The organism is Lysobacter sp. P5_B9, from assembly GCF_054049835.1.
Genome location: NZ_JBFULP010000001.1, coordinates 736,929 through 1,064,361, shown reverse-complemented (window position 1 = coordinate 1,064,361; position 327,433 = coordinate 736,929). Strand labels below are relative to the sequence as shown.

Genomic DNA, 327,433 nt, shown 5'->3' with positions numbered 1-327,433 from the left:
CACCCATGGACATGAACGGGCCGCTTCCCCTGGACCGCCAGCTTTGCTTCTCCCTGTACGGCACCAGCATGGCCATCACTCGGGCCTACAAGCCGCTCTTGGACACCCTTGGCCTGACCTACCCGCAGTACCTCGTCCTCAGCGTGCTCTGGGAAGAGGACGGCCAGACGGTCAGCGCCATCGCGTCGCGGCTGGCATTGGAGTCGAGCACCATCACCCCGCTGGTGAAGCGGCTGGAACACGCCGGATTCGTCCAACGGCAACGCAGCGCGACGGACGAGCGCCAGGTGCATGTGCGATTGACGAAGTCCGGCCGGGACGTGCGCACGAAGACGGGCTGCCTGGTCGAGAGGCTGTTGCAGCGATCGGGGATGACGCGCGAGGAACTCGCCGCCCTCAATCAGCAGGTGCAAAGGCTGCGCAATGCACTTGCGACGTCGTCGTGTGCGAGTCAGACCAACTTTGCTGGAGATTGCGAGGAGCCTGGTTCGAACTCATAACGTTCGACGAGATCTTCTCGAAGAATTCGCAGCACTTCCGCCACCGCTTCGTCGTGGTCGTAAAGGTTGTGCCCCGATTCCACTACCAAGGTCGATGCCGCGCCTGGAAGGATGGCGCTACTGAGCGGCACCGCACCATCGCCTTCCGGCTCACTCCCTGGTAGAACGCCGGCAATGGTGTGATAGGGAATGCCTGCAGGCATTAGCGACTGTCCAGCGCGACGAACCGGTTGCGATGTCTGCAGGCTGGTAATGCTGTTGAACCTGGCCTTTTGATAGTTCACGCGCAACTCCTCCCGCACCATGTCAGGGTGGTCACGTGCAAAACGGCTAAGCGACTGTATTTCCGGCGCCTTTCCACCAATCAAGGCGCGGAACAGCCGCCCGAGCCATCGGTCGGCGCTGGGACTGCCCTGGTGCGGTGTCGCCATGAAAATGGCCCGGGAAACACCTGGATAGGGCTGGAATCGGAAGACGCTTTCAATATCGGCCCCATTCGCCGCGTTCATCTGCACAGTTTGGGGCGGCACGGTGAACGCGGCGGACCATAGCGCATCGCCACTTTCCACACACAGCATTCGCGCGACCACGCCGCCAAGGCTGTGTCCGATCAAAACCAGACCCGATCGCGCAGGAGCATTGCCTTGGGGGTCGAGCACATTCCACGCATCGTCGAGATAGCGCTGCACGCGGCGTCGTATCACCAGCATCGGCGCATCGGCGCGATAGAGCACATGCCACACTTGGAAACGAGCTCGGAGTTGGGGACTGTCGAGTAGTTCATTCGACAGTCGCGCCCACGTGAGTGGGCTGCCTCCCAATCCATGAATCATCACGATCGGTCGCTTGTCCGGATCGTAGTCCTCCGGCAGGTACAAGCCTGCGTGACGGCCAATCTCGCTGCCAAGCAGGCGCCAGGCGGCGCGCAGCCCGATGATGCTAAGCGAATGCCTCGCACCGACAGTTCCGCTGGCGAGATGGGTGCGCATCGGACCATCCGAACTCCACAACGGAGATACCCGCTCCCGGTGTACGGGCCGTGAAGCGAGCGGCTTTATTGCTCGATTGAATTATATGACCTCCAGTCACCCTAGCCTGCCGCCAGGCGGGCGTTGCGTCGCATGACTTGCGGCGGCTGACCAAAAGTCCGCAGGAACGCACGGCGCATCCTTTCCGGATCGGCGAAGCCAGTCTCGTTCGCCACTTCTTCCAGCGTGTGGCGGCTCTGTTCGATCATCACCCGCGCCGCTTCCACACGCAGGTGCTCGACCGCCTTCGCCGGCGATTGCCCGGTTTCGGCACGGAATGCGCGACTGAACTGGCGCGGGCTCAGGTGCGCGGCTTCGGCCAGCTCTTCCACGGACAGTGGCGCGCGTAGATTGCGACGCGCGTACGCCAGTGCGCCCTGGATGCGGTCGGACGTGGCATCCATCTCCAGCAGCGCCGAATGCTGCGACTGGCCACCTGCGCGGCGGTGATAGACGACCATCTTCTGCGCCACGACGCGGGCGAGCTCGATGCCGAAATCCTTCTCGATCATGCCCAGCGCCAGGTCGATACCGGCACTCATGCCAGCCGACGTCCAGACATTGCCGTCAATGATGAAGATGCGGTCGTCTTCGACGTGCGCATTCGGGAACTGCTTCTGCAGGTTGCGCGCATGAATCCAATGGGTGGTGACGCGCCGGCCGTCCAGTAGCCCAGCTTCGCCCAGGATGAAGGCGCCGGTGCAGACCGATGCGATACGGCGCGTGGATTCGGAGGCCTTTTGCACTTGCTTGATCAGCCCAGGGCTCGACGGTTCCGGACGCAGCAGGCCACTGACGATCAGTGTGTCGAGCTTCTGCCGCGCCAGCCGGCGTGTCTCGATCGACATCCCGAACGAATTGGGCACTGGGCCACCCTGCTCCGACAACAGTCGGATGCCGTAGAGCGAGTCTTTCGCGCTGGCGTTGGCGAGCTCGAAGGCCGACGCGGCCGCCAGCCCCATGATCTGGAATCCCGGTGGAAGCGCGAAGCCGACGGTGAGCATGGCTGAAAAATACCGTATGACCTAAAACGAGGTATATACGACATATACGCCACGGTCAAGCGGGCCTACATTCCTGCCCGAACCCGGCGACCGCCGGCAATGTGAACCGCCATGAACACCATCACCACCCATAAAGGCACTGCGCTGATCACGGGCGCCTCCTCGGGCATCGGCGCCCTGTACGCGGAGCGCCTCGCCCGCGCCGGCCATGACCTGATCCTGGTCGCCCGACGCGCCGACAAGCTGCGCGAACTGGCCGAAGAGCTCACCAACCGCACCGGCCGTTCGGTCGAAACCGTCGCCGCCGACCTCACAAACCCGGCCGATCTGTCCAGGATCGAAGGCCTGTTGAGGCGCGACGCAAGCATCACCGTGCTGGTCAACAATGCCGGCGTCGGTGCGACGACACCCTTGCTGCTATCCGACGTTGCCGACATGGAGCGGATGATTACGCTCAACGTCAACGTGCTGATGCGCCTGGCATATGCCGCTGCCCCGGGCTTCGTCGCCCGCGGCGCCGGCACGATCATCAACATCGCCTCGGTCGTTGCGTTGGCGCCCGAGCTTCTCAACGGCGTATACGGCGGCACCAAGGCGTTCGTCCTCGCGTTCTCGCAGTCGCTCCAGCATGAGCTGGCCGACAAGGGCGTGCGCGTGCAGGCAGTCCTGCCCGGCGCCACCGCGACCGAGTTCTGGGACGTCGCCGGCACGCCGGTCGAACATCTCCCCACCGAGATCGTCATGTCCGCACAAGACATGGTCGATGCCGCGCTGTCGGGCCTGGCCCTGGGCGAAGTAGTCACCATCCCGTCCCTGCCCGATGTCGCGGACTGGCATGCATTCGAACAGGCGCGCAAGGCGCTGGGCCCAAGCCTGTCTCGCGCCGTGCCGGCGCTGCGCTACGCCGCCAACGACCAGTGACCGAAAACGGCGGCCTGAGCACCGATCCGCACAGGCCGCCGCGGACAACGAATCCAGGTATCGCCATGACCAACCTATCCGCCGTCGGAACTCTCCCGGAGAACACGGAGGTTCCGAATGTCCCCAAGTCCCGCAAGGGCATGCTCCTCAAGGCACTTTCTGCCATCGCGGCGATCGCCGTCGGCCTCTACGGGGTGCACTGGTGGAACGTGGGCCGTTTCATCGAAGACACCGATGACGCCTACGTCGGTGGCGACGTCACCGTAATCGCACCGCGAGTCTCGGGTTACATCGCCCAGGTGGCGGTGCACGACAACCAGCGTGTCCGCGCCGGCGACCTGCTGTTCCGCATCGATGACCGCGAGTTGCGAGCCGCGCTGGCCAAGGCGGAAGGCGCCGTGGCCGCACAGGAAGCATTGCTGGCGAACCTCGATGCCACGACGCACCTGCAGGACGCGGTCATTCGACAGGCACGCGCCAGTATCGGCGTGGCCGCTGCCGAGGGCGTGCGATCCAGGGACGACCAGGCCCGTTACGCCGTGCTGTCAGGGCAGCAACTCGTGTCCCTGGAGAGCGCACAGCGCGCCGACGCCACCTATCGCACCGCATTGGCCAACACCGAGCACGCGCAGGCGGGCCTGAGCGCGGCGGAAAGACAGATCGAAGTGATCGCCTCGCAGAAGCGCCAGGCCGAAGCCGCCCTCGTGCAGGCGAAGGCCGAACGCGATGCGGCACGGCTACTGGTGGGCTACACAGAAGTACGTGCGCCGGTGAATGGCGTGGTCGGCAATCGCCGCGCCCGCCTCGGCGCTTATGCGGCGGCGGGCGGACAACAACTCGTCATCGTCCCCGCGAGCGGCCTGTGGGTCGATGCCAACTTCAAGGAAGGCCAGCTCGCACGCATGCGAGAAGGCACGCCGGTCGAGATCCGCGCCGACATCCTGCCGGACAAGGTCTTCCACGGCCATGTTTCGAGCCTGGCGCCGGCGACGGGCGCACAGTTCAGCGTGCTGCCGCCGGAGAACGCGACGGGCAACTTCACCAAGATCGTGCAGCGCGTACCCGTGCGCATCGTCCTGGACCCGAAGGACGGGACGCTCGGCCTGCTGCGTCCGGGACTTTCCGTCGCCGTCGAGATCGACACCCGCGGCGGCCAGGGCAAGGGTGCGCTGTGAACGCGGACGCATTGCCGCTTGCCCCACCGGCCATTCCGGCCGTGCCGAGCGTTGCGCAGAAGGTATTGGCCTTCGCAAGCATGTCCCTGGGCATGTTCATCGCACTGCTCGACATCCAGATCGTGTCGGCTTCGCTGCGCGACATCGGCGGCGCTCTTTCGGCCGGTGCGGACGAAACGGTGTGGGTGCAGACCAGCTATCTGATCGCCGAGATAGTCGTGATTCCGCTATCGGGCTGGCTGTCGCGCGTGTTTTCCACGCGCTGGCTGTTTGCGGGCTCGGCGATTGGCTTCACGGCCACCAGCCTGCTGTGCGGCTTCGCCTGGAATATCCAGAGCATGATCGCGTTCCGCGCACTGCAGGGATTCCTCGGCGGCTCGATGATCCCGATGGTATTCACCTCCGCTTTCATCTTCTTCGATGGCAAGCAGCGAGTACTCGCCGCTGCAACCGTCGGCGGCCTGGCTTCGCTTGCGCCAACGCTGGGGCCAACGCTGGGCGGGTGGATCACCGAGCATGCGTCGTGGCATTGGCTGTTCTTCATCAACCTCGTGCCGGGCCTGTTCGTCGCCATCGTGGTCCCGATCCTCGTCAACATCGACAAGGCGGATCTGTCCCTGCTGCGCGGCGCGGACTACCTCGGCATGATCCTGCTGGCGCTGTTCCTGGGCTGCCTGGAATACACGCTGGAAGAAGGCCCTCGCTGGGACTGGTTCGGCGACGGCACGATCCAGGCCACGGCGTGGATCGCCGCGATCGGCGGCGTTGGCTTCATCGCCCGCACGCTGACGTACGCCAATCCGCTGGTCGATCTGCGCGCGCTGCGGGATCGCAACTTCGCACTCGGGAGCTTCTTCTCCTTCGTCACGGGCATCGGCCTGTTCGCCACGATCTATCTGACGCCGCTGTTCCTGGGACGTGTGCGCGGCTACAGCGCGCTGCAGATCGGCGAGGCGGTGTTCTCGACGGGCGTGTTCCAGATCATCACCGTCCCGTTGTATTCGTGGCTGGCGCCGCGCGTCGACCTGCGCTGGATCATGATGACCGGGTTGGCGCTGTTCGCCATCTCAATGTGGGAATTCTCGCCCATCACACACGACTGGGGCGCGCAACAACTGCTGTTCCCGCAGGCACTGCGCGGCATGGCTCAACAACTCACGGTCGCGCCGATCGTGACGCTCACGCTGGGCGGCCTGGCGCCGGCGCGCCTCAAGGCCGCCTCGGGTCTGTTCAACCTGATGCGCAACCTCGGCGGTGCCATCGGCATCGCGGCATGCGCAACGCTGCTCAATGACCGCACGAACCTGCACTTCTTCCGCCTGGCCGAACACCTGAACAGCACCAACGAAGCGATGAACCTCTGGATCGCAGGCGCGACCGAACGCCTGGGTGCCGTAGCCCCCGATGCTGTGCTTCGCCCACTCTGGCAGACCACCTATCGCGAGGCGCAGACGCTCGCGTACTCGGATACGTTCCTGGTAGTGATGGTGTGCTTCGTGTTGACCACCGCCATGGTGCCGTTGATGCGGAAAGTAGCGCCACCGAGCACGCCGTCTGCAGATTCGCATTAAAGCCATCAAGGCGCGGTGCGGGCGACAAGAGTGCGGCCACGCCGTCCAGTGATCGCACATGGCGAGTTGCGAATCCGCCTGCCTCGGCAGTGCCGACTCGTCGAAGAGTCCAGCCGCTGCACCAGCCCGTCACGAAAGCGTCCAACAGCGCATCCGCGGGGTGCGTCGTTCAGCCGTGGCGCTCCGGCAATCAGCGCGTGATCAGCGCTCGCCGCGACAACGAGCGATGCGGGGGTTTTGTACCGGCATGTATCAGCGGCTGCTCCGCATACACAAGCTTGCACAAGCGCCGGTTTTCGAACACATCCGCGGCAAACGGCCTTGAAAGACTTCCCACATCGGCCGGCCCACCCCCAATGCCGATTAGCTCCAAGCCCTAGCGGGGGTGGATACCAAACCACATCACACAGGAACCATCGCCATGATCAACCAGATCGACAAAGTGCTCTACACGGGCAAGACCCACACCACCGGCGGCCGCGAGGGCAAGTCGCGCAGCTCCGACGACCGGCTGGACATCAAGCTTTCTTCGCCCGGTACCGGTACCGGCACCAACCCGGAGCAGCTGTTTGGCGCGGGCTGGTCTGCCTGCTTCCTCAGCGCGATCGGGCTGGCGGCTGCCAAGCTGAAGGTCACTCTCCCCGCCGATAGCGCCGTCGACGCCGAGGTGGACCTCGGCAACACCGGAGATGCCTACTTCCTCGGCGCGCGCCTCAACGTCAGCCTGCCGGGCTTGCCGCGCGATGTCGCCCGGCAGCTTGTGGACGCCGCCCACCAGACCTGCCCGTACTCCAAGGCCACCCGCGGCAACGTCGACGTCGAGATCAACCTGGTCTAGTTCCGGCGTCTCCGGCACTGGCCTGCCCCCGGCAGGCCAGTTCCCGGCCTACGAACTCCAGCAAGAGGACACACCAAGTGATCGAGTACGCACTGGCCGGCGCGGCCGGCATGGCCACCATCGCGTCGCCCTGCATCCTGCCCATGTTGCCGATCGTGCTGGCTACTACCGCCGGACGCAGCAAGGTGGAACCCCTGCTGACCATCGCCGGTTTCGTTGCCACGTTCGCCGCGGGTGGAATCCTGATCGGCGCATTGGCGGCTTCGTCGGGCCAACTGCAGCAGGCCATCCGTACCGGCTCGATCCTGCTCCTGCTCGTCGCCGGCCTGGCCTGCGTCTGGACGGCGCCGTTCGATTGGCTGGTGATGCGCGTGCGTGAGTGGCGCGCCCGCCGTGGAAGCTTTACGTCGCGACCGACGGAGGGCAGAACCGGCGCCTTGCTGGTGGGCGCTTCCCTGGGCCTGGCATGGACGCCCTGTGCGGGCCCGGTATTGGCTTCGGTACTGGCGCTCGCGGCCAGCTCCCACGCCCCTGGCAAGGCCACCGCCCTGCTTGGCATCTACGCCGTCGGCGCCGGTCTGCCCATGCTGGCGATTGCCTATGGCGGCAATTGGGTGTCGGCACGCCTCTCGTTCTTCAATCGCCGGGCCAACCTTTTCCGCACGACTTTTGGTGCCATCGCCATCGCGGTTGCCCTGCTCCAGCTTTTCCACTACGACATAGCCTTCACGGCTTGGGCAACGCAGTGGCTCCCCTCCTTTTCGACAGGACTTTGAACGTGCTCAAGCTCATCATCACCCTCCTCGCCGCCTGCCTGTGTGCCGCCTCGTGCACGGCGGGCGCCTTCGACGATCCCGTCCAGCCGACCAGCAGCGCTCCCGCGCCCATGGCTCCGGAATTCACGGGAATCAACCACTGGATCAACAGCGCCCCGCTCACGCTGCAGCAGCTGCGCGGAAAAGTCGTGCTGGTCGAGTTCTGGACCTACGACTGCATCAACTGCATCCATGTACTGCCCCACATGAAGCAGCTCCATGAGCGCTACGCGGCACAAGGCCTGGTAGTAGTCGGCGTGCACACGCCCGAGTACGGCCATGAGAGGATCCTTGGCAACCTCGAGAGCGCAGTGAAGCGATTCGGCATCCGCTATCCTGTCGCGCAGGACAACGACTACAAGACCTGGGACGCTTTCGGCAACCAGTACTGGCCGGCGCAGTATCTGATCAACCAGGACGGTCGCATCGTTTACCGGCACTTCGGCGAGGGCGGCTATGCCGACACGGAGGCCAGGATCCAGCAGCTGTTGGGCAAGCGCTAGGCACGTGGACAGGACGCATCGGCGGCGACTCGCCGATGCGTCAAGCAGCCAGGACCTCATCCTATGGAAAACGTTGATCACATCCTGGTCGTCGACGACGATCGCGAGATCCGGCAGATGGTGGCCGACTACCTCAAGAAGAACGGCCTGCGCGTATCGATGGCGGGCGACGGACGCGAGATGCATGCCGTTCTCGAGACCACCGCGATCGACCTGATCGTGCTCGACGTGATGATGCCTGGCGAAGACGGGCTGGTGCTCTCCCGCAACCTGCGCGCCAGCAAGCACCGGTCGATTCCGATCCTGATGCTGACGGCCCGCGACGACGAGACCGACCGCATCATCGGGCTGGAAATGGGAGCCGACGATTACGTGGTCAAGCCGTTCTCCTCGCGCGAGCTGCTCGCGCGGATCAAAGCAGTGATTCGGCGTACGCGGATGCTGCCGCCCAACCTGCAGGTTACCGAGATGAGCCGGGTGCTCGCCTTCGGCAAGTGGCGCCTGGACACGACTGCGCGCCATCTGGTCGATGAGCAGGACGTGGTGGTCGCGCTCAGTGGCGCGGAATACCGGCTACTACGGGTATTCCTCGATCACCCGCAACGCGTGCTGAGCCGCGACCAGCTGATGAGCCTCACCCAGGGGCGCGATGCGGAGCATTTCGACAGATCGATCGACCTGCTGGTGAGCCGCCTGCGCCAGCGCCTCCTGGATGACGCGCGCGAACCGGCCTACATCAAGACGGTACGGAGCGAGGGCTATGTGTTCAGCTTGCCGGTCACCCTCGTGGGCGACGACGCATGAGCACGCAATCGGGCTCTTCGCTGTCGCGCTGGCTGCCCAGAACGATGACGTCGCGCCTGTACCTGATCCTGTTTGCAGGGTTGCTCATCGCCCATGCGCTGTCCTTCGGCCTGCTCTTCTACGAGCGCTACGTCTCCGCTACGTCGATGATGCTCAGCAACTACGAGCGCGATATCGCGACATCGGTGGCGGTGCTCGACCACATTCCCGCATCCGAGCGCGAACACTGGCTGCCCATCCTCGAACGCCGCACCTATCACTACATCCTCGGGCCGGGCGAAGCCGGAGGAGCGTTGGCCAGCGACCGGTCCAAGCGGATCGCCAACCTCACTTCGCGCGTGCTGGGCAGCAAGTATCCGATCCGGGCGGGCGCCATTTCGGCCACGCCGGAACGCTTCCAACTCCATCTGAGGTTGAGCGACCGTAGTCCGCTGACCATTGAAGTGGTTCCTTCCGCCCTTCCGGTCGCCCAATGGCTGCCGTACGTGCTCGCGGCCCAGTTGCTGCTCCTGCTTTTCTGCGCCTGGATGGCGGTCCGGCTGGCGACTCGGCCGCTCGCGCGCCTGGCCAGCGCCGCCGAGTCGCTCAGCCCCAGCGGCGACGGACCACGCCTGCAGGCAGACGGCCCGGTGGAAGTCGCCAAGGCGATGGTCGCCTTCAACGCAATGCAGGACCGCATCGCCCGCCACCTGCAGGAGCGCCTGCAGATACTGGCCGCGATCTCGCACGATCTGCAGACACCGATTACGCGGATGAAGTTGCGGACTGAAGCGATGGACGATTCACCGGAGCGTGGAAAATTGATCGACGATCTCGCGCAGATGGAACATCTGGTTCGCGACGGCGTTACCTACGCGCGCAGCGTTCATGGCGCCTCCGAGCCGCCCCAGCGAGTGGACCTGGATGCATTCCTGGACAGCCTGGTCTTCGATTACCAGGACACCGGAAAGGCGGTCACCCTGTCGGGCCACGTCGGACGGCCGGTAACCACGCGTCCGCAGGCCTTGCGTCGGATAGTGGGCAACCTTGTCGACAATGCGATCAAGTATGCCGGCGCCGCTGAAGTGAACACACAAGCCGGCGATGGATCGGTTTCGATCGCGATCCTCGATCGCGGCCCCGGGATTCCGGAAGATCAGTTGGAGTCGGCCATGCAGCCCTTCTATCGCCTGGAGGCTTCGCGCAACCGCGACACCGGTGGAACCGGCCTGGGCCTGGCCATTGCCCAGCAACTCACGACGTCGATCGGCGGATCGTTGACGTTACGTAATCGTACGGGCGGCGGCCTCGCGGCCACCATAACGATCAAGGATGATCCGGGTCGGGCCTCGATCGCGTAGCGCGCGGCGCCCGCGACAAATTCGGTGAACGCCCGCGCCCTGCTCAAGTCCGATCGGACGTCTTCATAACGCAGTAGTTGAGCTTCCCGCTGCACGACGGATTTTGGAGCGACAGATGCTGGTTCGTTCGGGCAAGAATCCAAACGAACCAGCATCCAGTTGTCCTACCGGGCTCCGGCCTGCCGCTGTCGTCGAAATTCGAGAGCGGGCAGTCCACCCCAACCCCAGTTTTCCAAGGGGACTTCATCAATAGCCACGAAGGTCGAGTCGAGCGGCTTGTTGAGGACGTTCAGCAGTACTTCGCTGATGCCCTTGATGAGCAATGCCTTCTCTTCCGGCGTGGCTGCGTCGCGATCGGGACTGGTTCCTTCACGCGTAATTTGTACATTGACCATAGGCATGATCGTTCTCCTGGTTGGCCCGGGGCGAGGAATGCCCCGCCCCGGGGTTGCTTTAGTGGCCGGCGCTCTGCCCGCCGTCGACGTGCAGGATCTCGCCCGTCACGAACCCCGCCGACTCGAGATAGATAACGGCCTGCGTGATGTCGCTGATTTCACCCATTCGGGCTACCGGATGCAGCGCAGCCAGCCACTCGTGCGTCTCAGGCGGATGCAAAGGCGTCTTGATGATGCCAGGCGACACCGCATTCACGCGGATGCCGCGCTTTGCATACTCGATGGCCAACGACTTGGTTGCGGCATTGAGTCCGCCCTTCGTGAGCGACGCCAGCACGGACGGAACGCCATCGATCGCATGGTCGACGAGGCTCGTCGTGATGCTGACGACATGGCCGCTGCCCTGCTTTTCCATCTCCGCCAGGGCAGCCTGGGTGATATGGAAGAAACCAGCCACATTGACCGAGAGCGCCTTTGCGTAATCTTCGTTCGTGTACTGCGTGAACGGCTTGGCGATGAAGACGCCCGCGTTGTTGACGAGGGTATCGATGCGCCCGAACTTTGCCAGGCCTTCACGGACGATGCGCTCGGCAACGGCGCGGTCGGCAATATCGCCAGGAATGGCGAGGACATCGGGATCGCTCGACGGCTTGATCGAGCGGGAGTTGGCGATGACGCGGTAATCGCGGTCACGGAATGCCTGGACCAGGCCTGCGCCAATGCCCTGCGATGCGCCGGTAACTATGGCGACTTTACGTTGATTGTTCATGGTGATTCGACTCCTGGATTGTGGGGTGGCGGAAGTCGAACTGATCGACGAATCCGACACGCGTAATCTAGGAGCGCACCGCGGTTTAGCGAATCCCCGCTATCCGGCAGACATTCTTCCGCTCCGCGACGGAATCGCAGGCTTGGCCGCGTCGACGCTACGACGAGGCGATAGTCGAACAGCCTGGCCGCATCACCGGGGGCTAACCCAATCGGCGATAGAAGTAGCGGGCGTCGGCCCACGCCAATGGATGTGGTGAATGGACCACTCCGCACGCAAGACGGACGCCAAAGCCGCGCGTCCACTGGTTTCTGGGCTCGCCCGCGCAGCGCCGTTTCGCGAGCTATTGCCTGGACGACGACGAACCAGCGGGAATGCGGGTGGCACGCGGAAATCGGCGCCGAATTCAGCTGACTGCCCTTGGATGTTCCGGTGACTCTTCGAAATCGATCTCAGGAGAAACTCAAGTGAAGATTCTCATGGTTCTAACTTCCCACGACACGCTCGGCAACACCGGCGAAAAAACCGGATTCTGGCTGGAGGAGTTCGCATCCCCCTACTATGTCTTTACCGATGCGGGCGCCGAGGTCACGGTGGCCTCGCCCAAGGGTGGACAGCCCCCGATAGATCCCAAGAGCGACGACCCGACCAACCAGACACCGGCCCAGAATCGCTTCAAGGCCGATGCAAAGGCGCACGCAGTTCTAGCCAGCACCCATCGGCTGGACACGATCTCGGCGGAAGATTACGACACCGTCTTCTACCCTGGCGGCCACGGCCCCATGTGGGACCTCGCGGAAGACCCGGTCTCGATCAAATTGATCGAGAGCTTCTACAACAACGGCAAGCCCGTTGCCGCGGTTTGCCACGCCCCCGCCGTGCTTCGCCACGTCGAGTACAAGGGCGAGCCCATCGTCAAGGGAAAGCGGGTTGCGGGATTCACCAATTCGGAAGAAGAGGCGGTGCAGCTGACGAAGGTCGTGCCGTTCCTTCTCGAGGATGAGCTCAAGCGCCTCGGTGGTCGATTCGAGAAAGTCGACGACTGGCAGAGCCTGGCGATTGTCGACGGCCATCTGATCACCGGGCAGAACCCCGCATCATCCGAAGCCACGGCCAAGGCATTGCTGGGCGTCCTTTCCGGCCCGGCGTCGGCGAAGGCGTAATTCCGCCGAGGTTACGCGGCGTCAAATGCCGGATGGGATCGACGAGACTTTGTCCAAAGGCCAGGTCTCGTGGTGTGCGTTCGTGCTGGCGTTACAACGGGTGATTCGTGCATTACTGCACCGCCGCCGTGCGAGTTCCCAGGACCACGCCCTGCGCGCGCAGCTGCTGCAGCAACAGCAGACCGTTCGCCTGCACTTCGGCTGGATCGGCGCCAGTTTCCGCCGCCAGTGCGGCCAGGTGCTCGCGGCCGGTCGCCGGGCTCGCCTGAAGCGAAGCCAGCAGCCAATACGCCAGCGGCGCGATGCGGGCGAAGTGCACCTGGTGGGCGGCGTCGCGATGCACAAGCAGCGTGGTCGGTTCGGCGGGCGGCGCGTCCGGCACATGGCTCCGACCGATTTCCGCGACCGGCCAGCGGTACGCCAGCGGAAGCGCAAGCGGCGACAGCAGCGGCACGCCGTCGAGCAGGTCGCCTTCCGGATCGTGCTGCGGCGGCTGTGCGTTGCTGACGAACAACGCCTGCTCGACCCACTCGTAATGCGCCAACTCAGGCAGCCACAAAAACGGCATCCCGGGCTCATCGGCGCGTTCCTGGACGAAGTCGACGAACTCAGCGGCGATCTGCGGGAACAACGGCGTGCGGCTGCGGTGGTTGGCATAGAAGGCGCGCACCAGCGTCTTCCATTGGGCATCGCCCAGGGTTTCGCGGATTACCGGAAAAGCACCTGCCAGCAAGCTTTCGATATTGTTGAAGAACAGCTCCCGGTACACGCGGACCCGGCGCTCCTCGAGGCCCGGCGGCGGCGGATGTGCGCCCGGATCGCGCAGGTGGCGCGCCAGGGTGAACTGCTGTTCGCGCAAGCTGTCACGCGACATGGGACTGCTCCAGCAGGCGCTGCCGGTCGGCGTAGGCCAGCTGCATCATGCGGATGCGCCCGGTCTCGTCCAGCAGTTCCTTCAGCGGCGGGAAGTTGAAGTCGCGCTCCAGCAGCGTCGGGCGCACGCCAAAGCGGCGGTAGGCGCTGGCCAGCAGCGCCCACACGTCCGGCTTCACTGGCGCGCCGTGCGTGTCGACCTTCAGGTCGATGGCCTCGTCGTAGTGGCCGGCTATGTGGTACTGGGCGATGCGCTCGCGCGGCAAGCGCGCCAGGAATGCTTCGGCGTCGTAGCCGTGGTTGATGGAATTTACGTACAGGTTGTTGACGTCCAGCAGCAGGTCGGTGTCGGCCTCGACCAGGACGGCGTTGATGAAGTCGATCTCGGCCAGCGCCTGGTAGGGCGCGGCGTAGTAGGAGACGTTCTCCACCGCGATGCGCCGGCCGAGCACGTCCTGCACTTGGCGGATGCGCGCGGCGACGTGGCGGATCGCCTCGTCGGTGAAGGGAATGGGCATGAGGTCGTAGAGCTGCCCGTCGTCCGACGTGTAGCTCAGGTGTTCGCTGTAGAGCGCCACGTCGAAGCGGTCGTTGAACTCGCGGGTTCGCTGGAGCAGGTCCATGTCCAACGGCTCGGTGCCGCCCAGCGACAACGAGAGGCCGTGCGCGCTGATCGGGAAGCGCGCCGCAAGCTGCGCCAACTGCTCGCCGAACTGCCCGCCCACGCCGATCCAGTTATCCGGCGCAACTTCGAGAAAATCCACCGCGCCGTCCTTCATGGCCAGCAGTTGCGGCAGCAGACCGCGGCGCAAGCCCAGGCCGGCGGAAGTGGAAGAATTGATGGTGCGCATAGCGATGTCCTGGGGAAAAAAAGCGCCCCCTCGTGGGGGAGAGAGAATCGAGGGGGCGCAAGGGGGACTACAAAGCGGCAATGCCTCGCTCGCCTTACCTGGCGTAGCTGGCGAACAGGCCGACCGGGACCTTCTTGCCATTGGATTCGAAGGCGCGCTTGACGTTTTCGTAAGCTTCCTTCTCGCTGATGTAGCCGTCGCTGCTCTTGTCGATCTGGGCGAAGTAGGTGTCGCCGTTCGGCACGACGGCCAGGAACTCGGCCTTCGAGACGCGACCGTCATCGTCGGTGTCGGTCTGGGCGAAGCGGGCATCGCCGCACTTGCCTTCGCCGCACTTGCCTTCGGCGGCCTTCGTAGCAGCGGCCTTCTGCACCGGCTTGGCTTCATCGGCGCCACACTTGCCTTCACCGCACTTGCCTTCGGCGGCGGCGTGGCTCGCGGTCACCATGTAGCCCTGCGCGAGCGGCTGCACTGCGAACGCGGAATTGCTGAGGACCAGGCCGGCAAGAGCGACGCCGAGCATGCCGATGGTGTTACGGGTGTTGTTACGTGACATTGCATTTCTCCAGGGGGATGCGGCGTGGCCGCGTGGGGTGCGCCGGAATGGCGCGATTTGAAATCTAGGTTTGGGGGAACGATTCTTGGTGGTGACATTTCAGGGCTCGGAGGTATCGCGGGGATGTCGCGTAGCCCATGGATTTGTCTGGAAAGTTCTCTGCCCGGGCGGCCGATACATTCGGATACAAATCGGGGCCCGACGCCGGAACCACCTACCAGCGGTGCTGGATTACTTGCCTTGGAACTCCTTGAAGCGACCGGCGGGCAACGACTTGCCATTGGCCTCGTAGATGGCCTTGATCGACTCGTAGGACTCGTTCTTGGCGATGAAGCCATCGCCGTTTACGTCTTTCTTCGGAAATTCGGCGATACGTTCCGGCGAAGCCGCCAGGAACTCGGCACGCGACACGCGACCGTCGTCGTCGGTATCGACCTTGGCGAAATGGTCATCGCCGCACTTGCCTTCACCGCACTTGCCTTCAGCGGTCTTCTTCACGGCAGTGGTCTTGGTCGGCTGGGCTTCATTGGCGCCGCACTTGCCTTCGCCGGCGGCGTGACTGGCGGCCTCCATGTAGCCCTGCGCGAGCGGCTGCATGGCGAACGCGGAACTGCTGAGGACCAGGCCGGCCAGGGCGACGCCGAGGGCGCCGACGGTGGTGTTACGCGTGTTGATACGGGACATGTGCATTACTCCGGGTGGGGTGCACCCGCGGCTGCGGTGCGAATGGAACGGAAGAGTTCCAGTGGCGCCATTTCGAACCCCCGAGGTATCGCGTGGTTGTCGTCCACCCCATGGATTTGTCTGGAAAGTTGGCTGCCGGCGCGGCAGATACATCCAGATACAAACCCGGGGTCAGACGTATGGAGCAACCAATGCGGTGCCTCGGTGAATCGAAACGGAGAGTCGAAAAGAACGGGAAGGTCAGGCCGTGACCAGTCGGCCGGCCGAACTCGTGCGGCGCCGCGACCAGGTCATCAGGGCGATGCCGGCGATGGCCAGCACCCCACCCGCCCACGGCAACAGCAGCGACAAGGTCACGCCGATGCCGAACAGCACCAGGCCCCAGGCGGTGGTGTTGGCGGTGGCGACGGTCAACGAGCGACGCGCCTGGATCAGCTGGTCGACGCTGAAGCGGCCGCCGCCGTTGAGCATCAGCGGCAGCAGCATCACCAGGTAGATCAACGGCAGCTTGTAGTTGCCGAAGCCTTCGTTGGTGATGGCATAGCCCTGCCACAGCTCGGCCAGGCTCGACCAGTCGGAAGGCCAATGCACCGCGTAGATCGCCACGATGGTCACCACCCACAGGGTGGCCGCGGCGTAGCGCGTGCCCAGACCCACCAGCAGCGCCACGCTGCCGATCAGTTCCATCCAGGTGGCCAGCGTCCAGTTGACGTTGGGGCCAAGCAGCGAGAACGGCAGCGGGAACTTGTCGCCGAGGTCGGCGAACCAGTTCTGTCCCTGCAGCTTCTCGCGGCCGGCTTCGAAGAATTCCCAGGCCAGCAGGGCGCGCAGGCCGAGCGGGGCCAGCCACTGGCCCACGCCATCGACGCGGGACATCAGGGGGAGCTGGCTGTGGTTGTCATGGTTGGACATCGCGGTTTCCTCGGGCTGCTGGGCCCTGCATTTCAGGTGCCGCCATTTCGAGGTCGCGAGGTATCGCGCAGATGTCGCACAACCCATGGATTTGTCTTGAAAGTTAGCCGACGCTGGCGCGGATACATCCAGATACAACGGATGGGCTTATGTCTCGAAGCCGAGACTGGTCATGGCCGACCGATACACTTGGACAGTGCGTGTCGCGAGGCGACGTAGTTGAGCTGGTCGCGCGGCGTCGACGACGAAGCCATCAGGGTTCGGGCAGTTTTCGACCAGCACGGCGACGCCGCCGCCGTCGGGCAGTTGTGTCGTCACCACCCCGCGATGAGCTCAGTCCCGGGTCAGGTTCGCGACGAGTTCGTCAGTGGTCGTGATGACGTGAGCGAACGTGGGGCCGTTCAGTTCGTGGGCGGCATGCATCATGTCGTGCCGGAAGGCGGCGGTCGCATCGCGCACCAGCGTGACGTGATAGCCGAGCTCCGACGCGTAGCGGGCGGTGCATTCGATGCAGGTGTTGGCCAGCAGCCCGACGACAATCACGTGGGTGATGCCTTTCTGCTTGAGGCGAAAGTCGAGATCGGTGTTGGCGAATCCGCTCGAGCTCCAATGCTCGGAAACGATGGTGTCGCCGGCCTTGGGCGCGAAGTCCGGATGCCATTCGCCGCCCCATTCACCGCGGGCGAAGTGATGGCCTTTCATGATCTTGAGCTGGTTTGGATTCGGATGGTCCCAGCCTTCGTAGTCACCCGGCTCCCAGCGGCGGTGCGGCACGATGAAGACGGGAATGTTGCGCGCGCGGACGGTGCGGTCGAGGGTGCGCAGGTTGTCGAGCAGGCGAACCTCGTTGGCGATCGGCGCGATGAACGGGTATACCTTTCCGCCTTCCGACAGGAAGTCGTTGTAGGGATCCACCAGCAGGTAGCCGGTTCGGTCTTGCGGGTAGTCGACGTGGGACATGGGGGGCTCCGGGGGATGGAATGTCGTGGATCAGACGGCGGCCGAGCGGCTACTTGGCCGAAGCTAATTGCTGGCCAAATCCTCTTCGAGGATTCTGACGACCTCCGCAACGGCGCGTGGGTCCTTGTAGATCTCGTGGTCGGAATCGAGGATCAAGGTCGAACTCGCGCCCTCGAGCTTTGCGCTTTCCAGCGGCACCACTCCATCGCCAGATGAGCGGCGGCGCCCGCGCAGCGAGCCGGCAATGGTGTGGTAGTGGATTCCCGCGACAGGCATAAGCGACTCTCCGGCGCGACGCACGGGCTGCGAGACCTGCAACGTCGAGATGCTGTTGATGGCGGATCGGCTGTAGGCGCGGCGAAGTTCTGGTCGGACCGCCGGGGGGTCCGCACGAGCCAGGCGGCGCAGCGATTGTAGTTCCGGCGTTCTGCGTCCGACCAGAAGCCGCGCCAAGCGGCCAAACCATCGTTTCGCACTCGGACTGCCGCGATGCGGCGTGGCGAGGAAGATGGCCTTGCGTACACCGGGATAGGGCCGAAAAACGAAGACCTGTTGCACCGCTGTGATGTCCGCGGGCTCGGCCTCCACCGCCGACGGTGTCTTGAGGAAGGCGGCATTCCACAGCACGTCGCTACTGTCCACGCAAAGCATCCGCGCGAGGACGCCTCCCATACTGTGGCCGACCAGTACGATGCCCTGTCGTGCGGGGTCGTCGTTTTCGGGGTCGAGCACCTTCCATGCCTCGTCCAGGTAGCCCTGAATCCGATACCGGCTGACCAGCGTGGGCGCGTTGGTCTGGTAGACGACGTGCCAGACCTGATAGCGGGAGCTCAGTTCATCCGACGCCCACACCGCATTGGACAGTCGTGCCCAGACCAGGGGGCTGCTTCCTAAGCCATGGATCATCACCAGGGGGCGCTTGTTCGGATCGTAGTCGTCGAGCAGGTAGACGCCGGCGCGGCGTCCGACTTCGTGGCCGCCCAGCAAGCCCCAGATGGCCAGTCGAGGCAACTTCGATGTGTGCGCGCCGAAGGCATAGGCGGCCGCCACGTTCCTCGCCACCGGCAAGGTGTAATCACCCACGCGGATGCTGTGCATTGCGAAGGGGTTGGCGATCACCAGGCGAGGTGCGCTGTCGTTCGCGACATCAACCTCTATCCAGGCGGTGGCGGCGCGGAAGACGCCTTCGGGCGGCAACAGCTCGCACAGCGGCTGATCGGTACAACGCGGCGCAAGCAACACAACTGGCACGCCGAAGCCTGCTTTCTGCTGCTCGCCTCCGTAGGCAGCGGGAATCCGGACCGTCCGCGCCAAGGCAATCCGCATGGGCGGATGCAGATAATCGGACAGACCACGAAACTCGACATCGATGGGGATGCCCCCCATGAGTCGTCGCCCGGGCGACCAGTCATCGGGCTGCGCAGCCAGCACGGAAAACAGCAACTGATCGGTGCATCGCACGGCCAACGATGAAGCGTCCCGCGCGCCCGCGGCGTCGGCCGCCCGGATCGCAGCGAGATGGGCATTGCCGGCGCACGCCAGCCACGCGCGTTGGGTCTGTTCGCGTCCTTGCGCGCGCCCCGCGCTCTCCGCCGACGCAGTCGCCCGCGCCTGGCACGCTGCCCAGTCGGAACAGCTCGATAATTTACGTTCACCGGTTGGAATCGATCGGCAAGACGCGAGCGTCAACAACGCCATCGCCAGCGTCGTCAATACGTATACGCGGATCATGCAAACCGCCGCATCCTGCATGTTCACCTCGGCGCCGCTGCGCTGGGAGAGCGCTAATGCTTCACATCAACGTTGAACGGAGGGGTTACGCGGCAGCTATTTCAATGCCTTTAAGCAGACGCGATGCCAATCGCTTGTTTTGAAGTTGCGCCAACCACCATTCCAGAGCGCGTCCCTGGTGGTCGCCACGCCAGGCTACGTAGAGCTGGTTCGGTTCGCGTGGGTCGGCCATCCTTTTTTCGATCAACTCACCCCGCTTGATCAAACCGGAAACGCGTTCCCGAGGCAGCCAGCCCACGCCCAGGCCTTCGCGTTGTGCCTGTATCTTGGCGTTCATGCTGGGCACTGCCAATGAGGATTGTCCGCCCTGCACGCCATAGCCACGTACCTCGATTCTCCGGGAAGTGTCGGCCACCACGACCGCGCGGTGCTGGATGACGGTCGACCCGTCCAGCGGCTCTTTTGCCTTGGCCAAAGGATGGCGCGGAGACACGGCGAAGACCCAATCCATCACGCCCAACTCGAACCAGCGCAGCCCGGGAATCACCGGAGGTTCGTTGGTAGCGCCGACCACCAGATCCGCCCGGCCGTCACGCAGCGCATCCCATGTGCCGCTGAGCACTTCATGGGTGATGCGCAAGGTGACACCGGACTGCAGAGCATCAAATGCCCGGATGATCGGGACCAGCGTTTCGAATTCCAGGATCTCGTCGGTGACGATCCAGAGGCGATCTTCCCAACCTCCCGCCACCTGCTTGACTCGCTGCGTCAGCCGCGACACGTCCTGCAGAAGTCGTGCCGCCTCTTGTGCCAGCAGTTGCCCAGCCGGCGTGAGTTGCAACCGATAGCGACGGCGATCAAAGAGCAAGGCATCGAAGCGGGCTTCGAGCTGCCGCGCCGAATGCGACACCGTGGATGGCGCCTTGCCCAACCGGGCGGCGGCACGGGACAGGCTGCCGCTATCGCGGATGGCTTCAAGGAGGGCCAATTCTTCGGTTGACAACATGTTCGATACCTTCGAACGAGTTCATCACGATTGTGGCACGGCAAACAGGAAAGGCCGCGCCAGTATGCGCTCACAGCAAGTCGCTGGCATCGAAGGAAATCGCCATGAACCGCTTCACCAACAAGACCATCCTCGTCACCGGAGGAAGTAGCGGCATCGGACTGGCCACCGCCAGGGCGTTTGCCGCAGAAGGTGCCCGCGTGGTCATCACCGGCCGCGACACCGCGGCGCTGGAACAGGCAAAGACCGGCTTGGGCAGCGACGCGGTCGCATTGCGCAACGACGCCGGCAACATCGCCGACGCCAAGTCGCTCGCCGCTGCCCTCGGTGCGGACGGCGTGCGCCTGGACGCCATCTTCGTAAACGCCGGCGCTGCGAAATTCGCCGCCTTTCCGGACGTGGACCAGGCGCTTTGGGATCAGATCTTCGACACCAACATCAAGGGCCCCTACTTCCAGATCCAGGCGCTGCTGCCGTTGCTCAACCCAGGAGCGTCGATCGTGATCAACGGTTCCATCAATGCACGCATCGGCATGCCCAACACGTCGGTCTATGCCGCCAGCAAGGCTGCCATCATCTCGCTGGCGAAGACGCTGTCGGCGGAGCTGCTGCCGCGTGGCGTACGCGTCAATGTGCTCAGCCCGGGACCGGTTTCGACTCCGATCTACGGAAAGCTGGGCCTGGATGCCGCCGCGCTCGAAGCCACGGCCACGCAGATCCAGAATCAGATTCCGCTGGGCCGCTTCGGCACGTCGGAAGAGATCGCCGCCACGGTGCTGCATCTGTCCGCGCCCGAGTCCGCCTACATCGTAGGCACCGAGATCATCGCCGACGGCGGCATGAGCCAGCTCTGATCGTCAACTCGCCCGGCCGATGGCCCTCCCTGAGCACGTACTCACTTCAGTGAGGACCATCGGTTCTGCGGCAACTTCCCCCAAGGAGCACGTCATGAACAGTTTGCTGCGCCCCCTCCAACTCGCCGCGACCGCCCTGCTGATGGCGCTGGCGATGCAGTCTCCCGCCCGTGCGGCGAACAACGATTCCATCCAGAGCCATACCGCGAACGTCAACGGCATCACCCTGCACTACCTGCAGGCGGGAAAGGGCAAGGAAACGCCAATCGTGCTGTTGCATGGCTATGCCGAAACCAGCCACATGTGGCTCCCGTTGATCCCCCGGTTGAGTGATCGACGCACGGTGATCGCCCCGGATCTTCGCGGCGCAGGTTCGTCGTCCAAGCCGGATAGTGGCTACGACAAGAAGACCCTAGCCCAGGACATCCATGCGCTGGTCAAGTCCCTCGGGTATCGCAAGATCAAGATCGTTGGCCACGACATAGGTCTGATGGTGGCCTACGCGTACGCCGCGCAGTACCCGGACGAAGTGGAAAGCATCGTATTGATGGATGCGTTCCTGCCTGGCGTCGGCGACTGGACCAAGGTGTGGCTGCTGCGCGACCTGTGGCATTTCCACTTCTACGGGGAAGTGCCGCTGAAACTGGTCGATGGCCGCGAGCGCATCTACTTCGAACACTTCTGGAACGACTTCGCGGCCGACCGCAACCATTCCATTCCCGAAGCGGATCGTCAGTTCTACGCCGCCGAATATGCAAAGCCAGGCGGCATGCGGGCCGGCTTCGAGTATTTCAAGAGTTTCGAGCAGGATGCCAAGGACTTTGCGGGCTTCGCACAGACCAAGCTGCAGATGCCGATGCTGGTGCTGTCAGGCGAAAAGGCCGGCGGGCAGTTCCTGATTGACCAGGGCCGGCTCGTGGATACGAACGTCGAAGGCGTAATCGTCAAAGGTTCCGGACATTGGCTGATGGAAGAAGCACCGGAGCAGACGATTCCCGCACTGGTTGCGTTCCTCGACAAGTAATTCTTAAACCGGCTACGCGACTGTCCGCTGCTGATGGGCGGACGTCGCGAAAGGCGCGCAGCCCTCAAGGAGACAAAGCGATGTCCGTCAAAATAAAAATACTGGTGACAGGGATGTTGGTCGCAGCGGCTCTTGCTGCAAACGGCCAGCAACTGTCCGCGCAGCAACGGCTCACCCCTCAGGAATACGCCCACCTGGCTCCCGCCAACGCCACCGCCGGCACGTCCGGCGTCGCGGGAATCGAAACCCGGGTGCTGAAGGGGAAGCCTTCGAGCAAGGGTCTCTACACGATCCTGCTTACGGTCCCGGCACACACAAGCATCGCCGCGCATGACCATCCAGACGATCGCGTGGCGACGGTCATTTCCGGAACGTGGTACTTCGGCTACGGCAAGAAATTCGACGAGCGCGCGCTAAAGGCGCTGCCACCCGGAAGTTTCTACACCGAGCCACCGGGGGAGACTCATTTCGCCCGCACCGGTGATACGGCCGTGGTGCTGCAAATCACCGGCGTCGGCCCGACGGGCACGACTTACGTGAAAGCACCATAGAAGCTTCCCGGAATCAGGCGAGCTGCTTGGTCTCCGCTTGCCATCTCAATCCGCTGTCGACGTCGCAAGCGCATTGCGCAGCCTTTGCACCTGCTGATTGAGGGCGGCGAGTTCCTCGCGTGTCATTCCCGATCGTTGCAACAGCCTCTCGACCAGGCAGCCCGTCTTCGTGCGCACGTCCCGGCCGGACTTCGTCAATCGCACATGCACCTGGCGCTCGTCCGTCGCGCTGCGTTGCCGTTGGACGAATCCGGCGTGTTCCAGCCGCTTCACTAGCGGGGTGATGGTGCTCGACTCCAATGCCAGCCGCGACGCGATGGCGCTGACCGTCTGGCCGTCCTCTTCCCAGAGCACGCTGAGGACGAGGTACTGCGGGTAGGTCAGGCCAAGGGTGTCCAAGAGCGGCTTGTAGGCCCGAGTGATGGCCATGCTGGTGCCGTACAGGGAGAAGCAAAGCTGGCGGTCCAGGGGAAGCGGCCCGTTCATGTCCATGGGTGGCTCCTGAAAATCCATGCGGATCAGCAATTTGGTCATGAATAGCTTATCACGATAAAAAATATCTTGACAAGCGATATCGGGGGCGTAATCTACTGATTATCGCGATAACGATCATCGCGAGATCTAAGCAGAACCGCCCGTCACCGCTGCACCCCTGTTTCTATTCGAGAACGACCATGAACACGCTGCGCAACCTTGCCGCCCTCGCACTTCTCGCTTTCGCGGCCATTTCCCCCGCCCATGCAGAGCAGGCCGCCGAAGGCACGAAGACGCCCGTGGTCGCCGATGGCGGTTCCATGGACTCCAACTTGAAGGACGTCCAAAAGCTCCTGGAAAACCGGCTCGAGATCGCCGCCCTCACGCACGGCGGCAACGAGAAGGCCATCGCCGATGCGTTGAAGGAGCAGCTCAACAATGCCGGCGGCGAAAAGGCCGTTGCCGACGCCTTGAAGGATCAGCTGAAGAGTGCCGGCGGCGAGCAGGCCGCTGCCGACGCCTTGAACCAATACCTCAGCAAGCACCCGTTGAAGGACGGACAAGACATCACGGACCTTGCCCGCAATGGCAAGGAGAAAGCCATCGCCGCAGCCTTGAAAGCACGCTTCGGCAAGCGTCCGTGATCACGGGGTACTCAACCCCGTAGCAGTCGTCCACCCGATCCCTGCCACTTCGACTAGTGCCACCCTATGAACACACGTCGTCCCATAGCCATCCTCGGTAGCCAGCGCATTCCTTTCGCCCGCCAGAACACGGCATATACGCGTGCGTCCAATCTGGAGATGCTGACGGCCACCATCGACGCCGTCGTGAAGCGCTTCAACCTGCAGGACCAACGGCTTGGCGAAGTCGCAGCCGGCGCCGTCCTCAAGCACACGCGCGATTTCAATCTGACGCGTGAAGCCGTCCTGGCAAGCCAACTGGCACCCCAGACCCCTGCCTATGACGTGCAGCAAGCCTGCGCGACGTCGATCGAGACGGCGATCCTGGTCGGCAACAAGATCGGCATGGGACAGATCGAAGTCGGTATCGCAGGTGGCGTCGACTCGTCCTCCGATGCGCCTGTGGCACTCAGCGAAAGCTATCGCCAACTGGTCCTTGCCCTTAATCGCGCCAAGACAGGTAGCGAGCGCCTGCGCATTCTCACTGGCTTTCGGCCTTCGATGTTTCGTCCGTCCGTGCCCAACGTGAATGAGCGCCGCACTGGCCTGTCAATGGGCGAGCACTGCGAGTTGATGGTCAAGCAGTGGGGCATCACCCGGGAAGACCAGGACGAACTGGCGCTGGCCAGCCACCGCAACGGCATCGCCGCGTATGAAGAAGGCTTCTACGACGACCTGGTGGTTCCGTTTCAGGGCCTGCAGCGCGATAACAACCTGCGTAACGACACTTCGATGGAAAAGCTCGCCAAGCTCAAGCCGGCCTACGACAAGACCAGCGGCCATGGCAGCCTCACAGCGGGCAATTCCACACCGCTTACCGATGGCGCCGCCGCAATCCTGCTGGCCTCGGCTGAATGGGCCGATCTGCATGGCATTCGGCCGCAGGCATGGCTGGTCGACGCGGAAACCGCTGCCGTTGACTACGCCGGTCCACATGCGGAAGGACTTCTGATGGCACCAGCATATGCCGTTCCACGCTTGCTCAAGCGCAATGGACTGAGCCTGCAGGACTTCGACTATTACGAAATCCATGAAGCCTTCGCAGGCCAGGTACTGTGCACGATGAAGGCATGGGAAGACCCGGACTACTGCCGCGAAAGACTCGGACTGCCGCACGCGCTTGGCAGCATCGATCGGAGCAAGCTCAACGTGCGGGGAGGCTCGGTAGGGCTTGGACACCCCTTTGCGGCGACCGGTGCCCGAATCCTGGGTAGCGTGGCCAAACAGCTGATGCTGCATCGCATCCAGACCGGAAGGCCGGCGCGGGCGCTGGTCTCTGTTTGTGCCGCTGGCGGCCTTGGTGCCACCGCCATCGTGGAGGCATGAGTGCTTGCCAGAGCATTAACGGAGCGCACAGAACTGTTGTTGCAAACCGGAGGTCAGGCCGCGCGTCTCGAACGATCAGCGCTGAACCAAAGCAGTGCCGAAGCCTGCGAGCGAAATCGCCGATAGAAGTAGCCTCGAGTAGCCGCCACGCATTCCACGCTCGTTCCGAGCGCGGGGTCGCCGACATAGGCGATATGCACGTGCCGCACGACAGGTTCGCGGGCCAGGCGCACGGCGTACTCGAGCGTCTCCGAATTCGAGGCATCGATCAAGGAAGCCTTCGTCAGATCCACGAGCACGTTCCGGAACGATGATTCAGCCTGGAGCTCGATCAAGTTCGCAAGAGCACCGCTCCTGTCCTGAAGCGAAACCTCCCCGTCAAAGACCACGCGAATGACACGTGGGCCGGGCAACAGATCAACCACGTACGGCATCGAAACGACTCGATAGACGACTTGCAGGAGCATGCCGTCCAATTACGACAGACGTCTTTCAACAGACGTCTTTCAAATGACTCTGCGCAATCAGGAACTTCGATCCTGGCTCGCCATGCTGCCGTAACTGCAGCACTGCCAGCCTGGCAAATCCTGTCATTACAGCGACGCAATCAGTCGACCAAGCGTGCCCTGCCCGCTCATGCGATCTATCCACCACGCAAGAGCCGCGCCTTCTTCACCACTGCGCCAAGCCAGACGGACCGTCTCGGCGGCGCGCGGTTCTTCAACCTGCTTCTCGACCAGCAATCCGGCACGGATGGCGCCGCGCGCCACTGGTTCGGGCAAGAATCCGAAACCCAATCCCGATATCTGCAAGGCGAGCTTGGTGCGCATGTCGGGCACGGTCAGCGTGTCCTGTCCAAACAGCAGGCCGACGGTTCGCGGCAACAGCTTGCGTGCGGAATCGGCCACGGCGATTGCCCGATGCCCATGCAGGTCCGCCTTGCCCAAGGGTCTGTCGTGACCTGCCAGCGGATGGGTCGGCGCGACGGCAAACACGAATTCGATCGTTCCCATCACCTCCGAAACATAGCCACCACCGGACGGGCCATCGCCCGTGGCGCCGATCAGCAGGTCGACGCGACGCTCCATGAGTGCTTCCCATGTTCCCGTTAGTTGGTCGAGCGCTATGCGCAGGCGCGTGCTGTCGGCGACGGCATAGAAATCCCGGATGTCCGCCTCCAGTGCCAGAGGCGAGAACACCGAGTCCATGCCGATCGAGAACTCGGTTTCCCAGCCCGAAGCCACGCGGCGCACGCGCAGCTCCAGGTCCTGCGCGGCCTTGAGGAGATAGCGCCCTTCCTTGAGGAGTTCCTGCCCTGCTGCCGTCAGCGCGACACGCGGGCCCAGCCGCTCGAAAACCTGGACGCCCAGGTCGTCTTCCAGCTTGGCAACCGTGTAGGAGATCGTCGAGGGGACCTTGTGAAGCTCCTTGCCCGCCGCGGCAAAAGAACCGCGCCGGTCGATGGCATCGAGGATCTCCAGGGCGTCCAGGCTCAATCTAAGCATTCGATTTTCTCGATTATAGGACGGCAATCTACTCGCTTTTCATTCAAAAAGTCCGTCCACATACTGTGCACCAAGCCGATATCAAGCCATTCGGCGAACTTCGAATTATTCGCACATAGCGATTGGAGCACAACATGATGCAGGTCCGTAAGAGCGAAGAGCGCGGCCGCGCCGAGCACGGCTGGCTGAGCTCCAGGCACACCTTCTCGTTCGCCGAGTATCGCGATCCCCGCCACATGGGCTTTGGGCCCCTGCGTGTGATCAACGAGGACAAGGTCCAGGGCGGGCAAGGCTTCGGCACCCACGGCCACCAAGACATGGAGATCATTTCCTACGTGCTGGACGGGGCCCTGGAACACCGCGACAGCATGGGAAACGGTTCGGTACTGCGTTACGGCGATGTCCAGCGGATGAGCGCCGGTACCGGCGTGCGCCACAGCGAGTTCAACCACTCGCCGACCGAGCGCGTGCATTTCCTGCAGATCTGGGTGATGCCGGAAAAGGGCGGCCTCCAACCGGGGTACGAAGAAAAGCATTTCGACCCGTCTTCCAAGCGCGGGCAACTGCGGCTGGTCGTTTCCCCGGATGGTCGCGACGGGTCGTTGCGTATGAACCAGGACGCGTTCCTGTTCGCGACGCTGCTCGATGGCGATGAGCACGTCGAGCACACGCTCGCACCGAACCGCCGAGGCTATGTCCACGTGGCCCGCGGCACCCTCAAGGTCAACGGCGTGGAACTGCGTGCCGGTGACGCCCTGAAGATCGAGCAGGAACAACGCATCACCCTCGATCAGGGCTCTGGCGCCGAAGTCCTCCTTTTCGATCTTCACTGACCCATTCCGGAGACACCAATGAACATCCTCAACAAGATCCGTTACCCGGTGGCGCGCGTCTCGCTTGGCGCCATCTTCTTCATCCTGGGCCTGAGCAAGATCTTCAGTTTCGCCGGCGTGGCCGGCTGGATGGCCAGTTCTGGCCTGCCCTTCGCAAAGCCGCTGCTCGTGCTGACCATCGCCATCGAAGTCGGCGCCGGCCTGCTGCTGATCATCGGCCGCCAGACTCGCCTTGCCGCCCTGGTCCTCGCCCTGTTCCTGATTCCCGTCACGCTGGTGTTCCATGCGTTCTGGGGCGCGGATGCCGCCAGCTTCCAGGACCAGCTCACCCAATTCCTGAAGAACCTCGCGATCTTCGGCGGCATGCTCCTGCTGGTCGACCGCACGCGCGACACAGCGAAGGCCTGAGTTCGCCTGCCCGGCCCGGCGGCGCATCACGCGCTCGCCGGGCCAGGTCAATGCCTTGGCCGAAGGATCTTGTCGTCAACTGAATCAAGCCCGGTAAACGTTGCAATGTATTGGGCTGCAGCGACGGGGTGTTGGTGATGCGGTGCGTGCCCGGCTTGCGGGAACGTCAGAAGCTGCAGCGTCGGTAGCTGCTGGTTGAGCGCGTACCAGTTCTCAACGGGGAAAGAGATGTCGTGATCTCCCCCGACATGCATGATCGGAATGGTTGTCTTCTTCATCGCCGCGAGGACCGCATCCGCCGGGAAGATCGGATTTTTTGGTCTGTCGCCCAAAAAGGCGACGGCGAAGTCGATAGGGATTGGCGCGCTCAGATCCTTTGTGCGCTCCGCGATGCGATCGACGGAGCGCTTTGCCGCTTCGCGGCTGGCGCTTGAACGCGGTTCGAAGAAAAGAATCACCTGGTCTTCGAAGCTGTTCTCGGGAATTCGCGCCGTGTCGTAGAACAGTTGCTCCGCCGGCTTGACCAGCGGTCCCGCCGGGCCCGTGCCGATCAGGACCGCATGACTCAGGGCCTGCGGGTACATTGTCAGGACCAGCTGCGCCGCCAAGCCGCCGAGCGACCAGCCGGCAATGACGACATCCTTCAACGCGAGCCCTTCGATCAGATCATGGGCGTCCTGCGTGAGAGCTTGCGGATTGTAGTTCCGCTCACCTGTCGACAATCCAAGGCCGCTGTAATCGAATGTGATGACGCGAAAGCCGCGCGCCGCGAGGCTGTCGAGGAACAAGGGATCCCACAAATCCATGTTTCCACGAAAGCGCGTGCACAGGACGATCGGCTTGCCGGTACCGATCGAGCGATAAGCAAGTCGCCGTCCTCGTGATTCGAGAAACTGATTCGGAGCGGTGATGGCACTCATGGCCTCTTCCTCGCTGGCAGGGCGTGCCCGATTGAATCCGGACGGAAAGTGAGCACTCTGTGAGCCAGAGAGACGGCCAAGGGTGGCTGCCGCGCTTCAGCGCATCTGATAGGGATGGAAGATGTGGTCCTTCTTCTCCACCTTCACATGGCAGGCGTGTCCGCAATCGGACTTGCTGGCGGCATCCGCCGTCCACTTATCGGTCGCCGCATCGTAGTTGAATAGCGCGTAACCCCAACCGCCGCTCTTCGGGAATCGCTTGCTGTCCTTCTCGATGACGAAGGCCTGCGTGAACTTGTCCGGCACGTCGACGACAAACGGGGCTTCCGTGCTCTTCTTCGGCTTCCATTGCAATTTCGCGATCCTGGACCCTTCCGGGAACGGTTTGCCGTTGGTCGGGATTCCGGATTTGTACGCCTTGATCATCGTCGGATTGGCGACGATCACCTTGAGCACTTCGTCGGTGCGTGCAGACGAAACGACCGCCCAATCCTCGTATCCCCGGAAGTCCGAGAAGGCGATCCCGCTCGGCGACTTCAGCGCGTACTTGTCCTGTTTTGCCTGGGCGTAAAGGTCCACCCCTACAACAGCGGCAAGCACCGCCGTGACGACCGCGAACATGTGCATGGTTTTCATGGCATCCTCACTTCGATGGTTGCGCCTGTCACCGAATCGCCTGGGCTGCGGAAACGATCACCTTCGCCACGGCATCCGGCTGCGACAACATTGGCACGTGGCTCGCTTTCAGTTCGGTGGTCGTCGCCTTGATCTTGCGGGCGACGGCCCGCTCCGCGTCGGGCTGGATCATGCGGTCCTGCGTGGCCACGATGTACCAGCTCGGGCGGCCATCCCACGCGGGCGTGCTGACCTTCGAATCGAACGCCTTCGAATTGATCGGCCCCTGCGTGACGGCGATGAGATTGGCTTCCTTCGCGTCGAGATCCTGCGCGAAGTCGCTTGCCACGGTTTCCGGTGACAGCGTCAGGAAGCCGTCTGCGCTCGCGATCGGGTGCGCCAGGCCCGGCGGCGGCGGGAAGCCCTTGCCGCCATCGGCCGTCGCCTCGCCAGCGGATGGGGCGAACGCGGCCACGTACACCAGCGCTTTCACCTTGTCGTCAGTGCCCGCTTCGGTAATGACGGTTCCGCCCCACGAATGGCCGACGAGCACGACGGGCCCTGGCTGCGCATCGATCACACGACGCGTCGCCGTCACGTCGTCGGCCAGCGACGTCAGAGGGTTCTGCACGGCGACCACTTTCAATCCCTGAGCCTGTAGAAGCGGAATGATCTTGTTCCAGGACGAGCCGTCAGCAAACGCACCATGCACGAGAACGACAGTGGCTTTTGGCTTCGCTTCATCACCCGCCGCACGCGCGTTCATTGCGGCGACGCAGGATAGTGCGAAGAAAGCGGAAATCAGCATGCGGTTCATGTCGAAACCTCGTTCATGTTCGTTCACATTTTTTGTTTGGGTGAGTCTACGCCGGCGGATTGCCGCTCCACTCACCCGTTTGGGCGATAGTCGTCAGGTGAAAAGCACCAGGCGACTGACGCGCGGATCTACCATGTCACGACAGCCTCGATCGATGCATAGCGACTGTTCGATCCGCCAGCGGTGCGAATCGCATCATCGATGCGGAAGTCCACGAGCTCCGCAGCGAACGCGATGCGATCGCTGACCCGCCAATCCGCGCGCAACTGCAAATACGTTCCCGTTCGATGGCCCGCGACGCCGGCTGTTCCGTCGAGCGCGACATCGGGTTGCAAGTAGACCGCATCAGCCGTCGTTTCGCGCCACACGGTGGCGTGGGCGAGCCCCACGACGAGCGCGTCCGTCGGCGCGATCTGCAGCGACGGCTTGAGCTGAAGCAGATTGACGTAACCCGTCAGCCCCGCCCGAGAGAAGGAGTACGAGCCGTTTGGGAACAGTGGATTGAAGGTCTCCACGCGCGCATCGCCGGCACGGCGATCGCCCGACGCGCCATCAACCTGCACACCGATGCGCGGCCGCCAACGCTGCGCGAAGGTGTATCCACCACGCGCGCCCGCCGCCCACGCGTGCACGTCGGCGGGACCGACGCGCCCCCACTGCACCATGCCTTCGACATCCCAATCGAGCCCTGGGCCTTCGGACTCCCGTGCCCAGCGCAGGTCGATGGCGTGCCGGCGCTCGCGCCCTTCGATGTCGGCGATCTGCGTGTCCTCGTTGCGTACCCCTGCGTAATAGGCCGTCACCGCCCCGACGCCGCGCGTCTTCCGTTCCACGCGCACCAGATTCAAGCGCGCGTCGGGGCCGCTGTCGTCATCGAAGGGTTCATCGGCGGAGTACTGCACCGGCCGGCCGACGAATGCGTCGACGGTCCAGGCGCCGCGGGCCACGCGCAGCCACGCCGCATCGAAGGCCTGCCGCACGTTCGGTGCATCGCGAACGGACAAAAAGCGCTGTTGTCCGAAGGGCAGCTCCTGCCGCCCCGCCTGCAGCTTGACCGTCCCGTCGTGCCACGGCCGTTCGTATGCGATCCACGCGGTGCGCAGGTCGGTAGGATTGCGATCAGTCGGTGTCGGGTGTTGCTTGCCGAAGGTACGCACGTCTTCGAGCGCGCCGTGTACGGTCCATCGCTCCGTCAGCGCAAAGTCGGCGTGCACCTGCAGGCGCTGCAGGAACGCGCTGTCGGTGCCCGTCTGCCCGCGCGTGCCGAAAGCCGGCGCATCGATGGCTTCCAGGCGCCCGCGCCAATCGATGCCCGCGTCGACCGAGGCCTGCGCGTGCACGAGCGGCGCTGCGCCCGTGCACGCGGCGAACGACAGGAGGCGGCCGAGGACCATGCGCGCCATGGTCGTCCGTACCGGCCCGCTCAAGCGGGCCGGTCGCGCTCCGATCTTTCGTGCTCCTTGCACTTCGGAAGCTCACCGAACATGTGCGGCTTGACCTGCTCCTCAACCCACGCCACCGGCTTCGCCTCGCGATGGAACACGGTGCGCACCAGCGGCGGGATCTGTTCGCCGAGGAGGATGCCGAGCAGCCCGAGTAGCGCGATCACCGGCGGCGCCGGCGATCGCACCTGGAGCAGCGCGTACACGATCCCGACCAGCAGTCCGGCGCCGAGCGACATCAGGTAAGGCTTCATGGTCGCCTCCGTCTATGCGTTTTTCTTCGCCACTTCCTGCGCGCGGTTGTAACTCTCTGCGACCGCGGCGTAATTCGGTGCGACGATGCCGTAGAGCTTGGCGAGATCGGCCGCTTCGGGACGCGCCCAGGTCCGGTGCGATTCGCACAGTACCGCGTTCGCGCTGGTGGGGACGACGCCGGCCTGCGTGAACCGCGCGAGTGTCGTCCTCGACACCAGTTCGCTCGGATCGCCGGATGCATCGATCACCGCGTACACGTCAAATCCCGCGGCCTTGGCATCGAGCGCAGGGAACATCACGCACACGCTCGTCCACACGCCCGCCATGATCAGCGTCTTGCGTCCGGTGGCACGTACGGCGGCAACGAAGTCCTCGTTGTCCCACGCGTTCACTTCGCCCTTGCGCGGAACGAAGACGGCATGCGGTGCGTTTTCGTGAATCTCCGGCATCAGCGGGCCGTTGGGTCCGTTGGGTTCCGACGCGGTCGTGATCACGGGAATCTTCAGCAGCGTGGCGAGCTTGGCGAGCATCGTCGTGTTAGCGCGCAACTCGGCGATGCCGATGTCCTTCACAGTCTGGAACAACCCGGTTTGATGATCGAGCAGCAAGAGCAACGCGTCGTTCACATCAAACAGCGCTTGTCCGCCTCCGGACGCAACTACATTGTGCTTCATGGCCATTTCCTAGCTCCTCCGCATCTGCGGAACATTGGGGAGGAGAAAGCATGCTACAGCAGCAGGCGACTCGAACATCACTCATCGGGTGGAGACGACTCATACCAACGTGTCAACGAAACAAACGTGCAGTCGATTGGAGCGGCTCGGCAAGCCGACTAGATTCTCCGAACCGACCCGTCTTCTTCCCGGAATCCCAAGATGCAAACCAGCAACGTGATCTACACGGCAAAAGTCCACACCACCGGCGGCCGCGATGGCGGCGTTTCGCTGAGCGACGACGGACGCCTTAACATCAGGCATAACCTCCCCGGCGCGACGGGTGCCGGTACGAATCCAGAACAACTGTTCGCCGCAGGCTGGTCCGCCTGTTTCGAAGGCGCCATGGGCCTCGTGGCGCACCGGATGAAGGTCGCGCTCCCGGTCGACATGGCCATCGATGCGGAAGTCGACCTCTGCCTGGCGGATGAGTCATATTTTCTGCGAGCCCGCCTCAACGTCAGCCTGCCGGGCGTTGATCGCGGTGTCGCCAAAGCACTCACCAACGGAGCACACCACGCCTGTCCGTATTCGAAGGCGATTCGCGGCAATATCAACGTCGAGATCCACCTCGTCGACTGACGACACCGAGCCACGCTTCAGCGGAGCCACCATGTCCAAATCCACTTCCCGCCTGAATCCACCCAGCGCCGACGTCGGACTGTTGCTGTTGCGCCTGGCCGCCGGGGGCTTCCTGTTGCCGCATGGACTCGGCAAGTTGTTCGGCTGGTTTGGCGGCCCCGGCCTTCCGGGGTTCGCCAACGAACTGCATTCCTTCGGCCTGCCTTCGCTTGCGCCGATTCCGTTCGTGCTGGCGGCCACGCAGACCCTCGCGGGTCTGATGGTCACCGTTGGCCTGTTCACGCGCACCTCCGCCGTTGTTGCCAGTGGGTTCCTGGCGACCACCGTTGCGCTCAACGTTTCCCACGGCTGGTTCTGGATGCACGGCGGCATCGAATATCCACTGCTGTGGACCCTGTCGATGGCCGCCATCGCCCTGCTTGGCGCCGGCCGCCATTCGCTGGACGCACTCGTACGGAGAGACCGATGACCGATCTGATCATTCGCAACGCCAGGATCACCACGCTGGATCCGGCGCAGCCCGGCGCCACCGCGCTAGCGGTTGCGAACGGGGTCATTGTCGCCATCGGCGACGAGGCGAAGGTGATGGAAAAAGCGGACGCCGCAACGCGTGTGATCGATGCGGGTGGTCGCCGGCTGATCCCGGGCCTCAACGACAGTCATACGCATCTGATTCGCGGCGGCCTGAATTACAACCTCGAACTCCGCTGGGATGGTGTGCGCAGCCTCGCCGACGCGATGGCGATGCTCCGGGCGCAGGTCGCACGGACACCCGCACCGCAGTGGGTCCGCGTGGTAGGCGGGTTCACCGAACACCAATTCATCGAGAAGCGCCTGCCCACGCTGGCGGAGATCAACGCCATCGCGCCCGACACGCCCGTGTTCCTGCTCCACCTCTACGATCGCGCACTCCTCAATGGCGCGGCCTTGCGCGCCGTGGGATACGACAGGAACACGCCGAACCCGCCGGGCGGCGAAATCCAGCGCGACGCCGATGGCAATCCGACCGGCCTTCTACTCGCCAAGCCAAATGCGCTGATCCTGTACGCCACGCTCGGCGCCGGGCCGAAGCTGCCGCTCGACTACCAGGTCAATTCATCCAGGCATTTCATGCGCGAATTGAACCGCCTTGGCATCACCTCGGTGATCGACGCCGGCGGCGGATTCCAGAATTTTCCCGATGACTACGAAGTCATCCAGCAGCTGCACGCGCGCAACGAATTGACCGTCCGCATCGCCTACAATCTTTTCACGCAGAAAAAGGGCGGCGAGCTTGCCGACTTCGACCGTTGGACCAGGATGCTGAAGCCGCGCGAAGGCGACGACATGCTGCGGCACAACGGCGCCGGCGAAATGCTCGTATTCTCCGCAGCCGACTACGAAGACTTCCGCGAGGCGCGTCCTGAATTGCCTTCGGGCCTGGAAGGCGAACTGGAAGACGTCGTCCGCCTGCTTGCGCAGAATCGCTGGCCGTTCCGCATCCACGCGACCTACGACGAAAGCATCACCCGCATCCTCGATGTCTACGAGAAAGTCGATCGCGAGGTGCCGTTCGACGGCCTGCACTGGATCGTCGACCACGCCGAGACGATCTCCGATCGCAACATCGACCGCATTGGCGCACTCGGTGGCGGCATCGCCGTGCAGCACCGCATGGCCTACCAGGGCGAATACTTCGTCGAACGCTACGGCGCACGAGCCGCCGAACGCACGCCTCCAGTACGGCGCATGCTGGATGCCGGGGTCCCGCTCGGGATGGGCACCGACGCCACGCGCGTGGCCAGCTACAACCCATGGATCGCCCTGTACTGGCTGACGACCGGGCGTACGCTTGGCGGGCTCCAGATCTATGGCGAGAGCAACCAGCTCGAGCGGGAAGAAGCGCTGCGGTTGTGGACGCATGGCAGCGCATGGTTCTCGAACGAGCAAGACGACAAGGGTCAATTGAAAACCGGTCGGTTCGCCGACTTCGCCGTGCTGTCGGCCGACTACTTCAGCGTGCCCGACGACGACATCAAGGACATTACCAGCGTGCTGACCGTGGTCGGAGGCAAGGTGGTCCACGGCGGTAGTGAATTCGAGTCGCTCTCGACGAAGTTGCCGCCGCCGATGCCCGACTGGTCCCCGGTGCGCCATTTCGGTGGCTACCAGGGCGCGACCCTGGCGCAGGCCGCGGCCGCATTTGCCAACGCGCACGGCCACACGCATGGCGAGCCATGCCATGTGCATGGACACGGCCACGCCGCGCACCATGACGCGCCCGTCGGCGACTACGCGGGGTTCTGGGGCGCACTGGGCTGTTCGTGCTTCGCGTTCTGACGAGGGCGCCGGATGAAGATCACGATCCCCGACCTCCTCACCTTCAACGGCGGCTACGTCGATGCAGCCGGCTTTGTCGCCCTGCAGGGCTTGTTCACCGCACATGTCACCGGCAACTTCGTGACCATCGGCGCGAGCCTGGTCCAGGGAACCTCCGGCATCGTCGCCAAGCTGCTCGCGCTGCCGGTGTTCTGCCTGATCGTGCTGCTCACGCGCTATGCGAGCCAGAGGTATGTGCGATCGGGCGGCAACGTGACGCGCACGCTGTTGGCGATCAAGTTGCTGTTGCTCGTCGTCGCAGCCGCGCTGGCATGCTGGTGGGGGCCCTTTCCACTCGGCGACCACCTGCCCGCGATCGTCACCGGAATGGTCCTGGTCGCGGCGATGGCGATCCAGAACGTGATCCATCGGGTGTATTTCCCGAAGGCACCGCCGACCACCCTGATGACCGGCAGCACGACACAGGTCATGATCGATCTCGCCGACCTGTGGCGCGGCGGCCTGGCGCCCGACGCGCGTGAGGCGATCAAGGCACGCAGCGCCGCCATGGCGAGGAGCGTGGGCATTTTCGCCGTCGGCTGCGCGCTCGCGGCGCTGGCTTACGCGGGATTCGGAGAGCGTGCCTTCGTGGTGCCGCCCATGATCGCGGCGCTTACTTTGCTGCCGCGTTTCCAGCGATCGGCAGCGTGAACGAAAAACACGCACTGCCACTGGCGTTGTTCGCGCCCTCGATGTGCCCGCCGTGCGCCTCCACGATGGATTGGCAGATCCGCAGCCCCAGGCCCATTCCGCCTTCCCTGGTCGAATAGAAACTCTCGAACAGGTGCGGGATCCTGTCCGCAGGAATCCCGGGGCCGGAATCCTCCACGCGAACGAGCACGCTGTCGTGATCCCCATGCCCGGTGGCGATGCGCAGGCGACGCTGGTCGGCGGGCACGCTCGCCATGGCCTGCATGGCGTTCACGCACAGGTTCAGGATCACCTGTTGTATCTGGATGCGCTCGGCGTTGATGTCATCCAGGTGCCTGGCGAGGTCGAGCGATAGTGCCACTTCGCGCGCACCCAGTTCGTGCCGCAGGAACGTTGCGACCTCCTCGACCACGCTGTTGATCGCGATCGATGTCACGTTCGTGCTCTGGCGCACTGCCATGCACCGCACCCGCTCCACGACGTCGGTCGCCCGGCGCGCGTCGGCAACCACCCGCGTCAACAATGTCCGCAGCTCATCGACGTTGAAATCGGCACGTCCCAACCAGCGCAGACCGGCTTCGGTGCTGGTGGTAATGGCGGTGAGCGGCTGGTTGATCTCATGGGCGATGGAGGCCGTGAGTTCGCCCAGCACGGAAACTCGCGTCGAGTGCGCGAGATCGATGCGCATGCACTCTATCGCAGCGCGTGCCGTCACTTGTTCGGTGATGTCGATCAACCCGACGAGGACAATGCCTTTCGCGCGCATCTCCGGCGTGGCAATGATGAACAGCAGCACGTCGACCTCACTTCCATCCATGGCCAGCAACCGCGTTTCGCCCTGGAAGCTGGGGGCGCCCCTGTAACCCGCGGCGAGGCAGTCCCGGATCAACTGCTCTTTCCCGGGACTCCAGAACCGGGAGATGGGACCCAGCAGCGCCGCCGCATCTTTTGCCCGATGCAACTGCACCGCGGCCTCATTCGCTTCCACCACCATCAACGTGTCCATCGCCGCGCGGACGAACCCGGGGTGCGCGGCAATATGGTCATCGAGGGAGACGACGCCGGCATGTCGCAACAGCGCGAACTCGTCCCGGAGCTCCGTCGAGTCAATCCTGAGAAAAGGCACCGCCATCCCATGAAACATGTTCCGATACATGAACTCGGCGTGCTCGAATGCCGCACGCACACGATTTCGCTCCGTGATGTCAACGATGGCAACCGTGACGAATCCGCTGCGCGTGTTCTCGGGGTCGAAATGCACCGCGAATTCCGCATCGAATTCGACACCATTCGCGGTACGCAGCACAGTCTCGCGCACGAAGTTCGGCTCCCCGGTGACGGCAGCCACGACGCTTTCGGCGAAGACCAGGGTCGACGCATCCGGCCAGAACTTCTCAGGGGACCCGAGCAGATCCTCCTTTCGCTCGACACTGAACAGCTCGACTGCGTGCTCGTTGACGGCGACGGCACGCGCAACGCGCATCATCTGCCGGACCACTTCGGGATGCTCCAGGAGATGGCGCCGAAGATCGGTGACGCCGGATTCGCGCAGTGCACGCACCATGGCGCCGACATCGGAGAAGTCGATCTCCAGGAAGGCGGCGGCGTGACTCTCGAAGAGATTGGAGTAACGGCGTTCCGGATCGGCTCGCCATCGAGTCACTCCGCTTTTCGAACCCATCGACATGGCCTGGAATCCACGGGTAGCGATCGGATGAGTCGATCATACAAAAGCATGAGCGGCGCGTCCGCTCGTCTGATAGCGCCGGAGGAGTTGTGCGGATCACGCTGTGCACGTCGATCGCAACTCCGGAGGAGCGGCCCCCATGAACGTCCACACGATGTCGATCGTTGTCGATCTCCGCGAGCTGGAAGCGCTGCGGCGCAGCCGCGTCCCGGCTGCCGGCCTTGCCGATGAGTATCTGAGAGAACTGGTTCCAGCCGGTGCGAACGCCGGGCCAGCATTGGATTTCTGGGCTGGCACCCCATTGGTGTCGGGCCAGAAAGCCCGCCTTCATTGACGGGGGGGCCATGCGGCAACCACTGCATCACGGCGCCTACTCCACGCTCCGCCAGGTTGCCAACGATTCCAGCTCGGCGGAAGATGCGGACTACCGACATCGCGCAGCGCGGGATGGGCACGGGATGGACGCGGTGGTCCACATCATCGACGACGATGAATCGATCAGGCACGCGCTCGATAGCTTGTTCCGGTCGGTCGAGCTGGAGACGCGCCTGTATCGATCGCCGCAGGAGTTCCTCGCAGCGTCACGGCCGGATTGTCCGTCGTGCCTCGTGCTCGACATCCGATTGCAGGGCATCTCCGGCCTCGACTTCCAGGAGCGCCTGGCGCAACAGAACATCCGCGTGCCGGTGGTGCTCATCACCGGGCACGGCGACATTCCCATGACCGTACGCGGGATGAAGGCCGGCGCGGTCGACTTCCTGACCAAGCCCTTTCGCGACCAGGACATGCTGGACGCGGTCGGCATCGCGATCGAGAGGGATCGCGCGCGCCGGAACGAAGACCGGGAAGCGGACGAGATCCGCAAACGCTTTTCGACGCTGAGTCCGCGTGAGCGCCAGGTCATGGCCCTCGTCACTGCGGGCAAGATGAACAAGCAGGTCGCCGGTCTGCTCAACCTGAGCGAAATCACCGTAAAGATCCATCGCGGACAGGCCATGCGCAAGATGGGCGCACGCACGCTCGCGGACCTGGTTCGCATGTCGAGCGATCTGCAACTCACGCCGGCATCCGTACTGCCCGATAACCCGTTCGTATAATTTCTTTTGGCAGTGTGTCGCGTCACTCTTCGCACCATGGGCAGAGTGCAGAAAGAGACACGGATCTGTGTCGTCGACGATGATGAATCCGTTCGATCAGCGACGGCGAGTCTCCTACGCGCGGCGGGATACGCCACCGCCTCGTTCGACTCGGCTGAAGCCTTCCTGGCCGCTGGCGACCTGCATCGTTTCGCATGCCTTGTCGTGGATATCCAGATGCCAGGCATGGACGGTATCGCGCTTGTGGACCGACTCGGACGAGACGCGCCGCACGTACCGATCATCCTGGTGACGGCGAGGACAGAGCACGACCTGCTCGAACGCGCTGCCGCAAGTCGTGCGGCATTCGTGCTGCGCAAACCCTTCCCGGCGCAGCGCTTGCTCGAATGCCTGCAGATCGTGCTGGGCTGACCGTCCGACCAACAGCGAGGACCTGATGAACGCCATCTTCCAACGTAACGAAACACGCCGTTTCTCGCGTGTCGGCGCAGTAGCCCTGCTCCTCCTGGCTGCCGGCGCCACGCACGCGAGCGAATTGGCCGATCTCATCATCTACAACGCCAAGGTCACGACCCAGGCGGCCGGCCGCCAGGACGCCTCGGCCGTTGCCGTCAAGGGAGAGAAGATCGTCGACGTGGGCGCCGACAAGAAGATCCTCGCGTTGCGTGGGCCGCATACAAAAGTCGTCGACGCCAAGGGGCGCCGGTTGATCCCGGGACTCAACGACTCGCATCTGCACCCCACGCGCGAGGCGCGCTACTACGCCGCGGAGCTGCGTTGGGACGGCGTGCCCACGCTCAAGCAGGCGCTGGAGATGGTGCGCAAGGCCGCGGCAACGACGCCCGAAGGCAAGTGGGTGCGCGTGGTCGGCGGCTGGTCTCCGTACCAGTTCGTCGAGAAGCGCATGCCGACTCCGGAGGAGTTGACCGAAGCGGCGCCGAACACGCCCGTCTTCGTGCTGCACCTGTACAGCTCGGGCATGTACAACAAGAAGGGCCTGGAGGCCGCCGGCATCACGGCGCAGACCCAGGCACCCGAAGGCGGCACGATCGAGAAGGACGCCAACGGCCAGCCGACCGGACGCATCCTCGCCACCCCGCGGCCGACGATCCTCTACCAGGCGGTGGGTCGCCTCGGCGAACTCTCGCCAGAAGAGCAGGCCTCGTCCGCTCGCCATTTCTATCGCGAACTCAACCGCTTCGGCCTGACCTCCGCGATCGATGCCGGCGGTGGCGGCCACCAATATCCGGCGAACTATTCCGCGACCTTCGAGATGGCGCGCAAGGAAGGACTGCCCCTGCACATCTCGTTCTATCTGTTCGCGCAGAAGCCGGGGCAGGAACTCAAGGACTACGAGAGCTGGATCGGGAGCGAACACCCCAACACGAATTTCGATGGCCACCACGAAGATGGCTTCGTATTGGAAGGCGCCGGCGAGAACCTGGTCTGGTCGGCAGGCGATTTCGAGAACTTCCGCGCGGACCGGCCCGACCTCGATGCCAATCCGAAGTGGCGCGGGGAACTTACGGCCGTGGTGCGCACGCTCGTGCAGAAGCGCTGGCCGATCCGCATTCACGCCACCTACGACGAAACCATCGATCGCATCCTCTCGGTATTCGAAGCGGTCGACCACGAGGAGAAGGCGGCCGGCCGCCCCGGATTCACCGATCTGCGCTGGGCGATCGACCACGTCGAAACGATCAAGCCCGCGCAGATCGCGCGCATCAAGGCACTGGGCGGCGGCGTGATGATCCAGGACCGCATGGCATTCGCCGGCGAGGATTTCATCGCGCGCTACGGTGCGGAAGCCGCCTCCCATGCGCCGCCGATCCCCTCACTGCTGGCCGCGGGCATTCCGGTCGGCGCGGGTACCGACGGCACGCGTGTATCGAGTTACAACCCCTGGCCTTCGCTGTACTGGATGGTGTCGGGCAAGAGCGTCGGCGGCACGCCGCTGCTGGCGAAGGAGAACCGCCTTGATCGCGGGAAGGCGCTGGAGTTGTACACCGTCGGCAGCGCCTGGTTCAGCGGCGAGGAAAACGTGAAGGGTCGCCTCGCACCCGGCCAGTATGCGGACATGGCGCTGCTGAGCGACGACTACTTCACCGTCCCGGAAGATCGCATCCCCCGCATCGAATCGGTGCTCACGGTCACCGCAGGAAATCTCGTCTATGCCGCGGGGCCCTACCGCACTCTCGTACCCCAGCTGGATCCGATCCTGCCGGCGTGGTCGCCGGTGCGGACGTTCGGGGGCTACTACAACCCGGGGATGAAGTGATGGCGACCAGGAACGGCATCGATTCCTTCCGCCGTCGACTGCTGATCGGAGCCGCCTCGGCAGTCCCCGCCCTCGCGCTGGGTTCGCTGGCGGGCGCACGTTGGGCCTCGGCGACAGCGCGCCCCGCGGGCATTCCCGTGCGCCGCGATATCGGCGCCCTGGCGCCCGACGATCCCTACGTGACGCTGTTCAGGGACGCAGTCGGCATTCTGCGCAAGCGCAGCGAACGCGACCCGCTCGATCCAACCGGATGGGATGCGCTGGCCGTCCAGCACGCCCTGTACTGCTCCTCGGTGACGCCGGCGCTGCAGGTCCATTGGGGCTGGGACTTCCTGACCTGGCACCGTGCCTTCAGTTGGTCGCTCGAGCGCGTCCTGCGCGATGCCATCAAGGAGCCGCAGTTCGCCCTGCCTTACTGGGACTCGACGCGGCATCGCAGGATTCCCGCCGCCTATTGGGGCAAGGGCAACGCGCTCCACGATGCGACCCGGGAGATGGGACCGGACGATGTCATTCCGGACGACTTCCTCGACGTGTCCGGCGCGTTGTCGCTGGAATCGTTCTTCGCGTTCGGCGGATATCCGTATGACAACGCGAGTGGGGACATGATCGAGGGCAACCTCGAGCAAAGCTTCCACAACAACATCCACAACTGGATCGGCGGCAACATGGGCATGTTCGCCACCGCCGGTTTCGACACGTTGTTCACCGCGCACCACAACAACGTGGACCGCATCTGGGAAATGTGGCGCAAGGCCCATGGCGCCGCCGCCGAACCCCAGCACGACGCCTGGCGTGGGCGCAGGTACAGCATCGTCGACGAAAAAGGCCGGCGCGAGACGGTCGCGGTCAAGGATCTGCTCGACACGCAGAAGCTGGGTTATGTCTACGAGGACATGACGGTGCAATCGCGCCAGCTTCCCGACCCCGTGCTCGCCGAAGGTGCGGGCGTGACCCTCGCGGTTTCCGGCTCCTTCGGCGACTCCGGACGCGAGTCGCGCATCCTGCGGTTCGAGCGCTCGAACGTCCCGATCCATCCGCTGTGCTGCCGCGTCTTCCTGCGTGATCGCGGTCATCCGCAGGATGCCTCCTACGTCGGCACTTTCACGATCCTGCCGGTGCAGCGCGGCGGCGCCCACGGACTGGATCGCAATGTGGTGATGCAACTTGCGCTACCCGAACCCCTCCGCAGGAAGTTCAGCCGCGCGGCGAATGTGGAAGCCGTGCTGGTGGGCGTGCCGCTCAAGGGACGTGTCGTTCCGGATGCGCCGATCCCGCTGCGCAACGCTGCCTTAACCGGCGATGTGGTCTAGGAGCGCCGATTGGATAGCTCTCGCGAGCAGCGCCTGTTCAGTCACTGCCCTGTAGTACCCATGGGGCACTTTCGTTACTCCATGCCCCAGCGAGGCCAGCGATGCACCAACACCAATACTCCGGCGAGGAATTTGCAGAGCGTTTCGGTCGGGTCTGCCTCGAAGCATTCCGAGGCGAAACCTGGGAAGAATGCAGGTCCAGCGTCAAGAAGAGCTGGGATGCCCTCGCCGGCATCCACAAGAGTTGGAAGGCCGAGGTAATGACATGGGAGGAAGCGCTGCCCCTCATTCACAAGGCCTGGAGTCCGGGGAAGCCATTCGGCCACAATTGAAGCAGCAATTTGGCGGAGTGGTGGGATTAAGCGCTGCCCGGCCGCAGCGATCGAGGCCCGTTGCGGCTGAGCGACATATCTTCGTACTAGACGTTGCACCCGTTTGTAGGATTCCAGGTCGTCCTCGGAAGTCCTAGCCTTTCTCCTGCCGCTAATGCCAGGAGATCCAGGATATGAGCACGATCACTACCGAAGACGGCGTCGAGATCTTCTATAAGGACTGGGGCCGTAAGACGGACCGGCCCATCGTTTTCCATCACGGCTGGCCTCTCTCCAGCGATGACTGGGATGCCCAGATGCTCTACTTCCTGGGCAAGGGCTACCGCGTCATTGCGCATGATCGGCGCGGCCACGGCCGCTCCAGTCAGGTAAGCGACGGCCACGACATGGACCACTACGCCGCCGACGCCGCGGCCGTCGCGAAGCACCTCGATCTGCGTGACGCAGTCCACATCGGGCACTCGACGGGCGGTGGCGAAGTCGCACGATACGTCGCTCGCCATGGCAAGGGACGCGTCAGCAAGGCCGTTCTCATCGGCGCCGTCCCTCCGCTCATGGTGAAGACCGATGCGAATCCCGGCGGCCTTCCGATCGAAGTCTTCGATGGCTTTCGGTCCGCGCTCGCCGCAAATCGCTCGCAGTTCTTCCGTGATGTTCCGAGCGGGCCGTTCTATGGTTTCAATCGCCCTGGCGCGACGCTGCTGCAAAGCACTGTCGACAACTGGTGGCGACAAGGCATGATGGGCGGTGCCAATGCTCACTACGATGGCATCAAGGCGTTCTCCGAAACCGACTTCACGGAAGACCTGAAGGCGATCGATGTTCCGACGCTGGTGATGCATGGCGACGACGACCAGATCGTTCCGATTGGAGACTCTGCCATGCTGTCGGTCAAGCTGCTGAAGAACGGCACACTGAAGGTCTACAAGGGCCTTCCCCACGGTATGTGCACGACGAATGCCGATCTGATCAACGCAGATCTTCTTGCGTTCATCGAGAGCTGAGCGTCGCCCTGTTTCCCGTCCAGGAGTTCAGATCATGGATCCTGCGGTCATGTCAGCAATCGCGGCGCTCGCCGGGTCGACGATCGGCGGCGTGACCATGATGGCGTCGTCGTGGCTCGGCCAACGCGTGCAGTTCACCGCGCAGCAGCGGGTGCTCCACCAGAACAGGCAGGAAGAGCTCTACCGCATGTTCATCGAGGAGGCATCGCGCTGGTATGCCGACGCGTACGAGCACGATACGCCGCAGATCTCCAACCTGGTCAATCTGTATGCGCTGGTCAGTCGCATGCGCGTCTTCTCATCGGCGCGGGTCGTCGAACAGGCCGACAACGTCGTTCGCGTGATCCTCGAAGCCTACCTCGCGCCCAACAAGACGTTCGTCGACGTCCACGAGATCATCGACAACGCAGCGATGAACCCACTGCGCGAGTTCAGCGCGGCGTGCCGCGAAGAACTGGCGGCGCGGGAGCACCTGCACTAGGAGGATCTTCCGATGGTCGATCGAATCCAGGACCCGCGACTGCGCGCAAAGCGCATGGATGCGGACGCGGCGGCAGCGCTGATCGGCCATGGCATGAACGTGGCGATGAGCGGATTCACCGGGGCGGGCTATCCGAAGGCGGTGCCGGTCGCACTGGCCTCGCGTGTGCACGCGGCCCACGATCGCGGCGAGGAATTCCGCATCAAGGTGCTGACCGGCGCGTCGACCGCACCGGAACTCGACGGCGCGCTCGCGCGCGCGGAAGGCATCGAGCTCCGCCTGCCGTACCAGTCGGACCCCGTGTTGCGCGAGCGCATCAACGCGGGCGAAGTGGATTACATCGACCTCCACCTGAGCCATGTCGCCCAATACACGTGGTTCGGCTACTTTGGCCCGATCGACGTGGCCATCGTAGAAGTCACCTCGATCGACGAAGACGGCCATCTCGTTCCCTCGTCCTCGGTCGGCAACAACAAGACCTGGCTCGAACAGGCCGAGCGCGTGATCCTGGAAGTCAATCATTGGCAGCCCGCTGCGTTGCGCGGGATGCACGACATCTACTACGGCACGGCATTGCCGCCGAACCGCAAGCCGATCCCCCTTCTGCGTGCAGACAGCCGCATCGGCGAGCCGTGGCTTCAGTGCGATCCCGACAAGATCGTTGCCGTCGTCGAGACCGAGGCGCCGGACCGCAACACGCCCTTCGATCCCCCTGATGCTGCATCGAGGCGGATCGCGGAGAACCTGCTGGAGTTCTACCGTCATGAGATCCGACGTGGCCGACTGACGCCGTCGTTGCTTCCGCTGCAGTCGGGCGTCGGCAACATCGCGAATGCGGTACTAGCCGGACTGGCCGAATCGGGCTTCCACGATCTCAGCGCATACACGGAGGTCATCCAGGACGCGATGCTCGACCTGATCGATCGCGACGTGCTGCGCGTGGCATCGGCGACTGCGTTCTCCCTCAGCCCTGCGGCCATCGAAACCTTCGTCTCCAACGTCGACCGTTACCGTGAGCGCATCGTGCTCAGGCCGCAGGAAATCTCCAACCATCCGGAACTGATCCGGCGCCTCGGGTGCATCGCGATGAATGGCATGATCGAGGCCGACCTGTACGGCAACGTCAATTCGACGCACGTGTGCGGCAGCCGCGTCATGAATGGCATCGGTGGCAGTGGCGATTTCGCGCGGAATGCGTATCTGTCGGTGTTCATGGCGCCGAGCACCGCGAAACGCGGTGCAATCTCCACCATCGTGCCGATGGTCAGCCACGTCGACCACACCGAGCACGACGTCATGGTCGTGGTGACGGACCAGGGGCTGGCGGACTTGCGGGGGTTGTCGCCCAAACAACGCGCGCGGGCCGTCATCGACCATTGCGCGCATCCGGATTACCGGGACGCGCTGCAGGATTACTTCGATCGTGCGTCGCGAGACAGTTTCGGCAAGCACACGCCGCACCTGCTCGGAGAAGCGCTGTCCTGGCACCAGCGTTTCATCGAAACCGGCACGATGCGCGCGTGAGCGTCCCTCACGACGCATCTGTCGGCGTTACTGGCTGAGAGGATGCGCGGCCTTGTCCATGTCCGGGGTATAGAAGCGATAGGCCGAACGGCCATCGGCCTTGGCCTGGTAGAGCGCCAGGTCGGCCTGATCGAACAACTCTTCCAATTCGCGTGCATTCTGGGGAAAGATTCTTATCCCTATGCTTGCGCCGATCTGGACGGGCCCTTGGTTGACCAGTTCCTCCATCAGGTGCTCGGCCACGGAGCCGCCTTGCTCGGGCGTCTCCAAGTCGGGGAGCAGGACCACGAACTCGTCGCCCCCGAGCCGCCCCACGAAGTCCGTATCGCGCAACACCGAACGCATCCGATGCGCGGCCTGCTGCAACAGCGCATCGCCTGCCGCATGGCCGCGACTGTCGTTCACTTCCTTGAAGTGATCCAGATCCAGAAGGAGCAGGGCAAGGAGTCGGCCATGTCGCTCTGCCGATGCTCGCATATCGACGAAGCGATGCTGGAACTCCGTGCGGTTCGGCAAGCCGGTGAGGCTGTCCTCAAGCGCCTGCCGGGACGTTTCATCGCCGGTTGCCTTCTCTGCAGTGGCGTCGCGAAGGATCTTGACGAAGCCCAGCAGTTCATCGGCACGGCTGCGGACCGGGTAAAGCATGCCATCGGCCCAGAACAGTGAGCCATCCTTGCGCATGTGCCATCGAAAGTCGCCGGTGAATCCTTGTCTCAACGCCTTCTTTATTTCCTTTTCCGGCACCTTATGAGCCCGGTCGTAAGGCGTGAATAGGACACGAATATCGCTGCCGACGATCTCTTCGTCCTCGTACTGGAAGATGTGCCTGGCGCCTCGATTCCACAGCCAGACCATGCCGTTGATCTCAGTGACGATGATCCCGTGCTGGCTCGGGCTATCGAAGATGGTTCGCAGGGAAGCATCCATTAAAAAAGCCGCATACAACATCAGCCGACAGTGTCACGTGAAATCACTTCATGGCGTCAATCCAATAGCGTCGTTTTGGGCGACTTAGCGTGGCATCCTGATAAGTATCCGCAAAGACGCCGCCGTTCTTCTCAATCACCCGAATGGAAGCGGCGTTGTCGTCGTCGCACGTGACCAAGACGCGATCAAGGCCAAGCTCATCGTGTGCGAAGCGGACCGACGCTCGAAGGATCTGCGTCGCGTAGCTGCGGTTCCGAAACTCCGGAAGAACTGCGTAGCCAATGTGTCCCGCCACCATCCCGAGTGGTGGAGAGAGTGTATGGCGAATCGAAGCGCGTCCAACGATGTGCCCGTGGTCAAAGGCGAACAGAAATGAAGAAGGTGCCACATCAGGCGGCAGTCCACGCCCGGCGCGGTGATCTTCCAGGACCCGAAGAAATTCAATGTATGTCATGTCCTGGCGGTAGTCCCGCAGGAATGTTGGATTGTCGGAAGGAACTGCGGAACGCGCCTTAAGGAAGGCGCACTCGTCTTCTGGCCGAGGCTTTCTCAATTCAATCATGAGCTGCGAGAAGTCCTCATTAGCACCTAACGCCTACCTACCGATAGACGGACCGCGAGGTCCGGCAATGCATCTGTGGTTGCGCAATGACCGACCCCACGCGCCCCATTGATCAGGCGGCAGATTAGCGACGCGACATGCGGCTAACAAGTTGGCGCATGCCGGATCAAGCGTGCCAAGCGTCCGCTTTGGGTCGGACGCCACCCCAAGATCGCAGCATCCAGGCAGTCTTCATGCCGGGCTAACGCCGTATGCCACAGGGTGGTTTTGTTGCAATGCAGCAACAGCAAATTAGGAAAGTCGCTTGTCCCTATTGACCAAGCTTGTGGCGCGCGCGCGTGTTGCCCTCACTCCGCCCAAGGCCCCCGCCGCAGCCGGGGATCTGCAGGCCCAGATCACCCGGGTTATCAATGATGCATTGGTTGCCGCTGGCCTTTCGTCAGAGTCACCTTTGTCGCCACCTGAAGCAGATGGGTTACCTGCGCAGGAGCCATGGTGGAGCCAGCCCGCCCCTCGATCCGACCGCACGACCAGGTCGTATCCACTGCCAGGTACATTCGTGGAGCTTTCATTTGCCCATGCTGCCGGCAAGTGTCGCTACAAACTGTACGTACCTGTGCAATACACAGCGCCCCCTCCAACTGCTTACCCGTTGCTATTGATGCTTCATGGCTGCACGCAGTCGCCTGATGATTTTGCAGATGGCACGCGCATGAACGAGCTCGCCGAGCAACATGGATTCCTGGTGGCCTACCCTGCGCAATCCGCGAAAGCAAATGGTTCCAAATGTTGGAATTGGTTCCGGCCGAGTCATCAAATGCGTGCGAGTGGCGAGCCGGCTCTGCTCGCTGCCCTTACCCAAGATATCGTCCTCAAGTACGCCGTCGATCCGAAGCGCGTCTACGTGGCAGGACTCTCCGCAGGAGGTGCCATGGCGGTAATCTTGGGCGCCACATATCCCGATGTATTTGCGGCTGTTGGCTCCCACTCCGGGCTTCCGTATCGCGCCGCCCACGACGTACCTTCGGCCTTTGCAGCAATGAGTGGAAGCCATATCGCCCTTGACCCCATCGATGACATTTCGACGGGAGTATTGGCTTCGGTCACCCCACTGATAGCGTTTCAAGGCGATTGCGATAGGACGGTCGCTGCGAGTAATGCCGAGACGCTTGTAAAGCATGCAATCCGGGCCGCAGCGGCGCTCTCGCCAGAGAGCCATGTGAGCAAGGGTGAAGGAACCGGGCGGGCTTATACACGGACTACCTACACGACATCGCTCGGTGAGCCCATAGTCGAGTTGTGGCAGATACATGGTGCTGGCCATGCCTGGTCGGGAGGAAGCCCCCTCGGTAGTTACACCGACACGCAAGGACCTGATGCTTCCGCTGAGATGGTGCGGTTCTTTCTACAGACAAGCCGCGAGGCCTGAAAGGCGGAGCAGTGTGCGAAAGGACACTGCACTCACGTCGTTGCCGTAAGCGTGTAACGCCGGCGTCCGCGAGTGCCTACCTGCGGCGGACACGGCGCACCCCTTATTGGACCAAGGACTGCCTAAGCCCGGCCCTGGCCTTCTCCGCGACGACGCGAGTTGCTGCGGTGCCCGTCTGTTTCCAGGCTTCGTATTGCTCATCCAGCTGCGCCCGTTCCTCGGCCGAGAAGAGCTCACGCGCCATTTTGAACATCGTCTTCTCTTCTTCCTTCGCGTGATGGTCGATGAACTCGCCAAACACCTTGGTACGCCCAGCAAATTCTGGTGTTCCGAGGTCGGCGGCATGTACCTCTGGAATTACCGAAGTCTCGACGGCGTGGTGCTCCGCCAACGCCTCTGCATGAGTCTGCAGCCCGTCGCGATCGGCCCGTTTCTTGAATGCGGGATAGAACACCTTCTCCTCCCACTTTGCGTGCGGGATCAGATTCGCTTCGATCTCTTCAAGCAACCCGGCGCGCTTCTTCACCCCGCGATCGGTGGTGTCTTTCATTTCCACAAACAGCGCGCGCAGCGCGTCATGTTCGGCCTTGAGTGTTTGCAGGATGTCGCGTGCCATGTGATGAACCTCGATTCGCAAATGAGCACATACGGTCGCACGCGAGCGGTGCACGTAACGTGACCCGCCCCGTGCAAGTACGGGCAGACTGAACCATTTAGCTGGCCATCCAAAGTGAACGGCGATGCATCACAGTCTGTTACAGGGTGCGCGGCATCTTTTGTGCACCGACACTCGTCAGGCACACAGGAATAGATCTAATGGCTAGCAACAACACTGGTAACAATCAGAGTCGGCAAACTGGCAGCAACGACAATCGACAGCAGGGATTGGGCCGCGAGCAGGACAAGAGGCAAGTCGGCCGCAAGGACGATGATCAATCGAGCCCCCAGGACCAAGGCAGACAAGGCAATCCACAGAATCTAGGCAATTTAGGCCGCCAAAGTGATCCCTACCAAAGCGACCGTGACAACATCTAGCGCTCAACCGCCAGTACATCAGAGCCCCGCAGAAGCGGGGCTTTTTCCTAGCCGTGAAGATTCGCGGTGTATCCCGTCCGTCATCCATGACTCACCGCCGACCGCGCACTATTACGACGTCCTCAGGAAGTGCGTTTGATGAAGCGTTTTGACCACCACGAAGCAATTCATGCGTTGGAAATGGTGATTATCCAAGTCGCCGATTCTGAGGACCACGGATTAGCGCAACACATATGGAGCGTGCTGGTTCAAATTGAAGAGAATTACCTTTCGACCAGCCTCGCGGGAGCCTCGCTGCGACGAATTCGGGATCATGTCGCTCTGCTGATAGCAGCTCACGAAAAAATGAACCCTTTATCCCCTCCCGCCCCGCCTTGACGGCAAGCGCTCCACCCTGGATGTACCATTCCCCGGGTGTGAGATGCGAGCCATTCAGATGGGTGCGAACGCCTCGGGGTTGGAAGAAGTATTTGAAGCCCTCGCGACCGTGATTTCCCGAATCGCCACGACGGGGGAACGCGAGCTGGCAAACAATATCTGGTGCCTGCTGATTCAAGTCGAGGAGAGCTACTCCGAAGGGAGTGAAGCTCGGCAGGCGCTGCGGCGAGTGAGAGAACGCGTCGCGCTCGCGCTGGGAATGCGCCCGGAAGACAGCCCCACGAGCACGTAAGTTAGTCGGATTGCCCCCCGCGAGAGCGTCCGGGGGACATGCTCACCAACGTCCAACTTGTGATGCTGCGAGCCCATTCCTGGGCCGCGTGCTAGTTGGAAACGATTTCGTGAGCCATGGGCCACTGGCACGGCGGACACGCACGCGCCAAGTCGTCTTGCCGGTATTGCCGACACTCTTCTCGAAGCTCGCCACCGCTGCCCCAAAGTGTCCCCTGAGGGACACCCTGCCACCGCCAAGCGGCCGTTGAAATTGCATGACCATTGATTTGGCGGAAGCGGGTGAGATTCGAACTCACGGATGGGTCTCCCCATCGCCGGTTTTCAAGTGCGAAACACCCTATAAATCAGCAACTTGCGCCAGAAAGTACCAGTAGGGAAATCACTCACTTCCACACCCGCCAACACTCGCCGTCATTGAGAGTCCTGAGCAACGCTGTCCCAAAACGGTCCCAGAGGACGTATTGGAAATTATCCAACTGGCGAGGGAAACAACATGAGCACAGCGCTTCTACAGTGGCATGAGCTTGGGGAAGTCAAGGTCAGATTGAGCCACGTCTCCGCCGTGTCGATAGTTAAGCCAGACGGCACAGAGGGGTTCGGCTACACCGTAAACATGATTGGCGGGCAAAACTTCAATGTCCTCTTTGAAGAGCAGTCGGCCGCTGAGACAAGTAGGGAAAAGCTGATCCAGATCTTGACCGACTCCGTCCCGGACTGAGTCATTTCAGGCGAATAATCACAGCGAACGGTTGCGCCATGCCCCGCCCCCCATCCGGAAACGACCAGACCTACAAGCTGACCGTTCCACTCCCGGCACCGGCGAAGCTTTTCTGGTCCGTCACCGTCTAAGACAACATGACGCGTAGCGAGATCGTCAACGACCAGGGCAAGGCAGCGCTGCGTTCGCTGTTCGAGGTCTAGGATGCCACCGGGGCATCGGTGGAGCTCTTCGTCGAACCGAAGGCGCCCAAGGGACAGGAGGCGCACTGGATTCAAACGAATCTGGGGAAAGGCTGGTTCGCCTCCGGCATTCGATGGCAGTTGGAAGCCCGGTAACTTCACCGAAGTGAAGTAGCGCATGAGCAATGTCCGCTTTGGGTCGAAAGCGGACGCGGACTCCACGCCACAGCCGACACTCGCGGATGCCCGCTGAAGCGGCCGGACTGTCGACACCTACATGGGGGGTGTTCCGACCGAGATCCCCATGCGCAATCTACTCCTGACCACGGCGGAACCCTGTGCCGCCCACCAATTGAATCAACGGATTGGGCCGGTTTTCTAATTGTGGCATTCCGAAAACACACAAAAAATATACGAATCGTCCTGTCAAAGAGGCGGTTTTTGTCTCCGGGACCGTCTCCGCGTGGTTCGCCCATTCACTCATTTATACGGACCGTGGGACCACTCTCTGTCCTCTTGCGGACGTGGGCCCGCGCTTTGGACAGGAAGGAGAGGAAATGACGCACAAGTCGAAAATCTGGAAGGGGGTTGTCGTGGGAATTCTCGGCGGCCTTGTCGCGTCGCCATTGTTTGCCGTCGAGATCATCACGCGGGACGATATCGTCAACAACGTCGTCAAGAAGGATCAGCTGGTCAAGGTTGCGGACAACGCAATCCTGTTCCTCGACACCTCGTCGTCGACGAACGACAAATTCATGGACACGGACAAGCCCGCGGTCCAGGTGGTGAAAAACGAGCTCAAGAACAGAAATGAGTACTTCCCGGATATCGGGCACAACATCGGCATCTATACCTATACGGATTGGCAGGAAAACCTTCCGGTGCAGCCCTACAACCGCGATAGCGTCGCCGCGGCGCTGGATACCATGCGCGACCGGGGCAGCGGACCGACGCCCCTCAAGATCGGGCTGCAGAAGCTCGATGGCATCCTCAAGCCACTGTCGGGCAGGACGGCCGTCTTCGTGTTCTGGGACGGTGAATACACCGGGCAAAACCCCGCCGAGGTCGCCAAGCAGCTGGCCCAGAAATACGACGTCTGCTTTTACGTGATCAGCAGCGCAAAGCCGAAAAGGGAAGCCGCTCTCACGCAGGACGTCGCGACCCTCAATTCGTGCTCGCGGGTGATTCCGCTTGCCGATTTCGTCAACCGGCCCGAATACACGAGCGGGGCGCTGTACGACGTGAAGGTGACGGACCAGGTCGTCACGAGCACCGACACCAAGATCGTCGGGCTCAAGGTGGACGACATCAACTTCGCCACCAATAAGACCGCGCTCGCCGCCGAGGACAAGGCCGACCTGGACAAGGTGGCCGAGTTCATGAAGGACAAGCCGAAGTCCTATGCCAAGATCGCCGGGTATACCGACAACGTCGGAAGCCGGGATCACAACGAAGGCCTCTCCCGCGATCGCGCCAAAATGGTTGCAAGCTACCTGAAGTCCCGTGGCGTCGATGACTCCCGGATGATGCTTTTCTGGTACGGCCCCACCAACCCGAAGGTGGCCAATGACAGCCCCGCAAACCAGGCGATGAATCGACGCGTCGAGCTCGCCGTGGGTCTTGGAGAATAGCCCGGGCTAGTAGGGGCTCGCCGATTTGAACAGCAGCCCGATCGATGCAACAGCTGTTGAGTAACCCCGCACCGAGTGCGGGGTTTCTTTTTGGTCAGTGGCGGTCACCAAGCCTTGGAGGGTGACCATTTGCCCCCCAATGTCCGCTCTCGGCCAGAAGCGGACACCTGTCAGCGCCTGCACTCACTAGAGCTTGTTCGCCCACCATCAATCGCGAAGGCATCGACCTCTAGCCAGCGATCCCGCCCGTCGGATGTTTGCCGATACGTACCGCAAAGGGTCGCGGCGAGCGGTCGATGGTGCTGAATCTTCGACTTGAGCGCCTCGGAGTAAAGCAAGGATTGCTGGCTTGCCTTGAGCGCATCCGTGAACACCACCAACTTCTGACTTCCGGACGGGCAGGACACCAGGATCAGCCCGTGGTGGTGTGCATCAAGGCAGCCCCGAAGGACGACTTGTCGCCCATTGAACGATCGGCCGTCGGCAATGACCGCCCCCACGTCGGCACGCTGCGGCTCCGCCGATAATTGCAAGCCGCGATGCTCGCGATAAGCGCTGCCATCGCAGAAGCCCTCAGTACGTGCATTGCCCCCCCCAAACAGCCGACCCGTTGCACGCGAAGATAAATGATTGTCGGACCAGCACGGGCGAATGTCCGCTATGGGTCGTTAGCGGCCATGGCTGATGCAAAAAAACGCCTGAGCCGTTCGCCATTGGCGTGTTCTGCTCTCCTCGCCCGTCATAGTGGCGCCGACACCATGACGGGTAAGGGGCAGACGCCGTGACTCCCGCTACTCGGACGATTGCGCGGCTCTCTCAATCAACGCCGCAACTTCCCGCGCGTGCGAGATATACACTGCATGGCTCGCCTTGAGCTCGATGGTTTCAGACCTTGCCCGACGGCTCATGAATCGCTCCAGTTCCGGATTGATCTCGCGATCCTCTGTGGCTACGACGGCATAGCTCGGCTTCGTCAGCCATGCGGGCGACTCGGCGGTAGCACCGAATGAAGCCTCGGCAATCGGCACCTGTGAAATCGCCGAGAAGTGCACAGCGCGTTCCGGGAGGTCCCCGGCAACGTCCTGATGGAACAATTCGGGCTTCACTTGCAAGAAGCCGCCACCAACGGGAACTACGCTCTGCGCTGCAGGCGGTGCCATGGTCTGCAACGCCCCCGCGCTTTCACCAGCCGTCGGTTCGAACGCCGCAACGTACACCAAGCCGCGGACAGAGGGATGATTGCCCGCCTCGGAGATGACCATGCCACCCCAGCTGTGGCCGACGAGCACCGACGGCCCCGCGCGGTCCAGCACCAACCGTGTTGCCGCGACATCGGCATCGAGCGAAGTCAATGGCTCCTGCACGACATGCACGGAATAGCCGTCGCGTTCCAGAATGTCCGCAACGGGCTTCCAGCCCGAGCCGTCGACGAACGCACCGTGGACAAGAACAACGCTTTTTACGGCGGCGAATGCCGATGTCGTCGTCAGCATGCCCGCCGCGGCAAGTACAAGAAGAATCTTTTTCATTAGAGCGCCTCAGGTAGTGGAAATCGAACGGGAGACGGCACCAGTCGGCGCGATCCAACGCACTCCGCATGGTGGCCATCGCCACGACATACGGTGGATCCAAGTCGCTGGGCATTCCATTGAACAAAGGTATGGTTCGCTTATCCATTGTCAGACACCTCAACCGCAGCAACGACAATTTGCGACTAGCCTCCAGGCATGGGGGAGTCATGTTCTGAAATGATGGCCATTGCCTCTCCTTCGGAATCGGCGCTGCAGATTGCACATGCAACAGCGCTCGAAAAATCTCATTCCTCGGTACTTCAACCGACAAATGCTTCCTTCTCTGCCCGAGCAAAAGCCTCAAAACAGGTTGGCTTTTGTCCGGTGATTTCCTCCACCGCAGTGGAAACCCGTGCGGTGTATCCCAACTTGATTGCGTGATGATGCTCCAACAAGCTTTCGATGATTTCAGGAGGCATTCCTGCTTTTTGCATGGATACGCGGGCAGCTTCAACCGGCACATCGACGTACTTGATGACCTTGTCGGTCACTGACGAAAGAATGCTCGCGATTTCGGCGCCCGAGAGTGCTTCCGGCCCGGACAGGTAATACGCCTTGTTCCCGTGACCTTCCTCCGTCAAGGCCCGATGGGCAACCTGGGCGATATCGCGGGCATCGATGTAGGCCGATCTTCCGTCGCCTTGCGGCGCATAGAAGGCGCCATGATCACGAATGGTCTGCGAGTAGAAATTGCTCACGTTTTGCATGAAAGCATTTGCCCGCAAGAACGTATAAGCAGCTACGCCGGACTGCTCGATTTCTTTTTCGACTGTCCTGTGCCACTTGGCCAGTGTATCCAGCTCGGTTTCAGCCCCTCCGCCGGATAGCTTGACCAGGTGGGCCACACCGGCTCTCCTGGCTGCACCGACAATCGAAGAGGAAAGGTCCACCATGCCCGGAACGAGAGGCGTTGCAAAATAGACTTTCTCGATGCCGTTCATGGCTTTTACAAGAGAGTCGACATCGTTCAGATCGGCGTTCGCCAATTCGACTCCCAATGTCTGCAGTTCGCTTCTATTGCTCGTCGGGCGAACGGTAGCGCGTGTTTCATGTCCGCTCTTCGCCAGAAGTCTTACCAATTCTTTTCCTGTCGTTCCCGTAGCCCCAACCACCAGGATGTTTGCGCTCATACCGATTTACTCCTATCTTTTGGTGTCTACCGATCCCAGCGAGTCCGCAGGAATCCAAACAGGCTGGTGGACGCCGCCGCGATGAGACTGGCGGACACCAGTACGAAAGCAGTGTGCAGACTCGCGCGGCCCTGCATGACCAGCACCATCGCAGTCAGCGAGAATGTGCAGCGCACCAAGCTCCCGGCCATCGGCCAGAGGATGCGTTTCGCCCCCTGCCCTGCAAAGTAGAGTTCGAGGATCACGCCTATCACTGCATAGAAAGGTGCGACTACATGCAGGTATTGGGTGCCGACCGCCATGACGGCGCTGTCGCTAGTAAAAAGGCCCAGCCAGAGTTGCGGGAAGAGCGAAGCGAAAAGTCCGACCAGGCCAACCAGGCCGGCAACGAATAGTGCGTTCACGATCGCCACTCGCCGGGCACGCAGCACGTTACCTGCACCGAGGTTCGTGGCCACCAGCGTGATCGCGGCGGTTCCGCAGCCGAACATCACCGGCGATAGCAGCATCTCGAGGCGCGAGGCAATGCCGTAGCCGGCGATGGCGGCGACGCTCACCGCACCAGCCGCTGCGGTCAGGGCGGCGGCCGAGATCGCCAACATGACAACGTTGATCGACGACAGCAAGCCGACGCCCAGGATCGCGCTGAAGTGCTTTCGCTGCAGCGGGTAGCGTCGCAGGCGCAGCGTCGAGGAGCGCGAACGCATGTAAACGACCACGACGGCCAGCGTAGCGATATTGCACAGCACCTGGGCAACGCCGGCGCCCGCCACACCCATGCGCGGCGCGCCCAGCCAGCCGTTGATCAACACCGGTGACAAGATCAAGCCGGCGACCGCGCCGCCCAGTATGGTCATCGCCGGCACCTTGACGTTTCCGGTTCCGCGCAGCGCCGCCTGCAGCAGCAGCAGGATCCAAAACGAGATGGCGCCACCGAACAGGATGTCGGAGTAGACAATCGCCTGATGCAGGGACGCTCCGCTGCCGCCAAGACTGCGGTACAGCGCAGGGCCGGACATCAGCACCACCAAGGAGAACAGTCCGCCTCCTACCGCGCCGATTATCAGCGCATGCCAGGTCAGGCTTTCGGCCTCGTCATGGCGGCCCGCACCGTTGGCGCGGGCGATGGCGGAGGAGACGCCGCCACCGATGCCGGCACTCGCGACCGTGGTCATCAGCACCATGACGGGAACCACCAGCGATGCTGCGGCGATCGCTTTCAGGCCTAGTGCGCTGACGAAATAGGTCTCGGCGACACTGAGCAAGGTCGACATGAACAGCACTGCGGCCGTCGGCAACGCAAGGCGGATCAATTGCCACAACAGCGGACCGTGGAGCAGTTTGTTGGCCGGCAAGTTGTCAGGACGCGGAGCAATCTGATTGACCTGACTGGCAAGAGCAGCGGACATGGCTTTCTCTGATCACGGCGGGCGCGAGGTTCGCGATGGAGCTAGCCTGGGCGCGCCGGACCCACTTGACCAGTGCAATGTTTGGAAGCAAATATTGCATGAGATGAAAACATATGATCTGAACCTGCTGCGCACGCTGGACGCGCTGCTGACCGCCGGCAGCGTTACCGGCGCTGCCGAACGCCTTCACCTCAGCGTGCCGGCGACCAGCCATGCGCTGGCGCGCCTGCGGGAGCTGACCGGCGATCCGCTTCTGGTGCGCGCTGGCCGCCGCCTGGTGCCGACGCCGCGCGCCGTGGCACTGCGCGAGCCGGTGGCGCAGTGGATTGCGAAGGCCGCGACGCTGGTGGAAGTGCCGCGTGGGGACGACTTGGCGGCCACGGAGCGCACCTTTGTCGTTCGCGCGCCGGACGGTTTTGCCATCGCCTTCGGGGCGGCTCTCGGCGCCGCGCTGGCGGCGGACATGCCGCGCGCTCAGTTGCGCTTCGTGACCGAGACACAAGACGACCCCGGCGCCCTGCGCGACGGTCGCGTCGACCTCGACATTGGTACGTTCAGACCACGCGACCCGGAGATCGAGGTCGTCGATCTGTTCCCCCAGGCGCTGATTGCGATCGTGCGCGCCGGTCATCCGTTCGCCGCCCGCCCCGCGACCGCACGCCGCTACGCTGCACAGTTGCACGTTGATGTGCAGCGGCGCCCCGGGGCACCCTCGTTAGTCGACGATGCATTGGCTGCGCTCGGCCTGGCGCGGCGCGTCGTGGTGACCGTGGCGAACGCCAGTGCGGCTCCCGTCATTGCAGCGCGTGGCAACTTTGTCGCCACCCTCAGCGAGCGGCTGGCACGAGCGATGGCGCCGGGCCTCGGTCTTGTGGTGGTGCCGCTGCCGTTTCTGCCACGCGGCGAGACGATGGTCATGGCATGGCATCCGCGCCACGCAGCCGATCCGGCGCATGCCTGGCTGCGGCGGCAAGTGCCGGCAGCGGTCGCCGCCACCGGTGCACCACCAGGACATCTGGTGTTCTCGGCCCCTTCGACCTGAGCTCAGCGCGCCAGCGGTACAAAGCGACTCGCGGAGAGCGTTCGCTTGCGGGCTCGCAACACGGCTCTTAGCTTGAACGGAGTCTGCCCCATCCACTTCGGATCGAAAGCGCCCGTTCGTCGACAGTCATGCGTGTGCGCATTCGGATCGGTGCCTCGTCATGTGCGGGCAACCCGCATGATGACTCGACCATACGGACGATCCTCAATCAGATGCCGAATGGCCTCGGCGGCCTCGACCAGCGGAAAGACCTTGGCAATCGTCGGCTTCAGGGCACCCTCTTTCAGATATCCGAGGATCGTCTCATTTGCCGCCGCGATCTTTTCCGGCGCAAACAGCCTGAAAGTGAAGCCGCTGATCGTCGCACCCTTCCAGATGATGTCGGTCACGTTCAATTCCGCCTCCCGCCCTCCGGCGTAACCGGCCACAACGATCGCGCCGCCGAATGCAAGCGAGGCGAGCACCTGACCTGTCAGCTTTCCGCTCACCCCATCGACCGCCACATCGACGCCTTTCCCACCGGTAATACGCAGCACACCGTCTCTCAGGCTCTCCTTGGACAGGTCGACGACATGCTCATAGCCGTCAGCGCGCGCCCGCTCGGCCTTCTCTGTTGTGCTGGCGGTGGAGATCGTCGATGACGCCCCGAGGCGTCGCGCAATCTGCACGGTTTCCATCCCGACAGCGCTACCGATGGCCGGCGCCAGCACCGTTTGTCCTGGCTTGAACTTCGCGATTTCCGTCAATGCCAAGTAGCCTGTCAGATATCCCGCGCCCGCGATGAATGCCGCAGCAGTATCGTCGTCCAGCTCATCCGGTACGCGGACAACTCCGGCGGCGGGTATCGCGACGTACTCGCACCAGGTGCCATCGACGATCAGACCCAAACCCGGCGCCCTGACGAACACTCGATCACCAATTTTGAAATCGGAATTGCGCGCTTCGACCACGATGCCCGCCCCCGTTTGTCCACCGATTCTGGGCAAGTTTTCGGGCGTGGATAAATAGATGTGCCCCGAACGAAACGTGTTGTCGAGCGGGTTGATTCCGACAGTGCGCATTTCCACGAGGAGCTCGCCGTCCTTCGGCTGGGGACGGCCGACTTCAACCAGGCGGTTTTCTTGATAACCGCCATAGGCTCGATATTGGATGGCTTTCATGACGTTCTCCGTCATTGATGTGGCTATTGATGCCACGAATGCTCAATCGCCTGGGGTCCACGCCGCCAATTTCGACCGCATCATGCACAACGAAGCGTCGGATTCCGAGGCTCGATAGACGTCCGAAAGATACGGTGATAGCCAGTAGCAGCGCAATCTCGCCAGTCTTCTGCGCGGTCGCGGAGCGCGCGCACCGTCACCCGCCTCAACTGCCAGGAACGCGCGATGTCCGCTTCGGGTCGGCGGCGGACATTGGCGGTTCGAGGACGAATGTGCTGGATCGTATCAATGGCCGCTATCGGCCAAAAGCTGACGGTTTCCCGCTCAGAGCTGAAGCTTTACGTCGAATTGACGCGGCCCGCCGGTGAGCGAATAGAGGTTTTACGCCTCATCTGCCGAAAATTTCAGCGTGGCCAAGAGGGCCTCGTCGAAAAGTCCGAGCAGTTGATGAAACAGATTCTTCGTGCGCGCGCAGCGCGCCTGCCCCTGGCCACAGCCATCTGCGCCGTCGCCGGGCTGATGGCGCTGGCTTCCCAAGCCAAGGCGGTCGAAGTGAGCGGCAATGCTGCGCTGACCACCGACTATGTCTGGCGCGGCAGCACGCAGACTCAGGGTGATCCGGCGGTCCAGGCCGGCTTCAAGGTGGCCGGCAATACCGGCCTGTATATGTCGATCTGGGGTTCGAACGTCGAGTTCGCACCCCAAACCCACGCAAGCAGTGAGTTCGACTTCACCGTCGGCTGGGGCAGAAAGTTGTCCAACGACTGGGCTGTCGACGTCAACATCCTGTACTACCGCTATCCGTCGACCACGGTCGATCTCAACTGGACCGAGTTGAACGGAACAGTCACCTACGCCGACAACTACTGGCTGTCGGTGGGCTACTCGCCGGAAGCACTCGGCAGCAGCGACACCGGCGTGTACACGCAGCTCGGGGCGCGCTTCCCGGTCACCGGCACGCTGCGGGTTGAGGGCGCGATCGCGCATTACTTCTTGGACTACGTGAACGACCGTAGCTACTCGCACGCGCAACTGAGTGCGATATGGGCGCTCAGGGCACCGTTCGAGCTGCGCTTGACAGCACATGGCACGGATTCGAACGCAAAGCAGATTTTTGGCGAGGACTTTGCGGGCTCGCGCGTGGAAGCGGCATTGCAGGCCAACTTCTGACGTCCCGCAACCAAGCCCGAGCGACAGCTCGGATCAATGCGGGGCGATGTCACGGAGCACATCTCGCTCGAGCGCGAGCCAATCAAGCTGTTGGGATCTGCGTAGGGAACCCGACAGAAGTGAAAGCATAATAGCTTTCATATCAAATAGTTAGAATTAGACGTGGCGGAAGCGGTGAGATTCGAACTCACGGATGGGTCTCCCCATCGCCGGTTTTCAAGACCGGTGCCTTAAACCGCTCGGCCACGCTTCCGTAGTGCTGCTGCCCCGGGACGAGCCGCGGGGGGCGCATTCTCTCACGCCGGCTCGACAGTGGGCTCGCGCGATTTGCCTGCTGCCTTTTCCTTGGCAGCGTGCGCACCCTTCTTCACCCCTTCCGGGCAAGGACCCGGAATATCGCCGCACTGCAGCCGCGCCGATTCCACCAGGCCCGGGACGCGCTCGGCCAGGAAATCGATGAACACCCGTACCGCCGGCAACAGCCCGCGGCGCGACGCGAACACCGCATGGAAGATGCCCTGCGGCAGGCGCCACTGCGGCAGCACGACTTCCAGCTCGCCATTGCGTACGGCTTCGGCGCATACGGTTTCCGGGAGCATGGTGATGCCCACGCCCTGCGTCGCCAGCGCCATCAGCATCGGGAAGTCGAAGCCGGCCACGCGCGGCTTGAGTTCGACGCGGCGCACTTCGCCGTTGGGACCGTGCAGTTCCCAGCGCTGGTGGGCTTCGTCCTCGTTCATGCTGAGGGTGACGTGCTGGGCGAGATCGTCCGGATTGGCCGGACGCCCCATGCGCTTGAGGTAGCCCGGGCTGGCAACCAGCAACTCCTGGATCTGGCCGAAGTTGCGCATCACCAGGCTGCCGTCGTCGTCGAGGCGATTGCGTACGCGCAGGGCGACATCGACGCCTTCGTTGATGATGTCGACGCGGCGGTTGCTGACGTGCAGCTGCACGCGCACCTGCGGGTACTTGGCCAGGAATTCCGGCAGCAGCTTCGGCATCTGCTGCTGCGCCATTCCCACGGGCACGCTCACGCGGATCACGCCGCGCGGTTCCGCGCTGAGGCGGTCGACGACTTCGCGCGCGGCTTGTGCCTCGGCCAACATCGACTGCGCATGGCGGTAGACGCTGTGCCCGACTTCGGTCACGGCGAAGCGACGCGTGGAGCGTTGCAGCAGGCGCACGCCCAGGTCGGTCTCGAGCTGGCTGATGCGGCGGCTCAGGCGCGACTTGGGGATACCCAGCGCGCGTTCCGCGGCGGCGAAACCCTGGTGGTCGACCACGGCGGCAAAGTAATAGAGGTCGTTGAGGTCCTGCATGGCGATTATCCTGCAATCAGAACAGTCAGTGATATTAAACCAGCTTTATCCTACTCATGCAACAGCGGAAAGTACGCCCCAACGCGGCCCTGGCCGTACCCATCGGGAGATTTCCATGAAACTGCTGCATATCGATTCCGCCGCCACTGGCGCCGGCTCCGTCACCCGCGAGCTTACCGCTACCATCGTCGCACGCTGGCAGGAGGCCGTACCTGGCCTGTCGGTCACCTATCGCGACCTCGACGCCGAGCCGCTGCCCCACCTGACCGGTCCGGTCCTGACCAAGGTCGATCCGGCCATCGCCGAGGCCGGCGAACAGACGCTCCAGCAGTTCCTCGACAGCGATGTCATCGTGCTCGGCGCGCCCATGTACAACTTCAGCGTGCCCTCGACGGTGAAGGCTTGGATCGACCGCATCGCGCTGGCCGGCCGCACGTTCCACTACACCGAGACGGGCCCGGAAGGCCTGGTGCACGGCAAGCGCCTCGTCATCGCCAGCGGTCGTGGCGGCCTGTACGGCGACAGCAGCCCGGCGGACTTCCAGGAAGCCTACCTGCGCCAGGTGTTCAGCTTCCTCGGCGTCACCGACATCGAGTTCGTGCGCGCCGAAGGCGTTGCCTACTCGCCGCAGCACCGCACCGATGCGCTGGAAGGCGCGAAGGCCGCGATCCAGGTGCCGTTGCGCGAAGCTGCGTGATCTGAAGCTGCACGATCTCGTTCCAGTCACGCGTTTCCACGCCCTCCCCTGCGCCGGAAACGCAAACGGGCCCGCATTGCGGGCCCGTTCCTTTTCTATCAGGCAATCGGTCAGGCGATGCGTTCGGCGCCGCCCATGTAGGGGCGCAGCACCTCAGGCACCGTGATCGAACCATCCGCTTGCTGGTAGTTCTCCATCACCGCGATCAGCGCGCGGCCCACGGCGACGCCCGACCCATTGAGCGTATGCGTCAGTTCCGGCTTGCCGGTGGCGGGATTGCGCCAGCGTGCCTGCATGCGGCGGGTCTGGAAGGATTCGCAGTTGGAGCAGGAGGAGATTTCGCGATAAGTGTCCTGCGACGGCAACCAGACTTCCAGGTCGAAGGTCTTGGTCGCAGCGAACCCCATGTCGCCGGTGCACAACAGCACGCGGCGGTACGGCAGGCCCAGCTTTTCCAGCACGACTTCGGCGCAGCGGGTCATGCGCTCGTGCTCTTCGTAGCTCTCTTCCGGCTTCGTGATCGAGACCAGTTCGACCTTCTCGAACTGGTGCTGGCGGATCATGCCGCGGGTATCGCGGCCGTGGCTGCCGGCTTCGGCGCGGAAGCACATCGAATGCGCGGTCATCCGCAGCGGTAGCGCGTCGGCTTCGACGATCTCGTCGCGGACGATGTTGGTAAGGGGCACTTCAGAAGTCGGGATCAAGTAGCGCTTGTGCGCATGCTCGCCCTCACCCACCGTCGTCGCGAACAGGTCGTCCTCGAACTTCGGCAGCTGGCCGGTGCCGCGCATTGAATCGGCATTGACCAGAAGCGGTACGTTGGTTTCCTGGTAACCGTGCTCGCCGGTGTGCAGGTCGAGCATGAACTGTGCGAGCGCGCGGTGCAGTCGCGCCAGTTGCCCGCGCAGCACGGTGAAGCGGGCGCCGCTGAGCTTGGCGGCGGTGTCGCCATCGAGCCAGCCGTTGCGCGCACCGAGTTCGACGTGATCTTTGACCGCGAAGTCGAACGTGCGCGGCGTGCCCCAGCGATGCTGTTCGGCGTTGTGCGCTTCGTCCTGGCCGAGCGGTACCGATTCGTGCGGGATGTTCGGAATGACGAGCGCGATCGCTTCGATCTGGGCGCGGATGTCCTCGAGGCGGTGCTCCGAAGTCTTCAGCTCCTCGCCGAAACCGGCGACCTCGGCCATCAACGCCGACACGTCCTCGCCCTTGGCCTTGGCCTGCCCGATCGCCTTGCTGCGCGTATTGCGCAGGTTCTGCAGCTCCTGGGTGCGGATCTGGATCTGCTTGCGCTCGCTTTCCAGCGCCTCGAGCGCAGCGGCGTCGAATTCGAAGCCGCGGGTCTCGCGCAGGCGCGCGGCGAGTTCGGCGGGGTTCTGGCGCAGCAGGGTCGGGTCGAGCATGGCGGGCGTGGCGGCAAAGGTGACGAAGCTCGCGATTATCGCAGGCTTGTTGCGTCGATTGCCCAATTATTAACAAGCAGCCCGTCACCATCGGACCGTCCCCCTTGTGCGCTGCCCCATGACCCATAGCCCTTCCGCGTCGCAACCGCCTCATCGCTTCGACTTCGCGGCCTGGCGTCCGTCCCGCCGGGCCCTGCTCTGGGTGCTGGGCGCGTTCGTACTCGGGCTATTGCTGTTCCTGCTGGTCTGGCGGAGCAACAGCGACAGCGACTTCTACCGCGCCGGGCCGGCAGCGCCCACGGCGGCCAATCCGCAGTACGCGCCGTTGCCCGCCCCCGTGGCGGCGGGTTCGGATGAGGTCAGCGACGTACCGGCACCCGCCCCGTCGCAACGCGGGGACGAGCAGCAACCCCGTCTGGTGGAGACCGCGCCGCCGCCCCCGCCTGCCGCCCCCGCACCAACGGCGCCCCCTGCCGCAGCGGTGGCCACGGCGCAACCACAGCCAATTTCCACGCCCTCGCCGAAGTATCCGGCGCAGGCCTTGCGCAACGGCGAGCGCGGCACGGTGATGGTCAGCGTGGAAATTGGCGCGGATGGCGTGCCAACGGACGTCGGCGTCGCCAGGAGCAGCGGATCGCGCCAGCTCGACCGTGCTGCCGTGGATGCGGTGCGACGCTGGCGCTTCCGTCCAGCGATGGCCGATGGCCGGCCCACCACGGGCCGGGTGCAGGTGCCGATCAGTTTCGAGAATTGACGGCGGGCGAACCCGTCACTCGCGCAGGTTCATGCCTGCTGTACGCGCGAGGGTGTCGAAGCCGGGGAATGAGGTTGCGACGTTCGCGACATCGTTGATGCGCACCTCGCCGCTGGCCAGCTGGGCGGCGACGGCGAAGCTCATGGCGATGCGGTGGTCGCCGTGGCTTTCGACAACACCGCCGGCCAGGCGTCCGCCTTCGATCACGGCACCGTCGGGCGCTTCCTCGATGGCGATACCGAGCGCACGCAGGCCCGCGGCCATCGTCGCGATCCGATCGGATTCCTTGACCCGCAGTTCGGCGGCGCCCCGCACGACGGTGCGGCCCTGTGCGCACGCGGCGGCGACGAACAGGATCGGGAACTCATCGATCATGTCCGGCACGATCTCCACGGGTACGTCGATGCCGCGCAGCGGCGCATGGCGCACGACCAGGTCCGCCACGGGTTCTCCGCCCTGTTCCTGCCGGTTTTCCTCGCGGATGTCCGCACCCATCGCCCGCAAGGCGGCCAGCAGGCCGATGCGGCGCGGGTTCATGCCCACGGCTTCGAGTCGCACTTCGGATCCGGGAACGAGCGTGGCCGCCACGATGAAGAATGCAGCCGAGGAAAAATCAGCGGGTATGTCAATGTCGATCGCGGAAAGCCGATGTCCCCCAGCCCCAGGCAGGCGCGCGATCCCCGGCGCGAAGTCGACCGGCCAACCGAAGGCAGCCAGCATGCGCTCCGTGTAATCACGCGTCGGGTGCGGCTCGCGCACGACGGTTTCACCGTCGGCGTACAGCCCCGCGAGCAGCAATGCCGACTTCACCTGCGCGCTGGCCACGGGCGTGGCGGTTTCGACGCCGCGCAGGCGAGCGCCGCCATGGATGCGTAGCGGCGGCAGGCCGCCCGGTGCGCTGTCGATCTGCGCGCCCATCGCCGCGAGGGGATGGATGACCCGGCCCATCGGCCGCTTCGACAGTGATTCATCGCCGACCAGCGTGCTGTCGAATGCCTGCGCCGCCAGGAGGCCGGCCAGCAGGCGCATGCCGGTTCCGGCGTTGCCGCAATCCAGCGACTCAGGGGTGCCCCGCAGTCCATGCAGGCCGACGCCATGCACGATCCGCTCACCGTCATTGGGCGCCTCGATGCGCACCCCCAACTGCGCGAATACCCTCGCAGTGGCGCGGGTATCCTCGCCCTCAAGGAAGCCGCGGACATGCGTGGTTCCTTCGGCGATCGCGGCAAGCATGACCGCGCGATGCGAAATCGACTTGTCGCCGGGAGCGCGCACGCTGCCGCGCAGCGCAGCTCCGGGCGATGCGATCCATTGTCCGGCAGGCGCTTCGCGGTTCATCCCAGCACCGTGTCGAGTGCCGCCAGCAGGCGCTGGTTCTCGTCGTGCGTGCCGATGGTGATGCGCAGGCAGTCACCGAGGCCGTAGCCGGCCATCGGACGCAACACGACACCCTGCGCAATCAGGGCCGCTTCAAAGAGCGCCGTATTCGCGCCGAATTCGACCAGGACAAAATTCGTCTGCGACGGAAACACGTGCAGGCCGCGCTGCTGCAATGCCTGGCTGAGCCGGACACGCTCGACCGCGTTGCACTCCAACGACCACTGCAGGTGGGCCGCATCATCCAGCACCGCCTCGCACGCGGCGAGCGCGGGGCCATTGACGTTGAAGCTCTCGCGCACACGTTCCATCACCGCAACCAGGCCGGGGGCAGCGAGCAGGTAGCCGACGCGGAGGCCGGCCAGGCCGTACGCCTTGCTGAAGGTACGGGTCACCACGAGGTTGGAATGCCGCGCCAGCAGAGGCAACGCGCTGGCGTAGTCCGGAGCATCGGCCATCTCCGCATACGCCTCGTCGAGGACCACGATGACGTGGCCCGGAATGCGGGCAACGAAGGCTTCGAGCGCATCGCGCCCGAACCAGGTTCCGGTCGGATTGTTGGGGTTGGCGACATACACCAGCTTGGTGGCCGGCGTGACCGCCGCCGCGATCGCGTCGAGGTCGTGACCGAGCGGCATGGCCGCGTGATCGCGCGGCAGCGCCCCGATCACTCGTGCATTTGCGCCTGCGCACTGCGTCGCCAGTGCGAACACGGCAAAGCCGTAGCGCGAATACACGACATCATCGCCCTCGCCCGCGAAGACCTGCGCCAGTTGCATCAGCAGCTCGTGCGAGCCGTTGCCGAGCAGGATCTGGCCGACGTCGACGCCATGCTTCGCCGCCAGTGCCCGCTTCAGGTCGAGGCCAAGGGGATCCGGATAGCGGTGCAGCGAATGCAACTGGTCGAGGATCGCCACGCGCGCGGCTGGCGATGGACCGTAGGGGTTCTCGTTGGAACCCAGCTCGACCAGGTTGTCCTCGCCGAACTTGCGCCGGAACGCGACCAGGTCGTGGCCCGGATCATAGGCGCGCAGGCCCTGCACGCCGCGCGATGCGCGGGCGGCGAACCAGGCTTCGTCATGCATTGCTTCGCCCATCACGAAATGGCCACCGGATAGGAGCCCAGCACCTTCACCTCCTGTGCGAACGCCTCGACCTCGTCCAGCGCGCGACGCATCGCGTCTTCCTGCGCATGACCGGTGATGTCGATGAAGAAGGCGTACTGCCACAGGCCGGTATGGCCGGGGCGCGACTCGATGCGGTTCATGCTCAGGCCGTGCTTCGCGAAGGGGGCCAGCACGTGGTAGAGCGCGCCTGGCTGGTCCTTGATGAAGACGAGGAGCGAGGTGCGGTCGTTGCCCGACGGCGGGAACAGCTCGCGGCCGAGCACCAGGAAGCGCGTGGTGTTATCGGGCCGGTCCTCGATGGGGCCGGCCAGCGACTTGAGGCCATAGACGGTCGCGGCACTGATGCCGGCGATGGCCGCCGCATCGTCGGCATTGCGCGCCCGCTTGGCGGCATCCGCGTTGCTCGTCACCGCGATCTTCTCGGCCTTCGGCAGGTACTGGCGCAGCCAGGCCTTGCACTGCGCGAACGACTGCGGATGCGAATAGACGCGTTCGATGTCCTCGAGGCGGCCCGCGCGCGAAAGCAGGTGCTGGTGGACGCGCAACTCGACCTCGCCGCAGATCCTCAGGCGCGAGGTGAGGAACATGTCCAGCGTCGACTGGATCGTGCCCTGCGTGGAGTTCTCCACCGGGACCACGCCGAAATCGGCGTGGCCGGCTTCCACTTCCTGGAATACTTCCTCGATGCTGGACAGCGGCAGGCCATGGATCGAATGGCCGAAGTGCTTGTAGACCGCCTGCTGCGAGTGCGTGCCCTCCGGGCCGAGGAAGCCGATCTTCAACGGCTCCTGCTGCGCGAGGCAGGCCGACATGATTTCGCGGAACAGGCGCACCAGCACCTCGTCGTTCAGCGGACCGTCGTTGCGGTCGACGACGCGACGCAGCACCTGTGCCTCGCGCTCGGGGCGGTAGTAGTCCACCGCCGCCGCGAGCTTGCCCTTGGCCTTGCCGACCTGCTGCGCCCAGTTGGCGCGCTCGATGATCAGCGCCTGGATGCGCTGGTCGATACCGTCGATGTGCGCACGGACTTCGGCGAGGTCGGGCTTGGGTTCGTTCTTGCCGGTTTCCGGCTTCGCCGCTTCACGGGTGCGCTTACCGGCTTTGGCCGGACCGCGTTGCGCGTGCTTGGTGTCTTTCTTTGCCATTCCTATACCTCTTTCACTTCCGGGCGCTCACCCATGCCATCCATGGCGATGCACTCCGGGCTCCGGATCGCCCGGCCCGGCCTTGCCGGCCCTGCGCAGCGCGCAGGGCGTTCATTCAAGGCGCGAGGCAATGCCTCGCAAGCGCCTTGCACTCACCCATGGCCGGGCGTTCGCGGCCGCGGCCGATGCCGATAGGGCATCGGCCAAGCGCGGCCGCTCACCCATGCCTTTGCCTGAAGTCGCGCATGAAGTCGGCCAACGCCTGCACGCCGGCCTCCGACATCGCGTTGTAGATCGAAGCGCGCATGCCGCCGAGCGCGCGATGCCCCTTGAGGGAGATCAGGCCGGCACCCTGTGCTTCCGTGAGGAAAGCCTTGTCCAGCGCCTCGTCGTGCAGGAAGAACGGCACGTTCATGCGCGAACGCACGGCCTTGTCGACCTCGTTGCGATAGAAGCCACCGGAGTTGTCGATCACGTCGTAGAGCAGCGCCGACTTGCGCGCGCTGCGGCGGGCGAATTCCTCGACGCCGCCTTCGGCCAGCATCCACTTCACGGTGAGGCCGAGCAGGTACCAGTTCCAGCTTGGCGGCGTGTTGAGCATCGATTCGCCCTTGACGTGCGAGCGGTAATCGAGGATGTCGGCGCGCGGCTGGCCGACGCGTTCGAGCAGGTCGCGGCGGATGATCACGACGGTGATGCCGACCGGCCCGAGGTTCTTCTGGGCGCCGGCGTAGATCACGCCGAACTTCGACACGTCCACCGGCTCGGAGGCGATGCTCGAGCTGAAATCGGCAAATAGGGGAACGTCGCCTACCTCGGGGATGTCGCGGAATTCAACGCCATGAATGGTCTCGTTGGCGGTGACATGTACGTAGGCCGCATTCTTCGAAAGCTGCCAGGTGTCGCGCGCGGGAATGCTGCGGAACCCATCGGCCTCGCTGCTGGCGGCGACATTCGCGGCCACATATGGCTTGACCTGCTTGATCGCGGTCTTGCCCCAATGGCCGGTCAGCACATAGTCAGCCGCCTGGCCCGGCTCGGCGAAGTTGAGCGGCAGCAGCGCCTGCGCGGTCGTCGCGCCGCCGCCCAGGAACAGCACGGCGTAGTCGTCGGGAATCGACATCAACCTGCGCAGGTCGGCTTCGGCCTCGGTGGCGACCTGGATGAACTCGGGGCCGCGATGGCTCAGCTCGACGATGGACGCGCCGACGCCATGCCAGTCGAGCATTTCCTCCTGCGCCTGGCGCAGGACGGACTCAGGAAGGGCGGCGGGACCGGCGCTGAAATTGTGTACGCGTGACATGGATCTCCTCGGCTTGGCGAAAGTTGTCTCTTGCGGCACAGGGATTCGCTCCAGGGTGGGCGAACCAAAGGATTGGCAAGGCGAGGGATGGCAGGCCAGGCGGGGTATGTGCAGCCGTTCTAGTATGCCGCAGCGCAACACGCATGGATCAAGAGTTGCCCGCGCAACTTTTCGCCCACTTATTCCCTCTGGACATATAGTCGAACCACAGTCGCAGGAGCCGGCCATGTCCCTACGCGATGCATTACGCATTCCCTCCTCGGAACTCACGGACGAGGCGGTCTACCGCGACCGTCGCCGCCTGCTGGCCGCGCTGGCGGCGGTGCCGGGACTTGGCCTGGCCGCCTGCAGCGACGCAGCCCCACCGCCACCACCTTCAAAAGTGACCATCACGCCGGAACAGGCGCGCGCCGGATTCCGCACCAGCGAGGAACTCACGCGCTACGAGGACGTCACCACCTACAACAACTTCTACGAATTCGGCACTGGCAAGAGCGACCCGTCGCGCGCCGGCCGCACGCTGCGGCTACAGCCATGGAGCGTGGCGGTAGGCGGCCAGTGCGCGAAGCCGGGCGTCATGTCGCTGGACGACCTGCTCAAGGGCGCCACGCCCGAAGAACGCATCTATCGCCTGCGCTGCGTCGAGGGTTGGTCGATGGTGATTCCATGGCGGGGCGTGCCGCTGGCAAAGGTGCTCAGTCGCTTCGAACCCAACTCCAAGGCGAAGTACGTCGCCTTCACCACGCTCGAGGACCACAAGCAGATGCCCGGCCAGGGATACGGTGCGCTGGACTGGCCCTACCGCGAGGGCCTGCGCATCGACGAGGCCATGCATCCCCTCGCCTTCCTCGTCACCGGCCTGTACGGCAAGCCGCTGCCGCAGCAGAACGGCGCCCCGCTGCGGCTGGTGGTGCCGTGGAAATATGGCTTCAAGGGCATCAAGTCGATTGTCGCCATCACTTTCGTCGAGACCATGCCATTCACCAGCTGGAACGATGCGCAGTCCTCGGAATACGGCTTCTTCAGTAACGTCAATCCGAGCGTGGACCATCCGCGCTGGTCGCAGAAGACCGAACGCCGCATCGCCGGCACGCAGAGCAAGCTGTTCGCCGAACGCATCCCCACGCGCATGTTCAATGGCTATGCGGACCAGGTCGCCGGGCTGTACACGGGCATGAACCTGCGGAAGTGGTTCTGAGATGGCTCCTGCTACGCGCGGCGTCCGCACCTCACGCGGCGTGGTCGCCGCCAAGAGCGTCGTCCACCTGCTCGCATTGGTACCCGCCGCGATACTGGGCTGGCAGATCCGCGCGGAGGCCTTGACCGGCAGCGGCGGGCTGGGCGCGGATCCGGTCGCGGAGATCGAACATCGCCTCGGGCTGTGGGCCCTGCGCTTCCTGATGTTGACCCTGGCGATCGCACCCCTTCGGCAGCTGACGCACCAGCCCGTATTCCTGCGCTTCCGCCGCATGCTCGGGCTGTACGCCTTCTTCTACGCGACGCTGCACCTCACCGCCTATCTCGTGCTCGACCTGCGTGGCTACTGGACGCAGATCTTCGAGGAGATCGCCAAACGCCCATACATCACGGTCGGCTTCACCGCATGGCTGTTGCTGGTCCCGCTGGCGCTCACGTCCACGCAGGCGTCCATTCGCCGGCTCGGCCGCAACTGGGGGCGATTGCACAAGCTCGTGTACGCCGTTGGCGTGCTCGCCGTGCTGCATTTCTGGTGGCTGGTGAAATCCGACGTGCGCGAACCCGCGCTGTACGCGGCGATCCTTGCCACCCTGCTGGGTTGGCGCGTCGCGAAAAGCCTGCGTGACCGGCGCGCTAACGTGCGCCGTACAGCAGCAGCAGGCTGAGCGCGGCGGCGAGGAAGAGCGCCGCCAGCAACAACCAGGGCACGCGTCGGATCGAGGAAGGACCCTTCGATTCGCCTGCCGGCGCGGCGGGCGCTTCGACCGGCGCCGGCTGGGCCGGTTTGCGGGGTTCGCCGGCCGTGCCACGGCTGGGTGCTTCGACCAGGAATCGCTGCGTGTCGAACACCACCTGGTCTCCCGCCCGCAACAAGGCGCTGCGTACGGGCCAGCCGTTGACGAGGCTGCCTTCGTGCGAACCCAGGTCGCGCAGCACCAGCCCTTCGGCGTGCGGCTCGAGGCGCGCATGGCTATCCGCGAACGCGGGATCATCGATGCGGATGTCGCATTCGGGCAGGCGTCCGACCAGGCGCGGCTGGTCCAGGGTGATGCTGCGGCCGTGATGCGGGCCGCCGATGCCGCGCAACACCATCCGCGGGTCGGCACCGGGATCGCTCGAAGCCGGTCTCGCCTCGGCCGGCGCCGAAGGCGGCGTATCGCCGAGCAGCAGCCATTCGTTGCCGTCGACGAACACGGCATCGCCCGCACGCAACATCGCCATGCGACGCACCGGCCGGCCGTTGACGTGGAGACCACGCGCGCCCTCGCGCAACTGCAGCCAGACGCCCCGGCGATCCACGCAGAACTGCGCGATCGCCTGCGCGGGATCGTCAACCATGACCGGGCGGTCGGCGGGATCACGACCAATGGAATGCACGCCCGGTCCGAGGACCAGGTCCGGCTGCTGGCGATTGGGAAACCGCAGTCTCAGGTGGGTCATGTGGCAGGAGATAGGGCGCGGCCGCAATCTAGCACGCCGCACCGTGTTTGCAGCCGCGCGAATGCGCGGTGGCGCTTGGATGCACGTGGCTCTGCCCGCACAATGCGCCGCACAGGAGGAACCACCATGTCCAGCATCGATATCCGGCACGCCCATTCCCTGCCGCATGCGCAAGCGCGCAAGGCGGTACAGGAAGTCGCGGACAAACTCGCCGAACGCTTCGGAATCGGCTACGACTGGGAGGGCGATACCCTCAAGTTCGCCCGCAGCGGCGTCGACGGCAAGATCGACCTGGCCCCCAAGAGCCTGCGCGTGACTGCCAACCTCGGCTTCCTGATGTCCGCCTTCAAGGGAACGATCGAGAGCGAGATCAAGCGCGTGCTGGACGAACGCTTCGGCTGAGTTGCTCGGCGTCTCAGCAGTTCTCGTATTTCCAGTTGCGGCGCTTGCCTTCGGCCATCCATTCGACGGCCTGCTCCAGGCGCCTGGCCCGGGTTTCCTCACGCTTGGCTTCGGTGATCCATTCGACATACTCCCGCCGGCAACTGGGCGGGAACGCATCGAACGTGGCGCGCGCCCTTGCATTTTTCTTCAGCGCGGCCGCCAGGTCGTCCGGCACCTCGACCGGCGCCTTGGGCCTGGCGTCCCTGTTCGCCGGACGCTTCACGCCGTCCTCGATCCATCGCCTGCCTGAGGTAACCGGTCAGCTCGCGCTTGCCCGGCAAGTCGGCGACTGCGGTCAGCCGGCCGAACTGGCCCATGGCGTCCTCCCTGCCATCGCTACCGACGACCATCGCGCCCTGCCACAGGCGGAACGTCGCGTGCTGCTTGAAGGCCGCCATGCCGCACAGGATGCTGCCCCGGTAGGTGAAGCTGGGTGCGCTCCACTTCATCGTCTCCTCGCAATCCGGGCAGGCGGCGTGGACGACCTCACGCAGGTGCAGCAGGATGGGTCGCGCGAACTCCGCCGAACTGGCGATGTAGGCATCGATGCGGGGGTCGCGTTGGCCCATAGTTGGTGTCCGGGATGCAGGCGACTATTCTGCATGGCTTCTGCGTTGGGATGAGAAATAGGGGGAAATCATCATGGTCGACCGGGAACGCCGGCAGCACAAAGTCGTTTCAGGCGCGGTCCTGCGCGCGCAGTTGACCGAAGAGCAGCTCCTCACGTTGCAGGAACTCGAGCGCTTCGGCTGCGAGCTCAGGTTCGTCCGCCGCGCGCCGTTCCAGGACCCGGTCGCGGTGGTGGTCGATGGCGACCGCAAGTCGTTCTCCCTGCTGAAGCCGGATGGCACGCTGGAGGACAATCCCCAAGGCCTCAAGCTGCGCGACACTCTGGTTCCAGCCTGACAGGCGCCATCAACCTTGCTGCTGCAGGGCCCAGCGTCCCAGCGTCCGGTACTCGTTGCGCCCACCCAGCAGGCTGTCGATCAACACGAATTCGCGTGTGGGCCACGTCACCGCGTCGATGGCCTCAATCGGCAAGGGCGTGCTTGCACCGCGCAACACGGTGACATGCGGCTTGAACGTGGGGTGCCCCTGCACTGCTACATGCTGCCTGGACAGGGCCTTGCGCAATTCCTCCCACAGGCCCTGCAACGACGCGCTGGCCTCGGCACAGCCGAGCCAGCCTATCCCCCTGGGAAAATGGCCCGCCCGGTCCAGGACCAGGTCGAAGGCCGGCAGTTCCAGGGCCTGCGCGGCGCGGCATGCCGCGTCGATGCGCTCCATCGGCAACTCCGAAAACATGCCGAGGAAGTGCAGGGTCATGTGGTAACGCGACGGCGACACCCAGCGGCCTTGCACCGCATGCCTCGCGCGCAAGGCTTCGACGGTGCGCGCGGTGCGATCGCGTGCGCTGGCGTCGGGCACGAGGGCGAAGAAGACATTGTGGCTGGCGGTTTCGCCCGCGGTCGTGGACGCGGACCCGAACAGATCATCGTGCATCCGCCCAGTGTAGTGCTTCATGCGCTGGCGACACGCTTCGCGCAAGCATTGCCGAAACGGAATGCATGGGAAAACGAACATGTCCGCGCAGGAAATCAATAGGCCGGGGCAGCAGCGACCGATGCAGCGGCAACCGGAAACAATTCGTGAAAACTACCGCGGCAGCGGCAAGCTTGAAGGCAAGATCGCCCTGATCACCGGGGGCGACAGCGGCATCGGCCGTGCCGTGGCGGTGCATTTCGCGCGTGAAGGCGCCGATGTCGCGATCGTCTACCTGAGCGAGGACAAGGATGCCCAGGACACGCGGGCAATGATCGACCGGGAAGGACGCCGGTGCCTGCTGATCCGCGGCGACCTCCGCTCCGACGATTTCTGCAAGTCGGCGATGGAGGAAACGGTAAGCAAGCTGGGGCGCCTGGACGTGCTGGTCAACAATGCGGCAGACCAGGTACCGCAGGACAGGCCCGAGGACATCAGCAGCGAGCAGCTTCGGCTCACCTTCGAAAACAACTTCTATCCGTATTTCTACCTGATCCGCCATGCCCTGAAGCATCTCGGTGACGGCGGGATCATCATCAACACCGGCTCGGTGACTTCGTTCCGCGGCAGCAAGCACCTGATCGACTACGCCTCCACCAAAGGCGCGATCGAGACCCTTACCTACTCGTTGGCGCAGAACCTGATCGAACGCGGAATACGTGTGAATGGCGTGGCACCCGGTCCAATCTGGACACCCTTGATCACGTCCAGCATGGACAAGGAAGAACAGCGGAAATTCGGCACCAACACCCCGATAAAACGGCCCGGGCAGCCGAGTGAGGTCGCCCCCGCCTACGTCTACCTGGCCTGCGACGACAGCAGTTACGTCACCGGGCAGTTCATCCACGTCAACGGCGGCGGCTTCATCGGCTGAAGCCGCCAGGGCGCGTCATTTTTTCGCCTGCGCGCGCAGGTAGTCGGCGAGGCCGTCCAGCTGCAGCCCCTGCACCTGGTCCACCACCGGCACGAACTTGCGCAGGTCGTCCGGCGTGTAGCCGCCGGCGCGGTACCACAGCGTGATCTTCGTGCCACCCTCGACCTTGGCCAGGCGCCACTCCAGCGCACCGTCGAGGCCCATGCCCTGCAGCGGGCCCAGACCGCCGGTCATGCGCAATGTGTGTTCCGGATCGACGAAGGTGACGGTCATGTGCCATGCCTGCCGCGCGCCGTTGATCTCGCAGAAACAGCCACCGGCACGCGGCTGGATCGAGAGCTTGCCGGCATCGCCCCACCAGGTGTGGTCCTTGGGCCACCAGCGGCCGACGTCGTTGACCAGCGCCCTCCACGCGGTCCTGGTATCGACCGGAACGACCTGCGAGTTCTCGATGGTGAATCCGTTGGCCGTCGAATCCTTGACCTCCGCCCGCACCGCGCCGCACGCCAATGCGGCAATGGCCGCAGTCAACACGATGCTGGTTCGCATGGCCGATCCCCGGAGGCAGAGCGCCGATTAACGCGCGGCGTCCGGCGGCGTGCAAGTGGACTCAGGACAGCCGATCGACACCCGGCCGCACGTGGAACGGGCTGATGCGCGGCCTGAAGTTGGGGCCGACGCGTCCCGTCTCCTGCGCCGCGATGTCTGCCCGGCTGGACGATCAGCCGTCGAGTTCGGCCCAGCGCGCGTAGGCCGCATCCAGTTCCGCCTGCGTGGCGGCCAGCGCCGCGTTGTGGGTCGCGATGCCCTCGCTGCCGCGCTGGTAGAAAGCCGGGGCATTCATCGCCTCGGTCAGCTCCGAAAGCCGGGTCTCCAGGGCCTCGATGCGGACCGGCAGCTGCTCGAGTTCGCGTGCGTCCTTGTAGCTGAGCTTGCGCTTCGTCGCTGCGGGGGCGGGCGTTGCCGACGCCACCGGTTGTGCTGCCGGCCTCGCGGCCGCTTGCAGGGAGGCCGCGCTTTCCGGCCGCTGGCGCAGCCAGTCGGTGTAACCGCCGACGTAATCGCCGACGTGGCCCGCGCCTTCCATCACCAGCGTCGAAGTCACGACGTTGTCGAGGAAATCACGGTCATGGCTGACCAGCAGCAGCGTGCCCTGGTAGTCGGACAACAGGTCTTCCAGCAGCTCCAGCGTTTCCACGTCGAGGTCGTTGGTCGGCTCGTCCATCACCAGCAGGTTGGACGGCTGCGCGAACAGCTTCGCCAGCAGCAGGCGGTTGCGCTCGCCGCCCGAAAGGCGCGTGATCGGCGCGCGCGCGCGCTCCGGCGTGAACAGGAAGTCCTGCAGGTAGCCGATGATGTGCTTCGGGCGACCGTTGATCTCGACGCTCTCGCGGCCCTCGGCGACGTTCTCGATCGCATTCCAGTCCTCGCGCAGCGTGGCGCGGTACTGGTCGAAGTAGGCGACCTGGATATTGCTGCCCAGCTTCACTGCGCCCGAGGTCGGCGCCAGCTCGCCCAGCAGCAGCTTCAGCAACGTGGTCTTGCCGCTGCCGTTGGGCCCGATCAGGCCGATGCGGTCGCCGCGCATGACCGCAGTGGACAGCTCGCTCACGATGGCCTGTGCGCCGTAGCCGAAGGACACATCCTTCAACTCGATGACCTTGCGTCCCGAGGCGTCGCCCTGCGCCACTTCCATGCGCACGTTGCCGGTGAGGTCGCGGCGTTGCGAACGCTCCGAGCGCATCGCCTTGAGCCGGCGCACGCGGCCCTCGTCGCGCGTGCGGCGGGCCTTGATGCCCTGCCGGATCCACACTTCCTCCTGCGCCAGCAGCTTGTCGAAGCGGGCATTCTCCTGCGCTTCGGCGTTCAGGCGCTCCTCGCGGCGGCGCTCGTAATTGGCCCAATCGCCCGGCCAGCTGGTGACTTGGCCGCGGTCGATCTCGACGATGCGCGTGGCCAGCGCCCGCAGGAAACGACGGTCGTGGGTGACGAAGACCAGTGCACCCGGCCAGGCCTTGAGGAAGCCTTCGAGCCAGTCGATCGCGGCGATGTCGAGGTGGTTGGTCGGTTCGTCCAGCAACAGTACGTCGGGCGACGACACCAGGGCACGCGCCAGCAACACGCGCCGCTTCATGCCGCCGGAGAGGCCGGAGAACAGCGCATCGCCGTCGAGGTCGAGGCGGGTCAGCGTCTCCGTGACGCGCTGGTCGAGCGACCAGCCTTCCGCGTCCTCGATCTTCGACTGGACCCGGGCGAGCGCATCGGTATCGACGTGGTCGGCATGGCTGAGGTGGTGGTATTCGGCCAGCCAGGCGCCGAGCTGGCCCAGGCCCGCGGCGACGACGTCCCACACGTCCCCCTCCGCACCGGCCGGCACTTCCTGCTCCAGGCGCGCGATACGCACCCCGCCCTCGACGCGGACTTCGCCATCATCGGGCTTGATGTCGCCGGCCAGCAGTTTGAGCAGCGTGGACTTGCCGGCGCCGTTGCGGCCAATCAGGGCGATGCGTTCGCCGGCATCGATGGACAGGCCGACATTTGCCAGCAGCAGCGGGCCGCCGACACCGTAGTCGACGTTTTGCAGAGTGATCAGGGACATATGCCCCATTCTACCGGTCCCGCATGCCCCGCTCCCGGCGCATACTGATCCCGACGCGCGGCACATCGCCGCGACATCCAACGTCCAGCGGAGGACACCATGTCAAAAGGGCTCGACAAGAAGAAGGAACAGAAGAAGAAGCCGGCGAAGACGCTGAAGGAAAAGCGCGCCGAAAAGCAGGACAAGAAGTCCAACAAGGGCTGAGCCCCATCGGCTGAGCCGCGCCGGCCCGCGAGGGCTCCACGGCTCAGCAAATTCTCCGGAGTGCGTCCCACACACCCGGCGCAGCGTCAACGCGTCGCGGCCGGACCCAGCACCACGATCCTGGACGCCATGGGGATGCGTTCGTTGCGCCGCAGGGCAATGTCGACTTCCTGGCCATCAAGGCCAAGGACGTCGAGCGGCTTTCCGTCCAGAGCTTCGACTTTCGTCGCGGCGTCGTAACCGATGCGATTGAAGATATGGGAGTCCGCCTCGTCGACGTGGAGCGTGCGCGTGCCCGTGCGGATCTCGTGGACGGTGCCGTGCAGGTAACTCCCCCATACGTGATCCGCCGTGGTCGTGGCCAGCACGCGTATCTCACCGGCCTGCAGCCGTGCCCCGACCTTCCGGACTTCCACCAGCAGGCGGTCGCCGTGCGCGAGTTCGGCGATCGACGCCGTGCCGCCAGCCGGGCTGGCCGCAAGCGGGGTGTCGTAATAGACATTCACGGGGCCGCGCTCCCCCACCCGGCTGCCGATCTGCGTGTCGCGGCTCAGGATCAGGCGATGGCTGTTCGCGTCAACACGCGTCAGGGTGCCCACCACGTGGCCCCGATCGGTGGGACCACCCGCGCTCGCCACCCCGCCGCCACCTGCCATCGCGACAAGACAGACCGCCAGCCAGCACGCCATGCGCCGTGCGACCGGCCGATATCGAGTTGGCGTGCCAGCCATGAAGCCCCCGCCGAAACCGGGACGCCACGATGATGCGCCCAAAAAATCCGGCTTCGCGGACCCGCCGTGCTCCCCCGATCGGGGGATGCGTCAGGAACTGCAGGAAAGCATCGAACAGCCCGCGCGCTGGCGCGCCCAATCCGGTCGCCTGGCGGCGAATGCCTCGCGACCGGGCTGCTCTTCATAAGGCCTCCGCATCACATCCAGCAGTTCGTGGATGCCCGTGACGTCGCCCTGCTCGGCCCGGTCGATGGCCTGCTGGGCCAGGTAGTTGCGCAGCACATACCTGGGATTGGCCGCATTCATGCGGGCCGCCCGCACGGACGCGTCCGCGGCGTCCACTTGCACGCGGGTTGCGTAGCGCGCCAGCCAGGCATCGAAGGACGGGCCTGCCGCGTCGCGCTTGGCTTCGTCGTAGAAGGCGTGCGCCAGCGGTTCCGGGGAGGGAGCGGCAATATCGACCTGCGCCAGCGCGCGGAAGAACAACGTCATGTCGACTTCGGCATCCGCCAGCAGGGTGTGCAATTCCTGCACCAGTTCCACGTCCGCATCGCGGCACTCCGCCAGTCCCAGCTTGCGCGCGGTGTTGTCGCGATCCTCGCGCGTGTAGACATCGGCATAGCGCTGCAAGCCGTCGTTGAGGCGCTGCGCATCCTCGAACAGCGGCGAAATCGCCTGCGCCAGCCGGATCAGGTTCCAGTACGCGATCTTCGGCTGCCAGCCGAAGCGGTAACGGCGGCCGTTCGCATCGGTCGTATTCGGCGTCCAGTCCGGGTCGTAGTTGTCGATCCAGCCGTAGGGACCGTAGTCGATGGTCAGGCCGAGGATCGACATGTTGTCCGTGTTCATCACGCCGTGCACGAAGCCCACGCGCATCCAGTGCGCGATCATCACCGCCGTGCGCACGCACACCTCGCCAAACCACGTGGCGTACAGCTGCTCGCCCTCGCCTTCCAGCTCCGGGAAATCACGGCGGATGCAGAATTCCAGCAGCTGCCGCAACAGCAGCAGGTCGCCGCGCGAATACGGCAGTTCGAAGTTGCCGAAGCGCAGGAACGAAGGCGCCACGCGGCAGACGATCGCGCCGGGCTCCGGCTTCGGATGCCCGTCGTAGAACATGTCGCGCACCACCATCTCGCCGGTACCGACCAGGCTGAGCGCGCGCGTGGTCGGCACACCGAGGTGATGCATCGCTTCGCTGCACAGGAACTCGCGGATCGACGAGCGCAGCACGGCACGGCCGTCGGCGGTGCGCGAATACGGCGTCAGGCCTGCTCCCTTGAGCTGGAGCTCCCACCGCCTGCCGTTCGCGCTGACCGTTTCGCCCAGGGTGATCGCGCGGCCGTCGCCAAGCTGGCCGGCCCAATGACCGAACTGGTGGCCGCCGTAGTTCGCTGCGTACGGCTCCATGCCGGGCAGCAGCGCGTTGCCACCAAAGACGCGCGCGAATTCGGGGGATTGCACGTCTGCCTCGTCCAGCCCCAGTTCCGCGGCCATCTCGCGCGAGTACGCCAGCACCCGCGGTGCCTGCACCGGGGTGGGCGCAACCCGCGACCACAGCGCGCCTTCCACCTGGCGGATGCGCGCGCCGGCTTCCGGATCGCCCGGCAGTTCGCGCACGAAGGCATTGTCGAAACTGACATCCAGCATCTGCCGAGCGCGTCCTCCTGATCGAGTGACTATCGTAGCGGGCACGAATCTCGCTCGACGTGATCCGCTCCCGCTCGACCGCCGGCGATGCGCTTCACCAGAGATCGAAGCGCACGCCTTCCCGTTCGTTGTCCCAGATCGTGCTGACCACCCACCAGCGGTCGTGGTCGAAGCACAGCTGGATGCTGTTGGCGCCACGCTTGAGCACCACCGGCGAATCAGGCGATGTGCGCGCTTCGTACAGGCTCCAGGCGTGGGCGACCTGGCCGAAACGCTGGATGCGGTGGGCGATGTCGATCTCGTAGAAGTCGTTGACGGCGAAGAACGGCTCGACGTCGCGGATGTAGCTGTCCTGGTCGAACACATGCGCACGAGTCGAGCCGTCAGGCTGCACCACCGTGCGCAGGCTCAGGGCTTCCGGCCGATGCAGGAAGCGGAAGCGCTCCCAGTCGCGCGGTGCGCCGGCCGGGCCGGAGATGCATTCGTAGATCGCGCGGATCACGCTCGGAATCTCGCGGACATCGTCGTTCCATTGCGGATTCATGGGCTACTCCTGTGGGGGTGCCGAGGTTGTGGAGCCGGAGCTCATACGCCAACCGCTACAATAGCCACCCAGACCGGCCCATGCGCCGGCGCCATCGAGGCCGCCATGAGCGCCCCAGATTCCCCCTCGGACGCAACGTCCATCAAGTTCACCGACCTCGGCCTGCCCGAGCCGCTGCTCAAGGCCCTGGCCGATGTCGGCTACGAAAGCCCCTCGCCCATCCAGGCCGCCACGATTCCGCCGTTGCTGGCCGGACAGGACGTGCTGGGCACGGCCCAGACCGGCACGGGCAAGACGGCGGCCTTCGCCCTGCCGATCCTGGCCCGCATCGATCCCGCCCAGCAGAAGCCGCAGGCGCTGGTGCTGGCGCCGACGCGCGAGCTGGCGATCCAGGTCGCCGAAGCCTTCCAGAAGTACGCCAACCACCTGCCCGGCTTCCATGTGCTGCCGATCTACGGCGGCCAGAGCTACACCCCGCAGCTGGCGGCGCTCAAGCGCGGCGTGCAGGTCGTGGTCGGCACACCCGGGCGTGTGATCGACCACCTCAATCGCGGCTCGCTCGACCTCTCGCAGCTGCGCTGCCTGGTGCTCGACGAAGCCGACGAGATGCTGCGCATGGGCTTCATCGACGACGTCGAGGCCGTGCTGAAGAAGGTTCCCGAGACGCGCCAGGTCGCCCTGTTCTCGGCGACCATGCCGTCGCAGATCAAGCGCATCGCGCAGACCTACCTGCGCCAGCCGGTCGAGGTCGCGATCAAGACCACGACCACCACCGCCGCCAACATCCGCCAGCGCTACTGGGCAGTGAGCGGCGTGCACAAGCTCGATGCGATGACCCGCATCCTCGAAGCCGAACCCTACGACGCGATGATCGTGTTCGCGCGTACCAAGCTCGGCACCCAGGAACTGGCCGACAAGTTGTCCGCGCGTGGCATTTCCGCCGCCGCCATCAACGGCGACATGGACCAGAAGGCGCGCGAGCGCACCATCGCCCAGCTCAAGGACGGCCGCATCGACGTGCTGGTCGCCACCGACGTGGCCGCGCGCGGCCTCGATGTGGAGCGCATCAGCCATGTGCTGAACTTCGACATCCCCTACGACACCGAGAGCTACGTCCACCGCATCGGCCGCACCGGCCGTGCGGGCCGCAAGGGCGAGGCGATCCTGTTCGTCGCCCCGCGCGAACGCGGCATGCTGCGCGCGATCGAGCGCGCCACCCGCCAGCCGATCGAGCAGATGGAGCTGCCCAGCATCGAGACGGTGAACGAGCAGCGCGTGTCGAAGTTCCTCGGCCGCATCACCACCGCCCTGGAAAGCACGGAACTGGCGATGTTCCGCGACCTGGTCGAGCGCTACGAGCGCGAGCAGAACGTCCCGGCGGTGGAGATCGCCGCCGCCCTGGCCAAGCTGGTGCAGGGCGACATGCCGCTGCTGCTGCAGGTCACGGCGCAGCAGCTGCGTCCGCATCGCGAAGGTGGCGGCTTCGAGAAGTCCGGCTTCGACAGGGCCCCGTTCGGCGACTCGCGTGGCGGTCAGGATCGCCACGGTGCCGAACGCCGGCCCGGTAGCAAGTTCGACCGCGAACGGCCGCGACCGGAGCGCAGCAGCGACTGGGCCCCGGCCACCTCCGCCCCCGCTTCCGCCGCACCGGCCAGCCGCCACAACGCGGCGGAGTCGTTCTTCAACGATGACGCGCCAAGCGCGCCGCGTCCGCCGCGCGAACATCGCGAGCACGGCGCCCCCGAAGCGGGCATGGAAACCTTCCGTATCGAGGTGGGCCATCGCCATGGCGTGAAGCCCGGCAACATCGTCGGTGCCATCGCCAACGAGGCGGAGCTCGAGAGCCGCTACATCGGCCGCATCGACATCCGCGACGACTTCAGTCTGATCGACCTGCCCGAGGGCATGCCGCGCGAGATCATGGACCACCTCAAGCGCGTGCGCGTCGCGGGCCAGCCGCTGCGCATCAGCCGCGATGGCGAGGCGCATCCGCACGGCCGCGATGACGACGGCGACGCACGACCGCCGCGTCGCTTCGATGGCCCGCGCGGCGGCAAGCCGCATGGCGCCGGACCGCGCAAGCCGCATCGCGGTAATCCGCACCGGTAAAACAAGAACGGCGGAGCCCGGCTCCGCCCCGCGGCATGACCTGATAACCAGCCGGCCGTGCAAGCACGCCCGGCTTGCCGCACCCTATCGGGCATGTCCCGCATCCTCGTCTTCCAGCACGTCGCGGCCGAGCCCTTGGGCACGCTGGATCCCCTGATCCGCGGACGCGGCCACCGCATCCGTTTCGCCAATTTCGAACGGCAGCCCGAAGCGGAACCCAACGTCGACCGCTACCGCGGCCTGGTCGTGCTGGGCGGACCGATGAACGTGGAAGACCGGGCGCACCGCCAGCACCTGCGCACCGAACTGCGTGCGATCGAACGCATGCTGGCGCAGGACAAGCCGGTGCTGGGGATCTGCCTGGGCGCGCAACTGCTGGCACACGTCCTGGGCGCACCGGTGCAACGCAATCCCGAACCGGAGATCGGCTGGTATCGCCTGCGGACCACGGAGGCCGGACGTCGCGACCCGGTGCTCGCGCCGCTGGGCGACGGCATCCAGGTGTTCCAATGGCACAGCTATCGCTTCGAGATCCCGCAGGGCGCTTCACACCTCGCGCGGACCGACGGCTGTGAATCGCAGGCTTTCCGCCATGGCGACAACGCCTACGGCTTCCAGTTCCACCTGGAGATGGACGAACCGCTGATCGAACGTTGGCTGGCCAATCCCGGCTATCGGGCCGAACTGGCGGAGCTCGGCCATACCGATGACGCCGCGATCCGCACGCAGACGCGGGCGCACATCGCGACCATGCAGCGGCACGCCGACGCGGTGTTCAACAACTTCCTCGATCTCGTGGGCCGACCCCAGCGACGCCACACCCTGCCTTCGCGCGAATGGGCCTGATCGGCCCGTGCATCGCCGGGTCGCCTGGTTTCAGCGCAGCTCGAAGCTGTCGCCGTCGAGCATCGCCGGGAAATGCTCCCGGTGCTGGATCAGCGGCGCCGCCTGCAGCAGCATCGTCGACACCACTTCCTCGTCCGCCGCCTCGGTGATCGGGTGGCCCAGGAAGTCGATGATCGCGCTGTCACCGGAATAGGCCAGGCCGTTGCCGTCGGTGCCGACGCGATTGACGCCCGCGACGTAGCACAGGTTCTCGATCGCGCGCGCGCGCAGCAATGTCTTCCACGGGTAGCTGCGCGCAGCGGGCCAGTTGGCGACGTAGATCAGCAGGTCGTAATCGAGCATGTCTTCGCGCTCGACATTGAAGCGATTGCGCGAATACACCGGAAACCGCAGGTCGTAGCAGACCAGCGGGCAGATGCGCCATCCCTTCCACTCCACCGTCAACCGCTCGCGTCCGGCCGCAAAGCGTTCGTGCTCCCTGGCATAGCGGAACAGGTGGCGCTTGTCGTAGCTCTGGACCTCGCCATCCGGCTTCACGAACAGCATGCGATTGAAGACGCCCTGCTCCGCGCGTATCTGCACGCTGCCGCAGATGGCGGCATCGATGCTGTCGGCCTGCCGCCGCAGCCACTCCACCGTCGGCCCATTCATGGTCTCGGCATCGGTGATGGCTTCATTGCTGAACCCGCTGGTGAACGTCTCCGGCAGGATCACCAGGTCGGTGGTGTTGTGCAGGGGTTCGATCAGGCCGGCGTAGTAGTCACGGTTGCCGGCCGGATCATGCCAACGGGTCTCGCCCTGGATCAGGGATACGCGGAGGTTTTTCATGGCTCAACTTTATCGCGCCGCCGTTGGACCGTCACGCCCTCGGAATTCCCGGTCGGTCAGCGCGCAGCAACTTGACCTCGCGTGGCGCGACCAATACCGCCACCAGGACGGACACCAACGAAGCACTGACCCTACTGACGCGCGTGCTCGCCGAGAATCCCTGAGGTGAAGATTCCCTGGCGCGCTCCCAGCGGCGGGGCCCTCCCGCCCGGAGCGGAGACCGGTACCGAGCCCCGCACATGAACGCGAAGGGCCAGCGAAGCTGGCCCTCAACACATGATTGGAGCGCCATGCACCATGGCTAGCCGCCGCTACGGCCGATGGTCCGATTCGTGCTCTTCCGATTCTTCCGATTCATTGGTAACCACCGTGACGGCACCGCTCTTCGCGTCCACATGAAGATGCGCGGGTTTGCCGTCCTTCGATGCGTCGGCATCAAAGTGTGCCCCCTCACGCTCTATACCGTGAACATTGGAATAGCCGGCCGCCTCCAGCTTGGACTTGACCTGTGCGCTGGTCAGCTCACTTCCTTTTTCACTGTATTGCGCAGCTGCCGCACCGACCGAGCCGAACAGGAGCGCGGCGAGCACTACCGCAATTGTCGAAAGTCGCTTTTGCATATGCCTTTCTCCGTACGCCCCCTTGCTACCCGGAAGTGACGCGGTACGGAACGTACTTCTTGGCGTGAGATTACGGTGTGAACCTTGCTAGTAGTTGTGTGGCATTGAAAACCGCGTAAGCGGCAAGAAATCCCAGCTTGTCGTTCGCGACCCGAGCTCAGCGCAACACGCGGAATTCCACGCGTGACCAGGCACCGCTGTCCGCAAGCGCCGTCAGCGCATGCACGCCCGGGTCGCCAAAGTCGTGGAGGAAGGCGCCCGCGCCCTGGGACTCGCCGATGAAACGCCCATCCAGGAGCCAGCGGATGCGCGCCTCGCTGCCGATGGCCCGCACCGACAGGCGCAAGGGATGGGTGCTGTTGGGCGCGCGCGCGAGGGTGGCCTTATCGTTGATGCCTTCGATGCGCAGTTCTTCGCTGGAATCGCGCCCGTCCGGCGCGCAGTCGGCCGAAAGCGCCGGGGGCCGGGCCGCGGTGCGCGCTTCCGCCGACAACCACGGCGAGGCCAATGCCGGCCAACGCGCGATTTCGCCAGCGCGCCGTTGATGCGGTCTGGCACAGTCGGCGGACAGGCGCAGGCCCGAGTGGGCGTCGACATCGAACCGCTCACGACCCGCGTTCCACAGCCGGGCATCGCGTTCGGCGAAGGTCGGCGGGACGACGCCGTCGAGCGTCCACGCTTTCAGCTTCTTGCGGCATAGCTGCGGTGCCTGGGGATCGGGTGGCAGCCCGAGTGGCCAGCAGATGTCGATCTGCACGACGTTGCGCGGCGGCGGCCGCAGCGCGCCATCGCCATGCTGCCCCGGCAGGCTGTCGATGACCTCGAACAGCAGGGGCAGCGACGTCACCACTCCATACTGGCCAGGCAGCGGCGTGCCATCGGGTCGCCCCACCCACACGCCCACCGTGTAGCGCCGCGTGCTGCCCAACGCCCATGCATCGCGGAATCCGTAACTGGTGCCCGTCTTCCACGCTACGCGCGGCCGGCCGTATTGCTCGAAGGTGTCGGCGACGCTGCCGGGACGCGGATTTGCCTCCAGCGTGTCGCGGATGATCCATGCCGCACCGGGCGACAGCAGGCGCCGCTCAACGCGCGGCGCGCCTGGCTGGTAGCGCACGTGTCCCGCGACGCCTTCGCGGTTCAATGCGGCGTATGCGCCGACGAGATCTTCCAGACGCGCACCGGTGCCGCCGAGGATCATGGCGAGATTGGGCTTGCCGCCATCAGGCCATTTCAAGTCGATCCCTGCATTCGCGAGGCGCGCAGCGAAGCGTGAGGGACCGACGCGATCGAGCAGGTCGACAGCCGGCACGTTCAGGGACAGGCGCAATGCTTCGGCCGCGCCGACGGGCCCATTGAAGGCCATGTCGAAATTACCGGGCCGGTAGTCGCCGAACGCCTGCGGCGCATCGACGAGCAGGCTTTCGGAATGGATCAGCCCGTCGTCGAGGGCGAGACCGTAGAGGAATGGCTTCAGCGTTGAACCCGGCGAACGCCACGCCTTGACCATGTCGACATGACCGAGGCGTGCCTTGTCCGCGAACTCGACCGAGCCAACGTAGGCGCGCGCTTCCAGCGTGGCGTTGTCGACCACCAGCAACGCGGCGGACGTCCGCTCGGGAAGATCGGAAAAATAGGCGGACACACGTTCTTCCAGCGTGCGTTGCAGATCGATATCGATGGTGGAGTCGATACGGACTGCCCTGGGATTGGCAACACGCAGCCGTTGCGCCAACAACGAGGCATGATGTGGTGGCTGCAGGGAGCGCGCGACGACGGGCTCCATGCGCGCGTCACGGATGTCCTGTGGCGACCACACACCCAGGCTGGCCATGCGGGCGATGACCTTGTCGCGGGCAAGGCGTGCATGTTCGGGCTCGCGATCGGGTCGCAACCGGCTGGGCGATTGCGGCAGTACCGCAAGCAATGCGGCTTCGGCGTGCGAGAGGCGTGCGGCGGGTTTGCCCAGATAGGCCCAGCTCGCGGCTTCGATGCCTTCAACCGTGCCACCGAAAGGCGCGCGATTGAGGTAGATCGTGAGGATCTCGCGCTTGTCCAGGTGGACCTCGAGCTGGATCGCGCGTCCCAGTTGCTTGAGCTTGCCCCAGGGCGTACGCGCGAACCTGCCATTGGCCGAAGTGTCGAGGATGCGCGCGACCTGCATGGTCAGCGTGGACCCGCCCGAGACGACGCGGCCGTTGCGCAGCCACTGGCCGCCGGCACGCAGCAGCGCGACCGGGTTGATGCCAGCGTGGTGCCAGAACCATCTGTCTTCGTAGTCAAGCAACGCCTGCAGATAAAGCGGCGAGACCTGTGCGGTGGTGACGGGGTAACGCCAGATGCCACCGCGATCGGCGAAGGCCCGCAGCGGTGTGCCTTCGCGCGAGAGCACCACGGCGCCGGCATCGCGTTCGCGTGGCAGCGGCAATGGGAACGCCAGGTCCAGCAGCATGGCTGCGGTGATGAGCAGCAATGCGGCCAGCGCGAATTGGAGCGGGAAGCGGCGGTGGATGCGGAGTCTTCCGAAGGAACGGAAGGCAGTGTCCTCGCCCACCGTGCCTTCGCGATGCCGCTGTTGCCCGTCATCCCGGCGCGAGCCGGGATCCATTTTGACCTTGCTGTTGCCTTTTCTCTTGAACATTGGAAGCAACGACACCAGCAAAATGGATCCCGGCTTTCGCCGGGATGACGATCCCTTTCATTCCGGCCATCCCTCCAACCCACGGCTCGTTTCGTTGGGTTGGAGAGCACGACACAGAATTCGGCTCACCGCCCGGGCTGCTTCACCGTCAGCATCGCCGGACTCGCCTTGCCGACGCCGCGCATGTTGGGACGGTACATGTCCTCGACCAGCGAGGGCGGCACGGTGTATGTACCCGGAGTCACCGCGCGTACCAGGTAGAACAATCGCGCCGTGTCGTAGGTGCTGAGCTTCAACGCAGCGACATAGCGGTCGTCGCGATACTCCTCGTGCCGCACTTCCGCCGCCTCGTCGCGATCGGCAATCTCGATGCCGTCCACGACCACGCCGGCCCACTGCTTGGCATCGCCCAGGTTGAAGTTTTCGATCTCCAGGCCCGCCGGCAACAGGTCCGTCACCAGGGCGTCGGGCATGTTGACGCTGCTCTTGATGGTGAGCTGCACGATCAGACTGTCGCCTTCCTCCAGGGTGCCGCCACTCCATTCGCTGCCGTCGGTGTTGTAGTACTTGCGCGCGACCGACACGACGCTGGCGTCCGGCTCGGGCGCGTTGCGCGGTATGCCGGCAACCTCGAGGCTGGCATACAGCGGCGGCTGGCCCTGCGGCACGAAACTCACGCCCCGCGCCAGGGCGTCATGGTCGAAAACCCGCCCGGTGATGCGCGTCGCCGCGACGTCGGAGGTTTCCGCGCCCACCTTCCACTGGCCCGACACCATCTTCTTCTGGTCGGCCATCAAGGCCTTGCCAAGCCGCGCCAGGGCCACCTGCTCCTGCGTGCTCAGCCAGAACCAACGCTCGCTACGGCGTGCGTCGAGTTCGCGTCCCAGCGAGACCGCGCGGGTGTCGTACTCCGGACTCGCGTAACCGCGCTCGTGCAGCAACGCGATCATCAGGGCGTCATCGCGCAGGCGCGTGCCGTAGTCGGCGAGATACACCGGACGGTTTTTCGGGTCCATGGCAAAGCCCATGGCTATGGCCTTGGCACCACGGGATTTGTCGCCCTGCAGCGACAGGGCCAGTCCCAGGTGCACCAGCGGCAGGCCCGTCAAGCTCTGCTTGCGACTGTTGTCGTACAGCGCCCGCAGCGTGCCGAGCGGCGCGCGGTTGACGCGCGCAAGCACGTAGCCGGCGTGTGCCTGGTAGGCGAACTTGAGATGGTCGCGGTTGTCGTAGCCATAGAACGGTGCACCGCCCGCGAGCAAATCCTCGTTCAGCGCCTTCAGGGTCTTCTGCAGCATTGCCTCGGGCACGGCGAATCCGGCCTCGCGCGCATCCAGCAGGAATTCAGCGATGTACGGCGTCAGTGTCTGGTTGACGTAGTCGCCATCGCCCCACATCGAGAAGTGACCCGAACTGACCTGCATCGAGGCCAGTCGCCCGAAGGCGCCCTCCATGCGCTCACGCCGCTGTTTCGCACCGAGCCCGGTTACGCCGAGCATGTTCGCGGTGGCCTCATCCAGTTCCAGTGCGGCGTAGCCCTTGCTCGTGGTCTGCTCGGCGCAGCCGTAGGGATACTTCAACGCGTCTTCCAGCGCGGCGGCGAACGGAATCGGCGGCAGTGCGCTGACCACCATGCGCGCCTGCACCGAACCGGGCATCAGGCCGTCGGTCAGGTCGGTGCCGAGTTGCACCGCCGCAAGTTCGTTGAGAACGCGCGTCCGCGAGCGCATGACCTGCGACCAGCCCGGACGCACCGGCACGTCGTACTTGCGGTCGACGCTATAGCCGTTGCCATTCACGCGCACGCGTACCTGCGCCGTCGTGTAGCCCTCGCGCGCAGCCAGCGGGAAGGTGTAAGTCGTCTTGCCATCGACGGCGAGCCTGGCTGTGCGCGTCGCGTCACTGAGCGACAACGGGCCGATGCCATCGAGTCGCACTTTGAAGTCGCCACTCTTGCCGGTGAAGTTCTGCAGGTCCAACGTCACGCTGCTGCGGTCGCCGGGCGCCAGCACGCGCGGCAGGCTTGCTTCGGCGAGCACTGGCGCACGCACGACGGTCTCGTTGTCCTTGCTGCCGTATCTGTTGCCCGAGTAGACCACTGCCGAAACGCGCAGCGTGCCGTTGAAGTCCGGAACCGCCAGCTTCACCCGCGCCAGCCCTTTCGCATCGAGCTTCACGGGGCCACTGAACAGATCGACGGTCTGCACATGCGCCGTCGGACGGCGGGCCTGCGGCAACGCCAGCGGCGCCATGTCGCCACCGAAACGGATCTTTGCCGTGCCGCCCTCGAAACTTTCGATCACCCGTCCGTAGACGTCGTATGCATCCACGCCAAGGCGACGCTGGGCGAAGAAGTGCGAGCTGGGATCGGGCACCGGGAAACGCGTGATATTGAGGATGCCGACATCGACCGCGGACACGGTCACGAACGCTTCCTCCCCCGCCAGCTGCGGGACGCTCACCGTCACCGGCAGGTCGCGCTCGGGGCGCATCTGCTTGGGCACGGCAAGGCCCACGGCGACGGTGCGGTCGCGACGATCCATGGGCACGTGCGCGATACCCACCGCGCGTGCGGGCGTGACCTTGTCCGTGGCGCTGCCGCCACGGAACACCAGCGCGGTGACATAAACGTCATGGCGTTCCCAATCCTTCGTAACCGGGATCTCGAACGTGCTGCCCGCTTTCGCTTCGATGTCCTGCACGTAGAGCATATGGTCGCTTTCGATCATCAGCAGGCCCTTGCCTTCATGCGGCGGCGTCAGCGTGACCTTGAGCTGGTCGCCTGCCTTGTAACCGGTCTTGTCCAGGGCGAGCTTGACCTTGTCGGGCCGGGCATCGAGGCCGCGGTTCTCGTCGCTCCAGCTCCAGCCGGCCTTGAACGGGTAGCGCGTGGTGAGCCTGGTCGCGGGATCGTAGACATCGAGGCGGTACTCGCCCCACTCCACCGGAAAATCGATCTTTGCCGGCGATGTCCCCGCATCGACCACGCGTGTCGTGATGTCTTCATAGCGGCGGGTGAAGTCGTAGTCCCAGTTGTCGTCGCTCCAGTTCCAGTGGTAATCGCGATGCTCGCGCACCAGCGTCACCCGCAGCCCCTTGCCGGGCCGGACCTTGCCGTCGCTGCCGAAGCGGCTCAGCTGGAAAACCGCATTTGCATTGGAATCGGCGCCTTCCTTGTCGTCGAACAACGGTCGCACGCCGACCAGCGCATCGGCTGGCCACAGCACGCGCTTCACGCTGCGGTTGACGCTGCGCCCCCCGGTTTCGAACACGCTGCCGGTGAGCATCGCGGCGATGGTGCTGACCGGCCTGGCCTCGGCCGGGAGTGGGATGTCCTGCTGCAACTTGCCTTCGGCATCGAGCTGGGTATCGATGACGTCTTTGGCCTCCTTCGGCAGGGCCAGCGTGGGATCGCCGAAGAACCAGCCGGGCATCTGTTCAAGCGGATGCTGCTCGACGGCGACGGTGAGTTTTGCCGTGAAGCGGTTGGATGCCGCGGGCGCGCCATACAGGTAGGCACCGGTTGCCAGCAGCCGCAACGGTTCGCCGGGCTTGATGATGTCCTGCGCCGCGAGATCCAGCTTCATGCGTTCGGGCAGGAACTCTTCCACGCGCAGGGTCATGCCCTGCACCGCTTCCTTGCTGACGGGATCCGTGCGGAATTCCACCCGCCAGCGGCCCGTGGCCGCATCGACCGGGATCACCTGCGCATGGCAGATGAAGCCCTGCGCGTCGGGCTGCAGCTTCGTTTCCAGGAACGTCTTGCCATCCGGTTGCACGTAGCGCACGAACACGGGTTGCAGTGCCTTGCCCTTGACCGCAACGGGCTGCCCATCCTGGTCGCGGAGCAATGCGGACAGGCGCGCGGTTTCCCCGGGGCGATAGAGGTCACGGCCGGACCAGGCGAAGACGTCGAACCAGGCCTGTTCGCGACCGGCCACGGCGAACTCGGAAAGGTCCAGCGCCGGTTGGTTGAACGGCAGCATCGACACATCGCCGCCGCGCTGGGCGATCAGCACGTGCGCGGCGTCGAGCTTGTAGTCGAGCATGGCGTTGCCGTTGCGGTCGGTCGCCGACTTCATCACCGGCTCGCCCGCGCCGTTGAGGATCTTCAGTTCCACGCCGCTGATGGCGCCGCCGGTTTCGAGTGAGGCGGCGTGTACGAACAATCTGTCCTTGTAGGCGCGCGCATGCAGGCCCAGGTCGCTTACGGTGAAGAAGGCGGTATCGAACTCCTCCTTGAACGTGCCGGTGCGTTTCATCACCGCGAAGTACAGGCCCGGCGCCTGCAGTTCTTCGATGTCCTGCAGCGGCAGGTAGGTCAGCACGCGCTCGTTCTTCTTGCCGCCGAGCACGAAGCGGTTGACGTATACGGGCTCGGCAAGCTCCGACAGCGGCGCGCGGCTGTGCTGGACGCCTGCATCGTCGTCCCAGGAATAGTCGCGCTCGAGGTCCCACGCGCTGCGGCGGCCACCGCGCTGGAATTCGGAGAAGAACCTGGGCAGGTCCTTCTCCCTGATCCGCAGGAATTCGACGTCGACTTCCGGCACGTTCACCGATACCACCGGCAGGCCGCGGCTCTCACGGGCCGGCAACACGCTGCCCTGCGATGCGAAGCCGACGACAGGCTCGAGGGGGCCGGTGTAGACCGTGCGTTTCTCTTCCTTGCCCAGGCGGTTGCCGTCTGCGGCGGTCAACCCTGCCTTGATCGTGACGACGTACTCCTTGCTGGCTTCCACGTGCGGGAAGCGCAGGACCCTGGCCTCGTCATCGCCCTCGTCATCGAGCACCCAGCTGCCCTTGACCGGCGCACCTTCCTTGTCGGTGACGGCGATCAGTGAGTCGAATTCCTGCGAACCCACCAGCGGCCGGCTGAACTCCAGCGCGAGGGCAAGTTCATCGTCGTCCTTCTGGTCGGGGTAGGCAGCGAGCAGGCCGAAGCCCTTCACGGCTTCCCGCTTGCCCGCGATCTTCTCGCCGGTAACTTCGGGGAGCTGGCCAGTGGCCTCGCGCTTGCACCCGCCAACGACAGACAGGGCAAGCAGCGCCAGCACGAACATGCCATGCCACTGCAGGCGAACGGAAGACAAACGGGACCGCAAGGATCCATCCCGACACCGAACGCGCTTCATGCGACTCTCCCCAGGTTTGCGCACAAGCGTATAGAACCGGAGCCACGTCACACAATGGCGTCGAGCGGTAGCAGGAAGCACGCCAGTGAACTGACGTTTAGCATTGCCACGTCGCGCCTGCAGTAACCCAAAGAAGAGCAGTTACGCGGTTTACCGGTCGCGACGGCCAAGGGCTTCCGGGCCTGGTCCGGAAAAGAAAACGCCGCCCGAAGGCGGCGTTTCCAGGGCCCGGAACCGACCCGGATCAGTCGACCGGATCCATCGTCGCTTCGGAGCCGTGCGCGGCGATTTCCACCCCGTGCGTGGCAACGGATTCGCCATCGCCCTCGTCGTCCAGCGACGCGTCCAGCCGTTCGATCGCCTGCAGGGTTTCGTCCGCCGCCATCCGCATCAGGGTGACGCCCTGGGTGTTGCGGCTGACCTGCGAGATCTCCGCCGCGCGCGTGCGCACCAGGGTGCCGCCATCGGAAATCAGCAGAACCTCGTGGTGGTCGGACAGCTGCACCGCGCCGACCAGCAGGCCGTTGCGCTCGGTGGTCTTGAGCGCGATCACGCCCTGGGTGCCGCGTCCCCTGCGCGGGTATTCCTCGGCCGGGGTGCGCTTGCCGTAGCCGCGTTCGCTGGCGGTGAGGATGTCGCCGTCGCCGTCGACCACGATCAGGCTGACGACCTTGGCGCCGGTCGGAGCCTCGTCGCCCTCGCCCTCGCCTTCGCCTTCGGCCAGGCGGATGCCGCGCACGCCGGTGGCGGTGCGGCCCATCGAGCGCACTTCGCTCTCGGCGAAACGCACGGCCTTGCCGTTGCTTGCGAACAGCATGATGTCGCGGGTGCCATCGGTCAGCTCCGCGTTGACCAGCGCGTCACCCTCGTCGAGGTTGATCGCGATCTTGCCCTTCTGCAGGCGGAAGGCGAACTCGGTGAGCGGGGTCTTTTTGACCGTGCCATTGCGGGTGGCGAAGAAGACGTACTTGCCTTCCGCGTACTCGCGCACCGGCACCACCGCCTGGACCTGCTCGCCGGCTTCCAGCGGGATCCAGTTGATGATCGGGCGGCCGCGCGCGTTCGGACCGGCATCCGGCAGCTGGTGCACGGACAGCCAGAACACGCGACCGGCGCTGGTGAAGGTCAGCAAGGTGTCATGGGTGTTGACCAGCCAGAGCTTGTCGATGAAGTCCTCGTCCTTGGTCGACGCCGCACTGCGGCCCCTGCCGCCGCGCTTCTGCGCGCGGTAGGCGCTGACCGGCTGGCGCTTGGCGTAACCGGAGTGCGACAGCGTCACGACCACGTCTTCCGGCGCGATCAGGTCGAGGATGTCGAGGTCTTCTTCCGACGCGCGGATCTCGCTGCGGCGCGGGTCGTTGAATTCTTCCTTGAGGTTGCGCAGCTCCGTGCGGATCACGTCGAGCAGCACGGCCGGGTTCTCGAGGATCTCGATCAGGCCGCGGATGGTGTCGAGCAGCTGCTTGTATTCCTCTGTCAGCTTGTCCTGCTCCAGCCCGGTGAGGCGGTGCAGGCGCATCTCGAGGATCTGCTGGGCCTGGGCCTCGGTCAGCTGGTAGCGACTATCGATCAGGCCGACGCCGTTCGGCAGATCTTCCGGACGCGAAGCTTCGGCGCCGGCGGCGGCCAGCAACGCACCGACCAGGCCCGGCTCCCACGTGCGCGCCAGCATGCGGTCGCGCGCCTCGTTCGGGTTCGCCGACGTCTTGATCAGCTCGATCATCTCGTCGATGTTGGCCAGCGCGACGGTGAGGCCTTCGAGGATATGCGCGCGGGCGCGGGCCTTGCGCAGTTCGAAGATCGTCCGGCGCGTCACCACTTCGCGGCGGTGGCGCACGAAGGCTTCGAGGATCTGCTTGAGGTTCAGCAGCTGCGGGCGGCCGTCGACCAGCGCCACCATGTTGATGCCAAACACCGACTCCATCTGCGTCTGCTGATAGAGGTTGTTGAGCACCACTTCAGCGGACTCGCCGCGCTTGACCTCGATGAAGATGCGCATGCCGTCCTTGTCGGACTCGTCGCGCAGCTCGCTGATGCCCTCGAGCTTCTTTTCCTTCACCAGCTCGGCGATCTTCTCGATCAGCCGCGCCTTGTTGACCATGTACGGGATCTCGGTCACCGCGATGGCTTCGCGGCCGGTGTCCTCGTTGACCTCGATGTCGGCCTTGGCGCGCATGCGCACGCGGCCGCGACCGGTACGGTAGGCGAGCTGGATGCCGCCGACGCCGTTGATGATGCCCGCGGTCGGGAAGTCCGGGCCGGGGATGTAGTGCATCAGCCCGTCGATGTCGATCGCGGGATCGTCGATCAGCGCGATCGTCGCATCGACCACTTCGCCGAGGTTGTGCGGCGGGATGTTGGTCGCCATGCCGACCGCGATGCCGGCGGAACCGTTGACGAGCAGGTTCGGCACCCGGGTCGGCATGACCGTGGGCTCGAGTTCCTTTTCGTCGTAGTTGGGCTGGAAGTCGACGGTTTCCTTGTCGATGTCCGCCATCAGCTCGTGCGAGAGGCGCGACATGCGCGCCTCGGTGTAACGCATCGCCGCGGCGGAGTCACCATCGATCGAACCGAAGTTGCCCTGCCCGTCGACCAGCATGTAGCGCAGCGAGAACGGCTGCGCCATGCGCACCAGCGTGTCGTACACCGCGGTGTCGCCGTGCGGGTGGTACTTACCGATGACGTCACCGACGATACGCGCCGACTTGTAGTACGGCTTGTTGCTGTGCGCACCGAGCTCGGTCATCGCGAACAGCACGCGGCGATGCACGGGCTTGAGACCATCGCGGACATCGGGAAGCGCGCGGCCGACGATCACGCTCATCGCGTAATCGAGGTAGCTGCGGCGCATCTCGTCTTCGAGGTTGACCGGGATGATTTCCTTGGCGAGTTCTGCCATTCGGGTTCCGTATGGGTGCGTTTGCATCGGGCCAGGAGGCGAGGCAAAACCATGCCCGAGCGGGCGGGTTTTGCGGCTCGCTCAGGGCGGCTTCAAAAGACGTGAAATCTTAGCACGGATCGGCCTTTCAAGGGCCCCTGATTCCCACGCAGAAACAGGCACTTACGCGCATTTTCGGAAGCCGTTTTGAACCCGCCCCGCCGGCCAGTCGCAGGACCGGCGGGACGGCGCCGGGTCAGGCGCCGAACGCGGCCTTCATGGCGGCTTCGTCCGGACGCTCGACAACCCCCTTTTCGGTCACAATCGCATCGATCAGCTCGTGCGGGGTGACGTCGAAAACAGGGTTCCAGGCGCCGATGTCGTGTGCCGCCGTGCGCACGCCGCCGATGGCGAACATCTCGCCCGGGTCGCGCTCCTCGATGTGGATGGCGTCGCCGGACGGCGTGGCCATGTCGACCGTGGAGGACGGCGCGGCGACCATGAACTTCACCCCATGGTGGCGGGCGGCAATGGCCAGCTGGTAGGTCCCGATCTTGTTGGCGGTGTCGCCATTGGCGCAGATACGGTCGGCGCCGACGACCACCCATTGCACGGCGCCCGTCTTCATCAGGTGCGACGCCGCGGCATCGGCGATCAGGGTCGGCTGGATGCCGTCCTGCTGCAGTTCCCACACCGTCAGGCGGGCCCCCTGCAGCCATGGGCGGGTCTCGCCGGCGTATACCCGGCCGATCCGGCCCTGGGCGACGCCTGCGCGGATGACGCCCAGCGCGGTACCGAAACCGGCGGTGGCGAGCGAGCCGGTATTGCAGTGGGTGAGCACGCCGCTTTCGGGCGCGATCAGGGCCGCGCCGAGCGCACCCATGCGGCGGTTGGCGGCCAGGTCCTCATCGTTGATCGCCTGCGCTTCACGCACGCTCACATCGCGCCAGTCCGGACCCGCCGCGCCCAATGCCCGACCCATGCGTGCCAGCGCCCAGGCGAGGTTCACGGCGGTTGGACGTGCGTCGTTGAGACGCTGCATCGGCGCCTCGAGCTTGCGCGCGGCTTCCGCACCGTCGGCGGCTTCGATCTTCATGCCCGCGAGCACCACGCCCCACGCAGCCGCGATGCCGATCGCCGGCGCACCGCGCACGGTCAGCGAATGGATGGCGGCGGCGACGTCGTCGCTGGTTTCGCAGCGCACGTATTCCGTGTGGAACGGCAGCTTGCGCTGGTCGAGCAGCTCCAGGGCGTCGCCGGTCCAGCGGATGGGACGGATGCGGTCGTAGCGGTCGAAGTCGATGGTGTTGTCCATGGGGCAATTGTATGCCCTGCGGATGCAACAGCCGCCGGGCGACTACGCGCGGCCGAAGTCGAACGCCAGGACATCGGCAATGCGCGTCGTACCGAGCATGGCCATCATCAGGCGATCGACTCCGAGTGCAACGCCGGCACAAGCGGGGAAACCGGAATCCAGCGCCGCCAGCAAGCGCTCATCGCGCGGTGGCTGCGCATCGCCGCGTTGCACGCGCCGCCGCAGGTCATGGTCGAAGCGCGTCCCCTGCTCCGCGGCATCGGCGAGCTCGTGGTAGCCGTTCGCGATCTCCAGCGGACCGAGGTACAGCTCGAAGCGCTCGGCTACGGGCGGATCACCAGCGCGGATGCGGGCAAGTGCGCATTGCGAGGCCGGATAGTCGTACAGCGCCAGCAGCTGGTCGGCGGGAAACGCAGGTTGCAGGCGGTGCGTCATGAGCAGGTCGAGCCAGTCGTCGCGGGTCAGGCCCTGCGGGTCGATCACGACATCACCCAATGCCTCGCGCAGTTCGGCTTCGCTCGCCGTTGCGGGGTCCACGCGCAGCTGCTGTCGATACAGATCGTGGTAGCTCACCTGCGTCAACTCCGCGTTGCGTCCCACCAGCGCCAGCGCGGTGTTGACCACCGCCGCCGCTTCCTCGATCAGCCGGCGATGGTCCCAGCCGACCCGATACCACTCGAGCATGGTGAACTCGGGGTTGTGGCGGCCACCGGCTTCGCCATCGCGGAAGACGCGGCCGAGTTCGTAACAGTCGCCCAGGCCCGCAGCCAGCAGCCGCTTGAGCGGGTATTCCGGCGACGTGCGCAGCCAGCGCCCGCGCGGCGCTCCATCGGTGCGGCCACTGAATTCGAGCGAGAACGAGGCGATGTTCGGATCGGTATTGCCGGCGCGCGACAACACCGGCGTCTCGACTTCGAGCACCTCGCGTTCGGCAAAAAATCCGCGGATGGCGGCGTTCAGGCGCGCACGCAGGCGCAGGGCCGCAAACGAAGCCGATGGCTCCCAGTCGCGGGTCACTGTCCGTTCCCGGCGAGAAAGGCGAGCAATTTCGCTTCGTCCCAGATCTCGATGCCGAGTTCCTGCGCTTTGGCGAGCTTGGAACCCGCCGCTTCACCGGCGACGACGAACGAGGTCTTCTTCGACACGCTGCCTGACACCTTCGCCCCGAGGGCTTCCAGCCTGGCTCCGGCTTCATCACGCGACATCGCCTCCAAGCCGCCGGTCAGCACGACGGTCTGGCCGGACAAGGGCCCTTCGGAGGCGCGTTGCGGTGCGCCTTCCTTCCAGTGCACGCCATTGGCGCCGAGTGCGGCGATGACTTCGCGGTTGTGCGACTCGGCGAAGAAATGGGCGATGCGCGCCGCGACGACGGGACCGACGTCCGGCACGTGCCTCAGCGTTTCCACATCGGCCTCCATGATCGGAGCGAGCGCGCCGAAGTGTTTGGCCAAAGTCTTGGCGGTGGACTCGCCCACATCGCGGATGCCCAGTGCATACAGCAGGCGTTCCAGCGTGGTGTTGCGGCTCGCATCGATGGCGGCAATCAGGTTTTCCGCCCAGCGCGTTGCCACCTTGCCGGCCTTCACGGTCTCCGGGGTGATGCCATCGCGCTCGTCGGCGCGGCGCTTCATCTCGAGGAAATCATCGAGCGTCAGCTTGTAGAGGTCGGCAACGGTGTGCACATGATCTAACTCGACCAGCGCCGTGATGAAGCGCTCGCCGAGGCCCTCGATGTCCATGGCGCGGCGCGATGCGAAGTGGAACAGCGCCTGGATGCGTTGCGCCGGGCAGAACAGCCCACCGGTGCAACGTGCGACCACTTCGCCTTCCTCCCGCTCGACCGCCGACCCGCAAGCGGGGCATTGCGACGGCATCACGAACGGCGGATGCAGCGGATTGCCCTGCTTGTCGCGCGGGCGCCGTTCCTCGATCACGCGCACGACTTCGGGAATCACGTCGCCGGCCCGGCGGATGATCACCACGTCGCCCTTGCGCACGTCCAGGCGCGCAACCTGGTCGGCGTTGTGCAGCGTGGCGCGCGTTACCGTGACGCCGCCGACGTGCACCGGATTCATCAGCACCCACGGCGTCACCGCGCCGGTGCGGCCCACGTTGACCTCGATCGATTCGACGGTGGTGGCTTCTTCCTGCGCCGGATACTTGTGCGCGATCGCCCAGCGCGGCGCGCGCGAGACGAACCCCATGGCGCGTTGCTGGTCGTAGCGATCCAGCTTGTAGACCACGCCGTCGATGTCGTAGGGCAAATCGTCGCGCTGCTGGCCGATGTGCTCGAAGTATTCGAGCAGGCCTCCGGCGCCACGCGCCGTGGTGACCTGCGGACTCACCGGCAGCCCGAACTCGCGCAACAGGGCGAGCGTCTGCGAATGCGTGGGCGGTAGCTTCAGGCCTTCCACTTCGCCCAGCGAATAGGCGAAGAACGCGAGCGGCCGCTGCGCAGTCACGCGCGGGTCGAGCTGGCGCAGCGAACCGGCGGCGCCGTTGCGGGGATTGGCCAGTGTTTTTTCGCCGTTCGCCCGCGCCCACTCGTTGTAGCGCTCGAAGGCGGCCTTGGGCATGTAGACCTCGCCGCGCACTTCGAGCACGGCGGGCGCCTTGCCGCGCAGCTTCAGCGGAATCGCACGCACCGTGCGCAGGTTGGCGGTGACGTCCTCGCCGGTGGCACCGTCGCCGCGCGTGGCACCGCGCACGAACTGCCCATGCTCGTAACGCAGGCTGATGGCCAGGCCGTCGAGCTTGGGCTCGGCGGAAAACATCGGCTCGAAATCGCCGGTTTCCTTGCCGATTCGGGCGACGAACTCGTGGATTTCCTCGGGACTGAAGGCATTGGCCAGCGACAGCATCGGCACCGCGTGGCGGACTTCGGCGAACTTCGCCGACGGGGCGTTGCCTACGCGCTGCGTCGGCGAGTCGGTCGAGGCCAGCTCGGGATGCTCGACTTCCAGCGCCTGCAACTCGCGCAGCAGGCGGTCGTACTCGCTGTCCGGAATGCTCGGATCGTCAAGGACGTAATAGCGGTAGTTGGCGTCTTCGATCTGCTGGCGCAGTTCGGCAATGCGGCGGGCGGGGCCTTGGCTCACGTGGATCCTGCGCTCGATGGTGCGGCGATCCCCCGATTGTAGTGCGCAGTAGTGCGCAGCCTTGTGGACCCGCTGTTTGCGGACAGCAAAAAATCTCAGGGACGGACGTCCTACGGCGGGGAAATCGACCGCCCAGACCGGCTGCCGCGATGCCTGGTTCGAAGTATTACCAGCGCCCGGGCCTGGTCAGCGGCGGCACTTCGCGCTGGCGGTCCCAGGCCCGCAACTCGTCGCGGATATGGGCGATGCGTTGGCGGCCGAGCGCATTGCGCGACTCGTCGAGCACTACGCCGTCGAGCAGTTCGGCCATGCGCTGTGCCGTCGGCAACATGGTCTCCCATGCGTCCAGCGCGGCCGTGGGTGCCGGCAGGGTGAGGAAGAACGCGATGGCCGGGGTTTCCATGGCCTGGATGTTGGTCATGTCGAAGCTGCCCGGCTTCATGATGTTGGCGACGCTGAAGACCGGTCCACGCTCGGGATGGTTGTCGATGAGGCGGTGGAACACGCCCATGTGTCCATAGGACAGCCCCGCTTTTTCCGCGGCAACCACGATGTCCGGGCCATGCAGCTTCGCGCCGGCGCGTGCCGCGAGATACAGCGTCACGATCTTTTCGAAACTCTCGTCCGAGCGCTTGCCGAGGTCGCTGCTCGCCTGGACTTGGCCGCTGCCCGCGGCGTCGGCGGCCAGCTCCAGCTCAGCCTGCGTGGCGCGTTCGTCGTAGTTGTCCACGACCTCGCCGTTGCCGCTGGCACTGTTGAGCGTCGGTTCCGGGCGCGGCGCGAACGCATCGGCGATGCTGGGGCGCGGGACCCGCTTGCCCTGTTCCTGCTTGCGCGGCCTGCCGAAGAATACGATGGCGCCGATCAGGATCAGTCCGGCGATGGCGATCGCGATGCGCAGCAGGGTCGTGTCGGACATCGTGCGTTGTCTCCGTTCTTTGTCGCGATTTACGCGGCGCCGGCCAGGCGGGTGGCTTCGGCCAGGTCCACGGACACCAGGCGGCTGACACCGGGCTCGCGCATGGTCACGCCCGAGAGCTGCTGCGCGGCTTCCATCGTCGCCTTGTTGTGCGTGACGAACAGGAACTGTACCGCTTCGCTCATCTCGCTGACCATGGCGGTGAAGCGGCCGACATTGGCTTCGTCGAGCGGCGCGTCCACTTCGTCCAGCAGGCAGAACGGCGCCGGATTGAGGCGGAAGATCGCGAACACCAGCGCGACTGCGGTCATCGCCTTCTCGCCGCCGGACAGCAGCGAGATGTTCGACACGCGCTTGCCCGGCGGGCGCGCCATGATCGCGACGCCGGTGTCGAGCAGGTCCTCGCCGGTGAGTTCCAGATAGGCATGGCCGCCGCCGAACAGGCGGGGATACAACTCCTGCACGCCGGAATTGACGCGGTCGAAGGTGTCCTTGAAGCGGCCACGGGTCTCGCGGTCGATCTTGCGGATGGCCTCTTCCAGCGTTTCCAGTGCCATGGTGAGGTCCGCGTCCTGCGCGTCGAGGTATTCCTTGCGCTGGGCCTGCTCCGCGTGTTCCGCGATCGCGGCCAGGTTGACCGGTTCGAGGCGGCGCAGCTTGCCGTCGAGGTCGGTGACGACCTTCTCCCACGCCGACGGATCGGCATTGTCGGGCAGCGTGTTGACCACGTCCTCGATCACGAAGCCGGCCTCGACGATCGCCGCGCTCAGCGTTTCGGCCTTCAATACCAGCGCCTGCTGTTCGAGGCGGCGCTGGCCGATGGCTTCGCGTTGCGAGATCGCCTGCTCGTCGCGGGCGTGGCGGGTCTGCTCGAACTGGCGCAGTTCGTTGTCGATGCCGTCGAGCGTGGTGCGCGCGGCGGCGAGGTTCTGTTCGACGATGACGCGCTGTTCCAGCGCGACCTGGCGCTGCTGGTCGAGCTGGTGCACGGGCTCGTCGCCCTCGGCGAGCTGCTCCGCGAGTTCGCCCAGGCGTGAATCAAGCTGGCCGCGCTGGCCGCCCATGCGGTCGAGGCCCTGCATCAGGCCGGCGATCTGGGCGCGCTGGGTTTCCACCGACAGCAGCAGCGCCTGCGCGGCATCGCGCGACTCGCGCGCCATGTTGCGGGCCTGTTCGCGCGCATCGGACAGCGCACGGCGTTCGGCGTCGAGCGCAATGCGCACGTCTTCCAGTTCGGCCATGCGCATGACCGCCTCTTCCTGGCGCGCACGGGCCTCACTGGCTTGTTCGCGCGAACCGCTCAGGGAGCTGGCGAGCTGGGCGAGTTCGGCATCGATCTTTTCGATGCGGCCGCGGGCGTTGTCGAGGCGGCCCTGCTGGCTCTGCAGCTGGCCGGCCAGTTCGGACACGCTGCGGTGGGCCATGTACAGCGCGCGCTGGGCGTCTTCGCGATGCTGTTCGGCGGCAAGCAGGCGATCGCGCCAGGCGGTGATGCCACGCTCGAGCTCGTGCTCGCGGTGCTGCAGTTCTTCGATCTGCGCGCGCAGCGTCTGGATCTCGCGCTCGCGCAGCAGCGCGCCCTGCTTGGCGGCACCGGAGCGCAACACGCGCACCCAGCCGGCGCCGAGGCGCTCGCCATTGCGGGTGATGACGGACTCGCCGTCGCCGAGCTGCGGCAGCAGCGCGCGCGCCTCGCCCAGGGTTTCGGCGGTGTGCAGCTTGGCGAGGATGCGGCGGATCGCGATCGGGCCCTGCACCTTCGACGCCAGCGAGGTCGGGGCGAACGTGACGGCCTCGTTGTGCGGATCGACCAGCGAGAGGCGGCCTTCGCCGAGATCGCCGATCGCATCGACCAGCGCCTCGGGGGCTTCGACCAGTACGCCTTCGATCAGCTGGCCGAGCGCGCCTTCGACGGCGTTTTCCCAACCCGGCTCGACGACCAGCTTCTCGCCGACGCGAGCCGCGTTGTCGAGGCCACGCTGGCGCAGCCATTCGGTCGCGGCGCCCTGCTCCTGGCCCAGCGCGGCGTGCTGCAGCGTTTCCAGCGAGGACAGGCGTCCACGCGAGGTCTGCGCCTGCTTGCGGACCTCGGCGAGCTCGGTCTGCGCGGCGCGCTGCTGGTCCTGCAGTTCCGTCAGGCTGTGTTTGCGGGTCTCCAGCTCGGTGGTGAGGCTGTCGAGCGATTCCTTCTGGGTGTCGTGCTGCTCCTGGATACCGGCGAAGGCTTCCGCCAGCGCGGTCAGGTCGAGGCCGGCACGCTCGGTCGTCAGCGATTCGCGACGGCGATCGGCATCGAGCGACTGGCGGTCGAGGTGTTCGATGCGGGTGCGTTCGACGTCGGCGGCGCGGGCGGCTTCGGACTGCGCACGGGTATGCGTATCCCAGCGCTGCTGCCACTCATTGAGCCTGGTTTCGGCGTCGCGCAGCGCGTCCTGGCGGGCGATGTCTTCCTCGCGTAGGTGTTCCAGGCGCGGCTCGGCTGCCTCGATGGCGTTGCTCAGCACGTCGAGCTTCGACTGGTCGTTGCCGATGTGCGAAGCGATCTCGGCCAGCTGCGTCATCGCCTCGTCGCGGGCGCGCTGCAGGCGCGTGGACATCTCGCGCTGGTGCTGGATCTGCTGTTCGATGCGCGCCAGTGCCCCGCCGACTTCGTAGCTGGCGCCCTGGGCCTTGTTGAGGTTCTCCGCGGCTTCCTCGCGGCGCACGCGGCCGGTTTCGATCTCGCGCTCGGCTTCGCGTTGCTCGGCGATCAACTGCTGCAGGCGGGTTTCCTGCTGGCCCAGCTTCTCGCGCTGGGTCTGCAGTTTCTGGTCGAGGACGCGGTGCTCCAGCGCCTTCCACTCGGCGTCCTTCACCTTGCGCTCGGCCTGGATCGCCTGGTACTGCTCGGCCTGGCGCGCCTGGCGCTTGAGGTGTTCGAGCTGTTTGCCGACCTCTTCGCGCAGGTCGTTGAGGCGGTCGAGGTTCTCGCGGGTGTGGCGGATGCGGGTCTCGGTTTCCTTGCGGCGCTCCTTGTACTTGGAGATGCCGGCGGCTTCCTCGAGATAGACGCGCAACTCTTCAGGCTTGGCCTCGATGACCTGGCTGATCATGCCCTGCTCGATGATCGAGTAGCTGCGCGGGCCCAGGCCGGTGCCGAGGAACAGGTCGGTGATGTCGCGGCGGCGGCACTTGGCGCCGTTGAGGTAGTACTGGCTCTGGCCGTCGCGGCTGACCACGCGCTTGACCGAGATTTCGTTGAACGCGGCGAACTCACCGGTGATCGTGTGATCGGAGTTGTCGAAGATCAGCTCGACCTGCGCCTGCGATACCGGCTTGCGCGCCGAGGAACCGGCGAAGATCACGTCGGTCAGCGAGTCGCCGCGCAGTCGGCTGGCCGAGCTCTCGCCCATCACCCAGCGCACGGCATCGATGATGTTGGACTTGCCGCAACCGTTCGGACCAACGACGCCGGTCATGTTGGTCGGCAGGTGCAGAGTGGTCGGATCGACGAACGACTTGAAGCCGGAGAGCTTGATGGTGGAAAGACGCATGTGGCGCGGGTGCCCCGGGCGAGGCCATTGCCGGCTTCGCCACTTGATTCTGAAACAGGTTTAAATAGTTTGCCTAAGTGACTGATTCACATAGACGGCGCCCGACTTACAAGCCGGAGTTGTGGGCGAGTATAGCGGGCCGGTTTGCGTGTGACAGGGGCCTGCGCACGGAACCGCGGAAGTCGTTCCGCATATCTAAGGTGTGTCCGCTTCCTGCGGCGTACGCGCCCGGATGGCGAGGGCATGGATGTCGGTCGCCATCAACTCCCCCACGGCGGCATAAACGGCACGGTGGCGGGCAATGGGGGACATGCCGACGAAGGCGCTGCTGACCACGTCGACGCGGAAGTGGCCGCGGCCGTCGCGCGCGCCGGCATGGCCGGCATGCTTGTGGCTCTCGTCCTCGATCTCGAGCAGCGCCGGGGCCAGGGCGGATGCGATGGCGGCGCGGATCGCATCGACCCGCTGTTCGCGTGCAAGCATCAGGGGAGGACCCGCTTGAACGGGCGCACGTCGACGCGCGTGTAAACGCCGGCTTCGATGTAAGGGTCGGCGTCGGCCCAGGCGCGGGCGTCTTCCAGGGAGCCGAATTCGGCCACGACCAGACTGCCGCTGAAGCCGGCCGGGCCCGGGTCTTCGGCATCGATGGCGGGACAGGGACCGGCCAGCATCAGGCGACCCTGGTCGCGAAGCGCAGTCAGCCGGGCGAGGTGCGCCGGACGCGCCGCGACACGCCTGGACAGGACATCCGGGCCATCGTGGCCTTCGATCACGTACCACATGTATTCATTCTTCCTGTGCGCGGGGTCGAGGAATTGTAGCCGCGCATGAAATCGCAGCCCACGCGGAGGCGGAAGTCGCTGGACACGCCCTGCCCGGCCCCGTACCCTTGACGGCAACTACCTGAGGCCGGAAGCAGCGGCCGTCGCGACTGGGGCCCCACGCCGTCGCCACACGCACATCGACGTGCATCGCTGCGCCTTCCCGCCCCACGCCCGCAATCCACTTCACCTCCATCGCCCCGCCATGCGGGTGCGCAGGCTGAAGTCCATTCGGGCAACTTGGGACCAGCTTTCGACTTTTGCAGTCCGTAGCACCTTGCGGTCGTGCCGTGCAGACCGGGCCTTGCCCCCTGCCAGCACCGCCGATGCCAGCCAATGCCAGGGCCCGGAGGGGCCGGCTTCGAATGACCGATGACGTAAACAGCGGCGATGTAACCGGCGATGGCAGCGTGCCTGCCGCGCCGGAAAACAGCCACAACGGCAACAACCGGCCGCAGCAGCAGGAAATGCCGCTGGCGATGGTGCTTGGCCAGCCGGTGCTGCAGATCCCACAGGACCTCTACATCCCGCCGGATGCGCTCGAGGTCATCCTCGAAGCCTTCGAGGGCCCGCTGGACCTGCTGCTGTACCTGATCCGCCGGCAGAACCTGGACATCCTCGACATTCCGGTGGCGGAGATCACCCGCCAGTACGTCGAGTACATCCAGTCGATGCACGAGATGCGCTTCGAGCTGGCGGCCGAATACCTGGTCATGGCCGCGATGCTGGCCGAGATCAAGTCGCGCATGCTGCTGCCGCGCGCGCCGACCGAGGAAGGCCTGGAGGACGACCCGCGCGCCGAACTGGTGCGTCGCCTGCAGGAGTACGAACGCTTCAAGAAGGCCGCCGAAGACATCGATGCCCTGCCCCGCCAGGACCGCGATACCACCCCGGCTACCGCCTTCGTCCCGGATCGCGCCTCGGTGAAGCTGCCGCCGCCGGTCGAGATGAAGGAAATGCTGCTGGCCCTGCACGACGTGCTCAAGCGTGCCGAGCTGTTCACCCAGCACGCGATCAAGCGCGATGCGCTGAGCGTCCGCCAGCGCATGGCGGACCTGCTGGAGGCGCTGAAGGACGGCGCCTTCCATCGCTTCGAATCGCTGTTCACCGCCGAGGAAGGCAAGCTCGGCGTGGTGGTGACCTTCCTCGGCCTGCTCACGCTGGCCAAGGAGCAATTGCTGGAAATCGTGCAGGAAGGCCCGTTGCAGCCGATCTACGTCAAGTCGCTGGCCCTGATGAAGGAAGGCGAGGAGATCGAGTTGAGCAGCGAATTCGACACACCGGCCGCGAACGACGATTCGCGCTGACGCCACGAACCGACAACCCATCCCAACCGCCCGCACCCGCGGGACGCTGCTTAAGGCCAGAGCCCCCGAGCATCCATGGATCAGAATTTCATCACCCGCATAGTCGAAGCCGCCCTCCTCGCGGCCAACCAGCCGCTGACGCTGGCACAGCTGCATTCGCTGTTTCCCGAGGAGCAGCCCGCGCCCAACGACAGCGTCGAAACCGCGCTGGAAACCCTGCGCGATGCCTGCGAAGAACGCGGCGTGGAACTGGTCGAACTCGCTTCCGGTTTCCGTTACCAGGTCAAGGCCGACGTGCACGCCTGGGTCTCGCGCCTGTGGACCGACCGCAAGACCAAGTACACCCGCGCCACGCTCGAGACCCTCGCCCTGATCGCCTACCGCCAGCCGATTACCCGCGGCGAGATCGAACAGGTCCGCGGCGTGGCCGTCAGCAGCAACATCATCCAGGCGCTGGAAGAGCGCGAGTGGATCCGCGTCGTCGGCCACCGCGACGTGCCGGGCAAGCCGGCGCTGTTCGGCACCACCAGGGCCTTCCTCGATTACTTCGGCCTCAAGCGCCTGGACGAACTGCCGCCGCTGTCGGAACTCAAGGACATCGGCGAACTGGAACCGCAACTGCAGTTCGACAACGTGATGAGCGACCCGACGCCGATCGAAGCCGGCGGCATCGGGCACGAACCCGGCGTTGAAGCCGACGCTGCCAACGCCGACGACCTCGGCGTCGACGACCTCGATGCCGACGAGCACGAAGACGACGACATCGAAGGCCTCGGCGAGGCCGGCGACCACAACGAACACGCCAGCGATGGCGATCCCGAAGCCGCGCCGGGAATGCGCGCGGCGGACGAGAACGAATTCCTGGACGAAGAAACCTTCCAGGACAACGCCGTCGAGACGACGACCGTTCCAATGACCGATGACGACGCTGAAACCTCCCTCGCGGAGCAGGCATCGTCGGAGCAAGAGAAAAATGACTGAAGAAAAGAGCCGCAAGCTCACCCTCAAGCGCCCCGGCGCCGAAAACGCCGACGCCCCCAAGCTCGAAGAGCGCCTGCACAAGGTCCTCGCGCAGGCCGGCCTCGGCTCGCGCCGCGCGCTGGAACAGCGCATCGCCGACGGACTGGTGAAGATCAATGGCGAAACCGCCACGGTCGGCCAGAGCGTCACCGGCGGCGACAAGATCGAAATCGACGGCAAGGTCTTTGTCGCGACCGCGCTGACCGAACCCGCCCGCGTGCTGATGTACAACAAGCCCGAAGGCGAAGTGACCACGCGCGAAGACCCCGAAGGGCGTCCGACCGTGTTCGAGTCGCTGCCGATGCTCAAGGGCGCGCGCTGGATCGCGATCGGCCGCCTCGACATCAACACCACCGGCCTGCTGCTGCTCACCACCGACGGTGAACTCGCCAATGCGCTGATGCATCCCTCGTTCGAAGTCGACCGCGAATATGTCTGCCGCGTGCGCGCACCGGAAGGCCAGGACGTGGTGCCGGACAACCTCGTCGACCGCCTCGCCCGTGGCGTCGCGCTGGAAGACGGCCCGGCCAAGTTCGACGAGATCGAACGCGTCGGCGGTAGCAACATGCCTCAGGAGAGCCGGCACGACTGGTTCCGCGTCGTGGTGAAGGAAGGCCGCAACCGCGAAGTGCGCCGCCTGTGGGAATCGCAGGGCTGCCAGGTCAGCCGCCTCAAGCGCGTGCGCTACGGCAAGGTCGCGCTGCCGCGCGAACTGCTGCGCGGCCAGTCGCAGGAACTCGCCTCCGAGAAGGTCGAAGCGCTGCGCAGTGAACTCGGCCTCGAGAGCGATACGCCTTCGGCCCTGACGCTGCAGCCGGTGATCGGCCAGCGCAAGGCGACCAAGTCGACCATCGACCTCACCGGCCGCGCCCGCTCGCAGGGTTACGTCAGCGGCCACAACACCGCCGACGAAGGCCGCGAACTGCGCCGCTTCGACCATGTGCGCGAAGACCGCCGCGGTGGCCGCGGCGGCAAGAAGCCGCACGGCGGCCTGACCGTCAGCGGCGAAATGGCGGCGAAGCAATCGCAGAAGCCGTTCAAGCAGCGCAAGGAAAAGGGTCCGCGTCCGTTGCCGGAAGGCAATCCCGCCGCGTTCCGTACCTGGTACGTGCCCGAAGGCGTCGAGACCGGCCCGACCGGGCATCGCAATCCGGAAAACCGTGGCCCCCAGAAGCCTTACGGCAACAAGCGTCCTGGCGGTGGCGGTGGCGGTGGCGGCGGTGGTGGTTACGGCGATCGCGCACCGCGTCGCGAAGGTGGCTTTGGCGGCGGTCAGGGTGAAGGCCGCGGCCCGCGTCGCGAAGGCGGCTTCGGCGGCCAGGGCCAAGGCTACGGCGGCGAACGCGGTCCGCGTGGCCCCGGTGGCGAGCGTGGTCCGCGTGGCCCCGGTGGCGGTGGTGGCCAGGGACCGGGCCGCGCGCCCAAGCCCTACGGCCATCCCGGCAATGCACCGCACTTCCCGTCCGACCATGCAGGCACGGGCGGCTTCAATCCGTACGGCGACAAGCCGCGCGGCCCGCGTCCGGGCGGACGCCCGGGTGGTCCGCGTCCTGCGGGAGGCGGTCCGCGTCCTGCAGGCGGTCGCCCTGCCGGTCCCGGCGGAAATCGCCCGGGTGGCAATCGTGGCCCCGGTGGCCCGCGTCCGGCTGGCCCCCGTCCTGGTGGTCCGCGCGGTGGCGGGCGTCCCGGCGGCGGTCGCCATTCTGGCGGTTGATCGAGCCATTCGCGACAGGAACAAAAGGCGCTTCGGCGCCTTTTGTTTTTGTGGTTCCCCGCAGGCGATTCATTAAGCCCCGCTCACAGCCGCTTCGCGCGACATTCCCTTGCCGTGTGCTATGCGCAACCCGGCACAACGCGGAGAACCGGCATGCGCACTCCAGCGAAATTCGCGGCCCTCATTACGGGCGTACTCATCGTGTTGTATGCGTCGAGCGTGCGAAGCGGTGGGCTGGTCGAGATCCCGTTCGGGCTCGGCAACTTCCAGATGCCCTGCTGATCGACTCAGCGGCTGCCTGATCACCAGGGAATGTTTGCCGCGATCACGGCGCGATCGGGACTGGTGCTGGTGTCCGAATTCAAGGGCAAGACCACTGCGGAATCGCGTTGAAACCGACCTGCTCTGACTATTCAGGCTGGTAACCGGGTCAACCCACTTCACATGGAGCCATGACATAGGGCGGTCTGTCCTGCACAGCCGCCTTCCCTCCGTCGTGCATGCAATGGGTGTACACGACAGGTACGGTTTTCGCACTGACAGCCCAGCGCTCCATGGCCCTCTCGAATGCAGACCTCCTCGTCATGACCTTCCTCGACTCCATCGAGCAAGGACAGGGGATACCCGACGGCTGTGATTCCGCATCGCTGCTCGAACAGGAACTCATCCGGGCAGAGGCCGCCGGTTGGTCACTGACCTTGAAAGGGGCCGTGCGCCTCAGGAATCTGAAGTCAGTGGTTTACCTTCCCGTCGGGAATCGTTAGACGCTGTATTCGGCGATTGCAGCTGGCGCTTCGCCCTCGCTTCACACACCACCCGTATCCGCCTCACCTGCATCGATGATCCTGCCCCCGGCTCAGGCATGGGACGACAGGATGGCAGCGGGCACCGATACGTACGACTTCGACGTGACCGTCGTGGGCGCCAGCTTCGCCGGTTCGGCATGCGCGCTGGCAGCCGCGCAACGCGGATTGCGCGTGTGCGTGCTGGAACGCAAGCGCGACCCCGGCGACAAACTGCGCACTACCGGCATCATCGTGAAGGAAGCCGCCGAGCAGACCCTTCTCAACCAGGTGCCCGCGCACCTCACGCGCCGTGTCGAACAGGTTCGCCTGTATGCACCCAGCCTCAGGCAGGTCGCCCTGGCGGCACCGGGCTACTACTTCCTCACGACCGATACGCCAGGCGTGATGCGCTGGCTGGCAGAGCAACTGCGCGCGAACGGCGTCGACCTGCGGCTGGGCACGTCGTTCACCGAGTGCACCCGCGCCAATGACGGTTGGCAGGTCGAAGGCCTGGGGCGCACACGCTACCTGGTGGGTGCCGACGGCGCCCGTTCGCGCGTTGCCGAACGCTGCGGGCTCGGCGAAGTACGGCAGTTCCTCTACGGTATCGAATACGAATTTCCCGGCGCGCGGCTGGCCAACGCCGATGCCCTGCATTGTTTCATCAGCAAGCGCTACGCACCGGGCTACATCGGCTGGATCGCGCAGAACCCCACCGGTGTGCAGGCAGGATTGGCGCTTCGCCACGACCCCGGCCACGCGCGCATTCCCGACATCGACGGTTTCCTGCTGCGGGTCGGAGCCGCCGGCGGACTTCCGCGCCATCTCAAGCCCGGCCACACGCGCGCCGGGCTGGTTCCGTGCAGTGGCCCTGTCGCTTCGATGACGGGCGATGGCGTGATCCTGACCGGCGATGCCGCCGGCATCGTGTCGCCGGTCACGGCGGGCGGGATTCATTCGGCCTGGGAACATGGCTGGGCCGTGGGTCGCGCGATTGCCGCGCGCCTGCGCGATGACGGCCCGCCACCCGAATGCGTCGCCGTCGAATCCGCCCCCCGCTTCCGCGCCAAGCGTGCCCTGCGTTGGGCCTACGATCGCCTGCAGTTCGACTGGCCCTTCGATCTGCTGCTCCATTCCCCGCCCCTGCGCTGGGCCGCAGAACAGGTGTATTTCCACAAACGCCGCTGTTAGCCGATTGCATCGGCGTCGAGCGCCGGAAGCGCCTGCAAACCGGCTACGGATCGCCACGCCCCGGCAACAGCTTGTCGATCACGTCGATCGGCAGCGGGAAGACGATGGTGGAACTCTTCTCCCCGGCGATTTCCGTGAGCGTCTGCAGGTAGCGCAACTGGATCGCGCGCGGGTCGCCCCCGAGCAGGCGGGCGGCCTCGACCAGCGCTGCCGCGGCCTGCTTCTCGCCTTCGGCGTGGATGACCTTGGCGCGACGCAGGCGCTCGGCCTCGGCCTGGCGCGCGATCGCGCGGACCATGATCTCGTTGAGGTCGACGCGCTTGATCTCGACGTTGGCGACCTTGATGCCCCAGGCATCGGTCTGCGAATCGAGGATGGTGCGGATGTCGTCGTTGAGCTTTTCGCGCTCGGCCAGCATCTCGTCCAGGTCGTGCTGCCCCAGCACCGAGCGCAGCGTGGTCTGCGCGAGCTGGCTGGTGGCTTCGTAGAAGTGTTCGACGTTGATGATCGCCTTCTGCGGATCGATCACGCGGAAGTACACCACGGCATTGACCTGCACCGAGACGTTGTCGCGCGAGATCACATCCTGGGGCGGCACATCCATGACGATGGTGCGCAGGTCGACACGCACCATCTGCTGCACGATGGGAACCAGCAGGATCAGGCCGGGTCCCTTCACCTTCCAGAATCGCCCCAACTGGAACACCACGCCGCGTTCGTACTCGCGCAGGATCTTGACCGCACTGAAGAGGATGGCGGCGAGCAATACGATCGCGGGCAGGTAGAGGATGATGTTCATGGCGCGCTCCGTCAGGGTCATGGGTCGAGTGGGACGACTTCAAGCACCAGGCCATCCATCGCCTGGACGCGCACGGATTGCCCGCGCCGAACCGGCGACAGCGACACGGCCTGCCAGACTTCACCCCGTATCCGTACCTGGCCGCGTCCCTGGAAATCACCGGTGGCGATGGCCAGATGCCCCACCAGTTCCTGCATGCCCGTAACCACGGGCAGCCTGCGCGCCCGGGCCGCCAGCCAGATCAGGGCCATGAATCCGAGCGCGCTGGCCACGGCGATGCCGAGGATCAATTGCCCCGGCACTCCGAATCCCGGCACGTCGGTGTCGAACAGGATCAGCGATCCGGCGACCAGCGCCACCAGGCCGCCTATGCCAAGCGAACCGAAGCTGGGCATGGCGAATTCCGCCGCCATCAGGCCCACGCCCAATACGATCAGCGCCACGCCCGCGTAGTTCACCGGCAAGACCTGCAGTGCGTACAACGCCAGCAACAAACAGATCGCACCGGTCACGCCCGGAAACAGGGCTCCCGGCGTGTAGGCCTCGATCACCAGCGCATACAGTCCCACCAGCAACAACAGGTATGCGACGGTGGGCTCGGTCAATACACCCAGCAGCCGGGCACGCCAGTCGGGGCGCAACGCCGTGACGGCAACGCCTTCCCGTTTCAGCACAACCCGACGCTGCCCCAGCCTCACCTCGCGGCCATTGGCCTGGCGCAACAGCGATGGCAGGTCGGGCGCGATCAGCTCGATGACATGTTGCGACAGCGCCTGGCTCGCGGTGAGCGTGGCGGCATCGCGTACCGCGGCCTCGGCAAACTCGAGATTGCGGCCGCGCAGTTCGGCCAGGGCGCGGAGATAGGCGACGGAATCGTTGACGACCTTGCGCTCCATGGCGGTTTCGCCATTCCTCTGCGGTTTGCGCGGTCCTTCGTGTTCCGGCCCTTCATTTTTCGGAGCCGCCGTGTCCGGCGCTTCGTCGGCGTCCCGAGTCTTTCCTCCATCGGATTCACCATCCCCGGGAGCAGTGGCCGGTGTCGATGGCGCGCCCGGACCGCCGATCGACACCGGAGTCGCCGCCCCCACCGACGTGGCGGGCGCCATGGCGGCCAGGTGGCAGGCATAGAGGATGTAAGTGCCGGCGCTGGCGGCCCGCGAACCCTCCGGCGCCACCCAGCCGATCACCGGCACATCCGAGGCCAGGATGGCCTGGTTGATATCGCGGGTGGCCGCGTCGAGACCGCCAGGCGTGTCGATCCGCAATACCACCGCGCGTGCCTGGGTGTCGGCAGCCCGCCTGAGACCGCGCTGCACGTAGTCGCTGGTGGCCGGACCGATCCCGCCCTTGATGTCGAGCAGGTACACCGCACCCGCCGCGGGGTGCTCTGCGAAGAGCGGCGCCCCCCACAACCCGAAAACCAACAGCAGTGCGTAGCCAAGCGATCTCATGGCAAGCCTGCAGGCCGCCTCGATGCCTTATCTGATACTGGTCTCTGTTAAGGACGCGCACAAGCGCGCAGCCGCCTGGCTGCGCGCTGCCACATCGCACCGTGCCCCACGTGCGTCCGGCCACGCCGGCGCACGCGAGAGTTCAATCAGGTCCCGGAGTCGGTTTGCGGCTGCTCGGGTTGCGGCGTCTGCTCCGGCATCGGCTGCTGCATCGGCTGCTGCATCCCTCCCATGCCCGCGTAGTCGACCACCAGGGACACCCGGCGGTTGTCGCGTCCCGCGTCGCCGGTGGCGCCCGGCCGCACCAGGCGGTTCGTGGCCTCGCCATAGCTGACCGCTCGCACCTGGCCATCAGCCAGTCCGCCGGTGCCCACCAGATAGTCGCGCACGGTTTCGGCACGACGCTTGCCCAGGCGCTGGTTGAAGGCGGTCGAGCCTGCCGGGTCCGCGAACCCCTCCACCGTCACCACGGCATCGCTGTGGTTGTCCTTGATCGCACGGGCGAAATCGTCAAGCAGGGGCTTGTCTTCTTCGCTCAGGGTCGCGTCATTCGTGGCGAAATGCGCGCCGGTCTCCACGCGGATCCGGCCCTGCATCTCGGTCACGAGCGCATCGTGCTTGCGCGACAGCTCCTCGATCTGCGACTGCAGGCGCTGGTCGGTGGCGCGCAGGTCGGCAATGGTGCTGTCGAACTCGTCTCGCTTGATGTAGCTGGCGCAACCGGAGAGCGCGATCGTCGCGACGGCGATGGCGAGTGCGGTTGTACGAAGGGATTTACGGGGCATGGTCGTTCTCCTTTCCGGGGGGCCGCGTCCGCTTCCAGCGGGCCGAATGCAGGGCGACCAGTCGGGGAGCAAGCGCTAGTGCGATTCAGGATGGCGAGGCGTATCAATCGCACAGCACTTGTGAATGAACTGTCCCGGACTTGCTATTGAGCCCTAACAAATACGGGCCTGCGCGGGACGCCGCACAGGGCTTCCGCACAGCTTCGCGCCGACTCAGCTGTTGGGTTTCGGCGGGGGCCCATGCTGCATGGCGGCAACAGGATCGCGCCGAACGAACGACAGTCGGTACGGCCCCTCTCCGTGAATGGATCCCAACCGGATCGCTTCATCAGGTGCTAGAGGTACGGAGAGGCGAGCCAGTAGATCCCGAGGATGACCACCACCCACATCAGCAGCTTCAGGAAAAACCCGGCGACCTTGAACGCGAGATAGAGGCCGATCACCACGAGTGCGATGCCCAACCAGCTCATGCCATGCCTCCCGTGCAGATGGATGGTTCCAAGCTATCGCCCCTGTCGTCGCGCCGGCATCAAGATGCGGCCGCGTCCTCGAATACGAGGCTGCAGCAGGTCGTTGCACCTTCCGCCTTCTGCAGCTCGGTCACGTCCACCGCCACCACCTCGAAACCCGCATCACGGATCCGCTGCGCCGTGCGTGGGAAACAGGCTGGCATCACCGCGACGTCGCCGATGCGCAGGATATTGGCCGCGTGCTCCTCGCCCGGGTCGACTTCGATGATGCCGTAGCCCGGAAACGACGCGGCATCGATCCAGGCCGGCTGCAGCAGCAGGGTGTCATCGCGAAGCGCGGTCACCGCGGATTTCAGGTGCAGGCAACCGTGGATGGGCACGGACTGGACGCGGTAGCCGAATTCCTCGATGGCGGCCTGCAGCTGCGCGCTGCCTTCCGCATTGCTGCGCCCGGACTGGCCGACGTAGAGGGTGCGGCCGACGCGCAGCACGTCGCCACCGTCGAGCGTGCCCGGCGCCTCGATGGCGCGCAGCGGGCGATAGCGACGCAGCAATTCCGCCACGCCCGCGCCTTCGCCGCGCCGCGACTCGGCGCCGGGACGCGTCATCACCGCGACTTCGTCGAGGACGATCGCCACGTCCTCCACGAACACCGCGTCGGGCATCGACGGCTCGGCTTCCAGCACCAGCACGCGGCACCCCAGGGCGGACAACGCCCGCTGGTAGGCGCGGTGCTGCGCATCGGCACGGGCGACATCGATCGGCGTGCGTGCGACGTGGGTGAGCTGGCAATCGCCGAGGCTGGGACTGACTTCACGGGTGATGGCAATGCGCATGGTTGTCCTGATGCCCGGGCGGCCCTTGTTTTAGCACTTCAAGTGCACTCGCGCCCGATGCGACCTGGACGAGGCGTCGGGCGCTGTCCACGAGGGGCACGCCCACTCCTCCCGCGCGCGGCGGCGCGTTTGCATCGCCCCGCAGGCGAAGGTCTTCCGCGGCGCCGCATAATGTGCGGCCTTTCCGAGCACGCCTGCCATGTCACGCGCACCGTTCACCACTTCCGGCCTGGCCATCATCGGCGGCGGACCCGCTGGCTTGATGGCCGCCGAGGTCGCGCGCGCCGCGGGCGTGGAAGTCGATGTCTTTGAAGGCAAGGGCTCGGTCGGCCGCAAGTTCCTCATCGCCGGCAAGGGCGGCTTGAACCTGACGCATGGGGAAGCGCGGCCTGGTTTCGATGCGCGTTATGGCGAACGGCAAAGCGACGTCGCGCACTGGCTCGACGATTTCGATGCCGACGCATTGCGCGAATGGGCGCGCGGGTTCGGCATCGACTCGTACATCGGCACGTCCGGCCGGGTGTTCCCGATGGATCGCAAGGCCGCACCGCTGCTGCGCGGCTGGGTGAAACGCCTGCGCGACCAGGGCGTGCGCTTCCACGTACAGCATCGCTGGCTGGGCTGGGGCGAAACCGGAGCGCTGCGGTTCGCCACGCCCGAAAGCGAACTCGAGGTCGTCGCGCCCGCGACCGTGCTGGCCCTGGGCGGCGGCAGCTGGCCCGAACTCGGCTCGGATGGCGCGTGGGCGCCATGGCTGCAACAACGCGGCGTCGACATCGCCCCACTGCAGCCGTCCAACTGCGGCTTCGACATCGGCTGGAGCGAGCACATCGCGCAACGTCATGCCGGTGCGCCGCTCAAACCGGTGATCGCGCACTGGCGCGGCCTCGACGGCCACGAGCACAGCCTGCAGGGCGAATGCGTCGTCACGACGACCGGCATCGAAGGCAGCCTGGTCTATGCCCTGTCGGCCACGTTGCGCGACACCATCGCGCGCGACGGAACAGCGACGCTCCATCTCGACCTGGCTCCCGGCCGCGACCTGGAGCGCCTGCGGCGCGACCTGGCGAAACCACGTTCCGGGCGCAGCTTCAGCGAACACCTGCGCCGCCAGGCCGGCATGACCGGGGTGAAGGCCGCGCTGGTGCGCGAGGTCCTGTCGAAGCCGCAGCTCGAAGACGCCGACGCCATTGCCACTGCCATCAAGCGACTCCCGTTGACGCTGCGGCAGCCGCGACCGATTGCGGAAGCGATCAGCAGCGCCGGTGGCGTGCGGCTGGAAGCGCTTGATAAGACGCTGATGGTGAAAGGCATCCCGGGACTGTTCTGCGCCGGCGAGATGCTCGACTGGGAGGCGCCGACTGGCGGTTACCTGCTCACGGCCTGCTTCGCCAGCGGCCTGCGCGCGGGTCGCGGCGCGGTGGCATGGCTGCAACGCTGACTACGGCTTGCGCCCGGACACGACCGGCACATGCCAGACCGCGTAGTGCGGCGGCGTTTCAATCGAGGTAATGATCGTGTCGAAGTCGGCGGCGACGTCAGCCGTGCTGCGCCCTGATGCACCCGCCAGCGCCTGTGTGTAACCGTCGCGCCAGGCGCGCATGATCCCGGCGAAGGTTTCGCGATCCACCCGCAGCGTATCGACGGTGACGAAATCCAGCGCGATGTCCCTGTAACCGGCCTGCGCGAGCAGCGCTGGCGAATGCCGGCCGATGTGTCCATCGCAGCCGATGCTCCTGAGGTAGGCGATCGCGTTCTGGTTCCAGAACAGGTCGGGATCGAACTGCACGCCGTCGCGCTCGACCACGGGCATGTGCAGCATCCCGTAATCCTCCGACAGCAGGTGCAGCCAGCCACCCGGCTTGAGCACGCGGGTGATCTCGGCCAGCACCAGGGGGAAATCCGGCACCGCCTGCGACATGTGCCGGCACACGACGAGGTCAAAGCTGGCGTCGTCATGGTGCAGGGCGAATGCGTCGCCCTGCTCGTAGCGGATGCGGCCGGCGAAGGTCGCGCTGTCGCGCCGCGCCAGCAGGAGATTGCTCTCCAGGATATCGATGCCGACCAGGGTCGCCTGCGGATAGCGGTCGGCCAGTCGCCGTGTGATCTCGCCGGTGCCGCATCCCAGGTCCAGCACCTGGATCGGACCAGCCAGGGCATAGCGATCGAACAGCGCGTGTTCTTGCGGCCAGATGGCCTCGGCCTGGTGCGCAAGGTTGCGCGCCATCGACTCGTCGCCCATCTGTTCGGCCTGGGGATTGCGGTCGTGGCTCATGGCGGGGCTTCGTCCATGCCCTGCTCGCGCGACAGGGCCGGCATCGGTGCCCGCAACCAGCTCGACGCCAGTGCCAGCCAGGACACGATCATCGCGATCACCGCCTTCTGCACGAACCCACGGAGGTGGTCTACCAGGAACGCATACCACAGCAACGCAATGAAGCACACGACGGCAAGCGTGAATGCGAGGGCAAAGCGCTGTCGCCAGGCTTCGTCGACGCGGAACCACCAGGCCTGCAGCAGCATGGCCGTGGTGACACAGAGGAATGCGATCGCCGCGGAAAGATTGTGGACGAACGACTCCAGCGCATGGGGGCCAAAGCGCGAGCCGGATTCGGCCAGCGCCGTGACGATCAGCGCGATACCACCGACCACGAACAGGAGCAAGGGAATCGAACTGCGCGCCGCCGCAGCGAGCGTGCGCTGGTAGCCCAGTCCCAACAGCCCCAGCGCGGCGCTAAGTGCGAAGTACGCCGTCTTGACGACCCAGCCGTATTCGCCGCGCAGATACGAGCTGAGTGGCGCACGCATCCAGTCGAGGTCATCGCGCACGAACTGGGCGAGGATGCAGACGGTGGCGAATACCACCACGCCGGACAGCGCCAGAGTGCCCAGGCGGGAACCGTGAAGATCCGATGGAGAAGATTTCATGACCAGTTCCCGACGCCGGAAACTGCGCCCATGCTATCGCGGCACGACGGCGGTTGGAACGCGTCCGCAGGAACACGATTTTTCGCAACGTGATTATGCATTTGAATCGGCCAGCGGCTTCAGCTCCGCATCCAGTGCCACGCGATCATCGAAGACGAAGCAGCGGCCGTCGTAGCCGAAGCCGCCGACACGTTCGAAATACCCGAGGATCCCGCCCTCCAGCTGCAGCACGTTCGCCATTCCCTCCGCGTGCATCCACAGGGCGGCCTTCTCGCAGCGGATGCCGCCCGTGCAGAAACTGACCACGACGGCGTCGGCCAGCGCGCTGCGATGCGGGGTCAGCGCCTCCGGCAGGTCGGTGAAGTTGTCGATGGGCAGGGTCAGCGCGCCGCTGAACGTGCCGTAGCCGATTTCCTCGCGGTTGCGCGTGTCGAGCAGGACGAGGCGGCGACCGCTGTCGTCCTCGCCCTTTTCGATCCATCGCGCCAGGTCTTCCGGCGCCACTGCCGGGGCGCGGCCTTCGAGCGGCGAGGCATTGTCCCGACGGAACGCGATGATTTCCTGCTTCAGCTTCACCTTCAGCCGTGCGAATGGCTGGGTGCGGCTGCGGCTCTCCTTGACGACGATGCCGGTGAAACGCGGATCGCTGCGCAGCGTGTCCAGGAAGACATGGATGGCCGATTCCGCGCCGGCGAGGAAGATGTTGATGCCCTCCTCCGCCACCAGCACGGTCCCGCGCAGGTCGCCGGATTCGGCGAGCCCACGCACCTGCGCGGCGACGGCCGCGGGATCGTCGATGTGGACGAAATGGTAGGCGGCGATATTCAGGATCACCGGCGCATTTTACCGCGCCCCCAAGAAAAGCAGCTGCGACTACCTCGAACGCGCCGCAGCGCGTGTCTGCGGTGAACGATGTGACAGATTCACGGCGTGTCGCGACTGCCCCGGTGCCGACTGCCTGCTCGGGATCGCGCCGCCACCCCTCACCCTGCTTCGCTGCGCGATGCTGTCCCTCGCTCTGCCCCCGGCCCCCGCGCGTTGCGCGAGGGCGTTCAGGCGTGCGCGCGCCAGTGGCGCGCAAGCAGCACACCTTCACCCCGCAAGCGGGGCGGGGGAGTTACCGCGAGTCCACTCGGCAACCAGCCGCACGCTCCAACAACAACGCCCTTTCCCGTTCGTTACGGGTCAACGCCGCGGCCCGCTCGAATTCGCTGCGCGCTTCCTCCATGCGCCCGAGCTTGAACAACAGGTCGCCCCGCACGCTCGGCAGCAGGTGGTAACGCGCCAGCCTCGGCTCGTCGGCGAGGGCATCGACCAACTCCAGCCCCGCGGCCGGGCCGAACAGCATGCCCAATGCGACCGCCCGGTTGAGTTCCACGATCGGCGACCCGGTCAGGCGCGCCAGCTCGCCGTAAAGGCCTGCGATGCGCGCCCAGTCCGTGTCTTCGGGCCGCAGCGCCCGCGCGTGGCAGGCGGCGATGGCGGCCTGCAGCGTGTACAGGCCGCGCGCGCCAAGTCTCTCCGCCCGTTCCAGTGCGGCGAGCCCGCGGCCGATCAGCAGCCGGTCCCAGCGCGCGCGGTCCTGCTCCAGAAGGAGGATCGGTTCGCCCGCCGGCCCGATCCGCGCCCGGGTGCGCGAGGCCTGGATTTCCATCAATGCGACCAGCCCGTGCACTTCCGCCTGCTGCGGGAGCAGCTCCGCAAGCACGCGACCGAGCCGCAATGCGTCCTCGCACAGCGAAGGGCGCAGCCAGTGTTCGCCCGCGGTCGCCGAATAGCCTTCGTTGAAGATGAGATAGACGACCGCCAGGACGGCCGACAGGCGCTCGACCAATTCCTCGCCGCGCGGCACTTCATAGGGCACGTCCGCTTCGGCCAGCGTCCGCTTGGCGCGAACGATGCGCTGGGCGATGGTCGGTTCAGGCACGAGGAAGGCCCGCGCGATCTCGTCCGTGGCAAGGCCGCCGAGCAGGCGCAGGGTCAGCGCGACGCGTGCTTCCTGCGAGAGCACCGGATGGCAGGCCGTGAACACCAGCCGCAGCATGTCGTCGCCGATCGGGTCATCGAGTGCGTCGAGGATGTCCTCCTCGTGCAGCTGCTGGTGCAGTTCGATCTCATGGCCTAGCTCTTGGTGCTTGCGCCGCTGCAGCTGGTGGCGGCGCAGGCGGTCGATGGCGCGGTGCTTCGCCGTCGTCATCAGCCACGCGCCGGGATTGTCCGGCACGCCGCTCCGCGGCCACTGTTCCAGCGCCGTCACCAGCGCATCCTGGGCCAGTTCCTCGGCGAGGCCGACGTCATGCAGCATGCGCGCGAGCGTGGCGATGAGCTTCGCCGATTCCATGCGCCAGACGGCGTCGATGGTCCGGCGAACCTGCTGTCGCGTGTTGTCGGGAGTGTCTGCCATGGGCCGCGATCACATCATCGCGGCGATGGCGACGCAAGCGACCGGGTGTGCATTTGTTGTCGCCAAGGCGATGGCCGGCATGCGGATGCGCGGCGCCTTCGCGGGCGCCGCAACACGGTTGCGCACACGCCCTACGACTGCAATGCGCCATTGATCATCCACGGCACCCCGAAGCGGTCCGTGAGCATGCCGAAGCGCTTGGCCCAGAAGGTTTCCTGCATCGGCATCACCACGATTCCACCCTGCGACAGCTCGTCGAAAATGCGGTCCGCTTCGTTCGCCGTGTCCACGCTCAGCGCGATCGAACAGCCCTTCACGCCATCGTAGGGATGGTCCGGATGGTTGTCCGACGCCATCAGCACCTGGTCTCCGGCCTGGAGGCGCACGTGCATGATCTTGTCGCGCTGCGAGGCGGGCATGCCCTCGCAGCCGGGCGTGTCGCCGAACCGCTGCAGCAACGCCAACTCGCCACGCAGGCAACGCGCATAGAAGGTGAACGCCTCTTCGCAGTTGCCGTTGAAGATCAGGTAGGCATTGATCTGCATGGCCGCCCCCCTCACTGCCTCGCCAGCTGTTCGCGCAGGCGGGTTTCCTGCGCGACCAGTTCCGGCGTCAGCGCGTCACCGAAATCCTCGGCTTCGAACAAGGGGCGGATCTCGATGGTGGATTCGCCTTCATGGGGATTCGGACAACGCTTGACCCACTCGATCGCCTCTTCCATCGAACTCACCTGCCAGATCCAGAAGCCGGCCACCAGTTCCTTGGCTTCGCTGAACGGGCCGTCGACCACGGTGCGACGGGCGCCGGAAAAATCGACCCGCTTGCCGCGCGACGATGGGTGCAGGCCTTCACCGGCCAGCATCACGCCGGCCTTGACCAGCTCCTCGTTGAACCTGCCCATGTCGGACAGCAGCTTTTCGCTTGGCATGACGCCGGCTTCTGATTCCTTGGTGGCTTTGACGATGACCAGGACTCGCATGTTCTTCTCCTCATTCAGGGGGTGGAGAGCGCCGGACCATTGGGCCGCGCTGCCTGCGCTCTTGCAAGGTAGACGAGCGGAACCGCCGGGATTCGACATGCTGGGGAAAAAATTCCTAGGGGAAGGGTTGCGCGGCATGACGCGCGGGCCATGCCACACGGCTCGCACCGCTCGCATCGACCTGATTACTCCGGCCTTAACCCCCAATGGCCGTTCGACTAACGCGCGGGCCGCTAGTCTCCGGCATGTCCGTGATCATCCTGCTGACGCGGATCGAAGCGGGGCAACTCGCCATCGCAATCCAACAGGAGCAGCCGATGCCCACCCAATCGAACCAGACCCGCAACCACAGCGGAGGCCGCGGCTTCGCCGGCATGGATCAGGAACAGCAACGCAGGATCGCGCAGAAGGGAGGAGAAGCCGTAAGTCGCGACCGCCAGCACATGTCCGAAATCGGACGCAAGGGCGGCGAAGCCTCGGGCAATCGCCACGGAGGTACGCGCGAACGCCGGGGCGAAACCTGATCGCCGTCGGCTGAACAGCCGGTCACAACAAAGGCGCCTACGGGCGCCTTTGGACTACCTGGGATCCGGCAGCGTGCACACCGCGCCGGCCTGGTTCATGAGGGCTCTCATGCGTCCCAGGCGCGCCCCGCAGGGAGCACGCCTGGGCGCTGCCGGGCTTAGACGCGGCTGTCGCGACGCGGCGCGTTGCCGCGGCCGGTGCCGCGGGACTGCTTCGGTCCGGCATGGGCATGGCGCTGTGCCGGCTTGCCGTGCGGGCGATGGCCGCGCTGCGGACGCTGGCTGCCACTGCCGTGCTTGGGCAGCGGCGCGTTCATCTGGATCGGGCGGCTCGGAGCGAAGCCGTCCACCGTGACCAGTTCGATCGAGGCCTTGAGCATGTTCTGGACCTGGCGCAGCAGGCCGCCTTCTTCGGGCGCGACCAGCGACAGCGCTTCACCGCTGGCGCCGTTGCGACCGGTACGACCGATGCGGTGCACATAGTCCTCGGCCACCATCGGCAGGTCGTAGTTGATGACCAGCGGCAGGTTGGGGATGTCGAGGCCGCGCGCGGCGACATCGGTCGCCACCAGCACGCGGGCCTTGCCGGTCTTGAACTGGATCAGCGCCTTGGTGCGCTGCGCCTGGCTCTTGTTGCCGTGGATCGCGACGGTCTTCAGGCCGGCGGTTTCGAGCTGTTCGGCCAGGCGGTTGCAGCCATGTTTGGTCTTGCCGAAAACCAGCACCTGTTCGGTGTGGCGCGTAGCCAGGATCTGGGTCAGCAGGTCGCGCTTGCGCGAGGCATCGACCGGATGCGCACGATGGGTGATGGTTTCGGCGATGGTGTTCTGTGCCGCGATCTGGACCTGGCGCGGGTCGCGCATGAATTCCAGGGCCAGTGCCTTGATCTGCGCCTCGAACGTCGCCGAGAACAGCAGCGTCTGCCGATGCGGCGGCACCTTGCCCAGCACACGCTTGATCGCCGGCAGGAAGCCCATGTCGAGCATGCGGTCGGCTTCGTCCAGGACCAGCACTTCGACGTTGTCCAGGCGCGCGGTGCCGCGATCCAGGTGGTCGATCAGGCGGCCCGGGCAGGCCACGAGCACGTCGACGCCGCGGCGCAGGTTGTCGACCTGCGGCTGCATGCCGGCACCGCCGTAGATCGCGGTGATGTTCAGGCGCAGGTGCTTGGCGTAGCCGCGCAGGCTGTCGGTCACCTGCATCGCCAGCTCGCGGGTGGGCGTGAGGATCAGCGCGCGCGGCTTGCGCGGGCCGTTCGGCGGCGTGGTCTTGGACAGGCGGTTCAGCAGCGGCAGGCCGAACGCTGCGGTCTTGCCGGTACCGGTCTGGGCGCCGCCGAGCACGTCGTGGCCGGCGAGCGCGAGCGGAATGGCTTCGTACTGGATCGGGGTCGGCGTGGTGTAGTTGTTTTCCGACAGCGCGCGCAACAACGCGGGCGCAAGCCCGAGCGATTCAAAGGACATGTTTTAGCTCCGTAAGGAACGCAACCGGCTGGGCCGGTGGCGTACTCGAAGCTTTCCTTGAAACCGCGCTGCGAGTGTTCTGATTGAACGGCTCCGGAAGCTCCGGGCCGTGTCTGCGCGACGAAAGGCGTACGGGAATATGCCGCAATGGACCGGCGGAGCCGGAAGCGGCGGGCTTACCTAGGAAAACGGATCAGCCGTGCGCGAAACGGGGCGAACTCTACGCGAATACGGTTGTACAAGCCACCGCCCTGTTCGCTCAGGTTCAGGAAACGCGCGCTGTTCCGCACGCCACCTATTTCAGGGCCAGTTCCAGTCTTACGACCTCGTCTTTGGCCACCGGCGACAGATTGCCCGCGAGGAAGACCCGCGACGGATCGATCGCTCCGCCCGCCAGCAGCGCGTCCTGAACGGCGGTGGCGCGCGCCTGCGACAGCACTTTGCCAGCGGATGGGTCGGCCTTGAAGCGCGGGCGCAGTTGCCCTTCCAGCCATGCGACCTGGGCCTGTCGGCGCGAGGCCTTGCGCTCACGTCGGGTCATCTCCTTCGCGGGTGCGACGGTAGAAGCCGCGGGTTTTGCGGTCTCGTCGGCTTCGGCAAGCAGGGCCGGAGCGGCGACGTCCTCTGGAGCCGGCACTTCAGCAGGCGACCCGGGAGCCTCCGCCGCCAACGGTTCATCGGCGGCGGCGATGTCACTGCCCGCCGGCTTCTCCGCGGCCAAGGGTTCGTTGGAAGCAGGCGCATCGGCGGCCGCATTCGCGGTAGCCGTCGTGGGCTCAGCCACTGACGCTGTCGCATCATCGACTGTCGCATCGTCAACAGCCGCGGCAACCGGCCCGGCCGCTTCGGGTACCGCATCCGCCACCCCTTCCGTGGCATCGGGCAATTCGGGGCGATGCCCGAATTCCTGCCGGTACAGGTCCTTCAGCACATCGATCTTGTTCTCGTCGTCGAGGTCGGCGTAGGAGCCGCGTTTGCCCTCGCGCATCCGTGCGATCGCGGCCTGGAAGCGCTGGTCGTCCAGCGCAGCCACGTCGGCCTCCGGTACTTGACCGGCGGGAATGTCGATATTGAGGTCGGGCCGGTCCGACAGGCTCCTGGCGAGTTCCGGCAATGCGGAGCGGGCCTTGTCGGACAACTCCGCCGAGCCCGGCGGGAAGTCCACGTACTGTGCGTCTTCCGCCCCCTTGAACAGGGAACCGAGGAACTTGAAGGGCGCCGTGGCGACCTTGACGATGATGTTCTTGATGATCTGCCAGATGATCGGCCCGATCCGGAACTTCGGATCATCGAGACTTCCGGTCACCGGAAGCTTCAGGTCGATCACGCCGTTGCTGTCCTTGAGCAGCGACGTCGCCAGCCGGATCGGGAGGCTGACCTTGTGCTCGCTGTCGGTGCCCTGGCCCCACACGAGCTGGTCGATCACGACATGGTGGTCGGCGACCAGGCGGCGATGGTCGATCTTGTATTCGAGTTCGGTGGTCAGCTTGCCCCTGGCGATCGCGTAGCCCGCGTACTTGCCCGAGTACGGATTGAAGACCGGCAGCTCGATGTTGCGGAACGCCATGGCGACGTCGGTGCGCTCGTCATAAGCCAGCAGCACCGCGCGTCCCTTGATCGTGACCGGCGAATACCTGTTGATCACGTGACCGGAGAGATCAATGTCGCTGACCGTGTGCGGCTGCGTTGAAATCCTGCGGATGCTGCCGCGCAGCGCGTCGATGCGCGCATGGAAGTTGGGCAGGATCGAGTAGTCGGCGAAGCCCAGGACGCCCGCGTCGAATACCACCTCGCCGACCTTGAGCGGCGGCAGCTTCGACGCCGAGGCTGAGCTGGTGGCGGCGGGTTGGGTCACCGGCTCCGGCGTCGGCGCGGCGAGGGTCGAGGTGAGGTTGAGCTTGCCGTTGGGCGTGATCACCACCCGCGCGACCGGCTTCCGCAGCAGGATCCGCCGGACCTCGATCTTGTCGGGCGCGGCGGCGTAGGCGATCTCGTTGAGTTCGACGCGGTCCCACGACAGGAACTCGCGTCCGCTCGGCACCTCGACGAGGTCGAACCGATCGATGCTGGCATCGCCGTCGTAGCTGAGTTCCGGGCCCGGCGCCGGGCGCAGGCCCACCCTTCCCTTGGCGCTGACTTCGCCCGAGCGCAGCTTCAGGGTCGGGTATTTCGGCAGGTACGCGAATACGTCCTGCACTGGCAGCTTGGATATCTCCAGTTGCACGTCCGCCACGCGTGGATCCAGCGCGACGGTGCCGCTCAGCCGCAACGGCGCGCGGCCATTGACCGTTGCGGTCAGCGTGATCGGCACCGGCTTGGCGAAGTCGAGGCTGAAGTCGTCGACGGTCGCGGCCACCGGCTCCAGCGCGAACTGCGCGGCCGGCTGCACCGTGCGGTCTTCGAGCGCGACCTTGCCCCGTTCCAGCCCGATGCGGGCCACGCGCAGGGTCCATTCCGGCCCCGCGGCCGCCGGCTCCGCCTGCTGCGGCATGAACAGGCTGCGGATGTTGAGGTAGCCGTCAGGCTGCAGCCAGACCTGTGCCTGCAGGCCCTGCACGCGCAGCGCGCCGACCGTGATCTCGTGCCGTTGCAGGGACATGCGGGTGGCCTCGAGCGTCGCCTCCGGCACTTGGACCCAGTCCTCGCCGACACCGCGGGCGCGCAGGCGCAGCCCCTTCGAGGTGATCGTCGGTAATACGGCCTCGAGCTGCATGCCCCCCTTGCCCTTGACTGCAAAGGTGTAAGTGCCGGCCAGGTCGAAGCTGCCGCCGGTCAGGACCATCGGCAGCTCTTCGCTGAGGAATTCATGGACGGTGCCGGCCTTCAGGCCCTTGACCGCGAAACGCCCCTTCGACGCGAGCGGCGTCAGCCCCAGGTCGCCCTGCCAGGCCAGGCCCTCGCCGTCCTCGGTGCGCGTGTCGAGGTGTAGGTCGCCTCCTTCCTCGGTGGTCTGGAAATCGCGCAGGTGGAACGTGATCGGCGCCAGCGTCTTGGTCGGCTCCAGCTTCCGGCTGCGGTCGGCGAAGTCGACCTTGCCATTGCGTATGGAGAGGTCCTCGATCAGCACACTCGGGATCGGCTCGTTGGGATCGGATTCCGGCAGCAGGTCGGCCAGGTTCAACGAACCATCGGGGCGGATGATCGCGCGCGCATAGGGTTGGTCGAATGCAACCTCGCGCAGCTTGTGCATGCTGCTGAAGAACGACGACGCCTGGTAGTTGGCAAAGAGCCGCTTGAAACCGACCAGCGGGCGCCCTTTCTCCAGGATCGCGGCATCGCGAAGTTCGAGTTCGAATGTGAAGGGATTGAACCTGACTTCGCCGAGGCGCAGCTCCTGGTGCAGTTCCTCGCGCACGTACTTGTCGGCCTGCGAACGGATCAAGCGCGGCACGCCCCAGAACCCGAACGCGGCATACAGGCCGACCAGCAGCACCGCCAGCAGCGGCACGAGGATCACAGGCGCCAACAACGCCTTGCGCGCTGATGCCCAAGCGGACATGGGTCCTCCTGACGCCAGTTCCACGCAGCTTATCGCGGGAGGGCAGCGCTACCGTAACGCCCGCGTTAAGCGGAGCGCCGATCGATCGAGTGCGAGCGTGCTGGTGTGGCGTGGTTCGTGCAGGGAATCGAGTGCCACGCCGCACGGTCGATGGCCGGTTCCGCCACAACGGGCGCGATCACGCCTTGCGCAGGAAGCAGGTCTTCAGCACCAGGCCCTTGATCTTGTCCGAGTTGCCTTCGATGTGCTCGGCGTCGTCCTCGACCAGGCGGATGTTCTTGATCACTGTTCCCTGCTTCAGCGGAATGGACGAGCCTTTCACCTTCAGGTCCTTGATCACGACCACGGTGTCGCCATTGGCGAGCGGGTTGCCATTGCTGTCGCGCACTGCCACCCCGCCCTCCCCGGCGGCATCGGTCGCCATCGGCCACTCGAAGCCGCAGTCGGCGCAGACGAAGTTGCCGCCATCGACGTAGGTGTTTCCGAGGGTGCATTGCGGGCAGGCGGGAGAAGCGGGCATGGAATCTCGATCCGGACGTGCTGGTATGGCAAGCGGCTATTTTACGGCGCCGCGCCGCCGGACCGCTCAATCGTCCGGCGAGCCATACCGCAGCCAGCGCTCGGCTTCGCGGTGGTCGCTGAAGATGCGCACATTGATGCCCATGCCCTGCCCGAAGATTTCGGCGTATTCGATGGCAGGCAGGAACTCCGGCGTCGGCTCGATCACGGCGACGCGATCGAAGTTCCGAGCTTCCTCGTGGAACACCAGGGCCAGGTCCGCAAGCTCGGCCTGGCTCGCGGGGTGGCCCTTCTTGCGGTCGGTCACCAGCATTTTGCGCAGGCCCCGCGCCTTGGCTTCCGCGACGATTTCCCGCCAGTAGGCGATGCGAACCGCCTGGGCGTCGACATCACCGCTGACCTGGACCTGCAGGTGGTCACCGTGCTCGACGAGGTGCAGGGCATAGTGACGGCGTTCTTCAAGCATGGCGGCATGCTCCCGCTTCGCGGCATGCCCCGCCAGTGCCGGCGCATGACCGCAGCCTGTCCACGAAGCCGCGGTCGATCATCTCTCCAGCGCCCGTCGAATCCACGCAACATTGTTCGTCTACACAGTGAGCACCCGGTCTTGACCCGCGCCTGACCCCGGGCGTGCTACTGCATCCATCGCCACCCCAAGGAGGACCGATCATGGCCAGACCACGACGCATCACCCCGTTCCTATGGTTCGACACCCGCGCCGAGGAAGCGGCGAACTACTACGCCTCGATCTTCGACGGCTCCAGCGTCGGCACGATTGCCCGCTACGACAAGGCCGCCGCGCAGGCATCGGGAATGCCGGAAGGCACGGCGATGACCGTGGCATTCGAACTGGACGGCAGCCCGTTCGTCGCGTTGAACGGGGGCCCGCATTTCAAGTTCACCGAAGCGGTGTCATTCGTCGTCAACTGCGAATCGCAGGCCGAGGTCGACCACTACTGGAACCACCTCACGGCCGGCGGCGATCCCGCGGCGCAGCAGTGCGGCTGGCTGAAGGACAAGTTCGGGCTGTCGTGGCAGGTTGTTCCCACCGAGCTGCCGCAGCTGATCCAGCATCCCCGGGCCATGCAGGCCATGTTGCAGATGAAGAAGATCGACGTGGACGCCCTGCGCAGGGCGGCGGCGGCCTAGGCGCGAGCGCGCCGTAGAATGGAGGTCGCTTCCACCCGGGACCTCCATGTCCGCAGCAGGCACGTCCATAGAAGGCACCACCGTCGATGTCCTCATCATCGGTGGCGGTGCCGCCGGCCTGATGTGCGCCATCAGCGCGGGGCAGCTCGGCAAGCGGGTACTCGTGATCGAGCACGCGAACCGCGTCGGCAAGAAGATCCTCATGTCGGGTGGCGGGCGCTGCAACTTCACCAACACCGGTGCTTCCCCCGCGAATTACCTGTCCGCGAACCCGCACTTCTGCAAATCCGCCCTCGCCCGCTACACGCCGGCGCACTTCATCGAACTGGTGGAGCGCCATCGCATCGCCTACCACGAGAAGGAGCTGGGCCAGCTCTTCTGCGACGAGTCGTCCAAGCTGATCGTGAAGATGCTGCTGGACGAATGCGCGGCCGTGGGCGCGCGCGTCGAGACTTCGTGCAGCATCGAACGCGTGGTGCATGGCGACAGCGGGCACTTCCATCTGTACACCTCGCGCGGCGTATTCACCGCCCCCGCCCTGGTGGTCGCCAGCGGCGGCCTGTCCATCCCGAGCATGGGCGCCAGCGGATTCGGCTATGACCTGGCGCGCCAGTTCGGCCACCACGTGTTGCCCATGCGCGCGGGCCTGGTGCCGCTGACGCTGAGCGGCAAGCACCAGGAACGCCTGCAGGACCTCAGCGGCGTCGCTTTCCCGGTGGAAGCGCACTGCAACCGCAAGGCCTTCCACAACTACCTGCTCATCACCCACCGCGGCATCAGTGGTCCGGCAATCCTGCAGATTTCATCGTTCTGGCAACCCGGCGACGACCTGCGCCTGGACCTCCTGCCGGGCCTGGACGCGCTGGAGACGCTGCAACGCCTGCGCCATGAGCGCCCCGCTGCCGAACTCAAGACTGTCCTCGGCGACCTGCTGCCCAAGCGTTTCGCGCAGCGGTTGTGCGAGCACTGGCTGCCCAACCGGCCAATGAAACAATTCAACGAGCCGCAACTGCGCGAAGCCGCCGCGTTGCTCGCATCCTTCCCGCTGGTCGCCAGCGGCACCGAAGGCTATCGCACGGCGGAAGTGACCCTCGGCGGCGTCGACACCGACGGCGTGTCCTCGTCCACGATGATGTCGAAGCAGGTGCCTGGCCTGTATTTCATCGGTGAGGTGGTCGACGTGACCGGCTGGCTGGGTGGCTACAACTTCCAGTGGGCATGGGCGTCCGGGCACGCGGCGGGAGTGGCGGCCTGAGCCCTTGGGCTGGCCGAAGATTCGACTGGCCTCGGCTTCACCGACCGCTGGCCGTCGCCTTCTGGAATTTCAACGTTTCAGTAAGCCGGTCACCACAACAGCCAACACGATGGCTCCTGCGTATATCAAATAACTGACGCGGCCTTGGATAATTCCCAACGCAAGCGAAGCAACGAATGCGAGCGCAGCGACAACTAAGAAGAATTTGGCCATCTCTTTCAACTTCCTGGTGCCGACTGATCGTTTCAGCCGGGCTCAGCAAGCCACATCGGATCATGGCTCGTCCATAGGAAAAGTCTGAAAATTCGGCGCAACTTAAGTTGCGCCATCACGAACACGACATCGTGATGTCGACAAGAAGATTGCCGAGCGCCTGGAGTGAACAGCTGGAGCAGGCGGAGAGCAGCCCGCAGCCTCAGCGCTTTTCCGCCACCGCGCGACGCAGGTTGGTGCGTGCCTGCGCATCGAGGCGCTCGTGGAACCAGTCGCTGAGGAAGATGCGCGGTTTCGCCAGCAGCGCCTTGAGGAAGCGGCGCCGGTTGAGCTTGAACAGCCATGCCGGCACCTGGCCGCGATATTCCGTGGCGATGCTGCGGTCGTAGGCGGCGAACGCGGCCTCGTCGGCCGCGAGGATGGCCATGTCGCAATCGAGGAACAGCGCCGCGTCGCGATCGACATCCTCCGGAGCGAGGGCTCCATGGCGCGCGGTGAGATTGATCAACTCGGCCACGCGTGCGGCATCGATGCCTTGACCGGGCAGCCAGCGCGCGATGTGTTCGCTGGCCAGAACGGCCGAACGTGCCTCGTTGTCCTTGCGTCCGGCTTCGTAGATGGCGTCGTGATACAGCACCGCCAGGCGGACTTCCGCGGGCTGGTTCCAGCCGGGTCCGTTGGCGACGTCGTCGTAATGGCGCAGCACGTGCTCGACATGCGTGAAGTTGTGGTACGCACGCGGCGGCGTGGCATAGGCGGCCTGCAACGCCGCCAGTTGTTCGTCGGGAATCAGTATGTCCTGCATTACGTCCTGCATTACGTCCTGCATTGCCACGGCTTCGTCGGGTCGATGCCGTCAGGATAGTGGAGGTCAGTGGCCGGGGCGCTGGTAGGTGCCGATCAGTTCGGCCTGCCCCACCACATGGCCTTCCATCGCCTTGAGCAGTTGCGCCTTGTCCGGCTGGTGCAGGTCGGGCAGCTCGACGTCGAGGGCATACAGCTTGTGGAAGTAGCGATGCCGGCCCTTGGGCGGGCAAGGCCCGCCATAGCCGGTGCGATCCCAGTCGTTGCGGCCTTCGCGTGTTCCCGCCGGCAGTTGTCCGGATTTCAGGCCTTCCGGCAGTCCCTGCGATGCGAACGGCAGGTTGTAGAGCACCCAATGCACCCAGGTGCGTTGCGGTGCAGCCGGATCGGGTGCGTCGGGGTCATCCACGATCAACGCGAGGCTGCGGGTACCCACGGGCACGTCCGCCCACTGCAGCGCCGGCGAGATGTCCCCGCCGTCGCAGGTATGGCGCGTGGGCATGGCGGCATTGTCGGCAAAGCCGGGTGAGGCCAGTTTCATCGACATGGCGGTCGTCCTCGTTTCGCTGCAGGCCGAAGTCGCGGCGACCAGGGCCAGGGCTATGCCGAGCAAACAGCGGGAGGTTCTGGCTGCAAAGGCGCTTGTTGCGGGCCGGGATCGCATACCGGCGGATTCTAGGCCGGCCGGTCGAAAGGGCGCGCGAAGCCGGGAATTCGTGAAAAATCCGCCCAGCGCGGTTCCTCCGTATCATGGCGCATGACCGAATTCACCGATTTGCCGCTCAATCCCGCCCTGTTCCAGGGCCTGGACGCCCTCGGCCACGTGCAGATGACCCCGATCCAGGCGCAGAGCCTGCCGGCCCTGATCGAGGGCCGCGACCTGATCGCACAGGCTCCGACGGGCAGCGGCAAGACCGCCGCCTTCGGGCTGGCGTTGCTGCATCACCTCGAACCAGCCCAGATCCGTGTGCAGGCGCTGGTGCTGTGCCCCACGCGCGAACTCGCCGACCAGGTCAGCAAGCACATCCGCAAGCTGGCCACGGGCATCCCCAACGTCAAGCTGTCCACGCTGACCGGCGGCCTCGCACTGGCGCCGCAGCTGGCGTCACTCGCCCAGCACGAACCGCACATCGTCGTCGGCACGCCCGGCCGCGTGCAGGAACTGCTGCGCAAGCGCGCGCTCGACCTGCGCGGCGTACGCATGCTGGTACTGGATGAAGCCGACCGCATGCTCGACATGGGCTTCGAGGAGCCCATCCGCGAGATCGTCGGCAAGACGCCGGGCAACCGGCAGACGTTGCTGTTCTCGGCGACGTATCCGGAATCGATCCGCGCCATCGCCGGCAACGTCATGCGCGATCCGCTGGAAGTCACGGTCGAAGGCGCGCAGCAGCAGGCGACGATCGACCAGCGCTTCTTCGATGTCGACCCGGCGCAGAAGCCCGCGGCGCTCGCCGGCCTGCTGATGGAATACAACCCGGAATCGACCGTGGTGTTCTGCAACATGCGCAAGGACACGGAGGAAGTCGTTTCATCCCTCGCCCACCTGGGCTACACCGCGCTGGCGTTGCACGGCGACATGGAACAGCGCGACCGCGACGAAGTGCTGGTCCGCTTCGCCAACCGCAGCTGCAACGTGCTGGTGGCGAGCGACGTCGCCGCGCGCGGGCTCGACATCCACGATCTCGGCGCGGTCATCAACTACGACGTACCCAACGATGCCGACACCTATGTCCACCGCATCGGCCGCACCGGCCGCGCGGGACGCAGCGGTGTCGCGCTGACCCTGTGCACGCCACGCGAACTGCCGCGCTCCACGGCGCTGGCGCAGCAGCTGGGCGTGACGATCCGCTGGGAGCGCCCCACGCTCGCCGCACTGCGTCCCCGTTCCGCGCCCCCCGCCGCGACCGTCACTTTGTGCATCGACGCGGGCCGCACCGACAAGCTGCGACCGGGCGACATCGTCGGCGCCATCACCGGTGACGCTGGCCTGCCGGTCGAGGCCATCGGCAAGATCGACGTCTTCGCCACGCGCAGCTATGTCGCGATCCAGCGCAACCAGGCCGACAAAGCGCTGACGCGGCTGCAGGCCGGCAAGATCAAGGGCCGCAAGTTCCGCGTGCGCAGGATCTAGTTCGCAGCAAGAGCCTCGCGCACGTTCGCGAATACGCGGGCGAGGTCGCGACGCGCCGTTGGCGACAGCGCCATCGCGTCATCCGCGGCAGCTGGCGGCGCAGTGCCGGCAGTCCACGCAAGCGCGACGCGGTTGCTCTGCCGCGGCTCCTCGATCACCAGCACGTTCCCGGGACCGAAGGCGCGTTGTAGCCTGTCGACGTGCATCGCCGGATCCTCGCAGTAGAGATTGATGGCCATGGCGCCACCCTCGACGAGTGACGCGCGGCAGTGGTCGTAGAACGCCTGCGTGGAAAGCGCGCCGGGGATACCGGTTTCGTCGTAGCCATCCACCAGCAGCAGGTCATAGCCGGCTTGGCGTCCGGCCAGGAAATGCGCACCGTCGTCGAGCACCACGCGAAAGCGCGCATCGTCGTCTGGCACATGGAAGCGCCGGCGCAGCGCCAGCACATGCGGATTGTTCTCGACGACTTCGATGCGGGCGTCGTGCAGGTGCCGGTAACAGTACTTGGCCTGCGATCCGCCCCCCAGCCCCACCATGCCGATGCTGCGCGGCCTGGGCACCAGGACGAGGGCGCCGAGCATGGTGCGGGTGTAGTCGATCATCAGGCGGTCGGGGTCACGCGTGACCATCTGGCTTTGCGACACCCCCTGCGCGAACTGCAACTCGATGGTGTCGCCGCGACGACGGATGGACGGCTTGCGCAGATGCGGAGGCACGTCCACGCGCGACGCGCCGAACAATGCCGCCAACCACGCGCGCCAGCCTGTCTGCGTCGATGCCATCGGTGGAGGTCAGCGGATCAGATCAGCGGAGCTGGCTGTCCTTGCTGCCACGACGGTTGTAGCCGCTGAAACCGGCCTGTTCCTGGTCGTGCGCTTCCTGGCAGTCCACGCACAGGCGCACGCCGGGAACAGCCTTGCGGCGTGCTTCGGGAATCTCCACGTCGCACTCCTCGCAGCGCATCAGCCCGGGGCCTTGCGGCAGCTGGCTGCGGACACGTTGGATCGCGTCCTTGATGGTGGCATCGATCTGGTCCTGCACCGCGCCATCGCCTGCCCAGCCAGTCGCCATGGAAGTTCTCCCGAAATCACCGGATTCGTGGCAAGGATAGCGGGTCGGGCTGAATCGTCGCGAACATCGCGTCCTAGTGGCCGCCTGCACCGTACCAGCGCAGCACGTTGGCGGGCAGCCACGGCTCCAGCGCGATATCGAATGCGGTGTAGGCATCCAATACGTCCCGTGCGACCTGTTGTGCCAGGGCAGGGCCCGCGCGAAGGTCCAGTTCATCCACGCCCAGCAGCGCCTCGGACCACGAGTACAGCAGCTCGCAGCGCCTCTCCAACTCGCGCCGCAGCCAGCCACGCGCCGGCGCATGCACGCCGTAACCCTGCGCTGCGATGCGCTGCACTGCCGTCCCGAGATGGGCGCCCGCTCCCCGATACCACTCGCCGTGGCCACCTGCGTCGCGCGTGACCGTCAAAGGAACCGGCGCATTGAACTCCGCCAGCTCGTGCTTCAACGCCAGTTCGAGCGCACGTGCATCGCGCACCCTGTCGGTTTCGACCAGCGCCATGCGGTCAGGGTCGAAGAACTCGAACCAGCGCCGGTGCAGCGATTGCAGGCGTTGCAATGGATCGCGCGAAAAGCCGAGCTTCAGCAGGTCCTCGTACGCACAGGGGAACACGTACAGGAAGCAGCGGCCCCGGCTGAGGGTGCCCAGGGAAGCGGGATCACGAGGGTCTATGGGCATCGCCGGAGCCTAATCGAGGCGCCAGCGGCTGGTTGACCCGGTCATAACATCCGCGGCGATACCTTCCCCCCGCCGGAGAAAACGCGACGGACCGAGGACCGAAGCAGTGGTTTCCGGCACGGAAGGCCCAGCCAGCGAGACCAAACCTCTCGTTCGCCGCTGGGCCTTCTTGTTTCCGACGATCCCACCATGCGCCGTTACACTGGCGCCATCCAGCCACGTGGAGTCCAGAATGCCGGCCGCCCTGCACGTCCAATCCGGCGCGCTGGTCGTCCATCGCCTGCTGGATGTCGCCAACGAAATCGACCTGGCGCGCGCCGAGGCGTTGTGGCTGTCGCATGAAGGGCGCGAAAGCCGACGCACGCGCCTGGCCACCGCCGAGCCGGATGAGCTCACCTTCGGCGTTCCGCCGGCACTGCTGGCAATGCCGCCCGTGGATATCGAGCTGGCGGGCGTACCCACGCGGGCGGAGGTAACGGCGCGGGTCTATGACTTCGGCGCGATCGTCATCGCCCTGCGGATACCGGTGGAGGGACTCGCCTGGGAAGCGTTCAGCCACCAGCTCAACGCGCTCGATCGCACCGCCGCCGCCGACACATCGATCTGGCGCGACGCACTGCGCAGCGTGTTGGATGTCATCGGCCCGGCGCTGCATCGCCCGGCAACGCAGCACCTGGAAGAGGACTACCTGTTCGCCATCGTCCATGCCTTCGCGCAGCCGATGACCGGAACGCAGGTCCGCGAACAGGCGAACCTCGCCACCCTGTTGTCGGGTGAAACACGGCCACTGTCCGCACAGGAAGCCGCGGCAATCAACGAGCAGGCGTATTCCTACTTCGAGGATGACCTGGTCGTCCTCACCTGGGACCGCGCCTTCCTCTACGAACCCAGCCGGGGCTCGGATGTCGTCGACATCATCGAGGTGGCCAATGCCCAGCTGCTGGAGATGCGCTACTACGACGAACTGCTCGATGACGAGCTGGCCACCATGTACGGACTGGTCGGGAGCGCGCGCGGCGGATTGTCGCTGCTCGCCTCGCGCCGTGCCGCCCGGCTGGCCCGGAAGTTGTATGGACTGGTGGCGGAAGTCACCGAGCTCACCGAGCGGGTCGAGAACTCGCTGCAGGTCACCGAGGACGTCTACCTGGCCCGCATCTATGGCGCGGCACTGGAGCTGTTCCGCGTGCCGCGCCTGAGCGCTGCCGTCGATCGCAAGCTGGAGATCATCCGCGGCACCTACACGGCGCTCTACGATGAAGCCTCCAGCCGCCGCGCCGAACTGCTGGAACTGGCCATCGTGCTGCTGATCGTGTTCGAGATCGTGCTTGCCCTCGCCCGCCCCTGAGCGAAAACGACCGCCGGCTGCCGCCAAGAAAGCCCTGCCCGCCGAGCCGCCCGTGAACACTGTTCACGCCGCGCCAGGACTACACTCTCTCCAGGCCATCTTTGCTGCCGACGCGCGCGGAGGGTCGCCATGTACGCCCTGCTCCTTGCGGTTGCGCTGACCCTCCCGGCGCCCGTCGGCGACATGCCCGCCGCGCCCACGACTCCCACGACGGTCCCCGTCCCCGCCGCGCCGGAAGCCGTGATGGCCCTGCCACCGCAGTTGCGCCAGCGCCTGCACGACGAGGTACTGGCCAAGCCCTATGCCCCGCAGGAGCGACTCGATCGCCTGGTGCATTTCATGCTGGACGCGGACGGACTGGGCATCGCCTACCAGGAAGGCGCGACCTATTCGGTCGAGCAGACTTACGCGACACGCGCGGCGAATTGCCTGTCCTTCACCATGCTGTTCGTGGTGCTGGCACGCGAAGCGGGTCTCGACGTGCAACCGCAGGAAATCGCCGAAACGATTTCCTGGCGGCAGGAGGCCGGCATGATCTATCGCAACAACCACGTCAACGCGAGCGTCCGGGCCAATGGACGCAGCTTCACCGTGGATACGGCGGGAGACAAGCTGATCGCGAGGGATCGCCCCGTCCCCATCAACGACCGGCGTCTGCTGGCGCATTACTACAACAACCTGGCAATGCAGCAGCTGGCGCTTGGGACTACGGCCAACGGCCTGGTACTGATGCAGCACGCGCTGGACGCCGATCCTGCCTACGCAGCTTTGTGGAGCAATGCCGGCGTCCTGCGCCTGCATGACGGCGACGTGGCGGGCGCCGAGCGCGCCTACCAGAAAGCGCTGGAACTCAACCCCGAGGAAGACAGTGCGTTGTTCAACATGGTCAGCCTTGCCCATCGCGTTGGCGATGCGCAGCGCGAAGCCGAATTCCGCCGCCGGCTGGCGAAGGTGCAGCAGAAGGACCCGCTGCATCACTTCCTGCAGGCCATGGATTTCGAGCGCAGCGGCGACTATGCGCAGGCGATCGCGCACTACCGGCGCGCGATCCGGCTGCACGCCGGCGAACACCGCTTCTATTCCGCGCTGGCACGGGTCTACCTGAAGGCGGGCAATCCGCGCCGTGCCGGCAAGGCCCTGCTACGGGCGCAGGCACTCAGCGACGGCGCGACGCGCGCCGCTTATCGCGCGCAACTGCAGGAACTGCAAAGGGCGTCGAACTGAATGTGCTCAGCCGCGTTGCCGCGCCATGCGCAGGCTGCGCATCACGCCCGCGATGATCACGCCGGCAAACAGGGGCAGAGGTTCGAAATGGCCTGTCGCGGCGGCGGTAATCGCAGCACACACGGCAGCCAGGACAAGGATGAGGAGGAGATCAAGGCGAGGCACTGGACTTCCGGCTGTTACGGGGGGATGGATCGCAGGAACCGGCCGGCGATCGTTCACCGGCGCAACCCATGTCGGGGGCCCCACTTTCAGCCCAGAGTCTATGTGTGATCGCTATGTGAAGCCTGAATGTCGGCCGCGTTCATCTACATGACGCGGCACGCGATCAACGAATTGTGACCCATTCCCTGTGCTCGCAAACGCGCGCGGAAATATCCGTCCTGTTTTCCGCTTAACCAGGTGGCTTCATGCAGTTGACCATCCAGGCCTTGCCGTAGCGGTCGGTGAGCATGCCGAACCGCTGTGCCCAGAACGTTTCCTGCAGCGGCATCTGTACGCTGCCGCCCTCGACCAGGGCGGCGTAGATGCGTTCCGCCTCGGCCGGCGTATCGACCGCGATGTTGACGCAGCCGCGGTTCGATGCGTGCTGCGGCGGTCCATCGGCGCCCATCAGCACCGCATTGCCGCTCTCGAGTTGCGAGTGCATCACCCGTGCATGGGTGGCCGGCGGCATTTCGTCCGCCATCGGCGACTCGCCGTAAGTCATGCGCATGGTGACCTGGCCATTGAAGACACGGGCATAGAAATCGAATGCCTCGCGGCATTGCCCGTCGAAATCGAGGTAGGGAATGAATTTCATGGCGTCGCTCCCGCGATGATGGATCCGCACATCGTGGATCTGCACATCCTGATCAGGCCGCCCCGAAGTCGGGCTCTTCCAGTTGTCGCACTTCGCAATCCAGCTCCCACTCGTCTCCGTGGATCAGAAGGAAACGCTGCGTCAGCGCGACGGCTTCTGGCATGGACCCGGCATTCAGCAACGCGAACCCACCGACTACCTCCTTGGCTTCCGTGAACGGCCCGTCGACCACGCTAGTCTTGCCGCCCTTGAGCTTCACGATCGCACCCTCGGACGTGGGCCGTAGTCCGGCGGTATCGAGCAGTACGCCCGACCGGGTCATTTCCTCGATCAGGCGCCCCATGTCCGCCATCAGCTGCTCGCTGGGCTGCTGGCCGTTGTTCTCGTTGATCCGGATCATCGAAAGAAAACGCATCGTGGTACTCCTTGCTGTGGTCATTGGCGACGACCGGCCGAAAGCCGGCTCTCGGAAGGACGACGAACGGGGAGCCACCGGATCGACATACCGCCGCGGACTTCCTCAGGACCGGAAGCGGCCGCGCCTATCTCCCGCGCAACGACCGGAACACCCGCAGGATGGCCTCGGCGCTGCGCGCCGCGTCGTCTTCGGTCGTCGCCCAGTTCGACACCGAGATGCGCATGGCCGCCAGGTCGTGCCAGGTCGTGCCGCTGAGCCAGCAGGTGCCTTCGTCCTGCACGCCGGTCACGACGGCGCGGGTCAGGTCATCGTCCTCGCCGAAGCGCACCAGCACCTGGTTCAGCACCACGTCGTTGAGGACGCCCACGCCCTCCTCCGCGGCCAGCAATGCGGCCATCTGCCGCGCCCGCGCGCAGCAGCCCTCGACCAGCGATTCCACCCCGTCGCGGCCGAGCGTGCGCAGGGTCGCGTATACCGGCACCCCGCGCGCCCGGCGCGAGAATTCCGGCACCCAGTCGACGGCATCGCGTTCCAGTCCACCGGTCTGGATCAGGTACGCGGCGACGGAGGTCATCGCGGTGCGATGGTCCTGCGCATTGCGCACGATCGCGACACCGCAGTCGTACGGCACGTTCAACCACTTGTGCGCATCGGTGGCCCAGGAGTCGGCGAGCTCGATGCCATCGGCCAACGCACGCCGCGACTGGCTGGCGCGTGCCCACAGGCCGAACGCGCCGTCGACGTGCAACCAGGCATCGCGAGCCCGGACGATCCCGGCGATCTCGCGCAATGGATCGAAGGCGCCGGTATTCACGTTGCCCGCCTGGGCGCAGACGATCACCGGGCCTTCCAGCGTCGCCAGCTTTTCCCGCAATGCTTCCGGCAACATGCGGCCCTGCGCGTCGGCTTCCACCCGGTGCAGGGCCCGCGTGCCAATGCCGAGATAGCGCAGCGCCACGTCGATGGTGATGTGGGACTCGGCCGACGTCACCACATGGATGCGCGGCGCGCCGTACAACCCGTCGGCTTCCACATCCCAGCCCGCCCTGCGCAGCACGCCGTGGCGCGCGGCCGCAAGGCAGGTGAAGTTCGCCATCTGGCAGCCGGTGACGAAACCGACGCCGGAGTCGCGAGGCAGGTCGAACAGCTCCCGCAGCCACTGCGCGGCAACCTCTTCCGCCGCCGCGGCCAGCGGTGAAATGACATGGATGCCCGCGTTCTGGTCCCAGGTCGACACCAGCCAGTCCGCCGCCAGCGCGACCGGATAGGCGCCACCGATCACGAAGCCGAAGTAACGCGGCGACGCGCACGCGGATGTTCCCTGCGCCGCCTGCGATGCAAGCAGGTCGAGTACCACGCGTCCGTCCTCGCCTTGTCGCGGCAGCGGGGCACGCAAGGCCGCCATCATTTCGTCGCGGCCATGGCGCGCACCGACGTGCCGATGCGGCAGGTCCTGCAGATAGTCGGACGCAAGCGCATGGGCCTTGTCGAGGCACTGCGCGAACTCAGTGGTGTCGAAGCGGGCCATGTCGTGCTCCGTGCAAGCCAAGAAGGATCGCCTGGCGTGCGCGCCGCGGATCGGCACGCCTGGCATTCGGTGCTGCGACGATCATCGAACCAGCGCGGGAAGGCTAGCCGTGCGCGCGGAGCGTGCGGTCGAACAGCGCCATCGTGCGGCGCCACGCCTCTTTGGCCGCAGCCTCGTCGTAACGCGGCGTGGTGTCGTTGTTGAAGCCGTGCTGCGTATCGGCGGGCTGGTACAGCGTGTACTTCACCCCCGCCGCCTTCAGCGCGGCTTCGTACGCCGGCCAGGCCGTGTTGATGCGCTCGTCGTTCGCGGCCAGCACCACCAGCATTTCGGCCTTGATTTTGGGCACATCCTCCAGCGCGGGCGGGCTGCCGTAGAACGGCGCCGCGGCGGCGAGGTGGGGCAGCCGCGTCGCGAGGAAGTTGACCATGCCGCCGCCGTAGCAGAAGCCGACCGCGCCCATGCGTCCGCTGCCGCCTTCCACGTGCGCCAGCAGGTCGGCGGCCGCAAGGAAGTCCTCGCGGGTCTTGGCCTGGTCGAGCTTGGCGAACTCGGCGCGGGCCTTGTCCTCGTCGCCCGGATAGCCGCCCAGCGGAAACAGCGCGTCCGGCGCGAAGGCGATGAAGCCGTCCAGCGCCAGCCGGCGCGCGATGTCCTCAATGTGCGGATTGAGCCCGCGGTTCTCGTGCACCACCAGCACCTGCGGCAGCGGTCCCTTCGCATTCGTCGGCTTCACCAGGTAGCCGCGGGCCTTGCCATAGCCCTTGGGCGAGGGAAACTCGACGAACTTCGCGGACAGCCGCTTGTCATCCGGCTTCACCTGCTGCGCCGACGCGAACTGCGGACTCAAGGCCGCCAGCAGTCCTGCCGCCGTCGTGGCGCCGACGGCAAAGCGCGCCGCACCGGTGAGGAAACCGCGCCGGTCGATGATGCCGTGCACGTACTGGTCGAACAGTTGCAGCACTTCCGGATCGAAGTCGCTGGCCCGCTGGCGTGGAGGTGTCGGCATGAGGTGCTCCGGTGGTAGACGGTGATCCGCGAAAAGCTACCCGGTGGGATGTTAGTGCGATGCGCATTGCCGCTGCGACCAGAGGACGCCATTGATTCGTTGCGGTCGCGCCGGGCCGCATCATGCCGGGAGGATGAAGCGACATCCAATCCGCGGTCCAGCCCTTTCGACCCAGGCCCGTCGACCAGGACCGTTTGACGCAGCGCCAACCCGTGGTCTGTTTTCATCGCGTCCGTGCACCCGCGCACGCCGGCTGGAGTCCCCATGAAAAAGTTCCTTGCCATCTATACCGGCTCGGCCGCGTCCATGGACACATGGAAATCGATGGACGCAGGCCAGCGCGCCGCGAAAGAGCGTGCCGGGATGGAAGCCTGGAAAAAGTGGGCAACCGACAACGGATCGTCCATCGTCGACCCGGGAGCGCCGCTGGGAAAAACCAGGCGGGCAGCGCCCGGCGGCATTTCCGAAACCCGCAACAACATGACGGCCTACACGGTCGTGCAGGCCGAATCGCACGAAGCGGCGGCACGACTGTTCGAGAACCATCCGCACTTCACGATCTTTCCCGGCGACGGCATCGAGATCATGGAATGCCTGCCGTTGCCGGAGATGTGAGGTTCACGACTCGGGAAACCCGGCCCGTCGCAGTGCCCCGGCGAGGTGGTCGATGTCGGACTGGCGCTTGAACGGAAGCTTCGCGAAGTAGCGTTGGATCGAGAAATCGGGTTGCGCGGCCATGCAATCGGCGACATCGCGTCGCGCCGCCTGCATGTCCCCGAGCAGTGCATTGTTCGCGGCCCTCGGGGCCATATGCCGGTAATGGCGGTCGGCCACATGGTTGAACATTTCAGCTGCTTCCCGGTAGCGGTGCGTCAGCAGCAGGGCCATGCCGTATTCGCGCCAGTACCACGGGGGGTCGAAGTACGGATCGATCTGCCGCGCCCGCTCGAACCAGGCGAGCGCCTGTCCTGCCTCGCCGAGGTAGTTGAGCATCATCCCCATGTCGGCGACATTCCACTGGTTGCTCGGATTGAGCTCTACCGCGCGCCGGATGTGCTGCGCGCACAGGTCGAAGTCGCCGCGCAGCTGGCAGACCTGGGCCAGGATCGAATGGCAGGTGCTCTCGTCAGGATCGAGCTCGACTCCGCGCATTGCCAGGGCCAGGGCTTCGTCCAGTGCGGCGTCTTCGCCGACCGGATCGTCGTACCACTGCCCATAGCGCATGGCCGCGAGCAGTGCGTGCGCAAAACCATAGTCCGGATCGAGCGCGATCGCCTGTTCGAACAGCCTGGTCGCGTTCGCGCGTCCCTCCGGCTCGGCCCACGGCAGCGCATTGCCGCGCAGCACGCATTCGTACGCGGCGAGGCTCGAAGGCGGCTTGCGGCGGGCGCGTTCCGCGTCGCGCGCCTGTACGCGCCCCACCAGCGTCGCGACGATGGTGCCGACGACTTCGTCCTGGACGTCGAAGATCTCCGACAGGGTGCGATCGAACTTCTCCGCCCAGATGTGGTTGCCGGACTCGGCATCGATCAGCTGCGCGGTGATGCGCACGCGCTCGCCCATGCGCCGCACGCTGCCTTCGACGATGAAGCGGACATCGAGCTCGCGCGCCACTTGCTGCACGTCGACGGCCACGCCGCGATGGCGGAACGACGCCGCGCGCGAGCGCACCGCCAGCATGTGCCAACGCGACAGCTCGGTGATGATGTCCTCGGCGAGGCCGTCGCTGAGGAACGCCTGCCCGGGATCGTCGCTCAGGTTGGCAAACGGCAGTACCGCGACCGGTACGGCGGCCACGCCCTTGGTCGCGCGCGAGAGGCTCGCGACCGGCGCGACTGCAACGTTGGCAACCGGCCCGGTGCGCCTGGCCGCATCGTCGACACGGGTGACCGGAGCGATGAAGCGATAGCCCAGCGCATGCACGGTCTGCACGTAACGCGGGTGTTCGCTGTCGTCGCCGAGCGCACGCCGCACCAGTGCAATCGAGCGGTTCAGCACGCCGGGCGTGACATGGCGATGGCCCCACACCGCATCGAGCAGGGCGTCGTGACTGAGCAGTTCGCCTCCGTGCTCGAGCAGTTCGGTGAGTACGCAGAAGGCCTTGGGCTCGAGCGCGACCGGTTGCCCGTCGCGGTACAGCTCGTGCCGTACGGTACTCAGGCGGAAGCGGTCGAAGTCATAGCTCTGCGAACCATTCACCGGCGAAGCATCCAGGTTCCGTGTTCAGTATTGCCAGCCAACGCGTCGTGCGCGCGCATGGCCATTGCCAGCGTAGCCAGTGACTTGTAAGGGGATGTCGGTCGCCCCGCTTCCCCCTCTCGGGTGGCCGCCTGCCAAAGCCCTCTGCCGGACAAACAGTTATGCGAGCGTTAACGCCGGTGGCAGTTGCTGCTCCGGCACACCGGCAGGCCGCGCACGCCGTTGCCAGCAGGCCGGATCGGGCGCGTGCTTCGCTAATTGCCTCCGCGTGCCTACACTGGTGCATCGCCCCCAAGGAGCCGCCCCCATGGCCAAGCCCAATTATTCGTTCGAAAAGCGCCAGCGCGAAATCGCCAAGAAGAAGAAGCAGGACGAGAAGCAGGCGAAGAAGCAGGCGGCCAAGGACGCTGCGACTCCTTCCGAGTCCGACGCGCGTCCGGAAACCCCCACTGCCCGCGGGTGACCCAAGCCGCACAAGTCTGGGTGGATGCCGACGCCTGCCCGGGCGTGATCAAGGACATCCTTTTCCGCGCGGCCGAACGCGCCGGGGTACACGTCACCCTCGTCGCCAACCAGTGGTTGCGCACCCCACCCTCGCGCTTCATCCGCGCCCTGCAAGTGCCGGGCGGCCTCGATGTCGCGGACAGCGCCATCGTCGAACGCGTGCGATCCGGGGACCTCGTGGTCACCCAGGACATCCCCCTGGCGGCCCTGGTGGTGGACAAGGGCGCGATCGCCATCAACCCACGGGGCGAGCGCTACACGCCCGACAACATGGCTGAACGCCTCTCGATGCGCAATTTCATGGAAGAACTGCGCGGCAGCGGCGTCCAGACCGGCGGCCCGGCCGCTTTCCACGCCCGCGACCGCCAGGCTTTCGCCAACCAGCTGGATACGTGGCTGGCCCAGCGATCGCGCAGTTAGGTTTCACAAACCCCCGGCTGCAGTCGTGTAGGCTTGGACGGCAAGCCGCTCCATTCGCTGCGTCCCGTCCGACCCAGGTCGACCGCTTCGCTCCCCCCTCACGCGTCATCACCCTCCTGCAGGGTGACGCCCCAATGGGAGCGCCATTGCCAGGTTATTCCACCCGCAAGCTCACACTGACCATAGGCGGCCATGATTGGCGCCTGCGCGTACTCAGCGATCTGCAGCAGTTCGGCGATCCCGACGGACATGGCGAACGAATGGGTATTTCCGGCGCGCAATGGAGCCTGTTCGGGCAGGTATGGCCGGCCGGATTGCTGCTGGCCCAGGCGATGCACCGTTTTGAACTCGATGGCGAACGCATCCTGGAACTGGGGTGCGGCATCGGCCTGGCCAGCCTGGTCCTGCAAAGGCGTGGTGCCGACATCGTCGCCAGCGACATCCATCCGCTGGCCGAGCCCTTTCTCGCCTACAACGCAGCGTTGAACGAGTTGCCGGCGGTGCACTACCGGCAGATGAGCTGGGATACGCCGCTGCCAACGCTCGGTCTGTTCGACGTCATCATCGCCAGCGACGTGCTCTACGAGCAGGGACATGCGGCGCTGATCACGGACGTGATTGCCCGCCATGCGCATCCAGACGCCCAGGTGCTCGTGACCGACCCGGGGCGTGGCAACAGCGCCCGTTTCACCCGGCTGATGCAGGAACAGGCGTATTCGCTGGACGAGTCGCGTTGCCCCATGTCCGACGACGACCCGCCGCCGCATCGTGGTCGCCTGCTGCACTATCGCCGCGGGACCGCACGGGCAGCGCTGGCATGACTGTCGCAGCACTGCTGCCGCAAGCCGCATCGGCCCATGTCGCCAAGGCCGAATGTTCCAGTTGCGATGCCGTCTGTTGTCGCCTGACCGTCGTATTGCAGCCGGAGGACCGGGTGGCCGGACACCTCACCACGCATACCGAGGCCGGCCTGCACGTGATGGCGCGCGATGAGGAGGGCTGGTGCGTCGCCCTCGACAGCAAGCGCATGTGTTGTTCGATCTATGAAAGCCGCCCCGCCATCTGCCGCAGGTTCCGCATGGGCGGCCCCTATTGCCTCGATATCCGCGCCGACTACGCCGATCGGCGCGCGCGCGGCATTCCACTCGTTCTTTACTAACGGAGACTCCGATGGCTCGCACACCCCCCCCTGCTGACAGGACCTTCCGGAAAAAGGAACCGGATTCCAGGATGCTCACCAGCGAGCGCATCGCCGACGACCTCCAGGCGTTCGAGAAATCCGGCGGCGCCATCGAAGTGCTCGGCATCACCCAGGTGCTCAAGAAACTGGGCGGGACCGAAGCCGTTTCCGACGCCCCCACTGCCGCGCCAGTACGCCCCGGCGCCGGCAGTCGCAAGTCGCGATAGCGACCGGCAGCAACCACACGCACCGCCTGCATCAGGAAAAAACCGCCCGCATGAAGCACCAGATCGCGATATTCAGATTCACCCTTGGCCATGGCCAGAGCATCGGCCCTACCCAGCTGCAGGCCCTGTGGGCAAGCGCCTGCCAGACACCCCACGTCAGCGTGGGGCGCACGCACGGCGCGCGGGGAAGCGACAAGCCGACCTATTCCCTGTACGCCTCGCAGCAGCTGGAAGACCTCCCATACGTCGAACAGCGCCTTCGCCAGTTGCTCGACCAGTGCAAGCTGCGCGCATCGTTGATCTCATTGCACACGCGGTGAGCGCAGGCGGCCGCCCCCCCTCCGGGAACCGCGGCCCTGCCCCGTTCACGCCTTCCAGATCGGTGCAATCCGGACGCATGTCCGCCCCTGAACCTGAACCGAGCAGCACGCAACATTTGCTTTATCCCGCTCAGACCACTACCGTGCCCGGGCTGAGTTCGCCAAGGGTCACCCTGAATCGTGGCCCGATGCTGTAGATCCTGGTTCCACTACATCGTTGCACCCCGCTTCTCCTTGCAACCAGCTTTCCGCCGCACCAGCGGCATTCCATCCGTTCCAAGGAGTTACAACGATGTCCAACCGTGAAACCGGTACTGTCAAGTGGTTCAACGATGCCAAGGGCTTTGGCTTCATCAGCCGTGAAAACGGCGAAGATGTGTTCGTGCATTTCCGCGCGATCCAGTCCCAGGGCTTCAAGAGCCTGCAGGAAGGCCAGAAGGTCTCCTTCGTAGTTGCCAAGGGCCAGAAGGGCCTGCAGGCCGACGAAGTCCAGGCACTCTGAGTACCTGCAACGCCTCCGGGCGTTGAATTAAGAATAGAAAGCCCGGCTAACGCCGGGCTTTCTTTTTGCGTGCCGGTTTTGCGCGCGTAGCGGCCGGTCAACTGCCGGTGGGCACGATGCTCGCGGTCTCGACCATCAGCACGACGGTCTTCTCCGGCGCACGCGGGCGATGGCGCAGGCCCTTGGTGACGACGAAACCCTGCCCCGGCCCGAGTTCCACCGTGCGGCCCTCGAGATCGATCAGGAAACGCCCGCTCACCACGAAGAAGAACTCGTCTTCGGTCTCATGGTGGTGCCAGTGGTATTCACCGTGCAGCACGCCCAGCCGCACCACGGACTCGTTCACCGCACATAGCGTCTGGTTGTACCAGGGATGGGTATTGGCCTTTACCAGGGCCGGGACATCAATCACCTCCCCGGCCGGATACAGGATGTTGAGGCGGGTGTCGTAGGGGGATGCGTCGTCAGCGTCGGTCATGACATCACTCGCACGGGAAAATGACGACATTACGCCGGGAAGCCCGTGGCGTTAATTCTTCGCCGCGCCGACTTCCGTTTTTGTCACCGACGCAATGCGATCCCTCTGCCGGGACCAGGCGGTTTTCGCGAATCGCCGCAGTACTTCGCGGTCGGACGGGGCGAATGGCGAGTCGCTGTCGCAATGCTCGAGCAGCAAGCGCAGGTCCTGCATTACCCCCAGTTGCTCGGCGAGGCTCTTGTCGAACAGCGACGCCGGCAACTCCAGTCCCGCCCCGACGCAGGCGCGTTGCTGCTGCGAAAGTCGGCGCATGCGGCGCCGCCAGCGATGCCAGTCCTCCATGCCTCCGTCATCGCGGACCTTTCCACGGGCCGAATCGATGCGCTGCGAGGATCGCGCCAGGGCCTCTGCCAGCTGCGCGGGTGAGATCCCGTCCCAGGGCAACCCTGCCAGCGCCGCACACAGCGTCGCCAGCAACGCACGGGCCCGCGCGAGTTCCTCAGCCAGCTCCGGTCGCCGCGCCATGGCGGCCCGATCGGCCTTGCCCTTGCGAAGCGCGCGCCGCAGCAGACGCAGCGTGGGCTCGTCGCGTGCCTTGCCGGCGAGCCGGCCCAGGACTTCCACCAGGGCCTGCGCATCGCGCAGCTCCGACAGGCCGCGATTGACCCGACGCAATTCGCGTTCAAGCAGGACTGCGCCAGGCCCCAGCACCGGATCGCCCAACGCCAACGCCGCGCGTGCGCGCCGCATGCCCTTGCGCGCGCGATGGACGCCAGCGTGCAAGTGGTGACCTGCACGCGCATCGAGCCCGGCAGCGGCGGCCTCGAGCTCGGCGCTCACGTAACCGCGCAGGGCGCTGCCCAGATCCGCTGCTGGCATGGGGGACGTGGCTTCCGGCCCTCGAGATCGAACATGCATGGCTGGCCCGCCCGGCATCACAGGGTCCGCAGGAAAGCACGCGTGCGCCGCAGGGCCTCGACGGACTCGGGATGCGACAGGTCGAACTGGTATTCGTGCGGCAGCGGCGGCGCCAGGTCGGCCGGGTAGAACAGCGTTTCCGTGCGCACGCCGTTGCGCTCCAGCGCCTCGGCCAGCGCCAGCGATTGCGGTGCCAACGGATCGCCGTTGCCGACGCTCACGAACGTGGGAGGAAACAGGGCGGTGACGTGCGGTACCACGGAGAATTCCTCCATCGTCGCCAGCGGGGGCTTCTGCGCACCGAAGTACGACCACATGACCGTGCGCAGGAACCAGGACGACGATGACTTGCGCGCCATCAGCCGCGCATCGTGCGGGCCACAGAACAATACGGCGCCACGCAACTGCGCGCGCGTGATCGCGGGGGGCACACCCATTGCCTGTGAGTAGTCCGGCGACGACACCAGCGCCGCCAGCTGCCCGGCGAGCTGGGCGCCCGCGGAATCCCCACCCAGCACGAAGTGGTCCGGGTCGAGCCCGAGGCGCCTGGCGTTGGTGACCAGGAACGCCAGCGCGCGGTTGAGCTGAAGCACGGGCGTTGGATAGTGCGCCTCCGGTGCCAACGAATAATCCACGGCGACGACCGCGTAGCCATCGCCGGCGAGGATGCGTGCGTAGTTGGCGACCTCCTCGCGGCTGCCCGCCACGAAGCCCCCGCCATGGATCCAGACGATCACCGGCAACTGCCGGTCTTTGGAGGCGGCCGGACGATGGATGTCGAGGAGCGCGTCGGGGTCGCCCGGGTCGTACTGGAGCGCCGCCTGGGTATGGATTCCCGCCGGCACCGATGACTGCAGCTCCTGGTTGGTGGCGGCACCATCGCGCTCGAATAGCCAGCGGATCGCCAGGGCCGACGGCCACGGACTGACGACGCCCGCGAGCATGAGCGCAAGCACGACGGCCGCGAGCGCGCCGATCGCCGTCGACAGGCCTCGGAGCAGGCGACGCCCAAGCGATTGCGACCCGACCATGATGGCCTCGAGGCGGTTGGAGCAGTGATGCTACGCCGAGGCAAGGGCGCGAGGGAGTAGCCTATCCAGGCAGCGGCACTCGCGCCGGGCAGCACCCGCGAGCCACCTGCCCCGGATTTCAGCACCACAGGGCACCCAGTGATCAACAACGACGTATTGCGCAGCATCCGCTACATGCTCGACCTCAGCGACACCAGGGTCGTGGAGATCATCAAACTGGCGGACGCCGGCTTCCCCATCGCGAAGGAGGACGTGCAGGCCTTCCTGAAGAAGGACGACGACGAGGCCTACGTCGAGTGCAGCGACCGGATCCTTGCCCATTTCCTCGATGGACTGGTCTTCTACTGCCGCGGCAAGGACGAGAGCCTGCCGCCACGACCGGTGGAAAAACGTGTCACCAACAACGTGGTGCTGAAGAAGCTCCGTGTCGCCTTCGAGCTCAAGGACGTCGACATGCACCAGGCTTTCGCGGATGCCGGCTTCCCGGTTTCCAAGCCGGAACTGACTGCCCTCTTCCGCCAACCCGACCACAAGAATTTCCGCCTGTGCGGCGACCAGATGCTGCGCAATTTCCTCAAGGGATTGACGCTGCGCGCGCGGGGTGCGGGTCGCACGTGACGACCCGGGTCGCCCCCGATACCGCACGGGAACTGCGCACGTGGCTGCGCTCGCACCGGTCGGTGTTCGTGCTGACAGGTGCCGGCGTCAGCACCAACTCCGGCATTCCCGACTACCGCGGGGCCGACGGACACTGGAAGCGCAGCGCGCCGATCACCTACCAGGCCTTCGTACAGGATCCGGCGATGCGGGCGCGCTATTGGGCGCGCAGCTTCGTGGGCTGGCCCGTGGTCGCACGGGCCCGGCCCAACCGCGCACATGCCGCGCTGGCCACGCTCGAAGCGCAGGGCAAGATCACCGCGCTGGTCACGCAGAACGTCGACGGCCTGCACGCGCGCGCCGGCCAGCAGGCGGTGATCGACCTGCACGGCCGCATCGACCAGGTCATCTGCCTCGAATGTGCGACGCGCCTGCCGCGGGCCTCGGTGCAGGCATTGCTCGCGGACGCACATCCCGACTGGACCGCGATTACCGCCAGCGCCGCCAGCGCCGCCAGCGCAGCACCCGATGGCGACGCCGACCTGGAACACCTCGATTTCAGCCGATTCCAGCCCCCGCCCTGCCCGAACTGCGGCGGCCTGTTGAAACCGGACGTCGTGTTCTTCGGCGAGAACGTGCCACGTGCCCGCGTGGCGGCCGCCGCCGACGCGTTGCAGCAGGCCGACGCCATGCTGGTCGTCGGCTCATCGCTCATGGTGTATTCGGGCTACCGCTTCGCACGCCTGGCCCATGAAGCCGGCCTGCCACTGGCCATCCTTACCCGCGGCGTCACCCGCGCGGACGACCTGGCCTCGCTCAAGCTCCACGCGGACTGCGAAGCCACGCTTGCAGGCGCGGTCGACGCCTGCATGGCCTAGCCTCCGACGCGACGCACGGCGCATCACCGTTAACCCCGCGTGCCTTATCGTATGTGGCACCTACCAGGAGCGACCAACATGAAACACCTGCTCAAGCTTGCCGCCATCGGCACCATCGCGTTCGCGGCACCGGCGCTGGCCGCATTGAAGCCCGGCACCAAGGCTCCCGATTTCAACGCACCGGCCTACCTGGCCGGCAAGCCGTTCACTTTCAAGCTCGCCGACGCGCTGAAGAAGGGTCCGGTCGTGGTGTATTTCTTCCCCGCCGCGCATACCCCCGGCTGCAACATCGAGGCGCACCTGTTCTCGCAGGCCATCGACCAGTTCAAGGCCGAAGGTGCCACGGTCATCGGCGTCACCGCCGGCAACGTGGACCAGCTCGCCGATTTTTCCAGGGAAACCGAACACTGTGGCGGCAAGTTCCCGGTAGCCGCCGACCCTGAGGCGAAGATCGCCAAGCAGTACGATGCGATCCTTTCGCAGAAACCCGAGTGGTCCAACCGGACCTCGTACGTGATCACGAAGTCGGGATCGATCGCTTCCGCGTATTCGGAGCTCAATCCCAACAAGCACGTGCAGGAAACGCTCGACGCGGTGAAGGCGCTAAAGAAATAAGCGGTCCGCGTCGCGTTACCCGATACGAATGGGCAGGTTCACCACATGAACCTGCCCTGTTTTTTGATCACTTGAACATCAGTTCCCGCACCATCATGTCGCCCATGATGTTGCGCATCACCGTGCGCTTGCCCGAGGCTTCGTCGGCCTGCTTGAAGTTCATCTTCGTGACCTTCTCCGAAATCGGGTCCATCTTCGCGTCGAGGCCATCGAACGTAGCCATGTTCGGATAGGTCACCACCAGATACAGATCGGGCTCGTTCGGGTTGTGCGCTTGCGCGCCATAGACGTGGTACTCGGTCACCAGGCCCGCCTTCTTCGACTCGTCCATCACGCGGCGCCAGTTGTCGTTGAGATACGCCATGTAGTTCTCGAATTGCCCGTCGACGATCTTGACCGAAGTGACGATCGTGACGGGTCCGTCCTTGTATGGCCGCTCCTGTGCCAGTGCCGGCACGGCGAACAGCACCAGCAACATGCACACCATCAACCCATACAGACGCTTCATGACGCAGCTCCTCGGCAGGATTGCCGCGCGGCCATCCGCGCAGCGTGACCGGAGCGGAATTCATCCGATCGCAGCGGGAAGAACGCCGGTGCCCCCGGCGCACGGACACCGATTCAGGCATACCTACCCGTTCAGGGGGCCTCCAAGTCGTCGAAACGATTTCCGCCGGATGCGGACCTGGCCGGCGCCGCCACGGCAACGTGGAATGCCAACCAGAGGAAAGGGACTGATCCACGAAACGCGTTTCTCATCCTGCTCTAACGCCAAGGATTCCATCCTCAAGGGTCAGCCACCAACGGAGCCTTGTCATGGCCGTCAAGCCAATCCCTTCCGGCTACCACAGCATCACGCCATCCGCCGTCGTGGATGATGCGAAGAAAGCGATGGAGTTCTACACAAAGGCATTCGACGCCAAGGAAACCTATCGTCTTCCCATGGGCGACAAGATCGGCCACGCGGAAATGCAGATCGGCGATTCCCGTTTCATGCTCTCGGATGAATTCAAGGAGTGGGATGCCCTCAGCCCGAAGTCGAGGGGCGGCTCCACCGGCGGATTCATGATCTATGTGGCCGACGTGGACGCCGCGATCGACCGGGCCGTAAAGGCAGGGGCCAAGCTTGTACAGCCCGCCGAGGACCAGTTCTGGGGCGACCGCATGGGCACCGTGCTCGATCCGTTTGGCCACAAGTGGATGCTGGGCACCCACAAGGAAGACGTCAGCGCCGAGGAAATGAAGCGTCGCGGCGAGGAATGGGTCAAGAACATGCAGGAAAAGACCAAGCACTGAGTCGTTGACCGGCTGCCAATTGGCCCGGCTGCAGCCCGCCCGGTTGCATCGTGCAGCCGGGCACTTCCTGCAAAAGGATGTATTTCCTCGACGTAGCCGCCGAGCGCGGCATGCAGGAGAACCCGTGCCGTCATCGGACACAGTCCCAGCAGGATTAGCTCCAGCAGGATCCGCCGTGGACGCATCCACCAGCGACGCACGCTTCAGCGGCTCCATCGCCGAGCTCTACGAACGGCTGCTGGTGCCGATGACCTTCCAGCCCTTCGCGGATGACCTGGTTGCCAGAATCGCCGCACTGCCGGGTACACGCGTGCTCGAGCTCGCTGCAGGCACCGGTGTGGTGACACGCGGACTGGCTTCGCATCTGCCGGCGGACGTCTCGATCGTCGCTACCGATCTCAACGCACCCATGCTCGAGCTCGCGGCCCGGATGGGCACCGCGCGCCCCGTGACCTGGCAGCAGGCCGATGCGATGCAACTTCCGTTCGAAGACAGCAGCGTCGATACCGTCGCCTGCCAGTTCGGCGTGATGTTCTTTCCCGACAAGGCCAAAGCCTTCGCCGAAGCGCGCCGGGTCCTGCGTCCGGGTGGCACGCTGATCTTCAACACCTGGGATCGCCTGGAGGCGAACACGTTCCCGGACATCGTGACGCGCACGCTGGCAATGGTGTTCCCCGACGACCCGCCCAGGTTCCTGGCGCGGGTTCCGCACGGATACCCCGACCCGGATGTCATCGCGTGCGACCTGGCGGCCGCGGGTTTCAAGTCGCCGCCGCGCATCGCCACCGTCGCCGCGCGCAGCCGGGCGGACACACCGCGGCTGGCCGCCATCGCGTTTTGCATGGGCACGCCGTTGCGCAACGAGATTGAGATGCGCGGTGACGGACAACTGGAGGCCGCGGTCGACGCGAGCGCGGAGGCACTCGCCATGGACACCAACGAGGGCGCCATCGAGGGCGACCTGCAGGCCCACGTGGTGGCGGTCTCGCGCTGACCCCTACGCGAGCAGGTGCCGGATCGCCGGCAGGTATTTCTCGGCGGAACCGGTGTTCACGACGACCACCCGCTCGTTCCGCCGCAGCAATCCACGATCCAGCAGTTGCGGCAGTGCCGCCAGGCAGGCGGCACCCTCGGGACTGATCCACCAGCGGGTGTGTTGCCATACACGCGACAGCTCCGCCGCGATATCGGCTTCCTCCACCGAAACACAGGCACCACCGCTCGCACGCACGATCTGCAGGACACGGAAATGGCCAACGCCTGCCGGGACGTTGAGTCCGAACGCGATCGTGCCGGGACCGGTCTGCGCACTCGTATCGGCAAGACCCGCATCGAAGGCCCGCACCAGCGGCGCCATCGCGGCGCTCTGCACGCAGAGCATGCGCGGGCGCCGCGAGCCGATCAGGCCGAGCGCCTCCAGCTCGTCCCATGCCTTCCACATGCCCAGCACGCCGGTGCCACCGCCCGTGGGATAGACCACTGCGTCCGGCAGCGACCAGAGCGTGTCGCCGGGCGCGGGCTCGGCCAGCTCCAGGCCCAGCGACTTCTTGCCCTCGATGCGCCAGCCTGGCTCCTGGAACGTGGCAACGGAGAACCAACCCTGCGGCAGGTACTTGTCCTTGATGAGCGCACCCGCTTCACGAATGGTCGGGCCGGCGAGTTCGAGCACGATCCGGCCCGGATGCAGGTGAGCCGCTGCGGCGACATTGCCCAGGATCGGTACGGCTGTGTCCGGCGGCATCGCCACCACGGCGGAAAGACCACCCGCGAGTGCGTAGCGCACCAGCGAATCGCCCGCATTGCCCTGCGTCGGCACGGCCAGCCGCGACAGGCCGAGCCGGCGCGCCTGCGCCACCACCATGGCCATGCCGCGGTCCTTGAAACTCTGGGTCGGATTCGCGCCATGCCCGGGATGCGCCCGCCCCTCCTCTTTCACCTTCAGCGCCAAACCGGCAGCCATCGCGACGGGATGGTCGATGTAGTCGAGGAGCGGCGTGCACCCCTCGCCCAGCGCCACGATGTGCGCGGCATCGACAGGATCCGTGGCGTCGAGGGCCATCAGTGCGCCGAAGCGCCACATGTCACGGCGCGCCGGGTGATACCAGGCGGCATCGGGATGCGCATGGGCGAGCCGCGCAAGGTCGAGCACCATCTCGACCGGGCGGCCATCGACGGGGTCGAGGTTCATGGGCACGTCGGCCGGATACATCTGCCCGGATGACACGCCACGAAGGCCGCAGACAAATCCCATTCTCTTCCCCTCGATCCCGGCCATTCCAGCGGGCGGCTGTCGATCATGGCATGCCCGCGAGGGGCATGACTTTCGACATAGACAAAAAGGTCTAGACAAATAGTTCTACATGTCCCAGGATGGCGCCAGACCTGGAAACGGCAGTGACCCGATGCCCCGCAAGTCCGTCAAGACACCCAAGCCCACCGCCGCCGAACTCGACCTGCTGCGGGTGATCTGGCGCCTGGGTCCTTCCACGGTGAAGGACGCGCATCAGGCGCAACTCAAGGAACGTCCGGACCTGGCCTATGCCAATGTCCTGCGGCTGATGCAGGTGATGCATGCCAAGGGTCTCCTGCTGCGGGACGAAAGCCAGCGCTCGCACGTCTACCGCACGGCGCATGCACAGGACGCCCTGCGCACCAACCTGCTCAAGGATCTGATCCAGAAGGCCTTCGCCGGCTCGGGCAAGGAGCTCGTGCTCGCGGCACTGAGCGATCACGTCACCGCCCGGGAGCGCGAAGAAATCAAGCAGCTCCTGAAGGCGAATGCGGCCGGGGAGAACACCGATGACTGAGTGGCAGACACTGCTGGTACCCGCGCTCGGCCATGCGTTGCTGCACTTCCTGTGGCAAGGCGCGCTGATCGGATTGACCGCCGCGATCGTGTTGCAACTGCTGCGCGATGCTCGCCCGCAGCTGCGCTACGCCGTCGCCTGCCTGGCCCTGCTCGCCTGCGCGCTGGTGCCGATGCTCGGCGTACTGCTCGAACTGCGCGCGGCTTCGCCGATGACAGCCCCTGGCATGGTTGCCATCGCGGCAACGTCCGTGACGATGGCGACGCAACAGGTGTTCACCGCCCACGCCTGGCCCGCGGATTTCGATCTTGCATTGCCATGGATCGTCGCCGCATGGGCAGCGGGGGCCGGCTCGCTGTCGCTGCGCATGACGCTCGGCGTGATCTGGATCCAGCGCCTGCGCAACACACCGCAGGGCGAGATGCATGCCGCATGGCAGGCACGCCTGGACGCCCTCGCCTCGCGCTTCGGTCTCAAGGGCGTCGCCCTGCGCGTGGTCGATGCACTCGACTCGCCGGCTTCCGCGGGCTGGTGGCGGCCGGTGGTCCTCTTGCCTGCCGCCCTGCTCACGCGCATGCCGGTCGACCTGATCGAGGCGCTGCTGGCCCATGAACTCGCCCATATCCGCCGCCACGACTACCTGGTGAACCTGATGCAGGGCGCGGTCGAAGCGCTGCTGTTCTATCACCCCGTCACGTGGTGGCTGTCGCGCCGCATCCGCATCGAGCGCGAACTCATCGCCGACCAGCTGGCGGCGCAGGCGACCGGCGAGCCGCGCCGTCTCGCCTTCGCGCTGTCCGAGCTGTCCGAGCTCCGCCAAACCCGTTGCCCCTCGCTCCATCTCGCGCAAGCCGCCCACGGAGGCCATCTCATGTCGCGCATCGAACACCTCGTCCGTCCCGGCCGCCGCAGCACCGCCGGCAGGCTCGCCTTCCCGGTGCTCGGCGTCGCCGCCGCGTGCATCGCCTTCTATGCCCATGCGCAGATCGGCGATGCCCAACGCGTCGAAGCCGCCAAGGCCGACGTTGTGGCGCCGGTGTCCCAGGCCGCACCCGCGACCCGGGCCATGCCGGTCTCGCAAGCCGCGCCCGTTTCGCAAGCCGCGCCCGCCTCACAACCCGTCGAGGTCACCCAGGTCGCGCAGGCGACGCCTGCCTCCGCACCGACAACGCGCCTCCACGTGGGCAGCAAGCCGCGGGAAGCCTATGCACTGGTACCCAAGGACGGCGATGAAATCACCATGTCCGGTTCCGTAGACGACCTGCCCGCCATCAAGCGCGCTCAACGCAACATCAATGCCGACTTCATCTGGTTCCGCCACGACAAGCAATCGTATGTGGTGTCGGACCCGGGCATCGTCGCGCGCGCCAACGACGCATGGCGCGAGAGCCAAAAGCTGGGCGCGCAGATGGAGGCGCTTGGCAACGAGATGGAAGGACACGGGGCGAAGATGGAGCAGCTCGGTGCCCAGATGGAAAAACTGTCCGAAGGCAGCGGGAAGAACGCCGCGATGGAAGCTGCGGCAAAGCGCATGGAGTTGCTGGCCGCGCAGCAGGAGACGCTGGCGGCAAAGCAATCGCGACTGGCCGCGTCCATGCACGATGGCACCGACGCCCAACGCGAACAGATCGAACGCCAGATGGAGACGCTGTCACAGCAACAGGATGCGCTGTCCCGGCAGATGGACCAGCAATCCGAAGTGATGGATGCCGAATCCGCGCGCATGGAAGCCCGGATGCAGCCGATGGAGGCGCTGGGCCGCAAGATGGAGGAAGCCGGCAAGCCGATGGAAGCGCTCGGCAAGCGGATGGAAGTCCTGGGCAAGCAACAGGAAAAGCTCATCGACCAGGCGGAGCGTGAAATGGACAAGCTGCTGACAGAAGCCATGAACAAAGGGCTGGCCAAACCAGCACCGGCCAGCCAGCAGTGATCGGCCAGCAGTGATCGGCCAGCAGTGATCGGCATGCCCGCCTGCCGCCTACCCATGGGCGGCAGGCCGGCGAGGCGCTGACTCAGCGCAGGCTGAGCAAGTCAGTCCAACTTCGCGCCGTGGGCAGTGGCCCGGCGTGGATCAGAGCTTGAGCAGGCGCTCGATCGCAGCATCCAGCGTCGCTTCATTCTTGGCAAAGCACAGCCGCGCGATGCGCTGCCCCGCCGGCGCGGCTTCGTAAAACGGCGACAACGGAATCGCAGCCACGCCCTTCTCGATGGTGAGCCAGCGGCAGAAGGCCACGTCGTCGAGATCGCTCACGGCCGAGTAGTCGACGAGTTGGAAGTAGCCACCGGGCACGACGAGCGGCTTGAGCTTCGTCGTCAGCAGCTGCTCGCGGAAACGGTCGCGCTTGGCCTGGTAGAACGCGCCGAGCCCTTCGTAGTGCGCCGGTTCGGCTTCGATCATTTCCGCGAACGCCCACTGCGCAGGAGCGAAGGTGCAGAAGGTGTTGTACTGGTGGACCTTGCGGAATTCCGCCGACAGCGCGGGTGGTGCGATGCAGTAGCCGAGCTTCCAGCCGGTGCAGTGGTAGGTCTTGCCGAAGCTGGAAACCACGAAGGCGCGTTCGCGCAGTTCCGGATAGCGCAGCACCGACTGGTGGCGCGCGCCGTCGAAGATGATGTGCTCGTACACCTCGTCGGACAGCAGGTAGATGTGGGTGCCGCTGATCAACGCCGTGAGCTGGGCGATGTCGTCGGCACTGAACATCGCGCCGGACGGGTTGTGCGGGGTGTTGATCATCAGCATGCGCGTCTTCGGGCTGACCGCGGCGCGGATGCGGTCCCAGTCGGGGGCGAAGGTCCGCGGATCCAGGGGGACGTGGATGGCGGTGGCGCCCGCGAGGTCGATGGCCGGTTCGTAGCAGTCGTAGCAGGGGTCGAGGACGATGACCTCATCGCCGGGGCGCACGATGGCGAGGACGGCGTCGAAGATGGCCTCGGATGCACCGGAGGTCACGGTGATCTCGGCGTCGGCATCGGGGCGGTAGCCGTAGCAGCGCTCGGTCTTGGCGGCGATGGCCTGGCGCAGCGCGGGGATGCCGGTCATCGGGGCGTACTGGTTCTTGCCTTCGCGCATCGCACGGTCGAGCGCTTCGATCAGGCGCTCGGGCACGTTGAAGTCCGGGAAGCCCTGGCCGAGGTTGACCGCGCCGTGTTCGACGGCGAGCTGCGACATCACGGTGAAGATGGTGGTGCCTACCTTGGGCAGCTTGGTTTCCGGGGTCATTGCGAAGACGTGCGATCTGGGAAAGTCCGAAGTGTAAGGAATGGCACCGCTGCGGACTAATGACAAACCCGCTAGTGTTGGCGATGGGCCGCTGTCGATGGATACACCTGTCATGAACGATGGGGAGACTGGGGTCATGCGCGAGCTGCAGATCGTCAATGCCGCTGAACTGGCCGCGGCCTACGCCCGGGCCGAGTACGCCGTCGCGCTCGACGGCGATGCCCTGCTCCTGCGCGTGGGCAGACCGGCGCAGGACCTGGAAGCGTATTGGCCGGCACGGCAATACGGCTTCATCACCGCGTGGAATCCGGCGTCGGTGCCGCATTCGGATGCCGCCAACGAAGCGGCCAATGCCGCGCTCGTCGCCCGGCTCGATGCCATCGGCGTACCGCGTCATCCTGCGCATGCCTATGACAAGGACGGCCACTGGGCCGAAGCCGGATGGCTGGTCGGAGACGTCGACGAGGCGCTGCTCGATCGGGTTGGACGCGAATTCGGCCAGGCGGGCGTGCTGGCCTGGGCCTTCGGCGAGCCGGTGCGGCTGCGGATGCTGATGCCCCGGCCTGCCCAGCCTGTGCCGGAAGCCTGCATCGACTGGGCCGGGGCCTGAACCTCCGGGCGACCGGGCGGCGACCCGGGCCGATCGCATAAAATCGCGGCTTCGCGGCCCGCTGCCGCTGCCTGCCCGGTTGCGGCCCTGGACAACGCCCTGGACAACACCCCGCCAAAGACCGCCCCTCCGCTGCTGGAGGCACGCGGCCTGCGCTTTTCGCGCAATGACGAACCGGTGTTCGGGCCGCTGGACCTGGCGGTCGATGCGAACGAGGCTCTGCTCGTACAGGGCGACAACGGCGCGGGCAAGACCACATTGCTGCGGGTGCTGGCCGGATTGCTGCGGCTGGACGAGGGCGAGATCCTGATCGAAGGCCGCAGGGCGGACGCTTACCAGCGTTCGCATGCCATCGCCTACCTCGGTCACCTGCCGGCCCTGAAGGCCGACCTGAGCTCGCTGGAAAACCTCGATTTCCTCTGCGGGCTGCACGGCCGGCGGGCGCAGCTGTTGCCGGAGCAGGCCATGGCGATGGTCGGGCTGGCCGGTTACGAGGATGCGCTCGCGCGGCAGCTGTCGGCGGGGCAGAAGAAGCGGTTGTCGCTGGCGCGGTTGTGGCTGTCGCCGGCGCCGCTGTGGCTGCTGGACGAGCCGTACGCGAACCTCGACCTCGATGGCATCGAGCTGGTCAACCGCATGGTGCAGGCGCACCTGCAGGACGGCGGCGCCACGCTGGTGACGACGCACGGCGCGTATGCCGCGCCGCCGGTACGGACGCGAATGCTGGTGATGAGGAAGCCGGCATGACGCACGCGATCTCCCCCGGCCTGAAAGCCTCGGCGCGCGCGCTGTTCCTGCGCGACCTGCGCCTGCTGTGGCGACGGCGCGGCGATGCGCTGCAGCCGGCGCTGTTCGCCTTGCTCGTGGTGACGCTGTTCGCGCTGGCACTGGGCAACGACCGGGCGACGCTGGCGAAATCGGCCGGTGCGGTGCTGTGGCTGGCCTCGCTGCTGGCCGGCCTGCTGGCGCTGGACACGCTGTTCCGCGGCGATGCCGAGGACGGCTCGCTCGAACAATGGATGCTGGCGCCGGTGCCGCTGGCCTGGCTGGTACTGGTGCGGACGTTCATGCACTGGGCGACGACGGCGCTGCCGCTGCTGGTCGCGGCGCCGCTGCTGGCGGAGCTGCTGCACCTGCCGCACTCGCAGCTGAACGTGCTGCTGGCATCGCTGGCACTGGGCACGCCGCTGCTGAGCCTGCTCGGCGCCGTGGTCGCCGCGCTGACGGTCGGAATGCGGCGCTCCGGTATACTTGTAGCCCTGCTGGCGCTGCCGCTTTATGTGCCGGTGCTGGTGTTCGGAGCGGGCAGCGTCGTCCAGGCGGCGCAGGGACTGGACGTCACCGGAGCGCTGTTGATGCTGGGGGCCGGGCTGGTCCTGGCGCTGGTGTTGGCCCCGCTGACCGCCGCCGCCGCGATCCGGATCGCCTTGAACTGATGTCCTTGACCGCGATCCAACCGACCGCCCAATTCACCTTCCCGGCCCTGTTCGGGAAGGACGTGAACGCATGAATCGGAACGCCAATTTAATCGTCCGCTGGTTCCACCTACTCGGTTCGCCGCCCTACTTCGACCGCTTCGCCGCGCGCTGGGCGCCGTGGGGTTATGGGCTGGGCCTGCTGCTCATGGCAGTCGGCGTGTATTGGGGCCTGTTCCACGTGCCTGCCGATTACCAGCAGGGCGACAGCTTCCGCATCCTCTACATCCACGTGCCGAGCGCGTGGATGAGCATGGCGGTGTACGCGCTGATGGCCGTGTACGCGGTGATCGCCCAGGTGTGGCGGATCAAGCTGTGCGAGATCCTCGCCATGGCATGCGCGCCGATCGGCGCCGCCTTCACCCTCATCACCCTGCTCACCGGTTCGATCTGGGGCAAGCCGATGTGGGGCACGTGGTGGGACTGGGACCCGCGCCTGACCACCGAACTCATCCTGCTCTTCATGTACCTGGGCGTGATCGGTCTCTACAACGCCATCGATGATCGCCGCGCCGCCGCGCGCGCCGCCGGCTTCCTCGCCATCGTTGGCGTGGCGCTGCTGCCGGTGATCCGCTATTCGGTGGTGTGGTGGAACTCGCTGCACCAGGGACAGACCATCAGCCTGCTGGGCAAGTCGACGATGGACGCCAGCATGATTCCGCCGCTGGTCATCATGATCATCGGCACCAAGCTGTGGTTCGTCGGTGCCCTGCTCGCCCGCGCCCGCGCCGACAACCTGCGCCGCGAGTCCGGCAAGGCCTGGGTCGCGCAACTGGCGGAGCCACGCGCATGACTACCGCTGGCATGACCTATGTCAATTACCTGATCGCCGCCTATGCGGTATTCGTGATCGTGCTGGGCTGGGACTACGTTGCCACGCACCTGCAGATCCGCCGCCAGCTTCGCAACGCCCGCCTGCGCGCTTCGCGCGAAGCCGCACGCACTTCACGCAACGAATTGAGCCGATGAACCCGATCCGCCGCAACCGCCTGATCTGGATCGCCGCACTGGTCGCCGCCGCCGGCATCGCCGCGGCGATGATCACCTACGCGATCCAGCGCAATATCACCTATCTCTTCACCCCCAGCGAAGTGCTGCGCGGCGAGACTGGCGCACATGCGCGCTTCCGCCTCGGCGGCATGGTCTCCGCGAATTCGTTCCAGCGCGCGCAAGGCTCGCTCGAGGCGCATTTCCGCGTCACCGACGGCGACGCGGAAATGCCCGTGGTCTATACCGGCATCCTCCCCGACCTGTTCCGCGAGAAGCAGGCGGTGATCGCCACCGGCCGCATGGAAGGCAACCACTTCGTCGCCGAGCAGGTGCTCGCCAAGCACGACGAGACCTACATGCCGAAGGAAGTCGCCGACAAGATGGGCATGGCGCACAAGAAGCACGACGTCGAGATCCAAGCTGCGGCACCCGTGGCGGAGACCAGGTAAGCCGTGCTGCCCGAGCTTGGCCAGATCGCCCTCATCCTCGCGCTGCTGGTCGCAGCGCTGCAGGCCATCCTTCCGCTGATCGGCGCGCAGCGCGGCATTCCCGCGTGGATGGCGATCGCCCGACCGGCCGCATTCGCACAGTTCGCGCTGGTCGCGCTCGCGTTCGGCGCGCTGACGTACGGATTTGTCAGCCAGGACTTCTCGATCAAGTACGTCGCGATCAACAGCAACTCGCTGTTGCCGATGGTCTATCGCTACACCGCGGTGTGGGGCTCGCACGAAGGTTCGCTGCTGCTCTGGGCGCTGATCCTGTCGATCTGGACGGCGGCGGTCGCGCGGTTCTCGCAGCGGTTGCCGGCCGAAGTCATCGCCCGCGTGCTCGGCGTGATGGGCGCGGTGGCGTTCGGCTTCCTCGCCTTCCTGATCTTCACCAGCAACCCGTTCGAGCGCCTGCTGCCGGCAGTCGCCGAAGGCCGCGACCTGAATCCGCTGCTGCAGGATCCGGGGATGATCATCCATCCGCCGATGCTGTACCTGGGTTACGTCGGGTTCTCGGTGCCGTTCGCGTTCGCGATTGCCGCATTGCTCGACGGACGCATCGATGCCCGCTGGCTGCGTTGGACGCGGCCCTGGACCAACGTCGCATGGGCGTTCCTGACCCTCGGCATCGCGCTGGGTTCGTGGTGGGCCTATTACGAGTTGGGCTGGGGCGGCTGGTGGTTCTGGGATCCGGTCGAGAACGCGTCCTTCATGCCCTGGCTCGCGGGCGCGGCCTTGCTGCATTCGCAGGCGGTGACCGAGAAACGCGGGAGCTTCCGCGGCTGGACGCTGCTGCTGGCCATCGCGACGTTCTCGCTGTCGCTGCTGGGCACGTTCCTCGTGCGCTCGGGGGTGCTGACCTCGGTGCATGCATTTGCGTCCGACCCCGCGCGCGGACTGTTCATCCTCGTCTTCCTGGGCATCGTGATCGGCGGATCGCTGGTGCTGTATGCGTTGCGCGCGCCATCGGACGATAGCGGCGCGCCCTTCAACGTGGCTTCGCGCGAAACCCTGCTGCTGGCCAACAACCTGCTGCTGTCGACGGCATGCGCGATGGTGTTGCTGGGCACGCTGTATCCGCTGCTCGCCGATGCCCTGGACCTCGGCAAGATTTCGGTGGGTCCGCCCTACTTCGCGCTGATGTTCATGGTGCTGATGGCGCCACTGATCCTGTTGTTGCCGTTCGGCCCGGTCACGCGCTGGCAGCGCGAGCAGGTATCGAAGCCGCTGGCGATGCTGTTGCCGTGGGGCGTGCTGGCGCTCCTCGTCGGCGTCGCCGCCTACTTCCTGACGCCGCAGTCGTCGTGGAAAGTGCTGGCGGGCGTGCTCGCGGCCGTGTGGATCGTCGTCGGCACCCTGCGCTTCGTGTGGACGCGCTTCGCGCAGGCCGGCAGGCAGTTCACCGCGGAAATGCTCGGCATGACGCTGGCCCACTTCGGCATCGCCATCTTCCTGGTCGGCGCCTTGCTGACCGAAGGCCTGAGCCAGCAGCGCGAAGTCGCCGTGGCCCAGGGCCAGAGCGTCGAACTCGGCCGCTACGCCTTCCGCTTCGACGGCGCGGAGCGCTACCAGGGACCGAACTACATCGGCGATCGCGGCACCGTCACGGTGTTCCATGACGACGCACCCGTGACGGTCCTGCATCCGGAAAAGCGCGCCTACACCAGCGGTGGCCAGGTGATGACCGAAGCCGCGATCGACCCCGGCTTCAGCCGTGACCTGTACGTGGCCATGGGCGAGCCGCTGGGCGGCAATTCATGGGCGCTGCGCGTGCACGTGAAGCCGTTCGTGCGCTGGATCTGGGGCGGTGCGCTGCTGATGATGCTGGGCGGACTGGTGACGGCGACCGATCGCCGCTTCGCGAGGACCGAAACACGCCGGGTGGCAGCCGGTGAGGCCATGGAGACAACCGCGTGAGCGAACCCAAGCCGATCGTGCGCCGGCCTTTGATGCGCTGGGCACCGTTGCTGGTCGTGGGCGTACTTGGCCTGCTGCTTGCCGCTGGCGTGTGGATGAGCCGCAACCCCAACCGCGAGGCGCTGCCCTCGCCGCTGATCGGCAAGACCGCGCCCGCGTTCGAGCTGCCGGTCCTGCACGAAGCCGGTCGTCTCTTCGGCACGCGGGACCTGCAGGGCGCGCCCTATCTCCTCAACGTCTGGGGCAGCTGGTGTCCGGCGTGTCGCGACGAACACCCGGTACTGACGCGTTTCGCTGAAACCAAGCGCGTGCGCGTGGTCGGGTTCAACTGGAACGACGAGCACGCCGACGCGCTGCGCTGGCTGGAAGAGTTCGGCAATCCGTACTGGATCGTCGTCACCGATCGCGACAGCAAGGCCGTGATCGACTGGGGCATCTATGGCGCACCGGAAACCTTCCTCGTCGATGGCAAGGGCGTCGTGCGCTGGAAGTTCGTCGGGCCGCTGACCGACAAGGTCATTGCCGATGAACTGCTGCCCAAGCTCGCCGAGATCGAGCGCGGCCAATGAAATCCTCCGGTTTCCAACGCGTACGACTTGCGCTGCTTGCGGCCGCCTCCGTCCTGATGCTCTGCGCATCGCTGGCCGTTGCCCAGCCGGGAAAACCGGAAGCGCCGCTGGCGTTCACCAGCAGCGCGGAGGAAGCGCGCTTCCATCATCTCGCCACCGAACTGCGCTGCGTGATGTGCCAGAACCAGTCGCTGGCGGACTCCAACGCACAGATCGCCCGCGACCTGCGCCGGGAAGTACTGGACCTGATGCGGCAGGGCAAGTCGGATCGCGAGATCAAGGATTTCCTGGTCGCCCGTTACGGCGAATTCGTGCTGTATCGCCCGCAGGTTGACTCCACGACCTGGCTGCTGTGGTTTGGGCCCGCGCTGGTGCTGCTGGCAGGCGGGTTCATCGTTGCGTCCGTCGTGCGCAGGCGCGCAGGCACGGCGACTACAGTCGCTGACGACGAACAGGAGTGGTGAGGTGACGCTTTTCGTTTTTGCCGCGGCGGTGATCGTCGTGTCCGTGCTTGGCCTGGTCCTGTTCCCGCTGTGGCGCGTCAGCCGCGGTCTTGCGATGGGCATGATCACGTCGATCGGCATGGTCGCCGCCATGCTCTACCTGCTGGTCGGCACGCCACGCGCGCTCGACCCTGCGCAGCGGCACGCACCAGAAACGCTGGCCGATGCGATCGGCCAGCTCGAGACCGAGCTGCAACGCAACCCCAACCAGCCCGAAGGCTGGCGCCTCCTCGCCCGGTCGCAGGCCGCGCAGGGCCGCATGGCACAGGCGCGTGATGCCTATGCGACCGCGGTGAAACTCGCACCCGACGAACCCGACCTGCTCGCCGAAGCAGCCGAAGCGCGTGCCTTGGCCAACGAGGGCCGTCGCTTCGACGCCGACGCCGTCGCCCTGCTCCGCCATGCGCTGGAAATCCAGCCCATGCACCAGCGGGCGCGCTGGTTCCTCGGCATCGCCCAGCGCCAGGCCAAACAACCCGCGGAAGCGGCGAAGACATGGGAGCCGTTGCTCGGCATCGTCGACGCGACCACCGCCGGCAGCCTGCTCGAGCAGATCAACGCGGCCCGCACCGAAGCCGGACTGGCGCCGTTGTCCGCGCCTGCTGTCGAGAAAGCACCCACGTTGTTGCGCGTCACCGTCGAACTGGCCCCCGAGTTGCAGAAGCAGTTGGGCGCGAACGACGCCTTGTTCGTCATCGCCCGCCAGGCCGGCGGCCCGCCGATGCCGGTCGCGGTAAAGCGCGTGCCGGCCAGCGGCTTCCCGCTCACGGTGGAACTCGGCGACGGCGACAGCCCGATGCCGACGATGAAGCTCTCGCAGGCGTCCAAGGTGGAAATCCTCGCCCGCGTATCGCGCCAGGGCACCGCCAATCGCGCGGCTGGCGATCTCGAATCCGCCGCGCAGGCAGCGAAGACCCAGGCTGGCGCGGCCTATACGCTGCGTATCGATCGCGTCGTCCAATAGCCCTGCGGCTTTGCCGCTGCTGTGGGAAGAGCAGCTCGCTGCGCTCTCTCCCCTCACACCCCAAGGGTGCTTCCTTCGGGGCGTCTGCCCTTCGGGCATCTTCTCCCCGCAGGCGGGGAGAAGAAGAATCCCGCTGTTCGATATCCCTCTCCCCTCAACGCAATTCCTCCCCCTCTCCCCGCATCGCGGGGAGAGGGTGCCCGAAGGGCGGGTGAGGGGCGCGAGCGCAGCGAGCTGCTTTTGCGTTTGCCTCTCTCACCGCATCGCCTCACGGCCCGCAGCGTTCCAGCAGCGCCACCATAAGTCGCTTGCAATTACATAGCGCGCTATCTAAATTGCATACCCATGGCCACCCCGTCCTCCCTCGACAGCAAAGCCGCCCGCGCCCTGAAGCTGGACAACCAGCTGTGCTTCGCGCTGTATTCGACCTCGCTGGCGATGACCAAGATCTATCGCAAGCTGCTGGCCAGGCTGGACCTCACCTACCCGCAATACCTGGTCATGCTGGTGCTGTGGGAGAACGACGAGATCACCGTGTCCGCCATCGGCGAGCGCCTGTTCCTGGACTCGGCGACCCTGACGCCCCTGCTCAAGCGCCTGGAAGCCAATGGCTTGTTGACGCGCGAACGTTCCGCGCAGGACGAGCGCCAGGTCGTGATCCGCCTCACCCGCGCCGGCAAGACCCTGCAGGCCAAGGCCGCGCAGGTGCCCGAAGGCATCTACTGCTCCGCCGGGCTCTCGAAGGAGCAACTGGTGACGCTCAAGGCGGAGCTCGAAGGCCTGCGCGCCAACCTCCACACCGACGCAGAGCCGTAGCGGCTGTCCCCTCGGCACGCGCAGAGTTCAACGCACCCCAATCAAGTAGCGCGCTATTTAATAGCAAGAACGTCAAATCCCCCGCCCCGCCCCACCCCACAAGGAACCGCAACCATGGCTCTCGACAAAGTCCTCTACACCGCCACCTCCACCGCCACCGGCGGCCGCGACGGCCGCGCCGTCTCCTCCGACAAGGTGCTGGACATCCAGCTCTCCACCCCGCGCGAACTCGGCGGCGCCGGCGGTCCCGGCACCAATCCCGAACAGCTGTTCGCCGCCGGCTATTCGGCCTGCTTCATCGGCGCGCTGAAGGTCGTCGCCGCGCGCGAAAAGGTCGCCCTCCCGGCCGACACCGCGATCACCGGCCACGTCGGCATCGGTCCGGTCGGCCAGGCCTTCGGCATCCAGGCCGAGCTGCAGATCTCGATCCCGGGCGTGCCGCGCGAAACCGTGGAAGACCTGGTCGCCAAGGCCCATCAGGTCTGCCCGTACTCCAACGCGACCCGCGGCAACATCGACGTCACCCTGACCATCGTGTGATTTCGTCCCGCGCATGGCATGGGACACGCGCTGTGTTCCATGCCACGCGCGCCAGCATTGCGCCTGCCGTGCGGGAATCGTGGCGGCCGTTGTTAAACTTCGGCCCCATGACCGAATTCATTCCCGTAGGCACCCGCTACTTCGACCTGCCCTCGCCCTTCGCAATGAAACGCGGCGGCGAATTGCGCAATGCCCGCGTCGCCTTCGAAACCTGGGGCGAACTCAATGCGGCGCGCGACAACGCGATCCTGATCGTCACCGGCCTTTCGCCCGACGCGCATGCGGCGGCGAACGAAGCGAACCCGGAAGCCGGCTGGTGGGAGCCGATGGTGGGACCGGGCAAACCGATCGACAGCGATCGCTGGTTCGTGATCTGCGTGAATTCACTGGGCAGCTGCAAGGGATCCACCGGCCCGGCGTCGATCGATCCGGCCACTGGCGATATTTACCGCCTCGATTTCCCCGACCTTGCGGTCGAAGACGGCGCCAATGCCGCGGCGCACGTGGTGCGCGCGCTCGGGATCGGGCGCCTGGCCTGCGTCGTCGGCAATTCGATGGGGGGAATGACCGCACTTGCGCTGCTGCTGCTGCACCCGGGTATCGCGCGCACGCACATCAACATCTCCGGTGCGGCGCGCGCACTGCCGTTCTCGATCGCGATCCGCTCGCTCCAGCGCGAGGCCATCCGTCTCGACCCGGAGTGGAATCACGGCAACTACACCGATGCACGTTACCCGGAATCCGGCATGCGCATGGCGCGCAAGCTCGGTGTCATCACCTACCGTTCCGCCCTGGAATGGGACGGCCGCTTCGGCCGCGTGCGCCTGGAATCCGATCGGCCCGACGAAGAGCCGTTCGGCCTCGAGTTCCAGGTGGAGAGCTACCTCGAAGGCCATGCCCGCCGCTTCGTGCGCCGGTACGACCCCAACTGCTACCTCTATCTCAGCCGCTCGATGGACTGGTTCGACCTCGGCGAATACGCCGGCGGCGACGCCATGGCCGGACTGGCGAAGATCCGCGTGGAGAAGGCGCTCGCGATCGGCGTGCACACCGACATCCTGTTTCCGCTGCAGCAGCAGCAGGAAATCGCCGACGGCCTGCGTGCGGGCGGCGCCGACGCGGACTTCCTGCCGCTGGAATCGCCGCAGGGCCATGATGCCTTCCTGGTCGACATCGACCGCTTCGGCCCGGCGGTCGGCGGCTTTCTTGCCGGGCTTTGAACGGTAGGCCGCCAGCCCAGCGGCAGGGCCCTCCAGACGAAACCGCACGGCAGAATCTGGACGTAGGCCCACGCCCGCAAGCGGCTGGACCGCTAGAATGGGTTATATGGACATAACGCAAGCTCATCAGCCCGACCCGCTGCCCGACTTCGACTTCCGGGGCCACGACAAGCTGGTCGCTGCCATCGATGCCGCCGTCACCGCTGGCGACGCGCACGCCGTCACCGCCGCGCTGCGCAACGTGCTGTGCCGCATGATCCGCGACCGTGACGTCGAACTGCCCGCCTGCGTGCACGACCCGATCGAAGACCACTACGCGCGCCGCGAGCTGTATCGCAGCCCGCAACATGGCTACAGCGTCGTCGCCATGACCTGGGGTCCGGGCCAGGGCACGCCGGTCCACGACCATTCCGGACTGTGGTGCGTCGAAGGCGTCTGGGACGGCGAACTGGAGATCGTCCAGTACGAACTGCTCGAGCGCGATGGCGACCGCTTCCATTTCCGCGCCGCCGGCGGCATGCACGCCGGCCCCGGCAGCGCCGGCAGCCTGATCCCGCCGCACGAATACCACACCATCCGCAACGCCAGCGACAGCAACGTCGCCATCTCGCTGCATATCTACAAGGCGCCGATGGAGTGCTGCTCGATGTTCGTGCCGCGCGAGGGCGAGTGGTTCGTCCGGTTCGACAAGACCATGTGCACCGACGCGACCAGCTGATTGTCGTGATGCCGGGCTTGCCCGGCATCGTTTTATCAGCCCGCAACCGATTGCCAACAACTGCGCCGGGTACCCCGGCATACCGGGGACACGGATGCTTACCGACCTGCTGCTCGCCTCGCTGCACCACCTGCTGTTCTTCGCGCTGATCGCCATGCTGGTGAGCGAATCCGCCCTGCTGCGCGGAACCGTCGACGCCCCCGCGCTGCAACGCCTCGCGCGCCTAGACGCCGGCTACGGCATGGTCGCCGGCCTCCTGCTGGCCGTGGGCCTGCTGCGCGTCTTCTATGGCATCAAGGGCGCTGACTTTTATCTGCACAACCCGTGGTTCCACGCCAAGCTGGGTTGCTTCGTGCTGGCGGGCCTGCTTTCGATCCTGCCTACGATCCGCTTCGCCCGCTGGCGCAAGGCCCTGCACGCGAATCCGCAATTCGTGCCGGCGGCCCCTGAAGTCGCCTCGATGGCGCGGATCGTCCGCTTCGAACTGGCCCTGGTCGCCGCGATCCTGGTTTTCGCCGCGATGATGGCGCGCTACGGCGGTTTCTGAATCCGGCCGCCGAGTTCCGGGCCCAGCCGCCCTCGGCTATACTGCGCGACCGCGCCGGAATGGCGGAATCGGTAGACGCAGCGGACTCAAAATCCGCCGCCCTTAAAAGCGTGTGGGTTCGAGTCCCACTTCCGGCACCAACACAGGATTTCAAGAAGTCGCGTGAAATCCGAAGAGTCCACAAAGACCCCGCGAAAGCGGGGTTTTTTGTTGCCGTAGCGTCCAGAACCGTCCGCTAGAATCCAGACCACGGAAGGGGCAATACTGGGGCAAACGGCGTACGCATCGGTCTTGTGCCCGATTTGGGGGCAAGCAACTTGTGCCCCAGCAACAACTTGCCCCCTGGCATTGAGGTAGCTAGGCCTCTATCGGTGCCTTATTTCCAAAATACGCATGCGCCTTTTCATAAATTGGTCGCACAGCCTTGTCCATCGCTTCTGCATCCAATGGCGAGAGAACCATTGCTACGCCTAAGGAAAGCTGTACGAATACCATGATGTTATCCACGTGATGGATCAACTCATCCCACTCGATCGTGATGTCCCCCCACGTGTCGTGCATTGTGTAGATGGCCAGAACCTCCTTTCCGCCATGCACTACGCCAGATAGCTCCCTTTGGTGACTCTTGACCGTCTTGAGCAACTTGTCCTTATCCCAGCCAAGGTGGTGGCTGGCTTCCGCGGCCACTTCTGCAATGTAGATAGGTCGCTTCCCGCGATTGGGCATCCTCCCCCTCTTACGGAAATTCATCAGTTCCTTATGACTAGCAGCTTTGGCGAAGAATGCCGAGCGCAAGACGTACTCCATCTGGGTACGCTGCATGATCAACGCAGCTACCCAGTATTCCTCAGGATGCGTGCTCAACAGTGTATAGATCGCCTCGGCAGCATCCATCGCCGCTATGACAAGCGGGCAAGCCGTAGCTGACCGCTCGTCAATCTTGATCTTCAAATCGCCTAGGACTGGCTTCGTCTCACGGACCAGCTGAAGCGCGGCGCTGGCACGATCTCGCAACTTCTGGGAAGGCAGAGTCACAATCATTTCCCCATTTTGGCTGTATCCGAACCTGCTCATCGAGAGATCACCGAAATCATCGGCGACCCACTAGGCCTAATACGCGCAGTTATGTATTCCTCTCATTCACCAGAATGGCATCCGTAGCAGCCCAGCCAAAACGAGCCACTCCCGAGTGTCTACTTTTAGGCCGGAAGCCGACGCTAGCGTGATGCGCGATGCCATCCTCATCTCTGCGCTCGGTCATTAGAGGACACCACTCATCCGCTTCAGGCATCCTCTCGACTCGCCAACCTCTCGAAGCCTGCGCGCACCTCTCGCGGCAGCGCAACATCAGTAGCATCAGCCGCTGCAAGAATGAGCGCGCAAAGAAAGCTCTCATCGTTCGTAGTTAAGGAGAGTGCATGCTTAATCACTGGAACGGTCCGCTGGGGGCGACTTAACCGGAACGCTTCTGACTCAACGATCCTAGACCATGCGCTTCGCTGCCATGCGGAAATAATTGGTACGAGGCTTGCCCTGAAGCTCGATCTCTGGGCCTGTTGCAGGAAGCGTACGCCCGCCAATAAGTAGTCTCTCGGAGTTGCAGGAACATCGTTCCGAAACGCCATAGCATTATCGATGAGGACATCTTCAAACGATGCCGGAGGCAACCTATCGCTGCCCGATCTTGCACGCGAGAAAATGTCCCCTCCAATAACGCCTGGACCGAAGCACGAATCGAGCGCTGCAAATAGCTCCAATAGAGCGTCCGGCGCCTGCCTGCATGCGCAAGAAATGGCATAGGCGAAGACGGCATCGTTAGCGAGATGGTCATGCTTCGAGGAAACATCGCTCAATGCTATTGCCGGGATAGCTTTTCGTTCCGGATTAAGAACATCGAAATCCCGCCTGAACTCCTCTACATGATCTGAGAGATACGCTATCCCTTCGATATGGCCAAGCAGATGGCGCACGAAGCCGTCCGGGTTCATGTCCTCAATATCAATCTCGAGCCGCTTCGAGCGAAGACTGATCTCCAACATCGGAATTGGTCCATCGCTGAGTCGATCGTAGAGACCGTCCAGAATCCCGACAGCCTTTCGACTCATCAGCTCGGCCTCTGCAAGCATGTACCAAGCGATATCGATCGACCCCAGTGGTCGATCCGCTATCTCCTTTACTGGTTCCGGATTGCTGCAAATACCTGGCCGCATCGAGATTGTCTCGCCGCCAAGCACCACCACCCTGCCTGCCATTGTTGACTGCAGCCAAAGCACCGTATGGCGTAAGAGATGGTGGCAGTGGGCGCATCTGAGCGCGGATTCCGGCCTGATTCGGCCAAGTGCAATCAGCCCTTCGGCCAAGCCCCTCAGACACCGCTCGACCTTTCCAGTCTTGAAAGCTGCTACGGCTGCGTCCGCACCAAGGCCAACGGACATCGCTTTCATGTCTGGCAGCTTTGCCTTTGATGCGGAGATCTTGGCCTCAAGGAACCATTCCTCAGCCTGCCCCCAATCATTGCAGATTGCTGCGCTTATCGCGGCTTCACGCAACGCGAACGCTCGCTCAACATTATTGTTCTTACCTACCTCGTCCGCAATTCCTCGAAGTATGGTGAGCGCGCGCTCATGATTTCCCGCCCTCCAGTAGACCTTCGCGCGCGCCCTGGAGATGAGCACGTCTTCGCCGTTCTCGATCACAGCGTCGTCAAGTACCTTCAATGCCCCCTCGAAGTCACTGGCGTACTCATCCAACATCACGGCACGCGCAATCCAGCACTGGATTGTTAGGGACCGAAATCCCCAACTGGAGGTTTGCGCCGCCATGCGCCGATAGCGCTCGGCGGCATCAAGCGCGTTCAGCCCATTATCCTGCTCGGCCACCCAGGGGCTGTTGATCAGTACGGAAAAGTCGGAAGTGTGCTCTTCGATCGGTCGCAAGAGCATTGCTCGCTGCTCAGGCCCGATTTCATCTAACTGTGCAAACACATGCTCGAGCTTTGCAACGCTAGCCAGATTTGACCCACCGATGGCGAAAAGCACCCCAACAGTGCTGCTACCCATTCCAGGCTTCGCCTCCAAGTTCGCGAGCAACCTCCTCGAGAACTCATTACCGGTCGCAATGGCATGGAACCTCAAAAGGAGCTCGACCCAGTTGTCGAGATAGTTGGCTATCCCCATCGTCCCGAGGATTTTCCCGAGACTCAGCATCTGGAACATATCGCGAGATTCCCCGCGCTTTAGCTGTTCTGATTCTTTCAGAAGGGCGCGAACACATTTTGCAATGCTGCCTTTATCTTGTCCCGCGGCAAGCACCTTGAACTGCACCAAACGCAGCATCGATGATATGTAAACATTGTCCGGGTAGATAAGCTTTTCTGTATCGAACACCCTCAACAGCGCGAGGCTCTCTGCCAGGAAATTGATCACCTTATCGCCCGAGGTCAGGAGCTTCGAGGTAAGCGAAACCAGCACCTCTTCGTTCTTTCCGAGCATTGCGTGCAGGATGATCTTGTCGATATCGCCGGCATCGACTGTCCGCCCAGACATGAGCTGCGATGCGATCTTCCCGTGGATCGCCTGCTGTTCATCTGGGATCAACATCTCCTGTCCAGATTTATCAGCCAATGGCGAGATACGATAGCTGTCACGTCCCATCGTTTCGATCCACGGCCCGATCAAGGAGTCCAAGGCTTCTCCAGCTTGGACAATCGGCGGCGGCGCGGTGGCGATGCTAAGTGCGGCACCGCGATTGAAGGTCCCTATCGTTAAGCTCAGTCGGTAGAGCAAATTCCTGGCGCCCTCTGGGAGCACCGATATGAGTGAGCGGCGCGCGGCCTCCCGCTCGGCCGCTATGTCTCCGGTGGATAGACCAGCACTGACGATGGCTGGAATCTCCGAGCGAGGCCAGCCGCGTGCGGCCATGCCGGCAATGAACGCATGCACCAGTTGCGGATGTCCGAACGCGCCACTCACGTGGGCGAGCTTTCCCCAGAAACTTGCGTCACCGCCATGCAGCTCCACCAATCTCGCCGACTCTTCTTCAGAGAAGTAGGGACAATCAATAGAGCATCCAGGATTCTGACCAACGTTCGAAAGCGCCTTGGGTGTAGGCGCGGCATAGGACGTAACAATCACTGCGATATCGCGCCGGTTCAATGCTTCGAACAGACGCGCCGACAAGGCTGCGAGATTGGGGTCATTGAACTGGTTCAGATCTTCGAGGATGACGACCGGTGCATGTATGCCGCCCAGCCGCGACAGGAACGCATCCAGACGACTACGCGTTTCCTCCGTGCTAGCACCTCGGAAATCGACAACGAAATAGTTCTCGCCAACTCTTTCGGCTACTGCCCGCGATACCGACGATTTCCCAACCCCGCTCGCACCGGCGACGAAACAGGCACCAAAGGTGCGCAATCGATCTTCAATGCCCTTTTCAATCTCCGGCCTCGGCACTGCCCGTTTGCTTGCAGGAAGGTCGGATCCGTCGACAAGCCAAGAGGGGAGACCGAGAGCAACAGGTAGCCCGGCGGCGGAACCGCCAAGCATCTGAGCCAACAGCCCTGACGACGCTTTGGCAAACACGTCCATAACGGCTATCGGGACGGACACTCGAGATGCGCTGTCTATGAAGGCAATAAGGTCCGCGCGGGTGAGAACCCGGTCGGCAGGCGAGTCACCAATGCTCTTTTCTAGGACGTGATGAAGGAGCAGGTTTGAAATCTGCAACGCATCCGGCGCAGGAATCCCAAAGGTATCGCGGCCAACAACGACTAGGCGGTCTCGGAACTCTTTGCGTAGAGAAGCCAGGTCCGGCTTCCCACATTCCCAATGGATCTTGCGAAACAGGTCGCGACGGAGCTCGTCATCGCCTCTGGATCTGACGAATTCACGTACCGCCTTCGCAAACTTGTCGCTATCCAGTATTTCGCGAAGTGGCTTTACGTCCGCCCCTTTCGCTGCGCGTCGCCAGTAGACGAGCCCCGGACTACCCCCGGGACGGTCCTGTAGTGTCTTCTCCGTCCCGATGTCCGAGGTCGTGAAGTACCTTAGGTGCACGTCGACCCCAGCATTCGAGGCCGTCAGCTTGACGAAATTTAGTATCGCTTCGCGTACGCTATCCGTGTTTAGCGTTACTTTTCCCGATGCTTGCGTATCTTTGACCTGGACGGCGCTTATGGCGTCCTTAGCGACGACAGCATAGTCCTCTGCAACTTCAAGGTAGATCTTCGATGTCGCTTCGACATCAAGCCAGGCTAGCGCGGCCGCTGTGACCTGGTATGCGTAGCCTCGAAGGGAGTCTATGGCTTGACGCGCAGCGTCCGCCTGTGGGATCAATCCGTCTGCGCCGGATGTGAGTACGTCCTGGTCTTTCATTTCGCCTAGTGCTAGCTAGCCATTAAGGTCCTAGCCTACCGCACCGCCTTAGACGCAAGAGGCCAGAGGAATACGGACCGGGACTGCCCAGTTGGCCTGCGCCTCCACGAAACTTCCAGCAACTGAGGAGTCTGGTCGCGTACGGACGACCGGCCCAAGCCCGATCCTGGGGCAAATTGGGCGAGGGCAAGGACTTGTTGATGAGTGTCCGCTTCCGGCAAAGCGCTTCTCAGAACCTCACTCACCCGGCCACCAAGCTCCGCGAACAACATCGTCCAGCTCGCCGGCCAATTTCTGAAAGCAATCAGCCAACGCAGGCCGCGACAGCAGCACCTCTTCGCCGCCGGCGGTAGTACACAGCTCAGTAATAGGAAAAGTCTGATTTTTCTGACTTACAGCGCAGCCAGCCCACCCGTTCGAAATCCAACATCGTCAGGTCGACATTCAATGCTCGACATGGCCAGCGTTGTAGCAAGCGCGGCAGGCGCCTAGACGAGCAGCAACTGCCAATACCCCACGTCGATCCAGCGGTCCTGCTTGAAGCCGACCTGCTTGAAATGCGCGACCTTTTCAAACCCCAGTCGTTCATGCAGCGCGATGCTGGCTTCGTTCGGCAGCGCGATGCCGCCGATGACGGCGTGCAATGACTGCGCGCGTAGTGCTTCGATCAACGCGGCATACAACACCTTGCCGATGCCCTGCCCGGCTTTCGATACGTCCAGGTAGACGGTCGACTCGACGGAATAGCGGTACGCGCATCGGCCCTTCCACTTGGAACCGTACGCATACCCCGACACTTCGCCGCCTGCCTCCGCAACAAGCCAGGGGAGGTTCGCCATCAGCGTTTCGGTGATGCGTTCTCTCATGTCGGCAACCGACACTGGATCAGTCTCGAAGGTGATGCAGGTGGTTGCGACGTAATGGTTGTAGATCGCCGCAATCGCGGCGGCGTCGTCGGGTCCGGCAGGTCGGATGTTCATGGGGTGATGTTCCCGGTTCGGCAGGACTGCCGGCAAGCGCGGAGGGTTGACGTCCGATATTATTTCCATAATATTGGAATTATGGAAATGTCATCCTCCCTCGCCTGCCTCGCCGCGCTGGGCCACGAGTCCCGGCTGCGCGCCTTCCGTCACCTTGTCGAGGCCGGTCCCGACGGTTTGCCCGTCGGCGAGCTGCGTGACCACCTGGACCTTCCGCCCGCCACGCTTTCCGCACATCTGAACGTGCTGCGCGCGGCCGACCTGGTACTCGACCAGCGCGAAGGCCGCGTCATTCGCGTCCGCGCGAACTACGAGCGCATGGACTCCCTCATCGCCTACCTCACCGAAAACTGCTGCGCCGGTTCCGGCGCATGCGACCCGACGCCCTCCGCCTGCAAGCCGCGCAAGAAAGGAATGTCAAAGTGAATCGCTTCCACCTCCACCTCAATGTCGCCGACCTCGACGCGAGCGTCCGCTTCTACACCGAGTTGTTCGCTGCGCCGCCGACGGTCCGCAAGGGCGATTACGCGAAATGGATGATCGAAGACCCGCGCATCAATTTCGCCATCTCGAACACCGGCCGCGCACCGGGCATCGATCATCTGGGATTGCAGGTCGACTCCAGCGACGAGCTGGCCGCACTCGGCAAGCGTCTCGACTCCGCCGGCGGCACCGTCGTACCCGAAGACGCGGCGGTGTGCTGCTACGCGCAATCGGACAAGCTGTGGACCGAGGACCCGCAGGGAACCCGCTGGGAGACGTTCCACACCTTCGGCCACGCCACGACCTATTACGCGGCCGAAGCCGCCTGTGCGACCGATGGCGCGGCCTGCACACCCGATGTCGCCGCCATGAAGCCGAAGGCCGCCACCATGGGCACGTCGTGCTGCTCGCCTGAATCCGGGTGCTGCTGATGAAGCGCGTCCTGTTTGTTTGCGTCGAGAACTCGAACCGCAGCCAGATGGCGGAAGCGTTCGCCCGGATGCTGGGCGGCGCCGGCGTGGAAGCCGAAAGCGCCGGCTCGCGGCCGTCGGGTGTGGTGAATCCCAAAGCCGTCCGCTTCATGGCGGAGCTGGGCTACGACCTGACCGCGCATCGTTCGAAATCCCTCGACGAAGTCCAGGGCGATTTCGATGCGGTCGTGACGATGGGCTGCGGCGACGAATGCCCGTGGGTGCCGGCGAAGCGGCGCGAGGATTGGGCGTTGGCCGACCCCAAGCACATGGACGACGACGGGTATCGCGCCGTTCGCGATGACATTGCGGCGCGCGTGCGTGCGCTGCTGGCGGTGCTGTGATGCGGTTGTCGCGTGCACTGCTCGCCGAGGCCCTTGGCACCCTGCTATTGCTCGCAACGGTCGTTGGCTCGGGGATCATGGGGGTTCGCCTGGCGCAGGGAAACGACGGGATTGCCCTGCTCGCGAATGCAGGCGCGACTGCCGCGATCCTTTACGTCCTGATCGTGGTCTTCGGGCCAACGTCTGGCGCGCACTTCAATCCAGCCGTGACGCTGGCCATGCGCATTCGCGGCGCGATCGACACCCGCACTGCGATGGCCTACGTCGTCGTGCAGTTCATCGCGGCCATCATCGGCGTTGCACTGGCGCACGCAATGTTCGACCAGGCGTTGCTGCAACCGGGCACGCACGTACGCGAAGGTGCAGGACAGTGGTTGAGCGAAGGTGTCGCGACCTTCGGGTTGCTGCTGACCATCCTCCTGGGCATCGCCCACCGACCGGCAGCCGTGCCTGCCCTTGTCGGCGCCTATATCTTCGCCGCGTACTGGTTCACGGGGAGCACGTCATTCGCGAACCCGGCAGTTACCCTGGCGCGCTCCCTGACGCAATCCTTTGCGGGCATCCGCCCCACCGACGTGCCCGCCTTCATGGCCTCGCAATTCGCCGGCATGGGATTGGCGCTAGGCATCGCAGCGATTCTTGCCCGCAATGATTCGGGGGTACAGAACCCCGGCGATGCGCCGACCATTCTGGAAAATCAGTAACTAAAGATGAGTGTGCGGTGCCCACTTCCGGCACCGGTAAAAAACGAAGGGTTAGGCTTCGCGGCCTAGCCCTTTGTTTTGCAAACACCGGCTTTGGCGCAGCACCTTGGGGCTCTACATGACTGACACCAGAAAGGCGCTGTGTTCAGCACACAACGGTGTGGATGTACAACTCGGATTGACCAGATTTCCCAAACAGCTGTCCGGCTCGGGCTATCTGGATTGAATTTCCGTGTCGCCTGAAAACAAGCTCCCACCGCCGGGGGAAATCGCATACATACCAATCGCCGGCAAGAGGACGTTCGCTGACGACCTGGGGAAAAACAAGCCCATCAGCCAAGCGGCCAATGACTTCAAGCAACAATTGCAAATCTCCTGGCTCCAGCTTCCTTGTCAAGCCATCCAGATCCCGCACAAATTGCCAGGAGACTTCAACGGCGCCAGCAAGCTGCTCGGTTATTCCTTCTTCGACACGCACAATGGCCTGGCGTGTTACGTCGCTCAGCAAGATGCCATCTGCAGAGGAAGCGATGCTCCACTTTGCGGGCTTCTTGCCAAAACCGAGATGGTTTCGTATGAGGGTGGCCAGTGAAATCATTCGGAGTCCCATCAGTTCGCAAGCTCTTAAGCAATCGCTCCATTGCCGGATCAACGCTAGTTGACGATTGATTTTCTGGGTCGATAAAAATGCGAACAAATCGTTCGTGGTTTGCGAACGACAGGACGTCTGGGTGGCCGCGAGCCGCCCTTCCTGGAACAGCCACTGGACCTACGGCGGGCTGGGCCGACAAAACCCGCCAAAACGCGGGTTTTTGTTGCACGAAGATGTGCTGCTGGCCGAGCCCAGCCCAACTGCACGTTCGCATACAGGTGAAACCCGACACGCACCGCCGGATCATGGCGAGGCAGCGTCTCCGCTTGGTCGGTGCGCTGGCCTTGACCCTGCCGATCGGCGCAGCGTTCGCGCAGGCTGCCTCCCACGATGAACCGGTGACCCTGGGCACCGTCGAGGTGACCGGCAGCCACATCCGCCGGGTCGAGTTCGAAACTTCGCAGCCGCTGCTGGTGCTCGATCGCGCCGACCTGCTACGCACCGGCCTGAGCAATGTCGGCGAGATCCTGCAGCAACTGCCGCAGCACGTGTCCGACTTGAACAGCGACTACAACGCCGACCCGACATCAGCCAACGGCGAAACACGGGTCGACCTGCGCAATCTGGGTGCCAACCGCACGCTGGTGCTGCTCAACGGCCACCGTTATGTCACCTCGCTCGACGGCGCGGTGGACCTGGGCAGCATTCCGTTGCCGATCGTGGACCGGATCGAAGTGTTGACCGATGGCGCGTCAGCGATTTACGGCTCCGATGCCATCGCTGGCGTCGTCAACATCATCACGCGGAACAGCTACGAAGGAATCGAGGCCAGCGCGTATTACGCCAGCAGCGAGCATGGCGACGGCGAGCGCCGCACCGCCGACATCACCTGGGGCCGCGAAGGCGCGCGCGGCGGACTGTCCGTGAACCTGTCCTACGCCGACCAGAAGCCGATCTGGGCCGGCGACCGAGCGATCTCCGCCGTACCGACCTACGGTCTGCCGCCGAACGATGCCTTCTCCGGTGCTTCGATCAATACGCCGGACGGCCGCATCGGTTTCGGTCCGGGTGGCAACCTGCTCCCCGACGGCGAAGAAGGGCAACTGACCTGGGATGCGCAATTGTCCGCCCACCGCCCGTTCGACCTCCACAGCGATGCCTACAACTTCGCGCCCGAGAACTACCTGCGCACTCCCTACGAACGCACGGCGCTGTTCGCGCAGGGGCATTACGATGTTTCCGACAGCGTGGCCTTGCACGGAACCGTGCTGCTGCAGCGGCGGATCTCGCGCCAGCAGCAGGCGCCCACGCCGATCTTCCAGTTCGGTGGCGGCGGCGAAGCGAATCAGTACGACATCTCGCCGGACAATCTCTACAACCCGTTCGGGCAGCCGGTGACCTTCTTCTCCTTCCGGCCGTTGAACCAGCCGCGCCGTTTCAAGGAGGACGTGCAGACACGCTATGTGTCGCTGGACATGGACGGGAGCTTGCGGATCGGATCGCGCGATTTCGCGTGGAATGTGAACTTCATCGACGCGCACACCGACAAGGATTTCTCGATCAGCGGCGGCTACGATCTGAATCGGCTCGGGCTGGGCGTCGGCCCGTCGTTCCTCGACAGCGCAGGCCAGCCCCGCTGCGGCAGCCTGGCCACTCCCATCGCGGACTGCGTGCCGCTGGACTTCCTGCACGGGAGCACCGGTTTCACCGATGCCATGCTCGATTACATCGCCGCAAAGGGGAATGTCGAAGAAGAACGTAGCCTGACCGACCTCAGCCTCAATATCACCGGGAAAGTAACTGACCTTCCTGCCGGCCCACTGGCATTGGCGGTGGGCCTGGAGTCCCGGCGCGAAGGTGGCAGCGTCGAGCCCGATCCATTGCTGAGCAACGATGCCCTCGACTTCGGCGGCAACGTGCCGGAGCCGGTCGACGGCGAGATCCGCGTCAACGAGGCCTACTTCGAACTCGACCTGCCGCTGCTGGCAGGGAAGCCCTGGGCGCGCAGCCTCGACGTCAACCTGTCGGCGCGCCTGTCGGACTATTCCACGTTCGGCAGCACCACCAACTACAAACTGGGCGTGGCCTGGCGACCGCATCCGGACTGGCTGTTGCGCGCGACATGGTCGCAGGGCTACCGGGCACCTTCCACGAGCGAGCTGTTCGCCGTCAGCGGATCGTTCCGGCAGACCGGGTTCGAGGTGCAATTCATCGATCCGTGCTTCGGCGAGATCAGCGGTGAACTCGCGGAACGCTGCCACGCCGCGGGCGTGCCGCTGGAAGGCTTCGATCCGCAGATCGGGCCGCAGACGCGCTTCGGCTCCAATCCGGGCCTGCAGCCGGAACAGGCGCGCAATCGCGGCATCGGCGTGGTGTGGAGTCCCGCCGCGCTGAGCGGTCTGGACCTGACGTTGGACTGGTGGTGGATCGAGCTGAGCAACACTATCGACGACATCCCCTACTTCGATCTGCCCAGGCTGTGCTACGCGCAGGGCATCGAAAGCGCGTGCCTGCAATTGCAGCGCGATCCGGCCACCGGCGTGCTGACCGACATCGATTCGCGCCTGTTCAACTACGGAACCTACTGGATCGAAGGCTACGATTTCTCCGTGGACTATCGCTGGAGCAGCAGCTGGGGCGACTTCCAGCTCGCCTGGAGCAGCGTCTACCTGAGCCGCTACGACAAGGAGATTCCCCGCGGCGCCCCCGCCGTGAGTACGGTGGGCAACTACTTCTTCCAGGATCCGGACTGGCGCCTGCGCTCGGTGCTGTCGCTGGACTGGAACCGGAATTCACTGGGCGCCACGCTGCGATTGCGCTACTACTCGGCCCTCGATGAAAGCTGCGAGCTGCCCGCGGGGGCCGACCGGCTCGACTTGTGCGATCGTCCCGACTTCGCGAGCCCCGTCTTCGGCGGATTCCCCGAGCACATCATCGATCCGCGCACCTACGCCGACCTGCAGTTGCGCTGGCAACCGGTCCACGGCATGGAGTTGAGCCTTGGCGTCAACAACGCCTTCGACCGCGATCCGCCGGTGTCCTACAACGTCTACAACTCCTACGATCCGGCCTACGACATACCGGGGCGATTCTGGTACGCGAACTGGCGGCAGCGTTTCTAACTCCGACGGTGTAATCCTGCGCGCCGTTATCCGTATCCCTGGAACTTCCGTCTTGAGGTCCAGAACGCGGCGATGCTGCACATAGAGAAGGCCCAGTCTTCGAGGATTGAAACCCTCTAGTGGCTGAGCCTTCCGTTGCCGGAGTTGTTGCAGCGAGTTTTCAGGCTCGTTACTTATTCTCCGACGGTGTTAGGGTACTGCAGCGCCTGTTATTGCAGGATCAAGACAAGCTTAGGCAGCACACAAAAAAGCCCCTGCAAGTCGCGCTTTTTCGCACCGCCCCGCATTCAGTCAGCAAAGCCCGAGCCCATGCGCAGGACCGCGAGCAGCAGCAGTACCAGGGCAACCGCGCTGGCCCAGGCGAGCAGTGCGCCGAGCATCCCCATCCATTCCCGGCGGCGCGCGAAGTAGCCCAGCAGCGCCAGCGTTGGCACGATCAGCAATGCCAGGAACATCAGGCCTTCGATGAGACTGTTCCTGCCAGAGGCAAAGCTGGCCATCATCGGAAGGGCGACCGCCACCCACAGGAACGTGAACGCGATCGTCGCCCAGCCCAACCCGAACCCCACGCGCAGCGTGCCCTTCGTTGTACGGGCGATGCCGCCGTCCGCCGGCCGCGATGCCGGCGGCGCATAGGGGGAATTGTCGATCGTCACTGCCACTAACGGCTCCAGGGCCACCAGCCGCGGCCCGTCTGTGCGTAGCGATCCGCCGCGCGCTCGAACGGATTACGCACGCTGATGCCGCCGCACACGAGGTACAGCGGCAGGAACATCAACCCCAGCGCCATGTACTGGTAGACATGGGCACGCTCATGGTCGGCAAGCGCGATCGGTGCCTCGTCGCCATGCCCCGCGCGATGCGCGTACGTCACGCAGGTCGAATCCAGCGTGTCGCCGGTATGGAGGATCACATTGCCCAGCGTCAGGGCCCCGCCCGGCCCCCACGGCCAGCGATGGAACACCAGGGCGAGGTCACGGGGACGCCAGTGCGCGTGTGCGCCAAAAGCCAATCCCACGATCCCCGCGATCAGGCCCAATACGGTGTTGGGCAGGGCCCACACCAGGCCAAGCATGATCGCCAGGCGACGCAGGACTGGATTCAACTGCCCTCTTCCGGAATCAGCAGCCACAGGATCAGGTAGACGAGGATGCCGGGGAATGCCGCGGACGCAATCGACAGGACGACGTAGATGACGCGGACCAGCGTCGAATTCCAACCGAAGCGCTGCGCAATGCCCCCCATCACGCCGGCCAATATGCGGTCGTGGCGGGAGCGGGAAAGCGATCTCGTAACATTCATGGGAGCCGCTCCCAGGAGGTTAAGGCGAGTCTAGCGTGCCGGGCTTGGGTTTGCCTTGCGCATTTCCAGCAGCCGCGCGCGCAGCCAGGCCGCCGAATTCACGACTGGCTTGCCCGGGCAACGCACGCTGTAGGCGCGGCCGCTCATGCTGCTCTGCGTGCCGGCGCGTTCGATGAACTCCTCGGCCGTGGCCACCATGTTCCGCTCTCGCAGCCATTCGTATTTGCGGCGCAGGTGTTCCTCCGCCTTTTTTGGCGGGTACCAGCTTCCGTTGCGCTGGAAGTCGCACCCCGACGCGCCGAGACCGGCGATCAGCTGTTCGATTTCGCGCGCCGCTGGCTGCGGCGGAGCGGCCATCGACGGCAGCGCCCAGAGCAGGCCCAGCAGCAGGAATCGGTTCATGCCCACAACCTGTGCACGCATGGTCGGTCAACCCTGGCGCTGCGCCAGCCAGTCGTGGATGGCCGACGGCACTTCGCGCTGCGCACGGCTCGAGACGTAGATGCCGATGTGCCCACCCTTGAAGGAGAGCTCGCTGTAGTCGTCGCTGCCAACAAGCCCTTTCAACGCCCGGGAGGCACCGGGCGGCACCAGATGGTCCTGCTCGGCAAAGATGTTGAGCACCGGCATGTCGACGTAGCCCAGGTCCACGGCGCGGCCGCCGATCTCGATCCCGCCATTGACGAAACCATTGCGCTGGTAGAACTGGGTGACGAACTGGCGGAACGCCTCGCCCGCCTGATCGGGTGAATCGAAGATCCACTTTTCCATGCGCAGGAAATCTTCCAGCGCCTGCTTGTTGTCGAGGATGTCGACCATGCCGACGTACTTCTGCACGAACAGGCGCCATGGCTTGAGCGTGAGGTAAGTCCAGTTCATCAGGTCGGCCGGGACGTTGCCGAGCGTGTCGACGAAGGCATCGACATCGAGGCAACGCACCCAGTTCGACAGCATGTTGTCGTCGCCGTGGAAGTCCACCGGCGTGACCATGGTGATGAGGTTGCGCACTTTCTTCGGATTCAGCGCGGCGTAGCACAACGAAAACGCGCCGCCCTGGCAGATGCCCAGCAGGTTGATCGAGTCCATGCGGTACTCGCGGCGCAGGTGGTCCACCGCACCGCCGAGGAAGCGCTGGATGTAATCCTCGAGGTCCAGATAGCGGTCCGAACGGTCCGGATAGCCCCAGTCGATCACGTACACATCCTCGCCACGCTCGAGCAGGCCGCGCACGATGGATTTGTCGCTCTGCAGGTCGACCATGTAGGGACGGTTCACCAACGCGTAGCTGATCAGCAGCGGCACACTGGCTGTCGGCGCGCGGTCGCCCTTGAAGCGGTACAGCACGACCTTGCCGTCGCGCCACACTTCCTCGCGCGCAGTGGCGCCGTAATTCACTTCGTCGACGTCATGCAGCGTGTCCAGGCCGGCACGCAGCTTGGCCTGCATCTGCAACGCTTCCTGCGCCAGGGTTTCGGGCGTGAAGCCGAAGGGGCCGTGGAGATCGAAGCCGTTCATGCGCGTGTTCCCTTCGTCTTCGACGGGGTCTTGTTCGATGGGGTTTTGTTCGACGAGCTCTTGTTCGACGAGCTCTGGGCGGGCTTGGCCTTCGTTGCCTTTGCCGCGCCGGCCTTGGCCGTTCCGGGTGCGGCAGCATCCGGGGCGGGAGCATGGTCCTGCATCGCGTCGCGCAGCCGGCGCAGTTCGCGTTCGAGCTGAATGATCTTGCGGTGGGCGGCATCCATCTCGGTGCGGGACGGTATGCCGACCTGGTCGCAGTACTGCTCGACCTCACGCTGCAGGGCGGCCCGGACCTTCATCTGCGAATTGACGTAGTCGCCGTAGGTCTCGCGGAAACGTGGTGACAGCGCGATCTCCGCGTAGGCGTCCTCGGCGGCGTCGATCCACAGGTCGAACAGCGCACGCGCTGAGGCGAGTTGGCGGCCCGGCTCGCTGCGTTCGGCGAGCTTGTCCTCGAAACGGCGGAACGCCAGCTGGGTGGCTTCGGCCATCAGTGCGTTATAGGCGTTGCTCTTTTCCTGGTAGTCGAGCTGGGCCTGCGCCAGCGCCTGCCAGCGTTCCTGGTGTTCGCGGGCGAAGCCGAACGCCGGCATTCCCAGCCAGCTGCGGCCGTCGCGCTGCATCGATTGCAGCATCGGCCCCATCTGCTCCATCCACTGCTCGACGCCATGCTGCCCCGGTCCGGACATGCCCTTGAACATGTCGGCGAAGGCATTGGCGCCGTTCGCGCCGAGCATGCGCTGCCAGGCGGTGGCGATATCCGCCGGCTGCGCATTGCGTCCGGCGAACTGCGCGGCCAGCTGCTGCATCTGGCCCATCCACTGCTGCGCCTGGGAATTGAAACGGTTGATCGCGTCGTCCGCGCCGCTGGCCGGGTTCACCGCGGCGCCCTTCGCCAACTGCGACCACCAGCCCAGGGCGTCATTCCAGTTCGGCATCGTGGGCTGGCTCGGCGCGGCATTCGTCCGCATCGCATCACCCCACGCGCCCCAGTACTGGCGCGCGAGCCGTTCAAACTCATCGAATCCGCTGGCCATCCGCATTCCTCCGTCAAGGCGACGGATGATAACGCCAGGCCTGTTGCAGCTGTGCTGCGGCCGCTTACGGCTTGGGGATGTGCAGGGTCTTGCTGATCATCAGCGAGCCGGACAGCGCGAACATCAGCACCAGCGGATGGAACTGCCACGGGCCCAGCTGCAGCATGCCCAGCCATACGTTCTCGCCGATCGCCCCCTGCCACGCGGCGGCCGCGAGCACGATGACCAGCACCAGGCTGGTCGGAATGGGGGTTCCCTCGAAGTACTTCACCTTGTCGCCGCCGCCCGACAACTGTTCCGCCGTGACGTTGTAGCGCGCCAGGCGGCTCACGCCGCAACCGACGAAATAGCTCAGCACCGCCCAGTCCCAGCCGCCCTGCAGGCCGCAGGCGTAGGCCAGCGCGGCCGGGGCGACGCCGAAGGAGATCACGTCCGCGAGCGAGTCCAGCTCGCGCCCCAGCGTCGAGGAGGACTGCCGCCAGCGCGCCACGCGTCCGTCGAGCGCGTCGAAGATGAAGGCCGCGGGAATCAACGCCATGCCGACCAGCAGGTCGCTCACCACGCCGTCCTGCAGGAACCGCATCGCCGCGAAGATCGCGCCCGTGCCGCAGAAGGCATTGGCCAGCGTGAACCAGTCCGCCAGGTGGAAGCCGCGGATCATGGAGAAGTGGCGCCGGTTCGGGGATGGCTTGTTCATCCCGCGATGCTGCCAAGCGCAGGGGCCCACGGCAAGCTCGGCTGTCGCCCGGCCGGGAAAACCGGGCGAGCCGCTACACTTTCCGAGTGCCTTCCCCGCCTGCCACCACGCCGCCTCCGACCGCCGCTCCGCGGAAAATCGTGCACGTGGACATGGATGCGTTCTATGCCTCCGTCGAGCAGCGCGACGATCCGAGCCTGCGGGGCAAGCCCGTGGTCGTGGCCTGGCGCGGGGCACGCTCGGTGGTGTGTGCGGCCAGCTACGAAGCGCGAAAGTTCGGCGTGCGCTCGGCGATGCCGGCGGTGCGGGCCGAGCGGCTGTGTCCGCAAGCGGTCTTCGTGCCGCCCGATTTCACCCGTTACAAGGCAGTGTCGCGACAGGTGCGCGAGATCTTCGCGCGCCACACCGACCTGATCGAACCGCTGTCGCTGGACGAGGCCTATCTCGACGTCACCGCCACCAAGACCGGCTTGCCGACCGCGACTGAGACGGCCGAAGCGATCCGCGCCGCGATCCGCGAGGAGACGCAACTGACGGCATCCGCCGGCGTGGCCCCGAACAAGTTCCTCGCCAAGATCGCCAGCGATTGGCGCAAGCCCGATGGCCTGTTCGTGGTCCGGCCGCACCAGGTGCTCGCCTTCCTCGAACCCCTGCCGGTCGGCCGCCTGCCCGGGGTGGGCAAGGTGATGGAGGGCAAGCTCGCGCAATTCGGCATCACCACGGTCGGCGACCTGCGGGCGTTGCGCCTGGAGGAACTGGAACAGCGTTTTGGCCGTTGGGGCCAGCGCCTGCACGAGCTCTCGCTGGGCATCGACGACCATCCGGTGCAGAGCGAACGCCCGACGATGCAGATCTCGGCCGAGGACACGTTCGAGACCGATCTGCTGCTGGAAGAGCTGGAGCCGCATATCCGGCGGTTGGCGGAAAAGGCGTGGGCCGGCTATGAACGCGAGCGCGAGTCCGAACATGGGCGCCTGGCGCGCACGGTGGTCTTGAAGTTGAAGACCGCCGACTTCCGCACGCTGACGCGCAGCCTGACGCCGCTGTCGCGTCCCGAGTCGTTGCGGCAGGTCGCCGACATCGCCTGCGAGTTGCGCGCGCGCGTGGAACTGCCGAGCCGCACGCGTTATCGCCTGGTGGGCGTGGGATTGTCCGGGTTCGTCGATCCGGATGTTGCGGCAGCGCAGGACGATCTGTTCGGTTGATATCCCTCGCCGCCTTGTCCCTCGCCCCGCTTGCGGGGAGAGGGACAGCGTTGCGTAGCAACGCAGGGTGAGGGGAAGTAGTTGGGGCGAAAAAGCCGCCCCTCATCCGCCCTTCGGGCACCTTCTCCCCGCGAAGCGGGGAGAAGGAATGCAGGTCACCAGATCACGACCCGCTTGTCGTCGCTGCGCACCATCGGATCGCCCTGCTTGCACTGGAACGCCGCGGCGTACTGCGGCATGTTCGACGGCGGCGCGATGGCACGGAAATTCGCCGGTGCGTGCTCATTGGCGGCCACCAGCACCTTCAGCGACTCGGGCGTCATCGTGCTGCGCCAGCTCAGCGCGTAACTGGCGAAGAAGCGCTGGTCGCGGCTCATGCCCTCGACCATCGGGTCGGGCGTGCTGCCCACCGCCTTCTTCATCGCGTCGTACGCCACCTCGATGCCGCCGAGGTCGGCGATGTTCTCGCCCAGGGTCAGGCGGCCGTTGACCTTCATGCCCGGCAACGCCTCGTAACCGTTGAACTGCTGCACCAGCTTCTCGCTGCGCGCGGCGAAGCCCTTGGCGTCGGCCGGCGTCCACCAGTTCTCGAAGTTGCCGCTCGGCCCAAAGCGGCTGCCCTGGTCGTCGTAACCGTGCATCAGTTCGTGGCCGATGGTCGCGCCGGTGTTGCCGTAATTCAGCGCGTCATCCGATTTCGGATCGAACAGCGGCGGCTGCAGGATCGCTGCCGGGAACACCACTTCGTTGAGCTGCGGGTTGTAGTACGCATTCACCGTCTGCGGACTCATGCCCCACTCGGTGCGGTCGACCGGCTTGCCGATCTTGCCGAGGTTCCATCGGTAGTTGAATTCGTTCGCGGCCAGCACGTTGCCGATGTAGCTGTCGCGGCTGGTCTGCAGGCCGGCCCAGTCGCGCCACTTGTCGGGATAACCGATTTTCGGCGTGAAGGTCTCCCACTTGGCGACCGCCTTCTGCCGCGTCGCGTCGCCCATCCACTCGAGTTTCTCCAGGCGCGTCTTCAGCACCCCGCGCATGTTCTGGACCATCTCCAGCACCTTCGCCTTGGATTCGGCCGGGAATGTCGCCTTGACGTACAGCTGGCCCATCGCCTCGCCGGTCTCGCGGTTGATGGTGCCGAGCACCCGCTTCCAGCGGTCCTTGATCTCCTTCTGGCCGTTGAGCGCCTTGTTGTGGAATTCGAAGTACTGCTGCGCGTAAGCGTCGCTGAGGTACGGCGCGGCGTCGTCGACGGTGTGGAAGCGCAGGTAGCTCTTCCACGTCGCCGCCGGCACGTCGCCGAGCATGCGGGCGAATTCCTGCTGGAACTCGGGCATGGCCAGCGAGAACATCTTCGGCGCTTCCAGTCCCTGCGCGGCAAAGAACTTGCTCCATGGGAAATCCGGAGAGACCTTGTCGGCATCGGCCACCGATACCGGGTGGTAGTAGAGCTCGGTGTCGCGCGAGAGCTGCTCGCTCGACTTCGACACCTTGGCCAGGCGCGTCTCGAACGCCAGCACATCCTTCGCCTGCGCGGCCGCATCGGCGGCCGGGATGCCGGACATTTCCAGCAGCTTGGCGATGTGCGCCTGGTAGGCGTCACGCGCCTCCTTCTTGTCGGCGTCGAAGTAGTAGCCACGGTCCGGCAGGCCGAGGCCATCCTGGGTGACGTAGGCGATGTTGACGTTGGAATCCTTGAAATCGGGGCTGGGCCCGAAATCGAAGACGAACCCCTCCCCCTTGGCAAACGATTGGCGCAGGAACTCGGCAATCGAGGCGCCGTCGCTCAGCGCATTGATCGCTTCCAGGCGCGACTGCAGCGGCTTGATGCCCTGCGCGTTGAGCTTGGCGGTATCCATGCCGGTGGCCCAGATGTCGCCAACGATCTTTTCCACGCCCGTGCCCTTGTCGGACGCTGCATGCTCCGCGAGCTGGTGCTGTACCGCGAGCGAGCGTTCGCTAATCGCTTCGTACAGGCCCCAATCGGTGCGGTCGGCCGGGATGGGATTGGCCGCCTTCCACTTGCCGTTGACGTAGGCGTCGAGGTCGGTGCAGGCACCTTTGCCCGGATCCAGGTCGCTCGCCATGAACCCGGGCACCTGCGGCAGCTTGCTTTCGTCCAGCTTGAATTCGGGTGCGGTCGCGGATGCCTGGGCCTGCGGTGCTGCCTGCTTGTCGGCGTTGCAACCGGCGAGTGCAAGTACGCCGAGGATGCAGCCGGCGGCCAGTGGTTTGATCGAGGGAACGGACATGGAAGTCTCCGTGGAAGGTCTGGTGCCGCCTGGATCTGGAAGGCCCGGTCACAGCCGGCGGTCGGCACCGACCCTAGCAGCAGCGCGACGGCGGGTGCATGTGACGTTCGGACTAGATGCCCGGAGCCGCGGTATCCATGCGGCGCTGCGGCTCAGGGGCGTTTCGTGACGCCGAGGAACAGGTCACGAGCCGCCACGCCGAGATCGGGCTGGTCGATGAAGAAGCCCTGCACGCCCAGGCCAAGCAGGTGCAGGGCCTCGGCGATGACCGGCGGCTCGAGGCCCGGCGGCGTCCGGACCAGGGGATGTTCCTCGGCGCGCAGCGTGTAGGGATGCACGACCAATCCTGCCTTCAGCGCGTGGGCCAGCATCGCGGGTATCGGATCGGAGTCGCGGGCAGCGTGCGACAGCAGGTCCCGTTTCGAAGGCCCGAGGCCACTGGCGTAGTTCGCCTTCAGCCAGTGCAGGGCGGCCTCGGTGGCCAGCGCCTCATATCGCGTCGTGGCGTCGATGCCGCCGACCGCAGCCGACAGTCCGCCATAGATCGCAGCGAGGTCGGCACGTTGCGCGACGTTCCAGCGGAAGTCGTAGGGTGCGCTCGAATGGATGTCGCCGAACAACTGCACCAGCGGAAAATCCACGCTCGCCGCCGGCATGATCGACTGCTTCAACTCGATCAGGTTGGCGACCTCGAAACTCTGGATGTAGACGCGGCGCGGATCCGTGAAACCCTCGGCAACCAGCGTCTCCACCAGTTTGCGCCCCAGCTGGATCCCGATCGGGCTGCCATCGAGATGGCGACCCTCGCTGGCGAAGTAAGTCGGGTGCTTGGTTTCCGGATACACGCCGACCACACGGCCGTCGCGGCTCTCCGACTTCGCCAGGCGGATGACTTCAGCGAAGGTCGGGATCTCGTACATGCCGTCGAAGCGGGCGTTCGCCGGTCGCAGGTCGGGAATGCGTTCCCTCGCACGCAGGATCCTGAGTTCGGCCAGGGTGAAATCTTCCGTGAACCAGCCGGTCTTCGTGGTTCCATCCACGGTCTTGGTGACGCGGCGATCGGCGAACTCGGGGCGGCTCGCGACATCGGTGGTGGCGGAAATATCGTTCTCATGGCGGGCCACCAGCACACCGTCCCGGGTCGCGACGAGATCGGGCTCGATGAAGTCGGCGCCCTGGCGGATCGCGAGCCGGTACGACTCCAGTGTGTGCTCCGGCCTGTAACCGCAGGCGCCGCGGTGGCCGATGACGATCAGGCCCTGGTTGTTCGCGCGCTCGGTCGGGCTCACGGCATTGGGGTCCTTCACGGCTGCCGGCGGAATGAACTGACGTGGGGCCGATGATGAACCAGATTGCTAGCGCGGTGCGTCGTAACCACCGCGCACGCCGTGCGGCGACAACACCAGTTGCCACAACTGGATCCGCCGGGCGCGGAAGCTCGCCATCGAACCGGCAAGGTAGTAACGCCACATCCGGCGGAATCTCTCGTCATACGCCGGAAGGCTTTCCCAGGCGGCTTCGACATTGTCGCGCCAGGCCTGCAGGGTGCGGTCGTAGTCGGGACCGAAGCCGTGCCAGTCCTCGATCACGAACAGGTCCTCGACGGCCTGCGCGATCTGCGCCGCCGAAGGAAGCATGGAGTTCGGGAAGATATAGCGCCCGATCCACGGGTCGGTGCGGTGCTGCGAGACGTTGTTGCCGATGCTGTGCAGCAGGAACAAGCCGTCGTCCGCCAGGCAGGCGCGCGCGACGTCGAAATAGCGGCGGTAGTTCTTCACACCGACATGCTCGAACATGCCGATGGAGAAGATCCGGTCGAATTTATCGCCGAGTTCGCGATAGTCCTGCACGCGGATCTCTATCGGAAGCCCCGCGCACAGCCGGCGTGCGAATTCGGCCTGCTCGCGCGACACCGTGACCCCCACGCCGCTCACGCCGTACCGCTGCGCGGCGAACTTCAATGCCTCTCCCCAACCGCAGCCGATGTCCAGCACATGCATGCCCGGTTGCATGCCCAGCTTGCGGCACACCAGGTCGAGTTTGGCTTCCTGCGCCTCGTCCAGTGATCGCGCCTGTCGCCAGTAGCCGCAGCTGTACACCAGGCGCGCGCCCAGCATCGCCGCGTAGAGGTCGTTGCCCAGGTCGTAGTGGTGCTCGCCGATCAGGAAGCTGCGGCTGCGCGACTGCAGGTTCTGCATCTGCGCGCGGATGGCGTCGAGCACATCGGCTATCCCGCGCACGCGCTCGTCGATGCGCGCATCCAGCAGGTGGTACAGCAGGCCGTCCAGTGAGCGCGCATCCCACCAGCCATCCATGTACGACTCGCCCAGCCCCAGCGACCCCTGCGCCAGCAACCGCGTGGGCAGCCGCGGGTCGTGCATCCGCAGGTCCCAGTCGCGGTCGCCATCGATGCGGACGTCGGCCGGCGCGAGCAGGCGTTCCAGCCGCCGCCGGAAGGGTTGCGGTCGCATCGCCGCGAGATGGGTTGGCTGCGTCGCAGACATGATGGTCAGCTCACAGAGGGGCGCACGGGATCAGCCTCCTTCGAACAGGCTCCTGTACGCGGGCGCGATATGGGGAAGAAGGGATGCCGCCGGCACTTCCACCGTCTGCGTCCCATCGGAATAGGGGCCGACCTGGTAAGGCGCAAAGACGAAGCGCAGCCCACGGATGCGGCCGTCGGCACCTACCAGCGGTTCGAACTGGCTGAAGTGCTCCGGGTCGGGTGACGTGCCGTCGTCGATCATCTTGTTGGCGCCCTTGAGCACTTCCACGCGCTCGGCAGGCGGGAGCTCGTCGGCGTCGACACGTTGCGACAACGCGGTGTGCAGTTGCTCGCGAACGAGACCCGAAATGGCTTCCAGGCCACCGGCATCCGGAACGAGATCGCCGATCCGCAGTTGCTTGCCCTGCTGCGGCAGCCACACCCAGCGTGCGATCAGCGGCGCTCCATGGGCGCCGCCGGTGTAGCTGCTGCCGTCGACGCCCACGGCCACCAGCGTCGGCGAGGCATAGAGTTCGGAGAACGGCAGCACCAGTTCGTACGGTGCCGAGCTCCCGGCTTTTTCGCGCCCTTTCGCCGCTTCCAGCAGCTCCGCACGCGCGGCCTCCGCGTAGCGCTTGAGCTCCGTGGCCAGCTCAGGATACCGGCTCGCCACCGCTGGATAGCTGATGCCGATGACATAGTCGGGGGTGTTCTCGGTGACGTCCCTGAGGTCGGTGGCGGAGGTCGCAACCGCTGTCGCAGGCGCTGTCGTAGCCGCCGGAGCCTTCGCGGGCATGGCCGGCTGTTCCGGGGATTCGCGCTTGCAGCCTGGGACCGACGCTGTCGCAAGCAACGCCAGGAACAACGAAGCGCGCAGTGGGGGTCGGCGCATTGGGCAAGTCCTTGTATTCCCGCGACAGTATCGCGCAGGAACGTGATTTCCGTATTCACATTTGAACGCGAATCGCCGCTTTAACCGGCACTCCGCGGGTCACCAGTCGGTGCGTTGCGGGAGCAGGCCTCGCAGCTCGGCATCGGTGAGATTGCGCCATTGGCCGATCTTGAGGTGGCCCAGCTTGACGTTGCCGATGCGCACCCGCACCAGCTGCTTCACCCGATAGCCGAAATGCGCCGCCATCAGGCGGATTTGCCGGTTGAGCCCCTGCACCAGGGTGATGCGGAACCCCACCTTGCCCAGCCTGCCGGTCCGGCAAGGCAGCGTGGTCTGCCCGTGCAGGGGCACGCCACGGCTCATACCGCGCAGGAATTCGTCGGTGACGCCGTGGTTCACCGCGACCAGGTATTCCTTCTCCAGCTTGTTCTCGGCGCGCAGGATCTCGTTGACGATGTCGCCGTTGCTGGTGAGCAGGATCAGCCCTTCCGAATCCTTGTCGAGGCGGCCGATGGGGAAGATGCGCTTTTCGTGGCCGACGAAGTCGACGATGTTGTCCTTGACCGTCGACTCCGTGGTGCAGGTGATGCCGACCGGCTTGTTCAAGGCGATATAGACGTGCTTGCGCTGGCCCTTGCCCGCGGTGCGGACCTGCAGCTTCTGGCCGTCGACGAGGACGGTATCGCCCTCGCCCACTTCGGCACCCACGCGTGCACGCAGGCCATTGACGGTGACCCGGCCTTCGGCGACGAGGCGGTCGGCCTCGCGGCGCGAGCAGTAGCCGGTGTCGCTGATGTGCTTGTTGAGGCGCATGAAGTGGAGCGGGGTCCTGGAGCGGCCGGGAATGATACGCCCCTTCGCCCTCCGCCTTGCCGCGGGCGATCGTGCGGCTACGCCAGCAGGTCGCCGTACTGCTTGTGTTTCTGCACCCACAACGCAGCGTAGGAACACGCCGGCCGCACCCGGAGGCCGGCACCCCGCGCGAATTCAAAGGCCGCGCGTACCAGCTCGGAGGCGATGCCGCGGCCCTCCACCAGTCGCGGCACGCCGGTGTGGTTGATCACGAGGATGTCGCCGTCGTAGTGGTAGGTCACCTCGGCTTCCAGGCCATCGACGACGGTGGTGAAACGGTGGGCGACCGGGTCGTGGTGGACTTCATAGCGCTGCATGACGTTCAGGCGGGGGCTCCGGGACGGAATAACGAGAGAGCCAGTCTAGTGCTTCGCATCCTGGCGTCCCTGGCGATGGCGATCCCGTTCACTGATGCTGCCCTGGGTGGCGTCCATCCGGCTCTCTGCCCGATGCAGCTCCTCGGCGTGGGCATGGGCCGCGGCCTCCTGTTCCGCATTCCGGGCCGGTGCGGCATGGGGCGCAGGATGGCCATGGTCGGGGTCGAGCTGCCGCCAGGGCGGCGTCTCGCGCTCCCGGGCATGCTTGGCTTCCAGCAACTCACGGGTGTTCGCCAGGGCTTGTTCGGGCGTGATGTGGTGTGGCGGCTTGCGGGCGCGCGAGGTCGCCTTGCGCGGCGGCGCAGCGCGGCCTGCGGTGGCCTGGAGCGGTGGCGCGCCGGTGGCGGCAACCGGGCGAACGGGCATGGAACTGCTTCGTGCCGGCCGCAGCGGCGCCTTTTTCGCGACCTTGCTCGCAGCCTTCTTCACCACTTTCGCTGATTTCGCCGCCTTCGCGGCTGTTGCCACCTTGCGTGCCGGGGCTTTGCCCGCCTTCGCAACGACGGCCTTGCCCGCCGGCTTCGCGGTGGATTTGCGCGCGGCCGCAGTCTTGCGCGCCACTTTCTTGGAAGCCGACCGCTTGGCGACCTTGCGGACGGCCTTCTTTGCGACGGACTTCTTCGCGACGGCCTTCTTCACCGCCTTTTTCGCCGCCTTTTTCGCCACTTTCCTGGCGGGCGCCTTGCGTGCCGCGGCCTTGCGGTGTGCGGCCTTCTTCGCCGCCTTCGTGGCCGCCTTGCGGGTCGTCCCCGTGGTCTTGCGCGTTGCCATGCTGCCTCCGTGGTCAGCGCGAGTGCGCGCCTCTGCGGCTGCGACGGATAGCATGCGCGGCATTCACGCGGGGTGAGCGGAGGTGCTGACCGCCCACGTCACCCGAATACGTTGATGTGCTTGCAGCGGGCGCCGGATGCCCCCAGCCAAGTACCGGCAGCTGTCTTCACTCCGCAACCCGCGAAGAACCAGCCATGGCTAACCCGCACACCCACGAACAGTCCAGCGACGAAGTCCTGATGAGCCGCTATTTCGAGCTGTCCGACCATCCGGAAGAAAACGCGGACGAACTGGCCGCGATCGACGCCGTCATCCAGGCAAGGTTGTTTGCCGCCTACGGCGCATCCGAGCCGGGCTCGTCGCCCAGGGTGCGCTACGCCGCGTGAACTGCGCGGCTCCCATGTGCGGCTCCTAGAGGAAGCGCGGATTCATCATCTGCACCAGGAACGACTGCAGCACGCTCGGCTCCATCAGCAGCATGAACATCACGCCGTACGCCGCGCCCGACAAGTGCGCGCTGTGGTTGACGTTGCCGCCGCCCTGGCGATCCTTCCAGAACGAATAGGCGACATAGCCGATCGCGTACAGGAATCCGGGCACCGGCAACGGCACCATGATCCACATCCACGGATCGAGCAGGATCGAGGCGAACAACACCGCCGACACGCCCCCCGAAGCACCGAGGCTGCTGTAGCGGGGATCGTGCCGGTGCTGCATGTAGGTCGGCAGGATCGCCACGACTATCGCCGACAGGTAGAACAGCACGAAGCCGACGGGGCCGATGAAACGGGTCATCTCGTGTTCGACCACGCGGCCGAAGAAGTACAGCGTGATCATGTTGAACAGCAGGTGCGACCAGTCCGCATGGATGAAGCCATGCGTGAGCAGGCGGTCGAACTGCTTGTTCTTGTCGATCGCCGGCGGCCACAGGATGAGCCGCTGCAGGACGGCGGGCCGTTCGAAGGCCATCCACGACACCGCTGCGGTCACCGCGATCAGGATGATGGTCAGCATTGCTCAGAAGATCCTCGTTCCAGTTTCAGTCCACGCATGAAATCAGCGCACCTCAGGCCCGGTAGTGGTCCTGCATCGGATAACGCCGCGCATACAACGCGAACGCCAGCGCCGCCAGCATCGCGAACCCGGCAAAGAAAAACATCAGGAAAGCGGTTTCGCTCAGGCCGGTCTGCGCGATGTTCGAAGTCACGCCCTCGTTGCGCACCGCTGCGTTGCTCAGCAACACCCACAGGTTGCCGACCGTCACCGAAAGCATCCAGAAGCTCATGATCGTTCCCTTCATCGACGTCGGCGCCTGGCTGTAGGCGAATTCCAGTCCCGTCGCGGATACCAGGACCTCGCCCATCGTCAGCAGCGCGTAGGGCAGCACCTGCCAGACGATCGACACGGGGTCGCCACCGTCGAGGGCCAACTGCAGGCAGCCGGCGACGACCCAGGCGACGGCCGAGAACGCGATGCCCGTGCCCATGCGGCGCAGTGCCGTGGGCTCGATGCCCACTCGGCGCAGCAGCGGATACAGCACGAGGTTGTTGAAGGGAATGATCAGCATCACCAGCGCCGGGTTCAGCGCCTGCATCTGCGCGGCCTGGAACCACTCCGGCTTGGTCATGAGCTCGCCCTGGATCACCCAGGTGGACGCCTTCTGGTCGAACAGCGACCAGAACGGGGTGACCAGTGCGAATACGATCAGGATGCGCAGCACGGCGCGCACGCCGTCGACGGCCCCATCGGGATGCGCGCCGCGTGCGCGCTCGAGCTGCATCGACGCGCCAAAGCCGCCGAAGGCCATCACCAGCACCAGGGCGAGGCAGAACGCCGGTACGAATTCCAGCGAACCGGCCAGCCACATTCCGAACGCGCCCAGCGCGAGCACCACGCCCAGCACCGCCATCGCCAGCCCCATGCGCCCCTGCCCGGCCTGCCGCGCCGTCAGCGCCGTGCGCACGACGTTGAGGAAGGAATGCGGGTTCGGCGGCGAGGCCGGCACGTGGGTGTACTTGTTGCGTCCGGCCCAGAAGATCACCACGGCCAGGAACATCAGCGCGCCGGGAATGCCGAACGCCACCGCCGGACCGAAGCCGCGCAGGAAGATCGGCATCAGCAGGGAGGCGAAGAAGCTGCCGAAATTGATCGTCCAGTAGAACGCGTCGTAGACGACCTTGGCCTTGCTCTTGTTGCTCTGGTCGAACTGGTCGCCGACGAAGGCCGAAACCAGTGGCTTGATGCCACCCGATCCCAGCGCGATCAGCAGCATCCCGGCGTAGAAGCCGGTGGGATTGTCGACGAACAGGGACAGGCAGACGAAGCCCAGCACGTACACCAGCGACAGCCACAGGATGGTGTTGTACTTGCCGAAGAAGCGGTCGGAGATCCAGCCGCCCAGCAGCGGGAAGAAGTACACGCCGATCACGAAGGTGTGGAACACATCCTTCGCCATGTGTTCGCGCTCGCCCTGCGAGGCGATGTACATCAGCAGCGTCGAAACCAGGAACGGGGTGAGGATGTTGCGCATCCCGTAGAAGCCGAAGCGCTCGCAGGCCTCGTTGCCGATGATGTAGGGGATCTGCCGGGGTAGCTTCCCGGCGCTGGCGGTTTCGATGGCTGCTGTCATGGGATCGCGCGGGTCCACGCCGGCCCCGGAGGCCGGCAGTTTCGAGGGTCAGGAAAACGGCGGGGCAAGCCCGCCGGCCCGCGGCAGGTTAACATCGCCGTCGCGGCCGGCATCCGGCAAACGCCACCGTCTGTTTCAGGCGTTCAGGCCCATTCGGTCAGGCCTTCTCGTTCATACAACGTCGCGAACGAGGGCCGCGTCTTCATCCGCTGCGCGAGTGCCGCCAGGTGCGGCCACGTCGTTGCCGGCTGCGGCATGTTGCGCGACCAGCGCATCAGCATCGTGAGATAGAAATCGGCGGGGCTGACCCGGTCGCCGAGCAGGTACGGACCGTGTGCGCCCAGGTGCGCATCGAGCCGGTCCCATGCGGCCTCGATGCGGGGACGGACGCATTCGCGTGCGGCCTCTTCGTTCTCGGCGCCTGCCACCTCATGCGGATACCACCAGATCCGGAACAGCGGTTGCACCGCATTGGCAAGATGGAACATCCATTGCAGGTACTGAGCGCGCAACGGACTGTCCATTTCGGGCGCCAGCCCGGGCTGCCCATGACGCTCGGCGAGCATCATCACCAGCGCGGCGCATTCGAAGCGCGGCACGCCGTTGTCGATCAGCGTCGGGACCACGCCGTTGGGGTTGAGCGCAAGGTACTCGGGCGACTTCTGCTGCCCCGACTTGGTATCGACCAGGCGCAATTCGTGCGGCACGCCAAGTTCGATCAGGAGCCAATGGACCAGCATGCTGGCGGCACCGGGGGCGTAGTAGAGCGAATACATGCGACAACTCCGAAGGACTGTGCGCTGATGATCGCATGCAGTGGCCGTGTCGGCTGCTGACAGCACGCCGGCAACAGCAAACGCCGGGCGCCGCCCTTCCCATGCCGCACCCCGCTAAGATCGCGCCGCTGTCGCCTTCGCCAATCCGCGCACCTCCTCCCAACCTCGACTGCGAACCTGACCATGCTCCGCACCCTCGTGCTCGCCGCCGGCCTCACTGCCGCCATCAACGCCCATGCCCAGGCCGCGTCCGCGTCCCCCGACCTCACCACCACCTCGGAACGCAGCGGCTTCATCAAGACCGGGCGTTATGAAGAAGTGCTCGCACTGTGCGCGGCCTTCCAGCAGCACTATCCCGAAGCGGTGCGCTGCCTTGACTTCGGCACCACACCGGAAGGCCGGCCGATGAAGGCGCTCGCGGTCAGCACCACCGGCAAGCTGGACGCATCGGCGGCGCGCGATGCCGGCCTGCCCGTGCTGCTGGTGCAAGGCGGCATCCACGCCGGCGAGATCGACGGCAAGGACGCGGGTTTCCTGCTGCTGCGCGAGCTGCTGGCCGGCAAGGTCAAGGACAATCCCCTGGACCGGCTCGTGCTGCTGTTCGTGCCCGTGTTCAACGTCGACGGCCACGAACGCTTCGGCGCCTGGAACCGTCCGAACCAGCGCGGCCCCGAGGAAATGGGGTGGCGTACCACGGCGCAGAACTACAACCTCAACCGCGATTACATGAAGGCCGACGCGCCCGAGATGCAGGCGATGCTGCGGCTGGTGAACGAGTGGGATCCGCTGGCGATGATGGACCTGCACGTCACCGATGGCGCGAAGTTCCAGCACGACGTCTCGATCAATGTCGAACCCACCGAAGGCGCCGACGAACCCCTGCGCAAGGTCGGCAAGGCGTGGCGCGACGGTGTGCTCGCGCAACTCAGGAAACAGGGTTCGATGCCCCTGCCGTTCTATCCCTCGTTCGTGGAGAGCGACAACCCCGCTTCGGGCTTCGAGCATGGCGTCGCCCAACCCCGCTTCTCGCAAAGCTACTTCTCCCAGCGCAACCGGCTCGGAATGCTGGTCGAAACGCATTCGTGGAAGGATTACCCGACCCGCGTGCGCATCACCCGCAACACGGTACTTGCCGCCGCCGGGCTGGTCGCGGCGCACGGCAAGGACTGGCTGCAGCAGGAACGCGCGGCGGACGAGCGCGCCGCGAAACTCGGCGGCCAACCGGTCGCACTGGACTACAAGGCCACCGGCAAGGCGCGCACGATCGCCTTCCAGGGGTACGCCTACACGCGCACCCCGTCGGAGGTTTCCGGCGCGCTGATGACGCGCTACGACGAGACCAGGCCACAGGTCTGGAACATTCCGCTGCGCGACGAGATCGTGCCCGACCATGTCGTGGACGCGCCGCGCGCGGGCTATCTCGTGCCGGCCGCGCACGCGGCCTGGGTGGGCGCGAAACTGCAGCAACACGGCATCGAATTCCGCCGCCTCGAGGCGCCGGTGCCCGGTGCGGCCGTCGAAGCCTTCCATGCGGACAAGGCGAAATTCGCCGCGCAATCCTTCGAAGGCCACCAGAGGCTCGATGCAACGGGCGCATGGACTCCGGAACAGCGCGACCTGGCCGCTGGTGCGTTGTTCGTGCCGATCGCGCAAGCCAAGGCGCGCCTGCTGATGGCGCTGCTCGAACCCCAGGCACCGGACGCGCTGTTGGCCTGGGGCGAGTTCAATACCGCCTTCGAGCGCAAGGAATACATGGAGGACTACGTTGCCGAGGAAGTCGCTCGCGTGATGCTGGCGAAGGATCAGGCGCTGAAGGCGCGCTTCGAACAGCGCCTCAGGGACGAGCCCGATTTCGCCAGGGACCCGGCGGCGCGGCTGGAGTTCTTCGCCCGCCTGCATCCGTCCTGGGACCGGTCCTACAACGTCTATCCGGTGCTGCGCCTGAACCGCTCACCATGAACAAACGCGTCATCGCTGCAATGTGACTGCGCTCACGCACCGCGGGCACGATCACTATCGACGTGGGTGTAGCCTGCGCCGGTCGCCTCCTGCGCCTATTCCATTCGAGCTACACCATGGCCGCCTGCTTCCGCCCACGACTGTTGTTCGCCGCTTCCGTGCTCGCCGTTTCGCTGAGTGCATGCAACCCGACGAGCGAAAAAGCCGCGACGCCCGCGGAAGCCGATACGGCCGCGGCCATGCCGGCATCGACACACAAGACGGCATCGGTCGTGACTCGCTGGCATTGCGAAGGCATCAGCGTCGCCACCCACTTCGATGACGACTCGCTGGAATCCATCACGCTCGAAACTCCGGAACGCACCCTGACGCTCAAGTCGATGGCCAACGAGGACGGCGCGCGTTTCGCCGATGCCGCAGGCAACGAATTCTGGAGCCGCCCCGGCAAGGTGAGCCTGGCGCTCGTCGGCCAGTCCCCGCTGGAGTGCCGCAAGGACCGCGGCTAGCCTGCTTACGCCATGCGTCCGCGGAAGGGATCCGGGACGCCAGCGAACAGGCGGCGCGCTACGTCGCGTTCGTCCGCTTCGATCTCGTCGATGAAGCCGCGCGCATCGCCCAACCCTGCGAAAGCCTCGAAACCACGTTCGAGGAAGCCCTGCAATTCCGCCACCCCCGCCGCGCGCGCCGGGCCGCGCGAGAGCCTGAGCAGCATGGCCACCCCGGGCATCCGCAGGGCGCCGGCCAGGCCGGTGCCCACGCGGGAAATCAGATCAATCTGGTGCGTGCGCAGGCGCGGCAGTCCGGCGTCGCGATAGACCTGCGCATACAACGCGGCGTCCAGCGTGCGTCGCTGTCCCCCGGATTCCTCCAGCGCGCGGGCGAGCCGCAGGTCGAAGGCGTGCGTGAGCAGGCCCAGTTCGATCGCGTCGGACAGGGTCCCCAGCAGCGCGCCCGGCAGCAGTCTCTGCATCATCGGCAGGACCCTGGCGATATCGGCGTCGCGCCGGCTGAAGTCGCGGTCGTTGTAGACGTCATTGAGGAAGAACTGCGCCGCGGGACGCCGGCGCGGGTCGCGCAGGAACCGGTCGAAGCTCGCCTCCAGGCGCTCGGCCTGCCAGCGCCGGACTTCCGGCACCCAGCGCAGGCCATTGCGCGGCTCGCGGCGCGGATCGTGCAGGGCCTGGTGGCGGGCCAGCAGGCAGCCCAGGCGCTTGGGGAGATCGTTCGTGCGTGACATCCAGCCGGATGATCCGGGGCGGACGCGCGGGTGGCAACCGCCCGGCGCAAACCCGGCGCCCATCGCGGTTCGGGTCGGGAGGGTCGGCTACACTCGGCCGACCTGGTCCATACCCGCGCGAATGCTGTCCTTCCACACTGCCCGTCAACGGGCGCGCAAGGCTTCCGACAAGACCCCACCCCGCATCGGCCTGGCCGTCGCCGGCGGCGGTCCGATTGGCGGCATGTACGAGCTCGGTGCGTTGCGCGCACTGGACGAAGCCATCGAAGGCCTCGACCTGTCCCGCCTGGATTGCTACGTCGGCGTCAGCAGCGGCGCGTTCCTCGCCGCGGCCCTGGCCAACCGGATCGGCACCGAGGAGATGTGCCGCATCTTCCTCACCGGCGACAGCGACGACGTGGAGTTCCGGTCGGAAGCCTTCATGCGTCCGGCCTTCCTCGAATACATGCGCCGCGCCTCCAGCCTGCCGCGCCTTGCCGCCGACTGGTGGCGCGAGCTGCTCTTCTCGCCCGGTCAACTGCGCTGGCCGGACTTCGTCACCCGCTTCGGCGGACTGGTCCCCACCGGCCTGTTCGACAATGCCGAGGTCGAGCGCTTCCTGCGCGATGTCTTCACCCGCCGCGGCCGCACCAACGACTTCCGCCAGCTCGAGTCGCGCCTGTTCGTCATCGCCGTCGACCTCGACAGCGGCGAGGCCGTGCGTTTCGGCGATGACCAGTGGAACGACGTGCCGATCTCGCAGGCCATCCAGGCCAGTGCCGCGCTGCCAGGCTTGTACCCGCCAGTGGAAGTGCGCGGCCGCCACTTCGTCGATGGCGCCCTGCGCCGCACCATGCATGCCTCGGTAGTGCTGGAACGCGGCATCGACCTGATGCTCGGCGTGAACCCGCTGGTGGCATTCAATTCCGGCGCCGATGCGGGACTGCCGACGGCCCATGCCGGTCGCCTCGCCGCCGGCGGCCTGCCCGCCGTGCTGTCGCAGACGTTCCGTACCCTGCTGCAGTCGCGCATGCAGATCGGCCTGGTCAAGCACCGCCAGCAGTTCCCGGACATCGACCAGCTGATCTTCGAACCCAACGCCCAGGATGGTGAGCTGTTCTTCAGCAACGCCTTCAGCTTCGCCAATCGCCAGCGCATCGCGGAGATCGCCTACCGCAACGTGATGGCCGACCTGCGCAATCGCGCCGAAACGCTGGCGCCGTTGCTCGCCGCCCATGGGCTGAGCGTGCGCGCGGACATCGCCGCCGACACGCAGCGGTCCATCCTCGACGGGCTCGACCGGCGCCCGCGCAAGACCGAAACGACGGCGCGCCTGCACCGCGCGCTGGACGACATCGACGCGATGGTCGCCTCGCGGCGGACGCACTGATCGGCGCCATCACCTGATGGTTGTCCGGGCCGCGCAGGCGATCGCTTTCTTGGTGTGAAAACTCTAGACAACGCCGCGATCTTGGTGCCATCACCCACCCTCAGGGATCGTCATGGCGAAGTTCAAGAAGACCGCAAAGAAGACCGCCCGCGCCACCAAGGCGACCAAGGCGACCAGCAAGCAGGCCGATCAGCTGTCGAAGACCCTGAGCGAATCCGCCCAGCAGGTGTGGCTTGCCGGCGTCGGCGCCTTCAGCCGCGCGCAGACGGAAGGGACCAAGCTGTTCGAGGCCTTGATCAAGGAAGGCCTGAAGCTGGAGAACAACGCGCTCAAGTTCGCCGGCGGCCAGGCCGATGCGGTGCGCGGCGCCGTCGAGAGCAAGGTGGGCCAGGCGCGCGAACGCGCGACCGATACCTGGGACCGCCTCGAAAAGGTCTTCGAAGACCGCGTGCAGCGCGCGCTGACCAAGCTGGGCGTGCCGGGCCGCGATGACCTGGCCGACCTCACCCGCAAGGTCGACACCCTCACCGCCGAGCTGCGCAAGCAGGGCGGCAAGCCGGCCGCGAAGAAGGCGGCCAAGGTCGTGAAAAAGAAGCCGGCCGCCCGCAAGGCCCGCACCACTCCAGCGGCGTAAGCCGCACCGATCCAACCGCACCGATCGGGGACGCCTTCGGGCATCCCGCCGTCCTCCTGCCCGCCAGTCCCGTCACGCAGCTCCCCTCCCCCTGCGATTTGGACTGGCGGGCTTTTTTTGTCGGGTCCGCTGACGCTCTTCACATTCTCGCCCTCGGCACCCTGACGTATAGTTCCGGCCTCGGCTCTACGGAAGGACACCATGGCGGCTTCATCGTTGTTGCTCGCACTCGCCGTGACCGCAGTGATCGGTGGCGTCGCCACCGCCTGGTTGTGGCTGGTGCAGCAGCCCCGCACGGAGCGTGAGGAAGGCCTGAGGCTGCTGTCGGCCATGCGCTGGCGTGAATTTTCCCGCCTGGTTGTCGCGGCCCTGCGCAGTCGCGGTTTCGAGCCGGAGGCCATCGAGGACGCCGCCGAACGTGGCCAGGATTCCGTCATCCACCTCAGGCGCGACGGCGAGGAATGGCTGCTCGCCTGCAAGCAGGGCCTGAACTACCGCATTACCCCGGCCAACGTCAGCGACATGACCGACGCAGTGCGCTTCCATGGCGCTGCCGGTGGCGTGGTGGCCACTCCCGGCGTGACCGAACCGGCTGCGCGCAAGGTTGCGGCCCGCGTCGACCTCATCGATGGCGACACGCTCTGGCCAATGGTGCAGGCGCAGTTGGCACCGGGCGTACGGGACGAACTCGCCGGCAAGGCCCGGCATGCAGCCACGCGCCACATTGCGATCGCCTGGGCAGGCGCCCTGGCTTTGGGACTGGCGGGTGCCGTGGTGATGCCGAAAGGCGAAACCGCAGACGGCGCTCCCGCGGTCGCCGCCACGACCACTACCGCTACCGCTGCCACTACCGCCGCCCCGAGCCCGGCTGCCAACGCAGCGACGACGACGACGGCGACCACTCCCGTCCACGCCGCCGCCCCTATCAGCGAGGGCGAGCAACGCGACGAGGTGATCCGCATGGTCTCTACCCTGCCCGGCGTCGAGCGCGCCATGTGGAGCACGCGTTCGACCCTGCTGGTCTATCTCATCGACGAAAACGCCAATCCGGTCCGTGGCATCTGCGATGTCGTGGAGAAATACGAGTCCCTGCGCACCTCGCGCCTGCATCTCCAGCCGCCAGCGGGTGCCGCGCGGCCGTCGCGGTTCCTGCAGTGCGCGACGTACTAGCGTTGTAGCGACCGACAGCGGCACAGACAAGAACGCGGCGCATGCGCCGCGTTCTTCATTCGTCGCCTTGGGATCGCTGCCCTACGGCATCCATGCCGCGCCGCAAACCCTGCACAAGCCGCCGCCGACAGGGCGGCTCGTGACCGCGGATCTTCACCAGTGCACGCCCCGCATCAGCGCCGCGAAGGCGATCTGTTCGTTGCTCGGCTGCGATTCACGGCGCAGCGCGGCCTTGTCGCCCTTGGCGGCGGCCGAGTCCGGGAACAGCTCGAACGCCGTGCTCATCACCACTTCGTAGGCCTTGGGCGCCACCGCGTTGACCACCGAGGCGAAGATGCCCAGGCGCGTGGCAATCCGGCTGGGGCGTTCAATGATCCCCTTGACCACCAGGTCGGCGGCTTCTTCCGGGGATAACGTCGGCACGCTCTCGTACATCTTGGTCGGCGCGATCATCGGCGTCTTCACCAGCGGCATGTTGATCGTGGTGAAGCTGATGCCCTTGCCCGACAACTCGCCCTGCGCGCAGCGGCTCCACGCATCCAGCGCCGCCTTCGACGCGACATACGCCGAGAAGCGCGGCGAATTCGCCAGCACGCCGATCGAGGAGATGTTGATGATGTGACCGCGACGGCGATGGGTCATGCCGGGCATGAAGCCCATGATCAGGCGCAGGCTGCCGAAATAGTTCAGCTGCATGGTGCGCTCGAAATCGTGGAAGCGGTCGTAGCTGAGCTCGATCGAACGGCGGATCGAACGGCCGGCGTTGTTGATCAGCACGTCGACGTGGCCGTGCGCCTCCAGCACCTGCTTCACCAGCCGGTCGCAATCGGCCATGTCGGACAGGTCGGCGGTGTAGGCGAAGACCTTGCCGCCCGCTTTCTTCATCTCATCGCGCGCCTTGAACAGCTCTGCCTCGCCGCGCGCGATGATCACCGTGATCGCGCCCGCCTCGGCCACGCGCTGCGCCGTGGACAGGCCGATACCGGAGGAGCCACCGGTGATCACCACGACCTTGCCCTTGACCTTGCCCTTCAGCGAACGGTCGACGAACAGGTCCGGATCCAGGTTGCGTTCCCAGTGATCCCACAGGCGCCAGGCGTAGTCGTCCAGCCTCGGCACGGCGATGCCACTGCCGCGCAATGCGCGCTCGGCCTCGCGGTTGTCGAAGCGGGTCGGATAGGTGATGAACTTCAATACCTCCTTCGGGATCTTGAAGTCGCGCAGCAGCATGCCGATGAAGCGTTTCACCGGCGGCAGGTTGCCCACCGCGGATCGGATGCCACTGGGCACGAAGGCGAACATGCGCGCGTCGATGCGCATGGTCATTTCCGGCGCGTGGCCGGCGCGGCAGAAGGTGTTGAGCACCTCGCCGACGCGCATGGGTTCCGGATCGGTCAGGTGGAAGCAGTGGCCGTCCAGCTTGGGCTTGTGCGCGATGTGATCCATCGCATCGACCACGTAGTCGACCGGCACGATATTGATGCGGCCACCCTCGATGCCGAGCGTCGGCATCCACTGCGGCAGCATCTCGCGCAGCTTCTTGATCAGGGGGAAGAAGTAGTACGGGCCGTCGATCTTGTCGATCTGGCCGGTCTGGGAATGGCCGACGACCATGCCCGGGCGGTAGATACGCCACTTGATGCGCTTTTCGTTGCGCACCAGGCCTTCGGATTCGTGCTTGGTGGCCAGGTACGGATCGTCCAGGCCCTCGGCTTCGTCGAACATGTCCTCGCGGAATACGCCCTGGTACAGGCCTGCCGCCGCGATCGAACTGGTGTGGTGGAAGCAGCCCGCGCCGATGGCCGCGGCCAGGTCCAGCGCGTTGCGCGTCCCGTCGATGTTCGCCGTACGCTGGGATGCCGCATCGGCGGTCAGGTCGTAGATCGCCGCCAGGTGGAAGAAGTGCTTGACCTTCCCCGTCAGCGCCCTGGCCTGCGCCGCACTGACCCCGCACTTCGCCGCGGTCATGTCGCCGTTGACGACGACGACGCGTTTCATGTCCCAGCCCGCCTGCTTCGCGATGGCATCGAACTTCTTCTGCGAGTCCTTGCGCACGAGAACGTGCACCGTGCCCTTGCGCTCCAGCAGCTTGCTGACCAGATAGCGACCGATGAAACCGGTGGCACCGGTAACGAAGTAGCTCATGCCTTGCTCTCCCGAGAACGCCGGCACAACGGGGGTTGCCGACCTTGGGCTACGTTGCCAGAGCCTGCGACAGCCGACAATGCCTCCCCGTATTGACCGTGCAATAGGCCCATGCTGTGATGCCGCCTCACCAGCACGGAGCCGCCGCCATGGCCGATCTGAAGTCCCAATTCGAACAGGCCGCGAAGGACGTCCACGCGCTGTCCGAGCGTCCCGACAACGACACGCTGCTGCGCCTGTATGCATTGTTCAAACAGGGCTCCGAGGGCGACGTGTCCGGCGCGAAGCCGGGATTCTTCGATTTCGTCGGCACCGCCAAGTACGAGGCGTGGGCGAAGCTCAAGGGCACCAGCCAGGACGACGCCATGAAGAAGTACGTCGACCTGGTCAAGAAACTGCGCGCCTGAGGCGCTGCGACCGATGGCCCGGCAGACCCGCCAACGCATCCTCGATGCCAGCCTGGCCATGTTCAACGCGCAGGGCGAACCCAACGTCACCACGAACCACATCGCTGATGAGCTGGAGATCAGCCCCGGCAACCTGTACTACCACTTCCGCAACAAGGACGACATCATCGAGCAGCTGTTCGCGCGCTTCGAGGAGCGCATGGACGCCGCGCTGGCCGCCCCCGAGGGCCGCCTGCCCGGGCTCGAGGACATCTGGCTGCAGCTGCACCTGGTGTTCGAGTCGATCTGGGACTACCGCTTCCTCTACCGCGACCTGGTCGAGATCCTCAGCCGCAACCGTCGCCTGCGCCTGCGTTTCGCGCGCATCCTCAGGCGCGCCGACGAACAGGCGCATTCGGTCATGCGCGGGCTTTCGCAGGCCGGCGTGATGCGCGCGTCCGGCGACGAACTGGCCGCGACCGCAACCAACGTGCTGGTGATCGCGACGTTCTGGCTCAACTACGCCTCGGCGCGCGGCGACAAGGACGAACACGAAGCGATCCGCGCCGGCATCGTGCAGGTGATGATGCTGTTGGCGCCGTTCCTGCGCGACGCCGAACGCCTGCACCTCAACCACCTAACCCGCGCCTATATCGATTGATGCAGGAAGGGTCTTGACCATCCGCTGACCACCACTGCGGCGGGTCAAGACACCCGCCCCACAGGCTGAAGGAGTTCGCATGGCCGCCAAATGGACTGCCTTTCCGCATGACGCCAAGGGTTTTGCCTACGCCGGCGACGCATTGAAGAAAGCATGGCCCCAGCTCCATGCCGGTGACTGCGAGCCCTTCCCGGACGCGAAGCACGCCGCCGTCCTGCTCAAGGCGGCCGGAAAGGCCGCGCCCAAGCTCGACGCCGGTGCGTTGGCGGAAGCCTTGCAGGAGGCGTGGCGTGCTTTCCACCACGGCGACTTCAAGGCCGCCTTCGACGCGGGCGAGAAGCTCGGCCCCATCGGCGCCTCGGTCGCGGTGAAGGCGATCGGCATCCACGCCACGTACCTCGTCGGCAGCGATGCCGAAAAACTCAAGCGCTTCGAGCAGGCGGCCCAGCTCGCCGAAGCCGCGGCCAAGGCGCTGCCGGCCGAAGCCAACAGCCATTACCGCCTCGCCTTCGCCCTGGGCCGCTACAGCCAGGGCCTGTCGATCGTGCAGGCGCTCAAGGAAGGCATCGCGACCAAGGTCCGCACCGCGCTGGACACCACCCTGGAACTCGCACCCAAGCATGCCGAAGCGCACACCGCGATGGCGGTGTATCACGCCGAGATCGTCAACAAGATCGGCGCGCTGATCGGCGGCATGACCTATGGCGCCAAGCCCGCCGAGGCCGAGAAGCACATCAAGACCGCGCTGAAGCTGACCCCCAATTCCCCCATCGCCCACATCGAGCACGGCAACGTGCTGATGCTGTTGTACGGCGATAAGAAGGAGGACGACGCAGCCGCGGCCTATGAGAAGGCAGCGAAGGTCAAGCCGGTCGATGCGATGGAAGCACTGGACGCCGCGTACGCGCGGGAGCAGATCGAGTAGGGCGCGCGCCCCCATCCCAACCTTCCCCCGCCAGCGGGGGAAGGAGCAGTCGCGCACTGCTCACTCCTCACTCCTCACCGCTCCCTCCCCCGCATCGCGGGGGAGGGTTGGGGTGGGGGCAGTGGGGCAGCTAGCGCACCGCCACCAGCACGCCACCCTGAAGGCGGAGCACGCGATCAGCCAGCGCCAGGCTGGCCGGGCGGTGCGTGATCAGCATTACCGTGCGCTGCCGCAGCAACTCGTGGCACTCGGCGATGAATTCCTGCTCGCCTTCCGGATCGAACATCGCCGTTGCTTCGTCGAGGATGAGCACGGCCGGGTCCTTGAGCAGCGCGCGCGCCAGCGCGATGCGCTGGCGCTGGCCGCCCGACAGGCGCACGCCCTGATCGCCGACGACGGTGTCGTAGCCCTGCGGCAGGCCCACGATGAAGTCATGCGCGCGCGCGGCCTGCGCGGCGCGCTCGATGTCGGCACGACCGGCGTCGGCATTGCCATAGCCGATGTTGTCGGCCACCGAGGCGTTGAACAGCAGCACGTTCTGCGCGACCAGCCCGACGTGGTCGCGCAGGCTGCGCAGGCTCAGCTCGCGCAGGTCCACGCCATCGAGGGTGATCCGGCCGGACTGCGGATCGGCCAGGCGCAGCAGCAGGTGCGCCAGCGTGGTCTTGCCTGCGCCGTTCGGACCGGTGAGCGCTACCGTTTCGCCCGCGCGCACATGCAGGTCGAGGTCGCGCAGGACCGGTTCGCGTCCGGGGTGCGCGAAGCCAACGCCTTCGAAAACCACCTCACCGCGCACCTGCGCCAGCGACTGGCGGCCGTCATCGGGTTCGCGCGCCTGCGCGAACAGGTCGACCAGGCGTCGCGTGGCACCACGCGCGCTCTGCAGCTGTCCGTACACATTGGCCAACTGGCTCAACGGCTGGGTCAGCAGCAAGCCATACAGCAGCAAGGTGACGAGGTCGGCGGCGTACAGGGCGCCACCGGCCAGGCGACGGCTCGCGAACCACAGCAGCACCAGCACCGCCGCCGCCACGACCACCCGGACCACCGGTGCGATCAGGTTCTCCAGGCGATTCTGGCGCAGTTCCAGCGCATGCAGCCGCTGCGCCTGCTCGGCAAAACGTTGCGACTCGGCGCCCTCCCCGGAGAATGCCTTGACGATCGGCAGCATCACCAGGTTCTGCTCGGCCAGGGCCGAGCGCTGCGCGTAGGCCTCGACCTCCGCCTCAGCCAGCGGCCGCAGGCGCCGGCCTACGAGCTTCAGGCCAATGAACAGCAGGGGTACCAGCAACGCAATCGCGATGCCGATGCCCGGATCGATCCGTACCATCATCACGAACGCACCCGCGCACGTCAGCAGCAAAGGCGCCAGCGAGATCAGCGTGCCAGTCAGGAAGTTCCCAAGCCGTGCGACATCCTGCGTCAGCAGCGCCAGCACTGCGCCACGCTGGCGGCCGGCATGCCAGTGCAGCGGCAGCGACTGCAGATGGTCGAAAACGCGCATCGAAGCGTCGGCGATGAGGTGCGAGGCCACCGCCTGCGAACGTACCGCCACGACGTAGCCCAGCACCGCCTGCGCCACGACCACCACGAACCACCCCGCCAGCAGCATTCCCACCGGCTGCGCCTCCAGCACCGCCGCGGAGAACCGACCCGCCAGCCAGGGCGTCGCGAGCGCCGCGCCGCTTTGCAGGCACATCAGCAGCAGCACGCCCAGCAACGCGCCCGAATACGGTCGCGCCAAACCCAGAAGGAAGGCATAGTCCTCGCGCTGCTTCACTTCATCCCCCTCCCCTGCGGCGCCGGCTTTACTCGCGCGCGCGCGCGGCCGTACGCTGCTCCCGTTGCTTCCGAATCCACGAACCGCCGCCAAGTGCCCAATCCAGTCCCCACGCTAGCATGCCGCGCGCGGCCGTCGCCGCAGATGCGCATGCAACAGACCGGCGACGAAGCCGTGATCCTCGACCTCGCCAGCGAGCAGTACTTCGGCCTGAATGCCGTGGGCACTCGAATGATGCAGTTGCTGCAGCACGACCCCGACGTGCAGGCGGCCTACCGCACGCTGCTGGACGAATACGACGTGGCGCCCGCGCAACTGGAGCACGACCTGCTCGCCCTGCTCACCCAACTTGCCGATGCCGGACTCGTCAGCATCGAATGACGGCCGCTGGCCGCGCTGGTGGCGCCTGTCGTGGACGGATCGCGCGCGGCTGCTCGGGCTGGTGGTGCTGGTGCCGCTCGTCGACATCGCCCTGCGCACGCTGGGCCTGCGCCGCACGCAATCGCTGCTCGGCCTGACCCATGCCCCTGCTGCGCCGGCGCCATGCACGGATGATGTGATGGCGGATGCCCAGCGCATCGCCGAACTCGCCAACATCGCCGGGCGCCATGGCGCCTGGCAGAACACCTGCCTGCGCCAGGCGCTGGCCGTGCAATGGTGGCTGTGCCGGCGCGGCCTGCCCGCGCAACTGCGCATCGGCGCGCGGCGCGCCGGCAACCAGCTGGATGCACACGCGTGGGTGGAACTGGATGGCGTCCCACTCGCACAGTCGCGGGAACTGCCGCCGGTGTTGTACATGCAGGGGAACTGACCCTGCGCGCGTCACCAGCCCAGGCGGCATCACTCCAGCCGCTGTCCCAGGCGCCGCACCCGCTCCAGCAATAGCGCTCCGCGTCCCGCATCGGCTTCGCCGTAGATTTCGCGCAGGTACCCGGTCGGCGGGAACAGCCTCTGCCACACCCAGCGCAGGCGAGCTGCGTGCGTGGGCAGGGCCTTGAAGTTCATCCACTGCATGTAACGCCAGTCGGCCAGCCGGCGCACGTCGATTCGTTCCCCGGTACCTGCCTGCGCAAGCGCGGCGATCACCGCGGCGGGCGCCCCATCGCCAAAGCTGTCCTGCGCCTTCTGCAGGCCTTCCAGGCAGATGCCCCCCACGCCATGCCGACGGCATAGCAGGAGCACCCGCTCCCACTCCGCAGCCGACATGCATCGCGCCATGAGGTGCAGGTCATACAGCCACTTCAGGCGATCGCCGGGGCCGAAATGCAGGTTCTTGGCGCGGTGGATGCAGGCGTGGATGAACGCATGCGGTGGCGACAGTCCACGCGCGGTGGGTGCCAGGCCCGGCAGGGGAATCGAATCCGCAAGCAGTTCTTCGAAGGGAAATACCCCCGCGAAAAGCGGCGCGTTGAACAGGCTCCAATGCAGGTCGAATTCCAGCGGTTGCGATCCCGCCACCCGCGTGCGCATGGTGACCTCGTGCGCAGGCTCGCCGAAGTGGAATCCTCCGCTGAATCCATGCTGGCGCAGCACCCGTGCCGCGCGTTCGGTCTGCGCCGGCGAGGCGAACAGGAAATCCACGTCGGCACGCGTGCGCAGGTAGGGCTCGGCATACAGCCACCACGCCACCGCAGTCCCCTTCAGCAGGAGTACCGGCAGCCCGTCCGCGTCGAGCAACGCCAGTGCCCGCCGGCATTCAGTATCGCGCAGCAGACCCTGTACCGCCGCGGCACGACTGGCCTGCTGGAAGGCATCGCGCACCGGATCTCCCGCGGGCATCCGCCGCAAACGATCGGCCACCAGTGCAACGACGCCTTCGAGCTGCGCCGCGTCCAGCAAGGGCCCTACGTCTCCGTCCCAGGGCGTCGACGCGGCGGCATCGTCGCGCAGCGCGTCGGCCAGCCACTGTCGCGGCGTCATTACGTGGGATCGCAAATCCATCACACTGATGCTACCAGCGACACGGGCACCTCTCTCCATGCAAGGCATCTGTGGCTTCCTCCACCTCGATGGACAACCGGCCGCCGCCGCCCCACTGGCCGCGATGCGGTCGGCGCTGGTGCGCACGGCGTGGTCGGTGCACGAGCAGTGGCAGGACGGTTCGGCGGCATTCGCCGGCGTCCACTGGGCCTCCAGCGAACAGCCGCACGCTCCGGCGCTGCTGCAGCGTGATCCAGGCTCCGGCTGCGTCGTCGTCGCCGACAGCCGCCTGCAGGACACCGCCGCGCTCGCACGCAAGCTCGGCCTGTCCACGCACAGTGGCACTGGCACGGATGCCGGGTTGATCCTGCACGCATGGCTGCGCTGGGGAGACCGCTGCGTCGAACACCTGGAAGGCGATTTCGCCTTTGCCATCCATGACCCGCGCAACGCCGGCCTGTTCTGCGCCCGCGATGCAATGGGCGTTCGCCCGCTTTATCTCCATCACGCGCCGGGTCGATTCGTCGCCTTCGCCAGCAGCGCCGGCGCAATCCTGGCGCACCCGGATGTGCCGAAGACGTTCAACGAAGGCCGCATCGCCGATTTCCTGGTGACGCAACTGGAAGGCATCGACAAGACCTCGACCTTCTACCGCGAGATCGAGCGCCTGCCGCCGGCCCACAGCCTGTGGATCGACGCACAAGGCAGTCGCCGGCAGCGCTACTGGGCATTGCAGCCACTGCGATCTGCGAACCCGCCGAAGACCGATGGCGAATGGGCCGAAGCCTTCACTGCAATCCTGGAGCGCGCGGTTGCGCGCCACCTGGAAGGTCCGGCGCGCATCGGCTGCATGCTCAGTGGGGGACTGGATTCCTCGTCGCTTGCGGTGGTGGCCAGCCAGCAACTGAGTGCCCGCGGCGGCGGCCCGCTGCCCACGTTTTCCGCCATCAACAGCGCCATGCCCGACTGCCCGGAGACCCGGGCGGTCGAGGCGATGCTGGCCCTGCCCGGCTTGCAGCCGTCGATCGTCGATCTCGCTGACATCGCGCCCATCGCGGACACCCTGCGCGACCGCATGCTTGATTCGGAGGAACCGTTCGACGGCACCATGACCCTGATCCATGCGCAGTACCTGCTGGCCGCGCGCACGGGCGTGCAGGCCGTCATGGATGGAGTCGATGGCGACAGCCTGTTCCTGGCCGGCGACAGCCTGGCCCGGCACATGCGCCGCGGCCGATGGCGGCAGGCACTCCGCAACGCACGCGCGGATCGGCGCATGTACCCGGACGGCCCATCGACGCTGCAGCAACTGGGACGGGCGATGGTGCGCGCCCTCGTGCCGCAGCCTGCGCTACAGGCGGTACGCGACCGGCGGAAAGGAGACGAGGTCGGGCGGAACATCGCGACCTCGCTGATCGCCCGCGACTTCGCCGATCGCATCGCCCTGGGCGAACGCCTCGGCACGCTGCGCTCGCAGCGGCCGTCAGTTCCACCCGGGGATGCCGGTGCGGAGTCCGTGGCCGCCCTGCAACATCCCTATGTGACGACCGCCCTGGAGCGTTATCACCGCGTCGCCGCCGTCCACGGAATCCAGCCACGCCATCCCTTCACGGATCGCCAGCTGATCGAATTCGCCGTGACCCTCCCCGACCGCCAACGCCAGTCCGATGGCTGGAGCAAGGCAATCCTGCGCCGGGCAATGCAGGGCCGCCTGCCGGAGGCGGTCCGCATGCGCCGGGACAAAACCAGCCTGGGCTGGCGGTTCAATGACGCCGCCCTGTCCGGGGGCGGCCGGTACCCGCTCCGCGAGCAGCTGCAGGCGCATCGCGGAGTCCTGGCTCCCTACGTCGACCTGGCCAAGCTCGATGCCGCCCTGGCCGCATCCACCCCGGAGGCCTTCGAAGCCGCGGGCGAGGCCCTGACACTGGGGGCCTGGCTGAGGCGTTCAGGGTAAAGACGAGATTTGTCAAATTTATTTGTGTGAACCCCATCACATTCAGCTAGAGTGGGCCGGCCCGCAATTCAGACGCGGGTCACATTTCACTTTGCCGATGTAGGGGGACGTCATGCAGGCCAAGCAGGATTCCGCGTCGAACGACACCAAGCCGCGCCAGCACTACAGCGCGCCGCTATTGACCCAATACGGCCGCGTCCGCGATCTGACGGCGGGTGGCTCCGGCCCCAAGGGCGAAAAGGCCGTGCCCGGCCACCAGTACACTCGCCGCGCGTGATGGGTTTCGGTTGGGCCGGTCCGCGTGCGGGCCGGCCCAACTTTTGTGCTGTATCAAAGCTTCCAAGGCGCTACAGCTACCGCGATCCCGTGTCTTTGCCATTCCCGGCTACTCGCTCCGTAGAGCGAGCCCCCTATTCACGAATGTGATTGCCGTCGTTTACATAGTGTGATTTCCATCGCACTCGGTTACGATCGCGTGACGACCAGCCGCCACAGGCCGGCGCGACGAATTCCAGAAGCCACAGGGGGCTCACATGCAGGACCAGCAGGACCAGAAGAACCACCATCCGGCGCAGCGGGCCTACAGTGCACCGCAGCTGATCGGTTACGGTCGCGTCCGCGATCTCACCGCGGGTGGTTCGGGCACGAAGGGCGAATTCAAGCCGCAACAGCTGACCCGCCATTCTTGATCCCTGGCGCGCGCGGACAGGCCTGCGGCCGATATGCCGACCTTCCACAGTTACGCGTCCCAAGGCATCGCATCCGAGATCCCGCTGCCGGAACTCCCGCCAGCGGATCTCCCCCCAGATTCAAGCCTTCACGTTGCGCTCAGCGACAACGCCATCATCCCGGCGGCGACTGATCCCGACTGGCAACACGATTTCGTAGATCCGCACGGGGACCTGGCGTTCCGGTGCCTTCGCTTCGATCGCGACTTCTACTTCGACTTCCCCGGTATCGGCCAGGCCCGGATCACGCCGGACGACCGCATCCTGATCTGGCAGCACGACGCGGCCAGCATCGAATCCATCCGCCACGTCCTGCTCGACCAGGTGCTGCCGCGCCTGCTCGCGCAACGCGGTCATCTTGTCCTGCACGGCAGCGCCGTGCGCACGCCGGACGATCGCGTGCTGGTCATCCTCGGCGACAGCGGGATGGGCAAGTCCACGTTGGCGTCGGCCTTTGCCTGCAGCGGTGCCGATGTCCTCAGCGACGACGGCGTGCTGCTCGACTTCACTGCGCCACGGATCCGCGCCGTGCCCGGCTATCCGGGCCTGCGCCTGTGGCCCGATTCGCTGGGCGCGCTGTTCGCCGAACGCGCCACCCAATCCACGCCGATGTCGCACTACAACGACAAGCGCCGCCTGGCCCAGCCCGTGCCGGCCGGCAACGGCACGGCGGCCGCAATCGACGCCATCCTGTTGCTGCAGCCGGCACGCGACGATCGCGCCATCGTCATCGAATCGCTCGCGCCGCAGGCGGCCTGCATGGCGCTGACACGAAACAGCTTCCAGCTCGACCTGGGCGATCACGACAACATCGAACGCCTGTTCGCACAGGCGGCGCAGGCCGTTTGCGAGACGCCGATATTGACCCTGAGCTATCCGCGCGACTACGCGCTGCTGCCGGATGTGATCGAGCGGATCACGGCAACGGTCGCGGCCCTGCGCCCGCGTTGATGGTTTCTGCGAGACGTGCGCAGTCGCGAAACGGCTGAGCACGCGGGCCCATCAGCCGCGCCCGTAGACGTCCTCGAAGCGGACGATGTCGTCCTCGCCCAGATAACTGCCCGACTGCACCTCGATCAGTTCCAGCGGCATCACGCCCGGATTCTCGAGGCGGTGCTTCACGCCCAGCGGGATGTAGGTGCTCTGGTTTTCCGAGAGGATGATCGTCTCGTCGCCACGGGTGATGCGGCCGGTGCCGCTGACCACGATCCAGTGCTCGGCGCGGTGGTGGTGCATCTGCAGGCTCAGCGCCGCGCCGGGCTTCACCGTGATGCGCTTGACCTGGAAACGCTCGCCCATGTCGATCGAGTCGTAGCTGCCCCACGGGCGGTAGACCTTGCGGTGCCAGGTCGGCTCGGGGCGCTGGCGCTTCTTCAACTCAGCCACTATCCCCTTGACGTCCTGCACGTGGTCCTTATGCGCGACCAGCACGGCGTCGTCGGTGTCGACCACGACCACGTTCTCCAGCCCCAGCAGTGCGAGCAGGCGACCGTCGCCCCACGCCAGCGTGTTGCGGCAGTTCTGCGCGAGGACATCGCCATGGTGGGCGTTGCCGTTGCCGTCCTGGTCGGCGACTTCCCACAGCGCCGACCAGCTGCCGACGTCGTTCCAGCCGACCGAGATCGGCAGCACCGCCGCATGCGCGGTCTTCTCCATCACCGCGTAGTCGATGGAATCCGACGGGCACTCCGCGAAGGCGGCCTTGTCGAGGCGGATGAAGTCGGCATCGCGCTTCGCCATTGCCAACGCCTGGCGGCACGCAGCGAGCATCTCGGGGCGGTGCTGTTCGAGTTCGGCGAGATACACCGAGGCCTTGAACAGGAACATGCCGCTGTTCCAGAAATAATCGCCGCTGGCCACGTACTGCGCCGCGGTGGCCGCATCGGGTTTCTCGACGAACTGCGCCACGGCGCGCACGCCCGCGCCGGTCGCGGCGTGGCCACCTTCGGCCTGGATGTAGCCGTAGCCGGTTTCCGGCCCCGTCGGCACGATGCCGAAGGTGATCAGCTTGCCGCCCTGCGCCGACGGCATCGCCGCCTGCACCGCGGCGCGGAAGCCGTCGGCATCGACGATCACGTGGTCCGACGGCAGCACCAGCAGCAGCGGATCCTCGCCGCCGGCCATGGCTTCCAGCGCGGCGATCGCGATCGCCGGCGCGGTGTTGCGGCCCACCGGCTCGAGCAGAATTCCCGCCGGCACGCAGTCCGCCTCGCGCAGCTGCTCGGCGACCATGAAGCGGTGTTCCTCGTTGGCCACCACCAGCGGCGCCGACGTCGCCAGCGGCGCGATGCGGTCCCACGTCGACTGCAGCAGCGAGTGCTTGCCCAGCAGGTTGAGGAACTGCTTGGGGAAGGCTTCGCGCGAGAGCGGCCACAAGCGGGTACCGGAACCGCCGGACAGGATTACGGGGATCATGCAAAGGCTCGGAAGTGGCTGGGAGACGCCGACGGCAGGAAACCGTTGGCAGTGCGCGCGCATTTTCGCGGATTGCGGGGGGATTGGCGATGTTGGGCCTGTGTGGGTTCCGGAGCGCCCCCATCCCAACCTTCCCCCGCACGCGGGGGAAGGGGCCAAGCCCGCAAGCATCAGCTCCTCTTCCTCCCGCAAGCATCAGCTCCTCTTCCTCCCGCAAGCTTCAGCTCCGCTCCCTCCCCCGCTTGCGGGGGAGGGTTGGGGTGGGGGCAAGGCCGCAACCGCCAACTCCGCTCCCTCGCGAGGCCTCAGCTCTAGCTCTTGCAAGCTCCGCTCCCTCCCCCGCTTGCGGGGGAGGGTTGGGGTGGGGGCAAGGCCGCCAGCGCCACTTCAATCACCTGGAACACCCCCGCGAGATTCCCCAGCACATCGTGATTCCAGAACCTCAGCACACGAAACCCCTGGCTTCGCAGGTACGCATCGCGCCGAGGATCGGTTCGCGAATCGCAATGCTGGCCGCCATCGACTTCAACAACCAGCCACCTCTCGAGGCAAACAAAGTCGGCCACGTACGGTCCGATCGGGCACTGGCGACGGAATTTGCACCCGGATACCTGGCGCAGACGAATCACGCGCCAAAGCCGATGCTCGGCTTCGGTCATGGCGCGGCGCAGCTTTCGGGCCACGTCCCGTTTTTGTCCCTCTCGCATCCATGCGATCCCCATTGCAGTGCTGTGGCAATCGTCGCTGGCGCGGGCCGGGTGGACGATAGGAAAAAGGCGTGGAGGGTGGTCGGATTCGGTTGCGCCGCTGAACGTCGTGCCCCCATCCCGACCTTCCCCCGCGAGCGGGGGAAGGAGCAAAGCCAAGGCACCCGCTCCTCTCCCTCCCCCGCTTGCGGGGGAGGGCCGGGGTGGGGGAAGGCCGGGGCGGAGTCCCGCTCCGCTAAAATGCCCCGATTCCCCTCGCAGCCTCCCCATGCATCCCGATTCCCGAATTTTCGTCGCCGGCCACCGCGGCCTGGTCGGCGGCGCCATCGTCCGCAACCTGCATGCAAAGGGCTACGACAACCTGCTGCTGGCCGGGCGCGACCAGCTCGACCTGCGCAACCGCGACTCGGTCGAGGCGTTCTTCACTGAACACAAGCCCGACGTCGTGTTCCTCGCCGCGGCCAAGGTCGGCGGCATCCACGCCAACAACACCTACCCGGCGCAGTTCCTGTTCGAGAACCTGCAGATCCAGGACAACGTCATCGACGCCGCCTACCGCCACGGCGCGAAGAAGCTGACCTTCCTCGGCTCCTCCTGCATCTATCCGAAGCTGGCACCGCAGCCGATCAAGGAGGAGTACCTCCTCACCGGCGCGTTGGAACCCACCAACGAGTGGTACGCCATCGCCAAGATCGCCGGCATCAAGCTGTGCCAGGCCTACCGCCGCCAGTACGGCTTCAATGCCATCAGCCTGATGCCAACCAACCTGTACGGCCCCGGCGACAACTTCGACCTCAACAACTCGCACGTGCTGCCCGCGCTGATCCGCAAGTTCCACGAAGCCAAATTGCGCGGCGACAAGGACGTGGTGATGTGGGGGACCGGCACCCCACGCCGCGAATTCCTGCACGTCGATGACCTCGCCGATGCCGTCGTGCATTTGACGAAGACTTATGACGGCGAGGACATCGTCAACATCGGCGTCGGCGACGACATCAGCATCCGCGAACTGGCGGAGATGGTGAAGGAGATCACCGGCTTCGAAGGCACGATCGTCACCGACACCAGCAAGCCCGACGGCACGCCGCGCAAGCTGCTCGATGTCAGCCGCCTGCACGGCCTTGGCTGGCAGGCGCGCATCGGCCTGCGCGAAGGCATCGAGGAAACCTACCGCTGGTTCCTCGCGCACCAGAACGAACTGCGAGCGGCCTGAGCACGCGCGCTTGATCGCGGCCCCCGCACCCGGCTATTGGCACCTGCTGTCCCTGCCCGGAGCATCCGGGCTGGTGCTGCCGTTGCTGGTCTGCGCGGCATGGCGACTCGTGCAGGATTCCGCCGACGGCGCGCACGCGGCGCGGCGTTGGTTGCTGGCCTCGGCTTGCGCGGTGGCAATAGTCATCACCAGCAAGGTCGCCTTCTACGGCTGGGGCACCGGCATTCGTGCCTGGAACCTGACCTGCCCCAGCGGCCACACCGTCCTGGCGCTGCTGCTGTGGCCGGCCCTCCTCGGCCTGCTGGTGCCGCCGCAACGACGCGCGTGGCGCGCGCTCGCGATCACCGCCGGCGTGCTGCTGGGCATGGGCTGTGCCCTGTCGCGGCTGATGATCCACGCGCATCCGCCATCGGAAGTACTGGCCGGCCTCGCCCTGGGCGGCGTCGCCGCCGTGCTCGCCATGCGCGCCGTGCGCGGCCAGCACCTCGCCCTGCGGCGTGCCGCCTTCGCCGCCGTGGCGGTACTCCTGCTTGGCGTGTGCATGGCGGTGCTGCCCATCGGCCAGCCGGCCGAACACTGGTTCGCCGTGCTGGGCGCACGCCTCGCCGGGCGCGAGCAGCCGGTGCAACGCAAGGCGTGGTTGCTGGAAGGCCGCGATACGCTGCCCCCACCCCAACCCTCCCCCGCAAGCGGGAGAGGGAGTTAGAACCACCGCTGGCTTCCTTCCCACTTGTCCTATCCCGCCTCGCAGGGAAAGGTCGAAACGGCCGCCAGGCCGTTGAGGGCGTAGTGCCTCTTCCCCGAACAGCGAGTGAAAGTCGAAACGCCAAGTCGGTGAGGGCGCAGTGTTTCCCCCTTCCCCCGCACAGCGGGGGAAGATGCCCGAAGGACAGATGGGGGCGCTTTTGACGTTGAATGCCATTGAGACGGACCCAGCGCCGGCACCGAGCCCGCGCGCCGCATTGGAGGCACGCATGAAGATCATCGGCCAGAACAACCTGATGCTCCCGCAATTCGACAAGGCCGTGGCCAAGTACCCGGCTGCCAGGCGCGCGCTGTGTTTCGGCGATTCCTGGTTCCAGTACGTCCCCCATCCCACCGACCTCAACAAGCAGATCGCGAAACTGTTCAAGCAGACGCTGTTCCTGCGCGAAGGCGTGGCCGGACGCGACAGCGCCATGTGGAAGGCCGCACTGCCCCGCATCCAGCGCGAGATCGGCACCTACCAGTTCGACGCCATCCTGCTTTCCACCGGCGGCAACGACATCGTCGGCGAGGAACTGAAGGAGTTCGTCAAGGAAGCTTCGTTTCCGCAATCGCCCGGCGATTTTCCCTGGGGCGAGATTCCAGGCCCCGTCTTCGACCACATTCTCCTCGACACCTTCGGGCATGCCCTGCGCTACGCGATCAAGGACATCAAGTCGGTGATCCAGTGCCGCGACCTCTACTCGCGCAACTCCATCATCTACGTCCACACCTACGACTACATCTGGCCCAGCGGCATCGGCTACAAGCTGGGCCCGTTCAAGATGAAGCCCTGGGTCAAGCCGTACCTCGACGGCGTCGGACTGACCAACCCGGGCCAACAACGCATCGTCACGAACTGGCTCGTGGACCAGTTCGCCCGCGAGCTTCGCGCACTCGTCTCCCAGACCGCCAACATGACCCTGATCGACTCGCGCGGCGCGCTGAAGACCAGCCAGCAATGGGAAAACGAGATCCACCCCAAGGCGGCGGGATTCGAATCCATCGCCAGGAAGTACTGGAAGCCGGCGCTGTCGACTGTGCTCAAGTGAGGTAAGGGACAGAGCGCCCCCATCCCAACCTTCCCCCGCGCTGCGGGGGAAGGAGTGAAAGCAAATGCCCCGCTCCGGACTCAGTCAACCTTCCCCGCACAGCGGGGGAAGGTCGAAACGGCCCCAGTCCGTTGAGGGAAGGGCGGATGGGGGCGGTGTGTCGGCCGATCCCTCCCCCTTCCCCCGCAAAGCGGGGGAAGGTCGAAACGGCCGAAAGGCCGTTGAGGGCAGGGCGGATGGGGGCAGCTTTTCCCGCGCACCAGTCGCCCGCACTCGCACGCCAGTCAATTCCACTCGCGCACAAATCGCCCGCACTCGCACGCCAATCAATCCCACTCACGCACCAGTCGCCCGCACCCGCACGCCAGTCAATTCCACTCGCGCACAAATCGCCCGCACTCGCAGGCCAATCAATCCCACTCACGCGCCAGTCGCCCGCACCCGCACGCCAGTCAATTCCGCTCACGCGCCAGTCGCCCGCACTCGTACGCCCGTGAATTCCATTCGCGCACCAGCTGCCAGCACTCGCGCGCCAGTCAATTCCACTCGCCCGCGCCCTCCCGCCACTTCAAACCAGCGCCCACAAAAAAACCCGGCGGGCGGTGCCTGGGCACCCCCCGCCGGGCTCATGCAGTCACGTCCTGCGATCAGGCGCCGGTCATGCCGGCACCGGCTCGGCGGCCTTGCGGGTGCGGCCGAAGCGGGCCGACAGCCCCTTGCGCAGGTCTTCCAGGCCATGGTTCTTGCCGGACACCTTGAGCAACGCATAGCCCTCGAGCGCCGCGCTGAAGATGTCGCTGCCCAGCAGGATCTCGGTGTCCTCGGCCCGCTTGGCCAGCTGCTGCAGCCGGCGCAGGCGCGGCCGCAGCGCATCGAGCGCCGCGAGATCGACCAGCACTTCGTCCAGTTCGAGGCTTTCCGGAACGATCTTCCGGTTCTGCCCCAGCACGCCCAGCGTCTCGCGGCAGAACGCTTCCGACTTGTCGCCCATCTTGAACAGTCCCCGCACCTGGTCCGGTTCCAGCGAAATCAGTCGCGCGCACACGTCTTCGGCCGTGGCCAGTGCCGCATCGAACTGCTGCAACTGCTCCGCCGTCCACGACAGGGAAATAAGGTTTTGCGCCATTGCTTTGCACTCCTGTGTCATTCCATTGGTGGGCCCGGCCGTGCCTTGCTGGCATCCATCGACCGGACATCGAGTGCTCCGCCGCGTCCGTGCGGGGGTTGTGCGATCGCAAGACGGAGGCGACCGGAGCGGGCCGAGTGTGCCAGAACAGCCGAGTCACTTTCCAGAAGCGTGACCGCGATTCACAAATCGACCACGCCACCGCACACAGAATCGGCTACGGCCTGCAGGGAGGCCGACGTAGCACGCCCCATCCACTGGCGACTATCAAACGAGGGATCGACCATGCTGACCTTTATCCTTGGCTTGTCACTGGGCGCCTGCATGGGCGCCGCCGCACTCGGCGTCTGCAGCGCCAGCTACGAACACACAGATTGAGTCCTGGCGGCGCACTTGCGCCGCTGCCTGCTCTCTCCGCGACATTGCGCCGCCTTGGGCGGCGCTTTCTTTTGTGCCGAACTGGGCTTAAGCAATAGCAAGTAGCGTCGGCTCCGGTGCCGCTAATCCGCGGTACCCATGGGGATTGGCTGATTGCCATCGCCACATGTCTTCGCACATCCGATCGAGGTCGTACTTGGCGCTCCAACCCAATACCTCACGCGCTAGCAATGGATTCGCGTAGCACTCGGCCACATCGCCGGGTCGGCGCGCCACGACCTGATAGGGAATAGAACGGCCTGACGCACGCTCGAATGCCTCCACCACTTCCAGCACGCTGTAGCCCTTCCCTGTCCCCACGTTTACGGCGAGGCACCGTCGGGCCGGCGCCAACTCGACCGCTCTCACGTGGGCCTCGGCAAGATCCATCACATGTATGTAGTCGCGCACACCCGTGCCGTCGCGGGTCGGATAGTCATCGCCTAGCACACTCAAGTGACCCCTCAGGCCCACCGCGACCTGGGCCACATACGGCATCAGGTTATTGGGAACGCCTGAAGGGTCTTCGCCGATCCGTCCGCTGGGATGGGCACCGACGGGATTGAAGTACCGCAGCAGCACTGCATTGAACGGCATGGCCGCACACAGATCCCCGATCAACTGTTCTGCCACGAGCTTGGTTCGCCCATACGGATTGGTCGCATGCAGACTCGCTGCTTCCGTAACCGGCATCTCGTTCGGATCACCGTAGACCGTAGCGGACGAGCTAAACACCAGGCGATTTACGGACGTCGCTTCCATCGCCTGCAGCAGGCAGATCGTCCCGGATATGTTGTTGTCGAAGTAGTCCAGCGGCCGCTCGCAGCTTTCACCGACCGCCTTCAGCGCCGCGAAATGGATGACCGCATCGATTCCATCGGCAAGCGCACTTTCCAGCGTGGCTCGATCGCGGATATCGCCTTCGACGACATCAAGCTTCTTACCGGACAACTCCATGACGCGGTCCAAAGCGACCGGCGAACTGTTGGAAAAATTATCGTAGGCCACAACCTCGTGACCGGCCTGAAGCAGCGCCAAGCAAGTGTGGCTACCGATGTAGCCGCTTCCGCCGCAGACGAGAATTTTCATCGGTTCCCTATGCCTCAACGGCCAATCAGCTGATTGGCCGCATGCCAAATGAACAACGAGTTGGTTACCAGGTAGCGACGCCACAGACGACGCGGCTCAGTAACCAGACGATAGAACCATTCCAGCCCGTTGCGCTGCATCCACAGGGGCGCGCGCTTGAGAGTGCCAGCGTGATAGTCGAAAGCAGCCCCAACTCCGATCATCACTGCGTGCACGCGCCCCCGATGCTCAGCCATCCACTTTTCCTGCTTCGGACACCCCAGCCCGACCCAGACAACGCCGGCGCCGGAATCATTGATTGCGCGGACAATCGCTTCGTCCTCTTCGGTGCTCAGGTCACGGAATGGGGGCGACAGCGCCCCTGCGATCCTCAACCCGGGAAAATTCTCCGCCAGGCGCCGCTGCAGTAGGTCAAGCGTGTTCTGGCTGGCGCCATACAGGTAAATGGACTGCCCTGACTCCGCAGCATGTGCGCAGTACTTCCACATCAGGTCGGGGCCGTTGATCCGCTGCTGGCAGGCATGCCCCAGGCGACGGAGCATGAAAGCCACGGGCGCGCCGTCGGGTGTCGCCAGGTCCGCGCCGTTGATCGCGTCCCGCAATTCCTCATCGGTGCGCGCGGTGACGACCGAGTGTGCGTTGCATATACAGACAACACGACTCTCGCGCACCCGCGCCCAATCCCGGATCGCACCAATGGTGGACTGCCAATCGCCCACGTCAATGCGCGAGCCAATCACACCGCACGTGGCTCTTCCCTCAGGTGCCATTGCGGAACCTCGGCTTCCGAGGCGCGGCCAAACAGCGTTGGATACCGTCGGCGAAACGGTCCACCATGTTGTCCAGCGAATACCGATCCGCATCCGATCTGGCCCGCGCACTCATCGCGTCCAATCGATGCCGGTCGCCCAGAAGACCAATGACCGACGACGCATAGTCCGCCGCATTGCCCGGCGTGATGACGCCATTGACGCCATCCTCTAGATACGCGATCTCCGGGCCATGCAGGGCGTCACGGGTAGTGGCCATCGGAACACCCGCACAGAAGGCATCCAGCACATGCAGCCCGACCGCGCCCGGATTGAAGATCACGTCAGCAAGCCTGAAATAGGCGGCCTTCTCCACCCCCCGACGTACTCCCACCGGGCGCAGCCACGGCCGGGTTTTAGCTGCGTCAGCCACCACCTTCTCGCTTGGGCCGCCGCCGACGATCACGAGATGGAACGAGGGCAATGCCTCACGAATGCGATCAGCCGCATCCAGCATCAGATCCAGGCGCTTCTCCGGATAGAGCGAACCGCAGAACAGGCCGACGGGCGCCCCTGCGGCAATACCCAGTTCGTCACGGATCGCCTGCAATTGATCATTTCCGACCGAATTCAAGTCGCGAACGAATGCATCATTGTCGATTGCGTTATCTAAGACAGTGATCCGCTCATCCGGATAACCGTCACCGCGCAGAATACCTCGCGTCAGATCAGTGTAAGCGAACCACCAATCAACGATGCCTATGTGCTTTCGCTTCCACCACTCACGCAATCCACGCGGCGACTTCGATTGCATGTTCCGTCCATGCCCCCAGAAGGCCACGCGCGTACGGCCACGCAAGCGGAACAGCCACGGATAGTTCGAGAGGAGGCGGTTCTCCTGCATGAGCACGACCAAATCGGCATCCCGCAGGCTCTCGGGAAACGGCTGCCAAAGGATGTCGCGTCCACCGACTTCCACAAAGCGGTTCTCCACCGCATCTGCCCACGGCAGAGTTCCTACATCCTTCTTCGTCGCCTCGCGTCGCGTCGGCTGGCCATGGACCAAGCGCAACTCAATGCCGGATGCAGCGCACTTCCTCCGGAGTTCGTCAAACAGAGACTGCCTGTAATGGAGCAGTCGATACTGGACGATTACGACTCTTATCACCTACCCAACTCCCTTGCCGGCGCATATTGGACGCGCGAGGCCGATTCTCCGCGCTGTTTGCATTTGTCCGATCTCCAAAAAACCGCGGAAATGAGCAACGCCCGGCTCACGGCGCGCTCCTCACTGCGCGCCCCGCCGGAAAGCAGCGTTCATCGACCAGTTCAAGCATTTTCGAAACGCGATTTCCCCAGCTCATTCCAGCCGCATGAGAAGCCGCAGCGTGCGACATGCGCTGCCGCCGTGCTTCATCCATCTCGAGCGCACAAAGCGCTTCCGCCAAAGAGGCAACCACATCCTCCTCGGTGCGACTGGACGTCGCCACTACAATCGCCGACTCGGCAACCGTCAGGGTTTTAGGCCCGCCCAGATCAAGGCAAATGATCGGCAAGCCGAAACTTTGGGCTTCCAATACGACATTGCCGCTGGAGTCATGAAGGCTGGGAAACAAGAAGCAATGCGACCGCGAATAGATTTGAAAAAGTTGATCCTGGGGTACATGCGAGACCCATCTGACGCAGGACTCCACTCCCAGCCGCTCAGCCAGACGCCGCAGTTCTGAGCCATAGGGACCACTTCCGACTATCGTTAGAACAACGTTTCGACCCATTTTTCGCGCCTCCGCCACGGCGCGAATGGCCAAGTGCCCGCCCTTCCACCCGAGCAGCCTGCCGGCAAAGAGCACTTGCAGTGGATCCCCCGAACGCCGCTCAGTCACTGCGCACTCACGAGGATCTATTCCGATCTCGGGGAAAACCACCGCGCGCTTCCGAAACGGCCATGGGAGCGCCAAGCGAGTTTCAGCCGTCTTGACCGCAATCAACGCGGCAGACCGATAAGCGACCCACAACATCGGATCCAGGAGTGCCAGCTTGTTGGCGATAGCCCGGGCTACTTCCTTGAACTGATCCTTCGTTGTCAGTGATTGCTTCAGCGCCCAAGGGGCGTCCTCGCCGCCTCCAACTGGGCCAAAAACAAACGGAATCCCCAGAAATCCAAGAAATGATGGATGCCGAAAGACTCCATAGGTCAGATGCAGCGCGAAATCGAAGCCATTCTTGCGATGCAAGCGCAGCGCAAAGGGCAGCAGGGAAATCTGCCAAAGCACATAAAGAATATGCGCTGTCGCTGAGTTGAGCGGGATGCGCGACAGCCATCCAGGCCGAAAATACTCAAACCTAAGGGCCGGCCTTGGAATACTGGCCATTGCCTCTTCAATAGCGCGCCGCCTCGAGGCGTCGGTAACCACCACAACCTCGTGTCGCTTTGAAAGCTCCAGCGCCCAGCGCCAGCCGACGCCCAGCTCACTCCCGGCATTAGGGGCGCAAGAAAAGGCGGAAACGAGAATCTTCATGCTCAACGCACCTAGATCTTGTCGCCGCGAATCAGGTAGCTTCCGTACAACACTAGCGGCGCGCGACTACCCAAGTATCTGGTGACTTTTCCGCTCCCATGAACGCGTACGTTTGAAAATCCAGACATGCGCAACAGGGACTTCAGGCTGTCCGGGTGATGCTGGGAAACATGGGCACCACCCAGAATGCTCCTGCCTCGGAGTCGTCGTTTGATGTCGCCAGGATTCGGCGTAGTGAGCAATAGACGTCCACCGACGCGAAGAACCCGAAACATCTCACCAAGGGTGCTTAGCACGTCTGAAAAATAGAGATGTTCAATAAATTCGCCCGCAAGTACCGCGTCAAAACTGTCGTCGACAGACGGGATCTGCGTTGATAGTCCGTGAAGGCGATCCGAGTAAACCTCGGACGACAGGCTTTGCACACGGGATTGAACCGCGTCCATCCCGGCGATTCTCAGGTGCGGCCGCCGCTCCTTGAGAATGCGCCCTCCCCTCCCCGTATTGCAGCCAACATCAAGGATAGATTTCGCAACCGATGGAATGAACTGCTCAAACTGTCGATACCTGTCCTCGGTGAACGGATCGGTTTCGCTCTCTGGTTGGCCAATGTTTAGTTGTTCGTAGTTCGCTTTCATCACGACGCTCTCAGAATTATTTTTGCGTAGGCCCATATGAAGTGAACTGGCCAAAGCAATCCACCATGTCGCCAGCACATGACCAGCCAGGAACGAACCGGCAATCCCTTACGGGAGAACGCCAGCGAAAATCTTTCCTTCAGCCCCAAGCTGTGATCGCGATATGTCCCCGCGTTTTGGTTTCTCGAACACTCTCCGACATAGGTCGGGGCTAGCACGATCCGAACGCCGCGCTTGCCCGCGCGAAGCGAATAATCGGTATCGCCCATGCCATGCTCAAAGACCCCGTCTATGTTTCCAAGAATTTCAGCAGCGCCACTTGGAATCAGAAGAACGTTGCCGTTTACAACGTCCACATACTGTGGGTGCCCGTTGGGGGGCACAAGCTCACACAAGAATGGACGAAGCCTGCCGCCAATACGACGCGCGCCCCCATAAGTCAGCTCACCACTTTGCGGATCACGCACCGCCCCAACCACAAGCGCACGCCATTGCTGCTCATTGGCCGCACCAATCAGCGTATTGATCGCGTCTGGCTCCAGAATCGTGTCGTCGTTCAGCCACAGATATGCGTCGAACCCGTGATCAATCGCGACCGAGAATGCCAAGGCAGTGGCTCTCGCCCAGAACAAGCTTCCATCGCCGTGAATAATCTCAACTGACGACCACGCAGTACGCACGGCCTCTGCGGTTCCATCTGTCGACCCGTCATCTACGAGAAAGACCTTGAGCGAGACGCCTTCAGGAAGCCGATTTCGGAACAGGGCGTCGAGGCAACCCAGCGTCGTCGCCCGACGATTATGGCAGGCAATAAGCCCTGCAATAGAAGACACCATTAATTACCTTCCGCGCCTCTTGAGTTCGACCCGGTGTGAACAACACGAGATAAAGGAGCTCTAGCCTTGGCCACCTTGCCCGAAAGAAATTCCCGCACCTGCCGATCATCCAGCATCCGGAACTCGCGCGAGAAACAAAGACCGATCATTATCCATGTCATGAAGAAGTTAAGGTCCATCTTTGGAATTTCTTCGACAAAGAAGAGCACCCACTTAAAGACCAGGAACAGCCCGATCATCTTGCACAGGCTGCTGCGTGAGTGATTGAATGCATAAAACGCAGCCACAAAAATCAAGGCTGCATATAGAGATACGCCGACGATCCCGGAATAGAGAAGCGTATTTAAGAATCCCACTTCGGACCCTGACCGCCCACCCGCCGCGACAATGGAAGCACGGAAGAACTTGCTCTCGTATCCGGTACCGGCACCTTGACCAATCAGGAAAGAAGACCCGCGCCTTTCCATCGAGGTCAGCACTTCTCTGTAGAGAAAGGTGCGCGTATCCGCTGACAGTGCGGACTCACGCACCTGCCCACCCTCAACCACAGCAACCTCTCCCCCGACACTGACGCTATCGCTAAAGACGTTGAACTTGCCTGAGAGCCCCAGGAATAGGAAGAACAGAGGCGCAACAAACAGGACAATCGCAGCCCCGTTCACGAGCTTCGTCCTCAATCCGATCCGCGAGACATAGGCAATTACCACAGCAATTGCTAGCGCGATCCTGATCAGATTCACCCGGTAGCTCGGATCCACCATCACGGAAATGCATGCAACCACAGCTATTGCCAACCCGTATCGGCGCCCCACAAACGGCATTAGCAGCAGCATCAGATATGTCGGCATCGCCACGCGCGCGAACAACTCGGTGTCGTATGACAGAGACAAGGGAAGCAGAAGTAGCGCGAGCGGCATTACAAGCCACACGACGGCACGCGGAATTCGCTCGAATAGCTTTATATCCAAGCCGATGAGAAGCGCAAACGGCACCAAGAACATGAACAAATGGGTAGTGACTAGAGATTTCCATGCCCAATAGTCATGGGCTAGATACCCTCCTCGCAGGAACGTAATCACGTTCCATGCGAGCAGCACGAACCATGTTCGCCGTGCAAAAGTGGGGCAGTTGTCACGCCAAGCCCGCCGCAGGAGAAAGGCAACCATCACGCCAGCTGCGAGAATGTTAAGCAGCAATACTGCCAGCGTACTTCCGTTCGAAACACCAACGAACGAATTCAGGCGAAGAATGACGTCAGAAAGCACCACGAAGAGCATCACGACGACCACGACAGTCGAGTACTTCACCTTGGACATACCACGCCCCTGCATGCACTCATGCACCTGCCAAGTTCGACGTCCGGACTGAGCCCCTCATGGTTTGCCGCGAGACAGCAAGCACCGGCCAGGCCTCCCAACCTCATGGAGGAGAGGATCGCTTCCAGCGTCGCGACTGCGGGCATGACTTTCATTGAAACACTGCTCTCAGACCAATCACTCTGATTTCGACGAATGGCATTGAGCTAAATTCCTGACGAACGTCGCAGGATTTCCGACCCATAGCTCTCCTGCGGGCACGGACCTTGTAACTACAGAACACGCCCCGATGACTGCGCCATCGCCAATGGTTACGCCCTTGAGAATGGTCGAATGCCCACCGATAAATACATCCTTACCGATCACGACAGGAGCCCGTTTTGTGCCGGCCCTATCCAACAGCGGATCCTGCCTATCGGAAGACTTTAGGGAATGAAAGTCGCTGTCGTAAATGACCGTGTTCCCCCCCTATTACCGCGCGGTCCCCGATCTCGACTCCCATCGTGCAGACAATAGCGCACGAACTCATACCGACATTGCGTCCAATCCTGAGGTCTCCATCCACCCAGAAAATGCACTTCTGTTGGCGACCGATGAGGTTGAACCTATTGCCGCTATTCACTCGCAATCTGTCGCCGACCTGCATCGAGCCTTTCCTCGTAACAACGACCTTAAGCGGCCCCCTCACATGGAGGCCGCGGCCAAACCTAACACCATTCAGATAGAAGGAGAGCTTGGCCATCGGCGTGTACATCCAATCAGAAAGCAGGCCAACCCCCCTTCTGATCGCCTTAAACAACGTCGATAGGACTGTCATAGCGCGTCTAACTCAACGCGCTTGGACTGAATCTCCCCAAGCGTCCAGTCCCACCAGCGCAGTTCGAGTAATCGCTGAATCTTTGCTTCGGAAAACCTGTACCTAATAACCCTAGCTGGCACCCCGCCAACTATGGCGTAAGGCGGTACATCCTTTGTCACCACAGAGTTAGCGGCAACAACTGCTCCATGACCGATAGCCACACCACCCATTACGATGGCTCTCGCACCTATCCAAACATCGTTCCCTATCTTTACGGGACGATACTCATCCCCATAAGTGTCCGAGCTCACGAGCTCGATGCGAAACGTATTTCGCTTCTTGTAGAAAAGCGGCGACGTGGAAAATCTTTCGACGGGATGCACACCAGGCCCAATAACGACATCGTTAGCAACGGAGCAGAACGAGCCAATTTTGGCGTTCTGAACGTGACTCCTTCTCCCCACGTAGGTATAGCTAGAGACTGTGCTATTTAAAATCAAAGCACCGTCAAGGATTCGCGTATCAGTTTCCAATCGCGACTGCTTGTCTACACACGCCCCAGGGCCCACAACGGCACCTTTGAATCTCCATTTGTTTTGCAGATCTCGACTTCCATCAATCGCCAAGTCCAAAACTCTCGACGCAAGGCCAAAGGGCAGGAGGAGGATCCTCATTAGGTCATAACGGCTCACCTGGCCGCCTCGATGTTCTTCAGGAAATTGCTCCAAACTACGCTAGGCGAATAGTTCGCGATTGAGTACTCGCGAGCCCGATTAGATCTACCCATCAGTTCCTCGCGATTGAGCGAGAGGAGATAGTGGACTAGATCGACCGCCTCCCTATTAGAGCGGTAGAAGTTAATGAAATCGCATCCCTTGAACTGACTTTCGTAACCACCATGAAAGTGACTCACATAGAGAGAGCCTGCAAGAAGTGCGATGGGGAGCCGGTTGGAGAAGTAATGGGGAACCTTTGGATAGTGCTCGTACGCAACAGTGATCCAGCTGTTTCGATATACATCCAGCTGCTTGTAGAAATCGACGACTCCGCGATGGCCCTTGAACCCGCTCCACCCAGATCCGTACAACGAAAAAGCGTCCTGAAACTCGCTGCCCATTGCTCTGACGAATCGCTCCCTGCCAGAGGCGCCAGGCATCCGCCGGATCGAACCAAGGAACCTCGGCTTGATCCTGTTGCCGATCAGCACGATGTCATTCGCCCTTTCTCTCAGTATGTAGGGCGCCGCATCGAACCGCGCTATGTCTGCGTGGTGAGGCGTGTAAATCACACGCTTGTTGTACTTCGATACCTGGTCGCGAAAAGCGCCCAATCCTCGAATTGAAACCACATCGGACGCGGCCATCACGGACTTGACGTTTGCAGGAAGTGGCTTTGACCACCCGCCATACATGTCGCCTTCGTCGTAGGCAATCAATGGCCCAGACCGCAGTCCGCGCAGCTTCTCGACAAACCGGGACGTCACTGGCGTCTTCCCGATATGGAAAAGCACGACGAGGTCCGGCTGCATCGCATCAGCGACGCCAAGCATGGCAGCGAGCGCCTTGTCCAACCCGGACTTGTCGATCAAGTCATTGAAGTACACCCATTCGAGGGCATCGATTCTTCCATCGGAAAGCAGGGACGAGAAACCATCCTCGATTCCGGTTTGGCATCCGTCCTGGCCATTAAGGAGCAGCAATACTTTCATTGTTCGTTCAACCCGAAATGATTGCTCATGCCCCAACCAGCCTTCTTACAAGCTCATGCCTGGCCAGCAGCCACTGGATCGGCGCCATCCTTTTGAGCAGTGGACGCGAAAGAAGCAGGCCGATCGCCAGTCCGACGACGCCAGCACAGATGCTGAAAATCAACTCAATGAGGTGAACTCCCTCTGGGACGGCTTTTGTAACAAGCAGTATTGAGCACGCCACGCACATGGAGAGGATGGCGAATATCGAAAACATGCCGATCCAGTCTTCTCCAACGCCTTCAAACCTCTTCCGCATCAGGGTTAGAAAGACCGCCATCCTCAGCCACTCAACGACCACTACCGCCGCCGCGAATGCGACCAACCCATATGAGTTGACCAAATAAAACAGGACGGCAAGAAGCGCCAGGGAGCAGGACTGGATGACGAGCTTGGGAGTCAACTGCCCCATGGAATCCAGGGTCACGCTTGCGATGTGAGTGGTGAATATCGGCCCAACCGAGAGCGCGAGCACCTGGAGGACGGGTATTGATGCCTCCCATTTGGCCCCCAGCACCGCAAGGACAATGGGACCGGCCGCCGTGGAGACCCCAATCGAGACTGAAAAGGCGAAGGCCCCGACAATCAGAGTGCTCAGCAGATAACCGACGTACTGATCCTGCTTCCTTCCCGATAGGGCACACAGCGTCGGAAAAAGGGCCCTAGAGATCACGTTGGCCGGCTTCTCCACAGGCAAGTTCGCGAGCAGTAGCGCTCGGCTGTAGATGCCGGCCGGCCCGGCGCCGGCGAGCTTCCCGATCACAACGGAATCCAAGTTCGAGGTCAGGAACTCGAGAAAACCGATCACCGAGTAGCGCCCCCCAAAGTGAAGGAAATGATTTCGCTCGGCCGCGGCGTGCCTCAATCGCAGCGAATGGCGTGTCACGGCATAGCCCAAGATCAGGACCGCTGCTGCTTGCGCCAGATTGGCCCAGACCAATGCCCAGACACCGAAGCCGAAGTGCGCGAGCGTCAAGCCCACCAAGACATAGCCCAGCGTGTATGCCAACGTCTCGATGATCGACACCTGCTTGAAGCGGGCCTCCCGTCGAAGGAGCCCCATCGATATCGCCGACAGCCCATTGAGGATGAAGTTAAGGGCCAGCATCCTGGCTATCGGCGCAAGTTCTGGCATCCCATAGAACGTCGAAAGCCATGGCGCTGCCACGACGCAGGCCGCATAGAAGAATCCGGAGATCAGGATCGTCACGGACAACGCGGCCGCGATATCGCCATCAGTGAGCACGTTCTTCTGGATGATGGCTGGCGTGATCCCCAACTGTGCGAAGTAGCTCAGAAACCGCAGCCCGACCAGCGCCAGTGCCATCAGGCCGAAATCCGCTGGCTCCAACAAGCGGGCCATCACGTACATGAAGCCAAGCTGGAGAAGGAAGTTGGCCGCGACGGAGAGACCGCCCCAGCCAACACCGTGCTTGATTTTCTCAAGTGACGCGGACATGGGGATCAGCCTTGGATGCGCGGTGTCTGCGAGTGCGAAATCACTCGACGCTCATGCTGACGTTGTAGCCATGGGTTCTCAAAAGAGCATGGCGCCTGGCGTCCTGCAGATCGGAAACCACCATCTCCTGCACCATCTCGGCGAGCGTGATCTGCGGCACCCAGCCCAGGTCGGCCTTCGCTAGAGCCGGATCGCCCAGCAAGGTCTCCACCTCCGCCGGACGGAAGTAGCGTGGATCCACCCGTACCATCACATCGCCCACCTTCACCGCCGGCGCCTTGTCGCCTTCCACCGCCTGCACCACGGCGCGCTCGTGCACACCCTCGCCTTCGAACGCCAGGGTGATGCCCAATTCCTTCGCCGCCATGTCGATGAACTGGCGCACGCTGTACTGCACGCCGGTGGCAATGACGTAGTCCTTCGCCTGCTCCTGCTGCAGCATCATCCACTGCATGCGCACGTAGTCCTTGGCGTGGCCCCAGTCGCGCAGCGCGTCGAGGTTGCCCATGTACAGGCACGACTCCAGGCCTACGGCGATGTTGGCCAGACCGCGGGTGATCTTGCGGGTGACGAAGGTCTCGCCGCGGCGCGGGCTCTCATGGTTGAAGAGGATGCCGTTACAGGCGTACATGCCGTAGGACTCGCGGTAGTTAACCGTGATCCAGTAGGCGTAGAGCTTGGCCACGCCGTAGGGGCTGCGCGGGTAGAACGGCGTGGTTTCCTTCTGCGGCACTTCCTGCACCAGGCCGTACAGCTCGGAAGTGCTGGCCTGGTAGAAACGGCACTTGTTGCCGAGCTTGAGGAAACGGATCGCCTCCAGCAGGCGCAAAGTTCCCAGGCCATCCACATCGGCGGTGTACTCGGGCATCTCGAAACTGACCGCGACGTGGCTCTGCGCGCCAAGGTTGTACACCTCGTCCGGCTGCACCTCGGCGACGATGCGCGTGAGGTTGCTGGTGTCGGTGAGGTCGCCGTAGTGCAGGTGGAAGTTACGCTTGGACTCGTGCGGATCCTGGTAAAGGTGGTCCACGCGCTCGGTATTGAAGGACGAGGCGCGGCGCTTGATGCCGTGCACTTCATAGCCCTTCTCCAGCAGGAGTTCGGCCAGGTACGAACCGTCCTGGCCGGTGACGCCAGTGATGAGTGCTCTTTTCACGTGTGTCCTTGTGGCTTAAAGACGACCGTCGGCCATTTCTGGCGACAGGACGTTCTTGATGTCGAAAATGACGCAGGAGTCGCGGCCCAGCGATCGGATGTAATCGCCGCCCATGCCGATGAAGTCCTGATGGGCAACGGCAACGACAATTGCGTCGTAGAGCCCGCGCTGCAGCAGGGGAATCTGGCGGATGCCAAACTCGTTCATCGCTTCTGTTTCGTCCGTCCACGGGTCATACACGTCGACGGTTGCCTGGGCATCCTGCAGTTCGCGGACGATCTCCACTACCCGGGTGTTGCGCAAATCCGGGCAGTTCTCCTTGAAGGCGAGGCCCAGCACGAGGATTCGCGAGTCGACGACGTGGATCCGCTTCGCCGCCATCAGTCGCATCACCTGATGGGCAACGTGCAAGCCCATTCGACTGTTGATGCGGCGCGCGGCGAGGATCAGTTCCGGGTGGTAGCCCAGCACGGTTGCCTTATGGGTCAGGTAGTACGGATCCACGCCAATGCAGTGACCGCCCACCAGACCGGGCTTGAACGGCAGGAAGTTCCACTTAGTTCCGGCTGCATCGAGAACGTCCTGGGTATCCACGCCCATCTTGTTGAAGATCATGGCGAGTTCGTTGATCAGCGCGATGTTGACGTCGCGCTGCGTGTTCTCGATGACTTTCGCGGCCTCGGCCACCTTGATGCTGGGAGCCTTGTGCGTGCCCGCCGGCACGATCCGGCGGTAGAGCCCGTCCACGATCTCCGCGATCTCCGGAGTGGAACCTGACGTTACCTTCGGAATGGTGGTCAACCGGCGGACCTTGTCGCCAGGATTGATCCGCTCGGGGCTGTATCCACAGAAGAAGTCGAGGTTGAACTTCAGCCCGGAAGCTTTTTCCAGGATCGGGACGCAGACTTCCTCGGTCGTACCCGGATAGACAGTCGATTCGTACACGACGATGTCGCCTACCTTCAGGTAACGGCCCAGCGTCACGCTCGCCTTTTCGAGTGGCGACAGGTCCGGACGGTTCGCTTCATCGACTGGGGTCGGGACCGTGACGATATAGACGTTGCACTCCGCGAGCTGCGACTCGTCTGTAGTGAATGCCAGCAACTCGGCCGAGGCCAGCTCGTCCGGCGCGGTTTCCCGTGTACGGTCGTGGCCTTTGGCGAGTTCTTCGACTCGGGCACGATCAATATCGAATCCGAGCGTCCTGAAGTGCTTCCCGAACTCCACGGCAAGCGGGAGTCCGACGTAACCAAGGCCTATTACCGCAATCTTTCTTTCAACATTCACAATCAAGTAGCCAATTTAATAGACAACCAAGTTAATAGGCATTGCGGCCAAGGAGGCCCTTGAACACTGTCAGCGCAACGATGCGCAGGTCGAACACCAGCGACCAGTTCTGCAGGTAGTACAGGTCGTACTCGACGCGCGCGGCCATCTTGGCGACGGTGTCGGTTTCGCCGCGCAGGCCGTTGACCTGGGCCCAGCCGGTGATGCCGGGCTTCACGCGGTGGCGCTGCATGTAGTTGTCCACTACCTCGCGATAGTGGTCGTTGTGCGCGACGGCGTGCGGGCGCGGGCCGACGATCGACATGCTGCCCCGCAGGACGTTGAAGAACTGCGGGAGTTCGTCGGCGCTGCTGCGGCGCAGCATGCGGCCCAGCGGGGTGATGCGCGCGTCGTCGCGGGTGGCCTGGGTGACTTGCCCGTCTGCCTCGGCGTGCACGTGCATGGTTCGGAATTTCCACACCTTGATGATCTTGCCGTCCAGGCCGTGGCGTTTCTGGCGGAACAGCACCGGGCCGGGCGAGCTGAGCTTGACCGCGATGGCGATCCCCGCGAGCAGCGGCGCGATCATGATCAGGATCAGCAGGGCCAGCACGCGGTCCTCGATCGCCTTGAGCAGGCGTGCGTTGCCGTCGAGCGGGCTGGCGCGCAGGTTGATCACCGGCAGGCCGGCGACCTGGTCCACCGACTGGTTGAGCAGCTGTATGCCGAACAGGTCGGGGACGAGCTTGATGTCGGCGGTGCAGTGGTCGAGCGCTGCGAGGATCTGGTTGATCTGGTCCTGCGCGCTCATCGGCAGCGCGATCCAGACCTGGTTGATGCGGTGGTCCCCGACGTAGCGGGCGAGCGCTTCGATCGAACCCAGGTGCGGGCTGCCCTTGATCTGGCCCTGGTCCACCGGAGTGCTGAACCAGCCATGCACGTCGATACCGGCCCAGCGGTTGTGGTCGAAGGTGTGGACGATGCGACTGGCATCGCTACCGGAGCCGACGACGACCGCGGTACGCAGGTCGAGGCCACGTGTACGCACCCACGCTGCTGCGCCGCGCAGCGCCAGTCGCATGGCCACCGAGCCGCTCGTCGCGGCAAGGAACCACACGCCCCACCACAGTCGCGAGTTGGCGCCGGTCACCTTGAAAACCAGGTTGTAGGCGAGCCCCAGGGCGAACACGCCGCACCACAGCGCCGCGACGTGGCAGGCTTCCAACGACAGGCTGAGACCGCGCCAGCTGCGGTAGACCGAGGAGCTGCCAAACACCAGCAGGGTCAGCAGCGCGCCACGCGCGACCACCTGCTGGTATTCCAGCGACAGTTCGAAGTGGCCGAAACGGTAGCCGTATGCGATCGATGCGGCGGCGAAGAGAACGAACAGGTCACCAAGGCGCATGGCCAGGGCGATGAGCGCGGCAAAGCGGTGCATGCCAGCTCCCACTGCCGGCGCGCGCGCTATCGAGGTAACTACCATTCGTCCGACTCCCCCTACGTCATTCGACCTGTTGCGGCTTCTTGGCCATGAGCACTGCTACCAAGGTCGCAAACACGATGGCCACCGACAGGGTGCGCAACGGGTAATCGACGAACGAATGGATCAGCGGCACCAAAACGGCAATCGCCGCGGCCGGCATTATCGTCGAACTCCGACCCCTGTCGTCAGTTCTCTTCCTGAACTGCATGCAGGCGGCGTGCCAAAGGAGCCAAACGAGCATGGCGACCAGCACGAGGCCTGGAATTCCGACCTCCAGCGCGACTTCGAGCAGGTCGTTGTGGGCGTGAAGGGCGTGGACCGGCTGCATCGCGACGACCGGCTCGAACGGGGCGTAGACATCCCGGAATGTGCCGGCGCCGCTGCCCCAGGGCAGCCAGGCTTTCACCGCCTCGGTGCCGTAATGGAGGTACTGCCAGCGCAGGTCGGCCAGGGGATCCTGGGCCAGGCGGTGGGCGATGCCGTCCCACGCGTACACGGCGACACCGAGTGCCGCCACGGCAACGGTGGCGATGGGCAGCACGTGCCACTTTGCGCGAAGCGGCCTGGGTTCGTTGGAGCGCCTCGCTTCGATCCGGCTCGCAATGACCATAAAGGCGATCACCGTGACCATGGCGGTCAGCACGATGCCCATCCGGGAGAAACTCAATGCGGCCGAGAGGAACAGCACGACAGCCGTGCCGGACCAGACGATCGCCTGCGGCACACGGCGTTCGCGCTGCGCGGCGAAGGCGAACGCCAGGGCCATGGGAACCAGCATCGCCATCAGGTCGGCGAAGTGGTTGCGGTTGGCGAAGGTGCCGATGGCGCCGATGGGATGGTGGTAGGCATGGAACCGCAGCCGCGAATGCTCGCCGGCGGCCGCCTGGGCGAAACCCAACAGGGCCATGGCCACCGCAAGGACCAGCGCGAGTTGGAGCAGGCGGATGCGTGCTTCGCCGGGCAAGGTGACCACGAGGAGCCAGGCAGCCCCGAAGGTGGCCAGTGCCAGCACGGCACGCACGGAGCCCCAGACATCGAGTGTCATGGGAAGCCAGGCGGGATGGAGCCCGGCCTGGTGGAGATCGGCCAGGACCGCGGCGCGCGTAGCCGATGCGGCGAACAGGGACGCGGGCACGGGCAGGAGTTGCAGGGCGACGACCGCGATCGCGGCCAGCAGCCACCAGGCGAACAGCCGTTGCAGGCGACCGGCTTCGGCATGGCGCCAGCGCAGGAGGCCGAGGGCGAGCGCGGGTAACGCTGCGAGGTGAACGATCAGGTCGCCGGTGCCGCGCGAGCCACCGCCGAACAACAAGGCCGTGGCCAGCAGCAGGCCGGCGACGAGTTCAGCGGCAAGGTCGCTGGAGCGCAGCGACAGCGCGCCTGTGGCGCGCCTTTGCGTTCCCGTCGCGGCTCCGCTCCCATCGGAGAGAGCTCCCTGCCTGTCGCCGTGCTCCCGCATCTCATGACCCCCTGAAAGAAAACGGGCCGCACTGGGCGGCCCGTTGATGCTTGCCTGTCCGTCGCTGGATCAGGGGCTGGAGGGCTTGTCGTCCCCGCCACCGCCACCGCCGCCGCCAGCAGCGCCGAGCAGGAGGGCGGCACCGCCGGCCATCATGTAGTACTTGGTGTCGGACGAAGCGGCCACCGCCGGGCTGTGGCAGACCGGGTCCTTGGCGCTGATGGTGTAAGGCGCGGTCGAGTCGACCGTCACCGAGCAACCGTTGCTGTAGGTGATCCTGGCTTTACCGCTCGAGACAACGACGACGTCACCGGCCTTGGCACCAAAGCTGCTGCCATCGGCAATAGCCTTGTCGCCCACTTTGGCCGCGCCCGTCACCTGGACCTGCACGCTGCCGATGGCGCGCACCAGGGTCGTGGGCTGCTGCGCAGCTGCACTGCCAATAGCAAGAGTTGCGACCAGACCTGCGATCAAATGCTTCATGTTGCTGTCCCCCCAAAAGAGTGCGCTATGCCGCACTTTGCGGCAGCAAGAGTAATGCCAGCCCATGGTCACCGCAAGGGTTGCGCGGCCGGCTGCGGGCCCCGGTCCCCCAAGGGATTCAAGCGGATGGCGTCGAGTCGCAGGGTCCCGGACACCATCCGCTCCTGCAGCGACCGGGCTGCAAGGCGGAGTCGCAGGATCTGCCCGGAACATCCGGCCGGCAGGTCGAACTCGCCCTGGCTGCGCTGCCAGTCTGGCGTGCGCGTCGCGGAGGGCAGTTCGAGGGAGAGCTGCGGGGCCGGAGCGCCCTGGCAGGCGACTTCGAGCAGGAAGGGACGCGCCGCATTGGTGTTGTTTTCCACACCGGCCGCCAGCCGGTAGCGGCCCGGGCGCAATGCCAGCGACTGCTCGACGCCGAGGTCCGCGACGACGCGGCCGTCGAAGTCGAGCACCAGGGAGCGCGCGCCCTCAAGGGGATCGATGTCGTCATAGGCAATCGTCAGGCCCGGTTGGATGGCGATGCGCCAACCGAAGCCACCCGCGACATCGGGCTGCTCGAAACCGCCGTCGAACAACCCATTGGCGTCGCCGCCTCGCGCGGAAACCGGCAGCGACTGCCACCAGGCGCGGCGCGCTTCGGCGTTCCGGCCCAGGCGGTTGAGCAGGGTCACGTAGGCGTCGACTTCGCCGGGCTGCAGCGGGGTGCGCTTGCCGAGGTGTTCCAGCAGCGTCGCGGCCGGGGCGGCCGGAACCTGTGGCGACTTCAGTACCGTGGCGAGCGCGGGACGCCAGTTGGGCGCCATCTCCAGGCGCGGCAGCAATGCGGCCTGGATCTCCTCGTGTTCGAGCAGACCGGCCAGGCGTTGCAACATCTCCTCGCGCACGCCGGGCGCCACGCGCAACAGCGCATCCAGGTGCAGTAGACCGTTCTCGACATCGCCGCGCGCGAAGGCGCGGTCGATGGCGGCAGCGCGGGCCAGGCGATCGCGCGGCGCACGGCGCACGGCGATGGCGAGGAAGCTGTCGGCGCGGGCAGCATCGGTTTCGGCCTGGGCCAGCACGCGGAAGGCGCGACCGTCGATCGGATGCTCGCGCAGGATGTCGCGGGCGATGGCTGCCTTGCCGGCGGCGGCACCGTTGTCGATGGCGCCCATCAGGCGATCGGGACCCGCCGGCGCACCGATGTCCGCATCGACGTGCGACAGCGCGATCGCCATCCATGCGCCAATGCCGAGCAGCACGGCGACGATGACGATGCGCACGACCTTCATCCCCTGCCCGGCCTGCGCTTAGCGCTCGCCGCCGTAGCTGTACTGGGTGTAGCCGCCGTAACCGTAGTTGTCGCCCTTGCGCGGGTTGAAGCGCGTGAGCACCGAGCCGAGCACGTGGGCGCGCGCGCCGAGGAGGCGCTGCATCGCGCCCTGCAGGTTGTCGGTGCGGGTCTCCTCGGCGGTCGCGACGAGCAGCGTGGCCTCGGCGCGATGGCTGAGCAGCGGCGCATCGGCCAGGCCCAGCACCGGCGGGCCGTCCAGGATGACCATGTCGAAGTTCTGGCGCAGCGATTCCAGCAGTGCACCCAGCGCATCGCCGGCGAGCAGTTCCGGCGGATTCGGCGGCAACGGTCCGGACGTGATGACGCTCAGGTTGGCGTCCTTCGTCGCCTGCACCGCGCCTTCCATGCCGGCCGCGCCGGCCAGGACATTGGACAGGCCCACCGAATTGGAGGCCCCCAGCAGCTTGTGCAGGGACGGATTGCGCAGGTCGGCGTCGACCAGGACCACGCGCTTGCCCAACTGCGCGATGTTGCGCGCCAGCTCGGTCGCGGTGGTGGTCTTGCCTTCGCTCGCCCCCGCACTGGTCACCAGCAGGCTGTACGGCAGGCCATGCGAGGTCGCGAACTGCAGCGCCGTGCGCACCGAGCGATAGGCTTCCGCGAACGGCGAGCGCAGGTCGGTCGACGCCTGCGCCGGCGTGATGCCGCCGGCGAGGCGCGGCACGATGCCGAGCACCGGACGTTGCGTGAGCGATTCCAGCATCTTCGGCGAATGGATGGTGCGGTCGAGGTAGTGGCGCGCGAATGCGGCAAGCACGCCCAGCATCGAGCCGACCAGGAGGCCCAGCGCGAGGTTGCGGAACAGGCTGGGCTTGTACGGGCTTTCCGGCACTTCGGCGCGATCGACCACGAAGATGTTGTTGGCGCCCACGCCACCGGCCACGCCGATTTCCTTGTAGCGCTGCAGCAGGCCGTCGTAGAGCTGGCGGTTGGTCTCGGCTTCGCGCTTGAGGATGTTGTACTGGATGCTGCGGCTCTGCAGGTCGAGCACGTCGCCCTTGAGTCCACCGATACGCTCGGTGAGCATCGTTTCCTGGGCCGCGGCCGCGTCGTAACGCGCCTTGACCGAGGCCCGGATGTTCGCCACTTCACCGCCGATCTGGCGGTCGATCTCGGCGATCTGTCCGCTCAGGCGCAGCATGTCCGGATAGTCCGGCTTGAAGGTGCGCAGCTTCTCCTGGTACTCGGCCTGCACCTTGGAGCGCTCTTCGCGCAGGCGTTGGATCAGGGCGTTGGCGACGACCTGCGGCATGCCGGAACCGTCGCCCTGCGCGGCCTGCGTCCACTCGGCTTCGGCGCGGATGCGTTCATCCTGCGCGCGCGCGAGCGAAGCATTGAGCTCGGACAGGTTCTGTGCGGACAGCGACGGCTTGTCCTCGCCGACCGAGACGATCTGCTCCTGCGTGGCGAACTGGACGAGCGACTTTTCCGAATCCTCGAGCTTGGCCTTGAGCTGCGCCAGGCGCTCCTCGAGGTACTTGCCCGCGTAGGACGAGGCTTCGAAGCGACGCTCGAGGTTGGAAGCGATGTAGGCCTGGCTCCAGGCGTCGGCGATGCGCGCGGCGATCTTGGGATCGGGCGAGTCGACGTTGATGCGGACCAGGCGCGAGTTGCGGATCGGCTCGACGTTGAGCTCGCCCAGCAGCATGTCGGCCAGCGCGCGCTGTTTTTCCTGCTGGCGCACCGCGGCACGGTCTTCGTCGCCGATGCCTTCAAGCATGGGCTTGAAGTAGGGATGCGCGGTGAGATTGAGGTCCTGCACCACGCGCAGCGCCAGGCTGTTGCTGGCCAGCAGCTCGTACTGGGTCTGGTAGAAGTCGTCGCCGTAGTAGCCCTGCTCCTGCGGCACGACGCCTTCGACGTTCACGACCTGCAGGCTTTCGCGCTCGATCTGCAGCAGCGAACTGGCACGATAGATCGGCGTGGCCAGCAGGGTCAGGACCACGACCACGGCAACCACGGCGGCCATCACGCCCGCTACCAGCCAGCGGTTGCCGCGCAGGATGTTCCAGTACTGGAGGAGGTCGATTTCGTCGGCGTCGCGCTCGCCTTGCGGCGCGGCGGGCAGGCTCATGCCCGAATGGGTCTGGATGTTCATCAATTGTTGTTGGTGTAGAAGACCCACGCCGTCAGGATCGGCGCGATCTGGATGAAACGCTTGAGCCAGACTTCGCCTTCCGATTCGTCGACGACGACAATGTCGTCACCGAGGATCTCGGGGTCCGGGCTGCGGCCTTCGCGGATCGCCTCGAGGTCGAAACGCGCGACCATTTGCTTGTCGCCGGCACGACGGAAGACGACGACGTTGTTCTCATTGGCGGTGTCCGAAAGACCTTCGGAGAGCGAGACGGCTTGCAGCAGCGACAGGCGCGAGGTCATCGGGAAGATGCCGGTCTTCTTGACCGCACCATTGATGGTCACGCGCTGGCTGGCGAATTCCTTGACGAAGACGTTGACCTGTGGGTCCTGCAGGTAGTGCGCGCGATAGCCGCTCGCGATGTCCTGCTCGAGCTCACCGACGGTGCGGCCGGCGGCCTTGATCGCGCCCACCAGTGGCAGGGAGATCTGGCCCGCGTTGTTGACGCGCACTTCGCGATCCAGATCCTTGATCTGGAACACGGTGATGGTGAGGAGGTCGCGCGAGCCGATGTGGTACTCGCTGGCGTCGACGGCGACTGCGTTGTCGACCTGCGGGAACGACGAAGGGAGAACACTACCCTTGCTCGCACATCCGGACAGGAACAACAGCAGGCAAGCGACGGTCGCCGCTCGGACAAAATTCAACAAAACGGAATCCCCAGAAACCCTTGATTCGAAACGCATTATGCAGATGCCGTGGCTCCGGCACAAAGAGCAAAAAACGCTCAGCGTCCGCGCAGAGTCCGCAGCAGCCGGGTCAACACCTGCCCTTCTGCGGCCCTTTTGGGCGGAGCGAAGCCAACTGTGGCGTGGAGCGCCAATGGCAGCTGTTCAGGCGGCTGGTTGTCCACGATTCCTTGCGGGCGGGTATGCACCATGTGCCCGGATTCCTCGCGCCCCACCAGGGCGGCGGCGGCTTCGCGTGCCTCCGCCAGCAGCGGCGGACGGCGCTCCGGGTGGTGGGCGTCGGTGGCGAGCACCATGCAATGCCCGTCGCCCACGAAACGCTCGCCCCAATAGCGCACCCGCCGGCCAAACCGCCCCGTCAATGCGCCCGCGGTGACCTGCATCCATGCGCCGCGCTGGCTGAGCCGTGTGAACAGGTCGTAGTGCGTCTCCACCCAGGTCAGCCGTTCAGGATGGGTGATCACCGGCACGTAGCCCGCGGTCATCACCTCGAAAACGAGGTCCTCGAAGCGCGGCGGCGCGACATGGTGCGGCGGTTCCAGCAGCAGATAGCGCGAACCGGCGAGTGTCGGAATGCGGCCAGTGCGGATCCCCGCGACCAGGTCGGGATCGACGTGGACGTCGGCCCCCTCCAGCAGGCGCAGGGCGATGCCGCGCTGGTCCAGTTCGGCCTGGAAGGCCACGATCGCGTTCCTGATCGCGGTGGCATTGTTGTCGTAGACGCCCGGATAGATGTGCGGCGTGCACGCGATCGTGGTGATGCCGTCCGCGGCCGCGATGCGCGCCATCTGCAGGGCCATGTCCAGGTCGACCGCGCCGTCGTCGATACCGGGCAGGATGTGGCAGTGCAGGTCGAGCATGGCGATTCCGGGATTTGGCCGCCGCGAGTGTAACCACCCGCATGGCTGGCATCCGCCATTGGAGTTGCTGTATAGTGCGCGGCCCCAGCAGGGCTATAGCAACTGCATGGGCACTGCATTCGGGCGGTTAGCTCAGCGGTAGAGCATTGCCTTCACACGGCAAGGGTCGCAGGTTCGAACCCTGCACCGCCCACCATATTGGTACTGCCAGGCCTCGCCTGCAGGTACGCGGAAGGCCGGCGCAAGCCGGCTTTTTTGTTTCCGGAGCCCGCAATGGACGACACCCGCCTGTACCACAACCCGCATTGCTCCAAGTCGCGCGGCGCGCTGGAGCTGATACATGAACGCGGCATCGAGCCGCGCGTGATCGCTTACCTGGATACGCCGCCGACGCGCGACGAGCTGCGCGAACTGCTGCGGCTGCTTGCCCTGCCCGCGCGCGCCCTGCTGCGCACCGGCGAAGACGAATATGCGGCGCTCGGGCTCGCCGATGCTTCGCTTTCGGACGACGCGCTGATCGACGCGATGGTGGCGCACCCGCGCCTGATCGAACGGCCGATCTTCGTGCACGCCGGCCGCGCCGTGATCGGGCGTCCGCCGGAACAGGTGCTGACGTTGCTCTGAAGATCCTGTCCTGCCGGTTCAACCCGTCTACCACGACTTGCTGTCGCGCATGCGCCGCACGCGATCAGGCGGGGCGAACGAATCGCTGCGCGCTTCTGCCCAGAAGGTCTTGAACACCGCATGCTCCGGCAGCTTGCCCAACAGGTCGCCGGGTTGTAGGAACCGGTAGATCTCCGCCAGCGACCGTATTTCGACCTGCGATATGCGCCGCAGGATGTGCTCGGGCCCGACCTGGCCTGGATGTTCCAGCCCCGCGGCCGCCAGCAGGTCGCGCAGCGCCTTCAATGTGTTCTGGTGGAACTGGGCCACCCGCGTCGCCTTGTCCGGTACGTCCAGGTGCCGCCAGCGCGACGGATCCTGCGTGGCCACGCCGGTGGGACAGCGATCGGTGTGGCAACTCTGCGACTGGATGCAGCCCAGCGCGAACATGAAACCGCGCGCCGCGTTGCACCAGTCCGCCCCCATCGCCATCGTGCGGGCGATGTCGAAGGCGCTGGTGATGCGGCCCGCGGCGCCGACGCGCAGAGCGCCACGCAGGTCCAGGCCGACCAGCGTGTTGTGCACGAGCATCAGCGCTTCATGCAGCGGCACGCCGACGTGGTCGATGAACTCCGCCGGTGCGGCGCCCGTGCCGCCTTCGGCACCGTCGACGACGATGAAGTCCGGGAGGACCCCGGTCTCGCGCATCGCCTTGGCGATCCCGAACCATTCCCACGGATGCCCGATCGCCAGCTTGAATCCGGTCGGCTTGCCGCCGCTGGCTTCACGCAGCCGCGCCACGAACTGGAGCAGCTCGATCGGGGTACTGAATGCGCTGTGCTGCGCGGGTGACACGCAATCGACGCCCATCGGCACACCGCGCGTGGCCGAAATCTCCGCGCTCACCTTCGCTGCCGGCAGCACGCCGCCGTGGCCTGGCTTGGCGCCCTGCGACAGCTTGATCTCGATCATCTTGACCTGCGGGTCGCGGGCACTGGCGATGAATCGCTCGAGGTCGAATCCGCCCTTCTCGTCGCGGCAACCGAAGTAGCCCGAGCCGATCTCCCACACCAGGTCGCCGCCGTACTCGCGGTGGTAGGGCGAGATCGAACCCTCGCCCGTGTCGTGGTAGAAGCCGCCCAGCTTCGCGCCCTGGTTCAATGCGCGGATCGCGTTGGCCGACAACGCACCGAAACTCATGGCGGAGATGTTGAACACGCTGGCCGAATACGGCTGCGCGCTGTTCTCGCCGATCATGAGGCGGAAGTTGTGCGACTCCGGATGCGCGGGTACCAGCGAATGGTTGATCCATTCGTAGTCGGCGCCGTACACGTCCTGCAGCGTGCCGAACGGGCGCGTGTCGTTGATCGCCTTCGACCGCTGGTATACCAGGGCGCGCTGGTCGCGCGAGAACGGCGTCTCCGCGGTATCGGACTCGATGAAGTACTGGCGCATCTCCGGGCCGATGGATTCCAGCCCGAAACGGAAATGCGCGAGGATCGGATAATTGCGGCGCAGGGTGCTGCGCTTCTGCATCACGTCCGATGTTCCCAGAGCGGATAGCAGGCCGAACGCCACCACCGCCACCCACCATCCACCGCCCAGCCAGGCGGCCAAGCCCAGCGCGACGGCGAAGAGCAGCAGGCAGGTGTAATAGGTGGCGTGGCGCATGGCTCCTCCCGGTTGGTGCCCGGCCGCTGCAGCCGGTCGCTAGAGCCTGGCGTCGACGCTGTCGCGTGGATACAGGCTCTTGATGTCGTACAGCAGCGCGTTGCTGCGCCCGTATAGACGTACGCCGTGGGCACCGAGTTCCCTGTACTGGTCGTGCGCCACGGCGAGGATGATCGCGTCGTAGCTGCCGGCCTGCGGGTCGGTAGACAACACGTCCACGCCGTATTCGTCCTTGGCGATGGCAGCATCCACCCACGGATCGTGGATGTCCACATTCGCGCGGTATTCGCGGAAGCGCTGGACCAGCTCGACCACGCGCGTATTGCGGAGGTCGGCGCAGTTCTCCTTGAACGCCAGGCCCAGGATCAGGATGCGCGATCCGGCCACCGGGATGTCGCGCTGGATCATCAGCTTGATGACTTCATTGGCGACGTGCTCGCCCATCGCATCGTTGATGCGGCGGCAGGCGAGCAGGATGTCGGGGTAGTAGCCCGCCGTCTGCGCCTTCTGGATCAGGTAGTACGGATCGACGCCGATGCAGTGCCCGCCCACGAGCCCGGGGCGGAACGGCAGGAAATTCCACTTCGTGCCCGCCGCTTCCAGCACTTCGGTGGTGTCGATGCCGAGCCGCTGGAAGATCAGCGCGAATTCGTTGACCAGGGCGATGTTGGCGTCGCGCTGGGTGTTCTCGATGACCTTCGCGGCTTCGGCCACGCGCAGGCTCGAGGCCTTGTGGGTGCCAGCAGTGATGATGCTGCGGTAGAGCGCATCGACGAAATCGGCGGCCTCCGGCGTCGAGCCCGAGGTCACCTTGGGGATGTCGACCAGGCGGCGGCGACGATCACCGGGATTGATGCGCTCCGGGCTGTAGCCCACGAAGAAGCCGACATCGAGGCGCAGCCCGGACGCGGCTTCGAGCGCGGGCACGCAGATCTCCTCCGTGGCGCCCGGATATACGGTGGACTCATAGATCACGGTGTCGCCGTGCGACAGCACCGCGCCGATGGCGCGGCTGGCCGCGATGAGCGGCGCGAAGTCGGGGCGCTTGTGAACGTCCACCGGAGTGGGAACGGTGACGACGTAGACGTTGCAAGCGCGCAGGTCGGCCGGATCGGCACTGAAGCGCAGCTTCGACGCCGAGGCAATCTCCCCGGCGCTGCTTTCGTGGTTGTCGTCCCTGCCCTCGCGCAGGCTGGCGACGCGCTGCGCATCGATGTCGTAACCCAGGGTGTCGTACTGCTTGCCGAATTCGATGGCGAGTGGAAGGCCGACATAACCCAGGCCGACCACGGCGATGCGCGCGTTGCGGGGATCCAGCATTCGTCCTGTCCTTGCTCGACCGGCGTGCGGCCATGAATGCGATGGTGCTGGGGCGGGCACCACAAAACCATCCCAAGCCATTGAATTAAAATGGCTATTCGGATGGGAGATTCAGCAAATACCCCCAGAAATACCCCCACGTCGCGCCGGCTAGGCAGACTATGGGCATTGCTCTAATAGCTTCTAGTTTAGACGGAGGGCCACGCACTTGGCGTCCGGCGGATCTCCCAAAATCAGAAATTGTGCGGATTTGGCACAGCGAAGCGAGACCCCCGGTCGGCTGGTCGACGCCAACAGACTTTAGGTCCCCCGTGCCCGCTGCCATTTCTGCAGTTCCGCAGACATAAAACTTAGCGCCTCAGATAGTGCGATATGCACGTCGGGTCCGTGAGCCACCACCAACGGGCAGCCCCCGCTAACCGCCTCATGCGGCTGGACTTTGCACCTTGACGCTCAGCCAATCGACACCTGAACATCCCGTGCATATGCCCCGATCCGGGGTCTACTAAGCGTTAGGGCTCAATAGTGGCATCACCAGACCTCACCCAATTGTTTAACGAGGCGCTCGGCTTTGCCGAGTACATGCTTATCTCACATGGAGAGTTCATCCCCTTCGGCGTTTCAATGGATCCGAGCGGGGAGATTTTTCAGGACTCTGGATACCTTGGCACTGAGCACCCGGCATCCGCAGAGATGGTGGAGTTTCTGCAACGCGCTTTTAGGGATTCTGCCTCTGGTGGCACGATTCGAGCGGCCGGTGTCTGCTTGGATATGTATGTTGCACCCCCGGGGAAGACTGAAAAGTCAGATGCAATATGTGTTCGGTTAGCCCATGTCTCTGGCGAGACAGTTGCCGTCTACGTCCCCTATGCTAAAGACCCACAAGGGGCATACACGTTCGGCCAAACGTTTGCCACAAAGGGCACTTCGTTTCGCCTGGTTGAGCCCTAACAATTCATTCAAGCCGAAGCCGCTTCGCGGCTCGGCTTAATTCAGGCGTTATGCCCTATGGATGTAGCACTCTCGCCAACCGAAAGAGCGGTCCGCTTTGGCGGCATGGTGTTGGCCCACGCCGCCTTCATTGCCTCTGACTTGCCAGAGGGCGAGCTCATCTGCCCCTTCGCAATAATCACTAAAGACGATCGGCGCCAGGTCGTTCCATTTGAGGCGGAGTCGCAAGCCGAGGCCGTTGAGAACGGCAAAGCAAGTCTTTCGGAGTTCAAAGACCAAATCGATTACTGGGGCTTCGGCCGTGAGGGGCTTTGGTCGGATCCAGACGCTACCGACAGGACGGACGTACTCATTGTCTCTACCTGGACTCATGGCATGGAAGAGCCGGTAATCCTTATGCAGCGCTTTCGCCCGGCGGCAACGGACCAATTCTTGCTTCTTGGCGCCGTTGACATTGTGATTGACGGACATGTCCTTACGCCGGAAAACGCTGCCCCACTTCGGGCTCTGGTGTCAGACGGCATCGCTATGCATCCTAGTGCGGTGCCATGGGCAAGTTGGCTGGTCCACTAGGGCATAACAATTCATTCAAGCCGAAGCCGCTTCGCGGCTCGGCTTAATTCAGGCGTTAGGCATCAATGAAACGTCCCTTGACTCGTGCAGAAGAAAAAAGGCTTCTCCTAGCAATTCTTGGCCAGCTAGGCCCGGACCAGCCTCTGGGAGCTCTGACGCGATTGAGGCGGGAGCTCGCCTTGCTGGGGCTTGGGCTCGTCTTTGCTGTCGTGGTCCTTGGCACCCTCATAGAGCCAAACGTTTATAAGGTGCTGCTGGCATCCATTGCTTTCGCAGTCGGTCTCGTCATGGGAGTAGGCGCCTGGCGTCTTACGTCGGCCCGGCAATGGCCCGCCGTGGCAAAGTGCATTGATAGGTCCAAAGTAGAGGCCCGGCTTCGTGAGCTTGATGCCTAACAATTCATTCAAGCCGAAGCCGCTTCGCGGCTCGGCTTAATTCAGGCGTTAGGGCGCACAGCCACATGGTCGTAGTTGAGAGTCTCGATCTCGCACATTCGGTAATCGCCAGGGTCAATGGCGACTCACGCAGCGGCGGAGTCTGGATCGCCACTTTCATCTTGGCCGGGCTTTTCTTTCCTTCGCTACTCGGGCTCATTGGCACCGCCGGTCTTTCCAAGAGTGACGCGATTTACTTCTTTCCAGCGGCCCTTCTGGTCGCCGTTGCATACGTTTACTCACGCCGCCCGTCACTCGAGCGTCTTCGGGCCTCAATTTCCCAGCCGATCCCTCAGAGGACTCGTCTTGTGGCGTGTCTATTCTTGTTTCTCGCCACCGTACTCTCGGCTTTGGCCGCTCGGATATCACCGTGGGCCGGCCCAGTTCTGCTGTTACTGGTGGCCGCATTACCATGGCAACAATGGGCGGTTCCGTCAGGTGCGCCCTAACAATTCATTCAAGCCGAAGCCGCTTCGCGGCTCGGCTTAATTCAGGCGTTAGCGCTCATGTGCGAATTCGAGACGGAAATGGTGAAAAATGCCGCAGCGCTGCAAAGCGTTGCCGCATTCAGTCCAATTGGGATTTTACTTATTGCATTAGTGGTAGGCGGCTTAGCTATCAATAAGCGCACTCGCCATTTGCCAAGCCTTGCTTGGCTTGCCCTTTGCCTTTGGCTAGGTCCATTTTTGGCCGCAAAGCCGACCGTAGTCATTTGGTACAAGGTCATGTTCGGTAGCGGCGATTGCATAGGCACGCCGTGGCTGACAATGATTCCGGCCCTCCTACTCGCAATTGTTGTAGCAATGTTGGTCGTAGGCGGCATGATCTTTGTCGGATCAGGACCGATGCTTCTATATCTTGCAAAGAGCAGTAGGGCTCAAAAGAATGCGTCACGCCATCCACCGCCCCTTCCGGGCGAGCGCTAACAATTCATTCAAGCCGAAGCCGCTTCGCGGCTCGGCTTAATTCCAGGCGTTAGGCCGCATGGACAGATCAAAGTTGATGACCTTTTTCTCCGCCTACCTTGATGGGGCTTTCGGCGCTTCCATACTCTACTTATGCGTATCGCAACTTCGGGCCACTGCCGGCGCCATGTCAGGCACTCAAATAGCTTTGATGGTCTATTGGCTTTTCGTTGCGCTCTTATTTGGCCTGGCTAGCTTCGCAATCCTCCGCGGTTGGCCCAACAAGCTAAAGCTTCACTTCATTGCGCTTGGTTCCTTGGCCCCAGTCGTCTTGTTGGTTATCGGCACCAAGCTAGCTGTCGAGCTTGCGGCCTAACAATTCATTCAAACCGAAGCCGCTTCGCGGCTCGGCTTAATTCAGGCGTTAGGGCGCACGGGAGACTTCATGCGCGTCAACATAGAAGCAATTGCGGCCCTGATTGGGACGGCAAACGTCTATGCCAACGCCAATCTTGCAAAGATCCCTGTTTCCGTTCGACAGACATACGGCGACGGGTCCGCGACGGAACTTTCCTGCAACCCTGATTCTCATTGCGTATTCACTGTTTATGGAAAATGGAAGAAGAAGATTTCGCTTCCTCTGGCGCCCGAGTACGCAGGCTACTCCACGTCAGGATTCATAACGGATTACTACTACTGGTCCAACTCCGAGAGCAACCTAAACATTGCCATCGAGGTTGAGTGCAAAGAGGCGGACCTAGAGCTGGTAACTGACACCTGGCCAATCTGCAACATGATTCTGGAGCGCTCTGGCAATGCCTTCATCGCAAAGAGAATTGAAGTTATGCCAAAAGAGGGCATACCGGAGTATCGCTACCTTGACAGTGCGCCCTAACAATTCATTCAAGCCGAAGCCGCTTCGCGGCTCGGCTTAATTCAGGCGTTAGGCCCCATGAAAATCTCTCCCGTTTGGATAGGTATCGGCTGGATACTCCTGGTGGCGGGCTCAGCAATTGCCTGCTTCACGTATTTCGCTAGCGAGCTTTTAAAGCAAGACACTACTGTTTTGCCTTGGCTCCTATTACCGGCGGCTGGCGTTATTTTTGCTGTCGCCTACGTCCTTGCACTGCCAGGAGTTCTCATGCTCTTTCCCTCCAAGCCAAAGCGGAGTCGGCCAACCCCGCCGCAGTACGGCGGCCAAACATTGGGGCAGCTAATGGCCGCCAAGAAGGTTGGTACAGTTGCGAAAAAGCAGGATGTTGGCAGTGGGCCCGGTGGGGCCTAACAATTCATTCAAGCCGAAGCCGCTTCGCGGCTCGGCTTAATTCAGGCGTTAGGCCGCATGGAAAGAGTTCGTGTTGTCATGGTTGATGCCTTACCGCTTCCAGGTACGGACGCGTTTGCGGAGTACGGTGGCGCAACCATCAACATCTACACTACTGAGGAATCGGAGGACGGCGCGCTGACCATCGCCGCTCGGGAGGTAGCTGAGGCCGGATGGCAAATCCAATCAGTCGAGGACAATTGCCTTCTCACGCGCGAGGATCTGGTGGACTCTCCAGATGGCCTGCAATACTTCGAGCAGGCACTGATCGACGGCATTGTGCTCGTCGTCTACACATACCCCGCAACGGCCGAAGATCGCGATGCTCTTCATTAGCGGGCTGCGGCCTAACAATTCATTCAAGCCGAAGCCGCTTCGCGGCTCGGCTTAATTCAGGCGTTAGGCCGCTCGGATGCAAATGAACCAACTCAGCGCATCAACAGCAGCTCGATTGAACCGTGCATTGATTGCTGCTGCGATTGCATTTGTCCTCTTGATTCTCATGCAAAAATTTGGGATCCATGGCCGCCCACTCAGAATTGAATCGCCGGCATCCTGGGCTTCCGTGGCACGCAATATTCCAAGCGTCTGCTTTCTGTCGGCCCTTGTCGGTGCCTTTTTCTTCTTTTTCCCGCGGGCCAGCGAGCAGTGAGTACGCGGCCTAACAATTCATTCAAGCCGAAGCCGCTTCGCGGCTCGGCTTAATTCAGGCGTTAGGCGCGATATGCGAGTCCTGTCATTAACCCTCATGCTCTGCGGTATGTTTATCGTGTTCCTTGGCGGGTTCATGGGTGCATCGTACTTCTCGAAGAATCGCCCCACCCAGCCAAGACCACAGACAGGCCAGACTGTCTCATTCAACAATCATGGCACCGTCACTTACATCAGCAGACGCGACGATTTCATTTACAACTTTGGCTGCCTCACCGGCATTCTTATCGGATTCTTAGGTGCCTCGATCCATGTTCGACACAGTTCCGGCCGGCGGAATCGCGCCTAACAATTCATTCAAGCCGAAGCCGCTTCGCGGCTCGGCTTAATTCAGGCGTTATACGGCAGCGCGCTGAGACTCCCGCAGCGGAGAGAGTGACGAGGGCTACGGCGGTCAGATTTGCCTGACCCCACGCAGCAACATTGGCCGACTGCCGCTCCGGAAAAATTTCTGCTAGAAAAGCGGTGCGACGCGTCGTCGCAGAGCTCGCTCTGCAGCGTCGCGTTGCACCGCTCTTCGGGAAGCTCGCCGCGGCGTCTGGGCCGGGCGCGCTGGGCGGTCACGCGCTGCGCGGCCGGGTCGCCATGTCGGACCGACCTCGACCAGGCATCCGGGGCGCTGCCGTATAACCACTCGTTCAAGCCGACGCCGTTTCGCACTCCGTTTGAAAGGTCTGGTCGGGCCACCGATACTGGCCCTTACAGGCTGCGGTCGGCGCGGCTTAACTCAGGCGTTAGGTGCCATATGGAGTATCTCGCAGCTATAGCCATTGCAATCGGAAGCTGGCTGGGCGTGCCCGGCGGTTCATGGCAGCCGAATGCTCAAGTCGTGGCTGAGGCTAGGTCGCAGCTTGAGCCCTATGTCGCGCGGAAAGCCCACTCGGCCGGGGAGGTTCTCCCAGCCTGGGACAGCTATACCTTCCAGTACCAAGGGCAGGACCTCCATGGCAAGAGAGTCATTCTTGTCAACGCGTTCTGTAGCGCACCGCCACCCGATGCTGCTACGCACTTGGTGGTCGCTTTCGACGGCGGTCCGTGCTTTTTCCGCGCCTACTGGGATCCCATCGACAAGATCTACATAGGTGTCGGATTCAACGGTCACGCGTGATGGCACCTAACAATTCATTCAAGCCGAAGCCGCTTCGCGGCTCGGCTTAATTCAGGCGTTAGCGCCCTAATCAGTCCTGACACACTGAAAATGTCCTTGGAACCTTTATGGAATTCACTCTTCACCTTCCATCCAATGGTCGCTTTGATCCAAACGGGCACTTTGACCGATCGCGAGCAAACTACGTGATGATGGTCATTGATTGCTTGATCAAGAGCAATGACGTCGCACAACGCGTTGAATGCACGAATGGCACCATTACGTCCAGCAATCCTCATCTCGGCCAGCTGCTTCATATGCTTCGGACAGCAAAGCTGTTCGACTCTCTTATCCTGCAAATGCAAGATCTCTTACACGCCGAAGCGAATTTGAATCGGAATGGCGCCTTTATCATGGGCTCACTGAGAGCCCGCGTTGGTGGAGTCGAGTACGGTTTCGCGCTGGCGGAGTTGAAGGGCCCACCAGATTTCACATGGGAGTTCACGCGCGAGTGACCGACCGGGGCGCTAACAATTCATTCAAGCCGAAGCCGCTTCGCGGCTCGGCTTAATTCAGGCGTTAGCTGTCAAACGAGACCACATGGACGCTGACATCGCACAAATCAAAATGCTTTTGTGGGCCATCCTCGGCCTGCAGGTCTTCTTTATCGTCGGCAACATTCTTTGCCGCATTGTTGGCTGCGGAGAGCGCAAGAGCCCGAACTACAACGACCTTTGGCAGCGAGGGAAGATCGACGAAATCCTCTCTAAAACCAAAGAGAGGCTTGAGACTCATCCTCGCGACGTGGATGCGCTCTACTTCAGATCTAAGGCACTCATTGCCAGTGGCCTGCATGAGAGCGCTCGCCGAGCCATAGAGGAGCTTGTGCGCGTGGAGCCGTCGTTGGCTAACGTCGGCAATGATTGGCTCTCAGCCTTAGACAATCCCGGCAATGACAGCTAACAATTCATTCAAGCCGAAGCCGCTTCGCGGCTCGGCTTAATTCAGGCGTTAGGCCCGCAGGAGACGCATGGACCGCCCTCTAGGTGTTGCGCTACTTTCCATTGGACTTGCCACATCGCTGGCTGGCTGCAATCGCTTTGACACGATGCGGTGGCGAGAAGAAGTATGGCTGCATGACGGCACATTTATTCATGTTGACCGTTATGCCGAGCGAAGAGCTGGAGGCTTCCCAAACTCAAGGCGCGGCCCGATCACCAAGCAAGAACTCTCCTACCTGCCGTTGCGGGTCAAATGGAATGTTGAAGGCACGTCTGAGCAGACGGTTTCGTTTGACGTCATCAAGGGGGTACCGTACTTGGTCGCAATTCTAAACGTGGACAAATCCGAATTTTGCTTGGGAAAAAGCCCCGGCAGTTATGTAGCCCGCTATTTCACTTGGAAGAACGGAAAAAAGGTCGAGATCAGTCGCAACGACATTCCTCTGGAACTTATGCGCAAAAATGTAACTGGGGTTTCCCAGTGGGGCCTCGATCGCTCACGAGATCGCTCATACATCTCCTGGGCAGCGGTTCGGATGGATACCGGGCAACGCTTGGATGGCCCGCCGATGCTTCTAACTGAAATGTTCAAACAAAATAATTGGCTAGTATGCAAATAGAGTGGCTCGCGCGCGGGCCTAACAATTCATTCAAGCCGAAGCCGCTTCGCGGCTCGGCTTAATTCAGGCGTTAGCCCGCTATGACAGATCGTCTCGACCAGTTGCTCAAGATCGCTGACGGAATATCGCGTGGAGAGGTACCCCCGTACCAGCAGAATGAGTGCTTCACGGCTGGAGCCTACGATCTTCTGCTCATCAAGGCGCATGGCGCTGAGGCATTCGGCCTTCTACAAGCCCTGTGCGACAGATATGACTCTGCGCTCGCGTCCGGAATACTGCCGGGGTACTTTTATCTTATTGCTCAACTGGCACGTCAAAGTGACACTACAGAAATGCCACGGGGCTTGGCGGCAGTCATGGCTGCACATCCAGAACTCGCAGGTGAGCTTGGTGCCTGGTATCGGCGCGCGGGCTAACAATTCATTCAAGCCGAAGCCGCTTCGCGGCTCGGCTTAATTCAGGCGTTAGGCCGCAACACATACGCTGCTAGGCGTTGAAATGAAAATCGATAAGTCAATTCCAGGCTATACAGAAATGAGTGACTGGCCCATGCCGGTCACAGGGCTTCTTCAGATCTGTGCCATTGGTTGGTTGCGGGATGGAGCGACCTATACAGTCGACCTAGAAGATGCCGGAGGAAATCACTTCCCATTCTTCTTCGACAAGGCTCTTGGCCGTTTATGTTTCGGCTGGGACGAAATTTCAGATAACGCCGGGTTCATAAAACGCGGTAGTCGCCTTGAAATGGAAGCGTTTGCTGCCATCGAGGATGAGATTCTTCGAAGGGATGATCTCGTGGAGCTGAAACCTTTTTTTGAAAAGGCTAAACATTGGGCGGGTACGAATGTCTAGCTCATATTGGAGCCTTGGCTTGGCGCAAGCTATCAATCATCAGATATCGTCGCAGCGGCCTAACAATTCATTCAAGCCGAAGCCGCTTCGCGGCTCGGCTTAATTCAGGCGTTAGGCCTCATCCATGCATCTTCGAAACGTCAGCATCGCTCTGCTCGTTTGTGTGGTGGCCTCCTGTGCGACGGTTTCGCGCCCGCCCTATGCCAAGCCCGTGACCCCTCCGTTGGCTGCAGCTTCGTGCGCCCCATTGCCGGAAGGGCTAAGGCTCTATGGAGGCGTCCCTTTTGCTCAGGTCGAGGTGCAGGGCAGATTTCCTCTGCAGCACCTGGAACGCCACTTCCTTGAGACCAACAATCATCTGTGGGTCCACTTCCGGGAAGACCTACGCCCAACCGACCTCATCTTCGAGTACGTCCTTGACGATGAGTGGGAGGACGAAGGGAAGTTCTACCAGAGGCATTCTGGAGGATTGACCGCGTTCCGTAATGGCTGCACTGTCAGAACCGAGCAGGTCTGGACCACATGAGGCCTAACAATTCATTCAAGCCGAAGCCGCTTCGCGGCTCGGCTTAATTCAGGCGTTAGGCCCATGACAGAGCTCCTGCTGTTAGCCCTGGCAACTGCAAGCCCACCCGGCCAAGAGTTGTCGCTCGGGAGCATCGTCCTTGGTCAATCAGAAGCATCAGTGGTCGAGCTGCTAGGCCAGCCGCAAAGCCGGACTGAGGGCGGTTCCGATTACTTACCAACCAAGCTGTCCTATCCGGGCTTCACGGTGCTGCTTGATGAGCAGGGCGTGGGCGGGCTCATCAGCACCAACGGGAAATTTTGCACTCCTGCCGGGGCTTGCCCGGGGATGGCCTATGCCAAGGTCCAGCGTATCTATGGCGCGGCGCTAGTCACAGAGCTCATCAAGGGCTCGCCGGTCGGATATGTTTACGGCGAGGGTTGCTGGTTAGAGTTCACGCAAAAGGCAGGAAAGGTCCAAACCATCGAGGTTGCATGCTCTCCGTGATTGGGCCTAACAATTCATTCAAGCCGAAGCCGCTTCGCGGCTCGGCTTAATTCAGGCGTTAGGGGGCACACGGATGTTTTCACTACTACTCGGTTTTGCGGTTGCAAGTGCATCGACTCTCGGCAGTCCTGCCGCAGATCAATCGGTCGTTACCTGCACCGCTTCGCGCCTGCGGGGCTTCGTTAGCCCCACAGGTGTTCGTGCCGCTTGGCCAATTGCCGCTCAACTGCCAGCTTCCTTGGAAAGCAATTTGGGCTTTCCGCTCTCCGATCAGGGCAACTTTGAAGATGGCTATAGCCACTGGCTGCTAGTAGACCAGCAAGCTGCCACGTCATATGTCGTTCAACGGGGCGGATTTGCGGGTGGTCAGACTGTCTATGGCCCACTCCCGGTTGCCGCCTGTTCTCAGGTGCCCCCTAACAATTCATTCAAGCCGAAGCCGCTTCGCGGCTCGGCTTAATTCAGGCGTTAGCGCCCTCATAGAAATGTCACGTAATCGGATCCCAAAAATCGGACTCGCGCTTGTACTGGCATTCTTTGCCTATTGCGCTGTTGTCGTTGGAGACTCTGGCTCCGTCACCGGCGGACCGAACGAGGTCTTGGGCGTTTTTGGCACGGCGCTCATGCTCGGCGCGATCCTTGCCACGTTTGCCACAATCTACATCGCCGCTCGTCGTGCTCACCAAGCCGGGAGTTGGCTTTGGTTCTTCGGCGTTATCTTCATGTGGCCCGCGAGCTACCTGTACACGCTCGCCGTTAACCGTCATGGCTGATGGCGCTAACAATTCATTCAAGCCGAAGCCGCTTCGCGGCTCGGCTTAATTCAGGCGTTAGGCCGCTACCAGGAGTTCCCGAATGGACGTCTTGAGCCTATTGCCAAAGAATCCACGCTTGATCCGCGCAGCGAGCATCTGCGCCTTAAAGGATCAGAACGAGCAAAGGCGGCTCGTATTGGCCGCGCTACGTTTGCGCGAGCGGTGCTTGCACATTCCCTACTACAAGGCGATGGACGAGAAGTACGGGATGGAGTGGTGGCTGGACATGCCGGCGCTGCTACCGGAGGCGGGCACCCCTCCCGCCGACTTAACCGACACGGAGCTGTCGGACTCCCAAATCCCGCCGGTCATTCGGTGACGCGGCCTAACAATTCATTCAAGCCGAAGCCGCTTCGCGGCTCGGCTTAATTCAAGCGTTAGGCGGCAATGGCTTACTTCCTCATCGTGCCGACATTTATCCTCTGGCTGCTTTTCGCAGCCTCTGCTGTCCTTGCGGCCAGGTTCGTTCCGCGCCTAGCACCCTTGTACCCCTACGCTTTGCGCATTTCGTTGTGGGCTACGCTGGGCTTCCTCGCGGCAAATGCCATCCTTATTGCATTGCTGGCGCTGGGCTTCGTAGTGCTGGACAGTCCTGCTGCCTCGCCATCCGTACCTCGGGATGTCGCACAAATCGCATGGGGGCTCACTGCTCTTGGCGGGCCCGTCGTAGCATCTGGACTGGGCTGGCTAGCCGGCTGCATCTTCGGCGCTCTTCTTGCATTTATTCGAGCGCGTCGGTTGCCGCCTAACAATTCATTCAAGCCGAAGCCGCTTCGCGGCTCGGCTTAATTCAGGCGTTAGGCGCCAATGGAGGCGGCAATGACTGCCAAGGAAATTCTCAGCACTTACCTGCACGTCCAGGACGGCGGAAAGACTGTCGCCATTCCTGCTGCAGAGTCATTCTGGGACGAACTGGCCGAGGGCAAGCATCCCGAACTGGATCAAGGGAGGCTTATGTGTGCTTTCACCTTCTCGGAGCCTTGGTCGACTTGGGAGCGTCATCCTGCCGGTGAGGAGTTGGTCATGTTGTTGTCGGGCGCTGCGACTTTCGTGCTCGATGAGTCTGGCCAAGAGCGCTCGGTGTCGCTGAGCGAGCCGGGGTCATATGTTCTAGTTCCCCAGAACGTTTGGCACACTGCCAAGACTAGCGTTCCAACCACGATGCTATTTCTTACACCAGGCGCCGGCACCGAGCATCGGCCGGTTGGCGCCTAACAATTCATTCAAGCCGAAGCCGCTTCGCGGCTCGGCTTAATTCAGGCGTTAGGCCGTGGAAACAACTTTCCCTTGTCCTCATTGCAAACAGCCAGTCCCAGACGGGGCAGTTGATGCGCGCCGCATCCGCAAATCGTTCTGCCCGCACTGTCGTGCTCCTATAAAATTTCGCTGGCTGACAGACTTAGCTGGGTACTTTGTCGGATTCTCGGCAACGATGGCGCTCATGTTTCTCCTTAAGCCCTTATGGTCACCTCTCGTCGTGCTCAATTCGTACGGGAGCATAGACAGGGGCGCCCCCAAGAACCTGCTATTGATCATTCCAGCTTTGGTCGTTTTTGGCCTGGTAGAGCGACTTTTTCATAGCCGCTTTGGCTCTCTTGTTCTGGCCAATCCCCACTGGCCACGGCAGCTCTCGGTCGCGGAGCGCAAACTCATGCGCCAACACAATATCTGGTGCAATGACGAGTACTTTGCGTGCGGCGAGATGCATTTTGATACGCTCCAACAGGCTATTGAGTATGCGCGCACCCAAAAGCCCCGGCCCACGGCCTAACAATTCATTCAAGCCGAAGCCGCTTCGCGGCTCGGCTTAATTCAGGCGTTAGGCGCCAAGGGGGAAGTTCTTGGACATTCGCGTTGATAACCTGGAAAGCCCTGAGGTTCTCGCATTGCTCCGCGAGCATCTCGACTCCATAGCACCCACCGCTCCGGCGGAAAGCCGCCATGCTCTAGATCTTAGCGGCCTCCGTAGCCCTGACATCACCTTTTGGAGTATTTGGGATGGCCCCGCGCTGGCTGGATTCGGCGCGCTCAAGCATTTGACTGAGTCGCACGCCGAGGTCAAATCCATGCGCACTGCCGCTTCACATTTACGGCAAGGTGTGGCTTCGCGGATGTTGCAGCACATTATTCAAGAGGCGGCTGCACGCGGCTATTCGAGACTGAGTTTGGAAACAGGTTCAATGGCGTTCTTTGAGGCCGCGCGACGCTTGTACATCGCATTTGGGTTCACTCCATGCCCGCCTTTTGGCAGCTACAAGGCCGATCCAAATAGTGTGTTCATGACCGGACAGCTACACGAGTTGGCGCCTAACAATTCATTCAAGCCGAAGCCGCTTCGCGGCTCGGCTTAATTCAGGCGTTAGGCCCCATGAGTTTGATCCGCCGTATCGCACGATTGCTCTGTGCCCTAGCCATTCTTGTGGCTGGCCCGCTTGCCGGCATCTCAATTGCTATCGCAATCTTCATAGCAACTGGCATGCTCAGGCCCGGAGAGCCAATGTATGTCGGGACAAGTACTCCAACACTCGGGCAAGCCCTTCTCCAGGCCGCCACTTGCATTATCACCACAGCCGGTCTCGTCTATGCTTGCCATAAGGTCACGCCAAATGCCAAGCACACTGACGCACCTGGCGCTGGGGCCTAACAATTCATTCAAGCCGAAGCCGCTTCGCGGCTCGGCTTAATTCAGGCGTTAGATGGCATGAAACAGAATGTCGCAACCCTATTGATCGTTCTCTTTGCCTTCTTTTCCGTGGCAAGTTTGGCCCTGCTCGGCGGCATTGTGAGACAAGGCCAAGTTCTAGGTACCGGTGCAGAGCTCGCGCAAGCCACTCTGAGCCACGATGACAAGGTTCACATCGTTCTGAGCCGCGTCGACGATTTCGGCAGGTATCGGAAAATCTCTGACCAAATAATCACTGGAAGGACAGGCACCCTGAGGGGCATGGCTGGTCTTTCCTCCATCGCACAAACAAATATCCGTTACTTCAGCTTTGGCCTATTGCTCTGCCTGACCGGGCTTCTTGTCACTGGCTTGGCCATGTACCTTCGCTTGCGTTCCTGCACACAACAGCTCGCTCGTGCAGATCGCAAGGCTGCCATCTAACAATTCATTCAAGCCGAAGCCGCTTCGCGGCTCGGCTTAATTCAGGCGTTAGGCCTCTTGAAATAGTCTCATGCGACTCACTAAAGCACTCTTCCGCCTCTCAGACGTGATCGCCTGGCTTCTCGTTTCCGTCTCGATAGCAGGCGCGGTTCTTCTGCCGGTTGTCGCGACATCGGGCCCAGAGCCAACCTCATTGACGGGGGCACTTGCACTGTCAGCTATCGGACTTGTCGTTGCGGCCGGCGCTTACGGCATCACACGTCGCAGAGCTTGGTCGTTGGCCCTTATCGCCCTACCCGCTATTGGCTCCGGAGCCTCTGGAGATCTCTCGTTCGCCCTGCCATATCTCGTAACCGTCCTGCTAGTCTTTGGCCTCCCGTTCCTGCTGGCCTTTCTCGAGGCGCGTGGTCGTGCATCTGGCGGAGAGGCCTAACAATTCATTCAAGCCGAAGCCGCTTCGCGGCTCGGCATAATTCAGGCGTTAGAGCGCACTGGAGTTTCTCGTGAGCTGGAAGTCGGCGTTACCCATCCTCCTTGCTGCTCTATCGTTTGCGGCGAGCGCGACTGATCACAGCCAGATATATGACGCGATCTCGCATGTGTCCTGCGGGAGCTACGACTCAGGTGCATACCACATAACCATCGACACCCGAGATGATGTCGTGCTCATCTATGCCAACGATCTTATGGGCGAGCCATTTTGGATCTTAGAGTCTGGGGTTCGCGAGTCACGGGAGTTAAATGTCATGTCGTGTGAGATCGACATAGGGCAATGCGCAGCATCAACCTCTGCTTCTTTGCAACTTCATCGCCGAGCCTTCGGAACCATGGACGGTGAGCTCACTTACGAGAAGTCCCGCGGCGGCAAGACCACGATCAGATTCCGTACCAAGCCGCAACCCATTCCAGGCGGGACACTTTGTGGTTAACGTGGTGCGCTCTAACAATTCATTCAAGCCGAAGCCGCTTCGCGGCTCGGCTTAATTCAGGCGTTAGGCGCAAATGATTCCCACGGTAGCCTCTCTCCACAGCTTCGACATCTACCGAGATGGCGGCTCAATGAGCGCATCTTTCCGGGATAAGGACGGGGTGCTTCACCAACTTGTATTTCCGATCGATCTCTATGTTCGACATGAGCTTCATCGCCTCGGATATAAGCCACCCGTCTTAGAGACGTTCCAGTCAAACGACTACACGAGCCCCGTAACCGGCGTGACTTATCCAAGTTGGCGCTTGGAGTCCACCGATATCACTTGGGAGGTTGCTCGTGGCCTACTGCGAGCCATGGCACCGCTGGTTGACGGGTTCGCAACTGACTACCCAATCGTTTATCCAACCATGGTTGATATTGCTGCGTCAGATGGCGTCGTTGGCGCCTAACAATTCATTCAAGCCGACCACCACTTCGTGGTGGCGGCTTAACTCAGGCGTTAGCCTCAATGAGACTTCTCATAGCTTTGGTTCTATTTGCGGCTATTGCACCATCCGCGTCCGCGAAGTGCGGCTTCCGCTTCTTTGTTGTCTCAGGAGTGGTGCTTGATGCAGCCGGCTCGCCTGTCTCTGGTGCCCTGGTTGGCGCCTCATGGACGGAGCACTCGACTCCCACTGGCCCCGCCATGACCACTACCGGGCCTGACGGTCGGTACTCCATCCCCATCAGAGTCGACACCTACTCTGGCTCTTCGCTCCTGACCGGTGATAAATGCCAGGGGCAGCTCAAGCAAGTGTCAGTGTCAGCCCATAGCGCTACTCACCGCTCGGCGTTCACACTGGTGCCGGTTACCCGGTCAGAGATTAATATCGAGCCGTTGCACATCGACACCCCAATACAGCGTGAGCCCCTGTGGCCTGACGAGGTTGAGGGCTAACAATTCATTCAAGCCGAAGCCGCTTCGCGGCTCGGCTTAATTCAGGCGTTAGGCCGCAACGGAGAGTCTATGCAGCGCAACATGGATCTCATTCGACAAGTTCTGCTGTCTGCCGAGGCAGGGCCTCCTTATCCAAGCATCGAGGACTACCCACCTCAGGCAGTTCGGTATCATCAAATGCTAGCTATAGACGCTGGCTTGGCTAAGGGCCTACACCGGACATACCAAGAGAACGCCACTGACATACCTGATGTGGTGGTGGTCCAAGGCATCACCTGGCAAGGGCATGATTTTCTGGCTGCGGTTCGTGACGACAACAATTGGGCCAAACTAAAGAAGTTCCTGGTTGAGTCTGGCAAAGCAGTCACACTAGAGACTCTTATTGCGGGGGCCAAAGTGCTGTTCGGCTTTGCGGCCTAACAATTCATTCAAGCCGAAGCCGCTTCGCGGCTCGGCTTAATTCAGGCGTTAGGCATTGGTAGGCAGCATGTCGCAAACCGAAGATATTGAAACCTTGCTCAATGACCTTGTCCCTTTCGCTGAAAAGATGCTCCGGGAGCATCGAGAGTTTCTACCGTTTGGAGGGCACATCAAGCCCAGCGGAGAAATGGTCTTAGACGGTGCGTACAACGGAGACGGCCTGCCGTTATCGCAGGACCTAATAGACATCTTGCATGGCAGCTTTAAGGAAAAAGCAGAAAAGCATGAGCTGCGTGCTTGCGCCGTTGTCTATGACATCCGGACTATTCCACCAGGTCGGTCAAAAAAACAGGATGCTATCTGCGTCGCCGTTGACCATCTGAGTGGCTATTCCGCCCATATCATCTACCCATACAAATTCACGCTGCTAGGCAAGCTGTCGGTTGAGGAGGGCTATGCGGTTCATGGTGACGCGGCTGTATTCTCCCCTGCCAATGCCTAACAATTCATTCAAGCCGAAGCCGCTTCGCGGCTCGGCTTAATTCAGGCGTTAGGCCCCATGGCAGAGCGAATCGTCAACTGTTCCAAGCACGGCCGAAATGGCATTGGCCTTGCGTGCGCGCACATAGCCCACGCGATCGACACGGGTGAAAAAGTCGGGTTCTTCTGGCAGGAGGTCGGCGATACGGGGCGACCGGATGCTTGGTGCCGCACCTGTGAGGCGCACCTCATAGAGCACGGAGACACAGAGGAGTGGTTTAGCCTGGCCGACTTTAAGATTCTATGCGTCGGCTGTTGGGATGAGGCAAAAGCGAGCATCTATGATGGGGCCTAACAATTCATTCAAGCCGAAGCCGCTTCGCGGCTCGGCTTAATTCAGGCGTTAGGCCGCATGACAAGACATCGCGCTTTTGGAGCTCTTGTGGCGCTGCTGTCGGCGGGCTGGCTAGTACCGCTCTGGCTTGCCGGCTCCACCTATCTATCGTTCTGGCGCGCTGAGGGATGGCCGCTACTCCAGGGCAGGAACCCCGCCAATTCCTTTCCCTACTTTGACTTCGCTCAGAACTGCTTGCTGGCCGCTGCGGTCTGGCTTGGAGTCGTAGTATTTTTCTGGTCCTACATTGGCTACACGGCCTTAGCTCGTCGGCGTGCGGCCTAACAATTCATTCAAGCCGAAGCCGCTTCGCGGCTCGGCTTAATTCCGGCGTTAGGCCCCATGCCCGAGACCCCTTGGTACGACAAATCACCGATGCCCATCCCGGCTGCCGGGGCGTTCCTATTCGCGCTTGGACTAATCGGCGTGCTTCTCGGAGTTGTCCTTCCTAGCACTATCGGGGTCCGTGAGATTCTTCTCACAGCCTGTGGCCTCCCATGCCTAGTGCTTGGAATTGTTTATATGATTTTGGGACCAAGGGCTGTCCCGCATCTTGGCGAGCCACAAAACGCTCGTACTTGGCGCGTCCGGTACTGGGGGTCGCTGTGCGCGATTGGTGCTGCCCTGTCTTGGGCTGTCCGGTTGCACAATGGGGCCTAACAATTCATTCAAGCCGAAGCCGCTTCGCGGCTCGGCTTAATTCAGGCGTTAGGCATCACAGGGAAGTACACCGCCGCATGATGTGCTTTAGAGCCATTCTTCTCGCAGTGTTACTGGTCGCCCTCGGCGGATGCGCCTCGTCCCGCTATGACTCTCTTGTCGGGCACGCCGTGACAATGTGCAAAGAGCTCAATAGCCCGGACGCGGGGAAGGCTGGGGGAGAGGCGCGATTCTGGCTTCAGTCGGAGCGCGCTGAAGCATCTCGTAAGCTATGGAATCCTCGCGGCCTGGCCGCGGTCGAGGCCCAGCAAGCCAACCCCGGCAGCCCGACGGATCGTGCTTGTCTTGCCCAGCTTCACCAAGAGGCATCCACTCGCCAACTCGTGCGAGAGTGATGCCTAACAATTCATTCAAGCCGAAGCCGCTTCGCGGCTCGGCTTAATTCAGGCGTTAGGCCCCTAATCGCGACCGGAAACTTGATGAAAGCTCTCCGATTGTTTCTGCTCCTTCTGATTGCCAGTGGTCACGGCCAAGCTGTTGCAGCCGACCGGGCTTCTCCCACTGAGTCACCTCATGCTCAAGCAATCCGCTTGGTCATGGAGATTCGGGCGGATGAGATTCGCAAGCTAGATAAGGACCCGGACTGGTGGCATGACACAAAGGAGCGCGCCTGGTCGGCTAAGCGTCCTTTCGGCCCTGGCGTCGTTGATAGCACCCATTACTTCATGGTCAGCTATGCAATTGACGGGCACGTCGTCGGTAGCTGGTCTGTCAATACTCGCACCGGCCAAGTTGCCGGCCCGGGCGAGTCACTTCGGATCGAGTGACGGGGCCTAACAATTCATTCAAGCCGAAGCCGCTTCGCGGCTCGGCTTAATTCAGGCGTTAGACGCGCAGGAGGATTATCGGCATGACGCTAAAGACACTTCCCGTATCGGCTACGGTTGCGGTTCTTGTCGGGCTGGCCCAGGCGTACTTTTTGCTCCTGTGCTGGGCATATATCGGCGCCTATAGCCCGTTGCCTCGCTGGCTCATTGGGCTTGGGCTGCATGGCCCGTCGCTCCGAGCCGTTGTGCTAGTCATTGATTTCCTTACAAGCGTCATTTTGTGCATTCCAGCCGCGCTTGTGCTTCTCCGGCTCCGCCCTGCAAAAATTTGGCTGTACTTGGCGCTTGCCGTCGTTCCCTCGTTTGTATGGCTCAACTATCACCTTGTTGGCACCTCGAACCTTGGGGGCTTTGTCCTTGGCTGGCTGCCGGAACTGCTTGCGTTGCCGGGGGCAGCTTGGCTTCTGCACTTCCTGGGTATTTCGGGCGCGTCTAACAATTCATTCAAGCCGAAGCCGCTTCGCGGCTCGGCTTAATTCAGGCGTTAGGCCGCTTTCCGCAATCGAAAGTGCGAATGTTCCAATGATGACTCTTCTTGCCGTGCTGATGCTGCAAACGCTTGTGGCTGCCTGTCTGGGAATGGCGGCAAAACTTCATATAGGCGCCTTTCTAGTTTCGACGGAGTGCTTGAAAAGCCCAAAGGGGGCGACACGGTATTACTACCGGTACGTGCTCTTCAATTTCCACTACCTTATTTCGCTCTTGTGCATGCCTGTTCTAGTCGCGCCATTCACGGAGCAGATCAAGGCGCATCCCGAGCATCGCGACATGTTCATATGGCTGTACTTGGCGATCTGTTTGCTGCCCGCCTCGCTACTGTTCTACCTCGAATGGCGCTCGATCGTATGGCACGATGAGATCAAGCTAGCTGCCCGCGAGTCGGCTAAAAGGTATTGGAGGTAGCACTGTGGGCAACACACAGGCGCGGCCTAACAATTCATTCAAGCCGAAGCCGCTTCGCGGCTCGGCTTAATTCAGGCGTTAGGCGCCTATGCAGGTCAATCGCATGCCAAGCCCTCAATACTTGATCGCTCACGCATGCTTTGATTGCCGCAAGAGCTTCAAGGTCGCACCACGTCCGGAGTACCAGGCAGTCTGCCCAAACTGCGCCGGCCACTTGCACGAAATGGGCCGTTCGTTCAAGGCGCCACCTGCTGCGGACCTGGAGCAATGGGCCAAGGTACAAGCCCTGTATAACGCTGGCTTCCGTTTATCCAGCTATCGCGGGTCCGGGCCGTCGTTGCCGGCAAGGCTCTCGGAGGTAGAGGCTTTCATCCGCGACAATCCGGCGCATCCACTCCGCGTGGCGGCGCCTAACAATTCATTCAAGCCGAAGCCGCTTCGCGGCTCGGCTTAATTCAGGCGTTAGGCCGCATGGATACCAACGCACGCACTGTCGCCTGGATCTTTCTAGCCATCGACTTCACCGACCTAGAGAGAGCGTGGCTGACTGACATTTTGCACGCCGCCGACGCAATCAATCACGCCGTGCCCCTTGAGCGTGAGCTCAAATCCTCCATCCAATTTCTTACAAGTCACGGCATGATCATCAAAACAGGCAAGTCCTTCCGCGTTACCGAGCTTGGCCGGGACATGCTTAAATCTGCGCATGATGGGGCCGCAAATGTATTCGGGGTTTGGCGAGCGCTTGAGGCGCAAATCGCGAGCCTCGGTGCGGCCTAACAATTCATTCAAGCCGAAGCCGCTTCGCGGCTCGGCTTAATTCAGGCGTTAGGCGGCGGATGAAGGTACTAGCTGTAATTTTCATTGCCCTGCTTTCCGGCTGTGCCACGCATAGGGCACCAGCCGATGTCACCCTCGAGTTTGTGCCTCGGACTGACGGTTCACTGGACGGCGGTGGCATCTGGGCCGTTGACGGCGATCTATTCCCTGCGCCCGTTCCTTCGGTTGCTCTACGCGCCGGCAGACGCACCATCGGCTATTCGTGTCCTGGCACGTTGTTCGTAGATTGGCCACCCGAGACCCACTATTCCTTCCTGGCCGGCCGGACATATACCATCCAATGTGACGGCAGCAGGCCCGTGATTGCGCTCAAATAGCGGGCCGCCGCCTAACAATTCATTCAAGCCGAAGCCGCTTCGCGGCTCGGCTTAATTCAGGCGTTAGGGCCCATGGATCGAGCACTCAAAGCCATACTGATTTCGCTTCTGGTTTTGGTCGCGGCCCCTGTGTGCGCGTTTTTCGCCTATGACCGGCTCGTGTTCCAACCGCGCCTTCCGGCCGTCCATGCGCTCCTGGCCCGAGCAGATCCCGAGGACCGTGAGCCGCCGCCCCTTATCCAGGATCTGATAGCGGCGATGCACACTGGAGCCTCATCGCCCTCTGTTCCCGTTGCTCGCTCACTCTTGTTCAAGGTGCATCCGCATCCCACAAGTGGGCCTCTCGGCTGGCACCCCAGATTCGCCCTGTGGCAAGCACTTGTTTCGCTGCACCTGAGCCGGGCCGAGATTATTGGGCTGTATTCGTCACTCGCATATAACGGTACAGACCATGGCCTCAACAAGCTTTCCCTTCGCACATTCCATAAGCCATTAAGCGCTCTATCCGCCAAAGAGGCGGCCACCGTTGTGGCAACAGCATGGGGTCCGGTCTATTACGCACGCCATCCGGATAAGTTGGCCGCCCGTCGTGACAAGTTGCTGGCGGCGGTGCAGCATGGGCCCTAACAATTCATTCAAGCCGAAGCCGCTTCGCGGCTCGGCTTAATTCAGGCGTTCTCGTAATTGTTGCGATTTAGGAAGGCGATTGAGACCGACCGGTCTCGGGTTCGCTTGCTTCTGACTTTTCGCTCCCCCTCCCTCGGCGCAGGTTTGCCAGCGCACGCGCCTTGCCGTCTGGTGATTGCGGGCCAGTAGATCGACCACCGTGGAAACGACAACGGCGTTTGCCGGGCTCGCTCAGGGCTTTGCAGGGAAGGCCGTCCCGGTGCCTTCGCGCTCCACAGGGCACCCGCCGCGATTGTTTTGCATTGTTCTCAATGGCCCCGAAGTCATACGCGCGCGCGTCGTGTCGATTAATTCCGGCGCTCGCTGCCGGAGTCATGGGCCTTTCTATTTTTTGATTGTTTATTCCGGTCAGCGCCGCCCATGCCGTCACGATGGCGTCGATCACCGCACTGTTGGTCGCCACTGCCGATCCTGGCCGATGCTGCGCCCGCTTGGCTTCGATCACTGCCAACGCCTCCGGACTTGGCATGTAGTCCACGCGTCGCAGCCGCGCCCGCCGCTCCCGCTGCAATCGGGCTAGGTGTTCAAGGTCTTTGCTCAGGTAGCCGTCACTCACAACACGCTCCCGCTTGGTAAGAATCTATAAAGGACTACGGATGGCGTAGCAGGCGAAGGGGCAAAAAGGCGCCTAATCGCTACGGATGGCGTAGCGGTCACGCGGCCTTTTTCTCTTCATCGCTACGGATGGCGTAGCGGCCTGCTACGGATGGCGTAGTGGCATTGCGTTTTTTTGGCGGCCGCTTAAATGGCTCGCGTAGCTCTTTCCATGTACCCGGCGCAGTTTTGGTCGGTTGCGCGCACGTCAGCTTGCCCCCGCAGTCATCGATGGCGTGCCACGTCAGCGCGTAAAGACTGGGGCCGAACAATCCGCCCTGCCGGGTCAGCAGCAGGAAGCCGTAGTGCCTTAGCTCCCGCAGCGCGTTGCCCACCGTGTCCGGCGAACTCCATCCGAAGGGCCGCAGCAAGGACAGCGCCGCGCTCAGGTCGCCGTTGTTCCGTCCGTTGTATTGGCGAGCCAAGTCCACTAGCAGCTTGATTCCTGTCCCACTGCATTGCCGCCAGTTCCCGCAGTCCTGCACGGCATGGGGCAGCAACGTGAAGCTCCCAGACTCACGCCGCCCTTTGTGCCGTTGTCTACTGCGCGGCTTCATCGCACCACCCCCGCTACCCCTGTAGCGGGCGGGGCTATGCGCGGGGCTGCAATGCCAGCCCCGGTGCGCCTGGGATCGGGCGTGAGCAGGAAACCGCGCGCATTGCGTTGCCAGCCGGTGGCCAGCATCTCCGCTCCGGTCATGCATCGGCGGTCAGGTGCACCCACAGTGCCAACGCGATGCCGGTCGAATCCACGCACACTGCCGAAGTAGTCGCCGCAGGTAGGGCACTGGCAGCGATTGCCGGTCAGGCGTGGGCCGGTCACCGCGCGCCGTCCTTGACATCACGCGCGGCGATGCGAGCCTGACACCACGCGATGATCTCGCTTTCTACCCAAGCGCTGGAGCGCTCACTGAGTTTCACTGGCGTTGGAAAAGAGCCTGCTGCTATGGCGCGGTAGATAGACGATCTGCTTTGACCTGTTCCGGAGATCACCTGCGGCAGTCGTAGCAACCGAACATAGCTATCCCCTCCCGACTGCGCCGGGCTTCGATAAACGCTCATATTTTCCCCTGTTAGCGTTGCGCGCTAAGCGCAGCGAGCCATGCAAGAACGGCCGTGTCTGGATAGCGGACAGCAGAGCCGATGCGGACAAATGCGGGGCCGCCGCCATCGCGACGGAGCTTTTGCAGCATTGCAGGGGATAGGCGCAGCCGTGCAGCCACGTCCTTTTCGGTCAACAGAGATGCCGCCTGTTCCGGCGGAAGGATCATAGTTTGGTCAGCCAACACAAATTCCTTTGTGAATGGCCAGGCACGGTTGCAGCCACCAACGGCATTCCGTAAGGTGGACAGTGAAGAGGCGCCCGGGTGCCCGGCGTTTTAACAAAGTGGTGGCACTGAGCCCTCGCCGTTACAGCGGCGGGGGCTTTCCATTTCTGGCAAGCCCCATGGGTCAGCGACACCACACCTACGACTTGCCCCCCTCCGCACGGCCGGAATGGTCGGCGCGGTCGGACTTGATGTTCATGCGGGTGCGGGCAAGTCGTGATTCAACGTTACATCAAACGATGTGCGGTGTTCATAGGAAACAAAAAAATTTGGGACCGCTGGGGCCCTTCGCACGGGCGCCCTCTCGTCGTCGCCACGCGGAGCGCTAGGCAAAACCTGCCCCCCCCAACCCTCACAGCAGGGACAGAACGGGCTGAAAGGGACCGCGCCAGCACAGTTGGGTACGGCGTTCGTTCCGGCTAGGCGACGCCTTCGATTGACTCAATCCCCAACTGCCTGATGCGGCTCACCTTGCTTTGCGCTTGATCGCAATGACCTTAGCGCCGGTCCGCAGGCCGTCCAAGTAGTCCGCCCACGCCTGCATCATTGTCTTGCGCTCAGCCATGTACTGCGCGCGGTTGTAGGCGGCTCGTACCTTGTTCCTCTCGGCATGGGCTAGCTGGCGTTCGATCACATCCGGCTGCCAGCCAAGCTCGTTCAAGCGCGTGCTCGCCATCGCGCGGAAGCCGTGCCCGGTCATCGTGCCGCTGTCGAAGCCCAGCCGCCGCAGCGCAGCGTTCACGGTGTTTTCGCTCATTGGGCGATCAGACGTGCGCAAGCTGGGGAAGCAAAAGCGCCCGCGTCCGGTCAGCGGATGGAGCTCGCGCAGGATCGCCACCGCCTGGGCTGGCAACGGCACCACGTGTTCCTCGCGGGACTTCATCTTTCCGGCCGGGATGCGCCATTCGGCCGCTTTCAGGTCCAGTTCTACCCATTCCATCGCGCGCAAGTTGCCGGGGCGCACGAACAGCAGCGGGGCCAGTTTCAGCGCCGCCGCCGTCGCGGGCTGACCGATGTAGGAATGCAGCGCGCGCAGCAGGTCGCCCATTCTGCCCGGATCGGTCACGGCCGCGTGCGACTTGGAGACTACCGGCGACAACGCGCCGCGCAGGTCGGCCGTAGGATCGCGCTGGGCGCGTCCCGTGGCGATTGCATAGCGGAATACCTGCCCGATGCGCTGCTTCACCCGGTGCGCGGTTTCGTGGCGGCCGTCGGCTTCGATCCGGCGCAGCGCGGCCAGGACCTCCGGTGCCGTGATTTGCCCTATGGGCAGCGTGTCGAGCGAAGGCACTAGCCCTAGCAGCCATTCGGTTTTCGTCACCGTGACGGCCGCCAGCTTGCCCCGTTGCTTGTCGAGCCATTCGGCCGCGATGGCCTGGAAGCTATCGGCTGTCGCGAGCTTAGCCGCCACCTTGCGCGCCCGCTTGATCGTTGCGGGGTCGTGGCCGTCGCGGATCGCAGCGCGCGCCTCATCGCGTCGCCGCCTTGCTTCCGCTAGCGATACCTCGGGAAAGACGCCAAAGGAAAGCAGACGTTCCTTGCCGCCGTGGCGGTACTTCATCTGCCAGTAGCGCGCTCCGCTTGGCTTGGTCAGCAGGAACAATCCGCCACCGTCAAAGAGCTTCCCCGGCTTGCTCGCCTTTAAGGCCGCCACCGTGAGATTGCCCGTATTCGCCGCCATCGCGTTACCCCTAGCCGTTACCCCCAGCGGGGCCAATTACCCCCAACGTTACCCCCACAATGAACCGGCTGCAATGGGACGCCCCGGAACGTCACGCAACAAAAAACCCGCATTTCCAGCGGGTTTTTTACAACTCTGGGGACGGCTTGGGACTACCTGAAATTCGGCTTTGGTGCCTGGGGCGGGACTCGAACCCGCATGGGGTTGCCCCCGGCGGATTTTAAGTCCGCTGCGTATACCGGTTTCGCCACCCAGGCATGGAACAAGCTTACCTGCACAAAAAAGCCTGGCATACGCCAGGCTTCGTTGGCTCGAGCCAGCCGGCTCGCGAATCGGTGGCCTACAAAGGACGCCATCCCGGTTGCCACACGATTTGCTGCACGGTTTATACCCGAACTTGCACTCCTGCGGAAAGCCAGCGGGCTGGCCTCACATCTGCACGTCGTAGAACACCATCACGCGCAGGTCGCTCAGGTCGGTGTCGTTGTCCTGGTCCACCTTGGCATAGCGCAGGCGCAACATCAGGCCCTTGAGCACGCCTTCGGGCGGCGACCATTGCACGTTGAAGTCGGTTTCATCGCGCGAGAACTGCCCCGGATCATCGGGGTCGCTACCGGAAACATACAGCGCGTACATGCTCAGCCCCGGGACCATCTTGGGCGTATAGCCCACGCGTGCCAGCCATGCATCCTCGCCCTCGCGGTTGAAATCCTCGACCTGCACGCTGGTGTAGCCCGGATAGCCGCTCCACGGCGCCTGCATGTTCGCGTCGCCGCCGGCGCTGGTGTAGGCGACCGTGAACAGCGCCCCGCCGAAGGCCAGCTCCGTCTTCGCCCCCCACTGGTGGGCCGAGAAGCCGGTTGCCTGGAGCAGTTCGTCACCCACGCTCTGCTGGTCGGTGTACTGCAATGCCATGCGCAGCTTCAGGCTTTCGCCGATCGGGAAGCCGTACTTACCCTCGGTGTAGAAGATGTTGATGATGTCGTTGCTGTAGTAATCGATGGCACCGATCGAAAGCTCGCCGAGCTTGTAGTTGGCGCCTATCGCATAGACGCCGCGATCGACGTCGTCGGGCGCACCGGCATCGTCCGACATCGAGACGAACTTGTCGGAATTGCGTTCCTTGATCTTGTCGACGTAGCCGGCACCCCAACGCCACTGCGACTCGTCGGTCCCGTTACCGTGCTGGCCCTGTACGAGCGCCGCGAGGAAGGTGTTGGGCGTCATCCGGTTGTCGTTGCGGTTGATGTACGGTGTGTCCAATCCCCGCGCACCCAACGTCCCGCGGATGTCGTCGGTGAACTTGAACTCACCGTACAGCTCACCGAGCACCGTATAGCCGTCCTGGCCGGGCTGCAGCAGCAGCGTGCCGTCCTTGTCGTCGGGGCCGTGCAGCTTCTGCGAGGTGTACAGCGTCGCGCCCAGGGAGAATATGTCGCGGAAGTAACCGGTCTTGAAACCGGCGGATCCGCCAATCGCCCAGGCCTCGCTCTGCGAATCGTCGTATTTGTCGCGATCCAGGTAGTACGTGCGCAACTGGATGTTCCAGTCGGTATCCGCCCATGCCTTGCGGCGGGTTTCGCGCACCCATTCGTCGTGCGAGCGCGGGCCGAAGCTTTCGTCCAGGTGTGTCTGGCCCTGCTCGGTCGAGGTCTGCTCGGTTTCCTCTTCCACCGGTCCTGGGCTCGCCGCGGCCTGGGCAGTCGGGGTCGCCTGGGCGACCTGCATGGCCTGCTGTGGACTCTGCGCGGTCTGTGCGGTGCGGACCGCCTGAGGAGTATTTCCGGCTTGCGTGGTCTGCACCGTCCAGGTGGCCTGCGGAGCCGGTGCCGCGGGCGCGGCCGTCGCAAGCGCTGGCCACGCCGTTGCGTCGCCCGGTGCCGGCTTTGGCGTGGGCTGCTGCGCCCGCGCCGGCATCGCAGCTAGGTACGCGAGGCAGGCCAGCGTCAATGCCAACGGGACACCAACCTTGCGCCGCGAATCGTCAAGCATGAAAACGTTCATGGGAACTCCTCGCAATGAAGGAACTACTGCGACAACACCATCGCGAAGTAGCCGAACACTGTGTAGAGCACGCCGGACACCGCGTAACCGACCGGGAATCCCACCCAGGGGACGCTGCTGCCGATCTCCTTGGCTGCCTCGCGGGCCGGGCCGGAGTGCGACCGGGAACCCGCCACGCCGCCCATCAGCACCGCCGGATTGATCTTGAAGATGTGCAGTCCGATGGCCCAGGTTACGAAGGGCGGGATCGTGCTGGCGACAAAACCGGCCACGAAAATCTTCACCGCGATGTCGCCGGTCAGCTGCTCGAGCAGCGTGGCACCGGCATTGATGCCGACGATCGCGATGAACGTGACCAGGCCAAGGTCCTCGAGGATGTTGCGCGCGGCGTTCGGCGTGCTGCCGAAGAAGCGCAGGCGCGACACCACCGACGACACCAGGATGCCCGACAGCAGCAGGCCACCGGCATTGCCCAAACCCACGGAGAAGTCGCCCACGGGCACGGTAATCTTCCCGATCAGCAGGCCGATCACCATGCCCGCCGACAGCGTTAGCAGGTCGGTCGAGGTGCTCGGGCGGGCGATCTTGCCCAGCACTTCGCCAGCCTTGTCGACCGCGCCGCGCAGACCGGTGACGTAGAGCACGTCGAAGCGCTTGAGCGTGAGCTCGGTACCCAGCGGCAGTGGCTCGCCCGCACGTTCGATGCGGCTCAGGCCGATCTGCCCGCCGACGTCGGTAGCGCCCAGCGCCCTCAGCGGCTTCTCGTCCAGGTCTTTGTTGGTCAGCAGTATCTCGGCCTGGTCGAGCGGAATGCTCAGCACCTTCGCGTTCGCCACTTCCTCGCCGATCAGGCCGAGATTGGCGGTCAGGTCTTCCAGGCGACCACCGAGGGCCACAAGGTCGCCCTGCTTCAGCACCAGATCGGGCGACGCGCCCAGCGTTTCGTCCCCGCGCACCACATTGGCGATGCGGTACTGCGGATGCGACTCCCGGAACTGGTGGATGCTCTTGCCGGCGGTCGTCAGATTATCGATGCGGTACGCGCGCAGGCCACCGGCGCGATAGCCGGTCAGCGCCGCGTCGTCGACGTTCTTCACGCCATTCTTCTCTTCATATTCCTTCGCCGCCTTGCGCGCATCGATGCCCCACCAGCGTGGCAGGTACTTGCAGATCAGGATGATGCCGACCGTGCCCCAGATGTAGGTCACGCCATAACCGAGCGCGATCATGCCCGACACCTGTTCGGCGGTGCTGCCGGCCGGAAGCTTGTACGCGCCCTGCTCCACGGCCATTTCCGCGGTACCGATCGCCGCCGACATCGTCTGCGACCCCGCGAGGATGCCACCGGCCGCGCCCGCTGGGAGCGCGAACACTTTCGACATGATCACGACGAGGGCGAGGCCCAGGCACGCGCACACCACCGCGAGGATGGTGAAGGTGATGCCGTCCTTTTTCAGGCTGTTGAAGAATGCGGGCCCCACCCGCAGGCCGACGCCATACATGAACAGGTAGTAGAAGAGCGACTTGGCAAAGTTGTCGAGCTGCAGCTTGACGCCGTAGGTCGATGCCCATGTGGCCAGAGCGGCGCCGACAACGACCGCCGCCGCCACCATGCCCAATCCATACCCCTTGATCGAGAACTTGCCGACCCAGACCGCCATGCCGACCGTGAAGAACAACAGGATGTAGGGATTTTCCTGCAGGAACTGAAAGAACGCTTGCATGGCAGCCTCCGTGTGACGACGGTGCGTGTTCGGTCAGTGGGTGGACGAGGCTTTGCTCTCGGCCAGGGTCGATGGTTTGAGGCACTTGATGCCCTGCGCCGAGTGGTAGCCGTGGATCTCCTTGACGTCGAGCTTGCGCATGTACGCGATGGTGTCCGCGGTGATCACCTGGCCGGGCACCATGATCGGGAAGCCCGGCGGGTACGGGATCACGAAGTTGGCCGACACCATTTCCGGTCCGTCGGTGAGGCGCTTGTCTACCTCAGGGCTATGGAGCTTGACGAACTCGCAGTTGTTTTCGTCGTAGGCCATGAAGAACGCCGGACGCATGTGACCCTCGTTGCTGCCCGACTTCGGGTTGTCGCGGAAGGAGTCGTTGAAGCGGCTGAAGTTCGGCAGGTCCGGCACGTCCGTCATCAGCGACTTGACCCGTGCATCGAAGATTGCCTTGCCGTTGGCATCCTCTTGTGACAGCCGCGACTCGATTTCCCGGGACAGGTCGGCGAGCGCCTTGATCAGCAGCGCCGCATCGCTGTGCGTGTTGTTGATGTTGGTCTGAACCAGAATGCTGTTGCGCGATGTCTTGTTGATCTGGATGTCGAAGCGTTCGGCCAGAATTCCTTTGAACTGCGTGCCGTCGAATCCCGCCGCGCCGCACACCAGCGTGAGACGCGTGGGATCGAGCGCGAATTCGTCGGTGTCCCAGGCCTCGACGATCTCGTCCCAGTTCGCGCCCTTGCCGCCGTAGTCCTTGATGCCGGATTCGCGGAATTCCGCCGGGATCATGTCTTCCGGCGTGGCAACGTGGAAATACTTGGAGATCAGCGGATGCGTGTTGATCGCCTGGCGAATGCGGAGCGCCAGATCGGTCATCTGCAACGTCAATTCATAGCCCTCGAGCTCCATCTGGCGGCGGGCCAGGTCGAGGGAGGCGATGAGCTGCAGGTTTGGCGAGGTCGAGGTATGCGCGAAGAACGCTTCCTCGAACGGGCCTTCGACGTGGTGGAAGTCCTCGTCCCACACCAGCATCATCGAACCCTGGCGGAACGCCGACATCGACTTGTGCGTCGAATTGGTCTGGTAGACGCGGATGCGCACGTTGTCGGGATCGGGCATCAGGCGCTTGTCGAGCAGCGAGGCGTCCTTGCCGTCGAGCTTGCCGTCGTTGTTCTCCGCCCGCCACTTGGCGTATTCCTCGCGGTATTGCTTGCTGCGGTAGCGGCGCGTGAGTGCCGCCGCGGCGCCCATCGCGGTGCGGCGCCGGTGCAGGGCGCTGAACCGGGCGAAGCCGAACCACGCCTCGTCCCACAGGAACACCAGGTCAGGCTTGATGGCGAGGCACTCCTCCATCACCCGGCGCGGGTTGTACATGTGGCCATCGAAGGTGCAGTTGGTCATGTCGATCACCTTGACGCGATCGAGCTTGCCCTCCGCCTGGCACTGCAGGAGCGCGTGCTTGATGGTGCGCAGCGGCACCGCGCCGTACATCGAGTACTGGGTCAGCGGAAACGCTTCCACGTAGTACGGCTGGGCGCCGCTCAACACGAAACCGTAGTGGTGGGACTTGTGGCAGTTTCGGTCGACGATCACGATGTCGCCCGGCTTGCATACCGCCTGCACGACGATCTTGTTGGAAGTGGACGTGCCATTGGTGCCGAAGTACGCACGCTTGGCGCCGAACGCCCGCGCCGCGGCTTCCTGCGCACGTTTGATGTTGCCGGTCGGCTCCAGCAGGCTGTCGAGCCCGCCGGTCGTCGCCGACGATTCCGCGAACAGGATGTTGGTGCCGTAGAACTGGCCCATGTCGCGGATCCAGTTCGAAGAGAACACCGACTTGCCGCGGGCGATCGGCAGGGCGTGGAAGGTACCGATGGGGCGCAGCGCGTACTTCTTGAGGTTGTCGAAGTACGGGGTTTCGTAGCGGTCCTTGACGCCATCCAGAAGCGACAGGTGGATCTCCATCGGCTCCTCGACGTGGTGGAACAGGCGGCGGATCGGCGCCACTTCATCGCTGCCGGCAAGCAACTCCGGCGCGCGGTCGGATAGCAGGTAGATGTCGAGTTCGGGCCGTACCTGCTTGAGGGCGGCGGCGAGCGTGGTGGCAAGCTTGCCCGGCTCGATGGTGTCGCGGTCGACGTCGATATGGCGGTCGAGGAAACCCTCCAGGTCGGGAATGTCGTGCGCCGTCTCGTAACCAAAGCCGTCGATGATCACCACGGCTTGCAGCGTGGTGTTGAGCATGGTGGCCAGCGCGGCGTCCTCGAAGCTGCCGACGTGCACTGGCGCATACACGAACTGGTCGTCACTGCGGCGCATGCGCCGCATGTCGTCGGCCGATCGCTGCCAACCGGAGGGATCGATAGGCGTGACGAAAAGGACTTCGAAATACGGCCTTGCAAGCGGACCGCCTTCGGTGTCGGGCGGCAATACGTCAAGCAGGCTCGCCTCGGTGTCCGCGCCCGCCTGCCAGGCCGATTCATGTTGCCGGTAATCGCCCGACAGCAGGGCGCCCGAGACCTTCTGGACCAGCCGGGAAAACGTGGCGGCATCCCCGCTCTCGTGCGCGGCGCGGATCGCGTCCAGCAGGCGCTGCCCCGGGTAGGCCCAGCAGTACTCGAAACGGTTGATCGCGCGAAGCAGGCGGCCGGTCTTTCCATGGAGTTCCGACGACCGCGACCCGGCGCCGGCAGCACCGGACCACGCGCGTGCCATTGCATTGAGATGGCGCCACAGCCCGGCACGTGCCGACGCAGCGGCGAAGACGGATGACAGTTCCATCCCCTTGGATTCAGTAGCGTCGTTCATGGTGCTCCTCGCTGTCGGTTGCACGGTCGTGTGGAGAGGGTGTCGCCTTCCCTCGCCCTGCAAGTCATGTGCCCAAGCGGCGGTGGCACTGGCAGGACTGGCGCAGCCCGCCTCGTGTCGTCCACGACGACGACTTCCGGCGATAGCGCGGCATCCGTGGACGCTAGTCCTGCGCCCGTGGACCGACAATTGGCCCTTAGCCCTACGCACGCATCTGGATGAACGCGCGCGACCGTGCATAGGCGTCGTCTTCAACGCCGCGCGACTTCAACAATTTTTCCGGACCCTCCATGGGGCCGCGGAACTCAAGCCCGGGAGGGACATGTCCTCCCGCATCAAGGCCGCGATACCACGACCACGCTGACCATCGGCGGCCGCGAGGCGAAGTTGCAGGTGACGCCGCCGTCCAGGGGACATCGCTACCGGTGACGAGGCCCGCACCTGACCAAGCCTCGGCAGCTCCTACTTTCTTTCGACAAACGGTGGCCAAGCATCAATCCAGACCAGGCCATGGATTCGATGGTGCTCACCGCGGGCACGACTACCGTCATGAAGTATGTGTTCTCGCGCGAGCGACCCCGGGAGAATTCCGACCCCAACCACTTCTTCGATGGCCCCCCGCACCAGAGCTTCCCAAGCGGCGAAGTCGCCGAACTCAGCGCCGTCGTCACTCCCTTCATCGCCGAGTACCACCAGGACCACCCGAGCGTGTACCTGTTGACTGTCTTGCCGGTCTACGACGCGATAGCGCGGGTGAAGGTCCACGGCCATTGGCAGAGTGACGTCGTCGTTGGCGCGGCCGCGGGTGCGGCCTTCGGCGTGTACGCGCACGGCAGGAAGACACCGCTGATAATGGGCGTCATGCCAGACCGGGGCTTGATGATCGGATACAGCAAGCAGTTTTGAGGCTGCGGGGCTCCATCGCCCCCTGCCGGACAACAAAAAGACGCGCCGTGAAACGAAAACGCCCCGCGAGAAGGATTCTTCAAGCGGGGCGCACGTTTACATCTGGAGGCCGAGGTCGGAATTGAACCGGCGTACGCGGATTTGCAGGCGCATACGCACCCTTAAAAATAAGGGATTTCGGCCAAAAAACCACCTTAAACCACTCTATTGGCCACGCGCTCTCAGCTTTAGCACCAGCTCGTTCCGCTCGTCAACAGATAGCGCGGCGATTTCCTTGATCGCGTGAGCTAGGTCTTCGGTATCGGCGTACAGGCTCGCAAGAGGGATACGGAGCGCCTTCGCGAGTTCGTGCGCCGTTTCAAGATCGCAGTCATGGACTGCCCTCTCGTATCGATTGATACGAGTGCTGGCAACGTCTTCGGGCAGACCTACGGACACGCCCAGAGCCTGCTGGGTCAACCCGGCGGCGACGCGTTCCGCCCTAAGGCGGGCCGCAAAAATGGATCGAGCGCTGCTCTTGGCCACGTCCGTCTGAGAGGTTCGATAGGTGCGCAAACCATGCCGTCTTCTTGTCTTCGTGTAAGCTACGTTTAACGTAGCCTGCTCACGGCCCCGAGGAGATGGCAATGAAAAGCAAAGTCCGCGTAGAGCGTTTTGATCAGGCGCTAAGTCTCGCGTCCGCAGCCTCGCTCTTGCGAATCGGCGAGGAGGCGCTTCGCGCGCTGGTAGTAACCGGGCAAATTCCGGCGCTATCACTTAATAGCAGGCACTGGATCCTCTTGCGGGAAGACGTAATTGAGTTCATTCGCGTCAACGCGCAAACACAGCAGGATCAGCGCATGGCCCGTTGGACTAACAACCCATCCTGCTCGGCCGATCCGGAAGACACGTCCGCTCAACCTCGCAAGCGCGGACGTGGACGGCCCAGGAAGACCGACACTTACTAAGCGCAGAGGTCGGTGTGTAGCGGAACTGTCGATTCGCTAACGGACCAGGCGAGTGGACTATTGCGAATAGTCGCCCATATGCTTGACGAAGCGTCGGAAGTTCCACCGCCCTACATGCGGTGCCCCCGTGGCGCGGACCGCTTCCGCTTCGACGTCTGCATCACGATCGAAGCGCGTGTTTCTGTAACTCCATCTAGAGAATAAACATGTCTGCACCGAAGCTCCCGACTCCGCGCGAATTTCTCCTTTCCGTTCCGCTGTACACCGAGTTCGAGTTTTCCCGCGAGGAAGGCTGGGACGTGCTGGACCTCATCTACTTTTCCGGCACCTACGACAGTTACTGCATCAAGTGCGAACGCGATTCGACGTTTCAAGTGAACGCGCCAAATCGGCCACCCGAGCATGTGCGTAACCATAATCTCGAGAAAATGCAGGGCAAGCCGACAATCCCCAGCATTGTGGCTAACGTTTATCGGGTCACCGCGACTTGCACGAGACAGAAGAGCCACTTTCAGGACTTCCTATTTTTTGCGGACCTGCGCGTCAAAAGGTCAGATGAAGGCGACTGGGAGGCGCGACCATCGATCCAAAAAATTGGCCAGCAGCCTTCCTTTGGTGATGTGCACCTTGCGAAGGTAAAGAAGTACGCAGCCGCACTTACAAAAGCGCAACTAGGCGAGCTAAGTCGCGCAATCGGCCTCGCATCACACGATGTTGGCATCGGCTCCTACGTATACCTTCGACGTGTTTTTGAGTCGTTGGTGGAGGAGTCACACCAAGAGGCGAAAAGCGATTCCGGCTGGGACGAAGAGACGTATGCTCGGTCACGAATGTCGGAAAAGATCGCGCTGCTGCGAAGTCACCTTCCGGCATTCCTTGCCGAGCATCCCGAAATGTACTCATTGCTGAGCAAGGGCGTACACGAGTTGTCCGAAGCCGAATGCCTTGGGCACTTTGACACCTTGCGAATCGGGATCGAATTGATCCTGGATCAGAAACTGGAACGCAAGGAGCGGGAAAGCAAAATCAAGGCGGCAAAAGCGGCTCTTGCCAAGGCAGTTTCCAAGGTATGACTGGTCCGCAGCGCGGCGCGTTTTGGCGCTGACGCCTGAATTTGCCGGAGCGGCTTCGGCTTAAATAAATTGTTAGGCCCCTGCTAGATGCCCTTGAAGTATTTGACGCCTAAGAGCTTAGCGTTCTTGTCGAACACGACTGATGCAATGACCTTTTCTTCCGGCGAGCCGCCAGCCTTTGGGGCAACGTGATAGAAGTAGATGAAACGGCCATCCGGATTGTGGTTTTCATTTTCCGGTGCGCCAATGATCGCCTTCACTTCTGCCGCGGTCGTGACGCCAGCTTTGAGGCCATCCAGGCTCTCAAACGGCACGGCAGCAATCGCAGTCGTAGCGATGCAGCACAGGAGGGCGAACGTTGCTGCGGAAAGAGCGGTCTTGAACATGGGTTGCCTATATGTCGGGTAAAGGGGCCTAACGCTAGTAGACCCCGGGTCGGGGCATATGTATGGAGTTTGCCGTGTTCCGGCGAAAGCCCCCGGCTCGCCGCGTGCTCCCGGCCCCTGCCGCCAAACTCGCGTACACGCACAACACTAACGCTGACGGAGTGGTTCGGGAGTGGTTAACCCAAAAAAAAGGGTCACGCTTTCGCGCAACCCTTTGATTTGTTTGGAGGCCTCGAGCGGAATCGAACCGCTCTAAACGGATTTGCAATCCGGTGCATAACCAATCTGCCACGAGGCCAAATTTCAATCCAATAGCGGCGCTACTGATCTATAGCGGCGCTATAGTCGATTTTTGCAGTCCGCTGCATAACCACTCTGCCACCCGGCCGGATGACTGGAAACACGCTGCGGATTCTGTCACACCGCAGGTGTTTCGCAAAACCGGGATCCTGGAATCCGCGATGTTGCCGAAGCGAAAAAAACGAAGCCCCGCGAACGGGGCTTCGTAACAAACTGGAGCGGGAAACGAGACTCGAACTCGCGACCCCGACCTTGGCAAGGTCGTGCTCTACCAACTGAGCTATTCCCGCAGAGGAACCGACATTTTAGGCATGGGAACGAAAGTGTCAACACCTGAATGCACATTTGTCATGCATCCGTTCGGCCGTACGGGAATCCTTCAGCCTGCGCCGGCGTCTTCCCGCAGGGTGGGCCACGCCGCGCGCAGATAGGCCAGGCCTGACCACAGGGTCAACAGCGCCGCCACGGCCAGCATCCAGTCGCCGATGACGAATGGAATGCTCGGCGGGTCGCCCAGCTTGTCGGGCACGAAATACAGCAGGATGGCGAGTGCGACCATCTGCACGATGGTCTTGATCTTGCCGATCGAGGCGACTTTCACCTTGGCGCGCTGGCCAAGCTCCGCCATCCATTCGCGCAGCGCGGATACCGCGATTTCGCGGCCGATGATGACCGCCGCCCACAGCGCCATCCATGGGGTCGGATGCTTCTGCACGATCAGCAACAGCGCGACGGCGACCATCAATTTATCGGCCACCGGGTCGAGGAAGGCGCCAAACGCGGAGGACTGGTTGTACGCCCGCGCGATCCAGCCATCCAGCCAGTCGGTCACCGAGGCCAGCACGAACACGAAAGCCGCGGCGAAATTGGTCCACTTGTAGGGAAGGTAGAACACCAGGACCAGCACCGGAATCAATACGATCCGCAGCAGGGTCAGCATGGTGGGAACGGTCAACTTCATTCGCCCTTCGTCTCCGCGGTCTCGAGTCCGTGCAGGGAAGCATAAATGCGCGCGGCCAGGGCCGCATTCACCCCCTCCACCCGCGCGATTTCCTCGACTCCCGCGGCCTTGAGACCGCCCAGGCCGCCAAAATGCTTGAGCAGCGAGGCGCGGCGGCGCGGGCCGATGCCCGGAATGTCCTCGAGCCGGCTGGTACTGCGCGCCTTCTGGCGGCGGCCACGGTGGCCGGTGATGGCGAAACGGTGCGCTTCGTCACGAACCTGCTGGACCAGCTGCAGCGCCGGCGATTCCGCGCCCGGATGCATGATGCGTCCGTCGGGCAGCAGCAGTTCCTCGTCCCCCGGCCGCCGGGCGGGCCCCTTGGCCACGCCCACCAGCGCCACGCCCTCGACGCCGAGGTCGTCCAGGGCGGCCCGCGCCTGCGCCACCTGCCCCGCCCCGCCGTCGATCAGCAGCACGTCAGGCATCACGCCCTGCTCTTCCACCGCGCGGCGGAACCGGCGATCGATCGCCTGGTGCATGGCGGCGTAGTCGTCGCCGGGCTCGATGCCGGCGATGTTGTAACGCCGGTACTGGCCGCGGACCGGGCCTTCGCTGTCGAAGACGACGCACGAGGCCACCGTCGCCTCGCCCATCGTGTGGCTGATGTCGAAGCACTCGATCCGCGCGGCAAGTGCGGGCAGGCCGAGCAGGTCACGCAGCGCTTCCGCACGTACGCGCTGGGCGGCATGGCTCGTACGTTCGCTCGCCAGCGACAACTCGGCATTGCGCCGCGCCAGGTCGACATAGCCGGCGCGCTCACCGCGCACGCTGGTCTTGATCTGCACCTTGCGGTCGCCGGTGAGGGTGAGCGCCTGCTCGATCAACTCGCGATCGGGGATGTCGCGGTCGAGCACGATCTCGCGCGGCGGCGCCTGCTCGGCGTAGTACTGCGAAACGAAAGCGGCGAGCACTTCGGCCGCATCGGTGCTGCCGCCCGTCCTGGGGTAGAAGGCGCGCGTGCCGAGGTTGCGACCGTCGCGGAAGGCAAGCAGCAGTACGCAGGCCGCGGCGTCCTGCATCGCCACGGCGAGCACGTCGAGTTCGGCCGCGCGGCCATCGACGTACTGACGGGCCTGGAGGCTGCGGATCGACTGCATCAGGTCGCGCAGGCGCGCGGCTTCCTCGAAGTCGAGGCGTCCACTGGCCGCTTCCATCGCCTTGCCGAGCTCGTCGCTCAATTCATCGCTGCGACCGTCGAGGAACAGGCAGGCGCGCCGCACGCTTTCGGCGTAGTCATCGGGCGGCACCAGGCCCACGCAGGGCGCGCTGCAGCGTCCGATCTGGTGCTGCAGGCAGGGACGCGAACGATTGCGGAAAACGCTGTCCTCGCAGCTGCGCAGGCGGAACAGCTTGTGCATCAGGTTGAGCGTCTCGCGCACGGCGCCGACGCTGGCATACGGACCGAAATAGCGGCCCGGCACGGCGCGCGGACCGCGATGCAGGGCGATGCGCGGCCAGCTTTCATTGGTCAGCAGGACGTAGGGATAGCTCTTGTCGTCGCGCAGCTGTACGTTGTAGCGCGGCTTGAGCGACTTGATCAGCTGGTTTTCCAGCAGCAGCGCTTCGGTCTCCGTGCGAGTGACGGTGACCTCCATGCGCGCGACCTGCGCCAGCATGGTGGCGATGCGAGGCGACTTCGGCGTTGCGTTGAAGTAGCTGGCGACGCGATTCTTCAACGCGCTCGCCTTGCCGACGTACAGGACCGCGTCGTCGGCGGCGATCATGCGGTAAACGCCCGGTGCGGTGTTCAGGCCCTTGACGAAGGCCTTGCCGTCAAAGGCTGGCGCATTGGAGGTCATCGAATCTGCATGCATCGGCTGCTTTAACTGGGACCGATTATGCGGGAGTGCAAGCGCCGGCTACGCAATGCGGTGGCCAAGGCGGGCGAGGACGCCCTGTGCGGCGCGGTCGAGCAATCCCCAAACCGCCTCGAACTCGGCCGCGCCTCCGTGGTAGGGATCGGGCACGTCGGTGTCCGCGGCCACGCCGGCCCATTCGAGCAGCAGTGCACAGCGTGAATGGGCGTCCATCGGGCCGAGGGCGCGGACATCGCGCAGGTTGCTCCGGTCCGCGCACAGCAACCAGTCGTGGCGCGCGAAGTCGTCGCGGCAGATCTGGCGGGCCCGCAGACCGGAAATATCGACGCCGTGCCGCGCGGCCGTCGAAATCGCGCGTGGATCCGGGGGCTGGCCGACGAGCCAGTCGCCCGTCCCGACCGAGTCGACGACCACCCGCCCCGCCAGCGTCGACGCGGCGATGCGTGCACGCAGCATGCCTTCCGCCATCGGCGAGCGGCAGATGTTGCCCAGGCACACGACCAGCAAACGCACCGGGGCCTGCGACTCAGGCATGGCCGGCGATGCGTGCTTCGGCGCGGGCAAGGTCGTCGGGCGTGTCGACGCCCGGCGGGAACGGTGCCGGTGTCGTTGCCACGGCGATGCGATACCCCGCTTCGAGCACCCGCAGCTGTTCCAGCGATTCGACCTGCTCCAGGCGGCCCGGCGGCATCGCGGCAAAGCGCTGCAGGAAGCCGGCGCGATAGGCGTAGATGCCAATGTGGCGCAGCCAATGGCCACCTTCCGGCAACCGGGTGCGATCACGCGCGAAGGCATCGCGGGGCCATGGCAACGGTGCGCGACTGAAATACAGCGCGTCGCCGTTGGCGGCCTGCACGAGTTTCACGGCATTGGGATCGAACAGCGTCTCCGCATCGGTCACCGGCGCGGCCAGCGTGGCCATCTCGGCGCCGCTGTCGCGCAGCAGGTCGGCAACGGCGCGAATGCCCTCCGCGGGAGCGAAGGGTTCGTCGCCCTGCAGGTTCACGACGATGGTGTCGTCGCTCCAGCCGGCTATGCGCGCGCACTCGGCAAGACGGTCCGTCCCCGACGGATGCGCGGTCGACGTCATCGCGACGCGTACGCCGCTCCCATTCAAGGCATCGGCGATGCGCTGGTCATCGGCCGCAACCCAGACTTCGCGCGCGCCTGCCGCCAGCGCACGGCGCGCGACATGCAGGACCAGCGGCTCGCCGGCGAGCAGGCGCAAGGGCTTGCCCGGCAGGCGCGTGGCGGCGTGGCGGGCCGGAATGGCGACTACGAAGTCGGATGCTGGATTCATCTGGGTTACTCGCCCCTGTCGTGGTCGCCCCGCAAGGCGGTGCGATGGCAAACATTAGCCTTTCGTCGCCCGGACCTTGTCGAGCAACGCGACCCAGAACGCCTCGGGCAACTCGGCGCGCACGGGTACGCTGAAATAGTCGTCGCGGGCCAGGTCCGCGCATTTCACCGCGTCCTTCTCGGTCATCAGCACCGGCAGGCGGCTGCCGAATTCAAAATCCGTCGTGCTGTAACGGTGGTGGTCGGCGAATGCGTGCGGGACGACCGCGATGCCGAAGCCGCGCAACATGGTGAAGAAACGCTCCGGGTCGCCGATGCCCGCCACCGCGTGCACGCGCTGGCCTGCAAACGACGTCAGCGGACGCGAACGACCACCGGTCAGTGGCACGGCCTGCTCGGCCAGCAACCGCATCGGCCATTCGCCGAATCCGGCGCCGACCTTGCCGTTGACCTGCCCGGCGTTGCCGCCCAGGTTCACCACGCGGAAATCGCACCGTTCCGCCCGCTCCACCGGTTCGCGCAGCGGGCCCGCGGGCAGCCGCTGTGCATTGCCATAGCGGAGGCGGCCATCGATGACCTCGATCTCGATGTCGCGCGCCAGGCGGTAATGCTGCAGGCCGTCGTCGCAGACCACTACGTCACATCCGGCTTTCGCCAGCGTCGTGGCTGCGGCCACGCGATCGCGATCGACGCGGAGCTTCGCACCGGTGTGATGGGCGATGAGCGCGGGCTCGTCGCCGACCTTGGCGGGGCTGCTTTCACGGTCGACCCAGCGCGGCTGCGATGGCTCCTCGCGGCCGTAACCGCGGCTGGCCACGCCCGGCTTGAAGCCTTCCGCCTGCAGGCGCTGTACGAGGGCGATGGTCAGCGGTGTCTTGCCGGTTCCGCCAACGCTGATGTTGCCCACGACGATCACCGGCACGTCGCTGCGGCGACTGCGCAGGAAGCCCTTCTCGTAGAGCCGGCGGCGCAGGCCGGTGACGCCGGCATACACGGCAGACAGCATGCGCGAGCCCCACGGGACGCGCGCTTCGCCATACCAGTAGCCGGGGCGCTGGCCGTTGCGCATGCTATTCGTTCTCGCGGAACTGCATGCGATGCAGGTGCGCGTACAGGCCACCCTGCGCCAGCAACTCGGCGTGCGTACCGCGTTCGACGATATGGCCCTGGTCCATCACCAGCACCTGATCGGCGTGCTCGATGGTCGACAGGCGGTGCGCGATCACCAGCGTGGTGCGGTTGGGCATCAGATGGTTGAGCGCGTCCTGCACCAGGCGTTCGGATTCGGTGTCGAGCGCGGCCGTGGCTTCGTCGAGGATCAGGATCGGCGCGTCCTTCAGCATCGCGCGCGCGATCGCCACGCGCTGGCGCTGGCCGCCGGAGAGCTTGTTGCCCTTGGCGCCGATGTGGGTCGCCAGCCCCTCCGGCAACTGCTCGACGAATTCCATCGCATTGGCGCCGCGCACCGCGCGGTCGAGGTCGTCACCACCGGCGTCCTGCAGTTCGCCGTAAGCGACGTTCTCCGCGACCGTGCCGCCGAACAGCATGACCTGCTGCCCCACCATCGCGATCTGCCGGCGCAGGTCGGCCAGGCGGTAATCGTGCAACGGCTGGCCGTCGAGCAGGATGCTGCCCGACTCGGGTTCGTAGAACCGCGGAATCAACTTGATCAGCGACGACTTGCCGCTGCCCGAACGCCCCACGATCGCCGTGACCGTACCCGGCGCCGCGGTGAAGCTGACGCCCGCCAGCGCCGGGCGCGACTGGCCGGGATAGCGCGCCTGGACATCGCGGAATTCGAGCAGGCCGTTGGCGCGCTCGATGGGCCGCGAACCGGCGTCGGGTTCGTCTGGTGCATCCAGGACGGAGAACAACCGTTCCGCCGAGGCGATGCCACGCTGGAGTAATCCCTGGACGTTGGTGAGCTGTTTCAGCGCAGGAATGATCGCCAGCATCGAGATCATCAGCTGGACGAAGCCGCCCGCGCTCAGGCGTCCGGCCGCGGCCTCGCGCCCGGCGAAGAACAACAGCAGTGCGAGCCCGACCGCGCCCGTCAGCTGCACGACCGCGGAGGAAATGCTGCGCGTGGCTTCGATCTTCAGGCTGAGCTTGAGGTGATGGTTGGCCTGGTCCGAATAGCGCTTCAGCTCGGCCTGCTGTGCGCCGTAGACCTTCACTTCCTGCTGGTTGGAAAGCGCCTGGTCCGCGGACAGCAGCAGTTGCGCGCCGCTTTCCTGGACCCGGTGGCCGAAGCGGCGATAACGCCGCCCCACCTTGTCCATCATCCAGGCGATCACCGGCGCCAGTACCAGCACGGCCAGGGTCACCCGCCAGCTGGCATACAGCATCACGGCGAGCATGTAGATGACCTGCAGCGACTGCTGCAGCATCACCTTGGCGGAGTCGATGGCGGCCTGCGCGACCTGGTCGCTGTCAGAACCCAGGCGCATCAGCATCGAGGGCACCGGCTCGGTGTCGAAGCGCAGGCCCGGAAGGCGCAGGTATTTGCCAAGCGCGTTGATGCGCATGTCGCGCGAAATGCCGCGGCCCGCCTTCGCCATGTACAGGTCGGTGACGTAGCCGGCGATGCCTCGGACGACGAAGATGCCGACGATCGCCAGTGGCAGAAGCAGGCTGAATTCCTGGTTCTTGGCGACGAACGTCTCGTCCACCATCGGCTTGGTCAGCAGGCCGAAGGCGCCCGCCGCCGCGCCCTCGAGCATCAGGCCGACGAACGCGATGAGCAGAACCGCCCGGTACGGACGGGCCAGTCCCAGCAATCGCCGATAGATCGCCCACGGCGAGGTGGAGCTGGTCACTGCTTCTTCCCTGGTGCGCGCGTTTCGGGTGCGGTGGCGATCATGACCTGGCGGAAGCCGAGCTGGCCCAGCGCGTCATAGGCGGTAACGACGGCCTGGTGCGGCGTGCGTGCGTCGGCGCGCAACAACACCTTGCGTTCGCGGTCGGTTCCAGCGACTTCGGCCAGGGTGGCCTTCAGTGATTCGACGTCGTCGCGCAGGACTTCGCGGTCGTCCACGAAGTAGCGGCCGTCGGCGTTCACCAGCACGCTCAACGCGCGCGTGGTGTCGGTCGCGGCTTCGCCGGTCGCCTTGGGCAGCTGAAGCTTGAGCACCGAGCGTGCGTCGAAGGTAGTAGTGACGACGAAGAAGATGATCAGGGTCAGGATGACGTCGATCAGCGGGATCAGGTTGATCTCGGGTTCGTCGTCCTTGCGATGGTCGCGGATTCTCATTGGGATGCGGGTCGTCGGCGAGAGCTCAGGGCGTGCTCACCGGCGGCGTGATCCCGTGCGCGCCAGGCGCCACGCGCGCCGAGGCCGGACGCAGATCGATGGTGTCGAGCAGCTGGATCGCCTCGTGTTCCATGTCGACGATGTATTCGGCGATGCGACCACGGAACCAGCGGTGCGCGATCAACGCGGGAATCGCCACGATCATGCCGGTCGCGGTGCATACCAGCGCCTTGCCGATGCCGCCGGCGAGTTGGTTCACGTCGCCGATGCCGTGGTCGAGGATGCCCAGGAACATCTGGATCATGCCGATCACCGTACCGAACAGACCCAGCAGCGGACCGGCGGCGGAAATCGTGCCTAGCGTGTTGAGGTAACGCTCCATGCGATGCACGAGGTGGCGGCCGACGTCTTCGATCCGTTCGCGGATCTGGTCGCGGGGCCGGTTGCGGACGTCCAGCGCGGCGGCCAGCAACGCACCCAGCGGCGAGGTCGCCCGCAGCGATTCGATATGGGCCGGATCGAGCTTGCCGCCTGCCGCCCAGGTCCGCACTTCCTTGCCCAGTCCCGGCGGCAGCACCGCGCGACGCCGCAGCGTCCACGCGCGCTCGACGACGATCGTCAGCGCCAGCACCGACAACAGAATCAGCGGAATCATCGGCCAACCGCCGGCCTTGACCAGTTCCAGCACTCGCAAACCCCCGGCCCATGGCCGTTTCATGTCAGTCCGGCCGATAGCATACGGAGCGGATCGGGCGGTGGCGATATTTCGGGGCGAAACCCGGGCAATCAAGGCATCGGCCGCATTCGTCAAGGCCGTCTGGCGGCATCCCACCATCGCGGCTGTGCGCCACGTCGCGTTTCCACGTGAAGGTCCCGGGCGCGCAACCGCACGCGCAGGGCCCCGCCTGCGGCGGTATCGAAGGTCTGCGCGCCCCCTTGCTGCCAGCGCCGCAGCACTTCGGGCCTGGGATGGCCGAAGCGATTGCCGTGACCCGACGAGACCAGGGCGAAGCGCGGGTGCGTGGCCGCGACAAAGGCCGGATCGGAGGATCCGGCGCTGCCATGGTGGGCGACCAGCACCACATCCGACTGCAAGTCGCCTGCATCCAGGCGGACGAGATCGCGCTCGATCACCTCGCCGATGTCGCCGGTGAGCAATGCGCTGCCTTGGGCGCTTTCGATGCGCAGCACGCAACTGGATTCGTTGGCCAGGTAAGGAAAGTTCGGCGGTGGATGCAGGAAGCGGAATTCGACGCCATCCCATTTCCAGTGCGTTCCGGCAATGCAGGCCGCGGTGGCGAATGGCAAGGGGACGCCTTCAGGCGCGGATACGTCTGTTACGGGGAATTCGGCGCGCACGGCCTGGAAGCCACCGGCGTGATCGTTGTCGCCGTGGCTGATGACAGCGCGATCGAGGTGCCGCACTCCCAGTGCATGCAACGCCGGAACAACCGCGCGATCGCCCGCATCGAAGCCGTCGCGCACTGCGGGACCCATGTCATACAGCAAGGCATGCCGGTGGGTGCGCACCAATACGGAGAGCCCCTGCCCCACGTCGATCACGACCAGCTCGGCTTCGCCGGGCGCGGGAATGTCGCGCTCCGGCCACAGCAGCGGCAACCACAGCAACAACGCCAGCCACTTGCCGGGTGTACCGCGGGGCAGCAGCAGCCAGAACGCCCCGACAAGGGCCAGGGGCAGAGCGAACCAGCGCGCTTCGGGCAACCACCACAACGACAGGCTGCAATGCGCCAGCCATTCGAACAGCGGCCAGCTGAGGTCGAAGCACCACGCAGCAGCACGCCACGCCCACCCACCCGCTCCCGGATGCAGGGTTTCCAGCAACAGACCGATCAACGACAACGGCACGACCACCAGGCTCCACCACGGCACCGCGATCAGGTTGGCGAATGGCGCGGCCAGCGATGCCTGCCCAAACAACACCGCACTCGGCGGCAGCAGTCCCAGCGTCGCCACGCCCTGGGCGGAGAGAAATTCCCGGACCAGGTTGTCGCCACCGTGCGGCAGGCACCACAACAGCCATGCCACGCCCAGGAAGCTGAGCCAGAAGCCCGCACCGAGAACCGCGAGCGGATCGACCAGCACCATCGCGATCGCCGCGAGTGCCAGCGCTTGCGGCGCGCGCGACGGCCGTCGCCATCCCCGCGCTGCCGCAACGACAACGATCATCAGCACGGTGCGCAGCGTTGGCAGCGCAAATCCGGCTATGGCGGCGTAGATCGTCGCTCCTGCAACCGCAGCCAGTGCCGCCATGACCGGGGCGGGCCAGCGCCGTGCCAGTGCGGGCCAGAGCCACCACGCACCCCGGGCGATCAACGCGAAGAAGCCCGCCACCAGCCCGACATGGAAACCGGAAATCGCGATCAGGTGGGTCAGGCCATTGGCGCGCAATGCTTCCCAATCCCCATCGTCCAATGCCCGCGTGTCGCCGAGGGCCAGCGCCTGCACGAAACGCAAGCTTGGCGTGCGCACCTGCAGTGCGATGCGCGCCGACATCGATTCGCGCCATGCGTCCAGCCCGCGCGCCGCCGACAGCCGCCGTGCCATTTCCGGTGCGTACACATAGCCCGTCGCGGTGAGGCGTTGCGCCATCGCGTACTTTTCGGCATCGGCGCCGCCCGGATTGCGCAGGCCGCGCGGTGCGCGCACCCGCACGGGCAGCGACCACCGCTGACCCGCCTTCAGCTGGAAGCGCGGGTGCGGCGCGTCATGCCGATGCTCGTCGTCGTACCACGCCAGGCGCAGGGTGCGGCCACGCAGTTCGGGCAAGACGGTCTCATCCGCATCGACTTCGAAGAGAAAACGCGTGCGCCTCGGCTCATGCTGCGGCAGGTCGAGAATGCGGCCATGCACGATCGTTTCATGCTTTTCCAGTGCCGCTGGCAGCTGAACATCCAGCGCATGGACGGCATGCAGGCCCGTCAACGCGAAGCCGCAGAGGAACGCACCCAGAGCGCGACGCCGGCTGGCGTTCGCACAACGCTCCATGTGATGCCAGGGAAACCGGAATCGCGGCCAGCCGATCCAGCCCAACGATCCGGCAATCAACAGGACCAGCGACAGTCGCCAGGGCGCCAACCAGGGCAGCCACAGGCAGGTCATCACCCCGACCAGCAGGGCCAGGGCGACGGGGATTCCAAGGATCGGGGTGGTGGGTGGCGTCCTTGCCACGATGTCCATGCGGCTAGATTTCTTCGCGTCGAAGTTCGCGGAGCTTGCCTTCGTGCAGTTCCAGCACGCGGTCCATGCGCCGCGCCAGTGCTCGTGCGTGCGTCACCAGCACGAGGCTGGTGTGGTGCTCGCGGTTGAGTGCCAGCATCAATTCGAACACGGTGGCAGCCGTCTTTTCATCGAGGTTGCCGGTGGGTTCGTCACCGAGCACGCAGGCCGGACGATTGACCAGGGCACGCGCCACGGCGGCGCGCTGGCGTTCACCGCCGGAGAGCTCGCCGGGCTTGTGCTCCAGGCGGTGGCCCAGGCCGACGGACTCCAGCAACGCCCTGGCGCGCTGCGAGGCATCCTGTACACCGGCCCCGTTGAGCAGCACCGGCAACATCACGTTTTCCAGCGCGGTGAATTCAGGCAGCAGGTGGTGGAACTGATAGACGAAGCCAAGCGCCCTGTTGCGGAGTGCACCGCGTGCCGCATCGGACAATGCGCTCATCTTCTGGCCACCGACATAGACTTCGCCGGCGGTGGGCGTGTCGAGCCCGCCCAGCAGGTGCAACAGCGTGCTCTTGCCTGCGCCGGAGGCTCCCAGGATCGCAACGGTCTCGCCCTTCGCCACCGACAGCGACAGGCCATCGAACACCGGCGTGCGCAGCTTGCCTTCCGCATAGGTCTTGCCGAGTTGCTCGGCGTGGATCACCGCGTCATTCATAGCGCAGCGCCTCCGCCGGGGCCGTACGTGCCGCCCGCCAGGCCGGATACACCGTTGCCAGGAAGGCCATGGTCAGCGCCGCAACCGCCGTCAGCACGACATCGCTGACCTGCAGGTCGGTGGGAAGCCCGGTGATGTAGTAGACGTCTTCGGGCATCAGTTGCACGCCGAACAGCTGTTCGATGCCGCGCAGGATATGTTCGAGGTTTAGCGTCAGCAGGATGCCGCCGATCACGCCGATGGTCGTTCCGATCACGCCGATCAGCGTGCCCTGCACCATGAATACCTTCATGACCCCGCGCGGCGTCAGGCCGAGGGTGCGCAGGATGGCGATGTCGGCCTGCTTGTCGGTCACCAGCATCACCTGCGAATTGACCAGGTTGAACGCGCCCATGCCGATGATGAAGGCCAGGAGGATGGCCATGATGGTCTTTTCCATCTTCAGGGCACGGAACAGGTTGGCGTTCTCGCTGCTCCAGTCGCTCACGCTGTACGGACCACCGAGTTCCAGCGCGAGGTCGCGCGCGACGTCGAAGGCCTTGTCCATGTCGTGCAACTTGAGGCGCACGCCGGTGACGCCTTCGCCCATCCGCAGCACGCGCTGCAGGTCCTTCATGCTGACGACGGCAAGCCCTTTGTCGAACTCGTTGTAGCCCGCCTCGAAGATGCCACTGACGATGAAGCGCTTCTGGGTGGCGATCGCCCCCATCGGCGTGCTGCGGAAATCCGACGTGGTGACGATCACGTTGTCGCCCACGCCCACGCCCAGCCACAACGCAAGCTCACGGCCCAGCACGATGTTGAATGAGCCAGGCACCAGCTGGTCAAGCTTGCCTTCGACCATCTTGTCGGCCAGCACCGATACCTTGCCCTCTTCCGCCGGCAGGACGCCGCGGATCAGCGCCGGCTGGTTGCGCGCGCCGGAGATCAGCGCTTCCTTCTCGACATAGGGCGCGGCGCCCGCCACGCGCTTGTCGACCAGGGCGACCTTCACCGCGCGTGGCCAATCCTGCACGGGTTCGCCATAGCCGCTGACCGTCGCGTGCGCGGTCATCTGCAGCATCCGGTCGCGGATCTCGCGCTGGAATCCACCCATCACCGCCATCGTGGTGATGAGGATGGCAACACCCAGCGCGATGCCGACGATCGATGCGAAGGATATGAAGGAGATGAAACCATTGCGGCGTTTGGCGCGCAGGTAGCGCAGGCCGATGGCGACGGGAACGGGTTTGAACATGCCGGATTGAATCGAGGCCGTGGCGCGAAGCGGCTATGGTGCCACCGAACGCGGTGAACGCGCCGGCGCCCGGTCGGCCATGGCCAGCCGCAGTTCACGCCGCGCGGCGGCATCTAGGTTGTCCGGCCAACCCTGCAGCCGGTGGTGCCCGCCAGCGGCACCGCGCCAGCGCAGGAAGGCCAATGGACCGCGCCACTGCACCTGCAGGCCGATCATCGCCTCGCCATCGAGCGTCGCATCGGCCTCGCCCGGGGGAATCACCAGGCTGGCGGCAGGCCGGAGCAGTTCGCTCGTCGCCAGCCGGGCGCCATGCACAACCGATGCAATGGCCAACGGAAGGGAAACCGGCCAGGGCAGCTCAGAGGCGATCGCGGCTACCGCGGCGAGGATGCCCAGCGCAAGGCACGCGGCGGCGAAGGCGCGCGAGGAGCGCCACTCAAGGCGGCAAGGCGCGGATGCGTTCGACCAGTTTCTGGATGTCGACATCGTCGGCGGTCTCGTGGCCCATGAACCAATGCCACAACCTATCGTCTTCGGTTTCCAGCAGCTGTAGGAAAACACCGCGCTCGGCCGCGGGACTTTGCCGCCATTCGCGGTCGAGGTAACGGCCCAGCAGCTGGTCGAGCTCGCGCATGCCGCGTCGGCAACGCCAGCGCAGGCGACGCAATTCGGCTTCGTCGGCTTCGCTCATCCGCGCAGCAACCCGTAGCCCAGCACGCCCCACAGCGTCCACATGACCATGCCGCCCGTGACGTAGACGTAGAAGCGGTGCATGACCTTGTTGTAGGTGCACTGGATCCAGCTGTGCACCACGCGCAGGGCGACGAACAGCCAGGCCAGTACCAGCACCGCCGTGGTCGAGAGCTGCGCCTGCGCAGCAACCACCAGCGCGAGGTAGAACAGCACGGGCAATTCGAACAGGTTGCGAAAGTTGTCGGCGGCGCGGCTGTCGGTCAGCTTCGCCGCCGCCTGCGCGGACGTGGCCACTGCCTGCGGGTGGATGCGTTCGCGTTTCATCTGCGCAATGCGGGTGGCGTACATGCGCCACCAGACGACAAAGGTCAGCATCGCCATCGCCACTGCCGGCAGGAAGATCGCGTTGTCACCCATCCGACTCTCCTCAATCAAAAGGCGTGCATCGCACGCCTCTTGACCTGCTGTCACCATATCCGATCAGACGCGTCCGATCAGACGCGCCGCGCCAGCATCAGCTTCTTGATCTCGGCGATCGCCAGTGCCGGATTCAGGCCCTTCGGGCAGGTCCGCGCGCAGTTCATGATGGTGTGGCAGCGATACAGCTTGAACGGATCTTCGAGATCGTCCAGACGCGCACCGGTGTCCTCGTCACGCGAATCGACGATCCAGCGGTATGCCTGGAGGAGGATCGCAGGGCCGAGGTAGCGTTCGCCGTTCCACCAGTAGCTGGGGCACGACGTGGAGCAGCATGCGCACAGGATGCATTCGTAGAGGCCGTCGAGCTTCTTGCGGTCGGCCGGAGACTGCAGGCGCTCGCGGTCCGACGGCGTCGGGCTCTGGGTGCGCAGCCACGGCTTGATCGACGCGTATTGCGCGTAGAAGTGCGTCATGTCCGGGACGAGATCCTTCACCACCGGCATGTGCGGCAGCGGATAGATCGGCACGTCGCCCTTGCTGCTGCAGTCGGCGATCGCCTTGGTGCAGGCCAACGTGTTGGTGCCGTCGATGTTCATCGCGCACGAACCGCAGATGCCCTCGCGGCAGGAGCGGCGGAAGGTCAGCGTCGGATCGATCTCGTTCTTGATCTTGATCAGCGCGTCGAGAACCATCGGACCGCACGTCGCCATGTCCACCTCGTAGGTGTCCGCGCGCGGATTCATGCCGTCGTCCGGATTCCAGCGGTAGACCTTGAAGGTGCGCGGCTGCTTGGCGCCGGGCGACGCCCAGTGGCGACCGTTCTGGATCTGCGAGTTCTTGGGTAGGGAAAATTCAGCCACGGTGCTCGCTCCGGATCAGTAGACGCGCTTCTTCGGCGGCACCACGCCGACGTCGTCGGTCAGCGTGTACATGTGCACCGGGCGGTAGTCGATCTTGGTGTTGCCGGCTTCGTCGACCGAGCACAGGGTGTGCTTCTGCCAGTTGGCATCGTCGCGGTCCGGGAAGTCCTCGCGGGCGTGCGCGCCACGGGATTCCGTGCGGTTCTCCGCGGACACGATCGTAACCAGTGCCTGGTCGAGCAGGTTCGACAGTTCGAACGTCTCGATCAGGTCCGAGTTCCAGATCATGGAACGGTCGCTGATCTTGACATCGGCGAAGGACGCATGGATCTCGCGCATCTTCCGCACGCCATCGGTCAGCGTTTCGCCGGTGCGGAACACGGCCGCATCGGCCTGCATCGTGCGCTGCATCTTGTCGCGGATGACCGACGTCGGCGTGTCGCCGGTGGCGTTACGCAGCTTGTCCAGGCGCGCGAGCGAGGCATCGCAGGCATCGGCGGCGAGCTTGGCCTGGTCACCGTTGGGCTTGATCGTCTCGGCGGCACGGTTGGCGACGGCGCGGCCGAAAACGACCAGGTCGAGCAGCGAGTTCGAACCCAGGCGGTTGGCGCCATGCACCGACACGCAGGCGGCTTCGCCGATCGCGTACAGGCCCGGCACCACGGCGTCGGGATTGCCGTCGCGCAGCTGCACCACTTCGCCGTGGTAGTTGGTCGGAATGCCGCCCATGTTGTAGTGCACGGTCGGCAGCACCGGAATCGGCTGCTTCTCCACGTCGACACCGGCGAAGATGCGCGCCGATTCGGCGATGCCCGGCAGCTTTTCGTGGATGACTTCCGGGCCGAGGTGGGTCAGGTCGAGCAGGATGTGGTCCTTGTGCTCGCCGACGCCGCGGCCTTCGCGGATCTCGATGGTCATCGCGCGACTGACCATGTCGCGCGGGGCGAGATCCTTCACGCTCGGTGCGTAGCGCTCCATGAAGCGCTCACCGTTGCTGTTGCGCAGGATGCCACCTTCGCCACGCACGCCCTCGGTGATCAGGCAGCCTGCGCCGTAGATGCCGGTCGGATGAAACTGCACGAACTCCATGTCCTGCATGCCCAGGCCGGCACGCAGCGCCATGCCGCCGCCGTCGCCGGTGCAGGTGTGCGCGGAAGTCGCGCTGAAGTACGCACGGCCGTAGCCGCCGGTCGCCAGCACCGTGCCCTGCGCGCGGAAGAGGTGCAGCGTGCCTTCGGCCATGTCGAGGGCGAGCACGCCGCGGCAGGCGCCGTGCTGGTCCATGATCAGGTCGAGGGCGAAGTATTCGATGAAGAACTGCGCGTCATGCGCCAGCGACTGCTGGTACAGGGTGTGCAGGATCGCGTGGCCGGTGCGGTCGGCCGCGGCGCAGGTGCGCTGCGCCGGCGGGCCTTCGCCGAAGCGGGTGGTCATGCCGCCAAACGGACGCTGGTAGATCTTGCCGTCGTCGGTACGCGAGAACGGCACGCCGTAGTGCTCGAGCTCGATGATGGCCGGAATCGCTTCCTTGCACATGTATTCGATCGCGTCCTGGTCGCCCAGCCAATCCGAACCCTTCACGGTGTCGAAGAAGTGGTAGCGCCAGTCGTCCTCGCCCATGTTGGCGAGCGCCGCGGCCACGCCGCCCTGCGCCGCCACGGTGTGCGAGCGGGTGGGAAAGACCTTGGTGATGCACGCGGTCTTCAGGCCCTTCTGGGCGAGGCCGAAGGTGGCGCGCAGGCCAGCGCCACCGGCGCCGACCACGACCATGTCGAATTTGTGTTCCTGGATGTTGTACGCAGCCACGACTCAGGCTCCCAGCGCGATGCGGATGACGGCGAGCACGCTGGCGAGTGCCGCGAGGACGCAGATGAAGATGTTGGCGAGGTGCAGGACGGTCGCCGACCACGGCGTATGCACGTAGTCCTCGATGATCACCTGCAGGCCGAGCTTGGCGTGCCAGAACGTCGCAATCAGGAAGGCGATCAGCAGTACGGCGTTGGACGGCCTGGCTACCGCGGCATGCACCGTGGCGTAGTCGTCGCCCACCAGCGAGATGATCAGGCCGATCACGTACAGCGACAGGAACACGAGCGCGACCGCGGTGATGCGCTGGAGCACGAAGTGGTGCGTGCCGTCCTTCGCGGAACCCAGGCCGCGCGCATTCTTCAGCGGCGTGCGCAGGCGCTTGTTGGAGGCACTCATGCGCCACCCCGCTGCATCATCGCCAGCACCCAGATCAGCGCGGTCAGCAGCAGGCTGCCGAAGACCGAGATCCAACTGTTGCGCACGAACGTTGCAATCGCATAGCCGTAGCCCGCGTCCTGCACCAGGTGGCGGATGCCATTGATCAGGTGGTAAGCCAGCGACCAGCTCCAGCCGAACAGGATCAGGAATCCCAGCGGCGAACGCGCGAAGGCGCTGAAATGGGCCCACTGCTCCGGACCCGCGGCGAGCGAGAGGAACGCGCAGACCATCAGCAGGCTGCCAAGGGCGAGGACCACACCGGTTGCACGGTGCAGGATGGAAGTCACCATCTGCACCTGCCAGCTGTAAACCTGGAGGTGGGGCGACAAGGGACGTTCGCGAACGCGTCGGGGTTCGGCCATGAGCGTGCGGTGTCTCTCGGCTGGGCGGCAGGGCCGCGGGAGGAAGTGATGTGAAAGAGTTTGGAACTAGAAATCGATGCAGCGGCCGTTCTTTTCCCAATCGCCGTAGCGCGTCGGTTCGGGCCCTTCGCGTCCGCCCCATTCCCTTGGGGCCTGTTTCACTGTCGACTCGTCCGCTGCGGGCTTGGATCCTGCGTCGGCGGGTAGGTCCGTGAGGTCCTCGGGCGGGGCTTCCTGGGGGGATTGGCCTATCATCTCAGCGTAAAAGCTTAATTCCCGCCCCCATGCATGACAACCCGCAGGCTGCCGAAGGCCTGGCCTTTGCCCTTCCCGACCACCGTGTGATCGCGCTTTCCGGGCGCGATGCAGCCGTGTTTGCGCAGGCGCAATTCATGAACGACCTCAAGACCCTGGCGCCCGGCCGCTGGCACTGGAGCGGCTGGCTGACGCCGAAAGGGCGCGTGATTGCGCTGTTTGCGCTGCTCAAGCTCGACGAGGAAACCCTCTGGCTGCTGCTGCCCGACGCCGATCCGGTGACGTTGGCGGCTGCGCTGCAGCGCTTCGTGTTCCGCAGCAAGGTAGGGATCGCGGTGCGTGACGACCTGCACGTGGAAGGGGCGTTCGCTCCGCCCGCGCAGGCGCGTGGCGACGAAATCGGAGGCGACGCCGGTGCGGGCGTGGAACTCGATTTCGGCGCCGATTCCGGTGCCCGGACCTTGCGCATCCTGTCGGTTTCAACGGCATTGCGCGATCCGGAGCTGGGCGGACGCTGGGCCGCCTTCGACCTCAAGCACGGCCTGCCGCGCCTGCCCGCATCGCAGACGGACCATTGGACACCGCAACAACTCTCACTGGACCGCATCAATGCCTTCAGCGTGAAGAAGGGATGCTATCCGGGCCAGGAGATCGTGGCGCGCACGCATTTCCTCGGCAAGGTGAAGCGCGGCCTGGCATTGCTCGAGGCGGCCTCGGCGCTGCACGCAGGCGAAGACCTGCGGGCCGCGGGCGCGCCGCTCGGCCATGTGGTCGCATGCGCGGACGACGGCAAGCGCCATCTCGCCCTGGCGGTGGTGCCGCTGGAGCGCGCAGCCGCGCCGTTGCAGGTGGGCGATACCGACGTATGGGAGTCGCCGCTGGGCGAAGGCCTGGCGCGCTGATCACGGGGCGGCTGTTCGACCACCGCGCCGCGACCGCCCCACTTGCCCATCACCCAGCGGGGGGAGCCCCACCCTGCCCGATCAGAGTCTGTCGGCAGCGGCGACGATGTCGTCGTCGCCCGGGATCACCAGGAAGGCTGCGCCGGCCAATGGCGTGTAGGTGTCCTTGCCCACGACGCGCTGGAACGGACGCGCGCCATAACCGCCTTCGGCGATGGCCGTGACCACTCCCTCGCCGACGCTGGCGCTGTGGCGTCCCTCGTCGACGATGACGATCCGCTTGGCGTTCTTCGCCTGCTCGACGATGTATGACTCGTTGAGCGGCACCAGCCAGCGCAGGTCGACGACACGCACCTTCCAGCCATGCTTTGCCTCGATCGTGCGCGCGGCGCGCAGGCTCATCGGCACGCCGTTGCCGTAGCTGAAGATGACGAGGTCGTCATTGCCTTCACCATAGACACGGCCCTCGCCCAGCGGCATCGCTTCGTCCGGCTTGGGATAGGTGGTCAGCCACTGGCCATCGCCGGCTTCGTACAGGTCCTTGGCCATGTAGAGCGCGATCGGTTCGAGGAACACGCTGACGCGGCCGTCGACCTTGGCCAACGCAGTGAGGGTGCGCAGCATGGTCGCGGCATCGTCGCCGCGCGACGGGCAACCGACCACGAGGCCCGGGATATCGCGCAGCGCCGTGATCGAATTGTCGTTGTGGAAGTGCCCGCCGAAGCCGCGCTGGTAACCCAGGCCGGCGATGCGTACCACCATCGGGTTGGCGTACTGGTTGTTCGAGAAGAACTGCAGCGATGCCGCTTCGCCGCGGATCTGGTCGCAGGCGTTGTGGAAGTACGCGAGGTACTGGATTTCCGGGATCGGCAGCAGGCCGACGTTGGCGAAACCCTGCGCCATGCCCAGGATCATGGTTTCGTCGAGCAGCGTGTTGAATACGCGGCGCGGGCCGAACGCCTTCTGCAGCCCCTTGGTCACGGTGTACACGCCGCCCTTCTGCGCCACGTCCTCGCCGAACAGCAGCGTTTCCGGGTACTTGGCGAAGATGTCGTGCAATGCGTTGTTGATCTGGATGGCGAGGTGGCGCGGCGCCTGGTTCTCCGGCAGCTTGGCTTCGCTGCCGAACACTTCGAGGCGACGCTGCGCGTAATCGGCGCGCGCGGCCTCCTTCTGCACCGCCGCCGGGGTATACGGCGCGAGCGGTGCGATCACGTCTTCCAGCTTGTCGAGCTTGGGGCGGCGGTCGGCTTCTTCCGCGGCTGCGAAGCACTTCCTGCGCGTGGCTTCGTACAGGGCCAGCACTTCGTCCTTCGACATCAGGCCGGATTGCAACGCGATTTCGGCCGAACGCAGCAGCGGATCGCCTGCCTCGACGGCGCACAGCTCTTCGATCGAACGCCATTCGATCTCGAAGTCGGTGCCGGCGTGGCCCATGATCCGGTTGGTCTTGAGGTGCAGGAAGGTCGGCCGGCGCGTGCGGCGGCAATGCTCGGCGGCCTTCTGCACGTCGCCATAGCCCGTCGCGAGATCGAGGCCATCGGCGAAGAAGTAATCGAGGCCATCCATCTGCTGGAAACGGTTGGCGATCCAGCCCGACGGCGTCTTCACCGAAATACCGATGCCGTTGTCCTCGCAAACGAACAGCACCGGAGCCGGCAGCTTCTGGTAGGCGGTCCAGGCGGCGGCGTTGAACGCGGTCTGCGCGGTGGCGTGGTTGGCCGAAGCGTCGCCGAACGAGCAGATGGCGATGCTGTCGTCCGGAATCGGCAACGAGTGGCCAAGACGCCTGCCGGCCTCGATCGCTACCGCGGTGCCCAGCGCCTTGGGCAGGTGCGAGGCGATGGTCGAAGTCTGCGGCAGGACCCACAACGGCTTGCTGCCCCACACCTTGTGGCGACCGCCCGAAGCCGGATCGTCCTTGCTCGCCGCGAACGACAGCGCCGAATCCATGATCGGATCCAGGCCCGGCAGCTTGCGGAAACGCTCGGCCATGAAGCCACCAGAACGGTAGTGCAGGAACGCCGGATCGGTGTGGCGGGTCAGCCGCGCGACCATCGCATTGCCTTCGTGGCCGCTGGAGCCGATGGTGTAGAAGACCTTGTTCTGCACGCGCAGCACGCGCGCCATCAGGTCGAGGTGGCGGCTGATCAGCTGCGACTCGAACAGCTCGCGGAAGCCCTGCGCGTCCAGGGCGCTGCCATCGAGGATCGCCTCGTGCGCCGCCGGCCTGGCGTCGCTGGTGCCGTTCCAGCCGTTCACGAACTCGCTGAAATTGACGTCGCAGATCTCGGCCCGGTTGAGGCCTTTCATGCGTGCGGGAATCGGATTGGGAATGGCGGTGAACATGGACATCAAGGGCTCCGCTTCTCGCGCGCGAGAAGGCTCAAGGGGGAATCAGTTGGACTGCGCGATCAGCGCCGCGGCGGCGGCGTCCGGATCGGGCATGGGCACGAAGCCGGGCGTCTGCGCGATGCGCGCCAGCCAGTCGCGGATCGCGGGATAGTTTTCGAGGCTGACGCCGCCATGGTCGGCAACGCAGGTGTAGGCGAAGAGCGCGATGTCCGCGATGCCGTATTGGTCGCCGGTGAACCACGCATGCGCCGACAGGTGGCGCTCCATGACCGCGAGTGCCTGGTGGCTGCGCTCGCGCAGGCGCGGCAGGTCGGCGCGGCGCGGCGAATCGATCGGCGTCCAGCCACAGATGAAACGGGCGACGGCGATGTAGGGCTCGTGGCTGTACTGTTCGAAGAACATCCAGCTCAGGGCCTGCGCCTTCTGCCACGGGTCCACCGGCAGGAACGAGGTGCCCTCGGCGATCCAGTGCAGGATGGCATTGGACTCGGTCAGCACGCGCCCGTCGTCGAGTTCGATGAAGGGCACCTTGCCATTGGGGTTCTTCGCCAGCATTTCAGCCGTACGCGTGGAACCGTCGTCGCTGCGCTTCTCGACCCAGCGGTAATCGCGACCCGTCTGCTCCAGCAGCAGTCGGACCTTGTGACAATTTCCCGAAGGCGCGAAACCGTAGACGGTGATCATGCGGCGGTCTCCTTGCGGCGCGCGGCCCATTCCTCGCGGGTCTGGCCCCAGATATCGATGGCATGTGCATCCAGCGGCGCCGGCAGCTTGCCCGGACCGCGATTGCGCGAGCCCAATCGTTGTGCGACGGCCTGCGACGCGGTGTTGGTCGGAGCGATGGAATGGATCACTTCGCTCCAGCCGAGAACATCGAACGCCCAGTCCATGGCGGCCATACAGGCCTCGGTCGCATAGCCCTTGCCGCGCGCATCGGGATGGAAGGAATAGCCGACTTCGGTTCCGGGCCAGCCATCCGGTTGCCATGGGCCCGCCTGCCCCATCCAGCGGCCGCTCGCCTTCTCGATCACCGAGAACATGGCGAAGCCCTGCAGCATCCACGCCCCCGGCATCTGCAGGAAGCGGCGCCAGGCGTCGTGGCGCAGCAGCGGGCCGCCTATGTGGTGCGAGCTTTCGTCCCCCAGCATCTCGGCGTAACGCTCGAAGTCGTCGATCCGCGGCACGCGCAGGACCAGGCGTGGGGTTTCAAGCTGGACATCGGGAGCAGCCAAACCGGATCCTCCGTGCATCTTGGAAACTGCTGCACCGTCCCTGCCCTCGCAGGGGACGGCTTCGCGGGATATCAGAACGCGTTGATGCCGGTCAGCTCGCGGCCGATCACCAGCTGGTGCACGGTCTCGGTGCCTTCGTAGGTGATGACCGATTCCAGGTTCAGCGCATGGCGGATCGCCGCGTGCTCGGTGGTGATGCCCGCGCCGCCCAACAGGTCGCGGCATTCGCGCGCGATGTCGATGGCCATGCGGCAGTTGTTCCACTTCGCCAGCGATACCTGTGCAGGCTGCATCTTGCCCGCATCCTTGAGGCGACCCAGCTGCACGACGAGCAGCTGCGCCAGGGTGATGCGGCGGGCCATCTCGGCCATCTTGATCTGCGCGCTCTGCGTCGCCGCCACCGGACGATCGAACAGGATGCGTTCCTTCGTGTAGGCCAGCACTTCGTCCAGGCACGCAATGGCGGCGCCGATCGGGCCCCAGGTAATGCCGTAGCGCGCCTGCGTGAGGCAACCCAGCGGACCCTTCAGTCCCTTCACGTTCGGCAGGCGATTGGCTTCCGGAACGCGCACGTTGTCGAAGTACAGCGCGCTGGTGACCGAGGCGCGCAGGCTCATCTTGTGCTTGATTTCCTGGGCGGCGAAGCCGGCCATGCCCTTCTCGACCACGAAGCCCTGGATGCCCTCGTCGGTCTGCGCCCAGACGATGGCGATGTCGGCGACGTTGCCGTTGGTGATCCACATCTTCGAGCCGTTGAGGATCCAGTCGCCGCCGTCCTTGCGGGCATTGGTCTTCATGTTGGCAGGGTCGGAACCACCATGCGGTTCGGTCAGGCCGAAGCAGCCGATGGTCTCGCCCCGCGCCATCGATGGCAGCCAGCGCATGCGCTGCTCTTCGCTGCCGTAGGCAAAGATCGGGTACATGCACAGCGACGACTGCACGCTGACGAAGCTGCGGATGCCGCTGTCGCCGCGTTCCAGTTCCTGGCAGATCAGGCCGTAGCTGACGGCGTTCAGGCCGGCGCAGCCGTACTTCTCGGGCAACGAGGAGCCCAGCAGGCCCAGTTCAGCGATTTCTGGAATCAGTTCCCGCGGAAAGCGGCCCTGGTCGAAGGCGTCGCCGATGATCGGCAGCACGCGCTCGTTGGTGAAGCGGGCAACGGTGTCCTGGACGGCCTGCTCTTCTTCGCTCAGGAGGGAACGGACGTCGTACAGATCGTTGGAAGGCAGGGCCATCGGGTGCTCGGGCGCGGGGGAAAGACGCCCATTGTATCGGCCCATGTTGCGGCGCGGCACCCCAACGCCACGGATTCGGCAACGTCCCAAAACAGACGGGGCCGGATGTCCGGCCCCGTCTGGGTATTGCATGCGGCTGGTTTCAGCCTGGGTGTTTCTACCCTGGGTGTTTCAACCCCGGGTGTTTCAGCCCTGGGTCTTGTCCGCGGCCGCGGCGGCGGTCTGGGTGACCACTTCGCCATTGACCACCGGCAGCTTGTCGCCGGGCTTCTCATCCATGCGGATGGTCTGCTCCGCGCCGTTGTAGCGGTAGGTCACGTCGTAGCCGACCACTTCGTTTTCGCTGCCCAGGCGGATCTGGCTACCCGGCTTGCTTTCGGTACGCATCGTGCCCTTGGTGCCGTCCGGATTGCGGTAGGTCACGTTGTAGGCAACGGTCTTGCTCGAGGTGCTGCTGCTGGAAACCGTGTGGCACTGGCGCTCGGTGCGGCTGGTGACCTTGCCGCCCACGTGGTTCTTGTCGACGCGGTTGCCGATGTAACCGCCCGCGGCGGCGCCGGCCACGGTCGCGGCCTTGCGGCCGTTACCACTGCCCACCTGGTTGCCGACGAGGCCACCGATGATCGCGCCGGCCACGGTGCCGCCGACATTGCCATCACGTTCCGGGGCGCGTTCCTGCACGACCACGTCCTCGCAGACTTCGCGCGGGGTCGAAGTGGTGCTGGTCTCCTTGACCGGTTCGGTGCCGAGCACGGTCGCGTAGAGCGGCTTCTTCTCCGTCAATTCCTTAACGTTGACGACATCGGCGTATTCCAGCTTGCTGCCTTCGATCGCGCCGTTGGCCGCCAGGTCGCTTTCGGTGCCGGCAGTCGCCTGCGGATTGGCCGTGGCGAAATCGCTGGCCGCGGCATCGCCATGGCCACGGAAACTGTTGTACGCCGCCACCGCGACGCCACCCACGAGCAGCGAAGCCAGTGCTACGGCGAGCATGTTCTTGTTCATTTGGAGCCTCCTGCTGCGGGAGTGAACCCGCGTGTTGTTGGACGGCTGCATTGCAGCACCGGGAACCTGAACGAGCGCCCAGCCGGAGCAACGAAAACCTAACGAAAATGAACCAGTTGTTCACAGCGTGATAGCGTGCACACATCCTTCCCGGGTCGTTTCCCATGGCCAATCCCCTGCTTGCCCCGCTCCTCGGTTTCCTTGGCCGCCTGAGCTATCCGCGGCTGTTCGTGGTCACGGCCGTCCTGTTCGTGATCGACCTGGTCATTCCCGATTTCATACCGTTTGCGGACGAGATCCTGCTTGGCCTCGGCACCCTGTTGCTGGCGAATTTCAAGAATCGCAAGGCACCGGAATCTCCCGGCAAGAGCGCCAAGGGCGTGATCGAAGGCGAATCACGCCGCTGAACCGATGGTGCTGGTCGACAGCCACTGCCATCTGGATGCCGCGGAATTCGATGCGGACCGCCATGCGGTGATTGCCCGCGCCCAGGCTTCTGGAGTGACGCGGCAGATCGTTCCCGCGGTCGATGCGGCCCACTGGCCGAAGCTGCGCGATGTCTGTTCGCGCGGCACCGGGCTGTTCCCGGCTTACGGCCTGCATCCGATGTACGTGGACGTGCACCGGCCGGAGCACCTGACGCAGTTGCGCGAATGGATCGAGCGCGAGCGGCCCGTCGCCGTCGGCGAATGTGGGCTGGATTACTTCGTCGAAGGACTCGACCGCGACACCCAGTCGCTTTACTTCGATGGCCAGCTGCGTCTCGCGCGCGATTTCGACCTGCCGGTCGTCGTGCATGCGCGCCGCGCAGTGGATGCGGTCATCGCCGCGATCCGCAAGACGGGCAAGCTGCGCGGGGTCGTGCACAGCTATTCCGGGAGCGTCGAACAGGCGCGGCAGCTGTGGGATCTCGGCTTCCTGATCGGGCTTGGGGGTCCGGTCACCTACGACCGCGCCAATCGCCTGCGCCAGCTGGCGCGCACCATGCCGCTGGAATTCCTGCTGCTCGAGACCGATGCGCCAGACCAGCCAGATGCCGGCATCCGTGGGCAGCGCAACGAACCTGCGCGGTTGGCGAACGTGCTGGCGGTGATCGCGCAGTTGCGGCAACAGAGCCAGACGGAAATCGCCGCGGTTACGACGGCCAACGCGGAGCGCCTGTTCGGGATCGGGCAGGACGCCTGACCTGGCGCGCGTGCTTTTCTTGCGCGCGGGCCATTACAGGGCGCAAGCATCGCGCTTTTTTCCCGGGGCGCGTTTGAGTGGACCTCAGCTGCTGGCGGTGTCGCGGCGCGGCTTCAACAGGAGCTCCAGCGCCCGGCCCACGGCGGCGAATGCAAACGTGCCGGTGATGTGCGTCGCCGCGCCCAGCCCCGCACCGCAGTCCAGCTTCAAGGCCGCCTCGCCACTGACCTGCGGCCGCACGCCGCACACGCTGCCATCGGGTTGCGGGTATTGGACGTTCTCCAGCGAATAGATCGCGGAAACGCCGAAGTAGCGGTCGCGGTTCTTCGGGAAGTTGAACTCGCTGCGCAACTTCTTGCGGATCAGCGCGAGCATCGCGTCGTGTTCGGTGCGTGACAGGTCGCGCACGCGCACGAGCGTGGGGTCGGTGCGACCGCCCGCGGAGCCGCACACGATCAGGGGCAGCTTGCGCCGGCGGCACCATGCGACCAGCTCGACCTTGCTGCGGAAGCTGTCGCAGGCATCCAGGACCAGGTCGAAGCCGCGATCGAGCAGCGTCTCGATGTTGCTGGCCGTGAGGAAGTTGGGGATGGCTTCCACCTCGATGCCCGGGTTGATGGCGCGGCAACGCTCGGCCATCGCTTCGACCTTGTTGCGGCCGTACTGGCCCTGCAGCGCCGGCAACTGGCGGTTGGTGTTGGACACGCACAGGTCGTCGGCGTCGATCAGGCACAGGTGGCCGATACCGCTACGCGCCAGCGCTTCCACGGCCCACGACCCGACGCCGCCCATGCCGATCACGGCAATGCGGGCATGGGCGAAACGCCGCAGGGCGCCCCTACCGTAGAGACGGTCGATGCCGCCGAAACGTTCTTGCCAGCGGGGATCCAGTGCTTGCGTGGTCATGCGCATAGTGTAAGCGGCGCCCGGTGGCGAATCCGGGTGTTGCCTTGTTATGGTGCGCGGCAAGTCGCCGCGGCACGCGGCACAACGAAGGAGTCACGCATGAGCGATCCCAACCCCGGTACGGCAGTCCGCAAGGGCCATGGCTCCAAGTACCTCTTCCTGTTCCTGCTCGGCCTGGTCGTGGGCGCCATCGGCGTGGTGATGGCGCTGCGCGCGTGGGATGCCCGCAAGGACCACTTCCCGGAAAGCCTCATGCATGTGCAGGACTGGCACATGGACCGGTTGGTCAAGGCAACGGAACAGAACCGCTGTGCCGCCACGGACACGCTGCCTCATCTCAAGGCACTGCGCATGACGGCCGACGACATTGAACTTGCGTTCCCCGGACTGGCCGACGACCAGCGCTTCTCCGACGCGGCGAGCAAGTTGCGCGGCACGCTCGACGGTGCGCTCACTGCGCCACCGATGAACTGTGAAGGCGTGGCGAAACTGGCCAAGGACATCGGCGCCAACTGCAAGGCGTGCCACCAGGATTTCCGCTGATCCAGAAACCACCTCTCCCGCTGGGGGCTGAACGCACCAGCGGGCAGGGCCCAAAGTTGATGGCCGGTTCACGCGGCCCCACCTAGGTTGGGACACGTGGTCCTGGCGCATGACATCGCATGACATGAAGCAATGCGCCGCCACGGTATCCCCACCAAGGAGCGTCGCATGAATATCCGCAATCCCCTTCTGATCTGCGTTGCCGCGGCCTCGATGGCACTGGCCGGCTGCGCCACGTCACCCGGGTACAGCAGCACGTCACCCGGGTACAGCAGCAGCGGCTACGGCGGTTCGAGCGCATCCTGCTATGACTGCGGCACCGTCACCCATATCGAACAAATCGGCCAACCCAGCAGCGGCGTGACCGGCGCGGTACTCGGCGGCGTCGTCGGGGCTGCCGCGGGTCGCGAGATCGCCAACGACAAGAGCAAGGGCCAGCAGAATACGGCTACAGCGGCCGGCGCGGTCGTTGGTGCAGTCGCTGGCAGTGCAATCGAACGCAACGTCCACGGCGCGCACTACAACGTCTATGTCCGCATGGACGACGGGCGCACGGTGACGGTCACGCAGAACGACCTCAACGGCGTCCATGAGGGCTCGTACGTCCGTGTCTCCAACGGACACGCCACGCTGCGTTGACACGTTGCTTTGATACGCAGCTCGACCGGAAAGAAAAGGCCCGCAATCGCGGGCCTTTTACTGCTCGCAATGAGCACAAAAGAAACCCGGCCGGGGCCGGGTTTCAAAAATCCTGTTACGCGGTCAGACCGCGCCGGGACAATTACATCGGTTCGACAGCGTCAGCCTGCAGGCCCTTCTGGCCCTGGACGACGGTGAACGTGACCTTTTGGCCTTCCTTCAGGCTCTTGAAGCCCTGGGACTGGATCGCGCGGAAGTGCACGAACACATCTTCGCCGTTTTCACGGCTGATGAAGCCAAAGCCCTTGGCATCGTTGAACCACTTGACGGTACCGGTTTCACGGTTCGACATTTTTACTTGCTCCCTGGAACGTTTGCTGGTTGTGACACGACTTGCGTCGTGTGCTGGTTCGCAAGGAGGAAGCGAGGTGCAACGATGTAGCGGATCGATGGATCAACCGCATCGGGCCACGGTTCACGGTGACCCTGGCAAACACAGCGCCCGCACCGTACCCCGGGATCGGTGAAAATGCAACGGCGGGCGCGGACCGGCAAGCACCCAGAAAACGACCAGATATCGGGGACAGGCGGGATGGAATTTCAGACTATTTATTACGTGCTTGCGGTAGTGATGATGCTGGTGGGAATCGCTGGCACCGTGCTTCCTGCCCTGCCCGGCCTGCCCCTGGTCTTCGCCGGAATGCTGCTCGCCGCCTGGGCAGGCGGGTTCGAGCAGGTGGGTGGCTGGACGATGGCGATACTGGCGGTGCTGACACTGTTCTCGCTGGGCATCGACTTCATGGCCACGGCCCTTGGCGCCAAGCGGGTCGGCGCCAGCAGGCCGGCCCTGGTCGGTGCGGTCCTGGGTACCTTCGCCGGCTTGCTGTTCGGAGTCGTGGGCGTCTTCATTGGCCCCTTCGTCGGGGCCCTGCTGGGTGAGCTGGTCTGGCTGCGCGGCGTGGGCGGCCGCGAACTCGGCCAGGCGACCAGGGTAGGCCTGGGGACATGGCTGGGAATAGTCATTGGCACGGTGCTCAAGCTGGGCCTGGCCTTCGTGATGGTCGGACTGTTCGCCATCGCGTGGTTCGTATGAGCTTTGGGCAGCCGGGTGCCCCCGTCAAAGCCACCGCCCTGTTCCTGCTCTGCTCCACGTTTCCCGCACTGGCCCAGCAGGCACAACCGCCGACACCCAATCCGGAAGCCTGCGTCGCCATCGCGGCCGATCCCGACCGCCTGGCCTGCTATGACGCCGCGATGAAACGCCACGCGTCCGACACCAGCGCGGCCGACCAGGCCGCCGTCGATGCCAAGGCGACCCGGCAGGTCATCGAGCAGTACGAACGCCTCGAACGCGAAAACCTGCCGGCGAAGGAACGCACGCGCCGCGTGGTCAGCGACCTGTTCCGCAAGGAGCACGACTCCGTCTTCGAGGAACGCATCGCGAACGCCGGCAAGGGCTCGCTGCTCGACACCCGCTGGGAGCTGGCCAAGGACTCGAAGCTGGGCGTCTTCAACTTCCGCGCCTACAAGCCGGTCTACCTGTTGCCCGCGTTCTGGACCAGCGACACCAACGAGTTACCCAGTTCCTCCAACCCGACCAGGGTGCCGCCGCAACGGCAATCGCTGGATCCGGTCGAAGCCAAGTTCCAGCTCAGCTTCAAGACCAAGGTCGTGGAGAACCTGTTCGGGGACAACGGCGACCTGTGGGCGGCGTACACCCAGAGCTCGCGTTGGCAGGTCTACAACGCCGACGAATCGCGCCCGTTCCGCGAAACCGACTACGAACCCGAGGTGATGCTGGTGTTCCGCAACAGCTGGTCGCTCGGCGGCTGGCACGGGCGCCTGCTCGGTTTTGGCGTGAACCACCAGTCGAATGGCCGCGCCGACCCGATCTCGCGCAGTTGGAACCGAATCGTGGCCAACGTCGGCCTGGATCGCGACAACTGGGCGGTGATGGTGCGTCCGTGGTGGCGCATCCCCGACGGTCGCAACGCCGACGAGAACCCCGGCATCGAGGACTACATCGGCCGCGGCGACGTCACCCTGGTACATCGCTGGAACGACCACGAATTCGCGCTGATGGCGCGCCACTCCCTGCGCACCGGCGACAACGCACGCGGTGCGGCGCAATTCGACTGGGGCTTCCCGATCAACCGCACCCTGCGCGGCCATGTGCAGGTGTTCGATGGCTATGGCGAAAGCCTGATCGACTACGACCACAGGGCCTGGTCTCTCGGCCTGGGCATTTCGCTGCTGGAGTGGTTCTGAGCCGGGGCCCGTGCGCCGCGGCGCCCGGGTTTCACACCGCATTGCGGAACGGCTCTCCAGAGTGCGCGAATGCCCTGGACCCGCAAGCGCATGCTCTGGACGATCGCAATCACAGCCTTGGCGACCTTGTTGGTGGTCGTGTTGTCGCTCAACTTCGTGGTCCCCGAGAAGAAGCTCGAGCGCAAGATCGAACACCGCTACGCCGTCTCCGACCCGCAGTTCCGGCGCGAGATGGGCGTGTTGCTTGGCCCGGCGATCCTGCCAGGCAACCGCGTCACCGACCTGGAAAACGGCGACGAGATCTTCCCCGCGATGCTGGCCGCGATCCGCGGCGCGCAGAAGACGATCACGTTCGAGACCTACATCTACTGGGAGGGTCACATCGGCAAGGACTTCGCCGATGCGCTGTCCGAACGTGCACGCGCCGGCGTGGCGGTGAACGTCACCATCGACTGGGCCGGCAGCATCACCATGGACGAGAAACAGCTGCAGCAGATGCAGGACGCGGGCGTGCACGTCGAACGCTACCGCCCGCTGCACTGGTACAACCTGGGGCGCATCAACAACCGCACGCATCGCAAGCTGCTGGTGGTCGACGGCCGCGTGGGCTTCACCGGCGGCGTCGGCATCGGCGACCCTTGGCAGGGCAATGCCCAGGATGCAGATCACTGGCGCGACGTGCACTTCCGCATCGAAGGACCGGTGGTCGCGCAGTTCCAGTCCGCCTTCAACGACAACTGGATCAAGACCACCGGCCAGGTGCTCAACGGCGCCGACTACTTCCCGCCCTTGCAAGCGGCCGACGGAGTGGATGCGCACATGTTCATCAGTTCGCCGGCGGGCGGCAGCGAGAGCATGCACCTGATGTACCTGATGGCGATCGCGGCGGCTGAGCACACGATCGACCTTGAAGCCGCCTATTTCATCCCGGACGAACTCATCAGCAAGGCGCTGATCGCCGCACGCCACCGCGGCGTGCGCATCCGCGTGCTGGTGCCGGGGAAGAACACCGACTCCGATGCTGCCCGCGTCGCGTCGAAGGAAGGCTGGGGACCGCTGTTGCTGGCCGGCATCGGGATCTGGGAATACGAGCCGACGATGTTCCACAACAAGATGCTGATCGTGGACGGCGAACTGGTGTCGGTGGGCTCCACCAACTTCGACCTGCGCTCGTTCCGGCTGAACGACGAAGCCAGCCTCAATGTCTACGACCGCGCCTTCGCGGCGCGGATGACCGAAGTGTTCGAGAGCGACCTGAAGCCGACGCGGCGCTACACCTACCAGGCCTGGCAGAAGCGGCCGCTCAAGGAAAAACTCTTCGAGAAGTTCATCCTGCCGCTCAAGTCGCAGTTGTAGTGCCGGGCATCCCGGCACTCTGTCGGCAGCTCAGGCGACGACCACCGGAATCTTGCCGATCTTCGCCTGCCATTCGCGCGGGCCGGTCTCATGCACCGACGTACCCTGCGAATCCACGGCCACGGTCACGGGCATGTCCTGCACTTCGAATTCGTAGATCGCCTCCATGCCCAGGTCTGCGAAGCCGACGACCCTGGCCGCCTTGATCGCCTTCGACACCAGGTACGCGGCGCCACCCACGGCCATCAGGTAGGCCGACTGATGCTTCTTGATCGCCTCGATCGCGGCCGGGCCGCGCTCGGCCTTGCCGACCATGCCCATCAGTCCCGTCTGCGCCAGCACCTGTTCGGTGAACTTGTCCATGCGCGTGGCGGTGGTGGGACCGGCGGGGCCGACGACTTCGTCGCGCACCGGATCGACCGGACCGACGTAGTAGATGAAGCGGCCCTTGAGGTCGACCGGCAGCGGCTCGCCCTTGTTGAGCATGTCGACCATGCGCTTGTGCGCGGCGTCGCGGCCGGTGAGCAGCTTGCCGTTGAGCAGCAGCACTTCGCCCGGCTTCCACGAGGCGACGTCTTCTTTGGTCAGCGTATCGAGGTCGACGCGACGGCCCTTCGACGCGTCGTAGGTGAGTTCCGGCCAATCGGCGAGCGATGGCGGATCCAGCATCACCGGGCCGCTGCCGTCGAGGGTGAAGTGCGCGTGGCGCGTGGCGGCGCAGTTCGGGATCAGCGCGACCGGCAGGTTCGCCGCATGCGTCGGGTAATCCTTGACCTTGATGTCGAGCACCGTGGTCAGGCCGCCCAGGCCCTGGGCACCGATGCCGAGCGCATTGACCTTTTCGTACAGCTCCAGCCGCAGCTCTTCGGCGCGATTCGACGCACCGCGCTGCTGCAGGTCGGTGATGTCGATCGGCTCCATCAGCGCTTCCTTGGCCAGCAGCATCGCCTTCTCGGCGGTGCCGCCGATGCCGATGCCGAGCATGCCCGGCGGGCACCAGCCGGCGCCCATGGTCGGCACGGTCTTGAGCACCCAGTCGACGATCGAGTCGGACGGATTGAGCATGGCGAACTTCGACTTCGCTTCCGAGCCGCCGCCCTTGGCCGCGACGATCACTTCGACCGTGTTGCCCGGCACGACCTTCACGTTCACGACGCCCGGCGTGTTGTCCTTGGTATTGGTGCGCTTGCCGGCGGGATCGGCCAGCACCGACGCGCGCAGCTTGTTGTCCGGATGGTTGTAGGCGCGGCGCACGCCTTCGTGGACCATGTCCTCGACGCCCATCGTGGCGTCGTCCCAGCGCACGTTCATGCCGATCTCGAGGAACACGGTGACGATGCCGGTGTCCTGGCAGATCGGGCGGTGGCCCTCGGCGCACATGCGCGAGTTGATCAGGATCTGGGCGATCGCGTCCTTGGCCGCCGGCGATTCCTCGCGTTCATAGGCGGCGGCGAGGTTCCGGATGTAGTCGACCGGGTGGTAGTACGAGATGTACTGCAGGGCGTCGGCGATCGACTGGATCAGGTCCTCCTGCCGGATCGCGACGGGGGTGGAAACGGACACGGACGAAGCGGAGTTACGGCTCACGGCGGATGAGGGGTTGGCTGCAGGGGGACGCAATTGTACCCACCCCGACCCCGTTGGCCGCCCGGGGGTTAGGAAACCGTTCTCCCGAGCAGGCAAGGAGCCAGTCCGGGATTCCTGAATGCCCTTGCCCCACGTCCTCCTGGAGATGCCCAATGTCTTTCCCGGCACGCCCCCTCGCCTGCATGGCCACCGCCGCCCTGGCGCTCGCGATCCCCGCGCAGGCGTTTGCGGTGGAACCGCTCGACACGTTCAGCGTCCGCCTCAGCGGCTACGTCAGCACATTCGACACTTCGATACGGGCCGACGGCGAGACCGAGCGCGGCACCCCCGTCGACCTGCACCGCGACCTCGGTCTGGACAAGGACAACATCATCGCCAACATCGGCCTGACCTGGCGCCCGTGGGAGCACCACGAGTTCGGCCTGGGCTACTACACCCAGAGCGCCGACAAGACCCGCGTGACCCAGCGGGATATCGAGTTCGACGGCACCCTCTACCAGGCCCAGAGCACGGTTCGCGCCGAATCCGACATCGACGCCTACGAGGCCTATTACGTGTGGTGGGCCGCTTCGAACGAGCGCTGGGCCCTGGGCCCGCGTTTCGGCCTGGTCTGGTACCGGATGAAACTGGGCCTGGCGCTGGAAGTCGACGCCAATGGCAACCAGGTCGGCGGGTCCATCAGCAACGACGTGTCCGCCGACCTGCCGGCGCCCACGATCGGTGGCAGCTGGCGCTGGGCGTTCCACGACGACTGGCGCATGTCGGCCGATGCCGGCTATTTCTCCATGAACGTGAACGATGTCGACGGCAGCGTCTGGTTCGGGCGCCTCGGCATCGAATGGTTCCCGTGGGAGCGCTCGGGCTTCCTGCTGGACTACACCATCAGCAAGATCAAAGTCGATGCCACCAAGTCGGACTTCGACGGCAATGTCGACTTCAAGGACAGCGGCCTGCGCCTGGGCTACGTCTACCGCTTCTGACGTCCAATCGGTCCGCCGTTGGCAGGCAACGGCGGCCCTTGCCGCTTTCCCGGTACTCCGTCGCAACGACGGCGTACGAGCGCGAGCACGCTGATGGCGCTCCGCGCCAGGTGCTGCCCGCGTTGAGCCCCGGGCATCCGGACGAAACCATCACCTCGCACAAGCGCAGTCCCGATTACAAAGAACGCCCACTCAGGCGAGGCGCGTGCCATGGCAAGCAATCCCGTCGGCTGGTTCGAAATCTATGTGCAGGACATGGCTAGGGCGAAGGCCTTCTATGAAGCCGTCTTCACCGCCCGCCTGGAACGACTCGATTCCCCGGGCATCGAGATGTGGGCCTTCCCGATGCATTCCGGGCAGCCGGGCGCCGCGGGTTCGCTGGTGAAGATGGAGGGCTATCCATCCGGCGGCAACAACACCATCGTCTACTTCACCTGCACGGACTGCTCGGTGGAAGCGAAGCGCGCGTCGGCAAGTGGTGGCAGGATATTCAAGGACAAATTCTCCATCGGCCAGTACGGCTTCATCGCCCTGGTAACCGATACCGAAGGCAATCTGATTGGCCTGCATTCCATGCAGTGAACACCATCCCAATCCGGCGTGATTCCCAGCGGCTGCGGCCGCAGTTGCGAACGGGAGGACTCCCCATGTCAACAAGAGTGAATCTCGGGAAGGCGGCCCCCGAGTTGTACCAGGCCGTCGCCGGACTCGAAAAGCTGGCTGCGAAATCCATCGCCTCGGCGGGGCTGGCGGATGGATTCGCCCATCTTTTGCGTCTCCGCGCTTCGCAGCTCAATCAATGCGCCTACTGCGTCCGGATGCATACCCGCGATGCCTTGGCCAACGGCGAATCCACCGACCGGATCAGCGTCCTTCCCGCATGGCGGGAAAGTGCCTATTTCGACGCCAGGGAATGCGCGGCGCTGGAACTGACGGAAGCAATCACTTTCATAGCGGACGGACAGGTGCCCGATTCCACGTACGAACTCGCCGCCGCCAGTCTTTCAAGCGAAGAGATCGCGGCTGTCGAGTGGCTTGCCGTCGTGATCAATGCCTGGAATCGGATCGCGATTTCCAGTCGGTATCCGGTCGCGCCGTAATTGCCGGCGCAAGAGGACGCGACCGTCTTGCGTGGTTGAGGCTCCGCTCGAAGCCATGCGTACCCGTCGCCTCCAGCGGATCGTCCTCACCAGTTTCGTGGTGACGTTCGTGTGCGCGCGGATCGTCGTGTTCCTCATCATGACCCGCGACATCCCGGACCTTTACATCCACGTCGGCGGCACCCACGTACACCACCTGAATTTCGGCATCTTCCTGCTCTCCATCGTGGGTGCGGTGCTGCTGTTTTCCCCTCCCGACGGGAAATGGCGCGATGTCCTCGCGGTGACCTACGGCGTGGGATTGGCCCTCACTTTCGACGAGTTCGGCATGTGGTTGCACATGGGCGGCAGCTATTGGCAACGCGGCAGCTTCGATGCGATCACCGTCATCGCCGCGCTGCTCGCTCTCGCCGCCTACATGCCTCCGCCCAGGCGATGGAGCCGGCGCCGGCTGGCCTGGACAGTGTTGCTGCTCTGCCTGGTAGGCCTGTTCTTCTGGCGCCTGTCGGTCGCGCTATCCCCGCTTGAGGGCCGCACGCTGCCGAGGCTCGAGCAGATCGAGCGCCAAGCCCCGCGTTGAGGCTCGATTTGCGTTCACCCGTTCGCCGCAACGCGCGGGCACAATCAGGCAATGGCAGCCTCACCTGATTCGATTCCAACGGGCACGGGCCCTCCCCGTCCCGGGCAGCCCAGCCTGCGCGACCGCTTCAACGCGCTGCGCAACCTGCCACCGTTCCTCAGGCTGATCTGGGCGACCAGTCCGGGGCTGACGCTGGCAACGCTCGGACTGCGCGTGGTCCGCGCTTTCCTGCCCATCGCCACGCTGTACGTCGGCAAGCTGATCATCGATGAAGCGGTGCGCCTGGTGGCCGCGGGAGCCTCGTTCGAATCGTTCGCTGCCGCATGGCACGGCGGGCAACTGGATCACCTGCTGTGGTTGCTGGTCGTGGAGTTCGCCCTTGCGATCGCCTCCGACCTGCTGGGGCGGATGATCAGTTACGGCGACGCCCTGCTGTCGGAGCTGTTCACCAACGCCACCAGCGTGCGCCTGATGGAACACGCGGCGACGCTGGACCTCGAGGACTTCGAGGATCCCGACCTGCAGGACAAGCTCGATCGCGCGCGCCGCCAGACCATGGGGCGCATGAACCTGATGAGCCAGCTGTTCGGCCAGGTGCAGGACATGATCACCGTGGTCACCTTCGCCGCCGGCCTGCTGGTGTACGCGCCATGGCTGATCGTGCTGCTGGCGGTGGCACTGGTGCCCGCGTTCGTCGGCGAGGCGCACTTCAATGCACTGGGTTACTCGCTGAACTTCGCGTGGACCCCGGAGCGGCGCCAGCTGGAATACATCCGCCAGATGGGCGCGAGCGTGGAGACGGCGAAGGAGGTGAAGATCTTCAACCTCAATCGCTTCTTCATCACCCGCTTCCGTGAGCTGTCCGACAAGTTCTTCGTCGCCAACCGCAAGCTCGCGCGGCGGCGCGCGTTCTGGGGCACTCTGCTGGCGGCGCTGGGCACGCTGGGCTACTACGCCGCGTATGCCTACATCGCATGGCGCACGGTGAAGGGGGATTTCAGCATCGGCGACCTCACTTTCCTGGCGGGCAGCTTCCGCCGCCTGCGGCAGTTGCTGGAAGGCCTGCTGGTGGGGTTTTCACAAGTCGCGGGACAGGCGCTTTACCTCGACGACCTGTTCTCGTTCTTCGAGATCAAGGCGGAGATCCATTCGCCGCGAAATCCGCTGCCCGTGCCGCAGCCGATCAGCCGGGGCTTCGTGTTCGAGAACGTCGGCTTCCGCTATCCCGATGCCGAACGCTGGGCGCTGCGTGCGCTGGATTTCGAGCTGCGCGCGGGCGAGGTACTGGCGCTGGTTGGCGAGAACGGCGCCGGCAAGACCACGCTGGTCAAGCTGCTGGCGCGCCTGTACGACCCCGACGAGGGCCGCATCCTGCTCGACGGCCGCGACCTGCGCGACTACGACCTCGACGACCTGCGCGCGAACATCGGCGTGATCTTCCAGGACTTCGTGCGTTACCACCTCACCGCCGGCGAAAACATCGGCGTCGGCCAGATCGATGCGATGTACGACCGGGAGCGGATCCGCGAAGCCGCCCGGCGCGCGATGGCGGACCAGGTGATCGAACCCCTGCCCCACGGCTACGACCAGCTCATCGGCCGCCGCTTCAAGACCGGCGTGGACCTGTCCGGGGGACAGTGGCAGAAGATCGCGATCGCACGCGCGTACATGCGCGACGCGCAGGTGATGATCCTCGACGAACCAACCGCCGCGCTGGACGCACGCAGCGAATTCGAGGTGTTCCAGCGCTTCAAGGAACTGTCGAGCGACCGCACCGCGATACTGATCTCGCATCGCTTCAGCAGCGTGCGGATGGCGGACCGGATCCTGGTACTCAACGAAGGCCGGCTGGAAGCCAGCGGCACGCATCCCGAACTGATCGCGCAAGGTGGACGTTATGCAGAGCTCTTTGAATTGCAGGCCGCGGGCTATCGCTAGCCATCTGCCGGGAAAGCAGCTGCGCCTGCGGGTGCTCGGCATCGCCCTGCCCGTTCTGCTCCTGCCGATGCTTGGCTGCCAGGCGCCCAACGCTTCGGCCGCCGCCGAGGCCCCGAAGCCCTCCACGCAGGTCGTATCGAGCCGGCTGGGGGAAGTGCGCGTCACCACCATTGCCAGCGGTCTCGTGCATCCGTGGTCGGTGGCGCTGCTGCCGCAGGGCGGATTCCTGGTGACCGAACGTCCGGGCCGCATGCGACGCATCGGCGCAGATGGAGCGGTGTCCGCGCCGCTGGCGGGCGTGCCGGCCGTGTTCGCACAGGGCCAGGGCGGCCTGCTCGATGTCGCGCTGGCGCCCGACTTCGCCTCCAGCCGGCGTATTTATTTCACCTATGCCGAGCCCGGCGAGGGCGACACCGCCGGCACCGCGGCGGCGGTTGCCACGTTGGGCGAGCGTTCGCTCGAAGGCGTCAAGGTGATCTATCGGCAGGTGCCGAAGGTCGAAGGCTCCAACCATTTCGGGTCGCGCCTCGCCTTCGACATCATGCCTGGCAACATCAGGCCTACCGGAAGCGGCGGCCACGTCTTCATCAGCCAGGGTGAGCGCCAACAGCGGATGCTCGCGCAACAACTCGGAGTGCTGCAGGGCAAGCTGGTGCGGCTGAATCTCGATGGCAGCGTGCCAAAGGACAACCCCTTCGTCGGGCGCAAGGACGCGCGGCCGGAAATCTGGAGCTATGGCCACCGCAACATGCAGGGCCTGGCGATCGATCCGCGCACGGGAACGCTGTGGGAAAGCGAGCACGGGCCGCGCGGCGGCGACGAGATCAATCTCCCGCGGGCCGGCAGGAACTATGGCTGGCCGATCATCACCAACGGCATCGACTACTCGGGATTTCCCATTTCCGAGGCGGTGGGCACGTCAGCGCCGGGCATGGAGCAGCCCTACCACATGTGGGCGAAATCGCCGGCGCTGTCGGGCATGGCATTCCTGGTGAATCAACCCCGGTCGAAGTGGAACAACAGCCTGTTCCTCGGCGCATTGGCCGACGCCAGCCTGATCCGGCTCACGCTCGATGGCGACCGCGTGGTGGGCGAGGAACGCCTGCTCAAGGAGATGGGTGCACGCATCCGCGACGTGCGCGTGGGCCCGGATGGCGCCGTATATATCCTGACCGACGAAGACGACGGGAAGCTGCTGCGCCTCGACCCGCCCAGGTGAACCTGTCTTTACATCGGGCCCGCTAGGCTGTCGGCAGTTCAGGGAGTCGATACCCATGAGCGATACGTCGAGCGGACTCGCGCGTACGGCGCGGATCCTGCGCTTCCTGCTCAAATACCGCGGCGCCGGAGTCTTCACCGGGCTCGACCTCGACTTCGTGAATGACGGCGACACGCCGGAAATCACGGGCAAGCCGGAGGAATTCGTCGCCGACCTCGTAGCGCTCGGCCCGACCTTCATCAAGTTCGGACAGGCCCTGTCGACGCGCCCCGACCTGGTGCCGCCAGCGTATCTCGCCGCGCTGGAACGCACCCAGGACAACGTCGCGCCGGTACAGATCGAACAGATCCGTGCGGTGCTCGAAGCCGAACTGGGAGTGCGCCCCAGCCATCTCTTCGAGACATTCGACGACGTGCCACTCGGCAGCGCTTCGCTCGCGCAGGTGCATCGCGCGACGCTGCGGGATGGCCGCGACGTCGCGGTCAAGGTGCAGCGGCCCGGCATCAGGAGGCTGATCCACACCGACCTCGATGCGCTGGCAACCATTGCGAGCCGCGCCGACCTGGCGACCAGCGTCGGGCGCCGCGTGCACTTTGCCGACTGGGTACACGAGTTCCGCAAGGCGCTGGTTTCCGAACTGGATTACCACTCCGAGGCCGAGAACCTCAGCCGTTTCCGCCAGCACTTCCGCGACTACCCGGAACTGTTCGTGCCCGCGCCGTTGTGGGATTTCAGCACCCGGCACGTACTCACGATGGAACTGGTGACCGGACACAAGGTCACTGAGCTGAGTGGCCTGTTCCGCACCGAACACGACGTCGGCGACCTCGCCGAAGCGCTCTTGCGCGGCTACCTCGACCAGGTGCTGGTGCACGGCGACATCCACGCCGATCCGCACCCGGGCAACCTGCTGGTGATGGAAGACGGGCGGCTCGCCCTGTTCGACCTCGGCATGGTCGTGCACGTGCCGCCGCGACAGCGCGACCGATTGTTCCGCCTGCTGTTCGCGGCCGTCGACGGACGCGGCGAGGAAGTCGCACGCGAGGCGGTCGGGATGGGCATACGGCTGGAGGCTTTCGAGGAGGACCGTTACCAGCGCGAAGTCGGCCAACTGGTGGCGCGTTACGCCGCGCACCCCAGCGCATCGGCCAGCGAGAGCCGGTTGCTGTTCGACATCGTGCGCATCAGCACCGCCTGCGGACTGCGCTCGCCGTCGGAACTCAGCCTGCTCGGCAAGACGCTGGCGCACCTGGAAACGGTTTGCCGTGCGCTGGATCCGCGCATGGACATGAAACGCGTGGTCGACGGCCATCTCGACCGCGTGATGGGCGAGCGCCTGCGGCGCTCGCTCGCGCCGCATCGCGTGGCCAGCGAGCTGATGGACCTGCAGACGCTCACGCGCGAGGCGCCGCGCAAGCTTTCGGACATGCTCTCGCTGCTCGCCGACAACCGCTTCCAGATCCGCGTCACCGGGCTGGAGGAGTCGCGGTTGATGGAGAACATGCAGAAGATCGCCAACCGCATCACCACCGGGCTCATCGTCGCGGCGTTGATCATCGCGGCCGCGATGATCATGCGGATCGAGACGGCGTACCGGCTCTTCGGCTACCCGGCGCTGGCCCTGGTGCTGTTCGTGGTGGCGGCGGCGCTGGGGATCAGCATCGTGGTGAGCGCCCTGCTTCGCGACCGCAGGGCCAGGCCGCGGGAGGAATCGGGGCCGCGTTGAGGAGTGCGTCATGGGCTCCTCCGGCGCAAGGGGCGGCGCCCGATTTCTGGTAATGCGGCGGGCCAGCTAAAATGCCCTCCCCCGCGTCGTACTTCCCCTCCATGTCCTCCGCTTTCGGCACCGAGACCGTGCTGGATGTCCGTCACTGGACGGACTCCTACTTCAGCTTCACCACCACCCGCGACGACGGCTTCCGTTTCGACAACGGCCAGTTCGTCATGATCGGGCTGCAGGTGCCTGCGGGAGACGGGCAGGACGGCGCCAGCAAGCCGCTGCTGCGCGCGTACTCGATCGCCAGCGCGAACTGGGAAGAACAACTGGAGTTCTTCAGCATCAAGGTGCCCAACGGGCCGCTGACCTCGCGCCTGAAGGACATCCAGCCCGGCGACCACGTGCTGATCGGCCGCAAGCCCACCGGCACCCTGCTCATCTCCGACCTGCATCCGGGGCGCAACCTGTACCTGCTCGGCACGGGCACCGGGTTCGCACCATGGCTGGCGGTGATAAAGGACCCGGAAACCTACGACCGGTTCGACAAGGTCATCCTCTGCCACGGCGTGCGCAACGTGCAGGACCTGGCGTACCGCGATTACATCGTCAACGAGCTGCCGCGGCACGAATTCCTCGGCGAGCAGATCGGCGCCAAGCTGAAGTACTACCCGGCCGTGTCGCGCGAGGACTTCGACTTCAATGGCCACGACCAGCGCGGGCGCCTCACCGACCTCATGGCCAGCGGCAGGATGATGGACCAGCTCGGCATCGAGCCGCTCGACGCGGAACACGACCGCGCCATGATCTGCGGCAGCCCGCAGATGCTCGCGGATTTCCGCGGGCTGCTGGATGGACGCGGTTTCACCGCCGCGCCGCGCATCGGCACGGCCGGGCAATACGTGTTCGAGCGCGCGTTCGTCGAAAAGTGAAGGCGTTCAGCCGCTGCGCAGCCAGCGCTCGGCGGCGTGCTCGCTGGTGAATACCCGGGCGTCATAGCCCGCGTCGCGCGCGTAGAGCTCGCAGAACTCGATTTCGTGCATGCCCCTGGGTTTGACGTGGGCGATGCGGAAGCGCTTCAGGCCGGTGTCGGCCATCATCAGGACCAGCTCCAGCCAATGCGCTTCCGATAACGGTTCGCCTTGCAGTTCGTCGACCACCAGCAGGCCCGCCCCTTTGGCGGCGCCCAGCTGGGAATGGATGGAACGCCAGCAGGCCACCGTATTGGCGAAGGTTTCCTCGCCGCGCACATGCACGCGCAGGCCCAGCGGGTGCGGTAGCACCTCGATCTGCAGCGGTGCCGGCACTGGCATGGAGGTGGATCCCCGGGATCACGGCGCGTGCCTGAGCTTACTCCCGCCCGATGCGCAGGGGCATGGGACTTTAGGCCGCAGTCCCGATGCGCAGCGCATCGCGATAAGTCCGACTGCAGGGGACGGCCGTGCCATCGCGCATGCCCACCCGCGCATCGCCGGTATCCAGTGGTTCGATCTCACCCACGCAGTCGAGGTTGACGATGTAGCTGCGGTGCACGCGCACGAAACGCCTGGGATCGAGCTGGGCCTCGATCGCGGCCATCGTCGTGCGCAGCGGGTAATCGCGTCCGCGCAGGTGCAGGTTCACGTAATTGCCGGAGGCCTGCAGCCACTCGACGTCGGCCGCGGCGATCAGGAATTCCTTGCCCAGCTTGCGCACCAGGAACCGCTCGGGGCGCTCGGGCTGCTCCACCAGCGGCGTGTCGTCGGGCGCGGCCAGCACGCTCGCTTCGCCTTGCAGGCGGCGCACCAGCAGGCGGTAGAGCTCGATCAGCACGACCAGGCCGGCGAAGTGGCGTACGTCCTTGAGGTATTCGTAGAAGAATTCGGTCAACCACGGGCCGAAGTCGTAGTGGCCGCCCTGCGTCGCATAGACCAGCTTGCGCAGGCCGACCATGCCCGCCACGTGCAGCGCCGACCACGCCACGCTGCCCAACAGCATCCATGGCAGGTTGCGGCGCCAGGTATCGAAATGCAGCGGAAAGCGGCGGGTGAACCACAACACTGCCGGGACCAGGGCCAGGGAGACGAGGTGGCTGGTCCATTCCCACACGGCCGGTTCCCAGCTGGCGAAGGCGAGGTGCAGGCGACGGATGTCCATCAGCACGGTCACGCTGTTGGCCAGCGCGCCCACCAGGTAACTGACGATCCAGAAGCCCCACTCCACCGAACGCCGCCAGGGCTGGTAGCGGTCCCACAGGGTGTCGGCGGAATGGGCGCTGGAAACAGAAGGCGGCGGCACGGGGGAATTCATGCCGCGCATTCTCGCCCAGCCCGGCGCGAAAGCGGTCCCGGTTCGTCCCATGGGTCCACGGTTCGTCCCCGCGGCCGTGCAATCAATCACTTGCGCGTGGCCAGGATGCCCGCGCGGTCCCATGGTGATGGCCATTCCAGCCACGGACTGCCGCCATGCACCAGCGCCGCCACGACATCGATGCCCTGCGCGCCCTCGCTTTCGCCCTGCTCATCCTCTACCACTGGTGCATGTTGTACGTCGGCGGCGAGGACTGGGACTGGCACCTCAAGAGCACCTACCTCGGCGAATGGCTGCAGGTCCCGATGCTCTTCGTGAACCGCTGGCGGATGGACCTGATCTTCCTGATCTCCGGCCTGTCCGTGCATTTCCTGCTGCGCGACACGCGCCCCGGGCGCTTCATCGCCCAGCGCAGCTGGCGACTGCTGCTTCCCCTGACCTTCGGGTGCCTGGTAGTGGTGCCCGTGCAGCCGTATGTGCAGGGCATCGCCCACGGGGCAGTCGAACCCGGCTACCTGCACTTCCTCGCCGATTACTTCGGCGGGCGACAGTGGCCGCAGGATGCCTTCGACGGCTGGGAGCACGGCTTCACCTGGAACCACTTGTGGTACCTGATCTACCTGTGGTGCTACACGATGGTGTTCGCCGCCCTGCGCCCGATCCTGCGTCGCCTGCCCAATCCCTTCGCGCGCCTGCGCGGCACCTGGCTGCTGGTCCTGCCCGCGCTGCCACT

The 327,433-nt window shown here is 64.5% G+C and carries 335 protein-coding genes, 6 tRNA genes and 4 pseudogenes (1 of these 345 running past the window's edge); 161 read left to right on the top strand and 184 right to left on the bottom strand.

Annotation, left to right across the window (positions count from 1 at the left end; all coding sequences use genetic code 11):
- Positions 1 to 5 precede the first annotated feature (5 nt).
- On the top strand, positions 6 to 500 hold the full coding sequence (locus ACXJJ9_RS05170) for a MarR family winged helix-turn-helix transcriptional regulator (RefSeq protein WP_457096168.1): 495 nt from the start codon (positions 6 to 8) through the stop codon (positions 498 to 500).
- Here ACXJJ9_RS05170 and ACXJJ9_RS05165 read toward each other — a convergent pair.
- Together ACXJJ9_RS05165 and ACXJJ9_RS05160 are read right to left on the bottom strand one after the other, a co-directional pair.
- Positions 452 to 1,489, bottom strand: a complete 1,038-nt coding sequence (locus ACXJJ9_RS05165) for an esterase/lipase family protein (protein ID WP_457096126.1) — start codon at positions 1,487 to 1,489, stop codon at positions 452 to 454. The two genes, ACXJJ9_RS05170 and ACXJJ9_RS05165, sit on opposite strands and share 49 nt — an antisense overlap.
- Before the next feature lie 101 nt (positions 1,490 to 1,590).
- The gene (locus ACXJJ9_RS05160) at positions 1,591 to 2,532 is read right to left on the bottom strand and encodes a GlxA family transcriptional regulator (protein WP_457096125.1); all 942 of its coding nucleotides are present in this window, start codon (positions 2,530 to 2,532) and stop codon (positions 1,591 to 1,593) included.
- A 111-nt stretch (positions 2,533 to 2,643) separates the two neighbouring features.
- Between ACXJJ9_RS05160 and ACXJJ9_RS05155 the strand changes: the two genes are divergently transcribed.
- The 8 genes from ACXJJ9_RS05155 (at position 2,644) to ACXJJ9_RS05120 (ending at position 10,499) form a co-directional block, all read left to right on the top strand.
- Positions 2,644 to 3,453: an SDR family NAD(P)-dependent oxidoreductase gene (locus tag ACXJJ9_RS05155; RefSeq protein ID WP_457096124.1), complete on the top strand. Its 810-nt coding sequence runs from the start codon at positions 2,644 to 2,646 to the stop codon at positions 3,451 to 3,453.
- Positions 3,454 to 3,518: 65 nt separating this feature from the next.
- A complete protein-coding gene (locus ACXJJ9_RS05150) occupies positions 3,519 to 4,628 on the top strand; it encodes an HlyD family secretion protein (RefSeq protein ID WP_457096123.1) in 1,110 nt (369 codons plus the stop codon).
- Positions 4,625 to 6,199, top strand: a complete 1,575-nt coding sequence (locus ACXJJ9_RS05145; RefSeq protein WP_457096122.1) for a DHA2 family efflux MFS transporter permease subunit — start codon at positions 4,625 to 4,627, stop codon at positions 6,197 to 6,199. The genes ACXJJ9_RS05150 and ACXJJ9_RS05145 overlap by 4 nt, the downstream gene beginning before the upstream one ends.
- A gap of 421 nt (positions 6,200 to 6,620) precedes the next feature.
- Positions 6,621 to 7,037, top strand: a complete 417-nt coding sequence (locus ACXJJ9_RS05140) for an organic hydroperoxide resistance protein (protein WP_457096121.1) — start codon at positions 6,621 to 6,623, stop codon at positions 7,035 to 7,037.
- Between the two features lie 110 nt (positions 7,038 to 7,147).
- On the top strand, positions 7,148 to 7,813 hold the full coding sequence (locus ACXJJ9_RS05135) for a cytochrome c biogenesis CcdA family protein (protein WP_457096120.1): 666 nt from the start codon (positions 7,148 to 7,150) through the stop codon (positions 7,811 to 7,813).
- A gap of 2 nt (positions 7,814 to 7,815) precedes the next feature.
- Complete coding sequence (locus tag ACXJJ9_RS05130; RefSeq protein ID WP_457096119.1) at positions 7,816 to 8,355, top strand: thioredoxin family protein; 540 nt, start codon at positions 7,816 to 7,818, stop codon at positions 8,353 to 8,355.
- Between the two features lie 63 nt (positions 8,356 to 8,418).
- Positions 8,419 to 9,159, top strand: coding sequence for a response regulator (locus tag ACXJJ9_RS05125; protein WP_457096118.1), 741 nt, complete (start codon positions 8,419 to 8,421; stop codon positions 9,157 to 9,159).
- Positions 9,156 to 10,499: a sensor histidine kinase gene (locus ACXJJ9_RS05120; protein WP_457096117.1), complete on the top strand. Its 1,344-nt coding sequence runs from the start codon at positions 9,156 to 9,158 to the stop codon at positions 10,497 to 10,499. The genes ACXJJ9_RS05125 and ACXJJ9_RS05120 overlap by 4 nt, the downstream gene beginning before the upstream one ends.
- A gap of 164 nt (positions 10,500 to 10,663) precedes the next feature.
- On the opposite strand, the gene ACXJJ9_RS05115 is transcribed toward ACXJJ9_RS05120, so the two are convergent.
- Positions 10,664 to 10,900, bottom strand: a complete 237-nt coding sequence (locus ACXJJ9_RS05115; protein ID WP_457096116.1) for a tautomerase family protein — start codon at positions 10,898 to 10,900, stop codon at positions 10,664 to 10,666.
- 52 nt (positions 10,901 to 10,952) lie between these two features.
- Positions 10,953 to 11,723 (bottom strand): SDR family NAD(P)-dependent oxidoreductase, encoded by a 771-nt coding sequence (locus ACXJJ9_RS05110; RefSeq protein WP_457096115.1) that lies wholly within the window; start codon positions 11,721 to 11,723, stop codon positions 10,953 to 10,955.
- Between the two features lie 407 nt (positions 11,724 to 12,130).
- Between ACXJJ9_RS05110 and ACXJJ9_RS05105 the strand changes: the two genes are divergently transcribed.
- Entirely contained in the window at positions 12,131 to 12,826 is a 696-nt protein-coding gene (locus ACXJJ9_RS05105) for a type 1 glutamine amidotransferase domain-containing protein (protein ID WP_457096114.1), read from the top strand.
- A gap of 112 nt (positions 12,827 to 12,938) precedes the next feature.
- On the opposite strand, the gene ACXJJ9_RS05100 is transcribed toward ACXJJ9_RS05105, so the two are convergent.
- From ACXJJ9_RS05100 to ACXJJ9_RS05065, 8 genes are all read right to left on the bottom strand, one after another.
- Positions 12,939 to 13,700: an HvfC family RiPP maturation protein gene (locus ACXJJ9_RS05100; RefSeq protein ID WP_457096113.1), complete on the bottom strand. Its 762-nt coding sequence runs from the start codon at positions 13,698 to 13,700 to the stop codon at positions 12,939 to 12,941.
- Positions 13,690 to 14,550, bottom strand: coding sequence for an HvfB family MNIO-type RiPP peptide maturase (locus ACXJJ9_RS05095; RefSeq protein WP_457096112.1), 861 nt, complete (start codon positions 14,548 to 14,550; stop codon positions 13,690 to 13,692). The genes ACXJJ9_RS05100 and ACXJJ9_RS05095 overlap by 11 nt, the downstream gene beginning before the upstream one ends.
- Before the next feature lie 94 nt (positions 14,551 to 14,644).
- Entirely contained in the window at positions 14,645 to 15,106 is a 462-nt protein-coding gene (locus tag ACXJJ9_RS05090) for an HvfA family oxazolone/thioamide-modified RiPP metallophore (RefSeq protein WP_457096111.1), read from the bottom strand.
- Between the two features lie 231 nt (positions 15,107 to 15,337).
- Positions 15,338 to 15,790 carry an HvfA family oxazolone/thioamide-modified RiPP metallophore gene (locus tag ACXJJ9_RS05085; RefSeq protein ID WP_457096110.1) on the bottom strand — a complete coding sequence of 151 codons (453 nt, stop codon included), beginning with the start codon at positions 15,788 to 15,790 and terminating at the stop codon, positions 15,338 to 15,340.
- Positions 15,791 to 16,030: 240 nt separating this feature from the next.
- Positions 16,031 to 16,702, bottom strand: coding sequence for an HvfX family Cu-binding RiPP maturation protein (locus ACXJJ9_RS05080; RefSeq protein WP_457096109.1), 672 nt, complete (start codon positions 16,700 to 16,702; stop codon positions 16,031 to 16,033).
- Between the two features lie 333 nt (positions 16,703 to 17,035).
- Positions 17,036 to 17,662: an isochorismatase family cysteine hydrolase gene (locus ACXJJ9_RS05075; RefSeq protein ID WP_457096108.1), complete on the bottom strand. Its 627-nt coding sequence runs from the start codon at positions 17,660 to 17,662 to the stop codon at positions 17,036 to 17,038.
- A 63-nt stretch (positions 17,663 to 17,725) separates the two neighbouring features.
- Positions 17,726 to 19,393: an esterase/lipase family protein gene (locus ACXJJ9_RS05070; RefSeq protein WP_457096107.1), complete on the bottom strand. Its 1,668-nt coding sequence runs from the start codon at positions 19,391 to 19,393 to the stop codon at positions 17,726 to 17,728.
- Positions 19,394 to 19,478: 85 nt separating this feature from the next.
- Positions 19,479 to 20,399, bottom strand: a complete 921-nt coding sequence (locus ACXJJ9_RS05065) for a LysR family transcriptional regulator (RefSeq protein WP_457096106.1) — start codon at positions 20,397 to 20,399, stop codon at positions 19,479 to 19,481.
- 104 nt (positions 20,400 to 20,503) lie between these two features.
- Here ACXJJ9_RS05065 and ACXJJ9_RS05060 point away from each other — a divergent pair, with 104 nt between their 5' ends.
- The 3 genes from ACXJJ9_RS05060 (at position 20,504) to ACXJJ9_RS05050 (ending at position 22,828) form a co-directional block, all read left to right on the top strand.
- Positions 20,504 to 21,253: an SDR family oxidoreductase gene (locus ACXJJ9_RS05060; protein WP_457096105.1), complete on the top strand. Its 750-nt coding sequence runs from the start codon at positions 20,504 to 20,506 to the stop codon at positions 21,251 to 21,253.
- Between the two features lie 94 nt (positions 21,254 to 21,347).
- Complete coding sequence (locus tag ACXJJ9_RS05055; protein WP_457096104.1) at positions 21,348 to 22,277, top strand: alpha/beta fold hydrolase; 930 nt, start codon at positions 21,348 to 21,350, stop codon at positions 22,275 to 22,277.
- 80 nt (positions 22,278 to 22,357) lie between these two features.
- Positions 22,358 to 22,828 carry a cupin domain-containing protein gene (locus ACXJJ9_RS05050; RefSeq protein ID WP_457096103.1) on the top strand — a complete coding sequence of 157 codons (471 nt, stop codon included), beginning with the start codon at positions 22,358 to 22,360 and terminating at the stop codon, positions 22,826 to 22,828.
- A gap of 45 nt (positions 22,829 to 22,873) precedes the next feature.
- Here ACXJJ9_RS05050 and ACXJJ9_RS05045 read toward each other — a convergent pair whose 3' ends face one another.
- Entirely contained in the window at positions 22,874 to 23,362 is a 489-nt protein-coding gene (locus tag ACXJJ9_RS05045) for a MarR family winged helix-turn-helix transcriptional regulator (RefSeq protein ID WP_457096102.1), read from the bottom strand.
- Positions 23,363 to 23,502: 140 nt separating this feature from the next.
- Between ACXJJ9_RS05045 and ACXJJ9_RS05040 the strand changes: the two genes are divergently transcribed.
- Both ACXJJ9_RS05040 and ACXJJ9_RS05035 read left to right on the top strand, forming a co-directional pair.
- On the top strand, positions 23,503 to 23,946 hold the full coding sequence (locus tag ACXJJ9_RS05040; RefSeq protein WP_457096101.1) for a hypothetical protein: 444 nt from the start codon (positions 23,503 to 23,505) through the stop codon (positions 23,944 to 23,946).
- A gap of 66 nt (positions 23,947 to 24,012) precedes the next feature.
- Complete coding sequence (locus ACXJJ9_RS05035; RefSeq protein WP_457096100.1) at positions 24,013 to 25,311, top strand: acetyl-CoA C-acetyltransferase; 1,299 nt, start codon at positions 24,013 to 24,015, stop codon at positions 25,309 to 25,311.
- A 53-nt stretch (positions 25,312 to 25,364) separates the two neighbouring features.
- Here ACXJJ9_RS05035 and ACXJJ9_RS05030 read toward each other — a convergent pair whose 3' ends face one another.
- Positions 25,365 to 25,778: a hypothetical protein gene (locus ACXJJ9_RS05030; RefSeq protein WP_457096099.1), complete on the bottom strand. Its 414-nt coding sequence runs from the start codon at positions 25,776 to 25,778 to the stop codon at positions 25,365 to 25,367.
- 126 nt (positions 25,779 to 25,904) lie between these two features.
- The gene (locus tag ACXJJ9_RS05025) at positions 25,905 to 26,816 is read right to left on the bottom strand and encodes a LysR substrate-binding domain-containing protein (RefSeq protein WP_457096167.1); all 912 of its coding nucleotides are present in this window, start codon (positions 26,814 to 26,816) and stop codon (positions 25,905 to 25,907) included.
- A 134-nt stretch (positions 26,817 to 26,950) separates the two neighbouring features.
- Here ACXJJ9_RS05025 and ACXJJ9_RS05020 point away from each other — a divergent pair, with 134 nt between their 5' ends.
- Together ACXJJ9_RS05020 and ACXJJ9_RS05015 are read left to right on the top strand one after the other, a co-directional pair.
- Positions 26,951 to 27,649, top strand: coding sequence for a pirin family protein (locus ACXJJ9_RS05020; protein WP_457096098.1), 699 nt, complete (start codon positions 26,951 to 26,953; stop codon positions 27,647 to 27,649).
- 18 nt (positions 27,650 to 27,667) lie between these two features.
- Positions 27,668 to 28,057, top strand: coding sequence for a DoxX family protein (locus ACXJJ9_RS05015; RefSeq protein WP_457096097.1), 390 nt, complete (start codon positions 27,668 to 27,670; stop codon positions 28,055 to 28,057).
- Between the two features lie 47 nt (positions 28,058 to 28,104).
- Here the strand turns inward: ACXJJ9_RS05015 and ACXJJ9_RS05010 are convergent, their stop codons facing one another.
- The 6 genes from ACXJJ9_RS05010 to ACXJJ9_RS04985 all read right to left on the bottom strand — a co-directional run bounded on the left by ACXJJ9_RS05010 (position 28,105) and on the right by ACXJJ9_RS04985 (position 32,786).
- Positions 28,105 to 28,977, bottom strand: coding sequence for an alpha/beta fold hydrolase (locus ACXJJ9_RS05010; protein WP_457096096.1), 873 nt, complete (start codon positions 28,975 to 28,977; stop codon positions 28,105 to 28,107).
- Positions 28,978 to 29,073: 96 nt separating this feature from the next.
- Positions 29,074 to 29,604 (bottom strand): cytochrome P460 family protein, encoded by a 531-nt coding sequence (locus ACXJJ9_RS05005; protein ID WP_457096095.1) that lies wholly within the window; start codon positions 29,602 to 29,604, stop codon positions 29,074 to 29,076.
- Between the two features lie 37 nt (positions 29,605 to 29,641).
- Positions 29,642 to 30,409: an alpha/beta fold hydrolase gene (locus ACXJJ9_RS05000; protein ID WP_457096094.1), complete on the bottom strand. Its 768-nt coding sequence runs from the start codon at positions 30,407 to 30,409 to the stop codon at positions 29,642 to 29,644.
- A gap of 128 nt (positions 30,410 to 30,537) precedes the next feature.
- Positions 30,538 to 31,812, bottom strand: coding sequence for an alginate export family protein (locus tag ACXJJ9_RS04995; protein WP_457096093.1), 1,275 nt, complete (start codon positions 31,810 to 31,812; stop codon positions 30,538 to 30,540).
- A 20-nt stretch (positions 31,813 to 31,832) separates the two neighbouring features.
- The gene (locus tag ACXJJ9_RS04990; protein ID WP_457096092.1) at positions 31,833 to 32,105 is read right to left on the bottom strand and encodes a DUF1427 family protein; all 273 of its coding nucleotides are present in this window, start codon (positions 32,103 to 32,105) and stop codon (positions 31,833 to 31,835) included.
- A gap of 12 nt (positions 32,106 to 32,117) precedes the next feature.
- Positions 32,118 to 32,786, bottom strand: coding sequence for an isochorismatase family protein (locus tag ACXJJ9_RS04985; protein WP_457096091.1), 669 nt, complete (start codon positions 32,784 to 32,786; stop codon positions 32,118 to 32,120).
- Positions 32,787 to 32,981: 195 nt separating this feature from the next.
- On the opposite strand from ACXJJ9_RS04985, the gene ACXJJ9_RS04980 reads away from it, so the two are divergent.
- From ACXJJ9_RS04980 to ACXJJ9_RS04965, 4 genes are read left to right on the top strand one after another with little or no spacing between them, the layout of a single operon-like run.
- Positions 32,982 to 33,401, top strand: a complete 420-nt coding sequence (locus ACXJJ9_RS04980) for an organic hydroperoxide resistance protein (protein ID WP_457096090.1) — start codon at positions 32,982 to 32,984, stop codon at positions 33,399 to 33,401.
- Positions 33,402 to 33,432: 31 nt separating this feature from the next.
- Entirely contained in the window at positions 33,433 to 33,870 is a 438-nt protein-coding gene (locus tag ACXJJ9_RS04975) for a DoxX family protein (protein ID WP_457096089.1), read from the top strand.
- Positions 33,867 to 35,720, top strand: a complete 1,854-nt coding sequence (locus ACXJJ9_RS04970; protein ID WP_457096088.1) for an amidohydrolase — start codon at positions 33,867 to 33,869, stop codon at positions 35,718 to 35,720. The genes ACXJJ9_RS04975 and ACXJJ9_RS04970 overlap by 4 nt, the downstream gene beginning before the upstream one ends.
- 12 nt (positions 35,721 to 35,732) lie before the next feature.
- On the top strand, positions 35,733 to 36,410 hold the full coding sequence (locus ACXJJ9_RS04965; protein ID WP_457096087.1) for a YoaK family protein: 678 nt from the start codon (positions 35,733 to 35,735) through the stop codon (positions 36,408 to 36,410).
- Here the strand turns inward: ACXJJ9_RS04965 and ACXJJ9_RS04960 are convergent.
- Positions 36,373 to 38,097 (bottom strand): ATP-binding protein, encoded by a 1,725-nt coding sequence (locus tag ACXJJ9_RS04960; RefSeq protein ID WP_457096086.1) that lies wholly within the window; start codon positions 38,095 to 38,097, stop codon positions 36,373 to 36,375. The genes ACXJJ9_RS04965 and ACXJJ9_RS04960 overlap by 38 nt on opposite strands.
- A 139-nt stretch (positions 38,098 to 38,236) precedes the next feature.
- On the opposite strand from ACXJJ9_RS04960, the gene ACXJJ9_RS04955 reads away from it, so the two are divergent.
- The 8 genes from ACXJJ9_RS04955 to ACXJJ9_RS04920 all read left to right on the top strand — a co-directional run bounded on the left by ACXJJ9_RS04955 (position 38,237) and on the right by ACXJJ9_RS04920 (position 46,126).
- Positions 38,237 to 38,431, top strand: a complete 195-nt coding sequence (locus tag ACXJJ9_RS04955; protein WP_457096085.1) for a hypothetical protein — start codon at positions 38,237 to 38,239, stop codon at positions 38,429 to 38,431.
- 124 nt (positions 38,432 to 38,555) lie between these two features.
- Complete coding sequence (locus tag ACXJJ9_RS04950) at positions 38,556 to 39,194, top strand: response regulator transcription factor (RefSeq protein ID WP_457096166.1); 639 nt, start codon at positions 38,556 to 38,558, stop codon at positions 39,192 to 39,194.
- A gap of 45 nt (positions 39,195 to 39,239) precedes the next feature.
- On the top strand, positions 39,240 to 39,605 hold the full coding sequence (locus tag ACXJJ9_RS04945; protein ID WP_457096084.1) for a response regulator transcription factor: 366 nt from the start codon (positions 39,240 to 39,242) through the stop codon (positions 39,603 to 39,605).
- A gap of 25 nt (positions 39,606 to 39,630) precedes the next feature.
- Positions 39,631 to 41,472 (top strand): amidohydrolase, encoded by a 1,842-nt coding sequence (locus ACXJJ9_RS04940; RefSeq protein ID WP_457096083.1) that lies wholly within the window; start codon positions 39,631 to 39,633, stop codon positions 41,470 to 41,472.
- A complete protein-coding gene (locus ACXJJ9_RS04935; protein WP_457096082.1) occupies positions 41,472 to 42,785 on the top strand; it encodes a tyrosinase family protein in 1,314 nt (437 codons plus the stop codon). The genes ACXJJ9_RS04940 and ACXJJ9_RS04935 overlap by 1 nt, the downstream gene beginning before the upstream one ends.
- 505 nt (positions 42,786 to 43,290) lie before the next feature.
- Positions 43,291 to 44,121 carry an alpha/beta fold hydrolase gene (locus ACXJJ9_RS04930; protein ID WP_457096081.1) on the top strand — a complete coding sequence of 277 codons (831 nt, stop codon included), beginning with the start codon at positions 43,291 to 43,293 and terminating at the stop codon, positions 44,119 to 44,121.
- Between the two features lie 34 nt (positions 44,122 to 44,155).
- Positions 44,156 to 44,602 (top strand): hypothetical protein, encoded by a 447-nt coding sequence (locus tag ACXJJ9_RS04925; RefSeq protein ID WP_457096080.1) that lies wholly within the window; start codon positions 44,156 to 44,158, stop codon positions 44,600 to 44,602.
- A gap of 12 nt (positions 44,603 to 44,614) precedes the next feature.
- On the top strand, positions 44,615 to 46,126 hold the full coding sequence (locus tag ACXJJ9_RS04920) for an acetyl-CoA hydrolase/transferase family protein (RefSeq protein ID WP_457096079.1): 1,512 nt from the start codon (positions 44,615 to 44,617) through the stop codon (positions 46,124 to 46,126).
- Positions 46,127 to 46,153: 27 nt separating this feature from the next.
- Here the strand turns inward: ACXJJ9_RS04920 and ACXJJ9_RS04915 are convergent, their stop codons facing one another.
- Together ACXJJ9_RS04915 and ACXJJ9_RS04910 are read right to left on the bottom strand one after the other, a co-directional pair.
- On the bottom strand, positions 46,154 to 47,053 hold the full coding sequence (locus ACXJJ9_RS04915) for a diguanylate cyclase domain-containing protein (RefSeq protein ID WP_457096078.1): 900 nt from the start codon (positions 47,051 to 47,053) through the stop codon (positions 46,154 to 46,156).
- A 43-nt stretch (positions 47,054 to 47,096) separates the two neighbouring features.
- Complete coding sequence (locus tag ACXJJ9_RS04910) at positions 47,097 to 47,615, bottom strand: GNAT family N-acetyltransferase (RefSeq protein ID WP_457096077.1); 519 nt, start codon at positions 47,613 to 47,615, stop codon at positions 47,097 to 47,099.
- A gap of 304 nt (positions 47,616 to 47,919) precedes the next feature.
- On the opposite strand from ACXJJ9_RS04910, the gene ACXJJ9_RS04905 reads away from it, so the two are divergent.
- Positions 47,920 to 49,044, top strand: a complete 1,125-nt coding sequence (locus tag ACXJJ9_RS04905; RefSeq protein WP_457096076.1) for an extracellular catalytic domain type 1 short-chain-length polyhydroxyalkanoate depolymerase — start codon at positions 47,920 to 47,922, stop codon at positions 49,042 to 49,044.
- A gap of 103 nt (positions 49,045 to 49,147) precedes the next feature.
- Here the strand turns inward: ACXJJ9_RS04905 and ACXJJ9_RS04900 are convergent, their stop codons facing one another.
- Complete coding sequence (locus tag ACXJJ9_RS04900; protein ID WP_457096075.1) at positions 49,148 to 49,660, bottom strand: hemerythrin domain-containing protein; 513 nt, start codon at positions 49,658 to 49,660, stop codon at positions 49,148 to 49,150.
- A 200-nt stretch (positions 49,661 to 49,860) separates the two neighbouring features.
- On the opposite strand from ACXJJ9_RS04900, the gene ACXJJ9_RS04895 reads away from it, so the two are divergent.
- The 5 genes from ACXJJ9_RS04895 to ACXJJ9_RS04875 all read left to right on the top strand — a co-directional run bounded on the left by ACXJJ9_RS04895 (position 49,861) and on the right by ACXJJ9_RS04875 (position 53,282).
- Entirely contained in the window at positions 49,861 to 50,079 is a 219-nt protein-coding gene (locus ACXJJ9_RS04895; RefSeq protein WP_457096074.1) for a hypothetical protein, read from the top strand.
- A 138-nt stretch (positions 50,080 to 50,217) separates the two neighbouring features.
- On the top strand, positions 50,218 to 50,457 hold the full coding sequence (locus ACXJJ9_RS04890) for a hypothetical protein (protein ID WP_457096073.1): 240 nt from the start codon (positions 50,218 to 50,220) through the stop codon (positions 50,455 to 50,457).
- Between the two features lie 58 nt (positions 50,458 to 50,515).
- Positions 50,516 to 50,749 (top strand): hypothetical protein, encoded by a 234-nt coding sequence (locus tag ACXJJ9_RS04885; protein WP_457096072.1) that lies wholly within the window; start codon positions 50,516 to 50,518, stop codon positions 50,747 to 50,749.
- 495 nt (positions 50,750 to 51,244) lie between these two features.
- A complete protein-coding gene (locus tag ACXJJ9_RS04880) occupies positions 51,245 to 51,469 on the top strand; it encodes a hypothetical protein (RefSeq protein WP_457096071.1) in 225 nt (74 codons plus the stop codon).
- 739 nt (positions 51,470 to 52,208) lie between these two features.
- Positions 52,209 to 53,282, top strand: coding sequence for an OmpA family protein (locus tag ACXJJ9_RS04875; protein WP_457096070.1), 1,074 nt, complete (start codon positions 52,209 to 52,211; stop codon positions 53,280 to 53,282).
- A gap of 791 nt (positions 53,283 to 54,073) precedes the next feature.
- Here the strand turns inward: ACXJJ9_RS04875 and ACXJJ9_RS04870 are convergent.
- The 3 genes from ACXJJ9_RS04870 to ACXJJ9_RS04860 form a co-directional block, all read right to left on the bottom strand.
- On the bottom strand, positions 54,074 to 54,811 hold the full coding sequence (locus ACXJJ9_RS04870; protein ID WP_457096069.1) for an alpha/beta fold hydrolase: 738 nt from the start codon (positions 54,809 to 54,811) through the stop codon (positions 54,074 to 54,076).
- Positions 54,812 to 55,113: 302 nt separating this feature from the next.
- Positions 55,114 to 55,983 carry an SDR family oxidoreductase gene (locus ACXJJ9_RS04865; protein WP_457096068.1) on the bottom strand — a complete coding sequence of 290 codons (870 nt, stop codon included), beginning with the start codon at positions 55,981 to 55,983 and terminating at the stop codon, positions 55,114 to 55,116.
- 26 nt (positions 55,984 to 56,009) lie between these two features.
- Positions 56,010 to 57,392: an MATE family efflux transporter gene (locus tag ACXJJ9_RS04860; RefSeq protein ID WP_457096067.1), complete on the bottom strand. Its 1,383-nt coding sequence runs from the start codon at positions 57,390 to 57,392 to the stop codon at positions 56,010 to 56,012.
- Here ACXJJ9_RS04860 and ACXJJ9_RS04855 point away from each other — a divergent pair.
- The gene (locus ACXJJ9_RS04855) at positions 57,391 to 58,434 is read left to right on the top strand and encodes a LysR family transcriptional regulator (protein WP_457096066.1); all 1,044 of its coding nucleotides are present in this window, start codon (positions 57,391 to 57,393) and stop codon (positions 58,432 to 58,434) included. The genes ACXJJ9_RS04860 and ACXJJ9_RS04855 overlap by 2 nt on opposite strands.
- A 158-nt stretch (positions 58,435 to 58,592) precedes the next feature.
- Here ACXJJ9_RS04855 and ACXJJ9_RS04850 read toward each other — a convergent pair whose 3' ends face one another.
- Positions 58,593 to 59,594 (bottom strand): quinone oxidoreductase family protein, encoded by a 1,002-nt coding sequence (locus tag ACXJJ9_RS04850; RefSeq protein ID WP_457096065.1) that lies wholly within the window; start codon positions 59,592 to 59,594, stop codon positions 58,593 to 58,595.
- A gap of 288 nt (positions 59,595 to 59,882) precedes the next feature.
- Here ACXJJ9_RS04850 and ACXJJ9_RS04845 point away from each other — a divergent pair, with 288 nt between their 5' ends.
- Entirely contained in the window at positions 59,883 to 60,764 is an 882-nt protein-coding gene (locus ACXJJ9_RS04845; protein ID WP_457096064.1) for a TorF family putative porin, read from the top strand.
- 163 nt (positions 60,765 to 60,927) lie between these two features.
- Here the strand turns inward: ACXJJ9_RS04845 and ACXJJ9_RS04840 are convergent.
- A tRNA-Ser gene (locus ACXJJ9_RS04840) sits at positions 60,928 to 61,017 on the bottom strand.
- Positions 61,018 to 61,060: 43 nt separating this feature from the next.
- Positions 61,061 to 62,083, bottom strand: a complete 1,023-nt coding sequence (locus ACXJJ9_RS04835; protein WP_457096063.1) for a LysR family transcriptional regulator — start codon at positions 62,081 to 62,083, stop codon at positions 61,061 to 61,063.
- Between the two features lie 115 nt (positions 62,084 to 62,198).
- Here ACXJJ9_RS04835 and ACXJJ9_RS04830 point away from each other — a divergent pair, with 115 nt between their 5' ends.
- Positions 62,199 to 62,780 carry an FMN-dependent NADH-azoreductase gene (locus ACXJJ9_RS04830; RefSeq protein WP_457096062.1) on the top strand — a complete coding sequence of 194 codons (582 nt, stop codon included), beginning with the start codon at positions 62,199 to 62,201 and terminating at the stop codon, positions 62,778 to 62,780.
- A 110-nt stretch (positions 62,781 to 62,890) separates the two neighbouring features.
- Here ACXJJ9_RS04830 and serS read toward each other — a convergent pair whose 3' ends face one another.
- Complete coding sequence (gene serS / locus ACXJJ9_RS04825; protein ID WP_457096165.1) at positions 62,891 to 64,183, bottom strand: serine--tRNA ligase; 1,293 nt, start codon at positions 64,181 to 64,183, stop codon at positions 62,891 to 62,893.
- Positions 64,184 to 64,301: 118 nt separating this feature from the next.
- Between serS and ACXJJ9_RS04820 the strand changes: the two genes are divergently transcribed.
- Positions 64,302 to 64,937 (top strand): energy transducer TonB, encoded by a 636-nt coding sequence (locus ACXJJ9_RS04820; protein WP_457096061.1) that lies wholly within the window; start codon positions 64,302 to 64,304, stop codon positions 64,935 to 64,937.
- Positions 64,938 to 64,952: 15 nt separating this feature from the next.
- Here ACXJJ9_RS04820 and aroA read toward each other — a convergent pair whose 3' ends face one another.
- From aroA to serC, 4 genes are all read right to left on the bottom strand, one after another.
- On the bottom strand, positions 64,953 to 66,275 hold the full coding sequence (aroA, locus tag ACXJJ9_RS04815; protein WP_457096060.1) for a 3-phosphoshikimate 1-carboxyvinyltransferase: 1,323 nt from the start codon (positions 66,273 to 66,275) through the stop codon (positions 64,953 to 64,955).
- Positions 66,272 to 67,411, bottom strand: coding sequence for a histidinol-phosphate transaminase (gene hisC / locus ACXJJ9_RS04810; protein WP_457096059.1), 1,140 nt, complete (start codon positions 67,409 to 67,411; stop codon positions 66,272 to 66,274). Before hisC ends, aroA begins: the two co-directional genes overlap by 4 nt.
- The gene (pheA, locus tag ACXJJ9_RS04805; protein WP_457096058.1) at positions 67,411 to 68,586 is read right to left on the bottom strand and encodes a prephenate dehydratase; all 1,176 of its coding nucleotides are present in this window, start codon (positions 68,584 to 68,586) and stop codon (positions 67,411 to 67,413) included. Before pheA ends, hisC begins: the two co-directional genes overlap by 1 nt.
- A gap of 217 nt (positions 68,587 to 68,803) precedes the next feature.
- Complete coding sequence (gene serC / locus ACXJJ9_RS04800; RefSeq protein WP_457096057.1) at positions 68,804 to 69,889, bottom strand: 3-phosphoserine/phosphohydroxythreonine transaminase; 1,086 nt, start codon at positions 69,887 to 69,889, stop codon at positions 68,804 to 68,806.
- Between the two features lie 226 nt (positions 69,890 to 70,115).
- Between serC and msrP the strand changes: the two genes are divergently transcribed.
- Positions 70,116 to 71,087: a protein-methionine-sulfoxide reductase catalytic subunit MsrP gene (gene msrP / locus ACXJJ9_RS04795; protein WP_457096056.1), complete on the top strand. Its 972-nt coding sequence runs from the start codon at positions 70,116 to 70,118 to the stop codon at positions 71,085 to 71,087.
- Between the two features lies 1 nt (position 71,088).
- A complete protein-coding gene (gene msrQ / locus ACXJJ9_RS04790; protein ID WP_457096055.1) occupies positions 71,089 to 71,751 on the top strand; it encodes a protein-methionine-sulfoxide reductase heme-binding subunit MsrQ in 663 nt (220 codons plus the stop codon).
- On the opposite strand, the gene ACXJJ9_RS04785 is transcribed toward msrQ, so the two are convergent.
- A complete protein-coding gene (locus ACXJJ9_RS04785) occupies positions 71,720 to 72,526 on the bottom strand; it encodes an FHA domain-containing protein (RefSeq protein WP_457096054.1) in 807 nt (268 codons plus the stop codon). The two genes, msrQ and ACXJJ9_RS04785, sit on opposite strands and share 32 nt — an antisense overlap.
- 126 nt (positions 72,527 to 72,652) lie before the next feature.
- On the opposite strand from ACXJJ9_RS04785, the gene ACXJJ9_RS04780 reads away from it, so the two are divergent.
- On the top strand, positions 72,653 to 72,928 hold the full coding sequence (locus ACXJJ9_RS04780; RefSeq protein ID WP_457096053.1) for a polyhydroxyalkanoic acid system family protein: 276 nt from the start codon (positions 72,653 to 72,655) through the stop codon (positions 72,926 to 72,928).
- A gap of 13 nt (positions 72,929 to 72,941) precedes the next feature.
- On the opposite strand, the gene ACXJJ9_RS04775 is transcribed toward ACXJJ9_RS04780, so the two are convergent.
- Together ACXJJ9_RS04775 and ACXJJ9_RS04770 are read right to left on the bottom strand one after the other, a co-directional pair.
- On the bottom strand, positions 72,942 to 73,145 hold the full coding sequence (locus ACXJJ9_RS04775) for a YdeI/OmpD-associated family protein (protein WP_457096052.1): 204 nt from the start codon (positions 73,143 to 73,145) through the stop codon (positions 72,942 to 72,944).
- A gap of 118 nt (positions 73,146 to 73,263) precedes the next feature.
- A pseudogene (locus ACXJJ9_RS04770) lies at positions 73,264 to 73,539 on the bottom strand (DUF1801 domain-containing protein); the annotation flags it as partial.
- A 73-nt stretch (positions 73,540 to 73,612) separates the two neighbouring features.
- Here ACXJJ9_RS04770 and ACXJJ9_RS04765 point away from each other — a divergent pair.
- A complete protein-coding gene (locus ACXJJ9_RS04765) occupies positions 73,613 to 73,876 on the top strand; it encodes a hypothetical protein (RefSeq protein WP_457096051.1) in 264 nt (87 codons plus the stop codon).
- 9 nt (positions 73,877 to 73,885) lie between these two features.
- Here the strand turns inward: ACXJJ9_RS04765 and thpR are convergent, their stop codons facing one another.
- A complete protein-coding gene (gene thpR, locus ACXJJ9_RS04760) occupies positions 73,886 to 74,473 on the bottom strand; it encodes an RNA 2',3'-cyclic phosphodiesterase (RefSeq protein WP_457096050.1) in 588 nt (195 codons plus the stop codon).
- Between the two features lie 79 nt (positions 74,474 to 74,552).
- On the opposite strand from thpR, the gene ACXJJ9_RS04755 reads away from it, so the two are divergent.
- Positions 74,553 to 75,386, top strand: a complete 834-nt coding sequence (locus ACXJJ9_RS04755) for an SDR family oxidoreductase (protein WP_457096049.1) — start codon at positions 74,553 to 74,555, stop codon at positions 75,384 to 75,386.
- A gap of 15 nt (positions 75,387 to 75,401) precedes the next feature.
- Here ACXJJ9_RS04755 and ACXJJ9_RS04750 read toward each other — a convergent pair whose 3' ends face one another.
- The 5 genes from ACXJJ9_RS04750 to ACXJJ9_RS04730 all read right to left on the bottom strand — a co-directional run bounded on the left by ACXJJ9_RS04750 (position 75,402) and on the right by ACXJJ9_RS04730 (position 81,114).
- Positions 75,402 to 75,935, bottom strand: a complete 534-nt coding sequence (locus ACXJJ9_RS04750; protein WP_457096048.1) for an SRPBCC family protein — start codon at positions 75,933 to 75,935, stop codon at positions 75,402 to 75,404.
- A gap of 172 nt (positions 75,936 to 76,107) precedes the next feature.
- Positions 76,108 to 77,985 carry an ATP-binding cassette domain-containing protein gene (locus tag ACXJJ9_RS04745; RefSeq protein WP_457096047.1) on the bottom strand — a complete coding sequence of 626 codons (1,878 nt, stop codon included), beginning with the start codon at positions 77,983 to 77,985 and terminating at the stop codon, positions 76,108 to 76,110.
- 290 nt (positions 77,986 to 78,275) lie between these two features.
- On the bottom strand, positions 78,276 to 78,920 hold the full coding sequence (locus ACXJJ9_RS04740) for a hypothetical protein (RefSeq protein ID WP_457096046.1): 645 nt from the start codon (positions 78,918 to 78,920) through the stop codon (positions 78,276 to 78,278).
- 90 nt (positions 78,921 to 79,010) lie between these two features.
- The gene (locus ACXJJ9_RS04735; protein WP_457096045.1) at positions 79,011 to 80,570 is read right to left on the bottom strand and encodes a protein adenylyltransferase SelO; all 1,560 of its coding nucleotides are present in this window, start codon (positions 80,568 to 80,570) and stop codon (positions 79,011 to 79,013) included.
- A gap of 94 nt (positions 80,571 to 80,664) precedes the next feature.
- The gene (locus tag ACXJJ9_RS04730; RefSeq protein ID WP_310052418.1) at positions 80,665 to 81,114 is read right to left on the bottom strand and encodes a hypothetical protein; all 450 of its coding nucleotides are present in this window, start codon (positions 81,112 to 81,114) and stop codon (positions 80,665 to 80,667) included.
- A gap of 105 nt (positions 81,115 to 81,219) precedes the next feature.
- On the opposite strand from ACXJJ9_RS04730, the gene ACXJJ9_RS04725 reads away from it, so the two are divergent.
- Entirely contained in the window at positions 81,220 to 83,223 is a 2,004-nt protein-coding gene (locus ACXJJ9_RS04725) for a DEAD/DEAH box helicase (RefSeq protein ID WP_457096044.1), read from the top strand.
- Between the two features lie 93 nt (positions 83,224 to 83,316).
- Complete coding sequence (locus tag ACXJJ9_RS04720) at positions 83,317 to 84,069, top strand: type 1 glutamine amidotransferase (RefSeq protein WP_457096043.1); 753 nt, start codon at positions 83,317 to 83,319, stop codon at positions 84,067 to 84,069.
- 30 nt (positions 84,070 to 84,099) lie between these two features.
- Here ACXJJ9_RS04720 and ACXJJ9_RS04715 read toward each other — a convergent pair whose 3' ends face one another.
- From ACXJJ9_RS04715 to ACXJJ9_RS04660, 12 genes are all read right to left on the bottom strand, one after another.
- A complete protein-coding gene (locus tag ACXJJ9_RS04715) occupies positions 84,100 to 84,897 on the bottom strand; it encodes an amidohydrolase (protein ID WP_457096042.1) in 798 nt (265 codons plus the stop codon).
- A gap of 311 nt (positions 84,898 to 85,208) precedes the next feature.
- Positions 85,209 to 85,517, bottom strand: a complete 309-nt coding sequence (locus tag ACXJJ9_RS04710) for a PepSY domain-containing protein (RefSeq protein ID WP_457096041.1) — start codon at positions 85,515 to 85,517, stop codon at positions 85,209 to 85,211.
- Between the two features lie 157 nt (positions 85,518 to 85,674).
- Positions 85,675 to 88,125 carry a penicillin-binding protein 1C gene (gene pbpC, locus ACXJJ9_RS04705; protein WP_457096164.1) on the bottom strand — a complete coding sequence of 817 codons (2,451 nt, stop codon included), beginning with the start codon at positions 88,123 to 88,125 and terminating at the stop codon, positions 85,675 to 85,677.
- Positions 88,126 to 88,283: 158 nt separating this feature from the next.
- Positions 88,284 to 93,218, bottom strand: a complete 4,935-nt coding sequence (locus tag ACXJJ9_RS04700) for an alpha-2-macroglobulin family protein (RefSeq protein WP_457096163.1) — start codon at positions 93,216 to 93,218, stop codon at positions 88,284 to 88,286.
- A 316-nt stretch (positions 93,219 to 93,534) separates the two neighbouring features.
- Complete coding sequence (gene gyrA / locus ACXJJ9_RS04695) at positions 93,535 to 96,189, bottom strand: DNA gyrase subunit A (RefSeq protein ID WP_457096040.1); 2,655 nt, start codon at positions 96,187 to 96,189, stop codon at positions 93,535 to 93,537.
- Between the two features lie 235 nt (positions 96,190 to 96,424).
- Positions 96,425 to 97,483 (bottom strand): S-methyl-5-thioribose-1-phosphate isomerase, encoded by a 1,059-nt coding sequence (mtnA, locus tag ACXJJ9_RS04690; protein WP_457096039.1) that lies wholly within the window; start codon positions 97,481 to 97,483, stop codon positions 96,425 to 96,427.
- A 42-nt stretch (positions 97,484 to 97,525) separates the two neighbouring features.
- Positions 97,526 to 98,500, bottom strand: a complete 975-nt coding sequence (gene epmA / locus ACXJJ9_RS04685) for an EF-P lysine aminoacylase EpmA (RefSeq protein WP_457096038.1) — start codon at positions 98,498 to 98,500, stop codon at positions 97,526 to 97,528.
- The gene (ligA, locus tag ACXJJ9_RS04680) at positions 98,497 to 100,587 is read right to left on the bottom strand and encodes an NAD-dependent DNA ligase LigA (protein ID WP_457096162.1); all 2,091 of its coding nucleotides are present in this window, start codon (positions 100,585 to 100,587) and stop codon (positions 98,497 to 98,499) included. Before ligA ends, epmA begins: the two co-directional genes overlap by 4 nt.
- Before the next feature lie 160 nt (positions 100,588 to 100,747).
- Positions 100,748 to 101,500 carry a cell division protein ZipA gene (gene zipA, locus ACXJJ9_RS04675; RefSeq protein WP_457096037.1) on the bottom strand — a complete coding sequence of 251 codons (753 nt, stop codon included), beginning with the start codon at positions 101,498 to 101,500 and terminating at the stop codon, positions 100,748 to 100,750.
- Positions 101,501 to 101,529: 29 nt separating this feature from the next.
- On the bottom strand, positions 101,530 to 105,033 hold the full coding sequence (gene smc, locus ACXJJ9_RS04670; RefSeq protein ID WP_457096036.1) for a chromosome segregation protein SMC: 3,504 nt from the start codon (positions 105,031 to 105,033) through the stop codon (positions 101,530 to 101,532).
- Between the two features lie 195 nt (positions 105,034 to 105,228).
- Complete coding sequence (locus ACXJJ9_RS04665) at positions 105,229 to 105,516, bottom strand: BolA family protein (protein WP_457096035.1); 288 nt, start codon at positions 105,514 to 105,516, stop codon at positions 105,229 to 105,231.
- Positions 105,516 to 105,815 carry a YciI family protein gene (locus ACXJJ9_RS04660; protein ID WP_457096034.1) on the bottom strand — a complete coding sequence of 100 codons (300 nt, stop codon included), beginning with the start codon at positions 105,813 to 105,815 and terminating at the stop codon, positions 105,516 to 105,518. The genes ACXJJ9_RS04665 and ACXJJ9_RS04660 overlap by 1 nt, the downstream gene beginning before the upstream one ends.
- A 404-nt stretch (positions 105,816 to 106,219) precedes the next feature.
- On the opposite strand from ACXJJ9_RS04660, the gene ACXJJ9_RS04655 reads away from it, so the two are divergent.
- From ACXJJ9_RS04655 to ACXJJ9_RS04630, 6 genes are all read left to right on the top strand, one after another.
- Positions 106,220 to 107,161: a segregation and condensation protein A gene (locus ACXJJ9_RS04655; protein WP_310052396.1), complete on the top strand. Its 942-nt coding sequence runs from the start codon at positions 106,220 to 106,222 to the stop codon at positions 107,159 to 107,161.
- A 75-nt stretch (positions 107,162 to 107,236) separates the two neighbouring features.
- Positions 107,237 to 108,142, top strand: coding sequence for an SMC-Scp complex subunit ScpB (gene scpB, locus ACXJJ9_RS04650; RefSeq protein WP_457096033.1), 906 nt, complete (start codon positions 107,237 to 107,239; stop codon positions 108,140 to 108,142).
- Positions 108,135 to 109,895, top strand: coding sequence for a pseudouridine synthase (locus tag ACXJJ9_RS04645; protein ID WP_457096032.1), 1,761 nt, complete (start codon positions 108,135 to 108,137; stop codon positions 109,893 to 109,895). The genes scpB and ACXJJ9_RS04645 overlap by 8 nt, the downstream gene beginning before the upstream one ends.
- 153 nt (positions 109,896 to 110,048) lie before the next feature.
- Positions 110,049 to 110,177, top strand: coding sequence for a hypothetical protein (locus ACXJJ9_RS04640; protein ID WP_310052390.1), 129 nt, complete (start codon positions 110,049 to 110,051; stop codon positions 110,175 to 110,177).
- 302 nt (positions 110,178 to 110,479) lie between these two features.
- A complete protein-coding gene (locus ACXJJ9_RS04635; RefSeq protein WP_457096031.1) occupies positions 110,480 to 110,659 on the top strand; it encodes a hypothetical protein in 180 nt (59 codons plus the stop codon).
- A 111-nt stretch (positions 110,660 to 110,770) separates the two neighbouring features.
- Entirely contained in the window at positions 110,771 to 111,871 is a 1,101-nt protein-coding gene (locus ACXJJ9_RS04630) for an NAD(P)/FAD-dependent oxidoreductase (RefSeq protein ID WP_457096030.1), read from the top strand.
- A 43-nt stretch (positions 111,872 to 111,914) separates the two neighbouring features.
- On the opposite strand, the gene ACXJJ9_RS04625 is transcribed toward ACXJJ9_RS04630, so the two are convergent.
- The 5 genes from ACXJJ9_RS04625 to ACXJJ9_RS04605 form a co-directional block, all read right to left on the bottom strand.
- Positions 111,915 to 112,670 (bottom strand): slipin family protein, encoded by a 756-nt coding sequence (locus ACXJJ9_RS04625; protein WP_457096029.1) that lies wholly within the window; start codon positions 112,668 to 112,670, stop codon positions 111,915 to 111,917.
- A gap of 17 nt (positions 112,671 to 112,687) precedes the next feature.
- Positions 112,688 to 114,121, bottom strand: coding sequence for an NfeD family protein (locus ACXJJ9_RS04620; RefSeq protein WP_457096028.1), 1,434 nt, complete (start codon positions 114,119 to 114,121; stop codon positions 112,688 to 112,690).
- 146 nt (positions 114,122 to 114,267) lie between these two features.
- Positions 114,268 to 114,906 carry an OmpA family protein gene (locus ACXJJ9_RS04615; protein WP_457096027.1) on the bottom strand — a complete coding sequence of 213 codons (639 nt, stop codon included), beginning with the start codon at positions 114,904 to 114,906 and terminating at the stop codon, positions 114,268 to 114,270.
- A gap of 335 nt (positions 114,907 to 115,241) precedes the next feature.
- Entirely contained in the window at positions 115,242 to 115,376 is a 135-nt protein-coding gene (locus ACXJJ9_RS04610; RefSeq protein ID WP_457096026.1) for a hypothetical protein, read from the bottom strand.
- A 59-nt stretch (positions 115,377 to 115,435) separates the two neighbouring features.
- The gene (locus ACXJJ9_RS04605) at positions 115,436 to 116,212 is read right to left on the bottom strand and encodes a dimethylarginine dimethylaminohydrolase family protein (RefSeq protein WP_457096025.1); all 777 of its coding nucleotides are present in this window, start codon (positions 116,210 to 116,212) and stop codon (positions 115,436 to 115,438) included.
- A gap of 199 nt (positions 116,213 to 116,411) precedes the next feature.
- Here ACXJJ9_RS04605 and ACXJJ9_RS04600 point away from each other — a divergent pair, with 199 nt between their 5' ends.
- Positions 116,412 to 117,653, top strand: coding sequence for a TIGR03862 family flavoprotein (locus ACXJJ9_RS04600; RefSeq protein ID WP_457096024.1), 1,242 nt, complete (start codon positions 116,412 to 116,414; stop codon positions 117,651 to 117,653).
- On the opposite strand, the gene ACXJJ9_RS04595 is transcribed toward ACXJJ9_RS04600, so the two are convergent.
- The 6 genes from ACXJJ9_RS04595 to ACXJJ9_RS04570 form a co-directional block, all read right to left on the bottom strand.
- Complete coding sequence (locus ACXJJ9_RS04595) at positions 117,654 to 118,487, bottom strand: class I SAM-dependent methyltransferase (RefSeq protein WP_457096023.1); 834 nt, start codon at positions 118,485 to 118,487, stop codon at positions 117,654 to 117,656. It lies immediately after the preceding gene.
- A complete protein-coding gene (locus ACXJJ9_RS04590) occupies positions 118,484 to 119,140 on the bottom strand; it encodes a DUF998 domain-containing protein (RefSeq protein ID WP_457096022.1) in 657 nt (218 codons plus the stop codon). Before ACXJJ9_RS04590 ends, ACXJJ9_RS04595 begins: the two co-directional genes overlap by 4 nt.
- Positions 119,141 to 119,233: 93 nt before the next feature.
- On the bottom strand, positions 119,234 to 119,974 hold the full coding sequence (locus ACXJJ9_RS04585) for a sulfurtransferase (protein WP_457096021.1): 741 nt from the start codon (positions 119,972 to 119,974) through the stop codon (positions 119,234 to 119,236).
- Between the two features lie 283 nt (positions 119,975 to 120,257).
- Positions 120,258 to 121,544, bottom strand: a complete 1,287-nt coding sequence (locus tag ACXJJ9_RS04580; RefSeq protein WP_457096020.1) for an RNA polymerase sigma factor — start codon at positions 121,542 to 121,544, stop codon at positions 120,258 to 120,260.
- A gap of 131 nt (positions 121,545 to 121,675) precedes the next feature.
- Positions 121,676 to 122,089: a VOC family protein gene (locus ACXJJ9_RS04575; RefSeq protein WP_457096019.1), complete on the bottom strand. Its 414-nt coding sequence runs from the start codon at positions 122,087 to 122,089 to the stop codon at positions 121,676 to 121,678.
- 11 nt (positions 122,090 to 122,100) lie between these two features.
- A complete protein-coding gene (locus ACXJJ9_RS04570; RefSeq protein ID WP_457096018.1) occupies positions 122,101 to 122,523 on the bottom strand; it encodes a YciI family protein in 423 nt (140 codons plus the stop codon).
- Positions 122,524 to 122,840: 317 nt separating this feature from the next.
- Here ACXJJ9_RS04570 and ACXJJ9_RS04565 point away from each other — a divergent pair, with 317 nt between their 5' ends.
- Positions 122,841 to 123,047 (top strand): KGG domain-containing protein, encoded by a 207-nt coding sequence (locus ACXJJ9_RS04565; protein WP_457096161.1) that lies wholly within the window; start codon positions 122,841 to 122,843, stop codon positions 123,045 to 123,047.
- Positions 123,048 to 123,205: 158 nt separating this feature from the next.
- On the opposite strand, the gene ACXJJ9_RS04560 is transcribed toward ACXJJ9_RS04565, so the two are convergent.
- From ACXJJ9_RS04560 to ACXJJ9_RS04545, 4 genes are all read right to left on the bottom strand, one after another.
- Complete coding sequence (locus ACXJJ9_RS04560) at positions 123,206 to 124,510, bottom strand: DEAD/DEAH box helicase (RefSeq protein ID WP_457096017.1); 1,305 nt, start codon at positions 124,508 to 124,510, stop codon at positions 123,206 to 123,208.
- A 295-nt stretch (positions 124,511 to 124,805) separates the two neighbouring features.
- Positions 124,806 to 128,009, bottom strand: coding sequence for a DUF748 domain-containing protein (locus tag ACXJJ9_RS04555; protein ID WP_457096016.1), 3,204 nt, complete (start codon positions 128,007 to 128,009; stop codon positions 124,806 to 124,808).
- Positions 128,010 to 128,187: 178 nt separating this feature from the next.
- Entirely contained in the window at positions 128,188 to 128,529 is a 342-nt protein-coding gene (locus tag ACXJJ9_RS04550) for a zinc ribbon domain-containing protein YjdM (protein ID WP_457096015.1), read from the bottom strand.
- Positions 128,530 to 128,595: 66 nt separating this feature from the next.
- A complete protein-coding gene (locus tag ACXJJ9_RS04545) occupies positions 128,596 to 128,994 on the bottom strand; it encodes a hypothetical protein (RefSeq protein WP_457096014.1) in 399 nt (132 codons plus the stop codon).
- Positions 128,995 to 129,197: 203 nt separating this feature from the next.
- On the opposite strand from ACXJJ9_RS04545, the gene ACXJJ9_RS04540 reads away from it, so the two are divergent.
- Both ACXJJ9_RS04540 and ACXJJ9_RS04535 read left to right on the top strand, forming a co-directional pair.
- Positions 129,198 to 129,677: a VOC family protein gene (locus ACXJJ9_RS04540; protein WP_457096013.1), complete on the top strand. Its 480-nt coding sequence runs from the start codon at positions 129,198 to 129,200 to the stop codon at positions 129,675 to 129,677.
- A gap of 46 nt (positions 129,678 to 129,723) precedes the next feature.
- Complete coding sequence (locus ACXJJ9_RS04535) at positions 129,724 to 130,932, top strand: NAD(P)/FAD-dependent oxidoreductase (RefSeq protein WP_457096012.1); 1,209 nt, start codon at positions 129,724 to 129,726, stop codon at positions 130,930 to 130,932.
- Between the two features lie 69 nt (positions 130,933 to 131,001).
- Here ACXJJ9_RS04535 and ACXJJ9_RS04530 read toward each other — a convergent pair whose 3' ends face one another.
- The 3 genes from ACXJJ9_RS04530 to ACXJJ9_RS04520 form a co-directional block, all read right to left on the bottom strand.
- Positions 131,002 to 131,145 (bottom strand): hypothetical protein, encoded by a 144-nt coding sequence (locus ACXJJ9_RS04530; protein WP_457096011.1) that lies wholly within the window; start codon positions 131,143 to 131,145, stop codon positions 131,002 to 131,004.
- A 202-nt stretch (positions 131,146 to 131,347) separates the two neighbouring features.
- A complete protein-coding gene (locus ACXJJ9_RS04525; protein WP_457096160.1) occupies positions 131,348 to 131,962 on the bottom strand; it encodes an HD domain-containing protein in 615 nt (204 codons plus the stop codon).
- 54 nt (positions 131,963 to 132,016) lie between these two features.
- Entirely contained in the window at positions 132,017 to 132,496 is a 480-nt protein-coding gene (locus ACXJJ9_RS04520; protein WP_457096010.1) for a YbhB/YbcL family Raf kinase inhibitor-like protein, read from the bottom strand.
- A 210-nt stretch (positions 132,497 to 132,706) separates the two neighbouring features.
- Here ACXJJ9_RS04520 and dbpA point away from each other — a divergent pair, with 210 nt between their 5' ends.
- The gene (gene dbpA / locus ACXJJ9_RS04515) at positions 132,707 to 134,083 is read left to right on the top strand and encodes an ATP-dependent RNA helicase DbpA (RefSeq protein ID WP_457096009.1); all 1,377 of its coding nucleotides are present in this window, start codon (positions 132,707 to 132,709) and stop codon (positions 134,081 to 134,083) included.
- On the opposite strand, the gene ACXJJ9_RS04510 is transcribed toward dbpA, so the two are convergent.
- From ACXJJ9_RS04510 to ACXJJ9_RS04500, 3 genes are all read right to left on the bottom strand, one after another.
- On the bottom strand, positions 134,080 to 134,868 hold the full coding sequence (locus ACXJJ9_RS04510) for a spermine/spermidine synthase domain-containing protein (RefSeq protein ID WP_457096008.1): 789 nt from the start codon (positions 134,866 to 134,868) through the stop codon (positions 134,080 to 134,082). The genes dbpA and ACXJJ9_RS04510 overlap by 4 nt on opposite strands.
- Positions 134,869 to 134,890: 22 nt before the next feature.
- Positions 134,891 to 135,157 (bottom strand): DksA/TraR family C4-type zinc finger protein, encoded by a 267-nt coding sequence (locus tag ACXJJ9_RS04505; protein WP_457096007.1) that lies wholly within the window; start codon positions 135,155 to 135,157, stop codon positions 134,891 to 134,893.
- Between the two features lie 73 nt (positions 135,158 to 135,230).
- On the bottom strand, positions 135,231 to 135,836 hold the full coding sequence (locus ACXJJ9_RS04500) for a GIY-YIG nuclease family protein (protein ID WP_457096006.1): 606 nt from the start codon (positions 135,834 to 135,836) through the stop codon (positions 135,231 to 135,233).
- 232 nt (positions 135,837 to 136,068) lie between these two features.
- On the opposite strand from ACXJJ9_RS04500, the gene ACXJJ9_RS04495 reads away from it, so the two are divergent.
- Both ACXJJ9_RS04495 and ACXJJ9_RS04490 read left to right on the top strand, forming a co-directional pair.
- The gene (locus ACXJJ9_RS04495) at positions 136,069 to 137,181 is read left to right on the top strand and encodes a hypothetical protein (protein ID WP_457096005.1); all 1,113 of its coding nucleotides are present in this window, start codon (positions 136,069 to 136,071) and stop codon (positions 137,179 to 137,181) included.
- A 129-nt stretch (positions 137,182 to 137,310) separates the two neighbouring features.
- The gene (locus ACXJJ9_RS04490) at positions 137,311 to 138,405 is read left to right on the top strand and encodes a tetratricopeptide repeat protein (RefSeq protein ID WP_457096004.1); all 1,095 of its coding nucleotides are present in this window, start codon (positions 137,311 to 137,313) and stop codon (positions 138,403 to 138,405) included.
- A gap of 6 nt (positions 138,406 to 138,411) precedes the next feature.
- Here the strand turns inward: ACXJJ9_RS04490 and ACXJJ9_RS04485 are convergent, their stop codons facing one another.
- The 5 genes from ACXJJ9_RS04485 to ACXJJ9_RS04465 form a co-directional block, all read right to left on the bottom strand.
- Positions 138,412 to 138,570, bottom strand: coding sequence for a hypothetical protein (locus tag ACXJJ9_RS04485; RefSeq protein WP_310052335.1), 159 nt, complete (start codon positions 138,568 to 138,570; stop codon positions 138,412 to 138,414).
- A 229-nt stretch (positions 138,571 to 138,799) separates the two neighbouring features.
- The gene (locus tag ACXJJ9_RS04480) at positions 138,800 to 139,207 is read right to left on the bottom strand and encodes a VOC family protein (RefSeq protein WP_457096003.1); all 408 of its coding nucleotides are present in this window, start codon (positions 139,205 to 139,207) and stop codon (positions 138,800 to 138,802) included.
- Between the two features lie 52 nt (positions 139,208 to 139,259).
- Positions 139,260 to 139,622 (bottom strand): YciI family protein, encoded by a 363-nt coding sequence (locus tag ACXJJ9_RS04475; protein ID WP_457096002.1) that lies wholly within the window; start codon positions 139,620 to 139,622, stop codon positions 139,260 to 139,262.
- 127 nt (positions 139,623 to 139,749) lie between these two features.
- Complete coding sequence (locus ACXJJ9_RS04470; protein WP_457096001.1) at positions 139,750 to 141,153, bottom strand: pyridoxal phosphate-dependent decarboxylase family protein; 1,404 nt, start codon at positions 141,151 to 141,153, stop codon at positions 139,750 to 139,752.
- Positions 141,154 to 141,256: 103 nt separating this feature from the next.
- Positions 141,257 to 142,162, bottom strand: a complete 906-nt coding sequence (locus ACXJJ9_RS04465) for a dienelactone hydrolase family protein (protein WP_457096000.1) — start codon at positions 142,160 to 142,162, stop codon at positions 141,257 to 141,259.
- Positions 142,163 to 142,426: 264 nt separating this feature from the next.
- Between ACXJJ9_RS04465 and ACXJJ9_RS04460 the strand changes: the two genes are divergently transcribed.
- A complete protein-coding gene (locus ACXJJ9_RS04460; protein WP_457095999.1) occupies positions 142,427 to 142,777 on the top strand; it encodes a hypothetical protein in 351 nt (116 codons plus the stop codon).
- 3 nt (positions 142,778 to 142,780) lie between these two features.
- Here the strand turns inward: ACXJJ9_RS04460 and ACXJJ9_RS04455 are convergent, their stop codons facing one another.
- Positions 142,781 to 144,361: a winged helix-turn-helix domain-containing tetratricopeptide repeat protein gene (locus tag ACXJJ9_RS04455; RefSeq protein ID WP_457095998.1), complete on the bottom strand. Its 1,581-nt coding sequence runs from the start codon at positions 144,359 to 144,361 to the stop codon at positions 142,781 to 142,783.
- Between the two features lie 307 nt (positions 144,362 to 144,668).
- Here ACXJJ9_RS04455 and ACXJJ9_RS04450 point away from each other — a divergent pair, with 307 nt between their 5' ends.
- The 7 genes from ACXJJ9_RS04450 (at position 144,669) to ACXJJ9_RS04420 (ending at position 147,514) form a co-directional block, all read left to right on the top strand.
- Positions 144,669 to 144,824: a hypothetical protein gene (locus ACXJJ9_RS04450; protein WP_457095997.1), complete on the top strand. Its 156-nt coding sequence runs from the start codon at positions 144,669 to 144,671 to the stop codon at positions 144,822 to 144,824.
- A gap of 20 nt (positions 144,825 to 144,844) precedes the next feature.
- Positions 144,845 to 145,285 (top strand): YaiI/YqxD family protein, encoded by a 441-nt coding sequence (locus ACXJJ9_RS04445; protein ID WP_457096159.1) that lies wholly within the window; start codon positions 144,845 to 144,847, stop codon positions 145,283 to 145,285.
- A gap of 146 nt (positions 145,286 to 145,431) precedes the next feature.
- A complete protein-coding gene (locus ACXJJ9_RS04440; protein ID WP_457095996.1) occupies positions 145,432 to 146,106 on the top strand; it encodes a class I SAM-dependent methyltransferase in 675 nt (224 codons plus the stop codon).
- On the top strand, positions 146,103 to 146,444 hold the full coding sequence (locus tag ACXJJ9_RS04435) for a YkgJ family cysteine cluster protein (RefSeq protein ID WP_457095995.1): 342 nt from the start codon (positions 146,103 to 146,105) through the stop codon (positions 146,442 to 146,444). The genes ACXJJ9_RS04440 and ACXJJ9_RS04435 overlap by 4 nt, the downstream gene beginning before the upstream one ends.
- Before the next feature lie 71 nt (positions 146,445 to 146,515).
- Positions 146,516 to 146,692 (top strand): hypothetical protein, encoded by a 177-nt coding sequence (locus ACXJJ9_RS04430; protein ID WP_310052304.1) that lies wholly within the window; start codon positions 146,516 to 146,518, stop codon positions 146,690 to 146,692.
- Between the two features lie 50 nt (positions 146,693 to 146,742).
- Positions 146,743 to 147,012, top strand: a complete 270-nt coding sequence (locus tag ACXJJ9_RS04425) for a hypothetical protein (protein WP_310052302.1) — start codon at positions 146,743 to 146,745, stop codon at positions 147,010 to 147,012.
- Between the two features lie 292 nt (positions 147,013 to 147,304).
- The gene (locus ACXJJ9_RS04420) at positions 147,305 to 147,514 is read left to right on the top strand and encodes a cold-shock protein (RefSeq protein WP_310052300.1); all 210 of its coding nucleotides are present in this window, start codon (positions 147,305 to 147,307) and stop codon (positions 147,512 to 147,514) included.
- Positions 147,515 to 147,611: 97 nt separating this feature from the next.
- Here the strand turns inward: ACXJJ9_RS04420 and ACXJJ9_RS04415 are convergent, their stop codons facing one another.
- Genes ACXJJ9_RS04415 through ACXJJ9_RS04405 form a run of 3 tightly spaced genes read right to left on the bottom strand, consistent with a single transcriptional unit; the run spans position 147,612 to position 149,941 of the window.
- On the bottom strand, positions 147,612 to 147,992 hold the full coding sequence (locus ACXJJ9_RS04415) for a cupin domain-containing protein (RefSeq protein WP_457095994.1): 381 nt from the start codon (positions 147,990 to 147,992) through the stop codon (positions 147,612 to 147,614).
- Between the two features lie 51 nt (positions 147,993 to 148,043).
- Positions 148,044 to 148,871, bottom strand: coding sequence for a CHAD domain-containing protein (locus ACXJJ9_RS04410; RefSeq protein ID WP_457095993.1), 828 nt, complete (start codon positions 148,869 to 148,871; stop codon positions 148,044 to 148,046).
- Between the two features lie 56 nt (positions 148,872 to 148,927).
- A complete protein-coding gene (locus ACXJJ9_RS04405; RefSeq protein ID WP_457095992.1) occupies positions 148,928 to 149,941 on the bottom strand; it encodes an alpha/beta hydrolase in 1,014 nt (337 codons plus the stop codon).
- A 138-nt stretch (positions 149,942 to 150,079) separates the two neighbouring features.
- On the opposite strand from ACXJJ9_RS04405, the gene ACXJJ9_RS04400 reads away from it, so the two are divergent.
- The 3 genes from ACXJJ9_RS04400 to ACXJJ9_RS04390 all read left to right on the top strand — a co-directional run bounded on the left by ACXJJ9_RS04400 (position 150,080) and on the right by ACXJJ9_RS04390 (position 152,031).
- Complete coding sequence (locus tag ACXJJ9_RS04400; RefSeq protein WP_457095991.1) at positions 150,080 to 150,559, top strand: DUF1456 family protein; 480 nt, start codon at positions 150,080 to 150,082, stop codon at positions 150,557 to 150,559.
- Entirely contained in the window at positions 150,556 to 151,416 is an 861-nt protein-coding gene (locus ACXJJ9_RS04395; RefSeq protein WP_457095990.1) for an NAD-dependent protein deacetylase, read from the top strand. The genes ACXJJ9_RS04400 and ACXJJ9_RS04395 overlap by 4 nt, the downstream gene beginning before the upstream one ends.
- A gap of 78 nt (positions 151,417 to 151,494) precedes the next feature.
- The gene (locus ACXJJ9_RS04390; protein WP_457095989.1) at positions 151,495 to 152,031 is read left to right on the top strand and encodes a peroxiredoxin; all 537 of its coding nucleotides are present in this window, start codon (positions 151,495 to 151,497) and stop codon (positions 152,029 to 152,031) included.
- Between the two features lie 67 nt (positions 152,032 to 152,098).
- Here ACXJJ9_RS04390 and ACXJJ9_RS04385 read toward each other — a convergent pair whose 3' ends face one another.
- Positions 152,099 to 152,539 (bottom strand): hypothetical protein, encoded by a 441-nt coding sequence (locus ACXJJ9_RS04385; RefSeq protein ID WP_457095988.1) that lies wholly within the window; start codon positions 152,537 to 152,539, stop codon positions 152,099 to 152,101.
- Positions 152,540 to 152,847: 308 nt separating this feature from the next.
- On the opposite strand from ACXJJ9_RS04385, the gene ACXJJ9_RS04380 reads away from it, so the two are divergent.
- Entirely contained in the window at positions 152,848 to 153,327 is a 480-nt protein-coding gene (locus tag ACXJJ9_RS04380) for a VOC family protein (RefSeq protein ID WP_310052283.1), read from the top strand.
- A 175-nt stretch (positions 153,328 to 153,502) separates the two neighbouring features.
- Positions 153,503 to 154,321 carry a class I SAM-dependent methyltransferase gene (locus tag ACXJJ9_RS04375; protein ID WP_457095987.1) on the top strand — a complete coding sequence of 273 codons (819 nt, stop codon included), beginning with the start codon at positions 153,503 to 153,505 and terminating at the stop codon, positions 154,319 to 154,321.
- A 3-nt stretch (positions 154,322 to 154,324) separates the two neighbouring features.
- Here the strand turns inward: ACXJJ9_RS04375 and ACXJJ9_RS04370 are convergent, their stop codons facing one another.
- On the bottom strand, positions 154,325 to 155,578 hold the full coding sequence (locus ACXJJ9_RS04370) for a threonine synthase (protein ID WP_457095986.1): 1,254 nt from the start codon (positions 155,576 to 155,578) through the stop codon (positions 154,325 to 154,327).
- A gap of 151 nt (positions 155,579 to 155,729) precedes the next feature.
- On the opposite strand from ACXJJ9_RS04370, the gene ACXJJ9_RS04365 reads away from it, so the two are divergent.
- Positions 155,730 to 156,134, top strand: a complete 405-nt coding sequence (locus tag ACXJJ9_RS04365) for a BlaI/MecI/CopY family transcriptional regulator (RefSeq protein ID WP_457095985.1) — start codon at positions 155,730 to 155,732, stop codon at positions 156,132 to 156,134.
- Positions 156,127 to 158,064: a M56 family metallopeptidase gene (locus tag ACXJJ9_RS04360; protein ID WP_457095984.1), complete on the top strand. Its 1,938-nt coding sequence runs from the start codon at positions 156,127 to 156,129 to the stop codon at positions 158,062 to 158,064. Before ACXJJ9_RS04365 ends, ACXJJ9_RS04360 begins: the two co-directional genes overlap by 8 nt.
- A gap of 141 nt (positions 158,065 to 158,205) precedes the next feature.
- On the opposite strand, the gene ACXJJ9_RS04355 is transcribed toward ACXJJ9_RS04360, so the two are convergent.
- Positions 158,206 to 159,354, bottom strand: coding sequence for a pyridoxal phosphate-dependent aminotransferase (locus ACXJJ9_RS04355; protein WP_457095983.1), 1,149 nt, complete (start codon positions 159,352 to 159,354; stop codon positions 158,206 to 158,208).
- A gap of 136 nt (positions 159,355 to 159,490) precedes the next feature.
- Here ACXJJ9_RS04355 and ACXJJ9_RS04350 point away from each other — a divergent pair, with 136 nt between their 5' ends.
- From ACXJJ9_RS04350 to ACXJJ9_RS04275, 16 genes are all read left to right on the top strand, one after another.
- On the top strand, positions 159,491 to 159,964 hold the full coding sequence (locus tag ACXJJ9_RS04350) for a DUF3293 domain-containing protein (protein WP_457095982.1): 474 nt from the start codon (positions 159,491 to 159,493) through the stop codon (positions 159,962 to 159,964).
- A gap of 99 nt (positions 159,965 to 160,063) precedes the next feature.
- Complete coding sequence (gene ccmA / locus ACXJJ9_RS04345; RefSeq protein WP_310053824.1) at positions 160,064 to 160,711, top strand: heme ABC exporter ATP-binding protein CcmA; 648 nt, start codon at positions 160,064 to 160,066, stop codon at positions 160,709 to 160,711.
- The gene (ccmB, locus tag ACXJJ9_RS04340) at positions 160,708 to 161,400 is read left to right on the top strand and encodes a heme exporter protein CcmB (RefSeq protein WP_457095981.1); all 693 of its coding nucleotides are present in this window, start codon (positions 160,708 to 160,710) and stop codon (positions 161,398 to 161,400) included. Before ccmA ends, ccmB begins: the two co-directional genes overlap by 4 nt.
- 70 nt (positions 161,401 to 161,470) lie before the next feature.
- Positions 161,471 to 162,232, top strand: a complete 762-nt coding sequence (locus ACXJJ9_RS04335) for a heme ABC transporter permease (RefSeq protein WP_457095980.1) — start codon at positions 161,471 to 161,473, stop codon at positions 162,230 to 162,232.
- Positions 162,229 to 162,408, top strand: a complete 180-nt coding sequence (gene ccmD, locus ACXJJ9_RS04330) for a heme exporter protein CcmD (RefSeq protein WP_430537925.1) — start codon at positions 162,229 to 162,231, stop codon at positions 162,406 to 162,408. The genes ACXJJ9_RS04335 and ccmD overlap by 4 nt, the downstream gene beginning before the upstream one ends.
- Entirely contained in the window at positions 162,405 to 162,878 is a 474-nt protein-coding gene (gene ccmE, locus ACXJJ9_RS04325; RefSeq protein WP_457095979.1) for a cytochrome c maturation protein CcmE, read from the top strand. The genes ccmD and ccmE overlap by 4 nt, the downstream gene beginning before the upstream one ends.
- Positions 162,879 to 162,881: 3 nt before the next feature.
- Positions 162,882 to 164,834, top strand: coding sequence for a heme lyase CcmF/NrfE family subunit (locus ACXJJ9_RS04320; RefSeq protein ID WP_457095978.1), 1,953 nt, complete (start codon positions 162,882 to 162,884; stop codon positions 164,832 to 164,834).
- Entirely contained in the window at positions 164,831 to 165,403 is a 573-nt protein-coding gene (locus tag ACXJJ9_RS04315; RefSeq protein ID WP_457095977.1) for a DsbE family thiol:disulfide interchange protein, read from the top strand. The genes ACXJJ9_RS04320 and ACXJJ9_RS04315 overlap by 4 nt, the downstream gene beginning before the upstream one ends.
- On the top strand, positions 165,400 to 165,867 hold the full coding sequence (locus ACXJJ9_RS04310; RefSeq protein WP_457095976.1) for a cytochrome c-type biogenesis protein: 468 nt from the start codon (positions 165,400 to 165,402) through the stop codon (positions 165,865 to 165,867). Before ACXJJ9_RS04315 ends, ACXJJ9_RS04310 begins: the two co-directional genes overlap by 4 nt.
- A gap of 1 nt (position 165,868) precedes the next feature.
- Positions 165,869 to 166,870, top strand: coding sequence for a tetratricopeptide repeat protein (locus ACXJJ9_RS04305; protein WP_457095975.1), 1,002 nt, complete (start codon positions 165,869 to 165,871; stop codon positions 166,868 to 166,870).
- 345 nt (positions 166,871 to 167,215) lie between these two features.
- Positions 167,216 to 167,686 carry a MarR family winged helix-turn-helix transcriptional regulator gene (locus ACXJJ9_RS04300; RefSeq protein ID WP_457095974.1) on the top strand — a complete coding sequence of 157 codons (471 nt, stop codon included), beginning with the start codon at positions 167,216 to 167,218 and terminating at the stop codon, positions 167,684 to 167,686.
- 114 nt (positions 167,687 to 167,800) lie between these two features.
- Entirely contained in the window at positions 167,801 to 168,226 is a 426-nt protein-coding gene (locus ACXJJ9_RS04295; RefSeq protein ID WP_457095973.1) for an organic hydroperoxide resistance protein, read from the top strand.
- 107 nt (positions 168,227 to 168,333) lie between these two features.
- Positions 168,334 to 169,446, top strand: a complete 1,113-nt coding sequence (gene metX, locus ACXJJ9_RS04290; RefSeq protein WP_457095972.1) for a homoserine O-acetyltransferase MetX — start codon at positions 168,334 to 168,336, stop codon at positions 169,444 to 169,446.
- Positions 169,447 to 169,552: 106 nt separating this feature from the next.
- Positions 169,553 to 170,164, top strand: coding sequence for a cysteine dioxygenase (locus ACXJJ9_RS04285; protein ID WP_457095971.1), 612 nt, complete (start codon positions 169,553 to 169,555; stop codon positions 170,162 to 170,164).
- Positions 170,165 to 170,258: 94 nt separating this feature from the next.
- On the top strand, positions 170,259 to 170,711 hold the full coding sequence (locus ACXJJ9_RS04280) for a DUF2214 family protein (protein WP_310052248.1): 453 nt from the start codon (positions 170,259 to 170,261) through the stop codon (positions 170,709 to 170,711).
- Positions 170,712 to 170,764: 53 nt separating this feature from the next.
- Positions 170,765 to 170,851: transfer RNA gene (locus ACXJJ9_RS04275), tRNA-Leu, on the top strand.
- A gap of 217 nt (positions 170,852 to 171,068) precedes the next feature.
- On the opposite strand, the gene ACXJJ9_RS04270 is transcribed toward ACXJJ9_RS04275, so the two are convergent.
- The 3 genes from ACXJJ9_RS04270 to ACXJJ9_RS04260 form a co-directional block, all read right to left on the bottom strand.
- Positions 171,069 to 171,752 carry a hypothetical protein gene (locus ACXJJ9_RS04270; protein WP_457095970.1) on the bottom strand — a complete coding sequence of 228 codons (684 nt, stop codon included), beginning with the start codon at positions 171,750 to 171,752 and terminating at the stop codon, positions 171,069 to 171,071.
- A gap of 242 nt (positions 171,753 to 171,994) precedes the next feature.
- Positions 171,995 to 176,086, bottom strand: a complete 4,092-nt coding sequence (locus ACXJJ9_RS04265; RefSeq protein ID WP_457095969.1) for a tetratricopeptide repeat protein — start codon at positions 176,084 to 176,086, stop codon at positions 171,995 to 171,997.
- Positions 176,087 to 176,574: 488 nt separating this feature from the next.
- Positions 176,575 to 177,102 carry an arsinothricin resistance N-acetyltransferase ArsN1 family B gene (locus tag ACXJJ9_RS04260; protein ID WP_457095968.1) on the bottom strand — a complete coding sequence of 176 codons (528 nt, stop codon included), beginning with the start codon at positions 177,100 to 177,102 and terminating at the stop codon, positions 176,575 to 176,577.
- 51 nt (positions 177,103 to 177,153) lie between these two features.
- On the opposite strand from ACXJJ9_RS04260, the gene ACXJJ9_RS04255 reads away from it, so the two are divergent.
- From ACXJJ9_RS04255 to ACXJJ9_RS04230, 6 genes are all read left to right on the top strand, one after another.
- Positions 177,154 to 177,492 carry an ArsR/SmtB family transcription factor gene (locus ACXJJ9_RS04255; RefSeq protein WP_457095967.1) on the top strand — a complete coding sequence of 113 codons (339 nt, stop codon included), beginning with the start codon at positions 177,154 to 177,156 and terminating at the stop codon, positions 177,490 to 177,492.
- Positions 177,489 to 177,980 (top strand): ArsI/CadI family heavy metal resistance metalloenzyme, encoded by a 492-nt coding sequence (locus ACXJJ9_RS04250; protein ID WP_457095966.1) that lies wholly within the window; start codon positions 177,489 to 177,491, stop codon positions 177,978 to 177,980. Before ACXJJ9_RS04255 ends, ACXJJ9_RS04250 begins: the two co-directional genes overlap by 4 nt.
- The gene (locus tag ACXJJ9_RS04245; protein ID WP_457095965.1) at positions 177,980 to 178,363 is read left to right on the top strand and encodes an arsenate reductase ArsC; all 384 of its coding nucleotides are present in this window, start codon (positions 177,980 to 177,982) and stop codon (positions 178,361 to 178,363) included. Before ACXJJ9_RS04250 ends, ACXJJ9_RS04245 begins: the two co-directional genes overlap by 1 nt.
- Positions 178,363 to 179,067 (top strand): aquaporin, encoded by a 705-nt coding sequence (locus ACXJJ9_RS04240; RefSeq protein WP_457095964.1) that lies wholly within the window; start codon positions 178,363 to 178,365, stop codon positions 179,065 to 179,067. Before ACXJJ9_RS04245 ends, ACXJJ9_RS04240 begins: the two co-directional genes overlap by 1 nt.
- A 232-nt stretch (positions 179,068 to 179,299) precedes the next feature.
- The gene (locus ACXJJ9_RS04235; protein ID WP_457095963.1) at positions 179,300 to 179,659 is read left to right on the top strand and encodes a hypothetical protein; all 360 of its coding nucleotides are present in this window, start codon (positions 179,300 to 179,302) and stop codon (positions 179,657 to 179,659) included.
- Positions 179,660 to 180,003: 344 nt separating this feature from the next.
- A complete protein-coding gene (locus tag ACXJJ9_RS04230; RefSeq protein WP_457095962.1) occupies positions 180,004 to 182,781 on the top strand; it encodes a TonB-dependent receptor domain-containing protein in 2,778 nt (925 codons plus the stop codon).
- A 287-nt stretch (positions 182,782 to 183,068) separates the two neighbouring features.
- Here the strand turns inward: ACXJJ9_RS04230 and ACXJJ9_RS04225 are convergent, their stop codons facing one another.
- From ACXJJ9_RS04225 to ACXJJ9_RS04195, 7 genes are all read right to left on the bottom strand, one after another.
- Positions 183,069 to 183,443, bottom strand: coding sequence for a hypothetical protein (locus tag ACXJJ9_RS04225; protein ID WP_457095961.1), 375 nt, complete (start codon positions 183,441 to 183,443; stop codon positions 183,069 to 183,071).
- Complete coding sequence (locus tag ACXJJ9_RS04220; protein WP_457096158.1) at positions 183,443 to 183,856, bottom strand: hypothetical protein; 414 nt, start codon at positions 183,854 to 183,856, stop codon at positions 183,443 to 183,445. Before ACXJJ9_RS04220 ends, ACXJJ9_RS04225 begins: the two co-directional genes overlap by 1 nt.
- Before the next feature lie 26 nt (positions 183,857 to 183,882).
- On the bottom strand, positions 183,883 to 184,083 hold the full coding sequence (locus ACXJJ9_RS04215) for a PspC domain-containing protein (RefSeq protein WP_310052162.1): 201 nt from the start codon (positions 184,081 to 184,083) through the stop codon (positions 183,883 to 183,885).
- Positions 184,084 to 184,113: 30 nt separating this feature from the next.
- Positions 184,114 to 184,485: a DUF5329 domain-containing protein gene (locus ACXJJ9_RS04210; RefSeq protein ID WP_457095960.1), complete on the bottom strand. Its 372-nt coding sequence runs from the start codon at positions 184,483 to 184,485 to the stop codon at positions 184,114 to 184,116.
- A gap of 27 nt (positions 184,486 to 184,512) precedes the next feature.
- Positions 184,513 to 185,598, bottom strand: a complete 1,086-nt coding sequence (locus ACXJJ9_RS04205) for a class III poly(R)-hydroxyalkanoic acid synthase subunit PhaC (protein ID WP_457095959.1) — start codon at positions 185,596 to 185,598, stop codon at positions 184,513 to 184,515.
- Entirely contained in the window at positions 185,595 to 186,638 is a 1,044-nt protein-coding gene (gene phaE / locus ACXJJ9_RS04200; RefSeq protein WP_457095958.1) for a class III poly(R)-hydroxyalkanoic acid synthase subunit PhaE, read from the bottom strand. The genes ACXJJ9_RS04205 and phaE overlap by 4 nt, the downstream gene beginning before the upstream one ends.
- Before the next feature lie 64 nt (positions 186,639 to 186,702).
- A complete protein-coding gene (locus tag ACXJJ9_RS04195) occupies positions 186,703 to 187,335 on the bottom strand; it encodes a CDP-alcohol phosphatidyltransferase family protein (RefSeq protein ID WP_457095957.1) in 633 nt (210 codons plus the stop codon).
- Between the two features lie 86 nt (positions 187,336 to 187,421).
- Between ACXJJ9_RS04195 and dinB the strand changes: the two genes are divergently transcribed.
- Positions 187,422 to 188,540, top strand: coding sequence for a DNA polymerase IV (gene dinB / locus ACXJJ9_RS04190; RefSeq protein ID WP_457095956.1), 1,119 nt, complete (start codon positions 187,422 to 187,424; stop codon positions 188,538 to 188,540).
- Positions 188,541 to 188,695: 155 nt separating this feature from the next.
- On the opposite strand, the gene ACXJJ9_RS04185 is transcribed toward dinB, so the two are convergent.
- The 7 genes from ACXJJ9_RS04185 to ACXJJ9_RS04155 all read right to left on the bottom strand — a co-directional run bounded on the left by ACXJJ9_RS04185 (position 188,696) and on the right by ACXJJ9_RS04155 (position 195,764).
- The gene (locus ACXJJ9_RS04185; RefSeq protein WP_457095955.1) at positions 188,696 to 190,792 is read right to left on the bottom strand and encodes a M13 family metallopeptidase; all 2,097 of its coding nucleotides are present in this window, start codon (positions 190,790 to 190,792) and stop codon (positions 188,696 to 188,698) included.
- Positions 190,793 to 190,944: 152 nt separating this feature from the next.
- A complete protein-coding gene (locus tag ACXJJ9_RS04180) occupies positions 190,945 to 192,099 on the bottom strand; it encodes a glycerophosphodiester phosphodiesterase family protein (RefSeq protein ID WP_457095954.1) in 1,155 nt (384 codons plus the stop codon).
- 48 nt (positions 192,100 to 192,147) lie between these two features.
- Positions 192,148 to 193,263, bottom strand: a complete 1,116-nt coding sequence (gene cfa, locus ACXJJ9_RS04175) for a cyclopropane fatty acyl phospholipid synthase (RefSeq protein ID WP_457096157.1) — start codon at positions 193,261 to 193,263, stop codon at positions 192,148 to 192,150.
- A 63-nt stretch (positions 193,264 to 193,326) separates the two neighbouring features.
- Complete coding sequence (locus ACXJJ9_RS04170) at positions 193,327 to 194,169, bottom strand: PdaC/SigV domain-containing protein (RefSeq protein ID WP_457095953.1); 843 nt, start codon at positions 194,167 to 194,169, stop codon at positions 193,327 to 193,329.
- 99 nt (positions 194,170 to 194,268) lie between these two features.
- Positions 194,269 to 194,982, bottom strand: a complete 714-nt coding sequence (locus ACXJJ9_RS04165) for a pseudouridine synthase (protein WP_457095952.1) — start codon at positions 194,980 to 194,982, stop codon at positions 194,269 to 194,271.
- Positions 194,983 to 195,059: 77 nt separating this feature from the next.
- Positions 195,060 to 195,338 (bottom strand): GNAT family N-acetyltransferase, encoded by a 279-nt coding sequence (locus ACXJJ9_RS04160; protein WP_457095951.1) that lies wholly within the window; start codon positions 195,336 to 195,338, stop codon positions 195,060 to 195,062.
- Between the two features lie 45 nt (positions 195,339 to 195,383).
- On the bottom strand, positions 195,384 to 195,764 hold the full coding sequence (locus ACXJJ9_RS04155; RefSeq protein ID WP_457095950.1) for a hypothetical protein: 381 nt from the start codon (positions 195,762 to 195,764) through the stop codon (positions 195,384 to 195,386).
- Here ACXJJ9_RS04155 and ACXJJ9_RS04150 point away from each other — a divergent pair.
- Both ACXJJ9_RS04150 and ACXJJ9_RS04145 read left to right on the top strand, forming a co-directional pair.
- On the top strand, positions 195,763 to 196,245 hold the full coding sequence (locus tag ACXJJ9_RS04150) for a hypothetical protein (protein WP_457095949.1): 483 nt from the start codon (positions 195,763 to 195,765) through the stop codon (positions 196,243 to 196,245). The genes ACXJJ9_RS04155 and ACXJJ9_RS04150 overlap by 2 nt on opposite strands.
- Before the next feature lie 118 nt (positions 196,246 to 196,363).
- On the top strand, positions 196,364 to 196,555 hold the full coding sequence (locus ACXJJ9_RS04145) for a hypothetical protein (protein ID WP_457095948.1): 192 nt from the start codon (positions 196,364 to 196,366) through the stop codon (positions 196,553 to 196,555).
- Positions 196,556 to 196,580: 25 nt separating this feature from the next.
- On the opposite strand, the gene ACXJJ9_RS04140 is transcribed toward ACXJJ9_RS04145, so the two are convergent.
- From ACXJJ9_RS04140 to ACXJJ9_RS04130, 3 genes are all read right to left on the bottom strand, one after another.
- On the bottom strand, positions 196,581 to 197,183 hold the full coding sequence (locus ACXJJ9_RS04140; RefSeq protein WP_457095947.1) for a rhomboid family intramembrane serine protease: 603 nt from the start codon (positions 197,181 to 197,183) through the stop codon (positions 196,581 to 196,583).
- A 52-nt stretch (positions 197,184 to 197,235) separates the two neighbouring features.
- Complete coding sequence (locus ACXJJ9_RS04135) at positions 197,236 to 198,798, bottom strand: POT-type proton-dependent oligopeptide transporter (protein ID WP_457095946.1); 1,563 nt, start codon at positions 198,796 to 198,798, stop codon at positions 197,236 to 197,238.
- Positions 198,799 to 198,941: 143 nt separating this feature from the next.
- Positions 198,942 to 199,574 carry a glutathione S-transferase family protein gene (locus ACXJJ9_RS04130; protein WP_457095945.1) on the bottom strand — a complete coding sequence of 211 codons (633 nt, stop codon included), beginning with the start codon at positions 199,572 to 199,574 and terminating at the stop codon, positions 198,942 to 198,944.
- A 183-nt stretch (positions 199,575 to 199,757) separates the two neighbouring features.
- Between ACXJJ9_RS04130 and ACXJJ9_RS04125 the strand changes: the two genes are divergently transcribed.
- Together ACXJJ9_RS04125 and ACXJJ9_RS04120 are read left to right on the top strand one after the other, a co-directional pair.
- On the top strand, positions 199,758 to 201,533 hold the full coding sequence (locus tag ACXJJ9_RS04125) for a M14 family metallopeptidase (protein WP_457095944.1): 1,776 nt from the start codon (positions 199,758 to 199,760) through the stop codon (positions 201,531 to 201,533).
- Between the two features lie 116 nt (positions 201,534 to 201,649).
- Complete coding sequence (locus tag ACXJJ9_RS04120; RefSeq protein WP_457095943.1) at positions 201,650 to 202,039, top strand: MliC family protein; 390 nt, start codon at positions 201,650 to 201,652, stop codon at positions 202,037 to 202,039.
- 5 nt (positions 202,040 to 202,044) lie between these two features.
- Here ACXJJ9_RS04120 and ACXJJ9_RS04115 read toward each other — a convergent pair whose 3' ends face one another.
- Positions 202,045 to 202,770 carry an FFLEELY motif protein gene (locus tag ACXJJ9_RS04115; protein ID WP_457095942.1) on the bottom strand — a complete coding sequence of 242 codons (726 nt, stop codon included), beginning with the start codon at positions 202,768 to 202,770 and terminating at the stop codon, positions 202,045 to 202,047.
- A gap of 121 nt (positions 202,771 to 202,891) precedes the next feature.
- On the opposite strand from ACXJJ9_RS04115, the gene ACXJJ9_RS04110 reads away from it, so the two are divergent.
- The 3 genes from ACXJJ9_RS04110 (at position 202,892) to ACXJJ9_RS04100 (ending at position 205,943) form a co-directional block, all read left to right on the top strand.
- On the top strand, positions 202,892 to 204,139 hold the full coding sequence (locus ACXJJ9_RS04110; RefSeq protein ID WP_457095941.1) for a patatin-like phospholipase family protein: 1,248 nt from the start codon (positions 202,892 to 202,894) through the stop codon (positions 204,137 to 204,139).
- 112 nt (positions 204,140 to 204,251) lie between these two features.
- A complete protein-coding gene (locus tag ACXJJ9_RS04105; RefSeq protein ID WP_457095940.1) occupies positions 204,252 to 204,773 on the top strand; it encodes a phasin family protein in 522 nt (173 codons plus the stop codon).
- Between the two features lie 201 nt (positions 204,774 to 204,974).
- Positions 204,975 to 205,943, top strand: coding sequence for a restriction endonuclease (locus ACXJJ9_RS04100; RefSeq protein WP_457095939.1), 969 nt, complete (start codon positions 204,975 to 204,977; stop codon positions 205,941 to 205,943).
- Between the two features lie 153 nt (positions 205,944 to 206,096).
- Here ACXJJ9_RS04100 and ACXJJ9_RS04095 read toward each other — a convergent pair whose 3' ends face one another.
- Positions 206,097 to 208,088, bottom strand: a complete 1,992-nt coding sequence (locus tag ACXJJ9_RS04095) for an SDR family oxidoreductase (protein WP_457095938.1) — start codon at positions 208,086 to 208,088, stop codon at positions 206,097 to 206,099.
- 149 nt (positions 208,089 to 208,237) lie between these two features.
- Here ACXJJ9_RS04095 and ACXJJ9_RS04090 point away from each other — a divergent pair, with 149 nt between their 5' ends.
- The 3 genes from ACXJJ9_RS04090 to ACXJJ9_RS04080 all read left to right on the top strand — a co-directional run bounded on the left by ACXJJ9_RS04090 (position 208,238) and on the right by ACXJJ9_RS04080 (position 210,060).
- Complete coding sequence (locus tag ACXJJ9_RS04090; protein ID WP_310052106.1) at positions 208,238 to 208,495, top strand: acyl-CoA-binding protein; 258 nt, start codon at positions 208,238 to 208,240, stop codon at positions 208,493 to 208,495.
- 13 nt (positions 208,496 to 208,508) lie between these two features.
- Positions 208,509 to 209,135, top strand: a complete 627-nt coding sequence (locus ACXJJ9_RS04085) for a TetR/AcrR family transcriptional regulator (protein ID WP_310052103.1) — start codon at positions 208,509 to 208,511, stop codon at positions 209,133 to 209,135.
- A gap of 79 nt (positions 209,136 to 209,214) precedes the next feature.
- On the top strand, positions 209,215 to 210,060 hold the full coding sequence (locus ACXJJ9_RS04080; RefSeq protein WP_457095937.1) for a hypothetical protein: 846 nt from the start codon (positions 209,215 to 209,217) through the stop codon (positions 210,058 to 210,060).
- A 130-nt stretch (positions 210,061 to 210,190) separates the two neighbouring features.
- On the opposite strand, the gene ACXJJ9_RS04075 is transcribed toward ACXJJ9_RS04080, so the two are convergent.
- A complete protein-coding gene (locus ACXJJ9_RS04075) occupies positions 210,191 to 211,840 on the bottom strand; it encodes an ABC transporter ATP-binding protein (protein ID WP_457095936.1) in 1,650 nt (549 codons plus the stop codon).
- A 150-nt stretch (positions 211,841 to 211,990) separates the two neighbouring features.
- Here ACXJJ9_RS04075 and ACXJJ9_RS04070 point away from each other — a divergent pair, with 150 nt between their 5' ends.
- Together ACXJJ9_RS04070 and ACXJJ9_RS04065 are read left to right on the top strand one after the other, a co-directional pair.
- Complete coding sequence (locus ACXJJ9_RS04070) at positions 211,991 to 212,221, top strand: PqqD family protein (RefSeq protein ID WP_457095935.1); 231 nt, start codon at positions 211,991 to 211,993, stop codon at positions 212,219 to 212,221.
- A complete protein-coding gene (locus tag ACXJJ9_RS04065) occupies positions 212,196 to 212,651 on the top strand; it encodes a lasso peptide biosynthesis B2 protein (RefSeq protein ID WP_457095934.1) in 456 nt (151 codons plus the stop codon). The genes ACXJJ9_RS04070 and ACXJJ9_RS04065 overlap by 26 nt, the downstream gene beginning before the upstream one ends.
- Before the next feature lie 29 nt (positions 212,652 to 212,680).
- Here the strand turns inward: ACXJJ9_RS04065 and ACXJJ9_RS04060 are convergent, their stop codons facing one another.
- Positions 212,681 to 213,781 carry a nucleotidyltransferase family protein gene (locus ACXJJ9_RS04060; RefSeq protein WP_457095933.1) on the bottom strand — a complete coding sequence of 367 codons (1,101 nt, stop codon included), beginning with the start codon at positions 213,779 to 213,781 and terminating at the stop codon, positions 212,681 to 212,683.
- 37 nt (positions 213,782 to 213,818) lie between these two features.
- Here ACXJJ9_RS04060 and ACXJJ9_RS04055 point away from each other — a divergent pair, with 37 nt between their 5' ends.
- The 4 genes from ACXJJ9_RS04055 to ACXJJ9_RS04040 all read left to right on the top strand — a co-directional run bounded on the left by ACXJJ9_RS04055 (position 213,819) and on the right by ACXJJ9_RS04040 (position 217,393).
- Positions 213,819 to 215,714, top strand: a complete 1,896-nt coding sequence (locus ACXJJ9_RS04055; RefSeq protein ID WP_457095932.1) for an asparagine synthase-related protein — start codon at positions 213,819 to 213,821, stop codon at positions 215,712 to 215,714.
- A 112-nt stretch (positions 215,715 to 215,826) separates the two neighbouring features.
- Positions 215,827 to 215,991: a lasso RiPP family leader peptide-containing protein gene (locus ACXJJ9_RS04050; RefSeq protein WP_457095931.1), complete on the top strand. Its 165-nt coding sequence runs from the start codon at positions 215,827 to 215,829 to the stop codon at positions 215,989 to 215,991.
- A 256-nt stretch (positions 215,992 to 216,247) separates the two neighbouring features.
- Positions 216,248 to 216,403, top strand: a complete 156-nt coding sequence (locus ACXJJ9_RS04045) for a lasso RiPP family leader peptide-containing protein (protein ID WP_457095930.1) — start codon at positions 216,248 to 216,250, stop codon at positions 216,401 to 216,403.
- Between the two features lie 33 nt (positions 216,404 to 216,436).
- Positions 216,437 to 217,393 carry a hypothetical protein gene (locus ACXJJ9_RS04040; RefSeq protein ID WP_457095929.1) on the top strand — a complete coding sequence of 319 codons (957 nt, stop codon included), beginning with the start codon at positions 216,437 to 216,439 and terminating at the stop codon, positions 217,391 to 217,393.
- A gap of 51 nt (positions 217,394 to 217,444) precedes the next feature.
- On the opposite strand, the gene ACXJJ9_RS04035 is transcribed toward ACXJJ9_RS04040, so the two are convergent.
- Together ACXJJ9_RS04035 and ACXJJ9_RS04030 are read right to left on the bottom strand one after the other, a co-directional pair.
- Complete coding sequence (locus tag ACXJJ9_RS04035; protein ID WP_457095928.1) at positions 217,445 to 218,857, bottom strand: mannose-1-phosphate guanylyltransferase/mannose-6-phosphate isomerase; 1,413 nt, start codon at positions 218,855 to 218,857, stop codon at positions 217,445 to 217,447.
- A gap of 311 nt (positions 218,858 to 219,168) precedes the next feature.
- Complete coding sequence (locus ACXJJ9_RS04030; protein ID WP_457096156.1) at positions 219,169 to 219,564, bottom strand: endonuclease domain-containing protein; 396 nt, start codon at positions 219,562 to 219,564, stop codon at positions 219,169 to 219,171.
- 268 nt (positions 219,565 to 219,832) lie between these two features.
- Between ACXJJ9_RS04030 and fcl the strand changes: the two genes are divergently transcribed.
- The 3 genes from fcl to ACXJJ9_RS04015 all read left to right on the top strand — a co-directional run bounded on the left by fcl (position 219,833) and on the right by ACXJJ9_RS04015 (position 222,573).
- Entirely contained in the window at positions 219,833 to 220,777 is a 945-nt protein-coding gene (gene fcl / locus ACXJJ9_RS04025; protein ID WP_457095927.1) for a GDP-L-fucose synthase, read from the top strand.
- Positions 220,778 to 220,787: 10 nt separating this feature from the next.
- Positions 220,788 to 221,483 (top strand): phosphatase PAP2 family protein, encoded by a 696-nt coding sequence (locus tag ACXJJ9_RS04020; RefSeq protein ID WP_457095926.1) that lies wholly within the window; start codon positions 220,788 to 220,790, stop codon positions 221,481 to 221,483.
- A 268-nt stretch (positions 221,484 to 221,751) separates the two neighbouring features.
- Complete coding sequence (locus tag ACXJJ9_RS04015) at positions 221,752 to 222,573, top strand: hypothetical protein (protein ID WP_457095925.1); 822 nt, start codon at positions 221,752 to 221,754, stop codon at positions 222,571 to 222,573.
- A 658-nt stretch (positions 222,574 to 223,231) separates the two neighbouring features.
- Here ACXJJ9_RS04015 and ACXJJ9_RS04010 read toward each other — a convergent pair.
- The 22 genes and pseudogenes from ACXJJ9_RS04010 to ACXJJ9_RS03905 form a co-directional block, all read right to left on the bottom strand.
- Positions 223,232 to 223,699, bottom strand: coding sequence for a hypothetical protein (locus ACXJJ9_RS04010; protein ID WP_457095924.1), 468 nt, complete (start codon positions 223,697 to 223,699; stop codon positions 223,232 to 223,234).
- Between the two features lie 465 nt (positions 223,700 to 224,164).
- Positions 224,165 to 225,205, bottom strand: coding sequence for a UDP-glucose 4-epimerase GalE (galE, locus tag ACXJJ9_RS04005; RefSeq protein WP_457095923.1), 1,041 nt, complete (start codon positions 225,203 to 225,205; stop codon positions 224,165 to 224,167).
- 14 nt (positions 225,206 to 225,219) lie between these two features.
- Positions 225,220 to 225,924, bottom strand: a complete 705-nt coding sequence (locus ACXJJ9_RS04000; protein WP_457095922.1) for a WecB/TagA/CpsF family glycosyltransferase — start codon at positions 225,922 to 225,924, stop codon at positions 225,220 to 225,222.
- 40 nt (positions 225,925 to 225,964) lie between these two features.
- Positions 225,965 to 227,020 (bottom strand): glycosyltransferase family 4 protein, encoded by a 1,056-nt coding sequence (locus tag ACXJJ9_RS03995; protein ID WP_457095921.1) that lies wholly within the window; start codon positions 227,018 to 227,020, stop codon positions 225,965 to 225,967.
- 208 nt (positions 227,021 to 227,228) lie between these two features.
- Positions 227,229 to 228,473 (bottom strand): glycosyltransferase family 4 protein, encoded by a 1,245-nt coding sequence (locus ACXJJ9_RS03990; protein WP_457095920.1) that lies wholly within the window; start codon positions 228,471 to 228,473, stop codon positions 227,229 to 227,231.
- Positions 228,474 to 228,484: 11 nt separating this feature from the next.
- A complete protein-coding gene (locus tag ACXJJ9_RS03985; protein WP_457095919.1) occupies positions 228,485 to 229,111 on the bottom strand; it encodes a methyltransferase domain-containing protein in 627 nt (208 codons plus the stop codon).
- The gene (locus tag ACXJJ9_RS03980; protein WP_457095918.1) at positions 229,111 to 229,947 is read right to left on the bottom strand and encodes a glycosyltransferase family 2 protein; all 837 of its coding nucleotides are present in this window, start codon (positions 229,945 to 229,947) and stop codon (positions 229,111 to 229,113) included. The genes ACXJJ9_RS03985 and ACXJJ9_RS03980 overlap by 1 nt, the downstream gene beginning before the upstream one ends.
- Positions 229,947 to 231,263 carry a hypothetical protein gene (locus tag ACXJJ9_RS03975; RefSeq protein ID WP_457095917.1) on the bottom strand — a complete coding sequence of 439 codons (1,317 nt, stop codon included), beginning with the start codon at positions 231,261 to 231,263 and terminating at the stop codon, positions 229,947 to 229,949. The genes ACXJJ9_RS03980 and ACXJJ9_RS03975 overlap by 1 nt, the downstream gene beginning before the upstream one ends.
- A gap of 177 nt (positions 231,264 to 231,440) precedes the next feature.
- Positions 231,441 to 231,635: pseudogene (locus ACXJJ9_RS03970) on the bottom strand (acyltransferase); the annotation flags it as partial.
- A gap of 441 nt (positions 231,636 to 232,076) precedes the next feature.
- Positions 232,077 to 232,754, bottom strand: a complete 678-nt coding sequence (locus tag ACXJJ9_RS03965; protein ID WP_457095916.1) for a CatB-related O-acetyltransferase — start codon at positions 232,752 to 232,754, stop codon at positions 232,077 to 232,079.
- Positions 232,751 to 233,770, bottom strand: a complete 1,020-nt coding sequence (locus tag ACXJJ9_RS03960) for a glycosyltransferase family protein (protein WP_457095915.1) — start codon at positions 233,768 to 233,770, stop codon at positions 232,751 to 232,753. Before ACXJJ9_RS03960 ends, ACXJJ9_RS03965 begins: the two co-directional genes overlap by 4 nt.
- 25 nt (positions 233,771 to 233,795) lie before the next feature.
- Complete coding sequence (locus ACXJJ9_RS03955) at positions 233,796 to 235,268, bottom strand: lipopolysaccharide biosynthesis protein (RefSeq protein ID WP_457095914.1); 1,473 nt, start codon at positions 235,266 to 235,268, stop codon at positions 233,796 to 233,798.
- 40 nt (positions 235,269 to 235,308) lie between these two features.
- Complete coding sequence (gmd, locus tag ACXJJ9_RS03950) at positions 235,309 to 236,424, bottom strand: GDP-mannose 4,6-dehydratase (protein WP_457095913.1); 1,116 nt, start codon at positions 236,422 to 236,424, stop codon at positions 235,309 to 235,311.
- A gap of 15 nt (positions 236,425 to 236,439) precedes the next feature.
- Positions 236,440 to 237,714, bottom strand: coding sequence for a nucleotide sugar dehydrogenase (locus ACXJJ9_RS03945; protein WP_457096155.1), 1,275 nt, complete (start codon positions 237,712 to 237,714; stop codon positions 236,440 to 236,442).
- A gap of 28 nt (positions 237,715 to 237,742) precedes the next feature.
- Positions 237,743 to 239,128: an undecaprenyl-phosphate glucose phosphotransferase gene (locus ACXJJ9_RS03940; protein ID WP_457095912.1), complete on the bottom strand. Its 1,386-nt coding sequence runs from the start codon at positions 239,126 to 239,128 to the stop codon at positions 237,743 to 237,745.
- Between the two features lie 64 nt (positions 239,129 to 239,192).
- On the bottom strand, positions 239,193 to 240,632 hold the full coding sequence (locus ACXJJ9_RS03935; RefSeq protein WP_457095911.1) for an O-antigen ligase family protein: 1,440 nt from the start codon (positions 240,630 to 240,632) through the stop codon (positions 239,193 to 239,195).
- A gap of 69 nt (positions 240,633 to 240,701) precedes the next feature.
- Entirely contained in the window at positions 240,702 to 241,115 is a 414-nt protein-coding gene (locus tag ACXJJ9_RS03930) for a hypothetical protein (RefSeq protein ID WP_457095910.1), read from the bottom strand.
- Positions 241,116 to 241,183: 68 nt separating this feature from the next.
- Positions 241,184 to 242,377 carry a hypothetical protein gene (locus ACXJJ9_RS03925; protein WP_457095909.1) on the bottom strand — a complete coding sequence of 398 codons (1,194 nt, stop codon included), beginning with the start codon at positions 242,375 to 242,377 and terminating at the stop codon, positions 241,184 to 241,186.
- 27 nt (positions 242,378 to 242,404) lie between these two features.
- Positions 242,405 to 243,034 (bottom strand): annotated as a pseudogene (locus tag ACXJJ9_RS03920) (CpsD/CapB family tyrosine-protein kinase); the annotation flags it as partial.
- 141 nt (positions 243,035 to 243,175) lie between these two features.
- Positions 243,176 to 244,522, bottom strand: a pseudogene (locus ACXJJ9_RS03915) (GumC family protein); the annotation flags it as partial.
- Between the two features lie 23 nt (positions 244,523 to 244,545).
- Entirely contained in the window at positions 244,546 to 245,232 is a 687-nt protein-coding gene (locus ACXJJ9_RS03910; RefSeq protein WP_457095908.1) for a polysaccharide biosynthesis/export family protein, read from the bottom strand.
- 80 nt (positions 245,233 to 245,312) lie between these two features.
- Complete coding sequence (locus ACXJJ9_RS03905) at positions 245,313 to 246,134, bottom strand: tyrosine-protein phosphatase (protein WP_457095907.1); 822 nt, start codon at positions 246,132 to 246,134, stop codon at positions 245,313 to 245,315.
- 121 nt (positions 246,135 to 246,255) lie between these two features.
- Here ACXJJ9_RS03905 and ACXJJ9_RS03900 point away from each other — a divergent pair.
- Both ACXJJ9_RS03900 and arsC read left to right on the top strand, forming a co-directional pair.
- Positions 246,256 to 246,330: transfer RNA gene (locus ACXJJ9_RS03900), tRNA-Val, on the top strand.
- 77 nt (positions 246,331 to 246,407) lie between these two features.
- Entirely contained in the window at positions 246,408 to 246,758 is a 351-nt protein-coding gene (gene arsC / locus ACXJJ9_RS03895) for an arsenate reductase (glutaredoxin) (RefSeq protein WP_457095906.1), read from the top strand.
- 27 nt (positions 246,759 to 246,785) lie between these two features.
- On the opposite strand, the gene ACXJJ9_RS03890 is transcribed toward arsC, so the two are convergent.
- Together ACXJJ9_RS03890 and ACXJJ9_RS03885 are read right to left on the bottom strand one after the other, a co-directional pair.
- Entirely contained in the window at positions 246,786 to 248,408 is a 1,623-nt protein-coding gene (locus tag ACXJJ9_RS03890; RefSeq protein ID WP_457095905.1) for an FMN-binding glutamate synthase family protein, read from the bottom strand.
- Positions 248,409 to 248,447: 39 nt separating this feature from the next.
- Entirely contained in the window at positions 248,448 to 249,728 is a 1,281-nt protein-coding gene (locus ACXJJ9_RS03885) for a nucleotide sugar dehydrogenase (RefSeq protein WP_457095904.1), read from the bottom strand.
- Positions 249,729 to 250,784: 1,056 nt separating this feature from the next.
- Between ACXJJ9_RS03885 and ACXJJ9_RS03880 the strand changes: the two genes are divergently transcribed.
- The 13 genes from ACXJJ9_RS03880 to ACXJJ9_RS03820 all read left to right on the top strand — a co-directional run bounded on the left by ACXJJ9_RS03880 (position 250,785) and on the right by ACXJJ9_RS03820 (position 261,228).
- Entirely contained in the window at positions 250,785 to 251,252 is a 468-nt protein-coding gene (locus ACXJJ9_RS03880; protein ID WP_457095903.1) for a hypothetical protein, read from the top strand.
- A 940-nt stretch (positions 251,253 to 252,192) separates the two neighbouring features.
- The gene (locus ACXJJ9_RS03875) at positions 252,193 to 252,612 is read left to right on the top strand and encodes a hypothetical protein (protein WP_457095902.1); all 420 of its coding nucleotides are present in this window, start codon (positions 252,193 to 252,195) and stop codon (positions 252,610 to 252,612) included.
- 424 nt (positions 252,613 to 253,036) lie between these two features.
- Complete coding sequence (locus ACXJJ9_RS03870; protein WP_457095901.1) at positions 253,037 to 253,486, top strand: hypothetical protein; 450 nt, start codon at positions 253,037 to 253,039, stop codon at positions 253,484 to 253,486.
- 447 nt (positions 253,487 to 253,933) lie between these two features.
- Positions 253,934 to 254,251, top strand: coding sequence for a hypothetical protein (locus ACXJJ9_RS03865; RefSeq protein WP_457095900.1), 318 nt, complete (start codon positions 253,934 to 253,936; stop codon positions 254,249 to 254,251).
- 82 nt (positions 254,252 to 254,333) lie between these two features.
- Positions 254,334 to 254,567 (top strand): hypothetical protein, encoded by a 234-nt coding sequence (locus ACXJJ9_RS03860; protein ID WP_457095899.1) that lies wholly within the window; start codon positions 254,334 to 254,336, stop codon positions 254,565 to 254,567.
- Positions 254,568 to 255,841: 1,274 nt separating this feature from the next.
- Positions 255,842 to 256,228, top strand: coding sequence for a hypothetical protein (locus ACXJJ9_RS03855; protein WP_457095898.1), 387 nt, complete (start codon positions 255,842 to 255,844; stop codon positions 256,226 to 256,228).
- Between the two features lie 85 nt (positions 256,229 to 256,313).
- On the top strand, positions 256,314 to 256,676 hold the full coding sequence (locus ACXJJ9_RS03850; RefSeq protein ID WP_457095897.1) for a tetratricopeptide repeat protein: 363 nt from the start codon (positions 256,314 to 256,316) through the stop codon (positions 256,674 to 256,676).
- A 67-nt stretch (positions 256,677 to 256,743) separates the two neighbouring features.
- A complete protein-coding gene (locus ACXJJ9_RS03845; RefSeq protein WP_457095896.1) occupies positions 256,744 to 257,334 on the top strand; it encodes a hypothetical protein in 591 nt (196 codons plus the stop codon).
- Between the two features lie 498 nt (positions 257,335 to 257,832).
- Positions 257,833 to 258,186 (top strand): hypothetical protein, encoded by a 354-nt coding sequence (locus ACXJJ9_RS03840; RefSeq protein ID WP_457095895.1) that lies wholly within the window; start codon positions 257,833 to 257,835, stop codon positions 258,184 to 258,186.
- 589 nt (positions 258,187 to 258,775) lie between these two features.
- Positions 258,776 to 259,198 carry a hypothetical protein gene (locus ACXJJ9_RS03835; protein WP_457095894.1) on the top strand — a complete coding sequence of 141 codons (423 nt, stop codon included), beginning with the start codon at positions 258,776 to 258,778 and terminating at the stop codon, positions 259,196 to 259,198.
- Between the two features lie 485 nt (positions 259,199 to 259,683).
- Positions 259,684 to 259,971, top strand: a complete 288-nt coding sequence (locus ACXJJ9_RS03830) for a hypothetical protein (protein WP_457095893.1) — start codon at positions 259,684 to 259,686, stop codon at positions 259,969 to 259,971.
- A gap of 82 nt (positions 259,972 to 260,053) precedes the next feature.
- Positions 260,054 to 260,332, top strand: a complete 279-nt coding sequence (locus ACXJJ9_RS03825; protein WP_457095892.1) for a hypothetical protein — start codon at positions 260,054 to 260,056, stop codon at positions 260,330 to 260,332.
- 500 nt (positions 260,333 to 260,832) lie between these two features.
- A complete protein-coding gene (locus ACXJJ9_RS03820) occupies positions 260,833 to 261,228 on the top strand; it encodes a cupin domain-containing protein (RefSeq protein WP_457095891.1) in 396 nt (131 codons plus the stop codon).
- 310 nt (positions 261,229 to 261,538) lie between these two features.
- Here ACXJJ9_RS03820 and ACXJJ9_RS03815 read toward each other — a convergent pair whose 3' ends face one another.
- Entirely contained in the window at positions 261,539 to 261,736 is a 198-nt protein-coding gene (locus ACXJJ9_RS03815) for a hypothetical protein (protein ID WP_457095890.1), read from the bottom strand.
- 118 nt (positions 261,737 to 261,854) lie between these two features.
- Here ACXJJ9_RS03815 and ACXJJ9_RS03810 point away from each other — a divergent pair, with 118 nt between their 5' ends.
- The 10 genes from ACXJJ9_RS03810 (at position 261,855) to ACXJJ9_RS03765 (ending at position 270,515) form a co-directional block, all read left to right on the top strand.
- Positions 261,855 to 262,364 (top strand): GNAT family N-acetyltransferase, encoded by a 510-nt coding sequence (locus ACXJJ9_RS03810; protein WP_457095889.1) that lies wholly within the window; start codon positions 261,855 to 261,857, stop codon positions 262,362 to 262,364.
- Between the two features lie 350 nt (positions 262,365 to 262,714).
- Positions 262,715 to 263,119 carry a hypothetical protein gene (locus ACXJJ9_RS03805; protein WP_457095888.1) on the top strand — a complete coding sequence of 135 codons (405 nt, stop codon included), beginning with the start codon at positions 262,715 to 262,717 and terminating at the stop codon, positions 263,117 to 263,119.
- Between the two features lie 503 nt (positions 263,120 to 263,622).
- Positions 263,623 to 264,048, top strand: a complete 426-nt coding sequence (locus tag ACXJJ9_RS03800) for a hypothetical protein (RefSeq protein ID WP_457095887.1) — start codon at positions 263,623 to 263,625, stop codon at positions 264,046 to 264,048.
- Between the two features lie 1,008 nt (positions 264,049 to 265,056).
- Positions 265,057 to 265,407: a DUF2513 domain-containing protein gene (locus ACXJJ9_RS03795; protein WP_457095886.1), complete on the top strand. Its 351-nt coding sequence runs from the start codon at positions 265,057 to 265,059 to the stop codon at positions 265,405 to 265,407.
- Between the two features lie 67 nt (positions 265,408 to 265,474).
- Positions 265,475 to 265,909, top strand: a complete 435-nt coding sequence (locus ACXJJ9_RS03790) for a hypothetical protein (RefSeq protein WP_457095885.1) — start codon at positions 265,475 to 265,477, stop codon at positions 265,907 to 265,909.
- Positions 265,910 to 267,420: 1,511 nt separating this feature from the next.
- Positions 267,421 to 267,768, top strand: coding sequence for a hypothetical protein (locus ACXJJ9_RS03785; protein ID WP_457095884.1), 348 nt, complete (start codon positions 267,421 to 267,423; stop codon positions 267,766 to 267,768).
- 83 nt (positions 267,769 to 267,851) lie between these two features.
- On the top strand, positions 267,852 to 268,304 hold the full coding sequence (locus ACXJJ9_RS03780; RefSeq protein ID WP_457095883.1) for a hypothetical protein: 453 nt from the start codon (positions 267,852 to 267,854) through the stop codon (positions 268,302 to 268,304).
- Between the two features lie 46 nt (positions 268,305 to 268,350).
- The gene (locus ACXJJ9_RS03775) at positions 268,351 to 268,731 is read left to right on the top strand and encodes a hypothetical protein (protein WP_457095882.1); all 381 of its coding nucleotides are present in this window, start codon (positions 268,351 to 268,353) and stop codon (positions 268,729 to 268,731) included.
- A 471-nt stretch (positions 268,732 to 269,202) separates the two neighbouring features.
- Positions 269,203 to 269,511: a hypothetical protein gene (locus ACXJJ9_RS03770; RefSeq protein WP_457095881.1), complete on the top strand. Its 309-nt coding sequence runs from the start codon at positions 269,203 to 269,205 to the stop codon at positions 269,509 to 269,511.
- Between the two features lie 449 nt (positions 269,512 to 269,960).
- Positions 269,961 to 270,515 carry a hypothetical protein gene (locus ACXJJ9_RS03765; protein WP_457095880.1) on the top strand — a complete coding sequence of 185 codons (555 nt, stop codon included), beginning with the start codon at positions 269,961 to 269,963 and terminating at the stop codon, positions 270,513 to 270,515.
- Positions 270,516 to 270,582: 67 nt separating this feature from the next.
- Here the strand turns inward: ACXJJ9_RS03765 and ACXJJ9_RS03760 are convergent, their stop codons facing one another.
- From ACXJJ9_RS03760 to ACXJJ9_RS03715, 10 genes are all read right to left on the bottom strand, one after another.
- On the bottom strand, positions 270,583 to 271,131 hold the full coding sequence (locus ACXJJ9_RS03760) for an HGGxSTG domain-containing protein (protein ID WP_457095879.1): 549 nt from the start codon (positions 271,129 to 271,131) through the stop codon (positions 270,583 to 270,585).
- Positions 271,132 to 271,228: 97 nt separating this feature from the next.
- The gene (locus ACXJJ9_RS03755) at positions 271,229 to 271,669 is read right to left on the bottom strand and encodes a hypothetical protein (RefSeq protein WP_457095878.1); all 441 of its coding nucleotides are present in this window, start codon (positions 271,667 to 271,669) and stop codon (positions 271,229 to 271,231) included.
- A gap of 53 nt (positions 271,670 to 271,722) precedes the next feature.
- Positions 271,723 to 271,992: an FDXHR family putative zinc-binding protein gene (locus tag ACXJJ9_RS03750; protein ID WP_457095877.1), complete on the bottom strand. Its 270-nt coding sequence runs from the start codon at positions 271,990 to 271,992 to the stop codon at positions 271,723 to 271,725.
- Complete coding sequence (locus tag ACXJJ9_RS03745; protein ID WP_457095876.1) at positions 271,989 to 272,231, bottom strand: helix-turn-helix transcriptional regulator; 243 nt, start codon at positions 272,229 to 272,231, stop codon at positions 271,989 to 271,991. The genes ACXJJ9_RS03750 and ACXJJ9_RS03745 overlap by 4 nt, the downstream gene beginning before the upstream one ends.
- A gap of 11 nt (positions 272,232 to 272,242) precedes the next feature.
- Complete coding sequence (locus ACXJJ9_RS03740) at positions 272,243 to 272,440, bottom strand: helix-turn-helix transcriptional regulator (protein ID WP_457096154.1); 198 nt, start codon at positions 272,438 to 272,440, stop codon at positions 272,243 to 272,245.
- A gap of 523 nt (positions 272,441 to 272,963) precedes the next feature.
- A complete protein-coding gene (locus tag ACXJJ9_RS03735) occupies positions 272,964 to 274,178 on the bottom strand; it encodes a tyrosine-type recombinase/integrase (protein WP_457095875.1) in 1,215 nt (404 codons plus the stop codon).
- Positions 274,179 to 274,348: 170 nt separating this feature from the next.
- Positions 274,349 to 274,435, bottom strand: a tRNA-Leu gene (locus ACXJJ9_RS03730).
- A 172-nt stretch (positions 274,436 to 274,607) separates the two neighbouring features.
- Entirely contained in the window at positions 274,608 to 276,182 is a 1,575-nt protein-coding gene (locus tag ACXJJ9_RS03725; protein ID WP_457095874.1) for an OprD family outer membrane porin, read from the bottom strand.
- 23 nt (positions 276,183 to 276,205) lie between these two features.
- Positions 276,206 to 277,906, bottom strand: coding sequence for an aspartate:alanine exchanger family transporter (locus ACXJJ9_RS03720; RefSeq protein WP_457095873.1), 1,701 nt, complete (start codon positions 277,904 to 277,906; stop codon positions 276,206 to 276,208).
- Between the two features lie 33 nt (positions 277,907 to 277,939).
- Complete coding sequence (locus ACXJJ9_RS03715) at positions 277,940 to 280,711, bottom strand: aminotransferase class I/II-fold pyridoxal phosphate-dependent enzyme (RefSeq protein WP_457095872.1); 2,772 nt, start codon at positions 280,709 to 280,711, stop codon at positions 277,940 to 277,942.
- Between the two features lie 510 nt (positions 280,712 to 281,221).
- Here ACXJJ9_RS03715 and ACXJJ9_RS03710 point away from each other — a divergent pair.
- A complete protein-coding gene (locus ACXJJ9_RS03710; protein ID WP_457095871.1) occupies positions 281,222 to 281,617 on the top strand; it encodes a phosphatase PAP2 family protein in 396 nt (131 codons plus the stop codon).
- A gap of 204 nt (positions 281,618 to 281,821) precedes the next feature.
- Here the strand turns inward: ACXJJ9_RS03710 and ACXJJ9_RS03705 are convergent, their stop codons facing one another.
- Positions 281,822 to 282,142: a helix-turn-helix domain-containing protein gene (locus tag ACXJJ9_RS03705; protein ID WP_457095870.1), complete on the bottom strand. Its 321-nt coding sequence runs from the start codon at positions 282,140 to 282,142 to the stop codon at positions 281,822 to 281,824.
- Between the two features lie 101 nt (positions 282,143 to 282,243).
- Here ACXJJ9_RS03705 and ACXJJ9_RS03700 point away from each other — a divergent pair, with 101 nt between their 5' ends.
- Complete coding sequence (locus tag ACXJJ9_RS03700; protein WP_457095869.1) at positions 282,244 to 282,564, top strand: hypothetical protein; 321 nt, start codon at positions 282,244 to 282,246, stop codon at positions 282,562 to 282,564.
- Positions 282,565 to 282,770: 206 nt separating this feature from the next.
- Entirely contained in the window at positions 282,771 to 283,637 is an 867-nt protein-coding gene (locus ACXJJ9_RS03695; protein WP_457095868.1) for a hypothetical protein, read from the top strand.
- Positions 283,638 to 283,720: 83 nt separating this feature from the next.
- Here ACXJJ9_RS03695 and ACXJJ9_RS03690 read toward each other — a convergent pair whose 3' ends face one another.
- The 22 genes from ACXJJ9_RS03690 to ACXJJ9_RS03585 all read right to left on the bottom strand — a co-directional run bounded on the left by ACXJJ9_RS03690 (position 283,721) and on the right by ACXJJ9_RS03585 (position 301,670).
- Positions 283,721 to 284,023, bottom strand: coding sequence for a hypothetical protein (locus ACXJJ9_RS03690; protein WP_457095867.1), 303 nt, complete (start codon positions 284,021 to 284,023; stop codon positions 283,721 to 283,723).
- A gap of 224 nt (positions 284,024 to 284,247) precedes the next feature.
- Positions 284,248 to 284,321, bottom strand: a tRNA-Cys gene (locus ACXJJ9_RS03685).
- Between the two features lie 216 nt (positions 284,322 to 284,537).
- Positions 284,538 to 284,613 (bottom strand) — tRNA-Gly (locus ACXJJ9_RS03680).
- A gap of 89 nt (positions 284,614 to 284,702) precedes the next feature.
- Positions 284,703 to 285,284, bottom strand: coding sequence for a CDP-diacylglycerol--glycerol-3-phosphate 3-phosphatidyltransferase (pgsA, locus tag ACXJJ9_RS03675; RefSeq protein ID WP_457095866.1), 582 nt, complete (start codon positions 285,282 to 285,284; stop codon positions 284,703 to 284,705).
- Positions 285,281 to 287,125, bottom strand: a complete 1,845-nt coding sequence (uvrC, locus tag ACXJJ9_RS03670; RefSeq protein WP_457096153.1) for an excinuclease ABC subunit UvrC — start codon at positions 287,123 to 287,125, stop codon at positions 285,281 to 285,283. The genes pgsA and uvrC overlap by 4 nt, the downstream gene beginning before the upstream one ends.
- A gap of 60 nt (positions 287,126 to 287,185) precedes the next feature.
- On the bottom strand, positions 287,186 to 287,656 hold the full coding sequence (locus ACXJJ9_RS03665) for a low molecular weight protein-tyrosine-phosphatase (RefSeq protein WP_457096152.1): 471 nt from the start codon (positions 287,654 to 287,656) through the stop codon (positions 287,186 to 287,188).
- 13 nt (positions 287,657 to 287,669) lie between these two features.
- Complete coding sequence (gene kdsB / locus ACXJJ9_RS03660) at positions 287,670 to 288,443, bottom strand: 3-deoxy-manno-octulosonate cytidylyltransferase (RefSeq protein WP_457095865.1); 774 nt, start codon at positions 288,441 to 288,443, stop codon at positions 287,670 to 287,672.
- A gap of 54 nt (positions 288,444 to 288,497) precedes the next feature.
- Entirely contained in the window at positions 288,498 to 289,511 is a 1,014-nt protein-coding gene (gene lpxK / locus ACXJJ9_RS03655; RefSeq protein WP_457095864.1) for a tetraacyldisaccharide 4'-kinase, read from the bottom strand.
- Position 289,512: 1 nt separating this feature from the next.
- Positions 289,513 to 291,261, bottom strand: a complete 1,749-nt coding sequence (msbA, locus tag ACXJJ9_RS03650; RefSeq protein WP_457095863.1) for a lipid A export permease/ATP-binding protein MsbA — start codon at positions 291,259 to 291,261, stop codon at positions 289,513 to 289,515.
- Entirely contained in the window at positions 291,258 to 291,695 is a 438-nt protein-coding gene (locus ACXJJ9_RS03645) for an ExbD/TolR family protein (RefSeq protein ID WP_457095862.1), read from the bottom strand. The genes msbA and ACXJJ9_RS03645 overlap by 4 nt, the downstream gene beginning before the upstream one ends.
- A 25-nt stretch (positions 291,696 to 291,720) precedes the next feature.
- Positions 291,721 to 292,383 carry a MotA/TolQ/ExbB proton channel family protein gene (locus ACXJJ9_RS03640; protein WP_310053816.1) on the bottom strand — a complete coding sequence of 221 codons (663 nt, stop codon included), beginning with the start codon at positions 292,381 to 292,383 and terminating at the stop codon, positions 291,721 to 291,723.
- Positions 292,384 to 292,502: 119 nt separating this feature from the next.
- Complete coding sequence (locus ACXJJ9_RS03635) at positions 292,503 to 294,896, bottom strand: DNA internalization-related competence protein ComEC/Rec2 (protein WP_457095861.1); 2,394 nt, start codon at positions 294,894 to 294,896, stop codon at positions 292,503 to 292,505.
- A 4-nt stretch (positions 294,897 to 294,900) separates the two neighbouring features.
- Positions 294,901 to 295,596 (bottom strand): lipoprotein-releasing ABC transporter ATP-binding protein LolD, encoded by a 696-nt coding sequence (gene lolD / locus ACXJJ9_RS03630; RefSeq protein WP_457095860.1) that lies wholly within the window; start codon positions 295,594 to 295,596, stop codon positions 294,901 to 294,903.
- Positions 295,589 to 296,833: a lipoprotein-releasing ABC transporter permease subunit gene (locus tag ACXJJ9_RS03625; RefSeq protein ID WP_310052003.1), complete on the bottom strand. Its 1,245-nt coding sequence runs from the start codon at positions 296,831 to 296,833 to the stop codon at positions 295,589 to 295,591. Before ACXJJ9_RS03625 ends, lolD begins: the two co-directional genes overlap by 8 nt.
- A 33-nt stretch (positions 296,834 to 296,866) precedes the next feature.
- Positions 296,867 to 297,319: a hypothetical protein gene (locus ACXJJ9_RS03620; RefSeq protein WP_457095859.1), complete on the bottom strand. Its 453-nt coding sequence runs from the start codon at positions 297,317 to 297,319 to the stop codon at positions 296,867 to 296,869.
- Positions 297,270 to 297,524 (bottom strand): FAD assembly factor SdhE, encoded by a 255-nt coding sequence (locus ACXJJ9_RS03615; protein WP_457095858.1) that lies wholly within the window; start codon positions 297,522 to 297,524, stop codon positions 297,270 to 297,272. The genes ACXJJ9_RS03620 and ACXJJ9_RS03615 overlap by 50 nt, the downstream gene beginning before the upstream one ends.
- Positions 297,521 to 297,943: an MAPEG family protein gene (locus ACXJJ9_RS03610; protein ID WP_457095857.1), complete on the bottom strand. Its 423-nt coding sequence runs from the start codon at positions 297,941 to 297,943 to the stop codon at positions 297,521 to 297,523. Before ACXJJ9_RS03610 ends, ACXJJ9_RS03615 begins: the two co-directional genes overlap by 4 nt.
- A gap of 77 nt (positions 297,944 to 298,020) precedes the next feature.
- Entirely contained in the window at positions 298,021 to 298,806 is a 786-nt protein-coding gene (locus ACXJJ9_RS03605; protein WP_457095856.1) for a succinate dehydrogenase iron-sulfur subunit, read from the bottom strand.
- 15 nt (positions 298,807 to 298,821) lie between these two features.
- The gene (gene sdhA / locus ACXJJ9_RS03600; RefSeq protein WP_457095855.1) at positions 298,822 to 300,612 is read right to left on the bottom strand and encodes a succinate dehydrogenase flavoprotein subunit; all 1,791 of its coding nucleotides are present in this window, start codon (positions 300,610 to 300,612) and stop codon (positions 298,822 to 298,824) included.
- Positions 300,613 to 300,615: 3 nt separating this feature from the next.
- Entirely contained in the window at positions 300,616 to 301,011 is a 396-nt protein-coding gene (sdhD, locus tag ACXJJ9_RS03595) for a succinate dehydrogenase, hydrophobic membrane anchor protein (RefSeq protein WP_457095854.1), read from the bottom strand.
- Positions 301,008 to 301,415, bottom strand: coding sequence for a succinate dehydrogenase, cytochrome b556 subunit (gene sdhC / locus ACXJJ9_RS03590; RefSeq protein ID WP_310051984.1), 408 nt, complete (start codon positions 301,413 to 301,415; stop codon positions 301,008 to 301,010). Before sdhC ends, sdhD begins: the two co-directional genes overlap by 4 nt.
- 66 nt (positions 301,416 to 301,481) lie before the next feature.
- Positions 301,482 to 301,670, bottom strand: coding sequence for a DUF1674 domain-containing protein (locus tag ACXJJ9_RS03585; protein WP_310051982.1), 189 nt, complete (start codon positions 301,668 to 301,670; stop codon positions 301,482 to 301,484).
- Positions 301,671 to 301,699: 29 nt separating this feature from the next.
- Here ACXJJ9_RS03585 and ygfZ point away from each other — a divergent pair, with 29 nt between their 5' ends.
- Positions 301,700 to 302,572 (top strand): CAF17-like 4Fe-4S cluster assembly/insertion protein YgfZ, encoded by an 873-nt coding sequence (ygfZ, locus tag ACXJJ9_RS03580; protein ID WP_457095853.1) that lies wholly within the window; start codon positions 301,700 to 301,702, stop codon positions 302,570 to 302,572.
- Between the two features lie 81 nt (positions 302,573 to 302,653).
- On the opposite strand, the gene ACXJJ9_RS03575 is transcribed toward ygfZ, so the two are convergent.
- The 5 genes from ACXJJ9_RS03575 to ACXJJ9_RS03555 all read right to left on the bottom strand — a co-directional run bounded on the left by ACXJJ9_RS03575 (position 302,654) and on the right by ACXJJ9_RS03555 (position 308,396).
- A complete protein-coding gene (locus ACXJJ9_RS03575) occupies positions 302,654 to 304,927 on the bottom strand; it encodes a thiamine pyrophosphate-dependent enzyme (RefSeq protein ID WP_457095852.1) in 2,274 nt (757 codons plus the stop codon).
- Between the two features lie 42 nt (positions 304,928 to 304,969).
- Positions 304,970 to 305,641 carry a glutathione S-transferase family protein gene (locus ACXJJ9_RS03570; protein WP_457095851.1) on the bottom strand — a complete coding sequence of 224 codons (672 nt, stop codon included), beginning with the start codon at positions 305,639 to 305,641 and terminating at the stop codon, positions 304,970 to 304,972.
- A complete protein-coding gene (locus tag ACXJJ9_RS03565; RefSeq protein WP_457095850.1) occupies positions 305,608 to 306,159 on the bottom strand; it encodes a GNAT family N-acetyltransferase in 552 nt (183 codons plus the stop codon). The genes ACXJJ9_RS03570 and ACXJJ9_RS03565 overlap by 34 nt, the downstream gene beginning before the upstream one ends.
- A gap of 71 nt (positions 306,160 to 306,230) precedes the next feature.
- Entirely contained in the window at positions 306,231 to 307,394 is a 1,164-nt protein-coding gene (locus ACXJJ9_RS03560) for an acyl-CoA dehydrogenase family protein (protein WP_457095849.1), read from the bottom strand.
- Between the two features lie 186 nt (positions 307,395 to 307,580).
- On the bottom strand, positions 307,581 to 308,396 hold the full coding sequence (locus ACXJJ9_RS03555; protein WP_457095848.1) for a glycine zipper 2TM domain-containing protein: 816 nt from the start codon (positions 308,394 to 308,396) through the stop codon (positions 307,581 to 307,583).
- Positions 308,397 to 308,560: 164 nt separating this feature from the next.
- Here ACXJJ9_RS03555 and ACXJJ9_RS03550 point away from each other — a divergent pair, with 164 nt between their 5' ends.
- Both ACXJJ9_RS03550 and ACXJJ9_RS03545 read left to right on the top strand, forming a co-directional pair.
- Positions 308,561 to 308,803: a DUF6116 family protein gene (locus ACXJJ9_RS03550; RefSeq protein WP_457095847.1), complete on the top strand. Its 243-nt coding sequence runs from the start codon at positions 308,561 to 308,563 to the stop codon at positions 308,801 to 308,803.
- A gap of 4 nt (positions 308,804 to 308,807) precedes the next feature.
- Positions 308,808 to 309,581, top strand: a complete 774-nt coding sequence (locus tag ACXJJ9_RS03545; protein WP_457095846.1) for a TatD family hydrolase — start codon at positions 308,808 to 308,810, stop codon at positions 309,579 to 309,581.
- 84 nt (positions 309,582 to 309,665) lie between these two features.
- Here ACXJJ9_RS03545 and tcdA read toward each other — a convergent pair whose 3' ends face one another.
- Positions 309,666 to 310,487, bottom strand: a complete 822-nt coding sequence (gene tcdA / locus ACXJJ9_RS03540) for a tRNA cyclic N6-threonylcarbamoyladenosine(37) synthase TcdA (RefSeq protein WP_457095845.1) — start codon at positions 310,485 to 310,487, stop codon at positions 309,666 to 309,668.
- 99 nt (positions 310,488 to 310,586) lie between these two features.
- On the opposite strand from tcdA, the gene ACXJJ9_RS03535 reads away from it, so the two are divergent.
- Positions 310,587 to 311,030, top strand: coding sequence for a hypothetical protein (locus ACXJJ9_RS03535; RefSeq protein WP_457095844.1), 444 nt, complete (start codon positions 310,587 to 310,589; stop codon positions 311,028 to 311,030).
- 174 nt (positions 311,031 to 311,204) lie between these two features.
- Entirely contained in the window at positions 311,205 to 311,669 is a 465-nt protein-coding gene (locus ACXJJ9_RS03530) for a glycine zipper 2TM domain-containing protein (RefSeq protein WP_457096151.1), read from the top strand.
- Positions 311,670 to 311,811: 142 nt separating this feature from the next.
- Here the strand turns inward: ACXJJ9_RS03530 and ACXJJ9_RS03525 are convergent, their stop codons facing one another.
- Complete coding sequence (locus ACXJJ9_RS03525; RefSeq protein WP_310051957.1) at positions 311,812 to 312,021, bottom strand: cold-shock protein; 210 nt, start codon at positions 312,019 to 312,021, stop codon at positions 311,812 to 311,814.
- Positions 312,022 to 312,261: 240 nt separating this feature from the next.
- Between ACXJJ9_RS03525 and ACXJJ9_RS03520 the strand changes: the two genes are divergently transcribed.
- The 3 genes from ACXJJ9_RS03520 to ACXJJ9_RS03510 all read left to right on the top strand — a co-directional run bounded on the left by ACXJJ9_RS03520 (position 312,262) and on the right by ACXJJ9_RS03510 (position 315,293).
- On the top strand, positions 312,262 to 312,762 hold the full coding sequence (locus ACXJJ9_RS03520) for a DUF456 domain-containing protein (RefSeq protein ID WP_457095843.1): 501 nt from the start codon (positions 312,262 to 312,264) through the stop codon (positions 312,760 to 312,762).
- A complete protein-coding gene (locus ACXJJ9_RS03515) occupies positions 312,759 to 313,937 on the top strand; it encodes a phospholipase A (RefSeq protein WP_457095842.1) in 1,179 nt (392 codons plus the stop codon). Before ACXJJ9_RS03520 ends, ACXJJ9_RS03515 begins: the two co-directional genes overlap by 4 nt.
- A 90-nt stretch (positions 313,938 to 314,027) precedes the next feature.
- On the top strand, positions 314,028 to 315,293 hold the full coding sequence (locus tag ACXJJ9_RS03510; RefSeq protein WP_457096150.1) for a phospholipase D-like domain-containing protein: 1,266 nt from the start codon (positions 314,028 to 314,030) through the stop codon (positions 315,291 to 315,293).
- 30 nt (positions 315,294 to 315,323) lie between these two features.
- On the opposite strand, the gene ACXJJ9_RS03505 is transcribed toward ACXJJ9_RS03510, so the two are convergent.
- On the bottom strand, positions 315,324 to 316,856 hold the full coding sequence (locus ACXJJ9_RS03505) for a fumarate hydratase (protein ID WP_457095841.1): 1,533 nt from the start codon (positions 316,854 to 316,856) through the stop codon (positions 315,324 to 315,326).
- Between the two features lie 176 nt (positions 316,857 to 317,032).
- On the opposite strand from ACXJJ9_RS03505, the gene ACXJJ9_RS03500 reads away from it, so the two are divergent.
- The 8 genes from ACXJJ9_RS03500 to ACXJJ9_RS03465 all read left to right on the top strand — a co-directional run bounded on the left by ACXJJ9_RS03500 (position 317,033) and on the right by ACXJJ9_RS03465 (position 325,343).
- Positions 317,033 to 317,860, top strand: a complete 828-nt coding sequence (locus tag ACXJJ9_RS03500; protein WP_457095840.1) for a hypothetical protein — start codon at positions 317,033 to 317,035, stop codon at positions 317,858 to 317,860.
- A gap of 210 nt (positions 317,861 to 318,070) precedes the next feature.
- Entirely contained in the window at positions 318,071 to 318,442 is a 372-nt protein-coding gene (locus ACXJJ9_RS03495; protein WP_457095839.1) for a VOC family protein, read from the top strand.
- A 65-nt stretch (positions 318,443 to 318,507) separates the two neighbouring features.
- Complete coding sequence (locus ACXJJ9_RS03490) at positions 318,508 to 318,960, top strand: carboxymuconolactone decarboxylase family protein (protein WP_457095838.1); 453 nt, start codon at positions 318,508 to 318,510, stop codon at positions 318,958 to 318,960.
- Between the two features lie 55 nt (positions 318,961 to 319,015).
- Positions 319,016 to 319,540: a hypothetical protein gene (locus ACXJJ9_RS03485; protein ID WP_457095837.1), complete on the top strand. Its 525-nt coding sequence runs from the start codon at positions 319,016 to 319,018 to the stop codon at positions 319,538 to 319,540.
- A 51-nt stretch (positions 319,541 to 319,591) separates the two neighbouring features.
- Positions 319,592 to 321,478: an ABC transporter ATP-binding protein gene (locus ACXJJ9_RS03480; protein ID WP_457095836.1), complete on the top strand. Its 1,887-nt coding sequence runs from the start codon at positions 319,592 to 319,594 to the stop codon at positions 321,476 to 321,478.
- Positions 321,479 to 321,509: 31 nt separating this feature from the next.
- A complete protein-coding gene (locus ACXJJ9_RS03475) occupies positions 321,510 to 322,697 on the top strand; it encodes a PQQ-dependent sugar dehydrogenase (RefSeq protein ID WP_457095835.1) in 1,188 nt (395 codons plus the stop codon).
- Between the two features lie 55 nt (positions 322,698 to 322,752).
- Positions 322,753 to 324,423 carry an ABC1 kinase family protein gene (locus ACXJJ9_RS03470; protein WP_457095834.1) on the top strand — a complete coding sequence of 557 codons (1,671 nt, stop codon included), beginning with the start codon at positions 322,753 to 322,755 and terminating at the stop codon, positions 324,421 to 324,423.
- Positions 324,424 to 324,524: 101 nt separating this feature from the next.
- Entirely contained in the window at positions 324,525 to 325,343 is an 819-nt protein-coding gene (locus tag ACXJJ9_RS03465; protein ID WP_457095833.1) for a ferredoxin--NADP reductase, read from the top strand.
- A gap of 6 nt (positions 325,344 to 325,349) precedes the next feature.
- Here the strand turns inward: ACXJJ9_RS03465 and ACXJJ9_RS03460 are convergent, their stop codons facing one another.
- Both ACXJJ9_RS03460 and ACXJJ9_RS03455 read right to left on the bottom strand, forming a co-directional pair.
- On the bottom strand, positions 325,350 to 325,724 hold the full coding sequence (locus ACXJJ9_RS03460) for a hypothetical protein (protein ID WP_457095832.1): 375 nt from the start codon (positions 325,722 to 325,724) through the stop codon (positions 325,350 to 325,352).
- Between the two features lie 70 nt (positions 325,725 to 325,794).
- Positions 325,795 to 326,700: a LytTR family DNA-binding domain-containing protein gene (locus ACXJJ9_RS03455; RefSeq protein WP_457095831.1), complete on the bottom strand. Its 906-nt coding sequence runs from the start codon at positions 326,698 to 326,700 to the stop codon at positions 325,795 to 325,797.
- 155 nt (positions 326,701 to 326,855) lie between these two features.
- Between ACXJJ9_RS03455 and ACXJJ9_RS03450 the strand changes: the two genes are divergently transcribed.
- A protein-coding gene (locus tag ACXJJ9_RS03450) for an acyltransferase family protein (protein ID WP_457095830.1) crosses the window boundary here: on the top strand, positions 326,856 to 327,433 show its beginning. Its footprint extends 613 nt past the window's final position; 578 of the gene's 1,191 nt are visible here — the first part of the coding sequence; the start codon lies at positions 326,856 to 326,858; the stop codon falls past the right edge of the window.

Bases quoted from the DNA above. Each gene is read 5' to 3' on its own strand.
- ACXJJ9_RS04140 (WP_457095947.1), bottom strand. From the start codon at position 197,183: ATGCTGACCATCATCCTGATCGCGGTGACCGCAGCGGTGTCGTGGATG.
- ACXJJ9_RS03870 (WP_457095901.1), top strand. From the start codon at position 253,037: ATGCGCGTCAACATAGAAGCAATTGCGGCCCTGATTGGGACGGCAAAC.
- ACXJJ9_RS03975 (WP_457095917.1), bottom strand. From the start codon at position 231,263: ATGTCCAAGGTGAAGTACTCGACTGTCGTGGTCGTCGTGATGCTCTTC.
- ACXJJ9_RS04920 (WP_457096079.1), top strand. From the start codon at position 44,615: ATGGTCGATCGAATCCAGGACCCGCGACTGCGCGCAAAGCGCATGGAT.
- ACXJJ9_RS04935 (WP_457096082.1), top strand. From the start codon at position 41,472: ATGGCGACCAGGAACGGCATCGATTCCTTCCGCCGTCGACTGCTGATC.
- ACXJJ9_RS04150 (WP_457095949.1), top strand. From the start codon at position 195,763: ATGGAACTGCTTCGTGCCGGCCGCAGCGGCGCCTTTTTCGCGACCTTG.
- ACXJJ9_RS03470 (WP_457095834.1), top strand. From the start codon at position 322,753: ATGAGCGATACGTCGAGCGGACTCGCGCGTACGGCGCGGATCCTGCGC.
- ACXJJ9_RS04270 (WP_457095970.1), bottom strand. From the start codon at position 171,752: ATGATTGTGACTCTGCCTTCCCAGAAGTTGCGAGATCGTGCCAGCGCC.
- ACXJJ9_RS03780 (WP_457095883.1), top strand. From the start codon at position 267,852: ATGACGCTAAAGACACTTCCCGTATCGGCTACGGTTGCGGTTCTTGTC.
- ACXJJ9_RS04240 (WP_457095964.1), top strand. From the start codon at position 178,363: ATGCGGTTGTCGCGTGCACTGCTCGCCGAGGCCCTTGGCACCCTGCTA.
- ACXJJ9_RS04010 (WP_457095924.1), bottom strand. From the start codon at position 223,699: ATGGCGCAAAACCTTATTTCCCTGTCGTGGACGGCGGAGCAGTTGCAG.
- phaE (WP_457095958.1), bottom strand. From the start codon at position 186,638: ATGGCCAGCGGATTCGATGAGTTTGAACGGCTCGCGCGCCAGTACTGG.
- ACXJJ9_RS04255 (WP_457095967.1), top strand. From the start codon at position 177,154: ATGTCATCCTCCCTCGCCTGCCTCGCCGCGCTGGGCCACGAGTCCCGG.
- ACXJJ9_RS05015 (WP_457096097.1), top strand. From the start codon at position 27,668: ATGAACATCCTCAACAAGATCCGTTACCCGGTGGCGCGCGTCTCGCTT.
- ACXJJ9_RS04820 (WP_457096061.1), top strand. From the start codon at position 64,302: ATGACCCATAGCCCTTCCGCGTCGCAACCGCCTCATCGCTTCGACTTC.
- ACXJJ9_RS04560 (WP_457096017.1), bottom strand. From the start codon at position 124,510: ATGTCCTTTGAATCGCTCGGGCTTGCGCCCGCGTTGTTGCGCGCGCTG.
- ACXJJ9_RS04360 (WP_457095984.1), top strand. From the start codon at position 156,127: ATGACTGAGTGGCAGACACTGCTGGTACCCGCGCTCGGCCATGCGTTG.
- ACXJJ9_RS03795 (WP_457095886.1), top strand. From the start codon at position 265,057: ATGCAGCGCAACATGGATCTCATTCGACAAGTTCTGCTGTCTGCCGAG.
- ACXJJ9_RS03570 (WP_457095851.1), bottom strand. From the start codon at position 305,641: ATGGGCCGCGCGCCGCAAGGAGACCGCCGCATGATCACCGTCTACGGT.
- ACXJJ9_RS04210 (WP_457095960.1), bottom strand. From the start codon at position 184,485: ATGAACCGATTCCTGCTGCTGGGCCTGCTCTGGGCGCTGCCGTCGATG.
- ACXJJ9_RS04415 (WP_457095994.1), bottom strand. From the start codon at position 147,992: ATGACCGACGCTGACGACGCATCCCCCTACGACACCCGCCTCAACATC.
- ACXJJ9_RS04545 (WP_457096014.1), bottom strand. From the start codon at position 128,994: ATGCTTGAAGAACGCCGTCACTATGCCCTGCACCTCGTCGAGCACGGT.
- smc (WP_457096036.1), bottom strand. From the start codon at position 105,033: ATGCGTCTTTCCACCATCAAGCTCTCCGGCTTCAAGTCGTTCGTCGAT.
- ACXJJ9_RS04120 (WP_457095943.1), top strand. From the start codon at position 201,650: ATGGCCGCCTGCTTCCGCCCACGACTGTTGTTCGCCGCTTCCGTGCTC.
- ACXJJ9_RS04070 (WP_457095935.1), top strand. From the start codon at position 211,991: ATGCAACAGACCGGCGACGAAGCCGTGATCCTCGACCTCGCCAGCGAG.
- ACXJJ9_RS04215 (WP_310052162.1), bottom strand. From the start codon at position 184,083: ATGAATGTTACGAGATCGCTTTCCCGCTCCCGCCACGACCGCATATTG.
- ACXJJ9_RS05135 (WP_457096120.1), top strand. From the start codon at position 7,148: ATGGCCACCATCGCGTCGCCCTGCATCCTGCCCATGTTGCCGATCGTG.
- ACXJJ9_RS03985 (WP_457095919.1), bottom strand. From the start codon at position 229,111: ATGAAAGCGAACTACGAACAACTAAACATTGGCCAACCAGAGAGCGAA.
- ACXJJ9_RS04830 (WP_457096062.1), top strand. From the start codon at position 62,199: ATGAAACTGCTGCATATCGATTCCGCCGCCACTGGCGCCGGCTCCGTC.
- lpxK (WP_457095864.1), bottom strand. From the start codon at position 289,511: ATGCGCAACGGCCAGCGCCCCGGCTACTGGTATGGCGAAGCGCGCGTC.
- ACXJJ9_RS04575 (WP_457096019.1), bottom strand. From the start codon at position 122,089: ATGCAGATCAATGCCTACCTGATCTTCAACGGCAACTGCGAAGAGGCG.
- ACXJJ9_RS05115 (WP_457096116.1), bottom strand. From the start codon at position 10,900: ATGCCTATGGTCAATGTACAAATTACGCGTGAAGGAACCAGTCCCGAT.
- ACXJJ9_RS03935 (WP_457095911.1), bottom strand. From the start codon at position 240,632: ATGCGGGAGCACGGCGACAGGCAGGGAGCTCTCTCCGATGGGAGCGGA.
- ACXJJ9_RS04050 (WP_457095931.1), top strand. From the start codon at position 215,827: ATGCAGGCCAAGCAGGATTCCGCGTCGAACGACACCAAGCCGCGCCAG.
- ACXJJ9_RS04990 (WP_457096092.1), bottom strand. From the start codon at position 32,105: ATGAAGCCTTACCTGATGTCGCTCGGCGCCGGACTGCTGGTCGGGATC.
- ACXJJ9_RS04015 (WP_457095925.1), top strand. From the start codon at position 221,752: ATGAAGATCATCGGCCAGAACAACCTGATGCTCCCGCAATTCGACAAG.
- ACXJJ9_RS03500 (WP_457095840.1), top strand. From the start codon at position 317,033: ATGTCTTTCCCGGCACGCCCCCTCGCCTGCATGGCCACCGCCGCCCTG.
- ACXJJ9_RS04620 (WP_457096028.1), bottom strand. From the start codon at position 114,121: ATGAGATCGCTTGGCTACGCACTGCTGTTGGTTTTCGGGTTGTGGGGG.
- ACXJJ9_RS05035 (WP_457096100.1), top strand. From the start codon at position 24,013: ATGAACACACGTCGTCCCATAGCCATCCTCGGTAGCCAGCGCATTCCT.
- ACXJJ9_RS04480 (WP_457096003.1), bottom strand. From the start codon at position 139,207: ATGAAATTCATTCCCTACCTCGATTTCGACGGGCAATGCCGCGAGGCA.
- ACXJJ9_RS04135 (WP_457095946.1), bottom strand. From the start codon at position 198,798: ATGACAGCAGCCATCGAAACCGCCAGCGCCGGGAAGCTACCCCGGCAG.
- ACXJJ9_RS04265 (WP_457095969.1), bottom strand. From the start codon at position 176,086: ATGAAAGACCAGGACGTACTCACATCCGGCGCAGACGGATTGATCCCA.
- ACXJJ9_RS05165 (WP_457096126.1), bottom strand. From the start codon at position 1,489: ATGCGCACCCATCTCGCCAGCGGAACTGTCGGTGCGAGGCATTCGCTT.
- ACXJJ9_RS04520 (WP_457096010.1), bottom strand. From the start codon at position 132,496: ATGTCGATGAAACTGGCCTCACCCGGCTTTGCCGACAATGCCGCCATG.
- ACXJJ9_RS04525 (WP_457096160.1), bottom strand. From the start codon at position 131,962: ATGCAGGACGTAATGCAGGACATACTGATTCCCGACGAACAACTGGCG.
- ACXJJ9_RS04280 (WP_310052248.1), top strand. From the start codon at position 170,259: ATGCTTACCGACCTGCTGCTCGCCTCGCTGCACCACCTGCTGTTCTTC.
- ACXJJ9_RS04130 (WP_457095945.1), bottom strand. From the start codon at position 199,574: ATGTATTCGCTCTACTACGCCCCCGGTGCCGCCAGCATGCTGGTCCAT.
- ACXJJ9_RS05170 (WP_457096168.1), top strand. From the start codon at position 6: ATGGACATGAACGGGCCGCTTCCCCTGGACCGCCAGCTTTGCTTCTCC.
- uvrC (WP_457096153.1), bottom strand. From the start codon at position 287,125: ATGACCTCCAATGCGCCAGCCTTTGACGGCAAGGCCTTCGTCAAGGGC.
- pbpC (WP_457096164.1), bottom strand. From the start codon at position 88,125: ATGGATCCCGGCTCGCGCCGGGATGACGGGCAACAGCGGCATCGCGAA.
- ccmE (WP_457095979.1), top strand. From the start codon at position 162,405: ATGAACCCGATCCGCCGCAACCGCCTGATCTGGATCGCCGCACTGGTC.
- ACXJJ9_RS04570 (WP_457096018.1), bottom strand. From the start codon at position 122,523: ATGCGAGTCCTGGTCATCGTCAAAGCCACCAAGGAATCAGAAGCCGGC.
- ACXJJ9_RS03635 (WP_457095861.1), bottom strand. From the start codon at position 294,896: ATGGACATCGTGGCAAGGACGCCACCCACCACCCCGATCCTTGGAATC.
- sdhD (WP_457095854.1), bottom strand. From the start codon at position 301,011: ATGAGTGCCTCCAACAAGCGCCTGCGCACGCCGCTGAAGAATGCGCGC.
- ACXJJ9_RS04155 (WP_457095950.1), bottom strand. From the start codon at position 195,764: ATGCCCGTTCGCCCGGTTGCCGCCACCGGCGCGCCACCGCTCCAGGCC.
- ACXJJ9_RS04730 (WP_310052418.1), bottom strand. From the start codon at position 81,114: ATGAATCCGCAATGGAACGACGATGTCCGCGAGATTCCGAGCGTGATC.
- ACXJJ9_RS03625 (WP_310052003.1), bottom strand. From the start codon at position 296,833: ATGTTCAAACCCGTTCCCGTCGCCATCGGCCTGCGCTACCTGCGCGCC.
- ACXJJ9_RS03905 (WP_457095907.1), bottom strand. From the start codon at position 246,134: ATGCTCGACCTGCACTGCCACATCCTGCCCGGTATCGACGACGGCGCG.
- ACXJJ9_RS04145 (WP_457095948.1), top strand. From the start codon at position 196,364: ATGGCTAACCCGCACACCCACGAACAGTCCAGCGACGAAGTCCTGATG.
- ACXJJ9_RS04895 (WP_457096074.1), top strand. From the start codon at position 49,861: ATGGCTAGCAACAACACTGGTAACAATCAGAGTCGGCAAACTGGCAGC.
- ACXJJ9_RS04975 (WP_457096089.1), top strand. From the start codon at position 33,433: ATGTCCAAATCCACTTCCCGCCTGAATCCACCCAGCGCCGACGTCGGA.
- ACXJJ9_RS05080 (WP_457096109.1), bottom strand. From the start codon at position 16,702: ATGTCCAACCATGACAACCACAGCCAGCTCCCCCTGATGTCCCGCGTC.
- ACXJJ9_RS04755 (WP_457096049.1), top strand. From the start codon at position 74,553: ATGTCCGCGCAGGAAATCAATAGGCCGGGGCAGCAGCGACCGATGCAG.
- ACXJJ9_RS04125 (WP_457095944.1), top strand. From the start codon at position 199,758: ATGCTCCGCACCCTCGTGCTCGCCGCCGGCCTCACTGCCGCCATCAAC.
- ACXJJ9_RS04450 (WP_457095997.1), top strand. From the start codon at position 144,669: ATGGCCAAGCCCAATTATTCGTTCGAAAAGCGCCAGCGCGAAATCGCC.
- ACXJJ9_RS05160 (WP_457096125.1), bottom strand. From the start codon at position 2,532: ATGCTCACCGTCGGCTTCGCGCTTCCACCGGGATTCCAGATCATGGGG.
- ACXJJ9_RS03515 (WP_457095842.1), top strand. From the start codon at position 312,759: ATGAGCTTTGGGCAGCCGGGTGCCCCCGTCAAAGCCACCGCCCTGTTC.
- ACXJJ9_RS03765 (WP_457095880.1), top strand. From the start codon at position 269,961: ATGGATCGAGCACTCAAAGCCATACTGATTTCGCTTCTGGTTTTGGTC.
- ACXJJ9_RS04780 (WP_457096053.1), top strand. From the start codon at position 72,653: ATGTCCAGCATCGATATCCGGCACGCCCATTCCCTGCCGCATGCGCAA.
- ACXJJ9_RS03890 (WP_457095905.1), bottom strand. From the start codon at position 248,408: ATGCGCCACGCCACCTATTACACCTGCCTGCTGCTCTTCGCCGTCGCG.
- ACXJJ9_RS03460 (WP_457095832.1), bottom strand. From the start codon at position 325,724: ATGCCAGTGCCGGCACCGCTGCAGATCGAGGTGCTACCGCACCCGCTG.
- ACXJJ9_RS04035 (WP_457095928.1), bottom strand. From the start codon at position 218,857: ATGATCCCCGTAATCCTGTCCGGCGGTTCCGGTACCCGCTTGTGGCCG.
- ACXJJ9_RS04970 (WP_457096088.1), top strand. From the start codon at position 33,867: ATGACCGATCTGATCATTCGCAACGCCAGGATCACCACGCTGGATCCG.
- ACXJJ9_RS04710 (WP_457096041.1), bottom strand. From the start codon at position 85,517: ATGCAAAAGCGACTTTCGACAATTGCGGTAGTGCTCGCCGCGCTCCTG.
- ACXJJ9_RS04745 (WP_457096047.1), bottom strand. From the start codon at position 77,985: ATGTCCCTGATCACTCTGCAAAACGTCGACTACGGTGTCGGCGGCCCG.
- ACXJJ9_RS04535 (WP_457096012.1), top strand. From the start codon at position 129,724: ATGTCCGCAGCAGGCACGTCCATAGAAGGCACCACCGTCGATGTCCTC.
- serS (WP_457096165.1), bottom strand. From the start codon at position 64,183: ATGCTCGACCCGACCCTGCTGCGCCAGAACCCCGCCGAACTCGCCGCG.
- ACXJJ9_RS04085 (WP_310052103.1), top strand. From the start codon at position 208,509: ATGGCCCGGCAGACCCGCCAACGCATCCTCGATGCCAGCCTGGCCATG.
- scpB (WP_457096033.1), top strand. From the start codon at position 107,237: ATGGATCAGAATTTCATCACCCGCATAGTCGAAGCCGCCCTCCTCGCG.
- ACXJJ9_RS04880 (WP_457096071.1), top strand. From the start codon at position 51,245: ATGAGCACAGCGCTTCTACAGTGGCATGAGCTTGGGGAAGTCAAGGTC.
- ccmB (WP_457095981.1), top strand. From the start codon at position 160,708: ATGACGCACGCGATCTCCCCCGGCCTGAAAGCCTCGGCGCGCGCGCTG.
- ACXJJ9_RS04720 (WP_457096043.1), top strand. From the start codon at position 83,317: ATGTCCCGCATCCTCGTCTTCCAGCACGTCGCGGCCGAGCCCTTGGGC.
- ACXJJ9_RS03485 (WP_457095837.1), top strand. From the start codon at position 319,016: ATGCGTACCCGTCGCCTCCAGCGGATCGTCCTCACCAGTTTCGTGGTG.
- ACXJJ9_RS04640 (WP_310052390.1), top strand. From the start codon at position 110,049: ATGCGCACTCCAGCGAAATTCGCGGCCCTCATTACGGGCGTACTCATC.
- ACXJJ9_RS03885 (WP_457095904.1), bottom strand. From the start codon at position 249,728: ATGCTGGATCCCCGCAACGCGCGCATCGCCGTGGTCGGCCTGGGTTAT.
- ACXJJ9_RS04030 (WP_457096156.1), bottom strand. From the start codon at position 219,564: ATGCGAGAGGGACAAAAACGGGACGTGGCCCGAAAGCTGCGCCGCGCC.
- ACXJJ9_RS03495 (WP_457095839.1), top strand. From the start codon at position 318,071: ATGGCAAGCAATCCCGTCGGCTGGTTCGAAATCTATGTGCAGGACATG.
- ACXJJ9_RS04850 (WP_457096065.1), bottom strand. From the start codon at position 59,594: ATGAAAGCCATCCAATATCGAGCCTATGGCGGTTATCAAGAAAACCGC.
- ACXJJ9_RS04390 (WP_457095989.1), top strand. From the start codon at position 151,495: ATGAAACACCTGCTCAAGCTTGCCGCCATCGGCACCATCGCGTTCGCG.
- dbpA (WP_457096009.1), top strand. From the start codon at position 132,707: ATGACCGAATTCACCGATTTGCCGCTCAATCCCGCCCTGTTCCAGGGC.
- ACXJJ9_RS04540 (WP_457096013.1), top strand. From the start codon at position 129,198: ATGGCCAGACCACGACGCATCACCCCGTTCCTATGGTTCGACACCCGC.
- gyrA (WP_457096040.1), bottom strand. From the start codon at position 96,189: ATGGCAGAACTCGCCAAGGAAATCATCCCGGTCAACCTCGAAGACGAG.
- ACXJJ9_RS04855 (WP_457096066.1), top strand. From the start codon at position 57,391: ATGGCTTTCTCTGATCACGGCGGGCGCGAGGTTCGCGATGGAGCTAGC.
- ACXJJ9_RS03645 (WP_457095862.1), bottom strand. From the start codon at position 291,695: ATGAGAATCCGCGACCATCGCAAGGACGACGAACCCGAGATCAACCTG.
- ACXJJ9_RS03805 (WP_457095888.1), top strand. From the start codon at position 262,715: ATGAAACAGAATGTCGCAACCCTATTGATCGTTCTCTTTGCCTTCTTT.
- ACXJJ9_RS04645 (WP_457096032.1), top strand. From the start codon at position 108,135: ATGACTGAAGAAAAGAGCCGCAAGCTCACCCTCAAGCGCCCCGGCGCC.
- ACXJJ9_RS05140 (WP_457096121.1), top strand. From the start codon at position 6,621: ATGATCAACCAGATCGACAAAGTGCTCTACACGGGCAAGACCCACACC.
- ACXJJ9_RS04460 (WP_457095999.1), top strand. From the start codon at position 142,427: ATGAAAAAGTTCCTTGCCATCTATACCGGCTCGGCCGCGTCCATGGAC.
- ACXJJ9_RS03535 (WP_457095844.1), top strand. From the start codon at position 310,587: ATGAGCGATCCCAACCCCGGTACGGCAGTCCGCAAGGGCCATGGCTCC.
- ACXJJ9_RS03880 (WP_457095903.1), top strand. From the start codon at position 250,785: ATGGTGTTGGCCCACGCCGCCTTCATTGCCTCTGACTTGCCAGAGGGC.
- ACXJJ9_RS03545 (WP_457095846.1), top strand. From the start codon at position 308,808: ATGGTGCTGGTCGACAGCCACTGCCATCTGGATGCCGCGGAATTCGAT.
- ACXJJ9_RS04915 (WP_457096078.1), bottom strand. From the start codon at position 47,053: ATGGATGCTTCCCTGCGAACCATCTTCGATAGCCCGAGCCAGCACGGG.
- ACXJJ9_RS05000 (WP_457096094.1), bottom strand. From the start codon at position 30,409: ATGAACCGCATGCTGATTTCCGCTTTCTTCGCACTATCCTGCGTCGCC.
- ACXJJ9_RS04890 (WP_457096073.1), top strand. From the start codon at position 50,218: ATGAAGCGTTTTGACCACCACGAAGCAATTCATGCGTTGGAAATGGTG.
- pgsA (WP_457095866.1), bottom strand. From the start codon at position 285,284: ATGAAGTTGACCGTTCCCACCATGCTGACCCTGCTGCGGATCGTATTG.
- ACXJJ9_RS04295 (WP_457095973.1), top strand. From the start codon at position 167,801: ATGGCTCTCGACAAAGTCCTCTACACCGCCACCTCCACCGCCACCGGC.
- ACXJJ9_RS04715 (WP_457096042.1), bottom strand. From the start codon at position 84,897: ATGAAAAACCTCCGCGTATCCCTGATCCAGGGCGAGACCCGTTGGCAT.
- ACXJJ9_RS04385 (WP_457095988.1), bottom strand. From the start codon at position 152,539: ATGAAGCGTCTGTATGGGTTGATGGTGTGCATGTTGCTGGTGCTGTTC.
- ACXJJ9_RS03745 (WP_457095876.1), bottom strand. From the start codon at position 272,231: ATGAGCGTTTATCGAAGCCCGGCGCAGTCGGGAGGGGATAGCTATGTT.
- ACXJJ9_RS04985 (WP_457096091.1), bottom strand. From the start codon at position 32,786: ATGGCCATGAAGCACAATGTAGTTGCGTCCGGAGGCGGACAAGCGCTG.
- ACXJJ9_RS04510 (WP_457096008.1), bottom strand. From the start codon at position 134,868: ATGGCATCGACGCAGACAGGCTGGCGCGCGTGGTTGGCGGCATTGTTC.
- ACXJJ9_RS05005 (WP_457096095.1), bottom strand. From the start codon at position 29,604: ATGCACATGTTCGCGGTCGTCACGGCGGTGCTTGCCGCTGTTGTAGGG.
- ACXJJ9_RS04960 (WP_457096086.1), bottom strand. From the start codon at position 38,097: ATGTCGATGGGTTCGAAAAGCGGAGTGACTCGATGGCGAGCCGATCCG.
- ACXJJ9_RS04410 (WP_457095993.1), bottom strand. From the start codon at position 148,871: ATGCCAGCAGCGGATCTGGGCAGCGCCCTGCGCGGTTACGTGAGCGCC.
- ACXJJ9_RS05095 (WP_457096112.1), bottom strand. From the start codon at position 14,550: ATGCGCACCATCAATTCTTCCACTTCCGCCGGCCTGGGCTTGCGCCGC.
- ACXJJ9_RS04875 (WP_457096070.1), top strand. From the start codon at position 52,209: ATGACGCACAAGTCGAAAATCTGGAAGGGGGTTGTCGTGGGAATTCTC.
- ACXJJ9_RS04865 (WP_457096068.1), bottom strand. From the start codon at position 55,983: ATGAGCGCAAACATCCTGGTGGTTGGGGCTACGGGAACGACAGGAAAA.
- ACXJJ9_RS04930 (WP_457096081.1), top strand. From the start codon at position 43,291: ATGAGCACGATCACTACCGAAGACGGCGTCGAGATCTTCTATAAGGAC.
- ACXJJ9_RS05020 (WP_457096098.1), top strand. From the start codon at position 26,951: ATGATGCAGGTCCGTAAGAGCGAAGAGCGCGGCCGCGCCGAGCACGGC.
- ACXJJ9_RS04285 (WP_457095971.1), top strand. From the start codon at position 169,553: ATGGACATAACGCAAGCTCATCAGCCCGACCCGCTGCCCGACTTCGAC.
- ACXJJ9_RS04380 (WP_310052283.1), top strand. From the start codon at position 152,848: ATGGCCGTCAAGCCAATCCCTTCCGGCTACCACAGCATCACGCCATCC.
- ACXJJ9_RS04750 (WP_457096048.1), bottom strand. From the start codon at position 75,935: ATGCGAACCAGCATCGTGTTGACTGCGGCCATTGCCGCATTGGCGTGC.
- ACXJJ9_RS03845 (WP_457095896.1), top strand. From the start codon at position 256,744: ATGGACCGCCCTCTAGGTGTTGCGCTACTTTCCATTGGACTTGCCACA.
- ACXJJ9_RS05060 (WP_457096105.1), top strand. From the start codon at position 20,504: ATGAACCGCTTCACCAACAAGACCATCCTCGTCACCGGAGGAAGTAGC.
- galE (WP_457095923.1), bottom strand. From the start codon at position 225,205: ATGAAAATTCTCGTCTGCGGCGGAAGCGGCTACATCGGTAGCCACACT.
- msrP (WP_457096056.1), top strand. From the start codon at position 70,116: ATGTCCCTACGCGATGCATTACGCATTCCCTCCTCGGAACTCACGGAC.
- sdhC (WP_310051984.1), bottom strand. From the start codon at position 301,415: ATGGCCGAACCCCGACGCGTTCGCGAACGTCCCTTGTCGCCCCACCTC.
- ACXJJ9_RS04090 (WP_310052106.1), top strand. From the start codon at position 208,238: ATGGCCGATCTGAAGTCCCAATTCGAACAGGCCGCGAAGGACGTCCAC.
- ACXJJ9_RS04435 (WP_457095995.1), top strand. From the start codon at position 146,103: ATGACTGTCGCAGCACTGCTGCCGCAAGCCGCATCGGCCCATGTCGCC.
- ACXJJ9_RS04700 (WP_457096163.1), bottom strand. From the start codon at position 93,218: ATGTTCGTGCTGGCGCTGCTTGCCCTGTCTGTCGTTGGCGGGTGCAAG.
- ACXJJ9_RS03820 (WP_457095891.1), top strand. From the start codon at position 260,833: ATGACTGCCAAGGAAATTCTCAGCACTTACCTGCACGTCCAGGACGGC.
- ACXJJ9_RS04555 (WP_457096016.1), bottom strand. From the start codon at position 128,009: ATGTCCGCTTGGGCATCAGCGCGCAAGGCGTTGTTGGCGCCTGTGATC.
- ACXJJ9_RS04900 (WP_457096075.1), bottom strand. From the start codon at position 49,660: ATGGCACGCGACATCCTGCAAACACTCAAGGCCGAACATGACGCGCTG.
- ACXJJ9_RS04860 (WP_457096067.1), bottom strand. From the start codon at position 57,392: ATGTCCGCTGCTCTTGCCAGTCAGGTCAATCAGATTGCTCCGCGTCCT.
- ACXJJ9_RS04245 (WP_457095965.1), top strand. From the start codon at position 177,980: ATGAAGCGCGTCCTGTTTGTTTGCGTCGAGAACTCGAACCGCAGCCAG.
- ACXJJ9_RS04785 (WP_457096054.1), bottom strand. From the start codon at position 72,526: ATGACCCACCTGAGACTGCGGTTTCCCAATCGCCAGCAGCCGGACCTG.
- ACXJJ9_RS04205 (WP_457095959.1), bottom strand. From the start codon at position 185,598: ATGAACGGCTTCGATCTCCACGGCCCCTTCGGCTTCACGCCCGAAACC.
- ACXJJ9_RS03465 (WP_457095833.1), top strand. From the start codon at position 324,525: ATGTCCTCCGCTTTCGGCACCGAGACCGTGCTGGATGTCCGTCACTGG.
- ACXJJ9_RS03835 (WP_457095894.1), top strand. From the start codon at position 258,776: ATGACAGAGCTCCTGCTGTTAGCCCTGGCAACTGCAAGCCCACCCGGC.
- ACXJJ9_RS04160 (WP_457095951.1), bottom strand. From the start codon at position 195,338: ATGCAGCGCTATGAAGTCCACCACGACCCGGTCGCCCACCGTTTCACC.
- ACXJJ9_RS04885 (WP_457096072.1), top strand. From the start codon at position 50,516: ATGGGTGCGAACGCCTCGGGGTTGGAAGAAGTATTTGAAGCCCTCGCG.
- ACXJJ9_RS04955 (WP_457096085.1), top strand. From the start codon at position 38,237: ATGAACGTCCACACGATGTCGATCGTTGTCGATCTCCGCGAGCTGGAA.
- cfa (WP_457096157.1), bottom strand. From the start codon at position 193,263: ATGCGACCGCAACCCTTCCGGCGGCGGCTGGAACGCCTGCTCGCGCCG.
- ACXJJ9_RS04425 (WP_310052302.1), top strand. From the start codon at position 146,743: ATGAAGCACCAGATCGCGATATTCAGATTCACCCTTGGCCATGGCCAG.
- ACXJJ9_RS03615 (WP_457095858.1), bottom strand. From the start codon at position 297,524: ATGAGCGAAGCCGACGAAGCCGAATTGCGTCGCCTGCGCTGGCGTTGC.
- ACXJJ9_RS03575 (WP_457095852.1), bottom strand. From the start codon at position 304,927: ATGTCCATGTTCACCGCCATTCCCAATCCGATTCCCGCACGCATGAAA.
- ACXJJ9_RS03690 (WP_457095867.1), bottom strand. From the start codon at position 284,023: ATGTTCAAGACCGCTCTTTCCGCAGCAACGTTCGCCCTCCTGTGCTGC.
- ACXJJ9_RS05090 (WP_457096111.1), bottom strand. From the start codon at position 15,106: ATGTCACGTAACAACACCCGTAACACCATCGGCATGCTCGGCGTCGCT.
- ACXJJ9_RS04470 (WP_457096001.1), bottom strand. From the start codon at position 141,153: ATGGCCCGCTTCGACACCACTGAGTTCGCGCAGTGCCTCGACAAGGCC.
- ACXJJ9_RS04310 (WP_457095976.1), top strand. From the start codon at position 165,400: ATGAAATCCTCCGGTTTCCAACGCGTACGACTTGCGCTGCTTGCGGCC.
- tcdA (WP_457095845.1), bottom strand. From the start codon at position 310,487: ATGACCACGCAAGCACTGGATCCCCGCTGGCAAGAACGTTTCGGCGGC.
- ACXJJ9_RS04965 (WP_457096087.1), top strand. From the start codon at position 35,733: ATGAAGATCACGATCCCCGACCTCCTCACCTTCAACGGCGGCTACGTC.
- ACXJJ9_RS03990 (WP_457095920.1), bottom strand. From the start codon at position 228,473: ATGAAGATTCTCGTTTCCGCCTTTTCTTGCGCCCCTAATGCCGGGAGT.
- ACXJJ9_RS04625 (WP_457096029.1), bottom strand. From the start codon at position 112,670: ATGAACATCATCCTCTACCTGCCCGCGATCGTATTGCTCGCCGCCATC.
- lolD (WP_457095860.1), bottom strand. From the start codon at position 295,596: ATGAATGACGCGGTGATCCACGCCGAGCAACTCGGCAAGACCTATGCG.
- ACXJJ9_RS04110 (WP_457095941.1), top strand. From the start codon at position 202,892: ATGCTGTCCTTCCACACTGCCCGTCAACGGGCGCGCAAGGCTTCCGAC.
- ACXJJ9_RS05125 (WP_457096118.1), top strand. From the start codon at position 8,419: ATGGAAAACGTTGATCACATCCTGGTCGTCGACGACGATCGCGAGATC.
- ACXJJ9_RS03525 (WP_310051957.1), bottom strand. From the start codon at position 312,021: ATGTCGAACCGTGAAACCGGTACCGTCAAGTGGTTCAACGATGCCAAG.
- ACXJJ9_RS03520 (WP_457095843.1), top strand. From the start codon at position 312,262: ATGGAATTTCAGACTATTTATTACGTGCTTGCGGTAGTGATGATGCTG.
- ACXJJ9_RS04080 (WP_457095937.1), top strand. From the start codon at position 209,215: ATGGCCGCCAAATGGACTGCCTTTCCGCATGACGCCAAGGGTTTTGCC.
- ACXJJ9_RS03710 (WP_457095871.1), top strand. From the start codon at position 281,222: ATGGATTCGATGGTGCTCACCGCGGGCACGACTACCGTCATGAAGTAT.
- ACXJJ9_RS04980 (WP_457096090.1), top strand. From the start codon at position 32,982: ATGCAAACCAGCAACGTGATCTACACGGCAAAAGTCCACACCACCGGC.
- ACXJJ9_RS03825 (WP_457095892.1), top strand. From the start codon at position 260,054: ATGGACGTCTTGAGCCTATTGCCAAAGAATCCACGCTTGATCCGCGCA.
- hisC (WP_457096059.1), bottom strand. From the start codon at position 67,411: ATGGGCGAAGCAATGCATGACGAAGCCTGGTTCGCCGCCCGCGCATCG.
- ACXJJ9_RS03700 (WP_457095869.1), top strand. From the start codon at position 282,244: ATGAAAAGCAAAGTCCGCGTAGAGCGTTTTGATCAGGCGCTAAGTCTC.
- ACXJJ9_RS04350 (WP_457095982.1), top strand. From the start codon at position 159,491: ATGCGCGAGCTGCAGATCGTCAATGCCGCTGAACTGGCCGCGGCCTAC.
- ACXJJ9_RS03455 (WP_457095831.1), bottom strand. From the start codon at position 326,700: ATGAATTCCCCCGTGCCGCCGCCTTCTGTTTCCAGCGCCCATTCCGCC.
- ACXJJ9_RS04940 (WP_457096083.1), top strand. From the start codon at position 39,631: ATGAACGCCATCTTCCAACGTAACGAAACACGCCGTTTCTCGCGTGTC.
- ACXJJ9_RS03560 (WP_457095849.1), bottom strand. From the start codon at position 307,394: ATGGCCCTGCCTTCCAACGATCTGTACGACGTCCGTTCCCTCCTGAGC.
- ACXJJ9_RS04420 (WP_310052300.1), top strand. From the start codon at position 147,305: ATGTCCAACCGTGAAACCGGTACTGTCAAGTGGTTCAACGATGCCAAG.
- ACXJJ9_RS04370 (WP_457095986.1), bottom strand. From the start codon at position 155,578: ATGGGATTTGTCTGCGGCCTTCGTGGCGTGTCATCCGGGCAGATGTAT.
- ACXJJ9_RS03740 (WP_457096154.1), bottom strand. From the start codon at position 272,440: ATGATCCTTCCGCCGGAACAGGCGGCATCTCTGTTGACCGAAAAGGAC.
- ACXJJ9_RS04185 (WP_457095955.1), bottom strand. From the start codon at position 190,792: ATGTCCGTTCCCTCGATCAAACCACTGGCCGCCGGCTGCATCCTCGGC.
- ACXJJ9_RS04580 (WP_457096020.1), bottom strand. From the start codon at position 121,544: ATGGCAGACACTCCCGACAACACGCGACAGCAGGTTCGCCGGACCATC.
- ACXJJ9_RS03490 (WP_457095838.1), top strand. From the start codon at position 318,508: ATGTCAACAAGAGTGAATCTCGGGAAGGCGGCCCCCGAGTTGTACCAG.
- ACXJJ9_RS04660 (WP_457096034.1), bottom strand. From the start codon at position 105,815: ATGTGGTACGTGATCGAAGGCCACGATGGCCCGGATGTCCTGTCCAGG.
- ACXJJ9_RS05025 (WP_457096167.1), bottom strand. From the start codon at position 26,816: ATGCTTAGATTGAGCCTGGACGCCCTGGAGATCCTCGATGCCATCGAC.
- ACXJJ9_RS04060 (WP_457095933.1), bottom strand. From the start codon at position 213,781: ATGGATTTGCGATCCCACGTAATGACGCCGCGACAGTGGCTGGCCGAC.
- ACXJJ9_RS04300 (WP_457095974.1), top strand. From the start codon at position 167,216: ATGGCCACCCCGTCCTCCCTCGACAGCAAAGCCGCCCGCGCCCTGAAG.
- zipA (WP_457096037.1), bottom strand. From the start codon at position 101,500: ATGTCCGACACGACCCTGCTGCGCATCGCGATCGCCATCGCCGGACTG.
- ACXJJ9_RS05085 (WP_457096110.1), bottom strand. From the start codon at position 15,790: ATGTCCCGTATCAACACGCGTAACACCACCGTCGGCGCCCTCGGCGTC.
- ACXJJ9_RS03725 (WP_457095874.1), bottom strand. From the start codon at position 276,182: ATGAACGTTTTCATGCTTGACGATTCGCGGCGCAAGGTTGGTGTCCCG.
- ACXJJ9_RS03930 (WP_457095910.1), bottom strand. From the start codon at position 241,115: ATGAAGCATTTGATCGCAGGTCTGGTCGCAACTCTTGCTATTGGCAGT.
- ACXJJ9_RS03775 (WP_457095882.1), top strand. From the start codon at position 268,351: ATGATGACTCTTCTTGCCGTGCTGATGCTGCAAACGCTTGTGGCTGCC.
- ACXJJ9_RS04735 (WP_457096045.1), bottom strand. From the start codon at position 80,570: ATGCTGGATGTCAGTTTCGACAATGCCTTCGTGCGCGAACTGCCGGGC.
- ACXJJ9_RS03550 (WP_457095847.1), top strand. From the start codon at position 308,561: ATGGCCAATCCCCTGCTTGCCCCGCTCCTCGGTTTCCTTGGCCGCCTG.
- arsC (WP_457095906.1), top strand. From the start codon at position 246,408: ATGGACGACACCCGCCTGTACCACAACCCGCATTGCTCCAAGTCGCGC.
- serC (WP_457096057.1), bottom strand. From the start codon at position 69,889: ATGTCACGCGTACACAATTTCAGCGCCGGTCCCGCCGCCCTTCCTGAG.
- ACXJJ9_RS04040 (WP_457095929.1), top strand. From the start codon at position 216,437: ATGCCGACCTTCCACAGTTACGCGTCCCAAGGCATCGCATCCGAGATC.
- ACXJJ9_RS03860 (WP_457095899.1), top strand. From the start codon at position 254,334: ATGAACCAACTCAGCGCATCAACAGCAGCTCGATTGAACCGTGCATTG.
- ACXJJ9_RS04405 (WP_457095992.1), bottom strand. From the start codon at position 149,941: ATGGTCGGGTCGCAATCGCTTGGGCGTCGCCTGCTCCGAGGCCTGTCG.
- ACXJJ9_RS04495 (WP_457096005.1), top strand. From the start codon at position 136,069: ATGCCGGCCGCCCTGCACGTCCAATCCGGCGCGCTGGTCGTCCATCGC.
- kdsB (WP_457095865.1), bottom strand. From the start codon at position 288,443: ATGAATCCAGCATCCGACTTCGTAGTCGCCATTCCGGCCCGCCACGCC.
- ACXJJ9_RS04355 (WP_457095983.1), bottom strand. From the start codon at position 159,354: ATGACCCCGGAAACCAAGCTGCCCAAGGTAGGCACCACCATCTTCACC.
- ACXJJ9_RS04365 (WP_457095985.1), top strand. From the start codon at position 155,730: ATGCCCCGCAAGTCCGTCAAGACACCCAAGCCCACCGCCGCCGAACTC.
- ACXJJ9_RS03980 (WP_457095918.1), bottom strand. From the start codon at position 229,947: ATGGTGTCTTCTATTGCAGGGCTTATTGCCTGCCATAATCGTCGGGCG.
- ACXJJ9_RS05120 (WP_457096117.1), top strand. From the start codon at position 9,156: ATGAGCACGCAATCGGGCTCTTCGCTGTCGCGCTGGCTGCCCAGAACG.
- ACXJJ9_RS03480 (WP_457095836.1), top strand. From the start codon at position 319,592: ATGGCAGCCTCACCTGATTCGATTCCAACGGGCACGGGCCCTCCCCGT.
- ACXJJ9_RS03735 (WP_457095875.1), bottom strand. From the start codon at position 274,178: ATGGCGGCGAATACGGGCAATCTCACGGTGGCGGCCTTAAAGGCGAGC.
- ACXJJ9_RS04465 (WP_457096000.1), bottom strand. From the start codon at position 142,162: ATGCCGACACCTCCACGCCAGCGGGCCAGCGACTTCGATCCGGAAGTG.
- ACXJJ9_RS04095 (WP_457095938.1), bottom strand. From the start codon at position 208,088: ATGAGCTACTTCGTTACCGGTGCCACCGGTTTCATCGGTCGCTATCTG.
- ACXJJ9_RS03510 (WP_457096150.1), top strand. From the start codon at position 314,028: ATGCTCTGGACGATCGCAATCACAGCCTTGGCGACCTTGTTGGTGGTC.
- ACXJJ9_RS04195 (WP_457095957.1), bottom strand. From the start codon at position 187,335: ATGAACAAGCCATCCCCGAACCGGCGCCACTTCTCCATGATCCGCGGC.
- ACXJJ9_RS04530 (WP_457096011.1), bottom strand. From the start codon at position 131,145: ATGGCCAAATTCTTCTTAGTTGTCGCTGCGCTCGCATTCGTTGCTTCG.
- ccmD (WP_430537925.1), top strand. From the start codon at position 162,229: ATGACTACCGCTGGCATGACCTATGTCAATTACCTGATCGCCGCCTAT.
- ACXJJ9_RS04475 (WP_457096002.1), bottom strand. From the start codon at position 139,622: ATGCGTTTTCTTTCGATGATCCGGATCAACGAGAACAACGGCCAGCAG.
- ACXJJ9_RS05150 (WP_457096123.1), top strand. From the start codon at position 3,519: ATGACCAACCTATCCGCCGTCGGAACTCTCCCGGAGAACACGGAGGTT.
- ACXJJ9_RS04045 (WP_457095930.1), top strand. From the start codon at position 216,248: ATGCAGGACCAGCAGGACCAGAAGAACCACCATCCGGCGCAGCGGGCC.
- ACXJJ9_RS04590 (WP_457096022.1), bottom strand. From the start codon at position 119,140: ATGAAATCTTCTCCATCGGATCTTCACGGTTCCCGCCTGGGCACTCTG.
- aroA (WP_457096060.1), bottom strand. From the start codon at position 66,275: ATGAACCGCGAAGCGCCTGCCGGACAATGGATCGCATCGCCCGGAGCT.
- ACXJJ9_RS04595 (WP_457096023.1), bottom strand. From the start codon at position 118,487: ATGAGCCACGACCGCAATCCCCAGGCCGAACAGATGGGCGACGAGTCG.
- ACXJJ9_RS05030 (WP_457096099.1), bottom strand. From the start codon at position 25,778: ATGCTCCTGCAAGTCGTCTATCGAGTCGTTTCGATGCCGTACGTGGTT.
- ACXJJ9_RS03790 (WP_457095885.1), top strand. From the start codon at position 265,475: ATGTCGCAAACCGAAGATATTGAAACCTTGCTCAATGACCTTGTCCCT.
- ACXJJ9_RS04170 (WP_457095953.1), bottom strand. From the start codon at position 194,169: ATGCGCCGACCCCCACTGCGCGCTTCGTTGTTCCTGGCGTTGCTTGCG.
- ACXJJ9_RS03555 (WP_457095848.1), bottom strand. From the start codon at position 308,396: ATGAACAAGAACATGCTCGCCGTAGCACTGGCTTCGCTGCTCGTGGGT.
- ACXJJ9_RS04925 (WP_457096080.1), top strand. From the start codon at position 44,156: ATGGATCCTGCGGTCATGTCAGCAATCGCGGCGCTCGCCGGGTCGACG.
- ACXJJ9_RS05010 (WP_457096096.1), bottom strand. From the start codon at position 28,977: ATGAGTGCCATCACCGCTCCGAATCAGTTTCTCGAATCACGAGGACGG.
- mtnA (WP_457096039.1), bottom strand. From the start codon at position 97,483: ATGGACAACACCATCGACTTCGACCGCTACGACCGCATCCGTCCCATC.
- ACXJJ9_RS04505 (WP_457096007.1), bottom strand. From the start codon at position 135,157: ATGGCGACTGGCTGGGCAGGCGATGGCGCGGTGCAGGACCAGATCGAT.
- ACXJJ9_RS04105 (WP_457095940.1), top strand. From the start codon at position 204,252: ATGGCGAAGTTCAAGAAGACCGCAAAGAAGACCGCCCGCGCCACCAAG.
- ACXJJ9_RS04600 (WP_457096024.1), top strand. From the start codon at position 116,412: ATGTCACGCGCACCGTTCACCACTTCCGGCCTGGCCATCATCGGCGGC.
- ACXJJ9_RS04665 (WP_457096035.1), bottom strand. From the start codon at position 105,516: ATGCTTGCACGCGAACAGCGGGTCGATGCGATCCGCGCCGCCATCGCA.
- ACXJJ9_RS04765 (WP_457096051.1), top strand. From the start codon at position 73,613: ATGGTCGACCGGGAACGCCGGCAGCACAAAGTCGTTTCAGGCGCGGTC.
- ACXJJ9_RS04065 (WP_457095934.1), top strand. From the start codon at position 212,196: ATGCCGGACTCGTCAGCATCGAATGACGGCCGCTGGCCGCGCTGGTGG.
- ACXJJ9_RS04655 (WP_310052396.1), top strand. From the start codon at position 106,220: ATGACCGATGACGTAAACAGCGGCGATGTAACCGGCGATGGCAGCGTG.
- ACXJJ9_RS04165 (WP_457095952.1), bottom strand. From the start codon at position 194,982: ATGCGCCTCAACAAGCACATCAGCGACACCGGCTACTGCTCGCGCCGC.
- ACXJJ9_RS05065 (WP_457096106.1), bottom strand. From the start codon at position 20,399: ATGTTGTCAACCGAAGAATTGGCCCTCCTTGAAGCCATCCGCGATAGC.
- ACXJJ9_RS04870 (WP_457096069.1), bottom strand. From the start codon at position 54,811: ATGAAAAAGATTCTTCTTGTACTTGCCGCGGCGGGCATGCTGACGACG.
- ACXJJ9_RS04615 (WP_457096027.1), bottom strand. From the start codon at position 114,906: ATGCCCCGTAAATCCCTTCGTACAACCGCACTCGCCATCGCCGTCGCG.
- ACXJJ9_RS04220 (WP_457096158.1), bottom strand. From the start codon at position 183,856: ATGCTTGGCCTGGTGTGGGCCCTGCCCAACACCGTATTGGGCCTGATC.
- ACXJJ9_RS03620 (WP_457095859.1), bottom strand. From the start codon at position 297,319: ATGTCGACATCCAGAAACTGGTCGAACGCATCCGCGCCTTGCCGCCTT.
- ACXJJ9_RS04630 (WP_457096030.1), top strand. From the start codon at position 110,771: ATGGCAGCGGGCACCGATACGTACGACTTCGACGTGACCGTCGTGGGC.
- ACXJJ9_RS05040 (WP_457096101.1), top strand. From the start codon at position 23,503: ATGAACACGCTGCGCAACCTTGCCGCCCTCGCACTTCTCGCTTTCGCG.
- ACXJJ9_RS04835 (WP_457096063.1), bottom strand. From the start codon at position 62,083: ATGCAGGACCTCAACGACCTCTATTACTTTGCCGCCGTGGTCGACCAC.
- ACXJJ9_RS04635 (WP_457096031.1), top strand. From the start codon at position 110,480: ATGACCTTCCTCGACTCCATCGAGCAAGGACAGGGGATACCCGACGGC.
- metX (WP_457095972.1), top strand. From the start codon at position 168,334: ATGACCGAATTCATTCCCGTAGGCACCCGCTACTTCGACCTGCCCTCG.
- ACXJJ9_RS03610 (WP_457095857.1), bottom strand. From the start codon at position 297,943: ATGGGTGACAACGCGATCTTCCTGCCGGCAGTGGCGATGGCGATGCTG.
- ACXJJ9_RS04550 (WP_457096015.1), bottom strand. From the start codon at position 128,529: ATGCCCGCTTCTCCCGCCTGCCCGCAATGCACCCTCGGAAACACCTAC.
- ACXJJ9_RS04430 (WP_310052304.1), top strand. From the start codon at position 146,516: ATGCTCACCAGCGAGCGCATCGCCGACGACCTCCAGGCGTTCGAGAAA.
- pheA (WP_457096058.1), bottom strand. From the start codon at position 68,586: ATGGCAAAGAAAGACACCAAGCACGCGCAACGCGGTCCGGCCAAAGCC.
- ACXJJ9_RS04610 (WP_457096026.1), bottom strand. From the start codon at position 115,376: ATGAGCTGGTTGGGCATCGCACTCGTGGTGATCGGCCTCTATCTCGCG.
- ACXJJ9_RS04950 (WP_457096166.1), top strand. From the start codon at position 38,556: ATGGACGCGGTGGTCCACATCATCGACGACGATGAATCGATCAGGCAC.
- ACXJJ9_RS05075 (WP_457096108.1), bottom strand. From the start codon at position 17,662: ATGTCCCACGTCGACTACCCGCAAGACCGAACCGGCTACCTGCTGGTG.
- ACXJJ9_RS03840 (WP_457095895.1), top strand. From the start codon at position 257,833: ATGAAAATCGATAAGTCAATTCCAGGCTATACAGAAATGAGTGACTGG.
- fcl (WP_457095927.1), top strand. From the start codon at position 219,833: ATGCATCCCGATTCCCGAATTTTCGTCGCCGGCCACCGCGGCCTGGTC.
- ACXJJ9_RS05100 (WP_457096113.1), bottom strand. From the start codon at position 13,700: ATGTCGCGTGACAGCTTGCGCGAACAGCAGTTCACCCTGGCGCGCCAC.
- ACXJJ9_RS03785 (WP_457095884.1), top strand. From the start codon at position 267,421: ATGAAAGCTCTCCGATTGTTTCTGCTCCTTCTGATTGCCAGTGGTCAC.
- ACXJJ9_RS04490 (WP_457096004.1), top strand. From the start codon at position 137,311: ATGTACGCCCTGCTCCTTGCGGTTGCGCTGACCCTCCCGGCGCCCGTC.
- ACXJJ9_RS04500 (WP_457096006.1), bottom strand. From the start codon at position 135,836: ATGCCCATAGACCCTCGTGATCCCGCTTCCCTGGGCACCCTCAGCCGG.
- msrQ (WP_457096055.1), top strand. From the start codon at position 71,089: ATGGCTCCTGCTACGCGCGGCGTCCGCACCTCACGCGGCGTGGTCGCC.
- ACXJJ9_RS04605 (WP_457096025.1), bottom strand. From the start codon at position 116,212: ATGCGCATTGCCATCACCCGTGAAGTCAGTCCCAGCCTCGGCGATTGC.
- ACXJJ9_RS04995 (WP_457096093.1), bottom strand. From the start codon at position 31,812: ATGGCGCGCATGGTCCTCGGCCGCCTCCTGTCGTTCGCCGCGTGCACG.
- ACXJJ9_RS03940 (WP_457095912.1), bottom strand. From the start codon at position 239,128: ATGCACCGCTTTGCCGCGCTCATCGCCCTGGCCATGCGCCTTGGTGAC.
- ACXJJ9_RS03770 (WP_457095881.1), top strand. From the start codon at position 269,203: ATGGATACCAACGCACGCACTGTCGCCTGGATCTTTCTAGCCATCGAC.
- ACXJJ9_RS03850 (WP_457095897.1), top strand. From the start codon at position 256,314: ATGGACGCTGACATCGCACAAATCAAAATGCTTTTGTGGGCCATCCTC.
- ygfZ (WP_457095853.1), top strand. From the start codon at position 301,700: ATGCATGACAACCCGCAGGCTGCCGAAGGCCTGGCCTTTGCCCTTCCC.
- ACXJJ9_RS04115 (WP_457095942.1), bottom strand. From the start codon at position 202,770: ATGTCACGCACGAACGATCTCCCCAAGCGCCTGGGCTGCCTGCTGGCC.
- ACXJJ9_RS03875 (WP_457095902.1), top strand. From the start codon at position 252,193: ATGTGCGAATTCGAGACGGAAATGGTGAAAAATGCCGCAGCGCTGCAA.
- ACXJJ9_RS03955 (WP_457095914.1), bottom strand. From the start codon at position 235,268: ATGTCCGCGTCACTTGAGAAAATCAAGCACGGTGTTGGCTGGGGCGGT.
- ACXJJ9_RS03715 (WP_457095872.1), bottom strand. From the start codon at position 280,711: ATGAACGACGCTACTGAATCCAAGGGGATGGAACTGTCATCCGTCTTC.
- ACXJJ9_RS03960 (WP_457095915.1), bottom strand. From the start codon at position 233,770: ATGAAAGTATTGCTGCTCCTTAATGGCCAGGACGGATGCCAAACCGGA.
- ACXJJ9_RS04845 (WP_457096064.1), top strand. From the start codon at position 59,883: ATGGCCGCTATCGGCCAAAAGCTGACGGTTTCCCGCTCAGAGCTGAAG.
- ACXJJ9_RS05050 (WP_457096103.1), top strand. From the start codon at position 22,358: ATGTCCGTCAAAATAAAAATACTGGTGACAGGGATGTTGGTCGCAGCG.
- ACXJJ9_RS04910 (WP_457096077.1), bottom strand. From the start codon at position 47,615: ATGATTGAATTGAGAAAGCCTCGGCCAGAAGACGAGTGCGCCTTCCTT.
- ACXJJ9_RS03865 (WP_457095900.1), top strand. From the start codon at position 253,934: ATGGAAAGAGTTCGTGTTGTCATGGTTGATGCCTTACCGCTTCCAGGT.
- ACXJJ9_RS05070 (WP_457096107.1), bottom strand. From the start codon at position 19,393: ATGATCCGCGTATACGTATTGACGACGCTGGCGATGGCGTTGTTGACG.
- ACXJJ9_RS04725 (WP_457096044.1), top strand. From the start codon at position 81,220: ATGAGCGCCCCAGATTCCCCCTCGGACGCAACGTCCATCAAGTTCACC.
- ACXJJ9_RS05045 (WP_457096102.1), bottom strand. From the start codon at position 23,362: ATGACCAAATTGCTGATCCGCATGGATTTTCAGGAGCCACCCATGGAC.
- ACXJJ9_RS04335 (WP_457095980.1), top strand. From the start codon at position 161,471: ATGAATCGGAACGCCAATTTAATCGTCCGCTGGTTCCACCTACTCGGT.
- ACXJJ9_RS04740 (WP_457096046.1), bottom strand. From the start codon at position 78,920: ATGGCTGGCACGCCAACTCGATATCGGCCGGTCGCACGGCGCATGGCG.
- ACXJJ9_RS03855 (WP_457095898.1), top strand. From the start codon at position 255,842: ATGGAATTCACTCTTCACCTTCCATCCAATGGTCGCTTTGATCCAAAC.
- ACXJJ9_RS03830 (WP_457095893.1), top strand. From the start codon at position 259,684: ATGTCACGTAATCGGATCCCAAAAATCGGACTCGCGCTTGTACTGGCA.
- ACXJJ9_RS05055 (WP_457096104.1), top strand. From the start codon at position 21,348: ATGAACAGTTTGCTGCGCCCCCTCCAACTCGCCGCGACCGCCCTGCTG.
- ACXJJ9_RS04565 (WP_457096161.1), top strand. From the start codon at position 122,841: ATGCCCACCCAATCGAACCAGACCCGCAACCACAGCGGAGGCCGCGGC.
- ACXJJ9_RS04100 (WP_457095939.1), top strand. From the start codon at position 204,975: ATGGCGGCTTCATCGTTGTTGCTCGCACTCGCCGTGACCGCAGTGATC.
- ACXJJ9_RS05155 (WP_457096124.1), top strand. From the start codon at position 2,644: ATGAACACCATCACCACCCATAAAGGCACTGCGCTGATCACGGGCGCC.
- ACXJJ9_RS03585 (WP_310051982.1), bottom strand. From the start codon at position 301,670: ATGATAGGCCAATCCCCCCAGGAAGCCCCGCCCGAGGACCTCACGGAC.
- ACXJJ9_RS03720 (WP_457095873.1), bottom strand. From the start codon at position 277,906: ATGCAAGCGTTCTTTCAGTTCCTGCAGGAAAATCCCTACATCCTGTTG.
- ACXJJ9_RS04055 (WP_457095932.1), top strand. From the start codon at position 213,819: ATGCAAGGCATCTGTGGCTTCCTCCACCTCGATGGACAACCGGCCGCC.
- ACXJJ9_RS03695 (WP_457095868.1), top strand. From the start codon at position 282,771: ATGTCTGCACCGAAGCTCCCGACTCCGCGCGAATTTCTCCTTTCCGTT.
- thpR (WP_457096050.1), bottom strand. From the start codon at position 74,473: ATGCACGATGATCTGTTCGGGTCCGCGTCCACGACCGCGGGCGAAACC.